The 461373-nt window shown below is 41.6% G+C and carries 394 protein-coding genes, 2 tRNA genes, 1 other RNA gene, 3 pseudogenes and 1 riboswitch (1 of these 401 only partly in view); of the genes and pseudogenes, 249 read left to right on the top strand and 151 right to left on the bottom strand.

Annotated elements, in window-relative coordinates; translation table 11 throughout:
* The first annotated feature begins 11 nt into the window (after window positions 1-11).
* From IM797_RS11380 to IM797_RS28700, 6 genes and pseudogenes are all read left to right on the top strand, one after another.
* Window positions 12-440 carry a hypothetical protein gene (locus IM797_RS11380; protein WP_194127256.1) on the top strand — a complete coding sequence of 143 codons (429 nt, stop codon included), beginning with the start codon at window positions 12-14 and terminating at the stop codon, window positions 438-440.
* Between the two features lie 180 nt (window positions 441-620).
* The gene (locus IM797_RS11385) at window positions 621-1901 is read left to right on the top strand and encodes a DUF4099 domain-containing protein (RefSeq protein ID WP_194127257.1); all 1281 of its coding nucleotides are present in this window, start codon (window positions 621-623) and stop codon (window positions 1899-1901) included.
* Complete coding sequence (locus tag IM797_RS11390; protein ID WP_194127258.1) at window positions 1901-2521, top strand: hypothetical protein; 621 nt, start codon at window positions 1901-1903, stop codon at window positions 2519-2521. Before IM797_RS11385 ends, IM797_RS11390 begins: the two co-directional genes overlap by 1 nt.
* Window positions 2522-2807: 286 nt before the next feature.
* Entirely contained in the window at window positions 2808-3008 is a 201-nt protein-coding gene (locus IM797_RS11395; RefSeq protein ID WP_194127259.1) for a hypothetical protein, read from the top strand.
* Between the two features lie 298 nt (window positions 3009-3306).
* Entirely contained in the window at window positions 3307-3462 is a 156-nt protein-coding gene (locus IM797_RS11400; RefSeq protein WP_194127260.1) for a hypothetical protein, read from the top strand.
* A pseudogene (locus tag IM797_RS28700) lies at window positions 3446-4234 on the top strand (recombinase family protein); the annotation flags it as partial. The gene IM797_RS11400 and the pseudogene IM797_RS28700, both read left to right, overlap by 17 nt.
* A gap of 722 nt (window positions 4235-4956) precedes the next feature.
* Here the strand turns inward: IM797_RS28700 and ssrA are convergent.
* The 3 genes from ssrA to IM797_RS11420 form a co-directional block, all read right to left on the bottom strand.
* Window positions 4957-5322: a transfer-messenger RNA gene (gene ssrA, locus IM797_RS11410) on the bottom strand.
* 66 nt (window positions 5323-5388) lie between these two features.
* Complete coding sequence (locus tag IM797_RS11415) at window positions 5389-6591, bottom strand: pyridoxal phosphate-dependent aminotransferase (protein ID WP_194127261.1); 1203 nt, start codon at window positions 6589-6591, stop codon at window positions 5389-5391.
* A gap of 135 nt (window positions 6592-6726) precedes the next feature.
* Entirely contained in the window at window positions 6727-7122 is a 396-nt protein-coding gene (locus IM797_RS11420; protein WP_194127262.1) for a DUF1573 domain-containing protein, read from the bottom strand.
* 131 nt (window positions 7123-7253) lie between these two features.
* Between IM797_RS11420 and IM797_RS11425 the strand changes: the two genes are divergently transcribed.
* Entirely contained in the window at window positions 7254-9677 is a 2424-nt protein-coding gene (locus IM797_RS11425; RefSeq protein ID WP_194127263.1) for a thiamine pyrophosphate-dependent enzyme, read from the top strand.
* A 63-nt stretch (window positions 9678-9740) separates the two neighbouring features.
* Here the strand turns inward: IM797_RS11425 and aroC are convergent, their stop codons facing one another.
* The 6 genes from aroC to IM797_RS11455 form a co-directional block, all read right to left on the bottom strand.
* Window positions 9741-10832: a chorismate synthase gene (gene aroC / locus IM797_RS11430; RefSeq protein WP_194127265.1), complete on the bottom strand. Its 1092-nt coding sequence runs from the start codon at window positions 10830-10832 to the stop codon at window positions 9741-9743.
* 32 nt (window positions 10833-10864) lie between these two features.
* Window positions 10865-12118, bottom strand: a complete 1254-nt coding sequence (locus IM797_RS11435) for a 3-phosphoshikimate 1-carboxyvinyltransferase (protein ID WP_194127266.1) — start codon at window positions 12116-12118, stop codon at window positions 10865-10867.
* Window positions 12119-12121: 3 nt separating this feature from the next.
* Window positions 12122-13261: a chorismate mutase gene (locus IM797_RS11440; protein ID WP_194127267.1), complete on the bottom strand. Its 1140-nt coding sequence runs from the start codon at window positions 13259-13261 to the stop codon at window positions 12122-12124.
* Window positions 13262-13314: 53 nt separating this feature from the next.
* Window positions 13315-14151, bottom strand: coding sequence for a prephenate dehydratase (locus IM797_RS11445; RefSeq protein ID WP_194127268.1), 837 nt, complete (start codon window positions 14149-14151; stop codon window positions 13315-13317).
* Window positions 14152-14478: 327 nt separating this feature from the next.
* Complete coding sequence (gene aroB, locus IM797_RS11450) at window positions 14479-15546, bottom strand: 3-dehydroquinate synthase (protein ID WP_194127269.1); 1068 nt, start codon at window positions 15544-15546, stop codon at window positions 14479-14481.
* Window positions 15546-15752: an RNA-binding S4 domain-containing protein gene (locus IM797_RS11455; protein WP_194127270.1), complete on the bottom strand. Its 207-nt coding sequence runs from the start codon at window positions 15750-15752 to the stop codon at window positions 15546-15548. The genes aroB and IM797_RS11455 overlap by 1 nt, the downstream gene beginning before the upstream one ends.
* Before the next feature lie 96 nt (window positions 15753-15848).
* Here IM797_RS11455 and IM797_RS11460 point away from each other — a divergent pair, with 96 nt between their 5' ends.
* Complete coding sequence (locus tag IM797_RS11460; RefSeq protein WP_194127271.1) at window positions 15849-17033, top strand: proline dehydrogenase family protein; 1185 nt, start codon at window positions 15849-15851, stop codon at window positions 17031-17033.
* Between the two features lie 63 nt (window positions 17034-17096).
* Here IM797_RS11460 and IM797_RS11465 read toward each other — a convergent pair whose 3' ends face one another.
* On the bottom strand, window positions 17097-17732 hold the full coding sequence (locus IM797_RS11465; RefSeq protein ID WP_194127272.1) for an HAD family phosphatase: 636 nt from the start codon (window positions 17730-17732) through the stop codon (window positions 17097-17099).
* A 65-nt stretch (window positions 17733-17797) separates the two neighbouring features.
* On the opposite strand from IM797_RS11465, the gene IM797_RS11470 reads away from it, so the two are divergent.
* Window positions 17798-17871, top strand: a tRNA-Ile gene (locus IM797_RS11470).
* Here the strand turns inward: IM797_RS11470 and IM797_RS11475 are convergent.
* The 7 genes from IM797_RS11475 to IM797_RS11505 all read right to left on the bottom strand — a co-directional run bounded on the left by IM797_RS11475 (window position 17831) and on the right by IM797_RS11505 (window position 26669).
* Entirely contained in the window at window positions 17831-19393 is a 1563-nt protein-coding gene (locus tag IM797_RS11475; RefSeq protein ID WP_194127626.1) for a recombinase family protein, read from the bottom strand. The genes IM797_RS11470 and IM797_RS11475 overlap by 41 nt on opposite strands.
* Window positions 19394-19492: 99 nt before the next feature.
* Window positions 19493-20959: a recombinase family protein gene (locus tag IM797_RS11480; RefSeq protein WP_194127273.1), complete on the bottom strand. Its 1467-nt coding sequence runs from the start codon at window positions 20957-20959 to the stop codon at window positions 19493-19495.
* A gap of 297 nt (window positions 20960-21256) precedes the next feature.
* Entirely contained in the window at window positions 21257-24004 is a 2748-nt protein-coding gene (locus IM797_RS11485) for a hypothetical protein (protein WP_194127274.1), read from the bottom strand.
* Between the two features lie 351 nt (window positions 24005-24355).
* Window positions 24356-24907, bottom strand: coding sequence for a DUF4238 domain-containing protein (locus tag IM797_RS28510; RefSeq protein WP_194127275.1), 552 nt, complete (start codon window positions 24905-24907; stop codon window positions 24356-24358).
* Window positions 24876-25265 carry a DUF4238 domain-containing protein gene (locus IM797_RS28515; protein ID WP_194127276.1) on the bottom strand — a complete coding sequence of 130 codons (390 nt, stop codon included), beginning with the start codon at window positions 25263-25265 and terminating at the stop codon, window positions 24876-24878. The genes IM797_RS28510 and IM797_RS28515 overlap by 32 nt, the downstream gene beginning before the upstream one ends.
* A 19-nt stretch (window positions 25266-25284) precedes the next feature.
* Entirely contained in the window at window positions 25285-26052 is a 768-nt protein-coding gene (locus IM797_RS11500) for a hypothetical protein (RefSeq protein WP_194127277.1), read from the bottom strand.
* 62 nt (window positions 26053-26114) lie between these two features.
* Entirely contained in the window at window positions 26115-26669 is a 555-nt protein-coding gene (locus IM797_RS11505; RefSeq protein WP_194127278.1) for a hypothetical protein, read from the bottom strand.
* Window positions 26670-26815: 146 nt separating this feature from the next.
* Between IM797_RS11505 and IM797_RS11510 the strand changes: the two genes are divergently transcribed.
* The 5 genes from IM797_RS11510 to IM797_RS11530 all read left to right on the top strand — a co-directional run bounded on the left by IM797_RS11510 (window position 26816) and on the right by IM797_RS11530 (window position 31674).
* Window positions 26816-27169 (top strand): hypothetical protein, encoded by a 354-nt coding sequence (locus tag IM797_RS11510; RefSeq protein WP_194127279.1) that lies wholly within the window; start codon window positions 26816-26818, stop codon window positions 27167-27169.
* 221 nt (window positions 27170-27390) lie between these two features.
* The gene (locus IM797_RS11515) at window positions 27391-27942 is read left to right on the top strand and encodes a BfmA/BtgA family mobilization protein (RefSeq protein ID WP_194127280.1); all 552 of its coding nucleotides are present in this window, start codon (window positions 27391-27393) and stop codon (window positions 27940-27942) included.
* Window positions 27943-27945: 3 nt separating this feature from the next.
* Window positions 27946-28857: a DUF5712 family protein gene (locus tag IM797_RS11520; RefSeq protein ID WP_194127281.1), complete on the top strand. Its 912-nt coding sequence runs from the start codon at window positions 27946-27948 to the stop codon at window positions 28855-28857.
* 9 nt (window positions 28858-28866) lie between these two features.
* Window positions 28867-30870 (top strand): conjugal transfer protein MobC, encoded by a 2004-nt coding sequence (gene mobC / locus IM797_RS11525; RefSeq protein ID WP_194127282.1) that lies wholly within the window; start codon window positions 28867-28869, stop codon window positions 30868-30870.
* A gap of 51 nt (window positions 30871-30921) precedes the next feature.
* Window positions 30922-31674, top strand: a complete 753-nt coding sequence (locus IM797_RS11530) for a competence protein CoiA (RefSeq protein WP_194127283.1) — start codon at window positions 30922-30924, stop codon at window positions 31672-31674.
* Here the strand turns inward: IM797_RS11530 and IM797_RS11535 are convergent.
* The gene (locus IM797_RS11535) at window positions 31667-31906 is read right to left on the bottom strand and encodes a hypothetical protein (RefSeq protein WP_194127284.1); all 240 of its coding nucleotides are present in this window, start codon (window positions 31904-31906) and stop codon (window positions 31667-31669) included. The genes IM797_RS11530 and IM797_RS11535 overlap by 8 nt on opposite strands.
* Before the next feature lie 266 nt (window positions 31907-32172).
* Here IM797_RS11535 and IM797_RS11540 point away from each other — a divergent pair, with 266 nt between their 5' ends.
* Window positions 32173-32646: a JAB domain-containing protein gene (locus tag IM797_RS11540; protein WP_194127285.1), complete on the top strand. Its 474-nt coding sequence runs from the start codon at window positions 32173-32175 to the stop codon at window positions 32644-32646.
* Window positions 32647-32762: 116 nt separating this feature from the next.
* Here the strand turns inward: IM797_RS11540 and IM797_RS11545 are convergent, their stop codons facing one another.
* Window positions 32763-34724 (bottom strand): ATP-binding protein, encoded by a 1962-nt coding sequence (locus IM797_RS11545; protein WP_194127286.1) that lies wholly within the window; start codon window positions 34722-34724, stop codon window positions 32763-32765.
* A gap of 202 nt (window positions 34725-34926) precedes the next feature.
* Between IM797_RS11545 and IM797_RS11550 the strand changes: the two genes are divergently transcribed.
* The 14 genes from IM797_RS11550 to IM797_RS11610 all read left to right on the top strand — a co-directional run bounded on the left by IM797_RS11550 (window position 34927) and on the right by IM797_RS11610 (window position 52851).
* Window positions 34927-35397: a LexA family transcriptional regulator gene (locus tag IM797_RS11550; RefSeq protein WP_194127287.1), complete on the top strand. Its 471-nt coding sequence runs from the start codon at window positions 34927-34929 to the stop codon at window positions 35395-35397.
* Between the two features lie 4 nt (window positions 35398-35401).
* Entirely contained in the window at window positions 35402-35806 is a 405-nt protein-coding gene (locus IM797_RS11555) for a hypothetical protein (protein WP_194127288.1), read from the top strand.
* Window positions 35807-35808: 2 nt separating this feature from the next.
* Complete coding sequence (locus tag IM797_RS11560) at window positions 35809-36420, top strand: alpha-ketoglutarate-dependent dioxygenase AlkB (RefSeq protein ID WP_194127289.1); 612 nt, start codon at window positions 35809-35811, stop codon at window positions 36418-36420.
* Window positions 36421-36905: 485 nt separating this feature from the next.
* Entirely contained in the window at window positions 36906-37499 is a 594-nt protein-coding gene (locus IM797_RS11565; RefSeq protein ID WP_228098820.1) for an RNA polymerase sigma-70 factor, read from the top strand.
* Between the two features lie 111 nt (window positions 37500-37610).
* The gene (locus tag IM797_RS11570) at window positions 37611-38771 is read left to right on the top strand and encodes a FecR family protein (RefSeq protein ID WP_194127291.1); all 1161 of its coding nucleotides are present in this window, start codon (window positions 37611-37613) and stop codon (window positions 38769-38771) included.
* Between the two features lie 272 nt (window positions 38772-39043).
* Window positions 39044-42517 carry a SusC/RagA family TonB-linked outer membrane protein gene (locus tag IM797_RS11575; protein WP_194127292.1) on the top strand — a complete coding sequence of 1158 codons (3474 nt, stop codon included), beginning with the start codon at window positions 39044-39046 and terminating at the stop codon, window positions 42515-42517.
* 26 nt (window positions 42518-42543) lie between these two features.
* Window positions 42544-43914 (top strand): RagB/SusD family nutrient uptake outer membrane protein, encoded by a 1371-nt coding sequence (locus tag IM797_RS11580; RefSeq protein ID WP_194127293.1) that lies wholly within the window; start codon window positions 42544-42546, stop codon window positions 43912-43914.
* Between the two features lie 17 nt (window positions 43915-43931).
* Window positions 43932-45233: a TlpA disulfide reductase family protein gene (locus IM797_RS11585; RefSeq protein ID WP_194127294.1), complete on the top strand. Its 1302-nt coding sequence runs from the start codon at window positions 43932-43934 to the stop codon at window positions 45231-45233.
* A 168-nt stretch (window positions 45234-45401) separates the two neighbouring features.
* Complete coding sequence (locus tag IM797_RS11590) at window positions 45402-48467, top strand: lantibiotic dehydratase (RefSeq protein WP_194127295.1); 3066 nt, start codon at window positions 45402-45404, stop codon at window positions 48465-48467.
* Between the two features lie 206 nt (window positions 48468-48673).
* A complete protein-coding gene (locus IM797_RS11595; RefSeq protein WP_194127296.1) occupies window positions 48674-48814 on the top strand; it encodes a hypothetical protein in 141 nt (46 codons plus the stop codon).
* Window positions 48815-49180: 366 nt separating this feature from the next.
* On the top strand, window positions 49181-49252 hold the full coding sequence (locus tag IM797_RS28705; RefSeq protein ID WP_370583081.1) for a hypothetical protein: 72 nt from the start codon (window positions 49181-49183) through the stop codon (window positions 49250-49252).
* A 146-nt stretch (window positions 49253-49398) separates the two neighbouring features.
* On the top strand, window positions 49399-49635 hold the full coding sequence (locus tag IM797_RS11600; protein ID WP_194127297.1) for a hypothetical protein: 237 nt from the start codon (window positions 49399-49401) through the stop codon (window positions 49633-49635).
* A 201-nt stretch (window positions 49636-49836) separates the two neighbouring features.
* Window positions 49837-51087, top strand: a complete 1251-nt coding sequence (locus IM797_RS11605; RefSeq protein WP_194127298.1) for an aminotransferase class I/II-fold pyridoxal phosphate-dependent enzyme — start codon at window positions 49837-49839, stop codon at window positions 51085-51087.
* A 6-nt stretch (window positions 51088-51093) separates the two neighbouring features.
* A complete protein-coding gene (locus IM797_RS11610) occupies window positions 51094-52851 on the top strand; it encodes a TetR/AcrR family transcriptional regulator (protein WP_194127299.1) in 1758 nt (585 codons plus the stop codon).
* A gap of 87 nt (window positions 52852-52938) precedes the next feature.
* On the opposite strand, the gene IM797_RS11615 is transcribed toward IM797_RS11610, so the two are convergent.
* Window positions 52939-53760 (bottom strand): hypothetical protein, encoded by an 822-nt coding sequence (locus IM797_RS11615; RefSeq protein WP_194127300.1) that lies wholly within the window; start codon window positions 53758-53760, stop codon window positions 52939-52941.
* Window positions 53761-54270: 510 nt separating this feature from the next.
* On the opposite strand from IM797_RS11615, the gene IM797_RS11620 reads away from it, so the two are divergent.
* The 4 genes from IM797_RS11620 to IM797_RS11635 all read left to right on the top strand — a co-directional run bounded on the left by IM797_RS11620 (window position 54271) and on the right by IM797_RS11635 (window position 58647).
* A complete protein-coding gene (locus IM797_RS11620) occupies window positions 54271-54525 on the top strand; it encodes a helix-turn-helix domain-containing protein (protein WP_194127301.1) in 255 nt (84 codons plus the stop codon).
* A gap of 235 nt (window positions 54526-54760) precedes the next feature.
* Entirely contained in the window at window positions 54761-56854 is a 2094-nt protein-coding gene (locus IM797_RS11625) for an RNA-directed DNA polymerase (RefSeq protein ID WP_194127302.1), read from the top strand.
* A complete protein-coding gene (locus IM797_RS11630) occupies window positions 56854-58077 on the top strand; it encodes a hypothetical protein (RefSeq protein WP_194127303.1) in 1224 nt (407 codons plus the stop codon). The genes IM797_RS11625 and IM797_RS11630 overlap by 1 nt, the downstream gene beginning before the upstream one ends.
* Before the next feature lie 33 nt (window positions 58078-58110).
* The gene (locus tag IM797_RS11635; protein WP_194127304.1) at window positions 58111-58647 is read left to right on the top strand and encodes a hypothetical protein; all 537 of its coding nucleotides are present in this window, start codon (window positions 58111-58113) and stop codon (window positions 58645-58647) included.
* Window positions 58648-58700: 53 nt separating this feature from the next.
* Here the strand turns inward: IM797_RS11635 and IM797_RS11640 are convergent, their stop codons facing one another.
* A complete protein-coding gene (locus IM797_RS11640) occupies window positions 58701-59342 on the bottom strand; it encodes a hypothetical protein (protein ID WP_194127305.1) in 642 nt (213 codons plus the stop codon).
* Window positions 59343-59504: 162 nt separating this feature from the next.
* Between IM797_RS11640 and IM797_RS11645 the strand changes: the two genes are divergently transcribed.
* The 15 genes from IM797_RS11645 (at window position 59505) to IM797_RS11715 (ending at window position 71086) form a co-directional block, all read left to right on the top strand.
* The gene (locus tag IM797_RS11645; protein ID WP_194127306.1) at window positions 59505-60383 is read left to right on the top strand and encodes an RteC domain-containing protein; all 879 of its coding nucleotides are present in this window, start codon (window positions 59505-59507) and stop codon (window positions 60381-60383) included.
* A gap of 183 nt (window positions 60384-60566) precedes the next feature.
* On the top strand, window positions 60567-61085 hold the full coding sequence (locus IM797_RS11650) for a hypothetical protein (RefSeq protein WP_194127307.1): 519 nt from the start codon (window positions 60567-60569) through the stop codon (window positions 61083-61085).
* A 70-nt stretch (window positions 61086-61155) separates the two neighbouring features.
* Window positions 61156-61497, top strand: coding sequence for a DUF4134 domain-containing protein (locus tag IM797_RS11655; RefSeq protein ID WP_194127308.1), 342 nt, complete (start codon window positions 61156-61158; stop codon window positions 61495-61497).
* A 1-nt stretch (window position 61498) separates the two neighbouring features.
* Entirely contained in the window at window positions 61499-61840 is a 342-nt protein-coding gene (locus tag IM797_RS11660; RefSeq protein ID WP_194127309.1) for a DUF4133 domain-containing protein, read from the top strand.
* The gene (locus tag IM797_RS11665) at window positions 61824-64283 is read left to right on the top strand and encodes a TraG family conjugative transposon ATPase (protein ID WP_194127310.1); all 2460 of its coding nucleotides are present in this window, start codon (window positions 61824-61826) and stop codon (window positions 64281-64283) included. Before IM797_RS11660 ends, IM797_RS11665 begins: the two co-directional genes overlap by 17 nt.
* 22 nt (window positions 64284-64305) lie before the next feature.
* Entirely contained in the window at window positions 64306-64677 is a 372-nt protein-coding gene (locus IM797_RS11670) for a hypothetical protein (RefSeq protein ID WP_194127311.1), read from the top strand.
* 90 nt (window positions 64678-64767) lie between these two features.
* Window positions 64768-65448 carry a conjugal transfer protein TraI gene (locus IM797_RS11675; protein ID WP_194127312.1) on the top strand — a complete coding sequence of 227 codons (681 nt, stop codon included), beginning with the start codon at window positions 64768-64770 and terminating at the stop codon, window positions 65446-65448.
* A complete protein-coding gene (locus IM797_RS11680; protein ID WP_194127313.1) occupies window positions 65435-66088 on the top strand; it encodes a hypothetical protein in 654 nt (217 codons plus the stop codon). Before IM797_RS11675 ends, IM797_RS11680 begins: the two co-directional genes overlap by 14 nt.
* Window positions 66075-66722 carry a TerB family tellurite resistance protein gene (locus IM797_RS11685; protein ID WP_194127314.1) on the top strand — a complete coding sequence of 216 codons (648 nt, stop codon included), beginning with the start codon at window positions 66075-66077 and terminating at the stop codon, window positions 66720-66722. Before IM797_RS11680 ends, IM797_RS11685 begins: the two co-directional genes overlap by 14 nt.
* A complete protein-coding gene (gene traJ / locus IM797_RS11690; protein ID WP_194127315.1) occupies window positions 66719-67918 on the top strand; it encodes a conjugative transposon protein TraJ in 1200 nt (399 codons plus the stop codon). The genes IM797_RS11685 and traJ overlap by 4 nt, the downstream gene beginning before the upstream one ends.
* A gap of 9 nt (window positions 67919-67927) precedes the next feature.
* Entirely contained in the window at window positions 67928-68545 is a 618-nt protein-coding gene (gene traK / locus IM797_RS11695) for a conjugative transposon protein TraK (protein WP_194127316.1), read from the top strand.
* Between the two features lie 2 nt (window positions 68546-68547).
* On the top strand, window positions 68548-68769 hold the full coding sequence (locus tag IM797_RS11700) for a hypothetical protein (RefSeq protein WP_194127317.1): 222 nt from the start codon (window positions 68548-68550) through the stop codon (window positions 68767-68769).
* 21 nt (window positions 68770-68790) lie between these two features.
* Window positions 68791-69843, top strand: a complete 1053-nt coding sequence (gene traM / locus IM797_RS11705) for a conjugative transposon protein TraM (RefSeq protein WP_228098821.1) — start codon at window positions 68791-68793, stop codon at window positions 69841-69843.
* 15 nt (window positions 69844-69858) lie between these two features.
* The gene (locus IM797_RS11710) at window positions 69859-70845 is read left to right on the top strand and encodes a hypothetical protein (protein ID WP_194127318.1); all 987 of its coding nucleotides are present in this window, start codon (window positions 69859-69861) and stop codon (window positions 70843-70845) included.
* A 61-nt stretch (window positions 70846-70906) separates the two neighbouring features.
* On the top strand, window positions 70907-71086 hold the full coding sequence (locus tag IM797_RS11715) for a histone H1 (RefSeq protein WP_194127319.1): 180 nt from the start codon (window positions 70907-70909) through the stop codon (window positions 71084-71086).
* A 509-nt stretch (window positions 71087-71595) separates the two neighbouring features.
* Here the strand turns inward: IM797_RS11715 and IM797_RS11720 are convergent.
* On the bottom strand, window positions 71596-72468 hold the full coding sequence (locus IM797_RS11720; protein ID WP_194127320.1) for a hypothetical protein: 873 nt from the start codon (window positions 72466-72468) through the stop codon (window positions 71596-71598).
* Between the two features lie 84 nt (window positions 72469-72552).
* On the opposite strand from IM797_RS11720, the gene IM797_RS11725 reads away from it, so the two are divergent.
* Window positions 72553-73131, top strand: coding sequence for a hypothetical protein (locus IM797_RS11725; RefSeq protein ID WP_194127321.1), 579 nt, complete (start codon window positions 72553-72555; stop codon window positions 73129-73131).
* 64 nt (window positions 73132-73195) lie between these two features.
* On the opposite strand, the gene IM797_RS11730 is transcribed toward IM797_RS11725, so the two are convergent.
* Window positions 73196-73936 (bottom strand): hypothetical protein, encoded by a 741-nt coding sequence (locus tag IM797_RS11730; RefSeq protein ID WP_194127322.1) that lies wholly within the window; start codon window positions 73934-73936, stop codon window positions 73196-73198.
* A gap of 195 nt (window positions 73937-74131) precedes the next feature.
* Window positions 74132-74986, bottom strand: coding sequence for a hypothetical protein (locus IM797_RS11735; RefSeq protein WP_194127323.1), 855 nt, complete (start codon window positions 74984-74986; stop codon window positions 74132-74134).
* A 220-nt stretch (window positions 74987-75206) separates the two neighbouring features.
* Here IM797_RS11735 and IM797_RS11740 point away from each other — a divergent pair, with 220 nt between their 5' ends.
* Both IM797_RS11740 and IM797_RS11745 read left to right on the top strand, forming a co-directional pair.
* Entirely contained in the window at window positions 75207-75497 is a 291-nt protein-coding gene (locus tag IM797_RS11740) for a hypothetical protein (RefSeq protein WP_194127324.1), read from the top strand.
* Window positions 75498-75828: 331 nt separating this feature from the next.
* Complete coding sequence (locus IM797_RS11745; RefSeq protein ID WP_194127325.1) at window positions 75829-77595, top strand: DUF6119 family protein; 1767 nt, start codon at window positions 75829-75831, stop codon at window positions 77593-77595.
* 462 nt (window positions 77596-78057) lie between these two features.
* On the opposite strand, the gene IM797_RS11750 is transcribed toward IM797_RS11745, so the two are convergent.
* Window positions 78058-80553, bottom strand: coding sequence for a DUF4238 domain-containing protein (locus tag IM797_RS11750; RefSeq protein WP_194127326.1), 2496 nt, complete (start codon window positions 80551-80553; stop codon window positions 78058-78060).
* 252 nt (window positions 80554-80805) lie between these two features.
* Here IM797_RS11750 and IM797_RS11755 point away from each other — a divergent pair, with 252 nt between their 5' ends.
* The gene (locus IM797_RS11755) at window positions 80806-82491 is read left to right on the top strand and encodes a hypothetical protein (RefSeq protein ID WP_194127327.1); all 1686 of its coding nucleotides are present in this window, start codon (window positions 80806-80808) and stop codon (window positions 82489-82491) included.
* Between the two features lie 79 nt (window positions 82492-82570).
* On the opposite strand, the gene IM797_RS11760 is transcribed toward IM797_RS11755, so the two are convergent.
* Entirely contained in the window at window positions 82571-82984 is a 414-nt protein-coding gene (locus tag IM797_RS11760; protein ID WP_194127328.1) for a hypothetical protein, read from the bottom strand.
* A 168-nt stretch (window positions 82985-83152) separates the two neighbouring features.
* Between IM797_RS11760 and IM797_RS11765 the strand changes: the two genes are divergently transcribed.
* From IM797_RS11765 to IM797_RS11795, 7 genes are all read left to right on the top strand, one after another.
* Window positions 83153-83773 carry a UPF0758 domain-containing protein gene (locus IM797_RS11765; protein WP_194127329.1) on the top strand — a complete coding sequence of 207 codons (621 nt, stop codon included), beginning with the start codon at window positions 83153-83155 and terminating at the stop codon, window positions 83771-83773.
* A gap of 366 nt (window positions 83774-84139) precedes the next feature.
* Window positions 84140-85219, top strand: coding sequence for a DUF932 domain-containing protein (locus tag IM797_RS11770; RefSeq protein WP_194127628.1), 1080 nt, complete (start codon window positions 84140-84142; stop codon window positions 85217-85219).
* A gap of 53 nt (window positions 85220-85272) precedes the next feature.
* Window positions 85273-85644, top strand: coding sequence for a hypothetical protein (locus IM797_RS11775; protein WP_194127330.1), 372 nt, complete (start codon window positions 85273-85275; stop codon window positions 85642-85644).
* Between the two features lie 29 nt (window positions 85645-85673).
* The gene (locus tag IM797_RS11780; RefSeq protein ID WP_194127331.1) at window positions 85674-86258 is read left to right on the top strand and encodes a hypothetical protein; all 585 of its coding nucleotides are present in this window, start codon (window positions 85674-85676) and stop codon (window positions 86256-86258) included.
* A gap of 38 nt (window positions 86259-86296) precedes the next feature.
* Entirely contained in the window at window positions 86297-86638 is a 342-nt protein-coding gene (locus IM797_RS11785) for a hypothetical protein (RefSeq protein ID WP_194127332.1), read from the top strand.
* Window positions 86639-86859: 221 nt separating this feature from the next.
* Window positions 86860-87303, top strand: a complete 444-nt coding sequence (locus tag IM797_RS11790; RefSeq protein WP_194127333.1) for a hypothetical protein — start codon at window positions 86860-86862, stop codon at window positions 87301-87303.
* A 219-nt stretch (window positions 87304-87522) separates the two neighbouring features.
* Complete coding sequence (locus IM797_RS11795) at window positions 87523-87798, top strand: hypothetical protein (protein WP_194127334.1); 276 nt, start codon at window positions 87523-87525, stop codon at window positions 87796-87798.
* Here the strand turns inward: IM797_RS11795 and IM797_RS11800 are convergent.
* A complete protein-coding gene (locus tag IM797_RS11800; protein WP_194127335.1) occupies window positions 87793-88542 on the bottom strand; it encodes a hypothetical protein in 750 nt (249 codons plus the stop codon). The two genes, IM797_RS11795 and IM797_RS11800, sit on opposite strands and share 6 nt — an antisense overlap.
* 110 nt (window positions 88543-88652) lie before the next feature.
* Here IM797_RS11800 and IM797_RS11805 point away from each other — a divergent pair, with 110 nt between their 5' ends.
* A complete protein-coding gene (locus IM797_RS11805) occupies window positions 88653-88982 on the top strand; it encodes a hypothetical protein (RefSeq protein WP_194127336.1) in 330 nt (109 codons plus the stop codon).
* Between the two features lie 110 nt (window positions 88983-89092).
* Here the strand turns inward: IM797_RS11805 and IM797_RS11810 are convergent, their stop codons facing one another.
* Together IM797_RS11810 and IM797_RS11815 are read right to left on the bottom strand one after the other, a co-directional pair.
* Complete coding sequence (locus IM797_RS11810; protein WP_194127337.1) at window positions 89093-89875, bottom strand: potassium channel family protein; 783 nt, start codon at window positions 89873-89875, stop codon at window positions 89093-89095.
* Window positions 89876-90023: 148 nt separating this feature from the next.
* Window positions 90024-90818, bottom strand: coding sequence for a restriction endonuclease (locus IM797_RS11815; protein ID WP_194127338.1), 795 nt, complete (start codon window positions 90816-90818; stop codon window positions 90024-90026).
* 248 nt (window positions 90819-91066) lie between these two features.
* Here IM797_RS11815 and IM797_RS11820 point away from each other — a divergent pair, with 248 nt between their 5' ends.
* From IM797_RS11820 to IM797_RS11850, 7 genes are all read left to right on the top strand, one after another.
* A complete protein-coding gene (locus IM797_RS11820) occupies window positions 91067-92122 on the top strand; it encodes a hypothetical protein (RefSeq protein WP_194127339.1) in 1056 nt (351 codons plus the stop codon).
* Between the two features lie 302 nt (window positions 92123-92424).
* Window positions 92425-92757: a DUF1016 N-terminal domain-containing protein gene (locus IM797_RS11825; RefSeq protein WP_194127340.1), complete on the top strand. Its 333-nt coding sequence runs from the start codon at window positions 92425-92427 to the stop codon at window positions 92755-92757.
* Window positions 92758-93038: 281 nt separating this feature from the next.
* A complete protein-coding gene (locus tag IM797_RS11830; RefSeq protein ID WP_194127341.1) occupies window positions 93039-93746 on the top strand; it encodes an NUDIX domain-containing protein in 708 nt (235 codons plus the stop codon).
* 85 nt (window positions 93747-93831) lie between these two features.
* Window positions 93832-94671, top strand: a complete 840-nt coding sequence (gene prs, locus IM797_RS11835; protein ID WP_194127342.1) for a ribose-phosphate diphosphokinase — start codon at window positions 93832-93834, stop codon at window positions 94669-94671.
* 28 nt (window positions 94672-94699) lie between these two features.
* Window positions 94700-96151 carry a nicotinate phosphoribosyltransferase gene (locus IM797_RS11840; protein ID WP_194127343.1) on the top strand — a complete coding sequence of 484 codons (1452 nt, stop codon included), beginning with the start codon at window positions 94700-94702 and terminating at the stop codon, window positions 96149-96151.
* Window positions 96152-96182: 31 nt separating this feature from the next.
* A complete protein-coding gene (locus IM797_RS11845; RefSeq protein WP_194127344.1) occupies window positions 96183-96728 on the top strand; it encodes an NADAR family protein in 546 nt (181 codons plus the stop codon).
* Window positions 96668-97249 carry an O-acetyl-ADP-ribose deacetylase gene (locus tag IM797_RS11850; protein ID WP_370583079.1) on the top strand — a complete coding sequence of 194 codons (582 nt, stop codon included), beginning with the start codon at window positions 96668-96670 and terminating at the stop codon, window positions 97247-97249. Before IM797_RS11845 ends, IM797_RS11850 begins: the two co-directional genes overlap by 61 nt.
* An 86-nt stretch (window positions 97250-97335) precedes the next feature.
* On the opposite strand, the gene IM797_RS11855 is transcribed toward IM797_RS11850, so the two are convergent.
* Window positions 97336-98016 carry a hypothetical protein gene (locus IM797_RS11855; protein WP_194127345.1) on the bottom strand — a complete coding sequence of 227 codons (681 nt, stop codon included), beginning with the start codon at window positions 98014-98016 and terminating at the stop codon, window positions 97336-97338.
* Window positions 98017-98288: 272 nt separating this feature from the next.
* Between IM797_RS11855 and IM797_RS11860 the strand changes: the two genes are divergently transcribed.
* On the top strand, window positions 98289-98864 hold the full coding sequence (locus IM797_RS11860) for a DUF1572 family protein (protein WP_194127346.1): 576 nt from the start codon (window positions 98289-98291) through the stop codon (window positions 98862-98864).
* A gap of 11 nt (window positions 98865-98875) precedes the next feature.
* On the opposite strand, the gene IM797_RS11865 is transcribed toward IM797_RS11860, so the two are convergent.
* A complete protein-coding gene (locus tag IM797_RS11865; RefSeq protein WP_194127347.1) occupies window positions 98876-99775 on the bottom strand; it encodes a winged helix-turn-helix domain-containing protein in 900 nt (299 codons plus the stop codon).
* 238 nt (window positions 99776-100013) lie between these two features.
* On the opposite strand from IM797_RS11865, the gene IM797_RS11870 reads away from it, so the two are divergent.
* Complete coding sequence (locus tag IM797_RS11870; protein ID WP_194127348.1) at window positions 100014-100607, top strand: thioredoxin fold domain-containing protein; 594 nt, start codon at window positions 100014-100016, stop codon at window positions 100605-100607.
* 111 nt (window positions 100608-100718) lie between these two features.
* Window positions 100719-102881, top strand: coding sequence for a response regulator (locus IM797_RS11875; protein ID WP_194127349.1), 2163 nt, complete (start codon window positions 100719-100721; stop codon window positions 102879-102881).
* Window positions 102882-103169: 288 nt separating this feature from the next.
* Here the strand turns inward: IM797_RS11875 and IM797_RS11880 are convergent, their stop codons facing one another.
* Both IM797_RS11880 and IM797_RS11885 read right to left on the bottom strand, forming a co-directional pair.
* Window positions 103170-103364 (bottom strand): hypothetical protein, encoded by a 195-nt coding sequence (locus IM797_RS11880; protein WP_194127350.1) that lies wholly within the window; start codon window positions 103362-103364, stop codon window positions 103170-103172.
* Between the two features lie 93 nt (window positions 103365-103457).
* Window positions 103458-103853, bottom strand: a complete 396-nt coding sequence (locus IM797_RS11885; RefSeq protein WP_194127351.1) for a hypothetical protein — start codon at window positions 103851-103853, stop codon at window positions 103458-103460.
* A gap of 52 nt (window positions 103854-103905) precedes the next feature.
* On the opposite strand from IM797_RS11885, the gene IM797_RS11890 reads away from it, so the two are divergent.
* The 3 genes from IM797_RS11890 (at window position 103906) to IM797_RS11900 (ending at window position 107579) form a co-directional block, all read left to right on the top strand.
* Window positions 103906-104982: a sensor histidine kinase gene (locus IM797_RS11890; protein WP_194127352.1), complete on the top strand. Its 1077-nt coding sequence runs from the start codon at window positions 103906-103908 to the stop codon at window positions 104980-104982.
* Window positions 104979-105701, top strand: a complete 723-nt coding sequence (locus IM797_RS11895; protein WP_194127353.1) for a LytTR family DNA-binding domain-containing protein — start codon at window positions 104979-104981, stop codon at window positions 105699-105701. The genes IM797_RS11890 and IM797_RS11895 overlap by 4 nt, the downstream gene beginning before the upstream one ends.
* Window positions 105702-105788: 87 nt before the next feature.
* The gene (locus IM797_RS11900) at window positions 105789-107579 is read left to right on the top strand and encodes a hypothetical protein (protein ID WP_194127354.1); all 1791 of its coding nucleotides are present in this window, start codon (window positions 105789-105791) and stop codon (window positions 107577-107579) included.
* Between the two features lie 81 nt (window positions 107580-107660).
* Here the strand turns inward: IM797_RS11900 and IM797_RS11905 are convergent, their stop codons facing one another.
* The 3 genes from IM797_RS11905 to IM797_RS11915 form a co-directional block, all read right to left on the bottom strand.
* Window positions 107661-108458: a hypothetical protein gene (locus tag IM797_RS11905; RefSeq protein ID WP_194127355.1), complete on the bottom strand. Its 798-nt coding sequence runs from the start codon at window positions 108456-108458 to the stop codon at window positions 107661-107663.
* A gap of 73 nt (window positions 108459-108531) precedes the next feature.
* A complete protein-coding gene (locus tag IM797_RS11910; protein ID WP_194127356.1) occupies window positions 108532-109704 on the bottom strand; it encodes a hypothetical protein in 1173 nt (390 codons plus the stop codon).
* Between the two features lie 6 nt (window positions 109705-109710).
* Window positions 109711-110256, bottom strand: a complete 546-nt coding sequence (locus IM797_RS11915) for a sigma-70 family RNA polymerase sigma factor (protein WP_194127357.1) — start codon at window positions 110254-110256, stop codon at window positions 109711-109713.
* 212 nt (window positions 110257-110468) lie between these two features.
* On the opposite strand from IM797_RS11915, the gene IM797_RS11920 reads away from it, so the two are divergent.
* From IM797_RS11920 to IM797_RS11935, 4 genes are read left to right on the top strand one after another with little or no spacing between them, the layout of a single operon-like run.
* Window positions 110469-111356 carry a hypothetical protein gene (locus tag IM797_RS11920; protein ID WP_228098822.1) on the top strand — a complete coding sequence of 296 codons (888 nt, stop codon included), beginning with the start codon at window positions 110469-110471 and terminating at the stop codon, window positions 111354-111356.
* A 4-nt stretch (window positions 111357-111360) separates the two neighbouring features.
* Window positions 111361-111735: a hypothetical protein gene (locus tag IM797_RS11925; protein ID WP_194127358.1), complete on the top strand. Its 375-nt coding sequence runs from the start codon at window positions 111361-111363 to the stop codon at window positions 111733-111735.
* Window positions 111736-111741: 6 nt separating this feature from the next.
* Window positions 111742-112293, top strand: a complete 552-nt coding sequence (locus tag IM797_RS11930; protein ID WP_194127359.1) for a YceI family protein — start codon at window positions 111742-111744, stop codon at window positions 112291-112293.
* Window positions 112294-112303: 10 nt separating this feature from the next.
* Window positions 112304-113251 carry a DUF5777 family beta-barrel protein gene (locus IM797_RS11935; protein ID WP_194127360.1) on the top strand — a complete coding sequence of 316 codons (948 nt, stop codon included), beginning with the start codon at window positions 112304-112306 and terminating at the stop codon, window positions 113249-113251.
* 179 nt (window positions 113252-113430) lie between these two features.
* On the opposite strand, the gene IM797_RS11940 is transcribed toward IM797_RS11935, so the two are convergent.
* Together IM797_RS11940 and IM797_RS11945 are read right to left on the bottom strand one after the other, a co-directional pair.
* Window positions 113431-115998, bottom strand: coding sequence for an alpha-L-arabinofuranosidase C-terminal domain-containing protein (locus tag IM797_RS11940; protein WP_194127361.1), 2568 nt, complete (start codon window positions 115996-115998; stop codon window positions 113431-113433).
* A 103-nt stretch (window positions 115999-116101) separates the two neighbouring features.
* Window positions 116102-117586: a PLP-dependent aminotransferase family protein gene (locus IM797_RS11945; RefSeq protein ID WP_194127362.1), complete on the bottom strand. Its 1485-nt coding sequence runs from the start codon at window positions 117584-117586 to the stop codon at window positions 116102-116104.
* 63 nt (window positions 117587-117649) lie between these two features.
* Between IM797_RS11945 and IM797_RS11950 the strand changes: the two genes are divergently transcribed.
* Genes IM797_RS11950 through bioB form a run of 3 tightly spaced genes read left to right on the top strand, consistent with a single transcriptional unit; the run spans window position 117650 to window position 119896 of the window.
* The gene (locus tag IM797_RS11950; protein ID WP_194127363.1) at window positions 117650-118276 is read left to right on the top strand and encodes a hypothetical protein; all 627 of its coding nucleotides are present in this window, start codon (window positions 117650-117652) and stop codon (window positions 118274-118276) included.
* Window positions 118269-118883, top strand: coding sequence for a dethiobiotin synthase (gene bioD, locus IM797_RS11955; RefSeq protein WP_194127364.1), 615 nt, complete (start codon window positions 118269-118271; stop codon window positions 118881-118883). The genes IM797_RS11950 and bioD overlap by 8 nt, the downstream gene beginning before the upstream one ends.
* A gap of 23 nt (window positions 118884-118906) precedes the next feature.
* A complete protein-coding gene (gene bioB / locus IM797_RS11960) occupies window positions 118907-119896 on the top strand; it encodes a biotin synthase BioB (RefSeq protein WP_194127365.1) in 990 nt (329 codons plus the stop codon).
* 13 nt (window positions 119897-119909) lie between these two features.
* Here the strand turns inward: bioB and IM797_RS11965 are convergent, their stop codons facing one another.
* From IM797_RS11965 to IM797_RS11975, 3 genes are all read right to left on the bottom strand, one after another.
* Window positions 119910-120410 carry a DinB family protein gene (locus tag IM797_RS11965; protein WP_194127366.1) on the bottom strand — a complete coding sequence of 167 codons (501 nt, stop codon included), beginning with the start codon at window positions 120408-120410 and terminating at the stop codon, window positions 119910-119912.
* Between the two features lie 71 nt (window positions 120411-120481).
* Entirely contained in the window at window positions 120482-120646 is a 165-nt protein-coding gene (locus IM797_RS11970; RefSeq protein ID WP_194127367.1) for a hypothetical protein, read from the bottom strand.
* A complete protein-coding gene (locus tag IM797_RS11975; RefSeq protein ID WP_228098823.1) occupies window positions 120643-120885 on the bottom strand; it encodes a hypothetical protein in 243 nt (80 codons plus the stop codon). The genes IM797_RS11970 and IM797_RS11975 overlap by 4 nt, the downstream gene beginning before the upstream one ends.
* Window positions 120886-121089: 204 nt before the next feature.
* On the opposite strand from IM797_RS11975, the gene IM797_RS11980 reads away from it, so the two are divergent.
* Window positions 121090-122679 carry an ABC-F family ATP-binding cassette domain-containing protein gene (locus tag IM797_RS11980; RefSeq protein WP_194127368.1) on the top strand — a complete coding sequence of 530 codons (1590 nt, stop codon included), beginning with the start codon at window positions 121090-121092 and terminating at the stop codon, window positions 122677-122679.
* 69 nt (window positions 122680-122748) lie between these two features.
* Window positions 122749-124179: an amino acid permease gene (locus tag IM797_RS11985; RefSeq protein WP_194127369.1), complete on the top strand. Its 1431-nt coding sequence runs from the start codon at window positions 122749-122751 to the stop codon at window positions 124177-124179.
* 3 nt (window positions 124180-124182) lie between these two features.
* Here IM797_RS11985 and IM797_RS11990 read toward each other — a convergent pair whose 3' ends face one another.
* Complete coding sequence (locus IM797_RS11990) at window positions 124183-125469, bottom strand: voltage-gated chloride channel family protein (protein WP_194127370.1); 1287 nt, start codon at window positions 125467-125469, stop codon at window positions 124183-124185.
* 47 nt (window positions 125470-125516) lie between these two features.
* Window positions 125517-125583, bottom strand: a riboswitch (Fluoride riboswitch).
* Window positions 125584-125669: 86 nt separating this feature from the next.
* Here IM797_RS11990 and IM797_RS11995 point away from each other — a divergent pair.
* The 6 genes from IM797_RS11995 (at window position 125670) to IM797_RS12020 (ending at window position 134809) form a co-directional block, all read left to right on the top strand.
* Window positions 125670-126461, top strand: coding sequence for a PAS domain S-box protein (locus tag IM797_RS11995; protein WP_194127371.1), 792 nt, complete (start codon window positions 125670-125672; stop codon window positions 126459-126461).
* 69 nt (window positions 126462-126530) lie between these two features.
* On the top strand, window positions 126531-127121 hold the full coding sequence (locus IM797_RS12000) for an RNA polymerase sigma factor (RefSeq protein ID WP_194127372.1): 591 nt from the start codon (window positions 126531-126533) through the stop codon (window positions 127119-127121).
* A 63-nt stretch (window positions 127122-127184) separates the two neighbouring features.
* Window positions 127185-128342, top strand: coding sequence for a FecR family protein (locus IM797_RS12005; RefSeq protein WP_194127373.1), 1158 nt, complete (start codon window positions 127185-127187; stop codon window positions 128340-128342).
* A 240-nt stretch (window positions 128343-128582) separates the two neighbouring features.
* Window positions 128583-132176 carry a SusC/RagA family TonB-linked outer membrane protein gene (locus IM797_RS12010; protein ID WP_194127374.1) on the top strand — a complete coding sequence of 1198 codons (3594 nt, stop codon included), beginning with the start codon at window positions 128583-128585 and terminating at the stop codon, window positions 132174-132176.
* Window positions 132177-132199: 23 nt separating this feature from the next.
* The gene (locus IM797_RS12015) at window positions 132200-133546 is read left to right on the top strand and encodes a RagB/SusD family nutrient uptake outer membrane protein (protein ID WP_194127375.1); all 1347 of its coding nucleotides are present in this window, start codon (window positions 132200-132202) and stop codon (window positions 133544-133546) included.
* 36 nt (window positions 133547-133582) lie between these two features.
* Window positions 133583-134809, top strand: coding sequence for a TlpA disulfide reductase family protein (locus tag IM797_RS12020; RefSeq protein WP_194127376.1), 1227 nt, complete (start codon window positions 133583-133585; stop codon window positions 134807-134809).
* 66 nt (window positions 134810-134875) lie between these two features.
* Here IM797_RS12020 and IM797_RS12025 read toward each other — a convergent pair whose 3' ends face one another.
* The 5 genes from IM797_RS12025 to IM797_RS12045 are packed head-to-tail and all read right to left on the bottom strand — an operon-like array spanning window position 134876 to window position 141535.
* Window positions 134876-135283: a response regulator gene (locus IM797_RS12025; RefSeq protein WP_194127377.1), complete on the bottom strand. Its 408-nt coding sequence runs from the start codon at window positions 135281-135283 to the stop codon at window positions 134876-134878.
* Window positions 135273-136352 (bottom strand): hybrid sensor histidine kinase/response regulator, encoded by a 1080-nt coding sequence (locus IM797_RS12030; protein ID WP_194127378.1) that lies wholly within the window; start codon window positions 136350-136352, stop codon window positions 135273-135275. Before IM797_RS12030 ends, IM797_RS12025 begins: the two co-directional genes overlap by 11 nt.
* 14 nt (window positions 136353-136366) lie before the next feature.
* Window positions 136367-138556: a 7TM diverse intracellular signaling domain-containing protein gene (locus IM797_RS12035; RefSeq protein WP_194127379.1), complete on the bottom strand. Its 2190-nt coding sequence runs from the start codon at window positions 138554-138556 to the stop codon at window positions 136367-136369.
* Window positions 138553-139239 (bottom strand): hypothetical protein, encoded by a 687-nt coding sequence (locus IM797_RS12040; protein ID WP_194127380.1) that lies wholly within the window; start codon window positions 139237-139239, stop codon window positions 138553-138555. Before IM797_RS12040 ends, IM797_RS12035 begins: the two co-directional genes overlap by 4 nt.
* 13 nt (window positions 139240-139252) lie before the next feature.
* Complete coding sequence (locus IM797_RS12045) at window positions 139253-141535, bottom strand: Rv1355c family protein (protein WP_194127381.1); 2283 nt, start codon at window positions 141533-141535, stop codon at window positions 139253-139255.
* A gap of 309 nt (window positions 141536-141844) precedes the next feature.
* Here IM797_RS12045 and IM797_RS12050 point away from each other — a divergent pair, with 309 nt between their 5' ends.
* From IM797_RS12050 to IM797_RS12060, 3 genes are read left to right on the top strand one after another with little or no spacing between them, the layout of a single operon-like run.
* Window positions 141845-142312, top strand: a complete 468-nt coding sequence (locus tag IM797_RS12050) for a response regulator (RefSeq protein ID WP_194127382.1) — start codon at window positions 141845-141847, stop codon at window positions 142310-142312.
* A 57-nt stretch (window positions 142313-142369) separates the two neighbouring features.
* Entirely contained in the window at window positions 142370-145843 is a 3474-nt protein-coding gene (locus tag IM797_RS12055; RefSeq protein ID WP_194127383.1) for a PKD domain-containing protein, read from the top strand.
* Window positions 145844-146857: a type IX secretion system membrane protein PorP/SprF gene (locus IM797_RS12060; protein WP_194127384.1), complete on the top strand. Its 1014-nt coding sequence runs from the start codon at window positions 145844-145846 to the stop codon at window positions 146855-146857.
* 13 nt (window positions 146858-146870) lie between these two features.
* Here IM797_RS12060 and rpoN read toward each other — a convergent pair whose 3' ends face one another.
* A complete protein-coding gene (gene rpoN, locus IM797_RS12065; RefSeq protein ID WP_194127385.1) occupies window positions 146871-148343 on the bottom strand; it encodes an RNA polymerase factor sigma-54 in 1473 nt (490 codons plus the stop codon).
* Between the two features lie 434 nt (window positions 148344-148777).
* Here rpoN and mscL point away from each other — a divergent pair, with 434 nt between their 5' ends.
* From mscL to tsaB, 8 genes are all read left to right on the top strand, one after another.
* On the top strand, window positions 148778-149209 hold the full coding sequence (mscL, locus tag IM797_RS12070) for a large conductance mechanosensitive channel protein MscL (protein WP_194127386.1): 432 nt from the start codon (window positions 148778-148780) through the stop codon (window positions 149207-149209).
* 177 nt (window positions 149210-149386) lie between these two features.
* Complete coding sequence (locus tag IM797_RS12075; protein ID WP_228098824.1) at window positions 149387-150220, top strand: cell wall-active antibiotics response protein; 834 nt, start codon at window positions 149387-149389, stop codon at window positions 150218-150220.
* Between the two features lie 22 nt (window positions 150221-150242).
* Window positions 150243-151304, top strand: a complete 1062-nt coding sequence (locus IM797_RS12080; RefSeq protein ID WP_228098825.1) for a sensor histidine kinase — start codon at window positions 150243-150245, stop codon at window positions 151302-151304.
* Complete coding sequence (locus IM797_RS12085; protein WP_194127387.1) at window positions 151282-152019, top strand: LytTR family DNA-binding domain-containing protein; 738 nt, start codon at window positions 151282-151284, stop codon at window positions 152017-152019. The genes IM797_RS12080 and IM797_RS12085 overlap by 23 nt, the downstream gene beginning before the upstream one ends.
* 112 nt (window positions 152020-152131) lie before the next feature.
* A complete protein-coding gene (gene rpmH, locus IM797_RS12090) occupies window positions 152132-152290 on the top strand; it encodes a 50S ribosomal protein L34 (protein ID WP_015807371.1) in 159 nt (52 codons plus the stop codon).
* A 62-nt stretch (window positions 152291-152352) separates the two neighbouring features.
* On the top strand, window positions 152353-152748 hold the full coding sequence (locus IM797_RS12095) for a ribonuclease P protein component (RefSeq protein WP_194127388.1): 396 nt from the start codon (window positions 152353-152355) through the stop codon (window positions 152746-152748).
* On the top strand, window positions 152732-152965 hold the full coding sequence (gene yidD / locus IM797_RS12100) for a membrane protein insertion efficiency factor YidD (RefSeq protein WP_194127389.1): 234 nt from the start codon (window positions 152732-152734) through the stop codon (window positions 152963-152965). The genes IM797_RS12095 and yidD overlap by 17 nt, the downstream gene beginning before the upstream one ends.
* A 28-nt stretch (window positions 152966-152993) precedes the next feature.
* A complete protein-coding gene (tsaB, locus tag IM797_RS12105; RefSeq protein WP_194127390.1) occupies window positions 152994-153677 on the top strand; it encodes a tRNA (adenosine(37)-N6)-threonylcarbamoyltransferase complex dimerization subunit type 1 TsaB in 684 nt (227 codons plus the stop codon).
* 15 nt (window positions 153678-153692) lie between these two features.
* Here the strand turns inward: tsaB and IM797_RS12110 are convergent, their stop codons facing one another.
* On the bottom strand, window positions 153693-155114 hold the full coding sequence (locus IM797_RS12110; RefSeq protein ID WP_194127391.1) for a DUF5723 family protein: 1422 nt from the start codon (window positions 155112-155114) through the stop codon (window positions 153693-153695).
* A 15-nt stretch (window positions 155115-155129) separates the two neighbouring features.
* The gene (locus tag IM797_RS12115) at window positions 155130-156701 is read right to left on the bottom strand and encodes a DUF3352 domain-containing protein (protein WP_194127392.1); all 1572 of its coding nucleotides are present in this window, start codon (window positions 156699-156701) and stop codon (window positions 155130-155132) included.
* Between the two features lie 168 nt (window positions 156702-156869).
* Here IM797_RS12115 and IM797_RS12120 point away from each other — a divergent pair, with 168 nt between their 5' ends.
* The 3 genes from IM797_RS12120 to IM797_RS12130 all read left to right on the top strand — a co-directional run bounded on the left by IM797_RS12120 (window position 156870) and on the right by IM797_RS12130 (window position 160523).
* A complete protein-coding gene (locus tag IM797_RS12120) occupies window positions 156870-157274 on the top strand; it encodes a DUF423 domain-containing protein (RefSeq protein ID WP_194127393.1) in 405 nt (134 codons plus the stop codon).
* Between the two features lie 3 nt (window positions 157275-157277).
* Entirely contained in the window at window positions 157278-159767 is a 2490-nt protein-coding gene (gene priA, locus IM797_RS12125; RefSeq protein ID WP_194127394.1) for a primosomal protein N', read from the top strand.
* A 99-nt stretch (window positions 159768-159866) separates the two neighbouring features.
* Window positions 159867-160523: a protein-L-isoaspartate(D-aspartate) O-methyltransferase gene (locus IM797_RS12130; protein ID WP_194127395.1), complete on the top strand. Its 657-nt coding sequence runs from the start codon at window positions 159867-159869 to the stop codon at window positions 160521-160523.
* Window positions 160524-160543: 20 nt separating this feature from the next.
* Here IM797_RS12130 and smpB read toward each other — a convergent pair whose 3' ends face one another.
* From smpB to IM797_RS12145, 3 genes are all read right to left on the bottom strand, one after another.
* A complete protein-coding gene (smpB, locus tag IM797_RS12135; RefSeq protein WP_194127396.1) occupies window positions 160544-160993 on the bottom strand; it encodes an SsrA-binding protein SmpB in 450 nt (149 codons plus the stop codon).
* A 91-nt stretch (window positions 160994-161084) separates the two neighbouring features.
* Entirely contained in the window at window positions 161085-162944 is a 1860-nt protein-coding gene (locus tag IM797_RS12140; protein WP_194127397.1) for an Nramp family divalent metal transporter, read from the bottom strand.
* A 42-nt stretch (window positions 162945-162986) separates the two neighbouring features.
* Entirely contained in the window at window positions 162987-163640 is a 654-nt protein-coding gene (locus IM797_RS12145) for a metal-dependent transcriptional regulator (RefSeq protein WP_194127398.1), read from the bottom strand.
* A 140-nt stretch (window positions 163641-163780) separates the two neighbouring features.
* On the opposite strand from IM797_RS12145, the gene IM797_RS12150 reads away from it, so the two are divergent.
* A complete protein-coding gene (locus IM797_RS12150) occupies window positions 163781-164251 on the top strand; it encodes an Lrp/AsnC family transcriptional regulator (RefSeq protein ID WP_194127399.1) in 471 nt (156 codons plus the stop codon).
* 109 nt (window positions 164252-164360) lie between these two features.
* Here IM797_RS12150 and ung read toward each other — a convergent pair whose 3' ends face one another.
* A complete protein-coding gene (gene ung, locus IM797_RS12155; RefSeq protein WP_194127400.1) occupies window positions 164361-165038 on the bottom strand; it encodes a uracil-DNA glycosylase in 678 nt (225 codons plus the stop codon).
* An 84-nt stretch (window positions 165039-165122) separates the two neighbouring features.
* On the opposite strand from ung, the gene IM797_RS12160 reads away from it, so the two are divergent.
* Window positions 165123-165662, top strand: a complete 540-nt coding sequence (locus tag IM797_RS12160; protein WP_194127401.1) for a DUF2892 domain-containing protein — start codon at window positions 165123-165125, stop codon at window positions 165660-165662.
* Between the two features lie 45 nt (window positions 165663-165707).
* Here IM797_RS12160 and IM797_RS12165 read toward each other — a convergent pair whose 3' ends face one another.
* From IM797_RS12165 to IM797_RS12190, 6 genes are all read right to left on the bottom strand, one after another.
* Window positions 165708-165923, bottom strand: a complete 216-nt coding sequence (locus IM797_RS12165; RefSeq protein ID WP_194127402.1) for a hypothetical protein — start codon at window positions 165921-165923, stop codon at window positions 165708-165710.
* An 86-nt stretch (window positions 165924-166009) separates the two neighbouring features.
* Window positions 166010-167731 carry a lysine--tRNA ligase gene (lysS, locus tag IM797_RS12170; RefSeq protein ID WP_194127403.1) on the bottom strand — a complete coding sequence of 574 codons (1722 nt, stop codon included), beginning with the start codon at window positions 167729-167731 and terminating at the stop codon, window positions 166010-166012.
* Window positions 167732-167856: 125 nt separating this feature from the next.
* Entirely contained in the window at window positions 167857-169770 is a 1914-nt protein-coding gene (locus IM797_RS12175; protein WP_194127404.1) for a long-chain fatty acid--CoA ligase, read from the bottom strand.
* A 150-nt stretch (window positions 169771-169920) separates the two neighbouring features.
* The gene (locus tag IM797_RS12180) at window positions 169921-170247 is read right to left on the bottom strand and encodes an iron-sulfur cluster assembly accessory protein (RefSeq protein WP_194127405.1); all 327 of its coding nucleotides are present in this window, start codon (window positions 170245-170247) and stop codon (window positions 169921-169923) included.
* A 54-nt stretch (window positions 170248-170301) separates the two neighbouring features.
* Window positions 170302-170715 carry a Fe-S cluster assembly scaffold IscU gene (gene iscU, locus IM797_RS12185; protein ID WP_194127406.1) on the bottom strand — a complete coding sequence of 138 codons (414 nt, stop codon included), beginning with the start codon at window positions 170713-170715 and terminating at the stop codon, window positions 170302-170304.
* A gap of 26 nt (window positions 170716-170741) precedes the next feature.
* Entirely contained in the window at window positions 170742-171953 is a 1212-nt protein-coding gene (locus IM797_RS12190; RefSeq protein WP_194127407.1) for an IscS subfamily cysteine desulfurase, read from the bottom strand.
* A gap of 126 nt (window positions 171954-172079) precedes the next feature.
* Here IM797_RS12190 and mce point away from each other — a divergent pair, with 126 nt between their 5' ends.
* The 7 genes from mce (at window position 172080) to IM797_RS12225 (ending at window position 177443) form a co-directional block, all read left to right on the top strand.
* Window positions 172080-172484, top strand: a complete 405-nt coding sequence (gene mce, locus IM797_RS12195; RefSeq protein ID WP_194127408.1) for a methylmalonyl-CoA epimerase — start codon at window positions 172080-172082, stop codon at window positions 172482-172484.
* 84 nt (window positions 172485-172568) lie between these two features.
* The gene (locus IM797_RS12200; protein ID WP_133777309.1) at window positions 172569-172817 is read left to right on the top strand and encodes a type B 50S ribosomal protein L31; all 249 of its coding nucleotides are present in this window, start codon (window positions 172569-172571) and stop codon (window positions 172815-172817) included.
* A 71-nt stretch (window positions 172818-172888) separates the two neighbouring features.
* Window positions 172889-174064 (top strand): GlmU family protein, encoded by a 1176-nt coding sequence (locus IM797_RS12205; RefSeq protein WP_194127409.1) that lies wholly within the window; start codon window positions 172889-172891, stop codon window positions 174062-174064.
* Window positions 174065-174114: 50 nt separating this feature from the next.
* Entirely contained in the window at window positions 174115-174876 is a 762-nt protein-coding gene (tpiA, locus tag IM797_RS12210; RefSeq protein ID WP_194127410.1) for a triose-phosphate isomerase, read from the top strand.
* Entirely contained in the window at window positions 174876-175712 is an 837-nt protein-coding gene (prmA, locus tag IM797_RS12215; RefSeq protein WP_194127411.1) for a 50S ribosomal protein L11 methyltransferase, read from the top strand. Before tpiA ends, prmA begins: the two co-directional genes overlap by 1 nt.
* A 4-nt stretch (window positions 175713-175716) precedes the next feature.
* The gene (gene murC, locus IM797_RS12220) at window positions 175717-177075 is read left to right on the top strand and encodes a UDP-N-acetylmuramate--L-alanine ligase (RefSeq protein ID WP_194127412.1); all 1359 of its coding nucleotides are present in this window, start codon (window positions 175717-175719) and stop codon (window positions 177073-177075) included.
* Window positions 177076-177113: 38 nt separating this feature from the next.
* Window positions 177114-177443: a helix-turn-helix domain-containing protein gene (locus IM797_RS12225; protein WP_194127413.1), complete on the top strand. Its 330-nt coding sequence runs from the start codon at window positions 177114-177116 to the stop codon at window positions 177441-177443.
* 4 nt (window positions 177444-177447) lie between these two features.
* Here IM797_RS12225 and IM797_RS12230 read toward each other — a convergent pair whose 3' ends face one another.
* From IM797_RS12230 to IM797_RS12245, 4 genes are all read right to left on the bottom strand, one after another.
* Window positions 177448-178569 (bottom strand): GNAT family N-acetyltransferase, encoded by a 1122-nt coding sequence (locus IM797_RS12230; protein WP_194127414.1) that lies wholly within the window; start codon window positions 178567-178569, stop codon window positions 177448-177450.
* 69 nt (window positions 178570-178638) lie between these two features.
* Window positions 178639-178824, bottom strand: a complete 186-nt coding sequence (locus tag IM797_RS12235) for a hypothetical protein (RefSeq protein ID WP_194127415.1) — start codon at window positions 178822-178824, stop codon at window positions 178639-178641.
* A 418-nt stretch (window positions 178825-179242) separates the two neighbouring features.
* Window positions 179243-182167, bottom strand: a complete 2925-nt coding sequence (locus IM797_RS12240) for a two-component regulator propeller domain-containing protein (RefSeq protein WP_194127416.1) — start codon at window positions 182165-182167, stop codon at window positions 179243-179245.
* Between the two features lie 16 nt (window positions 182168-182183).
* Window positions 182184-182960 (bottom strand): LytTR family DNA-binding domain-containing protein, encoded by a 777-nt coding sequence (locus IM797_RS12245; RefSeq protein ID WP_194127417.1) that lies wholly within the window; start codon window positions 182958-182960, stop codon window positions 182184-182186.
* A gap of 318 nt (window positions 182961-183278) precedes the next feature.
* Here IM797_RS12245 and IM797_RS12250 point away from each other — a divergent pair, with 318 nt between their 5' ends.
* Together IM797_RS12250 and IM797_RS12255 are read left to right on the top strand one after the other, a co-directional pair.
* Complete coding sequence (locus IM797_RS12250; protein ID WP_194127418.1) at window positions 183279-184010, top strand: ferritin-like domain-containing protein; 732 nt, start codon at window positions 183279-183281, stop codon at window positions 184008-184010.
* Between the two features lie 17 nt (window positions 184011-184027).
* Window positions 184028-184882 carry a ferritin-like domain-containing protein gene (locus tag IM797_RS12255; protein WP_194127419.1) on the top strand — a complete coding sequence of 285 codons (855 nt, stop codon included), beginning with the start codon at window positions 184028-184030 and terminating at the stop codon, window positions 184880-184882.
* 68 nt (window positions 184883-184950) lie between these two features.
* On the opposite strand, the gene mqnC is transcribed toward IM797_RS12255, so the two are convergent.
* Entirely contained in the window at window positions 184951-186075 is a 1125-nt protein-coding gene (gene mqnC / locus IM797_RS12260; protein ID WP_194127420.1) for a cyclic dehypoxanthinyl futalosine synthase, read from the bottom strand.
* Between the two features lie 117 nt (window positions 186076-186192).
* Here mqnC and IM797_RS12265 point away from each other — a divergent pair, with 117 nt between their 5' ends.
* Together IM797_RS12265 and IM797_RS12270 are read left to right on the top strand one after the other, a co-directional pair.
* Complete coding sequence (locus IM797_RS12265; protein WP_194127421.1) at window positions 186193-187437, top strand: pitrilysin family protein; 1245 nt, start codon at window positions 186193-186195, stop codon at window positions 187435-187437.
* Window positions 187430-188704, top strand: coding sequence for a pitrilysin family protein (locus IM797_RS12270; protein ID WP_194127422.1), 1275 nt, complete (start codon window positions 187430-187432; stop codon window positions 188702-188704). The genes IM797_RS12265 and IM797_RS12270 overlap by 8 nt, the downstream gene beginning before the upstream one ends.
* Window positions 188705-188718: 14 nt before the next feature.
* Here IM797_RS12270 and IM797_RS12275 read toward each other — a convergent pair whose 3' ends face one another.
* The 4 genes from IM797_RS12275 to IM797_RS12290 form a co-directional block, all read right to left on the bottom strand.
* Window positions 188719-190605, bottom strand: coding sequence for a DUF3857 domain-containing protein (locus IM797_RS12275; RefSeq protein ID WP_194127634.1), 1887 nt, complete (start codon window positions 190603-190605; stop codon window positions 188719-188721).
* Window positions 190606-190616: 11 nt separating this feature from the next.
* On the bottom strand, window positions 190617-192620 hold the full coding sequence (locus IM797_RS12280) for a DUF3857 and transglutaminase domain-containing protein (protein ID WP_194127423.1): 2004 nt from the start codon (window positions 192618-192620) through the stop codon (window positions 190617-190619).
* Between the two features lie 55 nt (window positions 192621-192675).
* Entirely contained in the window at window positions 192676-194511 is a 1836-nt protein-coding gene (locus IM797_RS12285; protein ID WP_194127424.1) for a PQQ-binding-like beta-propeller repeat protein, read from the bottom strand.
* A 72-nt stretch (window positions 194512-194583) separates the two neighbouring features.
* Window positions 194584-195393: an AraC family transcriptional regulator gene (locus IM797_RS12290; protein WP_228098826.1), complete on the bottom strand. Its 810-nt coding sequence runs from the start codon at window positions 195391-195393 to the stop codon at window positions 194584-194586.
* 91 nt (window positions 195394-195484) lie between these two features.
* Here IM797_RS12290 and IM797_RS12295 point away from each other — a divergent pair, with 91 nt between their 5' ends.
* The 4 genes from IM797_RS12295 (at window position 195485) to guaB (ending at window position 201080) form a co-directional block, all read left to right on the top strand.
* Window positions 195485-196822: a TolC family protein gene (locus tag IM797_RS12295; RefSeq protein ID WP_194127426.1), complete on the top strand. Its 1338-nt coding sequence runs from the start codon at window positions 195485-195487 to the stop codon at window positions 196820-196822.
* A gap of 1 nt (window position 196823) precedes the next feature.
* Window positions 196824-197891, top strand: a complete 1068-nt coding sequence (locus tag IM797_RS12300; protein ID WP_194127427.1) for an HlyD family secretion protein — start codon at window positions 196824-196826, stop codon at window positions 197889-197891.
* The gene (locus tag IM797_RS12305; protein WP_194127428.1) at window positions 197884-199479 is read left to right on the top strand and encodes an MFS transporter; all 1596 of its coding nucleotides are present in this window, start codon (window positions 197884-197886) and stop codon (window positions 199477-199479) included. Before IM797_RS12300 ends, IM797_RS12305 begins: the two co-directional genes overlap by 8 nt.
* A 125-nt stretch (window positions 199480-199604) precedes the next feature.
* Window positions 199605-201080, top strand: a complete 1476-nt coding sequence (gene guaB / locus IM797_RS12310) for an IMP dehydrogenase (protein WP_194127429.1) — start codon at window positions 199605-199607, stop codon at window positions 201078-201080.
* 185 nt (window positions 201081-201265) lie between these two features.
* On the opposite strand, the gene IM797_RS12315 is transcribed toward guaB, so the two are convergent.
* Both IM797_RS12315 and IM797_RS12320 read right to left on the bottom strand, forming a co-directional pair.
* Window positions 201266-201979, bottom strand: a complete 714-nt coding sequence (locus IM797_RS12315) for a hypothetical protein (protein WP_228098827.1) — start codon at window positions 201977-201979, stop codon at window positions 201266-201268.
* Between the two features lie 57 nt (window positions 201980-202036).
* Window positions 202037-202384 (bottom strand): hypothetical protein, encoded by a 348-nt coding sequence (locus tag IM797_RS12320; protein ID WP_194127430.1) that lies wholly within the window; start codon window positions 202382-202384, stop codon window positions 202037-202039.
* Between the two features lie 181 nt (window positions 202385-202565).
* Between IM797_RS12320 and IM797_RS12325 the strand changes: the two genes are divergently transcribed.
* A complete protein-coding gene (locus IM797_RS12325; RefSeq protein WP_194127431.1) occupies window positions 202566-203027 on the top strand; it encodes a DUF4268 domain-containing protein in 462 nt (153 codons plus the stop codon).
* 1 nt (window position 203028) lies between these two features.
* Here the strand turns inward: IM797_RS12325 and IM797_RS12330 are convergent, their stop codons facing one another.
* Window positions 203029-203619: a 2OG-Fe(II) oxygenase gene (locus IM797_RS12330; RefSeq protein ID WP_194127432.1), complete on the bottom strand. Its 591-nt coding sequence runs from the start codon at window positions 203617-203619 to the stop codon at window positions 203029-203031.
* An 85-nt stretch (window positions 203620-203704) separates the two neighbouring features.
* On the opposite strand from IM797_RS12330, the gene IM797_RS12335 reads away from it, so the two are divergent.
* The 4 genes from IM797_RS12335 (at window position 203705) to IM797_RS12350 (ending at window position 210968) form a co-directional block, all read left to right on the top strand.
* A complete protein-coding gene (locus IM797_RS12335) occupies window positions 203705-204523 on the top strand; it encodes a class I SAM-dependent methyltransferase (protein WP_194127433.1) in 819 nt (272 codons plus the stop codon).
* Between the two features lie 132 nt (window positions 204524-204655).
* The gene (locus IM797_RS12340) at window positions 204656-206020 is read left to right on the top strand and encodes a glycoside hydrolase family 27 protein (RefSeq protein ID WP_194127434.1); all 1365 of its coding nucleotides are present in this window, start codon (window positions 204656-204658) and stop codon (window positions 206018-206020) included.
* Between the two features lie 36 nt (window positions 206021-206056).
* Complete coding sequence (locus IM797_RS12345; RefSeq protein WP_228098828.1) at window positions 206057-208609, top strand: hypothetical protein; 2553 nt, start codon at window positions 206057-206059, stop codon at window positions 208607-208609.
* 7 nt (window positions 208610-208616) lie between these two features.
* Window positions 208617-210968, top strand: a complete 2352-nt coding sequence (locus IM797_RS12350) for a glycoside hydrolase family 127 protein (RefSeq protein WP_194127435.1) — start codon at window positions 208617-208619, stop codon at window positions 210966-210968.
* A gap of 17 nt (window positions 210969-210985) precedes the next feature.
* On the opposite strand, the gene IM797_RS12355 is transcribed toward IM797_RS12350, so the two are convergent.
* Window positions 210986-211471, bottom strand: coding sequence for a cupin domain-containing protein (locus IM797_RS12355; RefSeq protein ID WP_194127436.1), 486 nt, complete (start codon window positions 211469-211471; stop codon window positions 210986-210988).
* Between the two features lie 77 nt (window positions 211472-211548).
* Between IM797_RS12355 and IM797_RS12360 the strand changes: the two genes are divergently transcribed.
* From IM797_RS12360 to IM797_RS12380, 5 genes are all read left to right on the top strand, one after another.
* On the top strand, window positions 211549-211908 hold the full coding sequence (locus tag IM797_RS12360) for a helix-turn-helix domain-containing protein (protein ID WP_194127437.1): 360 nt from the start codon (window positions 211549-211551) through the stop codon (window positions 211906-211908).
* A 101-nt stretch (window positions 211909-212009) separates the two neighbouring features.
* Window positions 212010-213071, top strand: a complete 1062-nt coding sequence (locus IM797_RS12365) for a pectinesterase family protein (RefSeq protein ID WP_228098829.1) — start codon at window positions 212010-212012, stop codon at window positions 213069-213071.
* Window positions 213072-213141: 70 nt separating this feature from the next.
* Window positions 213142-214746 carry a glycoside hydrolase 43 family protein gene (locus IM797_RS12370; protein WP_228098849.1) on the top strand — a complete coding sequence of 535 codons (1605 nt, stop codon included), beginning with the start codon at window positions 213142-213144 and terminating at the stop codon, window positions 214744-214746.
* A 125-nt stretch (window positions 214747-214871) separates the two neighbouring features.
* Window positions 214872-215885 (top strand): GntR family transcriptional regulator, encoded by a 1014-nt coding sequence (locus tag IM797_RS12375; RefSeq protein ID WP_194127439.1) that lies wholly within the window; start codon window positions 214872-214874, stop codon window positions 215883-215885.
* Window positions 215886-216098: 213 nt separating this feature from the next.
* The gene (locus tag IM797_RS12380; RefSeq protein WP_194127440.1) at window positions 216099-216965 is read left to right on the top strand and encodes a flagellar motor protein MotB; all 867 of its coding nucleotides are present in this window, start codon (window positions 216099-216101) and stop codon (window positions 216963-216965) included.
* A gap of 5 nt (window positions 216966-216970) precedes the next feature.
* On the opposite strand, the gene IM797_RS12385 is transcribed toward IM797_RS12380, so the two are convergent.
* Window positions 216971-217747: an HAD-IIA family hydrolase gene (locus IM797_RS12385; protein ID WP_194127441.1), complete on the bottom strand. Its 777-nt coding sequence runs from the start codon at window positions 217745-217747 to the stop codon at window positions 216971-216973.
* A gap of 103 nt (window positions 217748-217850) precedes the next feature.
* Here IM797_RS12385 and IM797_RS12390 point away from each other — a divergent pair, with 103 nt between their 5' ends.
* The 3 genes from IM797_RS12390 to IM797_RS12400 all read left to right on the top strand — a co-directional run bounded on the left by IM797_RS12390 (window position 217851) and on the right by IM797_RS12400 (window position 221764).
* A complete protein-coding gene (locus IM797_RS12390; protein WP_194127442.1) occupies window positions 217851-218828 on the top strand; it encodes an alpha/beta hydrolase in 978 nt (325 codons plus the stop codon).
* Window positions 218829-218986: 158 nt separating this feature from the next.
* A complete protein-coding gene (locus tag IM797_RS12395) occupies window positions 218987-220507 on the top strand; it encodes a glycoside hydrolase family 28 protein (protein WP_194127443.1) in 1521 nt (506 codons plus the stop codon).
* 6 nt (window positions 220508-220513) lie between these two features.
* The gene (locus IM797_RS12400; protein WP_194127444.1) at window positions 220514-221764 is read left to right on the top strand and encodes a glycoside hydrolase family 28 protein; all 1251 of its coding nucleotides are present in this window, start codon (window positions 220514-220516) and stop codon (window positions 221762-221764) included.
* Window positions 221765-221801: 37 nt separating this feature from the next.
* Here the strand turns inward: IM797_RS12400 and IM797_RS12405 are convergent, their stop codons facing one another.
* A complete protein-coding gene (locus IM797_RS12405; RefSeq protein WP_194127445.1) occupies window positions 221802-222032 on the bottom strand; it encodes a hypothetical protein in 231 nt (76 codons plus the stop codon).
* 216 nt (window positions 222033-222248) lie between these two features.
* Here IM797_RS12405 and IM797_RS12410 point away from each other — a divergent pair, with 216 nt between their 5' ends.
* A complete protein-coding gene (locus IM797_RS12410) occupies window positions 222249-224792 on the top strand; it encodes a DUF5686 family protein (RefSeq protein ID WP_194127446.1) in 2544 nt (847 codons plus the stop codon).
* Window positions 224793-224796: 4 nt separating this feature from the next.
* On the opposite strand, the gene IM797_RS12415 is transcribed toward IM797_RS12410, so the two are convergent.
* The gene (locus IM797_RS12415) at window positions 224797-226017 is read right to left on the bottom strand and encodes an MFS transporter (RefSeq protein WP_194127447.1); all 1221 of its coding nucleotides are present in this window, start codon (window positions 226015-226017) and stop codon (window positions 224797-224799) included.
* 113 nt (window positions 226018-226130) lie between these two features.
* On the opposite strand from IM797_RS12415, the gene IM797_RS12420 reads away from it, so the two are divergent.
* Window positions 226131-227012 carry a LysR substrate-binding domain-containing protein gene (locus IM797_RS12420; RefSeq protein WP_194127448.1) on the top strand — a complete coding sequence of 294 codons (882 nt, stop codon included), beginning with the start codon at window positions 226131-226133 and terminating at the stop codon, window positions 227010-227012.
* Window position 227013: 1 nt separating this feature from the next.
* Here the strand turns inward: IM797_RS12420 and IM797_RS12425 are convergent, their stop codons facing one another.
* A complete protein-coding gene (locus IM797_RS12425; RefSeq protein WP_194127449.1) occupies window positions 227014-229134 on the bottom strand; it encodes a glycoside hydrolase family 97 protein in 2121 nt (706 codons plus the stop codon).
* Window positions 229135-229521: 387 nt separating this feature from the next.
* Between IM797_RS12425 and fabF the strand changes: the two genes are divergently transcribed.
* The 4 genes from fabF (at window position 229522) to IM797_RS12445 (ending at window position 234382) form a co-directional block, all read left to right on the top strand.
* The gene (gene fabF / locus IM797_RS12430; protein WP_194127450.1) at window positions 229522-230778 is read left to right on the top strand and encodes a beta-ketoacyl-ACP synthase II; all 1257 of its coding nucleotides are present in this window, start codon (window positions 229522-229524) and stop codon (window positions 230776-230778) included.
* 141 nt (window positions 230779-230919) lie between these two features.
* Window positions 230920-232548: an acyl-CoA carboxylase subunit beta gene (locus IM797_RS12435; RefSeq protein WP_194127451.1), complete on the top strand. Its 1629-nt coding sequence runs from the start codon at window positions 230920-230922 to the stop codon at window positions 232546-232548.
* Between the two features lie 122 nt (window positions 232549-232670).
* Window positions 232671-233633 (top strand): thioredoxin-disulfide reductase, encoded by a 963-nt coding sequence (gene trxB, locus IM797_RS12440; RefSeq protein WP_194127452.1) that lies wholly within the window; start codon window positions 232671-232673, stop codon window positions 233631-233633.
* A 98-nt stretch (window positions 233634-233731) separates the two neighbouring features.
* Window positions 233732-234382 carry a hypothetical protein gene (locus IM797_RS12445; protein WP_194127453.1) on the top strand — a complete coding sequence of 217 codons (651 nt, stop codon included), beginning with the start codon at window positions 233732-233734 and terminating at the stop codon, window positions 234380-234382.
* Window position 234383: 1 nt separating this feature from the next.
* On the opposite strand, the gene IM797_RS12450 is transcribed toward IM797_RS12445, so the two are convergent.
* Together IM797_RS12450 and IM797_RS12455 are read right to left on the bottom strand one after the other, a co-directional pair.
* Complete coding sequence (locus IM797_RS12450; protein WP_194127454.1) at window positions 234384-235016, bottom strand: response regulator transcription factor; 633 nt, start codon at window positions 235014-235016, stop codon at window positions 234384-234386.
* Between the two features lie 2 nt (window positions 235017-235018).
* Window positions 235019-237880 (bottom strand): two-component regulator propeller domain-containing protein, encoded by a 2862-nt coding sequence (locus IM797_RS12455; protein WP_228098830.1) that lies wholly within the window; start codon window positions 237878-237880, stop codon window positions 235019-235021.
* Window positions 237881-238181: 301 nt separating this feature from the next.
* Between IM797_RS12455 and IM797_RS12460 the strand changes: the two genes are divergently transcribed.
* Together IM797_RS12460 and IM797_RS12465 are read left to right on the top strand one after the other, a co-directional pair.
* Entirely contained in the window at window positions 238182-238547 is a 366-nt protein-coding gene (locus IM797_RS12460; RefSeq protein WP_194127456.1) for a VOC family protein, read from the top strand.
* 12 nt (window positions 238548-238559) lie between these two features.
* Entirely contained in the window at window positions 238560-239417 is an 858-nt protein-coding gene (locus IM797_RS12465) for a helix-turn-helix transcriptional regulator (RefSeq protein ID WP_194127457.1), read from the top strand.
* A 164-nt stretch (window positions 239418-239581) separates the two neighbouring features.
* Here the strand turns inward: IM797_RS12465 and IM797_RS12470 are convergent, their stop codons facing one another.
* Window positions 239582-240181, bottom strand: a complete 600-nt coding sequence (locus IM797_RS12470) for a hypothetical protein (RefSeq protein ID WP_194127458.1) — start codon at window positions 240179-240181, stop codon at window positions 239582-239584.
* Window positions 240168-240665 (bottom strand): RNA polymerase sigma factor, encoded by a 498-nt coding sequence (locus IM797_RS12475; RefSeq protein ID WP_194127459.1) that lies wholly within the window; start codon window positions 240663-240665, stop codon window positions 240168-240170. Before IM797_RS12475 ends, IM797_RS12470 begins: the two co-directional genes overlap by 14 nt.
* Before the next feature lie 145 nt (window positions 240666-240810).
* Between IM797_RS12475 and IM797_RS12480 the strand changes: the two genes are divergently transcribed.
* The 4 genes from IM797_RS12480 (at window position 240811) to rpmA (ending at window position 243669) form a co-directional block, all read left to right on the top strand.
* On the top strand, window positions 240811-242196 hold the full coding sequence (locus IM797_RS12480) for a dicarboxylate/amino acid:cation symporter (protein ID WP_194127460.1): 1386 nt from the start codon (window positions 240811-240813) through the stop codon (window positions 242194-242196).
* A 41-nt stretch (window positions 242197-242237) separates the two neighbouring features.
* On the top strand, window positions 242238-242753 hold the full coding sequence (locus IM797_RS12485) for a hypothetical protein (protein WP_194127461.1): 516 nt from the start codon (window positions 242238-242240) through the stop codon (window positions 242751-242753).
* A 127-nt stretch (window positions 242754-242880) separates the two neighbouring features.
* Complete coding sequence (gene rplU, locus IM797_RS12490; RefSeq protein WP_069377509.1) at window positions 242881-243192, top strand: 50S ribosomal protein L21; 312 nt, start codon at window positions 242881-242883, stop codon at window positions 243190-243192.
* 60 nt (window positions 243193-243252) lie between these two features.
* Entirely contained in the window at window positions 243253-243669 is a 417-nt protein-coding gene (gene rpmA / locus IM797_RS12495) for a 50S ribosomal protein L27 (protein ID WP_194127462.1), read from the top strand.
* A gap of 74 nt (window positions 243670-243743) precedes the next feature.
* Here rpmA and IM797_RS12500 read toward each other — a convergent pair whose 3' ends face one another.
* Window positions 243744-244106 (bottom strand): helix-turn-helix domain-containing protein, encoded by a 363-nt coding sequence (locus IM797_RS12500; protein ID WP_194127463.1) that lies wholly within the window; start codon window positions 244104-244106, stop codon window positions 243744-243746.
* A 203-nt stretch (window positions 244107-244309) separates the two neighbouring features.
* On the opposite strand from IM797_RS12500, the gene IM797_RS12505 reads away from it, so the two are divergent.
* On the top strand, window positions 244310-245275 hold the full coding sequence (locus tag IM797_RS12505; protein ID WP_194127464.1) for a response regulator: 966 nt from the start codon (window positions 244310-244312) through the stop codon (window positions 245273-245275).
* 6 nt (window positions 245276-245281) lie between these two features.
* On the opposite strand, the gene IM797_RS12510 is transcribed toward IM797_RS12505, so the two are convergent.
* Together IM797_RS12510 and rnr are read right to left on the bottom strand one after the other, a co-directional pair.
* Window positions 245282-246250 carry a polyprenyl synthetase family protein gene (locus IM797_RS12510; RefSeq protein ID WP_194127465.1) on the bottom strand — a complete coding sequence of 323 codons (969 nt, stop codon included), beginning with the start codon at window positions 246248-246250 and terminating at the stop codon, window positions 245282-245284.
* Between the two features lie 37 nt (window positions 246251-246287).
* The gene (gene rnr, locus IM797_RS12515; protein WP_194127466.1) at window positions 246288-248417 is read right to left on the bottom strand and encodes a ribonuclease R; all 2130 of its coding nucleotides are present in this window, start codon (window positions 248415-248417) and stop codon (window positions 246288-246290) included.
* A 103-nt stretch (window positions 248418-248520) separates the two neighbouring features.
* Here rnr and IM797_RS12520 point away from each other — a divergent pair, with 103 nt between their 5' ends.
* On the top strand, window positions 248521-249399 hold the full coding sequence (locus IM797_RS12520) for a mechanosensitive ion channel family protein (RefSeq protein WP_194127467.1): 879 nt from the start codon (window positions 248521-248523) through the stop codon (window positions 249397-249399).
* 42 nt (window positions 249400-249441) lie between these two features.
* Here the strand turns inward: IM797_RS12520 and IM797_RS12525 are convergent, their stop codons facing one another.
* A complete protein-coding gene (locus IM797_RS12525) occupies window positions 249442-251145 on the bottom strand; it encodes an ABC transporter ATP-binding protein (RefSeq protein ID WP_194127468.1) in 1704 nt (567 codons plus the stop codon).
* A 92-nt stretch (window positions 251146-251237) separates the two neighbouring features.
* On the opposite strand from IM797_RS12525, the gene IM797_RS12530 reads away from it, so the two are divergent.
* A complete protein-coding gene (locus tag IM797_RS12530) occupies window positions 251238-252551 on the top strand; it encodes a nicotinamide mononucleotide adenylyltransferase (RefSeq protein ID WP_194127469.1) in 1314 nt (437 codons plus the stop codon).
* A 5-nt stretch (window positions 252552-252556) separates the two neighbouring features.
* Here IM797_RS12530 and IM797_RS12535 read toward each other — a convergent pair whose 3' ends face one another.
* A complete protein-coding gene (locus IM797_RS12535; protein ID WP_194127470.1) occupies window positions 252557-252991 on the bottom strand; it encodes a GNAT family N-acetyltransferase in 435 nt (144 codons plus the stop codon).
* 43 nt (window positions 252992-253034) lie between these two features.
* A complete protein-coding gene (locus IM797_RS12540; protein ID WP_194127471.1) occupies window positions 253035-253526 on the bottom strand; it encodes a YajQ family cyclic di-GMP-binding protein in 492 nt (163 codons plus the stop codon).
* Window positions 253527-253674: 148 nt separating this feature from the next.
* Between IM797_RS12540 and IM797_RS12545 the strand changes: the two genes are divergently transcribed.
* The 3 genes from IM797_RS12545 to IM797_RS12555 all read left to right on the top strand — a co-directional run bounded on the left by IM797_RS12545 (window position 253675) and on the right by IM797_RS12555 (window position 257893).
* Window positions 253675-254646 carry a hypothetical protein gene (locus tag IM797_RS12545; protein ID WP_194127472.1) on the top strand — a complete coding sequence of 324 codons (972 nt, stop codon included), beginning with the start codon at window positions 253675-253677 and terminating at the stop codon, window positions 254644-254646.
* 276 nt (window positions 254647-254922) lie between these two features.
* Complete coding sequence (ppk1, locus tag IM797_RS12550) at window positions 254923-256995, top strand: polyphosphate kinase 1 (protein ID WP_370583080.1); 2073 nt, start codon at window positions 254923-254925, stop codon at window positions 256993-256995.
* Between the two features lie 4 nt (window positions 256996-256999).
* Window positions 257000-257893: an exopolyphosphatase gene (locus IM797_RS12555; protein WP_194127473.1), complete on the top strand. Its 894-nt coding sequence runs from the start codon at window positions 257000-257002 to the stop codon at window positions 257891-257893.
* Here the strand turns inward: IM797_RS12555 and IM797_RS12560 are convergent.
* The 7 genes from IM797_RS12560 to IM797_RS12590 all read right to left on the bottom strand — a co-directional run bounded on the left by IM797_RS12560 (window position 257886) and on the right by IM797_RS12590 (window position 263281).
* The gene (locus tag IM797_RS12560; RefSeq protein ID WP_194127474.1) at window positions 257886-258356 is read right to left on the bottom strand and encodes a 4'-phosphopantetheinyl transferase superfamily protein; all 471 of its coding nucleotides are present in this window, start codon (window positions 258354-258356) and stop codon (window positions 257886-257888) included. The two genes, IM797_RS12555 and IM797_RS12560, sit on opposite strands and share 8 nt — an antisense overlap.
* Window positions 258343-258606 carry an acyl carrier protein gene (locus tag IM797_RS12565; protein WP_194127475.1) on the bottom strand — a complete coding sequence of 88 codons (264 nt, stop codon included), beginning with the start codon at window positions 258604-258606 and terminating at the stop codon, window positions 258343-258345. The genes IM797_RS12560 and IM797_RS12565 overlap by 14 nt, the downstream gene beginning before the upstream one ends.
* Window positions 258599-259876, bottom strand: coding sequence for a beta-ketoacyl synthase (locus IM797_RS12570; protein WP_194127476.1), 1278 nt, complete (start codon window positions 259874-259876; stop codon window positions 258599-258601). Before IM797_RS12570 ends, IM797_RS12565 begins: the two co-directional genes overlap by 8 nt.
* Window positions 259869-260315, bottom strand: coding sequence for a 3-hydroxyacyl-ACP dehydratase FabZ family protein (locus IM797_RS12575; protein WP_194127477.1), 447 nt, complete (start codon window positions 260313-260315; stop codon window positions 259869-259871). The genes IM797_RS12570 and IM797_RS12575 overlap by 8 nt, the downstream gene beginning before the upstream one ends.
* 75 nt (window positions 260316-260390) lie before the next feature.
* Window positions 260391-261443 (bottom strand): type III polyketide synthase, encoded by a 1053-nt coding sequence (locus IM797_RS12580; RefSeq protein WP_194127478.1) that lies wholly within the window; start codon window positions 261441-261443, stop codon window positions 260391-260393.
* Window positions 261440-262153, bottom strand: coding sequence for a methyltransferase domain-containing protein (locus tag IM797_RS12585; protein ID WP_194127479.1), 714 nt, complete (start codon window positions 262151-262153; stop codon window positions 261440-261442). The genes IM797_RS12580 and IM797_RS12585 overlap by 4 nt, the downstream gene beginning before the upstream one ends.
* Window positions 262154-263281 (bottom strand): NAD(P)/FAD-dependent oxidoreductase, encoded by a 1128-nt coding sequence (locus tag IM797_RS12590; protein ID WP_194127480.1) that lies wholly within the window; start codon window positions 263279-263281, stop codon window positions 262154-262156.
* A gap of 168 nt (window positions 263282-263449) precedes the next feature.
* Between IM797_RS12590 and IM797_RS12595 the strand changes: the two genes are divergently transcribed.
* Window positions 263450-264130, top strand: coding sequence for a response regulator transcription factor (locus tag IM797_RS12595; RefSeq protein WP_194127481.1), 681 nt, complete (start codon window positions 263450-263452; stop codon window positions 264128-264130).
* Between the two features lie 4 nt (window positions 264131-264134).
* Here the strand turns inward: IM797_RS12595 and IM797_RS12600 are convergent, their stop codons facing one another.
* The 9 genes from IM797_RS12600 to IM797_RS12640 form a co-directional block, all read right to left on the bottom strand.
* Window positions 264135-264371, bottom strand: coding sequence for a hypothetical protein (locus tag IM797_RS12600; RefSeq protein WP_194127482.1), 237 nt, complete (start codon window positions 264369-264371; stop codon window positions 264135-264137).
* Window positions 264352-264651: a hypothetical protein gene (locus IM797_RS12605; RefSeq protein WP_194127649.1), complete on the bottom strand. Its 300-nt coding sequence runs from the start codon at window positions 264649-264651 to the stop codon at window positions 264352-264354. Before IM797_RS12605 ends, IM797_RS12600 begins: the two co-directional genes overlap by 20 nt.
* The gene (locus IM797_RS12610) at window positions 264633-265394 is read right to left on the bottom strand and encodes a LytTR family DNA-binding domain-containing protein (protein ID WP_194127483.1); all 762 of its coding nucleotides are present in this window, start codon (window positions 265392-265394) and stop codon (window positions 264633-264635) included. The genes IM797_RS12605 and IM797_RS12610 overlap by 19 nt, the downstream gene beginning before the upstream one ends.
* Entirely contained in the window at window positions 265375-266436 is a 1062-nt protein-coding gene (locus tag IM797_RS12615; RefSeq protein ID WP_194127484.1) for a sensor histidine kinase, read from the bottom strand. The genes IM797_RS12610 and IM797_RS12615 overlap by 20 nt, the downstream gene beginning before the upstream one ends.
* An 87-nt stretch (window positions 266437-266523) precedes the next feature.
* A complete protein-coding gene (locus tag IM797_RS12620; RefSeq protein ID WP_194127485.1) occupies window positions 266524-267459 on the bottom strand; it encodes a hypothetical protein in 936 nt (311 codons plus the stop codon).
* 132 nt (window positions 267460-267591) lie between these two features.
* On the bottom strand, window positions 267592-268575 hold the full coding sequence (locus IM797_RS12625) for a type IX secretion system membrane protein PorP/SprF (RefSeq protein WP_194127486.1): 984 nt from the start codon (window positions 268573-268575) through the stop codon (window positions 267592-267594).
* Between the two features lies 1 nt (window position 268576).
* Window positions 268577-269524 carry a gliding motility-associated C-terminal domain-containing protein gene (locus IM797_RS12630; protein ID WP_194127487.1) on the bottom strand — a complete coding sequence of 316 codons (948 nt, stop codon included), beginning with the start codon at window positions 269522-269524 and terminating at the stop codon, window positions 268577-268579.
* A 13-nt stretch (window positions 269525-269537) separates the two neighbouring features.
* Window positions 269538-270266 (bottom strand): hypothetical protein, encoded by a 729-nt coding sequence (locus tag IM797_RS12635; RefSeq protein WP_194127488.1) that lies wholly within the window; start codon window positions 270264-270266, stop codon window positions 269538-269540.
* Between the two features lie 29 nt (window positions 270267-270295).
* On the bottom strand, window positions 270296-272290 hold the full coding sequence (locus tag IM797_RS12640; RefSeq protein WP_194127489.1) for a hypothetical protein: 1995 nt from the start codon (window positions 272288-272290) through the stop codon (window positions 270296-270298).
* Window positions 272291-273080: 790 nt separating this feature from the next.
* On the opposite strand from IM797_RS12640, the gene IM797_RS12645 reads away from it, so the two are divergent.
* The 3 genes from IM797_RS12645 to IM797_RS12655 all read left to right on the top strand — a co-directional run bounded on the left by IM797_RS12645 (window position 273081) and on the right by IM797_RS12655 (window position 276731).
* Window positions 273081-273716, top strand: coding sequence for a DUF6266 family protein (locus IM797_RS12645; RefSeq protein WP_194127490.1), 636 nt, complete (start codon window positions 273081-273083; stop codon window positions 273714-273716).
* 139 nt (window positions 273717-273855) lie between these two features.
* Window positions 273856-275382, top strand: coding sequence for an ATP-binding protein (locus tag IM797_RS12650; protein WP_228098831.1), 1527 nt, complete (start codon window positions 273856-273858; stop codon window positions 275380-275382).
* A 125-nt stretch (window positions 275383-275507) separates the two neighbouring features.
* Entirely contained in the window at window positions 275508-276731 is a 1224-nt protein-coding gene (locus IM797_RS12655) for a sterol desaturase family protein (RefSeq protein WP_228098832.1), read from the top strand.
* A gap of 6 nt (window positions 276732-276737) precedes the next feature.
* Here IM797_RS12655 and IM797_RS12660 read toward each other — a convergent pair whose 3' ends face one another.
* A complete protein-coding gene (locus tag IM797_RS12660) occupies window positions 276738-277301 on the bottom strand; it encodes a hypothetical protein (protein WP_194127491.1) in 564 nt (187 codons plus the stop codon).
* 149 nt (window positions 277302-277450) lie between these two features.
* Between IM797_RS12660 and IM797_RS12665 the strand changes: the two genes are divergently transcribed.
* From IM797_RS12665 to IM797_RS12685, 5 genes are all read left to right on the top strand, one after another.
* Complete coding sequence (locus IM797_RS12665) at window positions 277451-278029, top strand: RNA polymerase sigma-70 factor (RefSeq protein ID WP_194127492.1); 579 nt, start codon at window positions 277451-277453, stop codon at window positions 278027-278029.
* An 80-nt stretch (window positions 278030-278109) separates the two neighbouring features.
* Entirely contained in the window at window positions 278110-279231 is a 1122-nt protein-coding gene (locus tag IM797_RS12670) for a FecR family protein (protein ID WP_194127493.1), read from the top strand.
* A 195-nt stretch (window positions 279232-279426) separates the two neighbouring features.
* Window positions 279427-282837: a SusC/RagA family TonB-linked outer membrane protein gene (locus tag IM797_RS12675; RefSeq protein ID WP_194127494.1), complete on the top strand. Its 3411-nt coding sequence runs from the start codon at window positions 279427-279429 to the stop codon at window positions 282835-282837.
* A 16-nt stretch (window positions 282838-282853) separates the two neighbouring features.
* Complete coding sequence (locus tag IM797_RS12680; protein ID WP_194127495.1) at window positions 282854-284269, top strand: RagB/SusD family nutrient uptake outer membrane protein; 1416 nt, start codon at window positions 282854-282856, stop codon at window positions 284267-284269.
* A gap of 10 nt (window positions 284270-284279) precedes the next feature.
* The gene (locus IM797_RS12685) at window positions 284280-286604 is read left to right on the top strand and encodes a TlpA disulfide reductase family protein (RefSeq protein ID WP_194127496.1); all 2325 of its coding nucleotides are present in this window, start codon (window positions 284280-284282) and stop codon (window positions 286602-286604) included.
* Window positions 286605-286681: 77 nt separating this feature from the next.
* On the opposite strand, the gene IM797_RS12690 is transcribed toward IM797_RS12685, so the two are convergent.
* The gene (locus IM797_RS12690; protein WP_194127497.1) at window positions 286682-287701 is read right to left on the bottom strand and encodes a hypothetical protein; all 1020 of its coding nucleotides are present in this window, start codon (window positions 287699-287701) and stop codon (window positions 286682-286684) included.
* 434 nt (window positions 287702-288135) lie between these two features.
* On the opposite strand from IM797_RS12690, the gene IM797_RS12695 reads away from it, so the two are divergent.
* The 4 genes from IM797_RS12695 to IM797_RS12710 all read left to right on the top strand — a co-directional run bounded on the left by IM797_RS12695 (window position 288136) and on the right by IM797_RS12710 (window position 289864).
* Window positions 288136-288615 carry a MauE/DoxX family redox-associated membrane protein gene (locus IM797_RS12695; protein ID WP_194127498.1) on the top strand — a complete coding sequence of 160 codons (480 nt, stop codon included), beginning with the start codon at window positions 288136-288138 and terminating at the stop codon, window positions 288613-288615.
* 10 nt (window positions 288616-288625) lie between these two features.
* Entirely contained in the window at window positions 288626-289075 is a 450-nt protein-coding gene (locus tag IM797_RS12700) for a MauE/DoxX family redox-associated membrane protein (protein ID WP_194127499.1), read from the top strand.
* Between the two features lie 90 nt (window positions 289076-289165).
* A complete protein-coding gene (locus IM797_RS12705) occupies window positions 289166-289456 on the top strand; it encodes a hypothetical protein (protein WP_194127500.1) in 291 nt (96 codons plus the stop codon).
* 123 nt (window positions 289457-289579) lie between these two features.
* Complete coding sequence (locus IM797_RS12710; protein WP_194127501.1) at window positions 289580-289864, top strand: hypothetical protein; 285 nt, start codon at window positions 289580-289582, stop codon at window positions 289862-289864.
* A 45-nt stretch (window positions 289865-289909) separates the two neighbouring features.
* On the opposite strand, the gene IM797_RS12715 is transcribed toward IM797_RS12710, so the two are convergent.
* The 5 genes from IM797_RS12715 to IM797_RS12735 all read right to left on the bottom strand — a co-directional run bounded on the left by IM797_RS12715 (window position 289910) and on the right by IM797_RS12735 (window position 298383).
* Complete coding sequence (locus tag IM797_RS12715; protein ID WP_194127502.1) at window positions 289910-291445, bottom strand: TlpA disulfide reductase family protein; 1536 nt, start codon at window positions 291443-291445, stop codon at window positions 289910-289912.
* Between the two features lie 59 nt (window positions 291446-291504).
* Window positions 291505-292887: a RagB/SusD family nutrient uptake outer membrane protein gene (locus IM797_RS12720; protein WP_194127503.1), complete on the bottom strand. Its 1383-nt coding sequence runs from the start codon at window positions 292885-292887 to the stop codon at window positions 291505-291507.
* Between the two features lie 10 nt (window positions 292888-292897).
* Window positions 292898-296353 carry a SusC/RagA family TonB-linked outer membrane protein gene (locus IM797_RS12725; RefSeq protein ID WP_194127504.1) on the bottom strand — a complete coding sequence of 1152 codons (3456 nt, stop codon included), beginning with the start codon at window positions 296351-296353 and terminating at the stop codon, window positions 292898-292900.
* Window positions 296354-296501: 148 nt separating this feature from the next.
* Window positions 296502-297713 (bottom strand): FecR family protein, encoded by a 1212-nt coding sequence (locus IM797_RS12730; protein WP_194127505.1) that lies wholly within the window; start codon window positions 297711-297713, stop codon window positions 296502-296504.
* 82 nt (window positions 297714-297795) lie between these two features.
* Window positions 297796-298383, bottom strand: coding sequence for an RNA polymerase sigma factor (locus IM797_RS12735; RefSeq protein ID WP_194127506.1), 588 nt, complete (start codon window positions 298381-298383; stop codon window positions 297796-297798).
* Window positions 298384-299073: 690 nt separating this feature from the next.
* On the opposite strand from IM797_RS12735, the gene IM797_RS12740 reads away from it, so the two are divergent.
* From IM797_RS12740 to IM797_RS12785, 10 genes are all read left to right on the top strand, one after another.
* The gene (locus IM797_RS12740; RefSeq protein ID WP_194127507.1) at window positions 299074-299487 is read left to right on the top strand and encodes a hypothetical protein; all 414 of its coding nucleotides are present in this window, start codon (window positions 299074-299076) and stop codon (window positions 299485-299487) included.
* 138 nt (window positions 299488-299625) lie between these two features.
* Entirely contained in the window at window positions 299626-300225 is a 600-nt protein-coding gene (locus tag IM797_RS12745; RefSeq protein WP_194127508.1) for an RNA polymerase sigma factor, read from the top strand.
* A gap of 74 nt (window positions 300226-300299) precedes the next feature.
* Window positions 300300-301421 (top strand): FecR family protein, encoded by a 1122-nt coding sequence (locus tag IM797_RS12750; RefSeq protein WP_194127509.1) that lies wholly within the window; start codon window positions 300300-300302, stop codon window positions 301419-301421.
* Window positions 301422-301655: 234 nt separating this feature from the next.
* A complete protein-coding gene (locus IM797_RS12755; RefSeq protein WP_194127510.1) occupies window positions 301656-304955 on the top strand; it encodes a SusC/RagA family TonB-linked outer membrane protein in 3300 nt (1099 codons plus the stop codon).
* A gap of 11 nt (window positions 304956-304966) precedes the next feature.
* The gene (locus IM797_RS12760) at window positions 304967-306457 is read left to right on the top strand and encodes a RagB/SusD family nutrient uptake outer membrane protein (protein ID WP_194127511.1); all 1491 of its coding nucleotides are present in this window, start codon (window positions 304967-304969) and stop codon (window positions 306455-306457) included.
* A gap of 15 nt (window positions 306458-306472) precedes the next feature.
* Window positions 306473-307642: an AhpC/TSA family protein gene (locus tag IM797_RS12765; RefSeq protein ID WP_194127512.1), complete on the top strand. Its 1170-nt coding sequence runs from the start codon at window positions 306473-306475 to the stop codon at window positions 307640-307642.
* A gap of 114 nt (window positions 307643-307756) precedes the next feature.
* Entirely contained in the window at window positions 307757-308023 is a 267-nt protein-coding gene (locus IM797_RS12770; protein WP_194127513.1) for a DUF2007 domain-containing protein, read from the top strand.
* An 83-nt stretch (window positions 308024-308106) separates the two neighbouring features.
* Window positions 308107-310305, top strand: a complete 2199-nt coding sequence (locus IM797_RS12775; RefSeq protein WP_194127514.1) for a radical SAM protein — start codon at window positions 308107-308109, stop codon at window positions 310303-310305.
* 73 nt (window positions 310306-310378) lie between these two features.
* Window positions 310379-311269 carry a hypothetical protein gene (locus IM797_RS12780; protein WP_194127515.1) on the top strand — a complete coding sequence of 297 codons (891 nt, stop codon included), beginning with the start codon at window positions 310379-310381 and terminating at the stop codon, window positions 311267-311269.
* A 91-nt stretch (window positions 311270-311360) separates the two neighbouring features.
* A complete protein-coding gene (locus IM797_RS12785; protein ID WP_194127516.1) occupies window positions 311361-311903 on the top strand; it encodes a lipocalin family protein in 543 nt (180 codons plus the stop codon).
* An 8-nt stretch (window positions 311904-311911) separates the two neighbouring features.
* On the opposite strand, the gene IM797_RS12790 is transcribed toward IM797_RS12785, so the two are convergent.
* On the bottom strand, window positions 311912-313384 hold the full coding sequence (locus IM797_RS12790; protein WP_194127517.1) for a PLP-dependent aminotransferase family protein: 1473 nt from the start codon (window positions 313382-313384) through the stop codon (window positions 311912-311914).
* 193 nt (window positions 313385-313577) lie between these two features.
* On the opposite strand from IM797_RS12790, the gene IM797_RS12795 reads away from it, so the two are divergent.
* The gene (locus IM797_RS12795; protein WP_194127518.1) at window positions 313578-314201 is read left to right on the top strand and encodes a Crp/Fnr family transcriptional regulator; all 624 of its coding nucleotides are present in this window, start codon (window positions 313578-313580) and stop codon (window positions 314199-314201) included.
* A 13-nt stretch (window positions 314202-314214) separates the two neighbouring features.
* On the opposite strand, the gene IM797_RS12800 is transcribed toward IM797_RS12795, so the two are convergent.
* A complete protein-coding gene (locus tag IM797_RS12800) occupies window positions 314215-314460 on the bottom strand; it encodes a hypothetical protein (protein WP_194127519.1) in 246 nt (81 codons plus the stop codon).
* Window positions 314461-314648: 188 nt separating this feature from the next.
* Here IM797_RS12800 and IM797_RS12805 point away from each other — a divergent pair, with 188 nt between their 5' ends.
* Complete coding sequence (locus IM797_RS12805) at window positions 314649-315104, top strand: DUF1572 family protein (protein WP_194127520.1); 456 nt, start codon at window positions 314649-314651, stop codon at window positions 315102-315104.
* Window positions 315105-315234: 130 nt separating this feature from the next.
* A complete protein-coding gene (locus tag IM797_RS12810; RefSeq protein ID WP_194127521.1) occupies window positions 315235-315948 on the top strand; it encodes a DUF4198 domain-containing protein in 714 nt (237 codons plus the stop codon).
* 45 nt (window positions 315949-315993) lie between these two features.
* Here the strand turns inward: IM797_RS12810 and IM797_RS12815 are convergent, their stop codons facing one another.
* The 9 genes from IM797_RS12815 to IM797_RS12855 form a co-directional block, all read right to left on the bottom strand.
* Window positions 315994-316791, bottom strand: coding sequence for a hypothetical protein (locus IM797_RS12815; protein WP_194127522.1), 798 nt, complete (start codon window positions 316789-316791; stop codon window positions 315994-315996).
* A gap of 11 nt (window positions 316792-316802) precedes the next feature.
* Window positions 316803-318290 (bottom strand): SusD/RagB family nutrient-binding outer membrane lipoprotein, encoded by a 1488-nt coding sequence (locus IM797_RS12820; RefSeq protein ID WP_194127523.1) that lies wholly within the window; start codon window positions 318288-318290, stop codon window positions 316803-316805.
* Window positions 318291-318296: 6 nt separating this feature from the next.
* Window positions 318297-321683, bottom strand: a complete 3387-nt coding sequence (locus tag IM797_RS12825) for a SusC/RagA family TonB-linked outer membrane protein (RefSeq protein ID WP_228098833.1) — start codon at window positions 321681-321683, stop codon at window positions 318297-318299.
* 211 nt (window positions 321684-321894) lie between these two features.
* Entirely contained in the window at window positions 321895-322806 is a 912-nt protein-coding gene (locus IM797_RS12830; RefSeq protein WP_194127524.1) for a FecR family protein, read from the bottom strand.
* A 57-nt stretch (window positions 322807-322863) separates the two neighbouring features.
* Window positions 322864-323478: an RNA polymerase sigma factor gene (locus IM797_RS12835; protein WP_194127525.1), complete on the bottom strand. Its 615-nt coding sequence runs from the start codon at window positions 323476-323478 to the stop codon at window positions 322864-322866.
* A gap of 148 nt (window positions 323479-323626) precedes the next feature.
* Window positions 323627-324352, bottom strand: a complete 726-nt coding sequence (gene pgl / locus IM797_RS12840; RefSeq protein WP_194127526.1) for a 6-phosphogluconolactonase — start codon at window positions 324350-324352, stop codon at window positions 323627-323629.
* Complete coding sequence (zwf, locus tag IM797_RS12845) at window positions 324352-325863, bottom strand: glucose-6-phosphate dehydrogenase (RefSeq protein WP_194127527.1); 1512 nt, start codon at window positions 325861-325863, stop codon at window positions 324352-324354. Before zwf ends, pgl begins: the two co-directional genes overlap by 1 nt.
* A 12-nt stretch (window positions 325864-325875) precedes the next feature.
* On the bottom strand, window positions 325876-327291 hold the full coding sequence (gndA, locus tag IM797_RS12850) for an NADP-dependent phosphogluconate dehydrogenase (protein WP_194127528.1): 1416 nt from the start codon (window positions 327289-327291) through the stop codon (window positions 325876-325878).
* A gap of 3 nt (window positions 327292-327294) precedes the next feature.
* Window positions 327295-328059, bottom strand: coding sequence for an ROK family protein (locus IM797_RS12855; RefSeq protein WP_194127529.1), 765 nt, complete (start codon window positions 328057-328059; stop codon window positions 327295-327297).
* Window positions 328060-328267: 208 nt separating this feature from the next.
* Between IM797_RS12855 and IM797_RS12860 the strand changes: the two genes are divergently transcribed.
* From IM797_RS12860 to IM797_RS12955, 20 genes are all read left to right on the top strand, one after another.
* A complete protein-coding gene (locus IM797_RS12860; RefSeq protein ID WP_194127530.1) occupies window positions 328268-332347 on the top strand; it encodes a two-component regulator propeller domain-containing protein in 4080 nt (1359 codons plus the stop codon).
* Window positions 332348-332440: 93 nt separating this feature from the next.
* Window positions 332441-334003, top strand: coding sequence for a hypothetical protein (locus IM797_RS12865; protein ID WP_194127531.1), 1563 nt, complete (start codon window positions 332441-332443; stop codon window positions 334001-334003).
* Window positions 334004-334031: 28 nt separating this feature from the next.
* Window positions 334032-335834, top strand: a complete 1803-nt coding sequence (locus IM797_RS12870) for an alpha-L-fucosidase (protein ID WP_194127532.1) — start codon at window positions 334032-334034, stop codon at window positions 335832-335834.
* 7 nt (window positions 335835-335841) lie between these two features.
* Window positions 335842-336714: a S9 family peptidase gene (locus tag IM797_RS12875; protein ID WP_194127533.1), complete on the top strand. Its 873-nt coding sequence runs from the start codon at window positions 335842-335844 to the stop codon at window positions 336712-336714.
* A 301-nt stretch (window positions 336715-337015) separates the two neighbouring features.
* Window positions 337016-337891 (top strand): AraC family transcriptional regulator, encoded by an 876-nt coding sequence (locus IM797_RS12880; protein WP_194127534.1) that lies wholly within the window; start codon window positions 337016-337018, stop codon window positions 337889-337891.
* Window positions 337892-338047: 156 nt separating this feature from the next.
* On the top strand, window positions 338048-340513 hold the full coding sequence (locus IM797_RS12885) for a glycoside hydrolase family 2 TIM barrel-domain containing protein (RefSeq protein WP_194127535.1): 2466 nt from the start codon (window positions 338048-338050) through the stop codon (window positions 340511-340513).
* A gap of 8 nt (window positions 340514-340521) precedes the next feature.
* Window positions 340522-342990, top strand: a complete 2469-nt coding sequence (locus tag IM797_RS12890; RefSeq protein WP_194127536.1) for a glycoside hydrolase N-terminal domain-containing protein — start codon at window positions 340522-340524, stop codon at window positions 342988-342990.
* 11 nt (window positions 342991-343001) lie between these two features.
* Window positions 343002-345602 carry a glycoside hydrolase N-terminal domain-containing protein gene (locus IM797_RS12895; protein ID WP_194127537.1) on the top strand — a complete coding sequence of 867 codons (2601 nt, stop codon included), beginning with the start codon at window positions 343002-343004 and terminating at the stop codon, window positions 345600-345602.
* A gap of 9 nt (window positions 345603-345611) precedes the next feature.
* Window positions 345612-347759, top strand: a complete 2148-nt coding sequence (locus IM797_RS12900; RefSeq protein ID WP_194127538.1) for a TIM-barrel domain-containing protein — start codon at window positions 345612-345614, stop codon at window positions 347757-347759.
* Between the two features lie 9 nt (window positions 347760-347768).
* The gene (locus IM797_RS12905; RefSeq protein WP_194127539.1) at window positions 347769-348974 is read left to right on the top strand and encodes an alginate lyase family protein; all 1206 of its coding nucleotides are present in this window, start codon (window positions 347769-347771) and stop codon (window positions 348972-348974) included.
* A 12-nt stretch (window positions 348975-348986) separates the two neighbouring features.
* Window positions 348987-350867, top strand: a complete 1881-nt coding sequence (locus tag IM797_RS12910; protein ID WP_194127540.1) for an alpha-L-fucosidase — start codon at window positions 348987-348989, stop codon at window positions 350865-350867.
* Window positions 350868-350901: 34 nt separating this feature from the next.
* On the top strand, window positions 350902-352146 hold the full coding sequence (locus tag IM797_RS12915; protein WP_194127541.1) for a glycoside hydrolase family 88 protein: 1245 nt from the start codon (window positions 350902-350904) through the stop codon (window positions 352144-352146).
* A 105-nt stretch (window positions 352147-352251) separates the two neighbouring features.
* Entirely contained in the window at window positions 352252-353691 is a 1440-nt protein-coding gene (locus tag IM797_RS12920) for an alpha-L-fucosidase (protein ID WP_194127542.1), read from the top strand.
* A gap of 113 nt (window positions 353692-353804) precedes the next feature.
* Complete coding sequence (locus tag IM797_RS12925) at window positions 353805-354368, top strand: RNA polymerase sigma factor (RefSeq protein ID WP_194127543.1); 564 nt, start codon at window positions 353805-353807, stop codon at window positions 354366-354368.
* Between the two features lie 98 nt (window positions 354369-354466).
* Window positions 354467-355498 (top strand): FecR family protein, encoded by a 1032-nt coding sequence (locus tag IM797_RS12930; protein WP_194127544.1) that lies wholly within the window; start codon window positions 354467-354469, stop codon window positions 355496-355498.
* Between the two features lie 83 nt (window positions 355499-355581).
* On the top strand, window positions 355582-358983 hold the full coding sequence (locus tag IM797_RS12935; protein ID WP_194127545.1) for a TonB-dependent receptor: 3402 nt from the start codon (window positions 355582-355584) through the stop codon (window positions 358981-358983).
* A 25-nt stretch (window positions 358984-359008) separates the two neighbouring features.
* Window positions 359009-360454 carry a RagB/SusD family nutrient uptake outer membrane protein gene (locus IM797_RS12940; RefSeq protein ID WP_194127546.1) on the top strand — a complete coding sequence of 482 codons (1446 nt, stop codon included), beginning with the start codon at window positions 359009-359011 and terminating at the stop codon, window positions 360452-360454.
* 5 nt (window positions 360455-360459) lie between these two features.
* A complete protein-coding gene (locus IM797_RS12945; protein ID WP_228098834.1) occupies window positions 360460-362019 on the top strand; it encodes an arylsulfatase in 1560 nt (519 codons plus the stop codon).
* Window positions 362020-362027: 8 nt separating this feature from the next.
* On the top strand, window positions 362028-363365 hold the full coding sequence (locus tag IM797_RS12950; protein ID WP_194127547.1) for a polysaccharide lyase 6 family protein: 1338 nt from the start codon (window positions 362028-362030) through the stop codon (window positions 363363-363365).
* A gap of 23 nt (window positions 363366-363388) precedes the next feature.
* Window positions 363389-364918 carry a DUF4955 domain-containing protein gene (locus IM797_RS12955; protein WP_194127548.1) on the top strand — a complete coding sequence of 510 codons (1530 nt, stop codon included), beginning with the start codon at window positions 363389-363391 and terminating at the stop codon, window positions 364916-364918.
* Between the two features lie 170 nt (window positions 364919-365088).
* On the opposite strand, the gene IM797_RS12960 is transcribed toward IM797_RS12955, so the two are convergent.
* The 8 genes from IM797_RS12960 to IM797_RS12995 all read right to left on the bottom strand — a co-directional run bounded on the left by IM797_RS12960 (window position 365089) and on the right by IM797_RS12995 (window position 378029).
* Complete coding sequence (locus tag IM797_RS12960; protein ID WP_194127549.1) at window positions 365089-366606, bottom strand: hypothetical protein; 1518 nt, start codon at window positions 366604-366606, stop codon at window positions 365089-365091.
* 116 nt (window positions 366607-366722) lie between these two features.
* Window positions 366723-368705, bottom strand: a complete 1983-nt coding sequence (locus IM797_RS12965; RefSeq protein ID WP_194127550.1) for a heavy metal translocating P-type ATPase — start codon at window positions 368703-368705, stop codon at window positions 366723-366725.
* A gap of 75 nt (window positions 368706-368780) precedes the next feature.
* On the bottom strand, window positions 368781-369197 hold the full coding sequence (locus tag IM797_RS12970; RefSeq protein ID WP_194127551.1) for a Fur family transcriptional regulator: 417 nt from the start codon (window positions 369195-369197) through the stop codon (window positions 368781-368783).
* Window positions 369198-369216: 19 nt separating this feature from the next.
* Entirely contained in the window at window positions 369217-370518 is a 1302-nt protein-coding gene (locus tag IM797_RS12975; RefSeq protein WP_194127552.1) for an efflux RND transporter periplasmic adaptor subunit, read from the bottom strand.
* A gap of 4 nt (window positions 370519-370522) precedes the next feature.
* Entirely contained in the window at window positions 370523-374899 is a 4377-nt protein-coding gene (locus IM797_RS12980; RefSeq protein WP_194127553.1) for a CusA/CzcA family heavy metal efflux RND transporter, read from the bottom strand.
* Between the two features lie 112 nt (window positions 374900-375011).
* Window positions 375012-375335, bottom strand: a complete 324-nt coding sequence (locus IM797_RS12985; protein ID WP_194127554.1) for a hypothetical protein — start codon at window positions 375333-375335, stop codon at window positions 375012-375014.
* An 89-nt stretch (window positions 375336-375424) separates the two neighbouring features.
* A complete protein-coding gene (locus IM797_RS12990; protein ID WP_194127555.1) occupies window positions 375425-376927 on the bottom strand; it encodes a SulP family inorganic anion transporter in 1503 nt (500 codons plus the stop codon).
* Between the two features lie 22 nt (window positions 376928-376949).
* Window positions 376950-378029: a hypothetical protein gene (locus tag IM797_RS12995; RefSeq protein WP_194127556.1), complete on the bottom strand. Its 1080-nt coding sequence runs from the start codon at window positions 378027-378029 to the stop codon at window positions 376950-376952.
* An 88-nt stretch (window positions 378030-378117) separates the two neighbouring features.
* Here IM797_RS12995 and IM797_RS13000 point away from each other — a divergent pair, with 88 nt between their 5' ends.
* Window positions 378118-379218 (top strand): hypothetical protein, encoded by a 1101-nt coding sequence (locus IM797_RS13000; RefSeq protein ID WP_194127557.1) that lies wholly within the window; start codon window positions 378118-378120, stop codon window positions 379216-379218.
* Between the two features lie 23 nt (window positions 379219-379241).
* Here the strand turns inward: IM797_RS13000 and IM797_RS13005 are convergent, their stop codons facing one another.
* The 3 genes from IM797_RS13005 to IM797_RS13015 all read right to left on the bottom strand — a co-directional run bounded on the left by IM797_RS13005 (window position 379242) and on the right by IM797_RS13015 (window position 381043).
* On the bottom strand, window positions 379242-379529 hold the full coding sequence (locus IM797_RS13005) for a chaperone modulator CbpM (RefSeq protein WP_194127558.1): 288 nt from the start codon (window positions 379527-379529) through the stop codon (window positions 379242-379244).
* A 9-nt stretch (window positions 379530-379538) separates the two neighbouring features.
* Window positions 379539-380453 (bottom strand): DnaJ C-terminal domain-containing protein, encoded by a 915-nt coding sequence (locus IM797_RS13010; protein ID WP_194127559.1) that lies wholly within the window; start codon window positions 380451-380453, stop codon window positions 379539-379541.
* A 62-nt stretch (window positions 380454-380515) separates the two neighbouring features.
* A complete protein-coding gene (locus tag IM797_RS13015; RefSeq protein WP_194127560.1) occupies window positions 380516-381043 on the bottom strand; it encodes an Lrp/AsnC family transcriptional regulator in 528 nt (175 codons plus the stop codon).
* Window positions 381044-381324: 281 nt separating this feature from the next.
* On the opposite strand from IM797_RS13015, the gene IM797_RS13020 reads away from it, so the two are divergent.
* From IM797_RS13020 to IM797_RS13035, 4 genes are all read left to right on the top strand, one after another.
* A complete protein-coding gene (locus IM797_RS13020) occupies window positions 381325-382197 on the top strand; it encodes an RNA polymerase sigma factor RpoD/SigA (RefSeq protein ID WP_194127561.1) in 873 nt (290 codons plus the stop codon).
* 164 nt (window positions 382198-382361) lie between these two features.
* Window positions 382362-382538: a histone H1 gene (locus IM797_RS13025; protein ID WP_194127562.1), complete on the top strand. Its 177-nt coding sequence runs from the start codon at window positions 382362-382364 to the stop codon at window positions 382536-382538.
* Window positions 382539-382634: 96 nt separating this feature from the next.
* Complete coding sequence (dinB, locus tag IM797_RS13030) at window positions 382635-383735, top strand: DNA polymerase IV (RefSeq protein ID WP_194127563.1); 1101 nt, start codon at window positions 382635-382637, stop codon at window positions 383733-383735.
* A gap of 186 nt (window positions 383736-383921) precedes the next feature.
* Window positions 383922-384569, top strand: coding sequence for a hypothetical protein (locus tag IM797_RS13035; RefSeq protein ID WP_194127564.1), 648 nt, complete (start codon window positions 383922-383924; stop codon window positions 384567-384569).
* Window positions 384570-384628: 59 nt separating this feature from the next.
* Here IM797_RS13035 and IM797_RS13040 read toward each other — a convergent pair whose 3' ends face one another.
* Together IM797_RS13040 and IM797_RS13045 are read right to left on the bottom strand one after the other, a co-directional pair.
* Window positions 384629-384850 carry a KTSC domain-containing protein gene (locus IM797_RS13040; protein WP_194127565.1) on the bottom strand — a complete coding sequence of 74 codons (222 nt, stop codon included), beginning with the start codon at window positions 384848-384850 and terminating at the stop codon, window positions 384629-384631.
* A 10-nt stretch (window positions 384851-384860) separates the two neighbouring features.
* Window positions 384861-385256 carry a hypothetical protein gene (locus tag IM797_RS13045; RefSeq protein WP_194127566.1) on the bottom strand — a complete coding sequence of 132 codons (396 nt, stop codon included), beginning with the start codon at window positions 385254-385256 and terminating at the stop codon, window positions 384861-384863.
* Window positions 385257-385338: 82 nt separating this feature from the next.
* Here IM797_RS13045 and IM797_RS13050 point away from each other — a divergent pair, with 82 nt between their 5' ends.
* Window positions 385339-385740 carry an OsmC family protein gene (locus IM797_RS13050; RefSeq protein WP_194127567.1) on the top strand — a complete coding sequence of 134 codons (402 nt, stop codon included), beginning with the start codon at window positions 385339-385341 and terminating at the stop codon, window positions 385738-385740.
* A gap of 53 nt (window positions 385741-385793) precedes the next feature.
* On the opposite strand, the gene IM797_RS13055 is transcribed toward IM797_RS13050, so the two are convergent.
* Window positions 385794-386159, bottom strand: coding sequence for a response regulator transcription factor (locus tag IM797_RS13055; RefSeq protein ID WP_194127568.1), 366 nt, complete (start codon window positions 386157-386159; stop codon window positions 385794-385796).
* 145 nt (window positions 386160-386304) lie between these two features.
* Here IM797_RS13055 and IM797_RS13060 point away from each other — a divergent pair, with 145 nt between their 5' ends.
* Together IM797_RS13060 and IM797_RS13065 are read left to right on the top strand one after the other, a co-directional pair.
* The gene (locus IM797_RS13060; protein WP_194127569.1) at window positions 386305-387675 is read left to right on the top strand and encodes an exonuclease domain-containing protein; all 1371 of its coding nucleotides are present in this window, start codon (window positions 386305-386307) and stop codon (window positions 387673-387675) included.
* A gap of 86 nt (window positions 387676-387761) precedes the next feature.
* A tRNA-Arg gene (locus tag IM797_RS13065) sits at window positions 387762-387835 on the top strand.
* 201 nt (window positions 387836-388036) lie between these two features.
* Here the strand turns inward: IM797_RS13065 and IM797_RS13070 are convergent.
* The 4 genes from IM797_RS13070 to IM797_RS13085 form a co-directional block, all read right to left on the bottom strand.
* Window positions 388037-388249 carry a hypothetical protein gene (locus IM797_RS13070; RefSeq protein ID WP_194127570.1) on the bottom strand — a complete coding sequence of 71 codons (213 nt, stop codon included), beginning with the start codon at window positions 388247-388249 and terminating at the stop codon, window positions 388037-388039.
* A 15-nt stretch (window positions 388250-388264) separates the two neighbouring features.
* Window positions 388265-388507, bottom strand: coding sequence for a recombinase zinc beta ribbon domain-containing protein (locus tag IM797_RS28710; protein ID WP_370583082.1), 243 nt, complete (start codon window positions 388505-388507; stop codon window positions 388265-388267).
* Window positions 388508-389050: 543 nt separating this feature from the next.
* Window positions 389051-389533: a hypothetical protein gene (locus IM797_RS13080; RefSeq protein ID WP_194127572.1), complete on the bottom strand. Its 483-nt coding sequence runs from the start codon at window positions 389531-389533 to the stop codon at window positions 389051-389053.
* Window positions 389534-389680: 147 nt separating this feature from the next.
* A complete protein-coding gene (locus tag IM797_RS13085; RefSeq protein WP_194127573.1) occupies window positions 389681-390535 on the bottom strand; it encodes an AraC family transcriptional regulator in 855 nt (284 codons plus the stop codon).
* A gap of 199 nt (window positions 390536-390734) precedes the next feature.
* On the opposite strand from IM797_RS13085, the gene IM797_RS13090 reads away from it, so the two are divergent.
* From IM797_RS13090 to IM797_RS13150, 13 genes and pseudogenes are all read left to right on the top strand, one after another.
* Complete coding sequence (locus IM797_RS13090) at window positions 390735-391103, top strand: SIS domain-containing protein (RefSeq protein WP_228098835.1); 369 nt, start codon at window positions 390735-390737, stop codon at window positions 391101-391103.
* Between the two features lie 149 nt (window positions 391104-391252).
* Window positions 391253-391885 (top strand): annotated as a pseudogene (gene hxlA, locus IM797_RS13095) (3-hexulose-6-phosphate synthase).
* A 186-nt stretch (window positions 391886-392071) separates the two neighbouring features.
* The gene (locus IM797_RS13100) at window positions 392072-393169 is read left to right on the top strand and encodes an AraC family transcriptional regulator (protein ID WP_194127574.1); all 1098 of its coding nucleotides are present in this window, start codon (window positions 392072-392074) and stop codon (window positions 393167-393169) included.
* A 132-nt stretch (window positions 393170-393301) separates the two neighbouring features.
* Complete coding sequence (locus IM797_RS13105) at window positions 393302-394480, top strand: hypothetical protein (protein WP_228098838.1); 1179 nt, start codon at window positions 393302-393304, stop codon at window positions 394478-394480.
* Window positions 394481-394513: 33 nt separating this feature from the next.
* Window positions 394514-394714 carry a hypothetical protein gene (locus IM797_RS13110; RefSeq protein WP_194127575.1) on the top strand — a complete coding sequence of 67 codons (201 nt, stop codon included), beginning with the start codon at window positions 394514-394516 and terminating at the stop codon, window positions 394712-394714.
* A gap of 131 nt (window positions 394715-394845) precedes the next feature.
* A complete protein-coding gene (locus IM797_RS13115; RefSeq protein WP_194127576.1) occupies window positions 394846-396234 on the top strand; it encodes a TlpA disulfide reductase family protein in 1389 nt (462 codons plus the stop codon).
* Window positions 396235-396351: 117 nt separating this feature from the next.
* On the top strand, window positions 396352-396984 hold the full coding sequence (locus IM797_RS13120; protein WP_194127577.1) for a TetR/AcrR family transcriptional regulator: 633 nt from the start codon (window positions 396352-396354) through the stop codon (window positions 396982-396984).
* Window positions 396985-397162: 178 nt separating this feature from the next.
* On the top strand, window positions 397163-398065 hold the full coding sequence (locus tag IM797_RS13125; protein ID WP_194127578.1) for a hypothetical protein: 903 nt from the start codon (window positions 397163-397165) through the stop codon (window positions 398063-398065).
* Window positions 398066-398445: 380 nt separating this feature from the next.
* Window positions 398446-399333 (top strand): universal stress protein, encoded by an 888-nt coding sequence (locus tag IM797_RS13130; protein WP_194127579.1) that lies wholly within the window; start codon window positions 398446-398448, stop codon window positions 399331-399333.
* A 130-nt stretch (window positions 399334-399463) separates the two neighbouring features.
* Entirely contained in the window at window positions 399464-400360 is an 897-nt protein-coding gene (locus IM797_RS13135; RefSeq protein WP_194127580.1) for a universal stress protein, read from the top strand.
* A gap of 5 nt (window positions 400361-400365) precedes the next feature.
* Window positions 400366-402870 (top strand): cation-translocating P-type ATPase, encoded by a 2505-nt coding sequence (locus tag IM797_RS13140; RefSeq protein ID WP_194127581.1) that lies wholly within the window; start codon window positions 400366-400368, stop codon window positions 402868-402870.
* A gap of 102 nt (window positions 402871-402972) precedes the next feature.
* Window positions 402973-403356, top strand: coding sequence for a universal stress protein (locus IM797_RS13145; protein WP_194127582.1), 384 nt, complete (start codon window positions 402973-402975; stop codon window positions 403354-403356).
* A 72-nt stretch (window positions 403357-403428) separates the two neighbouring features.
* Window positions 403429-403851 carry an Hsp20/alpha crystallin family protein gene (locus tag IM797_RS13150; protein ID WP_194127583.1) on the top strand — a complete coding sequence of 141 codons (423 nt, stop codon included), beginning with the start codon at window positions 403429-403431 and terminating at the stop codon, window positions 403849-403851.
* 325 nt (window positions 403852-404176) lie between these two features.
* Here the strand turns inward: IM797_RS13150 and IM797_RS13155 are convergent, their stop codons facing one another.
* From IM797_RS13155 to folE, 3 genes are read right to left on the bottom strand one after another with little or no spacing between them, the layout of a single operon-like run.
* Complete coding sequence (locus IM797_RS13155; protein WP_194127584.1) at window positions 404177-404836, bottom strand: flavin reductase family protein; 660 nt, start codon at window positions 404834-404836, stop codon at window positions 404177-404179.
* A 1-nt stretch (window position 404837) separates the two neighbouring features.
* Window positions 404838-405557, bottom strand: coding sequence for an SDR family NAD(P)-dependent oxidoreductase (locus tag IM797_RS13160; RefSeq protein ID WP_228098839.1), 720 nt, complete (start codon window positions 405555-405557; stop codon window positions 404838-404840).
* Complete coding sequence (gene folE / locus IM797_RS13165) at window positions 405554-406213, bottom strand: GTP cyclohydrolase I FolE (RefSeq protein WP_194127585.1); 660 nt, start codon at window positions 406211-406213, stop codon at window positions 405554-405556. The genes IM797_RS13160 and folE overlap by 4 nt, the downstream gene beginning before the upstream one ends.
* A 246-nt stretch (window positions 406214-406459) precedes the next feature.
* On the opposite strand from folE, the gene IM797_RS13170 reads away from it, so the two are divergent.
* Together IM797_RS13170 and IM797_RS28715 are read left to right on the top strand one after the other, a co-directional pair.
* On the top strand, window positions 406460-407131 hold the full coding sequence (locus tag IM797_RS13170; RefSeq protein ID WP_194127586.1) for a MarR family winged helix-turn-helix transcriptional regulator: 672 nt from the start codon (window positions 406460-406462) through the stop codon (window positions 407129-407131).
* Window positions 407132-407134: 3 nt separating this feature from the next.
* Entirely contained in the window at window positions 407135-407224 is a 90-nt protein-coding gene (locus IM797_RS28715; RefSeq protein WP_194127645.1) for a hydroxyisourate hydrolase, read from the top strand.
* A gap of 146 nt (window positions 407225-407370) precedes the next feature.
* Here the strand turns inward: IM797_RS28715 and IM797_RS13180 are convergent, their stop codons facing one another.
* Window positions 407371-407898 carry a protease gene (locus IM797_RS13180; RefSeq protein WP_194127587.1) on the bottom strand — a complete coding sequence of 176 codons (528 nt, stop codon included), beginning with the start codon at window positions 407896-407898 and terminating at the stop codon, window positions 407371-407373.
* A 191-nt stretch (window positions 407899-408089) separates the two neighbouring features.
* Between IM797_RS13180 and IM797_RS13185 the strand changes: the two genes are divergently transcribed.
* The 4 genes from IM797_RS13185 to IM797_RS13200 all read left to right on the top strand — a co-directional run bounded on the left by IM797_RS13185 (window position 408090) and on the right by IM797_RS13200 (window position 413524).
* A complete protein-coding gene (locus IM797_RS13185) occupies window positions 408090-409304 on the top strand; it encodes a GAF domain-containing sensor histidine kinase (RefSeq protein WP_194127588.1) in 1215 nt (404 codons plus the stop codon).
* 129 nt (window positions 409305-409433) lie between these two features.
* Window positions 409434-410717: a paraquat-inducible protein A gene (locus tag IM797_RS13190; protein ID WP_228098840.1), complete on the top strand. Its 1284-nt coding sequence runs from the start codon at window positions 409434-409436 to the stop codon at window positions 410715-410717.
* Window positions 410704-412026 carry a paraquat-inducible protein A gene (locus tag IM797_RS13195; RefSeq protein WP_194127590.1) on the top strand — a complete coding sequence of 441 codons (1323 nt, stop codon included), beginning with the start codon at window positions 410704-410706 and terminating at the stop codon, window positions 412024-412026. Before IM797_RS13190 ends, IM797_RS13195 begins: the two co-directional genes overlap by 14 nt.
* 91 nt (window positions 412027-412117) lie before the next feature.
* On the top strand, window positions 412118-413524 hold the full coding sequence (locus IM797_RS13200) for a sugar MFS transporter (RefSeq protein ID WP_228098841.1): 1407 nt from the start codon (window positions 412118-412120) through the stop codon (window positions 413522-413524).
* Between the two features lie 36 nt (window positions 413525-413560).
* Here IM797_RS13200 and IM797_RS13205 read toward each other — a convergent pair whose 3' ends face one another.
* Window positions 413561-414277 (bottom strand): GntR family transcriptional regulator, encoded by a 717-nt coding sequence (locus tag IM797_RS13205; protein WP_194127591.1) that lies wholly within the window; start codon window positions 414275-414277, stop codon window positions 413561-413563.
* Between the two features lie 231 nt (window positions 414278-414508).
* Here IM797_RS13205 and IM797_RS13210 point away from each other — a divergent pair, with 231 nt between their 5' ends.
* From IM797_RS13210 to IM797_RS13270, 13 genes are all read left to right on the top strand, one after another.
* Window positions 414509-416707, top strand: a complete 2199-nt coding sequence (locus IM797_RS13210; RefSeq protein ID WP_228098842.1) for a glycoside hydrolase family 92 protein — start codon at window positions 414509-414511, stop codon at window positions 416705-416707.
* 51 nt (window positions 416708-416758) lie between these two features.
* Window positions 416759-419899, top strand: a complete 3141-nt coding sequence (locus IM797_RS13215) for a TonB-dependent receptor (protein WP_194127592.1) — start codon at window positions 416759-416761, stop codon at window positions 419897-419899.
* Between the two features lie 23 nt (window positions 419900-419922).
* Window positions 419923-421665 (top strand): RagB/SusD family nutrient uptake outer membrane protein, encoded by a 1743-nt coding sequence (locus tag IM797_RS13220; RefSeq protein ID WP_194127593.1) that lies wholly within the window; start codon window positions 419923-419925, stop codon window positions 421663-421665.
* A 38-nt stretch (window positions 421666-421703) separates the two neighbouring features.
* The gene (locus IM797_RS13225; RefSeq protein ID WP_194127594.1) at window positions 421704-424505 is read left to right on the top strand and encodes a SusC/RagA family TonB-linked outer membrane protein; all 2802 of its coding nucleotides are present in this window, start codon (window positions 421704-421706) and stop codon (window positions 424503-424505) included.
* A gap of 18 nt (window positions 424506-424523) precedes the next feature.
* Window positions 424524-426182: a RagB/SusD family nutrient uptake outer membrane protein gene (locus IM797_RS13230; RefSeq protein WP_194127595.1), complete on the top strand. Its 1659-nt coding sequence runs from the start codon at window positions 424524-424526 to the stop codon at window positions 426180-426182.
* An 11-nt stretch (window positions 426183-426193) separates the two neighbouring features.
* The gene (locus IM797_RS13235; RefSeq protein WP_194127596.1) at window positions 426194-429679 is read left to right on the top strand and encodes a GH92 family glycosyl hydrolase; all 3486 of its coding nucleotides are present in this window, start codon (window positions 426194-426196) and stop codon (window positions 429677-429679) included.
* A gap of 59 nt (window positions 429680-429738) precedes the next feature.
* Window positions 429739-430590, top strand: coding sequence for a class I fructose-bisphosphate aldolase (locus IM797_RS13240; protein WP_194127597.1), 852 nt, complete (start codon window positions 429739-429741; stop codon window positions 430588-430590).
* An 18-nt stretch (window positions 430591-430608) separates the two neighbouring features.
* Window positions 430609-431757: a Gfo/Idh/MocA family protein gene (locus IM797_RS13245; protein WP_194127598.1), complete on the top strand. Its 1149-nt coding sequence runs from the start codon at window positions 430609-430611 to the stop codon at window positions 431755-431757.
* A complete protein-coding gene (locus IM797_RS13250; RefSeq protein ID WP_194127599.1) occupies window positions 431754-432326 on the top strand; it encodes a D-lyxose/D-mannose family sugar isomerase in 573 nt (190 codons plus the stop codon). The genes IM797_RS13245 and IM797_RS13250 overlap by 4 nt, the downstream gene beginning before the upstream one ends.
* Before the next feature lie 3 nt (window positions 432327-432329).
* Entirely contained in the window at window positions 432330-433352 is a 1023-nt protein-coding gene (locus IM797_RS13255) for a carbohydrate kinase family protein (RefSeq protein ID WP_194127600.1), read from the top strand.
* Window positions 433353-433377: 25 nt separating this feature from the next.
* Entirely contained in the window at window positions 433378-436212 is a 2835-nt protein-coding gene (locus IM797_RS13260; RefSeq protein WP_194127601.1) for an FAD-binding and (Fe-S)-binding domain-containing protein, read from the top strand.
* Window positions 436213-436226: 14 nt separating this feature from the next.
* Window positions 436227-437618, top strand: coding sequence for a sialate O-acetylesterase (locus IM797_RS13265; RefSeq protein WP_194127602.1), 1392 nt, complete (start codon window positions 436227-436229; stop codon window positions 437616-437618).
* 124 nt (window positions 437619-437742) lie between these two features.
* Window positions 437743-438615: a sugar phosphate isomerase/epimerase gene (locus IM797_RS13270; protein ID WP_194127603.1), complete on the top strand. Its 873-nt coding sequence runs from the start codon at window positions 437743-437745 to the stop codon at window positions 438613-438615.
* A gap of 79 nt (window positions 438616-438694) precedes the next feature.
* On the opposite strand, the gene IM797_RS13275 is transcribed toward IM797_RS13270, so the two are convergent.
* Window positions 438695-438907 carry a hypothetical protein gene (locus tag IM797_RS13275; RefSeq protein ID WP_194127604.1) on the bottom strand — a complete coding sequence of 71 codons (213 nt, stop codon included), beginning with the start codon at window positions 438905-438907 and terminating at the stop codon, window positions 438695-438697.
* A gap of 164 nt (window positions 438908-439071) precedes the next feature.
* Entirely contained in the window at window positions 439072-439488 is a 417-nt protein-coding gene (locus tag IM797_RS13280; RefSeq protein WP_194127605.1) for a helix-turn-helix domain-containing protein, read from the bottom strand.
* A gap of 5 nt (window positions 439489-439493) precedes the next feature.
* Between IM797_RS13280 and IM797_RS13285 the strand changes: the two genes are divergently transcribed.
* Together IM797_RS13285 and IM797_RS13290 are read left to right on the top strand one after the other, a co-directional pair.
* A complete protein-coding gene (locus IM797_RS13285; RefSeq protein WP_194127606.1) occupies window positions 439494-440297 on the top strand; it encodes a CPBP family intramembrane glutamic endopeptidase in 804 nt (267 codons plus the stop codon).
* A gap of 75 nt (window positions 440298-440372) precedes the next feature.
* Complete coding sequence (locus IM797_RS13290) at window positions 440373-440894, top strand: GNAT family N-acetyltransferase (RefSeq protein ID WP_194127607.1); 522 nt, start codon at window positions 440373-440375, stop codon at window positions 440892-440894.
* Here IM797_RS13290 and IM797_RS13295 read toward each other — a convergent pair.
* The 4 genes and pseudogenes from IM797_RS13295 to IM797_RS13310 all read right to left on the bottom strand — a co-directional run.
* Complete coding sequence (locus IM797_RS13295; RefSeq protein WP_194127608.1) at window positions 440891-441526, bottom strand: MgtC/SapB family protein; 636 nt, start codon at window positions 441524-441526, stop codon at window positions 440891-440893. The genes IM797_RS13290 and IM797_RS13295 overlap by 4 nt on opposite strands.
* A gap of 306 nt (window positions 441527-441832) precedes the next feature.
* Window positions 441833-442429, bottom strand: coding sequence for a mobile mystery protein B (locus tag IM797_RS13300; protein WP_194127609.1), 597 nt, complete (start codon window positions 442427-442429; stop codon window positions 441833-441835).
* A complete protein-coding gene (locus IM797_RS13305) occupies window positions 442420-442932 on the bottom strand; it encodes an XRE family transcriptional regulator (RefSeq protein WP_228098843.1) in 513 nt (170 codons plus the stop codon). Before IM797_RS13305 ends, IM797_RS13300 begins: the two co-directional genes overlap by 10 nt.
* A gap of 50 nt (window positions 442933-442982) precedes the next feature.
* Window positions 442983-443132: pseudogene (locus IM797_RS13310) on the bottom strand (transcriptional regulator); the annotation flags it as partial.
* Between the two features lie 291 nt (window positions 443133-443423).
* On the opposite strand from IM797_RS13310, the gene IM797_RS13315 reads away from it, so the two are divergent.
* A complete protein-coding gene (locus tag IM797_RS13315; protein ID WP_194127611.1) occupies window positions 443424-444017 on the top strand; it encodes an RNA polymerase sigma factor in 594 nt (197 codons plus the stop codon).
* Window positions 444018-444054: 37 nt separating this feature from the next.
* Here IM797_RS13315 and IM797_RS13320 read toward each other — a convergent pair whose 3' ends face one another.
* Window positions 444055-445467, bottom strand: coding sequence for a serine hydrolase (locus IM797_RS13320; protein WP_194127612.1), 1413 nt, complete (start codon window positions 445465-445467; stop codon window positions 444055-444057).
* Window positions 445468-445647: 180 nt separating this feature from the next.
* Here IM797_RS13320 and IM797_RS13325 point away from each other — a divergent pair, with 180 nt between their 5' ends.
* From IM797_RS13325 to IM797_RS13370, 10 genes are all read left to right on the top strand, one after another.
* Entirely contained in the window at window positions 445648-446874 is a 1227-nt protein-coding gene (locus IM797_RS13325) for a FecR family protein (protein WP_194127613.1), read from the top strand.
* A 169-nt stretch (window positions 446875-447043) separates the two neighbouring features.
* The gene (locus tag IM797_RS13330; RefSeq protein WP_194127614.1) at window positions 447044-450370 is read left to right on the top strand and encodes a SusC/RagA family TonB-linked outer membrane protein; all 3327 of its coding nucleotides are present in this window, start codon (window positions 447044-447046) and stop codon (window positions 450368-450370) included.
* Window positions 450371-450380: 10 nt separating this feature from the next.
* Complete coding sequence (locus tag IM797_RS13335) at window positions 450381-451748, top strand: RagB/SusD family nutrient uptake outer membrane protein (RefSeq protein WP_194127615.1); 1368 nt, start codon at window positions 450381-450383, stop codon at window positions 451746-451748.
* Between the two features lie 174 nt (window positions 451749-451922).
* Complete coding sequence (locus IM797_RS13340; RefSeq protein WP_194127616.1) at window positions 451923-454205, top strand: zinc-dependent metalloprotease; 2283 nt, start codon at window positions 451923-451925, stop codon at window positions 454203-454205.
* 61 nt (window positions 454206-454266) lie between these two features.
* Window positions 454267-455679, top strand: coding sequence for a TlpA disulfide reductase family protein (locus IM797_RS13345; protein WP_194127617.1), 1413 nt, complete (start codon window positions 454267-454269; stop codon window positions 455677-455679).
* Between the two features lie 65 nt (window positions 455680-455744).
* Window positions 455745-456197, top strand: coding sequence for a protein-disulfide reductase DsbD domain-containing protein (locus tag IM797_RS13350; protein ID WP_194127618.1), 453 nt, complete (start codon window positions 455745-455747; stop codon window positions 456195-456197).
* A gap of 2 nt (window positions 456198-456199) precedes the next feature.
* The gene (locus IM797_RS13355) at window positions 456200-456577 is read left to right on the top strand and encodes an AraC family transcriptional regulator (RefSeq protein ID WP_194127619.1); all 378 of its coding nucleotides are present in this window, start codon (window positions 456200-456202) and stop codon (window positions 456575-456577) included.
* Window positions 456578-456603: 26 nt separating this feature from the next.
* On the top strand, window positions 456604-457722 hold the full coding sequence (locus IM797_RS13360) for a cellulase family glycosylhydrolase (RefSeq protein ID WP_194127620.1): 1119 nt from the start codon (window positions 456604-456606) through the stop codon (window positions 457720-457722).
* 39 nt (window positions 457723-457761) lie between these two features.
* Window positions 457762-458136, top strand: a complete 375-nt coding sequence (locus IM797_RS13365) for a hypothetical protein (protein WP_194127621.1) — start codon at window positions 457762-457764, stop codon at window positions 458134-458136.
* A 485-nt stretch (window positions 458137-458621) separates the two neighbouring features.
* Window positions 458622-461373: part of an MBG domain-containing protein coding region (locus IM797_RS13370; protein WP_304622289.1), annotated on the top strand (this coding region is incomplete at its 3' end). 2650 nt of the annotated region lie beyond the right edge of the window; the window shows 2752 of its 5402 annotated nt.

Below are 461373 nucleotides of genomic sequence, written 5' to 3' on the forward strand. Positions count from 1 at the left end.
CAATTGTAATTATGGAAGAACTCGTAGGAGAACTGGTTATCGTAAATCCACAATTGCCGTTCGATCCGGCAAATCAACAAGGAATGATTGGAACAATCATATTGGCTGACCTGAAAATGGATGAAATCACAGTGAATTTTGGAAATAATCATACTGGGGTATACGCAGCTGATGCTTTATTGACCCTGCAGTCAAAGCATGAAGTTTACCAGCAGGTGCTACTTGGCACGCAAACGTTGGACCAGGAGGATTACAAGACCATGCACCGGGTGAATATGTTCCAGGATATTAATACACGGGAATCAATTGCCAAAGCCTATGACTTATTGGCCGAAAATCATGCTGTATTGAAACTAGCAACAATTAGTTTACTGGAGCGCATTGATCTTTCACGTGGTACAGATCAGGGGCTTGATCGGGGATCGTCTCGCCGTAGGTAAATAATGGAGCATCGTCATATTAAGTCATGTCTTTTTATATGATCAAAAGAATGATTCTACTGTAAGACGCTAACAGGATCAATCAAAGGATTAATAAATCTCATTGGTAAGGCATCTCAAAGTGTCAATACATTCAGTTTATCCTCATCATCAATCAAAATAATAATCAACTATAGCATTATGGAAAATCTCGTAGGAGAACTTGTTATCGTTCATCCGGGTCTGAAAGTCGATCCGGCAGACCAACAGGGCAAGGTCGGTACGATCATATCTGCTGATCTGGAAATGGATCATATCTATGTCAGTTTTGGCACCGACCAAACGTGGATGTACTCTGCAGATGAGCTGCTAACCCTAAAACCAAACCAGGAAGTGTATCAGCAGGTATTGCAAGGGGTACAAACCTTGAAAAAGGAAGACTACAAGACCCTACTCCGTGTCAGTTTGTTTCAGGACAATAATACGCCGGAACACATCGCAAAAGCCTATGATTTAATAGCGAAAAATCATTCTGCGCTGTACCACGCAACAATGAGTCTGCAAGACCGCATCGATCTTTCAATTGGTAGAGATCAGGGTATGGAGATCGGAACATCTCCGACGGATAATACACAAACACTATTAAAATTAAATCCCTTCAATTACAATTATATGAATAAAGCAGAGATCAATCAGGAAAAGCTTCCGATGTTGGAACTAGAAAAGTATGGACTTGCAAAAGATGGCCAGATCCTAATAGACGCAAGAGATGTTCAGGCACTTTTGGAAGGTAGACGCTCAGATGTGATCCGGATTCTAAATGTGAGCAGTGACGGCAAGCAACTCAAAGAAGTGGATGCCAAAGTTTCTTTGAATGAGACTGAAGATGGTAAAGTGGAATTGAAATTTCATCCCTTGTACAAAGAGGCGACTTATCCGGATTTCCTAACGGACTTAGAGGCTGAAAAACTGCAAAATGGTGAAACCGTAAACATTACCAAAAGAATTACCGATGACGAAGGTTTACTTAAGGAAATTCTGGTCGAATTTGATGAAGTTAACAATGAGTTTGTGGTTACGGATGCCGAAAAAATAGTGGCTCCGGACATGATAAATGCCGAGTATTTAAGTGAACAGCAACGTAGTGCGTATCGAAATGGTAAGACTGTTGAGTTGTCAGATGGTACGAAATTCCGCTATTCCGGGATAGATCGTTTAGGTCTCAAGGCGAATAAAGTAGCGCTGATTGCATCGATTCTGATTGATGGCGGTATCTCTTACATTCTGTATAAGGGAATCAGTTCCCTCGCGAAAGGCGAAAAACAGGGAAGTGAGCAGGAAGCTTATACTGATGGATATCTTCGGGCCTACGAAGATTTTAAAGGTCAACAAGCTGAGAAAGAGCAGAAAATGAACAGTCTAAGCATATCCTACGAACCTTCTGTTTCTCACGGTTATACTAGGCAAGGAATTACCAGGTAATGTCTTCGGTATTAACAGAGTTGGGTATCAAAGATGAAGTACAGTTTTTTTTTCAGGATAATTTTACTGTTGATGCTAACGGTATGCTGACTTTTGACTACGGTCAGCATACTGAACTTTTCGGGCGAGAATTTCATCGAGTTCCAGTTACTGATCAGGTATGGATGGCAGGAGATCAAACCCTTAATCATGTAAGAACCATTGTTGTCTGCAGTTCAGCAATTGACGCCATTACATTTCTTTCCGTTAATTTGGCGTCTTATCAGCGTATTGAACAAGTACTTTTTATTTCGGTTGGGCTAATGGTACGTCAATCTCATATTGAATTGATCAGGTCGATTTCCAATCGAAGAAAAATTTGTCTGGTTATGCCTCGTCATGTTATTGGTTGTGTCGCGGACATAAAGCTGGCAACTGCAATTCGTGGACATGAATCAGTAATTAGACGGTCAATAAACAATGTTATTAATATTGAATTTCGCAATCAAAGTTATTCTTTCGGGTCTGATGAATTGTCCTTGTCGGCATTTGAAAAGAAAACAAAATTCAGATCACACATTCGTACCTATAAGCCAAGACATGTGATAAGTTTTTTAAACTTAGCTCAGTCAGAATACTAACGGTTAGGTCGGTTCTTATGAAGGTATAGCATTCTCTGGAAATCTCTTTCCGCTTTATCCTTATGCCATTTACCATTTGAACTTTTTGAAGATAACCAATAAACAAGCAGTACGATTCCAGCAACAATAAAAAAAGGATATGGATAATCCATATGCATCGAACCGTAAAGTGAACCTACGGCAACAAAAATGGTAAAGACCCAAAGGATTAGTTTCATATACTAAAAATAAGAAATTTTTGGGAACATCAATAATTGTTATCACAATAATCTTAATCTAACCCCTTATGAAAAAGCTTTTTAATAAAGTGGATCGCATCCGTGCCACTGGAATGGCTGTGCTTAAACTTCAACCTGAATCACCGTATTTTAAATATGCGGACAAGAACGTTACTGTTATTGATATGGGTATTCCGGATTTTAAATGTAGGGTTACCGTATTGATTCAGGGCGAAGCGGTAGATCTTACCATTGAGCAGGTTTATTGATCAGTCATTATGTAATAAATCTATGAGGATTCCCCGTGGTAGTAAATCCATCTATGTATCGTAATACTAATTGTAATAGTAATTTCCAGGGGTTTGGGCAAAAAGTAAATACGAATATCCAATGACCGGCATGAAACTGTAGGAAATTGTTTGATCTAGTCTAATATGTTACACCGTAAAGACTGCTCCGATAATCATGTTGTGCAGTGAAATCTTGAATAACTATACAAATCAACATTTAATCCAAGCGGCAAAAAAGTGCCCCCCTTCCTTTTATGAGAACTTAAATTTGTACCAAATGAGTAATTTCAGAGAATCTAAAAATAATGTAAAAGCGAAAGTCGAAGAAAATTATCGAGATCTAGAAGAGAAAAAAAGAATAAAAATGCTAAATTTAATAGCAGAAATAATTAGTAAAGCCATTTTAAAAGAACTGTATGAAAAGAGCAATTAGATATTTAAGATTTTCCAGACTTGGACAGAGTAATGGTTCGATCGAAAGACAGGAACTTATTACCGACCAATGGTTGGGGAATAATGATGTAGAGTTGGTGGATACTTTTATTGATAAAGGGCACAGTGCTAAAACTTTTGATCGTCCAGATTTTATTAAACTAAAAGCCTTTGTCCTGAAATATCATAAAAATGTCGATTATTTATTGGTAGATCAGATGGATAGGTTCAGCAGGGATGCTGGTGAAGCGATGAGCTTGGTAAAGGATCTTCAAAAAACATATCATATTCAGATCGTAAGTGTCTCTGAAGGAATTATATTCGACTATGATACTCCTGGTAGCTTTTTTAGGGCCGGTCTACAGTTTTTGTTGGCTGAGGATGATAATATCAATAGAAGCGTAAAAATTAGAGCAGGAAATTATACCGCAAGAGCTAAAGAAGGTCGCTATCTAAGTAATCTTCCTCCTTTTGGATATCGTAAGGTTGGTGAAGGGAAGGCGAGAACTTTAGAGATAAATGAACTGGAGGCTCCCGTTATAACTTTCATTTTTGAATCCTATTTGCGTGATGTGCCGTTGAATATAATCGGTCAGGAAGCAAAAAAGCTAGGTTACCTGCGAAAAGGAAAAATGACAATTGAACGGGTTTTAAAAAATCCGTCTTACGTAGGAATGGTATATGCCAGGGCTTTCAAGGAGCATCCGGGTGGTCTCTTCCCAGCTAGACATGAACCGCTAATTGACCTCACAACATGGGAGCTGGTTCAAAATAAATTGAGAAGGCCAGAGAAAACCCGGACAATTCTTGACGAAAATATTCCTTTGAGAGGTGTTTTAAAATGTCATTGTGGGCAACCGTTAACCGGGGCTCCATCCAGAGGTAAAGCAGGTAGGTATTACTATTATTACAAGTGCAAAATGTCTCGTCATGTTAATATAAGTGCGATAAAAGCGCATGATCAGATGCTTGGTATAAGTGAGCTGATGAGTTTGAAAACAACTGATGTTAGTTACATTAAGGAAACAATAGAAAAGAGTTTGGAGAAAGAATCTATTTCTAACAAAAAGTCAATTGCTGGCAAAAAGGAAGAATTAGATAATATCCAGGATAAATTAAATGCAGTAGAAGAAAAATTTATTAGTGATCAAATTACGCGTGATACTTATGACAGATGGACTTCAACTTATAATACCCAAATCTTTTCTATAAAAGCTGCTATACAAAGGATGGGAACTGATATGAATAAGGCATTTAAAATGTTAGCTAGACACTTAGACCTTCTGACAGATATGAAACATGTTTATACACAGGCTGATTTAATCGGAAAGCGTGAATTCGTAAAATTGGTGTTCGACAGCAATTTGTACTACTTTGAGGGTATCTATCGAACACCTACCATGTTGGAGATGTTTGATCATAACCGATTGAAAATGAAGGAGAAAGGTTTGCTTATTTATGAAAAAAAAAGGGGAATCTTAAGTGATTCCCCTCTGGGTGGAGCCGAAGGGGTTCGAACCCTTGTCCAGTTGTGTGATAAATTATGCCTTCTACATGCTTATTTTCCAATTAATTTTCGGGATCTGGCGGGCTGGAAACCGACCTTACCTTTCACCTTAGGTACTTTATCTCGCAACTGTATCGTACCTTACAATTGCCAGCGTTGTTATTTCGATGCCCCATATTCTAACCTAACATCGCAGCAGTCAGAGGGACAAAAGCAAACTAATTCTAAATTAGGCTGCTAAGGCGTAGTTATTTTCGCCAATCAAAGTGTGAACGTTCTCTTTTAAGTGCTCTCCGTACAACGCACTGCATGCTAACATACTTAGCGTCACCCTGTCAAATCCAAAACGGCCCCAGTAGTATGCTGATGATCTGAGGTTTAACTACTCCCTGCTGTCATCAGCATACAAAAGTACAAAAATTATGCTAATTTTCTACCAGGATATTGTTTTAAAGCAATATCTAGGCAATCCATCGCTTTATTTAAATCGTTTGTATTTAACACATATGCCATTCTAACTTCATTTTTACCGGAACCTGCAGAAGAGTAGAAACCGGTTGCAGGTGCCATCATTACCGTCTGACCTTCATGTTCAAAACTTTCTAAAATCCATTGACAGAACCGGTCGGCATCGTCAATAGGCAATTTGGCAACCACATAAAAGGCACCTCCAGGGTTTGGGCAAAACACACCTTCAATGGCATTTAACCTTTTTACCAGGGTGTCTCTGCGTAAGGTATATTCTTCATTAACTGCTTCGAAATAGCTATCAGGTGTGTCAATAGCTGCGGTACCGGCAATTTGTTCAACCATACCCGGACTCAACCTGGCCTGGGCAAATTTTAAACCCGATTTAATTACTTCCTTATTTTTGGTGATTAAACAGCCCAATCTGGCCCCACAAGCACTGTAACGTTTGGAAACAGTATCCATCACCACTACATTTTCGTCCAGTCCCTCCAGATGCATTGGGGAGATAAATTCTCGGCCATCATAACAAAACTCTCGATAAGCTTCATCAGAAAATAAAAATAAGTCATATTTCACACAAAGTGCTTTAAGTGCCTCAAGTTCTTCCCTGGAATATAAATATCCGGTAGGATTGTTTGGATTGCATATGATGATGGCCTTTGTTTTCTCTGTAATCAGTTTTTCAAATTCTGCGATCGGGGGAAGGGCAAAACCATTTTCTATATAAGACAGGATCGGTTTAACCACGACATTACTCATACAGGCAAAACCATTATAGTTTGCATAAAAAGGCTCTGGAATGATAATTTCATCACCTTCGTTAACGCAAGTCTGCATGGCAATTGTAATTGCTTCAGAGCCACCAACAGTGACCAGGATGTCTTCAGGCGTAATGTTGTAGCCCAGTTTATTGTAATATTCGGCAAGTTTGCTGCGGTAAGTTAAAGTGCCTTCTGAGGGCGTATAGGCCCATACATTGAAATCGATGTTCTTGATGGCATTGAGCATGCCCTCTGGCGTAGCAATATCTGGCTGGCCAATATTTAAATGGTATACTTTTTTACCATCTTTTTTTGCCTGGTCAGCAAAAGGAGTTAGTTTTCTTATGGGAGAAGCGGGCATTTGAATCCCTTTTTCTGAAATACTTGGCATATTGCTAATTATAATATAGTCCGAAAAGTAATTGCCTTTCAAAAGGCAGTTTAATAAGTTAGTTTTTTGCTGCAAAAGTAACAAAAAAAACCTCGTTGGTGTAACGAGGTTTTCAATCAAATATTTTGTAAAATTTTATTTGCTGGCTGCTCCCGCTACAGTTTCTCCTTTGATGTATAAAACTTTAGTGGTGGTTTTGGCATTAGAACTAATGGTAATGCTTTTGCTGAATGGAAGTGCAGCACCAGTCGGGTTATAAGTCACTTTAATTGTTCCGGCATCGCCTTTTTTAATCGGTGTTTGTGTGTATTCAGGTACTGTACAACCACAAGTTGTTTCAACTTTGGTGATGATCAATGGCTGATCACCAATGTTCGTGAACTTAAATTCAACAGTAGCCGGTTTGTTCAAGGGGATTTTTCCGAAGTCATGAGACTCCTTGTCAAACTTGAATTCCGCGGGTTTTGACTGAGCGTTGGTAGCAACACTTATACCTAACATTAACGTAAATAACAGAATTAGCTTTTTCATTTTAATATTCTTTTAGAACAAATTTAATGTTTTGATTCATAAAACAAAAAGTATTCCAGTATATAATTTCTGATACACAGTTGAGTCATACTTTAGATTTTATGTATCTTTGCCGCATAAACTTTTTGCTTATGACGCCAAATATTAAACTTACTACCAATCCTATTGACGCATCAGAGTTGAGTTTTGACGATTTCAAAACCATTGTGATTAAGGACTATAAGATTGCAGTAGAAAGCAGACAGGCCAGCTTGTTGGGACGTAAAGAGGTGTTGACTGGTAAAGCCAAATTTGGAATTTTTGGTGATGGCAAGGAACTTCCTCAAATCGCAATGGCAAAAGCCTTTAAGAACGGTGATTGGCGTTCTGGTTATTACAGGGATCAAACTTTTGCATTTGCAGCCGGAATTTGTACCATTAAAGAGTTTTTTGCACAATTGTACGCAAATCCAAGTGTAGAAGCAGATCCTGCCTCGGCAGGAAGACAAATGAACTGCCATTTTGCTACCCGTTCCATCGATGAAGATGGTAGTTGGAAAGACCTGACAGATATGAAAAACTGTTCGTCGGATATTGCACCGACTGGCGGTCAGATGGCGAGGTTGGTTGGTTTGGCCTATGCTTCTAAATTGTACCGGCAAAATCCGGAACTTGAATATTTAAAGAATTTTTCTGTTCATGGAAATGAAGTCGCATTTGGTACTATCGGAAATGCGTCTACATCCGAAGGTGTATTTTTTGAAGCCATCAATGCTGCCGGCGTATTACAGATCCCGATGGCGATGTCTGTATGGGATGATGGTTATGGTATTTCTGTTCCGGCAAAGTATCAGACGACTAAAGAAGATATTTCTGAGATATTAAAAGGGTTTCAACGTGATGAGAAGGGCGATGGTTACGAAATTTATAAGGTAAGGGGCTGGGATTATCCGGCGCTTTGTGAAACTTACCAGCGTGCCATTGATGTTTGCCGTGAAGAACATGTGCCTGTTTTGATCCATGTAACTGAGGTTACACAACCGCAGGGGCATTCTACTTCAGGTTCTCATGAACGTTATAAAGATAAAGACCGTTTGGCCTGGGAGAAAGAATACGACTGTATTCTTCAGATGCGTAAATGGATGATTGAATCGGCCATTGCTACTGAAGAGGAGATTCTGGAACTGGAGAGTGCTGCCAAAAAAATGGTTAGAGATACCCAGAAAGAGGCCTGGAATGAATTTTTAGCCTCAATAAAGGACGAAAAAGACCAGGTTGTCCAAATGATCAACAGTACTGCCAATGGTAATCCTGTATTGGTGAAAATTGCATCACAATTGGCTTCTACACCAGATGCTTTGCGCAAAGAAGTCATTTCTTCAGTTCGAAAAGCGCTTCGCTTAAGTGTGAAAAATCCTTCTGAGCAGCGGACTGAAATGCTCAACTGGTATAACGATCAAGCGGTTCTTAATGAAGACAGATACAATTCCAAATTATTTACCGATGGTAAGGAAAGTCCATTCCTGGTAGATGTCTTAAATGCCCAGTATTCAGATCAAAGTAAAATGGTAGATGGGCGTGAGTTGTTGAATGCCTGTTTTGATGCCAATTTTGCACGTGATCAGCGCCTGGTGGCTTTTGGTGAAGATTTAGGTGCTATTGGAGATGTAAACCAGGGGTTTGCCGGCTTACAGGCCAAGTATGGCGATCTGAGAATTACAGATACGGGTATCAGGGAAATGACCATTGTTGGTCAGGGAATAGGTTTAGCCATGCGCGGTTTAAGACCAATAGCAGAAATCCAGTATCTGGATTACCTGCTATTTGCTTTAAATGTGTTGAGTGATGATCTTGCTAGTTTGTCTTATCGCACCAAGGCCGGTCAGAAAGCTCCCGTAATTATCAGAACCCGTGGTCACAGGTTGGAAGGCGTATGGCATTCTGGTTCTCCGATCGGGATGATTCTCGGTTCGCTCAGGGGCTTACACCTTTGTGTACCGCGTAACATGACACAGGCAGCGGGTATGTATAATACCTTGTTCAGATCGGATGAGCCTGCTTTGGTGATTGAATGTTTAAACGGTTATCGTTTGAAAGAGAAATTACCGGAAAATGTTGGTGAATATACCGTTCCCTTAGGAAAGGCTGAAATTGTAAAACAAGGTACAGATATTACTGTTGTGTCCTATGGTTCAACTTTAAGGGTAGTAGAGGAAGCTGCAGAAGAGCTGGCACAGTTTGGCATTTCTGTTGAAATTATAGATCCGCAGACACTATTGCCTTTTGATACGGATCATTTATGTGCGCAGTCTTTATCTAAAACCAATAAATTGCTGGTTGTCGATGAGGATGTACCGGGTGGCGGAACAGCTTACCTGTTGCAGGAAATACTGGAAGTACAAAAAGGTTATTATCACCTGGATGGGCAGCCTAAAACCTTAAGTGCTAAAGCACATCGTCCGCCGTATGGTTCTGATGGTGATTATTTCAGTAAGCCCTCTATAGATGATGTGGTAGAAGCTGTTTACAAAATGATGAATGAAAGTAATCCTGGCCAATATCCTGATATTTTTTAAGGATACCTGCACAGAGAAAGATCCCGGTCTGCACCGGGATGACTATAAAAAACGAGCAGACTGTTAAAGTCTGCTCGTTTTATTTCTAAGCAGATGATCTGCAAGCACAAGTGCTGCCATCGCTTCTACAATGACTACTGCGCGTGGTACAACGCAAGGATCGTGTCGGCCCTTGCCTTTAATTTCAGCGGCTTCGCCAGCTGCGTTAATGGTTTGCTGGTTGTGCATAATGGTTGCTACGGGCTTAAAAGCGACCGTAAAATTGATTTCCATGCCATTTGAAATTCCACCTTGTATACCACCTGAAAAGTTAGTCAGGGTTTTGGGGTTTCCTTCTTCATTAGCTAGAAAAACATCATTGTGTACAGAGCCTGTCATTTCACTTCCGGCGAAGCCGGAACCATATTCAAATCCGTGCACTGCATTGATGCTCAGCATCGCTTTACCCAGGTCAGCATGTAATTTATCAAATACAGGTTCGCCCAGTCCGACCGGACAGTTTTTAACAATGCAATTGATTTTACCACCTACAGTATCTCCGTCTTTGCGAATGCCATCAATGAATTCAATCATTTGATTTGCAGTTGCCGGATCAGCACAGCGAACAATATTTTGTTCCCGTGTAGCCAGTAATTCCTCAATATTGTCACCTACAAGGTTTGGTGCCTGTATTTTACCCACTGAAGAGACGTGAGCAAATATTTCTATGCCGTGGTGTTTCAATAACAATTTGGCAATGGCTCCAGCAGCAACACGTGCAGCTGTTTCTCTGGCCGATGATCTGCCGCCACCTCGGTAATCCCGAATACCATATTTGGCATCATAAGTATAATCTGCATGGGATGGGCGGTAAACATCTGTATTGTGGCTATAGTCTTTACTCCGCTGGTCTTCATTAGGGATCAGCATGGCAATTGGTGTTCCGGTACTCTTTCCTTCAAATGTTCCTGAAAGTATTTGTACCATATCACTTTCCTTACGCTGGGTGGTAATTTTAGATTGTCCTGGTTTTCTTTTGTCCAGTTCAGCCTGAATAAAATTTAAATCTATAGGGAGCTGTGCCGGACATCCATCAAGGATTACCCCGATGGCTACACCATGTGATTCCCCGAAGGTAGAAATTCTGAATAGTTGTCCAAATGTATTTCCTGCCATGTTGATTTACGATTACGATTTTAGATTTACAATTAAATTTCCCGGATTTCAAATCCTGCTTTTTCCAGATCTTTCCAATAATCCGGATACGACTTGTCCACAACCTGGTAATCTTCCATCTCTATTTCTTTGATAAAAAGACTTAAAGGTGCAAAAGCCATCGCCATACGGTGATCTTCATAGGTACGGAAAGAAACCTTTTCCGGAAAACACAGGTCATCACAGTTTAAAGTGTAAACCAGATTCTGTTCCGTTAAAGTTACACCAATTTTAGCCAATTCATTCTGTAAAGCTTTCACCCGATCAGTTTCTTTGATTTTTAAAGTCTCCAGACCGGTAAAAGAAAGATTTAATCCTTTTGCTGCAGCACAGACAATAATGGTTTGCGCCAAATCCGGGCAATCTTTTAAATTTAAAACTTCGTCGATTGTCGTTGAGGTACCCGTCTTTAAGGCGATACCATTGGGTGTTTGGGAAGTGCGGACGCCAAATGGAATCATGATCTCCCTGATGCGGCTATCGCCTTGGAGGCTTTTTTCCTTTAAATAAGGTAAGCTAATGTTGGCTACTTCGGCCAAAGCCGCTATGCTGTACCAATAAGAAGCGGCGCTCCAGTCTGGTTCAACGACTAATGTTGCAGGTTTAAAGTTCTGAGCTTTTATAGCAATGCTATTCCCGGTCCAGGTGTGTTCAATACCTGCCTCAAGTAGCATATCTAATGTCATTTTCACATAAGGAACTGAAGTCAGCTCATCAGTGATGTGTAAAGTCAACCCTTGATTTAATGTCGCAGCAATCATCAATAAAGCGGAAATATATTGGCTGCTGACATCGCCTTTGATATGTACATCAGTTGTTTTTTGATGTAAAGGCCCTTTAATGAGGAGGGGTGGAAAACCTTCTGCCTCAGCATAGCTTAATTCTGCACCCAGGGTTTTCAGCGCCTCTGCCAGGATACCGATAGGGCGTTGTTTCATACGCTCCGTGCCTGTCAGCAAAAAATCACCTGGCAAGGCAGATAAATAAGCTGTTAGGAAACGCATTGCGGTTCCCGCCGGACCCACATCAACAACTTGCTGATGTGGATCGTTTGAGGAGATGTGGTTTAAAATATGATGTAGGGTAACTGTGTCGGCAGCATTAGACATGTTGTCTACCTTTACCAGCCCCTTGCTCAGGGCGCTGATAATTAACGCACGGTTACATTCGCTCTTAGAGCCTGTAAGCGTGATTTCTGTATCAATTTGTCTGCTTCCTTTGAAAGAAACAAGCGCGTTCTTACCCATTTATTACGACTTAACTTCTGTATGTGCTTCTGCAGCGATTCCTTTTTCTGCTTTACCCGCATTCATAATTTCAGTTTGTTTGCGGATAGACTCGCCATGCACCAGTTCCAGGAATTTCTCTGTAAAGTTCAGATCTAATTTTAGCGCTTTAGCAAAAGAAGCACCTTTTTTTACAATGGCATCCCAACGGTTCACCTGTAAAATGGTTACCTGGTTATCGCGTTTAAATTCACCGATTTTACCAACGATAGTCATACGCTCACCTAATTTTTGCAATAACAAATCGTCAATTTTGTCAATTTGTTTACGTAGGTCAGCCAATTGATCAGTAAACGCTTCGTTTTTAGATTCCGGTTCACGCACAGTCAAACGGTCAGCCAGTTCAGCTAAAGCTGCAGGTGTAACTTGTTGTTTGGCATCAGTCCAGGCTACAGAAGGGTCAACATGTGATTCGATCATTAAACCTTGCATGTCTAAGTCTAACGCTTTTTGAGAAATGTAAGGGATCAACTCACGGTTACCGCAAATGTGACTTGGATCGTTGATGATTGGAAGATCAGGGCACAATGTTTTCAACTGGATGGCGAGTTCCCACATCGGTTCGTTGCGGAAAGAGCTTTTCTCAAAAGAAGAGAATCCACGGTGAATGGCACCTAATTTAGTAATACCTGCGTTGTTGATGCGCTCTAAAGCACCGATCCACAATTGAAGATCAGGGTTTACCGGATTTTTTACCAATACAGGGATGTCAACACCTTTTAAGGCATCAGCAATTTCCTGAACGGTAAAGGGGTTTACTGTTGAGCGTGCGCCAATCCATAAGATATCCACACCTGCTGCCAGGGCTTCTTCAACATGTTTCGCATTGGCTACTTCCACTGCTGTAGGTAATCCTGTTTCAGCTTTAGCTTTTTTTAGCCATTCTAATCCGATGCTTCCGATACCTTCAAATTCTCCTGGACGGGTACGTGGCTTCCATATTCCTGCTCTTAAAACAGATACTTTTCCAGTTGCTGCTAATAAATGTGCTGTTGTTAACAGTTGTTCTTCAGTTTCAGCGCTGCAAGGACCAGAAATGATCAAAGGTTCGTTGTTGGTGTTTAACCAGGTGTTTAGCGGCTGAATGTTTAATTGTAATTTCATTGTTTGGGGTTTGGGGTGTTAAATTTTAGTGTTATTTTACGAAGGCTGTAGGTTTAAACTTTGTCGTTTTTTAAATACTCGCCCATGATGTTAAAGTTTACAGTGTATTTGAGGGCCTGACGGATTGCTTTGTCGTATTGTTCCGTATTTTTCCACTCCATATCTACATAAAAGTAATAGTCGTTTCTTTTACCCAGAACAGGCATACTCTGGATTTTGGTTAAGTTGACTTCTTGTTCTGCAAAGATGTTCAGCACTTTTGACAGTGCACCTACATAGTTTCCAACCTGGAAACAGATGGAGGCTTTATTAATTTCTTTCAACTCTTCTTTTTTGTCACTTTTCAAGATTAAAAAGCGGGTATAATTCTTTTTGTTTGATTCGATCCTGCGTTCAATGATATTCAATCCATAAAGTTCGGCAGCTAGTGTATTGGCGATAGCGACTGTATCTTTCAATTGCTCATCGCTGATTCTTTTCGCACAAGCAGCGGTATCATTCGCTTCGATGACCTGAATCTGCGGATAGTCGTAAAAGAAGTCTACACACTGACGGATGGCAATAGGATGGGAGATTGCATATTTTATATCTTCAAACTTGACGCCAGGTAAGGCCATCAGGTTCAATTGAATGGGTATGTAAACTTCTCCAACAACCGCGAAGTTGTATTCCCGGATTAAAGTATAGTTTGGTAAAAGGCTACCGGCAATTGAGTTTTCGATGGCCATAATCACAAAGTCAGATTTGCCATTTTGCATATTTTCACAGGTCTCTTTAAAAGAGTTGCACTCCACGGTTTCAATATCTTTACCAAAGAATTTGAATGCTGCTTCTTCGTGGAAAGATGCTTTAATGCCCTGAATCGCTACGCGTGGTACTTTTGTCTTCATGTGTGATTATATTTTCTTTTTTACTGGTCGGTTTTGGCTTAAACAAAAAAAAGTCCCGGCTTTAGGCCGGGACTTTCTATATACATTATATCTTTATGATTTTATTTGCATATCAGTCCCGGCTCTTACTAAAGTAGTAAAAGTAACCAAACCAATATGTTGTAACGTTCTTCATCTTTTTGTTTTTCAAATGCTGAAAGCCAGCATTTTTTATTTTTCTTTTGCCAAATGTACTAACAAAATTTAATTTGTCAATAGCTAATTTAAAAAAATATTTTTTTGTTGACTAATGCTTAGCCATTCACTGTCAAAATAATAGCCAGATTATTAATTTCTCTGGATGTTGTTGTAATAATCAAAGCTCTCTAAAATGTCACTTTCCGTTACGCGGCAGTTGAAATCACATTTTCCGATACGACTTAACAGGGAGAACATGATCTGTCCGTTTTCATTCTTTTTATCACTTTGCATCAGTGCTAAAAGTTCAGTGAAGCTTTCTGTTTTCAAATGATAAGCAGGGTAGAGGTTTGCCATATAAGTAGTCAGGTCTTCCAGATCAGCTTCGGTCAGTGTGTTGTTTTTTACCGAAAGGTAAGCCTCACAGATCATTCCGATAGCGATGGCCTCACCATGGGTTAAAGGGCTTGCGTCATTGACCAGGGCATAAGTTTCTACAGCGTGGCCAATGGTATGTCCATAATTAAGTATTTTCCTTAAGCCTTTTTCCTGCGGATCTTCTGTAACCACATCATTTTTTATGACTACAGAATCGTATATCGCTTTGGGGTCCATTTCCAGGTAATTACATGACTTTAGCGCATGATAGTAGTTGCTGTCTACAATTAAACCATGTTTAATCATTTCAGCGAAACCTGATAACAGCTCCCTTTCCGGTACGGTTTTTAAAAAGGCAGTTTCAATAAATACTGCTTGTGGCAAGGAGAATGTACCGACCATGTTTTTTACACTGTCAATATCAATTCCGGTTTTTCCACCAACAGAAGCATCTACCTGAGACAATAAAGTGGTCGGGATATTGATGAAATCAATGCCTCTTTTATAGGTAGAAGCGACAAAGCCGCCCATATCTGTGATTACACCACCACCAAGGTTGATCATCAGGCATTTGCGGTCGGCGCCAAAATCAAGTAACGTTTTCCAGATGCCAATACAGAAATCAATGTTTTTGTTTTCTTCTCCCGGATCGGTTTCAATCAGATCAAAGCCGTTGAAATCATCCAGCATTTCCTGAAATAAAGGCAAGCAGTATTCCGAGGTATTGCGGTCGGCAAATACAAAAATTTTGCTGTACTGTCCGGATTCGATGATTTCCATTAATGGACCTAAGCGAGTTTCAAAATGGATCGCATGTCCGGCACTATCTAATTTGTTCATTAAATTACTTTTATTTTTTGTCCCATAAAATCAATCACGTCGCCAACCCGAACTTTTAATCTTTTACGGTAGTCGACTTTGCCATTGTATTTAATCAAGCCATCTTCAACAACGGTCTGCGCTTCGCCGCCGCTTTGTACCAGTGCAGTTGCTTTTAGCAACTGAATCAGGGGAATAAATTCACCTTCTAATTTGAATTCTATCATTATACAGCAAACTTACAATTATTTATAAAGTGTTTTACCACCAATCGCAAGGGAATTTATACTTTTGCATGCAACATTACTAACTGTTATTTATAAATGGACATTTCCCCCAAAAAATCATTGAATTTCGATGATACTGAAATTGCTTTTCGCAATAAATCTAATGGCGAATTAAATTCAGCTTACTGGCTTTTTAAGATCATTAGCAGTAATTTTTTAACTCAAGTCGGTCCGCCAATTACCAATTTTTTCCTGAATATCGGTATGCCTATTAAAGGGATTATCAAGGCCACAATTTTTAAACATTTTTGTGGAGGGGAAACGATTACTGAATGTGAACACACCATTCAACAGTTGGCATTGGGTAATGTTGGTACCATTTTAGATTATTCTGTAGAAGGGGAAGAGGAGGAAACCGTATTTGATTTTACCTGCGAAGAAATCATCAGAACCATTGAGCGTGCTGCAGGTGATAAACGCATTCCAATTACTGTATTTAAGGTTACAGGGATTGGTCGTTTTGGATTGCTGGAGAAACTGGATGCTAAAAAAATACTTTCTGATGCTGAAACTGCGGAATATGCAAAAGTGAAACAACGTTGTGAAAAAATTTGCAGGGCTGCGTTCGATAATCATGTACCAATTATGATTGATGCAGAGGAAACCTGGATCCAGGATACCATTGATGAGCTGGCCATGGATATGATGCGTTTATTTAATAAAGAAAGCATTATTGTATACAATACTTACCAAATGTATCGTCACGATAAACTAGCCGATCTGAAAGCGGACCATTTGATTGCCAAAGCAACAGGGTTTATTTTAGGTGTAAAAATGGTACGTGGCGCTTATATGGAGAAAGAGCGTAAAAGGGCTGAGGAAATGGGCTATCCTTCACCAATACAGCCTGATAAAGCTTCATCTGATCGTGATTACAATGAATCGTTACGATATTGCATGGCTCATATTGATGAGATTGCTATCGTGTGCGGTACGCATAACGAAGAGAGTTGCCGGATACTGGCCCAATTGCTGGATGAGTGTAAAGTGGACCATAACCACCCGCACGTTTATTTTGCCCAATTATTGGGCATGAGTGATAACCTGAGCTTCAACCTGTCTGACTCGGGCTATAATGTCACGAAATATGTCCCTTATGGTCCAATCAAAGCGGTAATGCCATATTTATTTAGGAGAGCACAGGAAAATACTTCTATTGCCGGGGCTACAAGCAGGGAGCTTGGTTTGATCATCAAAGAGAAAAAACGGAGAAAGATATAGTTGAAAAATTAAGATCTATAAAAAAGGTTCCCTGCTCGATGTGAAGAAGGGAACCTTTTTTCGTTAGCGTATGCCGTTCTCTATCAGCACCTGTTCAAGATCCTTAGGATGTTTGGTCATTAACAGGGTATTCAGGCCCGCCAATTTAGCCCCTGCTATGTGTTGCGGACTGTCGTCAATAAATAGCGTCTCTGCCGGATCCAGATCATTCTCAGCAATCACCTGTTCAAATATTTCTACGTTGGGCTTGCGTAAAAACATGTCCTGAGAATAATAAGCCTTTTCAAACAGCTCACTATTGTCGTTCATGCCATATTCTCTTTTTAAATAGTCAACTATGTATTTGTAATGGGTCACATTGTTATTACTCAATAAAAAGGTGCGGTATTTTTGTTTTAGTTTAAGCAGCACCTCGTGAATTCCGGGTGGCACGCCGATTAATAAACTGTTCCAGGCGGCGTCAATTTCTTCATCTGTAAGCTTATTATTTTGTGCGGCATGACGTATTCCGTCTCTAAATTGAGCTGGAGTAATTGCTGCCGTTTCAAAATCGCTGAAAAGGTTGTGGTGACTTTTGTGGGCGAAAAATTCTGTACTGTTTATAATACCAAGTTGTAATAGAGCGTTTTGAGTCTTATTGAAGTCTATCTCGAAAATAACATTGCCGTAATCGAATATAATATTTTTAATTTTTTGCATAAAAGTGTTTCAAATTTGAATGTAAATATGTAACATTGCACTCGCAAAATCAAACAGATTTTACAGGGCCATTAGCTCAGTTGGTTAGAGTAGAAGACTCATAATCTTTTGGTCGATGGTTCGAGCCCATCATGGCCCACCCAAGTGGTCAAGTCTGAAAATTCAGATTTTGACCACTTTTTTTTACCCTTTAACTTCTTGGTAATCAGTGTGATATTCGATGCAATTTCGTTCGATCTGGAAGTTCGATGTTGTGATCCGTCAAATACGAGATTTTGGGGGTACATCGAACTTATCAGCCTACGCTTACCCTCCATATTCTGCGTTCTATAGGTCTCCAGCGCAGATTTTAGGTTCGAGAATAGTACAGTAAGGTTGTTTTCCACTTTCTTAGCCTGCATGGAGACCAATGGAAGCTTTGATTCCAGCAACCTGATCTCTTTTTCGCAAGCTAATTTAACCGCATGAAAGTCATTTCCTGAAAAAGATCCGGACATCAATAAATCTCTGGCTTCTGAAATACGGGTGTTCTGTGCCTTAATTTTATTGAGCAGTGAGCGTTGACTTTCCTGCCCGTCGTCGTAACGTTCTTTAAAAGCTTCATGTAAACTGTGAATGTAGAAGTCTGCCATTCCCTCTCTGACGGTTACCTTGCTTAGTTCTTCCTCAAATAATTTATTAGCTTCTACAGCCTTATAACGCACGCCACAAGATGAGCTGCAATGGTAATAGGAATAGTAAGTTCCCATTCTTCCTTTGGAGGCACTTCCAGTGAGCATTCTGTTACATTTAGAGCATTTTAAAAAGCCTCTTAATGGAAGATTGTCCATAGACACTACGGTTGTAGGGCCCAGATCTCTTTTCTTTCCTTCCATGACTTCTTGTACCTGAAAAAATAAAGCATCAGAAATCAACGGCTCGTGTTTCCCCTGTGCCCAGTACTCTTCTTCATCCTTGTGTTTGTTAATGACGATTTTACCGCAATAGACCGGGTTCTGCATGATGTTACGGAAGTGATTCCTTCCCACTTTAAGCCCTTTTTCTTTTGCCTGTTTCCAGACCTGATCAATGGCATATTTACCAGAAGCAGCTTCCTGAAAAGCCCATTGGATGAGTCCGGCAAGGGGTTGTTTTGGGGCAATGTATTTATTGCCAGTTTCAGTACTTAGGTTGATATAACCCATAGGTGCTGAAGCCATCCATCGACCTTCTTTTCTAGCTCTTCGCATCCCTTCAAATACATTGATTGCGCGTCTGTCGTTTTCCACTTCAGGGGCTGCCAGATAAAAAGCGAGCATCATTTTGTTTTCCGGTACGGCTAGATCCAATGGCTGTTCAATCGCTTGCGGATCCGCGTGAAACTTACGAAGCATATTGATCATGTGGTAGGCATCCCCGGTATTGCGGCTGAACCTGTCCCATTTGGTAAAAAGTACCAGATCTGTTTGGCCTTTACTTCTGCGCAGATCTACCAAAAGTTTGTTCCATACCGGACGGTTAAATGTTTTGGCGGAATGGTCTTCGTAATAGACCTGGGCAATTAGTATGGATTTGATTTCACAATATCTTCTGAGCACTTCTTCCTGATTGCGTTGGGAAAAGCCTTTTTCGGCTTGCTCATCTGTACTGACGCGCACATATAAAACTGCTGTACTACTCATATCTGATTGGATTTGAAATACATTAATTTAAGCAATTTCAAGTGCAGTAGCCAGATTTTTCTTTGTGTTTTTATCCACATTGAAGCCGTTAAAACGGGATCATTTTACCGGGTCTTTGAAAATGTGTTTTGCAGGTATTGTTAAGCTATAGCCGAATTGTTGATCGATGTAGTGCATTTGCTGGCCAAATATCAGTTGGATGATTTGTCTTTTGTCTTCAATGCTGCTCTTCGTGAAAAGAGTTTTCAAGTTTAAAAAGCTCTTTTCCTGCTGATTCAGAATTCTGGTAATGGATTGCTCAAGGTCGGGTAGGGATTCCATCTGGGTTTCCAGTGCGCTTATTTTCTCTTCAACTTCAGATTTGAGTTCGAGGTAATCTTTTAAGCCTAGTTCCTGTTCAATATATGAGTCTTTGATCTTTCTAAGCTTTAAACGGAAAGATTCTAATTTTGAAAATGTTTGGGTTCGAATCATTTGCCTTGATTTAATAGCTTGTTTAAAAACATCTTTGGCAATTTCCTTGAAAAGGCTTTTGTAGCTGGGTTCTGGAACGAGTTTCAGTAGCAAGTTGATAAAAGCTTCATTAACATCTAATGCTGGGAATCTAATCCTACATTTCGAGTTGCAATGATAATAAGTGTAATGACTTCCCGTTGAACTTTTAGAAGCACTGGCGGTCAGCATCCGCTTGCAATTGGGACATTTTAAAAAACCACGTAGAAAGAATTGATCCGGCAACGTGAAAGTCGTTCCTTTAGCCGGCTTTCGTTTCTCTAAAATTGCCTGTACCTTATCAAAGACTATACTGCTAATGATCGGTTCATGCTGTCCAGTAACTGTATGTGCAGCTTCGTCCTTGAGTTCAGGAATTACTATTTTTCCGCAGTATGCTGGATTTCGGATGAGCTTAGCGAAATTTCTTCTCCCGCATTTCAGACCTTCCAGTCTTGCTTGTTTCCAGACCTGGTCTACAGCTAGTTTTCCTTTTGCCAATTCTATGAAGGACTTGCGTATGATAGAAGCATAAGGTTCATTGGGACGAATGTATTTGCGGCCGGTTTCCGTTGTCCTATTGATATAGCCAATTGGGGCGCTAGCCATCCATCGGCCTTCTTTTTTTGCCCTTCTCATTCCATAAAATACATTTAAGGCTCTTCTATCGTTTTCTACCTCGGGGGTCGCCAGATAGATGGCCAACATGAGTTTGTTTTCCGGTATACTGATATCCAAAGGTTGTTCAGTAGCTTGAGGTTCTACCTGAAGTTTTCGCAGAATAGAGATCATTTGATAGGCATCCGCTGCATTCCGACTGAACCTGTCCCATTTGGTGAATAGAATTAAATCTGGTTGGTTGGATTTACTGTTTTTTTTGAGCTGGGTCAATAATTTAGTCCAGGCTGGGCGTTTGAAGGTTTTTGCTGAATAATCTTCGTAGATGAGATCCAGGATGAGGATGGATTTAGCATGACAGTAGTTCTGCAACGCTTCAGCCTGGTTACGCTGGGAATACCCTTTGTCTGCCTGCTCTTCAGTACTTACCCGAATATATAGAATGGCCTTTTTCATAGCTCCGGAAATTGTTTACAGAAGATAATGGCCAAATTATACAGGAGATCTTTGATGAGTGCAGCCTCATCGTCGCTCAGTTTTTTGCCCTTCTTTTCCAAGAAGGGCAGTATTCTTTCAGTTGTGATGTTTTGAGTATACTCTTCCATATCCAATAGCATGAAAGAGCAAAATGGAATTTTAAATGATACTAGATTCAGTATTGTTCAGTAGTGGTGAAAATTTAGAGCCCTTTCTATTAATACTTTGCAATTTAATCTGATTCAGTTGGAATGATTCGTCTAAGAGCATATTAGACTAATGATAATTATTTTTCCAACTCTCAAGTTTTATCTTCCAAAGCTGTTTTTCCTTCAAATTAGTTTGGAGTTCAATTGAACGTGCCAACGAATCTAGACAATTGGTTATTTGCAGACTATTTTCGGTTTCGGCCTTATCATTGTAAAACGCAGCTAGAAAAAAATCTTGTAATTTGTTGTTTTCCCCCATTTTTATAGCTTCGTCAATCGCAATTAAAGCTTTATCATAATTAGTTAAACCGCGTTGTATTTTACATAAAGTTTGATACTGAAACGGATCATTAAAATCGAAATCTTTTGAAAGACTTAAGGCTCCTTGAAAGTCCCCGATTAATAAATAAAATTTAGCAGCTTCGCGCCTAGAAAATGGAGTCAAATCTAGAGATTTGAAATAGCTAATTCCTTTTTGTTTTGTTTCGGTCAACTTGTCGATCCTGTCTATTTCGTGATAATTGGTGGAAAGAAGTTTAAAATACTCAGACAAAATTTTGGCATAGTTGAATCTTAATTTATCATTTGTATCTACATTGGAAGGCTCAGGAAGACTGTCGACAAGGTCTTTAAACTGTGATGGGAAGGCGTAACATAAAGAGCTAGATAATTTACTTATTAGTTCATACGGTTGATCGAATTTGTCGTCTAAGCATCGCTTAACCTCGATTACGAAATCTTCAATTCTATCGTCTATGTGCTCTTTTTTTAGCTCAGAATACCTACTGTCGGAAATAAAGCTGTAGAAAGCTAATAATACCGTAATTGAACCATTTCTACGTATTTCATCACTGTCGAAAATAAATCTAATGTTCTTTTTAACTTCCGCAATGTTTTTGGCTTTCGCATGGATCTTGGTTATCTGCAGAATAGCATAGTCCGCAGATGGGTCACTTTTAAGTACTTTATCGAAAAAATCAAGAGCTAGGTCATCTTGGTTTATTTTACTATAAATTTTACCAATATGATGTTGTAACGCAATTTTAGATTGGGTATCTTCGATATTCATCAGAATTTGCTTTAGATCATTGATTTGAACAAGTGCTGTTTTCTCTCTTTCGACGCTGTCAGTGATTAAATAAAGTTCTAGTTCATACCGCTCTATAAGAAGTAGAATGTCGATGAAGTCTACCTTATTTGTTTCTATCGCCTTTATCTTAGAAATGATTTTTTCTGTTGAGGTGTTTATGTCATTCGATTGAATCAGAGAATATAGAATTGATTTCTTCAATCTACCTCGTGTATGATTTAGTTGTTGTTCTAAGAAACTTCTATGGTTAAACATGAAGCTATAGAAATCAAAACCTTTTTTTTGATGTTGTTCATTAAGAAAAACCACTAATTCCTCTTCGAATTCGGAGAGGAAGGGTTCAGTCTCAGTTGTATGGTTGATAGAATCGAGTACAATTTGATGTATGTCATAATATATAGAATCTTGAATAGTAATCAATGAGGACTTCTCAAAATCCGATAGCGGGAGCCTACCCAACATAAACCTGATGAAGTTCTTATTTATCTTTCTGTTCTTTGGTTCAATATATTTGATAAATGCAAGTTGCTTCTTAAATTTCTCACTTACGAAACCTATTATTCTATTAGCTATGCTTTTATTGATCATATCAGGATCACTTAGCCCGTGTACTTTATCAACCTCTAAAATAACATCTTTCCAATCAAAGGATCCATCTTCCACATTTGCTTTCAGAATATTTAGTATTAATGGATAGCCGCCTATGCAATTCATAAGGTGATTTAGTTCTTCACTGCTAGGGGGAGTACTACAACTATTCAATATCTTTTCAGCTTGAACTTTATCTAAATATCCTAAATGAAAAGTTTGTGTTTTTGATAGCGAACTTTCTAAAGACGTAATTAGGCATTTTGATTTTTTTTTATTTAAACCATTGAACTCTCTCGCAATCTGTTTTATGTTTTGATTAAAGTTGTCTAAAACTAGTAAAATGCGTGAATTTTCAAGTTTTGTTGCTAGATTAATCAAGTGGTCATGTTTTGACAATCGTACCGCTTCAAATTTAAGAGTAGAATTTTGCTCATAATCACCTTCTATAAAAAACACATAATCAAAGTCGTCTCTCAGCCTTTCTGCAATGCTAATACTGATTTCACTCTTGCCAATACCACTTAAACCATGAATTTGCAGGATGTCTTCATCATCTAGCTTTTTCAATATCTTCGATTCTTCTTCTCGAACAAAATAATCTCCCTTATGCTGAGGCAACTTATTTGCATCAGGAAGAATGCGGTAAAGGTCGTTAGTTCTGACAAGGTAGGCCAAAATCTTTAGAATTTTATAAGAGCCTAGGTTTTCGAAAATTACATCTCCAATTTTATCAGAATCATAATAATGTACTATTTGGACTAATTTTAGATCTTCAACCGTTTTAGTTAAAGTGGAAATCCGATTAGTTACAGCAACTTTATTTGAAAATAGATAAACCTCTTTGCATTTTGGATGATTTGTAATAGCTCCTTTTAAATCGGACAATGGTTTGGTAAAGGGATCATCAAAGTATTTTTCATCTGTTCCACACTGTCCAATAATATTGTATGATTCATTAGCCATATCACCTGTGTATTTTACAGGTTTAGCATAGAGGTTCTGCCCCTCAATGGTTACTGTTTCCTTCAGTATTAATTCTAAAAGGGTTGAGCATAAGTCTTCAAATTCTGTACCGTTAAGGGAAAGCAAATCATCTTTGACTGCGATTTTAAAGGCTCTTTTCATTTTATCCATTTGAGTTGATTAATTTAGGATAGCGAATTTAGTTTAATTTTTTTTGTTTAAAGTCCACAGGGCTAGATGTTATGAATGATCTTTTTTTAATTGGATTTAGCTTATGAAAAATATAGCTAAATTATAAAGGGAATCCTTCGCTGGATTTCCTCATTTCTTAGTTTTTTGCCCTTCTTGGAAAAGAAGGGCAGCATTCTTTCGGTTGTGATGTTTTGATTAAACTCTTACATATTAGTTGACACAGAAAAGCAAAATCGAACTTTAAATGATTTTGAATTCGGTATAGTTCTGTAGTGGTGAAAGAAATAATATCGGACTTGACTTGTGAAACTTTTTAAAATCAAATTGAAATTATCCAATTTCACTACGTTTTCTATTTACATCTGCGAGTTCCTTATGCGTTTCCACCATTTCTTTAGCCAGGTCAAAATTGTCTTCTGAGCAATAGACATATCTATAAGAATCTCTTACCTGTAAGGAGTTATAATAGATTATGTTTTGTGGATCTTTGAGTATCAAAACTTCATTTTCATATTGCTCATAATTCTGAAACATAGACCGCTCGCAAAGTACTAAAATGTATTTTGAAGATAGGGGGAAGGATATCTCTATTCCTTCAGAACTATATCCTGAGAATGACCGTACAGAATCTATAATGTGTGCTCTTTTTGCAATGGGGTGGTCTGAAGTATAAAAAGGTGTTTGTGTGGTGTTTTTGTAAATAAGACAGATATGCGCACTTAGGCAGTTAATCAGCTCTGTTTTTAAATTTTTTCCCGGTAGCATGTGGCTAATCTGTAATGATTTAGCTTTTTCTGGATCCATTTGAAAACCTAGAGATTTAACTTGTTGTTGTGAAAGCCATGATTTTTCAACCAAAGTCTGTTCCATCAGTGTAAACATCTGAAGTATACTTTGCTTTTGTTCTTAAAATCTGGATGCTCATGTATTCACAAAGCTGGGCTTTCGTTTGTTCATCTATTTTGAAAACTTTTCTGTTGTCAAAGTCGTCCAGTAATCTTGTTAACAATGGTGCAATCCTATCTTCGATATCGCCTAATGATTTCTCAATGAACTTGGCTCCAAATATTTCATCAATTTCTTTATGGTCATAGAAGTAGTTTTCACTTGCCAGGTTTCCCGAATTGGATGGAAAAGATTTAGCAGTTGTTTTATCAAATGCCCAAACCCTCAATTTATTATTGGAGAACCCTTTCAAATAAAATCGAGGAACGTAGTGCTGGTTTTTAACGTTTGACATAGGCCTTTAATAATTGAAATTAAAACCACATTGTTAATACTATAATAGATTGTCCTAGCGTGTTTTTCTCCCAAGACAAAGTAATATCCAGACCATTATGTTTCCATGTCCTGATAAATTCACCGTCCTCATATTCTTTAAATTCAGATAATTTCTCTTCATCTTTTAGATCGATAGCTCGTCCGAATACTCTTTCGCATTTAGAAATTAGGAGGGCGATTTCCGCAAACATAATTCCATAGCTGATTTCGTAAGATTTAAATAACTGTATACTTTGTCCACGTTCATTTTGATTAATCTGCATCCTGTTGTAATAATTGAATACCGGATATAACAGTTTAATCAACTGGCGTTGATCCAGCAGAGATTGATTAATCATGAATCCTTTTTTTAGAGAAAAGGAAAGTCCTCCGTAAAAAGAAGCTATAGTATCTTCGTTTTTCAACAAAAGCATGGATCTGGCAATAAAATCCTGAACCGATAAAACCTTCGTTTGTATATTAAACAGCTTATATACAATAAATGCCTTAGTTTGTACGCCAATATCGTCTGTGACAAAATAGTCTGCTTTACTTGCAAAGAAAGCATGGACGGCATCCTTATTTAGATCTAAATGGCTATTTTTCTTTAGCTTATTTTTCTTTCCGGTTCTTTCCTCAGTGATACCAAAAAATTCAAGTTGGACATAGGTGTTGATGAAACTCGTGTACTCATCATTTCTATCGGATTCCACCATAGTTAAATCGACCATTTCTGTGAAGGACTTGCCAAAGGCAGTATCCTTCATTTTTTCATCAAATTCAAATTCCCACTCGTCATAACTATAGGCTGATCTGTCAACATAGGCAGTTAATAATTAAATACTGAGTCGCTATCAAGCATTTGCCCTAGCCCTTGGAGTTTCTTAAGTGCATCATTTATTGTTCTCACGCCTTTGAACTGTTCCAATAACTCTCGATGTTCTGGTTGCACAGTTTCAACGTTTATATCGTTGGCGGGAAATATTGGTAAGTCAAATATTGATTTAAACAGGTTACCGTATTCTTCTCCTCCTTCAAAATCAAATATCTTACTCACAGAATCGTAAGGGTTTTCCAGAAATTCGTCGGAAGCTTGAAAATCTTTTGAATCATATGCTTCTGTTGGTGTAGCGAGTAGTATTTGGATTTCTTTTTTTATGTGATCCCTGCAGAAGTAGTTGTTCTTCACATAACGTTCCATTAAGATCAAGTCTTCTTTGCGGTAATCCTCCTGTGATTTAGTAAGATCAGCAAGATGCGCTTCTGAAAACAAAAAAACGAAATGCTCGTTCAATGCTTCCAAAGTATTATAGACAGCCTGATTAAACTGCTTAGAGGTTCTCTTTGCTTTTCTAAAAACGTTACTATCACAATAGATTCTCATATGGCGTTAATTAGTTATTTGGATTGATGGAGCTAACGGTATCGAATATAGCAAAACTCTTCGTTATTTATTTTTCAGTACTACCCACAACTACCTAAACCCCCATTATTGATTTCTTCACTTTTGTTTCCATAAAATGAATAACCATGGGAAACAACACAAACGTACTCCAGTTTAATGCTGCATTGGATGCAGGTCTTGAACCAAGAAATTACACATACAAGAAAGAAGAAGTGCCATTAGGCAATTACGATGCCCGCCTGGATTTTATGATCTGGTCTAAAAATGGGAACGCCATCAATTGCTTCTTTACGGTATTTCCGTCCGGGCAACTGATCAGCCTTTCGGTATATAAAAATGCCGAGGATGATTTCCTCTTGGGAAACTTAGCTGTAGGCAGGCTTAGTTTCGGTACCGTATTTTATCTGAACGTGGAGCAGAATTTCAAAGGCTATCCAAGACTGGTCAGCATGGAGCCACAGGATATCAGCCCCACCTAAAAGTCCCCCTTTCCTCGTAAAGTGGCACTGTCCTGCATTTCTATCTGAAGTCCTTTTCCCTACAGAAAAGGAGCAAGCGGAAGTTGGGCAGGGCCCTACTTTTCCCCCTCATTGCGCTGCAATCGGGGGTAGAAGTATACTCCGGGTATACTTTAGGCCACTGTCCATATCCTAAACGCATAAAATAGTATACCGTCCGGTATACTACATCCTGAAATGCCATGAACGAAGACAACAACAAGACCATAAGATTTTCCAAGACCACAGACCAAAAACTCGAAAAGCTCAGTGAGAAATTCGGGCGGAATAAACTGCTATTATTTAATCAGATGGTAGATTATTTCTACAAGACCAGCAAAGATCCTTCAGACATCAGCGATGAACTCCTGAAAAAGATGCTGGCCAAAAGTCACGATACCTATACCAGTTTCATCAAAGCGCAGGAGAAAATCCTGCTCATTCCCATGAGGCAGGATGTCAGCCGCATGATCAGCAACCAGGATCAGATCGTCAAATACTTTAATGATCAGGTCTTAAAAGCCAATAAGGAATTGTTGCAGAGTCAGCAGGGGATCGTCAGGCACTTTACAGAGACTGCCCAATTGATAAAGAGCCTGAAAGAAGGACAGGAGGATAAAAGCAGCCTGAAGATGAAGTTTATGTACATCCTGAACAATTACATCAAAGCCAGGGATAGCTTCAGTTTCACCACTTCGGCTAAAGAAAAGGAAGAATTAATTCTGGAGACACGCAAACTGGTTGCTAAACTCTAAGTCATGCACATCAACATTACCGATAGTGAAAAGGGCAAAGATACGGGCAGCAGCGGCCAGTTGGTGCATTACCTGGATAAAGAAAACAGGCTGGATGCGGAGAAAGCTCCTGAACTTTGGTTTAACGGCGATGGTCTGCAAATTGAATCTTATGAAGTGAAATCCCGCATCGATCAAAACATCGCCAAGTTGTGCAGGGATGAAGCTAAATTTTTCCTGATCAATGTCAGCCCCAGTCAGAAGGAGATTGCCCACCTGAAAGCCCTTTATAAAGAAGAGGATGTAAAAAAGGTACTGAAAGCCTACGCAGTCAAAGTCATGGACGAATATGCCAGGAACTTTAACCGTCCCGGAATACAAAGTCATAAAGACCTCCTGTGGTACGGCAAAGTCGAGAACTACCGGTATTATTCTCATAAGGATGCAGCGGTGAAAAAAGGGCTTAAAAAAGCAGGAGAACGAAAGGAAGGGGAGCAGTTACATGTTCAAATCATTGTGAGCCGCAAAGACATCAGCAACAAAATCAAACTCAGTCCGATGAATAACTCGGATGGTAAAAATCAAAAGCATTCCAAGCGAATGGGAGAGTTCAACCGTTCTGCCTTTAAGCATTCCGGGGAAAAGCTGTTCGATCAGTTGTTTCGTTTTGAGCGCGGGTTGAAAGAAACTTTTGCCTATGCGAATACGCAGAAGAACGGAAGTCTGGAAGAGCGATTGGCCATACAGGAGAAAATAGCATCCGGGGAAAGGAAAAACGATAGGGAAATAACCCCTGTTCCCCAGTCCCAGGAAACATTATCACCCACTTTCATGGATCTGTTACTGGCAAAAGCAGATTACGATCCTTTAAACAACCAGTTGAAGAAAAAGCGCAAGAAGAAGGGACAACAAACCGACGTGCAGCAAGGACTTTAAGCAACAACCATGAATACAGGAGAAGACATTCAATCTCTGCGTAAGATCATTGATCTGACGCGGCTGATCAGTATTGTGATACTGGTTATTCATTTTTATCTATGCTGCTATCAGGTGTTTGTACATTGGGGCCTGAATGCGGAACTGACCGATAAACTGTTTGGTAACATCGCGAGAACCGGACTTTTTGCAGATACCTTAAGACCTAAACTAGCAAGCTTATTATTGCTCTTGATCTCCCTTTTAGGCGTAAAAGGCAAAAAAGATGAAAAGATCCGCATCAATTCTATTGTAGCCTATCTGATCACAGGCTTACTGTTGTATTACATCAGTACTTTGTGTTTCTATATGCCTGTGAGTGCTGTTCTAATCACGCTGGCTTATATCGGCGTAACTACAACGGGGTATTTGTTGATACTCACTGGTGGCACACTCTTGAGTCGTATGATTAAAGATAAGTTACAGAAGGATATCTTTAATACGGACAATGAGACTTTTCCGCAGGAGGAACGGCTGTTGGAAAATGAGTATTCGGTTAATCTGCCCGCCAAATACAGGTTAAAGGATCAGATCAGGGACAGCTGGATCAATGTCATCAATCCGTTCCGTGGGATGCTGGTAGCCGGTACGCCCGGTGCCGGTAAGTCGTATTTCATCATCCGGCACATCATTGACCAGCACATTGCTAAAGGTTATTCCATGTTTCTGTATGATTTTAAGTTCGATGATTTGAGCAAGATTGCTTACAATAAGCTGCTGAAATATCAGGGGAATTATGCAGTGAAACCGAAATTCTATGTGATCAATTTTGATGACCTGAACCGTACCCACCGTTGTAATCCCCTGGATCCTGAAAGTATGGATGACCTGACCGATGCAACAGAAGCAAGTCGTACGATTATGATGGGGCTGAACCGAAGCTGGATCAAAAAAGAAGGGGATTTTTTCGTGGAATCTCCAATCAATTTCTTAACCGCGGTGATCTGGTATTTGAGGAAGTATAAGAAGGGGCGGTATTGTACGCTGCCGCATGTCATCGAATTGATGCAGGCAGATTATGATCAGCTTTTTTCTTTTCTGCAGCAAGAAGAAGAGATTAAGGTGTTGGTGAACCCTTTTATTTCTGCCTGGCAGAATAAGGCGATGGCACAACTGGAAGGGCAGATCGCTTCCGCTAAGATTGGTTTAGCGAGGTTGTCTTCACCGCAATTGTATTATGTGCTCAGCGGTAATGATTTCACGCTGGATGTCAATAATCCAAAGGAGCCCAAGATTGTCTGTGTGGGTAATAATCCGCAGAAGTTGCAGGTGTATGGGGCTGTGCTTTCCTTGTATGTTTCCCGGATGATCAAACTGGTGAACCGGAAAGCACAGTTGAAAAGCAGTTTGGTGTTTGACGAGTTCCCGACCATTTATTTTAACAACATGGATAGTTTAATTGCGACGGCCAGGAGTAATAAGGTGGCGACGACGCTGGCAGTTCAGGATTTCAGTCAGTTGAAGAAGGATTATGGTTCGGAACAGGCGGATGTGATTGTCGGGATTGTGGGCAATGTGATCAGTGGGCAGGTGACGGGAGACACGGCGAAGAAGTTGAGTGAGAATTTTGGGAAGATCATGCAGGACAGGGAGAGCCGGAGTATCAACAGTTCGGATATTTCGATTTCCAGGTCTTTGCAGTTGGAGTATGCGATTCCGGCGGCCAAGATTTCAGCACTTTCTTCAGGGGAGTTTGTCGGTATGGTGGCAGATAACCCGGATCAGAAGATTCAGCTGAAGATGTTTCATTCGGAAATCCAGAATGATCATGGGGCAATTGCAGTGGAGGAAGCTGCTTACAAACCGATCCCTGTTATTGAGCCTGTAAGTTATGGGGATGTAATGGAGAATTACATCCGGATTAAAGCGGAGGTGGATGAACTGCTGAAGGCAGAGTGTAAGCAGGTATCTGATCAGAGCGAAAATGATCAGGAAGGAAGCCAAGGAGCCGTCGAGTCGTTAGTTTCGGTATAGTATTCAGAATATTGAATTTTTATACATTTGCTTGGATTCGTTTTCAAAAATATGCAGTATGCTTTTGTAGATGGGAGTAAAGTAGAAGCCCGGAAGGGACTGAAAGGGATATGCATAGGATGCGGAAATGAGATGATTCCTAAATGTGGGGAATCAAAATTGCACCATTGGGCGCATCGGGTATTGACGAAATGTGATTCCTGGTGGGAACGCGAAACGATCTGGCATAGGGAATGGAAAGATCAATTCCCCGAAAGTTATCGGGAAATCAGCTTTTATGACGAAATTATGCAGGAGTACCATAGGGCAGATGTGCATACCCCGGAAGGATTGACCATTGAGTTTCAGAATTCTTCGCTTTCAATTGCGGAATTGCAGAGCCGGGAGGCCTTTTATCAGAAGCTGATCTGGGTGATCAATGGGTTGAAATTTAAGGGATTTAGTTTGGGTAAGTCCATTCCGGATCCAAAGAGCGCTATTTTGAAAGAGTATGAACTTAGCGGTGGATCTCATGTGGTGTATACCAGAAAGTCAGAAAGGCTTTTCCCGCCAAGGTTAAAAGATAAATTCACGCTGGAGCATCCTGCCTTTAATCACATTCAAGCGTCGAATATTCATTATTCTTTTGATTGGAAGCATGCTCATAAAGCCTGGTTGCAAAGTAATCTTCCTGTGTTTATTGATCTGGGTGGGCATTTTCTTTATTGGCTGAAAAAGCGCGAACAGGCATCAGGTGAATTTTTCTATTTGCAAATGGTGAGCAAGCTTACTTTCATTAATAGATACCACAAACACCCTATTTGATTGCAGAATCAGGAGATTCATGCGCGTGTATCGCTTCCCTGATGGCATTTAAAAGAGGCAAGTCCAACTCACAGTCGGAGGTCAGGCAATGTTCGTGGTTTTGATCATCTAATTCTATGGTGCCTATCTTATCTTCATCCTGGTAGATATCAAATACGTGGTTACCTAATCGTGTAATGTTATAAGTATGTTCCTGGCCGTTACTGGCGACCTCTATTCTAAATTGATTCATCCCTTTACTTTTTGGAATAACAAGCGATCAGAAGGAATTGTTCGTCAGTCGATGTTAATCTATTTTTCCTAAGGTGAGGCTCTATAAAAAATCAATTATTCAGCCAAGTTCCCCAGCCGGTGGACATAGGGGTTCGCTTCGCCAAAGTAGTATTCAAAAAATGGGTATCCCTTCGGGAGCCTCCACATTTTTTGAATCTCCACTTTGCCCCAATGCCACCGGCTGGGGGGCAGGCACCATAATTAATTTTCATTAAATCAATAGTTATGGAAAAGCTGCAAATTCAAAATGACTTCTCAAAAGTCGCTGAAATTAAAATCAGTTACCTGCCTAAGTTCAAAGCTTGTGAATGCCCCAGGGTTACTTCTTCCAAAGAAGGATTCGGAGTAATGTTCAAATGTTGGAATAAAAATACCATTTCCTTTCAGGAAGAATTTAAGATCCTTTTACTGAACCATCATGGTAGAGTACTGGGATTCTACCACATTGGTACCGGTGGTATGGCTGGTGTAGTAGTGGATGCTAAGTTAATATTTAGTGCAGCATTAAAAGCCTGCGCCAGTTCAATTATGTTGTTCCACAATCATCCTTCAGGCAACCGCATACCAAGTACTGAAGACATCAGAATTACTGGAAGATTAGTAGAAGTGGGTAAGCTGTTGGATCTTCCCGTTTTGGATCATTTAATCATCACGCCTGACCAAAGTTACTTTTCATTTGCGGATGAAGGGCTGATCTGATTTGCCTTCGTCCAGGGAACATATTCTTTGTTTCCCGAATAATCTTCCTAAGGATGTTCTGTTCGTTTAAAATATAACAGAATAACTCCTTGGATTTTTAAATCAAAGGGGCTGAATTAGCTTTTAAAATCAATCGGTAAATATTCTTTATATTTCTTTTGCAGATACTCTAGACCCTCCTCATTATCTTGCAAATTTAGGTTCAATTTTTCCTTAATAAATTCGTGTCTAAGTTTTGCTTCGTTTAAAATATGTCCCCATGGCAAAATATAGACATCAAAGTTATCTCCTTCAGCTACATGACCATATTTTCTGTTTTTTTGCTGGAGATAAGGCTCTATTTCCTTTTTTATATCTTTGGTAACCAGAATAAATTTCCACTTGGTTTTTTCTTTGGGAAACCTTGGATCATTTGAGACTTTTGTTGCATAAGATTCTATTTGCGTTTTTTCAGTAAAACCAGCATCAACAGTTGGTTTTTTTAATTCGATAATCAGATTTTCTTTTCCTGCATTGCCCATGCTATACTGTTGCCATAGACAAACATCTGGTATTGTCTGCAAATCTTTATTTTCAGATTGCTCGACAATCTCAAGGAAATCTTCACGTTGTAAGGAATCTTTTAAATATGCTTTAAGGACGTTTTTTAGTGTAACATCATCAACGCCATACGTGTAGTTATCGCCAAATATCCAGGTTTCATTTACAATAATTTTATGGAGATGCTTTCGTTCCTTAATGTTTTTATTCAAATCAGGACTGTAAATTATCTGTTCTAGTCCGTTAAGTAGATTAAGACGGTTTTTTATTTCCGTCATTGTATCTATAATATTTGATAGGGAGCTGTCTTCTAATATTTCAGCCAACTCAATTCTTTTCTCTTCAGGCAATTCAATGACTTCAGAAAGAATTCGTTGTAGAGCAGTCGAATCCTGCTCTAGAGCTTCTTTAATTAATGTTAGTGTAAATTTTTTATTTTGATCATCCTGATCATCGAACGTAGGTAAGTACTCATGAATTTGCAATGCTACGATGTCGAAAACCTGCCGTTTACTAACTTCAACTACGTTTTCAGCCTCGCCCTTGTACGGATAAATACCCTTAGATTTTAATTCGGTAATAAATTCACCAGAATACTGATGTAATCTCCTGCGTACATAATCTCGCGCAAATTTTTTAGATTCTCCAAATACATTTTGCAGCGCATCATCGAAGTTCTCTAAATCGATCCGATTTTCTTTATGTAGTTTTTCTATATAATTAGACTGGATGAATATTGATATAGGAATGGACGACCGTATACCTAAATTGAGCTCTCTAAACGGGACACCTTTTACACTACATAAATAGGCTTTTTTCTTGATGTCAAAATTCCACTCTAAAATTTTTATGGTAAATCTGTATGTCAGTGAACCGTCTTGAATAGTGATTTCTTTCTCTTCAGAATTTTTAATTAGAGATTCAAATTCTAGTTTATGCCCATTAAAAAGTATGACGAAGTCTGGGTAGTTAATCCAATATGAAGCGAATTTTTGCTCCAGATCTTTTCTGTTTTTCTGGTCTATTGCCTGATGACAGGTTTCTTGGTTAACATTCTGAATTGTAACTGTAAACCCTGTTTTGTCTTTATTATCTTTAATAAGTTTAGGGTCACCAATTTCCGATTTGGACAGATCATTGTGATCTATGGTTATTGTAAATTCTTTAATTCCTTTACTACTTTTATATCTGCTGTTAAAAATAACTAAATCACCCAGGGCGAGTGATTTATATCTTCCTTTTCCTTCTTTTCCATGATATGGCCTACCGTTAGGACTGGAGTTTTTTATTTTTTTTTCAGAACCGCCTAACCTTCCGAAAACTTCTTGCGCATTCTCATAAGTAATGCCACTTCCGTTATCTGATATAATGATTTCATCAATAAAGCTTACCGCATTCTTTTTGTAGTCAATGTTTATTAAGGTTGAATCTGCATCGAGAGCGTTCCAAATCAATTCTGATATAGCAGTAATTCCATTGGCTCGTGTTAAGGATTCAATATGATCCTTTTCGACACCTAAATCAATTGTTTTTGACATATGTTTAAAGTTAGCGTTATAAATTTTTCATGTTCTTATAAACCATGTTTTGGTAAATATAGCAAGATTTTACCAATCGGGTGTCTATATATAAAGCTAATAAAAATAGTTTTATATATTCTTAAAAACTAAAAATATTAGTAATTTATTTGAAATTGCATCATGATTTAACCTAGCTTTGCAGGTACCTAAGTTTTAAATCATGAGAGAAGTTGAGCTGTTCAAAAGGGGAACTGCGCAAACGCTGGTACCCTTGTTTGCTAAAGATGAAAAATTAACCTTTCAAAGTCCTGTATCTGAATATGAACAGTTGCGCACCACATTAAACACCGAAGGTGAGGTGAGTAGCCATGAGCTTTATTTTGCAAAAGTCATAGGCGAGGGAATGATCGCTTCCGGTATTTTTCCGGACGACATGCTGGTTGTGGATCAGTCGCTGGAACCAGAGCAGGGAGATATTGTAGTTTGTGAACTGGCGGGGAGTTTTATGCTCAGGGCTTACTACACAAAGGCTGGCAGAGCATATTTGCTGGCAGATAACAATTATTTTAAACCTGTCGAACTGGACAAAGGAGCCAATTGCCGGATCTGGGGAGTAGTACCATTCAGTTTGATCGACCAACGAAGGAGGAAAAATGCACGTATCAGCCGTTTTGAACAATTTTTACGCTAAGACGATGAGAAAATCTGGATATACGCCGGAGGGCTATCTTTGGCAATTGGAGTACCGGGACACGGTGAGACTTTTACAGGAAAAGCTGTTGTTGTTTATCCGGCTGAATGAGAAACTACGGAATAACATCGGCAATCCTAGTCGTTTCGTAAGCAATTCTGTGGAGGCTATTGAATTCAATTTTATCGAATTTTCGGAAGGGTATAGGCTAAAATTTATTGAGCCGGATTTTGACAAATATTGTATGCGGTTGATGGAGCTGCTGGAACCCGTGCTGACAGGTTTTGTAAAGGAGATCGGTTATGGAGCGCATGGTTTCAGGTTCAGGTTTCGTTATGGAAGCGAGGTGCTGGAAAAGCATAAATCCATTTGGGGTATCAGTCATGGCGGTGAGGATCAACGGGCGTAGCGATGGCGGAACAGTTTGCTTTGTTTAAGGAAGCAGGACATACGCCTGGTTTGCCGGTTGAGCTATTGGAATATCATCCTGATCTGTTCAGCGAGCAGGGCGCGCAAGTTTTATTGCATAAGTTCATTGCGGAATGTCCCTGGAAGCAAAAAGTAGTGAGTATGTATGACAAGCAGGTTTTGACGCCCAGATTGACAGCCTGGTACGCTGACGGGGAGACTTATGATTATACTTCTTTGCGGAGATCAGCACCAAATGCCTGGACGCCGGAATTATTGATGATTAAGGATAAGGTAGAGGTAATCGCCGGTGTTAGGTTCAACAGTGTGCTCCTCAATTATTACCGCGACGGGAATGATTCAGTAGCCTGGCACAGTGATAACGAAAAGGCGTTGGGAACACATCCGGTTATTGCTTCAGTAAGTTTTGGTCAGGTTAGGTGTTTTGATATCCGTAGGAAAAGTAACCATAGTGAAAAATACTCGATCAGGCTGGAGAGTGGGGCTTTAATGATCATGAAAGGGGATTTGCAGGTAAACTGGGAGCACCGGGTTGCCAAATCATTGAAGCCGATGGGGCCAAGAGTGAATTTGACTTTTAGAGTGGTGATTTAATAAAAATAGCAGATTTTATATTTATTTCAGTTGGCATATATCATTTGGATTGGTACATTTGTTTTGAGAGCGTTAATTTAAGCGGGAGTAACCATGCAAATGGATTTATTCCCGCTTTTTCTTTTTTACAGCATTGTCTCTTGAGTTAAAAGCCGCTCATCTATAATAATCTTGCTTTTGCCCTAGATCTACTACCAGTGTGACAAGTTCCAGAAATATTTCAACCTGTACTAAGGGTAGGTACCTTTTTTTGGACGATATCTTAGATCCGATACAAGATATCTTCCTGAATAAGGGAAATGCAAGTAGTAGATGATTCTAGTATGAACAAGTTAGAATCTGGTCTCCAGATTCGTGGATTGGAGAAACGTTAACAACTTTTCCAAAATAAATATTTACTATTGCCCCGGATATCTGTAAATTTATACAGGTACAGGCAGCCAGGTATTACTTACCAAATACGAGGAGGCTAAATGTTAAAGGGTATGAACAATTATAATAACCTTACTGATAACGAATTGCTCGATCTGCTCAAAGCAGATCAGCAGCAGGCTTTATCTGCCCTATATTTTCGCTATTGGGATAAGTTATTGGTTGTTGCCGGAAATCGCCTGGACAATCCTGAAGTCGCCGAAGAATGTGTACAGGATGTATTCTTTAGTCTCTGGCAGCGCAGGAATGATCTTAAACTTAAATATTCCCTGGCTACCTATCTTGCTGTTGCGGTAAAATATCAGGTGATTAAACAATTGGATAAACAGTACCGTCTGCAGGATCGCAAAGATAAATCTCTTCATGTTAGTGAGGAACCATATACATCGTCAGCAGATGAACACTTATTGGAGAAGGAGCTGATGGAAAGGATAGAAGCTGCGGTGAATCGTCTTCCTGAGAAATGCCGTATTGTATTTAAACTGAGCCGGGAACAGGGGATGACCAATAAACAGATTGCTTCGGATCTGGACATTTCTGAAAAGACGGTGGAGGCGCACCTTTCGAAAGCGATTAAGGATCTCCGCAGTGACCTGACTACGATTTCTCCATTGCTGCTTTTGTGGTTCTTTGGAAACAACAGTTAAAAGGTCACTTCTGGCCTGTCTTAACATTAAATTCATTTTTTTTAAAATTATTTTAACCTGGACTAAGGGGTAGCTCATTTTTTTCGGACTATAGGGCAAAACAAATCCGAAATGGAACAGGAATCCGATATCAAACTGTTACGGGAGATTGCCCATAAGCTTCGAGCAGGAACTGTCTCTGATCAGGAGCAGGCTTACTTTGATAAATGGTATATGCAGCACAAAGACGAGTTACTGGAATTACCGGAAGGGTATGCCAGTAATCCTTTGGTGATTCGTGACCGGATGCATGATAACCTGTTGGCTCAGGTCAACGCGGAGAATGCGGTGAAAACATTCCAAATTCCGGGAATCTGGTGGAAATCTGCTGCGGCAGCAGTATTGTTGGTTGGTGGCTTATTTTTCTTCATCAATAAAGATCAGCCGGGTACAGTGAAGCCGGATGTGGCTTTTGTGCAAGAAGATATTGCTCCGGGCAGACAGTCGGCTACTTTGACATTGGCTGATGGTAAAAAGATTATGTTGTCTGATGCTGTAAATGGGGAGTTGATCGAAGAGGCTGGAGTGAGCATTACTAAGGCGGCTGATGGTCAGCTGGTCTATGAAATGAAAGATAAAGGGCAGAGTGCTCAAAATAAAATCAATACGCTTTCCACTGCTAATGGGGAGACTTATCGGCTGCGTTTGCCTGATGGTTCCTTGGTGTGGCTAAACGCTGCTTCTAGTTTAACCTATGCTTTTTCTCTGAATGAGCGTGGAGAAAGGCGGGTTAAACTGAGTGGCGAAGCGTATTTTGAAATAGCGAAAGATAAGGCACATCCTTTTGTGGTAAGTACGAATCGGCAGGAGGTGCATGTACTGGGTACGCATTTTAATGTGAACAGTTACTCCGATGAGCCAGTGACGGCGACGACCTTGCTGGAAGGTTCGGTTAAGGTGGTTTCAGGAAAAAACACGGAGGTGCTGAAGCCTGGGCAACAGGCCATAAATTCTGGAAATTCACTTGCGGTCAATAAGGTGGAGTTGGATAATGTGGTGGACTGGAAATCCGGGGAGTTTTACCTGAATCATGTGAACTTTAAACTAGCGATGCGGAAGATTGCACGCTGGTATGATGTAGAAGTTATATATAATGCTTCTGTCCCGGATGATATGGAAATTGGTGGCTGGGTGTCCCGGACGGAAAAGCTTTCTTCGGTTTTAAAATCAATTGAATCTGCTGGTCTGGTCAAGTTTAAGGTTGAGGGACGCAAGATATATGTGACTAAATAATTAGATCTACCTGAGAAAACGAATTAATTGAATTTTGGACGATTTAAAAAAGAGAGGTGAAGCGCAGAGAGGAACTTTAAAAAAACAACCAGACCTTATAATAAGACCTGGTTGACGTTTGGCGACAGCCAATAATTATCAACTGAATACCGTAGTTGCCCGCGCCGTGGAAAGTTAGGGCGTACTACTTAAACCAAACTTATCAAATGTATAAAAAATATCCTTGGAAATTGGGTATGCCTGTGCGGCTATACCAGAAAATCTTGCTGATTATGCGATTAACCACCGTTTTATTGTTAGCGTGTCTCTTGCAGTTAAGTGCTGCTACTTTTGCGCAGCGCGTGACTATTAATCAGCGCAACGCCTCTTTGGAATCTGTTTTTAAGGAAATCAGAAAGCAGAGCGGCTATAGTTTTATTTATGATGTTAAACTGTTGAAAGAAACCAGCAGACTGAATATTGCAGTAGTTGATGTAAGTGTCGAAGAGGCGCTTACAAAAGTGCTGGATGGCCTGAAGTTGACTTATGAAATTGATGGCAGAATTGTTTCTATTAAAAAGAAGCCGGAGCCTTCCTTTTTTGATAATCTTAGTTCCCGTTTTGCTGGTATTGATGTTAAGGGTAAAGTCCTTGGCGAAAATAACCAGGTATTAGCTGGTGCGATAGTTAGGGTTAGGGGAACTGGGAAGGCAGTAAGAACGGATGAAAAAGGTGAGTTTTTGATCGGTAATGTGGATGAAAACGCGGTGCTGGTGATTTCTTATCTGGGGTATGAAAGTAAGGAGATTAAGGCTGCGAGAGAGTTGGGGGTGGTTGTTTTGACAGTTGCAACCGGGCAACTTGATCAGGTTTCGGTTGTTTCAACAGGATATCAGATTATACCTGCCGAGCGCGCGACGGGATCTTTCGTTCAGATAAATAACAATTTGCTCAATCGCAGGGTAAGTACAGGGATATTGGAGAGACTTGAAGATGTCACTCCAGGCTTGCTTTTCAACAAAGGCAGGTCAGCAGGGGCTGGCCTGATCAGTGTACGGGGACAGAATACCATATATGGGAATTCCAGTCCATTGATTGTGCTGGATAACTTCCCATATGACGGCGATATCAATAACATCAATCCCAATGATGTAGAGAGCATCTCTGTACTCAAGGATGCTGCGGCGGCTTCTATCTGGGGCTCGCGGGCTGGTAATGGTGTGATTGTGATCACCACTAAAAAAGGACGTTATAACCAGGCCGTCAAGATAGGCTTTAATGCCAACGCGACCATTGGTGATCAACCGGATATCTTTTATCAGCCCAGGATGTCTGCTGCGGATTTCATTGGTGTTGAAAAAATGCTTTTTGACAAAGGTTTTTATCTGAATGCCGAAACGGGTTTCAATAATCCGGCGATTACGCCTGTGGTGGAATTGCTGATTGCCCGGAGGGATGGAAAAATAAATACTGCGCAGGCGGATGCGCAGATCAATGATTTGGCCGGATATGATGTGCGCAATGATTTTGATAAGTACTTTTACCGCAAAAGTGTAAACCAGCAGTATGCACTGAATTTTAGTGGTGGAAGCGAAACCCAGCGCTTTAACCTCTCAGGAGGTTATGACCATAACCGGGATAATCTGGTAGGAAACGGTTTTGACCGTTATACTTTTAATGGGGGACAGTCCCTGAATTTACTGAATAAAAAGCTGGAGATCACGACAGGGTTTTATTATAGCCAGAGCAATACCACGACAAACAATCTGGGTACCAGCCTTATCGGGCTTAAAACAGGTAATGGCCCTTCGCTTTATCCCTATGCAAGGCTTGCCGATGATGCAGGCAATCCGCTTGCGATGACACATGACTACCGGCAGGGGTTTATACAGGCCGCCCAGAAGCGGGGATTGCTTGACTGGAGCTATAAGCCCTTGGAAGAAATCTATGTGGCGGATAAAACCCGCAAACTGATCGATTATCGGCTGAATTTTAACGCCAGCTACAAAATCAGGCCATATCTTTCGCTTTCCTTATTGTACCAGTACGGACAGACCATCACTGGCGGGCGGAATCTCCAGAGCGAGAAATCGTATTTTACCAGGAACCTGATCAACAACTTTTCGGCGGTCGATACTAATGGGAAACTCACTTATGCTATTCCGCGCGGGGCGATACTCGATCTGAATGATCTCACCGCCACCAGTCAAAGCATTAGGGGCCAGCTAAATTTTAACCGTCAATGGAATGATAAACATAGTCTCACTGCCATTGCAGGATACGAGCTTCGTGATTTCCATACATTGGGTAACAGCAACCGATCATATGGTTATGACGATAGCCATGCAACTACTTTGGGGGTCGATTATCTCAGCCAGTTTCCCCAATATGCAATCCCGGGTTCGCTGGCAGCTATCCCTTTTTATAACAGCATGACCGATCTGACCGACCGGAATATTTCTTATTATTCTAATGCGGCGTATACTTTCTTGGACCGTTATACCTTTTCGGCCAGTGCCAGGCTTGACCGGAGTAATCTTTTCGGGGTAAAAACAAATCAGCAAGGAGTGCCACTGTATTCGGCGGGACTCGCCTGGAATATCAATAAGGAGAATTTTTATAGCCTGGACTGGCTTCCATATTTAAAAATGAGGCTGACCTACGGCTATAATGGCAATGTGAATAAAAGTCTTTCTGCCTTCACAACAGCGATATACATCACGGGCAATGCCATCAATACGGTATATGCGCAGGTCATCAATCCGCCAAACCCTGAGCTGAGGTGGGAGCGGGTACGCCTGATCAATATGGGGTTTGATTTTGCAACCAAGAATAACCGGATCAGCGGAACGGTAGAGCCTTACTTAAAAAGGGGCATGGATCTGATCGGCGACATTGCTTTTGCGCCCTCATCGGGTATCACCACTTTTCGTGGTAATACAGCAAATACCCGTGGTGCGGGCATTGACTTTAGTTTAAACAGCCGGAATTTAGTCGGTGAATTGGGTTGGCAGACGAGTTTCTTTTTTAGCCATGTCAAGGATAAAGTTGTGGATTACGTGCTGCAGCAACCGGCAGGCAGGTATGCGCAGTTATCCGACAGCGAAGTGTATCCTTTGAATGGGAAACCCTTTTATGCGGTATACAGTTATGCTTTTGCAGGCCTTGATTCGCAGAGTGGTGACCCTCAGGGTTACCTGAGCGGAAAAATAAGCAAAGATTATAATCAACTGTTAACTTCAGCAACACCAGATAACCTAGTTTACAGTGGGCCTGCCCGTCCGGTAAACTATGGTGCCCTGCGTAATACTTTCACTTACAGACAATTCTCCCTCTCCGCAAACATCAGCTATCGCCTGGGTTACTATTTCAGGCAGCCCGGGATTCTCTACTCCAGCATTCTTTCCGGACAGGGCTACTTTCAGGGGAGGTACAATGAGCGCTGGCGGAAGCCCGGGGATGAACTTATCACAACCCTACCCTCGATGCCTGCAGTCATCAATACGGCAAGGGATGATTTCTATAATCTTTCAACGGCCACTGTAGAAAAGGCTGATAACATCCGCCTGCAGGACATCAACTTATCTTACGAATTCGGTAAAAGCTTACAGCAGCGGCTTACACTCAGTAAACTGCAGATCTATCTCTATGCCAATAACATCGGGATCATCTGGAAGTCGACCAAAACCCATTTTGACCCAGATTATCCTGTCTTTGACTATCCGCCAGCTCGTACAGTCGCGCTTGGCATCAAAGCAGATTTTTGAAATGATAATCATTAACACTAAATATTATGAAACCATTATATTTACTTATGTTGCTTTTGCTGTCCGGGCTGCTTTTCAGCGCCTGCCAAAAGGAATTTCTGGACAAAAAACCAGACAAGGGCCTGCTCATTCCAAAAACCCTGGATGATTTTAATGCCTTAATGGATAACCTGACGATATTCAATATCAGTCCAGCGCTTCAGGAAATTTCAGCTGATGATTTTTACGCCACAGATGCGGCACTGGCTGGATTCACAACCGCGGTACAGAAGAACAGCTATTTATGGGCTGGGGATCTCTATCAAAATGAGCCCTGCACAGACTGGAACTTTCCTTATCAACAGATCTTTTATGCCAATATCATTTTAGATGGGCTAGAGGGACTGAAAGGGCTTGATGGATCAACGGCCGATTGGAACACCACCAAAGGAAGCGCACTTTTCCACCGGGCATTTGCTTTCTACAACCTGGTGCAGCTGTTTTCTAAACCTTTCGATAAAAATACGGCAAGCATAGATCTGGGCGTGTGTCTGCGGCTTACTGCTGATGTGAATGCAAAAGCGGGAAGGGCTTCCGTCCAGGAGGTTTACGACCAGGTGATTGGTGATTTGCTTGAAGCAGAGAACTTATTGCCACAAACTACCCAGTTTAAAAGCCGCCCTTCCAGGGCTGCAGCGGATGCACTACTGGCTAGGGTATACCTGAATATGGAAAATTATGAACTGGCGGATAGATACGCGGCAGCTGCGCTTGTGCTTAACCATTCCCTGCTGGATTACAATACCATCAGTCCGACCGCGACCAATCCATTTCCATCTTCTCCTGCAGCCGACAATCCTGAGGTCATATTTTATGATAAGCTTATCCCATACGGATTTACCACTTCGACCAAGGCAACGGTAGCAGATGAACTTTACCTGCTTTACGCAGACAAGGATCTAAGAAAAAGCATATTCTTTGCAGGCACCGCACCTTTCTATTTCAAAGGGCGTTATGGGAGCTCCCGCCTGCAGCTGTTTGGTGGCCTGGCTGTGGATGAATTGTACCTGATCCGCGCAGAATCACTGGCCAGGATGGGCAGTTTTGCAGAGGCCATTAAACAGTTGAATACCCTGCTGATCACCCGCTGGACCAAAGGGACTTTTCAGGCCTCGAGTGCGAATGATGCGGAGGATGCCCTGAAGATTATCCTTAAAGAAAGGCGCAAGGAGCTTGTCTTCCGGGGACTGCGCTGGGGAGATTTGAAGCGGTTAAATAAAGATCCACGCTTTGCGAAAGCAATCGTACGGACAGTTGCAGGACAGGTATATACGTTAAGCCCGGGAGATAAACGTTATGTGCTTCCTATTCCGGCTGAAGAGATAGTTGCCAGTGGGATCAAACAAAACGAACGTTAAACAATTAATTAAAAACCATGAAGAAAATATTCATTATAATTATAAACGTAGTTTTATGTGCAGCATTTGCATTGAAAGGCCACGCCCAAAATTCTCTATCAGTAGGTCAGAAGATGCCAGATCTTACCCTGCCTGATATCATAAATTACAAAACGCCTACCTTGAAGTTTAGTGATTTTAGGGGAAAGGTAGTGATATTGGATTTTTGGGCCACCTGGTGCAGCCCTTGTATAGCAATGATCCCAAAAATAGAAGCTTTACAAAACCAGTTCGACGGAAAAGTGCAGTTTCTATCTGTAGGATATGAGTCAACAAATCATATAGTAGAATTCTTAAAAAAACTTGAAAAACAAACTGGTAAAAATGTAACTCTGCCTCAGATAACAAATGACAAAATTCTGGTGAAATTATTTCCCCACCAAACACTACCCCATTGTGTCTGGATAGGTGCTGATGGAACCGTGCAAGCCATCTCCGACCCATCCGACGTTAATGAAGAAAATATCAGGAAAATCCTCACGACAAAAAGTTTACAGGTACGGACAAAGCAGGAAACCAACAGGACCTATGATGCGCTGCGACCATTGTTTTTTGGCGAAAGTAATGATAATAATTTATTGTTAAGGTCTCAATTATCAGGATATATAGATGGTCTTGGCAGGGGAATTTATAAAGATGTACAAACTAAGTTGCCTCAGAATTTAAAACGCATTACTGCACGTAATCTTTCTATGACAGAGCTTTTCCGTTTAGCATACAGAAAGGAGCAAAAAGAAATGATAATTGAAGTTAAAGATTTGGCTGCACTTGAACCTGATAAAAATTCTATCAAAAATTCTATGGAGTTCATGGATTGGGTGAAAAATGGCAATGGTTATTGTTATGAACTTCAATTGCCGGAATCGCGGAGTAAGGATGCCTTTATGATCATGCAGTCACAGCTACAGACCTATTTCCCGAAGTATAAAATTGGCCTCGAACACAGAAAAGTAAAATGTTTGGCGCTGATACGCACAACAACTGATGATAAAATACTTACTAAAGGTGGAGAACCGATGGTAAATTTAGACAAATTTGGGTGCAATTTCCGCAGTTGCTTTCTTTCTGTATTTATTGATAGACTTCAGATTCCACTTCAATCCAGTCCATTACCGGTAATAGATGCAACAAACTACAAAAACATGGTTGATATCAAGCTTGATTGTAATATGACTGATCTGAAAGAACTCAACGAAGCACTCATTCCTTATGGATTGAGATTCGACGAAATTTTTTCGGACTTGGAAATGGTGGTTATTAAAGATAACGCCGGTATCTAATCAATAAACCAAATCTCCGAGGTTTTTTAGTTTTTCATTACTATAAATGGCTAGGTTAAATTAAAAAGGCTGCTGATGGAGCAATAGTCTTTTTATCAGAATAAGGTTTGTTCGGACAACATTAGGTTTTTGCGAAATAAAAGTTCAAAATCTCAAGGATTATATAATATGAAATACGAGTTTTTCCCTGAATTGTTTCTAAGGGCACCATTTTACAGTTTTAAGGAGTATAACTTAAAAGCTTTGGATCAGATACTTCTGTCTGATGAGTTTAAAAATGCGCTGTATCTGGCAAGTCCCGATTTTTATACAGCGCTGGAAAAGAAGCGTTTCGATTATTCATCAATGAATGAAAAGGAAATATTTAGCTTGAATAAATACTACAATCGCATGTGCTTCAGAACAACGCCATTCGGAAGTTTTTCATCATTTACATCTATCAAGTGGACAGAAGATAAAGTTGTCAATTTGAAAGATAATGAACTTGTTAAGCTTCATTTATTGCCTGATCAAAAATTGCGTCTTCGAATTTTTGAGTATTTACGCCAGCAAGCAGATCATTACGATGTAAGACTGAATCCCATGTGTTACAGCGTTGGAAATGAGTTTCGGTTTATTAAAACTATCGACGATGATAAGGGGCATAATATATTCACGCTAGACGCTATTGATGCGGAAGACTTAAATGTATCGATCGTAAAGCTGCTTAAAAACAAATCTTTAAACAACCTGGACTTTCTTGCATGGATTAAATTCGAAACTGAGTGCTCACACGACGAAGCAAAAGCGTATTTAAATTTTTTGTTGGACGAGCAATTCCTTAAGACAGAGAATGATGGAAATATTATCAGTTTAGAGCGTGGCGATTTCAGTGGAAAAGCTCTCGCAGATTTACAGTTTTCTTCAGTAATGAATTTTGTAGATAAAATAAAAACCAATACCCTGAATGTCTCAAAACCACTGCCGGAAGTTTCGAGATCGCTAGCAAACTTATTAGCGAAAATCAATATTGAAGGCAATGGCCAGCTTTTCTATTGCGCATGTGAACGGCCAATTGAATGTGGCGGCATAGATCAAAATGAGCAGCAGCAATTATTAGAAGCCATAGATGTGCTTAGGAAGATATCTGGTCCATCCAGCCTTCCTAACCTGGAAAGATTCATAGCCGACTTTAAAGTTCGATTTGACCAACAAAAGGTTCCCTTATTGATTGCCTTAGACCCTGATACAGGTATTAGCTATGGAAACCTTATTGACGAGCAAAGTAAAACTGAAATGCTAGAGGATATTCGTTTCCCTGACCAAGTAGCCGATATTAAAACAATTCAATGGACAGAGGTGCATCAATTGATGATGAAGGCTTGGTTAATGAATACCAATAGAGATTCATATGCCCCGATTTCGCTTACAGGGAATGATGTTTTAAATTTAAAGGATAAAAAGGGAGAAAATCCTTTACCACCAACGACATCTCTAATGTTTAGAAAGCTAGCAGGCAATAAAATACTTCTCGATAGTTTGGGACGTGCTACAGCTACTTCGCTTATAGGCCGCTTTTCGTTGTTTAATGACGAGTTAGTAGACATTTGCCGAGGAATTGCGAAAGCCGAATCCACAGAAAACCCGGATATCGTATTTGCAGATATCGGACAGTTTTCGGATTCTCATGTCGATAATGTCAATAGGCGCGTTCGTATATATGATTATGAGATACCTATCAATTTATATTCAACATTACCAGTTGAACAGCAAATTAGACCAGACGATCTGTTAGTTTCGGTACTTAATAATGAGATCATACTGGAATCGGTAAAATTAAAAAGAAGAGTAATTCCTCGGTTGACTTCTGCTTATAATCATACCAGAACCGACCTTAGTTTATTTCGTATTTTATGCGATTTGCAGCATCAAGGTACATCGTCGGGTTTTTCATTAGACCTTGAGCAGCTTTTCCCTGATTTGGGTTTTTATCCAGCGGTTGAATTTGGACGGACGATAATCAGCCCTGCAAAGTGGATAATAAAAGAGTTTGATTTAAATCAACTGAAAATGGAAGTAGAAAATAATCCGTTAGATGCCATTTCCCATTTCCGGACGCGATTCAAAATACCCCAGCGGATAATGCTTGGAAATCATGATCAGCAATTGGTTTTCAATCTCGAAAATGAAATTGAAGCTTCTTTTTTTATCGATTGTATCAAAGATGAAAAGAAAATTGTGCTAAAAGAATTTCATAGGCCTGACAATTCTGTCGTAATACATGATAAACCAGTAGTTAATCAGTTTGTGGCTTTTTTAAAGCATAATGAACTGGTATACCAGCCATTGAAAAGTTCCAAAGTTCCAACTTCACTTAGCATTAATCGAACGTTTGTACCAGGTAGCGCCTGGTTATATCTGAAACTTTTTTGTACACCAAATAATGCAAACCGCCTTTTAATCAATATTATAAAAAAAATAGTTGATAATAATACATCACTTATTCATAAATGGTTTTTTATCCGCTATAATGAAGGTGGTAACCATATACGGTTTAGAGTAAACGCATCCATTGAAGTTCAATCTAAGTTAATGTTGCAGATAAAAGAGCTTTTGGAATCAAATAACGAGACGCACCTAATCCAAAAATATCAAGTAGATACTTACAACCGTGAGATTGAAAGATATGGTAGTGATATTATTAGCGAAGTAGAGGACTTATTTTGTGCCGGAAGTGAGCTAGTTACCGAATATATCGAATTAGTTTATCCAGATAATGGACTAATAAGTCCTTTCCAATTTGGGATTATGATAATCTCAAAAATGACGGTAATCGTATGGGACGATATAGAGAACCAACTTAGCTATTTAAAAAAAGTAACTGACAATTTTCTGCATGAATTTGCAGTTGACAAATCATTAAGATTAGATCTTGACAGTAAGTATAGACAGCTAACTCCTGGTATAATAGAGGTATTAGAAAATGATGTTTTCGACCAAGATATTTATGTGGATGTAGGCATAAAACTGGCTTTTTTTCTCGAAAACTGGCAAGCGTTGGCAAGTAAAATCTCATCGGAGCATAGACTTGCGGGTTTGCTGGCCGATATCATTCACATGCAAATAAATCGTTTGTTCTCCGTACAACAACGAAAACAAGAACTGCAGCTTTACTTCTGTATTGCGAAGCACCTCCAATCAAAGCGGGCAAGACTTATAAAAGCGCAGAAAAATAGAATCACAATTAATCAATAAATTATATACACTTAAAATTAAAAAACATGAAAAATCAAAAAAGTAAACTCCCAGCGCAAAAAAACACAAACTTTGTATCGTTTTAAAAAATCTTTTGTAAAAAGAGGGGCTGATACAGATACGTCAACTGTAACAACCACCATCCTAACAAGTACCCACATTTTTTAAATCTATTAACACATTTATAAACACTTAAAATTAAAAACATGAAAAATCAAAAAAGTAAACTCCCAGCACAAAAAACACAAACCTTGTATCGTTTTAAAAAATCTTTTGTAAAAAGAGGGGCTGATACTGATACGTCAACTGTAACAACCACCATCCTAACAAGTACCCACATTTTTTAAATCGTAATAAAATTGAGAGGATGTATCATTTGTAAAAAAGTGATCATCCTCTTTTTTATTAATTAGTAGCCAATTCTGAAATACTATCATCAATTTTCTTTCAAAGCCGATCCATGTTTATTTTAACTTTTTCAACTCTAACCGCTAATTCCCCACCAAGGGTGTAAACCCTAACTAACTTGCTTAAAAAACAGATGAGCGATGTGTCTGGGGTTAAAAAAACTGAATAATACTATAAGGCGTTTAAGAAGTTTGTACCTCTAATTTGGGCTCTGAGGTGCTGGAACGGGGGGATTTGTTTTTGTCTTCCTTGGTTTCGGTGTTATCGGGTTGTGACATTGGTCGTAGTGGACAGTTGGGGATTTGATGCACATGCATATGAACCGTTTGTTTGCGGATCAGAAGTGGACGCATGAGATGATCATGTATTATTTTTGAATAAGGAGCTATTGTTATGGAAGGCGATGGTAACTAAACAAGAAATTGATGTTTAAATTTAGGTTAATCAGCGGCTATTGCCGGATGGTGTAGCTGCCTGTTTTAATAGAGATTACAATGAGCTTAGTAGTAGAGTGTAACTGTTCTTGTTTACTGATTTGCTTGAGGAGTTGCGGCTGGTATTTTCTCCTTCTCTGGTGGCTTATCTGTCCTGGAAGTTTGGCAGGGTGGAGCGCCTGATTTTGGTTTCTTTTGACGGGCGTTTGGGCTTAACGTATCAGCTGGATTTTCAGTTGTCGGAGGTTTACCGTTTGATGCATTGGATTGGAGGTCTTGAGATGAAGTTCGCCTGGAGAGCTGTGGTCAGAATCATGAGCGTTTAAAGCTTTTGGTGTTCTAGTATTTAGAGGGCAGACTTCGGCAGATTGTTTTGGGAAGGGACGTTTTTGTCGATTCTGTTTTACTGGATTTAATGCTTTGTTACTTTTGCGCTGTTTTTTGAAAAAAATAAATCTAGTTCCCTTAATTCCCCACCAAGGGTAATGCTACACCCTAATTTCGTTTTCAACTAAAATATTATTCGTATGAACATTGATTTTGAAAAGGCGAGTTTTAAGGACTTTGAGAACATTCCAGGTTTGGATCCTTTTGACTGGGCGAAGTTGTGGGGGGAGTATGTGCGTGACCGAACTAAGGCTGGTCAGTTTAATTACCGGCAGGAGAATCTTTCGGGCTGTGGCCCTGAGATTGAACTCAATCTGCCGGGGAATCCGCACCGTAATTTTGTGAGTCTGGTGTCTAATGATTATCTGGGTTTTACACAGCATCCTAAAGTGAAAGCAGCGGCGATTACCGGTATTGAGAAGTATGGCGCTGGTGCAGGTGCATCTCCGGCGATTGGAGGTCATTATATCTTTCACCAGGAGATTGAGGATAAGATTGCGGCTTTCTTTAAGCGGGAGAGTGCGGTGGTATTCAGTACAGGTTATACCGCGAACTCGGCTTCATTGCAGGCTTTGCTGAAAGGGGAAGATCTGGCGATTCTGGATATGGCCGTGCACGCCAGTGTGTATGAAGGTTGTCTGAATACGAATGTGAAGACTTTTCTGCACAACAATCTGGAGGCATTGGAGCGGGTGCTGAAAACGTCGTTGGGAAAGTATCGGACAAGAATGGTGATCATTGATGGGGTGTATTCCCAGGACGGGGATCTGGCGCCTTTGGCGGAGATTGTGAAATTGGTGAAGGAGTACGATGCTTATTTAATGGTGGATGATGCGCACGGTACCGGAGTGATCGGGGAGACTGGCCGTGGGGTGATTGAGCTGCATGATCTGTTTCAGCAGGTGGATATCATTACCGGTACGTTCAGTAAGACCTTCGCTCATCTGGGTGGTTATGTGGTCGCGAGTCCGGATCTGGTGGGTTTTTTGAAGTTCCAGGCACGTCAGCATATTTTTTCAGCGACTTTATCACCTGCTTCAGCTTGTATCGCTAAGGCGATTGACCTGGTGGATGAGGAACCGATCTGGATGCACCACCTCTGGGATAATATTGATTACCTGAAAACAGGTTTGCAGTCTTTGGGACTGGACACGGGTATTACGGAATCTGCCATCATTCCGGTGAAGATCGGGGACATTGGTTTGAATGCCAGGGTTTGCGGGAGGCTGTTGGAGGCGGGTATTTATGCCAACCAGATCAATTACCCGGCGGTTTCGAGGAAGGATGCGCGTGTGAGAATGAGTGTGATGGCTACCCATACCCACAGGCAGCTGGATAAAGTGCTGAACGCCTGGGAATGGGTCATTAAAAAAGAAGGTTTATCAGATTAAACACATATGACAAGGAAGCGCCTCAATAAAGTCAGGGATAGTGAAATAACCAAACGGGAATTGCTGGATGCGGTGGGTGAGATCATTCGCCTGCATGGGTTTTCCGGTTTGAAGACCAATGCCATTGCGCGGTGGATCGGTAAGGACAAGAATCTGATCCGTTATCATTTCCAGGGTTTGAATGGGTTGCAAAAGGCTTTTATCCACGAGAAGGATTACTGGCTGCCTTTCTTTGAGCGCTTCCGTTTAGATGAAAAACCCGATATGGAATCGGTCAGGGAGATATTTAGTGGTTTGATGCAGGAGAATTTCCGATCTTTTTATGAGAACGGGGAGATGCAGAAGATCATTCTCTGGCAGATCTGTGAGCAGAGCCCGCTGATGAAAAGTATTTCTGAGGAGCGCGAACTGGCGGGTGAAGTCTTACTTGGTAAAACGGATGAATTATTCCGGAATACCGATGTGAGTTTTAGGGCGATCATTGCTTTGTTATTGGGTGGGAGTTATTACATGTCGCTTCATGCCCATACCAATGGAAGTAAGATCTGTGGGATTGACATGGGTTCGGAAAGAGAACGGAATGAGGTATTGCGTACGATTGATCAGGTGATTGGCTGGGCCTGTAATGTGGCCCGGGACAATCCTATTAATGAAAATGAAGCTATAGATATGGTAAATCAGGAATTTAACCGCCTGGAAGCGTTGGCTGCTGAAATCGCGGAACTCGCTGAAAAGGGCGAAGGTCAGAATTTGGCTGATGAGCAGTTGGTTATGGAAGTAGGTGTGCTGAAGGACTTTTTGTTGTCAAAAATGACCAGTCTGAACAATGAAACGCAGGTGGCTACTTTTTTGAAAGTGAACCTGGCTCGGCTGGTTAGGATCTGTAATGTATTGTACAATCCTTTACGGGTGGTTAATCCGGATGGTGAGGTTTTATTGGGACTGATTGAAGAAGTGCGTAAGCCTGCGGCTGATCTGATCGCAGGTTCTATTGTCTTGCCTAAGTTGTTTTGTGCTAAAGAAGCGGTGGGTTTCACAGAAGAGTGGCTGCGGATAAAGGCTGTTTTGTTGGAATCGGGTATTGATCCCTTGCTGGTAGAGATTATCGGGATTCCTTTCAATCGTTTCCTTCGGTTGGAAGGAAAAACAACTTGGTCTGATTTCAGGTACCTGAGGAAATTTGGAGCAATACTGGCTGAGTGTATCTCGGCTGGATCTTTTGATGAGATTGTATTGCTGGAAATGCTGATTGGTTTGGGTTATAACCATTCCAGGTTTTCTGCGTATTACAGCCGCATGTTACAGGCTGCGATTTCGGATTTGAATCCCGAAGAACAACGTAAGGTATTGCTCAGGGCCAAAGCCCGGTTATTCCAGGTGACCTTATACACAAGTATGCGTTTTGATCCAGGAAAAATGCGGGTGGAAAATGAGTTGTCTAGGTGGATTGATGCGGAACTGGGTGTTCCTTTAGAGTCTGTTGTTGCTTTGGAGGGTGAGGCGGGTAAACTGAACCGTACGCAAAGGGTTGCTGAACTGGCTTACTGGGAAAAGCTGATGTATGATCATGGGTTCTATAATGAAAGTAATCTGGATGTGTTTTCTGAGAAGATTGCCCGCAATTTTAATGCGAAGGATGGGAGATCTTTTACAGGTTCCAGTATCAAAGCGAAGCTGTATAGTAAGGATAAGTCTGTGATTGCGCCGATTGCTAAGAAGCTGAGGGAGATGCTGGATGACCTGGATAATTTCCTTCCGGGATAAAAGATAAGTTTGGTGTAAGTTGAGGTGGTGCGGGCTTAGGCCTGTACCGCCTTTTTTGTTAGGGGGCGGTGTATTTTAAATGATGTTTTATTGATAGGGATCATATTCCTCGTCCAAAGGAAATAGCCCGCCTTCATGTAAATATTCCCAGGTAGTACTTCCCTCTACAAAAGGTTTTGATTGCCAGTAGTTCTTGATGTATTCATTATTTTTTTCTTTGATATATGCCTCGAACCAACGGTAATCTACTTTAATGATTCTCGCAAGTCCGGCAATGCACACAATGATAACCTTTGGTTCTTTTCTTATGGTATTCCAAAACATTTTACGCATATTTTCCGCTGATGATTCGGAATAATCCATCAGATAAATAGCTGAAAGTCTGCTAGGTGCCCAATCACATATTTCCCGTCTGACTTCTTCAAATTTCAGTTCAATCTCGCCCATTTCTATGATTTTCAATTCTACCTCATTATAATCAGAAGTTTTGTTTTTTCGAACTCTTGAGGCCTCAATCACATTTCTATAACCTCTGGGAGACATAAATTCAATTGGTTTATCAAAGGTGTCATCCCGAAGCTGTTCAATGGAAAGCATATAGATAAAAGGCTTATCCTGGTCTTTTAGAAAGCTAACCATGGAGGGCGTAAATAGCGCTTCAATATTATTGACCATAAGATCAGTAAATTCATCTGCCTGATCAATTGTATGAATAAATTTTTTGTCTTCGGTCAGAATGTTTTTTACATCTTCAATGTCATTTGTCTGGCAGTAGGGAATCCGATTTGGGCCGAATGTTCGAAGTGTATGTTCATCTATTAATTCTGTGAAGAATGCGCGCGAATTGATCACCCCCTTTGGTCTGGGTATATAACGTATCGAATTCACAAGAATAAGTGATTCGCTCATTGGTTTCTTCAATTATGTAGTCATATTCTTCTCCTTTTGGAAAAAGTCTTCCGCGAAATTTGTGTTTTCCTAAAAGCTCAGCGAGTGCGGTAAGTTTGGTTTTTGGCCCCATCTTCCAAAAATAGCTTTTCTTTTGTTGAAATCGTTTCAATTAAAGGTATCTATCGAGCGGTCTAAGCTATGGGTCTATGTAGTTACCTAAATGTCTTTCCTCTAAAAAGTTGATGTACTCGTAAAGGTGTTGAGTGGTAAAGCCTGGGAATTTCATTAGTACCCTGGTATTCATTTTTAAAAGGTCTGCCAGACAGTAGAATCCAAGATCTAAGACAAGTTCAGTCAACCCCTGACTTAATCCAAGTTGTTGTATTGGTTGATGAAGAATAGGTTCCGGGAAACGGCTACTCATTTTATTTGGCATTAGTTAGTTACAAATTTACGAAAAAAAAGACACTTATAAGGTGTGTTATATAAAGGGTAATATATGAGAGGGGTATTCCTTTATTTTGGGATATGCCATCTAAAAAAACTGATGATAATGTTGCCGATAACTTCGAAGATCTTAAGCGTCTTGGTGCGCGTATCAAAGCGCTTAGGATTAAAGCAGGTTTTACGAATTATGAGTATTTTGCTTACAAACATGAGATCTCCCGTTCTCAGTTTGGAAGGTATGAAAGAGGAGAGGATTTAAGATACTCCAGTCTGCTGAAAGTAATCCGTGCTTTCGGGATTACGGTTGAAGAGTTCTTTAGCGAGGGGTTTGATTAAAATCTCTGAAAGGTGATAAGTTATCTGTACTTTTAGTATTCTTATCAGTTGGATCGGAACTTTGATCCAAAATAGTCGGTTCAATGCAAATTATATTAGAGAATTTTGTATCTATGTAAGATCTAAATCTCTCAATATGCGTAAAACATCATTTCAATTTCTTTTCCTACTACGAAATCCATCTGCTTTTTGCATTTTCGGTCGTTAGCGCTATTATTTTTTATCAACAAAGACCATGGGTTTTACATACGACGAAGTTCTCGAAGCATACATTAAGCTAAAAAGTTATATTTATTACGATTCATCAAATCTCTATATGCGGCAACGGCTTGCCATATTTGAAACCAACCTTCCGAATGATTTGGATATCATGGTAGAAAGGGGACTTTTTCAAAAGTTCGCTACTGCCTACGATGTGCAATTTGATCCGGAGGAGAAGTTAAAATTATACGAGAAAAAGCTGCGGATTTTTACCGAGGCTTTGAATTCACATCATAAGAATCCGTCTTATTTTAACTATTACCTGTCTGATATTTCTGCGAAACTTCTTCCTAAAAAAATCAAGGATATTCATGAGCACTCAAAGATTATAACAAACAAGCGTACTGCTGAAGAATACCAGATTGAACGTTCTCTCGTATTTATTGATGCGCCAATTGAAATTCATTTGATATCAGTACTCTGGATTTTAAAACATGGGGTTGACCTTGACAGTAAGCTTTCAAACAACTGTTTTGGAAATCGTTTAATATTGAATCATGAAAGAACTGCGGTAGTGCAGGGTTCCGGGTTGTTTAAGCCTTACCAAAAACAATATCAGAAATGGCGGGATGGATCGGTAGACGTAGCACGCAGTCATCTGGAATCTGGAAATAATGTGCTAATGCTAAATCTTGACATCAAGGATTTCTTTCATTCGGTAAGAATTCCAGCCGAGAAGTTAAATATTCCTCCTTTCAATATCAATAGTAAAAGAGACTCGTTACAGGCAAAGAATAGCCTGGTTGCTATCTTTTGTAGGATACATGAACAGTTTACGGAACTTATTGCGAATGATTACAAAACTCCGTATGATTTTGGTTCCGAAGTGATGGATGAAGAAGGAAATGTCCATCATTACATTCTACCTATCGGTCTGCTTTCTTCTTTTGTATTGGCGAACGATTACTTGATTGATTTTGATCAAAGGATAGCGAAGAAGTCTAAACCTGTCTATTATGGTCGTTATGTAGACGATATTTTGATGGTTATCGTTAACCCGATAATTCCTTCAGAAAAGTCCAGGGATAATATTAAGGCACTAAATTTCAGTTTTTCTGAGTATAGAAATAAGCTGGAGGAAATGGTGTATAACGACGCATATGAACATCTCGCTCAGGATGATTACAAAGAATTGTCGGATTTAGAACAGATTGTTTTGGAAAATTTTTATCCGGTGTTGTTACTGATAGATAAACCTGGATTTCTCAAACCGAATGATACAAGTCATATTAAGGTTACCCCTAAAGAGGAAAGGTTGTTTAAGTTAAATGATTACGATCGGCTATATTGCCAGAGTGACAAAACATTACTGTATTATTTCGATAAGGATGAATCTTCCTTAGTTATCGATAAACTCAAACGTGACCTTGAAGAAAAGTCCAGTGAATTTCGTAATTATGAGGATGCGGAAGATGAACAGGATTTTGAGGAAAGTGCCTATCATTTGCTTTATGATGGCACTGAAGGGAAAATTAGAACCCTAAAGGATTATAAAGAAGATAAATTTGGGTTAACTGTCTATCTCTCGAAAAAGATATTCAACGCCCTAAGGAGAGCTGATAAATTATCGGATGAAGATGCCGAAAAAGTGGTGCGTTTCTTTAGAGGAAAGAATACTCTCACTTTATATAGCCTTTGGGAACGTGTGTTTGTTTATCTCCTGGTCAATAATAAAGCGACTGCGTATGTTAAGTTCTATTTGAGTTGTGTAAAATCTATTTTGGCCTTGAATCCAAAAAGTAGTGTCGACATCGAAATGGAGGACTATCAGGAAAATGTACTTGAATTTTTGCACATTTCTCACGAGCTCGCGCTGTCTTTAGACCCAACGTTTTTGTCCAGGTCTAAGGAAGCAGATCGTTTGTTTACGTTCTCTGTGAATACATTTAAGACAGAACATCCATATTTTGAAAAGGTCGTTTTGGATCCGAGAGATAGTGATTCCTTTGTTGAGCGCTATAGAAGGTCAAACCTCATTCGCCATCATTTTGCTGCGCAACCCCTGATCTCCTATACAAACGAGTATAAAACAGATAAAAATTTCACTGAGATAAAGCTAGATTTCTAATGTATAGATTAAATACCTTAAGACTGGAGCACTCACCCCGGTCAGTTAAATTCTGGGAATGTTGCCTTGCTGTTTTTTTTGAGAAAATATCTTTAGCTAATGCCGTTGAAAATAATCAGCAAAAACAATTGACATTAATGATGGGTAGGGAATTTGGTGCTGAGCATACCGAGTTTTTTCTCGACACCGCTTTTAAAAACTATGTCCTTGCTAACAAAAAGCACAGACCTGCCTACGATTTCAAAAATTTAAAATCTGTAAAAGAAACGATTTTTAAATGTAAAAGAACTCCGAAAGCAAAAGGTGGAAAGATTCCTTCAATAATCAAACATCAGTTTATGGTGAACTCTTCCAGACCTTTAGAAAAGCCTAAAATTGCAGTTGCCAATACAAAAGTACTTGGTGAGAACATATTGAGAGGGATGCGTAATGATCCAAATATGGATGGGTCCAGATATAATACGCTTTACAAGATTTTCCAGCAAACAAAAGAGGAGAAAGCAGATGTATTACTTTTTCCGGAGTGCTTTGTTCCAATAGAATTGTTGGATCGTATCACCTGGTTTGCGGTAAATGAGCAAAAACTCGTAGTGACAGGGCTGGAACACATCACTGTCGGAGGTATTTGCTATAATTTTATAGTGACTATTCTTCCATTTGAGAAAAATGGAATTAAAGATGCTGTTGTGGTATACCGGTTAAAAAATCATTATTCACATGGAGAAGAATTGATGATAAAAACTAATCATTTTAAAGTGCCAAAACTTACCACAGCAATCTATGATTTGTTTATATGGAGAGGACTCTATTTTAGTCCGTACTACTGCTTTGAACTTGCTGATGTAACCCATCGTTCGTTGTTTAAAGGCAAAATTGATTTACTGATAGCTAGTGAATGGAATCCTGATGTAAATTACTTTTCAAACATTGTAGAATCCATTTCAAGAGATCTGCACGTGTATGTTGCACAAGTAAATACCAGTCAATTCGGGGATACACGTATCACGCAACCTTCCAGGACGGAGATTAAGGACATTTTAAAATTAAAAGGTGGAGAAAACGATACGGTACTTACTGGTATAATTGATTTAAAAGCGCTAAGGGCGTTCCAGCGTGAAAAATATATCTCAACTAAGGATAATAAACTATTTAAGCCCTTGCCACCGGACTATCCTGTCAAGTATGTCCTGAAAAGGATTAAAAATCAGACAATTTTTAAATAATAGTTACTCAGTTATAATTTTAAATCAGTCAATATGGATATGGATGAAGCGAAACGCCTGGCAGAAAAAAGATTCAATCCTTCAGAAGAGGATAAAGCTTTTCAATTGTTTTGTAATACTATAAAAGCTGATATAGAATCTGGGTTATTCCCAGATTTAAAACCTTATTGGCATATATCAAAAGACAATATTGATTTTCAATTGCAAGAGCCGGTACCTTTGACTGAAGATAAGTACGAAGTTCAGGGGAAAGGATATGAATTAATTCCCGAAATAGACATCAACCTGCTATTGAATTCTATGAGGCCGGCCTACAGCGAGGTGGTAACAGATCTATCAGAATTTAATATCGAGGGAAACCTTGGCTATCAGCATTGCAAAATTATCAAACATTGGATTGAAAAGGAACCGTTAATTCCGCCAACGATTATAGATATACCTGGCCACGGTAATTTCATAGGGGATGGAAAACACAGACTTAACTGCGCTTATTTTCTAGGAGCAATGACGGTGCCGATACTCATTCCTAAAGTTTACCTTGACAAAGTGGCTAAGGCGCTGAATTTGTAGGTTCTAAGCTCAATATTTATTAAAATTGCTATCGTTCGTTTAACACATCAATCTTATTTCAATAAACCGGTAATAAAACTACCTAAAGAGGCGATGATAGGCATGATGGATCCTTTGAAGACCTCGTCTAGAACTTTTGTTGCGCCATATTCAGCAGCAAAACCTGCTACAAGCTTAAACCATTTATTCTTACCCAGTATTTGTAATCCCTTGAGCTCTTCTGCTTCAGTTATGGCTGAATCAATGGTGAGCAGGTCAACTTCTTCAAAGATGATTTCCTGACCAGCTTTTAGTTCTTTGAGCTCACGAATGATCTGGTTAATCTTGTCATTGTTAGCATAAGTCTCATCACGGGAGAACTGGTCTACGTCAACATGTAAATCATTTTCTTCTAGTTGGCCATAAAGGAAATATAACAATTCCTGGCTATCAGGTTCAATTCTGCACCCCTTGGTTTTACAAATTGGTAAGTGCTGCGCTACGATCTCATTAATATGACTGATGGTGTAAGCTATGAACTGAATTCTGTCTTTATCATTGTTGAGTGTGTATAACTCGTTTTCTAGCTGATCAATGTTGATTTTTACACTGATATCTCCAGCTGTGCGTATTCGACGGTTACAAAAATCCTTCGCCTTTCGTGTAATGAATTCACTGATGCTGAAATTTGGATAGGGTATTGAGTTATATTCCATAGAGCATTTGTTTTTATCTAAGGTATCATTTTTTGCTTAAATGTTGGTTTTTGTAGTTCTATGTTCATTATTCCCTGGCTGGTGTATAACCGGTGTATGTACTTGATCTGTATGGGGTTTGCTGGTTTCTTTGTGAATATCATTTCATAAAAAAACGAGCTTATGTTGAAACAAATGAGTGCAAGGTTGCTGGCTGAGCTGGAGAAGGATTTGGGCCGGGTGTCGGTTCAGGTTGTTGATCCTTTGGATCGGCTGGTGCAGAGTTTAAAGTTGACCCGGGATGCTTTGGGGAAGTTGAAGGCGATGGTGCTGGCGCAGGGTTTTGAGGATGAGGATGCTGAGGTTGATTTCTTTAAGCGGGTGAAGCCTGCTTTTTATTGTCACCAGATTTATTGTACGGAGATGTATACGATGGAGACGGGTGTTCCTTTTGGTGATAAGGAGCAGCAGGTTGCTTTTTTTCTGGATGAGCTGGCTTACCTGGAGCGGTATTTTAAGAAGTATGCTTTTCAGTATCAGTATTATTTGCTGGATGCGGTGGATCTGGATGGGTTGTATTTTATGCGGGGTAAGGTGATTCAGAGTATCCTGATGCCGAATGTTCCGGATCTGGATCCGGTGTTTTCTACGCCGATGGATTATCTGTTTGCCAAGTTCCGGGCTTTTGATCTATTGAAGATTTTTTTGATGGAGAAGCTGGTGTTGTTGCGTGAGGGGAATGCGCCGGTGCTGGTGGGTATGGGTGCAGATTCGGAGGAGTTGCGCTGGACGGGGGAGACGATTAACCTGGCGGAGCTGGGTTATGGTCTTTTTCACTCCGGGCAGCTGAATAATGGGACGGCGGGGATTGGTCTGATCTTTCGCTGGCTGGAGGAGAAGTTTCGGGTGACGATTGGGGTGCCTGCCAAGCGCTTTGCGGAGATCAGGAGCAGGAAGCGTTTGAGCCGTACGCATTTTCTGGAACAGATGATTGATGCGCTGTTGCGTAAGATGGATCAGGATGATGGTTTGCCGGGCAGGGGCAGGGATGGTGAGCGTTGAGAACGTTGATTGATTTGTCTGATGGATTTAATTGTGTGGTTTATTTGTCAGTAGTACCGTAGTTTACTTAATGCAGGGGCGGATTTGGGGCAAACTTTGCTTCGCTGGTGCAATGGGGCACTGGTTTAAAGCAATGTTATGTTACAACAATTTTCATGGCTGCAGTTTTGGATTGCGGCGGGGATGTTATCCTTGTGTTGGTGGGCGGCGGTGCTGCTGCTTTTTTTCAGGCGGGAGCTGGGTGTCTGGTTTGGCGGTGGTTCAGGTACGGGTTCGCCTTTGGCTGGTGCTGGCTCTGGTGATTTGGGTTCTTCCAGGTTGCCGCACCGCTGGGAGAATGGCGTAGAGTCTTTTGATGGCGGGGAGCTGTTGGCCCCGGTCACAGATGACCTGATGGGTAAAGCTAAAATGCCGGAGGGGATGAGTATGGTGGCTTCGGGGGATTTTGGTTTTGTTGGTGATGGTTCTCGTGAGGAGCAGGTGGGATTGGTACCGGATGTGCTGGAAGAGCTGAAGACGGTATTTCAACTGCTGGCGGCGCAGGATGGGACTAAAACGGATTTCCTGTTGCTGATGAAGCCGGTTCGGGAGCAGTTTCCGGGGATTGGTTCGAGTCCTGCGCTGTTGCGAATAAATGCCTTTATCCGGGATCATGCGCCTTTTCATTTGTCTGTGCAGGAACTGGAGGATCTGTGGGATTAGTGCCTTTTGTTTTCTCTATGTTTTTTCCTGTCTATTCCTCAATCTCTAATCTTTTTTATTTCTCTTTTTTATGAAGCATCCAAACAGTTTTAAAGCAACTGCGCTGGCCAGAACCCTTGTTTTGGGTTTGGTGTACTGCGCGTTGAACTTATTTTTTAGTGTGACCCTTTTTGCCCAGGATGGGAACGCCGGGATCCAGGAGGCGACCAACCAGGTGGTGAGTTATTTTGATACGGGTTGCAGTCTGATGTATGCCATTGGTGCAGTAGTGGGCATCATCGGTGCCATCAAGGTCTTTAACAAGTGGAACGCCGGGGAGCCGGATACCAATAAGGTGGCGGCGGCCTGGTTTGGCTCTTGTATCTTCCTGGTGGTGGTGGCTACGGTGTTGAAATCATTTTTCGGGATCTGATATGGCCAGCGTGTATCACATCAATAAAGGGGTGGGCAAGCCGATTGTGTTTAAAGGCTTAAAAGCGCAGTACATCGCTTACCTGGCGGTGGGTCTGGTGCTGCTGTTGATCGGTTTTGCAGTGATGTACATCTGCGGGGTACCAGTGTATTTGGTTTTACCTATTGTCTTTGGCCTGGGGGCTTTACTGATCTTTTCGGTGTTCCGTTTGTCGCATCGTTTCGGCCAGCACGGGTTGATGAAATATCTGGCTAAGCGCGGTTTGCCGGGTTATATTAAGTTCCGGTCTCGTAGGATGTTTACAGGGCTAAAATTTCGGGAGGGTTATGGCAGAGGCGCTTAAGGTTTTCCCGGTGTATAAAGTGGAAAAGGATTGTATCCTTTCTATGCAGGGCGATATTACGATCGGTTATGAGCTGGCTTTACCGGAGATTTTTACTTTGTCCGACCGGGATTATGAGGCTTACCACCAGAGCTGGGTGAAGGCGATCCGTTTATTGCCTGCCTTTAGCGTACTGCACAAGCAGGACTGGTTTACCGGTAGCCAGTATCGGGCGGATTTTGAGGGTGAGGATAAGTCCTTTCTGTCGCTGTCCAGTGAACGCTTTTTTAATGAAAGACCGTTTCTGGAACACCGCTGTTATTTGTTTTTAACCAAGAAGCCTGATGGTCGTAAGCCATCGAGTTCGGCTTACAGCAATATCCTGAGAAAATCTATTGCGCCTGATCTGGTATTGGATGAGGGGTTACGGGATGATTTTCTGGATGCCTGCGGGCAGTTTGAAAGGGTGTTGTCGGATAGTGGTTTTGTGCGCTTTCGCCGTTTGCGGGATGATGACCTGGCGGGAACGGCCAATCAGCCGGGGGTAATCGAACGGTATTGCTTTTTACTGGAACCGGGTCAGCAGTCTATGCTCAGGGATGTCAGGGTGAAGGGTGGGTTGCAGATTGGTGACCAAGAGCTTGAAGTGTATACCCTCTCAGATCAGGAAGACCTGCCGCCTTTGTGTGGGAGCCGAATCAATTACGAAAAGTACTCTACAGACCGGACTAAGTTCAGCATTGGCTTTGCCAGTCCTTTGGGGCAGTTGCTGCCTTGTAACCATATTTTTAACCAGTATGTATTCATCGAGGATGCTCAGAAAACAATCAAGCATTTGGAAGCGAAAAAGCTGCGTTTGCAGTCTTTGTCGGGGTATTCCCGGGAGAATGCGATTTCCAGGGATGCGGTGAATGACTTTTTAAATGAGGCGATTGCCTCGGGCAGGCTGCCCGTGAAAGCGCATTTCAATGTGCTGGTCTGGGCGGATGAGGTTTCAAAGCGTAAAGACCTGAAGAACCTGGTGGGTTCGGCGATGGCGCAGATGGATGCGGTCTGTAAGCAGGAGACGGATGGACAGGCGCAGATCTGGTTTGCAGGTTTGCCGGGTAATGCAGCGGACTTTCCCATGAACGATACTTTTGATACGTTCGCGGAACAGGGTTCCTGCTTTTTTAACCTGGAGACGGGTTACCGATCTTCGGTATCTCCTTTTGGAATTCGGCTGGGGGACAGGTTAACGGGTAAACCGGTGCATGTGGACATCTCTGATGAGCCGATGAAACTGGGCTGGATCACCAACCGTTCGAAGTTTTTAATTGGTGGGAGTGGTTCTGGTAAAAGTTTTTTGGTCAATCATCTGATCCGCTCTTATTATGAGCAGGATGCGCATTGTGTCTTGATTGATATCGGTCACAGTTACAAAGGGCTTTGTGAGCTGGTAGGCGGGTACTATTTTACTTATGGGGAGGAGTCCCCCATTTGTTTCAATCCTTTTTACCTGACCGAGGGAGATATACTGGATACCGAGAAGAAGGAAAGCATCAAGACTTTGCTGCTGGCGCTCTGGAAAAAGGATGATGAGCCTTACCGCAGGTCAGAGTATGTGGCGATATCTAATGCTTTGACGCTGTATTATGCGCATCTGGAGCAGCATCCGGATCTGTTTCCGGGTTTCAATTCTTTTTATGAATTCCTGATGGCCGAATACCTGCTGGTATTGGAGCATGGGAAGGTGAAGGAACGGGATTTTGATGTGGCGAACTTTCTGTATGTGCTGAATCCTTACTACAAAGGCGGGGAGTTTGATTATTTACTGAATGCCACCGAAAACCTAGATCTGTTGCATGAACGGTTCATTGTTTTTGAGCTGGATGCGGTAAAAGACCACCCGATTTTATTTCCGGTCGTGACGCTGGTGATCATGGAAATGATCTTATCCAAGATGCGTAAGCTGAAGGGAGTGCGTAAGGTGGTGTTGATCGAAGAAGCCTGGAAAGCCATTGCCAAAGAAGGTATGGCGGCCTATATCCAGTATTTGTTCAAGACCATGCGTAAGTTTTTTGGGGAGCCGATAGTAGTGACCCAGGAGATTGAGGACATTGTTTCTTCTCCGATTGTCAAGCAGGCGATCATCAACAACAGTGACTGTAAGATCCTATTGGATCAGCGTAAATACCAGAACCGGTTTGACCAGATCCAGGAGCTGATGGGATTGACCGATAAGGAGAAAGCGCAGATCCTATCGATGAACAAGGCTAATGATCCCAAACGCAAGTACAAAGAGGTCTTTATCTCTCTGGGTGGGCACAGTAAGGTGTACCGAACGGAGGTTTCTTTGGAGGAATACCTGGCTTATACCACTGAGGAAAGTGAAAAGATAAAAGTGCAGGAATATGCGCGCAGGTATGGCAGTATGCAAAAGGGGATCGCTGCTTTAGCCACTGAGCTCAGAAATAAAACATAATCATTTTTAAACTAATAGAATTATGAAAATAATCATTTTAAGTGTTTGCGCGGTACTGATGCTGTTTTTCAGCGCCTGCATGCGGGATCAGGTACGGTCTTTTATTCCCGGAACTTATGTGAATCAGGCGGGAAGTGAGTTTAGTAAAGCCAGTGATACGCTGGTGATCGAGGCGGGTAGCAATAACCGCTACCTGATCCAGCGTAAGACGGGTTTTAACCGGATCCATAGTGGTAAGATCGGAAAGCGGGAGTACGAGACCGAGGTCTGGATGGCGGTTTACGATGAACAGGCTAAAATCCTGAAGGAAACCAGGCGTGGAAAAGAACTGGTGTTTGATGCTTCCGCGGGTACCCTTCGGATCAGCAGCCGGGTTTACAAAAAAATCAATTAATCAATCAAATTTTATCACATGAAATGGATTAGATGTATGAAAACCTCCGAAGGAAGCTTGAATACCTATAAAAATCAAATCAAGAAACTTATGAGAAAATATATGGTCATTTTGCCTTTAAGCGCCATGACGTTGTTTGTGGCTTTGCCTGCCCAGGCGACGGCGCAGATTGCGGTACTGGAAGTGATCAAGGCGGGCGTAAAGAAGGTCATCAAAGCGGTTGACCTGAAAGTGCAGCGTTTGCAGAACCAGACGATCTGGCTGCAGAATGCGCAGAAAGTACTGGAAAACCAGTTGTCAAAATTGAAACTGGGTGAGATTGCCGACTGGACAGAGCGGCAGAAGGATTTGTACAGTAAGTACTATGAGGAACTCTGGCAGATCAAGTCGGCCATCACTTATTACAAGCGGATCAAGGATCTCACCAGTCGTCAGGTGGACATCATGGATGAATACAAATGGGCCTGGGGACTGTTCAAAAAGGACAAGCATTTTAGTCCGGAGGAGCTGGAGTATATGGCGAAGATCTATTCTGGCATACTGGAGGAAAGTGTGAAAAATGTGGATCAGCTGCTGATGGTGGTAAGCAGTTTCAAGACCCAGATGAGTGATGCGGCAAGGCTGGAACTGATTGCCGCTGCAGCGGATCAGATGGAACAGAATTATGCAGACCTGAAAAAATTCAATTCCGGGAACATTCAACAAAGTATTGGGCGGGCTAAATCTCTGGATGAGGTGGCCACATTAAAGGAGATCTATGGGATTGAGTAGCGTTAAGTGGCGAATGGTTTCGGTTCTGGTGCTGTTGTCTATGCTGGCTACTAATCCTGGTTTTGGACAGACATTCGGGGAGTTTTTCAACCAGAAGAAAACCCAGAAAAGATACCTGTTGCAGCAGATTGCGGCCTTACAGGTGTACATCGGTTATGCAAAGAAAGGCTATGAGATCGTGGGTTCAGGGATTGACGTGGTCAAAGGAATCACCGATGGGGAATTTAACCTGCACCGGGTATTTCTGGGTTCTTTGAAACTGGTCAGCCCCTTTATCCGCAACCATGAAAAGGTAGGAGAAATCCTTTCTCTGCAGCTGTCGATCAGCGGATCTTTCTCTGGTTTAAAACAGTTGTATTATCTGTCCCCGTCGAATCAGGCTTATGTTTTGGATGTTCGGGATCAGCTGATTGCTGAGTGCGGAAATGACCTGGAAGAACTGCTGATGGTGATTACCTCTGGAGGGGTGGAAATGAGTGATGAGGAGCGATTGAGCAGGTTGAGTAAGATTCAAGAGGCTATGCGGGATAAATATGCTTTTGCCCGGAGTTTTTGTGGGGAAGTAAGTGGGTTCATTTTGAGCGTCAAGTCTGGTCTGGAATCAAATGAATGGATGAGGAGGCAGTATGAGATCAATTAAAATTCTTTGTGTGTTTGTAAGTGTTGGGCTGGTTGTTGTTTGTTCGCAGGTTCGGGCGCAGTCCACGGAAGTTCAGCAGCTATTGCTCAATGTAGAGAAGCTCAGCCAAATGAAAAATATCCTTCAGGATATGAAGAAAGGATATGAGGTCGTGTCAAAGGGGTACAATGCAGTAAAAAATATCTCCCAGCGGAATTTTTCCCTGCATGAAGTATTCCTGGATGGCTTGATGCTGGTGAGTCCGGAAATCAAGAAGTACCGACGTGTGGCAGATATCATCCGTGACCAGAAAAGCCTGTTATCGGAGTATAAGGCTGCCTTTAAAAGTTTTCAAAGCTCCGGCGGGCTGAATCTTTCTGAACTGGATTACCTGGCTAGAGTCTACAAGCAGCTGTTTGACCAGAGCCTGAATAGCCTGGATGAGCTGGTTACCGTGATCACTGCGGGTACCTTTCGAATGAGCGATGAACAGCGGCTCAAGGCGATAGACCGGATTTTTGCCGATACGCAGGATAAGCTGATGTTTCTTAGAAGCTTTAACCAGCAGGCCATGCTGCTTAGTCAGCAGCGCGTTAAGCAACGGGCAGAATTAGGCGATACACGTTCGCTTTACCATTTAAACTCTGGCCTATGAAAAAGTTAGTTTTAAGTACGGTCGTGTTTCTGGTATGTGCGCTGTTTTTGCCTGGTGTTTGTTTGGCGCAGGGACTGGCAGGGCAGATCGGCGGGTTGCAGTCTATCTTGGATCAAGTGTATGCGGATATGCTGCCTTTGTGTTCGGGTCTGATCGGGGCGGGAAGGGCGATTGCCGGATTTGCAGCCCTTTGGTTTATTGCTAACCGGGTATGGCGGCAGATTGCTGCGGCTGAACCGATTGATTTTTATCCTTTAATGCGGCCATTCGGTTTGGGTATGGCCATCGTGTTTTTTCCGGTGGTGATCTCGGTGATGAATGGGGTGTTGGGCATCACCGTAGCGGCTACTTCGGGAATGGTCAAAGATTCCAACAATGCCATCAAGGCCTTGCTGGATCAGAAGGAGCGCGAGCTGAAAAAGTCTGTTAAGTATAAGCTGTATGTCGGGGAAGATGGCAGTGGAAACCGGGAAGCCTGGTATAAATATACCCATCCCAAGGATCCAACCGGAGAGGAAGAAGGCTGGATGGAAGGGATTGGCAATGACATCCGGTTCTGGGCAGACCGCCAGGATTATAAGATGCGGCACAGTTTTAAGCAGTTCATGTCCGAGGTGCTGGAAGTGGTTTATCAGGCTGCGGCTTTGTGTATCAATACGCTGCGTACGTTTTTTCTCATCGTGCTGGTAATACTCGGCCCGCTGGTATTTGGTTTCGCGGTCTTCGACGGGCTGGGGCATACCTTATCGGTCTGGATCGCCCGGTACATCAACATCTTTTTATGGTTACCGATCGCCAATATCTTCGGAACCATCCTGGGCAAGATCCAGCAAAATATGCTTAGGCTCGATATCCAGGAGGTTACCCAGCAGGGGGATACTTTTTTCTCCAGTACCGATACGGCCTACCTCATATTTATGATTATTGGGATTGTAGGGTATTTCTGTATTCCGACGATCGCCAATTACATTGTGCATGCTGGTGGTGGGAATTCGATGCTGACCAAAGTGAACATGATGGTTTCCGGGGGAACAAGTAATGCGTACCAGGTAGGTGCCAAAAGCATGGCTGGTGCCCGTGCGGGATCGGGAATGATCGTTGACCGCTTTGATGATGCCAGAAGGAACCTGGAACATGGCATGGCCGAAGCCTCCGGTCAGGATTATTTCAAAGACAAATTATCTGGTAAAACTTAACCTTAAATCATGTTTACACAATTCAAAAATATAGATACTGCTTTTCAGCACATCAAAAGGTTCAGTATTTTTCTGATCCTGTGCAATGCGCTGGTGATGTGCTTTTGCGTGTACAAAAGTTATCAGCTGGTGGAAGCTTCTCAGAACAGGGTGCATATCCTTTACAATGGGAAAGTGCTGGAAGCACTGGCTTCAGACCGTAAAAGTAACCTGCCCGTTGAACTCCGGGATCATATCCGGACATTTCACCAGTACTTTTTTAGTTTAAGTCCGGATGAAAAAGCGATACAGGCTGGTGTGACTAAGGCCTTGTACCTGGCGGATGAAAGCGCCAAGAAGGCCTATGACAACCTGAAGGAACAGGGTTTTTTCAGTAACCTGATTTCCGCCAATATCAGCCAGGAGATCGTAGTCGACAGCATCCGGCTGGACATGAACAGTTATCCTTATCCTTTTACCTGTTACGCCACCCAAAAACTGGTCAGATCCAGCAGTACGGTTTTTCGTAAGCTGGTGACACAAGGACAGGTGAGGGACATCAAAACCCAGACGGATAACAATCCGCATGGTTTTTTGATCCAGCGTTGGGAAACGGTTTCCAACACCGATGAACCTTTAAAACCATAGCAATGCGGTTTTTTAAGAAAAGAGTTAGGGTAGCGGGGAATTCGGATGCTGTCTCGGCACGGATCGCCGGACTGATGCTTGAGCGGCAAAGACAACTGGCGGATTACCTGAACGAACGGTGTGCCGGACTTTCTATGCAGTGGCGGATCGGCCTGCTGATCGGGTTTTGTACGCTGATCGGGGCTTACCTGGTGTACGTGCTGATCTCGGCTTTTACCAATTAATTATTCACCCAAATCAATGATATGATGAACACAAAATCAAAAGACAAACGAAAGTTATTGCTGATGCTTCCGGTATTGGTCTTGCCTTTTTTAGCCTTGGGCTTTTATGCCCTGGATGGTGGCAAGGGCGCTGATCAAGGTGCCGGAGTGCCTGTCAGCGGTATCAATGCCAGTTTACCGGATGCGCGCTTGAAAAAGGCGGATCCCACGGATAAAATGGGGTTTTATGCACAGGCGGAACGTGACTCTGCTAAGGTGGCTGAAAACGGTTTAATGGCTGCTGCGCAGAAACTGGGTTTTCGGGGCAGGGTACTGGAACCGCAGACCAGTGCAATTGATGAGAAGCTGGATCTGCTGAACAAAGAGCTGAGTAAACCTGCGGCACCAGTTCCGATTCCTGTTTATAAGAAGGAAGCTGCGAACCTGAAAAATGATGTAGACCGCCTGGAGGGGCTGATGAAGACCATGCAGGAACCTGTGGGTGATGATCCGGAAATGGCGCAGCTGAGTTCTATGCTGGAGAAAATCATTGACATCCAGCATCCGGAGCGGGCGAAAGAGAAGTATGTTGATGTTCCTGTTGTGCCTGACAGCTTGTTTAAAGCGATTCCGGCGATTGTGGAAGGAAATCAGAAAGTAACCCAGGGTTCGGTGGTTAAACTGAAACTGCTGGATACCATGCGGATTGGCGGGCAGCTGATCCCCAAGGGACAACTCATTTATGGTACCGCGGGTTTATCCAACCAGCGGCTGATCCCGGTGATCCGTAACATCCGTCTGGGTACTTCTATCATCCCGGTAGACCTGTCGGTTTTTGACCAGAAAGATGCCATGATCGGGATCAATGCGCCGGAAGCGGTGATCCTGGATGGAGTCAATTCCGGGGCGAACAGTGCGGTACAAAACATGCAGTTTTTGAGTATGGATCAGTCGCTGGGTATACAGGCGGCTGGAGCTGGGATTAATGCAGCCAAGTCACTGTTTAGTAGACAGGTCAAACGGATTAAGGTAAAGCTGAAGGCGGGATATCCCGTCTTGCTGCGCAACAATAAACAACAGAAGTCTTATCGATAAATAGAACCTACGATCATGAATTTAAATAACTTAGAGAACTTAGAACAGGAAATGAAAGCTTTGGGCTTTAGCGAGAAGCTCATTACACTCATGCAGGAACGCATGCGCAGCAATGTGCCTGATTTTAAATTGTATGACAGCTTGCCTGCCGCAAAGGGTAGGTTAGACCTTACCCTGCATTTTAAACAGTCTGCTAAATCCGATTATTATTATCTGGGCCGTTACGATGCTGCCATGAATAACGATAAGCCGCTGGCGGAAGGGCAGAAATATATGGTCATCACTCCAGCAGCACAGGAAGGGGCTAAGAAACCGTTTAAGGCGTTTGAGAACGTTTCAGAAGCGATCTCCCATTTCAGGAAAATGGAAGCTCATGCAGAACTTGCTGTGGGAAAAGATCCATCTGCTAAGGTGATGCTGGCCAATATGGAAAATGGTAAAGTGAATTATGTGTCCAAGGAATTTAAACAAACTTATTATGCACAGTCTTTGCCACAGACTTTCTGGCTGGATCAGGGTAAAGGCTTTACCGCTGAACAGGCGGTGAATTTAATGGAAGGGCGTTCGGTTTTCCGGGATGACCTGCTCAGCAGGGAGGGGATTCCCTACAAAGCCTGGATGCAGCTGGATAACGAGAAGCCAAGGGACAGGCAAAATAACCTTACCTTTCGCCAGTACGGAGATCCTTCCTATGGTTTTGATGTTCAGAAAGTCCTTGACGCTTACCAGATCAAGGAATTGGAAGACCCGGCGAAAAGAGAGAAACTTGAAGTCGCTATCAAGAATGGCAATAAGCCTATGGTAACGGTGGTTAAAGACGGACAAGTGGCGAAGGTTTTTATTGAAGCTGCGGTCAGGTATGGTAAACTGAATTTCTATGCGGAGAACGGGAAACCGGAGAAGCGGGAAGAGTTTTTGAAAGAGGCATCCAGGGAAAGAACGCTGTCTGTGTCGAATAATATGCAGCGGGGTGTTTCTGCGGGGCAGGAACTTTCCAGATAAATTTTATATTCGCAATCAATTTGTAACTAACTATTCATTAACATAAAAAAGAGCAAAAATTATGGAGAAATTCCAAAAAGTGAAGGAACTGGTAGCACAGGTAGAAGCTGATGCAGCTAAATTCTATGAAAATGGTAACGGTGCTGCCGGAACGCGCGTTCGTAAAGCCATGCAGGATTTAAAGGTACTGGCTCAGGAGATCCGTACTGAAGTGACTGAAAAGAAAAACAGCGCTAAATAAATAACAAATGTTTTGGGAAATGAACCCTGTCTTTTTTAGGCAGGGTTTTTTTGTGTCTCGTGTTTTTCTCACTTGACCATCATGTTGTTCAAGGGCTTCAGATATCCTTAAAGAGGTTACAGAAAAAAGAACAGCAAATAAATTAATTGGTGTTTTGCGAAACGAGCCCTAAATCGGATTTTGTCTAACAAAATTTATTACTACCCTTTTTCATTTTTTCTGTAACTAATGTAGACCAATCGATTTGCTGCAGCAACTATATATTAATTATTGCTAACAACCTTAATGTGTTGGGCACAGGTTGTTCATAATGGAACAATATTGCTACTATCAACGGATTTTTTTGGTGTCTTGTAATGAATTCCAACGTATCTATCTTTCAAATTATCTGAACGTTTAACTAATAAACTCACCTGTGCAACCTATTGATATAAAATATCGTTATTTCATATGACTGGGAAATATCGGCATGATACTTCCACGTTTCTTATTCTAAATACCAGAATTGGCTAACGTTCATCCCAAAAACTGTAACCTTTAGTATATGCTTCCAATTCACCAATGATGTAATTATATTTTTTTTTCACATCTTCATCTTGAATGGTTTCACAAATTTCTTTGAGACGCGGAACAGCTTTTTGTAGTGATCGATCATAACGTTTCATTACTGTAGGAGTATAGGAATAAGGGCCATTCTGGAGATATTCGTAGCTAGTGGCCAGATTGATTTCCAGTCCTTTAGATAGTTTCGACCGCTTGGGTATGTTCTCAAGAGCCCCTACATCCTTAAAAAGAAATTTTAAGTCCTGATAGAATTCTTCCTTTTTTATAAAATCGATGCAGTTTTCATCGATCAAGATTCGAGGGTTTTTAGCGAGTGTAGATTCAAGTTCATATGCCCTTACCATCGCAGGCCCAATAAGTACGCCGCCTTCTTCGTGAATCAATTGTCCGATAGTTATACCTCCTCGAGTTAAAATTCCATGATCTTCCCATAGGCGATAATTTATTTTGGCAGTCAAGGTCATCAAAGCCTTAATAGCGGTAAGGTCTTCTATGTCAACTGAGATGACGATACTGTCTGAAAAATGGGTAACAGCAAGAGTGGATTGTATTTTACTTTCCCTTGCCAATTTTTTGTAATGCTCAGAAATTTCGTCTAAAGAATCTTGAAGCCCGTACAAATCCTCTCCTTTAAGCCTTCTTTTTGGTGAAATTTCACGGTGTAACTGATTGAACGTTTCAGTAGCAATGGTATCAGAAGTGATACTTTGCAACACTTCGTAGATCTGGCTTAGAAAATTCGGGTCAACCGTTTTGTTTACAATTGCTCGAAAGCCTAGCAAATCCAAAAACAAAATGATACGTTGATTGTATTCCATCCTCCTAAATTAGCAGTTATCCGTGGAATTGGATAATTTATCGATTTTCATATGTATATTAAGACGAGAATAAGCTAATAGCATATGACATTTTTTATCCTTCAAATATTTACTAACGTTTCCAATGAAGTTGCGGCAGCTTACGCCACAGGAGCACTCGGTGCAATATTTGGTATTTTCCAATATTGGGTTAAAGAAAGGGAGCGTAAAAAGAACCAGGTAAATGCTATTGAACTAGAAAAGTTCAAGCAAAAATCCGAATTATTTATGATGCTTAAAAAAGCTCAAATCGGATATAATGATGAACTGTTAAATGAAGTTTATAGAATTAGGGTAGAACTGGAAAAAACAATTCAAGTATCAGAGTTCGCGAATTATCAATTTCTATCGGCGTGTCTGGAAGATTTCATTAGTTATTATAGGCGAAACGCAAATAAAATAAACTATCTAGATGGAAGTGTACGATCGTTTGCTCATGATATTTTAAAGTATGCTAATGTACTGGAAAGCACTGTATCCTTGGCTGGACGACGCGATTTGGAAGCCCCGGATATGGAACATATGTTTGGGATAGTTGTTAAGTTACTGGAACTTATTACCGAATACGAGGACTTTTTAAGGCAGGTTTCAATTAAAGAATTTAAAAGACTGGATACTAATTAAGGTAGATAAGCACAAGTAGCCACTAGGGTTTAGTTGTTGCACGAGTAGGTTATTAACCATTGCTTTAGTTTTTGATTATCAGTGAATCAATGTCAGAAGTTTTGTAGACCAATGTTCTCGCATTTTTACGGTCATATAGGAATAGGTTTCCGGTAGTTTGCCCGATATACATCAGTTCTTTGCTTGTGGAAATCTGCCTTGAATGATAATTAAAACTCATATGTCTTTGTGCTATTCCTGATTTGATCCGATCTGCGTCAAGTTTCCTGTAATTGCTGATTTGTAAGCCAATATAGCAAACGATACTAACAACAACTACAACGGTGTTTTTTCTTATAATTTCCATTCGGCCTGTTGAGGCAACAAACCAAAGGAGGGCGATAAGCATAAATGCTGAGGCGAATAGGTTAAAATCTTGAAAGTCATAAGTCTGATAATCGAAATAACGCCTCATCAACCACCGAATTAAAAACTGCAGTACAAAAATGACGATCAGCCAGGTGAGGAACGATTGAAATAGCCAACTAAAAAACTTGTTGATCTTCGATGGCGAATCTAAAACCTGGTCTTCCGTTTCGGATTTGACCACAACAACTGGCTTGCCTACAAATTCCTGGATCAACGTGGTGCTGAGGATACTGCTAACAAAAACAATAGTGGGGAAAAAAGCCATGATTATTTCGGTTGTTGTGATGTAAACATAAATATCAACACTGAACTCCTTGTAGTAAGCGTATAGGTTACAAAAACCAAAATAGATCAGGCAGATTGAGAGTAATGGGAGATATTCTATTATCTTTTTCATTAATGTAGCGTTAAGATTTTTAAATATAGCATTTACCAATGATAAGCTTTGTTCCCAAATCTACTAAACGGACATCTGTGTTGTCTATTCCACAGGAACGGCAAGCTGAATCGGAACAAATAGGAAAGTTAGTTGCGGGTTATGTACAATAAAATGGAGGTGCACAACGTAGGTTGTTGCTATTCGCTCTTTTCCCTACTTAAGGAAAATTTGAAAAACGTCATACAGGACTTTTCCAAGAATACCTAAAGTAATAGACAATACGGCAGCCTGATGCGCTGCAGACCGGTCCCTTTTACTCTTATATTCAATCATTGGGTATACCCATCTAAAATAATGGAATAAGACTCTCAACAGGAATAAGCTTAAGAAGAAAAAATACGTCATTGCCAGGTTATTCAGGAAGGAGCTTTCCTGAGAAGCTACAAAGGGCGACAGCTCGTATTTATTGCAGATATAAAAACCTAATGGAAGTCCAACCAGCCAAACCAAAATATCATACACACTGCCTCGATGAATTTTGGGGGCCTTAGAGGGCCGGTCTTTTACAAATGCATCAATTTCGTGGAATACCCCATTTACCCACATGCTTTCGTCTCCCTGAACAATAAATTCTGAATCGTTTGGTGTTCGGTCGCTTGGTTGAAAGGAAAAATCAAAGACTTTAGGTTTTGAAAAATCGATGTATAATTGAAAATGATTACTCGGGTAGTAATTGAAATTAGCTCGGTAAACAACGTCACTATTCACGTAAATGGTTTTTACGCTGTCCGGAAAAGAAACAGAACCGAATACATCTTCAATAGTTCCGAATAATTCCTCGCTTTTGAAGCCAACAATGGTGATTTTTAACATAGAACATATCTCCACATTATGTTTCACCTGTTCTAAATTTTCAACTTTTTTTTCTTCAAACCGCTTATACTCAATTTCGCTGGCAGTTTTGGCTCGCTGTTGCAAAATATCCAAAAGCTTTCTCAAGTCATCTTTATCAAGACTTAAAGCCCCTATCTTCTTAGATAATTTATTCCTTACAACATCGTTTTGCATATTGAATTTCCATTCAAGCTGAATTTAATTTTCACGCTCGCTAAGCTAAGTTAGCAATTACCTGTAATATTTTGTGAATGAAGATGCGGTGTATTGGCCTGACGAAGTATTTGAATATTAGTCCCGCCTAGTTGAGGTCACAGCCGCTAACGCTTGCGTTTATAAGTGAGAAAACTTTTTTGTTAGCGGGTTGTTGGTGTATAACCTAAGATTAAAATCCATGGATCCATTTAACATTATTATTCGGCCTGGAGGAAGTCAGGTTGACCTGAATATCCACCCGCAGGAAGGGGGGAATTATAAGATCATTTATCATGGCGCATTGCTTGGGGAAATTTTTATAGGCAGCAATGGAGAAAACTGGGAAGCAGTTACTGCCGATGAACTGCAACCAAGAGGATTTCCTGTGTATGAATACGATGAAAGTTCCGGTCATCAGAATCTTTTGCTTGATCAGGATGTAATCGACTATATTGGAAGGGAAATAGCCCGTACTCAAAACCAGTTGTAATTTCCATTCTCAGTTCAAAAACGTATCTGGGTTGAAGCGCATTTTTGTTTAAAACTACGGTAAAGTTGGTTTGATCAAATATCTATTTGTCAGATTCTGTACGAACCACTGATATTAGACTTCGTCGATAAAAGTGTTTATACATTTAAGCAAAGGTGATGATTCAGATATTCCAATGAATTTTTATCGTAGATTACACACCCTATGCATCCTGACGCATGATTTTTTGAAGTGAGAATGTAGTTTGCTAATTACAGGTTGAAAAATTACTTTTGAGTAAGCCAGAGGTAAATTCATTCTACTATAGGCAATTCCTTAAAACGCGATCAGTATGAAAATCCAACCAAATTTTTTTATAGTAGATAAAAAGCACTGGCGGCTAAAAGACCTAACTACTACCTTAGGTATTGTTCACCACATTGTCCGTTATTCAGCTGAAAAGGCAGGGATTGAACCTTCTGCTGACATGCCAAATATTAACACTTTTACTAAGGACGGAATCACATACTATTTATATCTATTTAATACCGATGATAAGGAATCAGACTGGGCTAAATTTTTGCCTGCTGAATTAAAGGATCAAACTAATTTTGTCCAGCAAAAAATATCACTAATTCTTTTTATTGAAACAGAGTTTCATCTATTCGTGATAATTGGCGGAAATATTTTTCAACTAATAAGTCCATTCATTGATCATTCGTTTGGCCTCAGTGCCTACGACAGGATTATTGAGGTGGATGACGATGAATTAACGTCCATTAAATCTAGAGGAATAACCGGTCAACGAATTGGTATGAACGAGCAATTTCGGGAGGATTATCGATTTGTGAACTACATTAAGTTCGGCAAGGTTCCTCAGGAGTTACACGTAAAGTTATCCGAAAAGTCCTCAGTTGTCTATTTTCGAATATTGGTCGATAAGGTAGCAGAACGCCTGCAAATCACCGTTGGGAAAGGTTTTAAAATCCGTAAACAGGTAGACTTCGATACACTCCATTTAATAGTCAAAGACATTTGCTCTGTTCTAGAAATGGACTCAACCGATCACTTAAGTTCGTATATTGAGATCAAAGATAAAATCTACATTGAAAATACCTTGAAGGAAGCTTTGTTTGAAAAAGTTTATAACCACATCCCATATATTATGGGAACAGATAAGAGCCCTTTAAATAGATTTGAATTCGATTTTTGCAATCCCAATGATATTGAAAAATTTTACGAAGCTGAAGAGTATCAACTCAAGGAAAAAACAGCTGAATCACATCGTTTATTCGCAACTGTAACAGATAAGAGTGAGATTTATAAGCGAGTTATAGAAGAAGCTGTGTCAGTTTGTGGGTATGACAGATTTAAACTTAAGAACTATCTAAGAGGTGTTCGCGTCGTTAGTTATAACGGAGCAAAGCGTACCGCTGGTTCAACTTTTCTTTACCACATCAGTGCTGAGTTAACTGTCGATGGTGACTCTATGTTTTTGATAGATACAAAATGGTATCGATTAAAAGACGTTTTTATAAAGGATTTAAAAGATACAGCCGAGCGAATCTTTAAAGCGTTTAAAACTCCTCCCGGAATTTTGCATTTACCCTGGAATAAAGCTACGATTCGGACGGAAGGCGAATACAACATGAAATATGACCCCCTTCCCAACTACATTGTGATTGATACTATAATTGTCGACGGAGTAGAATTATGTGATGTTTTATTTTATGATGACATTAATATTTATTTGATTCACGTTAAATATGGGTTTACGTCCAAAGTTCGGGAATTGACAAACCAAATTTTGATTTCTGCTAAACGTTTGTATGAGGCTAAAGGAGGAGAAAGCAATGAATTTCTTCAAAAAATCTATTCAAGATTGATCGCAAAAGAACGTAGCGTAAATGGTTTGACGGAAATGGAATTTGTAAATTTATTTTCCAAGAATATTCACTTTGTGTTGGCGGTTACCTCTCATTTGGTAGAGGATCATTTAATAGAAGATCATATTGATAAATTCGATTCTAATATTGCTAGATTTTCTCTAATTACTTGCTCAAATGATATGCGCACCAATTATTATGATATGTTGATTACGCAAATTCCTAGAGTTTGAGCTTAACCGTTTTAATACATTTCTGAAATTCCCGCTTTGGTATAAAAAAAGAGAGACTAGAGGAATAGAAACTTTGAATAAAATATAATACGATGTCTATGGTTGGTGGAGAGAGGGGAATCGAACCCCTCAGCCCGCATTTTGGGAAACCTGTGCCGCTTTGGTCTACCCTTCAATGAACTATCATGGGGTGGTATTTCGTAACCAACATCTCCGCTAAGGCCCCACACCAGATTTTTCTTCCAATAGTTTTAAATTCTACCGTCATAATTCTTTGTTTATAATGTTTAAATCCTAATTCCAGTATTTCATGGAGAATGATACCAAACACCACCCCAAAGGCCCAGTGAAGTAAAAGAGCTACACCAACTTTAACCCCCAATAATTTTGATAAGCGAATATACTAAATTATGGATCATGTACTAGTTGTGCTTAATGTGGTTGTTCGACAATAGTTGGGACCTAGTCCGGTGTATCCGGTATGTAGGCGAAAATTGCCATTGGTACACTTTTTACGTGATGATCTACGCCACATGTTACCAGAAGCCTCAGTGCATTGTTGCTTTCTATGCCCCCGTTCGGAACAATGCAGGCGAAGCGGGCGTTAAAAGGGTAGGATGCATTCATGTCCTCAGGAATTGAAGTTGCTAGCATGGACATATCTTTTTGCGCAGCCTCAGTGGCACTTACAATCTGGACTTTTAACTGCTCACTTATTTTTTTTACATCTTCAGGTTTGGTGGATTGGATCGCGGTGAAAATGTTTTGCCATAACTGGCGCATTTTTCCAAATTTCCCTGTTCCCAACAAGCTAATACTTGCTTCGTCATCCAGATTAAATGGGAAATCCGTTTGTTGAATGCATGCAATAAGTTCGTTCCATTGAGTAGTCACCACGAGCCCCTCTGTATGCTGCGCCCGGATCATTTCTTTCCATCGTGTAGGGCTGTCGGTGAAGACAAAGCCACCAGTGGCCTTGGCCAGAAATAACGCCATTTCAAAACCGGGCGCCATGTTCATTATTGACATTTGCCCCCCATTACTAAAAAGGTCGTTCTGCAATAATGCCAGGGGATCATCATTTCGCATTTCTTGCCAGCGCTTAAGAACTCCGTCTACTAAAACCTCACTAGCCTTTGGCATAGCATGTTTTATTTGTTGGCGTTGCTGATCTTCAGACAGGCCCCACAACGTTCGTTTATGGTCTTCTTCATTGAGTTGACCAAATAGTTCTATTTCCCGTTCATCAATATCAAAATCCTCTTTGTGCCGCTGCTCCGCAATATCGTTAAGCTGCGAGTGGAGATGCCTATTGAAGGTACTGAGATTGGGAATGAAATTTATTTTACCTGTTTGAATGAAAGGATATAGCTTATAAAATAATGCTATGTTTTTAAGTGTCTGCTGTCTGTACATGGAAGGGTGATCAACAGGACTATACTCAGGGTTCATTCCAGATGGGTTAAGGAAAGGATTTTGAATGATCAATTCATCGAAATATAATGTTCCTCCTGTCGCATATCTGGTGATGACTCGTGGGTCAACCACGCCAGTATAAACTGCACGGATATGTCCATCAGGTTTTGGTAGCAAGCTGATGATATCGGTATCGATTGGCCAAAGCGCTCCATATAGCTTGTGGATATTCTTGACCTGATCATCACTAAGCTCCTTTCGCAAATCATCCCAGTTTTTCCCTTTTGAAAATCCTAAGATATCAGACATACCAGCATAAAGCATCATGTTTCTCTCTCGGATGCTGAGTACATCCCAAGTTGGTCTCTGTGATGATTCTTTATCCTTACAGCACCTTTTATACTTCCTGCCTTGTCCGCAAGGACAAAAATCATTAGGTCTAGGTTCTTTACTTGGCAATACCTTTTCAAAATCGGTATGCGCTTTTGATGTCCGGCCAAAAGCATCTTGGGAGTGGATCCGGCCGTCTTTGAAACCGACGAACATTTCTCCTCCGAACTTATATATTTTATTGCTAGGTGGCAACAATGTTTGTTGAACGCTTTGCCAACTCAGGTTTGTATTCCTCTCCGGATATAACCACTCTTTTTCTGCAGCTGCCAGATAGCGGCGTGCCCGCTGTTTAATCACAAAGTTTATTTCCTGAACTTGTTTTTCATCGAGCTGACGATCCCTTAAGAAGGCGCCTGTATGAACAAGGGTATCTGCAAAGTTGCGAGCATTGGTGCGTTTTGTTATTGGGTCTGTCAGATCTGGGTTACTTGCATATTCATAATTAGTTAACAGCAGACAATGATCTTTATCTAATGGAAATATAGTTTGCGAGGCCTTAAAAGCAATAGAGGGATCATTGGGATACAAACATTGGGTTGATCCGGGCGGACAAGCATAATTATAGATTGTAACAGGGTGATCAGAAACAATAAATTTAATCTCAGATTTTTCCGCTGACACTATTTCACGAACACCTTCCAGCCAGATTGTACAATGCATTTTCTGTACTTTCTGCATTTCTATCATCAAATGAAGTTGGTCAAGGTCTGCATAACGGTCTTTAAGCCAATTCAGCCCTTTAGGAGTGCGCATTTTTTGTGCATCAATGTAATTGAAGAAATCCATAAAGCGATCGTGCCGTTCAAGTTCGCTTCCATCAATAAAGGCCCTTACCGCACGTGACCCCTCATCGTCAATCTTACCAAACAATTTTCTTTCAACCAGATCACTCATAAACGGACCAAAGAAGGTGGTGTATAAGTCATATTCAAAGAAACATTGGGATGGTGGTAAGGTCTTCCGCTCATTAAAGCTTATAATCTTGCCGTTGGGTAACGTCCTTTGTTCTGGATTCATGTCAAGGTAATGAAGCTGAGTTGAGCCAACAGCAAACCCTTTTTGATACCATTGTGGAACATAATGGTTGTTGCGGGTCAATTCATTACCGCTTGTGCCATCGTTTAAGACGAAATCCTGCTTATCAGCCATACCTGATTAATTACTTGTGCTTTGTAATTTGGCACCAGATCAAACATCGCAAATATTCCTGTAAAAACAATTCGTTAGCAGAAGGTTAATCAGACAATCACATCAGTAATTATCCGTCCCGGAGGTTGTATTCGGTTATGTGCGTTTATTGTTTTTCTTTCTTCTTACACCCGGGTAGGTGTTTGATATTTTGGGCGACTTCTAGTGAGTCAATACATGCAAAATTCAAATCATAAGTGCTATCTTGATTTCATGAATGTAAAAACCAACATATTTCCGGTACTGAATTATTCTAGTTTTTATCAGACGAAAGTGGTGCCTCCGGTATCACTGGATAAGCTGATGGACTTCGATTTAGAAAGGGTTGTTGTTATGTTCATCCTGCTTAGAAACGCTGTTAACAAAAAGGCGCCAACAGACGTTACACATCCTGTTATTCAGGCATTGATATTACGGCTCGGCACCAATAAGTCTACCCGTGCAATCTCATTTCTAACAAACAAGGCGCATCCATTTGTACTCACTCATGGGGTGGTGATTAGTAAAATAGTAACAGATCTCTTTAAAATAATTAAACTCAACGATCCAAAGGAAAGCATGAACTCCGCTAAGCTTGAACAGGCTATTTTTGATGTATTGATGATATATAATGAATACCATTACGAAGGCACACTGGAGCCTAAGCCGGATGACCATCAAGTGGTGTGGGGGCTATTATTAATGCAGGATATCAGTGGGGTGAATGAGGTTGATTATACCAGAACTGCTATACCAAAGCATCTGATTTTTGATAAGTTTTTAAAGACTAAATTGGAAGATCGGTATAAAATTTTTGAACGGATACTCCAGGAAAAAACCGGAGTAACCATCCCGTTGGAGATTTTAGTGATCTTACTCAATGTATATTTGTCTGCTACGCAGGCAAAAAATGGATTGATCTCTATTGATCGTGACGATAGAACCTATCAAATTCTTATCGATGCGGGTTTGGTCATTGATGTAAAGTCTATTGATCCCGATAAGTTTGATGTGGGTATGCTGGTTAGTCACCCATTCTTCAGAAATTCTGAGGGCGACATGTATCTTATTGATTTCTCTGATTTTGCACTCATCACAGATAAGATCTGGTCATATTTCTTATATACTATCCCCGAGATCAGAGTGTTATTTCCGGGTGTCACCAGTCCGAATGGATATTTTTCGTATCTGGGCAAGGAGTATGTTGAGAAGTATTTGCTGAGAACGCTCTTCCTGCAGCTACACAAAACAGGAAATCGTGTGCTGTTTACAGAGGACAAGAATCTCCCTGATATCGCCATAATTTTAAATGAGAAGGATGTATTTTTGTTCGAGATCAAGGCATCTGCTCTGCATTACAATGTAATGGCCCAAAAGAGTGTTGCTGATTTCCAGGAATTTCTAGATTTAAATTTTTCCCGAGATAAAAAAGGTGTAAAACAGCTAGTTCGCAATATTGAATATATCGGTACTGATATAGATAACCTTTATGAGCTTCGATGTCCACAGAAAAAATTGACGATTTATCCGGTGATAATTTATACTGACCCTCATTTAGATAAAAACGCGGTGAACGATTACATTAATGTGAGTGCAAAACCGCTACTTGATGCGCATCGTCTTAGTTTCAAAGAAATCAAACCGGTTACGATGATCAGCGCTGACTTTTTCGTGGAGAATATAAGCTTGCTCCGAAAAGACCGCAGTCTGTTGAAAAGGATGATTGATGCTTATTATAAACAATTCAAAAAGCGGATGGAGAAATACGCTGCCTTTCGCTCAACGGAAAACTACATGAACGCAATGATTTCTTTTGACCGGTTTGTCGCGGGGCAGGAGGGGCTTTATAGGACTGATAAGCTGAAGATATTAAACGAGCTTACTGAGTTATTTAATCTAAGGGAAACAGGAGATGAATAAATAAAAAGATGTATTTGACGCATACTTTGATACGTTCATTTGATCCATATTAGGCTTCTTTAAGTTCCAGTGTTTCTGATTAGTATGAATACTTTGTATTCATTTCAGGATCAAATCGTAGTGTCAGCCAGTTCATTTCTTCCTTCCAGCAAAAATCAAAACAGCATTTCCATAGATTACGGTTGCTCTCTAGCGTAGCACCTGTGCAATATCTATGGTCAAATCCTAATTCCCATAGTTCCTCTTTTTTAACTGTGATTTCCTTGTCTTTTTGAAGTCTGGCAAGATAATATTTGGATAGTATCCGGTGGTTATTTTTTATTTTCTTTATCGGAATGGGGAAGAGTTCGTTTTCCTGCTCGCGGGATCTGGCCCGAATGCGGCTGTTGAAATTGTTTTTGCAGTTGACGTCGCAGAACAATTTCCCTTTCCTGCCATGTAGTTGCTTTTCACAATAGCCACAGTTGGTGACCTGCTTTATTTTTGTTTCCATCTGGATAGAGTTGATTCGGTATAACAAAAATTATCGGATAAATGTTTTTGGTAACGGTTACCTATAGTGCTTAGCAGTTTTTGATTTGTAAGATCAGATAAGGTGATTTTTTATGCTGTATGGTTTGTTTTTGCTCCTCAGATTTGTACTGGATCAACACAACATGTTATGAAAAACAAGACCATAGTATCTGAAACTTTCTCCAGTTCGAATAAGCATTACTTTCTTGATTTTAAGGTTGCCGAGAACAACAGCAACTATATTCAGATAACCAGAAGTGATTTACAACAAGATGGTTCTTATGTCCGTAACCGGGTAATTGTCTTTGAAGAAGACTTTTATTTTTTGGTTCAGGCATTTTCTTCACTGTTTCAAAGTGCTGCTTATCATAAGGAGCAGAACAAAACGACTAAAGATCTTTTTCATGAAAAACAACAGGAGCGGGAACATGGGATTAAAAGCTGGGATCCGGAGTTCCGGCCGAGGGAAAAGCTTTTCAATCATGGTGTGTCAGCTATGGAGGATGCTGAACTCCTTGCGATTCTGATCCATTCGGGAACTCCGAATGAGACGGCTGTGGATCTTTCTGCCCGGATATTGGAAAGTATTGATGGGGAGATCCGAAAGCTTGGTTCTTTATCGCACAAGGAATTATGCAGGTTCAGTGGCATGGGGCTGGCGAAATCCAGTAGCATCATAGCTGCAATGGAGCTGGGCAAACGTGCATATGCCAAAGAGATCATGCTAAAGCGAATCAAGATTGCTACCGGTGTTTACGTGGCCAATTAGTTTATCTGTTGTTTATGGTTGTTGATGACCGGTTAAAATTTCCACCCTGCTTTTTGCAGGCAAAGGTCTCAACAATTCCCTAGCCTTCAAGACTGAACCCTGCGGGTTTTCAGGAAAAAATCTTCCCTGCTCGCTGCGCTCGCGAGGTTTTTTTTCCTGAAAAGTCTTGCATTGCTATGGAATTGGTTTAGGTGCGGGTGCTTATCAAAAAGCCAGGAGGCCGCTGCCGACTGATTTTTCTAAAGAGATCAAACCATGAAGCAAAAAAACAACAGGAGCCCACCGGGCGCAGCAATTGGCAGAATGCACAGGCCGCAGATTCCAGTACAGCAATTATTTATTATTCAAATTTTAACAATTACCATTATGGCACATCATTTAAATTATAACGAGCAGACAGATAAATACAGCTTTTTTACAGTGAAGGAAAAAGCATGGCATAAACTTGGGCAGGTTATTGAAGATTATCCGACGAGTGCGGAGGCGATTATTCATGCGGGTTTAGACTATACGGTGGAGAAAAGGCCGCTGTTTACTTTAAACGGGGCGGATCTGGCGCAGTTCCGCAATCCGGATGCTGATGATTATTTTGACCAGATCCAGCCGGATATTCTAGTTCCTGATTATTTCGCTAATGTGCGCACCGATACAGAGGATGTGCTGGGGTTGGTGGGTAAGGATTATACTATTGTGCAGAATATTGATGCTTTTTCTTTTTTTGACAGTATTGTCGGTGGGGGTGACGGAGTTTTGTATGAGACCGCCGGGGCACTGGGGAAGGGTGAGCGGATTTTTATTACGGCGAAGCTTCCGGATTATATCCGTGTCGGTAGGGAGGACTGTATTGAAAAGTACTTGTTTTTGACCACTTCTCATGATGGTTACGGTAGCATTATGGCTGCTTTTACCCCGATCCGTGTAGTTTGCCAGAATACGCTTAACGCTGCATTAAAGCACCACACCAACTGTATCAAGATCAGACATACTTCCAGTGCGCAGGATCGTTTAAAGCAGGCGCACCAGTTAGTGGGAATCAGTAATTTATTGGCAAATGAACTGGAGGAGGTATTTAACCACTGGGCCAGGATTCCCATTACTGACAATTTGGTGAAGCGTCTGGTGCAGATTGCCATGGCGCCGAATAAGGAGACGCTTCAGCATTTGCACTCGGATCAGCAAGACCAGCTTTCGACCATGTATAACAATGTGGTCAGTAACGTGATGGAATATGCGCTTTCCAGTCCGACCCAGCAGGACGAAAGTACCAGGGGGACATTGTATGGTGCTTATAATGCCGTAACCGGATATTTCCAGAATGTCCGCAATTACAAGGATGACGAAACTAAGTTCAAATGCATCATGGAAGGGATAGGAGCGCAGCGTTCCCAAACTGCTTTTAACCTGTGTTTGGAATTCGCCCAGTCTGGTGCGGGTTCAATTAATTAATCACCAGGGGAAATACGCTCTCCCCCTGCATTGTTCATTCTAAATTTTTGATCATGAAACCTTTAAATCAATTGACCAGTACCGAGAAGGCGAGGACCTTGCACCGCCTTTTTCCCAAAGAAATACCAACGCTTTTAAATTACCTACAGCAATCCTGTAAGGATTTGTCAGACAACCGGGAGCAGCACCGGAAGAACTGGGGGCAAGAGTATTTTACGTTTGATGCCTGGCTGAACCTGGCTTTACAAACTGATCTGCTGATTGAAAAACACCGGGATCAGTTGGCGAAAAGCTGCCACGTGTTCGCTGACCAGTTGTGTTTCAGCTATACGGTTGCATTTGTGAACAGAGGCATTATCCAATATGCATCGCGGGTCTGTACCGACGAAAAGTTTAAGCTGGCGGTGGAACTGCTTTATAAATAACCGGGTGTTAAACTTAAATCAAATAGGTCATGAATGTTAAAGGATTGCTGGTACTGGATGCTGTGCTGGCGGAATTTGAGCAGGATATATTAAATAGTATCGCAGAAGAACTCAGGCGCATAGGGCGGAAGGTTCAGCTTACAGAATTTGAGTATAAGCCTTTTTATGAAGAAGTCCGGCCTTATGTGGATGCGATATATCTGGAGGGCAGCTTTGTGATGCTGGAAACATCTTTCCATGATATGGATGCTAAAAACCTGTATCATTTTATTGAAGATCTGGAGATCAACCACCGTGATCTGATCACCCTGCTACATTTTTTAAAGGTCATCCCGGGTAATAATAAGAAACTGGGATCCTATCGCGAGCACTGTAAACAGGAGTACATTTTCTACGGCGGAGACAATACTGATGCCTGGATTTGTGTCTGTGGCAATCACGCAGAGAGGGAAGGGTTTTCGAGTTGTGATCTGGATGGGAATGATATGGAGCCAGACATAGGTTCAAACTGGGATGGATTGTATCGCTGTAATTCCTGTGGCAGGCTGATCGATAAGTGCAGTCGAAAAATTGTTGGGATTAATTCAAATCCTAGAACCGAAGGTGGTTCATAGCGCAAATTATAAATGAGTATGAACTAAAAATATAGATCATGAGTTTTAGAACAGAATTGGCGAAAATAGCCTTAACGCAAATCAACTTACAAACCTTAGTGCAATTTGAAGAAATGACAGAGGAAATTGATTTGTTTGAAACCGCAGTTGCAGAATATGACGGGGTGATCATTCAATTACTTTTCCCGAATCCCACAGCAGGGTATCCGAAATTTCAATTATTGAAAACTGATATTGGTTTACCCGATCCGACCACTTATTTTACAAATGGAGAAGGGGAAACTGACTTAACAGTGCAGGAAGTTATTGCTTTGGTAAACGTTTATATTCAGGACTCAGAGGAGTATTATCAACAGAGGATGAAACCACCTGATTTATAATATAATTCTATTACAATCCTAAAAATATGAGGCAATTGATCTTTTCAATGCTGCGGCTCTTTGCCTCAAAAATTAACACAACCTAAAAAATGTACTGATCTTTTTGAAGAAGAACAAAAAACTGAAGCTTTAGCAGGGTGGCTTTTGTTTTTAGTTGCCCATGTTGGAAAAATGTTTCGTTTTTCAACTGTCGGTTTGAGTTAGGTTTTATAGATTTGAATATGGGGTATACTTTGAAAATAGGACAGGCTGTTAGGCGCTATGACAATGAACGTAGAATGGATCAGATCGATTGTGAAAAAGTTTTTCTAAAGGAAGCTCCCGCATTTGGTGAGTTGACCGACCATACTAATGTCAGGATGCCTTCCTATTCCATTTGGGAGATCTTCGCAGAGGAGGTAGGTCTTTACAATTTCTTTTTTGATAAGGAAATGGGGCTGTTGAACGGTGCAGATGGGGTATTTCCGTTAACTCAAGCACATAAGGAAGTTATTGACGCGGCATGTGCTGCTTACGTGGAAAGGTACCCTTTTGTCTTTTCAGTCAAGGCAATAGATTCTCTGAGCGAGGAAAATTTCCACTTCGAACGTCTGAGGTGGCTCAAGTTCTGGACAGACTGGGCGCTCACCAATTGTGACACCCCAATATTTCTGAATGAGCAGTAGCTTCTTGGGCTTCCTTAGTAGCAGATTCAGTGCTCTTCCTCGTTACTCCATTTCAAATCGATGTCGATGAGATGTTTGAGTCTCCATTGTAGAATAGAGACCTTAAAAATAACGGCTTGTAAAATGAGCGGTGTGTGATGGATTAACCATAAAAATGATCGGACGTTTGATAAAGATTGGATTGAAGGTTATCTTTAGGTATATCAAATTGAATTAGCTATGGAAACACTATTGCTAAATGCGATCTCGGTCGATGAATTTATGGATAAGTTGCGTACCATGATCAGGGAAGAGTTGAAAATTGCACTGCAACAGGATCAATTGCTAACCAAGGAGGGTGCATTGAAAATGACTGGAGCGAGCACCGCGGTATTTCTAAAGGCAATCAATGACGGGCTGGTAAAACCTCAATTGGTCAAAGGACGGAAAAAGGCAATGTACTTGGAATCTGAGGTCTTAAAGATAGAGGTCAGAAGACGCAGGAGTAACTCATAACTGGATCATATCGTCTTCTTTGACCGGGATAAAATCAACTCTTTTTTGGTTGAGCAACTCCAAAGCATGGTTCGCGTAGTTGAAATTCTCACACCATTTTTTGCACCGGTGCTGAATTTCGTTGCTGATGTATCTTTTCAGGGAATGATCATATTTTACCATGGCGTAGTTGCCCCTGTAAATGTCAATGTATTCTCCCAGGTTATATTTGAAAAACTCTTCCTGGAGATTTTTGAGGTCTTCTTTAATGACCTCAACTGAGGGTTTGGGGTAATCTGAAACGTTGATGTCTCGCACTTCATCCGGTATTTCATAGGATTTCTTTTTCTTGCTGGCCTTTTTGTTCAAAGCAGCGGAGGCAATCCGTTTTTTTAAACCTTCCTCTTCTTCTTTTAACTTGATGTATCTGGCCAGATTGACATTTCTTTCCTTAAGTTCTTTTGCCAGGGCCAGAATATCTGTTTTGTTGTAATAATGTGTTCTGCCGTGTTTGAAATAATTGGAGAAGGCAAATTGTTCCCGGATAAATTTACCTGTACCGTAATGCGTATCTTTAAAATACTTGTAAAGTTCATCCTCAGAGAGCCACTCATCGCTTGTTTTTTTTAGCTTCTGAAACTCTTTTGCTACCTTATTAAGTGTAGCAGCAGATAATTGATCGGCTTTTGGCAGGTTTGCGGCTCCAGCCAGTTGTACCACTGCAGCTTTTAGTTCTTTTAACTCCTCAAGTATTTGCTGTTCCATAAGATAAATAACTAGAATTCAAGTCCAAATTTCCTAATATCGAAATTACAAAATATCTATAATTGAACTATCCTTATCTTTAACATCATGTTCCATTTATGCTTTAGAAAATGAAATTGGATGAAAAATTAGACCTGATTATAGAACTGTTAAGGGAAATCAATCAGAAGCTGGGCGGCGACCTTCCAACACCCAAACCTGATAAAGTTAAGGTTATCAGGGCTCGTAAACCGACCGAGGAGCAGCTAAGAAATCAAAGAACAGTGGAATGGGCGACAAAAAGTGACCGAAGATCATTCTTAAAGGCATGGAAAAGAGATCTCCCAAAAATTCTGGAGATCCAGAGACATAAGCCAAATTTTTATCCTGAATTTGAACCTCAGACCTTGAAATGGTTTTCTAAATTTAGAAATCCCAATGTGTTTTCTATGAACAGTTAAAACTGGAAATACTTGCGTACTGTAAAGCGGCTACGCTTGAAATGTGAAATATAATAGATAATTATAGAAGAGAACATCCCGAACTTCTTTAGCCAATTAATCATCTTTCATCAGGGCTCAAGCTCTTTAATAGCTGCATTCACCAAAAGTCCAAAAACGATAATGCTGGATACAATCTGACAAAACACAAGTAATCTGACCCATGTGGAATTTGGTACGATATCCCCAAAGTTGGATGAAGTAGCTGCACCAGCACTGAAATACAAAAAGTCAAGGAGGTTTAATCGTTGATTCCTATGAAAGTGGAAATCAATGGTAGCGTCAAGAATTTCTCCTTTTTTTTTTTGAATTGCTTCCAATATAGTTGAATTTTTTAAGTAAAATACATGACCCGAATCGGCAGCTAATATATTTTTTTGATATAGGTCTTTGTCAAAGTAAGTTTTGAAAGATTTGTTGTGCGCTTCAGCAATTATTTTGGCTTCTTCAAGGCGAAGAACCGCTAGCTTAAGGTTCAAATTCGCCGCAGTAACGGCATATTTGTCTTCTGGATTTATGGACGATTGTAGCTTTAGACCATTTATCTCCGTATTTAGTCTGTCCATCTTTATCCTGATCTCAGAGGTATTTTTTCTAATTGTTTTTTCAAGATTTACGGTGTGACTTTTCCATAGCTCATCATTTAGAAATAGATTTTCTTTTGCAAATTTTTGAGTAGCGACGTCATTCTTGACCTTTAGTTTTTCTAATGAGTCAACCGTACCAAAAAGATTACCAATTCTATTATTGATGTCTTTTATTGAGGGCTCTTCATCGTTTTTAAAGGATGGCGGTAGGTCATTGGGGTGAAACTTTAGGCCAATTGTATGCCGGTTGTATTCATCGTTCACCATGAAACAACTTGTGTTGGACATCCAAAAGAACCAATAGGCTCCTGCAAAGGCTATAATTGAGACAATATAAGATATAAGGATTATTAGTATGCGTTTTTTCATAAAGCGTTATAACGTGTGCAAATGTAGCTTCCAGTTTGTTAGATAATTAGCCCATCAGAGGGCGTCTGGCTAAGCTTTCGAATATTTTCATATGAGGGTTCACTTCAAGTTTCATATGGAACAATTTAGGGGCGAATTCATTATTTCGTTGCATGCTCACTTCGGCTTCCAATATTCTTTCTTCTGCAATAATAAGGTTAAGGTTCAGCCAATTAATAGATTGATAGAAATTCGTTGCCGTAAGTTCCCCAAATTTCTCGTCCTGATAGGTTTCTAAATCGATCGGATACCTGTTTTCAAGAGCCATTCCTATTACTCTAGCTGATGCCATCAAAATATAATATACGCTAAATTTTACATCATAGTCATACATATCGTGTCTTAGGCCATACTTAATCCTAATTATCTTATCATGGCTATAGTAACGATTCACAATGTAATTCAATCTCCTTGCGTAGGTTTTCAATATGTCTTTATGGAAAATATCTTTGGTTAATTTTATTAATTCTTCAAATGTCAAAAGTTGAATGTTAGAAGTTTCAGCCGCTTCAAACGCTCCAGATTGAAAACCCTTCTGAGAGACAATGAAGCCTTTATCTGTCCCGGTATCTTCTACAATTGTTCTCAATGCAAGCACATGCAATTTGCTTACTTTTTTATTCCAGTGTTTAGCCTCAATGATCCATTGTATTGGCTGACCAAGGTATTTACTGCGAACCAGAACATCAATATCATGGCTTGTTCGAACGCCCTTCATCTTCATGTTAGTTTGAGCGTCACAACCCAGATCAAAGAATAATGTTTTAATGTCTTCTTGAAATCTGTACCAATCTTTTGCCATATTAAATTTAAGTAAGTAATAATTATTAGGGCAATATAATATCAAAAATCATATTTACCCAGAATTTCATGTAGAGGCGATAATACCTATCTACCTGTAACGCCTCCCGAAATTATGTGAGAGGTTGTTTATACTATTGTAGAGTGAGCGAACTAATAAAGTGCAATATATTACTGACTAATTTGGTGAAAATAAATTCAACTTGGTTTCCTAAAAAAAATCTATCTTGTGTATCATCAACGAATCTCATGAATATAGCGGTCGATATTAATTTCAATAATGTAGCACCAGATCACATTTTTATTACATCTTCCAAAAAACCTAAAGTTGGATTAATTACTTATACCGCTCAATTGGTGTCAAATCAATATTTGGGACAAAATTTGAGTGTAAAAAAGTGGAGGGCATTTAAAAACGAAGTAACCGTTAGTTATAATGAAGGGCCCTTCAAAGGAAAACCAACTAAACCATTAAATTATAATATTATCTCCAGATCAATTAGGGAAGAAAACGGTTTTTTTCCTGAAAAATTTGGTCTTATGGATCATCATTGTGACTGGATGGATGGAACTATGGAAGTAAGGCAAAATTTTCATATGTCAGATCAAACAGGTGTGTTTGGGATGGCTAGTGGCGATTTGCAAAACTATTACGGACAAAATTATCCAATAAAGCCACAACTTCAAAGGGAAGGGCGACTATATACTTCATTTCAACCTCAACTTATACAACGTATTATTAAAGATCGAACAGGATTGATAGAGAATTCTGCAAATGCACTATCAGATGATTGGGTATTCGATCTCAGAAATCTGATAAGTAACGTAATTTCTCTAGTGGAAATAGGTTTTACACAACTGTATATTAAAGCTGAATTTGATCCTTTACCAGGTTGGAATTTCTCAAAGGATAAGCTAGGAGAGCGCCATGGCAGAAGAATGAAAGATAAATTTAAATGGATTTATCAAATTACTGGAAATAATCCCAACGTTGAAGGAGAGTTCCCGAGCTTTGAAAACTTGAGAAAACTAAGGAACCATCTCATGCACTTTGACCCTCCATCATTTGTTGTAACGCTGGAAGAAGCTGCCCTCTGGCTAAACCAAATTATCGACGTTGGGCTTATGCTTATCAAAATTAGAATAGCTTTAGGTATACCTGTTTCTGCAGATCTAATCAATTTGTCATTGCAACATGAAGCTGTTTTTGTACCAGGAACTGAAAATAACCGAACACCCATTTCTAATACTAACCAAGCTGATTATGCGTCATCAACTTGGCATAAGAGCGACAATGATACTTAGCATCTGATAACTTTTAAAATTATTATTTATCATATCCATTGTTGATTTTGCCAATAGAATATTTTTCAAAAAAATCGGCCATTAAAGCTAAATCAGATAGGAAAAAGTTCGAGATTTGTGCACTAGCGACCACCAAACAGAAAGCCGTTTTTCGATAAGAAGAACGGCTTTTTTGATTTAAAGCCATTTAAAAGATGTTGTTCTGCTTCTAAAAGATGAGAAACACTGTAATAACTTATTTCCTACATTTTGTTTGCCTATAAGATTACCAGTGCTTGGTTAATTTTCGATAAGTTTGATTTATGACTACTTATATTGATGAGATCAGAGGAATATTGGCTTCAGCGCGTCAAAATGCTTTTAATGCAGTTAATACAGCCATGGTTGAGGCCTATTGGCTAATAGGCAAACGTATTATTGAGCAGGAACAACATGGGGAAGATCGTGCCGTTTATGGAGAAGGGATTTTAAAGGAGCTTTCTAAAGCATTGACAACTGAGTTTGGTAGAGGTTTTTCATATGCAAACTTGAGAAACTTTCGCCAGTTTTATCTGACATATCGTGATGATAAGATTTGCTACACACTGTGTAGCAAATTAGCATGGAGCCAATATAAATACTTTTTATTATCATAGGTTATTATCTTCAAACGAAAAATCAGAAGATATAAAGGATAGTGAAGTATTAATAAATCAGACAAGAAATGGTTCGAGAAGCACCCAGTTTGTTTTTAATGTCATTCCCGGATTCTTGATCGATGTCGTGTGTGGGTTTATTAAAGTTATTCTGCGTAATTTTATATCGATGAGTCCGGGTAAAGCATATGATAGGATTTGTATTCTTAACGAAGTAGATTTAACGTAATTACACCACTTCTTTATTAAATCTATACATTTGCGTGAAGCCAACTATTCAAATGAATAAATCTAATTTCGAAATAAAACAAGATATTAAAGTTACTGTTGATGCCATTGTTTTTGGGTACAATCAAGAGAATGGTATTTCTGTTTTGTTAATTAAACGAAAGATAGATCCATTTAAAAATGAATGGGCCTTGCCGGGAGGATTTGTACTGGATCAGGAAACGCTTGAAGAGGCTGTGGAGCGCGAGCTGAGAGAAGAGGCCGGTATATCCATAAACTATCTCGAGCAGCTGTTTACTTTTGGAAAGCCGGACCGTGATCCACGGATGCGTATTGTTTCTGTTTCTTATTTTGGTTTGGTGAAGTCTGCTGATTTTAGTCTTTTTGCTTCTACCGATGCTGCTGAGGCTGCCTGGTTTAACATATATGAGCTGCCTGTACTGGCATTTGATCATAAAGATATTGTAGAAAAAGCTATAGCACGGCTAAGAGCAAAAATTACTTATGAGCCCATTGGTTTTGAACTGCTTGATCGTAAATTCCTTTTCTCTGACCTGGAGCACCTTTATTCCTTATTGTTGGGACGTGAGATTGATCGCCGTAATTTTAAACGCAAAATGATGTCCCTGGGTTTGGTGATCGAGCTGGATGAAAAAGCGCCAGCGGTGACAGCCGGCCGTCCTGGTAAACTTTATTCATTTGATAGTGATAAATACAATCAATTGAAAATCAATGGTTTTGATTTAAATAAGCTCATGTAGATTTAATTTGTGTAAAATAAACACAAATTAATTTGGATAAGAAAAATATAAGTATTTAATTTGTGTCATTGTAACACAAATATCTATGAAAACATTAAACTTATCAACCGGATTCAACCCCTTTTCATCTTCAACAGAAGAGATAGAGAGTAAGAGCTTTTTATTTAGTGGGGGCGAGGTCCACATCAAATTACAAGGCAGTGCAGATGAGGTTCTGATCTCCACAAGACTTAACGATTCGAATGAGGTGATGAAGCTTTTGCTGGCAGTAGATGCTTTACGCAGAAGCGGCTGTAAGACCATGAGTGTATTTATTCCTTATCTGCCTTATGCCCGTCAGGACCGGGTTATGGTTAGTGGCGAACCATTGTCTATCAAAGTGATCTGTAACCTGATCAACAGCTGCGGTTTTGAAAAAGTATATGTGTTTGATGTGCATTCGGAAGTTTCATTGGCTTTGCTTGATAACTGTGAGCTGATCAGCAATCATAAGCTGGTAGAGGTAGTGTTAAATGGTCGTGAAGATTATTTGCTCGTTTCTCCCGATGCAGGTGCATTGAAAAAGATATATAAGCTAGCTGAGACGTTAAATTATACCAACGATATCGTATTATGCAATAAAGTACGTGATGTAAGCAACGGGCGGATTAAACAGATTACGGTAGATCAGGACGACCTTGGTGGTAAAGATTGTTTCATTATTGATGACATCTGTGATGGAGGAGCGACCTTTATCGGGGTAGCTAAAGAGCTTAAACAGCGTAATTCGGGCAAAGTGAGTCTCATCGTTTCACACGGTATCATGTCTCGTGGTGATTCGGAATTGGCCGAGTGGATTGACCATATTTACACAACCGACTCCATAAAAGATACCGAAACAACGCTGGTGAGTAGGATCCAATTGGCTAACCTAATAGAATTATAAATTTTTTCGACATTCAAACTTCAATATCATGAACAATATCCTTTTACAAACAGATGTATATAAAATGGGCCATATGGAACAGTATGCCCCGGGATGTAATAAAGTATATTCTTACCTGACTGCACGCAGCGACAAAAACTTTGATGAAACTGTTTTCTTTGGACTGCAATATTATATCAAAAAATATTTATCCGCACCTATTACTCCAGAAATGGGTGAAGAGTTTTTAACTTACCGCAAAATGATACTAGGAAGTAATTCTGAAGCGATTGAAGTTAAAATCAGGGCATTATGTAAATTGGGTTATCTGCCTATTGAAATTAAAGCGGTTGAAGAAGGCACCATTATGCCAGTGCGGAATGTACTCATGACCATTACCAATACGCACCCTGATTTTTACTGGGTGGTGGGCTTTATGGAGAGTTTATTGCTCAAATTGTGGTATACCATTACCGTGGCTACCTGTAGTCACCAATACCGTAAAATTGTAAGCCAGTACTTTAATGAAACCGATGAAGAGCCTATGGCTCCAGCTAAAGATTTCCAGGTCCATGATTTCGGGTATCGCGGTGATGCTTCTGAAGAAGGTGCAGCCATTAGTGGTGTAGCACATCTACTTTCATTTTTAGGCAGTGACAATGTACCAGCCTTGCCCTGTGCGGTGGAATTCTACAATGCAGATGTGAATGGCGAACCTATTTTACTTTCCGTACCTGCAAGTGAACACAGTGTGATGTGTTCTTTTGGAAGAGAAGATGAGATTGGAGCATTCAGACACATGCTGGAACTTTATCCTACAGGTATTGTTTCCATTGTATCTGATACCTTCGATGTTTATAAAGTACTAACAGATTTTGCAGAGATCCTTAAAGAAGATATTCTTAAAAGAGAAGGTAAAGTTGTATTCAGACCAGATAGTGGAAACCCGGAATATATCATTTGTGGTAATCCTGATGCTGAGCAGGGCAGTAATGAGTGGAAAGGCGCCATTCGTTTACTGGATGAGAAATTTGGCAGCAGCCTGAATAGCAAAGGATATAAAGTTCTGAATCCTAAAGTGGGCTTGATTTATGGCGACGGGATGTATTTGGAAAGATATGTGCGTACACTTGACCGTCTAAAAGAAATGGGGTATGCAGCCAGCAATCTGGTGATCGGTGTTGGTGGTATTTTAAGAAATCACAGCAGGGACACGTTGGGTTTTGCCATCAAAGCGACCTATGTTGAAGTGAATGGAGAACCAAGGGAAATTGAAAAAGATCCGATCACAGACCACAAAAAGAAATCACATAAAGGTTTACTTAGTCTGCAGAAGTTGGAAGGCAATTACATCACCAAAGATCAGTGTAATGTGGCTGAGGAAGCTGATTCTCTACTGCAGTTGGTGTATAAAGATGGTCAATTGGTTAAAGAAACCAATTTGTCTGAAATCAGAAAATTGATTAAAGCACAGGAAGCTGCTTTAGTGACCGAGATATAAGAGAATTGAACAACACTTTAAATTTACGAAAATGCGTTACGATATAGAATGGCTCAAAAATAAAGCGACAGATAATGAGAGTTTAAAATTTCTTTATTTCTGGGGACACACCAATAAGTTAAACGAAGCGGCTGGTAAATTCTGTTTTAGTCAATGGTATGAGTCGCCGTTTGTGGTGGATGAGGTAACCTATAAAACAGCTGAGCATTGGATGATGGCAAAAAAGGCTTTGTTGTTCGGGGATTTAGAGATTTTCGAGAAAATTGTGATTTCGGAGAAGCCCAGTGAAGTAAAAGATCTCGGCAGGAGAATTTCGGGGTTCAATGATGAAATTTGGACTGCAAAGAGGTATGAAATTGTTAAGACAGGGAATTTGCATAAGTTTAATCAGCATCCGGAATTGGCTAAATACTTATTGAGTACAGGTGAAAGGATTTTGGTAGAGGCCAGCCCTGTAGATTATATTTGGGGTATCGGAATGGCCCAGGATCATTTAGATGCCTCAAAACCAGACAAGTGGTTGGGATTGAATCTGTTGGGTTTTGCTTTGATGGAGGTCAGGGATTTATTGGTTTAATTGGCTTTATGGTAATGAATAATAGGATCAAGGTTATAAAAGGCGATATCACAAAATGCAATGTTGACGCAATAGTCAATGCTGCAAATACTTCATTGATGGGGGGTGGAGGTGTGGATGGTGCCATTCACCGTGCAGGTGGCCCCGCGGTTCTTGAAGATTGTCGCAGGATTGTAGCTCGGCAGGGTGGTTGCAAAACTGGTCAAGCTGTTGTAACAACTGGCGGGAATTTGCTTGCAAAATTTGTAATTCATACCGTTGGTCCGGTGTATAATGGGGGGAAGGGGAATGTTGTCGAGTTACTCAAGTCATGTTATCTGAACTCTCTATTGCTGGCAACAGAAAGTAAATGTAAAACTATTGCTTTTCCAAACATTAGTACCGGGATTTATGGATACCCTAAATTAGCTGCTGCAGAAATTGCAGTGGCCACAGTAAAAGAATTTATAGATAAAAATGATAGAATTGAAACAGTGATCCTCGTTTGTTTTGATGAGGAAAATTTATCGGTCTTAATGTAGTATAAAGGCCGTTTTATGATTTAGCCCACTTAATTTACGTACGTGTATAAAAGAATAATACTAGATAAGCGCTGGTTACAGCTCATTTACAGCTTCGGTTGTTTCCCGAAAAGTAACATATCTGGTTTTGAGAATTTGCCCAAATATTTTGAAAAAAGAGCTTTGGTAATGTCAAAAAAAAGACCTATGTTAAAAATAAAAATGCCGGGAATAATGACGTAAGGATGCCAAAAATACAGATACCGCCAACCATAGCCATGGCTTTCATTTATATACGTATAAACCAATATTCCTGCCGCAAAAGCAATCAATAGTATCAGCCCAATCACATTAAGCGCCATGGTCTTGGTATTCCATTTCAGCACCTGCCCGTCTATTTCAATGTAGGGAGGTTTCGGTTCTCTGTCCAGCAAAATCCCAATGGTATTGCCCACTTCAAAGCTACGTTGATTAGGTTTTGAGTCCAAAAACTCAAACTCTTCCAAAACCGTTCCATCTCTTTTTTCACCATGCTGCAAAAATCGGTTAAAGCCATTTTTTTTCGAAAGAGGATTAATCAAAAATTGTTTGATGTAATAGATAAATACGATTAACCAAAGTGTCGTGCCCAGGCCAAGCAAAACGAATGCTTCGCTGGCAGATGTATTCATCATCTGATAATCGCTTTGATGATGGTCTCCTCCGTAATGGAGAATGAGTGGCAGTCCAATCGCGAAAAATAACAAATAGATGATCCAAAATATTCTAAAACCATTCCAAAATTTCATAGAAACCAGTTTTTCAGAGATAAAAATAACGATTTACTTTGTTAAAGATAGGTAATATTTTATTCGTAGAGATGCGTAATTTTATATCGATGAGTCCGGGTAAAGCATATGATAGAATTTGTATTCTTAACGAAGGATCATAATAAAGGCAAAAAATAAACTATTAAAATCACAAAAATGCATATCTCCTCCTTTCTAAGTTAAGCATATAGCGACTTATTTATCCGGCAAACCCGTATATTAGTTGAACTCATTACTATCAAATTAAGGTTATGGAAAACGGCTATTTAGAAAGTGCCATCAAGCAATTTATGTACTATAAAATGTTAGGTGAAAAAACATTTGATCAAATCTCTGAGGAGCAGTTGTTTTGGCAGCCCAGTCCGGACAGTAACAGTATCGCTACCATTGTTAAGCACTTGTCGGGCAACATGCTTAGCCGATGGACAGAACTTTTAACAACCGACGGCGAAAAGCCCTGGCGTAACCGCGAGGGAGAGTTTGAGAATGACTTGGGCTCCAGGGCGAAAGTGCTTAGCTTATGGGAGCAGGGTTGGAAGGTCATGCTGGATACGCTCATCTCGTTGTCTGATCATGACCTGAACCGGATCGTTTATATCCGTAACCAAGGCCACACGGTGATGGAGGCAATCAACAGGCAGCTTGCACATTATCCTTATCACGTAGGGCAGATCGTTTATATCGGCAAAATGCTGGCTTCGAACTGGCAATCTTTATCTATCCCAAAGGGCAATTCAGTACAGTTCAATGCGGATAAATTTGCGCAGGAAAAGCATCTCGGGCATTTTACAGATGAGTTTTTAAAGCAGAGCGGTGCCCCAGAATAGTGATTTTTTAATTATACCACATCAGTAGTAATCTCAAGCTTGTATCCTTTTCCGCGTATCACAACAATTTTGATATTCGGATCAAAGTCCAGTTTTTTTCTAAGTTTTGATATGAACATATCCAGACTGCGACCCACTATAACACCTTCATCTTCCCAGATTTCTTTTTGCAGACGGCTTCTCGCTATGGTCTCGTTTGGAGACAATGCGAAAATGAGCAATACGCGGTTTTCCGTTCCGGTCAGATCTATTGCATTTCCATTGATGATGAGCTTCCGATTGCTCGCGTCGAACAAGGCAGGGCCTAAAGTAAACATGTTGTTAGATTGGCCATCAGGTAAAGCTTTTGGCCGCTTAACAGATCTCAGAAAAATAAAGCCAACAAACGCTAAAAAGGGCAGACTGCTCAGAAGATACCCATTCTTTACTGTAATTATTCCTGTCCGTTTAAATTTAATGTTGATCAGGTAACATGCTCTGGGTTGTGTTCTCCCTATACATGTTATAATATCATCTTTCTTGTTTTTAGATATGGCATATTCATAGACTACATTGGAGTTGCCACAGTTCAGAACATTAACAATATAATCACTGGTGAGGGGGGCTTTGGCCAACAGGCGCCGGGTGGTATTCACCAGGGAGTCCGGTCGAAAAGTAAGCTCATTCTCAAAGCTGATCAGGTATTCATCTTCGGTGATCTTTTTTACCGGAAGTACCCGTGATGTACTGTCTCCCGATTGTAGGAGTAAGTCATGTCCGATTCTGCGGAGCAAAACTTCCCTTGTGGCGAAATCAAAGTTGCCACTACCGGACATACCGAAAGCTGCGCAGATGACAGTGATCGATGAGATTACGATCAATCCGAGCAGGTACTTGCGTTTCCCTGACAGGAGATTTGAGCTATCGGACATGCTATTAAAGTTTATTTACAAAGTTTACATTTTTTATTTAGAATTCTGATTGTTCAGGCTGAAAGATATCAAAGTAAGTATAGCGGGGCAGAAATAGCGTATGTCGCAACAGTTGTGTACAAACCGGAATTGATAAAGGCTTGAAACGTCAAATAATTTTTATATTTCTTTCCTTTTAATATAATAAATGACGTTATTGGTTTTACAAAGACAATCTACTATTACTTTGTATTTCAATATGAAAAAAGCTTTGGTGTTTTTTTGGCTGGTATTTTTGTTTTCTGCCATTGGATGTCTATTTTGGTATAACGATCTCATTTACCAATTGCCAACACCAATTCCTAAAGACTATAAATCAATTGAGAAAGGAAGTTTGATAGTCTTTAACAAAGACTTGAACAAGGACCATAGTAAACCTGTTTTTCTCCATTTTTTTAATCCAGACTGTCCCTGTTCACGATTTAACATCAAGCATTTTAAATCGTTGGTTAAAGCGTATGGCGATCGTATTGATTTTAGGGTAGTGGTACTGAGCCCAAAGTCTTTTACTCAGGAAATCATCCAAAATAAGTTTGGTCTTCAAATCCCTATTTTATTTGATGCAACCCTTGCCAAAGCTTGCGGTGTGTATTCTACACCCCAGGCAGTTTTACTGGATCAGGATCAACGTTTATATTATAGAGGTAACTATAACACTACGCGTTATTGTACAGATGAAAAAACCAGTTTCGCAAAAATAGCACTGACTGGTTTGTTGAAAAAACAAACTGATCTGGTTTTCAGTGAGGCCGCACTAAAATCCTATGGTTGTACTTTGCCAGACTGCAAATGATGAATAATTTTTGAACCGATTTAAGCAATGATTTCGAACAACCATATCACTATTTCTGATAACCAAAACCGCCTGCTTTTCCTCGGAGTTAAGGAAAGAACGGATCGTTTAATGAATTACTTTTTATGGGGATACTTCATATTGGGGCTAATCTTTGCGCAATTTTATGATACCTGGTTAATTGCATTTGGGGTAGGTGGTCTGTCTTTGCTGGCTTATTATTCCGTGAAATATTTTTTACCATCATCCAATCTGTATCAATACGTTTTGAGCGCAGTGTTGGGTATTTTTATGGCTCAGTTTATTTACCAGATGCATGGATTATTCGAAATGCATTTCTTTGCCTTTATTGGCAGTACACTGCTCATCACCTATGAGAAATGGAAACTACAGTTGCCCATGCTCGTTGTGGTGATGGTTCATCATGCGGTATTTGGCTATTTGCAAAATAGTGGAGTAAACGAAATCTATTTTACAAGGCTTGATTATTTTGATCTGCAGACCTTTATCATCCATATATTGCTGTCGGCCATGATTTTTTTCATCTGTGGATTGTGGGCTTACTTACTCAGGAAATCTAATGAAAAGCAGGTTGTCCAGACCTTAGCACTGGCTGAACTACAAAAAGAAGCTCAACTGTTATTAGTCCGTAAACAGAATCAGGAGGTATTGGAAAAAGCCAACGAGAAGCTTAAGGTATCCAATTTAGCTTTGGAAAAAGCCAGAGCTGAAGCTGATCGGGCCAATCAGGCAAAAAGCATCTTTTTGGCTAACATGAGTCATGAGATCCGTACCCCTATGAATGGGGTAATGGGAATGGCAATGCTTTTAAAGGAAACGGAACTGAATAAGGAGCAGTATATGTTTGCAGACGTAATTGCGAATTGCGGCGAGACATTGATTAATGTGATCAACGACATACTGGACTTTTCTAAAATAGAATCTGGCCATATGGAATTAGCATCTGAGGACTTTGACTTGCGTAAGTGCATTGAAGATGTTTTGGACATATTTGCAGTTAAAGCCGCTGAACTTCAATTGGATTTAATTTATGATATGGAAGAAGATGTTCCTGCGCAAATTGTTGGAGATCAGCTACGGTTGAGGCAGGTGTTAATTAATCTGGTTGGAAATTCCATCAAATTTACCGAACAAGGTGAGGTTTTCGTACGGGTTTCTTTGGGGAATACTTTACAAGACGGACAGTTCGAACTGAAATTTGAAGTACGTGATACTGGTATTGGAATAGCAGCTGATAAATTGGGTAATTTGTTTGACGCTTTTTCGCAGGTTGATTCTTCTGCAACCCGTAAACATGGTGGCACAGGCCTGGGCCTCGCCATCTCACAAAAGCTTGTTAAACTCATGGGGGGCGAAATTAATGTAGAGAGTGAACCGGATCAAGGATCAACCTTCTCATTTATGGTGCATACACAAATCGGAACGCAGTTCATCGTGCCATATGCCAGTTACAGTATGGCTGAACATGCAGGTAAAAAGGTGATGATTGTTGATGATAATGCCACAAATCTGAGTATTTTAAATAAGCAGCTTGGATATTGGAATTTACAACCTATACTAGCCAGTTCAGCTAAACAAGCCTTGTCAATACTATCACTTGATCCTTCAGTTGATTTGGTGATCACAGATATGCAGATGGCCGGAATGGATGGTGTAATGCTGGCCAAGTTGATGAAACAGCGCTATCCATTTATTCCGATCATTTTGCTGAGTGCTATTGGTGAAGAATTTGAAGCACGTCAACTGGACCTGTTTTATTCGGTCATTACAAAGCCAATTCATCAACATACTCTTAATAAAGAGGTTTCGAATGCATTGCAAACAAGTAGGCAGGCCATAGTAGAAGAACGGGTACTTGGTAAAAAAATGTCTGCTGATTTTTCAATAAAATATCCCTGCACATTGTTGGTCGCAGAGGATAAATTAGTAAACCAATTGGTTATTCTCAATATTCTAGAACGGTTGGGTTATAAACCTGACCTGGTGAGCAACGGAATAGAGGCCGTTGGGGCTGTGCAAAGGAAAGATTATGATATTGTGTTAATGGACATGAAAATGCCGGTAATGGATGGTTTAGTGGCGACTCGACTGATCAGAGAACAGCAATTGAAACAGCCAGTTATTATTGCGTTAACAGCCAATACATTAAAAGGGGATGAACAAGATTGTCTAAATGCTGGGATGGACGATTACATCGGTAAGCCTATTCGCCTCGAAGACTTGATGGATAAACTTGAAAAATGGTGCAGATAGCTATAATAACCATGGTTTCTAAGAATGGTTAAAAATAACCATTTTGATTTGCAGGTTTAGAAATTAATCCTCACCTTAGTCCCCGAGAGCGTTAATTTGAAAAGCCGGACTTGTCTCCTGATAAGTCTGGCCTTTTTTTGTCCTATGCATTTGCAGTTTTATGACATCATTCCAAGGCTAAAACGATATGTAAAGCTGATTTGCACTACGGACTGCGATGAAGCTACAGATAGACGGCATATTCGTTAAAAGCAGGTCTGCTAGATGAATTGTGGATGTTAGTGCATCCTATTCTTTAAGAAACTGCACTTGCTTTGTTTCTTCTGCTGGTGTATCTGTGGATTCTGTTGTTACCTCAATGGTATCTTCTTTTTTGCGTGACACCGGAACTGGTGGAACACCAGTAACGCCAATGCCCACCGATGCCAAAACAATCAGCAACACGAATCCAATCAGTTTCATTGTTTTTTTGAAACGTTTCATAATGTTGTAAATGAATGATACTGTCGCCCTTTACAGGCAACCTCATAATTAATTGTAAATCGAGTGAAGCCGGGATCCGGCTGCAGGAATAAATTATCCGGCTATAGATAGTTCATCGCCGGAATTTTCGGGAATAGCTAGCCTGAAGAAGTGAAAAGGTGGTTTAATGTGGTACCGTTTTACCATCAGCTGGTCAAACTCAACTTTTACCAACTGCGTGTATGTACGGTGCAGATTTGCAAAATTCTGATCAAAGTCACTTACCAGGGGCTGATAACGGCACAGTCTGCATCCACTTTGATAGGATATGGTTCTTTTGGACACTTTTACTATCTTAGCTATAGAAACTTCTGTTTTTACAGCCTGACGAAGATCTTGTTCAATTGCAGCCGAAAATCCGCCGAAAGTAAAAATGCTGAATAGCATACACATCCCCAACAGCAATTTGGCTGGTTGATATTTACTCGCGATTTTGGTGAAAATGTGCATCGAAAGTAAAGATAATCAATTAGTTTTACTGATAAACAAAATTCTCCCAATAATGAGTTTAGAAACATCTGTTCCGGTTATAATTCCAGGTAATGAGCGGTTTTTACGTTTTATTGTAGATACAAAGTATAGCATCTATCGTCGTACATTATTTGTACTGATACTATTCATCACTATGCTTGGAGGAAATAAGACCCACGAATTTACTGATCAGACCTTTTATGTTCTGAAGGCGGCAGGATTTTTCTTTACCCTATTGCTGATCAGTCTCAATTTATACGTTCTGATACCTGTTTACTTGTTTAAAGGCCGGTATTTGCATTATGTTTTTTGGGTATTTGTAGTGATTGTCTGTTCCTTTATTCTCTATACCATTTTAAAAGCACAACTTCCTGAGTTGAGGATTAAGCCGGTTAAACAGGATGACGATGGGTACATGGCTGATTTTTTGTCACTCAGCATGATATTATGTATCCTGTGCGCAGCCACGTCCGGGCTGAAACTCTTTCAGCGATGGATCAAGGATAACTACCGAATCGTTCAGCTGGAAAACATTCGCATGCACACAGAAATGGATTTTTTAAAGAATCAGATTAATCCACATTTTTTATTTAATATGTTGAATAATAGCCAGGTTTTGATTCAGACTGATCCAGACCGGGCTAGTGAAATCCTCATCAAATTATCGGATTTACTCAGGTATCAATTATACGACAGCGGAAGGCAACAGGTGCTGCTTAGCGCGGACATTCGTTTTTTGATCCACTTTTTATCTTTGGAAAAAATCCGCAGGGATTATTTTGAATTCCAGGTACAGCAAGAGGGTACAGAACAAGCAGTATTGCTGCCACCGCTTTTATTTATACCTTTTGTAGAAAATGCAGTAAAACATAATATTCAATCCGTTGAAGGTGCTTTTGTGCAGCTGAGTTTTAAACTAATCGGGAGATCGCTTATTTTTGAATGTCGTAACCCCAAACCACTGTCAGGCCATACATTAGCGGAAAAAGGGGGGCTGGGTTTACCCAATGTTAAAAGACGACTGGAATTGTTGTATCCTGGAAAGTATCAGTTACAGCTAAAAGAAGAACCAGCATTATATACTGTCCATTTAAAACTGAGCTTATGAAATGTCTGATCGTAGATGATGAACCTCTGGCAAGAGCGGGGGTCCGGATTCATTTAAAAGATTATCCTGCCCTGGAGCTGGTGGGCTGTTTTAATCGTGCAGCTGACGCAGCTGCTTATTTGTTGTTGAACCCGGTGGACCTTATTTTTTTGGACATTCAGATGCCAGGTGTAAGTGGAATTGACTTTGCAAGGTCATTGGGAAAAACTACGATGGTTATTTTTATTACCGCACATGTAGAGTACGCATTGGAAAGTTATGAAGTGGATGCCATCGATTACCTGGTTAAACCGATTCATCCCGAGCGTTTTCAGCGTGCAGTAACAAAAGCTATCGGTTATTCCGCTTTGTTAACGCAACAAAACCTGGGTAATTCCATCGAATTTGCAGATCCGGATTTTCTCTTTGTCAGATCCGAAAGGCAGTTTTTAAAAGTTTATTTTAAGGAATTGCTATTTATCGAGGGCTTGAAGGATTATGTAATCCTTCATTTAAAAGATCAGCGGTTGATGACCGCAATGAACCTCAAAGCCATCCATCAGAAATTACCGGAACATCTTTTTATCAGGGTAAGCAAGTCATATATTGTAAATACGGCACAAATCAAAGTATTCGATAACAATAGTATTTACATCAATGAAAATGAAATCCCCATCGGAAATAACTATCGGAGTTTCTTTTTTGAAACCTTTGTAAACAACAAATTATTGAACCGTTAATCGATAAAAATATCATTTGGTCTAAATTTCCACCAATTTGGTCTAAAATTTAAAATAGACTAGTCCTCGCTTGATAAGTTTGCTGGTATGAAGATCAGCTATAAGCCCGCATTTTACTTGTTTTTTACGCTTATCATTTTAATCTCCAGTTTGTGCCTGGATGTATTGATGATTTATAGGCCTGAATTTTTCATCAGGTGGCTTAAATTATTTCTTTTAAGTTGTCTCATCCTCATCTGTTCCAGTACTACTTACGGATTTGTATACGGAGAACATAAGCAGATTGGCGACCTTGCCTTTTACAACAGGATGCAGTATTTAGCCGGGCGGGCAGATTCAAAGCTACTTTACCGGTATCTCGAAAGTTTAACACAAAAGGATGTGGCTGGGTATGGTTTCCCTGCTTTATCCGCTGTCGGAACAGTACAAGTTACTTATGGGATGTTAAGTGCGTTGTCAGGTGATCATCAAAATGACCCGGTGGTATTGGAGGCTCAGTTGAGAGATCCCAACTCAATTATTCAAAAGATTATCCAGCTTCACCAGCTGTATCTGGACAAAGGTGAAAAGGCTGCTCCGGATGCAGATTTGACTAAACTTGACATCAGTTATGCACTTACCGCTACAGTTAACCTCTCTCATTTCTATGCTTATGGCAAATCTTTTCCAGATCAACTGAAAGATTTTGATCCTGCAAAGGTGAAACAGGCCTCAGACCGGGCATATTTGTCGGCCTTTGTTAAAAGCCTTTTGCATACCAATGCCATGAGAATGTATGTCAGCCTGCATCTTCTGGCTATAGATCTGGCCGAAAAAAGTGGGAAGATGGCATTGGCAGATGCAGCGGATGCAGCAAATCTTTTGCAACAAGCTTTACTGATCAATGGTTTTGCAGATCATTTTCTGGAAGATGCATTTTCCGGTGGACATTTGGTGGTTAACCGCAGAATGCTTGAATCTTTCACTAACAACAAAGCACTCCATGATTTTTATTCTGAACATGGTACTATGGTGGTTAACCAAAAAGGACAGATTTGGAGGGCTTATGGAGATGGTAAATTTGAAGCAGAAAATACCACTGGGAAACGGGTTATTTTAGCTGTAGAATTGTCTTTGCAGGATTTGATGGATGCATTTGTTATGGCCTCAAATGACAAAGCATATGGAGGTTTTTTGAGCCTGATACCCGACCAAAAAGAACTTCAGCCGGATTACCTCATTAAACATATTGCTGCCCTTAGCCTGGTGCCTATTCCGTATAACTCCAACCTGGAAAAGTTGATGCCTGCAAGCATCGCAGTCACAGATTCCATGAGGAAGGTGAACCAATTGCTGTATTATCGGAATTTTATCAAGAGCAGGATAGGCAATTCCTTTCTGATCGGTACACAGAATGCAGTGGCCGGGCCAACAATTACCGGACTTGAATTCAGGTTAAATGCATTCAATTTCAGTAAAAAATATGCTTATAATGCGGCAGGTGGTAAAAAAGGAATGTTGGATTACTGGCATGGATATACGCTTTCGTATCACATCCTAAAATCAAGGACAGATGGACCCAAAAGACTGATTTCTCAAATCACCGGGGGAGTAAGGAGTAATTTTGATTACTGGTTGAGCGAAAGACGTTTTTTGGGACTATACAGTTATATGGAAACCGGACTACAATTTGAGAACCATCATACAGACCTTATTTTTGCACCGTCATTGGGGATCAATCTGGGTTCATTGCTGAATATCAATTATTATAACATGCCAGCCTGGCTCCGTATACCTGCAATGTACCTGCTGCCACTTAAAGTCCGTTATGGACCGGTGTTATCTTTTTCCCATAAACCAGAACACTTTGTAGCAATTGAACTGGACCTGTTTCTTTAAATGGTTTTTTGGGATAGGCTATATGCAATGATATTTCAAAGCATGTTATAACTACAATAGGGAGATTTATCTGGTTTAACTTCAATATTTTCTAATGAATGGTTCGAAGGGAATATTGAGCAGCCCATGCCGATACCTTGGATCGCCAATCTGTTTGATTTTTTTTAATCCCTGCTTTGTCATCAAAAATTTCAAACCTGTAAAATCATAATAGGTAGAATAGACCCTGGTATAAAAATGGAAAGATGTAAAGGGTATTTTTTCCAAATCGAAGAAATAACTTTGGCTGCGGTGGTGATCTTCAATCGCCATAATCAGTAATTTATTATTTTCGGGCTTTTTGATTTCTATGTAATGAAACAGGCGGATATTATCTTTTTCAGTATATAAGATGCTGTCTTTTTCCAATCGTTTAAATGCCCTGATCGGAATGGATTTTAAACCGGTATCGGTAACCTCAAACGCCTGATATTTGTCGGGCTCAGCAATGTTGTCAAAATATATTTTCAGGTATCCAGCTTGTACGTATTCTTTTATGGGGTAAATGTAACTGAACTTATTGGTATTGAGTTCAGATGGACTTAACTTATGAACAAAACCTGGTAAAAGGTCGTTTTCCGGCATTTCAGAAAAAAGAGTCACCGTATCCTTATGAATTTTATAACGTCCCTTAGCATAATATCTATATCCTAAATCCTCATTGGCTTTGGGATTATAAACTTCGCTATAGGTATAGGTCGAGTCCTGCTCAATTAGAATAAATTCGTTTGTTGGATCACTTTTATAAATAACATGTTGCGAAAATGAAAACATTGGGAATACCAGGAAACCCATCCATATGGTTAGCTGTCTAAATCTGTGAGCGCTTTTCTGTTTCATTTGTTTAAAAGTACAAAAAGTTCAATGTAATCATTTCAATTATAGCAGCTCTTTTAGGTAAAAGAAGAAGCCACTACTTGTTAGGAAACAGTCCCAGGTTTAAAGAAAAAGACACACCCGTTGATCTTAGTCTGGCGTTTCCATAGCCAATTCCGGTTAAGGGCAGTTTGATAAATGGTTGTACCCCAATACTCAGTCCTCTTGAAATTTCCCGATTGAAGCTTACCCCAATGTTAGCTACACCAAACAGGTATTGATTTTCATTGTTAATTTCGATACTTCTTGGGTTTTGTGTGGAAGCAGGATTGGAAGGCCTAAATTGGTATTTTTCCTTTAACATCACATAACTGGAGGCACCAGCATTTAAACTGATCGAGTATTTTTTATGATCAAGTAACCTGTAATTTACATTAACAGGAATGTCCAATACATTACAATCGGCATTTACATCCCACGGATATGCTGCTGCATTGTTTTGCTGACCAAATCCGGTGTAATTGTAGCGTTTTCTGGAATAAATAAGACCAGAAGTAACGCTTAATCTAGTGGTTAAATTGTAGTTCGCCAGGATGCCCAAATTTGAACTCAACTTAGATGGCTTACTCATTTTGGTAACTGAAATATCTGGCGCAGCGATAAAACTGAGCGTCAAGCCTTGATTTTTGAATAAACCCGGTTTGGATTTGTCTTCTATAGCTTTGCGGATATGTAGTAGTTCTTGCACCGTAATTTTTTCTGGGTCAATGAGGGCTATACTGGCCATTTTTGCCGTTTCGAATGGGGGATGTAAAGCACTATCATTGTTTAAAGCTAGTAATTGAACCTGCTCGGTTTTGATGTTTTTGGCGCTTTCGTTTTGCAGGGTTTCTTTAATTAGCGTATTTGTAAGCAAGGGTACTGCTTTAGTTAAGGAGGGTTTGATCGTTGTAGGTTTTGCTGTATTTTGTTTTTCAATAGTTTGTCTTGTACCAGGTTGTTGTCTGGATTTTCTTGGGGTGTTGATGGTTAACTCCGGATTTTTCCGGATTTTTTGAACTCCCCTTGATTCAGCGAAATACCAAAATGCAAATAGTGCCAATGCTGCAGCGATGCCACTTGCGGTAAATAACCACATTGGGAAAATTCTTTTTTTATCCTGTTGATCCAGTTTGGCTTCCATTTTCTCCCAATCCATTTCCTTAAATGGAATATCAGGACTGTCTAAGCCTTGCCTGAAAAACTGATCTATTTTATTTTCTTCTTCCATCAGTGCTTATCCTTTATTTATGATTTCATCACTTGTTCCCAAAATGAGGAGTTTTTCCTGTAATTTCTGGCGGGCTTTAAACAGGTTAGATTTGGAGGTACCTATTGATATATTTAGCAATTCCGCTATTTCTTCATGTGTAAAACCGTCTATGGCAAATAAATTAAATACCGTTCGGTAAGCTGGAGAAAGGTTATTGATCAGTGCCAACAGATCCTTATAAGCCAGCTGTTCATAAACTCCCGGAGCTATGGGAAGTCCTTCATATTCGTCAACATCATCATGATTGCTAAATTTTAGATTACTCCGGTAATGATCTATAGCAGTATTGGTCATGATGCGCCCAAGCCAGGTTTTAAAGGGTTTATCTGAATTGTAACGGTCGATGTGGTTAAAGACTTTTAAAAAGCCGTTGTTGAGTACGTCGGAAGCATCGAAATCACTAATTCCATACCTCCGGCATATAGCCATCCCATAACTATAAAATTCTTTATAGAGCAAGTACTGACTGGACCTGTCTTTCTTGATACATCCGTTAATTATTGCCTGCACCTATAAGCGATTCAAAGTTTAATCCGGGTTATTTTATGCTGTATACGGAGCAACTGCCTTGATGGTTGCCAAAGATATTTATTTTTCTTTGAATTTTATTTAATGATTTGATTTTTAGGAGTTTAATATTTTTTATGAGACGAACAACCTTTTGATATTGGGGCTCGTAATGGTGGTATGAAGTACATAAATTCAAATTTAAACAAAAAGACATGTTGACTATCTATTCAAAAAAAATCGCTTTCTTAAGTCTTGCCGCTCTGATCGGGCTGGCTTCCTGCGGAAAAAATAACGAAGGTTCGACACCTTCCGGGACCGATCCTTATGGCAACCCTGTACCAACCCCTCCGACAGCCGCAAAAACCAATTTGACACTAACTTCAAACGTTAAATTTGGTAATATCCTCACCGATGGTGATGGCAAAGCATTGTATTTTTTTGCGATCGATGCAAATGGGAGCTCTGGTTGTACAGGCGGATGTGAAATAGCCTGGCCGGTATATTATGCAGGTAACGAGATTGCACCTGCTGGAATTGCTGCAGCTGATGTTGCAACAATAACCCGGGCCGACGGAAAAAAGCAAACCACTTATAAAGGTTGGCCATTGTATTACTATGCTGGAGATGCGGCCAAAACTGACGTCAATGGCGATGGTTCTGGGGGTACCTGGTTTGTAGCTAAACCTGATTATTCCATTATGCTGGCGAACAACCAACTTGTGGGAGCAAATGGCAAAAATTACATAGACGGGGCCAAAGAAGGAACGGGTACAACCCAATATTTAACCGATGCGGCTGGAAGAACTTTGTATGCTTATGCGCCTGATACGTTCAATACAAACACCTATACCAAAGCAGATCTAAGTAACAATACTGTCTGGCCAATTTATGAGTCTGAAATTTTGAATGTCCCATCTGTTTTGAAAAAGGAAATGATGGTTCAAATAACGGCTGTTGGTAAAAAACAACTTACCTACAAAGGACATCCTTTATATTACTTTGGTTCGGATGTAAAAAGAGGTGACAATAAAGGTGTCAGTCAGCCGGTTGCCGGGGTGTGGCCAGTACTAACTGTAAATACTGTTGCCCTTAGCCAATAAGCTGATGAAACCAAAGTATAAAGTAATGATTGTCCTATGCTGCTTTGCTGTAGCTTATGCGGCATTATTGTCCTGCACCAAAAAACAGGCTAATGAAATGATTATAGACCAAAACCCTGCACCTGAAACTCCTGGTACAGGGGTAATGTACGCCGGCGCTGTTCAAAATTTATTAAGCAACAGATGTGGAACCTGTCATTCGACAGGTAGATCTGCAGCTGTTTTCTGGAACTTTTCAGGCTATACTGCGGTAACTACCAATGCAGACAGAATCAAACAAGCTGTGCTGATTAATAAAACCATGCCAATGGGCGGTAGTCTCAATGCCTCAGAGTTGAAATTGCTGCAAGATTGGTTTAACGATGGAATGAAACCTTAACATCTTATGATCAAAAAAATAAGCCTTATGGTGCTGTTGCTCTACACTGTACAAGCACAGGCACAACAATTATGGAGCAGTCAGAAAGCCGCTGTGTCTTTTTTTTCCAGTACGGTAATGGAAGACATTGAAGCAAAAAGTGCTTCCGGAAGTTCTGTATTGGATGGTCAAACGGGTACGATCGTTTTCAAAGTGGCCAATACTTCGTTTCAGTTTAAAAAAAAGCTCATGCAGGAACATTTCAATGAGAATTATATGGAAAGTGAGAAGTATCCATATACCACATTTAAAGGTAAACTGAAAGATTTGCCCGACCTGTCAAAAAATGGAACCTATCTGCTTGCTTTTGAAGGGAACTTAAACCTTCATGGTGTAACTAAAGTTTATCAGGGAAATGTTAACCTGGTTGTAGCCAATGGCGTACTGTCTGCTAAAAGCACGTTTAAAATACGCATTGCTGATCACGAGATTAAAATTCCAACACTGGTTTTTAAAAATATTGCAGAATATGTAGAAGTACGTATTGTGGCTCAATATCTACCCAAATCATCAATTTAAACTACCAAACATGCATTTCTTAAAATATCATTTATTATTATTATTTATGCTGTTCAATTCGGCAATTTCTTTTGGTCAGCAGGATCTTGAAAAAGAGCTAGTCATGCCTGCAAATAAGCATGAAAAAGTGATGGCAACCTTTAAATCTACGAAATTGATTAATGGACACACCAATGAAACCATTTATAAACATGAGCTTGATTTTAAAGTTGACCATCGCTTTGGGGACATTGCCGGAAGTAATGGCGGGATCAGGAAATTCTTTGGGTTGGACAATTCTACCGACGTTCGAATTGGTTTTGAATACGGTGTTACCGATCGGTTGAGTATTGGACTGGCCAGGGCAAAGGGGGCAAACTCGGTGCAGCAGCTTTATGAAGGGAGTCTGAAATTCAGGCTGCTTGAACAAACTATTGATGATCATATCCCAGTTGCCGTAACCTTGTTTGGCAGTAATACCATTGCTGGAGTAGAAGCCAGTAAAGATTTAACATCCGCAACCGCTTATCGAGGTTTTACAGATCGCATGAACTACGTGGCGCAAGTTATTTTTGCCCGTAAAATAAACAGTAATTTGTCTGTAACGCTAAGTCCGGGATATGTACATCGGAATTTTACGGCTTTTCGGGATCAGAATGATCTGTTCACGCTCGGCGCAGGTGCAAGGGCTAAAATTAGCAAACGTATGGCCGTTGTTGTGGATTATTATCTGCCGTTTAGAAATTCGGATGATCAGGCTTATCTCGAACAGTTAAATGGATTTAAGTTTTACAATCCCTTAGGTGTTGGATTGGAAATGGAAACTGGTGGACATGTGTTTCATCTAAATTTTACCAATGCTACCGCCATAGAGGAAATGCAGTATCTTCCTGAAACAACTACATCCTGGTTAAAAGGGCAGTATAGATGGGGTTTTAGTATCTCAAGACGCTTTTCTTTTGATCGCGCTAAGAAATAATCAGATTTACCATTTTAACTTGCTGATTTTACTCCAGTTGGTGGTACATATTGTAAATAGCAGATTTAATAAAGCATCCATAATTAGCAGGTTAAGTTACCAAGATACAAAAAATAACTATTCAATTGTGAAATGTTAAGGATATCCGCATTTAGATTGGATATCCTTAACAGATGGTATCAGATCTTAAACCGAAGTACAGTAAATGAGTAAGCTGGTAGTTGTAACAGATCATTGCCTTGAAGATTGATCTGGCTCGTTATTGGTCGCACGATACGCTCAGAAGGTTGACCAGACAGCTCGGTTTTTATGGTGGTACCAATCGGTTTGATTGGCCCGAAATCAAGCATCGTATTGACCGGAACAGGTAATAAATTAATCAGTTTAACAATCAATTCATTGCTTTTGCTGTCTTTTACAATAGAATAGGCGATTCTTTTGCCTACATTTTCCTGGTCGTTGGATAGGGACAGTTGGGCGGGGATATACTGATCGCCAGAATTACTGCCATACAGTTGTTGCACATAATAGCCTGTAGTGGGTTTTACGTCGGTATTGTTGAAATAGATCAGGTCTGGATTCCACTGGGTGTGGCCTTCTTTGGCGATGAGCGGGGCATAGGAACTCATGCTTACCACATCGCCATTGCGCTCTAGCGAGGTTAGGTATAAGGCTTCTGCCAATGCGGTTTCCAGATTGGTTTTGTTTCCACCAGGTAGACTTGCTGCGTATTCGCCCAGGTAGACTTTTGATTTGGTACGGTCGTATTTGTCATAGAAATCCTGGTTGTTGATGAACCAGCCCGGAGATTGGTAATAATGTTCATCAATCACGGGTATGCTCAGTTCGGAAGCAATGTTCCAGCCTTCAACATAATCTGTGCCTTCAAAAAATGGTCCGGCGGTCCCGATTATGGTAATCTCCGGATGTGCCTTCCGCAGTGCTTTGTAAATCATGACAAAACGTTCGCGGAATACTTCAGTAATCTGGTCTTCGTTGCCAATCCCGATATATTTTAAATTGAAGGGTTGTGGATGACCCGCTGCTGCGCGTTTTTTGCCCCAGGTGGTATGAACATCGCCATTGGCATATTCAACCAGGTCAATGATGTCCTGAATGTACTGATTCATTTCTTCCATCGGGATGCCACCTTGTTGTCCTCCTCCACCGGTGCCGGAATTTTGGCAGGGTACGCCGGCAGCAATTACAGGTACAGGGGCTGCACCGATATCTTCGCAAAATTGGAAGTACTCAAAATAACCTAAGCCCATGGTTTGGTGGTAGCCCCAAAGGTTGCGGTCAGGTTTTCGACTTTCGAGCGGACCTATCGAGTTTTTCCATTTGTAAATGTTGTCGATGCCATCGCCATGTGCCAGACAACCTCCTGGAAAACGTACAAAACGGGGGTGGATATCGGCGATGGTTTGTGCCAGGTCGGCCCTTAAGCCATTGTTTCGGCTTTTGAATGTTTTTTGAGGGAAGAGTGATACCATATCCATGGCGTATTTCCCTGCGGCTAAAGGTCTGATTTCTAGCCTGGCATCTGTAGCGTCTGCCGAGGGCTTGAGACTTCCCTTAACTTGTTTCCAATCTTTGCTATTTTTTACCTTTAGCTTGGCAAGGATACCTAGTTTATCATTCACCAGTCTAATCTCTACCTCAGCTGTCGGGCCAGCCAACTGTTTGATGAAAGCAGAGAAGTTGTAGGTTTCGCCTTTTTTAAGCGCGATCCCGTCAAATCCGGTATTGCTTAGCGCGGCGCCTGGTTTTTGCACATCGATGACCGCATAATGTAGATTGTTTGGATGTAAGGCAGCGACAGAATCAATGGTAAATGTAGCTTGTTCGCCTTGTAATGACCAGCCAAAGCTGTTGTTCCAGTTTTTATCGCGGTACTGGCGGTCGCTTAAACGGTATTCAAAACCCCGGTTCTGAACCAGTTCGGCATAGAGTCCGCCATCGGCTGCATAATTGATGTCTTCAAAGAATATGCCCATCAGCATATTGCTGATCGGTTTGGCACCTGCGGGTTGGAGGGTAATTTTAGCATCTACCGGTTTCAATCCGGCAAAGCGTTGTGCATCATCTTTGGTGCTTTCGCTGTTTTGTTTGTTGTGATATTGAACCTGGTCATAGGCTTTTTGCAAGTTTGCAATGACCGACCAGGCTACGCGATGGTATTGTCCTGGTGTGGGCTTTCCTAGATTTATGCTGCTGGTTGAATTCTGGGCGGCAGCGGAGCTGGTTACGGCTTTGCTGAATTGCTTGAAATCTTTGGTTTTTGTTTGAAAATATTTGCCATCGGCATCGGTATAAGTGATGACGTAATGGTCACTGGCCTGATCATATTGCACCACGGGTTTAAGCACATTTTTGCCGAGCGTTACATAGGGATAAAATTGTGGTCCCCAATTGAGCAGATCCGCCGAGCGGGTGATGGCAAATTGCGGAGTTTCATCGTTTAAATTCCAGGTACATACCCATTCTCCATTTCTACCCTGAATGAGGTAGGGGCTATTCATTTTCTTTTGGGATCCCCATCGGCCATAATCACTTTTCAGGAAAATATGTCCTTTACCTATGGGCGTCCAGTTTTGTTTATCGAGACTCCAGGCATAAGTTAAGCCATTGGTATTATAAGAAAAAAGATAGGCTGAATCGGGCTCATTGGTGATCTGATCTGCATGTGCATTTCCAGCAAATAACAGGAAGGCTAATGTAATTAATTTCGCAGGTTTAAAAAACATGGTATAATCTGGTTATCATCTGAGTGTTCCAAATTAAATAATAAATGTTAAAATAACGATTGTTTTAGGTGGATTATTTTTTGCGCTTTAATAGCTGATGGCGCTATATATTGGAAATTACTTTAGCCAGTATGGCTACAGATTGTTCCATTTCTTCGATGGTTTGATTGCCAAAGCCCAGTCGCATAGCGGTTAGTTTTTCCGTTTGGTAAAGTAGGGTTTGCGGAAGATGGAGATTTTCAAGGGCGCAATCTTTACTAATCCGCATGAGGTTTAAAGAAGGATCCCATGTGGTCCAGATGGCCAGGCCCCCAGGAGCTGCAGCAAAAGTGATCTGATCTTTAAATGTTGCTTTTAAAAGTGTGCAAAAAGCGTCTCTTCTCTCATGATATACTTTCAGGGCTTTTTTTAGGTGCCTTTGTATTTCACCTTCTTCGAGCAGTTCGGCCAGTGCCTGTTCCATCAATACATCGCCCTGCCGGTCAACGATACCGCGGAGTTTACTCAGTTCGGCAATCAGGTTTTCCGGACCAACCAGGTATCCGGACCTGAAGCCCGGAGCCAGCGATTTGCAAAAAGAGCCAATGTAAACCACCATTCCTTTACCATCTGCACTGGCTAAGGGGAGCACCGGACTACTGTTATAATGGAAATCATAATCGTAATCATCTTCCAGAATGATGAAGCCATGTTTTGACGATAGCTCCAGCAATTCGATCCTTCTTTTGGCGCTCAAGGTAACGGTAGTAGGGTAGTGGTGGTGCGGGGTAATATACAGCATCCTGATTTTTTGCTTGCTGCACAGTTTTTTTACGGCGTCCACAGAGATGCCTTCGGCATCAACAGGAACGGAAATGATGCGCGCCCCTGCTTTTTGAAAAATCATATTTACCACATAATAACTAAGGTCGCCAACCACCACCACATCGTCCTGTCCAAGCAATAAATCTGAGGCGAGATATACGCCCATATCTACACCACGCGTGGTCATGACATTGTTTTTGGAAATGTGCAGGCCCCGGGTATTATTTAAGTAATCAGCCAGCATTTCTTTAAAATACTCGCTGCCATCCGAAGAGGTATAGCCCAGGTAACGGCGGTTACTTCTTCGTTTAAGGTTGGTGCTGTATACCCTGGACAGCTGATCAAGCGGGGCTAACCTCACATCCGGAAGTCCATCAGTAAATTCAAATTTGCTGGTATTGCTCACCAGTGGCGGATCCAACAACATGCTCTTTTTAAACAGATAACCAGTTGTTGCCGGATAGCTGGCCAGAAATTCCTTATTGTATTTTAAAGGATCTGCTTCTTTAACGATGGATTTAGCTGCAATAAAGGTTCCTTTATTCGCCCTGATCTCTGTCCAGCCCTGGGCATCCAGTTCTTCATAGGCTGCAATCACTGTTTTACGGTGTACCTCTAACAATGCTGAAAGCATTCTGGAACCTGGCAATTGAATTCCTGGAACAATCACACCGCGTTGTATGGCATTGATCAACTGATATGCGATCTGTAAATATACTGCGGTATCCGCTGTGCGGTCTATTTGGATGAGGCTTTTAAATGGAATTTTAACCGGACTACTCATAAAATAAAAACTGGATCAGTTTGATGGTCCGGCAAGGTAGTAATTTTGGACAAAAAATTGAATATGCCACTTGAACAGTTATTCTTATCGATTATAAAAAATGATGTCCAGCATGCCCGGTTTTTAAATACACTCTCCTTTATGGAAAATGCCGGTGCCCGTAAGATTTCGGCTAGCGAGCATCCGGAAACAGTAACCACCATGATTTTGAAACATGCTGCTGAAGAACATCGTCATGCCTATTATTTAAAAAAGCAGTTGGAAAAAATTCAGGCAGGAATTTGTCCTACTTATGCCCTGTCTGAATTAATGGCTCCCCAGGAAAGTCGTTTTTTTCTGCACAAACTGGATGTATATACCAGCAGGTATTTGAAAAATAAATTGGGTCTGTCTGGTACTGAGCTGCGCTATGCGGCCTATTTATTTGTGACCTATGCAATTGAACTGCGGGCCGATGAATTGTATCCGGTGTATCAGCAGGCATTAACTGAAAGCAACCATAAAGTAACAGTTAAATCGATTATTTTGGAAGAAGCAGGGCATTTGGAAGAGATGATTGCCCAGTTGAAGCATTTCTCAGCCGACTGGGAGTTACATGCCGCCGTGATTTTGGACATAGAAAACAGCTTGTTTAATGCCTGGATTGAAGCCCTGGCATTAGCGGTTAAGGAAGTTGAGGTTTATGCGTAGACCTTTATTTGTGACCGGCATAGGTACCGGTGTTGGCAAAACTGTTGTTGCGGCTGTACTTACAGAACAACTGGAGGCAGATTACTGGAAACCGGTACAAGCGGGAGATCTGGAGCAAAGCGATAGCATTTCAGTGGCTGGACTGATCTCAAATTCAAAGACAGTCATTTATCCGGAGTGTCACCGTTTTGATTTGGCGGCTTCACCGCATAAGGCGGCGGCCTTTGAGGGCGTCTCAATCAGCAGGCGGGATTTCGTATTGCCTGAAACGGATAACCTGTTGGTGATTGAGGGGGCAGGCGGACTGATGGTACCTTTGTCTGACTCCTTATTGATGATCGATCTGATTACACAGTTTGAAGCTGAAGCTGTATTGGTAGTGCGTAATTACCTGGGCTGTATTAACCATACGCTCTTATCTATGCATTTGCTTTGGAGCCGGAATATCCCAATTCATGCTGTTGTTTTTAATGGGGATATGGATCCGGATACTGACAGCATTTTGCTCAATTATTTTTCTGCGGGTACACCCATTATCCGGATCCCGGAATTTGCTAAGCTTGACCGGGGGGCATTATTACAGTGCCCGACATTATTTAGTTCCTGATTATTCAAAAAAATATAAACCAAATGAGTATAGAAAAAGCTGTCCGAAACGATTGGACTTTAGATGAAATTAATGAAATATACCACCAGCCATTGTTGGATCTGGTTTACCAGGCGGCTACGGTCCATCGCAACTGGCACCCCGCATCGGAGGTACAGGTCTGCACCCTGCTTTCTGTAAAAACAGGTGGATGTCCTGAAGATTGCTCCTATTGCGGGCAGGCGGCGCGTTACCATACCGACATTAAGGTGAAAGCATTGATGTCTAAAGAGGAGGTGGTTTCGATTGCTCAGCGAGCTAAAGATGCCGGGTCATCCCGTTTTTGTATGGCCGCGGCCTGGCGTGAAGTACGTGATAACCGTGACTTTGACAGGATCCTGGAAATGGTAGCAGGCGTAAATGATCTGGGGCTGGAAGTATGCTGCACATTGGGTATGCTGACAGAAGATCAGGCGCGGCGTTTGCAGGAGGCAGGTCTCGACGCTTATAACCATAACCTGGATTCCTCTGAAAATTATTACGAAGAAATCATCAGTACCCGTACTTTCAGTGATCGTTTAAATACAATTGGAAACGTGCGCAAAGCGGGGATTACTGTTTGTTCCGGTGGGATCATTGGCTTAGGTGAAACGCATGCAGACCGGATCGGGATGTTACGTACCTTGGCTACCATGCCTAAACATCCTGAATCGGTGCCGGTAAATGCGCTCGCCAGGGTAAAAGGAACACCTTTGGCGGATCTTCCGAAAATTGATACCTGGGAAATGGTTAGGATGATTGCTACAGCCCGGATTTTGATGCCAGCATCCGTGGTTCGTTTAAGTGCGGGTAGGGCAGAAATGAATGAAGAGGAGCAGGCCTGGTGCTTTATGGCTGGTGCAAACTCCATTTTTACCAGTGAAAGTGAAACCTTGCTGGTTACGCCTAACCCGGGATTAAAACAAGATAAAAAAATGTTCGATAATCTGGGTTTGAAACCTATGTTAAGCGCAAAACAAAAAGCCGTTTCTTAGAAACGGCTTTTTGCTAATCCATGGCGGGTATACCCATTTGTACCCATTCCTCTTTAGAAGGGCCGTATAATCCGGGAACCGGGAGACCAAGCATACGCATGATTACAGTCATTTGACCGCGGTGGTGACTTTGATGTGAAATCAGAATTCTTAGAACTTGTCCTTTTTCCCATTCATCTCCATACATTGGTACTTTTTCATTTAATGAAGAGTTTGTCCATTTTTTAACCACAGCCTGTCCAAGTGCTGTACTTTTACGGGCATAAATTGCGGCCAGCTCATCTAGGGTAACCGGGATAGACTGATGCTCTAAGTCATCCTGCTCAAATAAACCGGCTTTTTGTCCCATTTCAGAAATGGTCTGTGTAAGGTGCCAGGCCAGTCGCTCCAGGGAACGCACATTTTCATTGATTTTCTCTGAACGCGTTTCTTCGGTAATTAAAGCATAAATCTTTAAGGTCGACTCTGTTTCGTACTTCCAATCTTTAATAAAATCATCAATCTCTCTATACATGGCTAGGTTGTTTTGCTAAAACTAAGGTAGTAAATGAAGTTCTCATTTTGACGTTATTGATGCGAATTAACTCAAGTTTGATGAAGAATTTTCGATTCAATATAGCTATTGATCTCTGTAGCATTGGCATAGACCATGAAGTGTCCCGCACCTTTAATCGTAAAATCAGGCCTGGTATATTTAGCTGGAAGAATATAGTCGCCAGTTCCACTAATCAAATATACCCGGCGTTTCATTCCTCATCACGTTCTCTAATGATGCAATAATAGATTACGTAGATCCAGCCAAATACGCCAGCAAGTGCAGTAGTAAGGACTGAATGTGTTCTGGACCAACATATGGCTATCGCTAATGCACTGCCAATCCCAATTCCATTTCCGACTATGGTGGTATTGACCTGCGGATTTGAACTGGCAAAAACTGAGGAAGTCAGTATGGTGATGAATACGATGATAAAAGCGAGCGTTTTTTTCATGAATACCTTATGGTGGTGTATAAACAAAAATAGTTTTTATCTTTGTCCAATCAAACAAAATATTCTGCAAATGTGAGCATCTGAGTTATCCTGCAATTATTGCCAATAATACCAAGTCATTGGCTTGATTAACTTAGAATTCACGGATCTATAGCACATCAGCTGTACCTTCCTTATCGATTACTTTTTTATCAATAGTACTTTATGAGTATTGTAGTTAAACAACTTGCTTATATACACCCAAACCGGGAGTATTTATTTCAGGACTTAGATTTTTCTGTGGCCAAAGGCCAGAAATTGAGTTTGATTGGGCCCAATGGTGCCGGAAAATCAACTTTATTACAACTTATTGCCGGACAAATGAACCTGGCGGGTGGAGAAATTACAACCACCGCAGCGCCTTATTATGTCCCCCAGCATTTTGGGCAATATGACGATTTTACTGTAGCCAAAGCACTGGGCATTGAAGCTAAACTTTTGGCACTGGAAGCCATCACCAATGGTGATGCCTCTGCAATCCATTTTTCTGTATTGGACGATGACTGGACTATTGAAGAAAAAGCCCGCGCAGTACTGGAAACCTGGCATATCGGACATCTCCATTTGACTCAGCAAATGAGTACCCTGAGTGGCGGCGAAAAAACAAAGGTATTCTTAGCAGGAATCGAGATTCATCAGTCTGAAATTGTCCTTTTGGACGAACCTTCCAACCATTTGGATGCCGACGGCCGTTTACAACTTTATGAATGGATACAATCTGCAAAAATGACCCTGTTAGTGGTTAGCCATGACCGTACCTTATTGAATTTGCTGAATTTAACTTATGAGTTGAACCGTAACGGAATGGTCATTTACGGGGGCAACTACGACTTTTATCAGGAGCAGAAATGCGAAAAGGTGAATGCACTGATGGCACAAGCTGCACACCAGCAGAAAGACCTACGTCAGGCTAAACAGCTGGCCCAGGAGGCTGCGGAAAGGAAACAAAAGGAAAACGCCCGCGGACAAAAAAAACAGGCAAAAAAAGGAATGCCCAGAATTATGATGGGATTAATGAAAAACGGGGCGGAACAAAGCAGTTCAAAATTACAGGACGTACATGCTGAAAAGATTAAATGCATTGCTGGTCAGTTGACGGAAATCAGACAGCAACTTTCCGGACAAAGCATATTGAGGATGACTTTTGATCCAGGAAATTTGCACCCAGGAAAAGTACTCGTTACAGCAGTGCAGCTGAACTTTAAATATCAGCAAACCAATTTATGGAAAGAAGCTTTGAATTTCCAGATCAGAAGTGGAGAAAGAATTGCATTAACAGGTAGCAATGGTACCGGTAAAACGACTTTACTGAAAATAATCCTGGGTAAAATTAAACCAACAGAAGGACAGCTTTCCGCTGCCGGTTTTGAGCATTTGTACATAGATCAGGAGTACGAAATGCTAAACAACAATTTGACAGTATTTGAGCAGACTGTTGAGTTTAATAAGCAACATTTACCTGAATATAGACTCAAAACCTTATTACATCAGTTTTTATTTGATGCCGAAATGTGGAATAAAAAATGCGGACAGTTGAGTGGGGGAGAGAAAATGAAATTGATATTTTGTTCTCTGATGATCAGCAATCAGGCACCGGATCTGATCATTCTGGACGAGCCAACAAATAATCTGGATATCCAAAGCCTGGAAATGATGAGGGATGCCATTAGAGATTTTACCGGAACTTTAATTGTGATTACACACGATGCTCGTTTTATTGATGAAATAGGCGTGGAAAGACTAATTAAATTATAATATGCTGATATTAGCATCCATATAATAGAATTTAATTCCCATTTTTGCGTCGAATCAACAGCAAATCAGGTGGAACAAATCAACGATAAAACCGAAGACCAAAAACTCAAAAGAGGCTTACAGAATAGACATATACAACTGATTGCCCTTGGCGGTGCCATAGGAACAGGACTATTTTTAGGAATAGGGCCGGCCGCAGTATTGGCTGGTCCATCGGTCATTCTGGGCTATGCACTGGCAGGTATTATCGCCTTCTTTATCATGCGCCAGTTGGGCGAAATGGTGGTGCAGGAACCTGTCTCAGGTAGTTTTAGTCATTTTGCTTATAAATATTGGGGTGGCTTTGCGGGTTTCGCTTCGGGCTGGAATTACTGGGTACTTTATATTCTGGTCAGTATGTCTGAGCTGACAGCCATTGGAATGTACATCCACTTCTGGTGGCCTGAAATTCCCTTGTGGTCTTCCAGTCTTTTCTTTTTCCTGGCCATTAACGCTTTGAATTTAACTTCTGTTAAAGTGTATGGAGAGGTGGAGTTCTGGTTTTCTATTGTCAAGGTTGTGGCCATCATTGCTATGATTGTTTTTGGTGTTTATTTGTTGATCAGTGGCTCGGCAGGCGAGCAGGCCAGTGTGCAGAACCTGTGGAATGATGGAGGCTTCTTTCCAAAAGGATTACTTACAGTAGACGCACAGGGAAGTTACCAGGGACTGTTCGCAGCGATTGCAATGATCATGTTCTCGTTTGGTGGCTTGGAATTGATCGGCATTACTGCTGCTGAAGCCGAAAATCCAGAGAAAACCATTCCAAAAGCAACCAATCAGGTAATTTACAGGATCCTTATTTTTTATGTCGGTGCGCTGGTTATTCTTTTCGCTTTGTCGCCATGGAAAAACATCACCACCGAAAGTAGCCCCTTTGTAATGGTTTTTGAAAGTTTAAAGGGATTTCAATTTGTATTGATGGGGAAGACCATTTATTTTACCAGCATTATTGCCAATGTGCTTAACATCATTGTATTGACAGCGGCGCTGTCTGTTTACAATAGCTGTGTGTATAGCAATAGCCGGATGCTGTTTGGTCTAGCTGAACAAGGAAATGCCCCCGCTTTTTTGTCTAAGCTCAATAAAAACCATGTGCCGGTAACAGCAATTCTGGTTTCTGGTATTTTTGCGGCAATCTGTATCGTTGTGAATAAGTTGATTCCGGATGAAGCATTGAAAATACTGATGTCACTCGTCGTGTCTTCCTTAATCATCAACTGGTTAATGATCAGCATTACCCATTTAAAATTCAGACGATCCAAGCAAATCGAACAAATTAAAACAAAATTTCCATCCTTCTTATATCCTGTTTCAAACTACATCTGTCTGGTTTTTCTCATCGGCATTTTGGTGATGATGTGGATAACTGGCTTAAAGATGCCTGTTGAACTTATTCCCGGATGGATCTTATTGCTGTACATCTGTTACCTGATCGTGAAGAAAAGAAAAAACAGATAAGCGTTACACCCTGGTTTTATTGCCTTTTAACCCATGCCAGAAAAACCTGGATGCAGCTTTACGCTGGGCGGAATAAATGCCTGAACTGCCACTGAACAAATACGCAATGAAACAGGCAATGGCAAATAAAAGCAGGTACTGGCTACCAAAAAGCTCGGCACCCATTATTGTGCAGGCCAGGGGCGTATTGGTCGCACCTGCAAATACAGCAATAAAACCAAGCGCTGCAAATAGACTTACCGGTGCATTTAAAAGTACAGATAGGCTGTTACCTAAAGTTGCGCCAATGTAAAAGAGCGGAGTTACTTCTCCACCTTTAAAACCTGTGCCTAAAGTTATTGCCGTATAAATGGTTTTCCAGAACCAACTCCAGGTATCCGAACCAGCAGGTTCAAATGCGGATGGAATGGTTACCATATCCGGATGTGGTGCATCTACACCCAAACCCAGATAATCAATTTTTCCAAGCGCATAAGTTAGTGCGATAATGAGCAATCCACCAAGAACAGGGATCAACCATTGTATTTTTACCATTTTTAAGAAAAAGCTCTTAACGGCGTTTACCGCCATTGTAAATGAAAAGCTGGCCAGGCCGAAAATAGCCGCGGCTACGGTGACCTTGCCCAGTAACAATAGGGCAATTGGATCGCTGCTGTGAATGTGATAAGCGGTGTGGTGGATCCCCCAGGCAGAAACGGTAAAGTCGCCAACTACGCTGGCAAGTATTGCTGGAAAAAAAGCGTCGTACCTGATTTTCCCTACGGTCAATACCTCTATAGCAAAGACAGCTCCGGTTAAGGGTGTGCCAAATACGGCCCCAAATCCTGCAGCAACGCCGGCGATCAGTATCATTTTGGTTTCCTGCTCATTCAGTTTAAACCACTTCCCAAACAGACCAGCTATACTGCCTCCAATTTGTACAGCGGTTCCCTCGCGGCCGGCAGAGCCACCAAAAAGATGGGTAATCAATGTCGTCAACAGGATGACCGGAGCCATCCGGGCAGGTACACCAGCACCGGGCTCGTGGATTTCTGCGATAATCAGGTTGTTCCCTTTTTCAGAGGATTTGCCAACGGAGCGGTAAATGAAATGAATCAAAACACCTGCTAGCGGAAGTAAGTAGAGCAACCAGGGATGGTGAAAACGGAACTGAGTGGTGTAATGCAATAAACCTAAAAAAAGGGCGACCATACATCCGATAGCCAGGGAGACTGGCAGGATCAGCATCGTCCAGCGCAAAGCATATTTGAAAACGGCTTGAAGTTCAAAAGGAAATTTAATATTTTTCATCGTACCTACAATTGTGCATAGCCCCAGACTTCATTGTCTGTCGACTTGATATTGTAGGCGCCATCAGCCTCTGTAAGGCGGTTTAGTCGGAAGGACACCATTTCCGTAGTACTAATGTAGATGATAAAATTCAAAAGCACAAATTTTTACAAGAATAGAAAAATTTAATTACATTGTTTATCATCAGTCAATCTATCGTTATGCATGTTGTTCCCAAACCCAAAACCCTGTCTATTACATTGGTCTATTTTATCATTGGCTTGGTCTGGTTACTCTTGGGAACTGTACTGATCGGCATATTAGATCGCAATACGCCGAATACAGACCTCCGCTTTCTTTACTTTTATAAAAACGGCATATTTCTTTTCATCACCGGGGCCGCCTTGTTCTTTCTGTTGAAGGCACATAGCCGGCATATCCTCAAAGCCGAAAGTAATTACCTTAAACTCTTTGAGGGTTCGCCGGGGGCGATTTATGTGATGGATAAAATCAGTTTTCAATTCCTTACTGTAAATGATGTAATGGTCAGGAAATATGGCTATACCAAAGATGAACTGTTGGGAATGACGGCACTGGACATCAGACCGGAAAAAGAAAGGGAGCGTTTAAAAAGCTATCTACGGTCTGAACATGATGAGGGGCATGAAACCGGGATCTGGTTACATCAAAAGAAAAATGGAACATGTTTTTATACTTTAATCTCTCACCATTCTATCCAATTCAAAAATCGTGACGCCTATATGGTGATTGCAATAGATGTTGACCGGGGTGTTAGAAATGAGCAGGAACTGGAAAAAATCAGGTGGCAAAATTCACATGAGCTTCGCAAGCCTGTGAGTAACTTAAAAGGATTGATTGGGCTAATTGACGCCAATGAACAAATAGATGTGGATATGATTCAGCTGTTGCATACCTCAGTTGAAGAGCTGGACGAGGTACTTCAAAAGATCAACTCCCAGGAAACAAAAGATAAACCAATTGCAGACTTCTGATTATGGAAATGACATTGGGACATCTGTTAATCAAAATAATTATTTACTATTGTCTACTAACAATTGGTCATGACGTATAAACAAATTTCGGATGCAGCGCTCAGCAACCTGGTAAAGGGTGGTGATTACATGGCATTTACTGAAATTTACAATAGAAACTGGCTGGGCTTATTGCAGTATGTTTCCAAAATAGTAACCGATTTATCGGATGCCGAAGACATTGTTCAGGAAGTTTTTATCTCATTTTGGAAAAGACACAAGGAGATTGAGCTGCGGAATTTTTCTTCCTGGTTATATGCTGCTGCGCGCAAGCAAGCCTTATTTTACTTAAGAACCAGTAATACGCGCGAGAAATACCTCAAATCACTGGCCGCATTCTTAACCGAAGTTTCAGACTCACTGAATGAGGAGTTGGATGCTAAGGAATTGCAGGTTTTTATAGATCGGGAAATTGAAAAGCTTCCCCTAAAAATGCGTGAAGTATTTATTTTAAGTCGTAAAGAGCATCTTTCTCATAAAGAAATTGCTGAACGACTCGAAATTTCTGATAAAACAGTGAAAAAACAAATCGGCAATGTGCTGAAACATTTCCGGGGTAAAATGGACGACGAATCCATAGGCATCATTGCCGTGTTGACCATTGCCCTGTTCCGAAAATAATTTTTTTATTTTTATCTACTACCAACAGGCCCGGGCTGCAACTTGTAGATATAAAGGTTAAGTATGAAGCTGAATGTAGCAGAACGGTTATTGGAAAAATACGCAGAAGGAAACTGCAGGCCAGATGAAGCCATGCTGGTGGAGCTGTGGTTTGAATCTTTGGAACCAAACCTGGTTGCAGCCGATGCTTTGGAAAGAAAACGCATTTCGGCTAAAATGAAGTTACATATCGATCGTGCTGCAGGCCGGCGATTTGGTAATTATAAACTATTCCGGTCTCTCGCTGTAGCGGCCTCAATCGCCGTGTTAATCGGCCTTGCCTTTTATCTCTTAAAGCCGGTGCCACAAATGTCAGCTAAGCTGATTGCTTTTGCCAAGCAGGTTAAACCTGGTCGGCAGCAGGCCTATCTGACACTGGCGAATGGAAAACGTATGGTTTTAAATGACCGGGGTACAGGACTGGTAGCAGCGGAAAATGGTATTCAAATTCGCAAAACTGCTGCCGGAGAACTGATCTACAAAATATGTAAAGCTTGCCAGCCCCAGGAAAATAGCCCGGCAAAAGGTTTCAATACGATAGAAACACCCAGAGGAGGGAAATATCAGCTCCGCTTACCAGACGGTACAATGGTTTGGTTAAATGCCGGCTCCACATTTAAATACCCGCTTAATTTTGAAGGAAATAAAAGAAGTGTGGAGCTTAGTGGCGAAGCTTATTTTGAGGTGGCCAAAGATTCCCGGCATCCATTTGTGGTGCAAAGCAAGCTGCAGGAAGTTGAAGTACTTGGTACGCATTTTAATATCAGCAGCTACTACAATGAATCAAGTGTGAAAACAACTTTGCTCGAAGGCGCGGTGAAAGTACGGAGCCTTCCGGCTCTAAACGAAACTGCCGGCAAGTCTGTAACCCTAAAACCGGGACAGCAATCCGTATTAATCAAGGATCAACTGAAAGTCGGACAGATTGATATTGAAGATGCCATTGGATGGAAACAAGGACTATTTATTTTTGATGAAGATCCGCTGGTTGAAGTGATGCACAAAATATCGCGTTGGTATGATGTAGACATCACATTTGCTGATCCATCGTTAAAAAATACACGTTTTAGTGGCAGTATATCCAGAAACCTTAGTCTGCTGAAGGTTTTGGAGAAACTTAGCGTAACCGGAGGAATCAGGTTTTCACTGGAGCAGCGCAGCATTATCATTCGTGAAAAATAAAAATCAATTAAACCTAAATCAATCATGAAACCAATTAGAAAACCCGCTTCTTAAGCAAAAATCGAGATCTGGAAAAGAGAACCGGGAAAGCTGCAAACAATCCCGGCAATGTTGTCCAGGTACGTTATTAACTGTGCAAACAAATTAATTACCGATTTCACCTAAACAAATCAAATGTATAAAATTTCTACAAATTTTAAATGCAGGGGTATGTCCTGCCTTAAGAAAACGCTGATAATAATGAAGTTAACCACACTGGTGCTGATCACGACCATGCTTCATGTTAGTGCTGCATCTTTAGCCCAAAGACTGACACTTAAAAAGAACAACACATCTTTAAAGGAAGTTTTTAAGGAAATCCGTAAACAAACGGGTTACAATGTGTTGTGGCGTACAGATATGCTCAATACCGCTACAAAAATCAATGTGGATTTTAACCATGCCGAACTACGCGATGTATTGAATCAATGCTTGCCTGGCAATGCCTTTGAATTTATCATTAAAGATCAAACCATCGCTATTGTGGTCAAAGCAGATCAGACGATGTTTGACCGGCTGACCAATTACCTCAATGCGATAGACATCCGCGGTAAAATCACAGATAAAGAAGGTAACGTGCTCCCGGGTGCTTCAATTCGTTTAAAAAACGGCAATAAGGTTAGCAATACCGATTCAAATGGTATGTTCACCTTAAATCAGGTGGATCCTGATGCCATAGTGATCATCTCTTACGTTGGCTACAACACGCGGGAACTGAGTATTAAACTGATCCAGCAAATGGGAACCATTGTGCTTCAGGAAAACGCAACCAGTCTGGGCGAAGTTGCCGTGATTTCCACAGGTTATCAAACGTTAAAAAAATCGCAGCTCACAGGTGCTTATAGTTCTGTAAACAGAGAAACATATCAGCAAAGTGTTCCCGCCAGTGGAAATATTGTAGATAACCTGGAGGGTAGGTTATCAGGTTTGATGCTGAACATCAACCAGTCCCGGAACTCATGGGCAGATCCAGCCAATACCAGTCCTTTTGTCATCAGAGGTGTTTCTACTTTTCAGGCCATTAAAAAACCACTGATTGTTTTAAATGGCTATCCAACGGAGGTTGACATCGAGTCGATCAATCCTTATGATATCACTTCTGTAACCATTTTGAAAGATGCAGCCTCTGCTGCAATTTATGGCGTGCGGGCATCAAATGGAGTAGTGGTCATCAATACCCGAAAAGGCACAAATGGTAAACCTAAAATTCAATTTACAACGGCTTTAACCTTCCGGCCAAAACCTGACTACAGTAAATTAAACCTAGCCAAAGGCCGCAATTATGTCGACTTTGAAGCTGCACAAAGCTTGAACGATATCGAAAATAATTTCTATTCCAAAGACTATATCGATCAGGTAAATGGGACGTATACCCCTGTTTTCAGCATTACAGATGATTTATACAATGGGAAAATTACGCAAGCGCAGGCGGATCAAATGTACAACGACATTGCAGCTTATGACAATACAGACGATTATAAACGTCTGTTTTTGCAAAACCAGTTGTATCAAACTTATGATTTGAACGTCAACGGTGGTGGACCAAATTCGACTTATTTATTTGGTGTAAATCACCAGGACAATCGGGGCTCCGCTAAATTTTCGGGTTATAATAAAACGAATGTCAATTACAGGGGCACTTTCGACTTCTCTAAAACCATTGGTTTAGATCTGCAAACAACGTATTCGAATAGCAACAGCAAAAGCGTTCCCGTACCTGATTATACCTCATTTAAGCCTTATCAACACTTTCTTGATCCCGCTGGAAATGTGCTGTCAAGTTATTTTGCACCCTATAATGAAAATTATTTTGGCTTAGGCGATAAAGATGGCACAATTGGCGCACAGAGAAATGAAGAAAACATGGCCATGGGTTTATACGACCTCATGTATTATCCATATCAGGAATTATTTGAGTCGGGTACCAAAACCAATAGCAATCTTTATCGCGCACAGGCCAATTTAAAAGTTAACCTGCTTAGCGGGCTAAACCTGGAAATGGGTGGAGTGTTTGAAAAACAATTGATGAAGCTGACAAATTTTGCTTCTGAAAATGCTTATGAAACCCGCGTCATGCTGAACTACTTTGCCAGGCCCGATCCTTCAACCGGCAACCCGATTTTTGGAATCCCTCAGGGCGGTGTGAATAAAACGACTGAGAGCGACATCACTGCTTATACCTTAAGGGCGCAGTTAACTTATCATAAATTACTTTCAGGAAAGCATGATTTGTCATTTCTTGGTGGTGTTGAGCAGCGTAGAAATATCAGTTCTAGTCGGTTAAATACTGTTTTCGGTTACAATGGAAATACCCTGACCATTAAACCAACTGACTTAACCTTATTGGGCAATTACAATTATTACCCGGAATATACCGATTTACTGGTTTCAGGACTTTCGGGTTTTGTATTCGATCAAACGCAGTACAATCAGTTTTTTAATGAGATTTATACCGATGACAGATTTTTGTCCTACTATGCAAATGGGGCTTACACCTATAACGACAGGTATACCGTTACGGGTAGTTTGAGAATAGACCAGTCCAATCTTTTTGGTACGGATGAGAAGTTTCGCTATACGCCATTATGGTCTGCCGGTTTTGCCTGGAACCTGCGCAATGAAAACTTCATGAAAAACCTGAGCTGGGTTGACGAGCTGAAATTGCGTGTTGCCGCCGGATACAATGGAAATATCAAAAAAGGCAGCGGACCATTTAACCTGTTGCATAGCTCAATTAATAGTTATGTACCGAATCCTGTTGTTGGATATACGATTTTAGCACCACGTAACAATCAATTGCGTTGGGAAAAAACGTTCAACTTCAATGCTGGAATAGATGTCGGCTTGCTGCAGAACAGGTTAAGTGCTTCCGCAGATTTTTACATCAAACGGGGATCTGATATTTTTTCAGCAATCGAATCCGACCCAACCTTGGGGGTAAGCAATCTACTCACCAATAATGCATCTATTGAAAACCGGGGTATAGATTTGAGCCTGTCTTCGCTAAACCTCAAATCCGGAAACTTTTCATGGCGGAGCCAGCTCACGGGGGCTTTCAATTCCAGTAAAGTACTGCAGGTTAAGAATACCTACAGAGGCTTTTACAATTTCACCAGAGCCGGAGGTGCAGAAAATATAGCAGGTCATCCCATGAATTCGGTGCTTACACTGGATTATGCTGGCCTCAACGAACTCGGACAACCCCTGGTTAGAGATGAGCAGGGTAACCTGGTTGTGCTGAGCTTTTCACCACAGGTTGACGTTCCGCTAAGTGCGATGAAATTTGCGGGTGTAAATGATCCTAAATATGTGTTGGGGTTCAACAACCAGTTTAGTCTGGGAAGTTTCAGCTTATCAGCATTACTGATGTATTACGGCGGACATGTTGCACTGCTTCAGCCTCCTTCCATCTTTGATCCGCGTCCTGAAAATGGAATTCAAAACATCTGGAAACAGGCTGGCGATGAAAAAACAACAAACATACCAGGTTTTGGTGGATCTTATGGTACACCAGAATACATCAACACCCGGGCAGGTTATCAATATGCGCAGCAATTTGTTCGTAAAATGGATTACATCGCATTGAGAAATGTGACGCTGACCTATAATCTGAATAATCAATTTGCTCAAAAGCTGGGTTTAAGCCAAACAAAACTGATCTTCCAGGTTCAGAACCCGGCTAAATATGTGTTTAGTGGCAATGATGTAGATCCCGAAACCCTGAATTATATTTCTGGTAAAAGAGGCTTACCCGTAGTGCCATCCTATACTTTCTCCCTTTCCACAAATTTCTAGTACCGAGTCAAAAACCGAAAGCAATGAAAATAACCAAATTAATATATACCCTGGCCATTCCGGCCATATTAACTGTGTCCTGCAAAAAGTTTTTAGATGTAAAGCCTAAAGGTGTCATCATTGCAGAAACCATTCAAGATTATCAGGCGGTTTTAAATTCAGAAACCGTACTCAATCCTTTTGGATTAAATACCCCAATTGTATTTCCCACAGATGACATCAATGATGCTACTTTCAGTTTGCAAAGCCAGACTTCGCCTAAAGGAAATATCTATTTCTGGACAGCGTACATCAATAACAGCAGCATCAGACCTGATCTCTGGGCTGATCTGTATAGCCAGATTGCAAACCTGAACGTTGTTACTGAAGGTGTATTGTCAGCAACGGATGGCACTGAAAAGCAAAAAAAGCAATTGTATGCTGAAGCTATGGTTGCCAAAACATTTAATTACCTCCATCTATTGTCGTTTTTCGCACCTGCTTATAACCCGGCTAATGCGAATGTAGATTACGGTGTGCCCTATATCACCAGTACCGATGTGAGCAACTCGGTACCTGCAAGGGGATCTTTAAAGTCTTGTTATGATCAGCTCATTCAGGATTTGGTTGGTGCGGTACAGGATTTACCGGAAAACAACATCAACAATACCCGCGTTACAAAAAATGCGGCTTATGGGATGCTGGCGCGAATTTACATGTGCATGGGCGATTACAACAATGCGGATAAATATACAGACCTGGTTTTAAATTCCGGTAAGGCCCTAATAATCGACTACAATGATTATTCAGGGGCACAATTGCCAGCTACAAACAGCAGTCCCGAAGAACTGTGGGTTAGGTATGCCAACAACTCATCTTTTAGATATGCCGATGAACTCTTAGCGAAATATGACCTCAATACCGATTTGCGGATTAAGTTCTTATCGATAAAAAAAGCAGATGGCACTTATAACTATGGTTTGCAGTCATACAACCCCAACCGTGGCATTACCTATGCAGAAATTTATCTCAACAAGGCCGAGTGTCTGGCGCGCGCTGGTAAAATAGGCGAGGCATTGGATATTGTAAACAACACGATACGTAAAAACAGAATTGAAAGCACAGCTTATACTGCATTGACGGCCACAAATACAGAATCGACTATTCAATTGGTGTTGGCAGAAAGAAGGCGTGAGCTTGCTTTTAAAGGCCTACGCTGGATTGATATGAAACGTTTAGATCAGGAGGGCAGAATGCCCGCTGTAAAGCGTATAGCGAAGGATGGAATTACCGTATTGACCACACTTGAACCGAAAAGTAAAGCTTACACTTTCCAGATCCCATTGATGGTTCAAAGCTTTAATCCAAATATGCCTTTAAACCAAAGATAAGATCAATTACACTTATACAATTTATATATGAAAACCATGAAAATAAGATGGACAGGCCTCGCCCTGGCCTGTTTTTTACCTGCATTGGGAATGGCACAGTCTGCATTTACCATTTCCGGAAAAATTGGGAAGCTAAACGCACCCGCTAAAATATATTACAGCTATTATTTGTACGACAAGCAAAAAATGGTGAGAGATTCTGTAGCCTTAAAAAATGGTACTTTCAGGTTGAAAGGAATCCAGGTTAAAGAACCATTAACGGTAGAAATGGTTTTGAGTCATGATGGCGCCAATTTGTCTACACTCATGAACAGATCCTTTAAAATGGATGAAACCCTGGACCATATGGATAAACTCAGTATTTATGTAGAGCATGGAAATCAGGTAATTACTGCTGCAGATTCCATCTCCAAATCCGTAATTTCACCTTCAAAAATCGAGTTGGAAAGACGCTTTTTTGCCAGTTTTATAAAAAAATCAAAAGATAAAATGCAGGCTTTAAATGAGGAATGGACAAACCTTTCTAAGGCAAAGCAAAAAGGGGAGATCATTGACCAGTCGCGCTACATGCAAACATTATATGCACTGTTTGATGCGGAAAAGGAATACACTGGACAATGCATTGATTTCGCTAAAAAATACCCTTCAAAATATTACGCAGGAGTAGCATTAAGATCTGTGTTTACCGGAGCTGATGGACGTTCAGGGAGGATAGAAGATGAACGGCTTTATCAAGATGCGCAGGATGTTAAAGTGGCTTACGCCGGACTGACGCCGGCCATTAAAAAACTACGTCCGGCCGAAGCTGTTAAATTCAGCTATACTGAAATTCTGGAAGCAAAACGGGCAAATGTAAAAGCTACAAACTTTGTACAACATACGGCAGATGGCAAAGCTGTTGGTTTGAATGATTACAGGGGCAAATATGTATTTGTCGATTTTTGGGCTTCCTGGTGCGGGCCATGCCGTGGTGAAAATCCAAATGTATTGAGGGCGTATCATATGTATAAGCCTGCGGGACTGGAAATACTTGGGGTTTCTTTTGATGATAAAAAAGAGGCCTGGTTAAAAGCTGTTGAAGAGGATGGCATGCCCTGGACACAAATCAGTGCATTGAAGGGTTTTGAAAATGAAGCTGCGAAGATTTATAACATTCAGGGTATTCCTTCAAGTTTGCTGATCAGTCCTGAAGGTAAAATTATCGCTTACAACCTCAGAGGTCAAAATCTGGAAAAGAAACTTGCAGAGATTTTTAAAAAATAATTGCCAGCTTGTATGATACATTCGTCATAATTTCGGAATGATGAATGTATCATACAAGCTGTTATGTTACACCGAATATTGTACAAGCAGATCCTTCAATTCCTTCAAAAACAATGGTTTTTTCAACAACCGGATCACAAACGGATTGGCCTGTGCCCGTTGAATATCCCCAAAATCCAGGGTAGAGGAGAGGATCGCAACCAAACATTTATCTGTAAACTGGGTTGGCAGTTTCTTATATCTTTCTAAAAAATCAAAACCATCCATGTCTGGCATCTGAATATCCAGTAAAATAAAATCTGGCAGAAGGCTTTCGTTATTTAAATTTTGGTGGATATAGGTAAGTCCTGATTCTGCCGATTGGCAAAGCACTATTTCTTCAAATAATTTAGAAATTTCAATGATTTTAGAATTGATTTTTAAGTCAACTTCATTGTCATCGATTAACAATACTGTCTTCTTTTTACTTAGCATTTGGGATGGTTATTTTAAAAGTAGTGCCCTCAGCAAGATCTGAACTCACAGCAATTTTTCCATTAATTTTATTCAAGGCTTCCTTCACAATGAATAGCCCTAATCCACTACCATGATTAACTTTACTTTTGAAAAACTGGGTGAATATTTTTTCGAGATGCTCATTGAGTATCCCCATACCATTGTCACTGATCGAGATTTCTGCTTCCGCTGGATTCACAGCGATGGTGATGTCCACTCTTTTATCTGTAGCGCCCTCTTTCTGATATTTAATTGCATTGGAAATCAGATTTCCCAAAATAACCTCGATCCTGAAAACATCTCCAAAAAATGGTTCTGATTGATCTATCGTTACATTAAACCTGGTCTCTTTATCACTATAAGAATACAGATCAATAAGCTCTCTGACCAGTTTACGGAATTCAATGGGTGTATGTTCAGAAATAGTTTTGTTGTTTTTGTAATACTGTAGCGTTTTTTGGATGTAATAATCCAGCTTATTGGAACAAGTTTCAATAAGGCCCCAGTATTCTCCACTGGATTCGAATAAGGATTCCATTTTTACCAGGTTGACAATTCCCATGACAGACACCAATGGCGCCCTGAGTTCATGTGAAATGCTGTAAATGAACCTGTTTAGCTCATCGTTTGTTTTTTCCAGTTCTGCAACTTTATTTCTGAGATCTATTTTTGCTTTATACGCATCGTATGCGTTTTTTATCGAATTGTGTAACTCCAGATCATTCCAGGGTTTCGTAATGTAACGGTAAATATCCCCATGATTAATCGCATCGGCTAACGCTTCAATATCGGTATAACCTGTAAGCAGGATACGTACCGGATCAGGAAAGGAATACGTAATACTCTTAAAAAATTCTACACCAGTAATGCCTGGCATTTTTTGATCGGCCAGAATAACATGAATAGAAATATTTTCTAATATTTTTAAACCATCAGCCGCAGATATTGCTGTATAGATTTCATACTGCCGTCTGAAACTAGCCTTAAAAGCATGCAGGTTATTCTCCTCATCATCAATGTAAAGAACGCGTACAAGTGGTGTATTCATGGCTTAGGCGGTTTTTAATTTACCGGTAAGGTAATAATAAATTCTGTTCCAACATTAATTTTTGAGATAACATCTATATGTCCATGATGATTTTCTATAATTCTGAAAACAATCGACAAACCCAAACCGGTTCCCTCACCAATGTCTTTTGTCGTAAAAAACGGTTCAAATATTTTTTGTTTAACTTCATCCGACATCCCCGTTCCAGAGTCTTTTATGCTAATTTTCACCTGATTATCTTCAAACCACGTTTTAATGGCTAATGTTCCAATCTCATTTTTTGGTTCCTTTGTTTTGATTGCATGAATCGCGTTGGTAATCAGGTTCATAAATACCTGGTTGATTTTTCCAGGCATACACTCTACGTTTGGAATATTGCCAAATTCTTTGATCAGGTTCATGTTGTCCGGAAAAGTGTTTCGAACCAGGACTAAAGTAGAGGCCAGGCCTTCGTTCAAATCCACCGCTTTGGTGTCATTCTCGTCCAGCCTGCTAAAGTTTTTAAGGCTTCGGATGATTTCGGCAGTTCGCTTGGCACCCTCACTGATTCCTGAAAGTAGGGATTGAATCTCGTCTCTCACAAAGGGTAGATCGATCTGTCTTTTATAGGCATCAATTTTACTGATCTGAGGCCCCAGCTCTGCAGTAAGATCCAGCTTTTCGTACATGTGTATCAGGTTGTTCAGGTCATTGATGTCCAGCTCAAGCGGCTTGATGTTAGAGGTTACAAAATTGATCGGGTTGTTGATCTCATGGGCAATCCCTGCGGTAAGCTGACCAAGTCCGGCCATTTTTTCTGCATCCACCAACTGCGACTGTGCTTCTTTCAGGTTGTCCATCGCTTCGTTTAAGTTCTGGTTGGTTTCTTCCAAAGCCTCGGTACGCTCTTTCACTTTCTGTTCAAGCATCACATTTTGCTCCCTTACAATTCTTTCATTTTCATGTAAGGCTTTTAAAGTTTCTTCCTGTGAACGCTCTTTTTCCTGTTTAAAGATGTTGATCTTATCAGCAAGTGCAAAAGACAGCAGTGTTACTTCAGCTGCCGATCCAAATAGGATTGAATATGCCGTAAATGTATTGTATGGTAATATTCCGTAATCTTTCAGCACATAAATTACAATCCCAATCATTAAGGATGACCAGCCAATCAAATAGTACTTGGCCTCTGCATAACCCTTTTTGTACAGGTATACAGAGATGCCTAAAATCGCGATAGCAACAATAGGTTGCGTAAGCAGGATCTGATTGAACGTAAAGGAGTAAATACCCAATAAACTGGTTACGATAAATACCAGATAGATCACCTGGAAAAATCTCAGCAAGATTAAGATTTTCGGGGCTATCTTTTTAATGTGCATAAACTCAATGAGGAACTGAACGCCCACAATGCTGACCAGGCAAGTGAAAATGAAAACACTGTAATTGCCAAACCAGGGCCAGTTAGGCCACAAATATTTGTACGTAAATCCGATTAATGAGGCTTGCGTTAATCCAATAAAAAAGGTGTGTAATACGTAGTAAAGATAACTCAGATCCTTAACACTATAATACACAAATAAATTATACAGGAACATCACGATAATAATGCCGCAGTAAATCCCAAACCATAAGGTCTGGTTTGAAACTTCAGCTGTAAGCTTTTCCTCGTGGATAATTCTGATCGGCAAGAGAATTTGTTTGTGACTTCTTACTTTCATGTAAAAAGTCTTGGTATCCCCAGGCTTTAAATCAAGCTTGAAAAGGAAGTTCACACTCTGTTCGTAGATGCGCGCTGAAAACGGGAATTTCTCCCCCTGTTTAATGACATGATATTTACTGGCTTGATGATCTATCGGGGAATATAGGTATGCTTCCTCCAGCAGCGGCTGGATCACCTCAAGCAGATTGTTGACTTGTGGACCATTATTTTTAATGGTGAACCTGAGCCAGAATGTAGATTTTGATACCTGGAAATTAACAATCTCTTTGTCAAAAGACATGTATTTTTTTGACCTGATCACCTCATCAAAACTGAAATTGTTCTCTTTATCTTCCAGATAAGAGATGTAAGTGCCAATCAATTTAGGATCATATTTTTTTTCAATGGTCAGTACCGGCGTATTGGAATACCCCAATTTGCTGACTAAACTCAAAATCAGAATAAATACAAATCTCCATAGCAGATTACCACCACCGGAAGAGATCAAATTTTTAAGTCGCATCATGATAACTTCAGGTTGTAATTTATTTCAAAGGTGTTTTTTGCATTAGATTCTACCCTTGTCAATAACGGATCTTCCCTTAATTTAAAAATAATCTCCTGCTCATTAGGGAGTGCCAATGGTAAACCCACTACATCTTTAACGATGATACTGGTTGCAATCAAATCAATTTTAGGATAAATGAATGTGCCCTCATTACCTATTGATTTTTCAATCTCAAATCCTTTTTCAACACTGATACGGAGCGTATGAGGCGCGCAAAGTGCAAATAAAGTAGACAATTTGAGCTCCGGTATAATACTGATCCCAGCCCTCATTAATATATAGCTGCCGATTCCCCAGCCTGCCGTAGTTTTAGAGTTCCATAAGCCACAAAGTTCAGCTGTTCCACCTTCACGGTAACCATCAATCAATTTGTACACATTTTTATCTACGAGCGCTACAGCATCTTCCATAGGAAGTCTGGTTTTTCCATCAGCAATGTGTATCCTGATGCCACCAACTGTTTCGCCAGTCTCTTCAATTTCTGCAATAATTACATAAACTGCCGGGTTGTAAAACCAGTCTGTACTTGAAGAAGTTACTTTTGTTACCCCATAATCAAGCAGTACTTTGGCATGCCCTTCAGCAAATTTCTCACAAGAGCCTAAATCATCAATAGCCCTGAATAACCTTAATTTTAACATCTACCTTCCTGGATTAATGTTTAGTGAAGAAAAGCTTGTCTATTGATCTTCTCAATGCCCGTTTATCCGGTGTTCCTGAAGTTGTTAACCTGAAAACAAAAACAGGATACCTGTTGCTTTCAAGAGCTAATATATTGGAGAACTTTTGACTGATGTCTTTCATTTCTTGTCTTTCATAATTGTTAAACTCTGATTCTTCTGACAAGAACAGTTCATTCATAAATACGATCTGAGAAATTGGTTGAAAAGAAATGGAGCGGTAATTTGCTTCCAACCAAACGCGCTCAAGCGCCCTTCCGCCTTGTAAAAAATCCAGGGGTTCATGACCATTCATGCTAATCACCCCAATTGATGAAGCATTAAGAACGGATTCATTGGAAATCTTTTTGAATCCATGGCCTTGTTCCATCTTTCTCAAAAAATCAATTGCTTTTGGATCTTTGGCTATGGTCAACGCGGCCAGTTCACTAGGTTTCATATTGAGTGTGCCTACATCCAAACCGTCTCCGCTTTCTTCAATTTCTTCCTGACTAAATCTCAATTCTTTTACAAAAGTATCGTAATGTCCCCTTGGATGTAAAAAACGCAGGCGTTCGGTATTTGTTAAGATTTCTGCAAACTGGTGCAGTTCTGCTTCCTCATCAAAGATGTGGAGTTTTGCATTTGGGATAGTTGACACAATGGATTGTAAGGCCGCTGTATCGTCATCGCCGATCAGTTTCCGTTCGGTTACATTCCTGTTCGTCAGCCTGGTGCCAATGATAGGAGCGAGGTAAACGATTTCATTTTTTTTCGGCTGCTCGTCAAAGGAAAGTACCGCAATTAGCCGATGGTCATCCTGTATTGGCAGCAAATGTTCAGTAACTGTTAAGCCCAGGTCATTCGATACAATCTGGATGTTTTCAAGCATTGCACCGAAACCAATGTACGAGCCCAGATTGTTATAATCGAGTAAAGAGTAAGAGTAATGAATATCATGGAAAATGAAAAGCCTGTTATCCTGATATAAAAATTTCCAGGGCTGCGCATTTCCACCGGAAGGAGCGAGCATTGCCGCCTGAATAATTTTCTCTAACTTTTCTTCCGCAATTTTATGCGATACACCTTCAGGTAAATATTTAGCCGATAGCTTTTCAAGATCAGTAAGTGTCAGTTCCGCAGGTCCGTCATATTGATGTGTCTCCGCATTTGTTTTACGATCTGAGATCATATCTTCAAAGTCGATATAATACCGTCCGGAATCATGATACTGGTCCAGTAAAATCCGACGAGATACATCTGTCGTCAACGCTCCACCCAATACTACTGATGAAGCCAACTGAGGCCAGGTATTGATGGATTGTTCCACTTCAAGCATAGATGCTTTCAGGCGCGTCGAAATCTGTTCCGCACCAATCATCTTCAGGATATAAGGGATTTTCTCCTCGTTGCTCAGATCTTTGATGTTTTCAGGATCCAGTCCATCTGCCAGGCCATGTAGGATCGGGCGATCAGGTTCCAGATCAAAACGTTCTACGTCCAGCATTCCACGGTCGTTGGTATCCATCACTACAGGAATACCAAGTGATTTCGCTTTGAAACGGCTTTCTATTTTGATGTCGAGTCCATCGCAAACTTCTATCAACAGATCAAGTTTGCCGTCTGCTGTAAAAAACTGGTCAATATTATCTTTTGTTAATCCGTCATTAAATATTTTGACAGTTAAAAATGGATCAATTTCTGCAATTTCCCGTGCAGCAATGACCGTTTTGCTGAGGCCTAAATTGTGAATTCCTGTGCGAAGACGATTCAGATTACTCAACTCAGCCGTATCAAAATCTGCAAGGCGTAGCTCTCCGCAGGTACGTTCCATGGCAATGGTCAATGCGATTGACTGCCCTACAGATAAACCTACAATTCCAATTTTCTTTTGATTTAAAAGATCTTGCTCTTCACGGGTTATTTTATATCGGTTTCTATTGGTTCTGACTTCAATAAACTCTTCTTTGTCGAGCGCATGTACAAGTCTGTTTAACCATGGGTAATAAATCCAAACCCCGTATTCCTGTAAATTATTATTGTTCAGGTGTTGTATTTTTAGCTGGTCAAGCGTCGCGCGGTTGGGTTTTTTAATTTCCGGATGCTTTGATTTTACCAGGTCATCCAGTTGCGTGCTAATCTGATCGCAGATGATGATGTCAGGTTTCTGCCTAAGCAATTCCTGCAGGCTATTTTTATCTTCTTCCAGGTAAATTCTAAAAAATAACGGTGCTGCAAATGAGCGGTCCGTTGTTGTTTGATTTTCAAGTAATAACATCTTATGAATGATGGAAATTAAGCCCTATTGTTTCATTTCTATTGAAACAAAAATAGCTATATTTAACGTATTATTGTTGTTTATAGTTGTATTTAATCACTTTTGTATAGTTTTACGATTTATTCTGTAAAAACCAGCTGAGGTAGATGTGAACAGCATTGTAAGATTAGCAATTGTACAACTGACTTTTGTTTGCCTTAAGTCAAATTATACAGAAAATAATAGCCGGAAAAACTTTTTAATAACGAAAAGATTTCTTAAATTAATAAAAGCAATATATTTAGAAAACAAAACGCAACGGAGAATAAAATGGATCCAAACCTTTCAATAAATGTTTTATACGTAGATGATGAAGTACATAATCTAAACTCTTTTAAGGCAGGTTTCAGGAGACTGTTTAACGTTTTTACTGCGGAATCTGCGATGGAAGGACGTAAAATTCTGGAAACTGAAATGATTCACATCATCATTACCGATCAAAGGATGCCCGTGATGACGGGTATAGAATTCCTGGAATCTATTATTCCTTTTTTTCCAGATCCCATTAGAATTTTATTAACGGGATACGCTGATATCAATGCCGTAATTGATGCCATCAATAAAGGACAGGTGTATAAATATGTTCAAAAGCCCTGGATGGACGAAGATTTGAGAATAAATATAGAAAAAGCATTCGAAATTTATTCTTTGAGAAGAGACAACAAAGAATTGACAGAAAAATTATTACAGGCAAATCAACAACTAGAATTTTTATTACGACAAAATCTACTATCTTAGATATCCTAAAGGGTATCTAGGTGTATGTATAAATGGGCTTTATTAATTTGGGCGCTCTTGTTCTTCCCATTTATTAATGATGTGGAAGCTCAGAATATTTCTAACGAAGGCACAGATTTCTGGGCTGTGTTTCCTACACACGACCCTTCCAGAAATGGCAATAATCCACCCAGGCTTGCCAATATCAAAATATATGTAACGTCAAAAAATGCAGATACCGTGAGGGTAAGGGTAAGCTGCGGTACGTATACTGAAGAACAAGTTATCCAGCCAAATGTAGCAACTGCTTTTGATGTTCCCCGGAGCTCAGCCTACATTGCTACTGAAGAACGCAATTCATCTGTATCAAACCGTGCCATCCATGTTGTTTCGGTAGATGGACATAGTAAAGTTGCTGTTTATGAACACATCTATGCCGGCGCAAGATCTGCAGCTTCATTGATCCTGCCAACGGAGTCTCTTGGTCAAAAATACTATTCCATGAACTATACCCAGGACCCCGGACCTGGAGAAGTGAGTCAGAACTTCCTGGTGCTTGTCGCCACAGAAGCCAATACCGTAATCCGCCTGCATAAAGGGACTGTTGTGCAACAGATTTCATTGGCTCAGGCCGGAGATGTTTATGAATATTTTCCGGATGCCAAAGAAGACCTTACCGGAACTTTTGTCGACATAGATCCTGCTTTACCCGAAAACTGCAGTAAGCGTTTTGCCGCATTTTCCGGTAGCACATCCATCGGTATCGGGTGTACCAATTCACGCGACCCGCTTTTTCAGCAGCTTTATCCAACCATTAGCTGGGGCACCAAATATGCCGTCATTCCTTTCTTCGAGCGGAAATACATTGTTCGGGTTATGGCCGAAAAGGACGGGACCAACGTAAGTTTCAATGGGCAGCGTGTCGCTGTTCTGGGAGCCGGTGAATATTATACCAGTACTGAGCTTGTCGACCCGGCATTTATCACTGCGGATAAAAAGATCAGCGTTGCCCAGTATTCATTGACTCAAAACTGTTCATCTGCCAGTAATGTCGCCAAAAAAGGAGACCCGGAAATGGTGATGTTAAACCCGGTAGAATTTAACATCAAATCCGTCACACTGTTCTCTTCCACGCTGGAAGCGATTAGTGAAAGATACATCAATGTTTGTATTAAAACTACCGCTGCCCCGAGTTTTAAAATTAATGGTTTAGCACCTGCAAATGGCACCTGGACGGTGATCCCCTCCAATCCGGAATATGCCTACATTCAGGTTAGAATCACAGCGACCAGCTCTATTTTAACCGCAAGTGATGGGTTTAATGCCATTGCCTATGGTTTTGGGGATGTTGAATCCTATGGTTATTCTGCAGGTACCAACCTGGCGGCAAATAATTACCTGTTGGTCAAAGATAAACTGACCAATAACGAATCTGCAAATGCCTGTCTGGATCAACCCTCGGATTTTAAGATATCCTTGCCTTATAAGGCATTGAAAATTGTATGGAAACTCGACGATGAAGCGGCAATAGAAAATACCCCGCCACCAGACTCTTTGGTTACCGCTACTGGTAAAGTTTATACTTACTTATTCCCTCGTAACATTACCTTTCATGATCTGACACCTCACAAAATGATTGTGAATGCACAGATGCCGAATTCAGAAAATTGTTTGGGTGGCGATATCGAGTATACCTTTAATTTTGATGTATATCCAATTCCAACGGGTAGCTTCCTGGTTGATCAGGATATTTGTGCAGATACTGATGTCCAGTTTACCGATACAAGTGAATCGAATATACCCAATAAACCGGTAAATAAATGGCTCTGGGATTTTGGTGATGGTACCACCTCTACGGAACAAAATCCTAAACATGCGTACAGTACTTCAGGAATTAAAACCGTTCACTTATCAGCGGGGCTTGACGATGGCTGTATGTCTGATCCGGTGGCTGTAACGATATCTGTCAGACCTAAGATTATTCCAAAATTTAATGCAGTTGACACGGCCTGTGTAAATGAGGTGATTAATTTTACGGATCAGTCGAGGGTAGAAGTTGTTGTTCCTCCAGTATCAGTATCAATAGCATCAAGGGAATGGGACTTTGGCGACGGCTCACCCGTTTCCACTTTAGAGCGTCCTACACATAAATTCACTACCGCCGGAACGTACCAGGTCAAATTGATTGTAAAAGCAGATAACGGCTGTGTGAGTTTACCATTTATCCAATCTATTAAAATCAATGCATTGCCACAAACTGCTTTCCAGCTTCCTGTGGTTTGCGTGAGTGATGATCCTGCGCAGTTTAAAAACCTGACGCCAGGGGCTGACCTTGCCGGATCAGGTTTACACTTTGTCTGGAATTTCGGAGATACCGAAGTAACCAATCCGGTAAACAACACGTCTACCCAGGTTCATGGCACACACCAGTACACCAGGGCCGGAACTTACCGGGTCATTCTGACCGCAATAAATGCCAGTGGTTGTACATTGTCCGACACTTTGCAATTGGTGGTAAATAGTTCTGAAATCACACCCAGTTTTGATGTCCCTGAACAAGATAACCTATGCAGCCGCAACAAAATTAAAGTAACCGACAACAGCAGCATCACGATTGGTAAGATCATCAAATTAAAATGGTTTATCGATGATGCTGAATACCTGACTGTAGATAACCCTGTTGCTGGTACAAGCTACGAACTGGCTTACCCGACGTTTACAGATGTGCTGCAAAAAAACGTAACCATTAAACTGGTTGCCTATTCTGGCTTAAAATGTTTGGAGCCATTAACTAAGGAAGTTACAATTTATGCTTCTCCAATTGTTCATTTCGCTGAAATGCGACCAATTTGTCTGAACGCCGGAACGATCCGGATTTTGCAGGGAACGGAAACAGTTGGTGTTGATGGCACTTTTGAATATAGTGGGGTGGGCATTACGCCTGAAGGAATTTTTGATCCAATGGTTGCCGGAGTTGGTACCCATGACATTACCTATACCTATACAGCGCATGGCTGTTCGGATAGTAAAACCATGCCCATCACCGTAACTCCATTGCCTGAGGTTGTGACTGATGCGGATGTATACTTGCTTGAAGGCGGTGAAAAACAGATTGCTGCTTATGCAACGGGGAGTAATATAAGGTTTAAATGGACACCTGCAGCAGGACTGGATCGTGATGATGTTTTAAATCCCAAAGTTAAGGTTGATGAAGATACCAATTACCTGCTTACCATTACCTCAGACGATGGATGCAGCATCACGAAAAAGATTACAGTCCACATCAAATCGATCGTGGTTGCCAATGCTTTTAGTCCAAATGGCGATGGCATCAATGATACCTGGGGCATCAAATACATAGAAACTTATCCCAATGTAACGGTTGATGTGTTTAACCGGTATGGAATCCTTGTTTTCTCCAGCCGTGGTTACGCTACACAATTTGATGGAAATTACCAGGGAAATCCCTTACCTGTTGGAACTTATTATTATATGATCTCTCCGAATAACGGTAGAAAAAAAATCACGGGCTCATTAACGCTAATTAGATAGATGAAACGCATCACATACCTCATATGTTTCATGGTAAGTGCGCTTAGCCTGAAAGCGCAACAGCGGCCCCAGTATACCCAATACATTTTCAACAATTACTTACTCAATCCGGCGCTGAGCGGAATAGAAAACTATACGGATGTTAAAATGGGCTTCAGGAAACAGTGGGCTGGAATTGAGAATGCACCTAAGACTTCATTTATAACCGCCAACTGGAAATTAGGTGACGATTATCTATGGAAAAATGCGCTTTCCCTGGCAGAACCCAATGAGGATCCGATGAGTCGCAATTACATGCAAAATTATACAGCCTCACCTCCGCATCATGGCCTTGGTCTTGTTGCAGTATATGATCAGCAGGGGCCAATTTCGAGGTTGGATGTGGGTTTAACGTATGCCTATCATTTGAAACTGGCAGGTGCACTCAATTTGTCTTTAGGTGTTTCCGCCGGGATGAGCAGGGTGGGGCTGGATGTTGATGCCTTAACTTTTGAAGATACATTTCAAATCGATCCGGCTGTAAAAGACATTAGAAGTCAGCTTAAACCTGATTTGGGAATTGGATTCTGGTTATACGGTGCACGCTTTTTTGCGGGGGCATCCATGCAGCAGGTTATTCCGCAAAAGCTGTCTTTTACCAGCGATGCCAATTATAATTTAGGTAAAGAGGTGCCTCATTTTTTCATCACCGCAGGTTACAAGCTGTTTCTCGATGATGAAATTAACCTGGTTCCTTCCATTATGGTCAAAAAAGTTAGCCCCACACCACTTTCTATTGATATGAACCTGAAAATGTCTATTAAAGATCGCTTTTGGGTGGGGGGAAGTTACCGTCGTGACGATTCCTTTTCTGCAATGGCCGGTGTAAACATCAGTAAATTGTTAAACCTGACTTATGCCTATGATTTTACCACTTCTGATTTGAATAAAGTGAGTAACGGCAGCCACGAGATTGTGCTCGGGCTGCAGTTAAATAATGTTTATGAAGTGTTTAGCGGGCAAAAAATGTGGTAATGCCGTCAACAAACTATAGTTCTTTTCTCAATCGTGCAACAGGGATGTTCATCTGTTCACGGTATTTGGCTACGGTACGGCGGGCAATATTATAACCACGCTCCTTTAAAATCTCTGTCAGCTTTTCATCTGCCAAAGGTTTACGCTTGTCCTCATTGCCAATACAGTCTTCCAGGATCTTCTTAACTTCCTTGTTGGATACTTCTTCTCCGCTTTCTGTCTGAATTGCTTCAGAGAAGAAAGATTTCAATAAAAATGTACCAAATTCTGTTTGTACGTACTTGGAGTTGGCAACCCGCGAAACAGTTGAAATGTCCATGTCAATCTTATCGGCGATATCTTTTAAAATCATCGGACGCATTTTGCGTTCATCGCCGGTCAGCAAATATTCATACTGATACTGCATAATGGCATTCATGGTCTTAAGCAAAGTCTGCTGACGTTGCTTAATGGCATCAATAAACCATTTTGCCGAATCCAGTTTCTGCTTTACAAATTGAACTGCTTCTTTCAACTTTTTATCTTTCTGTGCAGCTTTATCGTAATGATCAAACATGTCAATATAAGACCTGCTCACCCGAAGTTCAGGTGCATTCTTTGAGTTTAAAGTTAAAATTAATACCCCATCGTTATTAGACACATGAAAATCAGGAATGATTTGCATTTGTTTGGTCGTAATCTGGTTTGAATCTCCTGGTTTAGGATTTAACCTCAAAATTTCGGCAATAATTTCTTTCAGGTCCTCGCTATTTAAATTTAGCGCTTTCTCCAGTTTATCATAGTGTTTCCTGGTAAACTCATCCAGGTAGTTTTCTACGATCAATATGGCTTTTTGTATGATCAGGTTGTTCGGATCTTTACGTTTCAATTGTAAAGTCAGACATTCCTGTAAATCCCTGGCTGCAATTCCCGGAGGATCGAAACTCTGGATCACACGGAGCATCTCTATCACATCTTCTTCCTCAACCATCACATTTTGGGAGAAAGCAAGGTCATCGATCATTGAGGTGATTGGGCGGCGGAGGTAACCATCGTCATCCAGACTACCTATGATCTGCTTACCTACGATAAAATCCTGATTGGAAAGCGGAACCAGATCCAGTTGTTCCTGCAGGCTTTCAAAAAAAGTACTTTCTATCGCAATCGGTGTTTCCTTTTTCTCTTCATCGTCATCCCCGTTGTTGTAAGAGGTGCTGTAATCATTTACGTCGTCATCCTGTAAATAATCATCCACATTAAATTCATCGGTATTTTCTTCTTTGGCTCCAGCCTCATAGTCGTCTGGAGTGTCATTTAAATCGTCATATTCACTTTTAGGTTCCTCGGCCACCATTAAACTTGGGTCTTCAAGTGCCGGGTTTTCTTCAAGCTCTTCTTTTATGCGTGTATCTAAAGCAACGGTAGGTACCTGCAGCAATTTGATGAATTGAATTTGCTGCGGAGATAGTTTTTGAAGTAATTTTTGTTGTAGATGTTGTTTTAGCATATTCTCGTCATTCGGTATTTAATCTACCCGTTCCAAAAATACACATTTGGTTTAGAAATAAACTAATTACCCCAACTATATTATGGTAACGTTTTCATTGGTGATTCGGCCAATTGAACGGGATTTTTTATAAGTTATTAATATCCAGTATTTTTTCCGGATTTTCAAATTTCTGGTTAAACTATAAATAAACTGAGGCTTAGGGATTCCTTTATAAAGGAGTCGGATTGAGACCAGCTTCAGCGCAGGTTAAATCCACGGTGAGTCCACATTTTTTCCGGAAAAACGTGGACTCACCGTGGACTCACTGTGGACTCACCGTGGACTCACTCCGAACCATAACCGGATTGTGTCTTGCGGCTAATATTATTCCATAAAAGCTTTGGTTTTGCTGATAAAGTTTATATTTTTATTCTTATTAACGATATATACTTATGGGATTTGTAAAAGAATTTAAAGAATTTGCCATCAAGGGGAGTGTCATGGACCTCGCGGTGGGTGTAATTATTGGTGGAGCTTTCGGTAAAATTATCGACAGTGTGGTTAAAGATTTGATCATGCCTCTGATTTCGGCGGTAATCGGATCTGTTGATTTTAGCAACATGTACGTCGTACTCAAGGGTGTTGTGCCTGCCAAAACTGCACTCGAAGAGGCCAGGAAAATGCCCAATGCGGTAATTTTTGCCTATGGTAATTTCATTACTGTAGCCATCAATTTCCTTTTACTTGCCTTAGCTGTATTTATGTTGGTTAAGGGGATTAATGCATTGAAACGTAAACAAGAAGCGCAGCCTGTGGCTCCGGCAGCACCTTCAAAAGAAGAAGTGTTACTCGGCGAGATCAGGGATCTGTTAAAATCTAAATAAGCAGACTGGCTTGACCAGATGTTGAATAGGTGTTTGTACGGGTGGATTTATCTGCTTTGCAAACACTTTTTTTATGGAACAGGTTTACCGATCAATAGGGGGCATTTACCGGTGTTTTGCAGCAATAGGGGCCCTGCTTGTTGGCCAGCCTAAACTTTGTGCTTAAATTTGATCTCAATGGAAGCGAATAAAAGGCTTTCCTGGTTTAGATACTTTATTAATATACATATAGAGATGATAGAAGATAGAAAGGGGAGGAACAGTGGTTCAAGCACAGTATGGAGTGGGTTGGTAATTGTGGTGATCGGTTTGGTTTTTCTTTTGAAAAACCTCGGAATGAATATCCCGGACTGGATCATCAACTGGCCTTGTTTATTGGTTGCTATTGGATTGCTGATCGGTTATAAGCGTAAGTTTACTGGCGGTGGCTGGTTGATCATGGTGTTGGTAGGTGGGTTTTTTATGTTCAAGAGCATTCCTGACATAGACCTGTCTAAATATTATCTGGCGGTTGCCATTATGATTTTTGGGGTTTTCCTGATGTTTAAGCCTAAAAACAGTTACTCCCGGAGAAAAAGATGGAAAGAGAAACTGGAAAAAATGGAAGAGTTCAGGTCTTTTGCCGAAGAACCGGGTTGCATGGGGAAAAGCAAAAACTGGGTAACTGACGAGAACGATGTCCTGGATACACTCAGTATATTCGGTGGGACACATCAGAATATCCATTCTAAAAATTTTAAAGGGGGGGATGCCATTGCGATTTTTGGTGGTTGTGATGTGAATTTAACCCAGGCCGATTTTGAGGGCGTATTGCGACTGGATGTCGTGGCTATCTTTGGCGGTGTGAAAATTATTATCCCGCCAAGCTGGGAAGTGAAGTCTGACGTGGTGGCTATTTTTGGCGGACTGGAAGATAAAAGAACAATTGGTCCCGTGGGTACTGAGCCCAGAAAGATTGTGAAAATAAGTGGCGTGGCCATGTTTGGCGGCGTAGAGATTAAAAACTTTTAATGCGATTCAAAAAACTAGAATTTTGACAAATAGACCATTATCCTTACCGAATATCCAGAAGATAGCCGCCATTATATTTGGCGGCTGGACCCTGGTTTTCATTCTGTTATTTTATTACAGCATGAATTTCGGGTGGTTAATATCAGCTTCAGATAGTTTAATTACGAATGGTTTGCTGGCCCTGGCCTGTATGATTTTGAGTAACATGCTGGGCTATTATCAGCCTAAAAACGAGACCATTGTATTTGTATTGTCGCTTACATTGATCCTGGCCATATTCATTACACTGATGAGTAAATTTTTACTGGGGACACTTTTTAGTCAGGAAAAAACATACCTCAGTTTTTTGAGTTTATCCATTATGATCAGGTTTCTGATTGTATTCATTTTTCTGGCCTGGTGTGCATTGGCAAATATTCTCTGGTATCGGCTGGAAGAACAATCCGCCAGTCAGGAACGCCTGCTTGCCGCACAAAATTTATCCAAAGAGGCTGAGCTCAACAAACTGAGGCACCAGCTGCAGCCTCATTTTCTATTCAACAGTTTAAATTCTGTGTATGCTTTAACCATTGTAAATCCCAAAGAAGCCGGTACGATGATCACCAAACTGGCTTCTTTTTTAAGAGGTACGCTGAAACGTGACGACGAGGTCTGGGTACAGGTGGCTGAAGAAATGGAATACATACAATTGTACCTGGATATTGAAAAGGTACGGTTTAGCCACCGGCTGAATGTGGAGGTGATGATAGACGAAGAGACTTTAAAATTGTCACTGCCTGGAACCTTGTTGCAGCCAATTGTAGAAAACGCCATTAAATTTGGGCTTTACAATACTGCTGCCGCCATCACCATCAGCATCCGGGTAAAACTGGAAGATCAGCACCTGGTGATTATTGTAGAGAATCCGTTTGATCCGGAGATGAAGGCTACTGGGGGGACAGGATTTGGGCTTACCGCGATTAGACGAAGACTTTACCTGCTTTTTGCAGATGAACAATTGTTACAAACCGACAGCAGTGCCGGTAATATATTTAAAACCACGCTTAAAATACCACAACAGCATGATAAGAGCCATATTAATTGATGACGAGTCTTTGGCCAGGGACGTCGTAAAGCACTATTTAAGCAGTTTTCCGGAAGTGGAAGTAGTTGCGGAGTGCAGCGATGGCTTTGAGGGAATTAAGGCGATTGCACAACATCAGCCTGACCTGATTTTTCTGGACATTCAAATGCCTAAAATTACAGGATTTGAGATGTTGGAATTGATTGACAAGCATCCTGCAGTAATTTTTACGACGGCTTTTGATGAGTATGCCATTAAAGCCTTTGAGGTTAATGCCATTGATTATTTGCTGAAGCCCATTGAGCAATCCCGGTTTGAGCAAGCCATGCAAAGGTTACCAGCCAGGTTAAGTCAGGCTGAAGAAAGCAGTAAAACCCTTTTAGAAGTGGCTGCATTAAGTCCGGCGCAAAACAACAGGGTAGTCGTGAAAAAAAACGGCGTGATTAAAATTGTTGCGCTGGCAGATATCCATTACCTGGAAGCGGACGATGATTATGTAAAGTTGAGTACGGCGGAAGGAATTTTTCATAAAAATAAGACCATGAGTTTCTTTGAACAGACCTTGCCCGCCGAACAATTTATTCGGATTCACCGATCTTATTTGATAAATTTGGCGCAGGTTACAAAAATAGAATTGAAGGAAAAAGACAGCTATGTGGTACTGTTAAAGTCTGATATCTGGCTTCCTGTAAGTAAAACAGGTTACATCAAATTGAAGGCTGCATTGGGCTTATAAGAACAATCTGATAAAAAAAGCCAACAAGATTTAAATGTATTTGCATTTAATCAAAAATGAAGCTATATTTGCACCTCTTAATTAAAAAAATAGTCTAAGATATAATACAGTTATGAAAAGAACATTCCAACCTTCGCAAAGAAAGAGAAGAAACAAACACGGCTTCCGCGAAAGAATGGCAACAGCTAACGGTAGAAGAGTATTAGCTTCTCGTCGTGCAAAAGGTAGAAAAAGATTAACGGTTTCAAGCGAAGGCCGTCACAAAGCATAATTCATTGATTGCAGCACGTAAGTGTTAGCAGATCAGAATCTGCAAAATTGCGATCAAAGAAGATGAACACATTTCATAAAGAAGAACGGTTATGTAGTAGGAAGTATTTAGACTTGCTATTCAAAAACGGTTCTTCTTTTTTATTATATCCATTTCGGATCTCCTACCTGTTTGTTCCTGAAGCTGCAGCATTTCCTGCTCAGATAGTGATTAATGTAGCTAAAAAGCGTTACAAACGTGCGGTGGACAGGAATTTACTGAAACGTCGTACCAGGGAGGTATACCGCCTTCATAAACAAGAATTTTTATATCAACATTTGGCACAGCCAGACAGGCAATTGTTGCTTGCTGTACAGTTTGTTGGTAAGCAGAAGTATGCGTTTCCTTTTTTGGAAAAGAAGCTTTGTGCTGCACTGAAAAAATTAACAACAAGCCTGGAAGATGTACAGGGTAGTTAGTTTGTTTTTTTCCTATTTGTTTATGGGCTTAATTAAGCTTTATCAATGGCTTTTATCGCCATTGCTGGGCGCAAATTGCCGGTTTACACCTACGTGTTCTCAGTATGGTATAGAAGCCATCCGTAAACATGGTCCTTTTAAAGGGGGCTGGTTAACGATCCAAAGGATCGGGCGCTGCCATCCCTGGGGTAAACACGGGCATGATCCGGTACCATAACATCTAAAAATCCTTTATCTTTGTCTTCATGGCTATTATACTTCAAATCGAAACCGCTACACCAGTTTGTTCTGCCGCTATTTCCAGAGATGGAATCACCATTGCTTTGAAAGAAGAACAGGCCAGTAACATTCATGCGGGTAGTTTAACCTTGTTCATCCAGGATGTGATGCAACAGGCAGGTTTACAGTTTAATGATTTAGACGCGATCGCGGTAAGTAAAGGTCCTGGGTCTTATACCGGGCTTCGGATTGGCGTATCGACCGCTAAGGGGCTATGTTTTGCTTTAGATAAACCTTTAATTGCTGTAGATACTTTACAGATGATGGCTGCAGGTTTTTTAATCAGGGAACCGGATTATCAGGGCTTGCTGTGCTCCATGATTGATGCGAGAAGAATGGAGGTTTTTACCGCTGTTTTTGACGCGGCCTTAAATTATGTGCAGCCCACATCTGCAAAAATAATTGATGCGCATAGTTTTGCCGAAGAACTGACAGCTTCAACACTTACTTTTATTGGAGATGGTGCCATGAAATGCAGTGAGATACTGGCTCATCCTCAGGCTGTTTTCCTGGCTGAGAATTTCAATTCGGCGACAAACATGAGCAAGCTGGCACACCAAAGGTTTTTAGCTGCTGCATTTGAAGATGTGGCTTATTTTGAGCCGTTTTATCTGAAAGATTTTGTGTTTACCACACCTAAGAAAAAATAGGAGCTGTGGTCTGGATTATGATTTCTTTCTTGAGAAAACACTGAATAAACGTTTAAAAAAGCTGCTTCCTTCATCACCAACGCCAGGCATGGTACTGCTATTCTGAGGGTGCTCTACTGTGTTTCCAAATTTAATACCTACGCCCATGTAGAAGGAAACACCGTTGTAGCCACTTCCTATCCCAACATCTTGTTTGATGGCGCCATTAACCTGCGAAAAGGTTTTAAACATATTGTCTGAGCCCAGAAATGCCTCAAAGTTTGCAGTCTGGTACATACCCTGCATCCCGAAAAGGAATAAATTATTGAAGTTATAGGTCGGAATGGCACTGACTGAAAATTCGTTATAACTGAATTTGTTGACAAATGCCGCGTCTCCGCCTTTGTAAAAAAGGTTTTTGGATACAATCAAGCTCGGTGTGTAATAATAGCTAACCGGTTTAGAGATCATAAAATCTGCTTTGGCATTGGTTAGGGCAAAAAAACTATTGTGCCTGGGGTTGTTGAGTGCAATGTCTGTAATTTGCTTTTCTATTTGGGAAGAGGTGCTGTCTTCCGGATTGCTGATGGTCAGGGTCTGATCAAAATAATTGGTATAGGATTTTTTACTCCAGCGGATCAGTCCCAGGTCTTTGATATTGGCCATGATAAACAGGCCGTCTTTGGCTTTGTAACTGGTACCGAAGCTAATGGCAGCACCCGGGTTTCTAAAGGTTGGCAGCAGGTCTTTTTTACTCAGTTCATCCCCTCTCAGGAAGCTGGCTTCATAGGATCCTTTTAATCGGAGACGTAAGATCGATTGGTCCGGACTTAGGAAAAAACTAGAGTTTACGATGTCCAGCTTATTGTAAGTAATCCCGCTCAACAAGCTCAGTTTAACGCCAAAAGCCAATCTTTTGTTGTAGTTTTCACGGTAACTGAGGCTAAACTGGTGGTAGGACTGTACAAAGCCGTTATTGTTAAAAGCATTGTTGAAATCGCTGGGGTTATCGGTAAAACGTTTGTAATTGTCTAAGATGGCCAGTGTTTCGTTGGTGTAATTTAAATGTGCATCACTTCTGATTTGCCAGGACAGGCCAATTTCTTTTTGATATTTGTAAGACTGGAAAATCTTAAAAGCGAACATATAGAAGTTGGAATTTTCGTGAATGGTATTGATCTGACCGTTTCCGAGGGGTACATTTTTTGCCGTGAAAGTGCCGCTGTTCAGCAGTACCCGGATAAAATCGGAATTTCCTTTGTTGGCAGCGTTAATCCCGAGGTAGGGTAGAAAAAAATTGGAAGCAAACTTACGGGAAGAGTCCAGTACAAATGTTTTTTGTGCAGGATTTTCAAAACCATCAAAAAGTGTCCTGGTATTGAATAGTCCGTATTGCTGTGCTTTTAATCCGGAAATGCTGAAAATTAAGGAGAAAAAAATGAGGTACCTCTTGGCCATATCTACATATAAGTGCTATAAAGCTAGAGAATCTTTTTCTAAAGTTGGTGTCTGTTTATGAATTAAAATATTGGTCTGGAATTTACCATGATCGCCGCTCAGCTGGTAGGTTAAGGAGTTGTATTTTTTGAGCCCTTTTTCATCGGTGGTGTATTGATAATATTCGCTGCGGAGATTGCTTTTTAACAGGTTTAAAGCATTTTTCTTGTCCAGGTAAAAACAAATACTGGAATTGTCCGGCAACTGGTTACTGGCATTGATATAAGCTTCAGTTCCAATCAGCAGTTTGTTGTTTTCATAGGTGCTCAGGAAATTTTGAAGCGTAGCAGGTTGATTTGCGAAGACCAGGTAATTGTCAAGTATCACATAATAAGGTGCTTTAAAGTTCATGAAAGGCTGGCCAAAATAAGCGTACAATAAATCCGGTTCTTTAAAGCGTTTGATGTTTTCATTGTAGTCCTCGCTCAGGTCAAGTAACAATTGCGCGGTTTTATCTCCGTTTTTCAGATTGATGGCACCAAGTTTTTCAGCAGTACTGAGTTGAAAAGTGATCAACTGGTTGTCAAAATATTTTGGAAAAATGTCATCCGTGTTTAAATGGTATTTATTGCTGATGTTTTGGAGTTCCCTGCTCAGGACTTGTGCTTCTTTTTTGTTCAGGAACCAGGACTGGAGTTCTTTTCTCCAGCTTTGGTAGTTGTTTATGCCGTAGACCGTATAATTTGCTGTGTTTTCTGGCAATATATTGGTGATGGTTACTTTTTGAGGTGTGGTGTTTGCAAAAAGCTGGTAATAGTTATTCGCCTGTATATCGGTACTTCCTGTAAACAATATATTTTTATTGCTGTAGCTATAATTCAGCGCCGCAAATGCATTTTGCTGATGAAAGACCTGGAGTTCACCAGTTAATTTTTGATGGATTACAGCCTGGAGTAGTACCGGGACTTTATTAAAATTGATGTACAACTGGGCCAGGCTATTTTTTGCAAAGCGGCTATTGGCCCGGATGTAATTCGCAAAATCGTTGTTTTGCTTGGCTAAAGGTTTTTTAAGCAGGTCTGCGATCGGAGCGGCAGCATTGGATAGCAGCACCAGGTTTTCCTTAATGCCAAGATAGCAAAGCGTACTATCGGGCAGGCTTAGCTTAAATATTCCCTGAAGTGTGTCGGTCTGGATTCCACTTTTTTGAATGGCTTGCAGGATTTGGCCGCCATTGAGCTGACTGTTAATTTGTGTAGAGACCAGGAAATTGATGGCGTTTTTCTGATCGGCTAAAAAACTGATGTATACATACTCCTGGTCTGTCGCCTGATTGATCAGGGGCATAGACATGAGTTGTGTTTTGATGGCACTGAGTTGTTTGTATTTATCGGGGCCAAGCATGTTTTTAAAAAGCTCCTGGCTTTTTAGTAAATCCAGCACGGTCTTGTCATTTTGAAAGGAGAAGACAAATGCGGAGTTTGCTGTGGCTGCATGCAGACTGATGTCAGACGTATTTCTATCTGCATTTAAATTCGAAAAATAAAGATAGGCCATGGCTATAATGGCCACAAGCAAGAGTACGATACTGATGACAATCTTTTTCACAAGTCTTTTGATTTAACAGTCCCGAAGCGATCACAATTCTGATTCAGCATTGATTTGACCGGAATAGGATCATGGTTTCATTTGTACTTACAAATTTAATTTAATAGTTGGATTACTGAGGAAATGCAACCAAGTTTCTTAATTTTGCTTGACAAAAGGGAATTGATTATGAGTAGACGTATCATTTTAACGGCATCATTGTTTGGCATTACTGCAGTGATATTGGGCGCCTTTGGTGCACATGGTTTAAAAAGTGTTGTTGGTGCCGATAACTTGTCAATTTGGAGTAAGGGTGTGGAGTATCAGTTTTACCACACTTTTGCTTTGCTTTTCTTATCGCAGCTGGCGACAGCTAAAAGCAAGCTGTTGAATTTATCTTACCTGTTTTTTACGCTTGGAATTGTCCTGTTTTCAGGTTCTTTATATTTACTGGCCACACGCGAGATCCTGAACCTGGGTTTTGTACGTTTTATTGGGCCGGTTACGCCAATTGGGGGTCTGTGTTTCATTTTAGGTTGGGCATTTTTATTTGTAGCTGTTTCAAATCGTAGCGATTCAAAGGCTAAAGCTTAACTTATGATGGAGCAGGAAGATACCGGACTATTTGAGTTTCAGGAACGGGAGACATTATTTGTGGAAGTGATTTTACCCTTGTCACTTGCCAAAAACTACATTTATCGCGTTCCTTTTGAACTTAACGCACAAATTGCCGTCGGCAAAAGGGTGGTGGTTCAGTTTGGTAAAAATAAAATTTATACAGCACTGGTCAAAAGCATCAGCCAACAGGCTCCGGAGCTATACCAGGCAAAATACATCATTGACGTGGTAGACCAGTATCCGATCATCACCAATTCCCAATTGGAATTGTGGGACTGGATGACGGCCTATTACCTGTGTAATGAAGGGGATGTGATGTCGGCTGCTTTGCCTGCGGGATTAAAGCTGGCCAGCGAAACGATCATTGTGATTAAGGAAGATGTTTTTTTAGAAGAACAGGTCCTGACCATAAAGGAACGGACTGTTTTGGATGCTTTGAGCAAAAGGCAGCGTTTGACCATTGATGAGGTATCGGCCTTACTAGGCCAGAAAACGGTATATCCAATCATCAATTCTTTATTGGAAAAAGGGTTGGTTTACATTGCTGAAGAGGTGATCGAGAAATACAGGCCACTTTTAAAGTCCTTCATTACCTTACATCCTTTTTATCAGGAAGAAGCGCATCTGAAAGCATTGTTTGAGCAGCTGGAAAAGGCCCCTAAACAACTGGATGCCTTGTTGAGCTATATCAAATTATCGCGACAAGGACAGGTGGTTTCCAAGCAGCAATTGCTGGAAGATAGCGGCTGCGGACAGGCGCCTGTAAAGTCATTGCAGGAAAAGAACGTGTTTGTGGTTGAAAAACGACCTGTAAGCAGGTTGAAAGCACATGACGATGATTTTATCCTTAATTTTGAATTGAGTACCGATCAGCAACGTGCGCTTGGGGAAATTGAAGCTGGCTTTGAAGAAAAAGATGTGGTTTTACTGCATGGGGTAACCGCCTCTGGTAAAACACAAGTCTACATTAAGCTCATTGAGCGCGCCATTGAGAAAGGCGGGCAGGTTTTGTTTTTACTTCCGGAAATTGCGCTCACCACACAAATTGTACAAAGGATACAACGTTATTTTGGCGATGCCATTGGCGTATACCATTCTAAATTTAACAACAATGAACGGGTAGAGATCTGGAACAAGGTTTTGAACGGAACGTACCGGGTTGTTTTGGGCGCACGATCGGCCGTTTTCCTGCCTTTTAAGGACTTAAAACTGATTGTGGTAGATGAAGAACACGAGGGGTCTTACAAGCAGCAGGAGCCTTCTCCACGCTACCAGGCCAGGGATGTGGCCGTTTATCTGGCACACTTATACAAGGCCAAGACCGTATTGGGATCGGCTACACCGGGCATTGAGAGCTATTTCAATGCTTTGCATGGTAAGTATGGCCTGGTTAAGCTCAATGAACGTTTTGGCGGGGTAGAGCTCCCTTTGCAGGAGGTCATCAGCATATCGGAGGAAACGAAGAAGAAAAAAATGATTGCTTACTTTTCTACCCGGCTGATTGAAGAAATCGAGTTTACGCTGGCGAATAAGGAACAGGTCATTTTGTTTCAGAATCGCAGGGGTTATGCCACCATTTTAATTTGTGCAACTTGTGGTTACGCACCTAAATGTGTCAACTGCGATGTGTCGCTCACCTATCATAAAACAAGTGGTAAACTACATTGCCACTATTGTGGTTACCACCAAAGCAGCATTAACATTTGTCCGGCTTGTGGTTCTGTTCATATCGAGCAAAAAGGTTTTGGAACAGAGCGGGTGGAAGAAGAGCTGAGCCTGATTTTTCCGGATGCAAAAATTGCGCGTCTGGATGTGGACAGTACCCGGACAAGGAATGGCTTACAGCAGATCATTTCTGATTTTCAGGAGAAGAAGACAGAGATTTTAATTGGGACACAAATGGTAGCCAAGGGCCTGGACTTCGACAATGTGACCCTGATTGGCGTAATCAATGCAGATACTTTATTGAATTATCCCGATTTCAGGGCCTTTGAACGCAGTTATCAATTGCTTGCCCAGGTTGCCGGAAGGGCAGGACGAAGGGACAAGCAGGGTAAGGTCATCATCCAGGCTTATGATGACGACCACCGCATCATCAAACAGGTGATTGACAATAAATACCTGGAGATGTACGAGGAAGAAGTTTCGGAACGCCGGCAGTTCCATTATCCGCCATTCACCAGGTTAATTTTTATCAACATCAGGCATAAAGATCAGAACCTGCTGAACGTAGCTGCACAGCGGTTTGCCACAACATTACGCACACAACTCGGACATCGGGTATTGGGCCCGGAGCAACCTATGGTATCGCGTGTGCGCAATTATTACATCAAACAGGTGATCATCAAGAGCGAGAAAGATGCTTCGATACAGAAAGTCAAATCTATATTGAAAGAGACGATTTTACAGTTTCAGGCAGAAAAAGACTTCCGGTCGGTTAACGTTCAGGTGGATGTAGATCCGTATTAGTTTTATTGCAATTGATTCTGTGAGTCTTATGTTTTTTTGAGGCATTAGCTGTTAAAAACATAAGTGGATTAGCTTCTAAAAGCGTATTTTTGAACTGAGATGGCGTACAAATTTGTTGATAATTACAGGGAGCAAGGTGCAAGAAAGCGATTGGTGGCTCACCTGGAGTCGAGGGGGATTGCTGATCAGCGTGTCCTTCAGGCGATAGGGAAAGTGCCCAGGCATTTCTTTTTTGACGAAACTTTCTGGAACCAGGCTTACAAGGATATTGCTTTCCCGATAGGGGACGGGCAAACGATTTCGCAGCCTTATACTGTGGCTTATCAAAGCGAACTGCTGCATATCAAAAAAGGCGATAAGGTATTGGAAATTGGAACCGGATCAGGCTATCAGACTTGCGTTTTAATGGAATTGGGTGCCAATGTATATACCATTGAGCGTCAGGAAAGTATTTACCGTCATACCATACGGGTATTGCCTGGCATGGGGTATAACGCACATTTCTTTTTTGGCGACGGCTCTAAAGGGATCATTGAACATGCGCCTTACAATAAAATCATCGTCACTGCAGGTGCTCCTTTTGTACCGGAAATATTGCTGAAACAATTGAAAGTCGGTGGCATTCTGGTCATCCCGGTTGGAGATGAGCATTCTCAAAAGATGGTAACGGTAATTCGTGTAAGTGAAACCGATTTTGAGCGGATTGAACTGGATACTTTTAGGTTTGTGCCGCTTGTTGGAGACCAGGCCTGGTAGTACAGGCCCGGTTAATGGGTTTAAAATTTCATGGCCCGGTCCATTTCTCTTTTAGATTCCCGGTCTTTGATGCTGTCTCTCTTATCGAATTCTTTTTTACCTGTAGCCAATGCAATTTCTATCTTGGCAAAACCACGCTCATTGGTAAATATACGCAGGGGCACTATGGTATACCCCTTTTCTTCGCTTTTCACTTTGAGTTTCTTGAGTTCCCTTTTTTGTAACAGCAGGATCCGGTCTCTTTTGATGTCATGGTGATGGAAAGAGCTGTGGCTATATTCTGAAATGTGCAGGTTTCTAACATACAGCACATTGCCGATAAACATACAGAAAGCATCGGTCATATTGGCTTTGCCCTGACGGATCGCCTTAATTTCTGTACCCAATAAGGCTAATCCGGCGTTGTATTTGTCAATAACGTGGTAGTCAAAATAGGCGCGTTTATTTTTGATTTGAATGTCGTTCTTCATTGGTAGTTGCGGGCCTGGGCCCAGTTCATTATTTTATATATTTGCTAATATCCGAAAGAAATGCCGAATGCAGGCAGTTTATCTGATTTTTTTACCGCACGATCAGTACCGGAATGGTTACTTTATGACGCACCGCATTCACAGTTGTGCCCAGTATCAGGTCTTTTAAACCGCGGTGGCCGTGTGCACCCATAACCAATAATTCCAGGTCATTTTTCTTGCTGATCTCTACGATTGCATTTACCGTGCCACCATAGCCAATGTGCGTGCTGGCAGTGTAGCCAAGGGCGGCCAGGTTTTCGGCGTATTTGTTCAGATTTTCCTGGTCACTTTTGGTTTCATGATCTAATGCTTCATTGCCCAGATACCTGGCTGCGGCAGTCTCTACCACGTGAATGAGGTAATAACTGGCCTCTTTACCGCCCTGAATTAAAGCGTGCCTGATGGTGTTGCGGTCATGCGCAGAAAAATCTACAGTAATGCCAATCCGGGTATAATTGATTTTTTCTATGTGCTCAATATCCAATGCCTCGCCATGCGGTGCATTGTGCTGATTTTGCTTCATCCTGCTCATCAGCGGGTAAATAAAGATGTAAAGGAGCAGTAAGCCGATCAATATGGCACCTGGTATGACAAATACATAGATGTACCAGCCACCTTCTGAGCCCCAGAGCTTAATTTCTTCTAAAACCAGTTTTACGTTCAGCGCAACAATGACGATGGAACTGATCCATGCCAGAACTTTTACCCAGGTTTTGATGGCAAACTCTTTCATGGTGAGCTTGTCGGAAGTAAAATGGATGAGTGGAATCACTGCAAAACCGAGTTGTAAACTCAAAACAACCTGGCTCAAAATCAGCAATCCGCTTAGGGCATCTTCTCCGAAGTGCAGAATGGTAAAAAAAGCGGGTATGATGGCCAGTAAGCGTGTAATTAAACGGCGTAACCAGGGTTGGATTCGGAGTTTTAAATGGCCTTCCATTACAATTTGTCCGGCCAGGGTACCCGTTACTGTCGAGCTTTGCCCCGCGGCAATTAATGCGATGGCAAAAAGTGCGGGCGCTGTATTGCCAAATATATTTTGAAGGAGTTTGTAAGCATCCTGAATTTCTGCGACTTCATGCAGGCCATTTTTGTAAAATGCTGCGGCGGCAAGGATCAGTATGGCTGCGTTGACAAAAAACGCCAGGTTGAGGGCTACAGCCGTATCTATGAAATTGAATTTTATGGCTTCTTTAATTCCCTTATTGTCCCGTTCAAACTTACGGGTTTGGACCAAAGAGGAGTGCAGGTACAGGTTGTGTGGCATGACGGTTGCCCCAATGATCCCGATGGCGATGTAAAGTGCATCTCCTGAAAGTACAGAGGGTTCAAAGCCTTTGAAGATTTCTTTTAGGGAAGGCTCTACGATAAACATTTCTGCCAGAAAGGAGATGCCCACAATAAATACCATGGACACGATAAAAGCTTCCATTTTGCGCATGCCTTTATTTAAGAGAAATAAAAGCAATACGGTGTCGAAGATGGTAATTCCAATTCCCCAGATGAGTGGCAGGCCGAATAAGAGGTTTAAGCCTATGGCCATTCCAATGATTTCGGCCAGGTCGCAGGCTATGATGGCCAGTTGGGCGAGTCCGAACAGGGGGATATTGACCCATTTCGGGTAGGCATTTCTGGATGCCTGGGCCAGGTCAAGGCCGCGTACGATCCCCAGGCGTGCACTCAGGGATTGTAACAGCAGGGCAATGAGGTTAGACATGAGCAATACCCAGATTAGCTGATAGCCAAATTTACTACCGCCGGCAATGTCTGTAGCCCAATTTCCTGGATCCATATAACCAACGCTGACCAGGTAAGCTGGCCCGATAAAGGATAAGATTCTTTTCCAGCCTGTCCGCTTGCTGGTATCTACGCTTTCATGTACTTCACTTAAGGATTCAGAATTTTTCATTGTTGTGGTTCTTCAATTTTATTCAGGTGCTTTTGCTCGGATTTAGATTTTTACCAGGATGTGCCTGGCCACTTCTCTGCTCACGCTAATGTTCTTTTGTTCAACTATAAGCTCTACAGAACCATCGAAATCGGTAATTTCTTTTACTTGCAGGGCTTTTCCAAGGGTGAGTCCCAGTTTTTCCAGGTGCTTGAGGAAAAGCGAAGAATGCTCGCTAACGCCGGTAATCAAACCTGTACTGCCGGGGGCAAGTTTGCTGAGTTTGGTGAAGGGTATGGCGTCGAATTTGCCATTTTTATCCGGTATGGGATCGCCATGCGGATCACTTTTAGGGAAAGCAAGAAATTCATCAAGCCGCTCGATGAGTTCCGTTGAATTGATGTGTTCCAGGTCTTCAGCAATGTCATGTACCTCATCCCATTTGAAATTTAATTTTTCGACCAGAAATACTTCCCAAAGCCGGTGTTTCCTAACCACATTAATGGCTGTTAGCCTGCCATTTTCTGTCAGTTTTACGCCCTGATATTTTTTATAGTCAACCAGACGCTTATCGGCCAGTTTTTTTATCATATCTGTTACCGAAGCTGCTTTGGTCTGCATTTTTTCGGCAATGGCATTGGTTTGCACGGCATTGTCATTGTTTTCAGATAAATGATAGATGATTTTCAGGTAGTTCTCTTCTGTCAGTGATTGCATTTTTAGATGTCTAACTAAATGTTTAGACAAATCTAAAAAAATAATAGGAAATAAACTGCAAATTATTTGATTATTTTTAGAATAAAATTTGGTAAATCCCGTATTCTTATTCTATCTTTGGTTATCATATTAATCACACAATGGCAGCAGAATTAGATAAGACGGATTTTAAAATACTTAAACTATTACAGGAGAACGGAAGGATAACGAATTTACTATTATCTCAGGAGATTGGCTTGTCTCCGGCACCAACACTGGAGCGTGTACGCAAGCTGGAAATGTCTGGGTTTATCAAAAGTTATCATGCCCTGGTGGATGAGGAGAAATTAGGTTTAGGAATTAAAACCTTTATCCAGGTGCAATTGGATTTTCATAAAAACAATACCATCCAGACTTTTTTGGATGAGGTGAATCAGATTAAAGAAGTTACAGAATGTCATCACGTGACAGGACAAGCCGATTTTCTATTGAAAGTTTATGTAAATGACATTAAATCTTATGAGCGTTTGATTATGGATAAGATCAGTAAGATCTCTGTCGTAAAAACCTTTCAGACGATGATGATCATGTCTACAACCAAGAAAGAACCAATCGTTCCTTTAGAATATTAATCTAAAAATTTAAAAGAGGCTGTATCGTTTTTGTAAATGATACAGCTTTTTTTTGTGTCCTTAATCGCTTCCCGTCAGGTCAGAATTTAATTTTACAGCTTATAGCCTATCAAGTCAATTGCCAGTTGATCGGGCTTTGGCCTTGTGCTACTAATTTGGCATTGGTTTTAGAAAACGGACCTGTGCCCAAAAAGCCATTATATGCGGAGAAGGGGGAGGGGTGGGCTGCTTTAATGATGGTATGCTTGCTTTCGTCAATTAATGCAGCTTTATTTTGAGCATATCTGCCCCAGAGTAAAAAGATCAGGCCTGTCCTTTTTTCGGATAGCTCAGTGATGATCTTATCCGTAAATGTTTCCCATCCTTTACCCTGATGTGAACCCGCTTCATGCGCGCGCACGGTTAATGTTGCGTTTAAAAGCAATACGCCTTCATCTGCCCATGGTGTCAAATCGCCATGTGCCGGAGCTGTAAAACCAGGGATGTCTGTACTCAGTTCTTTATAAATGTTTTTAAGTGATGGGGGTACGGCCATTCCTTTTTGTACAGAGAAGGACAGCCCGTGTGCCTGTCCGGTTCCATGGTAAGGATCCTGGCCAAGGATTACGACTTTAACTTTGTCAAATGGCGTATGGTTTAAGGCATTAAAAATATCCCCTCCTTTCGGATAGATGGTAGCTCCTTTTTCTTTTTCTTCGAGTAAATAAGCCTTTAGCGACTTCATATAAGGTTTCTCAAACTCTTCAGCCAGGACGTTTAACCAGCTTTCTTCAATTGCAGCAGACATAGATATTGTTTTTCGTTGAAATTATAAATTAAATCTGATTTTTGGTATTTAAACACGATATTTGCAGAAAAATTATACAAGAATATGCCAAATGTAGTTCGTCTTATTATAGGTTTTGCGGTGTTGGGAGGTGCAATTGCCCTTATGATCTTCGGTTTTTGGGGATGGGGTATTTTGGCCATTTTGATCAGTATACTGGTTATCGTTACGTATTTCTTTAATGAAAACATGTTGCTTGCGCAATGGTTTTTAAGGAAAGACAATATGCCAAAAGCAGAAGCTTATTTGAACCGGATCACCAATTATGAAAAACAATTGATCCGTGTACAACACGGTTATTATAATTTGTTGATCGGATTGATCGAATCCAGAAAAGCGCCGATGCAGAGTGAGAAGTATTTCAAGAAATCACTTTCTTTAGGTATGCATATGGACCATAACATTGCCCTGGCTAAGTTAAGTCTTGCAGGTATTGCGATGGCCAAAAGGAATAAAAGAGAGGCTCAGATGTATTTGACAGAAGCTAAGAAAGCTGATAAAAACAAATTGCTTGCCGATCAGATTAAGCAGATGAAAGATCAGCTTGGTATGATGGACAGGCAACAGCAGGTTAGATACAGATGATTGACGGTAAAGAATGAATAAAAAGCCACATGCAAATGTGGCTTTTTATTTTTCACACAATCTGTCGAAATTTTCTGATACCTGGTAATCTGAAGAACGGCTAATGATGTCTTCGTCCAATTGTTCCTTTTTACGTGTGAAAAACAATTGCTCTGACTGGATTCTTTTGATCAGCTGACGGATTAAGGTCAGGTCAAACGCATCTTTACTCAATTTAATGCAGTATTCTGTTTCTGTAATTTCTAAACTTGAACTGTTCATAATCTATGTTTTTAAATATGGTCTAAAAATAAAAAAGGCTTGCTACATAATTGGTAGCAAGCCTTTAAGCTTTTGTTATTTTTATGTTAAGCGAACCAGGCCGTCACTTCCTCTTTTGAAGGCATGGTCAGGTCCAGTTTTAATTTCTTACGCATTCCGCCAAGGTCATTGAACACTTTGTTTGGATTCGCGGCCTTCAGTTCTTCCAGGGTATTGATGCCCATTTTCCGGATCACCTGTACCCATTCTGCTGCAACACCTGCATTGACAAAATCTTCGTCAGTGGTTACTTTGGCTTTTTTCTCCGGTCTCATCTGAGGGAAGAATAAAACTTCCTGAATGGTAGACTGGTTGGTCATCAGCATCACCAATCTGTCGATTCCGATACCCAATCCAGAGGTTGGCGGCATGCCATATTCCAAGGCGCGTAAAAAGTCTTCATCCATAGCCATCGCTTCATCATCACCTCTTTCAGCCAGTTTCAACTGATCAACCAGACGTTCACGCTGGTCAATCGGGTCGTTTAGTTCAGAATACGCATTCCCGATTTCCTTACCCATTACGAACAATTCAAACCGCTCTACCAAACCTTCTTTGCTTCTGTGTTTTTTTGCCAGCGGGGTCATTTCCAGCGGATAATCTGTAATGTAAGTAGGCTGGATCAGATTGGCTTCAACTTTTTCACTAAAGATCTCATCTACCAATTTACCTTTGCCCATAGTTGCGTCGGTTTCAATACCCAGTTTTTTGCAGGTCTCTTTAAGTTGCTCCTCATTCATCTGAGATACATCTATGCCAGTATATTTCTGAATGGATTCATGCATGCTGAGCTTTTCATAAGGCCCTTCAAAATTGATCTCATGATCACCTACTTTAACAATCGGGCTACCGTGAATGGCCACTGCAATTTTCTCCAGACATTCCTCTACCATGGCCATCATCCAGATGTAGTCTTTATAAGCTACATAGATCTCCATAGAAGTGAATTCTGGATTGTGTGTACGATCCATGCCTTCATTTCTGAACATCTTTCCAAATTCGTATACGCCATCGAAGCCGGCAACGATCAGTCGTTTTAGATACAGCTCATTTGCGATACGCAGGTAAAGTGGCATATCCAGGGTGTTGTGGTGTGTGGCAAACGGACGTGCCGCTGCACCACCATGAATGGCCTGCAGGATTGGTGTTTCCACTTCCATCCAGCCTTGTTCATCAAAGTAATTTCTCATGGTGTTGATTACTTTGGAACGGTTGATGAAGATTTGTTTGAAACCCGGATTAACCGTTAAATCAACATAACGCTGTCTGTAACGCAGTTCCGGATTGGTAAAACCATCATACACATTACCATCATCGTCACGTTTTACAATGGGTAAAGGACGTAAAGATTTAGAAAGTACGGTAAACTGGGTAACGTGGATAGAGATTTCTCCGGTCTGTGTGGTAAACACATAACCTTTTACGCCGATAAAGTCGCCAATATCCAATAACTTCTTGAATACAGTATTGTACAAGGTCTTGTCTTCACCCGGACAAAGCTCGTCTCTTTTCAGATAAACCTGGATACGGCCAGTAGCATCCTGCAGTTCAGCAAATGATGCGGCGCCCATAATGTTACGGCCCATGATCCGGCCTGCAATACTAATGGTCTTATAGGCGGTCTTATCTTTTTCGTAGTTAGCTAAAATGTCTGCTGCATTGGCATTGATTTCAAATGCTTCGGCAGGGTAGGGATTGATCCCTAATTCGCGTAATTGTGAAAGCGAATTGCGACGCAACAATTCTTGTTCTGATAGTCCTGTACTCATATATGTCTTATATCCGGCACATTGCCGTATAGCTTATTGGTATATTGATTAATAAGATGCAAAAGTAAGAATTATGTTTCCAATTCCATTCGGAATGGAAACATAAAATAACGGTCCGGAAAATGTTATTCTGAATCTACAGCCTCGGCATACATGTCATTGATCGCCTCTGCATACTTGGTTTCAATTACTTTTCTTTTTGCTTTCATGGTTGGCGTAATTTCGCCTTCGTCGATGCTAAATGGATTGCGCTTGACTTTAAAATTCTTGATCCGCTCAAATTTAGCCAGTTCATTGGATAGTTTTTTTAAATCCTGTCCAATCCAGTCGGTCATTTCTTTTTCTTCGATAAAGACATCGGGTTTCTGGAAAAAGGATTCCGGCAGGTTAAATGCTTCCTGTAAATTTTCTTTATTGGGAATGACGATGGCGGTAAGGTACTCCCGCTTGTCGCCAATCAGGAAGATCTGATCGATTTTAAGGCTTTTCATGTAAATGTTTTCCACGGGTGTCGGGTATACATTTTTACCGTATGCATTTACAATCATGTTTTTCAAACGATCTGTGATTTGCAGGTTACCTTTAAAAAAACGGCCAATGTCCCCGGTGTGGAACCAGTTGTTTTTGTCAATGGCTTCTGCCGTTTCGGCGGGCTTGTTGAAATAACCTTGCATCACACAGTGGCCACGTACAATAATTTCACCTTCTGCACATTCAAAATTTTCGTCAAAGGTCTCATGGGTCTGAATGTTGATCATTTCTTTGGTTTCCACATTCTGAATGCCGATTTCTATGCCGGGTATTACCCTGCCTACGGTGCCATATACCTGGCGGTGATATTCTGTTACGGCCATGACCGGAGAAGTTTCTGTCAGTCCAAATCCTTCCAGGATTTTAATGCCCAGGTTGCCAAAAAACTCGCCTACATTTTTAGGCAGGGCTGCACCACCAGAGATCATGAATTTTAACCTTCCGCCGGTTTTCTCTTTGATTTTGCTAAATACCAGTTTCTCTGCAAGTGCCTTTTCTGCAGAGAGGAAGAGACCGGGACTTTGTCCGGCTTCTTTTTTTCTTCTGTAGTTTTGTCCGGTTTCCAATGCCCAGAGGAATATTTTTGCCTTTAATCCGCCAGCTGCCGTGCCACTTTTAATCGCTTTGTCGTGGATACGTTCCAGCAGTCTGGGAACACAACTCATGACGGTTGGCCTGATTTCGGCCATGTTTTTTGCCAGCAGTTCCAGGCTTTGTGCATAAGCGATTTTACAGCCCTGTGCACAACATACATGATAGGTTGCCGTCCGTTCAAATACATGGGATAGCGGTAAAAAGGATAAAAAAGTCTCTGTTTCATCTATTACAGGTATTTGCTGTAAACACACCTTTACATTCTCTACGAAATTGCTGTGTGAAAGCATAACCCCTTTTGGCGTACCGGTCGTTCCGGACGTATAAATCAATGAAGAGATGTCCGAAGGTTTTACAGCCAGGCGTAACCTGGTGATCTGCTCAATTTTTTCTGAAGTTAACGTACCTGCAATCGCCAATATGGCATCAAAACTGATGATTTTAACATCAAGACCTGCTGGGACAGCAATTTTCTCATAGTCTGCAAATGCAGGGATGATGTATTCCAATTGTCTGCAGTTGTCTGCTATTTTCAGGATCTTTTTATAAAGAAAGGGATTGCCAATGAGGATGGCCCGTATTCCGGAATCATTTACAATGTAAGCAACTTCATGTTCTGACAGGGTTGGATAGATGGATACGTTTATTGCGCCGATTTGCTGGATCCCCTGATCGTAATACACATATTCCGGAGAGTTCTCAATCATCAGGCCCATCCGGTCGCCTTTTACAATACCTTTTTCCAGGAAAAATGCCGACACCGCATCTGCACAGTTTAAGGTATGCATGTAGGAGATTTCTTCCCATTCCGCTCCTTTTTTATGGATCAGAAATGTTTCTTCCGGTTTGTGAATGTGCTCAACTACGTTGCGCAGTAAAGTAGGGATGGTGGAATGGGCATTGAATAATTCCATAATTTGGTCGGTTTGCTTGTACTAACAATGTTAAACTTTTCTATTCTAAAATACAACCAGGTTAAAAAAAGTTTTAACAAAGGGTATTAAAATAATAAAGCCGGTACAGATTGAACTGTACCGGCTTTTGCAAATATAATAATTTGTATTTTAAACAGAGAAACTCTCCCCGCAACCGCATGAGCGGCTTGCGTTAGGGTTGTGGAAGTTAAATCCCTTTCCATTCAAACCGTCAGAGTAGTCGAGCTCAGTGCCTGCAAGGTATAAGAAGGATTTCATATCCAATGCAATTTTGATGCCTCTGTCTTCAAAAAACTGATCTCCAGTTTTTGCTTCATCATCAAAATCTAAATTATATGACAATCCGGAACATCCTCCTCCTTTAACCGAAACGCGCAGAAAATAGGTGGTATCCATCTGCGATTCTTCCATTAACTGGTCGATTTTGCTTTTTGCTTTGTCCGTAATCGTAATCATTTTATTTAAAATTTAGGTATTACAGTATGTCAAAAAACATACCATAATGCTTGATTAATGATGTGATTTAGCTAATTCGAAAGGCTCCAAACCATTTTTTACACGGTAATCGTTGATGGCCGATTTAATCGCATCCTCTGCCAGTACCGAGCAGTGAATTTTTACCGGAGGTAAAGCCAGTTCTTCTACGATATCCATGTTATCGATGGTTAAAGCTTCGTCAATGGTTTTGCCTTTTAACCATTCTGTAGCCAATGATGATGACGCAATGGCAGAACCGCAACCAAATGTTTTGAATTTAGCATCGGTAATTACATTGTTGTCATCTACTTCAATCTGAAGGCGCATGACGTCACCGCACTCAGGTGCGCCAACTAATCCTGTTCCAACTGATTTGCTGTCTTTATTTAAAGTACCAACGTTTCTTGGGTTGGTATAGTGTTCAATTACTTTCTCTGAATATGCCATGATATTTTAGATTTATGATTTTATACTTAGTGTTCTGCCCACTCAATTTTGCTTAAATCAACGCCTTCTTTAAACATTTCCCAAAGTGGAGAAAGGTCACGAAGGTGATTTACTGCTTTTTTGGTGTTTTCAATTGCGTAGTCTACTTCTTCTTCTGTCGTGAAACGACCTAAGCCAAAACGGATAGAAGAGTGTGCCAGATCATCAGAAAGGCCAAGGCTTTTCAAAACATACGAAGGTTCCAATGAAGCAGAAGTACAAGCAGAGCCTGAAGATACTGCCAGATCTTTCATTGCCATCATTAAGCCTTCGCCCTCTACATATTTGAAAGAGATGTTTGCTACGTGTGGTAAGCGGTGTTGTGTATTTCCGTTTACATAGCTTTCTTCCAATTGTGTCAAGGCATTTTCTAATTTATCTCTCAACGCAGATAAACGTTTTGCTTCTTCGTCCATTTCTAAACGGCACAATTCACAAGCTTTACCCAAGCCAACAATTCCAGGTACATTTAAAGTTCCTGAACGCATACCGCGTTCGTGACCACCGCCGTCCATTTGAGCCGTAACTTTAACCCTTGGGTTTTTACGGCGTACATACAATACACCAACACCTTTAGGGCCGTACATTTTATGTGCAGAGAAAGCCATTAAGTCAATCCCGTCTTCAATTACGTTTACAGGTATTTTACCAACAGCCTGTGTGGCATCAGACATGAACAATGCGCCAAATTTATGAGCGATTGCTGCAATCTCTTTAATGGGTTGTACCACACCGATTTCATTGTTGCCATACATAATGGTAACCAGGATTGTTTTCTCTGTCATTGCTGCTTCCAGCTCCTGCAGGTCAATTAATCCATCTTCTTTTACTTTCAGGTAAGTTACGTTTGCACCCAGTTTCTCCAAATGTTTACAGGTGTCCAATACAGCTTTATGCTCAGTGGTTGCGGTAATGATGTGATTACCCTTTTCCTGGTACATTTCAAATACTCCTTTAATACCAAGGTTGTCTGCTTCTGTAGCACCTGATGTAAAGATGATTTCTTTTTCAGTACAGCCAATCAGTTTAGCCACTTGCTCACGTGCATAGTCTACACCTTCTTCTGCAACCCATCCAAACGCATGGTTACGGCTTGCCGCATTACCAAATTTGTTGGTGAAATAGGGTAACATTGCTTCTAATACTCTTGGGTCAAGAGGAGTAGTTGCGTTATTATCTAAGTAAATAGGAAGTTCCATTATATATAATTGTTCTTTATTAATAGACAAAGGTACAAAAAAAGATTGCCAACAATTATAATTAATAGCTATGAAGGTATAGATAAAACCTGCATTTTTACATTTTTTTAACTGTTCTTAAACATTATGAAGAAGATTGAACACATTGGCATTGCTGTAAAAGACCTGAACCTGGCCTGTGACCTCTATGAAAAGTTATTGAATACACCTTGTTATAAGAAAGAAGAGGTCATTTCTGAGGGGGTGCATACTGCCTTTTTTAAAACAGGGGAAAACAAGATCGAATTGCTTGCTGCGAGCCATGAAGATAGTCCGATCGCTAAATTCATAGCTAAAAAAGGCGAGGGGATCCACCACATAGCTTTTGATGTGGAAGATATCTATTCGGAAATGGAACGTTTAAAAGGGGAGGGTTTTGTGTTGTTAAATGAGGTGCCTAAGCAGGGGGCCGACCATAAATTGGTTTGTTTTTTGCATCCTAAAGGCACAAATGGCGTATTGGTAGAGCTTTGTCAGGAAATAAAGGAATAATTTTTCAACACCTACTTGTTATTCAAAAATAAAATACTGATATTTGCATCCTTAAAAATAAGCGACAATTAAGTATACAACAATATGAAAAAAGATCTGCATCCATCAAACTATAGATTTGTAGTATTTAAAGATATGTCTAACGAATACTCTTTTTTAACAAAATCTTGTGTAGATACTAAAGAGACTGTTAAATGGGAAGATGGTAACGAATATCCTCTTTATAAATTAGAGATTTCTCATACTTCTCACCCTTTCTATACTGGTAAAATGAAATTGGTTGATACTGCTGGTCGTATCGATAAATTCAAAACCCGTTACGCAAAGAAGTAATCAATCTTCCATAAAAAATTATTTTAAAGTCCCGGTGCTATGCTTCGGGACTTTTTTTATTTTTGTTGCTTATGAAGATCAATTTATTTGATGATAACGCATGGCAGTCCCTGCTTCCTCTATCTTTTACCAGACCGGTTGCCGACCTTAGGGTGGGTATTTTAACCATAACACAGAAATGGGAGAAATATTTAAACGCAGAGGCTGGTTTTTTAACCAGCGGTTACCTTGCTGCTAAGTTTCCAGCTTTAAGCCCGGCAAATCTGTATATTAATGGATCTGTTTGTCCGGATGAACGCCTGGTTGAGGCCGTTTTGAAACTGAATACCGGGGAATATTTACAGGCAAACGGAATTACGATTGCTTATCGTGCCGATGCCGGACTTTCTTATGCTGATCTGCTGCGGGCGGATTTGAAACTGATCAGTTATGCGGGGGATATCAGCAGAATCTTCCATCCTGAGGATATTTTCAGGGGTAATGATGCGCAGTTGAAGCTGGATTTTGCTTTGCTGACCAAGGGCCGGACGTCGGGTTCGCTAAGCGCTACCAATGTATTTTTAGGAGACCAGATTTTTGCAGAGGAAGGTGCCGAAGCGGAATGCGCTACTTTCAACAGTTTAAACGGACCAATTTATCTGGGTAAAAAAGCGCAGGTATGGGAAGGTTGTCACATTCGGGGTTCGTTCGCCTTATGTGACCATTCACAGGTGAAAATGGGTGCAAAGATTTATGGACAGACCACCATCGGTCCTTATAGCCGGGTGGGCGGTGAGATTAACAATGCCGTCATCTGGGGCTATTCATCTAAAGGTCATGAGGGATACCTGGGGAATGCTGTGATGGGGCAATGGTGTAACATCGGGGCGGACAGCAATAACTCCAATCTGAAGAATAACTATGCCGAAGTTAAACTCTGGAATTATGAAACGGAAAGTTTCAGACCAACAGGTTTGCAATTTTGCGGTCTGATTATGGCGGATCATGCCAAGTGTGCGATCAATACGATGTTTAATACCGGTACGGTTGCGGGCGTTAGTGCCAATATTTTTGGCTCGGGATTTCCCCGTAATTTTATTCCTGATTTTGCCTGGGGTGGTTCACACGGTTTCGAGACTTATAGTCTGCATAAAATGTTTGAAACGGCAGAGAAAGTTTTTGCGCGTAGAAATTTGCCTTTTGATCAGCAGGAAAAGGATATATTAACCCATATTTTTGAAAATACGAAAACTTATAGACACTTTTAGTGGCTCAACTGGTGTTTGCGCCAGTATATCAATTAAACAATAAACAAATTATGAGAAAAAAAATAGTTGCAGGAAACTGGAAGATGAATTTGGACTATGCTGAAGGCATTTCTTTATTCTCTGAGATTGTAAATATGGTTAGGGATGAAAAAAAAGGAGATCAGCTGGCGATCATCTGTGCACCTTTCATTCACCTGAACAGTTTATCAAAATTAGGTGGCGAAATCGTTAAAATTGGTGCGCAAAATGCACATCAGAACGATAGCGGTGCCTATACCGGTGAGATTTCTGCGAAAATGATCAAATCTGTTGGTTGTGAATATGTGATCATTGGTCACTCAGAAAGACGTCAGTATTTTGCAGAAAGCGATGAATTGCTGGCGCAGAAGACAGTTAAAGTTTTAGAAAATAACCTGGTTCCGATTTTCTGCATTGGCGAAACTTTAGCAGAACGCAATGACAACACTTATTTTGAGGTGTTGAAATCACAGCTTGAAAAAGGTGTTTTTGGTTTAAGCGAAACTGATTTTTCTAAAATCGTCATTGCTTACGAGCCAGTTTGGGCTATAGGTACTGGTTTAACAGCTTCTTCTGAGCAGGCTCAGGAAGTTCATGCCTTCATCAGAAAAGAAATTGCTGCCAAATATGGCGAGGCTGTTGCCGAAGAGGTGACCATATTATATGGCGGAAGCTGTAATCCAAAGAATGCGGCTGAACTGTTTGCACAGAATGATATCGATGGTGGTTTGATTGGCGGGGCATCTCTGAAGTCGAGGGATTTTGTGGATATCGTTAAAGCATTCAATTCTTAATGAAATACATACAGGTTACTTTTAGTTTTACCAATATCCAGGAATATCAGCAAGATCTGTTAATCAGTGATCTTGCTGATATCGGATACAATACCTTTGAAGACACCGATCTGGGCTTTGCGGCTTTTGTGGATATCGATACTTATGATGCATCTGCACTGCATACTGTTCTGGCACAATTTGAAGGTGAAATCGAATACCAGTACGAAGTGCTCGAGATTGAAGGCAAGAATTGGAATGAAGAATGGGAGAAGAACTTTGAGCCCTTGATCATTGATGATTTATGCTATGTCCGGGCTACTTTTCATGAAGCCCAGCCGAAATATCCATATGAGATTGTCATAGATCCTAAAATGGCTTTTGGGACCGGACATCACCAGACCACCACCATGATGATGCAGTATATTCTTTCTGCAGATGTGGCGGGAAAGGAAATTCTGGATATGGGTTGTGGAACTGGAATTTTAGCTATCCTGGCTGCCAAGCGGGGGGCTGCCAGATTGGTTGCTATAGATTACGATGAGGTATGCTATCTCAGTACTTTAGAAAATACAGCACTTAACGGGGTAACAAATCTTGAAGCCATATGGGGCGGTAAGGAAGTTATTCCTAAAGAAAAATATGATGTCATCCTGGCGAATATCAACCGGAACATTTTATTGGATCAGATTCCGGTATATGATACCGTTTTGAAACCGGGTGGCTTTATATATTTTAGTGGTTTTTATGAATCTCCGGATCTGGAGTTGATTAAGCAAGCTTGTGAACCTTTTGGCATCCATTATGTGGATCATAAAAAGATTGGCGACTGGGTAGCTGCTTGTTTTAAAAAATAGATTTATGCGTATACATTTTATAGCCATTGGGGGGAGTGCAATGCATAACCTTGCCATTGCTTTGCACAAAAAAGGTTATCAGGTGACTGGTTCTGATGATGTTATTTTTGAGCCTTCCAGCAGCAGGCTGGAAAGATTCGGTATTTTACCTAAAAATATGGGTTGGAACGCTGAAAACATTACGGCTGATCTTGATGCTGTGATATTGGGTATGCATGCGTTGACGGACAACCCGGAATTACTGAAAGCACAGGAGCTGGGCCTGAAGATTTATTCGTATCCCGAATATATTTATGAGCAGACTAAAGATAAGTTAAGGGTTGTAATTGGCGGTAGCCATGGGAAAACCACCATCACTTCTATGATTCTGCATGTACTTAACTTTTATCAAAAAGACTTTGATTACCTGGTTGGCGCACAGCTGGCTGGTTTCGATACGATGGTTAAAGTTACCGATTCTGCCCCGATGATCATCATTGAAGGGGATGAGTACCTGGCCTCGCCAATTGACCGCAGACCAAAGTTTCATTTGTATAAAGCCAATGTGGCAGTAATCAGTGGTATAGCCTGGGATCATATTAATGTTTTTCCTACGTATCCAGACTATGTAAGGCAATTTGAGCTTTTCATTGATACCATACAGCCAAAAGGAAAATTAATTTACTGTGAGGCAGATAAAGACCTGGAAAAGATTGTAGCGGATGCTGACGCGGATATTGAAAAGATCGGCTACGAAATTCCGGCTCATGAGGTGAAAGGTGGCATAACCTATTTGTTGCCAGACGAAACTGCGTTAAAGGTGTTTGGGGATCATAACCTGATGAATTTAAACGCTGCAAAACTGGTCTGTGCGCAACTGGGGATTGATGGCAAAGATTTTAACCTGGCCATTTCTTCTTTTACGGGCGCGGCAAAGCGCCTGGAGCTGTTGAGCAGTCGGGATGAAACGAACGTCTACAAAGATTTCGCACATTCGCCATCTAAACTCCGGGCTACAATTGAAGCTGTGAAAACGCAATTTCCCGATAGAAAATTAGTTGCCTGTATAGAGTTGCATACATTTAGTAGTTTAAATAAAGATTTTTTAGTGCAATATGCCGATACGATGGAAGGTGCTGACACCGCCATTGTATATATCGACGAGAAAACCTTTCAGCATAAAAAAATTGAACCGTTTAGTAAAAATGATGTTCAGACAGCATTTAAAAGTGTTGACCTACACTTTTTTAATAATGTGTTGTCATTGGAAAATTACATTCAAAGTATAAATTTTTATCGTAAAAACTTACTTTTAATGAGTTCAGGGAATTTTGGTGGACTAGATCTTATGAAATTGGCACGCGAGTTGAATACAATATCGTAAGGAATACAAAATATAGAGTACACACCTAATTTAACATTATGAACATTATTGGAAAAAACATTAGACAACTACGTCAAAAAAATGGCTGGAGCCAGGGAGAAGTTGCTAAACGTTTGAATATTTCTATCCCTGCCTTTTCAAAAATTGAAACAGGCATTACAGATATAAATATCTCCAGATTAGCACAGATTGCTAATCTTTTCGAAGTTTCGACTATGGATATCATTTCTAAAGAAGGAGAAAACCCACAGTCACTTAATTTTGAGGAAATCAATAACTTAAAAGAGAAACTTGCGTCAAGAGAAGAAGAGATCATTAAGCTTCAGAAGAAGGTTATAGATCTTTATGAAGAAATCCGCGAAAAATAAACGATTAGAATTTCTTATGCATAGTCAGGTGCCGCTTTCCAAAAGTGGCACCTGTTGCTTGATGGATGGCCAGCATTTTATCGTTAAAATCACCTACCCAGGACAGTTCAAGCTCGTCATATTGATTTAAAGGCAATACATATTCTTTTAGTTTGATGAATAAGGCAGATTCCAGGCCGTGTTTCTGGTATGCTGTCTTTGTACCCATCACAATTGCGCGCATACGGTTTACGCCTTTCCAGCGTCTGTATACAAATTTCAGTTTTTGCAGCAGCCCCAGCTTTCCATTAAAACCTTTAATCATTTGATTGGCATCAGGGATGATCACCACAAATGAAGCAGGCTCTCCATTTAAATAAGCAAACCAAATGAGTTTTTCATCCATAATGGTCTGCATCTTTTTGAAGCTTTCTTCTAAGGTCTCTTTTTTAATCGGAACAAAGTTTTCAAAATTAATCCAGGCATCGTTGTAGATTTCCATTAAGTCGCGGACATACTTTTCCGCATTACTTTTAGAGAAATGTTCAAATGTATACCCAGGTTTATTGGCTACCCAATTGGCAATTTTTGTGAAACGCTCCGGAAAAGGATTTCTAACCGCCAGGTGATTGGTGATCTGCTCATAGGATTTTTCAAAGCCGTAAGCCGTAAATAATTCATGATAATAGGGCAGGTGGTAATTCATTCCATAAGAGGGTTGTGTAAAACCGTCTACAAGGAGTCCCCAGAACGAGTCATTTTCCCCAAAGTTGATCGGGCCATCCATGGCTTGCATTCCATTTTCCCGAAGCCAGTTTTGTGCTGTATCAAATAACAGGAATGCAGCTTTCTGATCATTGATGCATTCGAAAAAGCCCATGCCGCCTGTAGGCTGTTCATACTGGTAAGCTTTTTTCTCATTGATAAAGGCCGCAACCCGGCCAATCAATTCGCCTTTGTCATTTTTCAATATCCAGCGGATGCACTTGCCATGTTTAAAAAAAGGATTCTTGGCGGGATCAAAAATAGCTTCAATGTCTTGATCCAGCGGACAAATCCAGTATTCATCATCCTGGTAAATGCGGCGTGCTACGTCTAAAAAATCTTTCTGGCTTTGCTTATGATCAGATACGGGAGTTATTTGCATTCGGGGCTTTAAATTCAAAATAAAAGCATCCCATTGGGATGCTTATCAAATCATTATATTTTTACTTTTTTAGTAACTGTCGTCATCATCGTCATCAAAACTATCAAAAGTATCTAGATCATCCAGAGGCATGTCAAAATCGTCATCCTCGTCATCATAAGATTTCTTTTTACTAGTTCCTTCATAAGCATCGTCTTGCTCATTTTCAGGGTCTGCCAATGGACTTTTGTTGATTGGTTTTTTTGGAGTCTTCATTACAAAAATTATAATTCCGTAAGGTTTTTTTATTGATCAGTTAAATTTACTAAAAATCTTTATAAATCAAAAGAGTGATGTTTTTGGATATTCAGCAAGTCAAAAGTAAGACAAAAAGAAAAATCACAAAGAACTTTTTTGAAAAAAATATTGAAGCATTTTTTGAGGGCTAAAGGCCCTGGAAAATGTGGGCAAAAAAAAATGGTAAAGCTATGAACTTTACCATTTTTTAACACACAAATGAAACCTGAATTGAGATATAGTTTTTAGGTTAGGTAAAAATATCTTGATCAATCCTATAAGAACGCTTTTACAAACTAATGTTTGTTTTAATATCTATAACAAGTTTAACGCTTATTTTGCTGGGATTCGTTTTAATTTAGTAAGTGGTATGAAACGTTGAGTAAACGGTAAATTACTAGTTTATAGGGACTGAAATGGACACATAAGTGCCTGAAATTCCATTCTGTCTGATCTCGGTTTTTATCGGATAAGCTCCAATTTGATTCAGCAGGTTTATCCTTTCACTGGTCAGGCTCATGCCTTTACTCTGGTGGGGATGGTGTTTGTCTTTCAGGGAGTTGTCAATTCCTACGCCATCATCTATGATCTTAATCAGCAGGTAGTGATCTCCATAAAAGTCTATCCTGATGTCAATTTTACCACCTTCTTCTTTTGGCATAATGCCATGCCATATGGCATTTTCGATGTAAGGCTGAAGGATCATGGATGGGACCATCGTTTCTTCACGATCTATTTTATCGTTGATCCGGATGTGGTATTGCAGCTTTTGGCCAAATCTTTTCTTCTCCAGGCTTAAATAAAGTTCCAGGTAATCAATTTCCTCTGCCAGGGTAATGTAGCTTCTGGTACAGATGTCGAGATTTTTCCTGATGAGCTTGGCAAAACCGGTTAAGATTTTGTTTGCAGAGGTGGTGTCTTTGGTGTTGATGTAATGCTGAATGGAATTCATCACATTGAAAACAAAATGCGGATTCATCATGGCCTGTAGCGCACGCTGCTCCAGCATTAAGATCTTGTTTTTGAGCAACAGCTTTTCCTTTTCCTTATTTCTCTGGCTGGTCGTTACTAAAACCGCCCACTTGTAAAAAACAAATGCAGCAAGAGAAAAGAAGATGACCATGAACCAGGTGGTTTGCCAAAAATGCTTTTTCAAGGTGAAATTTACTTTGGCCGGTGTACTCCAAATGCTGTTGTCAGACCTGGCGGCGATTTCAAAACTATAGCTGCCCGGTTCTAGTGAAGAAAATTCAAGCCGCCTGTTTTTTGTCTCGGTCCATGCTGCATCGCTCTTTAGCCGATACCTATAGGTGATGCTCCTGTTTTGAAAATCAATGGCACTATACGTAAAGCTGATGTTGTTATTTGAAGGCGACAGGACATGGCTTTTCTGATTCAAGCTTAGCCTTACCTTATTGTTAACTATATAGGAGATGAACACCTTTGGTGCAATATTGGCCCCGGGTTTATCTACATATTCAAAATAAACCAAACCGTTATTGGTAGCGAAATAGGCATACTGCTCATCTATATATAAAGCACTCACATCATCTGTAAGCATCGGATTGGTGTATTCAAAAGATTCCACATGGAATGCCGACTGATCCGTATTGATCCGGTTGATCCCATTGTTGGTGATGACCCACAGCTGGTTGTCTTTTACAAAAAGTTTCTTACAGATGTTATCTGCAAGCCCATTTCTTCGGGTAATTACTTTAATGATCTTTTTGTTCTTTAAAAACACAATCCCATATCCATCGGTCGCCAGTGCAATGGTTCCGTCACTCAGTTCCTGGATGTCATTGATCCTTTTGGTTAACAAGGGGCTGGAATCGTAATAGTTGTGCAGCTCGGTGTTGAAAAATTCAGAAAGGCCATTCACATTGGAAAACCACAGGTGTTGATTTTTATCGTAAAAAGTACGATAAGAACGGTTGTTGAACAGCCTGGCATATGGATTGAACTGCTGGTAATCAAATTCAAAATTCCGAATCCTGTCTGGCACCATAAATACACCCGAAGACAAGGCCAGGGCCAGATTTTTCCCGCTGTCTATACTAAAGCTCTTTACGACAAACATGGAGTTCTTGCTTTCTCTCAGGTATTCAATCTCATTGCTGCTCTTCCCGGCATTGTTGATCTTTCCGAGTCCGTAGTCAGATGAGAAGTAAAGGGTATTGTTGGCCTTGTCATATGCCAACTGCTTGATGTAATTGAATTTTTGCGTATCCGGAAGCACGATCTTTCCTACCTTAAAATCATTTAGGTTTAGCGTATTGATCTGGCCATCTGTTAAGCCCAACCAAAGCCGGTTTTGAGGATCTTTGGTGACACTTTTGACAATGTCTGAACTTAAGCCATTGGTTTTATTTACCAAATATAAACGTTCTTGTTTATTGGGAAGCATGTAGATGCCGCTTGTTGTGGTAAACCACATATTGCCTTTGGCATCTTTTACGACCTGACTGGAAGAGATATTTTCCAGGTAATGGGTGGTTTGTCCGGCAGGGTCAATGTGGTAAATGCCCGCTGCGTTACTGATCCATAAATCATTTTTTGTGCCCAGATAAAAATAACCCGGATTGTTATCCAGGATCTTAGCGTCGATTTTTAGCAGCTGACGTTGTTTGTAACCCTGCCTGATATTGATGCCTTGGTGATCTAAATAAGCCATTGCGCGGTCGGGAAGGTTCAAACCTACCTTGTGTGATAAGGGTAAACTGGAATGGGGTACGGTAACAAAGGTATTGTGGTTAAACAGATGAATGCACTGACTGCTGAATGCCCAGATTTTTCCTGCCGCATCTTCATGCACAAAAGTGTTGATGAACTGACGGTTGACATTTGCAGAGGTATATTTTACAATGGATTTCCCATCCCACATGACCAGCACATTTTTATTGGTGCCGAGCCAGACACGGCCTTTGCTATCCTCAAAGAAAGAAACAATTACGGCATTGAGCTTTAGTAATTTGAGCTGTTTGTCATTGGTTTCATTGTATATTTTGCCATTGTAAAAATAACTGAGTTCGCCATTCAATGCCAGAAACCAGATCCGGCCATGCCGATCTTCTTTTAACTGCAGGATCTGGTTATCAGGCAATCCGTCATCTACTGAGAAATTCTCGAATACTTTTCCGTCAAAGCGACTCACACCTGCATCTGTTGAAACCCAGATGTATCCCTTGGCGTCTTGTAACGTGTAATAACAATTGTTACTTGGTAATCCGTTCTTGGTGCTGAAATGCTGTAAATAAGCCTTTTGTGCAGTGCTTTTTAAGCCTATTGTCAATAAGGTGCAGGTTAAAACTGCAGCCGTCATCCATATTTTCCTGAGGCTATTTATCACTGTTATTGGTGTATGATCTTACTTTCTCGGCAAAATCGCTGGCGCGTCGTCTGGAAACTGCAATTTTTTCTCCGTTTTTCAAAACCACTTCTGTACCGTTTCTGGAATTGTATTCTTTCAGGTAGTTTAAATTGACAATGCTGGATTTATGAATCCGGACAAACTGATGGTCGGGTAATATTTCTTCGTATTCTTTGAGCACTTTTGACACCGTGATCGTTTCTTGGTTGGAAAGATAGAATATAGAATAATTGCTGTCTGCTTCAATGTGGATGATGTCATCTACGCTGATCAGTTTGTAGCCCTGTCCGTTCGGTAAACTGATTTTTCTGATTTCAGTCCGCTCAGCCAGGCTTGAAGCCAGGTTCTGAAGGCTTTCATTTCTATTGTTTTCCTGTTTACTTAAGGATATTAATTTAGCTGCTTTTTCTACAGCGGTAATCAATTCTTCGATATCTATTGGTTTGAGCAGGTAGTCGAGTGCATTGGCTTTGATGGCTTTGAGTGCATATTGATCGTATGCCGTAGTGAAAATCACTTGTGCATGATTTAACTGTGCCTGTGGAATAAGTTCAAAACCATTTTCGCCTGGCATGGCGATATCTAAAAAAATAAGGTCGATATCATTTTGCGTCAGCAAGTTCCGTGCTTCAGCTACAGACTTGGCGATGCCGGTGATGTGAACATCAGGACAGTTCTCCTGCAATAAGAAGTAAAGTGAAGAACGGGCAAATTCTTCATCGTCGACAATTATGGTATTCAGCACGGTTTTCAAGTTTATGGTGAATTTATTAAAAAAATACCGTTACACCATTTTAAAAAAAATAAAGGTGTTGAAAACCGGGCAGTCATTTCTTACGTAAGTCTGCATATAACAGCCTTATAAGTAATGCAAACGCTTCAGAACCAGAAAATAAAAACAAGAATATAATTGAAACGGTGAAAGCTCGTTTCATGGCCTTTAAACTTAAAACTAAAAATTATGAAACCTGCGAAGCAAGCTTCATGACCGAAAAACTAAAAACTAAAAATTATGAAACCTGCGAAGCAAGCTTCATGACCGAAAAACTAAAAACTAAAAATTATGAAAAACTTACAAGAACAAAATGCACCAGAGCTGCTACAGGAGGAGAAAAGCGTTTTCAACTCTCCTTTAGAACGCCGTTCTTTCCTGCAATTTGCAGGTGCAGGAGCTGCCGGCATTGCCTTGATGGCCGCTGGTTGTAAAAAAGACAGGGGAAATGACCCAATGGTATCCGGCGGGGTAACTTTAGATTTTAAAAATGATATCGGTGTATTGAATTACGCTTATGCCCTGGAACAACTGGAAGCTGCATTTTATATACAAGTTGCTTCAAATCCGCCATCATCATTCAGCGCGGCAGAAAAAGCTTATTTCCAGGACATCCAGTTTCATGAAATTGCACACCGGGAATTCCTTAAAAAGGTGTTGAGTACTTCAGCAATAGGTAGTCTGGATGTAGATTTTTCATCGATCAATTTTGCCGACCGTACCAGTGTACTTAATACGGCCAAGGCTTTTGAAGATTTGGGTGTGGCGGCATACAATGGCGCAGGGGTAAGGTTAACAACTGATGCTTATATTACAGTTGCAGGTCAGATTGTGTCTGTGGAAGCACGACATGCGGCCTACATCAGGGATATCATTTCCAATGGAAGTTTTGCAGATCTGACCACTTTAACTGCCTTGGGTGCCAGTGATACCAATGGTTTAGACGGAGCACTTACGCCTGATAAGGTGTTGGGCATTGCTAAAACCTATGTAAAAACACAAATCAATGTAATTAACCTTTAACCTTAATCCTGGAAATCATGAATATCATAAATATAATAGAAGAAATTGAAAAAGTTGATGGTGAGATCTATGAAAGATTAAGCCCGAGAAGATCTGCAATGAAAGACTTCTTTAACATGGGCAAGAAGATTTCACTGGCAGCTATGCCATTGGCTTTGGGTTCTATGTTTCAAAAAGCATATGGGCAGTCCACGCCAACTGCGGTAACTGATGTATTGAATTTTGCATTGGCATTGGAATACCTGGAGTATCATTTTTACAACCATGCTTTAGTGGCCGCACCAACACTGACCATTCCAGCAGGTGCACCAACTGCAGCAATTACCACAATCCGTAACCATGAATTGGCTCACGTTAACTTATTAAAAGGAGCTTTGGGTGGTTCCGCAAGAGCAGAAATTACCTATGCCATGACTGATTTTACTGCAGGAGGCTTATTCCCATTGGTATATTCAGATTATTTAACATTCTTAAAGGTAGCTTTAGGTTTTGAAGATACCGGTGTTCGGGCTTATAAAGGTCAGGCTACAATTTTAAAAGGGAATGCTGTGCTGACCACTGCATTGCAAATTCATTCTGTTGAAGCCAGACACGCTTCGCATATCCGTCAAATGCTGGCCGCTAATGGCGCTACAGGTTTGAAACCCTGGATTAGCCTTGGCCCAGGTGGCATAGCTAACGATACTGGTGTATCAGCTGTAGATGCAGTTTATGTACGTGAAAATAATGATGTTCAGGCTGGTGTAACGATTACTGGTATTGCAACCGGAGTAACTAAGGCAGCTGCAGTAGAATGTTTTGATGAAACCCTGACTAAAGCAGAAGTCGTGAACATTGCAAACTTGTTCCTGAGAACCGGGTTTAAATTATAATTGTTTGTTTAAGAGGAGAGGGGAATAGAATGGAAATTCTATCCCCTTTTTTTATTGTAGTATATGAACTAGTAATTGATCACTTGTTCTTCCAGATGCTCTGGTAAATCACGGTAATTGTATTGCTGACCACGCAATTGCGGTTCAAATCCTGCTTCTCTGATCGCATCCTGTATACCTTTGGCTGTAAAACGGTGTGGAGCACCTGCCGCCGAAACTACATTTTCCTCGATCATGATCGAGCCAAAGTCATTAGCCCCTGCATGTAAGCAAAGTTCCGCAACATTTTTACCAACCGTAAGCCAGGATGCCTGAATGTTTTTAATATTCGGAAGCATAATCCGGCTCAAAGCCAGCATGCGGATATATTCATCGCCAGAAACATTATTGCTGATGCCTCTGAGTCTTTTTAAAAGGGTACCGTCATCCTGAAATGGCCATGGGATAAATGCAAGGAAGCCTTTGGCATTTTCTGGTTTCTCACTTTGTACCTCCCGGATCCAAACCAAATGTTCAAAACGTTCTTCGATGGTTTCTACATGCCCAAACATCATGGTTGCCGAAGTGGTGATGTCCAGCTGATGCGCAGCACGCATTACATCCAGCCATTCCTGGCCCCCACATTTTCCTTTAGAGATCAGTCGCCTCACCCTGTCATTTAATATTTCAGCTCCGGCTCCTGGTAAAGAATCCATGCCCGAAGCTTTCAATGCCTTTAACACTTCAGTATGCGAAATGCCTTCCAGTTTGGCCACATGGGCAATCTCCGGTGGGCCCAGGGCATGAAGTTTCAAATCCGGATATAATTCCTTCAACTGTCTGAAAAGATTGGAATAGAACTCCAAACCTAAATCTGGATGATGACCTCCCTGTAACAACAATTGGTCGCCACCAAGCTTAAAGGTTTCTTCAATTTTAACCTTATAAGTTTCGATGTCGGTAATGTAACTCTCATCGTGTCCCGGTCTTCTGAAAAAATTACAGAATTTACAATTGGCGATACAAACATTGGTCGTGTTTACGTTCCGATCAATCTGCCAGGTGACTTTTCCGCTGGGTACCTGCTTTTTCCGGAGTTCATTAGCTACATAGGCCAATTCAGCAGTTGCTGCATGATGATAAAGATATACACCTTCTTCTTTCGTTAAAAAGTCGAAATGTAAGGCTCTTTCTAATAGTTCGGCAGTATTCATAGTACAAATATACCATAAGTTGTTTTTAACAATATAATTTGTTTGTCTTTATTGTAGCTAAGCATGACATTCCGACTAGTCATAATGCCTATATTTGGCGCAATTATTTTTCAATTTATGGTAGATTTTAACCGTTTTACATTAGCCAACGGATTGCGTGTACTGGTGCACGAAGATGATACAACACCAATGGCGGTGTTAAATATTTTATATGATGTAGGGGCAAGAGATGAAGAAGCAGGTAGAACTGGCTTCGCCCATTTATTTGAACACCTCATGTTTGGAGGTTCTGTTAACATTCCAAGTTATGATGAGCCATTGCAAAGGGTAGGTGGTGAAAATAATGCTTTTACAAGCAATGACATCACCAATTATTACATCACCCTTCCCGCAGTAAATATCGAGACTGCCTTTTGGTTGGAGAGCGACCGGATGCTGAGTCTGGCATTTTCTGAAAAGAGTTTAGAAACCCAGCGTAATGTAGTATGTGAAGAATTTAAGCAACGTTACCTCAATCAGCCTTATGGAGATGTCTGGTTGAAATTGCGGCCACTTGCCTATCAGACGCACCCTTACCAATGGGCAACGATCGGGCAGGATTTAAAGCAGATTGAAGATGCAAAGATGGAAGATGTTAAAGCATTTTTCAAGAAACATTACAATCCGCAAAATGCAATCATGGTCGTGGGTGGAAATGTAAAAACCGCAGATGTCAAAGCTTTGGCCGAAAAGTGGTTTGAGCCGATCCCGGCGGGCGAAAAATACCTTCGTAACTTACCTGTTGAGCCACCACAAACAGTGGCCAGAAAAGAAACGGTGAAAGCTGAGGTTCCTTTAAACGCCATATATATGGCATTCAAAATGCCGGCCAGGGCAGATCAGGAATATCAAACCTTTGATCTGTTGTCTGATGTGCTTTCCCAGGGACAGTCCTCACGTTTGTACAACAGCTTGTTAAAGGAGCAACAGCTTTTCAGTGACATTCACGCCTACATCACCAGCAGTATAGATGAGGGGTTATTTATTGTAGAAGGTAAACTGGTCGAAGGTGTTGGTGTAGAAGCTGCTGAAGCCGCCATCTGGGTTGAGTTGAATAAGCTGACTCAGGAAGAGGTCACGCAGGAAGAAATCACCAAGGTGAAGAATAAATCGGAATCGATCATGGTATTCGCAGAAATGAGTTTGCTGGATAAAGCCATGAATCTGGCTTATTATGAACTGCTGGGAGATGCTGCTGATTTAAATACTGAAATTGACAAATACCTTGCTGTGACTACACAACGGATCCTGCAGGCTGCAAAATCTACATTTGTACCTGCACAATGTTCTACTTTATACTACTTAACTGCACAAGATGCTTAACCGTACTTTAGCTCCTGAATCAAAACAGGTTGATGATATCAAATTTATTGAACCTTTAAAACAACAACTGGACAATGGTATCCCTGTTTTTACCATCAACGCGGGTCAGCAGGAACTTGTCCGAATTGAATTTATATTTGAAAATGTAAACTGGGACGCTGCAAAACCGCTACAGGCTCTTGCTGTAAATCATTTGATTAACAATGGAACGACCAGCCTGACTGCGAAAGAAATTGCAGAAAAAGTAGATTATTATGGCGCCTTTTTGCAAACAGAATATGGTGCAGATCAATCTGCGATTAAGCTTTACTCGCTTAACAAGCATTTGCCTGCCGTATTGCCCATTTTGCTTTCGATATTAACGGATAGCATTTTCCCTGAAGAGGAATTGGGCATCTTTATCCAGAATCAAAAGCAATCCCTGCAGGTTAGCCTGCAGAAAAACGATTTCCTGGCCAGGAGGCATTTCGCGCACACTTTGTTTGGTCACACCACTTATGGATCTAACATTGGCCCTGCAGATTATGAAGCGATCAAGCGGGCTGACCTGCAAAGCTATTTTTCAGCTGCATATACTGCCAAAAACTGCACCATTGTGGTGGCTGGTAAATTTGAACAGCGAGAGTTTGATTTGCTGAATACTGTTTTCGGTCGAGATTTTAAAGGGCAGGAACCTGCTACTGTCAATCGTTTCTCTTTTGACAGTAAAAAAGGTGCGGAATTACTGATTGAAAAACCAGATGCAATCCAGTCGGCCATTAGAATGGGGATGTTAAGCTTTACACGTAACCATCCTGACTTTCCTGGTTTTCAGGTGTTGAACTGTTTACTGGGTGGTTATTTTGGCTCCAGGTTAATGGCCAATATCCGCGAGGATAAGGGTTATACTTATGGCATCGGTTCTGCCGTGGTCTCTTTAAAAGATGCGGGTTATTTCTTTATCGCCACAGAAGTGGGTACAGATGTTTGTCAATCTGCACTTCATGAAATTGAGAAGGAAATTGACCTGTTAAAAACAGAAACCATTGCAGAAGAAGAGTTGTCACTGGTTCGTAACTACATGCTGGGTTCCATGTTAGGAAGCCTGGAGAATGCATTTTCACATGCAGATAAGTTTAAGAATGTGTATTTCTCAGGTCTGGATTACGAATATTATCATCATTATATCCATACGGTTAAGACCATTACTGCGCAGGATCTCAACCAACTTGCAAACCGTTATCTGAATACCGATCAATTTACCAAAGTTGTGGTCGGCAAAAAATAAGAAGGTGGTCCTGGCTATTCTATTTTAGCCAGGATACCTTTTGCTTTATCAGCCTGATAAAGCTTTTTATTAAATGCTACAAAATCATTGTATTTTTCAGGCGGGTAGTCCTTATTGGTAACCAGCTTGCTGCGGGTGTAAACCAGCAGATTATCCTTCACGACAACCTTAGCGGTATAACGGCCAAATTCTGATTCAATGAGCACATCTTTGGGTAAAAATTCTACTTTATATCCCTTGGGAATTGCATAAGTTACTTCATCTTCGTCCAGGTAGCCATACTTCACAGCAAACCCGGTTTTTCTTACTTCTACTGCTGTGTATGCAGTTTCCTGCCTGTTTAACATATTCAGGGTTACAAATAGCTTGCCTGCACCTCCTGTTAAAAGCTGGCTGCTTTTCAGACTGATTTTTTCCTGCAATACCGGTAGATCCTTGTTTGGTTGTGTATAGTTTATATTGGTAATCTGCATGTTTGGAATGGTAAACGAATTCATGATCCGTTTGCGTTGGTCCACGGGTTCAATGAGCATCATACGGAGGTTGTCCTCATATTGCGCATTTTGATATTCCGTTTCAATTTGAATGCTGGCAGTACCGTCGTCATCAAAATTTACCTTTGCACTGCGTTTCTGGAGATTGCTGGCTGGACTGTAGGTAGGAGTCTGCGCCAATTTCCCCCCTTCTTCCGTGATCAGAAGTACCGTTCTGTTGGAGTTGTCGTTTCCGATAAAGCCTGGCGAAACATATGCGCTGGTACACTCCAGCCAGGTGGTGTCGTTTTTCAAAGGTACACAAAGGATCATGTGATTGGCCTGGTTCATACTGGCAAAGTTTTTATTTAAAGAAGGCATGTCGTTGCCAATGATGACCAGGTGCGATTTGATCCCCGCCACATCCAGCATAGCTTTCATATAATTAGACAAGCCCTTACAGTCCCCATAATTCACTGCACATACTTTTTCTGCTGCAATAGGTTTGTTCCCACCAATGCCCAGTTGCACGCCAACGTATCTGGTTGTTTTTTGCAAATGGTTGTATAACAATTTGATCTTCTCATTTGGTGTTTTTGCATCTTTAACGATGTTCAGGACATTGGCTTTTACAGATTCGGGCAATACCTGCATGCCACTGCTCAGGTTGTACATCCAGGTGCCCAGGTTTTTCCAGTTTTCAATATTGGCTTTGGATTTATCATACTCAAACTGGTTGGGTGCCAGATTTACCCAGGGCGTAACCCGGCTTAAACCGGTGCTCATGGATTCATACTCCAGTGCCTCCAGATTGGAACAGCTCCAGGTGTATTGTATTTTGTCCTTCAGTTTCACAGAATCTGTTGGCAGGTTTTTGCTCTTTAAATATTTAAAGGTCATGGATTCCGGAATCCTGAAAATAAAGCTCGATTTTTCAACAGACTGCTCCCAGGCCGTTACCGGGTGCCAGGACTGGTAGCCGCGTATTCCATTGTAGTCAACTGAATAGCTAAACTCTACAGTATAGGGGTAGTTTGTGTATAAAACATCAAGGCGTTTTACCCGCGAATCCATGTACATGGTACCATCGGGTACGGCACTTGCATCTTTAAAATCGGCGCTGCGGTAATCTTTAATCTTGTTGCCTTTTTCATCATATAATGAAGCTTTCAGGTTGTAAATGTTCGAAAAACCGTCATAGTTTTCAATCATCCCTGAAGCACGCTCTCCATTTTTATTTAAAATGGTCACCACTCTTTTATGGGTATATGTGGCTGAGCCCGGATCTTTCAATTCGAAAACCTCTTCTTCATTTCTGACTACAAAAGAAGCATTCTTGATTAAAGCCGGCGAAATTTTGCTTACATCATATACGCCCTGGGCCAATAACTGCCCGGAAAAAATGCAGGCCAGGGCCGCGAATATCATTTTTTTCACAATTAAATCTTTTTAAGCACAATCTGTTCAGCCTGTTTGGTTACAATGCTTTTAAACAGTTCTTTTAAATCGTAATATTCTTCCGGAGTATAAACGGATTTTTTAGTGATGATTTTGCTGTACAGAGAGATTCTATTCTCTTCAGAACTGAACATGAAGGTGAAGGAAGCAGTCTCGTCGGGTAATACAAATTTTTCACTTTTAGGGAGTTTCTCCAGCTGGTATCCTTTCGGCAATTCCATGTTGAAACGATAGTGTTCCTCACTTGGATAAGCAAAATCTACCGGATATTTCCGATCGTCTATTTTAAAGGGGTTTTCTTTAGTGCGTTCAAAGAGCAATGGGGCGAAGTAAGCCAGGTTTCCTGCTTCTTCTACATTGTCTTCAATAACGATTTCCATAGACTCCACCAAAGGCTGATCTGGAGACCCCAGGTTGGCGATGGTATAATTTTTAATGCCCAAACCTGGCTTGTCGCCTTTAAAAGATTTTAAGAAATCAGCTTCGTTAGCTGCAGACTGGTATTTGTCCCTGCGAATTAAACCTTCATAATTATTCGAAGAGATGTACATATTCCCTTTCAGCTTATTCCCTTCATCCCACAACAGGTTCATGGCTACAGTGCGTTTGCTTGGTGCCTGGCATTCCAGGGATATCCACTCACCAACTTCAGTGGCCATATCCAACTTAAAGCCTTCGTGGTTGAGGTTTTGATAGGAAATTAGTCCGGGTGTATGGTTCTTGTCGACCGCATCGAGCAGGTACTGCCTGTCGCCAACCATGACCATGACGATCACATTGTTGAATTTGGTTAACATCGGAAATCCGGGATGCCTGCCATTGCTTCTCGTACTTAAAAGCACGGGCTGTGTAGTAATTCCCGCTTCATCTAATAAGGCGCATAACGTTAAGTTGATGTCTGAGGCATTACCGGTTTTCTTTTCCAATACACTTTTAGGTGTTGTTTCGGAGGTATAGATTCCGGTATCCTCATCCCATTTGATGTTGTTTTTTACGTAGTTAAACAATAAATTAACTACGCTATCCGGGTTTTTCTCGTTCTTAACAATGCTTTGTACCAATGTCTTATTGTAACCTCTTTTACTGATGAATCTGCCGAAATTCTCCTCTTCCTTCAGTGTCTTGATGATTTTAGGCCAGGTAGAGGTATATTCCTTGTAAACATCACCTGGATATTTGGTAGCACTCAGTTCAAATTCAATTTTGCTTACATAATCCCGCATTGTGGTGATGAACTTTTCAGATTTCAGGGCAGGTACATTTTCTGCTATAAAACGATACTCTTCAGAGGTGGCGGGAATCATTTTCTGGCCGATCTGAAAATTCTCGTTAACCTTTTGTCTGCTTGGGTTCAGGAAAACAAAGCCGCCTGCAGTTTGCTTATAAGTAAAATATTCAGGAATCCGTACCTTATAATCTGAGTATAAAACAGGTACTTCTTTTTGGAAATACCAGGGCATCAGCCTGAAAATGAAATCTGATTTGATGCGGTATTTAAACTCAATCACCGATCCTTCTTTTACATTAGGTAGGGTGAACTTTCTGGTGGTGATGTTCTTGTCGTTTTTCTCGGTAAATTTGGCGTCTTTGTTGATTTTACTAATCACCATCTTGCCATCTTCCATGTTGTAAGTCGCTGCATCAAGATAGTCAAGCGACGTTTCCATGCCATTGTTTTTGTAAAACTCAATCTCCAGGTTCGCAAGATCGGACCCGTTTTTGTTGATGATTTTATAGCGCAGGTGCCGTTCAAAAACAAACACCATATTGCCTGTTTTATGACTGATTTCAAACCAGCCATTCCCAATATCGAAAAGCGCTGCTGCCGAAGCAGCAGAATCTATTCCTGATAACCTGGTTTCAAATTCTGCCGGTGTAACTTTGCCGTATTTGACAATTTTAGGGCTAATTTTATTGTTCTGAGAAAAGGCTTTTATTCCCGATAGGATTAAAAAGCAAAACGTAAGGGCTAACGTTTTATTCATGAGAGTGTTATTATTTTTTGCAATAATAACTTATATTCTCAAGAGTAAAAAATATTTATTTAATTTTCAGCAAGGTCACTTTTCCATCCATGGTAGCCACTACAACAGTATGTTTGTCCAGCACATTAACCGTGTTGACCATGGAGTTGTCTATTTTATGTGCCCAAATGGTTTTACGTAAAACCGGATCTATGGCATAAACCACTCCATTCCTGGTGCCAAAAAAGACTTGTCCTTCTTTTTCAATCAGCATAGAAGGTACATGGTCATAACCAAAACCCACATTCAGGCGCCATAGAACACCGGGATCTGTGGCCTGGGCACGGTAGGCTACAATTTCATCATTCATGGTTTTACCGAGGATTGTTTTACCATCTTCCGTGATACCGATAGATTCCCTTACTGTTGCCTCTTTATTTCTCCATAACGTTGTTCCATTGCTGGCGTCTATCGCCGTCAATACCCGATCCGGAGCAGCGATAAATACAATTCCCTGATCAGCTACAGGCCTGCACATGGCCGGAGAAAACATCCGGTTGGCACTGCCATTGTTCCATTTCCACAACAAAGCACCGTTCAGTTGATCAAGGGCATACAAATGCCTGCCCCAGGATCCAAATATCACTTTGCCTTCGTATAGCAAAGGTTTGTCTACAATTGCGCCTTCTACACCATCAAAATCCCAGATCTGTTTTCCGGTTTTTAAATCAATGGCCCTAAAATGATGGTCGCTGCCGCCAATGTATACCACATCTTTTGCAATTACGGGACTACCTAAAACCGAGGCTTTGGTTTCCAGTTTCCAGAGCTGCTTTCCACTGGTGACATTCAAAGCATATATACTACCATCTCCGGAGCCCAGTATCACACGATCTCCGCTGATTACGGGTGAAGAATAAATCGCCCCGCCAGTTTTAAATCCCCATTTTTTACGTCCGTCACTGATGGATACTGCTTCTACCTCGCCAATACTGTTGCCAAAAACAACCAGTTCTTTATTCGCTGCAGGTGTCGATACCACATTGGCTGCGGCATGATAAGTCCAGGTTTGCTGCACCTGCGGAAAAGTGCTGTTAACGGTATAATCTGGCCTTTCGGGCTTTGTTGTACTTGTGGCTGTAAATTTACCTAAAGGAATGCTGCGCCATGTATTTTCCACATGTACACCCGGTTTTTTTACTGCAAAAAATACAGAATCACTGCGCATGGTTACAATGTTGTAACCACCAATGCTGTCTTTGGCGCGTAGATTGGACCTGCCCATGGTTCCCGGAACACCTTCAAAGTCGAACGCTTTATTGGCATGCCCATGGCCACAAATGGCATATTGAATGTTATACTTTTTGATCCGGTCTGTTGCTTCGTACCAATTGTCCAGACTGTTGTCGATGGGGTAGTGGTTGATAAATACTACCGGCATGGTTTTCGGGGTCTCTTTTAGCACTTTGTCTAACCAAACAACGGCATCCCTGGGGATATGTCCGTCAGACATCCTCACATAGGGGCCTGAAGCACAGGCAATAAATCGGAAACCTTTATGGTCAAAAGTAAATTTGTCATCACCAAAAGCGCGGATGAAATCTACGCCTCCGGATTCAGACCAGCCGGTATCGTGGTTTCCGGGAATTACATACCATGGTTTTTTTAAGCCGCCTAACACTTCCCTGGCCAGTTTGATCTCCAATTTGGTCCCCATTTCCGTAACATCACCGGTAACCAGGATGAAATCGAGGTCATTTTGTTGATTGATGTCATTAACTGTTCGTCTCAGATCTTCCTCGCCCGTATCTGTACCCACATGGGTGTCGGTAACAAAAGCATATTTGAATGTCTGTGCATTTGAACTGATAAATGAAGCGATAAACAGCAAACAGGGAATGATATATTTCATGCACTCAATTTACACTTTTCAAGAACTAATCGCTACATTTTCCTCAATTTTATACCGATCCAGGCAGCTGTGTTATGTTCCACCTAGGGCGGTTTCTTTCAGTTCTCTGAAAGCAGAAGGCCTTTGACCGATCATTTTAAAGAAGGTATTGCTAAAAGAGGAGATGCTGTCGTAACCTGTCTCATAAGCAATTTCGCTAATGGTGAGGTCGCTTTCCAATAACTTTTCCATGGCTTTTGTCATTCTTACCAATTTCAGGTACTGGAAAAAGGATACATCTAAGGAGGCCAGAAATATTCTCGACAAAGTGCGCTCGGTAAATCCGTTGGCGGCACCGACCGATTCTAAAGTCAGATTGTCTCCTAAATGTTGATGGATGTAAAGTAAAACTGGTCTGAGCCGCTGATTTTCAGTAGTTGGAACTACAATGGGAAGTGGATGTTTACTGATGACAGGGAGGATGTTTTTTAGCGTATTGAGAAAGTCAAATTCTTTAGTCCCCGGATAAATGTCACCATTCCAGTTTTCTGAGAATTTAATCATTTCCAACAACAGGTTGTTTACGGGGTAAATACCAATGTGGTCAAAAAATGGGTTGTCGGCTTCTGAATCGGTATTGAAATAGATGTTTCGTACAATTGCTGCGCGATAGCGGTGTTGTAAATGGTGTTCAATGCCAGCTGGCATCCAGAGGTAGTGTCTGCCTGGTATGAAGTACGACTTGTCATTGGCGTATAGGAAAATAACCCCGCCTTCTACATAGGTCAGCTGTCCTTTGATGTGTTTATGATGCCTGAACTTATCTTCAAACTTACTGTGCCATACATATGTAGTTTCCGGTATCTCATCCAGTTCCGATAAAATTGCTTCTTGATTGATCATACCCATGTGGCTGCTTTGAACAAATATATGGCAGTTTAGATAAAATAAGGAAAGTAATCTTATCCGAAATTTGCAACATTAATTAACGAATATGAATTTTTCCAGGTATCAAAGAGAATTATGGATGTGCATGTCCTTTCTTTTAACCTCAATAATTAGTCATGCACAGGACATTACCGCTTCAAATACACTCAATATCAACCAGGTTTGGGCACTTACGGATAGCAACAGCCGGAAATTACAAATGCAACACCTTAATGTTGAAGCTTCGGAAGCTGAGGTCAAAGTGGCCCGTGCAGAGCGCCTGCCAGAAATCGGTGCCAATGGTGTATTGGCACACATTTTTCCAATGCCAATTTATGAAAATGGTTTGTTTCATACACCAGCACAATATCCGGTAGAACCTAAATATTACAAAGTAGCTGCAGACGCATACTTAAATCTTTATAACGGTGGAAAAACAAACAGAGAAATCGCTGCTTCCAAAACGGAACGCGATCTGAGCATCGCCCAAAAGAATTTAAGTCAGCAGGATTTACACTACATGGCAGCAGTTTATTTTTATGATGTGTACAGAAACCTTTCCTATCAAACTTTATTGCGGGAAGACATTAAAGACCGTGAGAAACAGTTGAATGAAATCAACCAGTTGTACAAAAATGGGACTGTGCTCAAAAGCGACGTGCTTAGGGCAGAGCTGCGCTTGTCTAAGCAAAAAATGCTGCTTACAGAAATTGAAAACAGCATCCGCATTGCCAGCCAAAAGCTCAATTTATTGACAGGCAGACCAGATGATTTGGTCCTGAACCCGGTTATTGAAGACCCGGAGCTGAAAACTGATTTGCTAAAAGGTCTGGATGATTATCTGCAGGAAGGTATTGGACATTCGTTTAAAATTCAGGTTTCCACACAGGAACAAAAGCTGAGTGCTTTGGAGCTGAGACAGGTAAAAGCGAATGTACTGCCGTCGATAGGTTTATTTGCAGAGTACATGTATGCTTATCCACAAATCCAGTTTTATCCCTATGCGCTTTCTTTATATAGTAATGGAATGGCCGGACTTAAACTTAAAATACCAATCTCTTCCTGGTATACCAATAAAAATAAAGTGCGGGCTGCTGAAATCCGCTTACAGCGTCAGGAAGTAGAAGATGAAGCCGTAAAAGACGATGTGCGGCAGGAAATTCAGGAAGCTTATATCCGCTATCATGAATGTTTAAAAAGAATAGATGTTGCTGAAGAGAACATCCTTCAGGCTTCAGAAAGCTATCGGATTGTGCAAAACACCTATTTCAATCAACTGGCTTTGCTGACCGATCTGCTGGATGCAGAAACCCAGGTGTTACAGTCAAAATTTGAGCTGACCACTGCAAAAGTGAATGCCAGAATTCAATATTATCAATTACAAAAAGCTGCAGGCAAGTTATAAGATGAGCATAAAAGAACAAAATAAAACCGATAAGATGATTTCAAGGGTCACGACAATTGTGGCTGCCCTGATCTTTGTAGTCCTGTTAATCTGGGGTACAAGAACCCTGTTTAGTTATTTGCGTTACGAAGACACCAATGACGCCCAGGTAGATGAGTACATCAATCCAATTACAGCCCGGGTTGGTGGTTATGTGCTGTCGGTCAATTATATGGAGAACCAGGAAGTGAAAAAGGGCGATACTTTAGTGGTGATTGACGACCGTGATTATGCGGTGCAACAAGATGAGGCCGCAGCTTCTTTGTTAAATGCGAAGGCGCAGGTTGCTGTGCTGCAAAGTAACGTACAAACGGCCAATGCCAGTGCTGGTGCCAGTAAAGCTAAAATTGCTGCTGCGAAAGCAAAACTCTGGAAACAGCAGGCGGAATACGATCGCTACAAAAAACTATTTGACGCTGAGTCGGCTACACGTCAGCAGCTGGAAAACATGCAAAGCTTACTCGAAGTGGCAACTGCAGAGTACCAGGCGGTGCGGGAAGATTACGCCGCAGCATTGTCGAGGGCCAATGATATCAAAGTGCAATCGGCTGTGTTGGGATCGGAAATTGAAAGAAGAAAAGCCGTGGTTAAGCGGAATGACCTCAACTCTTCTTATACCGTTATTGTTGCACCTTACAATGGAAAGATGGGGCGCAGAACCATACAGCCGGGGCAACTGGTTCAAGGGGGGCAAACCATAGCATACATCGTTGATCGTGATGCCGGTAAATGGGTAATCGCCAATTTTAAAGAAACTCAGATTGGAAAAATGAAGGTCGGAGCGCAGGTGGATGTTCGGGTGGACGCCTTTCCTGATACCGTATTCAGCGGTAAAATAGAATCCTTGTCTGCCGCTACCGGAGCACGTTTCTCTTTATTGCCGCCAGACAATTCAACCGGTAACTTTGTTAAAATAGCACAACGCATCCCGGTACGGATTCGGCTGGATGGAAAAAACGAGGCATTAGAAAAATTAAATGCGGGAATGAGTGTAACTGTTCATGTGCAAAAGGACAAGCACAATGACTAAGGAAGTACCCATATTTAAAACCTGGGCACCTGAATGGCTGATTAGGTTTGGCATCCTCTTACTGCTTTTATCTTCTGTATTGTTATTCGCCTTGTCTACCGCCGATGGGAATGCCGCTGCCGGATATTATGGCATGGAGCCTGCTGATGTGCAGTTTTCCTTGCTATTGTTTTATGCCGCTGTAGCCAGTTTTGCAGGAGTAGAGCGACGTTTCTTTGAGCGCATTGTGACCAAAGAATATCTGTTGATCTGCATTGTTCTGGAAATTGCCATTGCCTATGCCTGTTACCATACCCGGGAAATCTGGCTGGTATTTGTACTCCGTTTTTTGCAGGGTATTGTGAATTGTGGCATCACGAGTATTTGTCTCAACTTGTTGTTCGGACGTTTAAAATCCGAGCATTCCCGGGAGCAGGGCTATACCATTTTTTACGGCATGATCCTGTGTGTATCCCCGGTTACAGCTTTGTTTGCAGCCCCTCTGGTTGAGGATTTTGAATACAATGTATTGTATAAAGCCATTATTTTTTGCTTTTTGCCAAGCGCAGCTTTACTCTATGTCATCTTAAACCGGGTACATGTGTTGCGTAAAAAACCGCTTTATCAATTGGACTGGGCAAGTTTTTTTCTATTTGTAGTGATGCTGATCCTGATTGCCTATGTATTGATTTACGGTCAGCAAAAAGACTGGCTGGAAGATAAAGGGATCGTTTACAGCATCATTGCCATTGCAGGGCTGTTTGTACTTTCCATATTGCGGCAGCTGGCATTGAAAAGGCCGACAGTCGATTTATCTGTTTTTAAATACCGCAACTTCAGTATTGGTATTGTTTTTCTGATCATATTATACCTGGTTCGTGGTGCTTTTAGCTTAACCAGCAGTTATTTTATTACGGTATTGGGTATGGATTCCTTACATGCCAATGAACTCATGATCTATAACATTCTGGGCATCATCAGCGGATCAGTTATTGCCGTCCGGTTTTTAATGCAACAAAAAATGCTGCGGTTGTTGTGGATCGGAGGATTTGGTTTACTGCTGGTATTTTTTCTGGTGATGTCTTTCTTGTTTTCTACGGAAGCAGATGCAGACACTTTTATGCTTCCTTTGTTTTTGCAGGGAATGGGGGCAGGGATGGTCATGTCGCCAATCGTCATGTTTATCGTTTCCTCGGTTCCATTAGCACTGGGGCAGTCTGCGGCATCAGTCGGGATTTTTGTCCGCTTTTCTACCTTTAGTCTGAGCCTGGCCTTCATCAATTACTTCCAATTGTATATCAAGGGCATGTACAGTGCAAATATAGAAAGACACCTTTCTTTACTTGATCTGGGGCTTCCGCAACGGTTAAAGCTATATCAATCTGCATTAGCCGGGCGTGGGATGCCGACAGACGTAGCTGGAAAAGTAGCTTCTTCCTTGCTCAATAAAGCCATTCAGAAACAGGCTTTTTTGCGATTTTGCATCAATTATTATGAAATGATTGCTTTGTTGTGCCTGGGTACCATTGTGCTGATTGCCTTACAACCTGTGATCAGCCGGACCATTATTGATGTGAAAGGGAAAAGGCCGGCAGCAGCTGGATTTTAGCGATTGCCATTATTAATCTGAGTGTCAATTTTTAATTCTACCGGGCTATTTTTGTGATGCTATTGTGTGATCGCAATAATAATCGTATTTTTGCCCGGCAAATAGTAACTCTTAAATTATTTGCTATGCAACTCGATCCCAATAAATTTATATCCGAAGGACTGACATACGACGACGTATTATTAGTTCCTGCTTATTCTGAAGTTTTGCCACGTGACGTGGATACCGGAAGTTTCTTAACCAAAAAAATACGTATCAATGTACCTATAGTTTCTGCAGCTATGGATACTGTAACCGAAGCTGGATTGGCCATTGCCATTGCACAGGCGGGCGGTATCGGAATGCTTCATAAAAACATGAGCATTGAGCGTCAGGCAGAAGAGGTACGGAAGGTAAAGCGTTCAGAAAGTGGAATGATCCAGGATCCGGTTACCTTAAGTGCAAATGCCAAAGTTGCTGATGCTTTCAAGATCATGAAAGATTTCAAAATTGGTGGTATCCCGGTTATTGACGAAGACAGCAAACTGGTGGGCATCATTACCAACCGGGATCTTCGTTTCCAAAAAGACATGCAGCGTAAAGTGTCTGAAGTGATGACCAGAGAAAATCTGATCACCGCTCCTGAAGGTACTACGCTTTTACAGGCAGAAGAAATCCTGCAGGATTATAAAATTGAAAAATTACCTGTTATTGATGCGGATGGACACCTTAAAGGTTTAATTACGTTTAAAGACATCCAGAAATATAAAAACTACCCTAAAGCCTGTAAAGATGAACGCGGAAGACTGCGCGTTGGCGCAGCTGTAGGGGTGGCGGCAGACAATATCGACCGTGTAGCGGCATTGGTGGCTGCAGGTGTTGATGTGGTTACTGTGGATACTGCACATGGGCATTCCAAAGGTGTAATTGATATGGTGACAGCCATTAAGGCCCGTTTTCCTGATTTGCAGGTGATTGCTGGTAACATTGCAACTGCCGATGCAGCCAGAGCTTTAGCTGCTGCTGGGGCGGATGCTGTGAAAGTTGGAATTGGACCTGGTTCAATTTGTACAACCCGCATCATTGCTGGTGTTGGTGTACCTCAGTTGTATGCAGTTTTTGAATGTGCACAAGCATTAATTGGAACCGGAATTCCTGTAATTGCGGATGGTGGTATCAAACAAACTGGTGATATTGTTAAAGCAATTGCTGCTGGAGCAAGTTCAATCATGGCCGGTTCCTTGTTTGCAGGAGTGGAAGAATCTCCTGGCGAAACCATCATCTATGAAGGCCGTAAGTTTAAATCGTACCGTGGTATGGGCTCTGTAGAGGCTATGCAACAGGGATCTAAAGACCGTTATTTCCAGGACGAGGAAGATGTGGTGACTAAACTGGTTCCGGAAGGAATTGTTGGCCGGGTTCCTTATAAAGGAACGTTAGCTGAGGTAATCTATCAGTATGTTGGAGGATTAAGGGCTGGAATGCACTATTGTGGAGCAGCTACGATTGACGATTTACAAAAAGCTAAATTTGTGCGCATTACCGCTGCAGGTATGAGAGAAAGTCATCCACATGACATCTCCATCACGAAAGAATCGCCAAACTATTCAAGCAGAAGTTAATCATTCAGGATAAAATATAGCATGGCCGCATCACTTGATTTGTGATGCGGCTTTTTTGTGAAAATAATTCTGCGGTATTGGGCCGGCCTTAAGTAGGCTCTGGCCCCAGCAAGGCCCCGGCAATGCCCGATTAAGGCCCCGGCAAGGCCCCCATAATTACGAGCCAGATACGAGCGAGATGCGGACTAGAGGTATTCTCCGTCCGAAATTTCCCAGGTCCATGGTTTCTTAAAATTGTTGAGTGTACGTGGGGTTTTGATTGGGAAGGCCTGTTCTGTACTTTCATTACCGCGCTCAAGGTTATCAATTTTACCGGTGACGGTAATTTTCTTTTGTTTTTGAAAATCATATTGACGGTCCGTCATTTCGCCTGATGCTTCGCTATAGGCATAGTTATTCGCATTTTCGAGGTTCCAGGTTCCATTTCTGTATTTAAAAGCGTAGTTCAGTTTCCAGCGCCAGTTCCCGCCGCCTTCAAAAGACAGGGATAGCTTATTGTCTTTGATGGTAGTAGATCTGAGTGGATCACCACTGATGCCTCCTTCTTCAGCGCGTAGTATAAAATTGTTGTTTTGAGTGATCAGTTTATAAGATCCGGATGCGGAACGTCTGAAATAAATTGCCAAAATCCTTGGTTTCTGTATTTCTGTGATAATTTCCGTGGTATTGTCCCCATAAGCGCGACTTTCCTTTACCGGACGATAAAATTCTAAAATCAAAGCCAGGTCTTTAATCCCATCATGATTCAGATCGCCTGATACGCTGTCGATTATTTTCCAATTGGAGGGCACCAGGCTGGCGATTTTACCTTGCGGTGGCAAGTCCGGGAACTTAAATGCTTGTGCATAAGCACCACCGGTCAGTAAGAAAGAGAATAAGATGAGAAAAGTATACTTCAAAATATGCTTGATTATAGGTGATATCATAGTATAAACGAGAACCCAGCTTAAATAGTACTATTTGGGTTCGAAGTAGGTTTTATCCAGTGATCTGCCAATTTTTTTGGCGAACAGGCTAGCCAGCGACCTGCTAAGCCATCCTGATCTTTTCATCAAATAACCTTTCACAAACCGGGGCAGGATGTGGATCAGTACCTTGCCTTCAAAAAACCGCGTTACACTTTTGGCCACCAATACCGGGGGCTTAATTTTTTTATTTCTGCCTAAAACTCTACTGGCCGTATGATTCAGATAGGCTTTTGCATCTTCCTGGATTGCCGCTTCTTTTGCCCGTAAATTTAATTTGATGGATAGGAGTTGAGCTTTTAATTGTTTTTTGTTTTGAATTTGGTAGCTTTTCTTCATTCACTATGATCTTTATGACACGAATTACCCTTCTTTTGAATGGATTGTTGTAATTTTAACAGCGCTATACAGGTTTTGTTTGATATTATCCAATTTGGATTTTCATTTGATCTGACCGATAGGGATCTTCCATTGTTTTGGGAAATGTTAAACCTCAGTTAACAAAATAGCTTTAAGAAAATTGTACAGTAAAGAACAAGCATCACAAATCAAACAGGCATTCTGGACCTCATTTGGACAGTATATGGCTTTAGAAACCTCAGCCGAGGGGTTAAAAATCAACTGGATCAATTATAAAACCGGGGTAAAACATTTGCACTTTAAAATGCAGGCGGATCAGAAAATGGCTAAAATTTCTATTGAAATGAGCAGTCCTGATCCGGATATGCAAGCGCTTTTATTTGAACAATTTAGTTCTTTCCAGAAAATTCTTGAAGCTGAATTGAACGAAGCCTGGGATTGGGAATTGCATGGAGCGGATGAATATGGTAAAACGATAAGTCGGATTTATACGGTTTTACCTGGTGTAAATATTTTTAGAAAAGAAGACTGGCCGGCCATGATCTCATTTTTAAAACCGCGTATTATTGCACTTGATGCCTTTTGGACAGATGCGCAACATGGTTTTGAGGCCTTTAAATAACTTATTTTTTTAACCAGCCGGTAATGCTTAATCTGGGTTTGTTGGTGAGCAATACCTCGTGTTCCAGTTCGCTGCTTTTAAAGAATACACTTTTACCCTGAGTTGGGCTGATGTTTTGCGTTTCGCCATGCTGATGGATACAGAGCTCGCCGCCATCGGCTGACTGCCAGTCTGCATTGAGATACATAATCATAGAGTATTGTCTGCCGTCGTCGTTTTGAAACTGATCTACGTGCTTTTTGTAAAAGCTACCGGTATCATATAAGGCATAATGAAATTCGTAACCTGTGATGCCAGTGTAGCAGGTGCTGTTTAAATAAAGCACGAATTCGTCCATCAATTCGAAGAATAGATTTTCATTGGGATCGTTGTGGCTTTTATCCAGCCAGTAAATCTGATCACTACGGTACAGCTTGTCGTGGGTAACGGTGGCATGATTTCCGGTACCTGCGTATTGCATCAACTGATTTTGGTACAAAGTACCGAGGTTGATTTTTAACTTTCTGGCCAATTCATCGCTTAAAAAATGATCGGCAATGCCAATTTTATCATGAATAAAGCTGTTAATAAGGATATCAAAGATCTGCTGCAATTTGGGTGGATGATCGTACGGGCAACCGCCCGACTGCTGCAATGTAGTGGTAAAAAGTGGCTTTATTTTTTTCTATCTTTAGCGGATGAATGCTGTTGATCCTAAAGTAACCAATTTTTACGCGCAAAGTTCTGAAGAAACCCGTTTACAGCTTGGATTGGGGCCGCTGGAGTTTGAAAGAAATAAAGAAATCATCAACCGGTATTTACCCAAATCAAATGGTGTGGTTGCTGATGTCGGCGGAGGCCCGGGGCATTATGCGGAATGGCTGGCGGCTAAAGGACATGATGTTGTTCTGATTGATCCGGTACCCAAGCACATACAACAGGCCGAAAAAAGAGCAAAGAAATCAAAGCAGTCTTTTAAAGCATTATTGGGTGAAGCGGGACATTTACCCTTTGCAGATCATACTGTAGATGTGGTAATTCTGCACGGACCACTTTACCATTTGCAGGATCAGCATGCCCGTCTGGCCGCATTACGCGAGGCGAAGCGGGTATTGAAAAAAGGAGGGCTGATTCTTGGCTTTGCCATCACGTATTCAGCTACGCTTGTTGCTGCGCTGCAAAGCAGTATGATTCACCATCAGGATATTTTTGCCATGTGTAAGGAAGAACTGTTAACCGGTAAACACCATGCACCGGACAGTTTCCCGGGGATCCTGGCTTCTGCTTATTTTCACCGTCCATCGCAGTTGCAGGAAGAGTTTGAAATTTCGGGTTTAAAGCAGATCGCTTTGCTGGCCGTTGAAGGCATGATCTGGATGGATCAGAAATACTTTGAAAGTTGGGCTGTTCCGGAAAAGAGAAAGCAATTGCTGGAGCTGCTGAAGATCACCGAAAGTCATTCTGAACTGCTTTGTTTTAGTCCGCATATGGTTTTAATCGCCAGTTCTGCCGATTAAAAATTTGTTTTACAGCATCTTGTGAGAAATATGGGTTGCGGTAATTTTGATGAAATATTTTATTAAACGTTTTTTTAACGTTTAATTATTTATACATTAGATGAACCAAAGAAACCAAATATTCTCTATTGTATGATCTACAAAAAAGCAAGATTGATCCTGAGTACTTTACTCATCCTGATTACACTGAGCAGCGTTGCTCAAAAAAACAGACCTGATATTCATGTTTGGGCGGCCACGCCGCCCATGGGCTGGAACAGCTGGGATTGTTTTGGCCCCACAGTTACCGAGGCTGAAGTTAAAGCCAATGCAGATTATATGGCTAAAAATTTAAAATCTTATGGCTGGAATTATGTAGTGGTAGACATCCGTTGGTATGTTGGAAATGACAAAGCCCACGGTTACAATGAAACCGATCCAGATTATGTTTTGGATGAGTACGGACGTTTTATGCCAGCGGTCAACAGGTTTCCTTCTGCTGCAGGGGGGAAGGGTTTTAAACCGCTTGCTGATTATCTTCATCAGCGGGGATTAAAGTTTGGAATCCATATCATGCGTGGCGTTCCGGTCATTGCAGTTAAGCAAAATTTACCCATTAAAGGGACCAGTTTAAGGGCAGGTGATATCTATTCGGAAAAAGACCAGTGTAAATGGTTGCATGATATGTACACTGTGGTTCCGGGCAAGCCTGGTGCTCAGGAATACTACAATTCTTTATTTGAACTGTATGCATCCTGGGGACTTGACTTTGTCAAGGTTGACGACCTTTCTTCGCCAATTTACTTTGCCGAAGAGATTGAGATGATCAGAAAAGCGATTGATCGTACAGGGCGTAAAATTGTTTTGAGCACCTCTCCGGGCGAAACCCCGATTGCACATGCCGCACATGTTCAGAAATATGCCAATATGTGGCGTACAGTAGGTGATTTCTGGGACAATTGGAAACAATTGAAGGAACATTTTAAGGTTTTTGAACGCTGGAACAAATGGCGTGCAGCGGGTGCTTATCCGGATGGTGATATGCTGCCTTTAGGGCGTATTGGCATCCGTGCAGAGCGGGGAAATCCAAGAATGACCGGTTTTACAAAAGACGAGCAATATACTTTAATGACCTTATGGAGTATCTTCAAATCTCCCTTAATGTTTGGCGGTAACCTACCCGACAACGATCCCTTTACTTTATCGCTTTTGACCAATAAAAATGTCCTCCAGGTGTTAAATCAAAGTGTGAATAACCAACCGTTGTTTACCCGGGAAGATGAAGTAGCCTGGATTGCCGATGAGCCCGGTACCGGGGCAAAATACCTGGCTTTATTTAATACGGGCGAACAGACCGCTGCTATTCGTATTAAACTGGCAGAATTGGGATTGAGTAAGGAAGTCATGATCACCGATTTATGGTCGGGCAAAGCGATGGGTAAGTTCTCAGGTGAGTTCGCACCGGAATTAAACAAACATGGCGCAGGTCTTTATAAAATTGTGCGCATTTTAAAATAGATATCAGATATGACCAAAGTTATTTTATTTTTTTTCATGGCTTGGAGTGCACCATTGCTGGCTCAGCAAACTACCGGGAAAAGCGCTTATTTGTTCACTTATTTTACCGGAAAAGGAACGGATGCTGAGTCTATTCGATTTGCGTTGAGCAAGGACGGCTATAATTTCAAAGCACTCCATAACAACATGCCGGTTTTAAGTTCAGCGCAGATTAGCAGTACTGGCGGTGTACGCGACCCGCATATTTTACGAGGCGAGGATGGCAGAACTTTTTATATGGTTGCCACAGATATGAACGTAGCAAAAAATGGCTGGAATCCGAATCATGCGATGGTGTTGTTGAAATCTAAAGACTTGATAAACTGGAGCTCAAACATTGTCAATATTCCTGCATTATTTCCTGAACTGTCGGCCGTTACCAAGGTATGGGCTCCACAAACGATTTACGATGTGAAAAAGGGCAAATATATGATCTATTGGTCTATGAGTTTTGGTAAAGATCCCATCAAAATATATTATGCCTATGCCAAGTCCGATTTTAGCGGATTAGAGACTACACCGAAACAGCTGTTTTTTAGTCCGGATAATACTTCCTGCCTGGACGGAGATCTCATTTTTAAGGATGGCAAGTATCATTTGTTTATGAAAGCTACCGGAAAAACGCCTGGAATTAAACAGGCCATATCTGACCAACTGACGGAAGGCTATGTCTTGATTGATAAGCGCCTGGAGCAAACGGAACAGGATGTAGAGGGCTCTGGCGTGTTTAAATTGAACAATTCGGATACCTGGATTTTAATGTATGATCTGTACAGAACGGGTAAATATCAGTTTACGAAGAGCAAGGATCTGGTAAATTTCAGCGCTATTGACAATGAAGTATCGATGGATTTCCTTCCGCGTCATGGAACTGTAATTGCTATAACTGCAAAAGAAGAGCAATCGCTTCGCAACAAATGGGAGCAGAAGTTGAACAAAACTGAGTCAGCTGCGGTGATCAATGTAGACTTAAACGGTGAAATTGGTGAAATGAAACCAATTTGGGCCTGGTTTGGATACGATGAGCCGAATTATACCTATATGAAAGACGGGAAAAAGCTGCTTTCAGAAATTGCGGCTTTGAGCCCGGTCCCGGTATATGTACGCGCGCACAATTTACTTACTTCTGGTGATGGTACACCTGCGTTAAAATGGGGTTCTACCAATATCTATACAGAAGATGCACAAGGTAATCCGATTTATAACTACAAAATTGTGGACAGTATTTTTGATACGTATATAAAGCGGGGTATGAAGCCGCTGGCACAAATTGGTTTTATGCCTGAGGCACTTTCTACACATCCCCAACCCTATCAGCACCAATGGAAGCCGGGAATGTCTTACAATACAATTGAAACGGGTTGGGCTTATCCGCCTAAAGATTATGGGAAATGGGCTGAACTTGTTTATCAATGGGTTAAACATTGTGTTTCACGTTACGGAAAAGCGGAGGTGGAAAGCTGGTATTGGGAGGTTTGGAACGAAGCGAACGGGGCTTATTGGAAAGGCACGCAAGCTGAATTTTTTAAATTGTACGATTATGCCGCGGACGGGCTGAAACGGGCCCTGCCGACGGCTAAAATAGGTGGGCCAAATGTTACTGGTGGCGGAATGAAATATCTCGACGCCTTTATCAGGCATTGTTTAAGAGATACCAATTATGCAACCGGAAAAATTGGTGCGCCATTGGATCTCCTGCTTTTTCATGCCAAGGGATCACCCAGGGTTGTTGATGGAAATGTAGTGATGAATATCAGGCAGCAGCTTCGAAATATTGCTGATAATTTTAAAGTGATCGGCGCCTATCCTGAACTGAAGGGAATCCCTGTGGTATTGGGGGAGTCTGACCCTGAAGGTTGTGCAGCCTGTGGAATGAGCACCAATCCTGAAAATGCCTATCGGAACGGAACCCTGTATTCGAGTTATACTGCTGCCGCTTTTGCCAGGAAATATCTGCTGGCAGACCTTTATGATAAAAACCTGATCGGTGCAGTGAGCTGGTCTTTTGAGTTTGAAGATCAACCCTGGTTTGCTGGTTTTAGGGATTTGGCTACCAATGGGGTGGATAAGCCAGTTTTGAATGTTTTCAGAATGTATGGCATGATGCATGGTAAGCGGGTAAAAGCAGAAAGTAACCGGATGTATTCCCTTAAATCTGTACTGGATTCGAGTATCCGTTCCGGTCAGACTGATATTGGCGTAATGGCAAGCAAAGCCGCCCAGACAGCGGGAGTAATGGTGTGGAACTATCATGATGAAGACGTAACCGGCAAGCCAGAAGTTGTTACCGTTAACATCTCAGCGATACCAGGGCGGACGTTTTCATTCACAGAATACCGGATTGATGATAAACACAGCAATTCTTATGAATTGTGGAAAAAATTAGGCTCACCACAAAATCCAACAGCTGCACAAATTGCGCAGCTGGAGAAAGGAGGGCAGTTGCAGAGCATTGGTAAAACCCTGAAAAGAACTGCTGTTGATGGAAATTTTACAGTCAACATCTCACTACCCAGACAGGGTGTTTCTTTGTTAAAATTAGATTGGTAGGTTCATCATGAAGAGATTGTTTTTTTATGCCTGTTTGTTGTTGGGCACTGGGTTTTCCAGTCATGGACAAAGTGGTTTACAGGCATTTCCTTTGGCTGACGTAAGGTTATTGGAAAGTCCGTTTAAAGCCGCCCAGCAAACCGACATGAAATACCTGTTGGCACTTGATTGCGACCGGCTGCTGGCTCCATTTTTAAGAGAAGCCGGGCTGGAGGCCAAGCTGAAAAGCTATGGAAACTGGGAAAATTCAGGTTTAGATGGGCATATTGGCGGACACTATCTTTCTGCTTTGTCTGAAATGTATGCTGCAACGGGTAATGTGGAATTGAAAAAACGTCTGGATTACATGTTGGACTGGCTGGAAAAATGTCAGCTAAAAAATGGCAATGGTTATGTTGGCGGCATACCTGGTAGTCGCGAACTTTGGGATGCCGTGGAAGCCGGGAAGGCCGACGCCGGTAGCTTCTCTTTAAGTAACAGGTGGGTGCCATGGTATAACATCCATAAACTATATGCAGGTTTAATTGATGCGTATCAATTGACCGGAAATGAACAGGCTAAAAGGATATTACTGAAGCTTTCTGATTGGTGTTTGAAAATAACATCTGGGATGTCTGATGCACAAATGCAGCAAATGCTTAAAACTGAACATGGCGGAATGAATGAAGTTTTCGCGGATGTTGCTGCGCTAAGCAATGACCAGCGGTATTTGCAAATGGCACGCAGGTTCTCACATCGTGCCATACTCAATCCTTTATTGCATCATGTCGATTCGCTAAATGGTCTGCATGCCAATACCCAAATCCCGAAGGTGATCGGTTTTATGCGGATTGCCGAGGTTGGGAAGGATGCCGGCTGGAAAGATGCTGCTGATTTTTTCTGGAATACAGTGGTTGATCACCGTACGGTGTCTATTGGCGGAAACAGTGTAAGCGAGCATTTTAATCCCACAAATAATTTTTCGTCGATGATGGAAAGCAGGGAGGGCCCTGAAACCTGTAACAGTTACAATATGCTTAAACTGAGCAAGCATCTGTTTCTTTACAGCAAAGATGCCAAATACATGGATTATTATGAGCGTACAACTTATAACCACATTTTGTCTTCTCAGCATCCGGATGGTGGTTTTGTGTATTTTACCCCGATGCGCCCCCGGCATTACCGTGTTTATTCGCAACCACAAGAAGGCTTCTGGTGCTGTGTGGGCTCAGGCTTAGAAAACCATGGAAAGTATGGGGAACTGATTTATGCACAGGACCAGAAAGATTTATATGTGAACCTTTATCTGCCATCGGTGCTGCAGTGGAAAGCACGAAACCTGAGCATTACCCAACAGACACGTTTTCCATTTGAGGAACAAAGTACTTTAACTGTGGAGCTGAAAAAACCACAAGATTTTGCCATTAAATTCAGGTATCCGGCCTGGGTTGAAGCGGGTAAACTGCAAATCCTGGTCAACAAGAAAGCTGTAAAAGTAAAGCGGGATGAACATGGATATGCCGCGGTGCGTAAGCTTTGGCAGGATGGGGATGTCATCACTATAGTGTTGCCTATGCAAACCAAGGCAGAAATCCTGCCAGACCAATCGGATTGGGTTTCTTTTGTACATGGTCCGATTGTGCTTGCTGCCATCACAGACACGACTGGATTGACTGGCTTACATGCCGATGGCAGCAGAATGGGGCATGTGGCCAGTGGCCCGCTTTATCCCATCCAGGACGCACCTTTATTGGTCACAGAAAATCGGGACTTCGCTGGTAAAATAAAACCGGTCAAAAATAAAGCCTTTACATTTTCAGCGGCATCGTTGATTGTTCAACCTCAATATCAAAACCTGGAAATGATTCCCTTTTATCAGGTTCATGATGCGCGGTATATGATTTACTGGCCATTTACCAATCAGGCCCAGTTGCGCACTCGTCAGGCATTGATCAAATCGCAGGAAGAAGCCAGGTTAGGGCTGGATGCAATTACAGTAGATCAGGTGAGTGTAGGCGAACAGCAGCCAGAGTCTGACCATCGGTTTAAAGGGGAAAGAACAGAAAATGGAGTGTTTAAAGACCGTCATTACCGATCAGCCAAAGGTTTTTTCAGTTATGTGCTGAAAAACCCAGGTAAGAATGCAGTTAAACTTAGTTTTACCTATTTTGATGGGGAAAAGCAGGGCGACTTCGACCTCCTGGTTAATGGTGTTTTGTTACAATCTTTTAAAATGGAGGGCAAGGGAGCACAGTTTGCAGATACCGTACTTCCTTTGCCTGATGAGTTAAAAACGCAGCAAACTTTAGAGGTGGTATTTAAAGCTAAACCGGGTCGCAGCACATCCAATATTTTTGAGCTTAGGTTGCTCGATCAATAGCATTGCTTCATGTTTGATTATTTCGTTTGCCGGGCATCAAGCAATACGGCAAGTTGTATACAACCTGTATTAGTTCTGTTGCTCCAGGCATGATTTGTACCTCGCTGTATAACTACATCACCTGCTTTTAATAAGGTTTCTTCTTCTTCAAGAATTAGCCAGATCTCTCCGGATAAAATGATGATGTAATCCAAAGTGTCTGTTTGATGCATTAGCGGATGAGGCATGCCTGCTTTGATTTCGATACCCAGGTCCTGATCTGGCGGAATGTGGACATAGCGAAAATATGAACCATTAACAGGAGTAACCGGTAATGCTGTATTCTCTGTTTGTACAAGAGCAGAAAGGTCGACAGGCATGGTATCTGTTGTCCACAGGTCAGAAATAATCAATCCCGGGTAGTGTTCAGATACATTGCCAACCACTTCGTCTGCTGTAATTACGGATTTACCGTTTCTGATCCCTGTCAGGATACGGCGTGGAATTTTTGGAAATTCATTCATCGGGCAAATTTACCGGCAAAATCATTTAAATTTGGCACTGGTAACCTTGAGGTTACCACTAAGTATACAGGGTTAAGATGGAAGCAAATCAAAGAACGGGAAAGTGTAAGTCGGAATTTATGGCTTTACAGGATAGTTTAGAGATTCTTGGGGGCAAATGGAAATTATTGATCGTGCATTACCTGGCTCAAAGAACTGCTGAGGAAAATACCTTCAAAAATATGCAACGTGGTATTCCGGGCATCTCTGCAAAAATGCTATCCAAAGAATTGAAGGATTTGGAGTTAAACTTGATGGTAAGCAAAGAACAGCCTGGTTTGAAAACATCAACAGCAAGCTATAGCATTACCACATATGGTAAAAAAGTAATGCCTGTGACAGATGTGCTGATTAACTGGGGGCTGCAGCACCGCCTGATGATTAAGGAAAACGGTTAAAACTATAGTTTTTCTCGGCAACGATTGCGCAAATTATTTTTCACATTTTTCAAGATCAATGAAGCAAACTTCGTATGATTGCTGAACCAAATTTAAATCCTATGCGCATTTGTGTTAGCAAAAAACAATCGATTGACTTCATTGCTGATTTTCTTGAAAAGAGGCTTCAGACGTTGTGTACGCTGTTTCTGTTGGGCATGAGCCTGGCCGGTGTTGCGCAACAAAAATACCCCGAAACACTTACGGTTTCGCAAGATGGAAAAGGGGATTACAAAACGATTCAGGAAGCTGTGAACTCGGTCCGAGATCTGGGAAAGAAAGAAGTGAAGATCTATATCCGCAAAGGAGTTTATCGGGAAAAACTGGTTATTCCTTCGTGGAAAACGAACATTTCGTTCATTGGCGAAGATGCCTCGAATACCATCATTACCAATGCGGATTATTCCGGTAAAGTTTATTCCGGAGGTAAAGATATTTACGGGTTGGATAAGTTTAGCACTTATACTTCTTACACAGTATTGGTACAGGGGGATGGTTTTTCCGCTCAAAATTTAACTATTGAGAATACATCAGGAAAGGTTGGGCAGGCGGTTGCTTTACATGTAGAAGGGGACCGGATATTGCTGAAAAACTGCCGTATTTTAGGGAATCAGGATACGCTTTTTACGGCGACTGCAAATAGCAGACAGTATTATTTAAACTGTTATGTTGAAGGGACTACTGACTTTATTTTTGGTGAGGCCACAGCTGTATTTCAAAGCTGTACGATAAAAAGCCTAAGTAACTCTTACATTACTGCTGCGGCCACCCGGGAAGGTCAGAAATTTGGATATGTTTTTTTTGATTGCAAATTGATTGCCGATAGTGGGGTGAACAAAGTGTTTTTGGGCAGGCCATGGCGGCCTTATGCGCGGACGGTTTGGATCAGAACGTCGATGGGCGGACACATTGTACCGGAGGGCTGGTACCACTGGCCAGGAGACAGTATGTTTCCAAATAAGGAAAAGACCACGTATTATGCAGAATACCAAAGTACTGGGCCAGGAGCTCCTGCTTCGGGTAGAATTGGCTGGTCGAAGCAATTGAGCAGCAGCGAAGCGAAAGTATATACTTTGAACAATATTTTTAACCATGCGCATCCCTGGATGCCAAACATCAAGTAATCTAATCATGAACTACTATTCTAAGTTATTTATCCTATCGGGTCTGGTTGTCAGTTTTGTGAGCCCGCTTATGGGGCAACAAAAGGTGACAGGCAAAAAAGATAATCCGGCTAAGCCTTATGTATCCAAAGTCTGGGTATCTGATTTGGGAAACGGGACTTTTAAAAACCCGGTATTGGATGCCGATTATTCGGATCCGGATGCCATCCGGGTAGGTGATGATTTTTACCTGATTGCTTCTAGTTTTGATGCGGTTCCGGGATTGCCGGTATTACATTCCAGGGATCTGGTAAACTGGCGCATCATTGGTCATGCGTTGAAACGCCAGCCGCCTTTTGATCACTTTTCTAAAACACAACATGGCAATGGGGTTTGGGCTCCGGCCATCCGATACCATAATAACGAGTTTTACATTTATTATCCGGATCCAGATTTCGGTATTTATGTAACCAAAGCTAAAGATCCAGCCGGTGTATGGTCTGATCCAGTCCTGGTTGAAAGTGGTCAGGGACTGATTGACCCCTGTCCGCTTTGGGATGAAGATGGTAAAGTTTACCTGGCCTATGCCTATGCGGGAAGTCGCGCAGGTATCAAAAGTGTGCTGGCTGTAAAGGAGCTGAATGCTGCCGGAACCAAAGCAATCACAGCCGGAACGCTGGTGTACGACGGCCATGAGACTGATCCCACTATAGAGGGGCCAAAGCTGTACAAAAGAAATGGATATTATTACATCTTCGCACCAGCGGGTGGCGTATCTACTGGCTGGCAACTGATTCTTCGTTCCAAGAATATATACGGGCCTTATGAGCGTCATGTAGCCATGGATCAGGGAAAATCTGTTGTAAACGGGCCACATCAGGGTGCCTGGGTAAATACACAAACGGGTGAGGATTGGTTCCTGCATTTTCAGGATAAAGAAGCTTACGGGCGTGTGGTACATCTGCAGCCGATGAAATGGATCAATGACTGGCCGGTTATCGGTATAGATCAAGATGGTGATGGTATAGGTGAGCCTGTGCTGACTTATAAAAAGCCGAATGTTGGCCGTACATATCCCATAGAAACGCCTGCTGAAAGCGACGAATTTGACGGTACTGCTTTAGGCTTGCAGTGGCAATGGCAGGCCAATCCTAGAGCAACCTGGTCCTTTTTAAATCCTGCTTTGGGAGCGCTTCGACTGTATACGCATCAAATACCGGATAGTGCCAGAAACTACTGGGATGTTCCGAATATGCTGTTGCAAAAATTTCCGACAGAAGCGTTTGTAGCGACCACTAAATTGAAATTTACGCCAAATCCCAAATTGGAAAATGAAAAGGCAGGGTTGATCGTCATGGGAATGAGCTATGCCGGAATATCTCTTCGCAGTGATAAAAATGGAATTTCAGTTGTTTATGGAATTTGTAAATCTGCCAGTCAGGGTAAAGCCGAATCAGAAAAGGTGATCGCCCAGCTGCCAGGTAAGGAGGTTTACTTCCGGGTCACCGTAAGTAAAGGGGCCAGTTGTCAGTTTAGTTATAGTCTGGAAGGAAAGCAATTCATTGATGTTGGCGCGGCTTTTCAGGCGGATAAAGGGCAATGGATTGGTGCCAAAGTTGGCTTGTTTGCTACCAGAACGAGCAAAATTAATGATGCTGGCTATGCCGATTTTGACTGGTTTAGGGTAACCCAATGAAGCAGGTAAGTTCAGGACAGTTTTGTCGGGAAATGTAACAATATTAGAAGTCGCTTATCTGAGTAAGTATATTTGTAGGATGTAAATGTCATAAAAGATAAAAGAGGTACCATAACACTAACAAAATGAAATATCAGCTTTTTATAGACCCTAATGACAAAACGACTAAAGCTAAGCAAATTGTACAGGCCATTATTCGGGATATCGAAAAGGGTATTTTACAGAAGAACTCACGTGTTCCTTCTATAAATGACTTCAGTTCCGATCATAAAATTGCCAGGGATACGGTAGAAAAAGCCTATAAGCGTTTAAAAGATCAGGGATATTTGATTTCGGTTCCGGGTAAGGGCAATTATGTTGCCGAAGGTCCTGGAAAAGAATTGCGTATTTTGATGGTACTCAATAAAATGAGCTCCTATAAAAAGGAAGTTTATGATACTTTCATTCAGACACTAGGTAAAAAAGCGAAGGTTGAATTGCAGATCCACCATTATGATCCAAAGCTTTTCAAAGAAATTATAGAGAATAATAAAGGGAAATACCATTATTACGCGGTGATGCCTCATTTTTTTCACGATGCTAAAGCTGCCGAATATGAAGAAGTACTCAAAAGCATCTCGCCTCATGAACTTGTGCTGCTGGATAAAAATGTACCTTTGAAAAAGGATGGATATATTTCAGTTTACCAGGATTTTAAGCAGGATAGTTATGATGCTTTGCAGGCTGCGGCTGCGCAATTTGACAAATACAGTAGAATTACAGTCGTTTTTCCCAAATTAAGTCATCATCCGGTGGAGATATTGTATGGCATTCAGTTGTTTTGTGAGGAACATGATAAACAATTCCTGGTGGTGTCGGAAGTAGATGAGGTTGTGATCCAGAAAGGAGAGGCCTTTATCATACTTACAGAGCCGGAACTCGCCGATTTGATTAAGAAGATCAGAAGTACCGGTTTGAAACAAGGTGTGGATATCGGGATTCTTTCTTTCAATGAGACGGTAATGAAAGAATTGCTGGAGATTACCGTGGTTACCACAGATTTCAAAGCGATGGGTGAACTTGCTGCCAATATGATCCTGCAGAAAGAATTTAAAGAGGTGAGGAACAATTTCAGGTTTATCCAAAGGCAGTCCTTATAATTTCATATCGGATGAGCAGTATCTTTTTCTGAAGAACAATCAGCTCTTGTAAATTCATATTCATGAGTATTGCGTTTTTATCAGTTACGAAAAAAAGCAGGGATTGTTTTCTAAAAGGTAGATTTTTTGCATCACATTGAAACTTTTTTGCAATAAATTCGTTATTACTTGGTTCAATAAGAGCATTATTTTAATACTAAATCCGGATCAATTATGAAATTTTCCACTTTACCGATCGCTTTAATCTTATTTGCCTGTATCGGGCAAGGCTGCGTAAGCAGTAAAAAATACAAGGACTTACAATCGAGTTATGATGATCTGAAAAATAAAACGAAAGATTTAAATCAAAAATATCAAGGCAGTCAGCAGGATCTTTCAGGATCAAGTTCAAGGGTAAAAAGTCTCGAAGAGCAAATTGCGGCTGAGCGGGCAAACACCGCTGCACTGCAGGCCGCTTTGGATAAATGTTTATCCTCTTCCAGTCAGGGTAACGTGAACATTTCTAAACTGGTAGATGAGATCAACAGTTCCAATAAATACATACAACATCTGGTGAATACCAAAAATAAAAGCGACTCGCTTAATGTGGTGCTGACCAATAACCTGACCCGTTCATTGAGCAGAGAGGAAATGCGCGATGTGGATGTTCAGGTGTTGAAAGGTGTGGTATACATCTCTTTATCTGATAACATGTTGTACAAATCCGGAAGTTATGAAATCTCGGATCTGGCAGGCGCGACCTTAAGTAAAATTGCTAAGATCATCACCGATTATAAAGACTATGAGGTATTGATTGAAGGTAATACGGATAACGTGCCTATTGCGCAAACCAATATTAGAAACAATTGGGATTTAAGTGCATTGAGGGCGTCATCCGTTGTGCAGGCCTTACAAAATAAATACAATGTAGATCCAAAAAGGCTAACTGCCGGTGGCCGCGGCGAATATAATCCTGTAGCACCCAATGATACCGAAGCCGGGAAAACCAGGAACAGGCGTACACAGATTATCATTACGCCGAAGCTTGATCAGTTTATGGACCTTATTGAAAAGGCCCCAGAGCCGACTACTAAGCCCTAATTTACTTAGGACCACCAGTTTAAAGGGAATTCGATTTCATCAACCGAACTTGCAATCATATCTGGCTTAAAGGCGTAGTGACTTAATGTATCTTTGGTAGAAATACCCGACAATACCAATATGGTTTTATAACCCATTTGAACACCACCCTGGATATCAGTTTCCATGGTATCTCCTACAACAGTGGTTTCGCTGGTTTCCAGACCTAAGAACTTCCTGGCAGAGCGCATCATTACCGGACTAGGTTTACCGGTTACAAATGCTTTTCTGCCGGTTGCTTCTTCAATCATAGCCGTGGTTGCAGCAATTCCAAGATTGTTCCAACCCGGCTTTTTTGGTGATGGATCCCTGTTGGTGGTAATGAATTTCGCCCCTGCTAAAATCATGTCTACAGCACGTTGTACCATCTCTAAGGTGAAATTACGACCTTCTCCAAGTACTACAAATTCAGGATCTGTGTTGACTAAAGTAATTCCGTGATCGTGTAAACTACTCAGTAAACCACCTTCGCCAAGAACGTATGCTGTGCCATTGGGGCTCTGATCGCCGAGAAATTTTGCGGTAGCCATTGCGCTCGTATAGACATGTTTGCTTTCTACTTTAATCCCTAAGCCCTTTAATTTACGCACAACTTCCAGACTGGTTCTTTGACTGTTGTTGGTCATAAAAGTAAATGGGATGTCTTTATCCAGTAAGTTTTTGATGAATTTATCTGCACCGAAGATCAATTCTTCGCCACTATAAATCACACCATCCATATCGATTAAAAGTCCTTGTTTCATCTTTTTTGTTTAGTTTAACGGTAATGGACAAATATAAAATTATATGGTGTTTATATCGGCTATAATTTGATCTGATTTATACCTATTTTAGGTAAAATATATTATGAAACTAAAATTCTTCCTTCTACTGAATTTCATTTGCGCTTTAGCAGCTGTTGCTCAAAACAGGAGTGGCTTAACGGGTATTCCCGATACTTCCTTTTCTACCAGGCGTGCTTACCTGAGTTTGATTAAAACCATGCCTGATGCCCAGATTGTTCCGGAGTTGAAGTCGCCCCAGGTTGCTGAAAAAAGGAATTTAGTGTATTGCGATGTCAAAGGCAGAAAATTGCATATAGATGCTTTTTCTCCGGCAGCTCCTGGCAGCGCTTTGCGCCCCGCGATACTGATTGTACATGGTGGCGGTTGGCGGAGTGGTAACCGGCAACAGCATATTCCCCTGGCGCAGCATCTTGCGGCATTAGGTTATGTGTGTTTTACTGTAGAATATCGCTTATCTACAGAAGCATTGTACCCAGCGGCAGTAAATGATCTTAAATCAGCGGTCAGATGGATGCGTACGCAAAAGAAAAACTTTCCTATCGATACGTCAAAGATTGTCATACTCGGTTTTTCCGCCGGAGGCGAGCTGGCTGCATTTGTGGGAACAACGAATGGGGACACCAGTTTCCGTGCGAATGCCTGTCATGGGGGGATGTCTGATTCGGTTCAGGCAATTGTGGATATAGACGGTACACTTTCTTTTGTACATCCCGAAAGTGGGGAAGGCGATGACCGCAAATCGACCTCCGCAGCTTCCTATTGGTTTGGTTATGGGAAAATGGAACATCCGGAGCTTTGGAAGGCGGCTTCTCCCTTAACACATGTGGGAAAAAATACGCCACCTACCTTGTTCCTGAACAGTTCAGTAGACCGCATGCATGCGGGAAGAGATGATTTTAGAAAAGTGCTTGACCAGTATGGCATTTATCATGAGCAGCATACCTTTGAAAAATCACCCCATACGTTTTGTTTGTTTGAGCCCTGGTTTGAACCTACTGTTCAATATATTGACGGGTTTTTAAAAAAGATTTTCAAATGATCCTGATCAGAATCAACGGAATCTGCTAAAGCGCTGTGTTTTTGCTGAAACAACAATATTTAGACCTATTTGATCAAAAATTAGACACATAAAATGTCCTGCTTCATTATGTTTGAAAAAATACCTCAGGTAAGCTGAGGCACCTATTTTTTTAAAAAATGAGATTAAACGATTTGAAATTTTTGTTTTCCGCTTTTGCGATGCTAAGCGTTTGTTCCTTAAGTGCAAACGCACAGACTACATCTTATTCGTGGGACCACCTTCCTGAAATTGAGCAGCCCTCTTTCAAAACCGATACTTTCAACATCATCAAGTTTGGTGCAGTAGCGAATGGTTTTACTTTAAATACAAAGCAAATCAATCAAGCTATTGTTACTTGTAGCCAAAAAGGCGGTGGTGTAGTTTTAATTCCGGCGGGTTACTGGCTTACTGGTCCTATTGCACTGAAAAGTAATGTCAATCTGCATTTGGCGGAGAATGCCTTTCTGCAATTTACAGCTGACTTTAACCAATATCAAATTATAGCGGGCAATTACGAAGGCAAGCCCGCTGCCAGAAACCAGTCGGCGGTTATGGGCACTGACCTCGAAAATGTAGCCATTACCGGATCGGGAACGATTGACGGAAATGGAGATGCCTGGCGGATGGTGGGTAAAGATAAACTCACTGAGGGGGAGTGGAAAAAGAAAGTACAATCCGGAGGTTCGCTCAGTGCAGATGGCAAAATTTGGTATCCCAGTGAGAAAACAAAGAAAGCGCATGTCGAAAAACGTTCGTTTGTATTGGAACCGGGAAAAAAGCTTTCAGATTTTGAGGACATTAAAGATTACCTGAGACCAAATCTTATCGTTTTTACAAATTGCCGTAAGGTGCTTTTAGAGGGGGTAACTTTTCAAAATTCACCAGCATGGAATATACATCCTTTATTATGTACCGACCTTACTTTAAGGAATATTGCGGTTAAAAACCCGGATTACGCGCAGAATGGAGATGGTGTAGATGTCGAGTCTTGTAAAAATGTGCGCATTGAAGGTTCTGTATTTGATGTCGGTGACGATGCAATCTGTATCAAATCCGGAAAAGATGCTGAAGGCAGAAAGAGAAATGTACCTACGGAAAATGTGATCATCCGTAACAATAAGGTGTACGCAGGGCATGGTGGTTTTGTAGTTGGCAGCGAAATGTCTGGGGGAGCCCGAAATATATTTGTTTCCGATTGTTCTTTCATGGGAACAGATAAAGGCATTCGCTTCAAAACAACCCGTGGCCGGGGTGGTATTGTGGAAAAGATTTACATCAGGAATATCAATATGTTCAACATTGTCGACGAGGCGATATTTTTTGATATGTATTACTGGACAAAAGCACCTGAGGCCAATCAGCAGGAGGAAGTTCCGAAAGTGAGTGTGGAGACACCTCAATTCAGGGATGTATTTATTGATCAGGTGGTTTGCAATGGTGCTAATATTGGTGTTTTTGTCCGCGGACTTCCGGAAATGGCGGTTAGAAACATTAAAATGAATAACCTATTTATGCAGGTGAATAAGGCGGTAGAGATTAAAGATGCGAGCGATATCGAAATTACAAACTCTGTTATATTAACTAAAGGAAACGTACCTTCAGTCGACATCAAAAACAGCAAAAACATCAATGTGTCTGGCTTGAAGCTTAAACTATAAACAGGTATGAAACGTGTATTTTTTACTGTATTTTTATTTGTTTCCATCGCTGTTCAAGGCCAATACAGGCAGTTGCCGCTTATACCTGAAATCGTTTATAATGTCAGAGATCTGGGGGCGCTGGGTGATGACCAGACACTAAATACACTGGTTATCCAAAAGGCACTTGATCAGGCTAAAGAAACCGGAGGTAAAGTGCTGATTCCTGCAGGGATCTATGTTTGTGGTCCATTAAATATGTATGGTAAAACCGAACTTGAAATTGCAAAGGGCGCCGTGCTTAAATTGAGGAATGATGTTGATGCTTTTCCAGCCAGCAATGGCCGGTATCAGAATTTGATCAACATATCCAATGCCACAGACGTGAAAATATCGGGTGCTGGAACAATAGATGGACAAGGCCAGATCTGGTGGGAAAAGACTACGGCCAAAACACTGACTTTAAGGCGTCCGCAACTGCTATTTATTGAAGCCACGGAACGGGTAGAGCTTACTGGCATTACCTTTTTAAATCCACCCAATACCCATATGTCTTTAAAATCATGTACAGATGTATACATTCATGACCTCAGGGTACAGGCCCCTGAAAATTCAAGAAATACGGACGGTATCAACATTTCAGCAAAAAATTGTACGATTGAACATTGTACCATCAATACCGGCGACGATAACATCGCGATTAATTTTGGAAACAGAAAGCAAGCGCCCGGAGATCCGGAAGTTAAAAATATAATGATCAGGAACTGTACATTTGGTTATGGACACGGCTTATCCATCGGAAGTTTTACTTCCGGTGGTTTAAGCAATTTACAAGTCAGCAATTGTACGTTTGATGGGACTACTTCAGCCATACGCATCAAAACAGCCCGTGGTCGTGGTGGTGTCATTGATCAGATCACTTATGAAAATATCAAAATAAACAACTCAAAATATCCAATATTCATTTCTGAATATTATCCAAAAGAACCGGCCAATCCAGAAACAGATCTTGCAACTGAAGCTGGAGCATACAATCCTGTATATCAAGATATCCGTTTAAAAAACATTGACATCAACAATGCCCAGGAAGGCCTGATCATTTGGGGTATTCCAGAATCACCCATTCAGCATATCGAATTTGAAAACGTGAAAATATCTGCAAAGCACGGTGCGCAGATCTACCATGCGAAAGCTGTTTTATTTACAGGTTGTTCGTTAAAAGTGGCGGAAGGTACGCGCTTAAGGGTATATCACGCGGAGATCAAGGGGTTAAAATAAGGCGTTAAACAAGTTTTATCGCCATTGACCTGTCATTTTATAGTTTAAACCGAAGTGCTATTGTTCTGCCAATGGCTTTCAGCAGGTCATCATTCTGATGTTGAGCTGAGTCTTTGCTGCACCATTCTTTCTTTTCGTTCTGTACCAGCAGGAATTCCTGACCTGACAAACTGATGTGTAATTCAGTGGTATCTCTATCTAAAACAGGGTTTAAAATGATATAGGTGTAGTCTTTGTCGTCAAAATTAATTCTAAGTGGTAATTTCATAGTGAGGCAAAGATAAGATCATTATTGGTATAACACGCTTTCCAATGACTTACCCTTCATTTATACAGTCAACAAAGGCTATAAAAACGGTTTAATCAGATGCTATGAAGTGAAAAATGTTGCAAACATTTTATTTTTTTAAGCCGCCTTTGTATAGGACTTATTTTCAAATGGTTTGTCTTAAGAGTAGTTTTTACCGCTTCAGATTTATCATTTATGAGACTGGCTTTACTATCATTTTTACTGCTGCTATTTACACATGTACAAGCACAACAAACTACCGTTAAGGGACAAATTTCAGATGCACAAACCGGTGTACCCTTATCGAATATCAATGTAGGGTTTGACAATTCAACGGTGAAAACGCTGAGTGATGCGCAGGGACGTTATACCATCAGTAGCAAGGAAGCTGTTAAAATGCTCAATTTTTCTGCGGTAGGTCGCAGAAAACAAAGTTTACCAATTTTACCCGGTAAAATTCAGGAGATTCATGTTCGGATGGAAAGCCTGGAACAAGACCTGTCGGAGGTCAGTGTAACGGCGGAAAAAAGACCCAGGTATAAAAATAAAGACAACCCTGCAGTAGAGTTCATGCGCAAGGTCATTGAAAACAGGGATCAGAATAATGTTTCTTTTCACAAAAACATTGCTTTTGAGGAGTATGAAAAACTGTGCATGTCTTTAAGTCTGACCAGTGAAAAAGCGAGGAAATCAAGTCTGCTTAAAAAATATCAGTTTTTAAAACAAAATGCCGATACGGTAAAGCAACCTGGTAAAACCCAGATCCCTGTTTTTATGCAGGAAAAACTGTGCCTGGTTAAACAAAGCGGTCTGTCGAAGCCAGAGCGCGCTGTATTGGGAGAGAAGCAGTCCAGAATAGATCAATACCTGGATGAAGACGGATTGAATGAATTCCTGGATAAGGTATATCAGCACATCGATATTTATGACCATGATATTGGTTTGGGAAACCAGCGATTTTTAAGCCCGATTGCGGAGCTTGCGCCGCAATTTTATAAATTCTTTATTCTGGATACCCTTAAAGATGTTACGCCCTGGCAGATTAAGATGATGGTGTCTCCAAAAAACAAACAGGACGTATTGTTTGCCGGCTATTTGTACATCAGTTTAGATGGGCATTATGCAGTACAGCGGGCAGAGCTTTCAATCAATAACCAGATCAACCTGAATTGGGTTAAAGATTTGCAGATCGCTTTAAACTACACTTCGGACAGTATGGACAAATATCATCTGAGTAAAAGCGTAGTGGGGATGGATCTGGGTATTTTTAAAAAAGGAACCAGCATTTTTGGGGAACGGACGATTACGGTAAATAAATTTGAGTTTGGAGATCTGGCTTTACAGCGTACCGCGGGCCAGGATACGCTGGTTGGCCGGAAACCCGTAAAGCAAACGGATGACTTCTGGCAAAGCTCCAGACCAGAATTGTTGTCCTCGAATGAAAAGGCAGCTTATGCCAATATTGACAGCCTTAAAAACTCAAGCTCCTTTAAGCGTACGATGGCGGTAGCCTCTACGGTATTGACCGGCTATATCAATGAGGGGCCTGTGGAGATTGGTTCGTTAAGTTCCTTTTATAGCTTTAGTCCGGTTGAAGGCTCCAGGTTTAAAATAGGCGGACAGACCACGGATATTTTTAGTAAGAAGTTCTTTTTGGACGGACATGTTGCTTATGGTACAAAAGACAGGCGCTGGAAATATGATCTTGGTGTAACCGAATCCCTGACTTCGAGGTCGATCTATGAATTTCCGGTTCGTTCTATTGCTGTAAGGCATAGTTTTGAGACCCAGATCCCTGGACAGGACCTGAACTTTTTAGAGGATGATAATTTTTTGCTTTCCTTTAAGCGGGGAGTTAACGATAAATGGATGTACAATCGGAAGTGGTCACTGGAGTATTTGCATGAAACCATGCAGCACATCTCTTTGCGCCTGAGCTATAAAAATCAAGTAATGCAGGCGGCAGGTAAGCTTCATTTTCAACGGGATAATGATGATAATCTGTTTCCAGGTCAGGTCAGTAACCAGGAAGTTAACCTGTCTACTTCTGAATTTGTAGCTGAACTGCGTTGGGCACCACATGAAAAATTTTACCAGGGCAAGCGGTTCAGAAGACCAATTAACAATGGTTATCCGGTGTTTACCCTGAGCGGTGCTGTAGGCATCAGGGGCTTATTGGGGGGAGATTACAATTATCAAAATGTCACACTTAATGTGGCCAAAAGATTTTACCTGTCGCAATTGGGTTTTTCAGATGTGATCGTGGAGGGAGGCGCTATTTTCGGAAAAGTTCCTTTCCCTTTGCTTAGCATCCATCGGGCGAATCAAACTTATGCTTATCAGCTTTCCTCCTATAACCTGATGAATTTTATGGAATTTATGAGCGACCGCTATGTCAGCCTGAATATTCAGCATTCTTTTAATGGCTTCTTTTTAAATAAAATTCCTTTGATTAAAAAGCTGCAATGGCGTGAGGTTGCCTCTATCAAGATTCTGGACGGCAATGTGACTGAAAAGAACAGACAGGGCAACCATCGGGAACATTACCGTTTTCCTTCGGATGATAAAGGTCGTCGGGTAGCATTTCCTATAGAGCGCAGTCCGTATATTGAAGGTAGTGTTGGTTTGTCCAATATCTTTAAAGTGCTGCGGGTAGATGTCGTTAAACGTTTTACACACCTCAATAATCCTGGTGTTACCCCAATGGGGATCCGGGCAAAGCTGAATGTGGATTTTTAATCGCTTAGCGGAGCATCAGGGTAGCGTGTTTACCGGAGAATTTGGTTTTGTATAATACGAACATTCCGGTAGCCAGTAAGCCAATGATACCGGCAATGCAAACCGCCAGTCGGGGGCCAAAGGCATTGGCAGTCCAGCCAATCAGCAAGCTGCCAATGGGAATCATTCCCTGGTAAGCCATGATGTAATAGCTGATTGCCCTTCCGCGCATTTCAGGAATGGCATGCGTTTGAATGTAAGTATTGATCGATGAAGTTTGTGCCATCATACCCAATCCGCTAAAGGTCATAAATACCAGGGCAATGGGCAGTATGCCTGAGTAGGACAGGAGGATCAGGCTTAAGCCGAAAATGGCACTGGCAATCATGGTAATGCGCATTAAAGATTTGGAACTTTTTAAATTGGCCAGGTACATGGCGCTAATGACAGAGCCAAGTCCCGCTGCACTTTCAAACCAGCTGAAAGTGCTGGCATTTCCAGAAAACAGATCTTTGGCAAAAATTGGCATCAGGGTGTTGAATGGAATGACAAACATACTGCTGATCCCAATCATGATGATCATGCTACTTAAATCTTTGTCGCCGGCTACATATTTAAATCCTTCTTCCAGCTCTACCCAAATGCTTTTTTGACTGGGGGCAGATACGCTGAGGTTTAGTTTCATCAGCAGCAGGCAGATCAGTACGGGAACATAGCTCACAAAGTTGCCAATGAAACAGAAGTCTTCTCCAAAAGTGCTCAGGATAACTCCTGCTATTGCTGGTCCCACAATGCGGGCCATATTGGTCATGGTTGAATTGAGTGCTATGGCATTTGGCAGGTCATTTTTATCTTCTACCATATCCACCATAAGCGACTGCCTGCAGGTGACATCAAAGGCATTGATTACCCCTTGTAGCAAGCTTAGAAAAATGATGCAGGGGATGTTGTAGTATTTGAAGAAAATAATTGCGGCCAGCGCAGCCGCCTGTGCCATGGAGACGATTTGTGTAATCAGCAGAATTTTATACCTGTTGTGTCTGTCGATTAAACTCCCGGCATACGGTGATAGGATGAGCGAAGGAATTAAACTTACAAAGCCTACCAGTCCGAGTAACAAGGCTGAGCCCGTCAATCTGTATACCAACCAGCTCACCGCCGTCTTCTGCATCCAGGTCCCAATCAGGGAAATGGATTGTCCGTAAAAAAAGAGCTTGAAGTTGCGGTATTTTAATGATCTGAACATGTATTGGTAGATGTAATGATTTGATGTTCCAAATTTCGGGATAAAATTATTAGTGGTAAAATTGATTGTTTTAATGATATTGATTAGTTTTAACGATTGATAATATCTGTATTATGGAATTACGGCAAATCGGTTATTTTATAAAAGCAGCTGAGATGCTGCATTTTACAGCGGCTGCTGCGGCCTCATTTGTCACGCAGAGTACCTTATCCCAGCAAATCAAGCAACTGGAAGATGAGTTGGGCATGTTGTTGTTCGATCGGGTGGGGAAGCATGTTCGGCTGACTGAAGCCGGAAATGTTTTTCTACAGCATGCGCGGCAGATCCTGCTGGATGTAAAGAAATCAAAACAGGCCATTTTTGAATTGAACAACATGGTGATCGGCGAACTTAAAATTGGTGTGACCTATGCTTTCAGTTCCATGCTGATGCCTGCATTGGCTCCTTTTTCTTCTGAATACCAGGGTCTTAAAATCGTGGTGGAGTATGGTACACCGGGTGAATTGGAGCAGCAATTGCGGCTTGGCGAACTGGATGTGGTACTGGCCTTTCACGATCAGTACGATACCGATGGTTTTGATATGGAGCCGCTGTTCTCTTCGAGGATTATGATGGCCGTGTCTAAAAAACATCCCTTAGCCAGTTTAAAAAAGATATCGTTGACAGAGCTTTCTAAAGTAGAATTGATTTTGCCGAGTAAGGGTTTTAGCTCCAGGGCTTTGCTGGATGAACTGTTCAGTAAGAAAAAATTAAAGCCATTGATTAAAATTGAGATGAATGATGTACACTCATTATTGTCAATGGTCAATGAAGGGCAATGGGCTACGATCATCAACGAAAAAGCCATTCTGACCTGGGATGATTTATGTGTGGTGCCAATTACCGGAAAGGAATACCACAAACAGGCCTTCATATTATGGCAAAAGGGTGGCTATAGAAAAAAATCGGCCACCCTTTTTGTCGAGAAGTTGTACAAGACCTTGCAGGCCCAGTGAATTATTTTGCAGCGATGATGCTGATTGCATAACCACCACCTGGCGCGCAGTATTGCGACAGTTTGGTGGTTTTGCTGACTTTAATTTTTCTGATGGTATAAGCTTGTGGATTGGTTTCGTAATGCGCACCTTTCGCATCGCTGTAAATGGTAGCGATGTATGATTTACCGGCATCCAGGAAATTGAGATTGATTTTAGACATCCGGCCTTGCTCATCGCAGGTACTGCCTACAAACCAGTTGTTGGTTCCTTTTGCCTTACGGGCATACGTGATGTAATCTCCAGGTTCAGCTTCCAATACTTTCGTATCGTCCCAGTCTACAGCTACATCTTTAATAAATTGAAAGGCGTCTTTAAATTTGTTGTAAGTCTCGGGTAAATCCGCTGCCATTTGTAGCGGACTGTACATGGTGACATACAAAGCCAGTTGCCTGGCCAGGGTACTGTGCACAAATGAAGTATTTGATGGATTGTACTTGCTGATTTTAGTTTCAAAAATACCAGGTGTATAATCCATTGGTCCGCCCATTAAACGGGTAAAGGGTAAAATGGTGGTATGGTCGGCATTGTTTCCGCCAAAAGATTCGTATTCTGTTCCGCGGGCCGATTCGTTGGCTAATAAATTGGGAAATGTACGGCTTAAGCCAGTCGGACGAACAGCTTCATGCGCATTGACCATGATTTTATATTTCGCAGCTTTTTCAATGGCATACTGATAATGGTTTACCAGCCATTGGCCATAATGGTGTTCTCCTCTGGGAATGATGTTGCCTACGTAGCCGCTTTTTACCGCATTGTAGCCATTTTCGACCATAAATTTATAGGCAGTATCCAAATGTCTTTCGTAATTGCGTACTGAACTCGAAGTTTCATGGTGCATGATGATCTTAATGCCTTTGGACGCAGCATAACGGTGTAATTCTTTGACATCAAAGTCGGGATAAGGCGTTACGAAATCAAAAACATAATCTTTCGTTTTGCCAAACCAGTCTTCCCAGCCTTCATTCCAACCCTCAACCAATACGGCATCAAGCCCATTCTCTGCTGCAAAATCAATGTATTCTTTAACGCGTTTGGTGTTTGCAGCATGTTTGCCGTTCGGCTTGGTTTTGCTGTAATCGGTTACACCAAGTTGAATGTTTTCTAAATCGGTATAAGACCAGGTGCTCATTCCGGTAATCATTTCCCACCATACCCCTACATATTTAATGGGTTTAATCCAGGAAGTATCTTCAAATTTGGTTGGCTCATTTAAGTTCAGGATTAGTTTAGATTCCAGGATGTCAGCTGCCTGATCGCTCACGACGATGGTTCTCCATGGCGATTGGCAAGGTGCCTGCATGTAGCCCTTATCGCCAATGGCATCTGGTGTCAATACCGATTCCAATACCATGTTTTTGTCATCCAGTTCAAGCGATAAACAAGAATAGTCCAGCAAAGCTGCTTCATGGATATTGATGTACAATCCGTCCTTACTTTTCATCATCAATGGCGTTTGCAGGCCAGTTTCAGAAAAAGTAGTTTGGGAAGCATTTGGCGTTACTGCGGCTTTCATTTTGGTACGTACTTCTGATAAATCAGAAGTGACGGTGCTATATTCCTGTGTATCGTAATCTCCCGGAAGCCAGAATGCTTTATGGTCGCCAGCCAGGGCGAACTGGGTTTTTTCTTCTTTGATGATGAAATAATTCAGGTTCTTTTGTGCAGGGAACTCGTATCTGAAGCCCAGTCCGTCGTTAAACAGACGGAAGTGAACGATGATGAACCGCTGTGTTGCCGTTTGGTTAATGGTTACGGCCAGCTCGTTGTAATGGTTTCTGATTTCTTTTACCTCGCCCCAAACCGGTTTCCAGGTTTCATCAAAAGTACTTTGTTTTGTGTCTTTGGTTTCAAAGCCGCTCAGTAAATCAGGAGCATCTTTCAATTTAAATCCAAGGCTACTGGTTTTGATCACAGCTTTGTTTTTGTACTGCAGATCGTATGTTGGAATACCGCCCTGGGCCAGGCTAAATTTAAGCTTCAGTTTTCCATCAGGTGAGCTGAGCTCCTGGGCGGAAGCGCTACGGAAAACTAAGGCAAAACAAACGAATAATATTGTTTTGTAAATAGGTTTTACTGCCATTTAATTACTGATTTATATGTAGAAAAAAACAAACTTAATAATTCTTTATCAGAAAACTAAGCATTTCCGGAAACGTTCCCGGAACTTTTTAAAATCAGCGCAAAATTGTTCAGTTGCTGAATTTTTTACCGCTCGATCAGTTCAGTTGCTGATGGGTTGGGGAGGGCTGACCGGAAACAAGACACTTTCTAACAAACGATTTTTTAACTTGTATATTGATCGCTTTTTGCAGGGTGTAGTGTGCACATATTTAGCTGGTTACAGTTTATTTAAGGTCAGCAAACTGACAAAAAATGAGATGGGCTTACTTTAGCAAAGTAATATGGCTTATATTTGGCATTTAATTCAAGGCAGTCATTAACTGTTGAATGTTATTAATAAGTAAATATGAAAAGAGTAGTAGTAACAGGTTTAGGCGCTGTGACCCCGCTGGGAAATACAGTAAACGAGTTTTGGGAAAACGTTGTTGCAGGTAAAAGCGGTGTCGGAGCAATTACTAAGTTTGATGCTTCAAAATTCAAGACCCACTTCGCTGCTGAAGTGAAGGGCTTTGATCCAGAATTGTATATAGACAAAAAGGAAGTTAAAAAATATGATGTATTTACACAATATGCCATTGCAGCCAGTGATCAGGCCATTCAGGATTCTGGTCTCGACTTCGAAAATATGTCGGAAGCCGAAAGATATGAAGTGGGTGTAATCTGGGGATCTGGTAATGGTGGTATTGGTACTTTTGAGCAGCAGCTGAAAGATTTTCACCTGGGCGACGGAACGCCAAGGTTTAATCCATATTTCATTCCTAAAATGATCATTGACATTGCTGCAGGTGTAATCTCTATCCGCAACAAACTACATGGTCCAAATTATGCTACGGTTTCTGCCTGCGCATCTTCAAATACAGCTATTATCAATGCTTTTGATACCATCCGTTTAGGTAAAGCGACCATTATGGTTGCCGGTGGTTCTGAAGCTGCCATTACGCCTTCTTCGGTAGGTGGTTTCAATGCTGCACAGGCTTTATCTAAAAACAATGAAGATCCTCAAGGTGCTTCACGTCCTTTCGATAAAGACAGGGACGGTTTTGTCATTGGCGAAGGTGCAGGTGCTTTAATTTTAGAAGAGCTGGATCATGCGATTGCCAGGGGTGCGCACATTTATGCTGAAATGGTTGGCGGTGGTATGGCTGCTGATGCTTATCATCTGACAGGTACACCTCCGGATGGCTTAGGTGCTTCATTGGGTATTGCCAAAGCACTTGCTGATGCCGGAATTGCTGCAGATCAGATTGACTACATCAACGCGCATGCTACTTCCACTGGTTTAGGTGATGTGGGCGAGTTACATGGCATTAAGAAAATCTTTAAAGATCATCCTGTAGCCATCAGTGCAACTAAATCTATGACCGGACACTTACTGGGGGCTGCTGGCGCTATTGAAAGTGTAATCAGTATCCTTGCTATAAAAAATGATACGATTCCGGCAACGATCAATACCACTGAAGCAAACCTGGATCCTGCAATCCCTGAAGGGTTGAAATTTGTATTGGGTAAATCTATCCATACACCAGTAAATTATGTATTGAACAATACCTTTGGTTTTGGAGGGCATACCGCTACTTCAATCTTTAAAAAGTATACCGCGTAGGTTTAATTTTACGCAGCTAAACAATGGGGCAGGCTATTTTTTTTAAAAAATAACCTGCCCCATTGTTGCTTTATTCATACTTTATACCAAAGCCCGAAACGGACTTTTGGTTCGATCCAAATTATCATTTAACTTGCCGGCATGGATATAGAATTCAATAAAAATGAAGATGTAAACAAGCAATCGGTATTCGAATTGAAAACCAGGCTTAAAAAAATATATGGTGGTGGCGGGGAAAAAAGTGCAGCAAAACAAAAGGAAAAAGGAAAGCTTCTGGCCAGGGAACGAATCGCTTACCTGGTTGACAAAGAAACTGAGTTTTTAGAACTCGGTGCCTTTGCCGCAGATGGTCTGTATGCCGAGCAGGGCGGATGTCCCTCGGCCGGCGTTGTTTGTGGCATTGGTTACGTATCTGGCAGGCAGTGCATGATTGTAGCCAATGACGCTACGGTTAAAGCAGGAGCCTGGTTTCCCATGACAGCCAAGAAGAACTTAAGGGCGCAGGAAATTGCCATGGAAAATCGCTTACCGGTGATTTACCTGGTGGATAGTGCCGGGGTATATTTGCCCATGCAGGATGAGATTTTTCCGGATAAAGAGCATTTTGGGCGCATGTTTAGAAACAATGCCCTGATGTCATCCGATGGAATTGTACAAATCTCGGCCATTATGGGCTCCTGTGTAGCAGGGGGTGCTTATTTACCGATTATGAGCGATGAAGCGATGATTGTGGATGGCACCGGATCTGTTTTTTTAGCGGGATCATACCTGGTGAAATCTGCCATTGGCGAAGATGTGGACAATGAAACATTGGGTGGAGCAACTACCCATTGTGAGATATCTGGTGTAACAGATTATAAACATCCCAATGATCAGGCTTGTCTGGATAGCATCCGCAACATCATGAGTATGTTGGGCGCACCTGAAAATGCTGGTTTTGATCGCATCAAGCCAGCCTTGCCTAAGGCCGATCCGGATGAAATCTATGGCATTTTACCCGATAGCCGCGAAAAGCCTTATGACATGCTCGAAATTATCCACCGCCTGGTAGACAATTCTGAATTTGAACAATACAAGGAACTTTATGGGCAGAGTATCATTTGTGGTCTTGGCCGCGTTGATGGCTGGGCGGTAGGTATTGTAGCCAATCAGCGTAAAGTTGTGAAATCGAAAAAAGGGGAGATGCAGTTTGGAGGCGTAATTTATTCCGATAGTGCAGACAAAGCCAGCCGTTTCATCATGAACTGCAACCAGAAAAAAATCCCCCTGGTATTTTTACAGGATGTAACCGGCTTCATGGTAGGCAGCAGATCTGAACAAGGTGGCATCATCAAGGATGGCGCAAAAATGGTCAATGCCGTTGCCAATTCTGTAGTGCCTAAATTTACCATTGTGATCGGTAATTCTTATGGCGCAGGCAATTATGCCATGTGTGGTAAGGCGTACGACCCCAGACTGATTTATGCCTGGCCAAGCGCCAAAATTGCCGTGATGGGTGGTGCGCAGGCGGCTAAAGTATTGCTGCAGATCCAGGAGGCTTCTTTGAAGTCGAAAGGAGAAACCATTACCCCTGAAAAGGAAGCTGAACTGCTGAAAGAAATTACAGACCGGTACAACAGCCAGACCACACCTTATTATGCAGCTTCCAGATTGTGGGTAGATGGAATTATAGATCCTAAAGAAACGCGTAAGGTCATTTCTATGGGGATCGAAGCGGCGAATCAATCGCCTATAAAGAAGGCTTTTAATGTGGGGATTATCCAGACTTAGGCCAGAATTATAATCTATAAATCACATTGTTGCATTTGTTACAAAAATGGTATTTGCGGATCGCGACATAAAGCGTAATTTTGTAATAGAATATAGAATTGTAGTATAATATAAATAAATATATGTCAGAAGAATTAGAGCATGTTAAATGTTTAATCATAGGCTCAGGGCCTGCAGGATATACCGCCGCAATTTATGCTGCAAGAGCTGATTTAAAACCAGTGATGTATACTGGTATGGAACCTGGTGGTCAATTGACACAAACCACTGATGTTGATAATTTCCCTGGATATCCGGCTGGTATCATGGGTCCGGAAATGATGGAAGATTTCCGCAAACAAGCGGAACGCTTTGGTACAGATATCCGTTTTGGATATGTAAGTTCTGTAGATTTTTCTTCCCTGCCGCATAAAGTGGTGGTGGATGATATCAAAACCATTACTGCCGATACCGTGATTATTTCAACTGGTGCAACAGCTAAATGGTTGGGTTTACCGAGCGAGCAAAAATACAATGGTTTCGGAGTATCTGCCTGCGCTGTATGTGATGGTTTCTTCTTCCGCGGACAGGATGTGGCCATCGTAGGTGCTGGTGATACTGCTGCCGAGGAAGCTACTTACCTGGCTAAGCTTTGTAAAAAAGTATATATGCTGGTACGCAGAGATGAATTCAGAGCTTCAAAAGCGATGGTGCACCGTGTGTTGAATACGCCAAATATTGAAGTGATTTACAATACCGAAACGCTGGAAATCCTGGGTAACGGTAAAAATGTTACAGCAGTTAAAGTACTGAACAATCAAACTGGTGTAGAAAGCGAATTGCCTGTTGAAGGTTTTTTTGTGGCGATCGGCCATAAACCAAATACAGATATTTTTAAAGGCTGGATCGATATGGATGAAACCGGTTATCTGAAAACCATTCCGGGTTCTACTTTAACCAATATTGAAGGCGTATTTGCCAGCGGAGATGTACAGGATCATTATTACCGTCAGGCAGTTACTGCTGCAGGGTCGGGCTGTATGGCTGCTTTGGATGCAGAACGTTACCTTGCTGCTAAAGAACACCACATGACACCGGCTGAGTAAGCCGAGTTTATTAAATATAGGAAGGCAGGACCCAAAAAGTCCTGCCTTTTTTATGACTTAAGTGTATATTTGTATAGCTGATATTTAAAAATTAAATCATGAATTTGAAATCTTTAAACCTGTCTAAATATATTTTAAGTACTTCACTGTGTGTAAGTGGGATGCTGCTGTTGTTTTCTTGTGGAAATCAAAAGACACAACAAATCAGTGCTGTTGAAACGGTAAATTCAGATGCCGTTGTTGAAGCAAAAAAGCCAAAAGAACAATTCCCGTTTTATAAAGATATTGTGATTAAACCCGGATTACATTTTGAGGTTCTGAGTTGGGGTAAAGGAGTTGATAGTGTAGGGGGCTACCTGATTTTGATGTCTGATTCTGTGAAAAATAAATTCAACTCCTATGCCTTTGAGCGTAAGGGCGTGATTACAGATGTATGGAATATGGATATGGATAACGATGGTAATGCAGAGATCTATATTGAGTTGCTGAGTAAGCAAAATGTAAGGGATCTGAATGTGCTGGAATATTCGGGTGGCGATTTCAGAAAGATCAACTTTCCGCCGCTGAGCAGTAATGCCAAAAAGACTTACGGCGGAAATGATAAATTTTTTGTTAAAAATGGTTCCCTGTTCCGTTCCTATCCCATTGTAAATTCAACAGATACGGCTGCGAAAAACGGCACGGAAAAAATACTGATGTATCAACTCAATGGCAACAGCTTTTCTGTTGCCGATGTAAAGCAGGAGTAATTCAAATCAGCTTATTGCTTTTTGCTACGGTAATGGCATCGGCCTTAGAATTTACATTCAGTTTCATGTAAATGTTCTTGATGTGTGTTTTGACCGTTTCTACCTCAATAAATAGCTCGTTGGCAATTTGAGAACGATCTTTTCCTTTATTGATCAGACCAAGAATCTGGGTTTCCCGCTTTGTAAGTGGAGAATCCGGATTTTTTTGTAAAGACATGATCACGGTTTTAGCTACATCGGGACTCATCGGCCCGCCGCCCTGTAATACCTCTTTAATCGCTTCAATGACTTTAGCTGAGGCAGAGTTCTTGGTGAAATAACCAGAAGCACCATTGGCCAGTGCATCTAAAATGATCTGTTCGGTTTCATAAACAGTCAGCATGATGATGAAGGTTTGCGGAAGCAATTTCTTAAGCAGGGGTAAGGCCTCAATACCGCTGGTTCCGGGTAACTGTATGTCCAGGATAATCACATCCGGATTGTCCTTCGCGATTTTGGATTTTGCGGCATCAAAGGAGGGATAACTGTTTACAACCCGATATGGCGAAGTATGGTTAATCAGATATGTATAACCTTCCCTGATGGTCTCATCATCTTCAATAATTACAATTTTAGCGATTTCCTGATCTTGCATCTTTAAAAGTTTAAGGTTGAAAATTTAACGTAGAGCGCTATCGTTGTACCTGTCTGGTCTGAAATGACTTCCAGTCGTGCTTTAATTCTTTCTGCCCGCACAGTCATGTTGTTCATGCCATGTCCGTGCTTGGCGGCATCCACATCAAAGCCATTGCCGTTATCTTTCAGTTTAAGTTCCAGTATTTCATGATTTACAGTTGCGGTAAAGCTGACCTCTGTGGCCCTGGCATATTTTAAGGCGTTGTGTATCGCTTCCTTAAATACCATCAGGATATTGCGGCCCAGCTCCAGCGGCAATAAATCTTCTCTGTCAACCGCAATACCGGCACTGAAATGAACATCTGTATCATTGAACATTTCATGTCCAAACTCCTGAATGTGGTTCAACAATTCATTTAAGGTGTCGTTTTTTGGATCTAAGGACCATAAGATGTCTTTTGTCCCCAGATACAGCTCATTGACGTTCGTTTTTATTTTCTGTATAATTCCTTTTTTCTCGGTTTCATTTTGTCCCAGCATACTACTAAGTACTTCTGATAAGACAGAAATCCGGGTCAGTTTGTTACCCAGATCGTCATGAAAATCTTCAGCAGTTTGCTTTCTGATCTTAAATTGCTCTTCCAGCTTAATTTTTAACCTCAATTTACGCTGACGTTCGTTCAGATATAGGATGGTGTAAATGGTTATTGCAATCAAAATCAGGATCAGACAAACGATGAAAATCCTGAAAATTGCCGTTTGGTAATAAGGTGGATAAATTTCAAATTCAAAAGCAGCTGTATTTGCCGAAGTAATACCTACTGTCGTGATGGCTTGTACTTCAAAAGTGTATTTTCCTGCTGGCAGGGAATTGTAGTTTACGGAGGCGATAGCGGTTGGCTGACTGAATTTGCTGTCCAAACCAATCAAACGGTACTGATACCGCACTGCTTCCGGATTGGTGAGGTAGATGCCCGTAAAAGAGATGTTCAAATGGTTGTAACTGAAAGGCAGTGTAATGGTTTGGTTCATTTGCTGTTCCTTGTAAATGGTCTGCACCTCATGCTGATCACCTTTTTGCCTGGTTTGCGACATCACGCTAACGGCATTGAGGTATACGTAAGGTTTTCTGGGTACGGCCAGTGCGGGGTTGCTGTAAAAAACAATCGCACCTTTTGTGGTTCCAAACCAGACATTGTCGTCACTTTCCAGAATGGCATTTTGGTTACACTCGACCAGCAATGTACTGCCATTTGTGTTTTTGATCACATTAAAATATTTGGCACTCAAACGGTTCACGCCGCGTCCGGTACCAATCCAGATGACTCCTTTCTTATCCAGCATAATGCTGTAAATATGGTCTGAGGCTAAACCGTCCTTCGTGGTTACTTGTCTGAGGTCGCCGTTAGACATGTTCCAGATCATCAAGCCATTGTCGGCAGTACCAAAGAAAATGAAGTTCCTGATTTTGCGCATGGATAGCACACTTAAGCCGGTTAAGGCTTTGATTTTTAATGGACTGGTTTTCCTGTTCTGGATCAATACCGGTCCGTTCTGAGTACCTGCAATGATCGAGTCGCGGCCAATTTCCAATAAACTGATGGCAGGTGTTTCCGTAACCAGGTCTAACTTTTTCTGTGCAAAGTTCAGGGTGTAACAGCCATAGTTGGTGGATAGCCATATTCTTTTCTGACTGTCTTCGAGCATGGTATTACAAGCCAGCGGATGTTCATTCTTGTCAATTCTTTTGAATTGCGCATTCTGGTACATCCAGATCCCGCCACCTACTGTACCCATCCAGACCCTTTTCTTGCTGTCGTTGAATAAGAAGTTCACTTTTTTAGCATCCTCGTCTGCTGATGGAATGGTCACTTTAGTGATGGTGTTTTTTTGATGTACAAACAGACCGTCGTAAGTGCCCAGCCAGATTTCACCTGGTTTTGGCCCCATGGCCATACTCATCACCATGTTGTTTTTCAGGCCTTGCGATTCATCAAAAGTGACATAACCATTGTTGCTGAATTTGTACAGTCCGGCCCCCTCTGTACCCAGCCAGATGTTATTTTCCGCATCTTTAAAAATGTCGCGTACCTCATTGTCCGTAAAGCCATTTTTGGCATTAAAGTGAATGGTTTGATGCGGACTGATATACCATGCACCTTTATTGGTACCCAACCAGATGTATCCCTTTTCGTCCTGTATGATGGTATTGCAACGGTTTTTAACCTCGGGATAAGCCTTGCTGACTTTGCCATTTTGTGCAATGAAAACACCAGTGGTTGTCAACAGCCAGATTTTACCGGAACTGGTATTGTCGATAAGCAGATCGGTCACAATCAGGTCCTTGATTTTGATGTCCAGCAGTGCTTTATGCCATTGGTCATTGTCAAGATAGTACAAACCCTGATCATAAATGGCCACCCAGATCCGGCCCAGTGCATCCCTTTTCAGGGCTGTAACAATTTCATTTGGGTTTTTGGTGATATTGAGCTGAGTTGTCTTTTTGCCATCGGTTCTGAATAAACCTTTAGATATCCAATAGGTGTGCCCGTGGTCGTCTGTAGTCAGTTTGCTGACCCAATTTTTGGGTTCTTTATAGCTGTAAAATTTTTTTCCACTGTATTTACCCAGACCTTTGTCAGAACCAATAAACAATTCATTGTTTTCATTGGTCACCAAAGAAAGGATGAAATTGCTCTTCAGGCCATTGGTTTTGCTGTAGTTGCTGAACTGGTAGCCATTGAAACAGCTTAAACCCCCAAGCGTAGCCACCCATAATCTGCGTTGCTGGTCCTGCGTAATGGCAGTAACCTGAGATTGTGGTAATCCATCTTCTATATCAAACTGCTGAAAATTGTAGCGCTGGCCAAATCCTTTTCCCAAGATGAAAAGAAAAAAAATGATGAAGACTGTCGTTTTATACATTGCAAATATAGGCACCAATATACGATAAAAAATTAAGGCCTTTATTTTTGATGCGCCTGTAACATTCCAGATGGTTTGGGTGTCTTAATAGAGAACCTGGAGGTTGAGCTTCCAAATGGAGGTAAATCAGGTTCATAGGGAAAAACATAACATGAAAGAAACAAATCAACTAATATGAAATATACCCCCTGAAGGGTTAGTTGGTGATTGGTCTATTCTGTTAAATTTGTGTTAACTTCAATAGTTATAGGGCATTTTTATGATTGACTTTGAACATGAATACATTGTTATTTTTGTTAAGTGTGTGGATACGTCGCTTCGGTTTTTCGTAGACATGCTTGGCTTTAGCATGTATGAGCATATAGAAATAGCCGGAAGGGGTTGTCCAATTCTGCAAATGCAGAGCGGGCATTACATCATGCTGATTGAAAAAGAAACACTGGAGTGTGAGACGGTTACGTTGCTGACCGACGATTGTCTGCGTGATTATCATGCTTTCAAAAAACAAGGAATTGAACAATTGGGGAAACCTGAATATACAGATGCTGGGCTTACCATTAGTTTTTATGATCCTTCGGGAAATAAAATCATGCTGTTGGAGGCCCGAGATTATACCGATGCTTAAAGAAAAAAAGAGATGAAGTACAACCGGATTTTAGTAAACAATAACGAGATCATCAGTGAATTGACCCATAGTGCCTATTTTACGGAAGTAACCGGACGATATGCCGTAAATGCGGTATTTAGTGGTGAGGTAGATTATACGATTGAAAAACGTAAACTTACTTTAGTTCCCGGGAGTTTCATCTTTTTGAATGACGATACCTGTTATACCCATAAGATAGCCTCTGCTGAAGGGGTGAGCCGGCTTTCGATAGCTTTTGATCCGGGGTATATTTCCGATTTTGAAGCTTCTGTTCTGGAAAGCGATGCGGTATTGCTGGATCAGCCAACAGGAGGAAAGAAAGGTCGCCCGCGCTTGCTCGAATCGATTTACCCTTTGAATGGGGACATCAAATACAGCCTGATGCATTTGAGCAGGCATGTAGACAATGGGGTAGCGGACCAATTGCTTCTGAGTGAATATTTAAATCATTGTTTGCTCAATTATTATCATTTGTACCAATCTGAGATCACCAGCAGAGAGGCTTCATTGAATTTCCTCAATGGCAGCACAAAAACTGAAATCCTGAAACGCCTGTGTGTGGCAAAGGATTATATGATCAGCAATTACAATAAGAACATCAGACTGGAAGATATTGCTGAGGTGGCCTGTTTATCTGTTAATCATTTGTTGCGGACATTTAAGCAAGCTTACCAGCAAACGCCGCATCAGTATTTAACGAAGGTCAGATTGAGGCAGGCCAAATACCTGTTGAGAAATACAGATTACCCGATCAATGAGATTGTAGATATCGTTGGTTTTGAATGTCCGAGTTCTTTTATCCGTTTATTTCGGAACTCTTTCAATGTTACGCCAGGAAAGTTTAGGTAATTGTGGTGATTTTCGCCTATCGGAAGCACAGCAATTCCAGTAAATTTGCCATCAGGAAACCCACTATATAAGTTTGGATGAATTTAATTTGGGTTAGTTAATAATAAGAGCCCGTATCATAAACATGATCGGGCTCTTTTTTGTTTGAAGAAAATATCTTTTTTTTAATGTTGTTCTTTTAGCTGGCTTCCCAATCTTTCGAATTTTTCAATCAGTGTGGCCAGGCGTTCTTTTTCTCTTTTCAATACCGCTTTTCTAACCAGGGTAGAACAGAAAATCAGCCAGCCAAAAGTAAAGCCAAGAATCAGGCATTGTGCCCATAAATCAAAATAGGCCAGGATTTCATAGAAGTACAATAAAATTCCGAGGCTCCAGGCAATGGCATAAATCCAGTACAAGCGGTTGTAAAGGTGGAAACGGTTCAATTGGTAACTCTTGAGGCGGCCCAGAAACTCGTTCGGATCCACCGTAAAATCTTTCTTTGAAAGTAAACGATAATCGCGGTACATGATAAAGGTGTATATGGCCACCGAGGTAATGATGATGGTTAATCCCGCATGGGTAGTCCATGAATTGAAATCAAAGAACAACCATAAAACCAGGATGGCCACAAAAGATAAGGCCATTCCGGCAACATTTAACAGCGATTTATTGCGGATCGCATTCATCTCTTTCTTTGCCTGTTGCAACATCTCTTCTGAAGAGATCTTTACCTCAACAGAGTGCGATTGCCAAAGGGACAATATATGATCAAATTCTTGCATGCTGGTTGTATAATTCAGTAAGTTTTAATTTAATTCGGTGAATGCGCACCCTCAGGTTTCCTTCGCTAATTCCCGAGATCTCTGCAATTTCAGGATATGGCAGCTCGTCGAGTACCATGGTGATAATTAACCGGTCATTTTCTTCCAGTTGGGCAATGGATTTATACAACAGGGCTACCTGTTCATTCTTCTCCGAAAACTCTTCTGGCTGGTTCTGGATGATGTTGTCCGTCAGCTCATCTTTGGCCTGGCGTTTTTCGGTTCTTAAATAGGTGAGGCAGGTATTTACTGCGATGCGGTAAATCCAGGTCGAGATTAAAGATTTGTTCCTGAATTTGTCTAAATTTTGCCAGACCTTTAAAAAGGTTTCCTGCAGTAAGTCATTTGCCGAAGCCTCATCGCCCGTATATCCATAACATAAATGGAATATTTTCTTGGAATTGGTGTCGAAGATTTGCTTAAATAACTGGTCTTTTTGTTCCACTTATACAGAGTTGATAGATTTGTTAGAGACCCCAGCGCTGCTTTTGTTACAGCTAAAAGCTAATTTACATGCTTTATCAACAATTTTATAGAATAATTTAATTATTGTAGTTTTACAAACTCGAAAAACCATTAAAACAAGATAGATGTCGAAAAAAAACAGGTTAACCTTTTTTATCTTTCTGGCCCTGGTGCTGGGTATCGGATTAGGATACTATTTAAATGTCCAGACTTTTAATACCTATAACGACGATATTGTATTGGCTGATACCAGGATCAAGGCCCTGGATGCGAAGTTGCTTACTGTTAAAGATACCACTGCGGCCAATTATGCAGTCTTAAAATCCGAGAAGAAAGCAGCCGAGAAAGCGCGGCATGAAACCGAGGTGATCCGGGAAAAGAAACTTGAGCCCTTAACTTTGTTGAGCGACATCTTTTTAAGGTTGATTAAAATGATTGTGGCACCTCTTGTTTTCAGCACCCTGGTTGTTGGTGTAGCTAAAGTAGGTGATGTAAAAGCTGTCGGACGGATTGGTGGTAAGACCATGCTCTGGTTTTTAAGTGCCTCACTTTTATCGCTGGTACTTGGATTGGTGATGGTTAACATTTTTAAACCTGGACTGGCCATGAACCTGCCACTTCCGCCAAGTAATGTCGATACCGGAATCCATAAGGTTGCGCTGTCATTAAAGGATTTCATTTCGCACATTGTGCCGAAAAGTATGGCTGAGGCTATGGCTACGAATGAGATTCTGCAGATTGTGGTATTCTCCTTGTTTTTTGGAGTAGCCACGGCAGCCATTGGCGAAAAAGGACAGATCATCATTAAGTTTTTTGATGCCGTAGCACATGTGATCCTGAAAGTAACGGGTTACGTGATGAACTTTGCACCATTTGCCGTATTTGGTGCCATGGCAGCAATTGTAGCCAAGCAAGGTTTAGGGGTATTGTCTACTTATGCTTTATTTATCGGAGAGTTTTATTCCACCATGTTGTTACTCTGGATCATTTTGATCATGATCGGCTTCTCGATTTTAAAATCGCGGGTATTTAACCTGATGAGCAGGATGAAGCAGCCGGTAATCCTGGCTTTCAGTACGGCAAGCAGTGAAGCTGCTTACCCGAAAACCATGGAGCAGCTGGAGCGTTTTGGCTGTAAAGATAAAATTGTAAGCTTTGTATTGCCGCTGGGCTACTCCTTTAACCTGGACGGTTCAATGCTATATATGACCTTCGCTTCGCTATTCATCGCCCAGTCGTACGGCATACACCTGTCCTTCGAACAACAAATCACGATGTTGCTGATCCTGATGCTGACCAGTAAAGGTATTGCGGGTGTACCAAGGGCATCACTGGTGGTTATTGCAGGAACAATTGCCACGTTTAACATTCCTGAAGCAGGGTTGGCCTTGCTGATCGGTATTGATCCTTTACTCGATATGGGGCGTTCTGCAACCAATGTTATTGGCAACAGTCTGGCTACTGCAGTGGTGAGTAAGTGGGAGGGAGAGCTTACGGAGCCCCTGGATTAAAAGCATTAAGGATTTAAATTTTCAATATATATAACAATAAAATGAGTAGTAAGGCAAAGAAATTATTTTTAGTGCTGACGGTTGTGGTGCCTTTTCTGGCGTATTGCGTCATCTATTACCTGCCCATGTTTAAAAATGCACCTTATAAGATCGGTGAGTTTGAATCGTTAGAAATCAAATGGGGCGAGGGAAATGACCTGGTGAACAGTTACAATTCTGCAACCGGGGATTATCAATACCTGGACGGCAAAGATTCGCTGGTTAAAGTGAATGTGAAATTGCGAAAAGATGATATCCTGTTTTTACATTCCAAAGCTAACGAGCTTGGTTTCTGGAACTTTCCTGAGCTGATTGCCAATGGGGGTACAGACCTCAAGACTTCTAAAGTGCCGCGTTATGTGATGCGTTTCAATTACAAGAAGAAGTCTAAAGAAGTCATCTTTTTATCGGATTACAATGAGATCCCTAAACTTCGCGGACTGGCAGAGCAGATGAAAACCCTGTTGATGCAGACGATTAATGCGGCAGAAGAACGTTATGGTAAGACACCTCAATAGGTCTTGTTGCCCTAAAAAAACAAAATATACCATAATGATCTGAAATGAGTTGTGTATTTAGAAAATAAAGTTCTATATTTGCACCTCAATAAAAAAATAAACAATTTAAAATAATAATTATTAAACAATGTACGCAATAGTAAATATAGCAGGACAGCAATTCAAAGTTGCAAAAGACCAGCACCTTTTTGTACACCGTTTGCAAGGAGATGAAGGCGCTAGTATTGAATTTGACAATGTATTGTTGGTTGAAGATGGTGGCAAAATCACTGTAGGTGCTCCTACACTGAAAGGCGCTTCAGTTTCAGCTAAAATCGTGTCTCATTTAAAAGGTGATAAAGTAATCGTTTTCAAAAAGAAACGTAGAAAAGGTTACAAAAAGAAAAATGGTCACCGCCAGTATTTCACCAAAATCCAGATCTCTGGTATCAGTTTATAATTATTGTTAAACAAAAAAGATTACCAATTTATATCGGGTAATTAAAAAATATAAAACAAGATGGCACATAAAAAAGGAGCCGGTAGTTCCAGGAACGGACGTGAATCGCATAGCAAACGTTTAGGTATCAAGATCTTTGGTGGTCAGGAAGCAATCTCTGGAAACATCATAGTACGCCAACGTGGTACGAAACACCATCCTGATAAAGGAGTAGGTATTGGTAAAGACCATACTTTATTCGCTTTAGTTGATGGTACTGTAATCTTCAAAAAGAAACAAGACAATAAATCATACGTTTCTGTTTTACCTTTAACTGTAGCTAAAGAAGTTGCTGAGAAAAAAGCACCTGCTAAAAAAGCACCAGTAAAGAAAGCTGCTCCTGCAAAGGAAGCTGTAGCTGAAAAAGCACCTGCTAAAAAAGCACCTGCAAAGAAAGCTGTAAAAGCTGAAGCATCTGACGCTGCAGCAGCAGAATAAGAAGATTTATTTTACGACATAAAAAAGACCGTAGCTTATTGCTACGGTCTTTTTTTGTTTATTGTAATGCGGTGTCATTTGAACCTGGCGTGTTTTTGCTTGATGGCTTTAAGTTCATGCTCCATCGCCTGCAGCGAAGTGCTGAATTTTTTTAAACTACATTCCAGATCATCAATCATTTCACTGAGATTTACAGGGCTTTGCAGGGTTTGGCGCAACTCCGCCCCATGCAACAACCAGTCATAGCTTTTGCTATAATATCTGGCAACTACGTGTAAAGTATTGAACGTGGGGAACTGATTTCCCAATTCTATTTGTGAGTAATTACTTCTGGATAAACCCAGGACAGTGGCGACTGTAGCTTGAGAAAGGCCGTTTTTAACCCTCAAATCCTTTATTCTTTCACCGATATCCTTCTTTGATAGAATTTCTTGCATAAGTAATATATATTTCGTTGATTTGTGAATGGCAGGTATGTATTAAACTATGTTGAAGGCAATTTTAGCTCCATATTTTTTTTTAGTGATCAATATATTAATAATAATGGATTACCGGCCCCCTAACTAACGCTCAGAAATGATTTCAAAGGATGTATTTATGATAATGAATGAGAATTACAATAGCTTAAATCACGTCAACCATGTTAAATAGAGACATTTGCGAATATACAAATAGCTCATTTTTTTTGATTGATAAAAATTATCAGCTATTGTCTTTTGAGATTGATTCATTGGATAATCTAGGTGTTTTCCTGGAAAGAGTTCCCGCCGTTGGGGTGTCAATCGGGGAAATTATTGCTCATAAGTACAGGAAGAATTTTCTCAGTTTACTTGCCCGCGCTTTCGAATGTAACTGTCTGAGCATCTTACAGAAGTTTGCTGTGATCAATGGAAATGATCTCGTTGTAGATATTGTTTTTACGCCTATAGGGAAAGCTTCGGAAGAAGTTGATGCAGTGAGTTGCAGCATCATCAACATCATGGAAAGCACAGATCCCCTGCGCATGCTCCGTCAGTATTCACACGTCACCTCGCATGAGCTCAGAGCGCCCATTACCAATATTCTGAGTTTGTCCACCATCAACAATTACCAGCACCTGGAAACATATAACATTCAGAAAATCAATCAGCTGCTTGGCGACATCAACATGCAGGCCCTCAAGTTAGACCGCATTATACAAACGCTAAACCAGATGCTTAACCGGAAGGAGGAACCTGCGGTCTTTAATTCCTTGCAAAGCAGTTCGGAAAGCCAGCATATTGTCTTGGTGGATGATGATGTGGTCACCAACAAGATGCACCAGATGCTGATCAAGCGGCATGCGAGTGATAAGAACCTGGTTTTATTCAACGATCCTGAACTGGCGCTGGACTATATCCGTGAGCACCATCCGGACTTGATTCTGCTGGATTTGCACATGCCTGAAATTGATGGCTGGAAGTTTTTGGAATTGCTGGAAGCGCAGCGCATATTTATTGATGTGATCATCGTATCTTCTTCCATTGACCCGCTGGAACGGTCGAGGGCCCGGTCATTTTCCTGTGTAAAGGATTTTTATACCAAGCCCTTAACCATTGAGGCTGTTCAGCAGTTGTTGACGCATTAGTAGCCCTTAATATTCCCTGTTCATCAATTGATTGGCAAGCAGGTTCAATTGCGCTTTTCTGTCTTCATCAACTGCCAGGTTTTTTAAGGCTTCAAATGCCTGGTCAGAGTATTTTCTCATTTCTGCATCGGCCAACGTCCTGATGTCGTAGGTGTCGTACAATGCAGTAATGTTCCTGATCTTTTCGTGCTGGTTACTGTTGCTGCTTTGTAATTCCAACTCTGCCAGGTGATTTTCATTCACCAGTTCTTTCAATTTAAGCAGCATTAAGGTTTTCTTATTTGCAATGATATCGCCGCCAATCTGTTTGCCAAATTTCTCAGGATCTCCATATACATCTAAGATATCGTCCTGTAGCTGGAAGGCGATGCCCAGGTTCTCTCCAAATTTGTAAAGCTGGTTGGCATCCTCTGCTGTGGCACCGGCCACCTGAGCGCCCAGTTTCATTGCACCGCCAATCAGTACCGCAGTCTTTAACCGGATCATGTTGATGTACTCGTCAATGTGCACGACTTCTCGTTCTTCAAATTCCATGTCCAGCTGCTGACCTTCACAAACGCCCTGAGCGGTGGTGTTAAAGGTATCCAGTGCATCTTTCAGTACTTCCTGATGTAACTTCGACAAATGCTTGTTCGACTCAACCATCATCACATCACCACTTAAAATGGCATTATTTACGCCCCACTTTTCATGAACAGTTTGTTTGCCGCGGCGTAAAGGTGCGTTGTCCATAATGTCATCATGGATCAAGGTGAAATTATGGAAGGTCTCAATGGCTAAAGCCGCAGGAATGGCTGTTTCAATCTCAGTTTTAAATAAATTTGCGGCCATCAGAACCAGCGCTGGTCTGATTCTTTTTCCGCCCAGACTCATGATGTAGCTGATCGGTTCATAAAGCTTTGCCGGTTGTTTTGGATATTGAATGTGCTGAATTGCGTTTTCTATAACTTCTTGTAATTGGGTAGGAGTATACATTTTTTACTGGAGGAAATTTACCTGGATATCTATTGTTTTATTGGATTAATGAAAAATCGATCTGTCGTTTAGCCAGATCTACTTTTTTAACTTTCACAAGCACTTCGTCACCCAGCTGATATTTCTTTTGTTTACGCTGGCCAACAATGCAGTAGTTTTTCTCATCGAGGACATAAAAATCGTCGGTGATGTCTCTCAAACGGATCATGCCTTCACACTTATTGTCAATCAGTTCCACATACATGCCCCATTCGGTTACACCTGAAATGATGCCTGGGAAAGTATTACCTACATTTTCTTCCAGGTATTCTGCCTGTTTGTACTTGATCGAAGCACGTTCCGCATCAGCAGCCCTTTTTTCCATGGCCGATGAATGTGATGCTGCAATTTCATACTGTTCGGCATCCGCTGATTTTTCATGATTTAAATAGGCAGCCAGCAGGCGATGCACCATTACATCGGGATAACGTCTGATTGGAGAGGTGAAATGGGTGTAATGATCGAAAGCCAGGCCGTAGTGACTGGTTTTCTTAGTGGTATATACTGCTTTGGCCATGGAGCGTATGGCCAGTTGTGTCAATACATTTTGTTCTTTTTTCCCTTCTACATCTTCCATCAGGTAGTTCAATGATTTCGCGATGTCTTTGTCGGTCTTCATATTGATTTTGTACCCAAAGCGTGCGGCAAACAAGGCAAAGTTGCCCAGGTTTTCCAGGTTAGGCGAATCGTGTGAACGGTAAATGAAAGTGTATTTTTGCTTGCCTTTGCCTTTTTTAGCAATAAACTCAGCTACTTTCTTATTGGCCAGGAGCATAAAATCTTCAATCAGCTTATGCGCATCTTTACGTTCTTTTACGTATACGCCAATCGGTTTGCCAAAATCGTCGAGTTTAAACTTAACCTCTGTGCTTTCAAAGCTGATTGCCCCATTTTTAAACTTCCGGTCGCGTAAGATATAGGCCAGCTCATTCAGCTTAGTAATTTCTTCCACATGATCACCTTGTTTAGTCTCAATTACTTCCTGGGCTTCTTCATAACTAAAGCGGCGGTTGGAATGGATTACTGTCCGCCCGAACCATTCCTGGATGATATTTGCTTGCTGATCAAGTTCAAATACTGCGGCAAAACAAAGTTTATCTTCATGTGGCCTGAGGGAACAGACCCCATTACTTAAACGCTCCGGCAACATCGGAATCACGCGGTCGACCAGGTAAACTGATGTAGCTCTTGAATAAGCTTCTTTGTCGAGTTCCGAATTTGGTGTTACGTAATAAGATACATCTGCAATGTGCACACCAATTTCATAATTCCCATTTTCCAGTTTTTTAAAGGAAATGGCATCGTCAAAATCTTTGGCATCTGCCGGGTCAATCGTAAAAGTTACGGTATCCCTAAAATCCTTACGGTCTTTCAGGTCGGCTTCGCTAACCTGTTCGGGAATGGCATTGGCTTCATTTTCTACTGCAGGCGGGAAGGCGAGCGGAAAACCATATTGTGCCAGTATGGCGTTCATTTCCGTATTGTTTTCACCCTGTTCACCCAGGATGTTGATGACTTTTCCAATTGGGTTTTTAACGCCTTCCGGCCAGTCTGTAATGGCTACCTGTACTTTTTGGCCATTTTTTGCACCATTCAGATCGGTCAGGGGCACAAAAATATCGTGCAGCATTTTACGGTCGTCAATGTTTACAAAAGCAAAACGGTCTGAAATTCTAATGACCCCGATGAAATCGGTTTTGGCGCGCTGGATAATTTCCACCACTTCACCTTCATTTTTACGGCCACTTTTCTTGGCGTATATGTATACTTTTACCCGGTCGCCATGCAGGGCATTGTGTAACTTCCTGGCGGAGACGAAAACGTCTTTTTCAAACTCATCATCGGGGATGATGAATGCAGCACCGTCCGCGGTCATGTCAACCTTACCATTGATAAAGGTTTTCAGGTCTTTCAACTTGAATTTTCCTTTTTCGGGTTCAGCAAAAATGCCTTTTTTAGCCTGTTCTTTTAAAACCTCTAAAATGGTTTCCCGGGCTGATGGGTCAACAATATTTAATTTAGCAGAAATCTGCTTGTAGTTCAGTGCTTCATTTTTGTTTTTCTCTAAAACGTCGCTAATTAGTTGGATTAAAACGAGTTCTAAGTGAGAAGATTTCTTTTTTGCCATAATCTATGTATGAATCATTCGAAGGTAACAATTTGAACTGAGTATTGTTGGATTTTGTATCTTTGATTGAGCTGCACAGGCTTTAACTTAACCCATATTTAAAATGATTGAAGACAGAGAAAGAAAGACAGGAAAGGAAGTCTTAGTGATTATGATTAAGGCCCTTGTTTACTTGCTGTTCGTCTATTTTTACATCAATAAACCCCGGTTTTATTTCGATTATCCTTTGGTCGATAAATTGGCTGGTGCAGTTATGGTTTTTCTGGGCCCAAGTTTAATCGTGTCCTTATTGCGGCTGATTATCATTTATTGGTACATCCGCAAGCATCGGTTTAAAAGCAATATCAAAGACAATTTTATCCTGGGCATCAACCGCATTACTTCTATTCTGGATACGGTTTTTCTAGGAATGGCATTCGTATCTCTGCTCGACATCACGCTGAAGGAACTGGTATTTAGCGTTTCCATTGTTGCTGCTGCAGTTGCTTTAACCTTTAAGGATTATGTAACCAATATGATCAATGGTTTGATCATTATGTTCTCTGACAGGTTATCGCTTGGCGACCACATTCGTGTAGGCGATCACGAAGGAAAGATCCTGGACATTACGCTGATCAACATGATTTTACAGAACGAGGATAGTGATATGGTGATCATTCCCAATTCCGTGGTTTTCAGTTCGGTGATCGTCAATCAAAGCAAGCAAAACATTAAAAAGCTCAGTGTAGAATTTGACATGTTGTTGAGTAATGGGTACACGCCGGAGTATCTGGAAAACTACCTCAGTAAAGTTGTCGGTGATTACTCTGCAAATGTTGTTGAGGGTGGACTTAGTGTAAAAACGATTTCCATCAATAAGGATGTTGTTGTTTTTAAGGTAATGGTTTTACTGAAGCACTACGACAAAGTAAAGGAGCGCGAAATCAGGCGCGCGATCAATACGGCGCTGATCCGGCTATCGGCTACTTTGAAAAAGGATTAAGGGGCAATGGTTTGTCGCCAGTCGTCATCCGGAAAGCGGTATCTAACCTGGTATTGCGGCTATCAGCTGTTTGGTATACTCGGCTTGCGGATTGTTGTAAATATCTTCCGGAAATCCCTGTTCTTCAATTTTACCTTTATTCATCACAATCATGCGGTCTGAGATGTGTTTCACCACGGCCAGATCATGAGAGATGAAAATATAAGTCAGACCAAATTCCAGTTGCAGTTCCCGAAGTAAATTCAATACCTGCGCCTGTACTGACACATCCAAAGCTGAAACCGATTCGTCGCAAATGATGAATTTGGGTTTCAGGGCCAATGCGCGGGCAATGACAATACGCTGGCGCTGTCCACCAGAGAATTCATGTGGATAACGGTCAAAGTGTTCTGGTTTTAAATCAACCCTTTGCAATAGCTCCAGCACCTTTTTCTTGCGTTCGGCATCATTGCTGTACAACTTGTGCACCTGCAAAGGTTCCATGATCGCATTACCTACAGTCAGGCGCGGATTTAAAGCAGAGTAGGGGTCTTGGAAGATAATCTGTACGTCCCTTCTCATTTTCCTCAGGGCTTTGGCATCGAGGCTTCTGATGTTGGTATTTTCAAAAATAACCTGACCTGATGTCGGCTCGACCAACCTCAATATACTACGGCCCAATGTGGTTTTGCCACAACCCGATTCACCCACAAGGCCTAAAGTTTCGCCAGGAAAAACCTCCAGTGAAATGTCATCTACAGCTTTGACATAGGCTTTGGTTTTGCCGAATAATCCGGTGCTGATCGGGTACCAGGTACACATGTTTTTCAGTTGTAACAAAGCGGGCTGGCTGTATAGTTCCGTCCTGCGTGCAGCAATTTCTTCCGGTGTATAGCTGTTTTGTGCCAGCATGTGCTTGACATCGGCACCATTATTTTCAGCGTTCAGAAAGTCGGCAACAACGGGTAATTTTTTTAGCAAACGCTGTGGTGCCGGCCGGCAGGCCAGCAAGCCTTTGGTGTATGGATTTTGCGGATCGTTAAATAAGCTTTTAGCGGGACCCTGTTCTACCACCTGGCCTTTATACATGACTGCAACTTCGTCTGCGATTTCACTGATTACAGCCAGATCATGTGAGATGAAGATCATGGCCATTTGCCGTTCTTCTTTCAGTTTAAGCAGTAATTCGAGTATGGTTTTTTGTACAGTAACGTCCAGTGCTGTGGTTGGCTCATCGGCAATCAATAACTGCGGATTGCAGCTCAGGGCCATGGCAATCATGACCCGTTGTTTTTGTCCGCCCGATAACTGGTGCGGATAACTGTCAAATATATTTTCCGGGCGTGGCAAATGAACTTCTTTAAACAGTTCAATGGTCTGTCTTTTTGCCTCATGTTTGTCCACCTGCTGGTGTAACATAATGGCTTCTTTAACCTGATAACCGCAGGTAAAGACGGGGTTTAACGAAGTCATGGGTTCCTGAAAGATCATGGCAATTTTGTTGCCCCGGTATTTTTTGATTTCTTCTGCAGAAAGGTTTAATAAATTGATTTCATCAAACACGATTCCGCCTTCAATTTTGGTGCTTTGCGGATCGTGCAGCCGCATAATGGAAAAAGAAGTTACCGATTTTCCGGATCCGGATTCACCTACAATACCCAGTACTTTACCTTTTTCTACAGTAAAGCTTACGTTACTAACGGCTTTAAACCAGGATTTATCTTCCCGGTTCAAAAATTCAATGTTCAGGTTGTTTACGTTTAGCATCTCAGCAGCAAGGTAGTAATTTGATCTGATACTATTTGATATTAAACGGGCATTCATAAGGTATATTCCGCTTGTTTGTTTAATTTTGCGCCATGGAAAGAGAAATTCTTGATACCAAGCGTAAAGCTTTAAAGATTAACTTAAACCCTAAGATTTACGGGACCTTCGCTGAGATTGGGGCGGGACAAGAAGTAGCCCGGAATTTTTTTACTGCAGGTGCTGCATCTGGTACAGTAGCTAAAACCATGTCGGCTTACGACATGACTTTTAGTGATGCCATTTACGGCGTAGAGGAGTCGGGGAGATATGTGAGCCAGTCGCGCTTGCTAAAAATGTTGCATCATGAGTTCGGTTTGCTGACTGAGCGTCTGAATACGGAGAAATATGATGACCGGACCTTTTTTGCTTTTGCAGATACGGTTACGACCTTAAATTACAATAAATCCAATGATCCGCATGGCTGGATCGGTATCCGTTTCCAGGCTGAGCCGGGTGGCGAGCCAAATGAAATCTTTTTCCATGTGCGCCTGCTGGACACAGATTCTGCGCTGCAACAAAATGTATTGGGTATCATCGGGGTAAACCTGGTATATGCTGCATTTTATTTCAACCAGGACCCGAGAACCATGATTGAATCGCTGGCGGATAACCTGACGGTAGGGTCGGTCGAGATTGACCTGATTTCGGTTAATGGACCTGTATTTAAAGATGTCAACAACATCTTGCTCAACCTGTACCTGATTGTTAAGGATTTCTCTGATGCTGCCATTTTTGATTCACTGGGAAAACCATGTTTGCCAAAAGATCTTTTGTATAAAAAAGACATCATGATTTTGCGCACCAAATATGCTCAGAAATCCAATCCTAACTTCAGCATGCTCAACAAGGCGGTTGATCAGTTTGTACGTACTGAAAATGTAAAGCAGGATAACCTGAGCGTACTCATTGAAGTACTCATGTCTAATGTGCTGACCGCAGATGAAGAGCTGCCTGAAAACATTGACCTGAATGCCGTAGCCAAAAGGGCAGAAGAGATGTGCAATACCGGTAACCTGGTTATTGTATCCAACTTTACGCGCCACAACAAACTGGCCAAATACCTGGACCGCTGCCGTCCAAAAAGTGTGGGCATTTCTACCAATATCAACAACTTGAAATTTGTATTCAATTCCAGTAATTTTGGCGAGAATTATTCCAGCCAGTTGCTAAGTTATGTGAGTGATATGTTTAGCAAAAATGTGAAGCTTTTTGCCTATCCCTTTTTAGATAAGAAAACCAATGCGGTCATTACAAGTTCAAATATGCCGGTTACCCCGGATGCAAAACCCTTATTTGACTTCCTGAAGGTGAACGGTTACATCACTGATATTGAAGACTACAGCGAAGCTGATGTTAAAACGGTATAGCACTGTTATAGATAAGAATCTTTTGCTACAATCGCCATCAGGTATTCCGGTGTTTCGATTGGTTTGAAACCATATTGTGCATACAGGCCATGCGCATCGTGCGTGGCCAGCACATACCTTCTAAATCCCTGCAAATCGGGATGAAAAAGCATGAACGACAATATTTTTTTAGACAGGCCCTGTCCGCGGTAAGGTTTCAGGACATACACATCTGCCAGGTAGCCAAAAGTAGCCCTGTCGGTAATCCACCTGGCAAAACCTACCTGTTGCCTGTCTTTGTAAATGCCAAAGCACAGGGAGTTCTCAATAGACTTTTTAACGATTTCTATTGGAATCCCCTGTGCCCAGTAAGATTCCGTACTCAGGTATTGATGTATGGCATTTACATCAATTTTATTCGGGTCGTCTGAAAAAATGAAACCTTTTTCTTCAATCTCCATTTTTGTACGGTTTTAAGGATAAATTAATTGTGCCTTGCAGGGATTAGTTTCTCATGTTGATGTACTGTAGGGGCTGACCGAAATCTTCCTTTCTACAAAGCGCAATTACCGCCTGAAGATCATCGATATTTTTACTCTGTACCCGTACCTGATCGTCCATCATCGAAGCCTGAACTTTCAGTTTGCTGTCTTTAATTTTAGCAACGATTTTTTTAGCCGTTTCTTTGTCAATACCTTCTTTAATAGATACTTCCTTACGGATCATGTTGCCAGAAGCATAGGTTTCTTTGCCGAAATCAAGACTTTTAGGGTCCAGGTTCTGTTTAACCATACGCGAAATGATGGCATCTTCAATTGCTTTTAAACGCATGTCATCTTCGGTCACAATGGTAATCACATTGGTCTTTTTATCGTGATCAATGGTGCTCTTGGACGTGTTGAAATCGTAGCGGTTCAGGATCTCTTTTTTGGCGTTGTTCATCGCGTTGTCAAGTGTTTGCGCGTCTACTTTACTTACAATATCAAAAGTGGGCATGATTATAGCTTTAGAATAAAAAATACATTAGATTTATTAATAATTAGCTCATACAAGCTGGGTTACAAATGTAATAACAATTAACCATCAATTTTAACCGATGAAACCATCAATATTGATCGCTTCATAACTAAAACAATTTTTTTATATGAAAACTAACAAGTCAAAAGTGCAAAAAAAAGCTTCAAAAAAAGCAGTTAAAAAACAATTGGAACAAAGTTTAACAGAAAAGATACTCGAAAGTGTTAAACATTTAGGACAGGATGCTGAGAAGATTGGAGGAGACATTTCGTTGGTTAGTAAGTTTGTAGCAAACAAATTGTCAAAGAAATTTAAAAATGTTAAAGACGCGGTAGTTGAGAAAATAGGTGAAGTGAAAGCGGCTAATGAAAAAGCAGCTAAGAAAGCGGCTAAGAAGGCTAAGAAAAAAGTAAAAGCGGTAGAGAAATCTGTAGCCAAAGATGTAAAAAAAGCAAAGAAAACGGTTAAAGCAGCTGTAGCCAAAGTTAAGCCTGTAGCACAAAGTGTGAAAGTACGTGCGATTGCTACAGAAGAAAAAGCAGCTAAAGCATTGGCTAAGCCAGCTAAGAAAGTTGCTTCGAAGGCTAAAACTGTGGCTAAAGCAGTAGAAGATAAAGCCGCCGAGGTTAAAGCAGAAGTTGTATCGGCAGTTAAGCCAGCAGCAAAAGCGGTAGCCAGCAAAGCAGCAACAGTAAAAAAAGAAGTTAAGTCGGCAGCCAAACCTGTAGTTAAAACGGTTAAAGCAAAAGTTGAAGCAGTTAAAGACGCAGCAGTTCAAGATGCAGCAGTTCAAGATGCAGCTAAACCTGCAGCGGCATCGAAACCAGTAGCATCAAAACCAGCGGTAGCGAAAGCAGCGCCTGCAAAAAAGGTTGCAGCCGGCAAAATTACCCCCGCTAAGATCAGTCCAATCAAACCAGCAGCAAAACCAGCAGTAGCTAAAAAAGCACCAGCTAAAACTGCAGAGAAAAAAGTGGCTGGCAGACCAGCGGCCAATGCTGTTCCTGCAAAATCAGAGACGGCTCCTGTAAAAGAAGAAACTGCTCCGGCAACAACTCAAACTACAGCTGCAGATGGCGTAGCTTCTGATAAGAACTAAATATTAAGTATCAACTGCATCGTTGTTGGATAATTAACAATTACTTAACAATAGAATTTGCAGTTTTGCTGAAGGATGTTCCAAAAGAGGGTGTATCATAATTGCTGTTCCCAATCCATTTCCTGCTCATCGTTATCCTGAATTTATTTCAGAAACCCGCTTAAGCAGTATTGAACAGCAGATTTGTGATTCTGAACTGGATTCAGAATGACGGCCATATGATGATACACCTTCTTCCAGGACACCCTTTTTGATTTTGAATCTAGCTAAGCCGACGTGAATACAAATAAACCAATTAAGAAAAAGGCACCCTTTTTAAACCGAGAGATCAGTTGGCTGTATTTTAACGAGCGTGTTTTACAAGAGGTTGCTGATGAGACGGTTCCCCTGATTGAGCGGATTAAGTTTTTATCTATTTTTTCTTCCAATATGGAAGAATTTTACCGCGTAAGGGTAGCCACTTTAACCCGCCTGGCCAACCTCAATGATAAAGCGAAAGAGCTGTTGGGTTTTAACCCTAAAAAGATCTTAAACGAGATCAAAAATATTGTTGTCAAGCAGGAGCGAAAATTTGAGCAATTGTTCAAAGCAACGCTCATCAATGAGCTTGCCCAAAACCGGATCTTTATCTTAAATGAAAGTCAGCTGAACGTAGCCCGTGGACAATTTGTTCGTGAGCATTTCCGCGACAAGATCTTGTCCAACCTGGTGCCGATCATGATCAATCCAGACAAGCCCTTTCCGGAACTGAAAGACAGGCGGCTGTACTTTTTTGTCCGTTTGTCCAGAAAATCTTCCAGCAAGAGCGAAAAGTACGCCCTGATTGAATTGCCGGCAAATTTGCCCCGCTTCCTGGTGCTTCCCGAAACGAATGGGTTAAAGTTTATCATCCTGGCTGAGGACATCATCAAGTACTGCCTGGACGATATTTTTTATGTATTCAATTATGACGTCATCGACGCTTATTCTATCCAGCTTACGCGCGATGCGGAACTGGATATCGATAAGAATGTAAGTGATAAGTTTATAGAAGAATTGCGTGCCAGTCTGGACAAACGTAAAAAGGGTAAACCGATGCGTTTGCTTTACGATACGGAAATGCCATTTGAAATGCTCAGCTATCTGATCAGCAAACTGAAGATCGAGGCCGAGAGCTTAATTCCGGGTAACCGTTACCATCGTTTTGGTGATTTCATTGCCTTTCCGAATGTGGGAAGCAAGGAGCTGGAATATGCGCCTACCATACCCCTCAAAGTAGCAGGATTACACCGTACAGAAAGCATTTTCAATAAGCTTCAGGAAAGAGACTACCTGGTCAATTTGCCTTACCAGTCGTACGATTATATCATTCTTTTTTTACGCGAAGCCGCGATCGACCCAAAGGTTACTGAGATCAACATTACTTTGTACCGTTTGGCGGAAAACTCGAAGGTAGTCAATGCGCTGATCAATGCCGCTAAGAACGGAAAGGTGGTTAACTGTCTGGTAGAGCTGAAAGCCCGTTTTGATGAGCAGGCCAATATTTTCTGGTCTAAAAAAATGGAAGAAGAAGGCGTACAGGTCAATTACGGTTTAACCAATTACAAGGTGCATTCTAAAATATGCCTGGTTAAGCGTATGGAAAAAGGCCGGGCCAAGTATTATGCCAACCTGGCTACAGGTAACTTCAATGAAAGAACAGCCAAATTGTATTGCGATCACAGTATTTTTACGGCTAAAAAAGAAATAACAGACGATTTGCAAAAGCTGTTCAAAGCTTTAAACAAAAAAACAGTGGTCGGAGGTTTTAAACACCTGATCGTATCGCCCTTAGACTCCCGCAGTAAGTTTTACAGCCTGATCGACCGGGAAATTAAAATTGCAAAAAGTGGCAAGCCCGCTTATATGATCCTGAAAGTGAACAGCCTGGCTGATGAAGGAATTGTGCAAAAACTGTACGATGCCAGCAACGCCGGGGTAAAGGTTAAATTGATTGTGCGTGGCATTTGTACCCTGGTTCCTGGGGTACGCGATTACAGTACCAATATTACAGTCATCAGCATCATCGATAAATTCCTGGAACATGCCCGGGTATTCATTTATGGCAATGGTGGCAAGGAAGAAATGTACCTGTCATCTGCCGATCTGATGAGCCGTAATTTTGAGCACCGTGTAGAGGTTGGTTTTCCTGTGCTGGATAAGGAAGTCCGTCAGGAAATCCGCGACATTATTGAATTTCAATTGCAGGACAATGTAAAGGCACGTGACGTTACACGCATGAACAACAACAAATACCATAAAAACAACATGAAGTCCAAAATCAGGGCCCAGGTGCAGACATATAACTACTTAAAAAATAAACATCAATAAATCCATGTTAAGATACGCTGCCATAGACATCGGCTCCAATGCGGTTAGGTTACTAATCGCTGACATCAACAAAACTGAGTACGGTTATTCTTTCAAAAAGAATACATTGGTCCGGGTTCCGCTCCGCCTGGGTGATGACGCCTTCTTAGACCATCACATTTCGGACCGGAAAGTGGCGGATTTGTTGAAAACGATGGCTGCGTTTAAAAACCTGATGGATGTTTATCATGTAGATAAATACCTTGCCTGTGCCACATCGGCCATGCGCGAAGCCGGAAACGGGGCAGACATCATTAAAAAAGTAAAGGAAACGGCTGGCATTGACCTGGAAATTATTGAAGGACAACGTGAGGCCAATATCATTTATGCCAACCACATTGAAGAAAACCTGGATGTGAAGAAAAGTTACCTGTACATTGATGTTGGCGGAGGTAGCACCGAGCTGTCTGTCTTTGTGAACCGCATACCGGTTGCTTCTAAATCATTCGACATTGGTACCATCCGGATCCTGGATAACCAGGATAAAGATGAAACCTGGGAAGACATGAAAAACTGGGTAAAGGAACACACCAAGAACCTTAAAAATGTAGCTGGTATCGGCACTGGTGGAAACATCAATAAGCTGTTCCGCATGTCGGACGAAAAAGAAGGGAATCCATTGACCTTTTTGAAATTAAAAGATCTGTATAACCGTTTAAATGGCTATTCGCTTAAAGAAAGGATCAATGTGCTGGGCCTGAATCCAGACCGTGCAGATGTGATCATTCCGGCCTGCGAGATTTACATTACCTTATTGAAATGGACCGGTATCAAGCAGATTTATGTGCCTAAAGTAGGGATGGTAGATGGGATCATCAGTTTGCTGATCGAAGAAAACCTGATCAAAGGCGTTAAATAAATACCAGGGCCAGATAACGGCCGTGGTGACTTACACAATCGGGATTTTTATTGCGGTAATCTGTATTTGATGGATCGTAATGGTCAATGAATACTTTAATTTGCTGTAATTGTTCCAGGTTTTGTGCTGCTATGGTATGGATGTAATTGCTGTTGATTTCCGTTTGGGTGTAATACAGTTCCGCTTCATACAAGATTTCGCCACTGGCTGTATTTTCGTGCAGCACCAGGTTATTGCATTGGATTGCAGTAGGGGCAAAACTACGTAGTTTAGTATCCCGGGTATGAATTTTATAGGCTGCTTCTTTCATGCTCCAAAGCAACCATACCATTTGTGCGGGTTGGCTTGCACTGTTGATCAGAAATTGTTCTGAACCGGTAAACACTTTTTCCATAAAACCTTTACGGTTCCAGTTGCTGTCTTTGCCGGCCTGTTGCAAATCAACCAGGTCATTCCCGATCATTTGCAGCCAGTTTAGCTTCGATGATCTCGATGGCGGCCCCTACGGTAAGCATGCGCGACATGGAGTCGTTGTCTATTTCAATCCCAAATTCTTCCTCTACATCAAGCACAATGTCAACCAGGTTGGCCGAATTGATCTTCAGGTCTTTAATGAAATCAGTTTCCTCAGTTAAATGTGCCAGGGCATCAGTTTCCTGAGCATATGTGGTAATGATGGCTTTTAGTCGGCTGGTTAGTTCTGGTTTATCCATGGTTATATTTTTTAAAAATGAGGCATGCGTTGACGTCGCCGAATCCAAAACTGGCTTTGGCAATGATGTTTAGTTTTTTGCTGATGCATTGCTGTGGGATGCATTCCGGATCTACCCATTTGCTGATGTCCGGGTGCAGATCTTCGCAATTGATATTGGGAAAGATGAAATCCTCCTGCAGCTGCAATACCGAAGCTACACATTCTATACTACCTGCAGCACTCAGGCAATGGCCGGTCATGCTTTTCAGGCTATTGATATGGGGAAAATCTTTGCCGGAGCGCTGTAAAGCTTCAGACCAGTTCTGTATTTCCAGTGCATCCTTGCTTGTTGCTGTCAAATGCCCATTGATCAGATCAATATCAGCACTTTGTATTCCTGCATTGCTTATCGCGCTGCGGATGCACCGTTGTACGGCAATACTGTTTGGTGCGGTCATCGATCCCGATCCCCTTTGTCCACCAGAATTGATGTGGCCACCAAGTATTTCTCCGTAAATCCTGGCGCCACGATTTAAAGCCGTTTCCAGGTCTTCCAGCAGCAATGCTCCGGCGCCGCTGCCCGGCACAAAACCGCTGGCACTTGCACTCATGGGTCTCGATCCGCTTTGCGGATCTTCATTGTGTTTAAACGTGCAGACTTTCATGGCATCGAAACCCGCCCAGATGTATGGCCCACTGTCGCTCGCGCTACCCGCCAGCATTCTCTTTGCCTGACCGCTTTTAATGCGTTCATAAGCCATTAAAATGCTTTCTGCGCCAGTTGTGCATGCTGATGAATTGGTGCTCACCTGATTGCCCAGACCTAGTTTGCCACCCAGGTAGGCGCTGATGCCACTGGCCATGGTTTGCAGTACTGCAGTGCTGCCCAATCGGCGTACTTGTTTGTCGTCTATTTTTAGGATGGCTTCTCTAAACTTTTCAATGCCCGACGTGCCAGCGCCGAAAATGGTGCCGCTGTCCCAATCGGGTTCTTCATTTTGAAGGATTGGTAAACCTGCATCTTGCCAGGCATCCATTCCTGCAATGAGTCCGTACAAGATTCCGGTGCTGTTGAAACCGCGCAATTCCAATGCTGTGAGGTATTGCGCGGCCAGTGTGTCGTCAATTTCCGGCTTGCCGGCAATCTGGCAGGAAAATGCCAGTTCGGCCAGTTGCGGGTCAAAGCGGATGCCCGACAAGCCATTTTTAATGGCTGTGGAAAAAGCGCTCAGGCCAACTCCATTTGGAGCGGCTACACCCATGCCGGTAATTACCACACGTTTATGCATTCATTTTATTGGTTACCATACCGGCAATGGTGCCTTTACAAACCACATCACCAGCTTCGTTTAACATTTGTACGTTACAGTTCAGCTTTTTAAAACGGAAATAAACTTTTTCGGCAACAACCGTTACTTTTTCACCTGGAAATACCGGTTTCATGAAATCGATCGCGGTAGAGGTGAGCATCACATGACCCGGCATGCCACCTTCAGCCGTGCCAGACAAGTAAATGCCCAGACAAACCAGTCCAATCTGAGCCATGGTTTCAGTTAAAATTACCCCAGGCGTAACCGGGTTATCTTTGAAGTGACCTTTATAAAAATCCAGTCCGGCATCAAAAGTATAGGATCCTTTTACGCCGTTTTCATCAATTTCCTGTAAATCATCTACGAATAAAAAGGGCTTGCTATAAGGTAAGTGGGCTAAGATGTCTGCTTTGTTCATGTTGTTATATTGTTGTAATTTATCGTTTTTTTTGATTGATAACGGCCGAGGTAAAGTCCTTGACAATCAATTCTTCTACCATTTCAAAAGTATCCTTTGTGCGGAAAATCCCGGGCCGAAACTCAGCATTAAACCCAACGTTCCGGGTTGTTGCTCTTGTTCCATAAAGCGCTCTAACACATAAAGCACTGTGGCACTCGACATATTCCCATACTCGCGGAGTACGCTTTTAGTCTCATTTATATTTTTGCCTAAATTACCAAATAAGGATTCAACTATCTGAATAATTTTTTTTCCACCCGGATGAAAAACCATATGTTCAATATCGGCAATAGTCAATCCGTTCTTTTCCAGAAAAGGATGGATAATTTCCGGGAAATGACTTTCAATCTGATCCGGAACCGCTACATCCAATACCATTTGTAAACCGTTATTGCACAGTTCAAAGCCCATCAACTGCGTAGCATCGTAGAAATGATACATTTCTTCAGCGATCATTTCAGGTCCCTGATCGTCCGGATGTGCAGAAAGCAAAACCGTGGCGCAGCCGTCACCAAATATCGCTGCACTGACAATATTGGCCATCGAAAAATCCTGAAGCTGGAAAGTGGCCGTTGGCGATTCCATAGCCACTACTGCTGCACGTTTACCAGGATTGGCTTTCAAAAAATTCTTTGCATAAATCATACCCGATACCCCAGCTGCACAGCCCATTTCCGTAACTGGTAGCCGCACAATATCCTGTCGTAAATGCAAAGCATTGATCAGGTAAGCATCCAGGGATGGAATCATGATTCCGGTACAACTGACTGTAATGATATAATCCAGATCTTCTGCCTTCCAATTCGCCTTTTCCAATGCTTTCTGCAGGCACGATCCAGCCAGTTTTATTCCTTCCCTGGCATAAATCCGGTTTCGTTCTTCAAAAGACGTATGGCTAAAAACCTCTTCTGGCGACATGATCGAATAGCGCTTATCTACTGCCGCCTGTTCAAATATCTTTTTCACTTTTTTGATAAACCGGGGTTCCTGATCCTGCAGCCAGGTATCCAGAAAGGGGAGGATCTCTGCTGTTGTCCTGTAATATTCAGGAACTTGTTTGGCCAGGGCTACTACACGTACGCTCATAATTTAGAAATGATAAATTGGTAACGGAATGCCCATTTCCAGTGTAAAATGAAATGATTGGCGGGAATGGCTTTGGCATAAGCCAGTAAGTCAGGTCTTTTAAAGCCTCTTAAAATCGAAACCAGTCCATCATCTTTAGACATTTGGTTTAAACCAAATACAAAACACAAAGCTATAAAAAGGTAATAAGCGATGGCACTGCGTTGTAAGTCGTTAATCACGATACCCAGACTGACTTTTTGGTGAAAAGCTTTCAACAGCGTGACGATCTCGGCGTCTTTAAAATGATGCAGCGTCAGCGTGCATAAAATGATATGATACGATTCAGTTTTTTGAATTTCTTCAAAAATGTCTGCGCAAATGTAACTGATGTTTGGATAGCCGGCCGACAGTTCACGGGCATGCCCAACGGTAAAATTATTGGCATCAATACCCAGCAGTTTAAATTTTAATCCCTTTTTTATGGCGTAGTCTGCCAGTACACGCAACATATCGCCGTTGCCACAACCTACATCTAAAATGCGGATTTCCTCCTGCGTACCTGCTGTTTTTAGCAAGTGTTTTACACCCGCTAAACTGACTTTATTGCCGCCTAATAACCGGTTGATGCTGGCTATTTTATCCAGTGCATCGCGCAATATTTCACCTTCCATCAGAAAGTTATCCATGATCTCGGGTGCATCGCTTCTTTTGCTGGTATCTACAAACATTTAAAATGGTTTACCATGGGTTCTTTTGATGATTAAAGGCAATGCTGATGGATATTTAACCAACAGACTTAATAAAGGTTTGAATAGATTTTCTTTTCTGATGATTTGTGACAATAACCTGCCCATACGCAACCTGCTTTTAAATTGCCGGTTCCAGGCCAGCGTATAATTTGTTTCCAGTAATTCCCTTGAGGGAACAGGGTTTTTCAAATAATTGAGCAACAGCTCAGCACAAATTTTAGCACTGTGTATGGCCATAGCCATGCCGTTCCCGCAAAGCGGATGAATCAAACCTGCGGTGTCACCAATCATCAGCATGTGCTGATACACCGGCTCCTTAGCATCAAATGAAATCTGGCTGATGGTAATTGGTTGTTCAAAAAGTGGGCTGCTGCGTTCAAAAATCTGTTTCAGGTGCGGATTCTTAAACAAGACCTGCTGCTGAAAATCCTGCAGGTTTTTATGCGTTTTAAAATGGGCGTAATCGGTCAGGTAACAGATGTTGACGCGGTCTTTCTCCACCTTAGAAACGCCACAATAGCCACCTTTAAAATTGTGCAGGGCTACCAAATCATCTTCAAATTCAGCCTCGTAATGTGCTTTTACAGCGAGCCATGGAGATTTTTTCTGTATAAATGGGCGTTGTAGTTTCTGGTCAATTACTGATCTTTTGCCATAAGCCCCAATCACCAATTCTGCAGTAAGCGTTCCCGAAGTAGCGGTATGGACCTGAAACTGGTTGTTGTTAAAATCGACCTGGTTTACCGTATCTGTGATGATTTCAGCACCATGGAGCTTTGCCTGCTCCAGTAAAAAATGATCCAGGCTGAAACGGCTGATGCCAAAGCCACCTATAGGTAAATCGGCACATACACTTTTGCCAGATTCGGCAGTCAGTTCAAACCTGGAAATCGAGCTGGGGCGTAAACTTGAAATGTCCAGTTCCAGCCAATCCAAATAAGGTTTTACTTCATTGGAAATGTATTCTCCGCAAACCTTATGCTGCGGATATATGCTTTTTTCGATTAAGGTAACTGCAAAACCCGATTTTAAGATGTGAATTGCAGCAGTCAGCCCCGCTAGTCCGCCGCCAATAATTATGAGTTTTCTATCGGACTTATCTGTCATACTTGTCGTTTCAGGCTTTCCCTAAGATACTTAAAAAGATGGGCTAAACCCTAATCTTAAATTTATTCAGTTCCCGGTTCTGAATTTAAGTATTCTGTGCGTTAAATGTTTTATCTTTAGCGTGTACATAATGCTTTACGTGATATCTCATTCCTTAATTTTTAAAACATGCGAGTTGACCCAGTTGAAGTTATAATTAAAGATGCTATTAAAGAAGTCAGTGCTTTGGCAGAACGCTTACCGGGAGTTGTATTGTTACATGACATGCGGGACTGGTCGGTGGCCTGGATGTCTAAAATGGGGTTACAGGAATTGGACATTTCACTGGAAGAATTAACCAGTTTAACTGCTGAAGAATACTATGCAAGGTTTTACAACAGTCAGGATTCCAAAGATTATGTAGGTAAAATACTGACGCTCATTGAGGGCAATAATGACAATTATCTGTACAGTTGTTTTCAGCAAACCAGGCGTTCTCCAGCGCATGACTGGAAATGGCACATCGCCAGCGCACGTATCTTTCTTCGTGATGAAAATGGCAAACCGCTGTTGGTTATTGCAATTGCCTTTCCTGTTGACGATAAGCACCACATGGCCAATAAGGCTACGCGCTTACTGGAAGAGCACACTTTTTTGCGTAAAAACCTGAGTAAATTTGTCAGTTTGAGTAAGCGTGAGCGTGAAGTATTGCGAATGATGGCATTGGGTAAAAGCTCATCTGACAGTGCTGAGGAACTTTTCATTTCCAAACTAACGGTAGAAACCCACCGCAAAAACATTAAAAACAAGCTCGAGAGCAATTCTTATTTCGAGCTTTGCCAGTATGCGCGTGCTTATGATCTGATTTAAAGCACTAGACTTTAAATTCATCCAGAGAGTAAGGCATTTCTTCGCAAAAGAAACCGTAGGTTTTTAATACCCGGGTTACGGCGGCTACACAACGTTTTGCACTCACTACCCGTAAAATTTTATCCTCGTCTTCCAAAGCAAAAGACCAGTTTTTAGCACCCAGTAAATCGTCCATTTTGTTTTTAATGGCGGTCAGATCGTAGCGATCGCGTACCGACGTTTTAAAAATAATTACGTTCATCACTCAATAATAAAATTGTTTTCAAATATTGCTTAATTAGTCCTCTTGAATTCCGTGTGATCCGTTCAGGTGCTTTGGTCAGGCTCTTGCTTAGGTTGTCATTCAAGAGATCTTCGGTACCTTGCGTCCCAGAGGATGGTAGTGGAATCTTGTTAAAGATGACTGATTTATCGTAATCTGAAAAGGTCAAGCCTGTTGAAACAGACAAAAATGGGGGCGAATGGTCAGAAATTACCGGTAAACGTAAAAATACAATCCAGCCTACTTGTTGGCCAGCCAATCTAAAAACGGTGTAGTTTTCTCTTTGCTAATGGTAATGGTTTCCTTAAAAGGAATATTGAGATTGATCACCATTTTGCGCGAAAAAAAGTGTGCAGCATCTTTTATCGCTTTGCGGTTTAACAGAACCTGGCGGTTTACCCTGAAAAAATCATCTCCGCAACTGCGCTCCAGTTCTTCCATTTTCTTGTTGATCACATAGTTTTTACCGTCAAAGCTCAAGAGATTGGTTTCTTCAAACTGGATGTAGAACAAGGCAATCTGTTCTGTTTTAACGGGGATGATCCGGTCTTTGTAATTGACCAGGATGGATGTGGTTACCTGGGTTTTTTTCTGGGTAAAAAGCTCAAAAATGGCATCGTAAGAAACCGGTTCTGCAGCAAACCCTTTACGTAAGGTATGGTATTTATTGATGGCCTGGGCTACAGCCAAAGCCGTTACCGGTTTTAATATGTAATCAATTCCAGTAGTGCGGAATGCATTGAGTGCATATTCATTGTAAGCTGTGCAAAAAATGATGGGTGCGGTAATGTTTACCGATTTAAATATGTCAAAACTTAGCCCATCGCCAAGCTGTATGTCGCTAAAAATCAAGTCGGGCGCGGGATTGTGTTTAAAATATTCCAATCCTTCCTTTACCGAGCTTAAACTGGCCATCAGCTGCACATCAGGTTGCAGTTTGACAATCACATCTGCCAGATCCTCTGCCGTTAATTTTTCATCTTCAATGATTACAATCTTCATGGTTCAATAGTTTTAAGCTTACCGAAAAGGAGTGTCCGTCGTCTTTAATTTCAATTTCATCCCCAGACAGGAGGTTGTAGCGTTCTGCTAAATTGGCCAGTCCGCTACCGGTTGAGTCTTCAATAGTCGTTTTCAACTGGATGTTGTTGACCACCGTGATCCAATCGTTTTGCTGATCAATGCTGATGTTCAAAGGTGCGGCTTCGGTCAGTTCATTGTGTTTGATTACATTTTCCAATAGGGGCTGTAGCGAAAATACGGGCAACACTTTTCGTCGGTTTTCTGCATCCTGAAGATTAAAAGAGAAGCTGAGTGCATCTCCGAAGCGTACTTTTTGCATCTCCAGGTAATCGGTACACAGTTTAACTTCATCGTGCAGACTGGCCAGTCCGCTTTTGTTGCCAGAAACAGAGGCCCGGAGAAAGTCGGACAAGCGTACCAGGTAATCTTCGGCCTTTTCCGGATTTCTTTTGATCAATGATTTTAAAATGTTTAGTGCATTGAACAAAAAATGTGGGTGGATCTGTTGTAATAACAATTGCGTAGCCGCTTCGGAACGTGCGGCATTGAGCCTGGAGTTTTCCACTTTGGCTTTGTTGTTGGCGTCCTGCACAATGATATAGTTTTGCCAAAGCAACACAATCCCATTGAGTAATGTACCCTGTAAAGCGAGGTACATGTAAAGCATGTTACCTTTTGCTTTTAGCGGAGCGGGGGCTGTGATGATGTTTTGTTCGGCCAGGTAATGATTGATCACATAGATTCCCAGGATCACCGTTATGCTCCAGGTGATGCTGGCCAGGTAAAATCGTTTGGTATATTTTCTGGATTGTGCCGGATCTTTTTTATCCAGTAAAATGAGCAGGCCAATGTTGCCGAGGCTGACTAATACAATGAGCAATAAAGCGTTTATGGTTTTAACCAATGCTCCGTTTAAATTTTCGCCTTCCATAAAGGAAGCGATAAATAAAAAGAAACTGACTGCGAGGCAAAAACAGGAGTTTAATTTTAACAGGTTTTTAAGGGGCAGATTTGTTTTCATTGGTCTATCGATTCGTTTTTACCGGCGATGAAGCTATCCTGGTGATGTTCATTGCTTACAAATATATTGAGGATTGAGGAGTAATGTTTATTTAATCACAAAGCCCATGTTGACATTGAAAAATGGCGCGGATATTTTTGTTCTGGATTTGTAGTTGTCTATCTTGTCGTTTACTTTTAATAATCGGGTAGTTAAAGAGCTTTTATAGCCGCCTTTTAGTCCCACCAATATTTTTTTACCCAGGAAACGCTCATAGGCCAGGCTGGCATTGATGTCGTTGGAGTTCCATTCGTAATTGCCTTTTCGGTATTGCATTTCTGCCTCTTGTTTGATGAAAAATGAATTGTTGGTCAGCTCAATTCCTGTACTTAACCAACCGTTAAACACTCCCGGGCGCCTAAGCATTACCCTTTGCGGCAATACCATATCCAGTTCCCACTGGCTGTTGCTGAGTTTATGCCAGTAAGAAAACAGGGGGAAGAAAGGAATCAGTCCGGAGCCATCTAAATTTATGGCAATACCTATTGTAGTCAGGGTTGTCGCATTTGCCTTCAAAACGAGCGAAGAGGAGAGCAGTCCGGTCATTTTTTTAGGGTTGAAAAAGTTGGAACTACCCAGTACCACGGTAGCAGTATTGATCATCGGTTTGTTGAACAATGTAGTGCGGTACATACCAGAGAGTGCAGCGTCGAAATCGTCGGTATTGAATTTTGATTTTTGAAACAGGCCAGATGCTTCTTTGTGGTAATACCTGAGGTTTGAACGGGTGTAGGAAAGTGCTGTGGTTACTGAAAACTGTTTGTTTGTATAGAGGGGAATGACAGCTGCAATTTTTAAACGTTGCTCTGAAAGTTCTCCTTCCTGCTGTAAATCTCCTTCCTTACTGTAACGCTTATAATTTGCGTCGCCAAAAAAATCTTTTTGAATGGTAATCAGTTTTGAGTTGGCTGCAGGGTAGCGATTTTGTTGTGCTTGCAGGGTAGTGGCAAAAATGATCAGCGTAATCAGTAAGGGAAATCTCATGCAATTGTGTTTCCACAAAGCTGGGTAGTCGTGCCGTTTTTTGAAAGTGGTTTATTGCTGAAGCGGACAAATTTAAGGTTGAGCTGATTGATCAGTTTAGTAAGATTTCTTTTTTTCGTTCCTAATTTACCTTTAGAAATCATAGCAACGCAACTGGCGGTCTCTTCTCAAATTATTGCGGCCAATGTAAAAACCAGCTGATATTTCATGACTTCCATAATTGTAGTTGCGCAACTTATTCAGTGCATAATCATAAGAATATCCTATCCTTAAATTCTGCGTGGCAAAAACTTCAAGCATGCCACCAATGGCATTCCTTTTGGTTAAATCTGCCTGTAGGTTCTTTTTATTGTACAAGTCGAAAGAGGTGCGGTAAAATGCCCCAAGCCATACGGCTTCTTTGAGCAGGAAGAAGGCATTTAGATCTAAAGACGAAGGCCCTTTGGTATCGTCGCTCAATAAAATCACAGGCTTAAATTTGACATCTTCATTAACTGTCATTAAGCCCCCTGCTGTAAAGTAAAAATGGGGTTGAGGTACAGGAACCATTAAGTCATCGGTGTTCTTTTTAGCCATATATTTAGCCAAAACATTGGTTGCCGAAAAGCCGACAAAGAAATCCCGGTTGGCATAATACACGCCAAAACGTGCATCCGGTACCGTATTGGTTTGCGAGGAAACACTGATCAGCTGGTCGCCAGGCTTATAACCTTCTAATCTGCTGCCATCCAGGCCAAGCTGCATAATCCCTGCAGCTATCCCAAAAGATAGTTTAGAGTCTTCATTGTCGCCCAACCTGATTTTATAAGCATAATTGGCATAGGCTGTCAGGTAAGTCTGGGCACCCAATTGGTCATTCGAAACGATGAGACCTAAGCCTACATTGGTTTCTTTATAAGCGCCGTCGGCTGCAATGGAGAAGCTTCGTGGAGCGCCTTTTACACCTTCCCATTGGGAGCGGTAAAATGACTGGATGTAAATTTCTTCTTTGTACCCTGCGTAGGCAGGATTGATGTGTAATCCGTTAAATACGTATTGCGTAAACTGTGAATCCTGCTGTGCCTTTGCAGGAAGAATGATACTGAGCGCAACTAAAAATACGATGAACTGTTTCATGTTATTTATTTCGTATAACGGTTACATAACCTTTGTAAACGCCCCATTTATCTGCGGCGGTTTTAATTTTTAACAGGTAATAATAGGTGCCCTCGTTGAGGCCATCTGCATTCCAATCGTTTTTATACCCTTTTTTCTCATAAACAGTACCTCCCCAACGGTTCATAATGGTCAATTCATTGGCTTCATAATAATTGAGCCCAGGAATTTCGAAAACGTCGTTCAAACCATCGCCGTTAGGCGTAAATACATTGGGGATTATTATCGCAGCTATGTCCTTTTGATTTACCGAGGTATTGTTTGATAAGTCCGGATCGGTTTCATTTGCCGATACAGATGCTGTGTTCCTGATGATGCCCGGCTGTATGGCCGTAACTTTAATTTTTAAATCGTCAGATTGCCCATTGTCCAGTTTGCTGATTTCCCACAATATGGTTCTGGTACCGCTGTTATAGCTTACGGAGCCAAGTTTAGGGAAGGTCCAGTTTTCCAGTCTGAGTTCTGGTGGAAGTACATCCACTACTTTTACCAGTGTTGCATCTGCGCTGCCTTTGTTGCTTACCCGAATCAGGTATTCGAAAGGATCGTTGATGGTCAGGGCACGGGTTTCGGCAGTTTTGTCGACTTTTACATCGGCAATTAGACTGCCACGGGGCTCTACTTTGATGATGACGCCTTCGGATATATCTGAGGCGCATCCTTGTGCGTTAAACGCGACTACGCTGTAGGTGCCTGCAAGCATTACTGTGTATTCAATAGATGTTGAGCCAGTAATTGCAGTGCCGTCTTTGATCCACTGGTAGGTTGTTGCGTTAACAGAATTCGCGCGCAATTTCACAGAACTTCCCTGAGGGATGTTCACGACTTGCGGGCCAGAAGATTGCGCAAAGCCGGCTGTTGCTAAAAGCAACAGCAGACTTGACACAAAACTTGTTTTTCTGTTAGGCATAGATTACAATTTATTAACTAGCGCTAATGGTAATTATTGGGGCAGTTGGTTTCTCAATAACTGTAATTACTTTGGTTACGGCCGAAGTTGCTTCACAACCAGTTCCAAGAAGTGTATTTGTTGGTGAAGCAGCAGCTTTGTATTTAACCTTTCCTGTAACAGTGTAAACTCCAGGGATGAGTGTAGTTAAAGTAAACTTTCCGGTTGCCTGATCAATTGTGCCAACAGTAGTTCCGTCTACAACGTTGGTACCTGAACTCGTAACAGCGGATACACTGTACGTATAATCAAGAACTAAATCACTTCCGCTAGTTGATGGGAGTACTGGACCTGTAACCGTTATGTCTGAGGAAACTACAGTTGTATTAGCCGCACAATATGAAGGATGGGTTGGATCTACTAAAGCAATCGAAAGGGAAGGTAGAACAATAAATGTATTTTCTACAACGTCAGCCGGACAGATTCCTGAACCAGGGACTGTTTGTGCCGAACTAAGATAAACTGTGTAGCTGCCGGACGCGGGTAAGGTCGTAGGAGCAGTTGCTGAAGGAAATCCAGTAATCGAAGCCCCACCTGCGGCAGGCTTTACATCCCATGTGTAAGTGATTCCTGTAACTACCGGAGTGGTTAAACTCAAGGTGGCACCACTGCAGGTGTAATATGTCGCTGACCATGCAGTGCTGCTAACGAATAAAAATAAAGCTACCAAGCTTGCTTTTAAAAATGTAATTTTTGTTTTCATGTTCTTGTTGTTAAGAGTTGGCTTTTTTGTTAATTGGATGTTATATTTAAATGTGGTGAAGCAACCTTGGGGTGGACTATCAGGCTGAAATTGTTAATCGTACTGACACAGCCACTAACGTTTTTTACGGTAATCGTGCCTAAATATGTCGAGGCTGATGCCGTAGTTGGAACAGCTAAAACTATTGATGTTGAAGTTAAGGTCGCGTCCTGTATATCAACGAAGCCTGATGTGTGGGCTGCTGTATTCCATATGATACTATATGTTGTTGGTGAATTTGTTGTAGCAGAGTAGGTTAGGTTTGTACTACTTAATCCGGCACAAACCAAAGGATTTGAACCTAGTGTAATCGTAGGAAGATTGTTAACCGTTACTGTTATCTTGTTACTTATTCCCTCACAAATCTTTGAATTTATTGTAGAGTATGCTATTCTCTGATAATAGGTTGTTTGTGTTATAGCTGATGGCTCAGCATATGTAGCATTTGTAGCTCCTGTTATGTTTGAAAAAGTAAGGTTGTCAGTAGATTTTTGCCATTGATAGGAAATTGTTGAAGTTGGAATGCCTGTAGCTAATGTACTAGTGAACAGAGTAGGGGTAGAGCCTAAGCAAATTGATTGATCTGAAGAAATGGTTCCAGCAGTTACTTCGTTTAGAATAATGGTAACTGGAATCCTTCCAGAAGTTTCGGTGCAATTTGTTCTTGTAGCTTCGACATAAAATATATTTGTACCACTTACAAGGGTCGAAGTCAAAGGAGTAAATGTATCACCAGACAATAGTATTGTACCTCCAGATGCTGAATTGTACCAGTTGTAAGTTGTGCAATCTTGTTTATCGTTTATTTTTAACTGAACAGTCGAGCCTTTACATATAGTTTTAGAACTCCCTAATGTTCCATCAAGTAGAAATGTAGGAACAATAACTTTTTTCACATCATAAATTCTTAAACCAGGAACCAGGCCTACAGTGGCCACTCCACCAACCTTTACTTGAACTCTGTCATATTTTCCATAAGATGTTGGCGGTGAAATCAATAGCTTTCTCTTTGTTTCTCCAATTAATGCGCCTGGCAATAGACTTAAAGAAAGTAAAGTAGAACTGCTAGATATTGGTAAGCCAACAGCCGTTGATCCATTATACAGTTGAATAGTGAATCCCGACAAAAGACTTAAATTTAGAAGGCCGCCACCCGGATCTTCAATGATCATTTCTATTGCGTCTCCAGGTTGGGCAGGCATTTTTAAAACACTGGTATGAAATATTTCACCTACTAATTGTACCCCAGCGTTTAATTCTGCATATGTTGTTAATGGAAAATTATCTATTGCATTCCGTGGATTTGTTACACTGGCAGTTGCATCTAAAATTCCTCCAACTAATCCAGGTTTCACTCCAGATAAAACGTCAATAAAACTGTTGCAGCTTTGTAAGGTCAGATCATCTTCATATATGTAGGCATGATAGACTTGCGCTGACAAAGCTACTCCAAGGACTGATCCAACGTTTATCCAGATTCCCTGATATTTATCCGAAGGAATTACGGTGAATTCAAGCTCTCCTACTCCATTTACTAAGCTAACTAGTGCAGAGCTTGTAAAAGGACTACCAACAGGATCTGCTTGCCACCTAGCCCCAACCCCCAATACTCCGCCATAGTAATTTAAGTTATTAAAAGGTTGAAGTGAGACATTATTTAATACTCCTAAGATTGAGGTTGGGAGTGATAGTTTTATAGTAACCGGTGTGTTTTTAGGAATATAATTTGTTCCACTAGTAAATTCCAAATATTGAGTAGCTTGACTTTGATTTAATACCCCAACATCTACTGTTAATGTTGAATATGATGCTAAATCATTATCTACAGCATTTCCGTCATTTGATATTGTTCCAGGTAAAAGAAGTCCTAATAATGCTTGTCCGTAAAATTTCTGATTAGTAGCGTATTTGCGTTTTTTAGGAATACAATCCTGCCCCTTAACCACACCACTTCCAGCTACCACTAACATTGCTGTCAGTAGCATTAAAGTGAATATGTTTTTTCTTGTGAACGAGCGCATGGACATCAATCTTAGATAATCTAAAAAACTGCCTTTTTAATATTGATTTGGCTGTTTTTTAGTTTTCGCTATCAAAAATAGGTCAGAAAAGCAATGAATTTTCGTTCATATTGTTCAGTTTAAGTTGTGGTTTAATCCGTTAATAGCTGCGGGTAAAAAATGCCGCTTAAGCCCCTGGTAGTAAAACCTTGTTCGTTAGTGTTTTCAGCGCGATATTGCGTTTATTCATTTTGTTCAGCATAAAAAAAGTGCCGCTGAAGCCTTGAATGCCCCATACTTAAACGATCAATATTTATAATTCCGATAAGATTTTGGTTACTGTATGATAACGACGTTAATTTATGATTTGGTTATTCTGGGACAATTAAGCAGGGGATGTGGTGAGGACAATTCAATTGGATAAATTTTGTCATATTAATGTCTTTTTAGTGGAATTCTGCGCTTTTTTTAGAAAAAATAAAACTGCCTTTGAATAGATTTAAAGCCACTTTTTTTTTGCGTTGTAGGACCCTCCCGAGGCCCTGTTAGGACCCCCTTTGGGACTTGACAAACGCTTATTGATTGATTATCTTAGCATTAGTTAAAAAGAATAGGGAAGAAGTAGCTTATATGCAGTTGGTATCTAAGTCGTATCAACGTCGTAATTATGGGGGCCTTGCCGGGGCATTCTGCAGGTGTTTCTGGGGCCTTGCTGGGGCTAACAACCTGACCAATGCTTTTTAAATAATTATTTAACAATTAACAAAATAAGAAGATGGCAAGATTAAAAAACGGTATCCTGGGTGGGATACATGGAAAATTGGCTAACGTAGTTGGCTATTCACTAAATGGGCAAGACATTATTCGCACAATTGGTAAAAGTAAAAAGCGCTTAACCGAAAAGCAATTGTACAACAAATTGAAAATGGCTGTTGTCATGGATTTTTTAAGCGGTTTAGACAGCTTGATTGAGAAAGGCTTTGGTCCAATGGCCGAAGGGACTACAAAAAACTATCACAACCTTGCTGTTGCCTTCAACAATCCAAATGCTTTAAAGGGGATTTGTCCGGATGTTGAAATTGATTTACCGAAGTTTGTGTTCAGCGCGGGGGATTTACCGCAACCGGAAGAGACAAAGGTAGAAATGGTTGAAAATGGTTTACTGTTTACCTGGAGTAAAAAAGGTTTCTCATTCCCTGATAATCAAGATCAGGTGATGTTATTTGCTTACGCACCCGACACCGGGGACAAGCGATTCAAATGGAACGGAGCAAGAAGGTTTCAAGGACAGGACGTTCTTGAAATACCATCGTTATTACGAGATAAGCGCCTTGAGGTGTATATTTCTTTTGTTTCAGATGATCGCAAACGGGCCGCAAATAGTTTGTATTTAGGTACTATTAACGGATAGCTGTTTTAGGAAACGTGGTTAATTTGCGTAACTGCTGGTGTAATTTATCGAGGTAATCTCCTTTTCACATGGGGATTACCTCGATAGTACATTGATCTGGTCTCACCTAACTCCCTAAAAACTTAGTATCTTTGCTCATATGATCAGAAAGTACCCTATAGGATTGCAGTCGTTCCGTAAAATACGGGAAGGAGAGTTTTTATATATAGATAAAACCCAACTCATTTACGATCTCGTTAATTCTGGTAATTATTACTTTTTGAGCCGCCCAAGACGTTTTGGGAAGTCCTTGCTGGTAGATACAATTGATGAGCTCTTTTCTGGTAGTAAAGAACTTTTTGAAGGATTGTGGATTGAAAATCATTGGAACTGGGAACAGAAAAATCCGGTGATCCATATTTCCTTTTCTGATATTGGTGTAAATACAATGGGTTTGACTGCTGCAATTTACAATGCATTAGAGATAGCAGCAAGAAAACTTAGCATTCACTTAACTGCTGTTACCTATGATCAGCAATTCAGAGAATTGATTGAAAAGGCTTCGGTCAATGGAAAGGTCGTCATCTTGATCGATGAATACGATAAACCCATTATAGACTACCTGGATAACCTTTCTAAAGCTGAAGAGCACCGGAAGATTATGAGTAATTTTTATTCTATATTGAAGGGCGCTGATGCACATATCCGTTTTTTACTGATTACCGGCGTGAGTCGTTTCAGCAAGGTGAGCATCTTTTCTGACTTGAATAATTTAAATGACATTACGCTTTCTACACGTTTTGGTGCAATCGCTGGTATAACCCAAAGAGAACTGGAAGATAATTTTAAACAGGAGATTGCTTCATTGCAGCAGGAAAATGGAAATATACTTGAAGCGATCAAAAGTTGGTATAATGGCTATTCCTGGGATGCGAAGACTAAGGTATACAATCCATTTTCATTGTTGAACTTTATGGCCGAACCTGTTTTTAGGAATTATTGGTTTGCAACGGGGTCACCAACTTTTTTAATTAAAGGAATAAGGTTAAAGGGAGAGTATAATTTTGAAAATGTAAGTAGTAATGAAAACAAATTAGGGGATTTTGATCCTACAAATCTCTTATCAGTGCCACTGCTATTTCAAACAGGGTATTTAACCATAAAACATTACGACAATACGACCAGAAATTACACTTTAAGTTACCCAAATCTGGAAGTAAAGGACAGCTTGTTAGATAATTTACTCAGTGCTTATCGGGGTGTTTTCCCCAATACCTCATCTGAAGAGACTGGTAATCTTTTGCTCTCTCTGAATGCTAATGATATTCCCGGAATCATCAATGCATTGAATGCAGTAATTGGTAGTATACCTTTTGATCACTGGCGTGCTGATACAGAATCGATCTTCCATATTATTACCTTGCTTACTTTTCAAAAGATTGGCGTAGATGTACAAACTGAAGTTCATAGCAATAAAGGTCGTTGTGATATTCTGGTGAAAACGGACCGATACATTTATGTGATAGAGTTGAAGCGTGACGGGACTGCAGAGGAAGCATTGGACCAAATCTTAAATACCAACTATTTACAACCCTATGCTGCTGATCAGCGCAAAAAAATCGCTTTAGGCATTAGTTTCTCTTCTGAAAATAGGGTTGTTGAAGCATATTTGTCTAAAGAAATTTAAGTAGTTCGAATTAAATCTAGTAATTTAGTAGTATTTATTATATTTGTTTTACATGAACAGTCTTGAGCAGTAATTCACCTTAAGGTGAAACCTGCTTACGGTCTGGAAAAAATGCTTAAATAAATATGATGGAACATTTTAACTACCTGGCTTTTGCTATTCCTGCATTTTTTGTTTTTCTGTTTTTAGAATATCAGGTTGCCATAAAACGCAATATGGCAAGTGTATTTAAATATGAAAGCTCGGTATCCAATTTGAGCATCGGTATAGCAGAGCGGCTGCTTAATCTGTTCATTTCTGCAAGTTTTTACAACCTGTTCTTCTGGGTTTATAAGCACCATGCCATTTTCAATATTCCTAACCAATGGTGGGTATGGATTGCACTGATCCTTGTTACCGACCTGATCTGGTACTGGTATCACCGACTTGGCCATGAGGTAAATATCCTTTGGGCAGCTCACATTGTGCACCATCAAAGTGAAGAATTTAATTATACCGTATCGGCCCGGATTACAATTTTTCAGGCATTGATCAGAAATGTATTCTGGTGCGTAATTCCTTTACTGGGCTTTCATCCAGCCATGGTGATCGTAATTCTGGTGGTTCATGGTGCCTATTCTTTTTTTACGCACACCCAGCTGATCAAAAATTTGGGCTGGCTTGACTACATATTGGTTTCCCCGGCCATTCATGGTGTTCATCATGCCAGTGACGAGAAATACCTCGATAAGAATTACGGCGATGTGTTTGTATTTTGGGATAAGCTGTTTGGCACTTTTCAAAAAGAGGAAGAGGCACCTACCTACGGACTCACACATCCCGTTAAAAGTTATAGTTTTTTATGGCAGCATTTTCATTATTACCTGGAAATTCTGGCTGCCTGTAAAACCGAAACAGGTTTAAGGGCAAAGCTGAAGATCGTATTTGGCCATCCCGCCAGACTGGACCAGCAGATTAGACCCCTGCTTGAAAAAAGATACCTGCAGCACAAGGTTTCTACCGCTTACCGGTTTAAATTCAAAGGATATTTAAATGTGCAGATTCTGGTCTGCGTGGTACTGCTCACTTTAATTACAGGTTTTTATACTGTACTTCATCCCGCGGATAAACTTTTCATTGTCAGTTTTGTCCTGTTGACATTGATCAATTGCGGGGCTTTAATGGAGCAGCGTAAATGGATTTTCAATCTGGAGTGTTTCCGGTTGCTGGTGGCGATGGTGTATTTTTTCTGGAGCTTCGGCTACATCGAATTGTTGCTACCCCTGGTGATTTTTCTAATAATTGCGGAACAGGTGTTTCGTTTTAGCCGCCTGTACCGCAATTATGTGTTAAGGTATGATGAGTTTTAATTCGTTTTAAAACTTATAACCTATTTTAAAACTCGTATTTGATGCCAGGTCGATCTCATTTTTTACGTAACCAGCCTGTTTGGCAAAGATGTAACGGACACCCAGTCCAAGTCCCAGTTCGTAATTGAAATGTTTACCCAGGTTTCTTCTGATGCCCCAGCTTGGAATCACAGAAATGTCGCTGATGACATTGATGTTGTCGTAATTTGATACCACAAACCAATCCGGATGGTAGCTTGTTTTTATCGATAAGTAATTGGCAGCGTTGTCAGAAACGCTTCTTCCTTTTTCCAGGCGTTTGGCCATATTGTAGTAATACTTTGGCTCAACGACAAATACCGGGGCCATTAAAAATCCGGTCTGATCGTAAAAGCTGTTGGCCCAAATTCCGGCGTCAAAACCCAATTCTGTTCTGAGTACAAATTTATCAGCAAGTCTGCTTTCATTGTGGACCCAAAGTCCCAGGACTCCGGTTTGAATACCGAATACGGATTTTTCGACTTTGGCTTCTTGTGCGTTCGTTAACTTAGATATTCCGAGTAGCGCTAATAACAATAGTTTTTTCTTCATGTATGTGTTTTGGTCTTTAAACATAGACAAATAACCGGGGCAAAAGCCCTAGTCCAAAAAAATATATAATTATGCATTCCAATTAAGTTGGTATTTTCCTGTCCCAATTGTCGAAATAAATAATTAACATTGGCTTTAGATATATCAACATGAAGTTATATGGTACTCTTTCTGATCAGGAACTCACTTTATTGCTAAAAAAAGGTGATCAAACTGCATTTGAAACGATCTACCAACGGTATTACCGGGTATTGTATATTCATGCATTTAAAAAGCTAAGGGACGAAGAAGAGGCGAAAGATATCATTCAGGAGCTTTTTACCACCCTTTGGGTTAAACGGGAAACCGTACTTCAGGACACCAACTTTACCGCTTTTTTATATACGATGGTTCGTAACCGGGTGCTCGATTTTTATGCACACAAGGTGGTGACTACTAAATATGTTGACTCTTTGCAGGAATTTATTGACCGCGACCCCAAAGCTGCAGATGACCGGATTCATGAAAAGGAACTTCTGGAGTTTATTCAGTTGGAGATCGACGCATTGCCCGCAAAAATGCGTGAAGTATTCCAGTTGAGCAGGAATGAAAACCTATCTCATAAAGAAATAGCTGATAAATTGGGTATTTCTGAACAAACCGTGTCCAAACAGGTTTCTAATGCCTTAAAAACCCTGCGCCAGAAGATGGGTGTCAGCATGTTTATCCTGTTTTTGTTCCATATTTAATTTTTTTTTCAAATCATCTACCTGTTGCCCCGCACTTAGCCGTATTTCTTTTATATAGGGATCAATAAACCCCGTAAATAATGGAAAAAGACGCTAAACAACTAATTGATAAATACGTAAACGGACTTTGTACGCCTGAAGAAGCTGCAGTTGTAGAACGTTGGTATTATAATACCGACGAACAGGTAGAAATTGATGAAAATCGTATAGACGAAATTGGTGAGCGCATCTGGAAGGAAATTCCATTGGGGAATAGCCCTGTAAAGAAATATAGGCTGTGGCCGCGTCTGGTGGCTGCGGCGGCCATTTTAATTGTTGGCGGTGTTTATTTAATCCAGCAATATGGCGGCTTTGGCACACCGAGCGCCAATGTTTATGTCAACGACATTGCACCAGGTAAAAATAAAGCAGTATTGACCTTAGATAACGGAAGAACAATAGACCTGAGCGATGCAAAAAAAGGGCTGGTGATTGACACCCGTGGCCTTACTTACGAAGATGGCAGTGCTGTTGCCCAACAAAACGAGCAGGTTGCCGGATTAAAACAGTTGAACCTGAGTACTCCCCGGGGTGGGACTTACCAGGTGGTCTTGCCAGACGGTTCAAAAGTTTGGCTAAATGCAAGCAGCACATTAAGTTTTCCCGCCAGTTTTGAGAAAGCCGAAAGCAGAAGAGTAGAGTTGGTTGGCGAAGCATATTTTGAAATAACGAAGCTCAACAGTTTAGCTTCAAAAGCACATGTGCCTTTTGTCGTGGTTTCAAAAGGGCAGGAGGTTGAAGTACTGGGTACTCATTTTGATGTGAATTGTTATGAAGATGAAAGTACGGTCAGGACTACGCTTTTAGAAGGTTCTGTAAAAGTATCTTCAGCTGCACACAAATCTGCCTTGCTTAAACCGAATCAACAATCGGTGCTCAGCACCAGTGATTTAACTGTGAAAGAAATCGATGCCGATGAAGTGGCTTCATGGAAAGATGGCTATTTCCGTTTTAACGATGAATCGCTGGTCAGCATCATGCAGAAAGTATCCCGTTGGTATGATGTGAATGTGATTTATACCGACGATCAATTGAAAACAGAGACTTATGCGGCCTTAACCACCCGCTTTGCCAATGTTTCGAAGTTGCTGGACAAACTGGAACAGATTGGTTCTGCCAAATTTAAAATAGAAGGACGAACGATTACCATTAGCAAAAAATAACCTATTAAAAATACGATCAATTATTTAAACCTTAACTAAATCAAACTTCATGACCAGAACCAGCTCAGCCTAACCAGCGTTTTTAATGGTTTTAAACAAAAGATCAGGAACACTCGCGATGTCCCTGATCGGGTCCGTTTAAAACCAAGTATGCGTTAGTAAAACAACATTTTTTAATTTTTAACAGATATACAAATGTATAAAATTTTTACCCAAAAAATTTGTACGCCTTTGGGCTACATGCTTAATTTCCTGCTTTTTGCAATTACCCGTTTAGGGCACATTGAAGAAGCCGAAAAACAAAAATGGCTTATGAGAATAAAGTTTACTTCATTTATATTCTTCATCACGCTTTTACAGGTGAGTGCTGCCGGATTGGCGCAAAAACTTACTTATAAACAGCAAAATGTTACGCTTAAACAATTGTTTGGCGAAATCAATAAGCAAACGGGATACAATGTATTCTGGTCGCCAAAGCTGATCCGTGGGTCTGAAAAGATCAACGCAGACTTTAAAAATACGCCCATTGAAGAGGTTTTGGAAAGGAGCCTGAATGGATTGCCTTTGACATTTGTGATTGAAGACAAAACTGTGGTCATTAAAGAAAAGGAACGTTCCATGTTGAATGGAATATTTAGCTTGCTGGCCAATATCGATCTTAGGGGTAAGGTTGTGGATGAATCGGGTAAACCCCTGGCTGGCGCGACCGTTGCTGTTAAAGGCGGTAAGGTAGCTACGACCGATAAAGATGGTAACTTCTATTTAAGTAATATTGATGAGAAGGCGATCTTATACGTAAGCTACATCGGTTACGCGCGCAGGGAAATTGGTGCATCTGAAAATCTCGGTGTCATCAAACTGGCTTTAAGCGATTCCAAACTGGATGAAGTACAAGTAATGGGTTACGGAGAGACCAACAGAAGGACAAGTACGAATAACATCACCAAGGTTTCTGGCGAAGAGATTGCTAAATCACCGATAAACAACCCCATTGCGGCATTGGAATCGAGGGTTCCCGGTATGATTGTAAGTCAAAGCAGTGGCGTTCCCGGATCTGCAGTTAAAGTGGAGATTAGAGGAAGAACAAAAGTTGATGCTCAGTTTGGTGCGGACGAGTCTCCTTTATTTATCATTGATGGCGTTCCGATGGCTAGCGGTAACAACAACTTAAATTTACTTTCATCTGCAATTTCTGCCAATGGAACTAGTGGTTTAAGCCCCTTTAGTACCATAAACGCAGGAGATATTGAAAGTATAGAGGTTTTGAAAGATGCAGATGCGACTTCAATTTATGGTAGTCGCGGCGCAAGTGGTGTGGTATTGATTACTACAAAAAAAGGTAAGGCCGGTAACACCATTATAGGTGCCAAGGTGAGTTCTGGAATAAGTAAAGCCAGAATACCTGAGATATTATCTGTCAAAGAATATGTAGCTATGCGTAAAGAGGCCTTTAAAAATGACAATAAGGCCATGACGGTAGATAATGCTTATGATCTTTTACTTTGGGATACAACCAGAACCACCAATCTGGCTAAGGAATTAATTGGAGGTACAGCGCATTTTACCCGCGCAGACGCAAGTATTTCCGGAGGGTCTAATCTAATTCAATTCATTGTACGCGGCAATTATTCAAACGAAACCAATGTATATCCTAAGCCGATGCCAAATACTACGGCTTCGGGTTATGTTAACGTAAATGGAAAAACAAGTAATCAAAAATTCTCTTTTAATTTTACAGGTACTTATACCTTTAGTAAAAATCAAACAGCCGGAACTGATTTGGCTTTCAAGCTAAATTTGCCGCCTAATTTTCGGTTGTATAATGATGATGGTTCTTTAAGCTGGAATGAGGGGGGCAAAAAAACTGATGACAATCCATTAGGCTATTTATTGGAACAATATACTTCTAAGACCAGCAATGTTAACGGAAACCTGGTACTCGGTTATAAAATTAGCGATGACCTGGCCTTTAAAACAAGTTTTGGTTACAATACCATCAAAGGGAATGAATTGCGGAACAGCCCTAAAGCTGCTAAAAATCCATTAGAGACAGCGTCTAACTTGACTTCGATGTCAAGTTTTGGAAATAATAATTTTACCAGTGCCATTATAGAGCCACAATTGGAGTATAAAAAGGATTTTGGTAAGGGGAAATTAAACGTCCTTATCGGGGGTACTTACCAAACGCAGAGCAATGATGGATATAATTTTTCAGTACGGGATTACAGCAGCGATTTATTATTGGGCACCTTATTTGGAATTACCGGATCTAACTTTATAAACCCAAATAGTTTCAATAGCGAGTATAAATATGCTGCTTTTTTTGGGCGGGTAAGCTATAATTATGACAATAAATACATTGTCAATTTATCGGGCCGTAGAGATGGATCAAGTAGGTTTGGTCCTAATTACAAATATTCTTCATTTGGCGCTATTGGTGCTGCCTGGGTGTTTTCAAGCGAAGAGTTTTTACAGAACGATGTGCTGAGCTTTGGTAAATTAAGGGGAAGTTATGGTACGGCCGGTAACGATAAAATAGGTGACTATCAGTTTTTGGCGCTTTATGGCTCATCAGCGTTTTCACCAACCTATAAAGATTCATTGGCCATTTCCCCATTGTCTTTGTTTAAACCTGATTTGCACTGGGAAAAAAGTAAAAAACTGGAGATCGCGGTAGAGCTTGGATTTTTAAAAGATAGAATCCTGTTATCGGCTGCATGGTATAGAAATAATTCCAGTGATCCATTGGTGCAATATCCTTTGCCGCCAGCTACTGGATTTGGTACAGTAACTGCCAATTTAAGTGGTGTGGTTGTTCAAAACAGGGGCCTGGAATTGACGCTATCCAGTGATATTTTTAAGAAACCAGCATTTGGTTGGAATACCTCATTTAATTTAACAGTACCGCAAAATAAATTGCTTAAATATCCAGGATTGGCACAGTCCAGTTATGCCAGTAAATATATCGTAGGCCGATCGCTTGACATCGTTTACCTTTCAAACTTCCTGGGTGTTGATCCAACCACTGGCTTATACAAGGTTGAAGATTTAAATAATAACGGTAAATATGATGTTTCTAATACGGGTGATTTAAGACCAGACTTTGATACGGAACCTTCATTTTATGGTGGTTTGCAAAACGATTTCAGGTATAAAAATTTCGGACTCAGTATTTTTATGAGTTTCATGAAACAGTATACCAGAAATTGGTACAGTGCATTGAACTTAAGCCGATCGGTTGGTGACATTGGTAACGTGCCAAGTTATGTTTTAGATAGGTGGCAATACGAAGGTCAGGTTACCAATGTACAGAAATATACAACCGTAGCACCTTCAAGTTCATTGTTAAATGGCCAGTACGGAGCAACGTCTTCAAATGCACTTTATGATAATATTTTTTGGATGCGCATGAAAACTGTGTCACTAAGTTATAATCTGCCTCAGCCTTTGGTCAAAAGATTGAATATGAAGGCAGTTAGTGTATACCTTCAGGCGCAAAACCTGTTTACTTTTTCTCCATTTAAGAGTACAGACCCAGAAAGCGTCTTCATTACCAGGTTAGCTCCTTTACGCACGATAGTAGCTGGTTTACAATTTAACTTTTAATCCTTAGATCTCTGTTATGAAACTTATATATAAATCACTTATTGTTTTTGCCGTTGCTTTAAGCGGCTGTGATAAAACGATCGATGTAGATATACCAATGGGTAAGTTTACCAATGCTGCGGTATATGGTACTGATGACCTTGCTCAGGCCGGTATGAAGGGAGTGTATGCAACCATGACCAATGCATTTTCTACCTGCCCTTTTGAAGGTGCGCTAAGCACTACGCTTTGTTTAAGTGCTGATGAACTGGTACGCGCTTCAGCCAACTCAACAGATCAGCAGCAACTGGCCGATAACAATTTATTGCCAAGCAACGGAACCGTAGTGAATTTATGGGCTGTGTTTTACAATTATGTTTATCAGGCCAATATGGTATATGAAAATGTTGAAAACTCACCAGGTGTTACCTTACCGATAAAAGATCGATTGATGGGGGAGGCTCGGTTTATCAGGGCACTTTCATTATTTTACCTAACTAATTTGTATGGCAATATTCCGCTTACACTCACTTCCGACTATCAAAAAAATGCTGTTTTGCATGTTTCCAGTCAGCAAGAGGTGTATGCCCAGATTGTGCAGGACCTTAAGTATGCACAAAGTAAATTGGGAGTCGGCAATACTGCGGTTTCTTATCGTTATCGTCCAAACAAATGGGCTGCCACAGCTTTGCTGGCCAGAGTATACCTGTATACTAAAGACTGGGCAAATGCAGAAAAGGAAGCTGGAGATGTGATTGCACAAAATGGTATTTATAAACTGGATGCCCTGGAAAATGTTTTCAACCTGAGCTCTACCGAAGCAATATGGGCGCTTGCCAATGCTGGATCAAATATTTATACTGGTGAGGGTGGAGCTGTTACCGGAAGTAATGCGACAAATAGCCAGACCAGATTAACACCTTATTTTTTGAGTCAGTTCAGTAGCTATGATCAACGTTTATTGAAATGGACACGTGCTAGTGTTGGGGTAACTCCTGTCAATACCGCGCCTTCTAAATACAAAACTTTTTCCAATACACAGGCAGCTGCTAAAGTAGAAGCCTCAATGGTATTGCGGCTGGCTGAACAATACTTGATCAGAGCAGAAGCGAGAGCGATGCAAAATAACATTACCGGGGCAATTGACGATATTGATATGGTGAGAAAACGTGCTGGTGCAGTAGGGGATGCCAGTAAAAACTTTCAAACCATACGTTTCTCAAATCCAGGCATCCAGAAAGCAGACATGATCGAAGCCATTTATACGGAACGTATGACTGAGCTTTTTTCTGAATATGGACATCGTTGGTTTGACGCTAAGCGTTCAGGAAAAACCCTGGCGAATTTCTTTGGGACTAGAAAAACAGACATCAGTGAAACAGATGCTTTCTTCCCTATACCAGAAAAAGAAATTGCTTATAACCCAAATATCAAACAGAATGACGGTTATTAATTGTTTTAAAATGAGATGTTTATTTATTGGATTGCTTGTGTGTTGTACGAGCATTGCCTTTGGGCAAGCCACTTCTTATACCATTAAAGGAAATATACCGGCCTGGAAAGGCAAAGAATCTGTTGCACTGATGTATACGCTTAATGAGAAGCATGTTTCAGATACAGTTCCTGCACTGAATGGTAAGTTTGAATTTAAAGGAAAGCTGAAAGAGCCACTAAGTGTTGCAGTGGTTTTGATTTCAAGATCTGGCAGTGGGGCGCGCGACAACCGAAGCATTTTTATTGATGGAGGCCTCATTACCCTGAACGGCACCGATTCTTTAAAATATGCCAAAGTGACCGGCTCAAAACTTACCACGGAAAATGAAATCCTGCAAGACCAGGTTAAGCCTGTGTTGAACAGGTTGGTAGCGCTCCGCATAAAAGCGAGTAAAACCAGTAAAGCAGATCAGCAATTGCCGGAATTTAAAACGCTTGAAAAAGAATATCATAGTCTGGCTGATTCCATGCGGAATATCAGGACCTCGTTTATAAAAAAATATCCGAAGTCATTGGTTTCATTGGTGGCACTCGAATCTGTAGTGGGCAATCCGATCGATTATAAAGTGGGATCAACGCTTTTCGCTGGTCTGGCCCCGGAGGTGAAAAAACTACCACAGGGTATCAAAATGTCGAAGGCGCTGGAGCTCGCCAAAACTACCAGTATAGGTGTGGTTTTACCTAATTTCACTTCGTATGATACGTTAAGGAAGCCTTTGCAGTTACAGGAAGTAGTTCAAAAAGGGAAAGTGACACTGGTTGATTTTTGGGCCAGTTGGTGTGCACCTTGCAGGGCAGAGAATCCGAATGTGGTTAAAGCTTTTAAAGCCTTCCACAATCAAGGATTTAATATCCTCAGTGTATCGCTTGATAAAAACGAGGCATCCTGGAAAAAGGCGATTGCAACGGACGGCATGCCCTGGTATCATGTTTCCAGTTTAAAGTTCTGGGAGGAGCCAGTGGCGCTGCAGTTTGGCATTAACGGTGTTCCTGACAATTTTTTACTGGATGCTGAAGGTAAGGTTGTTGCACGCGGTTTGCGTGGAGAAGCGCTTTATAAAAAAATAGAAACGCTGATCAATCCGCAGGGCTTAAAAAAAGACAGTCTTGCTGGTGTTCAGTATAAAACAAATATCTTGTTGATTGATAGTGTTTACAAAGCCTTTAACGCTGAAAAGGACATTGATAAACGTGTATTGATCTTTAACCACTTTTTCGATGATCCAAAATCAACAGCATCGATTTTTGGCCGTTACAAAAACTGGATGCAGCGCGATCTGGCGCAGCATTATGCCAGTTTAAACCAGGTTAATGCTTCAAACAAGTGGATTGGTTTGATCAAAGATCAAAGAACAAAACAGGAAGCCGGAAGGTTGGCAGCTGCGGCATATGCTGATGCAGGAAATAAAGCTCAGGGGATAAAAATGCTGAAACCTATACTGGATAGTTTATTATCAATCAACAATTTCAGTAATTTGGATAACCTCAATTTATATACCTATACGGTTGATAGCTATGTCCGTATTTTGGGTGTAAAAGGAGAGGAGAGCCAGTTGATGCGTTATTTGAAGCCACTGTATGTGGTCAACGGAAGGTATTTTCCATCTGATTTGTCTAAGCGCATGGAAACACCAGAACTGGATTTTAAAAAGCAACTGTTTTACGGCTATGCTAAAGCTCTGGCTGCTACCGGAAATTCAAAAGAGACCGCAGAAGTACTTGTAAGTGGTTTTAAGCTTGGAGCCGTTCCGGTAACCATGCAGAAAGCGGTGATCAAAGATTTTGAAGGGTTACCTGGATTGGCTAAATATGTGGATGAAATTAGCGCTTCTGCTAAAAATGATTTTCAGAAAAATGTGGCTAGCTTACTCGCCAAACCTGATTTAAATGATAAGGTATGGGGTGTTTCCAGCTTAAAGGGTAAATATGTATTGCTTGATTTCTGGGGCAGTTGGTGCTGGCCTTGCCGCTTTTCACATCCACATTTGAAGGAAGTATACGCCAAATACAAAAATAAGGGTTTTGAAATCATTGGAATTTCTATGGAAGCATCTCCGGATCTGGAAAAGGCCAGGCAAACCTGGAAAAAGGCTATTGATGAGGACAAGATAAGCTGGATCCATTTGTTGAATAACGAGAATGTAGCTCAATTTGATGCCGTAAAGGCATTTGGTATCGGTGTTTTTCCAACTAAGATTTTGCTGGATAAGGACGGGAAAGAGATTGCCCGTTACAGCGGAGGAGCTAGCAAAGACTTTGATAAAAAGTTGACTGAGATTTTTGGCGCTGATTAAGCGTTGTTAATTATAACCTCATGCCTGTTTTCTGTGAAAACGGCATGAGGTTTTTATTTTGATTAGGTTGTTCGGAGTCAGTGAACCCCAATGATGATATTCGAATTTTTTGCAATTATTTTTTTGCCAAGCTCCGCCGGCGAGAAGCCATTTACCGATTGGATTTTGAAGTTATTGGGTTGATTATATTTAATCTCGCCTTTCAGATAATAATCCAGTGTGCAGTTAACTATTCCTATTTTGGGTAGAAAACTAAAACTTCCTAAACCGGGATTGTACTGTTTGATGTCACCTTTAATCACTTTTATACTCCAGGCGTCATCATTTAACATCTCCCAGTAGTTATAGACGGATAAGCCAGGCACGCTGGTCTTGTCAATATCACTAAAATAAATCCGATCATAAACCTGCTTTCTAGTCTCCAGGTTGTTGTTACTTTCTTTCTGGATATTCCTGATGTCATCTATTTTATAGGATTTCATGTGGGATTGGGCGACAGAAATTATACCCTCCTTAAATTGATTTGGAAAATACCAGTTCTCAGCACAAATCAAGTGAATAACCGAAATTACTGGCTGCTCAACAATATAATGGTTGCCATTCTCCTGGATAACAAGACGATACTCCCTGGATTTTAAGCTTGGCATGGTATACAAATCTTGCGTAGCTTGTATATAAAGCTTAGGAAGAGCCTTGCTCAATAGCTGCGAGTGATTTATGACATTCAGTTTTTTAAATTCATTGTTGGTAATCTTCTTTAACCGAAGCGACTCACCTGGTGAAATCAGCGGCACCAATGTGAGTAGTATGTCGTTACTCAGTGTTTTTAGTCCATTTTTTTGCAATTTCAAATCCTTGGTTTGCAAATTGTACAAGCGTGTCGAATCACTGGTGTAATACAAATTGAAAATCGATACCGTAGTATCTTTTGCACCTACAGTGACTTCGTTTTCAGATAAGATGATTTGTGGTGTAATTTTCTTCCAGGGAATTCCCTGATGGCGATTGAACAAGATAAATTCCTGACTGTAGCTATAAAGACTGCTTGCGAAAAAGAAAACCAATAGGAGGGCTGACTTGTATAGCTGTAATTTCATGAGAGGTGTTTTGATGTTATCCGTAAATATACACCAAGAGAATCTGTAAAATGCAATCTATTTCTTCATTTATGGATTTTTTGCATCAAGAAAAGACAAGTTTTTATAAAAAAAGACCTAGCTAAAAATATCAAATTATCAGCTGTGAAATCTTGCGGTTGGTTTTACACTTAGCCGTATAGAAATTGGCACGATATTATTTTAAAAGTGAATCTGCTTTAATGCGTGTTTAAAGTTTGTTTTTGTGATAAGATGCTTATTTGTAGTTAGTTGCTGATGAGGTTGAAGTGGAATCCTGTTTCCGTTTTTTTGGAATCCTGTTTCCAAAAAAATGGAAACGTGTTGCTACCTGATCGTTTTTTCTTGCCGTAATTTTAGGTTGTTGAATGAGAGATAAAAGAAACTTATTTGATTAAAACCTGAAAGTTATCACAATGGAAACAACATTAAATAAACGGTCACACCTTATGATTCCTGATCATTTCAGAAAAATTATTGTTGAGGCGATTGTCTATTTATTCGTGTTGTTATTCGTCTATGCAGCCGGAACTAAGCTAGTAGAGTTCGAAAAGTTTAGGGAACAATTAGCTCAATCGCCAATACTTGCTGACATGGCAAGTCAACTTGCCTGGCTTATTCCTGTTGCAGAGATTATGATTTCGATACTTGTTCTTTTTCCAGCAACCAGACTACTGGGATTGTACGGTTGCTTTAGTATGATGGTCATCTTTACCGCCTATATCGTATCGGTAATCACTTTTAGTAAACAGCTTCCTTGCGCCTGTGGGGGAGTGATTGAGGCATTGAGTTGGCGAGGGCATTTGATATTTAATATGGGATTTGTGGTGTTAGCGCTGTTGGGAATTTATTTATTGACAATGATTAATCAAAGTAAAACAGTTTATAATCATTAAACCTATTGATATGGAAACTACGTTGAATAAGGAATCTAAGTGGCAGCTGTCGGAGGGAACGAAACGGATTATTGTGGATGTGATTGTGTATTTGTTTGTGGCGCTGTTTGTTTATACTGCAGCGAGTAAAATTCAAACTTTTGAATCTTTTCAAAGGGTATTGGGTAAGTCACCATTAATTGGGGATTTTAGTCAGATAATTGCATGGATAATTCCGTCTTTAGAAATTATACTAGCATTATTACTAATTAGCTCCACAATAAAAAAGGTCGGCTTATATCTTTCATTGGGTCTAATGATACTATTCACTTTGTATCTAATATACATGGTTTTATCAGGTAGTAAACTTCCCTGCCAGTGCGGAGGAGTTATTAGTTCCATGTCTTGGCAACAGCATATTTGGTTCAATGTAATATTTATTATTCTAGCCTTAGTCGGTTTAAAAATATATAAAAAATAAACGATTTTACACGTGTGAAGCAGGTAAAATGCCGTACCCTGTCTAAAGAAATACGGCAATCCTAAACAACAAACAATAAACAATACAATTATGAAAAAAGTGTTTTTAGGCCTGCTTGTTGCAGGTGTTGCCTTGAGTGCAAGTGCTTTTAAAAATGTGGAAAGTGCAAAACGATTTGCTCAAACTTATTTCCATACCTCAACTGGATATGTATTAGCTGCAGACTTGCCTGCGGGTACTGAATGTGAACCAGTATCTCAGCTACCTTGTTCTATTGTTATTCAAGATGCTGATATACCTGCGAATTACCCAATTCTTGATTCGCAATTATCAACTGTTCCTTATACTCAAGTGGGAACTAATAAAGGCCTTTACCAATAATGAAGAATCTGCTCCTCATATGATGGGGAGCAGATTTCTATCATTTATTTCAATTTATGCAATTTATTCGATGAGGAGATTTTGTCAATTGTATTACACGAAATAAATCCAATCACTAAAATTATGAGAAAAACTTTTTTTTGTTTGATGATTGTAGGTTTTACGCTGATTTTAAGTGCATTTGTTAATATTCAGAATTCAACCTTTATTATTTACTACCATGTAGGTTCTCAATATGTATTACTAGAAGATTTGCCATTCAATTTGGAATGTGAGCCAGTATCAAAATTTCCTTGTGCAATTATAATTGAAGATGTTAATATACCTGTAAATTATCCAATTCTTGAATCGGAATTGTCTGCGATACCTTTTATTCAACTGGGATCTAATAAAGGTACATATCAATAATAGAACAGATAATTAGTCGCATACTTGCAATGTATATTATCATGATTATTTGGCGGACTTATTCAGATTAGTTTCAATTATGTCAATAAAGCCTCTATAATTACTTGGGTCTGGAGCATCAGGTCGTGGTGGGCTTGATGTAATTAACTCTCCGTTTTTACCAATTAAAATCTGTGATGGATATGCTTTGAAATTGTAATTCTGAATAAAGGGATGAGATCTTCCAAATCCATTTGTATATAAGTTAATAGTTTCACTAGATGTATATTTGCCGCTTAATATACTCTTTGCCCAGACAGATTTATCTTTATCCACGCTAACTGTTAAGAAGACAATATTTCGATTTCTTTTATATTTTTCAATAATTTCACTCATTTTCTGATTGAGGGAAATACAACCCACGCATCCTGTAAACCAAAAATCAACTATAATAAGTTTACCTTTAAAATCATTTAAAGCATGAATATTTCCATTCACGTCCTGAAGTTCAAAAGGAAAGGCGGCGTATTGTTTCTTTTTTATTTCAGTAAGTACTTCTTTATATTTGTTATTATTCATAATTTGAAGTGCGTCGTCAATAAAGTACTTTGAATCCGCCGAATAGAAACGATTCAATCTTTCGAAGCAAATCAATAGCAGTTTATCTCTCAGTATTCCATGATATTTGCTTTTTAACGTCTCGAAAATATTTACAAAGGAATCTCCATATTCTATACCTGTTTTGCTGGTACTAGTTAGTCGGAAATAGTTAAGTTCTTTTTCGAATAGTAGTTCTGCGTAATATGCAGATTTAGCAAGATAAATTGTGTCAAAATTTGATATTTCTATCCTTTGCCTTTTCGAGTAAGAATTATGGTATTGTTGCAGTATCAATCGTGTATCTTTTTCTTTCAATGAATATGTTATTTGTCGTAAAGGACGGATAATATCATACTCAGAAGAAGAAATAATATCTAAATATAGCAGATTGTAAATTTCATTAGAAAACTTACTTTTATAACTTTCCAGTAAACTTAATTGTAAATCTATCGTTGAATTTAATATTTTATCAGAAAACGTAAGACTTTCGTTCAATTGTTTTGCGAATAACAATTCTCCACTTCTTGTAGCTGCAACTTTTGGTAATGGTGAAATATTAAAAATTTTCCATTGACAATTTAGCTTATCGCTTCCTATACCGGTAAAAGACATGGCGCCACTCGAATTTATATTCACCTTGATACTATCTCCTACTTGAAACAGATAAACTTCACTTAGCATTCTATTATCAGTACGTCCAATGTTTCTCAAGAGCTTCTCCCTATTTTCATCAATCATTTCAAATGCGATATATAATAAAGTCTCACTGGCAGTTATCCGCGCATAAAAATTTCCACTACTATCAATTGCAACTTTTTTTTGCTGACCCCGACTATCTGAATTAGTTGTGCTTTTTATAGTTAAAATTAGTTCTTTCGAACCATAAAGATTAGTTACTGAACTGTCTATTTTTCCACTAACAATTATATTCTGAGCTTTGCAAACATTGAAGCCAAAACTGAAAATTATAGTTATTATGATAATTAACAAATTTCTCATCATTGATTTTTTTTAAAAAAAAATATAAATTTTTTGACATGGCGGTTCAACTTATTTATGAACTACCTGATGTTTTGTTGTAAACGGCTTCGACTAATTTCATCATCAGGGATTGGCATAACATACCTAGGGCTATTAGGTTCTAGAGTATATATTTCACCACTTAGATTTCGAGTTATCACAAGATTTCGTCCCTCAAGATTTAAACGCTTTAAATCCGTCCATCTCAATGATCTCCAAATTAAAGTTTTCATTCTTTCCGTTAGAATCTTATTTAGAGCATCTTCCGGGTCATTGGCTACTATTGTTTGATAGGACTTTGAAGGGGTAATTGCATTTGGATTCCAACGCTTTATTAGTAATTGATTAAGGAAATTCATCGATAAGGCTGTTTCTCCTTTCCTTGCAAGGCATTCTGCTTTTATTAGATAGATTTCATCTGTAGCTAAGCCAGTAAATGGGGGACGATTGGGGCTGTTAATGCCTTTAGAGTAATAGTTGCCATTAATGTTTTGAGTGAAATAAATGATTTTTCTTAAGTCATAAGGTTCATATAAAGCTATGATTTTTAAATCGATACCATAAAGAGAGCCTGCTGAAGACGAAATTTGGGAATATGCATTACCATAAATAAAGGAGAAGTATATTGTTTCTTCACTATTAAAGGTGAAAGATGAAGTAGTTTTAACAGTCAAAGTTTTGTAATCCGTGAGTTTTGAGTATAACTGCAATTCTTTATCAGAATATAACTCGGCAAGATCATATTTGCGCATACTTAGATAAACTCGTGCTAAAAATGCATAGGCAGCTACTTTTGATGGGCGATTTCTTTTTTCTAGTGGTATATCCTGCTGAAGTAAATCTGCTGCTTCAGATGCGTCCTTTATAATTTGGTCATAAACTTTTTGCACACTGCTTCTTTGTATAATTATATTGATGTCAGAATCTAATTTAAGAGGAACTCCTAAATCTGTATTTGCTGTATTCGGATCATATGCTTTTGAGAAAGTGCTCACAAGCCCATAAAAAGCGTAGGCTCGATTAAAAAGTGCCCATCCTTTTATTCTGTTCACCTCAGCATCATTGTTAAATTCTTGTTTAGCAATTACCTCTAATACATTGTTGCAATAGAATATCTGTTCATATGGTTGGTTCCAATCAAAAATTTCACCTTTGCCCTCAAAAATATCCTTCTGCCAAGTGTAGGCTGTACGAGTTATGGGAATTGCGAGGGACTGAAAATTTGCTAAAGTTGGGATGTAATATTCATCAGCAGATATTTGAGGTAACCCTGGAGTTCCATTCATCACAGTTGTATTATCTAAAAGATTTTCTAGATCCACTAGAGATTTGGGTATCAAAAGTGCACTGTCAGGTTTTATATCTAATTTTTTTGAACAGCTAAAAAAGCAGCCCACAATCATTAATAAAATGGTTTTTTTCATAATTCTTTTATTATAAATTGAAATTTACTCCTAATGATGCACTGAACGGCTGAGGTATACTAGAGTTTCCGTAATCTGGATCTATATTTAACTTATTCATTCTCCATATAATTCCAAGATTTTTTGTGTATAAGAACACATTAAGTCCTTTTATAGAAAAATTATGGAATCCAAGATTTGCAATCTTGTAAGAAAGTCTAATATCCTGTAGCCTTAAGTGACTCCCATTTTCAACAAGGTCTTCGGAATTCTGGAAGAATGTAGACATTTGAGGGTTATTTGGGTAGATTAAAGCCGGAATTTTAGTTATTAACTCATCGCCTGGTTTTTTCCATCTTTTGTCGAAATCAGATGAGGTTATGTATGAATAGTTATTACTCCCCGAAAATATGTTTACCCTTCTAAAATAATAATCAAACTTGAAAAGGAGATTGAGTGATAGTTCTAAATTTTTATAATTGAATGTATTAATTAAGCTGCCAAAATATTTTGGAGAAGCTGATCCATGATATTTGATTAAGTTAGGATTTAATGCTGAAGTAATTGCTGTATAATCTTTACTAACTGAACCATTAAAATAGCCGCGTGGGGCGCCAGTCTCATCTAATCCGGCAGAGGGGAAACTAAATATTGCGTAATAAGGATACCCTTCTAATGGATTGTTAAAGTTGCCATTTACAATGTCGAAGTTAGAGCCTTGTTTTATACCATATTTTGTTACTTTATCGGTGTTATAATTGAAAAGCAATGATGTGCGCCAATTAAAATCACCGATGATATTGTTTGAATTCAGTACAAAATCAATTCCTTTTGTTTTTAAATTTGCACCATTACCTTTAAACTGAGTTATTCCGGACTGAAGTGCAATTGGATTATTACCTATAAGATCTGCCGCATTTTTTTGATATATATCTATACTTCCACTGAATCTGTCATTCGTAGTCGTAAAATCTATACCTATATTCCAGTTTTGCACTTTCTCCCACCTTAATGAAGGGTTTGGTGGATTTGATATAGTAGAATAGTTGCTCCCCCATTCATTTATCATTCCTAAATTTCTCGACGTAAGATACCCCGAAACGGTTTTATCCACATTTCCATTATATCCCAATGTTGCTCTAAGTTTTAATACTGAGAACAAGCCTATATCTAAGAAATTTTCCTTATTAATAGCCCATGCAATTCCGACCGACCATAACGGTACTCCTTTTTGATTAGCTTTAACTCCAAATAAATTAGATTCATCCCTTCTTGCACTACCAGTAATTGTATATTTTTTCTTGTATGAATATGATGCATTCGCATAATATGATTGTGTAATGCTATTGTTTTCAAATAAATTCGGAGCCGTAGGGATTTGCTGACCTGAGCCAGGATCGTAGTAGTATGAATATCGATTAAGAGGATTTATTAAATTATTTCCATTGATTTTTGTATCGGGGAAATATCCGTATAAAATTTGATTGTAGAAATCATTTTTTGCATCCCCCCCCTCATACCCGGCAATTGCGTTTATTTCATGATTAGTTGCAATTACCTTATTCAAATTCAATTGTATCCGAATAATTTTAGATATTAAATCTGCATCTCTTGTGTTCAGAATATTACCTAAAGGAATTCCTCTATTAATAGTATTACCTGTTATTGACGAAAAAGTATTTATTAAATTTCTTGTATAATAACTTCCTAGATCATTGTCAGCAACTCTCTTATTATTCTCCTTTAAATATTGATAGTTGGCATCTAAGCTTAACCCATTTAATATTTTGTAATTTATTCCCAATTTAAGCCTAATTTGGTCTAATCTAGTCGAAACGTTATTTTTAAGTTCATCTTTTGGGCGAAAAAGCCAATCTAATAATTTTCCGTTGCCTGCATTTGTCGCATACGCTAATCTTAAATTCTTAACAGTTGGCAATGAATTTCCTTCATCATCTACTAATCTATCGTACGGGCTGTAGGGGATATAAGATTCTTGAACAGTTTGGCTATTACTTGAAATGTAATTGATATCGCTTAAAAGTTGTAACTTGTCTTTAAATAAAGAAAATGTATTACTAGATTTTACAGTTAAACGATTGAAGCTATTACTAACAATATTCTCTAGGTTTTTATCGTAACCTCCAGATATATAATATCGGTAATTATTTGACCCACCGCGAAAGTTTAACTGATATTGCTGATATACTGACGGTCGATATAGATAGCGATTTAAATCATCTCGTACATCTCTAGTTTTTAAGTTGTTTATCTTTTCTGTTGAATCAGAGGAAGTTATGTTTCCACTTTTTCTTTGATTAAATATTTCTACGGCCTCCGAAATAGGACTATAAATTCTGTTAATCGTGCCGCTATAAAACCCTTTGTTAAAAAGAAATTGCTCAAGATCAATAAAATCTGAAGATGATATTTGAGGATTATAATATAAATTTGGCTTATTAGATAAAGTTAGGGTTGAAGAGGCCTCAATTGATAGCTTCTGGTTCTTTTCTCCTTTTTTTGTTGTAATTACAATAACTCCGTTGCTTGCTTTTGCTCCCCATATTGACGCCGCTGCAGCATCCTTTAAAATTGTAATTGTACTAATGTCTGCAGGATTGATTTGATCTATAGTCCCCTCATAAGGAAATCCATCAAGAACGATTGTGGGAGTTGGATTTGCAAATATTGTACTTCTACCGCGAATAGATATTTTAGAATTATTCGTCCCTAGTAACCCCCGATTAAATAGCAAGCCGCTCGTTACACCTTCCAGTCTGTCTAGAATATTGATGCCTACACTACGATTTATCGTTTTATTATCAACTACCGTAAAACTCCCCGTCGCCCTTTCTTTCGGTATGTCCTGATACCCTGTGCTCACCACTTCAACTTCATTCAATTTTCCAGCCCCAGAAACCAATTGCAAAGTTCCAATTTTTTCTGAGGCCTCAACTTCCTTTGTTTCAAAACCCAGGTAGGAGATTACCAACATTGCTTTTTCGGGAACGCCATTTAACGTAAAGTGACCATCCACGTCTGTGATCGTCACTTTATTGGTATTCTTTACTTTTACACTTGCACCTTGCAATGCTGATCCGGTTTCATCTACTACACGGCCATGTACCACGATATTACTGAAGGCTGCATTTAGTTTGTCCATCAAAGACATTTCCTTTTCTTTGATGACCACCGTTTTATTGCTGATGGTGAAATCGAGTTGCATACCTGTAAGCGCAATGTTCATCACATCCTTTAATGGCGTTTTACGAAAGTTTGCATTTACCGACCACTCGGGATTGAGTTTTCCTTCGTACCAGACAATATTGTATCCGGTTTGCTTTTTGATTTCTTTAAAGAGTTGCTCCAGGCTGGCATTTTTCTGCACATAAGTGAGCTTTTGTGCGTGTGTAGATGCACTAACCTGCATGATGGCAGCAAAGAAAAGTAAAGCGATTACGCGCATTATGAAAAGTATTTTATACATTTGTTTAGCCTGTTTAGTAGATGAATGTCGATTTATTAATTAGATGGGTTTATAGGTCAGCAGTGTTAGAGCACTACTGACCTTTTTTTTGGCGTTAACCAGATTTAATGGCGCTTACGCAGACGTGCATAAGTAGAACCGGGAACAGCTATCTCATAACCGTAATTGTTCTATCGTCTATTTTAAAGCGAACCTCGCCTGTAAGTTCGAGCATACAAAGCACTTCTGATACCTTTTGGAATTTGGAAATCGTTCCGCCAAAAAGCTTTTTACCAACTTGTTTGTCTTCGTACACTATGTCTACACCATACCAGCGCGAAATTTTCCGCATGATGCTTTCCAGAGATTCACTTCTGAACATGAATTCGCCGTTTTTCCAGGCAATGGCATCATCGGCATCAATTTGGTTAACCTTTAAGCTATTGCCAGTTAATATAGCCTGCTGATCAGGTTTAATGGTGGTTGATCTGGCTGCGCCAGCCCCCGAGGTAGGAGGGAGCGTGGCGATGCGCACAGAACCTTCAAGGAGGGTTGTTTTAGTGTTGGGCTCATCACCGTAACAATTGATGTTGAAATGGGTACCCAATACGGTGACTTCTTGTTTGGAAGTTTTCACAATAAAGGGAATGCGTTTGCGCAATTTGTCCATCAAATTGGTTGCTTTTGGTACTTCAAAGTAGGCTTCTCCAATTAGTTCTACCCTGCGTTCTGGGAGGTCGATGAAGCTGGATGGGAAGCGTAGGGTAGAGCCTGCATTGATCCACACTTTTGTACCATCAGGAAGTACGATGGCATATTGTCCGCCACGTGGAGTGGTCACTGAATTTAACTGGTTGGGATCCGGAACCGGAACAATCTGACCACGGATCGAATCTGTGCGTTTTGCGCGATCTGCCGGATCTACCAAAACTGCATCCGGTCTGAGCTTGAAGGTAAGTTCGCCGGTGCCACTTTTGCTGATGATGATGTTTCCCTGTTCGGCGAGTGTACCATCTTTGGCTGCACCCAGGTTAATCTTTTGACCATTGCTGAGTGTCAGTATTGCCTGGTCTGATCCGGGCTCGATATCAGTACCGTAGCGTGAAGAACGGATTTGAGGCCACACTGCGAGGCTAACAATGGTTAGCGCTAGTACCGCTGCTAAACCAATAGCGAGGTATAAAGTGAGCGGGAGCGACTTTTTGGGTGTAAACTTGAGTGCCTGCATCGAACCGATTTCCTCCAGTTGCGCATCCGTTAAGGGCGGGAGGTCGGCAAACTCAAACTTAAGGTACCAGTTCTCCAACAAAGTATTGTCTTCGTCAGTACACTGGTTCTGTTTGTGCTTGTCGAGCAGCTTTTTTAATTCTTGTTTCTCCATGATGAGCTAAACGTTAATTAATTGTTATTTAGATGTAAAGCAATTGTGGGGCGCTGTTGTGTAGTGACCTTAGTCATATTTTTTAAAACCGAAGTAAAAAAAGTAGATAAGCCATTAAACCAAGTTTAACCCGCAATGCCTTTAATGCACCTTTAATGTGGTATTTCACCGTGTTTTCAGTAATATCCAATTGATCTGAAATTTCCTTGTAACTTAAATTGAGTTGTCTGCTCAGGATAAACACCTCCCTGGTTTTGATGGGTAAGGCATTTATTTCTCGTTCTATCATATCCGCAAGTTCCTTTTCCCTTACCGCAAGATCAGTTATAAATACGCCCTGTTCCATAAAATTGTCAAATGATGCTGTGTACTTAGATACAATCTTTTTATGTGCAATGACGTTCAGGATTTTATTCCTGGTAATGGTATATAAATAGCCTGCAACATTCTGGGTATGCGGGATGCTTTCACGATTGTTCCAAATCCACGAAAACATATCCTGCAGTACATCTTTAGCCTCTTCAAAATCGCCTAATTTTTTATAGGCATGTATATGGAGAATGCCCTTATAACGATTGTAAAGTTCAGTAAAAGCATTGTCGTCCCCATTTCTTAAATACGCGACAAGTTCAGCATCCGAAAGGCTGTTGTATTCCCTATTTTTATCCATATGCTTATATCCCGATAATTATCGATTAAGTTAAAATATTATTTTCTCACCTGTTTGTTCATTTTGTTCAGTATTGTTGTTCGTTTCTATTTGGCTGTTAAATGCGGGCTTAACTGGATTTCGATAATAAAATATGTAGCTCAAATGATTGGAAAAAGGCCTTTTTAAGGCTAGTATCGCGCTTTTCTTATTTATCATTAGATTTACGTATCCTGGCTTTTTACAGTTTTTAAGTATTCTTACAGGTTGTTGCATAAAGCTGTTTTGAACAAGATGAACTTATTATAGCTTTACGATTTGTTCATTCTGTTTCTGCCGTACTTCCAGTTTACACTAAAACAGCGTTGAGAACTGTGCATCCATGTTCGATTTTTTTAGTAATTATCCCAATTCATTTTCGTCAACAACCAAATTTGCTGATGTATATTATACTAATATTTTTAGTAAATATACGGTATTTAATTATATGTAATATTGTATTTGTAATTATTTAGCTAATTAAATTAGTTTTTCGTTTGAGTTGTACCGCTGATGCTGAAACAATCTCGTTTTATCCCGCCATATGGCAGAGCTTGATGAGCCATTAATTGTTGCGTTTACATAATGTGTATATAAAGAGTACGTTTTTGTTTAGTCAAACATACATTTATTTGTATATTTTTACAAATATGTAAATGAAATATACATATTTTGCTATTTTTATGTATACAGGAAGCTCGTTTATTTGGTGTAGTGAAAAAACATGCCAAAATAGACAGAGGTCTAATTCTTAAAAAAGCTGTAAAAGAATCTGGTATTCCCATTACGGAAGTCTCCAGAAGAGCAGGTTATGGAAGGGTGACTTATTATATGCATATCGCCAATCCAGATTTAAAACTGGATTTGCTGGATAAGTATGCCACGGCAATTGGTTATGATTTCAGAGATGAAATTCCGGAAATGGTGGAGTATTATGAAAGGAAAAGAGAGAACAGTTTGTCAAGCTTTGAAAAAATAGAAGCAGACCGTGATCTCTGGCGCGAAGGATATGGCCGCATTTTGAAGGAGAAGGAAGAATTACTGAAAAAGATTGAATTGCTGGAAGCTAAATTAGCCCGGAAATAGGTGTTTTAATCTCGGAATCGTGGTGTGATTATTTATTGAATTATTTAAAGGAAATCACTCAGCCGGACTTTCGTTTTACGGTAAAACATAAAATATCAGAAACAATGTGTTAAATTCGTAAAGAATTACAGCCAGGTCATGTCCGATTTTTCCGACAATCATATCATTTCTATTGCCAAAACCAATAAGCAGAGGGCGGTAACAATCGCATTTGATCAGTATTGGGAATTGCTGTTTAGACATGCCTATGGTAAGCTGCAGTCTGAAGAACTGGCGAAGGATGCCGTTCAGGAAGTTTTTATTGTCATGTGGGAGAATATGGACAAATTGCTTTTGCTGGATAAATTACTTCCATATCTGTACTCGGTACTGCGGCACCGGATCCTGACGCAGTTTCGTAAAGATGAAGTTAGGTTACGTTATGCCATGGCACAAACTAGCCAGGAAGCGCAATATGAACCTTCTACACATCAGTTACTGTTAAATAAAGAGCTGCAGGAAATCATCAAAGAAGAGGTAGCTAAAATGCCCGAAAAAATGCAGCAGATTTATAGCCTGAAAAAGGAAGATAACTGCTCCATTAAAGAAATAGCGCTGCAATTGAACCTTTCAGAGCAAACTGTTAAAAACCAGTTATTCAACGCATCAACGCGCCTAAAACAGCGTCTGATCAATTACGATCCAAGCTTGTTGCAAATCGGCCTGATCATTTCCGGAATCTATTTGGCCGGGAAATAAATGATTTAAAAAAAATATTTTGATTTCGTCTGGTACTTTTGCTTTGCTGAAGCGATATGTATTAAAAGAACGTCGTGGAATTACAGGAAATACAAATCCTTTTAGACAAATATTTAGCAGGTACAGCAAGTCCGGATGAGCGGATTCGCGTAGAAAACTGGTATGAAAATATAAATCCGGCAGAAGCCCGGTTTAGCGAAGCACAATTGATAGCAGTTCAGACCGACATGCGTGATGTATTGAATGCCCGCATCCGTAAACCTGGCCGTTTGTATTGGAGTTGGGCAGCTGCCGCAGTTTTATGCATAGGCATGGGGCTTGCCTTTTACAGTATCCAGGTTAAACAGAAAAAGGATGCACTGGAAAGAACCGCAATAGTAAATGATATCCCTCCGGGTGGCAACAACGCCATCCTTACACTTGCCGATGGATCTAAAATTGTATTAAACCATGCCAAAGCGGGCAAATTAAACAAAGAAGGGAATGTCCTTAAAAAAGAAGATGGACTAATCGCATATACCGGATCTGAAGAAGTAGTGAAAACCGCGGTAACTTACAATACCGTCACTACACCAAGAGGCGGACAATATGCTGTTGTGCTTGCCGATGGCACTAGGGTCTGGCTCAATGCGGCTTCTTCCTTGAAATTTCCGACCAGTTTTAGGGGCAGGCTACGGGCCGTTGAACTTTATGGAGAAGCTTATTTTGAAGTGGCTAAGAATGCGGCCATGCCGTTTCGTGTGATCAGTAAAGAACAAACCATCGAGGTTTTAGGTACCCATTTCAATGTAAATACTTATGCGGAGGAGGCAGAAGCCAAAACCACCTTAATGGAAGGGAGTGTAAAGGTGATGAACGCAACCGGATCTGCTGTACTCAAACCCGGAGAAGAAGCTGCGATCCAGCACAATACAATCAATAAAACGGCAAGCATTCAGGTCAGTACAGCTTTAAATATGGAAAATGCCATTGCCTGGAAAAATGGCTTTTTCCAATTTGACAATGCGGATATCAAAACTGTAATGAACCAGATTGGCCGCTGGTACGATGTCACCATTGAATATGAAAACTGGACACCCAATGAGCATTATACCGGTAAAGTGCCCCGCAATGTGAACTTTGCCCAGGCTTTGAAAATACTTAAATTAAGTGGTATTAACTTTAAAACAGAAGGGAAAAAGATTATTGTAAAATAACTACACAAACATGTTTAAGGACTTATAGCCAGGCTAAAGCACCTGCATTATTCTTCAGAAATAACCGGATCATGTTTAGACCATGACCCGGTCAGGACTCTGGGTAGAATAATGAATTATTCCTATACCAATCGACTAAATCAGTTAACCCAAAACCTAAACAAAAGTATGCAAATTTTTACTATTTGTAGGCCGCCCCATGTCAACCTGCGGCTTAAAAAACTATTTATCATCATGAAGCTAACCACTTTGCTAATGATCCTGGGCTGCCTCCATTTAAATGCAGCGGTTTTTAGCCAAACCATTAACCTGACTGAAAATAATGTAAGCCTGGAGTCTGTTTTTTCAAAAATGGAAAAACAAAGCGGATATACTTTTTTTTATAAACTGGAACTCATCAAGGCCATGCCCAGGGTCAGTGTAAATATTAAAAATGTAAATGTGAAAGAAGCGCTTGATCAGTTTCTGAACAAGTTCTCGCTGTCATACGCCATTGTCGATAAAACCATTGTCATCCAGCCAACCTCCAAAATTTCGGTTTCTTTTAACAGGCCAAATCCAATTATTGTGGTTGGAAAAGTTTTAGACGAAAACGGGCAAGGCCTGGTAGGGGTGGGTGTTAGAATTAAAGGAACGACATTGGCTACAGTGAGCAGGGCTGAGGGGCAATTTGTGACGCCCATTATTCAGGATCCTAAAGCTGTAATTCAGTTCAGCTACATCGGGTACATTACCCAGGAAATCCCCCTGTCGGAGTTAAAATCACCAGTCGTTGTAAAGCTTAAACTGGCCAATAGCGATCTGGACCAGGTGCAGGTAACGGCCTATGGTACCACCACTAAGCGCTTAAGTACCGGGAACATCACGACCTTAACGGCCAGAGAGATTGAAAAAAGTCCTACACGAAATGTGCTGGAATTTGCGCAGGGACAGGTAACCGGTTTGTTTGTAGAGCAGGTTAGTGGTTTGCCGGGCTCTCCTTTTAACCTGATGATCAGGGGACAGCAAACCATTGCCGGTGGATTTCGCACCAGTCAGCCTTTGATCATTGTAGATGGGGTGGCTTTACCAAGCGGAGCATTGCCCTTAAACCAAAATAACAGCACCAATGAGTTGCTTCCCGAAAGACTTAAAGGCGGCAATCCACTGGATTACATAGATCCATCGACAATTGAAAGCTTAACCGTCCTGAAAGATGCGGACGCAACGTCCATCTACGGATCAAGAGGGGCTTATGGTGTGATCCTCATTACGACCAAAAAAGGCAAAGCAGGGACACCTAAGTTGAATTTAAGTGCCACTACCGGGCTAACCATGCGTGGAACTGCACCTAAATTGTTAAATACGGAACAATATGTGATGCTGAGGAAAGAGGCGCTTAAAAATGATGGTACTGCATTGGGCAATGTCGCTGATATCAATGGGCCTACAGCCGACCGCTACACCGATTTTCAGCAGGAACTTGCGGGTAACCATGCTTCGGTTAACCGTGTCAATGCAAATTATTCTGGCGGTACGGCCGACATCAACTTCTTAATCGGCGCCAATTACAGGAAACAAACCAGCATTCAGATTGGAAAAGGTTCCATCCGGGATGGTGGGATCAACTTTAACATCGGCAATACGGTAAAGAACAATAAGTTCAGCATCAGCCTTTCGGGAAACTTCCTGTCTACCACAGATGATGCGGTTCCTTATGATTTTAGTCAAAGTAATTCGGCTACAGCAGCGCCAAATTCGCCGCCTTTGTTTTTACCTGACGGCAGTTTGAACTGGGAGGGCAACTCCAATCCTGCATCGGCCATGAACATCATTTTTAAAAATGTAACCAACAATTTGTTCTCCAACCTGGCTTTAAAATATACCCCGGTAAAAGGACTGGCCATTAATGCCAACGTGGGCTACAATTACATGAACTCTAAAGCCATCAAAGCACAGCCTTCTACTTATTACAAACCTGGAACGGATTACAAAACAACCAGCAATTTAAATATATACAGCATCAGGAACCTGACTTTTGAACCCAACATTTCTTATGGTACAAAAGCCGGTGCCAAAGGCTTGCTAACGGTACAAGCGGGTGCAACCTTACAGGATCAGCTGAGTTATCAAACCTCGACCACAGGGAACGACTTTTTATCGGATGAGATGTTATACAACCCTTCATTTGCCGATGCACTGACGGCAACAGGGGCCGTTAACGTAACAACCAGCTACGATCAGGTTCCGAATAAATACCTTGGCTTTTTTGGTATCTTAAATTACAACTGGGACAGCAAATACATTTTAAACGTAAATGCACGCCGGGATGGATCGACAAAATTTGGCGCCAATTACCAATTTGGTGATTTTGGTTCGGTAGGTGCTGCCTGGATCATCAGTAGCGAGAATTGGTTCAAAAGCCTGTCGTCTGTGGTGTCATTTGCCAAATTAAGGGGCAGTATAGGTACTGTTGGCGGTGATGGGATTGGCAATTACAATTATTTAGTGACGTACAGCAAGGGCGCATTGTACCAGGGCAGTCTGAGTTTAAGGGCCGATAACCTGGAGAATAAAAACCTGCATTGGGAGGCCAATAAAAAAACAGAAGGCGGCCTGACTGTTGAGTTTTTCAATGGCAAAATTAGCCTGGATGCAGCTTATTATACCAGCAAAACAACCGACCAGCTGGTGTCCCAGCTCTTACCATCTACTACTGGTTTTACTGGTCGCCTGATCAACTCCCCGGCAGTGATCAAAAATTATGGATGGGAGTTTGAACTGAATACGAGGAACATCGTTAAAAAAGATTTTAGCTGGAGTACGCGTTTCAATGTGACCATTCCAAGAAATAAACTGGTGGCTTATCCTGGACTTGGTACGGTTGTAACCAATACCAATTATGAGATTGGCAAATCGGTACAAGGGATAAAAGTGTATAAATATGCCGGCGTTGATCCGCAAACCGGTTTGTATAATTTCATCAACAGGGATGGGGTCAAAGGGACATTCCGCACAGTGCTGGATCCGGTTACTTTAAATAACATTCTCGATAAAACGGAGTTTATTGATTTGAGTCCGAAATTATATGGAGGCTTGAGTAATAGTTTTACCTATAAAGGCCTTTCTCTGGATGTGTTCTTTACCTTCACCAACAGAATGGGTAAAAACTTTGTGGGTTCTCAAAGCTTCCCTCCAGGGTTTACAGGACAAAATTTAAGTACAGTCTCTTTAACCCGCTGGCAAAATCCTGGCGATATTACTGACGTGCAAAAAGCAGGCGCGGGTTTAAGTTCTTTCTTTTCCCAGGGTAATTTTATATCCAGTACCGGTGCTTATAGTAAGGCTTTTTACGCCCGTTTAAACAATGTCAATATCGCGTATACACTGCCTGCCGCCTTGTCTAAAAAGCTTCATTTAACTGGCTTGAGCATTTTTGGTCAGGGTTCAAATTTGCTGACCATTTCAAAGTACGGAGATCTTGATCCTGAAAATCTCGGTGCTGGTATGGCGCCCTTAAGAACGTTCTCCGCAGGTTTAAGAGTTTCACTATAAATGATAAGAATATGAAATCAAATAATATATATCCATCTGCTGTGTTGAAAGGCGCTTTCATCATGTGCCTGTTGATCGTCATTTCTGGTACTGGATGTAAAAAATACCTGGAAATTCCATTGCCAGCCAATAAAATAGCCGGTGAAGGTGCTTATAAAACAGACCGTTCCAGTGCAGCTACACTGAGCAACATATTTGCAGTACTCACTGGAAGTGGATTTTTTGACGGTGCTAAAAGCATAGGCTATAATACCGGCTTGTATACGGATGAATTGACCAGCCTGAACATCAACCTCACCGACAATGTTGCTTTTTACAGCGATGCGGTAAATGACGTGCATACCGGTAACGTATGGACCGCACTTTATCAGAACATTTACAATGCAAATCTGGCCATTGAAGGGGTAAGTGCCTCGACTACATTACTCAATAAAAACCAATGGCTGGGCGAAGCGTATTTCATCCGCGCACTTTGCTATTTCTATCTGACCAATTATTACGGCGATGTGGCAATGGTGACAACCAGTGATTACATTGTCAATAAGGATCTTGGACGCAGTCCTAAAGAGGCGGCTTACAAGCTGATCATCTCGGATTTGCTGCAGGCCCAAAGCTTACTGACCAATGAATATAGAGATGCTGCGGGTAACGTTACCCTGAGCAAAGGGAGGCCGAATAAACACACCGTAACTGCCTTGCTGGCCAGGGCATATTTGTATACCGGCGACTGGGCAAATGCAGAAATACAATCGGGCAATGTCATTGATGCCACCATCGGCGCAGCCAAAGCGTATACTTTGGTGCCCGCTTCTAATATTGAAAATGTTTTTGTAGCAGCCAGTACGGAAACTATTTTTAACCTGGTAGCTACTTTTGCGGTAAGAGATTATAGTGCTTACAATAACAATATGGCAGCCAATATTCCTTACAGTGCTGTCGGATGGAGTGGTGTTGCTGCTGCTGTAAGTCCTTCACTGATCAACGCTTTTGAAACCAATCCGACAACACTCACTGATGACCGCCGGAAAACCTATTGGTTAAGGATGACCACCATGGCTGCGGGCGGTACATTTCCAGCACAGACCAAATATTTTCCGAATAAGTATAAGTCGACAGTGGTTGGCGCCGAGAATATCATTTTATTCAGATTGGCAGAACAATACCTGATCCGCGCTGAGGCACGTGCCAGACTGAATAAACTGGATGATGCCCGCACAGATTTGAATACGATCAGAACGCGTGCCGGTTTAAATGGAACCTCGGCAATTGCTCAGGACGATGTCATTAAGGCGGTATGGAAAGAAAGGCGCGTGGAGTATTTTGCAGAAATAGGTAACCGGTTTTTTGACTTGAGGAGAACAGGCACTATTGATGCGGTCATGAATGCAGAGGTGCCTTTGAAAGGTGTTGGCGCAACCTGGAATGCATTGAAACAGTATTTTCCGATATCTGCTTACGACATCTCTGTGAACAAGAACTTAATTCAAACCCCTGGATACTAATTTATCAATCAAAACATGAAGACATTTAACATAACTATGCTGCTATTGGCAGGCATATCGGTGCACAGCATTGCCCAGATTAAAAAGAACTATACCATTAATGGCAGTTTTAAAAACAGAACAGTTGTGCCATCCAAAGTTTACCTGCATTTTGATACTTTTAATGAGCTAAGTGCGGATAGTGCTGTGGTGAAAAACGGCAAGTATAACTTTAAGGGGAGCGTAGATGCTGCGATTGTTGCAAGTCTGAGCGTGAACGCTAAAAAAGACCCTAAAAATACCAAAGACGATTTGAACCTGATGTTGGACAATGGGGTTTTAAATGTTGTTTCTGATTCACTGTTAAGTGGCTCATCGGTTACAGGAACTGGTACCAAAGCGAACGACGAATTTCATGAAGTAACCAGTTTTAGCAGCAGGGAATCTGCAGAAATTAAGAAAATCATGGAAAGTGAAGCTTATCAATCTGATGAGGAGCTGAAGAAAAGCGTCCAGAAAAGGTCTGCCAGTTTATTGGGGAATACTTTAAGCAATATGATTGTGTATGTACGCAAAAATCCCAACTCAGAAGCTGCTCCTTATTTTACCTATGCATTGATTGCTTCTGGTTTTGTCAGACCAGAAATGATGGATACTTTAAATCGGGCATTCCCCGCAAATTTAAGAGGCTCTGTTTTGGGCAAAGCCATTGATCAGGTGTTTGCAAAGCGTAAGGAAGCTGAAGTACAGGCTGTGGCGAAACGTAAAGCGCTGGATGACCTGATCCCCTTAGGTTCAAAAGCCATAGAATTTACACAGCATGACGTCAATGATCAGCCGGTTAGTCTTGCGGCGTATAAAGGTAAATATGTATTGATCGATTTCTGGGCAAGCTGGTGCGGGCCCTGCCGTTTAGAAAACCCAAATGTGGTTAAAGCTTTTAATGCCTACAAGGATAAAGGTTTTACCGTTTTAGGGGTGTCGCTTGATGTGGCTTCCCAAAAAAGTAAATGGCTGGAAGCGATACAGAAGGATGGTCTGGCCTGGACACAGGTGTCAGATCTGAAATCACCAAATGCTGTGGCTAAATTGTACGGTGTGGAATCGATTCCGCAGAATTTTCTGGTAGATCCGAATGGCGTGGTTGTGGCGAAGAACCTGAGAGGGGATGAGCTGGAAAAGAAACTGGCTGCGATTTTTAAATAGGCAGCGAATCCTGTTTTGTTTGCAGAATACCCGGCATGAGCTTGCCGGGTATTCTGCTTTTTAGCTTAAGATATTGACATTATTGATTTATATTAGTAGAATAATATTAGAAGCATGATACGACAGACGAGAATAAAACTGGTGAATGCCTTTTCAGGTGGTTTTAACGAGGCGAAAATGATTCAAACTATTTTAACTGAGAGTGGCATCAAAGCCACACTTGAAAATGGGTTCATGGCATCAATTGCACCATGGGTGGTATCTCCGGGTGGGGTGAGTCCGGTAAATGTGGTGGTTAATGATACCGATCTGGAAGCAGCTTTAAAGTTAATTGAAGAGTTTAACAACAGTTCTCCGGAACAGCCGGATGACCTTAGTTAAGGCATTCGGAATCATTTTCTCTGTTCAGAAGGCCAAATGCTAAAATAATTATAGATATTTTTGCAGGGAAATAGCATTCCATTTTGAAAACAGATCTTTTCCTTATTACGCCGCCCTTTACACAATTGAATACTCCGTATCCGGCAACCGCGTATATCAAAGGCTTTTTAAACACTAAAAACATTTCATCAACCCAGGCTGATCTGGGTATTGAAGTGATTTTGGCTTTGTTTTCTAAAAAGGGATTGGAAGATCTTTTTAAACAGGCAGTGCAAAAACACAAGCTGCCAAAAAGTTTAAATGCAAAGCGCATCCTCGCTTTGAAAAACGAATACATCAAAACGATTGATCCGGTAATTGCTTTTCTGCAAGGTAAAAATCCAACATTGGCGCTACAGATTTGTCAGGAAGATTATTTACCCGAAGCTTCAAGATTTGCACAACTGGAAGAACTGGATTGGGCATTTGGTGCAATGGGCACACAAGATAAAGGGAAACATCTGGCCACCCTTTACCTGGAAGACATCTCTGATTTTATTGTAGAATGTATTGACCCTAATTTTGGCTTTAGCCGATATGCAGAAAGATTGGGTAGGAGTGCAAACTCATTTGATGAGCTTTACCAAGCTTTAAAGCAAGCGTATACCTATATTGATGAAATCCTGGTAGAAATTTTAGAAGCGAGAATCGCTTTGGTGCAACCCAAACTATTCCTGATTTCTGTTCCTTTTCCAGGTAATTTATACGCTGCTTTTCGCTGTGCGCAATACGTGAAATCGAAGTATCCGGAGATTAAAATCTCTATGGGTGGCGGTTTTGCCAATACTGAACTGCGCTCGCTTTCTGATCCGCGTGTATTTGAGTTTTTTGATTACATCACCCTGGATGATGGGGAATTGCCGATTGAATTACTCTACCAGGCAATTGCCAAACCTGCTGCCCTCAACTTGTATAAAAGAACCTTCTTATTAGAAAATGGATCGGTTGCTTATAAAAATGATGCATTAAGAAGTGATTATAAGCAGTTTGACGTAGGTACTCCAGATTATAGTGATTTGAAACTGGACCAATACATTTCGGTAATCGAGATTGTGAATCCGATGCACCGGATGTGGAGCGATGGGCGGTGGAACAAATTAACCATGGCGCATGGCTGCTATTGGGGAAAATGTACCTTTTGTGATATTTCTCTGGATTACATCAAGGTGTATGAACCTGTTGCCGCTAAACTGATCGTAGACCGGATTGTAGAGTTGAGCGAAAAAACCGGTCAGAACGGATTCCACTTTGTAGATGAGGCTGCACCGCCGGCACTGATGCGGGAAGTAGCTTTAGAAATTTTAAGAAGAGGCATTTCTGTAACCTGGTGGACAAATATCCGTTTTGAAAAAAGCTTTACCCGGGATTTATGCATTTTGTTGAAAGCATCGGGCTGTATTGCAGTTTCTGGTGGTTTGGAGGTGGCGTCAGACCGCTTGCTGAAATTGATCGATAAAGGGGTAACGGTGCAGCAGGTAGCCCAGGTTACCCGAAACTTTACCGAGGCGGGCGTAATGGTTCATGCGTATTTGATGTACGGATACCCTACGCAAACCATTCAGGAAACAATAGATAGTTTAGAAATGGTAAGGCAATTGTTTGAAGCAGGCATTTTACAGTCTGGTTTCTGGCACCAGTTTGCCATGACGGCACATAGCCCTGTGGGCATGTACCCGGAAAAGTTTGGCGTAGTGAAGGAAACAGAAGCCATTGGGACTTTTGCCAACAATGACATCAATTACATCGATCAAACGGGAATAGACCACAATAAGTTTAGTTTCGGTTTGAAGAAATCGCTGTTTAACTTTATGCATGGCATTTGTTTCGATTACAAATTGCAGGATTGGTTCGATTTCAAGGTTCCAAAAACCACCATTCCTTCGGATTTTATTGAACGTGCTTTAGCCGGGGATCATAAGTTTGATACCAAACCCACAGCTAAATTGGTTTGGCTGGGTGGTATGCCCAGTTTAGAGGTCTTTAGCAAGCATAAAAAAGGAAAGCCCCAGGAAATGGCCATTTTAACTTTCCATGATAAAAAAGAAACCTTCAGCATCCAGGCCAGCAAAAATGAGGGAGAATGGCTGGCTGCTATTTTAGAGAAAATAGCAGGTGCTAATACGCAGGTCTATACTTTTCAGGATGTTAAAGCAGATTTTGAAACCAAAATGGAACATTTTGAGCTTTTCTGGTATTCCAAGCCGATTTATGATTTAAGAGATTTTGGATTACTGGTCTTGTAATGCTAAATTAAAACCACTTTCAGGAAGCTTGGGTCTGATTTTTGTTTAGCTGTTGGCTTAACAATCAAACCTTATGAAAAATATCTTTCTTGCGCTCTTGATATTGACCGGAACGGTCTTATTTACTGGCTGCGGACCTACACTCTCGGGAAAAGATGACGATTCCTTCAATGCATCTAAAGCTAAAATGGAAGAGAAACTGAACGCTACCGAAAAAACCGACCTGGAAAAAGCACTGCGCGTATTACATGCCAAAGCAATGATCAGCAAGTTTAAAGGAACTGTTGAGGCTAAGGATAAATCGATCGATGACATGCTGATGGGGTATATAGACGGTAAAACTTTCTCAGGCGTTGTTGCTGCTGCAGAGGATTTTCTGAAACAGGATAATCAAGATAAGATCATCCAGGCAAAAGCAGAGATTGACAGTTTAGGCAAAGAGCGGGTTAAGCTTATGGCCCAAACCAAGGTGCTGAGCCAGTTTAAACTCATCAAAATGGAGCTCAGCAAGGATAAGTTTTTTGAAGATTCCATTCCTTATCTGGACCTGACTTTCATCAACAATACCGGCGATGAAGTGATTGGTGAGCACATGATCCGCTACGATGTCTTGTCTAAATCTACGGGTAAAGTACTTGCCGGAGTAGGCAGTGGGGGAACATTTAACGAAGATGGCGGATTAAAGCCGAATGAAACTTACGAAATGCATGAGGTCTTGTCAACAGATGTACGTGAGCACAGTGCAAAGCTGTGGAAATCGGCCGTTTACCCGGTTAAAGATTTATCCACTGTAGATTTGGAGGTCAAGGCTTATCCAATAGTCATTACAACCAAAAAAGGAGGTAAAGTTGAATTGCCACGAGCATTGGAAGGGATCAATAAAAAAATACAGGAGCTCAATATTGATTTAAAGGAACGGGAAAGTAGGAAAGGTAAACTGGAAGAGTTCGAATTGACAAATTGATGTCAGGCTTTACAATCCGGCTAAACAAAATATAGCCCAGGGCTGTTTATGGGTTTGTATGGCTTACAGCCCTGAAAAATAATTTATAGTTATGAAGAAGATCGATAAAATATATGTAGCCCTGGCGGTTGGCGTGGTAGCAGCAACCGTAATTTCCTCTTGTGCTGCAGTTTCTATTCCAAAAGGCGCAAAAGCCGTTGAACCGTTCAATAAAGACAAATACCTGGGTAAATGGTATGAAATTGCGCGCCTGGATTTTAAATACGAACGTGGTTTGAGCCAGGTAACTGCTCATTATTCTTTAAATGATGACGGAACCATCCGGGTGGACAATAAAGGATATAATGCGGTTAAAAATGAATGGAAACAAAGCATCGGTAAAGCGAAGTTTGTAGGTAAAACCGATGTCGGGCGTCTTAAAGTTTCTTTCTTTGGTCCTTTTTATGCAGGATACAATGTCATTGCAATAGATGACGAATACCAGTACGCTCTGGTAGCGGGAAATAACCTCAAATACCTTTGGATCTTATCCAGAACGAAAACCATACCTGAAGCCGTAAAAATCAATTATCTGCAAAAGGCAAAAAATCTGGGCTATGACACTGACGCGCTGGTTTGGGGCAGGCATGATTAACTGCTGCCTCAATGCCGCTGTTCTAGTTCTTCCATAATTAGTCTGATCATTTTTGCACCACCTTCAGCTTCTACAATATCAAAAGCACCAAAGCCAAGGATCATATAATATACAGGCTCATGGGTTTTTGGACTGTTGGGGTGAAAGGGGACGGGTATGCCCCGTTCGCCTAATTTTTTTAAGACCACGGTGAGGTTACATGTTTCTTGAAATTTTAGCCAGAATGTTAAACCATGTTCGGGAATGGTATACGTGACATATTTGCCGAGATGGTGACTTAAAATCAGATCCAGCTCATTGCGGAATTTTTTTGATTTGGCGCGGACATGTCTCGCGTATTCTGCCATCTCCCCGCTTTTGATCATGTCAGCTATGGCTTTCTCTTTAATGATATCCCTAGATTCGATGGGCTGAGCAGGTAGCATTTGCAGTTGTTCAATAAACTGGGCTGAAGCGGCAACAATGCGTAAAGTCCGGGTTTCCGGTATCGCTTTACTTAATGCAGCCAGGTAAATGACAAAACCATCATGATTATAACCGGCCATAGGGCTATATGGACTTTTTGTATACCAAAATTCATGATCCTCCTCTTCTTCCAGGATGCAGACTTTATATTTTTTTGCAAGTTCTATCAATTTGACAGCTTTGGAAATACTGAAGGAATGACCTTCAGGAAAGCTGAATTGCGGCCGGATGTAAATGGCACGCACTTTTGTAAATTGCAGTAAACGTTCCAGTCGGGATAGAAAGTCATGTTCCATTCTGTTCATCACGTAGATTCTTGCCCCACTTTTTTCCAATGCCGTGTGCAGCAACAAATCTTGTGGAGACGTATTGATGACGATGTCTCCCGGACTGATCAGTATTTTAAATACTTGATTTAAAGAAAGCTCCCGGCCCTTAATGATATCCAGCATATTGGCCTTTAAACCAAAGCTTCGCCGTCGGTTTAAATCTTCCAGTATGGTGCTTTTTAAATAATCGGCTTCGTAAGCGGAAAGTAGCTGGGCCTGGCTTAAATGTTTACTGGCCTCTAGATGGCGGCTGCAGTATTCTGCAAATTTATCTTCAGGAAAGGATGCGGGACTGGGAAAGTCTGTGCCTACGGCTACGTATAGATAGGGTAAGGATTGGGATGAAACGGATTGATTTGGGAGATGCGGGAGTCCGGCAGGAAAAACGTCGGTAAAGCCGGATGTTCGGTGTGGTACTTCGGTACTTGGATTTGTGGTAGAGACAAATGTGCCTGAGCCCTGACTGGTAGACAGCCAATTGTTGGAAATGAGTTTGGAGTAAGCGTTTTGTACGGTGTTTCTATTGATTTTATTGAGTTGTGCAAGATCACGGTAAGGGGGGACTCGTGAGCCCGGGACGAGTTGTCCACTTTTGATTTTGTTGACGATGAAATTATAAATGTCTCTGCCGGAATTCATTTTATCAAGCTTTGAGACTAGCCATTCGGCTTTTTCGAGAGGTTTCATACGAGAGGATAATTGTTTTTAAGGCATGGTTAATATCTTCTTTTTGGTTATGGTCTAATTCAAATATAAGCTAATTTTTTTTGTAAAAAAACACCAAAATTAAAATTGACATAGGCAAAAAAGTCGGAATTGACATAGGAGAATATTAATTTAATTGTTGAGCTTTATCATGTAAATCAAATCATTACCTATAATGGACTCTCAAAAAAAGAAATTAATTGATCAGCATCTGCTACCGGCATTTAGTTGCATTAATGACGAGAAAGATGAACTTGCAGCTTATTTATACAACATGTGTTGCTGGCATCAGGCTGTCCGCAACCAGGTTTTGGAATCACCAGGTGATTATCAGAATGGCCGGGCATGGTTTTCTATTGATGCCATGGTACAAAGCTATTACTACTGTCCCTTCATGAACCTGAAGTGGGGTAGCAGGATCTGGAAAAAACATGAATTTATAGTGTATTGCTCCAGTTTAATGCATCACATTCCACGCCATGACTATATTGAAATTCTGGAACCAGGCATCATCCTTTCCATCAGCTACAGCGACCTTTCTATTTTAATAAAGCGCTTTCCTGCACTATTAAAATCTATACAAGACATTGCCATAAACAATGAGAAATACTATCATGACCATAGCTTACTGGTACGGCAGCCCCCTTTAAAGCGAGTTAGCATTTTTGAACAATGGCACCCGCTCTTTGTAAAAGTTGCCGGTAGAGATGCCATGGCCATGCATATAGGCCTAACCAGGCAAGGTTACAATCAGCAGTTAAGAAAACTGAATGCTAAAAATCAGTTTGCTTTTTTATAAAGCAATTGCCTGATCAGGTCAGTACAGCCGCTATACGTAAGGGCCAGTTGTTGTAAATTTTAGCAACTTCGGTTTCTGTATTTAAGGAAATGGAAAGCCACATGTCTTTACTGGCAGCTCTGAGTTCCGTTTCTGTTAAACGTGGTTGTCCGGTGGTATTGAAATGATGTAGCCAATACCTGATTTTTACCAGTTCCTCTTCGGTACTTTCGCCGGCTTTAAACCGTTCCAGGAGATTTTTGATTTCGGGGTCGCGCATGTTTAGTTTTTAATGGTTAACTCTAAAACAATTCAGCTAGTGCAATCGGGTAGGCGAAATGAAAATGTTTTAGAAATGTTACATTTAAAATAACCTGCTCATGATCAGCGTAAAATAGAACTATTGATCAATATCTGCAGAATGCTCCTTAAATTCGGTAAGTTTGTTCATCAACAATATACACCGCAATGCTTAAAGAATCGTTAAAAGCCCTTTTTACAAGAGATCTGAACAGGCTAAAAGTAGAAATTGAATCCTATCGGGATGAAAAGGTCATCTGGCTCATTGATCAACAGGTTTTAAATTCGGCCGGTAACCTTTGTTTACACCTGGTTGGCAACTTAAACACTTTTGTGGGCGGAGAGCTGGGCAAAACAGGCTACCTGCGCGACAGGCCCCTGGAGTTTTCTCTGAAGGACGTACCACGGGCTGAACTGATCAGCAAAATTGAGGCAACAATTACCGTGGTTGCCAATGCCATTGATGGCTTGACCGAAGAAGACATGTATAGCAAATATCCATTGGTGAAAGTAGTTGAAGGTGGAGATACGGTCGGCTTTATGCTGATCCATCTGAGTACGCACCTGGCCTATCATTTGGGGCAGATCAATTACCACAGGAGGTTGCTGGATACCTCAAATTAAACAACGGGAGTGGCAGTAATGAGCCGGATGCTATTTAAAATAGTTCTAAATAATTTTTGATGGTAAGGATATTGTTCCTAGCTTAGCATAGTTTTTAATCATTCTAAATAATAAGCTAAACAATAACAAGATGAAATCATTACTACTTGCATTACTATTTACGCTGGGCACAAGCCAGTTGTTTGCACACGCTTTATGGATCGAAACCAGCACTTCCGGCAAAGCGGGAAAAGCACAACAAGTAAAAGTTTATTATGGAGAATACGTTTCAAATGAACGTGAAGAAACTTCCAAATGGTATTCTGATGTGAAAGACTTTACCTTATGGCTTACCGCCCCAGGAAAAGAAAAAATTAAATTAAGCACCACCCCAGGCACCAATTTCTATGCGGCAAGTTTTACTCCCGATACAGATGGTACCTATGTTTTAACTGTAAGTCATGAAGCTAAAGAACTGGGTGGAACAACAAAATATGAGTTTCTGTCTACAGCAATCGTAGCAGTAGGTAAGCCTGCTGTTATCGATCATGCACAGATCCCTGCCAGTTTACAAGTTCATACAACCGAAGCTAAAACCTATAAAACCAATGCGCCTGTAAAGTTCAAAGCCGTTCAGAATGGAAAGCCTTTGGCCAACAAAACGGTGTCTGTTTTTTCTCCGGAGGGATGGGGTAAAGAAATCACTACCGATGAAAATGGTATGGTTACCTTCAGTCCAATATGGCCGGGAAGATATGTATTGGAAGTGTCTGCGATGGATAAGACAGCCAAAGGAACACACCATGGTAAAGATTACGCTGCCGCCTGGCAGGGAGCCACTTCAAGTTTTGAAGTAGCAAAATAAAAACAACAAAGAGCCTGTGTCTGCTGACCAGGCTCTTTGTTGTTTTTATGGAATTTCATTCACAACGATAGACGTTTCTTTTCTATCGCTCAATCCATAAATAATAGTCTTGTCTTTTACTGAGCGGTCTACTGCTATTCCTTGACCGTGGATACTGGTTTGAATGGTTTTAACATGTTCTAAAGTATAGCCGCTTTTGGGCAATTTCATCACATAAAGCTCTGTTTTGTCGTGCCCTGTGCAATATAGGTAGCCATCTTTACTCCAGCTGCCACCCGAATTGCTCATCGGCATGAAAGCTTTGATAATTTCCTCAGGATAGATCCAGGCAGCTACCTGAGCCCAGTCTTTATTGTATTTAACCAGCGATGTCCAGCGGGTATCCTTGCCATCGGCGGCATATTTCCCGGAATAATAGGCAAAACCTACCCACCAAAAGCCATCATGTGAATCAATCCAGGTGACGGATCCATTACCAATGCCAAAGCTTTGCGTGCCGATATGTGTTAAACTGGCGGCATCAAAGATCTCTATGGCACCGGCCATGGGCTGTTCGGGGAAATTGGAGTTTGCGCAATATAACTTACCATTGATGACATTCCCACTATTGAGGTGTTTAATGCCCTGGTCAGTACCGTCCCATTGGGCAACTACTTCTCCATTGGTTTTGCGGTGCTTAAAAATGGTGCTGTTGTTGATTTCATAAAAATAATCGCGATCAACCGCAACGGCCTGCTTTGCTTCTGCAACTTTATACTTCTTGATTTCTTTCGCGGCTTGACTATAGCCTGCAAGAGGACATAGAAAAAGGGCCGCAATGGTGTACTTTAATATCAGATTCATATTTTAAATTTTTATTGCTCCCACCAGCTTTTTACAGTTGACAAATCCCCGCCAATGGCTTGGACTGCCTGCTGAAGATTTTCAGCATTGATAGATTGCAGATAGGTTGGATATAAACAACGTGAGGGAAATTGATTTTCAGCGGGAATGCCTGTTCCCCTAGGCAAAACAGGATATCCTGTCCTTCGTTTTTCAAACCAGGACTGGTAATCGTTAAAGAAAAATGCATAGTATTTTTGCAGCATGATCTGCTGCAATTGTGCATCTGTACTGCCCGATGAGTTATAGGCCACACCAGTTTTCTGTAAATACCCGGCTGGTAAAACGGTACCCCATTGCTGCATGGATGCCGTAATTCCATTTTCATAATGGGCTTTTGCTGTATTGCCGGTAACAAATCCTTTCAAAGCCAGCTCAGCCTTGATGAACTCCAATTCGGCATCAGTCATCATGATCCCCAGCTGTGGCAGAGTTTTCAGGTTGTCGTTGTAACTTGAATTTTTATCTGTAGGGTATTCCAGTGTACTTTCATAACCACTTCTGATCCCCTGGTAAATACTCGCGCCGGCAACAGTAACCTGTGTGGCCCAAACTGCTCTTCTCGGATCTTCATCTGCATTCATTTTGTCCATAAAAAACAAAGTGAAATAATCACCCTGGCGCCAATCCAACAACCTTGCATTGTAATAGGGATTGTAATAAGGGTAGGAGCCTGGATACCTGAAAATGGCATCGTCTGAGGTTGCGGTAAATACAGGGTACTTTGCAGGATCAGCTAAAATGGTATTGATTTGATCATTTACATTCACTTCGCCATTGCGCTTTGAGATTCTTAACAACAGCCTCAGCCGAAGTGAATTGGCAAATTTTTTCCATTTAACCATTCCCGGGTTTACAGTGCCGGTTAAGGTATTGGCGTTGTAAACCAGGTCGCCACCGTAAGTTAATGCCCTGGTGGTATTGATCAGCCCATTTGCCGTTTCCAGATCTTTAAGCAACTGTACGTAAATATCTTTCTGCGCATCAAATTTTGGTTTTACAATGCCTGCTGTGGCTTGAGTAGCCTCAGTATAAGGCACATTGCCAAAGCAATCGGTAAGGATGGAATAAGCCCAGCTTTTATAGATCAGGGAGATGGCCATATAATTGGGTTCATTCAGGCGATCGGCAATGCGGTACAGATCCGCTACGTCGGTCATGGCAGCATATAAACTGGTCCAGGTTCCATTGGCGTTGGCTGGCGTAATCACATAACGGTGAAGTCCACCGGATGTGCTGTAACGCGGTGCCGTGACCTGCATCAGCTCATGTGTGAAACTTTTGGACGCGGTCATGGTGGTGTTGACCAATTTATATTGGAGTTGGCCCAGCAGTACCCCTGGTGTAATTTCTTTAGGTCTGTTGGGATCGGTATTGATTGCTTCAAAATTTTTCTTGCAGGAAGTAAACAGCGAGAAAGTGATGGCAAAAATGGCGTAGACTATCGTTATCTTTTTCATTGAATCTTAAAATTTGAGGGTAAGGTTTAAACCCATCGTACGGGTTGACGGAAATTGTGCGAGCTCTATTCCGGGTGTGATGGAACCGCTGTTCAGATTGGCAGCTTCCGGATCAAAGCCCGGGAATTTGGAGATGACGAATAAGTCCCTTCCATAAATGCCAACATTTCCCTGTTTGATGATTTTACCCAACCATTTTTTAGGCAGATCGTATGCTATCCGCGCTTCGCGAAGTTTGATATAGGAAGCGTCAAAAATATTGGTTTCGGCATTGCCAATCTTATAATACTCTTCGAAGTATTTTAAGGAACTTACATTGGTAGTATTGGGTACGTAAGTCCCGTTGGGTAGCAATACGACACCATCACCAACCAAACCGCCTTCACGCCCCTGAAGGGTAACTTTTGTTTTCCCAAATGTGTTGAGCTTATGGTTCGTCTGGGAGAATACACTGCCGCCTTTTTGCCCGTCTATCAGTATGCTCACTTTGAAGTTTTTGATGTTGAACTCATTTAGCCAGCCACCTTTCCAATCGGCAAATACATTACCAAACTTTTTTGTAGTCACGTCAAGTTCTGCCGGAACGCCCGAACTGTTGTAAATCACTTTCCCCTCTGGTGAACGCTGAAAACCTTTGCCATAGATGTCACCCATACGGCCGCCAACCCTGGCTTCGATGGTTGCGTTTGTTTCGTGACTGGCTAAAATCTGGCTGGTAATTCCATTGCTCAGTTCCTTTACATAACTTCTGTTTAGCGACCAGTTAAAAGTGGTGGTCCAGGAAAAGTTTGGCGCCACAACCGGCTTACCTGTAAGCTGCACTTCGGCTCCGCGACTGCTGATCAGACCTGCATTGAGCAAAGCCCTGGTATATCCGGAGGCATCATCTAAAGGCGTTTCCAGGATCTGGTTGCGGCTGTTGTTTTTGTAAACTGCTACATCCAGACCAATCCGGTTTTTGAATAGGCGGATATCCATTCCAGCCTCATAGCTTGATGTAATCTCAGGTTTCAGGTTGGCGTTGAATAAGGTTCCCGGATTGGTAAAACCATTGCTATATACCTTGTCGTAATATTTAGCCGTTTGGTAGGGGCGGGTGTCATTACCCACCTGGGCCCATGATAACCTTAATTTGGCAAATGATACAGCTGTGGGCAGCTTAAATAGCTCATTCAAGACAAAACTGGTGTTGACGGAGGGATAGAAAAAGGAATTGTTTTTGTAGGGTAATGTGCTTGACCAGTCGTTGCGCCCCGTAACATCCAGAAATATCCGGTCTTTCCAGGAAAGCTGTGAAAGGGCATATAAACTATTGATCGCTTTTTTAATGCGATTGGGATCGGCAACGGCCTGATCCAGACTATTGGAGATTTGATATATGCCTGGCTGAGCAAGTTGATCTGCATAAATCCCCGCAAAATTATAGCTTTGATGCATGTTGTTTCCACCCGCAGAAACGCTGTATTTGAGATCTTTATTGATTTCATTTTTATAAGTCAGCAAAGCATCTGTATTCACTTCGAAATTAAATACACTTTGCTCGCGGTACATGCCTTTTGCATATTTCGTCATGCTATACGGACGTTGTTGGGTTCTAAATTCGTTAGACATGTCAATTCCGGAACGGACAGTCAGGTCCAGATTTGGAACAACCTGGTAACTCGCAGAAATATTGCCCACCACGCCGTTTTTATTCATCTTGTTTAGCATCTCATAAACCTGCAGATACGGATTGTCTGGTCCGCGGTAAAAAGGGTTGCGTTGTTGTACGTTTTCCAGCCCGGGCTCCCAGTAAGGTTTAAACCAGTTGATGTCTATATTGGGGGCTGTGCCAATGATCATGAAATACATGATCGTTTGGTTATTGTATCCGGCAAGTGGCAGGTTGTCACTGGATTTATTCGTGTAATTTACTTTCGCATTGATCTTTAATTTATCGGATACCTGATGGTTTACAGATAAGGCAGCAGATAAACGCTCAAAACCTGTATTGGGCATGATCCACTCGTTTTTGAGGTGTGTAACAGAGAAACGTGCGGCACTTTTATCGTTGCTGCCCTCTATGGCAATGCTGTTGGATAAGGTGACACCGGTTTTAAAGAAATCAGAAATATAGCCCTTATTCGCTACCCAGGGTCTGGGCGTTGCAGACTGTCCAGTTGGACTGTTTGGGTCATACTGATAATATAACTGTCCGTTAAATTTAGGTCCCCAGGCTCGTCCGGCACCAACAGATGTACTGGTATTTGGTCCGTCTTTACTATCTAAGTAAGAATAATAAGCATCTGTACGGCCTTCACCATATTCGAATTGGTAGTCTGGCCACCTGTTAATCTGATCAATGCTGGTGTTGGAATTGAAGGTTACACCGATGCCATTATCTTTGCGTTTGCCTGATTTTGTGGTGATGATCAAGGCACCATTGGCGGCACGACTGCCATACAAAGCAGTAGCACCCGGGCCTTTCAATACCGTGATGTTCTCGATGTCATCGGGATTGATGTCTGATACGTCTGAACCAAAATCAACCGGACTATCTGCCCCAAGGTGTGCTTTGTAGCCTGTTCCTGTAATTTTGCTACTTACCGGGATGCCATCAATTACGATGAGTGCCTGGTTGTTGTCCAAGTTCAATGAGGATTCGCCCCGCAAGGTAATTCTTGAAGAGCCCATAGGACCAGAGCCGGTGCCTACAATATTTAATCCGGCCACTTTTCCAGATAAAGCGTTCACCCAGTTATTGGTCTTGGCATCTTTAACTACATTCTCATTTAGTTTTTGAGCAGCATATCCTAATGATTTCTCTTCTCTTTTGATACCAAGTGCCGTAACCAAAACTTCACTGAGCTGACCAACAACCGGTCGCATCGCGATGTTCAGTTGAAGTGTTTCTCCGCTTTTTACACTTACAGCCTCCTGGTGGTTTTCATAAGCAATGAAAGATGCCTGGATGGTATAACTGCCTGGGGCTAAGTTTACCGTAAATGCGCCAGCCGTATTGCTTTGTAATACCTGGTTTGTTGGCATAATTCTGATGCTTACACCGGGTAAGGGAAGCCCGCGTTCATCCACTATTTTTCCAGACACTTTTCCAGGTGCCTGGGCTTTTTCAGGTTTGGGGTCGATTACTGCAATCATGCCATTCACCTGATTGAACCTGATTTTTTGCTTTTCTGAAAGTTCAATCAATACATCGGCCAGACTTTTGTTTTTAGCCGTAATGCTGATGCCCTGGCGATTGCCCTGAGCTTCGGTGTAAACAAATCTTAAACCCGATTGCTTTTCGATGCGTGTGATTGCATCTTTGAGAGAAACCTGGCTAACATGAAGGTTGATCCGGATTTCTTTTAAATTCTGGGACCTGGCCTTGGCGGCATACAGTAAACCTGTCATTGTTAGCGAGGTAACGATAATCAGAAAGGCTAGCCTTGTCATGGATTTTATTATTTTAATTAGATTTCTTTTTGTAGAATTGTACATAGCTTTTTTAAATGGTTTGTTGTCGTCAAAATCAATAGGTCATAAAAGCAATTGGAGTGGGGGTAGTTGCATACCTTCACTTTTTTTATGGCCTATTGTGTGGGGGGGGGCGTTCGATGTGGTTTTACCAAATGCTGATCTCCTTTCCTTTCATATTGTAATTGAATTGACCGCTCAATCCGAGCATCTTCACAATGGTACCGATGCTTTCGTTATTTGTTTTCAGATTGATCCGTTTGCTGTTAATCTCCATCTTATTTATTGTAAATGTTACGCCGTAAGCTCTGGACAACTGCTTGCAGATGACATCCATGCGTTCATTGTTGAAGGTCAGTTTGCCGCTTATCCAGCCGGAAAAATCTGCCTCATCGACTTGTTTTACTAAGATTTCGCCTGTTTGTCGGGCATAATTAAGCTGTGCACCTGGTTGTAGCATCCATGCTTTGGCTTTGCCCTTTTCGACCACGCCAACTTTACCAGTAGAAACTGTTACTGCAATTTTTGGCTCAGATTTATAAGACGAAACATTAAATGAAGTACCCAGTACATGAATTTTCAGCTTTCCAGAATTTACTACAAATGGCTTTTCTTTATTGTGCGTAACCTCAAAGTAGGCTTCTCCGTCCAGAAAAACCGTCCTTGTTTTGCCAGTATAACTTTTCGCATACCTGATGTTGCTGCTGTTGTTAACATAGATTTTTGTGCCGTCAGCGAGGGTTACAATTTTCTTTTCCCCGGTTGTGGTGCTGAGTTCATAAAAATGATCTTTTTTAGGACCTGATTCCCGATCATTGATGAAAAACAGCACTGCAGTCAGTCCAATCAGTAAAATGGCAGCAGCAGTGGTCCATAATGGCAGTTTGAATCTTCTGGCAGTAGGGGTGTGTTGAAGCAGAATGTACTGCTTCAAATTATGCTCCATTATTTTTTCGATTTCGGCAGCATTGTCCGCATCTTTTAAATCAGTTGTTTCCCTCAGGTCTAAATCCTGGAACCACCTGGCAAAGGTCTTTTTATAGCTGTTGTCGTGTTGCATTCCTATACATAAAGGGCAAAACGAAAAAAGTACCACGCTTTGATGGTTAAACTTATGTTACGAATTCATTAACCAAATGATAAATGCGATTTTAGCTGTTGAAATGTGGTGTTGTGTGGCATTTTGCCTGATTTTAGCGTAGGCTTTACTGATTTGATTTTTAACCGTTTGGGGAGACAGGTTCAGCTTTTCAGCAATTTGATTGATCGAATAGTTTTCCGATCGGCTGATTAAAAAAATCTCCCGCATTTTTTCCGGCATGTCGTCAATTGTTTGATAAATCAAATCCAGGATATCCTGATACTCATTTTCAGCCATTTCCAGTTCCTGTTCGTGGAAATGCTCAGTCATGCTGCGGTTTGCCATGAAAAGTTCCAGATTTTTATAATGTTTCTCCTGGAAACCCCTTGCGCGGAAATAATCAGAAAGTTTAAAAATTAATGCATTGCGGAGGTAATCTTGTACGGGGATATTGATCTGAAGTTGCACCCGCTTGTCGTAAAAACCCATAAATACATTTTGAACAAGATCAAAAGCATCTTCCCTGGATCCGGTTTTTTTATGGGCAATGGTATATAGATTTTTCCAGCTCCGCTTATAAAGCTCATTGAAAGCTTCATAATCAGATTGCTGAATAAGCTCAAATAAGGCTTTATCCGACAGACTTTTCATTGCAGCCAAAGTAAGCACATGATGTGTTTACACCATCAAACAATTGTTAAGCTACCGTTAAGTTAATTTGTTGATACAAAAAGAGGTTGTTCACATCATTTTTACTGATGGTACAACCTCTTTTACATTGATCCTGATGGATCAGGCTTTAGTTATCCAGCAAACTCGCTGCTTCATCATCTAAAAACCAGGTTACATTGCCGTCAATTGGTTTAATCAATTGGGCAGGATATAACTTCGTATTTCTTTTAGGTGCTTCAATTACATGTTTTACAGCTACCGCTTTATTTTCTCCAAAAACCAGGAAGGCTACATTTTTAGCTTTATTGATCAGGGGAGCAGTAAAGCTGATGCGATAGGTAGACAGTTTCTCTACAAATACCGAGTCAATTTCCACATTCTTATTGTTCAGGATGTCTGTTCCAGGAAATAAGGAAGCGGTATGTGCATCATCTCCCATGCCCAGTAAGATCAGGTCAAAAGTTAAATCTGCACCATCAAAATGTTTCACAATCGCTTTATTGTATTCAATGGCAGCCTTTTCAGGTGCCAAAGTGGTATTCACATAAAAGATATGATCCTCAGCAATATTTAAAGGCGCTAAGATTGCCTTTTTTGCCATTAAGCCGTTGTAGCTTTCATGGTCGGGCATAACATTACGTTCATCTCCGAAAAAGAAATAAACCTTAGTCCAGTCGATCCGTGTTTTATAGGTAGTCGCCAGCATTTCGTACAGCATTTTTGGGGAGTTACCTCCTGTCAGTACGAAGTTGAAGCAATTCTGATCTTCGATCGATTTGTTCGCAATTTTGATGATGTACTCAGCCAAGTCTTCAAGCAACTGGCTTTGTGTTTTATAAATCAGTAAATTCATTAGTCTTTGTTTAGTGGAAGGGTAAACCAGTGGAAACCATCTCTGGCTATCAATGCTTCTGCATCTTCCGGACCCCATGATCCTGCCGTATAGTTCGGGAAGCTCAATGATTTTTTAGTTTCCCATGCATTGATCACCGGCATTAATAAATCCCAGGCAATCTCTACCTGATCTGCACGCATAAATTGCGTCTGATCACCGGTCATCACATCCAATAATAAAGTCTCATAAGCCTCAGGTGATTCTGTTGTATAAGTACCTTTGTAATCAAACACCATATCAACCGGGTTTAACACCATGTCTAATCCAGGGCGCTTACCCTGAACCTGTAAACGGATGCTCATTTCTGGCTGTATGCTAATGATGAGCCTGTTCTGCTGCCAGTGTTCTGCAACGCCTTCAGGGAATACCTGGTGTGGCACATCTTTAAACTGTATCGTAATTAATGAAGAGGTCTGAGCCAGACGTTTTCCGGTACGCACATAAAATGGCACACCTTTCCAGCGCCAGTTGTCTACAAAAAACTTGATGGCTGCAAAAGTTTCCGTATTGGATTCTTCTACCACATCTTTTTCAGAACGATAACTTGGTACTTCATCTCCTTTGATCCAGCCGCCGGTGTATTGGCCGCGTACGGTATTGAAGCGGATGTCTTCACTCGAAAAAGGACGCATGGCCTTCAGCACATCCACTTTTTTATCCCTGATTTCATCGGCATCAAAATTAATAGGTGTTTCCATACCAATGATACAAAGCAATTGCAGCAAATGGTTTTGGATCATATCCCTTAAGGCACCAGAACCATCGTAATAGCCACCACGTTCACCCACGCCCAATTGTTCCGTTACCGAAATCTGTACGTGATCAATGTAATTTCTATTCCAGAGTGGCTCCAGGAAGGAGTTGGCAAAACGGAAAGCCATGATGTTCTGAACCGTTTCTTTCCCCAGATAATGGTCAATCCTATAAATCTGTTTTTCCTTAAAACGTTCTTTCAACAAAGCATTTAATTCGCGTGCAGTTTCCAGATCTTTACCAAAAGGCTTTTCAACTACGATGCGGCAATTGTCTTCATTTTCTGCAAGCTTAAACTTGGCCAAACGTTTGGCAATGGAAGGGAAGAGGTCTGGAGAAACCGCCAGATAATAAACAATCTGTGTTTCTGGGCCAAACTCGTCTTTAAATTTATCGATAGTTTCTTTAAGTGCATCAAAAGAAGCCGAGTCTTTAACGTCAACCGGATTATAATGAACGCTCTGAGAGAAACTATCCCACTTTTCTTTTTGAACCTTACCCGTACGTGAAAAGCTGTTTACACCCTGCATCAGGGTATCTCTAAACTTATCATCGGTAAGCGGTTTTCTGGCTGTACCAATAATGGCAAACTTTTCAGGCATATAGCCTTCGGCATAAAGGTTGTAAAGAGCGGGCGCAAGTTTGCGCAGATTTAAATCACCGGTACCACCAAAAATTACAATAATGGTTGGGCTAAGGTTGATACTTGTCTTCATTATATGGGGTTTTTACAAATTATTTGAGTTCCAGTCGGCATGGAAAATGCCTTCACTATCTGTACGTTCAAAAGTATGGGCACCAAAGAAATCTCTTTGAGCCTGGGTTAAATTAAGTGGTGAATTGGCTGTTCTGAATGAATCGTAATAAGTGATTGCCGAGGCAAGTGCAGGAATTGCAAAACCGTTTTCAATGGCTTTCACGACAACTTTCCTGGTTCCGGGAACAATCTCTTTCAATTTACCCTGAATTGCGGCATCTGCATATAAATGCGGCAGTTTGGGATTTTGGGAATAGGCCTGATAAATGTCCTGTAACAATTCTGCACGGATGATACAGCCACCGCGCCAGATCTGAGAGATTTCCTTCAGGTTCAGTTCATATTTAAATTCAGCAGATGCTGCTTCCAGTAAATGCAAACCTTGGGCATAACAGGTAATCATAGCAAAGTATAATGATTGCTCCAATTGGGCCTCAAACTCTGCCGTGTTTTGAATTTTCTCAGCCGTATGTGGCAAAGCAGCATCCAGGGCTACGCGCAATTGTTTATATTTAGAAAGGTCCCTGCTACTTACTGCTTCGTTGATGGTTGGAATTGGCAATTGCAAATCCATAGATACCTGTGAAGTCCATTTACCGGTTCCTTTAGATTTGGCTTCGTCTTTAATCACATCGATTAAATAACCACCGCTTTTTTCATCCTTAACTTTAAACACATCTTTGGTCACTTCCAGTAAGAAAGATTTCAGGCGGCCATCATTCCATTTGTTGAATGTGGTATAAATCTCTTCATTGTTGTAACCTAAACCTGTTTTCAACAGGCCATAAGTTTCGGCAAGGATTTGCATCATGGCATATTCAATACCATTGTGTACCATTTTTACGAAGTGACCAGATGCTCCCGGGCCAATGTAGGCCACGCAAGGATCGCCTTTTACTTTTGCTGAAACTGCTTCCAAAATAGGTTTAACCGCGTCGTAGGCTGCTTTATCACCTCCAGGCATCATACTTGGCCCAAAACGTGCTCCTTCTTCACCACCAGAAATTCCCATACCAAAGAAATGGATTCCTTGTTCGGCCAGATCTGTAGCTCTTCTGCTGGTATCTGTAAAATGCGAATTTCCGCTGTCGATGATCATGTCACCTTTGTCCAGTAATGGTACGAGCTCCTGGATTACACTATCAACAATTGCACCTGCAGGTACCAGTAACATCACTCTGCGTGGCAATTCCAGACTTTGTATGAAATCTTCTAAAGAAGCAAAGCCCTTTAAATCGTGTGCTTTACCATCTTCTTCCAGTTTCTGCAGCATTTTTGCATCCTTATCATAACCGGTTACAGCAAAACCGTTGTCGGCCATGTTGAGCAATAAATTGCGGCCCATGGTGCCCAGGCCTATCATTCCTAAAGTATATTGGTTTGTCATTGTCTATTTTTTATTAGGGTTGGTCGTATGTACATGATATTTCTCTTCCAGGTCCCAAAGTTTTGCACCGCCTTTGATGCCATCTTTATTGGAAACCATTTTGATGTTGTGCTCCAGCTCAAAGTCGATCTCTTTGGCATTTCCGCCACCGATATATAAGGTGTCGTAATTGAAGACTACTTTATAAATCTCGATAACGCGCTTTAAACGCTCATTCCAATCCTTTTTGCCTATTTTTGCAAAGGCTTTTGCTCCAAGATAATCGTCGTAATCTTTGTTTTTGGTGATGGGCAGATGTGCCAGTTCCAAATGGGGAAGCAGGTCGCCGTCAAACAATAAGGCCGTTCCAAAGCCAGTACCTACGGTAAACACAATTTCAAAACCTTTACCGGCTACAATGCCCAGAGCCTGTTGGTCTGCATCGTTAACCAGGCGGACCGGCTTATCAAACAAATTACTGATCTGCTGGGCCAGGTCAATGCCCGCCCATTTATTCCTGGCTAGATTTGGTGCAGTTTCAACCACTCCATGTTTAACATAACCCGGAAAACCAACAGAGATTTTTTTAAAGTCCTGCCCAAGTTCAGGAACCAAGGCTTGGATCACTTCTAAAATGGCCTTGGGTGTAGCGTCTTTTGGGGTTGGGAGCTTTTTATACTCGGAGGCTAAGTCTCCTTTCGAATTTAAGATGCAAGCTTTAACGCTTGTGCCGCCGATGTCAATTGATAAAATATTGTCCTTGTTCTCGTTTTTTTTGGTAACTGGCATGTTCTTTTTTTATGTGAAAAAAGCCTGTTTTATTATTAACATTCAAAATAACAAAATTAAGACCAATAAAGTGTCGAATCAGGGGATTAATCATCAGAAAAAAATAATCTGACTTTGGCAGGAGATAAGTTGCGGACCCGGATTTCTGAGCTGACTAGCGAATATGAAAGTAAAACCCTAATTTTACGCTAAACCAAAATGCCCCTGAATGCCCAAATTATTTTGTTGGATTGGATTGTTATTGAACGTATTGCTATTTCAGTACGAGGATGGCCATGCACAAAAAAATAAAATCGCGTTCAATCACCTGACCGTTGAAAATGGCCTGTCGCAAAGTAGTGTATTCTCTATTGCCCAGGACAGTGTGGGTTTCATGTGGTTTGGAACCAAAGACGGGTTGAACAAATACAATACGCGTAATTTTGAGGTTTTTAAAAGAGAAAGGGGAAACCCGAATTCAATAACAACCGGGCAAAATGTCAATGCTTTGTATACCGATCGGTCTGGCCAGCTCTGGATTGGTACGCATCGGGGCTTAAACCGCTACATACAGGAAAGCAATTCATTTCAACGTTACGTTAACGATCCTAAAGTTAAAACCAGTTTAAGCTACAATACAGTAAGGGCCATTTTCCAGGATAGCAAGGGCAGGATGTGGATTGGTACAGACAGCGGCTTGAATGTATTGGTTAAACCAGACCGCTTTATCCGTTTTATGCCTCAGGCCAAAGGCAAACCTGGTCTGGCACATTACCTGGTTAAATCTATCGTTGAAGATCAGTATGGAGCCATGTGGATTGGTACCCTGCAGGGACTTACGCGGATGATGGAAGGTAAAAATGGCTGGACTTTCAAATCTTATTTCCACAATAAAAATAATCCCGAAAGTCTGGCAGATAATGATGTTGCTGTGGTTTACGAAGATCCAATGAAGCGCTTGTGGGTAGGTACCCACAATTACGGTCTGGATCTGTTTGATCAGCAAAAACAAAGCTTCAAACATTTTACGGCCAGCAAAGGCAAGCCCAATAGCATCAACAGCAATGTGATCCGCAAAATAAAAATGGACCGCAAAGGGAAACTCTGGATTTCTACCTTAAATGGCATTAATATCTATGATCCGGAAACGGAAAGTTTCAGTGCCTTAAACCACAATCCTGACGACCCGACGAGTTTAAATCAGAATTCCATTTATGACATTCAGCAGGATGTGGATGGATCGATGTGGATCGGTACTTTTTATGGGGGCATCAATTTTTACCATTCCAACGCTACGCCTTTTAAAGGTTACAAGTCTACATTAGGTAAAAATGGGCTCAGCAGTAATGTGGTCAGTGCCATGATTGAAGACCAGGCCCATAACCTGTGGATTGGAACGGAAGCAGAAGGCCTGAATTATTACAACCGCAGTACCGGGAAATTTACCAGCTTTAAACATGATCCCGAAAACCCAGCTTCACTGAGTTCCAACCTGGTTAAAGATATATCCATTGGTAAGGATGGAAAAGTGTGGATCGGAACCTATGAAGGCGGCCTGGATTTGTACCAGCCCGGAAGTAACCTGTTTAAACATTACCGGCCAGATAGTACGGATTCCAAAGCGTTAAATTCGAATCGCGTAGTATGTTTGCTGCATGACCATAACGGGAAACTTTGGATCGGCACCCGGGCGCATGGTGTATTCCTTTACAACGAGCAGGAAAATAATTTCAGTGCTTTTCATCCACCCATGTTTGCAAACGACCTGAAATTTATCAGGTATCTGTTTGAAGATGCGAAAAAGCAAATCTGGATTGCCACCAATTCCGGTACTTATATCTTTGATCCCTTAAGCAATAAGATCAGGAAGTTTGTAACGATCAACAACAGTTTCAAATTCGATGACATCAATATCGTTCAGGAAGACAGCAATGGTGTCATCTGGTTAGGTAGCTATGATGCCGGTTTAATCCGGTACCAACCCAATCGGCAGGCCATACGTTTTTATAACATGGAACAGGGCCTGCCCAGCAATGTGATATTGGGCATTTTAGAGGATGATCAGCATAGCCTATGGATCAGTACAGACAATGGTTTATCGAAGTTTGATGGTAAAGTATTTAAAAATTATACCATTGAGGACGGATTGCCTGGAAACGTATTCAATTACAATTCTTTTTTGAAAGACAGTCGTGGTGAGTTCTTTTTTGGAGGCTATAATGGCCTGATCAGTTTTTTTCCGGCAGAGATCAAAGAAAATAACAAAGTTCCAAAGGTTGTTTTTACACGCTTAAGGTTGTTCAATAAAACAGTGGCAATTGACGACGACAGCCAGCTGCTGAAACGGAATATCAATTTAACTGAAGCCTTGACTTTTTCGCATGCCCAGAATATCTTCACCCTGGAGTTTGCCGCGCTGAATTATATCAAATCGGAAAAAAACAGATATGCCTATAAACTGGAGGGCTTTGATAAGGATTGGAATTTTGTAAATACACCGGCCGCAACCTTTACCAACCTGACGCCCGGGACTTATAAACTGCTGATTAAGGGAAGCAATAATGACGGGGTTTGGTCAAAAGAACCGGTAGCCATGATGATCTACATTAAACCGCCTTTTTGGAAAACCTGGTGGGCTTATCTTTTCTATTTTATGGCACTATCCGGCTTATTGGTTTTAATTTTCAGATACTTCCTGGTGCGTGCAAAACTGAGTAAAGAGCATGAGATTTATCAAATGAAACTCGATTTCTTTACCAATGTGTCGCATGAGATCAGGACACCTTTAACGTTGATTGTAGGGCCACTGGAACAGTTGATCCAGGATACCCTGGAGTCGCCGGGCTTAAACCGCAGATTGCTGACCGTGAAAAAGAATGCTGGTCGTTTAACCCGTTTGGTAAATGAGCTGATGGATTTCAGAAAGCAGGAAGCAGGTAAGTTGGGTCTGAATGTTTCACCAGAGAACATCGTGAATTTTGCCAAAGAGATATTTTTATCTTTCCAATACCTCGCACTGAAACATCATGTCGATTACCAGTTTGTTTGTGAGGATGAAGCCATAGAAATTTACTTTGACCATGAACAACTGGAAAAAGTTTTCTTCAACCTGCTGTCCAATGCCTTTAAATTTACACCGGATTATGGCAGGATCTCGTTGAAAATACAAAAATCAGGAACCGGCTTTGTCGAAATTACGGTGCTCGACAATGGTAAGGGGATTCCGGAAGACAGCCGGGATAAAATTTTCACCAATTTTTACCAGGTGAAAGACCATTTGTCCAGAAATAGTGGCACAGGAATCGGTCTGGCATTATCCAAAAAAATCGCTGAATTGCACCACGGGGATTTACGCTTATTACCTGGATCTGCAGACCCTGATGCAGCGGTAGAGACCTGTTTTTGTTTGAGGCTACGCACCGGAAAAGCGCACTTTGCCAAAGATGAACTGATTCCGCAATATGTGCCGGTTGAAAGTCCGCTTTTATACCCGATCCCTCCGGACCTGGATGTACATGAGGGGGCTGAGCCGGCTGATGTTCCTGAACAGGAAAGGATCACTTTACTGATTGTGGAGGACAATCCTGAAATCAGGGATTTCATCAAACATGCCCTGCGCAAATTTTATGACATTGTAGAAGCTGAAAATGGCGAACAAGGGGTCAGACTGGCATTTGACCTGATTCCTGACATCATTGTCAGTGATGTGATGATGCCGGAAATGGATGGCCTGGAGTTGTGCCGGACCTTGAAAACCGATGCCCGGACCAGCCACATTCCGATCATACTGCTGACGGCCAGATCGGGCAATATCCATGAGGTAAGCGGATTAAAAACGGGCGCCGAAGCTTACATCACCAAACCTTTTAACATCGAAATCCTGCAACTGAACATCAGTAACCTGTTGATGCTGCAATCCAATATGCGGCGGAAGTTCAGTCAGCAAATGACCTTACAGCCTTCCAACGTGTTGATCGAATCGACCGACCAGGATTTCCTGAACCGCATTATGGTCATCATCGAGCGCAGCTTTAATGATGAGGAGTTTAATGTGAATGTACTGGCTTCTGAGGTGGGGATGAGCACTCCGATTCTGTATAAAAAGATCAAGGCACTGACAGACATGACCGTGAATAACTTCATCAAGTCGGTTCGGCTGAAAAGAGCGGGCCAGTTGTTACAGCAGCAAAAATATACGGTTTATGAAGTGGCTTATATGGTTGGCTTTAATGATAGCAAATATTTCAGTAAAGAATTTACCAAACAGTTTGGCAGGACACCTTCTGATTATGCTGCTGAAGAAAATTAGTGTAAAATGCCAATTTCTTTGAATGTTTGGTCAATAGCGTAAAGTTAGCCTGGTTACAAAGGCATTATCTTTAGCACAACCAAATTATAACCAATGAAAACAGGTTTTCTCAATAGATCGTGCATACCGGTAGCACTGTTTGTCGGCTCAATGCTCAGTCATGCTGTGCAGGCACAGCAAATCGCTCCAGCGGCAAAATCCGAATGGGTAACTATAAACCCGGACGGGAAACTCCATTATAAAACTTTAAAAGGGGGCGACAGGATCATGGATTTTTCTGATGCCGGATATATGGGTGGAGGGGTTAGCATACCCAATCCAGCGGTAAAGATCAGCTTAAACCCTGTGCCTGGCGACAATTCGAAAGCGATTCAGGACGCCATTGATGCCCTTTCAAAAATGCCCTTGCAAAATGGCTTTAGGGGAGCGGTACTTTTAAAGCCAGGAATTTACAATTGTGAACAGGCCATTGTGATCCAGACTAGCGGGGTGGTATTGCGTGGAAGCGGTAGTACAGCCGATGGAACAGTGCTCAACATGACCGGGAAGCCACATGCATGTGTGCTGATTAAAGGCAATGCATGGACAAAAACCATGGGTAAACCTACTTTTCTGGCAGATGCCTATGTACCTTCAGCAGCAATAACGTTTAAATTAAATGAGGTGTCTGGCCTGGCTGCAGGGGATACCATCCACATCAGCAAACCCGTAACGCCTGCCTGGTTGAGCTTTATGGGCATGGATACGCTTACACGAAATGGCAAGCCTCAAACCTGGATTACAGGCGAGATCAATACCGATCGGATCATCCGTAAAATAGAAAACCATACGATCACCATTGATGTTCCTTTAACCGATAATTATGATGCCCGGTATTTGGGAAGGAATGGAGTTGCGGTAACTAAAATTTCTTCAGGTGGAGCAATTGCCCAGGTCGGGATAGAAAATTTAAGAATGGTCTCTCCGGATCAAACCGGCACCATCGATGAAGCACATCATAAGGCTTTTTCCATCAGCGGTGCATCTGACGCCTGGGCCAGAAACATAGCGGTATTTAATACCGTAAACAGCATCAATGTGACGGGGCGGAGGATTACACTTGATCAGATCAGTATTGTACACAATTTAGCTACAACAGGCGCTGCAAAGCCTGCAGATTTAAACGGCTCAGGTCAGCAGATTTTATTCAACAATTGCAGCATTACCGGTGATAATGTTTTTTTCTTTGCGACTGGCGCCAAGGTAACTGGCCCCATTGTACTGTTGAACTGTGTTTTCAAGGGCAACGGCTGGATTCAGCCACACCAACGCTGGGCTACAGGCTTACTCATCGACAATTGCCAGGTACCGGATGGCGGAATTGATTTCATGAACCGCGGTGCCATGGGCTCAGGTCATGGCTGGTCAATAGGCTGGGCGGTAGCCTGGAACTGTAAAGCCAGATCTTTTTTAAATCAGCAACCTCCAGGTGCCGCAAATTGGGTCATCGGAAGTACAGGTGAGCATCAGCGTAAACCCATGCCATTTTTTAAAGGCCCAATGGTTACCGAAGGGTTTTACGATTCATCAGACAAGCCTGTGGCACCTGCCAGTTTGTATTTGAGTCAGTTGCAGGAACGTTTGGGTGCAGCAGCGCTTAAAAATATTGGCTATTAATTATTTGAGCAATTTTATAGTATAATTTATGAAGAAGGTAAAACTGACAACTAAAACATTGCTGACATTGGCCTTGCTCGCTGCAGCAAATCCGGTAACGCGGGCCCAAACGATGGACGAGATGTGGGATAGCAGTGTGTCTGGTAAAGAGAACCCCAATTTAAAATGGTTTAAGGAAGCTAAATTTGGCATGTTTATCCATTGGGGCTTATATGCTAAACTGGCCGGAGAGTGGAAAGGAAAACGTTATTACGGTAGTGGTGAATGGATCATGAGCCAGGCCCGGATACCGGTAGCGGAATATAAACAAGCGGCACAAACTTTCAACCCGGTTAAATTTAATGCCGATGAATGGGCACAACTGGCCAAAGATGCGGGAATTAAATACATGGTCATTACAGCCAAACACCACGAAGGTTTTTCGATGTTTGATAGTAAAGTGAGCGATTTTGACATCGTAGATGCTACGCCTTATAAGCAAGATCCCATGAAGGCATTGTCGGCAGCTACCCGAAAAAGAGGTGTTCAGTTCGGGTTTTACTACTCCCAGTTCCAGGATTGGTATGAACCCAATGGTGGCAAAAACAGTTGGGACTTTGACGAATCGAAAAAAGACTACCAGAAATATTATCAGGAAAAGGCCATTCCGCAACTCAAAGAATTGCTGAGCAATTACGGCCCTTTGGGTATCGTCTGGTTTGATACACCAGGTGGTATGACCAAAGAACAGACCCAGGGTTTTGTCAATGAACTCCGCGTTTTACAACCCAAAAGTTTATTCAGCAGCCGCGTAGGTCAGGGTTTAGGCGATTACCGCGATTTTGGAGATTCTGAGGTACCCGCAACACCAATTAAAGGGGCCTGGGAATCCATTTATACCCATAACGATTCCTGGGGTTACATCAAACACGATATGAATTTCAAAACCCCGACTGAGATCATCCGCCTATTGGCCAATGTGGCTTCAAAAGGTGGAAACCTGATGCTCAATGTTGGTCCGGATGGGGAGGGCAATATACCAGAATACTCAGTTAAGTTTTTACGTGAAACAGGTAAATGGCTGGATAAAAATGGCGAGAGTATTTACAGCAGTACCTACGGATTGATTCCTGCACAACCCTGGGGTGTGAGTACTTCAAAACCTGGTAAACAATACCTCCATGTATTACACCGGCCAGTCAATGGAAAATTACTGGTACCGGATTTCAAAGGAAAGCTGAGTAAGGTGTATGCGCTTGCTGATGGTAAAAACCTGGTCTGGAAAAAAACTGGTAACGACATCTGGATTGACTTACCTGCTATTGATGCAGATGCGGCAAATACCGTGTTTGTTATGGAGTTCTCGGGTAAAGTGCCTGATTATAATCTGAATGTGCCCGTTACCGTTTCTAACCAGTATCCGGAGAATATGGTGGAAGCTACTTTTGCTAAGCTTAAAGGTGCAGCGAAAATTCAGAGCCTGACCTATAGTCATTATTATGGTGACTGGAAGCATACCATATGTGTAACAGACCTGAAAAATAAAAGCGATGAAGCTGACTTTTCCATTCGGGTGACGGAGCCTGGGGTGTATAAAATTGCCCTGGAGTATTCTTGTTCACCTGAAAGTGCCAAACAGGAGGGTAGCCTGACGGTCAACGATCAGGAGTTCCTGTTCCGGACCTTAAGAACTTCTGATTTCGATAAGAAAGCGCCTTTACCCTTCATCAAACACACCATTGCTACGACTACCTTTACTAAAGCTGGGGTGTACCAGATCCGCATTCATCCGCTTCAGGATGGGCTGGAATTGTTCAGGTTGAAATCGGTATCGCTGGATCCGGTACTGTAATTACAAGATGATGAAAACACATAACCCTGTCGCGGCCATACTATGTACACTTATTTTGAGTGTGTCTTCCATTTGTTCCGCGCAAATTAAGGGAACTATCTGGGATGTCAGAGACATCTATCAAATCCCCCCATATCAAACACTAAGTGCCGATTCTGCCCTCGAAATCATCTACCAGGGATTGAAATACAAAGGTCGACCGCAAAATGTATATGCCTATTATGCGAGTCCGGGTACACTAAAGGGCGACCGCGCTAAAGATAAAAACCTGCCGGCAGTGGTGCTTGTGCATGGCGGTGGCGGTACTGCTTTTAAAAAGTGGGCGATCATGTGGGCCAAAAAAGGTTACGCGGCAATCGCAATGGATTTGAGAGGGAATGATGGTACTAAAAAACACATAGCAGGAGGCTTTGACGAACCAGACGGACAAACGCCTTATTTTACCATTACTCCCGGACTAAATGAACAATGGATGTATCAGGCGGTTGCTGATGTGATTCTTGCCCACAACCTGATCCGCAGCTTTAAGGAAGTGGATCCGAAGCGTACCGCACTAACGGGGATCAGCTGGGGCGGCATCATCACTTGTTTGCTGGCTGGGATCGACGATAGGTATCAGGCTGCAGTTCCGGTATATGGTTGTGGATATTTGTTCGAAAACAGTGAAATGCGCAAAAGTCTGGATCTGCTGAATGCTGCCGACCGCAATACCTGGGTTACACAGTACGACCCGTCAGAATACCTGGCAAAGGCTAAAATGCCCATGCTTTTCATCAATGGTACCAATGACGGTCATTTCTTTCTGAACAGTTATGCAAAAACTTACAACCTGGTTAAAAATAGAAATCTTTCTGTTAAAATCGGGCTCAAAAATAATTAAGCTTATCCATAAAGCCTGCTGAACTGCTGAGCGGTAAACGGTTTTCTTTTGATACCAAAAGCGATGAGCGACTGGAGCTGCAGCCAGTCCTGAACTAGACTGCGAATCAATTGATATATTTATACCGCATTTGATTCGGTACTGGTCCCTTAATTTTAAAATTGCCTGCATAAACTCCATAAAATATGCCTCTGGTAGCGTTTATGCAGGTAATTTAAGATTCTCCCCCTCTTTGTTTAAGCATTTCACCCCTTGAAGATTTCGCCTTCGCTTAAATTAGCCTTACCAAATATATACAGTTATGAAAGCACAACTACTTAAAGTTTCATTAGAGCCTGCTCAATCATTTAGTGTAAGGCAGGATTTGCAACCTTCTATTAACAACAAATGGCACTACCATCAGGAAATTGAGTTGATCTATTTCAATAATGGTGATGGAACACAGTTTATTGGGGATAGCATCAAAAGGTTCAAGTCTGGCGACATTGTTTTGTTGGGTGCCAACCTGCCACACTATTGGCGGTTTGATGATGTTTATTTTGATGAAGTAAATCCCGCCCCGGCGGATGTAAGGGTAGCACATTTTAGCAACCAGTTGTTCGGCGATTTCTTTTTGAACCTGCCAGAAAACAAATTACTGAAAGATATATTGGAAAAAGCAAAGCGCGGCGTAAAGATTACCGGCCCTAATAAGGAGCAGGTGGCGGAGCTGATCACAAAAATGCTGACTGCTGAAGGCACCGAAAGGATCATCATTTTGATGCAGGCCCTGATGGAAATTGCCAAATCAACACAGTTGGAGGTACTGTCTTCTGTCGGCTTTCATTACGACCTTGAAATGGTGGAGAAAGACAGGATCAATGACATATATGATTATACCTACGCCAATTTTAAAAATAAGATCTATCTCGAGGAGATAGCCGAAGTGGCTCGGATTAGTCCGAATTCCTTTTGCCGTTATTTTAAATCGCGTACGCGTAAAACCTATTCTCAGTTTCTGATTGAGGTAAAGGTAGGCCAGGCTTGTAAGTTGCTGATTGAACACAGCCTCAATTTGAAGCAGGTATGTTACAACAGTGGCTTTAACAACTTTGCCAGTTTCCACAAGTGCTTTAAAAAGATTACAGGTAAAAGCCCGCTCTGTTACCAAAAAGAGTTTGTTACGGCCTGTGCATAATATTTGACCTGGTTTTGATAGGTGTTTTGCAGGCATATGCTAAAATAGTTGATGAATACGCCAAAAGCGCAAAATAAAAACCAAATGCGAATGATCAATTTAGCGGATACCCTAGATGGGGTGTCCCATCCATTATTACATGTTAGATAATTAGAAGTGAAGAGAGTTAAGCTGGTATTTTTTTTAGGATTGCTGATCTGCAGTCAGGGTGTTTTTGCGCAAAATAAGCAAAGGTTAATTAAAAATTGGGAATATTTAAAAGGTGATTTGGGCGGTGTATGGGAAGCCGTGCGACCTGTAAAGGAGGGGAATCCTGAAAGCGTTCCTTTATGGCAGACCGTCACTTTACCCCATTGTTTCAATGCACTGGATGCCGTTGATCCGGATGTGAACTATTACCAGGGGCCAGGATGGTACCGCAGTACTTTAGCTGTAAAGAACCCGTATAAAAACGGACGTACTTTATTGCATTTTGAAGGTGCAGGTCAGAAAACCCAGGTTTATATCTACGATAAAAAAGTAGCTGAACATGTAGGCGGCTACGACGAATGGACAGTTGACATCACAGATGCGATTAAAGCATTGCCGCAAACAGAGGCATTTAACAAGCAATTTAACGGGAAGATCCCGGTGGAGATCCGTTGCGACAATTCCAGGGATCTGGAGATGATTCCTTCGGATTTATCGGATTTCAACGTGTATGGGGGACTTTACCGTTATTTGAACCTGGTATATACGCCAGAAGTTTCGATAGATAAAGTTTTTGCCAGTGCAAGTGTGGATGCTAAAGGAAGTACAGGCAAGTTAAATGTGTCTGCCAGGTTATTGAACCCGAATGGCGTAGATATCATCGCGGTGAAAATTACCCTAAAAGATCCGGAAGGAAGGGTAGTAGGCAATTGGGAAAACCAGGTGAAAGATTTTCACGGAGACAAAGCTTTGTGGGAAACCAGTATCAAAACACCTAAATTATGGTCAGATGTCAATCCGAACCTGTATACAGTAGAGACGAGTGTAACCGCAAAAGGCGAAACACAGGTGCATCAGGAAAAGATTGGCTTCAGAAATTTTGAATTTGTGAAAAAAGGCCCATTCCTATTGAATGGAAAACGTTTGTTGCTGCGCGGAACGCACCGCCATGAAGATCATGCCGGCGTTGCAGCAGCCATGACAGAAGGGATGATCCGTGAAGAAATGCAGATGATGAAAGACATGGGGGTTAATTTTATCCGTTTGGGCCATTATCAGCAATCCCGTATTGTGCTTGACCTATGTGACAGCCTTGGAATACTGGTTTGGGAAGAAATTCCATGGTGCCGTGGTGGACTGGGTGGCGATGTATATCAGGAACAGGCCCGCAGGATGCAGAAAAACATGATTGAACAACATTTTAACCATGCATCGGTAATCATTTGGGGACTGGGTAATGAGAACGACTGGCCAGGTGATTTCAATGAATTTGATCAGCAGAAGATCAGAACTTTCATGAAGGAACTGAATGATCTGGCACATAAACTGGATCCTTCAAGGAAAACAGCCATCCGGAGATGTGATTTTTGTAAAGATATTGTAGATGTATATTCTCCCTCGATCTGGGCTGGATGGTACCGTGGCATCTATACCGAATATAAGGAAGTTAGTAAGAAAGAATTTGAAGGAGTAGATCATTTTCTACATGTAGAATGGGGTGGGGATAGCCATGCCGGGCGTCATTCGGAGAATCCTGACAATGCATTGAGCCTGGTTTCAACAGGTAAAGGCGCCGATGAACGTGACGGCGATGCCTCTTTGTTTGGTGGAAGTGCCAGGGTTTCAAAAGATGGGGACTGGAGTGAAAGCTATATTGTAAACCTGATCGACTGGCATTTGAAAGAGCAGGAAAATATGCCCTGGTTAACTGGCGCAGCTTACTGGCCGTTTAAAGATTTTTCTACGCCGGTTCGTCCGGACAATCCGGTTCCTTATATGAACCAAAAAGGAGTGGTAGCCAGAGATTTCACGAAGAAAGAATCTTATTATGTTTTCCAGTCGTACTGGACGAAAACACCGATGGCACACATTTACGGGCATACCTGGCCAGTGCGTTGGGGCAAAGCCGATGAGCAGAAAATGGTTAAGGTATATTCTAACTGTGAAGAAGCGGAGTTGTTCCTGAACGGAAAAAGTCTGGGTAAGAAGAAAAGAAAGAGTCAGAATTTCCCTGCAGCGGGATTGCGTTGGTTGGTTAATTTTAACGAGGGGAACAATACGATTAAGGTCGTGGCCACCAGTAAAGACGGTAAGGTTGTGACTGACGAGATTAGTCAGCAATACCAAACTGCTAAATGGGGCAAGCCGGCAAAAATTACATTGGAGCAGGTTTCTGAAAAAGACGGGATTGCGGTAATTGAAGCCAGGTTATATGACGCCAGCAATGTACTTTGCCTTGATGCTGTAAATTACGTGACTTTTGGCTTAACCGGAGATGGGCATTTGATTGACGATCAGGGTACTTCCAACGGTTCAAGAAAAGTGCAGTTATATAACGGAAGGGCTGTAATAAGCGTAGATTTGAATAAAGGTAAAAATGTAGCCAGTGTAAAAACGGATGGTTTACCTACAGGTTTTCTGACCATTAAATAGAATTGAACATGAATAAGATTAGCCGGATTTTTATACTCCTGTTTGTTGCTCAGGTTTCGATTGCGCTGGCTCAGCCTAAACAACCGGATGCAACGTTGAAACTCTGGTATAACAGTCCGGCTGAAAATTGGAATGAAGCCCTGCCGATTGGCAACGGGCGTTTGGGCGCGATGGTTTTTGGCAATCCGGCCAAAGAGCAATTGCAGCTCAATGAAGAGACGGTCTGGTCTGGTGGACCGAACAGCAATATCACTTCCGAATCGGGTGCCGCCATACCTCAACTCCGCAAACTGCTTTTTGAAGGCAGGTTTGAGGAAGCCCAGGCCATTGCCGATGTCCAGATGTTCCCTAAAAAGAACAGCGGTATGATTTATCAACCGGTTGGAAACCTGTTTTTGCAGTTTAAGGGTCATGATCAGGTGAAAAATTACTACCGGGATCTGAATTTGGAGCAAGCACTTGCTACAGTTACCTACGAGCTCGATGGGGTAAAGTACAAAAGGGAAATCTTTTCTTCGTTTACCGATCAGTTGATGATGCTGCGGTTGACGGCAAGCAAACCCGGCAAAATTTCCTTTACAGCATCGATGGATTCGCCACAGCAAAGTGTGGTAAGGACAGAAAAAGGTAAGCTGATCTTATCGGGTACAACTTCTGATCATGAAGGTGAAAAAGGACAGGTTAAATTTGAATCGCAGGTCAAAGTACTGGCCGATGGGGGAAAGCTTGTTTTGCAAAACAATAGCTGGGTAGTTGACCAGGCAAATTCTGCCACGGTTTATATAGCTATCGCTACGAATTTTAAGAATTACCATGACCTGAGTGTGGACGCTGACCTTAAAGCATCTTCTTTTTTGGACCAGGCGGTAAAGAAAAATTATACAAAGGCTTTAGCCGGCCACATTAAATTTTATCAGCAATATTTTAACCGGGTTAAGTTTAACATCGGTGTAACCGATGCGGTAAATAAACCAACAGATCAGCGTATCGCCGAATTTGCAAATGCCAATGATCCGCACCTGACTGCCTTGTATTTCCAGTTTGGACGTTATTTATTGATTTCAAGTTCCCAGCCAGGCAATCAGCCGCCTACTTTACAGGGGATCTGGAACGATAAAATGCAGGCACCATGGGATAGCAAGTATACCATCAACATCAATACAGAGATGAATTACTGGCCGGCAGAAGTGACCAATTTATCGGAACTGCACGATCCTTTGTTTAAAATGCTGAAAGACCTTGCCGTTACCGGGCAGGAAACTGCCAAAGTGATGTATGGAGCAAAAGGCTGGGTAACCCACCACAATACCGATTTATGGCGGATTACGGGTCCGGTAGACCGGCCGTATGCTGGTTTATGGCCCATGGGTGGAAACTGGCTGAGTCAGCATTTATGGGACCATTATATGTTTACCGGTGACCAGCAGTTTTTAAAAGAATATTACCCCATATTGAAAGGGGCCTGCCAGTTTTATCTGGATGTATTACAGGAAGAGCCGACACACCAATGGTTGGTGATCTCGCCATCAAATTCCCCGGAAAACACATATATTCCTGGTAAGCGCGTGTCTATCGCCGCGGGAACGACCATGGACAACCAGTTGTTGTTTGATTTGTTTACCAGGACGGAGAAAGCTGCGGAGATTTTAAAACTGGATGCTGATTTCAGGAAGGTATTGAAGACCACCATTGGGAGACTGGCACCGATGCAGATCGGTAAACACGGTCAGCTACAGGAATGGATGCACGATTCAGACCGTACAGATGATAAACATCGGCATGTATCACATTTGTATGGTTTATATCCAAGCAATCAAATTTCAGCGCTCAGAACACCGGAGCTGTTTGATGCGGCCAGAACTTCCTTAACTTATCGGGGCGATCCGGCTACAGGTTGGTCTATGGGCTGGAAAGTAAATTTTTGGGCGCGCTTTTTAGATGGAAACCACGCTTATAAATTGATTACAGATCAGTTGAAGCTGGTTGGCGGACGTACAGAAGGGGTGAGTACCACAGGTGGCGGAACCTATCCGAACTTGTTTGATGCCCATCCGCCCTTCCAGATAGATGGTAACTTCGGTTGCACAGCCGGCATTGCCGAAATGTTGCTCCAATCGCATGATGGTGCGCTATATCTATTGCCTGCATTACCGGACAATTGGGCCTCCGGAGAAATTAAAGGACTGGTAGCCCGTGGTGGCTTTGTGGTAGACATCACCTGGAAAAATAAGGAGATTACACAGCTTAAAATACAATCTAGACTGGGCGGCAATTGCAGGTTGCGCATCAGCGATGGCATCAAATTTAACCATGCTAAATTGTCTGTAGCCAAAGGCGGAAATACAAATGCTTTTTACGAAGTTCCTCAAGTGAAAACACCTTTGATTGCTGCTGAAGCAAAGCTAAATCCAGTTGGGGTGCCGACATCCAAAGATTACGATTTAAACACGGTAGCTGGTAAAACGTATAATTTTTAAGAGAACAGGATATGAAACGAAACGGTATTTTGCCCTTTTTGGTGCTTTTGGGTACATCGGCTGCTTTTGCACAACAAAAGCGCGATGCCAATTTAAAATTATGGTACGACCAGCCTGCCAGAATCTGGGAAGAAGCCCTGCCTTTGGGGAACGGCAAAACAGGGGCAATGGTTTTTGGACGTGTGAACAAAGAGCGGTTTCAGTTAAACAACGGAACGTTATGGTCGGGCGGACCTGATGCCGGAAATAACCCAAAAGGACCGGCTGCTTTGCCCTTGGTGAGGGCCGCTGTTGTTGCCGGAGATTATGGTAAGGCTGCAGAAATCTGGAAAAAGAATTTGCAGGGCCCTTACTCTGCCCGTTATTTAACCATGGCAGATCTGTTTTTGGATTTCAATTTAAAAGATTCTATCCCGACAGCTTACCATAGGGAACTGGACCTCAGTAACGCGGTAAGTACTGTTACTTATACAATTGGCGGAGTTCAGTACAAACGAGAAACGCTGGTCAGTTATCCGGATCAGATCATGGCAATCCGCATGACAGCCAGTAAACCTGGCGCCATCTCTTTTACCACTGGTTTAACGAGTAAATTAAAATATAATGTTGAAGCCATTGCGGCCAATTACCTGGTGTTACAGGGTAAAGCACCGAAACATGTAGCACATCGGGCGACTGAGCCTCAGCAGGTTGTTTATGACGAAAAAGAAGGGATGACCTTCCAGGTTCACGCCCGGATTAAGGCGGAAGGCGGTCTGACTACAGCTGCCGGAAATCAGATTACAGTAAATGGTGCCAATGCAGTTACCATCTACCTGAGCAATGGAACGAGCTTTAATGGCTTTGATAAATCGTCCGGACTGGAAGGTAAAGATCCTTCAGTGGAGGCTAAAGTAAACCTGCAAAAAGCGTATCTGAAATCTTTTTCGGTGCTGATGAAAACACATGTGTCGGATTACAAACAGCTGTTTGACCGGGTTTCTTTTCAACTCGCGGGTAATCCTAAACTGGATCAATTGCCAACCAATGTGAGATTATCCCGTCAGGGTGCTTCGGGAAATGATCAGGGCCTTCAGGTCTTGTACTATCAATTTGGCCGCTACCTGATGATCGCCAGTTCCAGACCTGGATCTCAGGCAACCAATTTACAAGGCTTGTGGAACGACCATGTTCAACCTCCATGGGGCAGCAATTATACGGTAAATGCCAATACCCAAATGAATTACTGGCTGGCAGAAAATACGAACCTTTCCGAGCTCCATCAGCCATTGTTTGATCTGATCGGTCGGCTGGCAGTGAACGGCAAAACCACTGCAAAGGTAAATTATGGCATTAAACAAGGTTGGGTAGTTCACCACAATACGGACATCTGGGCTAAAACTTCGCCATCAGGCGGATACGATTGGGATCCTAAGGGTGCACCAAGATGGTCGGCATGGCCAATGGGCGGTGCCTGGTTAAGTACGCATCTTTATGAGCACTATTTATTTACAGGCGACAAACAGTTTTTGCAGCAAAAAGCCTATCCTTTGATGAAAGGCGCTGCCGAATTTATGTTGAAATGGCTGGTGGAAGATCAGAACGGCCGGTTGGTTACCAATCCATCCACATCTCCGGAGAACATATTTAAAATAAACGGTCAGGAATATGAGGTAAGCATGGCCACGACCATGGACATGGGCATCATCAAAGAACTGTTTACCGATTGTATTGCTGCTGCTAAAGCTTTGGGTATTGATGCCCCCTTCCGTGAGGAGCTGCAAAAAGCGAAGGCAAAACTCTATCCATTTAATATTGGACAATACGGACAATTGCAGGAGTGGTTCCAGGATCTGGATGACCCAAAAGACAGTCACCGGCATTTGTCGCATTTGTTTGCCCTGTATCCTGGTAACCAGATTACGGTACAAAATACGCCGGAGCTGGCTGCTGCTGCCAAGCAATCCTTAATTCACCGCGGTGATCTGAGTACGGGCTGGTCTATGGCCTGGAAAATCAACTGGTGGGCACGTTTACAGGATGGAAATCATGCACTGAGGATTTTAAAAGCAGGGCTGACTTTAATCGATCCTGCAAAAACGATTGAACCGAAGGCTGATCCAAAGGCACCTGCGGCGCAATTGACCAATATACAAATGAGCGGGGGCGGTACATATCCAAACCTGTTTGATGCGCATCCGCCATTCCAGATTGACGGGAATTTTGGTGCCACAGCGGGGATTACGGAGCTGTTGCTGCAAAGTAATGCAGATGAGCTGAGTTTGTTGCCTGCCTTGCCCGATGAATGGAAAGCGGGGAGTATCAAAGGGATTAAAGGTCGGGGTAATTTTAAAGTGGATATGGAATGGAAAGCGGGCAGGCTAACTCAGGCAACCATCTATTCGGGCTCCGGTGGCAATTGCAGGTTGCGTACGATGGTACCGGTAAAGGTAGTTGGTACAGCTGCTGCTCCGGCAAAAGGAAGGAATGACAATCCTTTAAATGAAATGCCCCAAACACCGGAATACCATAAAAAAGAAAGGGCAGCATTACAAAGCCTGGAGTTGAAAAAGTCATACGTCATTGATTTCAATACAGAAAAAGGAAAAACCTATCAAATAATTACATTATAAACCCCAGCTATGAACCGAATATTTAAATATTCATGTTACCTGATTTTACTGTTTAGCTGTACAAAGCTGACTGCACAAGATATCAAATGGGAAGCCGTAGGCCCTGGCGTGTGGAAGGGCAGTATTGGTAAACCGGAAAGTTACAACCTCTTGTCTGCCTCTGGTGCTACGCCAGCTATCGAAGGCTTGAAAAGTATAGGTGAGGCGCCATTTCCCTTGTCAAAAGATGAGATTACGGCAAAACTGACAGATGGTAAAATCTATCTGCGGTTTCCATTAGATAAAAAGGAACAGCTTTATGGTTTTGGTTTGAACTTTCAGACGGTTCATCAAAGAGGCAAAATTTTACAATTGCATTCAGATCACTTTGGAGGCAAAGACAATGGGCGGACACATGCGCCAACGCCTTTTTATGTCTCTTCTAATGGCTATGGGGTATTCATCAATTCGGCCAGGTACCTGAATGTTTATGCAGGTTCAGCGGTGAAACGCGACGGTGCCAATGTACCGGAGGCCAAGGACAGGAACACCGATAAATCCTGGTCCTCACGCCCGTATTCTGACGGTGTAGAGATATTGGTTCCGGCAGAAGGGGTAGAGTTTTACGTTTTTGGCGGACCGAGTTCACTAAATGCCATTCAGCGCTTCAATTTGTGGAATGGCGGCGGTTGTTTGCCACCAAGATGGGGCTTAGGTTTTACACAACGCGTGAAAACCTTGTTCAATTCCAAAGATGTAGAAGCCGAAGCACAGGCTTTTGCAGATAAAGGTTTTCCATTGGATTATATCGGTTTAGAGCCAGGTTGGCAAAGTAAAGCATATCCATGTAGTTTTGAATGGGATCAATCCCGTTATCCTGATCCGGCATCGTTTGTGAAAACCATGCTGAACAAAGGTATCCGTTTAAACCTGTGGACAAACCCATACATTTCTCCGGAAGCGCCGTTTTATAAAGAAATCAAACCTTTTACTGCAGACCATACCGTATGGTTGGGTGCAGTTCCGGATTTGACGATGCCAGAAGCGAGGAAACTGATGTTCGGGCAGTTGAAGAAAAGCCAGGTAGATATTGGTGTGAGCGGTTATAAATTTGATGAGGTAGATGGTTATGATCATTATTTATGGCCGGATGTGACGTTGTTTCCTTCGGGGAAAAGTGCAGAGCAAATGCGTCAGACTTATGGTTTGTTGATCCAGCGTTATAGTGCAGAAATGTATCACGACCGCAACCAGCGGACTTATGGCCTGGTTAGGGGCTCCAATGGTGGGGGAAGTTCATTTCCTTACGTGATCTACAACGATTATTACAACCATGAGGATTTCATTACGGCATTGATCAACAGCGGTTTTGCCGGTGTATTGTGGACACCGGAAGCCCGTGCTTCTAAAACCGGGGAGGAATGGTTGCGCAGGATGCAATCGGTGGTCTTCTCGCCAATGGCGATGATCAACGCCTGGTCCAGCGGTACAAAACCATGGTCTTACCCTGAAGTGGAAAAACAGGTAAAAGACATGGCGGTATTGCGGATGCAGATGATGCCCTATTGGTACAGTGAATTTGCGAAGTATCATTTCCAGGGCATTCCACCATTCCGGGCGATGAACTTGGAACCCGGCTATTTGTCGGAAGTTAAAAAGGAAGTGAAGAGTACCAATTTAGAAGACAATCCTTATGTGGAAGCCGTAAGTAAAGAAGTCAAAGACCAGTATATGGCTGGAGAATCTTTATTGGTAGCCCCCATGTTTGCAGGCAAAGAAACGCGCACGGTGATTCTTCCAAAAGGGAAATGGTTTGATTTTTATACCGGTGAATTTGCTGGAGACGGCCAGGTGATTACGGTTACCCCAGGATTGGATAAAATCCCTGTGTATGTAAAGGATGGGGGGATCATTCCAATGGGGCCCGCTTTGATGCATGCTGCAAAATCTACAGAAAAACTAGATCTGGAATTCCGCTATTATGGTTCTAAACCAGGTAAATACCTGTTGTATGACGATGATGGTGAGACTTTCAATTATGAAAAAGGAGCTTATAGTTTCAGAACTGTTACGATAACGAAAGGTGCTGATGGAAAACTGAAAACCAGTATTTCGGCTGCTGAAAAAGGCAAGCCAAATACCGTAAATCAAGTGACATTTAAAGCCATGACCAAATAGATGGGGAATATGAAAAAAGTTCTTTTTGCTGCCCTGCTTTGCTTAAGCGCAGCGGTATACCAATCCTGTTCAACCGTAAAGCCGAAGGCGTCTGCTGGCGACCCGATCCAAAAAACAGCGGTTGCTACGCTGCGAAAAACAGTGATGGCGCAAGCTGCCTGGGCAATGCAGCAAAAACCGGTTACCGTAACTGCCGAAAGTTCATCGAGAAGTGCGGGTGGCAAACACGATTTCTATTCGGAAGGTGATTACTGGTGGCCGGATCCCGAAAATCCGGGCGGACCGTATATTCAGAAAGATGGCATGACCAATCCGGAGAATTTTGTGGCGCACAGGTTGGCCATGATCCGTTTTAGCCGAATTATTGGCGCTTTGGCTTCTGCCTACCAGTTAACCGGAGATCAAAAATATGTAAAACAGGCAATGGTACATTTGAAAGCCTGGTTTGGAGATGCGGAAACGATGATGAACCCGAACCTGCAATATGCACAAGCCATTAAAGGTCGTTTTACAGGAAGAGGTATCGGTATTATCGATACCATTCAACTGATGGAGGTTGCACAGGGCGTATTGGTGATGCAGGCTGTGATGGATGCAGGTGTTTTAGCGCAAACCAGGAAATGGTTTGGCGATTATCTGGGCTGGCTGATGACGCATCCTTATGGAAAAGATGAGATGAATGCGCAAAATAACCATGGCACTTGTTTTACCATGCAAGTGGCTTCTTTTGCGAAACTGGTAGGTGACGGGAAATTGCTGGCCTTTTGTCGTGACCGCTATAAAAATGTATTGTTGCCAAACCAAATGGCTAACGATGGCAGTTTCCCAAGAGAGCTGGCCCGAACAAAACCTTATGGCTATTCGATCTTTAACCTGGATGCGATGACTACCCTTTGTCAGATTGCTTCTACACCAACAGATGACCTGTGGAATTTTGAAACACCGGATGGAAAATCGATTAAAAAAGGAATTGCCTATTTATATCCCTATCTGGCTGACAAAAGCAAATGGCCTTTAAAGCCTGATGTGATGTATTGGGAAAACTGGCCGGTTGCGCAACCGGCATTGGTACTGGGCGCGGCCAAATTTAAGCAGCAAGATTGGTTGAATACCTGGGTAAAAATGGATCATGATGCGAAAGTGGAAGAAGTGATCCGGAATTTGCCGGTACGGAACCCATTAATCTGGCTGAATGAATTGCAACACACATTTTAAATGAGATACACGATGAAATTGAATACTTATGCAAAACCCGCCTTGTTGTTATCGGCCATGTTGTTTACACAGGTATGCGCGCATAGCCAGGTAAAAGGTGACGAAGATAAAGACATGTTTAACCGTGTAAAACCGCGCGATCAGCAAGCGATTACTGAAGCCAGAAATGGTTGGTGGAAAAACTCGATGAAAACGCAGAATGACCGGATACAATGGTGGCGTGATGCCCGTTTTGGTATGTTTATTCACTGGGGGATTTATTCTAAACCAGGTGGGGAGTGGAAAGGTAAAACCGTAAATGGGTATTCCGAACATTTGATGCGTAAGGAGAAAATCACCCGTGCCGAATATCTTGATTTGGCCCATACTTTTAACCCGGAGCATTTTAATGCAGAGGAATGGATATTGAATGCCAAAAAAGCTGGAATGCGTTATTTCATCATTACCGCTAAACACCACGATGGTTTTGCGATGTATGATTCTAAGGTGTCTGATTTTAATGTAGTTAAACAGACGCCGTTTAAGCGTGATCCAATGGCCGAGCTTGCCGCTGCAGCAAAGAAACATGGCATGAAATTCGGGTTTTACTATTCACATGCTTTTGATTGGGAAGATCCGAATGCGCCGGGTAACGATTGGGAATATAACAATCCCGGGGGTGACAAATTGCTAGGTGGTGCAGACTGGTTTGACAGTCACCCGGAATGGTTACCTAAAGCGGTGAAATATGTAGATGAAAAGTCTATCCCTCAAATTAAGGAATTGATTACCAAGTATCACCCGGATATTTTGTGGTTTGACACACCGCATAAATTGCCTTTATCCGAAAACCTGCGGATACTCAAAGCGATCCGGGAAACAGATCCGGGTATTGTAGTGAACGGACGCCTGGCCAGGGATGGTCAGGGCAATTATGGAGACTATGCAAATACGGGCGACAGGCCTGCGGAGTTACGTACCGTTGAGGGAGATGCGGAAGCGATCCCTACGACCAATGAATCCTATGGTTATTCAAAAAATGACCACAGCCATAAATCTGCACAGTTCTTTATCCGCCTGCTGGCCAACTCAGCCTCAAGAGGAAGTAACCTGCTGATGAATATTGGTCCGAAAGGTGACGGCAGTTTTGATCAACGGGATAAACAGATTTTAGATAGTGTAGGTAACTGGTTGGGTAAAAATGGTGCAGCCATTTATGGAACGGAACGTTCCGTGTTGCCAATACCTGCCTGGGGCGTGAGTACACAAAAAGGACGGACGACTTATCTGCATGTATTCAATTGGCCTAAGGATGGCAAATTGATTGTCGGCGGCTTAAAAACTGATGTAAAAACGGCCTACTTTTTAACAGATCCTGCTAAAAAAGCGTTGAATCTGAAACGTTTGGATGCATCTGCGATTGAAATCGGTTTACCGCTGAAGGCGAATGACCCTTCTGATGTCGTGATCGCATTGGAACTTAATGCTGAAGTAGAAACGGAGGGCGAGCGCTTGATTGCATCCGATATTTCCAGCAACAGGTTCCTGGCTTTTGATGCCGATTTGCATGGCAAGGGCTTTGGCTTTGGTGATGGGAAGACTGATCGTTATTTTGTGAACAACTGGAAGTCTAAAGATGCCTATCTAAGCTGGGATTTCAGGTCGCTTAGTCCGGCTAAATACAGAGTTGTGGTTAAGTACATCGCCGATGCCGCAGGCGCTTATGCGTTTAGCCTAAGTGATTTTAAGCAAACGGCCCAGATTACGCCTGCAGCAAAAAACGGCGTGGTGAGCCAGGAACTGGGTACCGCAAGTCTGAACAAAGGAAAATACCAGATCAGCATCAAACCTGTGGACATGAAAGGAACTGACCTGATGAAGTTGTTGGAAGTTCAGTTGATCCCAGTGAAATAACAATACATTCTACCATTTTTTAATACACAACACGATGAGACCAATTTATTTAGCACTAAACATTTTATTAATCAGCGGTACCGGGGCTTTTGCTCAGCAAGCAGTAGGGCAGTCGGGCAAAGCGGGGCAGAAGCAAGGGGTTTCTGCTGTTATAGCAGTTAATTTACCCAAAGCATTTGCCCAGGCGGATCGGCAGACTTTGCTGATGTTGAAAGAGATAGAGAAAGTAAAAGCTGATGCGAAAAAGACTGACCTGGTTACGCCAAGAACACTGGAAAATGGGAAATTAAAGCTGGTGGCTTCCAAAGACTGGACCAGTGGATTTTTTCCTGGCGAGCTTTGGTTTTTATATGAATATAGCGGCAATAAAATGTGGCTGGAGCAAGCCCGGAAATTTACGGCGATGATTGAACAAGAGCAGTTCAATGGTAAAACACATGACATGGGCTTTAAAGTATTTTGCAGCGTGGGTACGGGCTACCGGATTACCAAAGACGCGCATTACCGTGAGGTCATCATCCAGTCTGCCAAAACACTGGCTACGCGTTTCAATCCAAAAACAGGTGTTATTTTATCCTGGGACCATAGCCGTGATAAATGGGTAAACCCGGTGATCATCGACAATATGATGAACCTCGAATTACTTTTTGAAGCGACTAAACTGACGGGCGATTCTTCTTTCTATAAAATTGCGGTAAGTCATGCCAACACCACGATGAAAAACCATTTCAGACCAGATTTTAGTTCTTATCATGTGGTGGATTACGATCCAAATACGGGAGCGGTTTTGAAAAAAACGACACATCAGGGCTATAGCGACGCTTCAGCATGGGCCAGAGGACAGGCCTGGGCCGTTTATGGCTATACCCTTTGTTACCGGTATACCAAAAACCCGGCTTATTTGAAGCAGGCGGAAAACATCGCAGCTTATATCCTGAACAATCCAACCATGCCTGCCGACCTGGTTCCGTTCTGGGACTTTAATGCACCAAATATTCCAAATGAACCACGTGACGTTTCAGCTGCTGCAGTGATTGCATCGGCTTTGTATGAATTGAGTGGTTACAGTGCCAATAAAAACCTGTATGTTGTCAAAGCAGATAAAATGTTGAACAGCATCAGTGCGAAGTACATTTCAGCACCCGGTACGGATAAGGGCTTTATTTTATCACACAGTACGGGATCTAAACCTTCGGATAGTGAAGTTGATGTGCCGCTTTCTTATGCAGATTACTACTATCTGGAAGCTTTGCTGCGCTGTAAAAACTTAAAAAAGTAATACTGATAAAGTAATTATCACTTATGGATGAGCCAATATTGTTGACTACAGAACGGTATATATGCTTTAATTTAGTGGTCATCTTAATCAAATATAAAATCACAAATGTGTAAACGTAACGTATTTTTATTGCTGACCGCAATTTGCCTGCTGAGTCAATCTGCCTTTAGCCAGAAGACCTTAACTAAGGATGAACGAATGGCCTGGTGGCGGGATGCTAAATTTGGTATGTTCATTCACTGGGGCGTGTATGCGCAGTTTGCCGGTGTTTATAATGGACATGAACAGTTGAGGGGTGGTGCAGAATGGATTATGAACCGTTCGAAAATTCCTGTGGCGGAGTACCAGGCTATGGCCAAAAACTTCAATCCTGTGAAATACAATCCGGAGGCCTGGGTAAAAATGGCTAAAGACGCCGGTATGAAATATATCGTCATTACCGCAAAGCACCACGATGGATTTGCCTTGTTCAATTCCAAAGCAAGCAAATGGGACATCACTGATGCTACGCCTTATGGCAAGGATTTGCTGAAGCCCCTAGCCGAGGCTTGTAAAAAACAGGGTATTAAACTGGGATTTTATTATTCCCAGGCTCAGGATTGGAACAATCCTGGTGGATCTGCTGCACGTAAAGAAATGAAAGAAGGCTGGTTAAATCCAGATTCAGCTAAAATAGATGCCTACACACTGGCACATAAAGGACATTGGGACCCTGCCCAGGAAACAAAGACTTTTGATCAGTATATTGATGAAGTTGCTGTTCCCCAGGTTAAAGAACTGATGACCAATTATGGTGAAGTTGCGGTACTTTGGTGGGATACCCCAACCAATATGACCGATGAGGCCGCTTTGAAATTACAGGCAGCATTGAAAACTCAGCCTCAGATCATCACAAACGACCGTTTGAAGCGACCTAATTTTCCTGGGGACACTAAAACCCCGGAGCAGAAAATTCCAAGCCAGGCTGAACTGGACGGCATGGATTGGGAAACCTGCATGACGATGAACGGTACCTGGGGCTTCAGGACTTCGGATCACAAATGGAAATCTTCCGAAACGCTGATCCGCAACCTGGTCGATATCGCATCTAAGGGCGGTAATTATTTGTTGAACATTGGGCCTAAACCTGACGGTACCTTTCCTCAGGAAAGTATGGAACGCCTGTCGGACATTGGAAAATGGATGAAGGTAAACAGCGAAGCCATTTATGGTACAAAGTCAAGTCCACTGGTTCCCCTGGATTGGGGGCGTTGTACCCGCAAGGAAAATCAAAAAGGTACAACACTCTATTTTTCTGTATTTAACTGGCCTGCCGAGGGGCAGTTGACGATTCCAAATGTGAAAAATAAGGTCTTATCTGTAAGCTTACTGGCAGGAGCTGTTCAAGTCAAAACAAGTTCAAAAGGTAATGATCTGATCCTGACTTTACCCGCAAAAGCACCTGATGCTGTAGCGAGCGTAATCAAAGTTGAATTTGAAGGTGCCGTGGCACATCAACAGGCTGGCACACCGAAGAAGGAAATGAAAAGCGGAGCACTAGATTAAAACTAAAATAAGTTCATGCATTACCCGGAAGCCCGACTGGCTTTCGGGTATTTGCCATTTGAAATCCGAAACATGGCTAAGCTAAATTGATGCTCCGTTAATTTAAATGCCTTATGCAAGACCTGTCCAACATCAGTTCGTTAATTTCCGATATCGCCAATTACGATAGTGAAGCGGCTTATAAAAAACTTTTCATTTTACTTTTCCCTTCCGTTAAGCGTTTTGTACGTTGCATAGTGAAATCTTCACCCGTTGCCGAAGAGCTTGCTGCAGATGTGATGATTACCTTATGGAGAAACCGGGCCGATCTTCCAGGCGTCCGCAACATCATGGTGTATGCTTTCGTGATTGCAAAAAACCTGTCCCTGAATTTCCTGAAAAAGAACAGTAGGAGGCAGATTGTATCTTTTGATGATGTAGATATTACATTGGAAGCCGACAACATTACCCCAGAACAGATTTTGATTAGTGATGAGCTTAAAACCCGGCTTAACCAGTCGATCGATGCCCTGCCGCCACGTTGTAAAATGATTTTTAAACTGATCAGAGAAGACGGCCTGAGTTATAAAGAAGTTGCGGAAATTCTGGACATTTCAGTGAAGACTGTGGATGCACAATTGGTTATTGCGGTTCGTCGTCTTTCGGAGGCTGTAAAAAAGGAGTATAACCTGAGCTAAATTCCGATTGAACGAAATCATAAAAAAAAATATAAATTTCCTTTAGGGAGTTTCCCGTTTTGTATTGTCCTTCCCCAAAACCAATATAAAATAATTGAATGCAGCGGGAGCGGATCATGACTTTGCTGGCCAGAAAACTGGCCAAAGAAATTACTGAGGAGGAATTGTCTGAGTTGGAAACACTCATGCAGTTGTATCCCGATTCCCTTTATTACGAAGAAACTTTAGCCCAGGTCCATTTTAAAAAAGACCCTGAACCAGATGCTGAACGAGCATTTGAGCGTCATCTGTTAAAATATACCAATGATTTTAATGAAGTGGCGACTGAGGAGCCCCTACCTGAAAAACGATGGTGGCCAAGGCTGGCTATTGCTGCAACCCTATTGTTCATCGCTGCCTTTTCCTGGTATTTCATGGTACAGCCAGGTCCCAGATTAGCGAATCCCGATACCATTGTAACTTGCGGAAAAGATACCCGTAAGAAGCTGATGCTGCCAGACGGAACCAGCGTATGGCTAAATGCCAACTCAAGGTTAGAATACGATCAGGATCTTTTTGCCAACAATAACCGGCAGGTACGCCTTTTCGGCGAGGCCTTTTTTGATGTGGCTAAAGACAAAAAACATCCTTTTATCATTTACACCGAAAAGATCTCGATCAAAGTATTGGGTACGGCTTTTAACGTAAAAGCTTATCCTGAAGATAATAAGACCGAGGCGACCTTGCTGCGGGGAATGATTGAGTTGTCGATCAACAATGAACCCGAGCAACATTTAATCCTCAGACCCAGTGAGAAATTTGCGCTGACACAGAGTAAAACCGATGAATTTAGGAGTGCATTGGTGATTGAGCAGTTGAAACCAATTTCCATATCAGATAAGATCTATTACGAAGAAACGTCCTGGTTAGATAATAAACTGATTTTTAAGGATAATGCTTTTGAAGAACTGATGCCTAAACTGGAAAAGTGGTACAATATCCAATTTAAGGTTGCCAATCCGCAGGTGCGTGACTATCATTTTAGCGGTATGTTGGATAAAGAAACGATAGAAGAAGCTTTGACGGCCATGCAGCTGGTCAGGCCCTTCAAGTTCAAAATGCTGCCGAACAATACAGTACTCATTTATTAAAGCGCTAACCGGGTAAAATTTAGCAGATCCGGTAGCTTGGAATTAAACGCTATGACTAAATATAAATACTAACAAAATCAATTATGAAGAACGAAACACCTCCCGATCAGGCATTTTTATTCCGCTTCAAGAGTCGGTTAATCTTGATGCTCAACTGGACCTTAATCCTTGGGCTGTTGCTTAGCCTGGATGTTTCTGCAAAAAGCTATGGACAGGATGTTAAGGTTAGCTTAACCTTAAATGGAAGCAGTTTAAAGGAGGCCATTGGTGCATTAGAGCAAAAAGCACAAACCAGGTTTATGTACAGTGAAGACGTGTTGCCTAAAAATAAACAGGTGACTTTGAGTGTGCAAAATGAAGAATTGTTAAATGTGCTCGGCAAAGTATTGCAGAATACCGGGCTGACTTATAAAGTGACCAATGCCGGTTTGATCGTGATTGCCCCGGAAGCATCTGGTTTGGCAGACATCAAAGTTAAGGGTAAAGTTACGGATGATAAAGGCGGACCGCTGCCTGGTGTGAGCATCAAAGTCGTGGGTGCTGCCAAAGGAACGGTAAGTAATGGAAACGGAGAATATGAACTGGCTGTACCAGATGGTGGTTCTATCCAGTTTTCTTATGTGGGCTTTGCTACGCAAACCATTGCTGTTGCCGGTCGCGCGATCATCAACGTAACCTTAAAGGACGATGCAAATACAGAATTGAATGAAGTGGTGGTGGTAGGTTATGGTACACAGCGTAAAAGTGACCTGACCGGATCGGTGGCTTCTTTGAGCGGTAAAGATCTGGATAAAACGCCGGTAGTTGGAGCCGATCAGATGCTTCAGGGCCGCGTTAGTGGCTTGCAATTGACTCAATCGGACGGACAGCCTGGAAACGCAACCTCTATCCGCATCCGTGGTACCAACTCGATCAACTCAGGTAACGAGCCTTTATATGTGATTGACGGTTTTGCGGGCGTGGCCAATTTAAGTTCCATCAACCCGAATGACATCCAGTCTATTGAAGTATTGAAAGATGCTTCTTCCACCGCCATTTATGGTAGTCGTGGTGCCAACGGGGTAATCCTGGTGACCACTAAAAAAGGTAAAGAAGGGCAGAACAACATCAATTTTGATGCGTATTATGGTCAGCAGAAATTATCCAAAAAAATGGATATGATGAATGCCAGCCAGTTTGCTCAATATCTGAATGATTATTATACACAATATAACGCGGCAAACCCGGCCACTCAAAAAGCCCTGCCATATACCAACGACCAGATTAATTCTTTAGGTGCGGGAACAGACTGGCAGGATGAATTGTACCGCACAGCGCCAATTCAAAGTTATCAGTTGAGTTTTAGTGGCGGTAACAAAGATACACGCTACTATCTGGGATTAAATCATTTTGATCAGGACGGGATCATGCGCAATACCGGATTCAGAAGAGAACTGATCCGTATGAACCTGGATAGAAACATAGGAAATAAAATTAAAGTAGGGTTCTCCTCACAGATCTCTTATTCTTCGCAAAATATTGATGCCACCAAGACAGGTGTAGGTTATGGTGCTGCTGGTGGGGCCTTGAATATGAACCCGATCGTTCCATTACGGGATGCAAGCGGAAAATACAGTTTTCAAAATGAACCGATCCCGGTGGTGGGTGTATATGGTAACCCCGTTGCAGGCGTGATGTTAACTCAGGATAATATCGGTGCAAGCAGGGGCTTAATCAATGCTTTTGGTGAATATGAATTGATTCCTGGTTTGAAGTTTAAAACCAGTATTGGTGTCGATTTCACTTCTGGTTTTGAAAAACGCTATTTACCCTCTACGGTATTTATCGGTCAGGCCACTGTAGGGCAGGGCTACAGATCGAGTGCTGTGAACTACAGTTGGTTGAATGAAAATACCCTTTCTTATACCAAAGAATTTAACAAAAACCACCGTATAGATGCTTTAGCAGGTTTTTCCCTTCAGGAGTTTAAAACAGATGAGTTTAGTGCAAGCTCCCAGAATTATTTTACCGATGCGCTGGGTGCTGACAATTTAAGTATTGGCGGTAATGTGCTTACGCCCACATCTAATGCGGTGAAAAATAACCTGGCTTCATTTTTTGGCCGGGCAAATTATTACTATTCTGATAAGTATATTTTCACATTTACCATGCGTGCCGATGGCTCATCCCGTTTTGGTTTGAACAGCAAATGGGGATATTTCCCTTCGGGAGCTGTGGCCTGGCGTGCATCTAACGAAGATTTTCTTAAAGACATTAAGCAAATTTCTAACCTGAAATTAAGAGCCAGTTATGGTAAAACGGGAAATCAGGAAATTCCTTCTTATGCTTCTCTACTTCAGTATGGTGCAAATGGTTATTCATTGGGCACGGCACCGGTCAGAGTAGTCGGCGTTTCCTCACTGAATATTCCAAATCCTAAACTAGCCTGGGAATCGACACAATCTTTTGATTTTGGATTGGATCTGGGCTTGTTTAAAGACAGGTTGAGCTTTGTAGCCGATTATTACCGTAAAACCACTACAGATTTGTTACTAAATGTGGCTATACCGCAGTCTTCAGGCTTTTCGACCATTTTATTAAATGCCGGTAAAGTTCAAAATCACGGTTTAGAGCTTTCCCTAAATGCCAAGAACATTGACAACAAAGATTTTACCTGGTCTACAACCTTAAACTATTCTACGAATAAAAATAAGGTAGCCGATATGAACGGCACCAATAACATCATGGTGGGGAGTACCGGATCATATATTGTGACCAATGGCCTGGCGCCTTCCATTCTGCGTGTTGGTCAGCCGATAGGTTCGTTTTATGGTTATTTTTCTGATGGCATCTGGCAAACACAGCAACAAATTGATGCTGCGGGCAGAAAAGGTGTGGTTCCTGGTGATGCAATCATCCGAGATCTGGATGGCAATGGAATCATTAATGGTGATGACCGTGCGATCATAGGACAGGCTGCACCGAAATTTATCTACAGCATAAACAACAATTTCAGCTATAAAAACTTTGACCTGGCCATTTTTATGCAAGGCGTTCAGGGCAATAAGATTCTGAACATTACCAAGTATGCACATAACGGTGGTACCACAAACAATCAATATGTTGAAATGACAGGTGCATGGAATGGGGCTGGATCAACCAACGAATTGCCAAGAGCCTACAGTACCACTGAACGTGCTGCTGGTGTGGTCAGCAGATACCTGGAAGATGGAAGCTATTTACGCCTGCAGACAGTATCATTGGGGTATAACATCCCGGTTTCTAAATCTAAAGTATTTAAAACTGCAACGGTATATGTAACCGGTCAGAACCTTTGGACCATCACCAGGTATTCCGGATATAGTCCTGAAATCAATTCTTATGATAGCCGTAATTCGAACTCGGGAAGTCAGAATACAGGTTCGCAAAACCTGAATGTTGGTGCAGATGTAAACTCTTATCCACCGTCAAGGACATTCCTTTTGGGCGCAAAAATCGGGTTTTAATCGGTTATACTTAATTTAAAAGATCATGAAAACGAAAATATTATTATTACTTGCTGCAGTATTGACACTGGGATCCTGCAAAAAGTTTCTGACCGAAGAGCCCGGTAGTTTTTTAACACCTGAGAATTTCTATCAGACAGAGAAAGATGCCGTTGCCGCATTGAATGGTGTGTTCAGTACGCTTCAACCGCAAACATTTTACCAGCGTACGGTATATACCGTATCGGATAATGCTTCAGATTTAATGTATGCCGGCCCTGGTGCTGCCGACCGTAATTCCCTGAACGATCATACTTTTACAAATGTGAATGGTGAGATCAGCAATTGGTATGTAAACAACTACAAACTGATCAAAAATGCCAATGAGGTGATCACCTATGTGCCGCCGATTTCGATGGATGAGGCTAAAAAGAACAATATCCTTGGAAATGCCCGCTTTTTAAGGGCAATGGGTTATTTCAACCTGCTTACTGCATTTGGTGAAGTTCCTTTGATCCTTGCGCCAGTTACGGCGACCGATCCGAATTTATATCCTAAAAAAGCAACACTTGCGGCATTGTATGAGCAGATCATTATCGATTTGAAATATGCCGAAACGAACTGCTATGCAGAAAAAGCGATTGCGGGAGCAGATAAGGGCCGTGTATCTTCTGGCGCAGCATCCGGATTATTGGCTAAAGTATTGTTAACCCGGGCCAAATCTGTAGCCGCCCAGGCGAATGACAGTCAGGATGCCCTGGCAGCTTGTAACAAGGTGATCGGAGATACCGGATCCTATGGATTGCTGCCAACTTATTCAGATATTTTTAGCTCCGACAATAAGTATAATAAAGAGGTGGTATTTGCGGTACGTTTTGGTGAAGCACCCAATGCATCTAACATTACACTGAGGATGTTCTATCCTGTTGTTCTGGGTGGTTATGGTTCATTCAATGCCTCCAATTACTTTTTTAACAATGGTTTTCCGGCAGGGGCACGCGATATCCGCAAAACCTATAGTGTAGCCAATACTGCCGCCGACCGTAAAACTGGCGTGGTTCAAAATGTGACTCCTTTCATCTATAAATTCAGGGATAGCAAATGGCCGGGCGACAACAACAACTCCAGAACAGACTGGTATGTATTGCGCTTGGCTGAACTCTATTTGTTACAATCGGAAGCGATGAACAACATCAACCCGGCTGATCCAAATAAGTTCAACGGTATCAATACTGTTCGTACGCGTGCAGGTTTGACGCTCCCGGCAGACCAGTTTAACCTTGCCAATACGCCATCGGCGGATGCTTTTGTGACAGTATTGCTGCAGGAACGCGCCCGTGAGCTTTGCGGCGAAGGTCAGCGCAGATGGGATTTGCTCAGACTCGGGCGTTTGAAAACAGCAATGGCTACAGTGGGTGTGACCGTAGATGACAACCACTTGCTGTTCCCGATACCATTATCTGAAACAGATGTTAACCCTAACTTAAAATAACGATCATGATGAACTTTCTCAAGTCTCCTTACCTGATGAAAAATGCCTGGGTTACCATGGCAGTACTTGCTTCCGGGATGCTGGCTGCGCATGCGCAACTGTTGCCCAAGGGGAAGCCCAATGTGGTTTATATTCTGGCGGATGATATGGGGTATGGAGATTTGAGCAGTTTAAACCCGGGCTCCAAAATCAGGACGCCAAATATGGACAAGCTGGTGAAGCAGGGCGTAAGTTTTACCGATGCCCATTCCAATTCGGCAGTATGTACGCCAACCAGGTATGGCATATTGACTGGACGGTATGCCTTCCGTTCAAGTTTGAAAAAAGGCGTGTTGAACGGGTTCTCCAGGTCGCTGATCGAGCCAGGAAGGGTAACCGTAGCCGATTTTATGAAGGATAACGGTTACCATACCGCCTGTATCGGAAAATGGCATTTGGGGTTGGACTGGGCCAGGCTTGATCCTGAACAGTCCATCCGGGAATTGAAAAGTGGCGAGAAAATAACAGCAGATTTTAAAGATAATGTAGATTTTACCGCAGCTGTTAAAGGCGGGCCATCCGACCATGGTTTCGACTATTCTTACATCATACCGGCTTCTTTAGATATGGCTCCATATTGTTATATCCGTAATGGTCAGGTGGAAAAGCTGCCGACAGCCATGACGGCCGGACTGGGGGAGCAGGATGGGCGCGGATCTATGCGACGCCCGGGTAAAATGTCGCCCGACTTTGATTTTCAGCAGGTATTGCCACGGTTCATCAACGAATCTGTTCAGTATATTGATCAGCATGCTGCCTCAAAAGATAAAGCACCTTTCTTTTTGTATTTACCATTGCCATCACCACATACCCCATGGGTGCCAACTGAAGAATTTAAAAAAGCTACAGGAATTGGAAATTACGGTGACTATGTTGCGGAGACCGATTACATGATTGGTCAGGTGATGGCTGCACTGGAGAAAAACGGTCTGGCCGAGAATACCATCATTATCGTGACCAGTGACAATGGTTCGGATTGGAAGCTATCGGATATCGAACAATCGGGGCATCTGGCCAATTACATCTATAAAGGCCGCAAGGCTGATATTTATGAGGCCGGTCACCGTATCCCTTTTATTGCGCGTTGGCCAGGTCACATTCCCGCAGGTATTTCCAGTACGCAAACCATGTGTACTACAGATTTATTTGCCACACTTGCAGCAGTACTGAATAAGCCATTACCCAATCAGGCAGCGGAAGACAGTTTCAATATGCTTGATGCTTTTGAAGGCAAAGCCAAAGGTAAACAGCTCCGGGAATCAATCATTCACCATTCCCTGGGTGGTCATTTTGCGATTAGAAAAGGGAAATGGAAACTGGCCACGGAACTGGGCTCGGGAGGCTTTACCGAGCCGAGGGTAGCGACGGCCACTGCAGGCGAAGCACCGGGTACTTTATATGATATTGACAAAGATCCTGAGGAAAAAGCCAATCTTTATGATAAAAATCCCGAAATTGTTAAGGAACTTACGGCGCTGTTAGCTAAGTACCAGAAACAAGGTTATAGCAGGCCAATGACCAAATAAATAAGCATATGAATAAATCTACGGTGATGATCGTGACCTTTCTACTGATGATCAGTTTAAAGTTGTCAGCAAAAGAATATAAAGTCCAATCCGCCGCAGATGTCAGGGCCTTGCGTTTATCACCAGGAGACCAGGTGATTCTAACCGGATCAAACTGGAAAGACCAGGAACTGATCTTTAAAGGCAAAGGAACAAAAGAACAACCTATAGTAATGAAAACTGAATTTCCTGGTAAGACACAACTTACCGGGAATTCTACTTTAAAAATAGATGGCACCTGGCTGGTGGTAGACGGACTTTCCTTTACCGATGGCTATATTGAAAAAGGAGATGTAATTGCATTTTCTGCACAGTCAACCTGGTGCAGACTGACCAATACCTCGGTGGTAGATTACAATAATCCGGATAAGAAAGCCGATTACCGCTGGGTTTCTTTATATGGTTTTAACAACCGGGTAGACCATTGTTTTCTGAAAGGAAAAACTACACAGGCCACAACACTGGTGGTCTGGCTTTCTGATCAGCCGAATTATCACCACATCGACCACAATTATTTCGGCCCAAGGCCAGAACTTGGCGGCAATGGTGGCGAAACCATTCGCATTGGAACCAGCACCTGGTCTATGTACGATTCATTTACTACAGTGGAATACAATGTTTTTGAGCATTGTGATGGAGAGATTGAAGCGATTTCTAATAAATCAGGTAAAAACACCATTCGAAACAACCTCTTTTACGAGTGTAAAGCTACCCTTACCCTCCGTCATGGCAATAAATCAGAAGTATACGGCAATTTCTTTATCGGCAACCACAAGCCCGGAACTGGTGGGGTGAGGGTAATTGGTGAAGGGCACAAAGTGCATGACAATTATATGCAATCTTTAACTGGAACGGGTTTAAGTGCAGCTGTCGCCGTCATGGCAGGCTTGCCTAATCCGGTTTTAACCAGTCACTGGCAGGTGAAAGATGCAACCATCAGCAATAACCTGATTGTGGATTGTAAAGAGCCTTTTGCTGTTGGTGCCGGTTACAATCCGGATCGTTACCTGCCCGCTTTGAATACCAGCTTTACAGATAACACCATAGCAGGCAATAAAGCTCCGGTAAAATTTTATGATCCAAAGGTTGACATTACTTTCCATAACAATATGCTTATTGGTAAACCTGCAGATGTGCCTGCTAAAGGTTTTACGGTGAGTGACCTTTCGCTTAAGGGCACTGAATATGGTTTGTTTTTAAAGCCAGGGCAAGCGGCCTATGTTCCTTTCTGGAAAACGGAAAAAATCGGACCGGACTGGGCCGGAAACCTGGTCTTGGCCATTCGTGTGGAAAGCATCAAACTTTAACAAATCTATAATCAAATACATTCATGAAGAAAGCAATCACTGTTTTAAGTATTGCACTGGTCACCTTTTCTGCACACGCACAAAAGGTTGCTCCGCTTTGGACAGATTTTATAGCAGCCAAAAAAAGTGGTAAAACCCCACATTTGCCCGATTTTTCCTACGCCGGATACGCGTTCTCTGAACGGGAAATTCCTGCTGTAACGGGTAAAAAGTACTTTAGGGTAGATGATTATGGCGCTAAGGCAAATGACGATCTGTACGACGATGAAGCGATCCAGAAGGCAGTTGATGCAGCGGAGGCAAATCCAGGTGGTGGGGTCGTCTTCTTTTCTCCGGGAAAGTATTTGATTGCAAAGGATGAAGATGCCAAAAAACAAATCCGAATTTCAAAAAGTGGTATTGTATTGAAGGGGAGTGGTAGTACTGCGGGTGGAACAGAGATTTATCAGGCCAATATGCGCATCAATGGCCGTCAGTTTATTTTTAAACCTAAAGAAATGCAAACGGAGAAGCTAACTACGATTGTCGAAGATGCAGGCAGGGAAACTTTTTCTGTGGTAGTCAAAGATGCTTCGAAACTTGCAGTCGGACAGGATATTGTCATTCATCACCGCAGTGAAGAATTTACACGCCTGTATTTCGCACCACTGGAATTGAAATCGGAATGGTCGCGTTTGTTTGGCGACAAAGGTGGCATGATGGTTTATGAAATTCATACCATTAGCAAAATTGAGGGGAACAAAGTAAGTTTTAAAAACCCGATACACCTGGATATCAAAATGGTGAAATCGGCAAGCTGGAATATTGAGCCCTATACTGCTCTTGAAAATTGTGGCATTGAAGATATTCTGTTCAACAGCAACTGGAAAAGTTATCCGGAAGAGTTTATACACCATAAAAATGAGATCCATGACTATGCTTACGAAGCCATAGGGATGGAGTATGTTAAAAATAGCTGGGTGCGTCATTGTGAATTCCACGACTGGAACGAAGGAATTTTTATTCGCTCGGGGTACCAGGTGACTATCGAAAATACCCATTTCAGGGGTAAGAAGGGTCATGCGTCAGTACATGCGAGAACAGGATATGGCGTGCTGATCCAACACTGTACTTTTAATGGTGCACAACATCATGGTGCCGGAACCGGATATAGTGCGGTTGGCACGGTGATTACACAGTGTTCGCTGGGTACTGATCAGAATTTCGATATTCATTCTGGTCAGCCGAATGCTACGCTCTATGATGATATTGATGGCGGGGTATTTTACAATCTTGGCGGACCCCTGAATGGTCATCCGCATCATGGTAAGTATTTGGTGTTGTGGAATTTTTACCATAAATCTGCCAAAGCTCAGGAATACAATTTCTGGGACATGAGCCGGAGGAGGAACTATACAATTGCTTTGCCGATGATTGTCGGATTTAGATCGGATCAAAAGGTGACTTTTGTGAATGAAGGAATAAATCAGCTGCAAGGTCAGGAGGTTTTACCAAAGTCGCTGTTTAAAGCACAGCTGGAGTTCCGATTAATGGGTGAAAAGAGCAATAAGTAGTAAAGGTTTAAACAAAATACAAGTAAGGCGCTTTACAAGTTCTACCATTCTGAAACAATATCGGTATGTCCATGAACTGGCATTTGGCGGGTTTGGTCCCGAAGGGCCTTAGCCGGCTCAGCCATCGACGGATATACCGATATTGTTGAGAACCTTACTTAATTCTTTTCTTATTTTAACAATCTCGCCTTAACCTGCGCTTCGTATAAAGAAACCGGTTCCACACCATTTTTATTCTCCCCTTCCCAAATTCCATCTGGCTTACCGTCCAAACGGCCTTTAAGCTTTTTGCCTTGCACACCTATGGCGTAGTTTTTTCCTGAAACCCATGGATTCTGTACTGCTGCACCAGACACTTTACAGTTCCACAATACCTGGTTTACGCCGGACCAGCCATGTCCGCTGCCCCAGTTGCCGCGGTCCTGGATGTTGATCTCCCCATCGGTATCGATGTTGTCATACAGGGTTCCTGTCGCCCAGCGGTGATGCGGACCAATATCGGCATGGGTGTTTCTGGCTTTACAGTTATAAAAAACATTCGGCCCACAGGTTTTTGCACCCGTTACATAATCGTGCCTGCCTTCTGTTGTTTCTAAGTTGGTAAAGAAATTCTGCTGACCATCATTGTTAAATGAATACCTTCTTCCTCCTGTAATCACCGATTTTGCATCAAAACACCTGGAGTTTTGAACTGTAATGTTTTTAGCACCGCCACCTAAGCTTACGCAGGAATAGCCGAAGTAACGAGAGGTTACAGCATCAACCCAGGCATTTTCAATGTTGTTGAAGTCGACCGCAACCCAGCCATGTTGCTCATCTGTATCACCGGCGTAAGCAGATTCGAAATAGATGTTCTCAACGCCCACTTCATTTAAACGGCCTTTAAATTCGTATTTAAAGACTTGTCCGCCACCGTACTGATCTTCCATAGCCATTACAATTGGATTGTCAATGGTGATTTTATGGCCTTCAATTGCAGTAATTTTACGCTCGTAACTCAGGTTATAATCGGCACCTTTCCATTGTTTTGTGCCTTCTCTGGCAACAATCTGATCCATTTGCAGATCGTGGATCCATTGGTCTGTTCCTGGCCTGTATACCATAATCTTGTCACCTGTTTTTAAATCTTTGGTAGATGCCAGGTTAAAGGATTTAGCCCCACATGGTACATATTGATCCGTTATTTTAATCCGGCTTCCGGTTTCAGTGACCTTTCCTTTACCGTTAATTTTGAGTAAGGAGCGCTGTTGGTTTCCTGTGGCAACTAATTTGGTGCCTTTTTCGGTATTTCCTTCACCTTTAAGGACAATACCGCTCGCAGTGATATTCAAGGTACCGGCTATTTGATATTCACCTTTGCTTAGCAGGATCGCGCCTCTAAAGCCATCAGTGCCAACCGGAAGTGCCGATACTTCGTCAATAGCTGCCTGAATCATCGCGCCGGCATCACCTTTTATCGGATTTACAGTTCTGATGATTTTTACAGAAGGGATCTTTTTTAAACCATGGTAATAGCCTACCAAACTAAAATCAGGAATTACATTTCCTTTTTCGTCGGGGAAATAGGTAATGCTGCCGTCCTTGTTGACTTGCAAAAATTTAGAGACCCAAATGGGTTGATCTATGATAAATGAAAACAGGATGACGCTGCACAGGGCAGCAGAAAGGGAAATTAAAAGTTTCTTCATATTGCATAGGGAACCCGCCGGTTTAAACGGATTTACCTATGCAAGTGCGTTAAAAAAAGCGAATTTTTAATATCTGTTATTGGCAGAATCATCAATTCAATTGGCCTTTTTGACCATTATACTTTCATTTGCTGGATGCGTACTGCATTCAGGATGGCCAATAAGGCTACCCCCACATCCGCAATCACGGCTTCCCAAAGTGTAGCGACACCACCGGCACCAAGAATAAGTACGATGACTTTTACCCCCATCGCAAGGGCGATGTTTTGCCAGACTATTTTTTTTGTGAGCCTGCCAATTTTGATTGCCGTAACAATTTTGGATGGCTGGTCATTTTGAATCACAATGTCGGCTGTTTCAATGGTGGCATCACTGCCCAGACCACCCATCGCAATTCCTGCATCGGCCAGGGCAACTACAGGTGCATCATTTACACCGTCTCCAACAAATGCAAGATGCTTTCCTTGCTGCTTAAGTGCTTCTACTTGCTCAACTTTGTTCTCCGGAAGTAAATTGCCAAAAGCATGGTCTATTCCGAGCAATTTCGCGACTTTATCTACTACGGTCTGTTTGTCGCCACTGAGCATCACGGTCTGTATTTTAAGCGCATGCAATGCCGATATGGCTTGTTTGGCATCTTCTTTTAGCTCATCCGCAATGGTGATGTAACCGGCATATTGCCCGGCTACAGCAATCACTACAATGGTATCAGCCTCTTCGCTTATCGCTTTGTCGTACGTAATCTGAAACTTATCCAGTAACCTGGCGTTGCCTGCGAGTACCTCTTTGCCATTGATCAGGCCTTTCAATCCGTGACCGGCGACCTCTTCAACCTGTTCAATTTTAACGTCCTGGAGTACATCACCCGCATGTTTTACAATTGCAGTGGCAATGGGATGGGTAGATTTACTTTCTATTGCTGCTGCCAGCTTCAGCAATTCTTTTTCATCAAAATTATTGCTTACTACACGTTGGACGTCAAATACGCCTTTGGTGAGCGTACCGGTTTTATCCATCACAACGGTATCAACCTGGGTCATGACATCGAGGAAATTTGATCCTTTGAACAGGATCCCGTTTTTTGAAGCCAGGCCGATCCCGCCAAAATAACCCAATGGTATGGAAACCACCAAGGCGCAGGGACAACTGATGACTAAAAATACAAGTCCGCGGTACAGCCAGTCTCTAAATACATAGTCGGCAACAAAAAAATAAGGCAGGCCAACTACCAATACGGCCAAAAGAAATACAATCGGTGTATATACTTTCGCGAAACGCGAAATAAAGAGCTGTGTCTGCGATTTACGTGCTGTGGCATCCTGAACCATCTCCAGTATTTTACTGAGCTTACTGTCCTTAAAACTGGCCTTTACCTGGATTTCACTAAGCTGATTGAGGTTGATCATGCCGGCCAGTACCTGTTCGCCTTTATTTTTATTGTCGGGTTTACTTTCCCCGGTTAACGCGGCCGTGTTAAAAGTAGCCTTTTCTGATAGCAGCACGCCATCAAGGGCAACTTTTTCACCTGGTTTGATTTGAATCACCTCATCTATGTTGACTTCAGCAGGGTTAACTGTAATGATTTTTCCATCTCTGATCACATCTACTGCATCGGGACGGATATCAAGCAGGGCTTTGATACTTCTTTTGGCATTGGATACAGCGGTATCCTGAAACCATTCGCCAATAGCATAGAAAACCATAACCGCAACACCCTCACTGTAGGAGCCAATGGCAAAAGCGCCTACCGTGGCCACACTCATCAGGAAAAACTCATTGAAGAAATCCAGGCGCATGGCTTTTCTAAAAGCGAGATCCAATACATTATACCCAGCCAGCAAATAAGCTGGAATAAAAATGATGAGCTGGATCAGGTTGCTGAAAGTGATGTGGAAACCATATTCGAGTACCATCATGACGATGACAACCGTCAGCGCGGTTAATAATGGCCAATGGCTCAGCCAGCTTTGTGGTTCAGTTGAACCGTGGTCATGTCCATCATCGTCTCCATGTTCGTCTGAAGCATGCTTATGGTTGTCGTTGGTGTGTGTATGTTTTTCTGCTGCACAGCAGTCGGAATGTCTGTTTGCTACCTTCATGATCTGAAAATTATGATGCAAAGGTAAGGCATGAACCGATGCAATGCTATTGCAAAGTACGTGGCAGTTTTCTGTTTAATGGCTGCAAAGTTCGCAGATACCCTTGATGATGAGGTTCATTTCCTGCGGTTCAAAACCTGCGGGTAAAGCGATTTCCGGGATTTTGGTATTGGGTAAGCAGAATGTTTCTTTGCAGGAATTGCAATAAAAGTGGACATGGAGGTCGTGGTGGTTCTCTCCATCACAACCGATGTCACATAAGGCATATTTGGTAGCCCCGGTGCCGTCCTCAATACTGTGTACCAGTCCTTTGTCTTCAAAGGTTTTCAAGGTGCGGTATAAGGTAATCCGATCGGAAGGCCCCATTCCTTTTTCCAGATCGTTTAAGCTGATCGCTGAGGTTTGTTTGGTTAAAAAATCCAACACCAACAGCCGCATGGCTGTTGGGTTGATGTTTTTTGACTTTAATGTACTTTCTATATCCTTTGTCATGTGTGCGTATTTGAAATCATTAATGGTCGTGTGCTGCAGGTCCTGATGATTTGGACTGCAAATAAAAGGCCCCTTTGGTGACTACCCTGACATCCAAAGGTAATTTTTCCAATGGATTGATCTGGATATATCCCAATTCCGCAATTCCGGTGCTGACTTCCACCTTTTTGAAATGCGTCATTTTGTTATCCCTGGCATGTTCGCCTGCAGGTGTTTTGCTTTCTTCATGAGCTTTCTCTTTGGCATGGTCATGGTCTTTTTCATTGGCGTGATCGTGCTGATCTTCAGCCTCATCCTCGACAATAAAAATGTATTGTTTGCCTTCTGACCTGATTACAGCATCGATGGGTACAGCAGCAGCTGTGGTTGTCCCTATGCCGATTAATCCCGTTACGTACATGCCTGGGATGAGGTTTGCACCAGGATTTTTGATGACTGCGTGTACCACAACACCCTTACTGTCATTCTCAAAAGACTTGTTGATGCCATAAATCTCACCTTCAATTTCCTGGTTTTTCTGATTTGTCAATCTGAATTGTACCTTCTGGCCCATTTTAATGCTTGCGAGGTCTTTTTCGAAAACGATCAGGTCGGCGTGGATTTTGGAATTGTCTACGATGTCCATGATTGACACACCTGGTTGTGCGTAAGAACCGGTTTCGGCATTTATTTTACCTATTGTTCCCTGTATTGGTGCGGTTACAGGGATTAATGAAGTGATCTTGCCGGCAGCCACTTTTCCAGGCGAGATGCCCAACTGCTGTAACTGATGTTCCAGGGCTTTGATTTTGGAGCGTTCGGCGTTATAATTGGCTTCAGCCAGCTCTTGTGCCTTTCCTGTTCCTGCATTGGCAGCTTTTAGCTGTTGCTGACGGTTATGTTCGGCCTCGACATAGGTAAAACCACCTTTTGCAGCCAGGTAATCCTGTTGCAGTTTGATCATCTCCTGGTTTTCAATGGTAACCAGCACTTGTCCCCGTGTTACGCGCTGACCCTCAATGACGTTTATTTTACGGATAATTCCACCGGAAAGCACATTGATCTGTGCGGCATTTTGTGGTGGTACAGCAAGTTGCCCGCTGGCCTTAACCACCGCAGTGAGGTTTTTTTGCGAGATTTCGCCGATTACGATGCCTACAGCACTGATCTGCTGATCAGACAATTCGATCTCATTGCCATGGCCTTCATGACCATGTGCGGTTTCTTCCGTCTTTTCTTCTGTTGGTTTTTCATTGTTCGTACAGGCGCTGATTGCAGACAGGAGCAGGGCAGCGCATGAAAGTGTGAAAATCCTTTTTTTGATATATGATGTTGTGTTCATTGGATTAGTTCCCTTTTAAAAATTGTAATTGAATAACAGATTTGTTCATTTGGTTTAGGGTTTGCAGGTAAGTCAGTTTACCCTGTACAGCAAGTGCCATGTTCTGAATAAACTCCATATAGCCGATTTCACCCAGGTCGTAGGATACTTGTGCAATCCGTAATTGTTCATCAGCCTGCTTTAATCCTTCACTGGTATAGTAATCCACCATGTTTTTATGACGGGTGTAATTTTGTAATTCCTGCTGGTACTGGCTTTGTAGCTGGCTCTGGATGCGTAACAAATCCGTTTCTGCAATTTGTGCAGCGATCTTTTCGCTGTTTACGCGGGCGCGTCCTGCTCCGTTAAACAAGGGAACGGCAATGCCTACCTGCATACCTGCAATTCTGGTACCCGGGGTGTAACCGCGACTCAAATTAGCGGGATCAAATGATTTAATGACAAATTGCTGCGCATAGCCAAGGGTAAACTCAGGCATGGCTTTGGAACGTTCCAATGCTATTTTTGCTTTAGCCAGGTTAACTTGCTGGCCATACAGGGCCGATAAGGGGTTGTCGGATGCAACCGCTGTCAAGGGGTCAGTTTTACCTAGGACCGGTAAACTCTTTTCCGAAGGCACAATCGGGTCTGTGGTTTGCAACAATTGCTGCAAGTTTAACTGCTCAATGGCCAATTCGGCGTTTGCGGCTTGTTTCAGTGCCTGTACCTCCTGGTATTTGTTTCTTGCTGTGATGAGTTCCAGGTTGGAAGTTTCCCCGACTTTATAGCGTAGCTCTGATTTTCGGATGAAGTTTTTGTAAATACTGTCTTGTAATTCAAGTACTTTGAGGGTGTTTAAACCAAAAACATAGCTGTAATAGGCCAATTTGGTGTCCCGGATAATTTCCGCACGGGTATAATCACCTGATTTTTGCGCCAGACCAGTCTGCTGCTGGAAAACCTTCTTTTGGTTTTTGTAGAAGCCCGGCCAGGCAAAGCTCTGGGATACAGAAACCGAATTGTCATTTCCACCACCACTTGTCGGATCCTGGGCGACGATAAATGCCGTTTTCTCTGGGGAAAAGGCACTTTTCTCCAGCGCTTTGGACTGGTCGATTGCCAGGTTGGATGATTTCAATTGCAGGTTGTTTTTCAGTGCCAGCTCAATGGCATCCTGAATGGACATCGGCCTGGACTGTGCTTTTGCATGCTGAGTTCCACCAAATCCGGTAATTCCTGCAAGCAGGACGAATAAGATCAGTACAGGTTTCATGGGTACATGAAGTTTATTTTTGCGTGTTGTAACTAAAATATAAAGACATGGGAGTACAAACAGGGTAAGTAGGGTAGCGGATAGCAACCCACCAATCACCACAGTTGCCAGGGGCTTCTGTACTTCGGCTCCGGCACCGCCAGACAATGCCATCGGTAAGAAACCCAGGGAGGCTACCGCTGCGGTCATGATCACCGGTCGGAGCCTGACTGCTGTTCCCAGCATCACCCGTTTATAGACATCTGTAATGCCTTCTTCTTTGAGCTGGTTGAAATAGGAGATGAGGACAATTCCGTTCAGTACGGCAACCCCAAATAATGCGATGAAACCTACACCTGCGGAGATGCTGAAAGGCATTCCTCTAAGTAATAATGCAAAAACGCCTCCAATTGCAGATAAAGGTACAGCTGTGAAAATCAGTATGGTTTGTGTGACTGACCTGAAGGTAAAGTAGAGGAGGCCGAGGATGAGGACCATGGCTACAGGTACTGCGACAGACAGGCGGTCTTTGGCTTCTTTGAGGTTCTGAAACTGCCCCCCGTAAGTGATGTAATAGCCTGAAGGAAGCTTAAGTTTACCATCTAGGATTTGCTGGATTTCAGCAACAGTACGTTCTACGTCACGGCCCCTCACATTGAAACCCACATAAATGCGTCGCCTACCGTCTTCCCTGGAAATCTGGGCCGGAGCTTCCTCCAGAGAAACTTTGGCTACCTGGTTTAAAGGCACTTTGTTGCCCGAGGGCAATGGGATATAGAGGTTTTCGATGCTGGAGATGTTTTCGCGCAGGTCGCGTTGCAATCTGACCACCATGTCGAAGCGCTTTTCACCTTCAAATACCACACCGGCTACATTGCCTGCAAAAGCCGTCCGGAGGATATTGTTGATGTCCCCAATGGTGAGCCCGTATTGTGCAATCCGATCCCGGTCGTATGCTACCACCACCTGTGGCAAGCCGTTCACCTGCTCTACAATCGGTTCGTTTACGCCCGGTACCGGCGCAATCAATTTGGCTACTTTTGCAGCTTCTCTGCTCAATACATCCAGGTCTTCTCCATAAATTTTAATGGCAACATCCTGTCTTACTCCGGTCATCAATTCATTAAATCTCATCTGCATAGGCTGTGTGAGCTCAATGCTTACGCCAGGTAAAATGGAAAGTGCTTCTTCCATTTTTTCAGACATCTCTTCCTTGGTTTTAGCGCTGGTCCAGGTTTCTTTCGGCGTCATGGCGATCATCATATCCCCGCGTTCAACAGGCATGGGATCGGTAGGAATTTCTGCACTACCAATCCTGGTGACTACCTGTTTGACTTCCGGAAATTTGTCCTTCAATATCTTTTCCGCTTTGCCAAAGGTTTCTACCACCTGTGTCAGGGAAGTCCCCTGCGACATGGCGATTTCTACCGCGAGGTCACCTTCTTCCAGCTGGGGCAGGAACTCGCCGCCCATGCGGCCAAATACCCATAAGGTTAGGATAAATAAGGCGACGGCAATGCTTACCGTGATTTTTTTAAAGCGGAGTACTTTTTCCAGCATGGGTTTATACAACCTGCGGAAGAAATCCATAATGGTATCTGATATGTTCCTCTTGTGGACTGTGTTTTTACTTAAAAACAGGGCGCTCATCATGGGTACATACGTCAATGATAGAATGAAGGCACCAATGATCGCGAATACGACTGTTTGTGCCATTGGCTTGAACATTTTACCTTCAATACCAATGAGGCTCAGGAGTGGCAGGTAAACAATGAGAATGATCAGCTCACCAAAAGTAGCACTGGCCCTGATTTTAGCCGATGCGGTAAAGACTTCCTGATCCATTTCCTCCTGGTTTAAACGCGGCTTATTCTGGAACAGCTTGCTTTCTGTTAAACGGAAGATGATGGCTTCTACAATGATGACTGCTCCGTCTACGATCAATCCGAAGTCGATGGCACCCAGACTCATCAGGTTTCCTGAAACCCCAAAAAGCCGCATCATGGAAAAAGCAAAAAGCATGGAAAGTGGAATTACCGAGGCTACGATCAATCCGGCACGCCAGTTTCCCAATAAAAGCAAGAGCACAAAGATGACGATCAATGCGCCTTCGATCAGGTTTTTCTGTACGGTACTGATGGATCTTCCAACGAGTTCTGTACGGTCGATAAAGGGTTCAATAACCACACCTTCAGGTAGTGATTTTTGCACCTGGACTATACGTTCTTTGACATTTTTAATAACATCGTTAAAGTTTTCTCCTTTGAGCATCAGTGTAATTCCAGCTACTACCTCACCTGTTCCATTACGTGTCACTGCACCGTACCTGGTGGCTGTACCAAACTGCACGGTACCGATATCCCTGATCAGAATTGGAACACCACCGGCATTTTTAACGACGATTTTTTCGATGTCACCGAGTGATTTTACCTGCCCGATTCCACGGATGGTATAGGCATTACTTTGCTGTTCAATATAGGAACCTCCGGTGTTTTCATTGTTGTTTTCCAATGCGGCATAGATTTGCGCAAAACTGATGTTATACGCATTGAGTTTCTCGTTGTCCAGTGCGATTTCATACTGCTTGACATAGCCGCCCCAGCCGCTGATTTCGGCTACGCCCCTGGTTCCGGCCAGTTGCGGCCTGACTACCCAGTCCTGTAATGTTCTGAGGTCTGTAGCCGAATACTTGTTCTCATAGCCTTTTTTTGTATGCAATACATAGTGATAGATTTCGCCAAGACCGGTCGTGATCGGGGCAAGGCTGGGTTCTGAAAGCCCTTTTGGGATGAGGTTCTCTGCCTCCTTGAGCTGGGCTGCAACCTGCTGCCTGGCCCAATAGATGTCGGTATTGTCATTGAACACGATGGTGATGACAGAAATTCCAGATCTGGAAATGGAACGTTTTTCAATGACTTCCGGAATGTTGGCAATGGCCAGTTCAATAGGTGCTGTAATGAACTGTTCCACTTCCTGTGCGCCTAAATTTGGTGCCTGCGAGATGATTTGCACCTGGTTATTGGTGATGTCCGGGACGGCATCAATAGGCAGATGTATTAAAGAATAAATTCCCCAGAGCATTAGCGTCAGGGTCATTAAACCAATCGCTAATTTATTCTTTATAGAGAATAGAATAATTTTATTAAACATAAAATAATGTTGTTTTTTGGCCGATATACCGCAAGAAATGCGAATACAGGCCAGGGTTAATCTTAAATGCGTATGACCCGAGTTTAAAAATACTCAGGGATAGGGATCGGGATTAAACCAATTGCGGCGGTTGCCAGATGTCGCCTGGAAACAAGATTACAGGATGGGTAAGGTGTTCTGGTAAAGGGCTTTTTTGCAGTGGTAAAATTAATGCCGGGGCCTTTGTGATGATGGGCGAAGCTACAAAGGCATGGTAAGTGCTGGCATGAAAGAAAGGAGAACAGGCATGCGGGTTTTCATCGCTTTTGCTGTGCGTATCTGATGAAGTGGCACAAATGTCTTCATGTCCGTCCGGAAGATTGGCCTCATTTCCACAGCATGGCCATACCGAAAGGGCCAAAACATAGCAAGTGAAGATGAAAGCCAGGTACTTCATAACACAAACTTAGCTTTTTTTTTCAGAAAACAAATTATTCGTGCAGATTGTCATGATTTGTTTACTTGTTTAAGCTCAGGGCTTTGATTTTAGCGGATGTTGACTTCAATGATGTCTTCTGCATTCTGGAGTAGCATCTTGCAGTCTGCGCTTAAATGCACGAGATGCAGCTTTTTGCCAGCTTTGCGATACTTTTCTGTGAGTTTATTTACCGCATCAATCGCAGACATGTCGGCGATCCGGCTGTCTTTAAAATCAACGATTACCTCGTTCGGATCATCAGCTATATCAAACTTTTCCATGAAATGGGTGACGGAACCGAAGAATAAAGGGCCGTAGAGTTCATAATGTTTGGCGCCTTGTGCATCGATGAATTTTCTGGCTCTGATGCGCTTGGCGCTATCCCAGGCAAAGACCAGTGCAGAAATGATTACGCCTACCAACACTGCCAGGGCCAGGTTGTGCAGCCATACTGTGATCAGGGCTACCAGGATGCCGATCACGATATCCTGTTTAGGCATTTTATTGATGACTTTAAAGCTCATCCATTCAAATGTACCTATGGCTACCATAATCATCACGCCTGTAAGCGCAGCCATGGGCACTTTTTCAATTAAGGGGGCGCCAAAGAGGATAATCATCAAAATGGTCAGTGCGGCAATGATCCCAGATAAACGCGCACGTGCGCCTGCGGATAAGTTGACAAGGGTTTGGGCGATCATCGGGCATCCGCCCATGCCAAAAAAGAAACCGTTGAGGATATTTGCAGTGCCCTGGGCAATACATTCCCTGTTTCCATTTCCACGGGTTTCAGTAATCTCGTCGACCAGGTTTAGGGTAAGGAGACCTTCTGTTAAGCCTACTGCACCCATAATAAGGGCATAAGGCAGAATGATCCTGAGCGTTTCCAGGGTAAATGGTAATTTAGGGATATGAAATGGGGGAAATCCTCCACTAACCGAGGCGATGTCTTTTACGGTTTTGGTGTCAATCTGAAATCCAATTACCAGTGCAAAGACGATGATAATGGCCATTAAAGAGGCGGGAACTACTTTGGTGATTTTTGGCCATACAAACACGATGGCGATGGTTAGCGCCACCAGTCCGGCCATCGTATATAATGCAGTGCCGCTCAGCCAAACCATTTCCCCGTTAACGGTCGTTTTAAATTGTTGTAACTGTGCCGTAAAAATGATGATGGCCAGTCCGTTCACAAAGCCAAACATGACAGGTTGTGGAACCAACCGGATAAATTTTCCAAGTTTAAATAAGCCGATGGAAATCTGAAATACACCTGCCACGGCTACCGCTGCGAAGACATATTCGATACCATGGCTTTGCATTAAGGCGATGAGCACCACAACTGTTGCACCTGCTCCGCCAGATATCAGGCCGGGCCTTCCGCCAAAAATGGCCGTTACCAATCCCATGATAAAAGCAGCATACAAACCAGATAAAGGCGGTAAACCTGCCAGAATTGCAAAGGATAACGATTCTGGCATCATGGTCATGGCCACGGTTAAACCTGCCAGGATTTCAATTTTGTAATCTATTTTTTTAGAAAAATCAAAGAGATTTAGAGTTGCCTTCATGATGTGCTGGCAAAAGTAAGCATTAGCGATCGATTATCAGGTAGCAACCATCTAAATCGTGCCTGTTTCCGGTATCAAAACCTACCGTCAGTATCTGGAAGCCGGCTCCTGGTATTTTGAAAAAGTCAAGTTTGCCCCATTGGTTGTTTTCATAATAAGGGCCAACTCTTTTCCAGTCTTTATTGGGATAGTAATACATCGGGTGTTTAAATCTCAGGGTGTCATTTGCAAAGGGAATACTGAAATATGCGATGCCTTCCCAGTTTTCTGGTCTGCTCATCGGCGCTGGCGACATAAATGAGGGTGATGTTGCACCATGATATTCCTGCTTCAGGAAATAATCCAGATGGATGGGGTTATTTTTGCTTTTCCAGTCGTAAGGCCGGCTGGTCTCATGGTCGTAGACGGTGATCGGTCCAACTTGCACATAGTTTTTGTTGATGTACCTGCTTCCCAGATCATAGGCATCGCGTTGTTTGACGAACACGCGGTGTAGTTGCTGATTAATGACGAATATGAAAAAGTCCTTGGGTTTTCCTTCAATCATGGTGTAGTTGGCGTAAACAACCGCTGAGGCTTGTGCTTTTTGAGTTAATAACGTCCTTAGAAGCTGTTGATCCATTGTTAGGTCCCTGTTGCTTTCTATATAAGGGTGCTTTTCCAATCCTCCGGAAATGAGGTAGGCTGTATAATGATCCGGATACATCAGATATCCGGCAAATTCAGTTCCTAATTCATTATCATTGGCACTGGTTTCAAAAAGGGAATCTATGAGCTTCCCGGTGTGATCCAGTCGGTAATAGGTGATGTTGAGTACAGTGTTGCTCTGCTCTGAACGCTGTTCGTCCATTCTCTGGATCACAGTAACCTGGTGCAGGCTGTCCAGGTTGATGTCTTTAACTTTACCTCCTTTAAACAAGGGTTTAATTTGATGCCGACTGGATAAGATCTGGCTGCTTAACGTCGGTGTTGACGCGTATTCCTCGGGTAGTTTAGATAGAAAATAACCTGCAGAGTTGAAATAATTGTTGATCAGCCAGGCAGCTATTGCCAGAATGATCAGGATTAGGCTGAATTGTAAAAACATCTTTTTTCTTTTCATAGGGCTTTGAATATACAGAAAGGGATGTGAAATGTTTTAAATAAAATTCAAATGGAATTTGTATCATTAGGATTCAAAAACTTTAAAAATGAGATTTCTATATTTTTTGTTGTCATTCTGTTTGTGTGCTGTATGGTCAAATGCCCAGGTCAGGGTTCCTGTCAAGGTAGATACGACAAAGCAGGAGATCAGACGTTTGTATAATTTTGTCAATACGTATATGCAACAGGATACCATCAGCAATGAGATGTGGCATCCGAAATATAAGGGAAGAAAGATACACGATTATACGATGGATTGGACCTGGGGGCAATATACGCCAAAACAGATCATGCAAAAGTTTGACCTGAGTCTGGCCGAGTTACAGCGGATCAACGATACTTTGTCCTATGTCAAGATTCTGACCCAAAGGAAGGCCGGTGCAAAGGAAAACAGCACTGCTAACGTTTATAAGTTCTATATCGTGACGATCGGAGGTAAATATTATCTGGATAATTGTAAGGATTATGATTCAAAACGCTTTAGCCTGTACAAGACTAAAAATTTACATTTCTACATTTCGCCATTTTATCAGATTGACGCACAAAAAATGAAAGCAGCAAGTGTCAAATTGGAAGCTTTATATGCCTTACTTAAGCGTCCGCATTTAAAAAAACCGATTGCTTATTTTATGTGTGCAGAAGAGGAGGAGCTGAATAACTTATCCAATATTGTAATCTGGGATGGCGGGCTTGGCGGCTTTACCAATATACCGGAAGGTTATGTGGTGGCAATTAATGACGATCCGATGTATTCCCATGAGTTTATTCATGCCATTTTAGGATCCGGAGCCAATTGTTTTTTTCTACAGGAAGGAATTGCATCGCTGTATGGGGGAATGGAAAAGGGGAAAAGTAGTTTTGAGAAATCGGTTCAACTGCTTGCAGCAGGATATGAAGCCGGGAAGTATACCTTTGACGATTTGTATTTCCGGAGAATCAAGCAGCAATACAACAGCAATCTTACTTATACTTTTGCTGCAGTTTGTTGTAAGTATCTGATTGATACCTATGGCCTGGACTACTTTTATCAATTGTATTACGATACCAGTATTACAACAGACAACTTTTTAGAGGCAGTCGTAAATAAGACAGGAAAAAGTAAAGCCGAAATTATAAAGGCTATCGAAAATGTAATGTTGGCTAAATGATGTGGAATTAACCAAATGATCCTTTACTCGTGCAGGTGCAAGCGATCTTTAAGTCCATGAATCTCTTCCTGCAGGCTGCTCACTTTATCCAGTAAATGCCGGATCGCATCAATTCCTTCGATGTTAATGTGCAGGTCATAGTGGAAATGGATGTAACGGTTGAGCTCTGTGAACTGTTCCTGGTGTATAAATTTATCTTCGCCCACGCTGGTCAGTACAATGATGCCTGATTCTTCCAAAGAACCGATAAAATCGGGTTCAATATTGTAATTGATGCAGTATTCAGTGATGGTGATGAGTTCTGTTTTCATGGCATTTGATTAGCTTAGGTTTTGCAATTCCTTAAATAGGTCCTTTTGTTTGTCGTCCAGGTCTGTCGGGATTTTAACCGTATACGTCACATACAGGTTACCGAATTCATTTTCTTTTTTATAAAGTGGAAAACCCTTATTTTTGAGACGCACCTTGGTGCCGTTTTGAGTGCCTGCTGCAACCTTTAGCTTCACTTTTCCATCCAGGGTATCTACCATCGTTTCTCCGCCTAAAACAGCCGTGTACAGGTCAATCTGCTGATTGAGGTACAAATCGTTGTTTAATCTTTTAAATAGCTGATGATCTGCGATGTTAAAAGTGATGTATAAATCCCCGTTAGGTCCGCCATTTTGCCCTGGTGCGCCTTGTCCGCTTAACTTGATCACTTGTCCATTGGCAATACCTGCCGGGATGGTGATCCTGATGTTTTTGCCATTGACAGTCAGGGTTCTCTTATGTGTTTCATAAGCATCCATAAGATCGAGCTTCAATTCAGCCTGGTAATCCTGACCTTTGAACCTGGCGCCGGTCCGACCGGACCGGCCTCCGCCCATGCCACCAAACATGGATTCAAAAAAATCAGAAAAATCACCACCACCAAAATCTTCGGAGCTGTAGCTTCCTGTGCCACCATAAGGGTTGGATTGTCCGGCACTTTGACGCGATCTGGATTGTTTAGCCTGCTCAAACTGGTCTGCATTTTTCCAGTGTTCGCCGTACGCGTCGTATTTCTTGCGTTTCTCAGGGTCGCTTAGCGCTTCATTGGCTTCGTTAATTTGCTGAAACTGCCGGTTTGCTTCCTTGTCATTGGGATTCAAATCGGGATGATATTTTCTGGCTAATTTTCTGTAGGCCTTTTTAATTTCATCTTGTGTTGCTGTTTTTTCAATGCCAAGGATCTTGTAATAATCAATGAATGCCATACGTATAATTGAGGTGTATCCAAATTTAACGATTTGTGAGGAGATTCTGTACAGTTAACAATTTAGTGTGATTTTAGTTTTTGAACGGGATCGAGTGTCCTCAGGTCGGCGATTACAGGATAGCTAAAAATCGGGTAATTCGTTTCTCTTTTCAATTCTTCAAGTACAGGAAGGGACAGTACTTCAGCTAAATTGGGCATGATACCCAGTTTTTTGCCAATGAAAAGATTATAAGCAGGCATGTGCTGGACGGCCACTTTAAGGATAAAATTATAATAACCGGTTACATGTTCACATTCCAGTATTTCTTCAAATTTGACGAGTTGTGTTTTAAATTCAGTTAATGCAGCACTGCTATGGTTGTTGATCCGAACCAGGATAAAGCTGATGAACAGGTTACTTATTTTATGGTAGTCAATTGTTGCCGCATACCTGGTAATGACCTTTGATTTTTGTAATTGCTGAATTCTTTCCGCAACAGCTGAATTTGATCTGCCTAATGTTTTGCCAATCTCCCTGGAGGAAAGAAAAGCGTTTTTTTCCAGTAAGTGTAGGATTTGAATGTCAAGCTGATCTACAATGAATTCCATTCTATTTCAAAATATTATTTAAAAGTGAAAAATTTTGTATAAAAACTGCATAGTTTATGTTTCAAATATAATTATTTAACTGTAGATGTGTTGTTGAATGCAGTGAATAATTTATGTGTGCAAAATTTAATTCTTAAAACTTGTCTAGTACTGCGCGTAAAGACAATATTATGTGGTCAATCTCTCATATCGATGCACCATTTCCGGAAATAATCTATAATAGTGTAACTGAAATTAATGTCGTCGAACTTTGTGCAATTAATTCAATGTTATGATTTATTATGAAGAAGTTAACAATTTCGCAATCGATAACGAAAAGGGATTCAGATTCTGTTGAAAGGTATTTAAGTGACATCACTAAAATCGGACTGCTCAGTCAGGAAGAAGAAGTTTTATTAAACAGGAGGATTTGCCTCGGAGATCAGGCAGCCTTAAATCAATTGATTGGCTCCAATTTACGATTTGTGGTATCCGTAGCTAAAAAGTACCAGGATAATGGGATGATATTAAGTGATTTGATTAGCGAGGGGAATCTGGGCTTGATTAAGGCTGCTGAGCGTTTTGATCATACCAAAGGCTTTAAATTTATCTCCTATGCAGTTTGGTGGATCCGGCAAATGATCAGTCTGGCTATCGCTGAGCAGAAGCGAACAGTACGTTTGCCGGGTAATCAGATACTCGGAATCCTCAAAGTCAACAGGGCGGTCTTAAGTCTGGAGCAGGAACTGGAGCGGGAACCTACCTATCCAGAGATCGCTGAATTTATATCTTTATCGGAGAAAAAAGTAAGGGAATATGTGATCAACAATCAATATAGTTATTCCCTGGACCTGGTGAAAGATCATGATAGCGGTCTTACCTTATTGGATACCGTAACGAACGAGGAGGTTCCGGCATCAGATGCCAGCCTGGTCTATGATTCTCTGTTGCTGGATTTGCGGAAAGCCTTGCTGGTCTTGTCAGAGCGGGAACAAAAAATCATTATGCTTTTTTATGGATTGTATGGTCATCCCCAAACCTCCCTCGAAGATATGGTGCCTTTGTTGAAACTGAGTAAGGAAAGGATCCGGCAATTGAAAGATCAGGCACACCGAACCTTAAAAAGGGCCTGGAAAGGAAGCCGGCTGGCAGATTATTTTAACGATCTAAAATAGTTCTACAAGCCTTGAAACAAGGTTTTTTGTGGAAAAATCATAGGAAATAGGCCTAATGTGGAAAAAACAATGCAATTACTTCAATATTCATTTGGTGTAAATCCAATAATTATTAACTTTAAAGCGTTATATCATAAAATTAAAAATCTTAAACGAAGAAAAACATGGAAAAATTCTCAAAATTAAAAGAACTAATTGCTGGCGTTGAGGCTGATGCAGATAAATTTTATAACTCAGGTAATGGTGCTGCTGGTACCAGAGTACGTAAAGCAATGCAAGATTTAAAAGGCCTTGCACAAGAGATTCGTACTGAAATCACTGAGAAAAAGAATACAAAATAATTATTCTTTAAATTTTAGAAAAGGCCTGCAAATTTTGCGGGCCTTTTGTGTATCCGGACCTTTTCATTTTTATGCTTAATTTTATGGCAGATTATCATGGACGGGCAGGAAGAAAAACAATATCGCAAAATCATCCATATCGATATGGATTCATTCTACGCCTCTGTAGAGCAACGCGACAATCCTGAATTGAGGGGTAAGGCAATTGCTGTGGGGGGCGGGCCGGAAGGACGTGGAGGCGTGGTGGCGACCGCCAGCTATGAGGCCCGGAAATTTGGTGTGCATTCGGCCATGCCCTCAAAAAAAGCACAACAGCTTTGCCCGCATATTATATTCGTATATCCAAGGTTTCCTGCCTATAAACAAGTTTCTCAGCATATCCGGGAAATATTCAGCCGCTACACCGATCTGATCCAGCCACTCTCACTGGATGAGGCCTATCTGGATGTGACGCATGATAAACAAAATATTGGCTCTGCAATTGATATTGCGAATGAAATTAAACAGGCCATTCGCGACGAACTTCAGCTGACAGCCTCAGCAGGGGTGTCTATCAATAAGTTTGTAGCCAAAATTGCTTCTGACATGAATAAACCGGATGGACTGACCTTTATCGGACCGTCCAAAATTGAACGCTTTATGGAACAACTACCTGTAGAGAAGTTCCATGGAGTTGGCAAGGTAACGGCTCAAAAGATGAAATCAAGAGGCTTGCATACGGGGGCTGACCTGAAAGCATTAACTGAAGCAGAACTGGTCAACCTGTTTGGTAAGAGCGGGAGGTTCTTTTATAAAATTGTTCGGGGGATTGATAACCGCAGGGTAGAACCCAACCAGCAGAGCAAATCTATTGGTGCTGAAGACACCTTTGCTTATGATTTGACCTTACTGGAAGAAATGCGGGAGGAATTGGATAAAATCAGTTTAATTGTATTTAACCGGATGAAGCAGTATCAATTGTATGGCCGAACGGTTACTTTAAAGGTTAAATTCCAGGATTTTAAACAGATCACCCGCAGCAAGTCTTTTTCAGAACCCATTGCTGAAATAGCCGATTTAAAGGCAGTCGTGAATGGATTGCTCGCTGACGTCGACTTCGCCGGTCGCGGGGTCCGGTTATTGGGTGTATCGTCATCTGGTTTCAGGGATCAGTTGAAAAACGATGATTTGCTATATCAGCCCAGATTGTTCCCTTAGCCCTGTTCGAAATCTACATTTGTATTTGCTGGTTTTCTGGTAGTAATGTTCTGTTTTTCAGTATAATAATTTGTCATTTATTTGATAAAAAAATAAGAACAAAATCTTATATTGTATTGTAATTGCCAGCTGTTTAACTGAAATGCTGGTGATGTTTAAAAACAAAAACATATCATTAGAAAAACTATGAAAAAGTTATTATCACTCCTTGTCATCTTAGGTTTAGGTTTAAACTTAAGTATGGCTCAAACTCCTGCTACAGCAACTGCTAAAGCTCAAACCGCAAAAGCTAAGGCTGATGCCAAGAAAGATGCTGCAAAGGCTAAGGCCGATGCAAAAAAAGAGGCCGATAAGGTAAATGCGGCAGGGGTAAAACTCAAGAAAGACGGTACTCCGGATAAAAGATACAGTGCTGCTGCACAGGAACCAGCGGTTAAATTGAAAAAGGATGGTACACCGGATAAGCGTTATTCAGCAGCCGGAGCTAAAGAAGTAAAAACCACTACGACTAAAACGACAACCAAGACTGCAGAAAAGGCTCCGGTTGCGGTAGCAACTCCAGGTTTGAAGAAAGACGGGACGCCTGATAAACGTTATTCAGCAAATAAAACAGCCGCAGAAGCGACTGCTGCAAGTGCTAAAAAAGATGCTGCAGCCAGAGTAACTGCTGCAAAAAACCAAACTCCGACTACCGCTACTAAAGATTATACCCCTACGGTTGATAAAGCTTTAAAAGGCCCCGCAAATGAAGTGGTGTATACAGGCCCTCGCGGTGGAAAATACTACATCAACAAAAATGGCAATAAAACATATTTGAAAAAAGAAGCGCAATAGTTGTTAAGCGCTTCATCCTGAAAGTAATCAGGATATGCACGTTAAAAAGGGGAATGTTGTTACAAGACATTCCCCTTTTTTGCATTTCTCAATCTCCTATATTTAAATTTGCCTTTAATGAAATGATTGAAATACCGTCCCTTTGATCCGGCTGCTTTTAACATCGTTGCAACTTCAGCCGGAACTGCCTTATAGGCATAGGTAATTCCTGATACAAAAGTGATGTTTAAAATGCTTTGCTCTGCTTCATAATGAAATTTCTGAATGACGGATGAAGGCATGACTTGTGTATTAATAGAGTTTTTGCTGTTGGTTTTTAAGTTTCTCAGCTTCTTCTTCAGCCATAATTTTTCCTTTTTTAAGATCGATCCGGATGATGTTGTATAAACTCATGTACACATTGGCAACGAATATAATGGTAAAACCAGCAATCAGGTAGCCTACCCAGTCGTCATATAATAGTTTATACCGGGTGATGAACAACAGCAGCAGGGTAACATAATGGCTAAAGCAATATTCGCAGGTAAAAACGTAAAAGAATTTCCGCTTCCATATTTTGCCAGCTGTTTTTGACTTGTTTACGCAATATTCTCGTGGTTCTCTGAATATTTCTTCCTTGGTAACCGTCCATGCAACGCAGGCAACGACTACAGCAAGTATGAAAAACCAGTATGGGTGTGTCTCCATCTGTATCGGATTTTGTTGTATGAAGTTAACAAGCCGGCCGGGAAAAGGTTTGGTTTTAGTATCTTTAAAGAAATCTATTTTTATGGCCAATAATCAAATTACAGCGGTAACGGAACTGGACCGTGCGCACTATAAAACTAAAGTATATTCGGGCGGGCATTTTATTTATGCGGATGAGCCTGCTGAAGTAGGCGGAACAGATGAGGCGATGCCTCCGGCTGCTTTGTTACTGGCTAGTTTGGGAAGTTGTACGGCAATTACGATTCGGATGTATGCAGATCGAAAAGGCTTTAACCTGGATCATATTAAAGTAGAGTTGGCGATTTGTAAAGAAGAGGAGATGAGTAAGGACACCAGAATCACGAGGAAAATAACCTTTACCGGAGCCATTACAGAGGAGGAGCGGCTAAGGCTGCTGGTGATTGCTGATAAATGTCCGATTCATAAGATGCTCAGCAATCCCATATCAATTGAAACCAGTTAACACGGATTAATATCTGGAATTTAGTACTATAGATACTTAAATTAGTACATTTTTTATCCTGCCAGTTGCATTCTGACCTTGCTTACCAAATGGTTAATGTCAAAGGGTTTCGCTAAAAAGTCATTTGGAGAACCCGGTGATTTAAGCAAGTTGTGCAGATTGTGACTGGCGGAAATCATCACTACAGGAATGTATTTAAAGATTTGATGTGCTTTTATTGTTTTGCAGATTTCCCGGCCATCCATTCCGGCAAGCATGACATCAAGCAAAATAAGATCAGGTCTGAGCGTGGAAATTACACTCATTACATTCTTTCCACTGGTTAATGTCATGACTTCGTACCCTTCATCCTCCAATATGATTTTGATAACTTCAACGATATCTTCATCATCATCTACTGCCAATATTTTTTTAGACATTATTTTTTTATCTATATACATATGCTATACCAAAGCTATTTACATGCCATAGATTACAGGTTCTACTAATAAATTGAATTAATTTACAATTATATGCTAAATTATTTAGCATATTTACAGCTTCAATCCTTGTAAAACTAAATTCATGTTGTACGCCGTAGTAGATATTGAAACTACCGGAGGTTTTGCTTCCGGAAATGGAATTACTGAAATTTCCATCCTCGTGCATGATGGGACCTCTGTAATCCAGACCTTTGATACGCTGATTAACCCTGAGCAAGTTATCCTACCTTATATCGAGGCACTCACAGGTATCAGCAATGATATGGTTTTAGATGCGCCTTTATTTAAAGATGTTGCTCAGGAAATTTATGAGTTGTTGGAGGATAAGATTTTTGTAGCGCACAATGTTAATTTTGATTTTTCATTTATCCGGCATCAGCTGATGCAATGTGGCTATACATTGAGTTCTAAAAAGCTATGTACAGTAAGGTTGAGCAGGAAAATTTTACCTGGCCACCGTTCTTACAGTTTGGGTAAACTTTGTGCGGCCTTAAGCATTCCTGTAAATAACAGGCATAGGGCTGGGGGGGATGCAGAAGCTACGGCCATTTTGCTGACTATGCTGATTGCGGCGGACGAAGAAGGACTGATCGCACAGACGCTGAATAAGTTTTCTAAAGAACAGGCATTGCCGCCCAATTTGCCAAAAAGCCAGGTAGAGCGGTTGCCTTTAGTTCCAGGTGTTTATTATTTTAAAGATCAAAAGGGCAAGGTCATTTATATTGGTAAAGCGAAAAGCCTTAAGAAAAGAGTTTGTTCGCATTTTACAGGTAACAATACCAGCAGACAGCGCCAGGAGTTTCTGCAAAACATATATTCAGTGGATTTTGAAGTCTGTGGTACCGAATTGATGGCCTTTATTTTAGAGGCGTCCGAGATCAAACGATTATGGCCGGATAATAACCGCGCCTTAAAACGGCACGATCAGAAATATGGCTTATATGTGTTTGAAGATCAGAACGGCTATATGCGCCTGGGGATCGATAAATATAGAAAGCAAGTTGCGGCACTTTACAGTTTTAATACTTTATTAGATGGTCATAACCTGTTGCGTTTATTAATTAAAGAGCATGTACTGTGCGAGAAACTATGTTACATACAGAAAAACCGTCTCGCTTGTACAGGTCATGATGAGGGGCGCTGTAGTGGCGCTTGCCTGGGTAAAGAGTCAGCTGCATCTTATAATGTGCGTGTAAAGTACGCCATTGCCTATCTCAAGTCGATTCTTCCAACGTTTGCGATGATTGACAAGGGCCGGACTGATGATGAACACAGCTGTTTATTGGTAGAACAAGGCAAATTTTATGGTATGGGTTATATTTCTGCAGATACAGATGTTCAGCAGACCGCGATGTTGAAGTCTGCGCTACAACCTTATGCTTCTGATGATTACATTTTACACTTGATCATGAACCATGTGGAACAATTTCCGGATAAGCGGATTGCGATTTAATTTATACGTTTTTTGCATAAAAAAGAACAAATAGATTTTGCATTATTCCCTTGTTTTTATATCTTTGCCGTCCCTAAGGGGGAGATGCCTCGGTAGCTCAGCTGGATAGAGCGTCGGTTTTCTAAACCGAGGGTCAGGGGTTCGAGTCCCTTCCGGGGTACAGGACCGGAGTGAAAATTTTCAAAAGTTTTTACTCCGGTTTTTTTATGTCTTAACCTTCTGTTAATGTGATAGATAAGAAGCGCTGCTTCATTTACTTCAGGGGGTCGATGTGCCTCTCCGTCAAAAAACCATTTTTCAGCATAAATCGAGCCGACAATTGACCGTTTTATATCGGAATCTGCATTTGCATAGAAATCTGCTAATTTTTTAGATTTTGCACGGCTAAAGCAGCTAAACCCTGAATATCTATTTTTTCTTCACTCTGCTGTTCTAAATTTTTTAATTCAATTTCGCACTTTGCAATGTTGTTTGTGCATTCTTCCTTGATTTGCTTGTATTCAGTGCCGGTTATTACATCATCCAATAATAATTGCATTGATTTTTCCATTCTTTTATTTTGCGCTGCAATCATTTCAAGGGTTCGATTTTATTCCTTTCTCCATCTTCCTCCGCTTTCTTTGTGAGCGTCACAAACTATAGCTGTAAAGAGTTCGGCCATTCCTGGTTTGGGTACAAACTGTTTAAGATGGCGCTCAAAAAGCATATTCACCGGGTCGGCCTTAAACCTTACTCCACACGTGGAATTACAATGATAGTAGGGATAATAGCCTTTATGACGACCTCGTGAAGCACTTCCTGTCATCACACGACCGCATTTTGGACAGTGGATAAAACTGCTTGAAAAAGTCCTTTGGTAAACCTAACTTGTTCTCTTCCATATGACTGTACTTAAAGTTCTGATTTTCTTCCCTTAAATACAATACGTTTGACCTAGTCTAATCAGACTTTACACAAAATTCAAGACACTACCGATAAACATGGTAACAATTCCATATGCGAAATAATAGTAGCAAATGTCTTGCAAAGAGAAATATCCAATTCTCTATCTTCGTTATAATTCCACCACCATTTGAGTATTTAAAAATTCTCGAAGCTAATTTGTCAAATTGAATTCTAATGAAATATTGAGATTATCATTGTCCAAAGAAATCTGGATAAAGTTTTTTAATGTCAGATACACTTTAGTTCCCTTTTCGCTCAGATATTGAGAGATAATTGTCTTCAAAGACTTCTTTAAGTCCATCTTGCTTGTTGAAAAAAGTAAATTTTCTATACCATATTTGTTTGTGTTAGGTGTGTCCGTAAAGTTGAAGTTATCCAGCTCGGCTTTTGGCAATAGAATGTTCTGTGAAGTTTTTTTATTTATAATGTGTTAATATTTTGCCTTCCTGAAAATTAATATGGTTATTAAGGTACCAATTGCTAAACCTATGATAAGGAATATTTCTAAGTTTACTTCTTCAAATCTAATTCTTGGAATTTCGGCTCCATCAGCAAATTCAGCTCTCTGTAACATATTATTTATCTGGGATGCCTTGAATTTTAAATACATTACTCGACTGACCAATAATATTAAACCAGATGTAATTATAAATATAATTGAGGATAGTTTTCTATATAGAGAATTCAGCTCACAAGTCTTTTTTACCAGTAAATACAAAAAAGGAATTAGTCCGAAACATATGATAAATAGCAAGCAAGGGAAGGTTTGATACGGTAATTGCCAGCTTTTTTCGAAAGAAATTTTTTCTCCCATAATGTAAGTCATTGAAAAACTCAAGAAAAAATCTCTAACAAAAAATCCGATTATACATAGCAAAAGCGATAGTCCAATTAGAATTCCATTTTGTTTCATAGGGTTGTTTTTATAAAATTACACATAATGTTTCTGGGTTTATCTTCGGATGGGGAAATCGAAGTAAAAATCTTCAATTTTGTAGATAAGTTAAGTCGAAGAACCAACGTATGACAAGGGAATCCTGGCTTGTGCTACGCAGAAGGACTAAATCAAGGTATTCAGATTGGATTCAATGTGGGCCCTTGCCATTTTCTGGAATTCTTCCGGAGTCTGTCCGGTCTGTTTTTTGAAAAACCTGCTGAAATATGGCCTATCGCTGAATCCTAAATCGTAAGCGATCTCCTTGATGGTAACCTCGCTATGGATGATCCTTCGCTTAGCTTCAAGAATAATCCGGTCATGGATGATCTGCGTACCAGTCTTGTCGAGTTTTTCCTTCAAAATCTGGTTAAGCCTTTTTGAACTTATTCCGAGTTTTCCTGCATAAAAATCAATATTAGTAACCGAATGGAAATTGCTTTCTAAGAGCATTAAGAACTCATAAACCCGTTTCTGATGAATGTCGTGGGAGGTAAATTCAAGCTCTTTGACAGATATCAGTTTTAGAAGGAGTACTTTTAGCAAAGCCTTCATCATGCCGTAATTGTTTTCCTTTTGATATTCATTTTCCATGATGCTATAAATACTTCCAAGTTCTTTGGATGCAGCCTCATCAAGTCTCAAACAGGAAAATTCGCCCTGAACATTAAAAATCCGGAACAGATCCAGCAGGAAATCTTTATCCTCCTCTTCCAGCATGGAACGCTTAAAGGAGATGAGCTCACCATTTTTGCCTGCTTTATTGAGCTGATGTACCCTATAGGGTGGAATGAGGTATACCCAATCTCCTTTGATCCGGCCTACCGGATCAAAGGAGATTGGGTATACCTCATTTTTTAACCATACGATCTCAAAGAAATCCTTTCTGCCCGGATCGTTCAGATAGCTCGGCGGACAGTTATCCAGGTTACGTATGTAGAGTACCGCCTTTTCAAGGCCCAGTGAATTTTCATCATTCATATTGCAAAGATATGTTGTTCCAATAATTCTGATTGGATAAATGGATAATTATGGTGGACAATTCGGAAATTAATAATTAATTGAGATCTAAATATGACTTTTCATCTACTCAATTTCCAGATAGTACCACTAAATGCGCTGTTTGTGTAACGATCAGACCCATGTCTGAGCCTACCTTTGGATAAGTAAAAATAACCATATGAACACAGAGGGAATAGCGCTTGAAAGCTTGGACTTTCAGCGAATGAATTGGGAGCTGCAGATGAATCTGGATTTAGTGCTTGAAGAAAATCTGAAGCTGGCAAAAAAGATAGATATCGAAAACCTCATCCCGCTAATCGACTCCATTCGGCACCTGGACAGGATCTTTTTGATAGCCGCGGGGAGGTCTGGCTTTGCGCTGAGGAGTGCAGCAATGCGTTTGATGCATCTTGGACTCACAGTCTTTTTTGTGGGCGACACCACCACCCCAGCAATCAAAAAAAATGACCTGCTTATTGTGGCCTCGGGATCCGGAACCACCGCATCAATGGTAAGGGCTGGGCAAATCGAAACAATATGCAGGTAGTCTGTTTGAGCAATTCCTGTTCCTTTTAATGGATGCGGTTTTCCAGTCGTTATGGAAAATGGACGGATCTCCGGCAGAAGTGCTTTGGGAACAACATGCAAACCTTGAATAATAATAGAATTAAATATCAAATTATAAATCATACAATCATGGCAAAATTACAAGTAGCAATAGATTTATTAACGACAGAAGAAGCATTGGCATTGGCAGCGAAAGTTGCTCCATATGTGGATATTATAGAATTGGGAACGCCTTTAATCAAAAATATGGGTTCAACGGTGATTACAGCGATGAAAAATGCACATCCGGATAAACTGGTGTTTGCAGATTTAAAAACTGCTGATGCAGGTGAGCTTGAAGCAGATATTGCTTTCAAAGCTGGAGCTGATTTAGTGACGGTAATGGGTGCGGCCGGAAATGCAACCATCATTGGCGCAGTTAAAGCAGCAAAGGCTCATGGTAAAGGTGTGGTCGTAGATACCATTGGTTATCCTGACCGCGTGAAAAGAGCGCAAGAGGTAACTGAATTGGGCATCGAATTTGTTGAGCTTCATGCAGGGCTGGATGAGCAATGGACTGCTGGTTACTCGATCTAGGTATTGATCGATGAGGCTGCGAGAGCTGGTGTACCGGTTTCCATTGCTGGTGGGGTAAATATCGATAACGTAGCAGCAGTAATCAAAGCTGGTGCTCAGGTAGCAGTTGTGGGCGCAGCAATTTACGGTGCTGAAGACCCGGCTGCAGCAGCCAAAGCACTTCGTGAGGCAATTGATGCCGCATAAGGTTTATTATAATCAAAAAAAGAGCTCTTTGGAGCTCTTTTTTTGATTGTCGTAGGTCTGTTGCAGTTGTTTTCCTGATCTCTACGATGATTTTTTCTTTCATTCGGACTTATCCAATTAAACTTTCAATATTTGCGAGGTAAACAAAAACCTTTCAGGTTGAATTGACTGCTTAGAAAAACGGGTATGGAGAATCTGCAAAAATTTATTCTGGTGTTGTTATATGGTAGCCTGATCCTGCAATCGTTCATTGTTTTGGTGAATCCAATGAACGTCAATAAAAAAGCCAATTTGTTTTTCGGCCTGTTTCTATTCTTCTGGTCTACCTATTGGATTTTAGACATACTCGCGATATGTATGCTGCCAGTCACCGAGCCCGCCGCTAAATTTGTTTATTTCCTGCAAATATTTACCCCCATCTTGCTGTATTCAAGTGTGGTACTTTTTATAAACCCGAATCGCAGGTTTAAAAAAGTCGATTTGTGCTGTTGTGTGATTCCACTTGTTTATTTGGTCTTGCTCCTGATTTTCTGGGACAATGAGGGTTATCGTAAATTGGCTTTGTTTATGAATATTTCTCAGAATTTGCTGTACCTGAGCTTCATCTATTATAAAATACGCAAGCACCAGAAAAGAATTGAAACCATATCCTCCAATACCGAGATCAACCTGCAATGGTTGATCAAGCTGACCTTCTTACTGTTGATCACCATTACGATTACCGTAGGCTATGAACTCTATAACATCTTCATCCAAAAAACTAAAGATAATTTTCTGATGGATCTGTTATTTCTTTTCATTGTATACATCACCACTTATTATACGTTGAGACAGAAAGAAATCTATCCGCTGGATGAACAGCAAAGAAAAGAGCTTTTAGCAGTTGAATTGGAAGAAGAAGTGGCCGGGGAAAAGAAAAAACTGCTAACGGATGTCGAATTTGAAGCATTTAAACAGAAGCTGCTTGTCCTTATGGAAACCGAAAAACCTTACCTGGATGGGGAATTGAACCTGATCAAACTGGCAAACCAAATGAGCATGAACCCACATCAGCTTTCTTACCTCATCAATAACGGTTTTAACGGAAACTTCTTCCAGTTTGTGAATAAATATAGAGTGGAACGCGCCAAAGCACTTTTATTGGATGAGCAAGAGAACAAGTTCTCTTTAGTTGGCATTGCCTATGAAGCTGGTTTCAATTCCAAAACCTCTTTTAACACGATTTTCAAAAAAGTAACCCATCAAACTCCTTCCGAGTTTCGAAAAAAGCATTCGACTTTATAAGTTCGAATACGTGATTTTGCCTAATTAGTTGATTTTTAGCAGTTAAAAATTCACTATAGAAAAGGGTTCGACTCTATAACCTGGAACTTTCAGGCCATTTGCAGCCCATATTTTTGTCTCAAACTTATTTTTATGGACAAGAATATCATCAGGCAAATGGTTCTGCATGAAGTTAGCAACAGGGCGGATGCATCTTTGTTTCTGGATCTGCCGAATCGGATTCACAGATCAAATTCGCAGTACATCCAACCTTTGAACAAGGACATAGCAGCTGTTTTTGACGAAAAGAAAAACAAATTCTTCCAACATGGTAAATGTTCGCGCTGGTTGCTTTTTGATGAAAATAAAACTGTAATAGGTAGAATTGCAGCTTTTATCAATCACAACTATGCGCAGGATCAGCCCACAGGAGGGATCGGTTTTTTCGAGTGCATTGACAATACCCATGCGGCAAATTTTATGTTCGATGAATGCAAGCGCTGGTTGCAACGAGAAGGAATGCAGGCGATGGACGGGCCAATTAATTTTGGAGAACGGGTCAATTGGTGGGGCTTATTGATGGAGGGTTTTGATGCGCCATTGTACGGGATGAACTATCATCCACCTTATTATCAGCGGTTGTTTGAGCAGTATGGCTTTAAAGTGTATTTTTATCAGGATTGTTATAGTATGAACCTGGCGCAGACACTTCCTGAAAAGTTTTATAGGATCAAAGATAAGATTGAATCTGATGATGGGTACCGGGTGATTCCATTTTGCAAGAGCAGGTTAGAACAGTTTGCTCTGGATTTTACCAGCATTTACAACAAGTCCTGGGAGATTCATGGAGAAGGAAAGACCATGGAAGAAAATGAAGCCATAAAATTGTTTAGCGAAATGAAGGCCGTTATCGATGAAAAAGCGATCTGGTTTGCTTACCATCATGATCAGCCTATTGCCTGTTGGCTGAACCTGCCGGATCTCAACTACCATTTTAAAGCACTAAAGGGAAAATTTAGCCTGGTTCACATATTGAGATTTTTATGGTTGAAGAAATTTCGGCCAAATCCTAAGTTGGTGGGTATTTTGTTCGGCGTCATTCCTGAATACCAAACCAAGGGAATAGATGCCTTTATGGTGGTCAGTGCACTATCCGTTCTTAAATCTCAAACCCAATATAGCCATTATGAAATGCAGTGGATTGGGGACTTCAATCCTAAGATGATCAATTTCGCCAAAAATATGGGCGCAGCACGGACGCGTCGGCTAGCGACTTACCGTTATCTGTTTGATCAGAACCAGATCTTTCACAGACACAGAATGCTCGGATAAATTTTTTCTAACACTCAAAATGCGAACTGAAAAATGAAAAATCTAATATTAACAATTACACTCGCCTTGTTGGCCACATCAGGAGCACAGGCACAATTAAACGATTCTCTGGTAGCTTGTAGCAGAAACATCAGCTTGCTGGTGGTCAGAAAAGATAAGGCTAACTTTTCACCTGTTGGAAAGGCTGATTTTATGGAGGATGTTGATTATTTCATATTATCACTACGGTTCTGATGTTGTAATCGTTAATTTCAATGATGTCGTATAAGAAAAGTTTTATTACGCACCCCCCCAAAACTAAAATTTAGTTGTCTATAGATTTAGGATCTGTAATTGATCAATAAAAAAGAAAAACAAAGACAATTATGAAAACGACAATTTTCGTCATTCTGGCGCTATGTAATGTAGCTTCACTTAATGCCCAGCAAATGATTATTCAAACTCCTGAAGTACGTACTTTAAGAGAAATGAACGACCCTGTCAAACTGCAGCAAAAGTTAAGGGATTTAGGGGACGCTGGAACAGAAATGGATTATGCTACTTTATATACATACTATCAAGTTACGAATCCTCGATTAGCGGATTCAGTGGCACTTGTTGCAATAAGCAAATACCCGAAGGGCTATGTCGCCCTAAATAGAGCATCCAGAAAACTGATGGTAGAGGACCTTGCTCAACAGGAAAAAGCATTAGAGGAGATGAGGAAGGAGTTTCCCCATCAAGACTTAAGTGTTTTTTATATGCGTACCGTGAGAAGCTTTTTGGAAAAGAAAAATGCTGGAGGCGCACTTAAATACCTAAAACTCACCACAGGGAAAACAAAGTCGGAGGCTTTACCGTATGTGATTGGCAGCGCTTTAATGCTCGATGCAAACGCAACATCTGCATATTTGGATAGTGAGTTGCAACAGACCAAATATTCTGAAGCCGAAAGGATGGATTTGTTGTATCTGCAAAGTCAGGTATTGAGTAAAATTGGTAATCACCAGAAAGCGTTTCAATCTATCCAAACGTATTATGATTATACTTTAAGAAAGTCACCGCAATTGACGGCGTTTTATTATCAGTTGATGAGTAGGGCTGGGAGATCCGCGGAGGCATTTTCATATTTAGAGGCCGCGTTTCTTCAAAACGTAGGCGGTGAAGTACTAAAAGAAGAATTAATTGCTGCTTATAAAAATATCAATCCTGGTAAAGATGTAAGTTTATATATCACAGGTTTAAATAAAAAGCTGAATGACAGCAAAGTGCATGAGTTGGAAAAGGAAATGATTAGTGAAAAAGCGCCGGAATTCTCGGTGCTGGATGCGAATGGAAGAAAAGTGTCCTTGACAGATTTTAAGGGTAAGACGATTGTATTGGACTTCTGGGCAACATGGTGTGGCCCGTGTAAAAGGGCATTACCTGGCATGCAGGCAACAGTAGAGAAATATAAGGATGATCCTGAAGTTAAGTTCTTATTTATCCATACGTGGGAAAAGAAAAGTAAGGAAGTAGATCCGACGGCTGCAGCCAAAAAATATTTTGAAACCAATAATTACGGCAACTTACCACTGTATATGGATTTGGAAGATGTCAATAAAGTGAACCCTGCGGTCAGTGCATTTAAAGTTACAGGCATTCCAGCTAAGTTCGTGATCGACGGTAAGGGTAACATTCGCTTTAAAAAGGAAGGTGCAGGAACAGATATAGGCGAAACAGTTTTTGAACTTTCTGCGATGATTGAATTGGCTAAACGCGGCATAGAAAAATAGAATCAACTCTGCTGCATGCTCGGAGATCATTGTATTACGAATACCTTTCTTCCTAAATAAAAATATAATTTTCCCGCACATGCGAAATTTGTATATTTGAATAAACTGGAAGAATAAATGGCTAGAAAGACATATCAGGGAGCATCCAATGACAAGGGCCGGTCAATCCAAAAACTTATAGATGCTGTTGGAACGATCATTAAGTCTAAGGGTTACACAGGATTGACCGCAACCAATATTGCCAGTGCTGCCGGATTAAACAGGAAGCTGATTACCCTTTATTTTGGTACAGTAGAGCACCTGATTGAGACCTATGTCCGGGGCAAAGATTATTGGCTGGCCGCTTCGGGAGCAGCAGCTGGACTGATTAAAGACAACAAAGGGGAAAATACAAAAGAGATCTTAGAAGATCTGTTGCATAACCAGCTGGAACATCTTTTCAGTGATCAGGAAATGCAAAAAATAATCCTTTGGCAGATCAGTGAAAGCACCAGAATAATGAAAGAAGTCTCTGAAGAAAGAGAAGTGCTTAGCCAACACTTTTTTGCCCGTTCTGATCAGGAACTGAAGGGAAAAGACATTGATCTCAGGGCGGTATCGGCATTGTTGGTTGCAGGTATTTATTACCTGGTACTCCATGCCAAATCAACCGATACGCTGTTCTGCGAAATTGATCTTAAAACGACCGGGGGAATGGTCAGGATAAAGAAAGCAATCAGTTTAATATTAAACAATACCTATAACAATTAACCGACAGACGAATAAAACAAGTATATATGAAAAAGTCAGTCAAATATCTTTTGAGCTTAACAGTTTTAAAGAAGTAAGGAATACATTCATCAAGCCTTTCAAAAGGCTGATTTTAGAAAACAACCACTAAACACATCAGCTACAAAATAGAAAATCGATTTAAAATTTAGAAACAGACATGAAACTTTTACCTTGCTCATCATTTCATTATTTACGTTTAACATTAGCTTTAAGCCTCTTTTCACTAATCACTATATCCTGTAAAAAAGAAAAGCAGTTGGAGATCAAAGACCTGAAATTCGGTTTATATACCTATTACGTACCTAAAGGAAACGAAATATCATTGTACATCCAAAGCGGAAACCAAAAATATGCTGTTAAAGCAGCGGATCAAAGCCTGATCGAAACAACTGTTAAGGATACGGACTGGCCGGCGGGATACATTTACGTTAAAGGGCTAAAAAAAGGAAGCACACAAGTTACGGTTAAAGATGAAGTGAGCGGACAGGAAGCGCTCCTGAATATCCATGTAGTAGACCCCTTTTTTGTGATGAAAGTTACCGATCTTATCCCTGGAATACTTGGACCAAAATCTTTAAGCAATTTCAATTCAATCAGGGAAAAATTGAAGACCGAACCTAAGTATAACTCCGATTTCTTTAGAAATGGTGAAATTGTGATCTTGCGTCGCAATCCAGAACAGCAATTCCTGGTTTTCAGAAATGAAGGGGATTTAGAGAAAGGTGTCATATACAAATCCGGAAACTACAATCTGGATCTTACGGGCAACAGTTCCAGCAAATTGGCATTTACCTTTGATGACAGCAATAAAACAATCGAATTTCTGATCCATCCCGAAACCACGAGCTATTCGATACTGCTTGATTTCTCAAAAAACAAGCTTGCGGGACCTGCACAATTCAATCCTCAAAACCCTTATCCCTATGTCTACCTGGCTAAGGATTTCACAAAGGAGTTTCAGGTAACCGATCCAGATCTTGAACGTGTGGAATTAAGTCAGGGAATGTCTACCTACCCATACTTTCTTCCAATGAAGATCGCTGAAGGCATTTTGAAATAGTATAGGTCATTGATTTGGCAATAAAAAAACAGCATAAGGGACATATGCTGTTTTTTTATTGCTAAAGTTACGAACCATATCAAACTAAAAATAATGAGCATCGTGTTGATTGTCATTTTTTTTGGTGATTTTGGTCATGGGTTATGCAAAAGATATTCATAAACTTTGTTATAGAATATTATCCATTTTTATAATAGACTAGGAAAATTACAGTCATGAAAATGGATGGTCGGAAGAAAAGTATGAGGTCTTTACATCAGGCTATGGGTAATTACCTTCCAAATATACCAGCAGAATAAGGCATTTGAACGCTATCGCCCTGACCACAGCTGAATGCAAAAAAGTCGGACAAAAAACGTAAAATCTTAAAATAAATAGTGATGAAAAAGATATTGATCCCGACCGATTTTTCATCGTCGGCAAAAAATGCAGCACATTACGCTATGCACCTGGCTAAGGAGATGAAAAATGACCTCAAGTTGGTCAATGCGATGATGATTCCAGTTGAAGTGCCTGTTGCCGGGCATGTATCGGCTTCGCTGATTTCTTTTGATGCGCTGGAGGAAGAGGTTGAAGGAGAGTTGGAGCGCATCGCAGAAAAAATGATGTATTTGGACGGTTTTGAAACACCAGAGCATACTTTCCACCCTTTTGTGGAATATGTAAAGGGAGTTGGGCCGGTAGCTGAGGTTGTTAACAGAAACGCAGCCCATGCTGATGTGAGCTTAGTGGTCATGGGAACTGCTGATGATGGTAAGATCAGCAGATTTTTATTTGGTAGTACTACGCATAGTGTGATCGAGGGGGCTACTTTTCCGCTGTTATTTATCCCCTCGCAGTGTCGATTTGAAGGTCTTCATAAAATTGCTTTTGCTACAGATTTGAGTGAAGCGGATGTCGCTATTATCCATGTGCTGGCTGGCTTTGCAAAAACTTTCAATGCCGAGATTTTAATCGTTCATATCTGTGAAAAAAATCAGCGAAATGTGGTCGAAAATCAGCTGGAGATCGATTCCTTTTTAAATGAAGTGACTAGTAAGGTAAACTATCATAAAATATATTACCATCATGTTCTGGGAACTGATGTGAATGATGGACTGGACTGGCTTGCAGCGCATGGACAGATCCAAATGCTGGTTATGGTACACCGTAACCATGGCCTGCTTCATAAAGTCTTTAAAGGAAGTTATACCCAGCGTATGAAAAGGCGTATTGACATTCCTTTATTTGTATTTCCATCAGGGTATACCGCAAATCCTTTTAGCTAGTCTCTACACCAGATTAAATCACCTGCGAAATAAAAGGGGGTGCATTGGTCATTTATGAAGACTTGTATCATATGGATGAACGTCTCGAAATGGCGTTATATGGATTGGAATTAACAGAAAAAACAAAACCATGAAAAAAATAATCGTTGCCACAGACTTCTCGCCCGCAGCTGAAAACGCCGCCCGCTATGCTTTGCACCTGGCTTACCATTTACAGGTTAATGTAGAATTACTTCATGCATTTGAAATTCCATTGATCTCCTCAAAGTTGACTGGATTTGATGGATCTGTTGAGCAATACCAGGAACTCAAAAGTGCAAAATTTAATCAGCTAAACGATTTGGTGGCTGAATTGGATCAGCAAGGTCGTGAGGCTAGACCAGAACTTCCCTGGATTCCGCAAATTACATATCGTTGTGAGGAAGGTGAGGTGTTTCAACTTATCGCTGAACAAAAGTCAAAAAAAGATATGCTCCTTCTAACGGTGGGCACTTCCAGTATTGACGGGGTAAATCGTTTCCTTTTTGGAAGTAAGGTTCGCCGGGCTATTGATCAAACTGGGCTTCCTGTATTAGTCGTACCCCCTCTGGCCGATTTTGCTCCAATCCGTAGAATTGCTTTTGCAGCGGATTTTGGGACAAATGATTTAGAATTACTTCATGCACTTTCTGGCTTGGCAAGGTCATTTAACGCAGAGATTTTAATTGCACATGTAACTAAAGGAAATGCTGTACCCTTAGCCCGTCAAAAAAAAATCGATACTTTTTTAAAGGACGTGACCGCAAAAGCCAATTATCCAAAGATATATTACAGGCATCTTAGTGGAATGAATGTGGAACAAGGATTAACCTGGTTAGTTGAACATGGCAATATAGATTTATTGGTTATGGTACACAGGCCGCATGACTTGTTTGATCAAATCTTTAAGGGAAGTCATACCATGAAGATAGTCGATCGTACAACGCTACCAACGCTTATTTTTACAGATTCAGTTTCCCTCGCTGGTTTTATGAGTGGTTGCTTGTAAAGGACATGGAACTGTTTGGAATTAAAGGGTTAAACCCAGAAGAAGTTCTGACTGCCAGAAAAAATTATGGCCTTAATAAACTTATAATTTCAAGTCATCCAGGCTGGATTCAGGCGGTTTTAAGCATATTTAAAGAACCGATGGTCATCTTGCTGTTGGTTACCTCTATGATTTATTTCATTGGTGGAAACCGTGGAGATGGACTTTTTCTTGCCATGGCTATTGTAGTGGTTTCTGCTATTTCCCTGTTCCAGGAATCCAGAAGCAAGAATGCATTAGCCCAGCTTAAGGAATTGACCGAGCCAAAGTGCAAGGTGATTCGGGCTGGGCTTGTGAAAGAAATCAAAACTGAAGAACTCGTTATCGGCGACTGCCTGATGGTAGAAGAAGGAACATCTGCCGCTGCTGATGGAAAAATCATCCACTCCAACGACTTCTCCATTAACGAGTCCATCCTCACCGGAGAGTCTTTAGCGGTATCTAAAGATAAACTAGCGGATGATCCTTTTATTTATCAGGGTACGACTGCCGTTAGCGGATTAGCTATAGCGGAAGTCACCGCAATTGGCAACCAAACTAAATTGGGTAAAATAGGCCAGAGCCTGGAGGATATTAAAGAAGAGAAAACACCGTTGGAATCACAAATCAATAATTTTGTTAAGAAAATGGTGATTGCAGGACTTATTATTTTCCTTCTGGTCTGGGCCATTAATTATTTTCATACCTATTTATTTAAAGATAGTCTTTTAAAGGCATTGACACTGGCCATGAGTATTTTGCCGGAGGAAATTCCTGTTGCATTTACGACTTTTATAGCCTTAGGAGCCTGGAAAATGATGAAGATGGGGATTGTAGTGAAAAACATGAAGACTGTAGAAACACTGGGGAGCGCTACGGTAATTTGCACGGATAAAACTGGTACACTTACACAAAATAGAATGAGCATTGCCGAGGTTTATACCATGTCATCAAATCAGGTATTCAAAGTAGAAGAAGCATTTGGTTCTAAGGAAAAAGAACTTCTTTCCACAGCAATGTGGGCAAGTGAGCCCATTCCATTTGATCCGATGGAAATTGCCCTCCATCAAGCTTACTCAAAAGTTGAACCTAATGATGAAAGGCCTGCGTTCCATATGCATCATGAATATCCACTTGGCGGTAAGCCGCCTATGATGACACATGTTTTTGAGAACCAGCAAGGAAAGCGAATTATTGCAGCAAAAGGAGCACCTGAGGCCCTGATACGGGTTTCTAAGCTAAGTAATCAGGAAAAAGAAAACCTTACAGAGGTAATGACTTCCATGGCTACACAGGGTTATCGGATTCTGGGGGTTGCTGAAGCCTTTTTTAAGGGAGCTGATTTTCCACTTGTACAGCAAGACTTCAAATTCAGCTTTAAAGGCCTTATCGCTTTCTATGATCCACCGAAGCTTAATATATCAACTGTCCTGGAAAAATTTTATGCTGCAGGCATCCAGGTAAAAATTGTGACAGGGGATAACGTTTTAACAACAACCTCAATCGCCAAGGAAATTGGATTTAAAGGTTTTGATAAAAGCATAACAGGGGATGAATTAATGCAACTATCTGACAAGGATTTGGCATCCAGTGTTTCGGAAATACAACTATTTGCAAGGATGTTTCCAGAAGCAAAATTGAGGATTATTAATGCGCTCAAAGCCAAAAACGAAGTGGTCGCGATGACTGGGGATGGGGTTAATGATGGCCCTGCACTTAAAGCAGCGCATATAGGCATAGCCATGGGGAAAAAAGGAACAGAAATTGCAAAACAGGCTGCTTCTCTCATTTTAATTGAAGATGACCTCTCCAAAATGGTTGATGCGGTGGCGATGGGTAGAAGAATTTACAGTAATTTAAAGAAAGCGATCCGATATATCATTTCCATTCATATTCCTATTATATTAACTGTTTTTGTTCCTCTGGCCCTGGGCTGGACTTATCCCAATATCCTGTCGCCCGTACATATTATTTTTTTAGAATTGATTATGGGGCCAACATGTTCAATTATTTACGAAAATGAGCCTATGGAAAAAGATTTAATGATTCAAAAACCAAGACCTTTTACGACCACTTTTTTTAATTTAAACGAGTTACTCAACAGTGTTGTGCAAGGTCTGGTAATTGCTGTAGGAGTCCTGCTGGTTTACCAATATGCAGTTGGGGAACAATATGATGTTTTCAGGACCAGGACAATGGTTTTTACCAGCCTAATCTCAGCAAATGTTTTTCTCACCTTGGTTAACCGATCTTTTCATTATAGTCTATTTACCACATTGAAATATAAAAATAACCTGGTTACGTTAATGCTTGGGATTACGGTACTGCTGCTTATCCTGCTTTTATATGTAGACCCTTTAACTTCATTTTTTGAGTTTAAGTCACTAAGCAGGGATCAGCTGATGATCAGTTCTGGAGTCGGCTTTCTTTCGGTCATTTGGTACGAGTTCTTCAAATGGATTCGCACCAGACGTTCTGGTGTAGGGTGTTGACTGTCATTATTTTGAGTGATCTTGATCATCCTTTAATCCGGTCTTTTTGTGAACTTTGTTTAGTGAAATTTTTATGGGGTGAACGGCTTAAATCCAAACAAAATGAAAAAGATTTTAATACCAACTGATTTCTCAGTACCCGCTGAAAATGCTGCACGCTATGGTATTGAACTTGCTAAAATCTTAAAAGCGGATGTGTTGATTTGTAATGCATTCAAAGTTCCTGCTGAGGCGCCAATGGCTGCACAAGTGGCCTGGCCATTAATGGACTATGTAACCATTAAAAAAGGAGTTACCGGGGATTTGGATAACATGGTTAACAAATTATCAGATCCATCCTGCGATATTGATGGGACAGACTATTGTCCGCAAATTAGCTATCAAAGTGATGCCGGTATCTTTAAGGGTAGTCATACCCAGAAACTATCCAGACATACAGAAATTCCGCTATTGGTCTTTCCCCCAGATGAACAGGTCATTTTGTAGCTTTTGTTTAGGCGGTATTTTAAGAAGCTCATCATTTTGAAAGGAAAATAATAACATTTAATATCAAACACCATGTCAAATTCAATTAAAACAAATAGGCCAGTTGAGTTTCCAACCATGTTGGACTATTTCTGGGATTTAGATGACCTTTCTGACCGGTCAAAAAATATGCAGCCAGCTGTTAATGTGCGTGATTTGCCCAGGAAATATGAGTTGAAGATTGCTGTTCCAGGGTTTAAAAGGAAAGATCTTAGAATAAGTATTGAAGATGGGCAGCTGAGTATCATTGGCGAAAGCAATGCCGAAGAAAATAAAGATGGTGAGACCTTTAGCCGAAGGGAGTTTGCATGTTCTTCAGTGTGCGGCATTTTTAAGTTACCTGATGACATCAATGAAGACAAGATCAGTGCTAAGTATAAAAGAGGAATTCTAACCATTAAATTGAAAAAACCAGTGAATGGTTCGGAGTTAAAACAAAAAGTCAGGGTTGACTAAAGGATATAGAAATTGCCCATCATATCATTAATTATGAAATTAACAGCCAACAAAGTTTTGGTTCATGATGGGTTCTCGTCTGGATCTGGGTAGGGTCTGGGTGGGGTCTGGCTCGTAACAAAAGGATACCAAACAGGAGTTACATAGGAGTTTCCTAGGACTCGGCTAGGACTAGAGTCCTATAACACGCGAAGAAAGTCAAAGTTTTACCCAACTGTAAGACCTATGGTTACCAAACCAGACCAAAAGGATGCGCAATAGTCCTAGAACTGCAGTGCTTATCAACAACAACTGATAAATCGAAATAGCAAACAGGTGCACAAATTTATGATTTGGTATCGTGGTTTTGCGGGGTTAATTCCTGGGGCTCCAGTCCGGGTTTAGCATAGGATAAGCGGCCGATCAGTTGAGGAAGAAAATAGCTGTCTAAACCTGCTACGGTCATTGTTCCGGCCTTTATGTGGTCAACATTACCATCTTTTTCGATCAGGGAATCATCAGTTAGTATATGAATAATTTCTCCGATCACGATCGTTGTTCCGTTAATTTCCATATCAATGATTTCTGCTGCTTCCAGTCCAATCCGGATGGTAGATTGAGCAACAAAAGGTGCCTTAAATCCATTTATGTAGTGTTTTTTGAATCCACATTTGTCAAACTCCGAAATGCCAGAAGGATAGCTCGCGCTGGTTTGATGTGCTTGTTTGTACCATTGGGGCAATACGTTGTTTAAAGTATATTGTCCGGTTTTCCTGATGTTGTTAAGGGTGTCGTTATGTTCTCGCTCAGGCCTGATCACTATGCCCAGCAGGGGCGGGTTTGCACCCAGGTGAAAAGCAGAACTGATTAAACTCAGATTACTTATGCCATCATGACTGATGGTCCCCAATAGGTTGAGGGATTTATAGCCAACTAAACTATTGATCAAGCTGATTCTGTAATGTTTCTCCATCTCAGAAATCTGACTACTTTTGATTGTTATCATCTTAGTTTGACTTTAATTTTCCTAAACCTCCATCTATACCGATGATCTGTCCCGTTAGCCAGCCCGATTCATCGCTTAGCAGGAAGGCTATAGCCGAACTGATATCTTCGGGTAAGCCATACCTGCCCAGCGGGTGCCTTTTATTAGCCGATTCTTTTCGGTCGCTGGTATTCAACAAGTTTTGCGCAAGTGGTGTGTCGGTGAGTGAAGGTGCCACTACATTGACGCGGATTTGGCTGGGTGCAAGTTCGGATGCGAGTGAAAGCGCCATGCTTTCAACAGCCCCCTTTGCTGCAGCTATACTGGCATGAAAACTCATGCCTGAACGTGCTGCTACGGAACTGACGAGCACTACCGAGGACGTTTTTGCTGCTTTAAGTGCTTTCATGGCCTGCTGGATAACCTTAGCTGCGCCCAGGACATTGATCCTGTAGTCTTTGAGGAAATCATCTTCGGTTAAGCGGGTAAATGGCTTCAGCGTGATGCTCCCGACTGAATACACCAAGCCATGCAATTGCTCAGGAAGAAAGCTTGAGATGGTACTGACCTCCTCAAGGATATCTAAGCTTAGGTGTATGACACCTTCCGGCCAATCGGCATTCGGTGTTCTGGAGATGTTGTATACGGTTGCTCCGTTGAAAATAAGGACTCTGACCAGCGAAAGGCCGATCCCTGAACTCCCACCAGCTACTAATATGTTTTTGCCTTCAAAATTCATCATCCTATGTGTTTTAAAAAATCATTTTTTACCTCAGCCTCTAAAAAACGGCCACAGTATTCTGCTGTTAATGTACTGCTACTGATGTCTTTTATGCCGCGGCTGGATACGCAATGGTGATTCGCATCAACAATAACGGCAACGTCTTCTGTTCCCAGTGATTCTTTGATCATGTTGGCGATCTGTTTGGTTAGTCTTTCCTGTATTTGGGGGCGTTGTGAGCAGTATTGTACGATTCGGTTCAATTTGGACAAACCGATGACTTGCCCGTTGCTGAAATAAGCCACATGCGCTTTACCTACAATCGGAACAAAATGATGCTCACAGTTGCTGTAAACACTGATGTTTCTTTCTACAAGCATCTGGTTATAGCTAAATGGATTTTTGAATAGGGTTGCCACTGGCTTATTGGCTGGATTAAGACCGCTGAATATTTCCTTGACATACATTTTTGCCACTCTTTTTGGGGTATCCTTCAGACTCTCATCTTTCAGGTCAAGACCAAGGGTATGCATGATCGCAGCAAAATGTTTTTGTATCAATTCAATTTTAGTATCCTCATCCAGTTCAAATGCATCAACACGCATTGGTGTGTCGTAGGACGGGACCTGCACTTGGGATTCAAGGTCGGTTATGAGTTGGTTGTTATTCGTGTTCATTGAAGTTTTAGGTTAACAGTTCTACATCTTGCTTGGGATAAATTCATCCCGCTGATCACTATTGTCTATATTTTAAAAGAAATAATAATACAATTATATACTAAAAAATGTAAATTTAGTATATAATTGTATTATTATTGTTTTTGATACGATTTCAGATCATTCAATATAAAGCGTGTCAGTATAATTGGTTATTAAAATTAACTACAGTTAAATATTATTTATATTTTAAATTAATTTGTCGTTATGGACTATCAGCTGCTCAAAGAAGTGATTGATCTCGTAGAAAAATTTGATGCTACTGTGGATTCCACATCTTATACAAAAGATTTATCTGGTTTCAGGCGTTGGGTTTTTGATGCTGAAAGAGAGACAAGTAATCCCTATGCTGAGCTGGATTGGGATGGAAAAGAAAATGGCAGAAGTGCAGATAGCGAGATCAGCACCTTAATTGTTCATATCAACAGGTACGCAAAAAACTATTCCAGGTCTGCGATATACAATTCTGCATTCAGTACGCAGGAAGAGTTCATATACTTAATTAATTTAAAGGCTTTTGGAGCAATGACTAAAACGGAGTTGATCAAAAGAAACATTCAGGAAAAACCTGTGGGTACGCAAATTATCAATCGACTGATAGGGCAGGGATGGATAGAACAGCATGATTCTTTAGAAGACAAGAGAAGTAAAATCATTTCGATTACGGCTAAAGGACTAGCGGCTTTGGAAGATAATATCGAAAAAATAAGACGGGCAAGCCAAATTGTTACCGGGGATCTCAGTCATGCTGAAAAAATGCATTTGATTAAAATACTTCAGAAATTGGACCGCTTTCATCAGGCCATACACGTCGAAAATATAGGGCCTGCTCAACTGATCGATATCGCCTACAATCAATTTTTACCACAAAAGAATTAAAATATAAATGATGTTAAAGAGACTTTTAATCAGCATGACCATTTACCCATTATCTTGAGTCCCTATGGTTATTCCACTTATAGGGGAAACTAAGGAGTTTAAAATGACATCCTTTTTTATGTTGAAATCAGATGCTAAAAAGGCGATAGCTATTGTCTTTTTGGCATCTGATTTCAGTATCCGTTGTTATTTAACACCGCATATCTGTGTTACAGGCTCCTGCAACTGAATAGTTGAAATTATTTTGCGTAAACGAAAGAAATGCTGTCTTTAACAATCAATCCGCTCATGTTTTGACCAACATAACTAACTGTATACTTCCCTGGTTTGGTAATTTGATATCCTTTTAAAAGATCAACGGTCGTAGTGGTGCTGTCTTTAGCATTCACAGCCACATAACTACTGGCTGGAGGTGGCATGATTCTTTTTGCCATTGCGCCCTTATAATCAACTTCTTCACCGGATGTTAATTTCACATCCAGATATTTGCTGATGAAGGGTTCAAAAGGTGTGTGCCATTTGCAAAAATGTTGCGTAGTGTCGGCATTGTTGTACACTGTGAATTTCAGTTCTACTGATTCGCCATTCTTAATCGTGTCTTTGATCGACATTTTTGCGAATAAGGCCTTTTCAGTCGCGCTGCCAACGGTCGTGGTAACCGTGGAGTCTGCAGCACTTGTACTGCTTTTTGCACCGTTGTTGTTCATTCCGCAAGATGAAAGTGCCAGGATAAGGGCGGTAGATAGTACTGAATTGAAGTTTTTCATAACACAAAAGTAACTTTTTTACCTGGGTTCTACACCATTTGTATTCGAGCTGATCTTAAAAGGTTGGACAATCCCCAGTTGTTAAATAACTTGGCTGATGCGCGTATTTGCTTACAAAAAAGTTCAGGTCACAGATCTAAAACCTCGTTTATGTCGTTAAGTATTGATAATATTGTACCAAGTAATACACGATGTTAAAAGAAACTTTCCCAGTACCGCAAAATGAGATGCAAAGGTTGCTGAGCTTATCTGAGCTGGACCTTGATTATTCTGAACTTTCTGAAGACTTTAAAGACCTGGCCATGCTCGCTGCAAAAGTAGCGGGAACAGACATTTCCCTGATTAACCTGATTGATTCTTATACCACCTGGACCATTTCCGGTCAGGGACTGGAAGTACAGCAAACCCCAAGGGAAGAGTCGCTATGCCAGTATACCATCATGGGGCAATCACAATTTGAAGTTTCGGATTTGTCCTTAGATCATCGTTTTAAAGATAAGGATTTTACTAAAGAGCCTTTGGCGCTTCGGTATTATTTAGGTGTACCCATTACGGATGCGCAGGGTTATCAGATCGGTTCGCTTTGCGTAGTAGATAAGCATCCTAAAAATCTGAGTCCTGAGAAAATCGAAATGTTGCGGATCATAGCAAGTCAGGTCATTCACCGGCTGCAGACTTACCAGGTTATCCGGGATTTGCAGTGCCAGGTAAAAAATGCGACTGAAACCAAAAGTAAAGTTGCACATGACATTCGCGGGCCACTGGCTGGTATCATCGGGTTATCCAATATCATCGCCCAGCAGGGCGATAGCAATACCCTGAGCGAAGTACTTGATTTTATACAACTGATCAACAAAAGTAGTAAATCACTGTTGGAGCTTGCCGATGAGATTCTCACCGAAGATCAGCAGACCAGGAAACTCTCAGGTAATGCGATGAACCTGAGTGTATTTAAATGCAAGTTGGAAGATCTTTATACTGCCCAGGCTAAACACAAAGGCATTAACCTGCAAATACAACTTGATGAGGGGAATACGCGCGCTGCTTTCCCTAAAAATAAATTGCTGCAGATCACGGGTAATTTAATCTCCAATGCCATCAAGTTTACCCCGCAAAACGGAACGGTTAAAGTGGTCATGAGCTTAATTGAGCAAACCAATCAGCACTTGCTGCATTTGATGATCTCAGATACTGGTGCGGGCATCAGCGAAAAAGCACTTCAGCACCTCGCGGATGGCAACAACTCAAGTACCGATGGTACCAGTGGAGAAAAAGGTTATGGCTTCGGACTTGAACTGGTTAAACACCTGATCAACGGTTTAGGTGGCACCATGGAAATTCACAACATCGAAGGGGCTGGGGCTTGCTTTAACGTAAAACTACCTTTTAAAAAACAAGTAGATTAGGCCTGTAGAAAAGATCGTCGCCTATATTTAAAACAATTGGCAATCTGCTTTTGTTCAATACAACAAATTCAATATTGAACATTCAGACTGCCAATGCATGAAACCTCAACTCCCGGCAAGAAACCGATAATGCCCAAGCTGCTGCTGATCTTGGGTCTCAGTATTTTATTGTCCGTTGAGGGCTATTTTGGCTATCAGCTGCATAAGCTTTCAGCGCAGCAGAAAGAAGCTAAAGAGGAATATTCCAATATCAATAACATTACTGCGGGCCTGTTTTCCGTTAAACAATGGCGGGATAAGGTTTCCGGTATCGTAAATCACCAGATCCGTGATTTTAAGCTTACGGCAAAACAAAAAAAAGAGCTGCAAAAGGAGGTGGAACAAATTATCTTAGCCCTGATTGACAAAGCCGAAGCTTTACTCAATAAACCTAAAAAGACCATAGGTGGAAAAATAAAGAAATTTGCCATCAAGACATTCGTGAATACAGATAAAATCAGGGCAAAAGCGCCAGGATTTGCAAAAACCATTCTGGCCGAAGTTGATGATCCTGACCGCAAAAATCAGCTTGGCAAAATGGCCATGTCTAAGTTCAATGCCCTGGAGCGTGCAGAATATCTGGACAGCACTGTCGCAGCCACAAAAGCAGCCACTGAAAAAATCTATAAAAAATACGGCGTCTCCTCCAATGAAGAATTGAATAAAAAACTATTTTCATCGCTTTCCCGCATCAGCGTTGAAACTTACCGTTATTCCTTTGCCATGTTAGGTTGCATCGTAGTGGTTTTATCGTTGTGGTGGATATTCAGAAAACGTACCGATCTCCACGCTACGCTCTTTATCATGTCGCTCATGTTTGCCTTTATACTGCTTGCCATTGGATTAACAGCTTCCATGATTGAAGTTGATGCACGCATCAAAGCGCTCGACTTTGTATTGCTGGGGGAACATGTGGTGTTCGAAAACCAGGTGTTGTTCTTTCAAAGCAAGAGTATCCTGGACGTAGTGAAAGTGTTGATCTCACAGCCAACTTCAGACTCGGTATTTGTAGGGGTATTGATTTTGATCTTCAGCATCTTGTTTCCGGTCATGAAGCTTAGCGCCACTGGCGTACACCTGCTGAGTAAAAAGAAAATCGCCGAGAACCGGATCATCAAGTATTTTGCTTTTTATTCTGGTAAATGGAGCATGGCAGATGTCATTGTGATCGCCATCCTGATGGTTTACATCGGATTGAATGGTTTGCTGGATAGCCAGTTAAAAAGCCTGAATATCCAAAGTGATGACCTGAACGTGATGACCACCAACAACACCGCCCTGCAACCTGGATTTATCATATTTATCAGTTTTGTATTGTACGGACTTATTTTATCGACCATCCTAAAATTTATATCTCCCCATGACTGCGATTAGAAAAACGAGCTTACCCGGTATGCTGCTGATCTTTGGATTAAGTGTCCTGCTTTGCGGAGAAGCCTGGTTTGGCTATCGCATATATACGCTTTCTGCTCAGCAGAAAAGTTTAAAAACAGATTACAGCGTGGCCAACAACATCAGCTTTGGCATTCTATCGATAGATGAATGGCGCGAAAAGATCTCTGCAATTGTAGAAGGCAAAATCGGCGAGTTCGACATGACGGCCCAACAGCAAAAAGACCTTCAGAAAAAAGTGGAGAAACAATTAAATAATCTCATCGGCAAGGCTGTAGCCGAAATCAATAAACCGCAGAAAAGTATTGGTGGTAAACTCAAAAAGCTGGCTTTTAATGCCTTGGTCGACCCCGAAGAGGTTCGGGAACAGGTGCCTTCATTTGCCAGTACCATCGTAAAGAGCATTAACAGACCTGCCGGCAAAAAAAGGCTTAAAAATATCCTGACCAGTAAAATTGACCAGCTGGAAGAAGAAACTTACGACAATACTGAACCGGCAAGCGTTACCGTAAGCAAACACATCTATAAAAAATACCAGGTTTCTGATGTTCAGGCTTTTGAAAAGACGATCAATTCGCAGCTCAATACGGTACATACTTCGATGATGAATTATACCTATGCCATGATCGGCTGCGTATTGCTGGCACTTTGCCTTTGGTGGTTTACCAGAAAGCAGGTTGGCCTGCATACCACCCTGTATATTTTATCCCTGTTGTTTGCCTTTGTGTTGTTGTGTGTAGGGGTTACGGCTACGATCATCGAAGTTGATGCCCGCATCCAGTCGTTAAACTTCATACTGCTCGGTGAAAAATTAGCCTTTACCAATCAGGTTTTGTTTTTCCAGAGTAAGAGCATCATGGGCGTGGTTACTTCATTGGTGGCGCAGCCTAAATTTGATGCCGTTCTTGTGGGCATACTCATTCTGCTGTTTGTCATCATCCTACCTGTATTGCGGCTGATTGGCAAAGGTATCCTGATCTTGGGCAAGGATCATTACGCCGACAATAAGGTGGTTAGGTTTTTAGCTTTTGATTTAGGGAAATGGGATATGGCCGATGTGATGGTTGTTGGCATTGCCATGACCTACATCGGCTTGAACGGAATTTTGCAAAGCCAGCTCTCCAATCTGAACATCAAGGAAGACCTGTTGTCCACCGCAACTCAAAATAATACCTCCCTGCAGCCTGGTTACTATATTTTCGTTGCCTACGTGGTGTATGCATCCATATTGTCATTGATTTTAAAGCGCTTTAAATCAGTAAAACTGCTCAAAGAGCAGCAAACAGTTTGATGCTGATAAATACCTGGATTTTCATCCTTGTGTATACAAGTAATTTAATTTACATTTGAAAATAACCTTAAAACCAAATTTAAATTATTTTATGAATCAGACTAAGGAGCAGGGCAGTTACAGAATGCCTTTTGTTGCAATTACTACGCTTTTTTTTATGTGGGGTTTTTTAACCTGCATGAATGATGTACTTATTCCCCACTTAAAAGAACTATTTCAGCTTAGCTATTTACAGTCGATGCTCGTGCAGTTTGTCTTTTTTGGCGCTTATTTTATTGGTTCGGTAATTTATTTTGTCATTTCTTATTTCCAAGGAGATCCCATCAACCGGATCGGTTATAAAAATGGAATGCTCCTGGGTTTGGTGATTGCTGCATTGGGTTGCTTTTTGTTTTTCCCTGCGGCAAAGTTTTCCAGTTACGGACTTTTCCTTACGGCCTTATTTATGCTTGGTTTAGGCTTTACCTTATTACAGATTGCCGCCAATCCTTATGTGTCGCTGCTGGGCAAGCCAGAAGGTGCATCCAGCAGGCTTAACCTTTCTCAGGCCTTCAATTCACTGGGTACAACCATTGCACCCATCGTCGGTGGCTTTTTGATTTTTGAATTCTTTGCTGTCAATGGAAAAATTACTGCCCAGGCTACAGAAATACCTTATGTAATTTTCACTGGTATCTTTTTGTTGCTGGCGGCTTTGCTATATAAAATTAAACTGCCAGATTTCAGGTCTGAAGAGGTTGCCGAACAAGGTCTGGGTGCCTTAAAATTTCCGCAGTTGAAACTTGGTATCGTGGCCATCTTTTTTTATGTGGGGGGTGAAGTGTGTATAGGTAGTTTTATCATCAACTTTCTGGCGCTTAAAGAGATCATGGGACTGACGGAATCGGTCAGTAAAAACTATCTGGCCCTGTATTGGGGTGGCGCAATGATCGGTCGCTTTTTAGGTGCCATTTCATTAAATCAAAATATAAACGGTCTGAAAAAAGGCTTGTATATGGTCTTAACTGCTGGCGCTGTATTCCTGTTAATCCTTGGTGTTGTTGACCTGAGTTTTAATCAGATTTCTGTGTTCCTCATCTTGATCGCTGTAAATCTGCTTGGCTTCTTCATTGGAAAGTCGGCACCAGCCCGCACGCTGTCCTTTTTTGCCCTGATTTCCGCGACCTTGATTTTGCTCACCATTTTTTCTACAGGAGCTACGGCCATGTGGGCCATACTTGGCGTAGGTCTTTTCAATTCCATCATGTGGTCCAATATTTTTACTTTATCCATCCATGGTCTGGGAAAATATACCAGTCAGGGATCGTCCTTACTGGTGATGGCCATTCTGGGCGGGGCCTTGCTTCCACTGCTGCAAGGGGCTATGGCTGATGTAATCGGTATCCACAAGTCCTTTTTTATACCTGTAATTTCCTATCTGTATATTGCTTTCTTCGGATTTTATTGTTCCGCAAAGCTGGGGGTAGTCAAGGCAGCACAAGTTGCGGGAGGGCATTAAGCCTCCGCAACTTGTGCTACCTACGTTTTAATGCGCTTAAAAATAATCGTGTAAGAAGTATGCTGCGGTATTGCAATACACTGAAGAGTAAATACTCAGATTTTTAACATTCGTTTGCAAGCGCCTTTTCATATGTACAACAGGATGACTTGTCTTGATGTCTAAAAGTTTGCTGATGTTTTTATCTGCATGTATTGCCCATATTTTTTGTTCACCCTCATTCACTTCAATTTTATAGTGCTCTTTCAGCACTTTAAAAAGTGAGCAGTTTTCCAGGTTCCTTGAACTGAACCGGGCCAGACTGATGTTCGTAATGTAGGTTTCCTCATACAAAACTGGCATGCCGTCAATATGCCTTAGTCTGGTAAAAAATATACATCCACGACTTTGTTCTTCGGGATTTAATTCATAAAAAAAATCAGCAGGCCAATTTTGTTTGGTTTGCTTCTGCAGTATGGCTGTGGTTAAAACCTGGTCGCCTACACCTGCGGTAACTCCACTCAGGGACAGAATACCCAATCCTTGTCTGGGTTCTGAAACGATACTGCCCTTGCCATGTCTTCTGGTGATATAGCCCATATTGGTGAGACCAGTTAAAGCCTGTCTCACGGTAACCCTGGTGGTGCTGTAAGTTTTACAAAGGTCGTTTTCTGATGGAAGCAACTCGCCTTTTTTATATGCTCCTTTGTCTATCAGTGTTTTAAGGTCATCAATGACTTTTTTATATAAAGGGGATGTTTCTTTTTTGTTCATCAATGTTAGGTTTAGCGTTTTACTCGCAAATGTAGTTATTTATAGTTATTTATATCCATATGACTATACAAGTTGTCTTTTGTTGTCTTGACTATACAAGTGAAAATAAATATGAGATTTATCTTGTATATACAAGTTGTTTTATTTATGTTTGATTCAGGATGTTCGAAAGGGCAGGAAACCGAACCAAACCAAATAAGCTAACCAAACCAAAACCAAACACTCATTCGTATGAACGTAAAATTCTGTATGTACTTTTCCCGATTTTTATGTGCGGGAATCTGGTTGTCCGTCAGTAGTTCTTTATATGCCCAGGTTAAACCATCTAATCTGGATCATGTTGACCCTACGATCGGAGGTGTGGGCCTGATCCTGGAGCCTGCACGCCCCTTGGCGCATTTGCCAAACAGCATGCTGAGGATGCATCCCTTAAAAAAGGACCAGCTGGATGACCAGGTTGCTGGATTTCCGCTTTCGGTCATTTCACATCGTATAGGTGCTGCATTTCTATTTCTTCCTTTATATGAAGCGCAAACTGCAAAGGATGCGGGGATAACCATTCACCATGAAGTGACCAAACCTTACTTTTATGAGCTGACCGATGAAAGATTTTACAATACGGTATCCTTTTCTCCTGCTGCCAGAAGTGGCTTTTTTGAACTGAAAAATGCCAGCCAATCCCGGAAGTTTCGCTTCAGCTTATCCGTGATGAACGCAAACGGAAAAATTGAACGCATCGGGACGAACGATCTGGCAGGAACGGAAGATTATAATGGGATGAAAGTTTACTTTTTTGCAAAAACAAATGGAAAAATAAGTCAATTCCAACAGGAAACAATTGCCGGAAAATCAGCGGTTGTCGCCAGCCTGGAAACTGAGTCTGCAAGCTTCTCGTTTAAATATGGTATCTCGCTGATCAGCATTGACCAGGCCAGGCAAAACCTGGAAAAAGAAATCGGCGAAGATACGTTTGAAACCGTAAAAGCCAAAGCGCGTTCGGCCTGGGAAAAGGCGTTGAACCTCATTCAGGTTTCAGGAGGCACCGAGGCTCAGAAACGTACTTTTTTTACAGCTTTGTACCGTACCTACGAAAGAATGGTTGATGTCAATGAATATGGTCATTATTATAGTGCTTATGATCACCAGGTTCATTCCTCAGCCGGTGCTTTTTTTGTCGACAACTGGATATGGGACAGCTATATTGCTTTGCAGCCATTAACCATGATTCTGGATCCCGATAAGGACCAGGCCATGATCAGATCCTATATTACCATGTATCAGCAAAGTGGCTGGATGCCTTCATTTGCGGTTACGTTCGGCGATTGGCCCGCTATGATTGGAAATCACGCGGCAGTATGGATGGCCGATTCCTGGAACAAAGGACAACGTAATTTTGATCTCAGATCTGCTTACGAGGGTTTGAGAAAGAATGCACTGGAAGCGACCTTGTTGCCCTGGAGAAATGGACCTGCCAGTTCACTGGATTCATTTTACAATAAAAATGGCTACATGCCAGCGCTTGCAGCCGGACAAAAAGAAACTGTCAAAGTAGTAGATGACGTTTGGGAAAAGCGGCAGGCTGTATCGGTCACCCTGGAAAACAGTTATAGCGACTGGTGTATCGCACAACTGGCCGGTCCTGCAGGTTATCCCGATGATCAATCTCTGTTCCTGAAAAGGGCTGCCTTTTACCGGAATGTTTTCAGAACAGAAAAAGGGATGGTCTGGCCAAAAGATCAAGCGGGGAATTGGATTGAACCTTATGATCCAAAACTTTCCGGCCGGGAGTATTTTACGGAGAACAATGCTTACATCTACAATTGGCATGTCAAGCATGATCTGAACAGTTTATTTGACTTGATGGGCGGACGTAAAAATGCCGAAGCCAAGCTGGATCAGTTGTTTCGCGAAGATCTCAGTCTGCCCAAATGGAAGTTCTGGGCCAATCAGCCCGATGCATCCGGACTGGTCGGTCAGTTTGTGATGGGCAATGAACCCGGATTACATATCCCTTATTTGTACAATTATCTTGGAAGTCCCTGGAAAACGCAAAAGCGGATCCGGATGCTGATGGATACCTGGTTTAGGGCTGATGTTTTCGGTATGCCTGGTGATGAGGATGGGGGAGCCATGTCTGCATTTGTGGTATTCTCCATGATGGGTTTCTTCCAGGTTACACCAGGTGTCCCTGTTTACACGATTGGAAGTCCGTCGTTCGAAAGCATCAGTATCCAGCTGCCCAACGGAAAAAAATTCAGCATCCTGGCTAAAAATAATTCAAAAGACAAGGTCTATATCCAGCAGGCTAAAATGAATGGCCAGCTGCTAACCGAACCCATGTTTACGCACGATCAGCTCGCAAATGGAGGTACTCTTGAGCTTCTGATGGGCGATAAGCCCAATAAACAATGGGGTGTCAGGCAAAATTAAACTTCCCCAGTTACAGCATAGTGTTTATCAAGCAATAGCAACCAGCAAATTATGAATGTCATATTAACTAAAAGAAAAGTGCAGGTATGTAACTTTTCCCTGAAGATCTTTGTGCTCTTTTTTGGGATGGTTTTTACAACTGCAACCAAGGGATTCTCTGCAATGGAGTTAATCCGCCCACCAAAGGAAATCAGAGGTCGGGTAGTCGACCGGCAGGGCAAACCTATTGAAGGAGTCTCTGTCACAATTTTTGGTACAAAAACCGGAAGTAGTACCAACAGCAAAGGGCAGTTTGTTTTAAGTGTACCTGATGGTGCCGAGCCAATGCTGGTGTTCTCCTATGTAGGATATCAGACCCGGAATTTCAAACTTTCTGGTCAGAATAACCTCAACGTGACCCTGGAAATTGATGAGTCCGGACTGGATGAGGTGGTTGTAGTTGGCTATGGTACCCAGAAAAAACTAACCATTACCGGGGCAATTTCTACTGTCGGATCAGAAGACCTGGTGCGGTCGCCCAACGCCAGCGTAGCCAATACACTTGCGGGCAGGGTTACCGGTTTCAGCAGTGTTCAGTTTTCCGGAAGACCTGGTGGTGATGATCCGATAGGCTTTGTTCGGGGGCTCGGGTCGCTCAGCTCCGATGCTTCTGCACCTTTAACCCTGGTAGATGGGGTTGAACGTCCCTATACACAGCTTGATCCCAATGAGATTGAGTCGGTGTCGGTCTTAAAGGATGCATCTGCAACGGCAGTTTTTGGGGTAAGGGGTGCCAATGGAGTGATCATTGTCACCACCAAAAGAGGTACAGAAGGGGCGCCTAAAATCAGTTTCACCAGTTCTGCCGGTTTTCAGAAAGCCTCAAGGCTACCTGAATTTGTAGACAGTTACACACATGCGCTGATGTATACAGAAGCGCAGTTAAACGACAATCCGAATGCCGTGCTGAAGTTTACGCCGGAAGCAACTGAGGCATTCAGGACAAATTCCGACCCGATCATTTATCCCAATACCAATTGGATGGAATATATACTTAAGCCATCTGCTTTTCAGTCCCAGCAAAACATCAACCTGTCGGGCGGTACCAAAGCGGTTAAATATTTTGTGTCGCTGGGTTATCTGAAACAGGATGGCCTCTTCAGGATTTTTGATCAGCCTGACAACACCAATTATGGATACAGACGTTATAATTACCGCGCCAATCTGGATATCGATGTCACCAATACCACCAGGTTATCCCTTACTACAGGTGGCAGGAGTGAGATCCGTGATGAACCACTTACAGAAGAGCCGCAATTTAGCATCTGGCGTAACATTTATTTTTCCCAACCTTACCGGGGGATCGGTATTGTCAATGGCAGACACATCCAAAGTGACCCCCGGTATGTATCAGGTGAGTTGCGGGATGCACTTAACGGTTATTACGGACGGGGCTTCCAGCATGCGGCCACCAATCCGCTCAATATTGACCTGAACCTGAATCAGAAACTTGATGTTTTGACAAAAGGACTTGAGTTCAGGATCAAGGGCGCATACAATGGAACTTATGCTTTTACCAAAACCAGAACCTCCAGCAAGGCTGTTTACAGGGCAAATTACCTGCATGATCTGGATCCTACTGCACCGGATGATAAGACCATTGTGTACAAAAAAATAGGAGAAGATGGCATCCTCGGGTATAGTGAATCGTTCTCGAAAGCGAGGGACTGGTATTTTGAAACCGCCTTCGCTTACAACCGTACCTTTTCATCACATACTTTGAGCGGACTTTTGCTTTACAATCAGAGTAAAACCTTTTATCCTTCATCCTATGTGGATATTCCAAGAGGTTATGTTGGTTTGGTTGGAAGGATTACCTACGACTATAAATCAAAGTATTTGCTGGACATGAACATGGGCTATAACGGTTCCGAAAACTTTGCACCTGGCCGACGCTTTGGCTGGTTTCCAGCAGTGTCTGCGGGTTGGGTAATGTCAGAAGAAAAGTTCATGAAAGACCATCTTTCTTTTATCGAATACCTGAAAATCAGGGGTTCTTACGGCGTGGTTGGAAACGACAGGATGGGCAGCAGCAGATTCCTTTATCTTCCGGATAGTTATTTTACCAATGCTGGCGGCTATAGTTTTGGGGTAAATGTGCCTGAAAATCAAATCGGTGCTGCTGAGGGTAAAGTAGGTAATCCATTGGTTACCTGGGAGAAATCAAGGAAAAAGAACATTGGTTTTGAACTGAATATGTTTAAAGGAAAAATTGGGATCGTTGCCGATTATTTCACAGAACACCGGGATAAAATCCTCACCACCAGACAAGCCGTTCCGGGCATTCTGGCCATTGACCTTCCTGCCGTTAACATTGGCGTAGTCGACAATAAAGGTTATGAATTACAGCTCAAATGGCGCGATAAAATCGGTCAGGTTGGCTACATGATCAGTCCCAACGTATCCTTTGCCCGCAACAAAATCATTGATATGGATGAGATTCCGCAGAACGAAGCTTACCTGTTGCGCACAGGGAATCGTGTAAACCAGCCTTTTGGTTATATTTTTGACGGGTTCTGGACCGAAAGTGATGTGGCGAATAAGGCCGCTTTCCCCAATGCAAATTACGATGCAAAACCTGGCGATCTGAGGTATAAGGACCTGAACGGAGATGGCGTGATCAATATTGATGACCAACGGCCGATCGGATTTCCTGAATACCCGGAATATACTTTCGGTTTAACTTTACAAGCCCAATACAAAGGTTTTGATATCAATATGCTTTGGACCGGGGCAACACATGTTTCCAGGGCATTCCAAGGCTCTTTCCAGATACCTTTTGGTCCTACACAGGCATTCGGGCTCATGAAATACATGGCCGACGGTCGGTGGACGCCTGAAAGGGCAGCTGATGCCACTTATCCAAGGATGTCCTTTCTGGGCGTAGAAAACAACACCAAATACAGCGACTTCTGGTTACGGGATGCTTCTTACCTCAGGTTAAAAAACATGGAGCTGGGTTACCGCTTTGATGCCACTAACATCCGATTTTTGAAAAAGGCAGGTATTTCGAGCCTGCGCATCTATGCCAATGGCTATGATCTGTTGACTTTTGATAAACTGAAGGTGATAGATCCGGAATCATTGCCAAATGAAAACGCCCAGTACCCCTTAATGAAAATATACAACTTCGGTTTTAACGTCACCTTTTAACAAGAGCTTAAACATAGCGGATTATGAAAAATATGATAATTGCGGTTTTACTATTGGCCCTGATGGCCACAGGCTGTAAAAAAATAGGAAATGATTTTTTAGAAAAACCACCAAGTGTCGACGTCACAAAAGATACCATATTTTCCAATGTAGTTTATGCCAAGCGTTTTCTGACCGGCGCTTATGCCACGCTGCACTATGGCTGGATTTATGATTTCTCTCCAAAGGGTTTTGGTATGGACGCCGATATCTTAGAATCGCTTACCGATATCGGGCAAACCTACCGTACAGATGGTGCAGCCTACCGGATCTACTACTCGGGGCAATACAGCGCCGCAACGGAAAATAATCCAACCAATACCAAGTACAGTTTCCTGGCTGAAGACAGTTGGGTCGGGATCAGAAAAGCCTATATTTTTATGGAGAATATAGACCGGGTTCCCGATGCCAGTGCGCTCGAGAAAAAGACATTGAAAGCAGAAGCAAAGATGATCGTTGCCATGCATTATTGTGATATGTACCGTCACTTTGGCGGACTTCCCTGGATAGACCACGCCATTGGCGTGAATGAAAGGTCAGACTATCCCAGGTTGACCAGCCTGGCTACTTTAAATGCCATTGTAAAATTAATTGACGAGGCAACGCCTGATTTGCCCTGGACAATTACCGACCTGAGTAATGAGGACGGGCGGTTTACCCAGGCTTCGGCATTGGGATTGAAATCCCGGATCCTGCTTTTTGGGGCAAGTCCGCTTTTCAACAACGCAACGCCCTATCTGGATGGTGAAGCTTCTCAAAAACAACTGACCTGGCATGGAAATTATGACGCCAACCTCTGGAAGCGGGCTGCTGATGCAGCGGCAGAACTGATTCAGAAAGTAGAGACACAGCCAGGTTACCGGGTCATTAAAACCGGAAACCCCAGACAGGATTTCCAGGATTCCTATTACAAAAGAGGGAACGGAGAAATCCTGATCTCTACCAGGATCAGGTATAAAAATGAAGGTGATTACGATTACCTGGGGATGTTCATACTTCGGATTCATGGCATCGGTTGCCCGACCCAGGAATATGTAAACATGTTTTCAACGGCTGCAGGTGTGCCAATTTCCGATCCGGCTTCTGGTTATAGTGCTGCGAATCCTTATAAAAACAGGGACCCCCGATTGTATGAAACGGTACTGGTCAATGACGATAGCTATGCCGGACGTACCGCCCAGTTGTGGGTAGGGGGAATAGAACGCCTGTCGTTGGGGCAGCAGCAAGCCGCTACAGGTTATGGTGTCAGAAAATTCCTGCTGGATAATGTAAGCGCCTATGGCGCAGTGATCCAGTTCCCATACCTCCGGTTAACCGAAATCTACCTGTCTTACGCCGAAGCGGCAAATGAATTGAACAATGGGCCAACTACTGAGGCTTACCGCTGTGTAAACCTGGTGCGGAACCGCGTTGGCCTACGCGATCTGCCCGCCGGTTTAAGTAAATCAGATTTCCGCGAGGCCATTCTGACGGAACGTGCCTGCGAGTTTGGTTATGAAGAAGTACGCTGGTTTGATCTGATCAGGTGGAAAAGGGCCAGTGATTTCACGAAAACACTGCATGGCCTGAACACCTTTAAAAATCCAGACAATACCTTCCGGTACGAACTATTCGAGCTGCCTCCGCGTGCATGGCAAAAGACTTTTTCACCGAAATGGTACCTGAGTGCCCTTCCTCCAAACGAAGTGAACAAAGGATATGGTCTGATTCAAAATCCAGGATGGTAATGCAGATGGTTTTACAAACTCAACTAAAAATCTTTAACATGACAAAGGAATATATCAAGGCCATTTACGTGTTGCTATTGCTCACACCGCTTAGCTATACAGGCTTTGCCCAGCAGCTGGCTAAAACAAAACCAGCGGATACCACCAGGCAGACGGAACTGGTTCCCCTTGGATTTGGCATCATGCGCAATCGCAGCGAAATTACTTCAGCGGTAGGCCTTGCCAATGCCGCTGACCTGGAAAAAAGAATGGCCATCAATCCCGCAAATGCCCTGTTTGGGTTAATCCCCGGGTTGGCAGTGATGCAAAAAGGGGGCGCAAGCTGGGAGAACGATCCACAAATGCTCATCAGAGGTGCAGGTACGTTCAGGGATGCCTCCATGCTCATCCTGGTGGATGGTTATGAGCGGCCAATTGCTTCACTGTCCCTCGGGGAAATTGAAAGCGTAGTGGTGCTGAAAGATGCGGCAGCATTGGCCGTTTACGGTACCAGGGGGGCAAATGGCGTCTTGCTGATTACCACCAAACGTGGCGAAACCGGCCGCAATAAAGTGGAACTGAATTACGAACATGGGATTACACAGGCCAGCCGATTGCCGAAGTTTTTAGATGCATACGGCTACGCCCAGGCGATGAATCAGGCCCGGGCCAATGACGGTCTGAGTCCGTTATATACGCAACAGGCACTGGATGCCTATCAGTCGGGTTCTTCTCCATTCTTTTTTCCCAATGTGAACTGGCAGGAGGAATCGCTCCGTGACCATGGAACAACGAATAATCTTCGCGCCACTTTCCAGGGCAAAACAAATGCAGTGCGTTATTTCACCCTGTTGAATTACCAGAACGACGAAGGCTTATTGAAACCCGTAAATGAGAACGAAGGTTACAGTACCCAGTTGAAATATGGCAAATTTAATTTCCGCTCTAATGTGGATGTAAACATCACCAAAACCACCCTTTTTAAAGTTGGCTTAAGCGGAAACCTGCGGGAGACCAATACACCGGGTAATTCCGTTTCCAGTTTGATACGGGCAATTTACAACACGCCCGCCAATGCCTTTCCGGTAAAAACATACAACCATATTTTTGGTGGTACCCCCAATTTCACCAGTAATCCTGTCGGACAGATTTCTGCTATGGGTTATCAGAATACACAGATCCGGGAGTTGCTGGCCGATGCCAGTCTGGAACAAAAATTAGATGTGATCTTACCCGGTTTATCGGTAGCGGGTGCTGTAGCGTACGACAATTCCGCCACTTATGCAGAGGGGAAATTGAAACAATATAAATATCAGTCGCTTTCTTTGATCAATGGTCCGGGCGGTAAGTTAGATTCTGTGGCAACGACTTATCGCAGCGACAGTGAACTGGCTTATTTCAGTAACCTGTCGAACCAGTGGAGCCATGCTACGGTGCAGGCCAAGTTAAAATACGAAAAAAGCTGGGCCGGCCAGTCGCTGGACGCCATGCTCTTATACCAGCAGGACAAACTGATCCGTAACGGACAATCCAATACCTATATCCATCAATTGCTTTCCGGTGTGCTCCATTATGCCAAAAACAGGAAGTACTTTGCCGATCTGGTTATTGCGTACAGCGGCACCAATGTATTGCCAAAAAACAACCGTTTTGGTGTATTTCCCGCGCTGTCACTTGGCTGGAATATATCTGAAGAAAAATGGTTCAACACAGGCTTTTTTAACAATTTAAAACTCCGGGCTTCCTCGGGGCTGACCGGCAACGACCTCGTTCCGCAAAACCTTTCTGAAGTACAGTTTAATGGAACGCTGCCTTATTATTTTACAGCAAATAACACCAGTTCCGTAGGTTGGCAGGAAGGTCGTGTTCCTTCGGGAAATGTAACCTATGAAACTGCAATCAAACACAACCTGGGGATAGATGCAACCATGTTGGGGATGTTTGATCTGAATCTGGATCTTTTCTATGACCATCGGAAAAATATCCTTGTGGAGTCTGATGGCTTGGTATCCAGTGTTCTTGGTGCAGCTAAACCACTTTTAAGTGAAGGGGTGGTCAACAATAAAGGAATGGAGGCCGGCTTGAAATTTTATCAGAACAAGCGTGCGCTGAGTTATTATGTAGGTGCACAGTTTGCTTATTCACGCAATAAGATCATCGCTATGGCTGAGGCTTTTCAACCTTACAGTTATTTATCCAAAACCGGCAGGAGCATTGGGCAGAGCTTTGGCCTGGAAGCCATAGGTTTCTTTAAAGATGCTGCAGATATCGCAAATAGCCCATTGCAAACATTTTCTGCAGTAAAACCTGGAGATATCAAGTATAAGGACCAGAATGGCGATGGCATCATCAACACCAATGATGAAAAGGCATTGAATTACAATACCGTTAATCCGGAAATCTATTATTCCGCATCTCTTGGACTTCAGTACAAAGGATTTGGATTAGATGCCATATTCCAGGGGATCGCCAATAAATCTATTTACCTCAACACCAGGAGTATTTTCTGGCCGCTTTCCGGGAACAACAACATTTCAGAATTTTCGGCCAACAGCTGGACTCCTGCTACAGCGGCCACAGCAACATTACCGCGCCTGTCTACCTTGGGCAATGAGAACAATTACCGTTCAAACAGCATCTGGATGGCTGATGCTTCATATTTTAAACTGAGGTCACTGATGGTCTATTATAAAGTCCCACAAAAGTTCAGTTCCAGGCTAAAACTGTCCAGTGCCAAAATTATCCTGAGAGGGATGGATTTATTTACCATAGACAAGATTGACGTTGTGGACCCTGAGGCCATCGGTGCAGTTTATCCGATCTATTCCACGTACAGTGTGGGTTTACAAATTGGTTTTTAAGCTATTAAAAAGATTGTTATGAAATACATTAAGAAATACCTGAGCTGCCTTGCATTGCTGTCCGTGTTGCTGAGTTGCAGTAAAAGCCTTGACTATAGTGAGACTACGTTTTACAATGAAGATGCGGTATTGAGCAGCCCGAATTTGTATAAAGCGCTGTTGACCTCAATTTATACCTACCTGCCTACCGATTTTAACGGGATTGATGGTGCGATGCGTTCTGCCGCGTCTGATGATGCGGTGCATGTATGGGATTTGTCGGCCATTAAAAGGTTTAACGATGGCAGCTGGAGTGCATTGCAACCTTTAGACGATCAATGGGGTACTTTATACACTGCGATCAGATCGGCCAACAGGTTTTTGAAGATTTCTGCCGGCCAGACTTTTGAAGACCTCCGCTACAATGACGGTTATGCGGAGATGATGCTCCAATATAACAACTATCCCTATGAAGCCAGGTTTCTGCGTGCATTTTTCTACTTTGAGCTGATTAAACGTTATGGCGATGTGCCTTTAATTACCACGCCATTAACTGTGGAGGAGGCCAATGCAGTCAAAAAATCAACATATAGCCAGGTGGTTGATTTTATTGTTGCAGAATGTGATGCCATTATTCCTAAACTCCCGGCCAGCTATGCAACTTTGCCTGGGGCAGAGACCGGAAGGGCAACCAAAGGTGCGGCTTATGCGTTAAAGGCCCGTACACTGCTGTATGCTGCGAGTCCCCTGCACAATCCGGGTAATGATCAGGCAAAATGGATTGCAGCGGCTACTGCTGCCAAGCAACTCATGGATTTACAGTTGTATTCCTTGTTGCGCAGATATCGGGAAATGCCCAACAACATTGGTTCGGTTGAATTGATCCTGGAAACCCGTCAAGGTTTCTCCAATACCTATGAAGCCGCCAATTTTCCGGTAGGTTATGAAGGAGGAAATACCGGTACCTGTCCAAGCCAGAATCTGGTAGATAGCTATGAAATGGTGGCTAATGGCAAAGGGATTAATGAACCTGGTTCTGGTTACGATCCCAATAACCCGTATGCAGGCAGGGACCAAAGGCTGGGTGAAACGATACTTGCTGATGGTGCAACCTGGAAAGGTTCAGCCATCCAGGTGTGGGACGGTGGCCGTAATGGCAAACCCAACGAAAGGGCAACCAAGACTGGTTATTATTTGAAAAAATATGTGATTGAGGCTGTTTCTCTAAGTGCTGCTGCACCGACTACACAGCAGCACAGCTGGATGCTTTTCCGCTATGGCGAGGTCTTGCTCAACTATGCTGAAGCCATGAATGAAGTTTATGGACCCTATACTACAGGCCCCGGTATTTTAAATATGACAGCGTATGATGCGGTAAACCTGGTTAGGGTAAGAGGCCGGATGCCCATATTTCCTGCCGGGATGAGTCAGGCTGATTTCAAAACAAAACTGAGAAATGAGCGGCGGGTGGAGCTAGCTTTTGAGGACCACCGTTTCTGGGACATCAGGAGATGGAAAATAGGCAGTTCAACCACTGATATCTATGGGATGGAAGTAAACCGTTCAAGTACCGGCGCATTGAGTTATACCCGTAAACTGGTAGAAACGCGTGTCTGGAACAATAAAATGAACCTATACCCGATTCCTCAAAATGAACTCTATATCAATAAAAACCTTACTCAAAATCCGGAATGGTAAAAAAAACACAGATGAAAATGATTAGAAGGCCGGTTGTGGGGTTGTTGTTGATGTATCTCCTGCTCGCCTTTACTCCGGCTAAGGCCTTCCAGGACGATGAAAAGCAAAGCATGGCCCGGGTGAAGCAAATGGCCGAAAAGCTAATCGCTACAGGCTATTCGGCAGGGCAGGCTTATCAGGAAATATGGATCAGGGACTTTAACACCTTTGCAGGTCTGGCCTGCCATGTAAACGATACCAAAGAAATCAGGCAAATCCTGATCAACTTTCTGAAGTTTCAGCAAAACGATGGTGCCATTGTTGACGGTTACGTTGCTGTCGATAAAAAGGAGAAGTATCAATATTATTATGCCAAATCGTTGCCGGGTTATGCGGCGCATAAAAATACCATTGAGACCGATCAGGAGAGCTCCCTGTTGCAGGCCGTTAAAAAGTATATCGATTTTACTGGTGATACCGCTTTTTTACAGGAAGTTGTAGATGGAAAAACGGTGTCTGCCCGGTTGGAAAATGCACTCTTGTTTTTGTACAATAAGCGTTTTAGTAAAAAATACGGTTTGATATGGGGTGGAACAACAGCCGATTGGGGGGATGTGCAACCGGAAAATAAGGTCGGCATTGTACTCGATGAACATTCAAACCTGGCCATTGACATTTATGACAATGCGATGCTGGTTATTGCCCTTGAAGGTTATACTTCCTTGCTGAAGCATGATCCGCAAAGAAAATCATTTTGGCTGAAGCGTTTGCAGGACTTGCGCAAAAATATCCGTACCCACCTTTGGGATGCAAAAAATCAAAAGTTTAAGCCCCACATTTATCTGTTGAATTCGCCTTTTCCAAAGGATTTCAATGAGAATGCAATCTATTACCATGGGGGTACCGCGGTTGCAATTCAGGCTGGTTTGCTGAGTAAAAAGGAGGTGTTGGCTGCTTACCACAAAATGCTGGACAACCAGCAAAAAGCAGGGGCAGCCTCCATCGGTCTGACGCTTTATCCAGCCTATCCTAAAGGCTATTTTTTGCATCCCATCCTGACTTATCCGTATACCTATCAGAATGGTGGCGACTGGACCTGGTTTGGGGCGAGAATGGTCACCCAGCTGGTCCGCTATGGCTATATCGAGGAAGCAAAAGCTGCACTCAAACCAATGCTGGACCGGACAATTAAGTACAACGATTTTAACGAATGGTTCCTGATGGACAATACACCTGCACCTGGTACCGGATCTTATCGCGGTACGGCCGGCGTGTTGTGGGAAGCGATTGTGGCCCTGGAACAACAGGCTGGAAACGGGGGAGGTTTGGAAGTCGACTATGTCAATACGACCATAGGCACTGCACACCGCGGCTTTCGGGACGACGTTGAAGGTGGTGGCACTTTTCCCTGTGTGAACCGGCCTTTTGCTATGACCAATTTTATACCCCAGACTACACAAAATAAAATGGGGCTCGGACCTTATTTGTATGAAAGGGATACCATTATCGGGTTTCTGGCTACACATCAGCCAATGTTGTGGATGGGCGACTATGGCTATGTTTCGGTGATGCCGCAGGTGGGTAAGCTGAAAGTGATGCCTAAAGAACGCGGGATGCATTTTTCACATGATCGGGAAGTGGCAAAACCTTATTATTATTCGACAGAATTGAACAATGAGGCCGGGCAACTGATCAAAGCCGAAACTTCTGCAGCCAGTCGCGCAGCACTTTATCGCTTTACTTTTCCTGAATCCAAGGATTCGAGATTTGTAATCCAGGGCATTAACCTCGCACCTGAACTGACCGATAGCGACAACGATTTTACCGAGCGTCTGCGCATATTGAAAGGTTATGTTTTTGTAGATACAGTCAGAAACTGCATCATCGGTTACAATCCCGACAGGCACGCTACGCAGCTTGGTCCTCCCTTACCAAATTTCAAAGGATATTTTGTCATCCAGTTCGACAAGCGGTTTAACTCATTCGGTACCTGGGACAATGGAATTACTACGGCCGGGCAAACCGAGCAATATGGCACACGAATGGGCGCTTATGTAAACTTTGAGACCAAAGCCAATGAGGTAGTCAAAGTAAAAGTCGCCACTTCATTTATCAGTGTGGAACAAGCTCTTGAAAATTTAAACCAGGAAATACCCCATTGGGATTTTGATGCTGTTGTTGCTGCTACACGCGAGGCATGGCAACAGCAGTTGCGTAAAATAAAAATTGATCAGGTCACAGCAGAGCAGCGTACTGTTTTTTACACCGCGCTATTTCATACGATGTTATTTCCCAGGGAATTTTCTGAATACGGGCGGTACTATAGCGCCTTTGACGATAAGATTCATGCAGGTGTGTCTTACAATGATTTTTCATTATGGGATACTTTCCGTGCACAGCATCCGCTGATGACCTTGCTACATCCGGAACGGGTAAATCCCATGGTCAGGTCCTTATTGCAAATGTATCAAGAGGGTGGATGGTTGCCGAAATGGCCCAATCCGGGTTATACAAATATCATGATCGGTACACATGCCGACGCCATGATTTCTGATGCTTATGTGAAGGGCTTCAGGGGGTACAATGTCAACCTTGCCTGGGAGGCGATGATGAAAAATGCTACTGTTGCGCCTGAAAAAGATCTGGAGAAGAAATGGGGTGGCCGTGACATCTGGACAGGTATTGAGGCCAGGGCCGGACTAAGTGGTTTTTTGAAATACGGCTATGTTCCTGGCGGAGAAGTGATTGGTGAGTCTGTATCCAGGACCATAGAATTTGGCATCGACGACTGGTGCATTGCGCAGGTTGCCAAATCGATGGGTAAGCCCAAAGTATATCAGGAGCTGATTAAAAGAAGTAAGTACTATAAAAACCTGTATAATCCCGCAACGGGATTTATGGCGCCTAAAGACAGGTTCGGGAATTGGGTGAGTAACGTGGATGAAGGTTTTACAGAAGGGACAAAATGGACTTATCTTTTTGGTGCTATGCACGACGTGCCGGGTATGGTTAAGCTGTTTGGTGGCCCGGAGGTTTTTGCAAAAAAACTGGATGAAAATTTTCAAGGCAACCATTACCGTCATGACAATGAGCCGGGGCATCACTATGCGTATTTATATAATTATGCAGACCAGCCATGGAAAACCCAGGAATTGCTGCGTAAATATACATCAACCAATAATTACAGGAATGCGCCAATGGGCATCAATGGAAATGACGATTGCGGACAAACATCCGCCTGGTATATTTTCAGTGTAATGGGCTTTTATCCGCTGGTACCTGCTTCCAACCAATATGTCATTGGTGCAGCACAATTTCCATCGCTAAAAATCGAAGTTCAGAAAGGTAAGTATTTTGAAGTCAAGTCCGGAAACCTATCCGAAAAGAACCGGTACGTTAAAGCCGTCTTTTTAAACGGCATAAAGCTGAGGTCGTTTTTAATCAGTCATGCAGCTATTGTAAATGGTGGTGTATTGGAATTTGTCATGACAGACCAGCCTTCCGAAAGTTTCAAATGAGCAAATTATTTATCTCCAACATGTATATACAAGTTATGAATTAATCCTATATTTAAGATATGAAAAATTACAAGTTAAACAGGTTATTTAATCGTAAATCCGGCAACTGTTTCGATGTTGCCATTGACCATGGTTTTTTTAATGAGTACGCTTTTTTAAGTGGAATAGAAAACGTTCAGAAAGCAGTAGAGGTGCTGGTTGAGGCTGCTCCTGATGCGATCCAGTTAACCCTGGGCCAGGCGCAATATTTACAGTCCATACCGGGAAGGGAAAAACCTTCATTGGTCTTGAGAACTGACGTGGCCAATGTATATGGCAAAGAACTGCCTACGACCTTATTTAGCCGGATGATTGAAAATCCGGTTGAGCAGGCCGTACGGCTAGACGCAACCTGTGTTGTGGTTAACCTTTTCAGCATTCCGGGCGCGCCCGAAGTAACGGATCAGTGTATCCAGAACATTTTGAAGCTTAAACCGCTTTGTGAGCAGTATGCTATGCCCTTAATGATTGAGCCACTGGTGTTCAGACCGAACCATGAGGCTGGTGGTTATATGGTGAATGGCGATCCCCAGCAAATTATTCCGCTGGTAAGGCAAGGGGTAGAACTGGGTGCGGATATCATCAAAGCAGATCCTACGGATGACATTGATCAATACCATAGAATCGTTGAAATCGCCGGCAATATTCCGGTGCTTGTACGCGGAGGTGGAAAAGCAACGGATGAAGAAATCCTGGACAGGACATTCGGGTTGATGCAACAAGGGGTAAGGGGGATTGTTTACGGTAGAAATGTGATCCAACATGCAAATCCGGCAGGAATGACCAAGGCACTGATGGCAATTGTCCATGAAGGAGCCCGTCCCGCCGAAGTCATGCACCTGATCCAGTCGGCAAATTTAATCGCTCAATAATTATAAAAAAAAGTATAAATGAAAACAGTGAATATAGGGATAATTGGTGGTGGTTTGATGGGAAAAGAGGCTGCAAGCGCCTTTGGAAGATGGTTTGCCTTAAACGATTTCCCGGTTAAGGTGGCCTTGACAGCCGTTTGTGACCTCAATCCGGAGGTCCTGTCGTGGTATGATGGTGTGCCTTCGGTAAAGTTAGTGACAACCGATTATAAAGAATTACTTGCCGATGCAGATGTAGATGTGGTTTATGTGGCCTTGCCACATCATCTGCATCAAAAATATTATCTTGAAGTATTGGAATCCGGTAAAGACCTGTTGGGCGAGAAACCTTTTGGTATAGATCTGTTGGCTGCTTTAGAAATTAAAGCGGCTGCGGAGCAAATGGGTCGTTTTGTGCGCTGCAGTTCTGAAATGCCTTTTTTACCAGGTCCGCAAAGGGTCATTGAAGAAGTACGTTCGGGAAGGCTCGGTCAGATTATCGAAATTAAGAGCGGCTTCTTACATTCCAGCGATCTGGATCCGGATAAGCCCATCAACTGGAAAAGGCAGAACCAGTTTTGCGGGGAAATTGGTGTGATGGGTGACCTGGGCATGCACGTGCTTCATGTACCCCTGAGGCTGGGCTGGAAGCCACATCGCTTACACGCCCAGTTGCAAAAAATCATTACCGAAAGACCCGATGGCAAAGGTGGGATCGCCATTTGCGATACCTGGAACAATGCTGTCCTGAATACAACAGTGCAGATTGATCAGGAGGATGTACCCATGACCCTGGAGATGAAACGTATTGCCCCAGGTGAAACCAATACCTGGTACATTGAGGTACTGGGTACGCAGGGTGGTGTAAAATACAGCACCAAGGATACCAAAGCACTGTGGACATTCAAATGTGAAAAAGAGCAGGTATGGCAAAGAACAGATTTAGGTTTTAAAGGCATGCCTTTTCCAACCATAACGGGTGGTATTTTTGAACCTGGGTTTCCGGATTGCTTTATGCAGATGCTCGCCGCCTATGTTGCTGAAAGGGCAGGGGCTTTAGCAGGTAGGTTTGGCTGTGTAACCCCTCAGGAAGCATTGGACAGCCATTATGTATTCAATGCCGGCTTGAAGTCTTTTGCCAGTCAAACTGTAGAAAATATTCATTATCATCAGACTCAGCCCGTATGAAGAGATCAACAATTAATCAAACAATAAGCGATGCGCGCAACTTCTTTGAACAAAATGGCTGGGCATTGCCTCCAGCGCCGAGGTGGGATGTGACAGATTTTGGTTTGGGCGATTTTTCTACCTGTGGACTGGTACTGGTTAACCTGGCAGAAGAAACGGAGTATTGTGAAAAGCTGATGTATGCTACAAAGGGGCAGTTGACCCCTGCACATACCCACCTGAAAAAGAAGGAGGACATCATTTGCCGCAATGGGGTATTGGTGTTGCAATTGTGGACAAATGATCCGGCAAAGCCGGATACAAATCGTCAGCTCCAGGTTAAAGTAAACGGACAGTACCGGATGCACCATTCTGGCGCCCTGCTTGTGTTGCAGGCAGGCGAGCGGGTCACGATAGAATCCGGTGTATGGCATGCCTTTTTTCCTGATACTGCAGCATGCATTATTGGTGAGGTATCTACGGCCAATGATGACCTGAACGACAATTACTTTTCAAATCCGGAAATTGGTCGTTTTTCTCACATTGACGAGGACGTTGCGGCAGATGTTAAACTTTTAAGCGATCAGTAATTTATGAGAAATGGAATTTTGGTCGGCGGCAACTGGATCATTGATCAGGTTAAAGTGATCGATGTTTTTCCCGAGGAGGAAAAGCTGGTGAACATCCTGGTAGAATACAGTAGTAACGGGGGATCTGCCTATAACTTATTAAAAGGTCTGGTTAAACTTGGTGCAGATTTTCCGCTAAGCGGATTGGGACTTGTCGGAAATGACGAACGGGGATCGAAGATTATAGCAGAATGCCTGGAGTTGGGCATCGATGTCAGTCAGCTCAGGCAGGTCGATGCCCCTACATCTTATACCGATGTCATGACCGTTAAACATACCGGGAAGCGTACTTTTTTTCATCAGCGCGGTGCAAATGCCTTGCTTGATGTTGACGATTTTGATTTTTCGGGTTCAAAGGCCAGGATTTTTCACCTGGGCTATCTGCTGCTGCTGGATCGACTGGACATCGTTGAGCCGGATGGTCAGAGCAGGGCTTCGATGGTTTTTAAAGCAGCGAAAGCTTCAGGTTATCTGACTTCTGCGGACATTGTAAGTGAGCGTTCAGATCGTTTTAAAGACATCATTCCTGCTGCTTTGCCCTATATCGATTACCTGTTTGTGAATGAATTTGAGGCGGCAATGCTGACCGGCATCGCAACTGTGTCCGCAACAGCTGAGCTGTTGCCGGATGCCTGTCAGCTTGCCGCATCAAAAATTATAGAGATGGGGGTAAACCAATGGGTTGTGCTGCATTTTCCCGCCGGTGCCATTGCGGTGAGCAGGTCGGGAGCAGTATTGTTTCAGCCGAGCATCCAGGTTCCGGCTGAAAAAATAGCCGGGGCGGTCGGGGCTGGCGATGCTTTTGCTGCCGGGGTATTGATGGGGCTGCACGATGGCTTACCTATGGAAGCTTGTCTGGAACTTGGCGTATGTGCAGGTGCCTCTAGTTTATTTGCGGCGACCTCTTCTGACGGCATTTTACCTGCAGATGAATGTAGATTACTGGTCGGGGAATATGGTTTTAGAAATGAAACTATTAAAATTTAATTAAAGATTGTATCTTGATCTCCTCATGAAACCTGAACAATTAGAACCTTTATTATCTGCCCTGATTCCGAAGAAACAAGTTAAATGTCAACTGATTGACTTAGTTGCCTACGCGTCTGACGCTGGGTTTTATTACCTGCGGCCGAAGGCAGTTGTTTTACCAGATACGGAGGAGCAGATCATTCAACTGTTCCTTTTTTCTCAACAGCACGGCATTCCACTCGTTTTTCGTACTGCCGGAACAAGTTTATCCGGGCAGTCGGTTACCGATGGGATCCTGGTTGATCTGAGTCAGTATTGGGACCAGATTGTGGTGGAGAAGGCCGGTGATCTGGTGCGGGTACAGCCCGGAGCAGTGGGATCTGTCGTGAATGCCAGATTATCCAGATACGGAAGAAAAATAGGTCCTGATCCGGCAAGTATTACTTCAGCGATGATGGGGGGGATCATTTCCAACAATTCAAGTGGCATGTGTTGCGGTGTAAGTAAAAACGCCTACCATACCACAAAATATATCCGCTTTATCTTGCCGAACGGGAAGTTATATACAACAGAAAACCAGCAGGACTACCAACGCTTTTCAGAAGAATGTCCGGCGCTTTCTCAGCAATTGAAAGTGTTACGTCAGCAGATTTTCGAACAGCCCGAGGTCCTGGAGCGGATCAGGCAAAAGTATCAGACCAAAAATACAGTAGGTTACGGATTAAATGCTTTTGTTGATTTTACGGAACCACTGGACATCATGGCGCATTTGCTGATTGGTGCCGAGGGTACCCTGGGATTTATTGCAGAGGCGGTATTGGAAAGTATCCCGGATTACCCGGAGAAATCGACTGCATTGCTTTACTTTTCGGACATTTATGCGGCCTGCAGGGCAATCGAACCGCTTACCTTATCAGGTGCGGCCGCAGTGGAACTGATGGATCGGGCTTCGCTCAGGTCTATTGAACATATTGCTGGCGTACCGGAGCTGATCAAGACCTTAGGTGCAGATGCTGCGGCACTTCTGGTGGAATACCATGCCGCAACTGTTCCGGAATTGCAGGGTTACCTGGCTCATTTTGAGTCGGTATCGGAAAGCCTGGCGCTGTTGACACCTGCTTCTTTTACGACCGTTAAAGCAGAACAGGCTTTGTTGTGGAAGGTGCGGAAAGGGATGTTCCCTTCAGTAGGCGCGGTAAGGGCAAGAGGAACTACGGTTATTCTGGAGGATGTGGCTTTCCCGGTTTCAAGACTTGGGGATGCGATCCTGGATCTGCAGGTGCTATTCAAAAAATATCAATACGACAATGCCATTATTTTTGGTCATGCAAAGGATGGAAATATCCACTTCGTGGTTACCCAGGCTTTCGATACCGAGGCAGAAATCACACGGTATCACCACTTTCTATCAGAGGTTGTTGCGCTGGTGGTCAACAAGTATGAAGGAACATTAAAGGCCGAACATGGGACCGGAAGGAACATGGCTCCCTTTGTAGAAACAGAGTGGGGCGGGGAAATCTACCAGATCATGAAAGCCATTAAGCTGGCAGTTGACCCGGATAATCTGTTAAATCCTGGGGTCATTATCAATGAAAATAAATCTGCGCACATTACCAATTTAAAAGGTCTGACCCAGGTAGAAAAGGAAGTGGACCAATGTATGGAATGTGGTTTCTGCGAACAGAAATGTCCGAGCCGCAACCTGACGCTGACACCGAGGAAGCGGATTGTGGTCAGAAGGGAATTGATTAAACTTAAAAATACGGGTGTCAAAAAGGAGTATGCCGAACTTTTAAAGCAGTACCAATACCAGGGACTGGATACCTGCGCTGTAGATGGACTCTGCGCCACCGCCTGCCCGGTAGATATCAATACGGGCGACCTGGTGAAACGTTTGAGGCGGGAAAACCATTCGGCCATGGCGAACAAAGTTGCTTTGATGACTGCTGTGAATTTCCGTTTGGTGGCAACCCTGGTGCGGGCGGCTTTAGCAGCCGGATTAACCATGAACCGGATTTTTGGAAAGCGCAGTATGATCGGAATTACTTCCGGCCTGAAAAGTGTAATCCCTGCATTTCCATTGTGGTCAAACCAACTGGCCCTGGCCAAAAAGCTCCGTGCCGGCAAACAGGAGGGCGCTACAAATGGTACGGTAGTTTATTTCCCCAGTTGCATTTCAAGAACGATGGGTGAACCTGATCCCAGGGAGAAAGGAGTGATGCAGACATTGATGGATGTTTCTGCTAAAGCAGGAATCCATGTCCTGCTTCCATCTGAAGTGAGCAGGATGTGCTGCGGACAGATTTATTCGTCTAAAGGTTTTTATGATGCCTATACCTTTACCGTGAACCAGACCATTGAGCAGCTTTGGCTGGCCAGCAACGAAGGTCGCTTTGGTATTGTTCTGGACATCAGTTCCTGTACACAGACTTTGTTAAATTGCAGAGCTGCGCTGAGCCCCTCAAACCAGGGAAAATTTGATGCGATGAAAATTATGGACAGCATCGATTACCTTCATGATTATATTCTACCGCACGTTTCGGTTGGGACTAAAAAGAAAAACATTGTAGTACATCCGGTATGCTCTCTGCAAAAAATGTCTGGACTGGAATTTAAATTCACTAAAGTAGCCAGTCATTTTGCTGAAAACGTTACTGTTCCATTATTTGCGGGTTGCTGCGGTATGGCGGGTGACCGGGGTTTCTTACATCCTGAACTGACCCAGTCGGCCACTGCCGGAGAGGCTTCAGAAGTTAAAGCACAAGCCTTTGATGGCTATTATTCCTCATCCAAGACTTGCGAGATCGCTTTATCAGAAGCTGTCGGAAAAAATTATTATTCTATACTTCGTCTGGTAGACGAATGCGCTGTAAAATAAAAAAAACAACACAAATGAAAACCTGTAAACTGTTCATTTTCCTTAGTCTGATTGCTTTACATTCGACTGCAAAAGTATCTTTGCCTGCCGTTATCTCCAGTGGGATGGTACTCCAGCAGCAAAGTGAAGTGGCCTTATGGGGTAAGGCAAAATCCAGTTCAAAACTCAGCATTGTTACTTCATGGAATAAAAAAACTTACAGTTTAACCACTGAAAAGGATGGTTCCTGGAAAACCACTGTTCAGACGCCAACCGCCGGAGGGCCTTATGGAATTACTTTTAATGACGGAGAAAAGCTGGAGTTACAGGATGTGTTGATCGGGGAAGTCTGGGTGTGTTCTGGGCAGTCCAATATGCAAATGCCAGTTGGCGGTTTTATGAATGAACCTGTTGCCCACTCGTTAAATCTGTTGATGGAAGCTGAGGAGCAGGGTGTACGCTTGTTTAAAATCGAAAGAACCTGGGCAAATACACCCAGAACAGCATTAAAGGCCAGGTGGAAAAGCAGCAATGCTGAAAATATAAGTGATTTTAGTGCGGTGGGCTACCAGTTTGCCCGTATGCTGCAAAAACAACTCCATGTACCTGTCGGCATTATTGAATCTGCATTTGGCGGAACGCCAATAGAAGCCTGGATGAAAAGCAATAGTCTGGCCGGTTTTACAGACTATCCTGTAAAAACAGATACCACCACTACAAACAGAAACGATGCCAGCGTATTGTTTAATGCCATGATTAACCCAATTGTTGGTTTCCATATCAAAGGCGTGATCTGGTACCAGGGTGAATCCAACCGGTCGACTGCAAATACCTATGACCGGAAAATGCAGGCGATGGTTAAAGAATGGCGCAACATCTGGGCTTGTGGCGACTGGCCTTTTTATTATGTACAGATCGCACCTTTTTTATACAAGGGCGACGAAAACAAACTCCCTTTGATGTATGAAGCTCAGGCCAGGGCTATGCGCCTGATCCCAAATTCCGGAATGGCGGTAAGTGTAGATGCAGGGAGCGAAGTCAGCATCCATCCATCAGATAAAACTGTGATCAGTCAGCGACTGGCCTATTGGGCTTTGGCCAAAACGTATGGTAAAAAAGGTATTCCTTACCAGGGTCCGAAATATAAATCTATCCAGACTGAAAACGGAAAAGCCATCGTAAACTTTGAGCATACCAATAATGGTTTAACTGCTTATGATAAACCGTTGATTAATTTTGAAATCGCCGGGGAGGATCGGGTGTTTTATCCAGGTACAGCTATAATTTCGGGAAGCACGGTGGTGGTGCAAAGTAATCGGGTGAGTAAGCCTGTCGCCGTACGTTACGCATTTAAAGATTGGTTGGCTGGTAACCTTTATAATGTTGATGGTTTGCCTGCTGCGCCCTTCAGAACAGATCAATGGTGAGCGCGCAATAAATTGGCAAACCCTAATTGTCCTTCATTTCCGGAAATGCAGTACCAAAATTGCGATTTAAACTGAAATAATTCCAGAATTTGATAACTTGCAGGTACTAACATACAAACCAAATATGAATTTATTCAGACACCGTTTCTTTTTACCAGCCAGCTTTCTGCTGCTTTTATTCATTGGTCTGGCATCTTGCAAAACCAGGCAAAACCAGTCCGTTTCTAAACATCCCGAAGCTAAATTGGGATGGAAATTGGGTGCACAGGCTTATACCTTTAAACAGTTTACTTTCTCTCAGGCCATAGCTAAAATAGATAGTTGTGATTTAAGTTATGTGGAGGCTTATCCCGGACAGGAGATTGGTGCCGGTATCCCAGGTAAAATGGATTATAAAATGGATGCAGCTAAGCGTAACCTGATTTTAAAAAAGCTGCAGGAAAACCATGTTAAAATGGTGGCTTATGGTGTGGTTGGTGCCGATAATGAGGCCGACTGGATCAAAATATTTGAATTTTGTAAAGCCATGGGGGTAGAGACGATCACTTCTGAGCCCAATGAAAAATACCTGCAATTGCTTTCAGATCTTTGTGATCGATATCAGATCAATGTGGCCATTCACAACCACCCTAATCCTTCCCACTACTGGAACCCGGATATTGCCTTAAATGCCATCAAAGGAAAAAGTAAGCGCCTGGGTTTATGTGCCGATATTGGTCATTGGGTGCGTTCCGGACTTGATCCTGTTGCCAGTTTAAAAAAGGCTTCGGGCCATGTACTTCACTTGCACATGAAGGACCTGAACGAAAAAAGCCGCAATGCACACGATGTACACTGGGGCGAGGGCGTTTGTGACATTGATGCTGTGATCAAAGAGCTGAAAAGCCAAAACTTCAAAGGCGCAATATCTGCAGAATATGAATACAACTGGAACAGCAACAGCGCAGATGTGGCTGAAAGTGTAAAATATTTCCGGAAGTCTTTTAATCAACCCTGATTTTCCACAACAGGCATGAGCGAACTGAAGCTCATGCCTGTTGGCTTTTGCAGATCACAAATGTTGTTTTTATGAAACGCTAACCCAGGGCTAGTATTTGTTCAATAGAAAGTCCTGTAAGTTCAGAGATATCTTCCACAAGCATGCCCTTCATTTTTAATTTGAGCGCAATTTCGAGTGCCATTTCTTTCTTTTCCTTTGCAGCTTTAACGCGTTCTTCCTTGCGCGCTTCCCGTCTTCCTTGTTGATAAAAAGGATCTTTTTCTACTTTAAATGTACCAACGATTCCCATAGCTATCTTAAAATGTGTTAGTGATCGCCAAATATAGGTTCTGGTTTTATAATTAAAAAACAATTTTAATCTAAAAATTAACTCCTGAAAACTTTAACGATAATTATTTTGAGATTAAGCATGGAATTCTGTAATAAATCTCAAAAATTTGATATATCAACATTTTAGTCTGCGCGCCAGATGATACTTAAAGTAAAGGTATAAACGAGTGTGATCCCTGCCCAAAAAAGGAAAGTTTCGAAAGAAGTTTCGGGGAAACGTGCACTTTGAGATAGAAATGCCGCACTGCATAACAGCAGGAGCAGCCCGGTTCCGCAGGACCAGATGATTTTGGGAATTTTGCCTGAAGCGCCGACAGGTTTTTCATTGGCAATTGATCCAGCACTTGCAGCTGTTTCAGTAAAATCGAATTCAATATTCAGTTGTTCGGCAAGAATTTTCAGTGTATAACTTCTTGGGTTAACTTCGCCATTCTCAATCCGCTGTATAGAGCGCAAACTGATGTTGCTGAGTTTCGCAAGTTCCAGTTGGGTAAGCCCTTTGGCCAGCCTGCCGGTTTTGATTCTGTTTGCGGTATTCATTGAGCTTGAAAGCATACGACAAAGGCGACATTTGTACGCCATTTGCAAATGGCGGCTTGTTTACGATCACAAAGGTAATAAGTTTGTTTCGTAAAGCACATCTTATGTACGGAATCCTGATTGAACTCCTGTTGTCTTATCTCTTGTTAAAATATCTGGCTAAAACCAATCTCCAGGCCATTGGCTTTTTGCCTTCTGGTATACACCTATTGCAATTGTTGGTTGGGATACTTTGGGCAGTACTGTACCATTGCTGTTTTGAATATGGCCTTTCGTTATTGGTACATAATCCATGGAAGCTGAACCCGGCGTATGGTATTCCCGATTTCTGGTCTTCATTTGCATACCTGCTGCGTTCAGTAGTTTATGAAGAACTGATTTTCCGCGGAGCGCTCTTGTATCTGCTTATACAGAGATTTGGGGGGCGCCTGGCGATGCTGGTATCGGCATTAAGTTTCGGGGTTTACCATTGGTTTGCCTGGCAAGCCTGGGGTAATCCGGCACAAATGCTGATGATCCTGGCCACAACCGGGTCAGTAGGTTTTGTGTTTGCCTATGCTTTTTATCGCAGTCGGTCGGTTTACCTACCCATTGGTTTGCATTTTGGGAACAACCTGTCGGCGATGGTTATTTTCTCTAAAAGTGATATGCTGGGTAAGCAATTGTTGCTAAAGCAGTTTGTTCATGATCCGGTTGTACCCAATGCATTGATTTCTTTACCTGCATTATTTTTACATTTTGCGGGTTTCCAGTTGCTGACCTGGTTGATGCTGAAATGGTATTTTAGTTGGAGGAAATTGGCACCTTAAACCTTCAGCTATTGTTTTTTTGTGTAATTTGATCTTTTTCCTCCTTAAAAAGGAGCAAATAAAAAACACAAAACAATGATTATAGAAACGGAGCGGCTTTATTTTCGCGAATTGGCAGAAACAGATGATGCCGCGATTTTTGAATTGGATTCAGATCCGGAGGTGCATCAATATTTAGGGCAGCATCCCATTGCCAGTATAGCAGATGCCCGGCATAGCATCAAATTGATCCGTCAGCAATACATAGACAACGGGATCGGACGTTATGCCATCATCGAGAAAGACAGCCATAATTTTGTAGGATGGGGCGCTTTTAAATTCATCACGCAACCAACCAATGGCCACCAGTTTTACCATGATCTGGGATATCGCCTGATCAAGAGGTATTGGGGTAGGGGATATGCTACAGAATCTTCCAAAGCAGCCGTTGATTATGCTTTTAAGCAGCTGAAATTACCAGCCATTTACGCCATTGCCGATGTCGGAAACCTGCAGTCGCAAAAGGTTTTAGAAAAATGCGGTTTAGTCAGAAATGGCGTATTTGATTACGACGGGGTTCCACATTACTGGTATGAAATGAAGAACCCTCATGGTTAAGTAAAACTAACGATTTCTGGCCGTGTAGCCAGGGTTTCGTTCATTTCTACGAGATACTTTTTTTTGCCTGACACTTTAAATATTACGATCAGGTGGTTGTTTTCTTTGCTGATCTCTAAACGTTCTAAAGAAAGGCCTTTGGTGTTTAAAGTGTCTTCCAATTGCTCAATCTGCTTAAAGTCCGGGTCGCGAAACGTTACGCTCAGGAGTTTTTCTTTTTGCAGTTGCGCAATCATCCGCTCCACTTTGGTCACCATTAACAAGACACCGAGCGTAATGATGGTGAGGCATAAAGCCAGTGCATGGTAACCAATGCCGGTGGTCATGCCGATTGCGGCAGAGGTCCAGATGACAGCAGCGGTCGTGAGTCCACGTACAGAAATTTTGTCTTTAAATATGACACCTGCGCCGATGAAGCCGATACCGGTAATGATATTTGCTGAGATCCGGTCATCAGCGCCAACACCATGTCGGGACACTATGGTAAAAATGGTAGAGCCCAATGAAATCAGGATGATGGTACGAAAGCCGGCAGACTTGTTTTTATATTCCCGTTCAAATCCTATTGCGCCTCCACAAATGATTGAAACAATCATGGCGATCATATCTTCAAGTTCTACCGTAAAATCCATAAATAACGCTTGTTTTAGTTGTGCTATCGCATGGCGACTCAAAAGGCCAATCAATTTTCAATCCAAGTTTCTAAAATTTATCCCGGTAACGACTTAACCACGGCAATTACGCTCTTCGCGTAGTATAAAGCCGTGTTCGCGTAATAAAATTGGCAATGCCCGTTTTTTAAAATATGTTTGATTCCCCTTATGGTATAATTGATACAGGACGGATGTCCATTAAAATACCACAAATCCCTAGTACGTGATTTTTTAGCTAAAATTGGTACAAATAATAAACGCTGCCTGCTAGGGCGGCGTTTATTATTAACTTCGCGCAAATTTTATTAGGTCATTGATAGTACCTCGATCTGCCACGCGTAATGCGCTAATGTAATTAGTCCGCGTGTCATCGGCTTTAACCAATGTTGAACTGCCCCAACTAAATACTTCAGATTTATAAAGGTTTGCGACGATAACATCTGCAATCAATCTTGAATGGCGCCCGTTGCCATTGGGAAAACAATGTATAGCTACAATTCGGTGCTTGAATCTGATGGCTATCTCCTCAGGGGGGTAAGTTTCGTTTTCATGCCAGTAGCGTGCGTCATCAAGCAGCAACCTAAGATCTGTTGCCACCTGGTAGTATGGTACTCCTATGTTTTTATTTGATTTTCTAAAATTACCCGCCCAGGTCCAAACATCACCATACATCTTTGCATGCAACGCTAGCATAAAATCCTCGGTGAAGATTTTTTTTGCAGGCCATCTATTTTTGATCGTCCACTCGACTGCCTTTTGTATATTCAACTGTTCGAACTCATCCAACTCTTCTCTTGTAGTAATGGTGTCAATTCTAAGCCCTGCCTTTTCTTCTTCGTCGAGTGGGGTTTGTCCTTCCTGATATTCGATCTCTAGAGCCATAGGTATTTTGGAAGTTCATCTTTAATATCCTCTGCTTTTTCTATTATCGCTTTGCGAAGACGTTCATTTGTATTCTCTTGATCCTCAAGTTTCATGGACGCTGAAGTTCGCATAACTATTTTCTTTGCCATCTCGTACGCTCTTTGTTCTATCATTTTTTCAACGCTTTCATCTTTGGGTATTAACGCATAAACTAGTTTCATATCCAAGCCTTCTGCAGCTTCTTTAAGTGCGTTCAGTGTGATACTTCCACTTTGCTCTCGCAATTCAAGATTTTTGATACCTTGTGGAGTCGTATCGAGTTTTAGGCCAAGCGCATTTAATGGCATGTTCAGAGATGTACGTATTGCATTTAGCCATCCTTTTTCTGGCCTTATTATAACGGCAGCAGGTTTAAAAGCGGCTAATTTACTATCCAATTGCTCAATGATCAATTTTCTCTTGCGTCTGTCCATAAACAAATTTAAACATATATGTTTAAATATGGAAATAATTTTAAACATATATGTTTATTTTGTTGTTGGTGAATCAACCATTTTTACAACAAATTTTTTTACGCTATTTGTTTCAGTTTGTTTCTTTCCAATTGCAAATCGTAGTCCATTTGCAGGCTCAACCAAAACTCAGCAGAAATATCCAGTTCGGTCTCTAATTTTAAAGCGATGTATGCTGTAATATTGCGTTTTCCTTTCAAAATATCGCTGAGTTGTTTTTGTCTAGAATTCTATCCCGTATCATATTTTATTGATCATGATTTGTCAGCTCACTTATGATTAAAATTTCCTTACTACTAAATGTATAATAGAATTTAAAGCATATACATTAAAAGATATACTTGTAAGTCTATATATTTTTATTGGAATAATGGTAACAGACCTACAAAAATTAAGTTGCGAAACGATACACAGGGCATGTAGTTAGTATTTATTAAAAAATAATATATATAAATGTGTATCTTTAAATTAAATAGGAAACCAATTATAAATTCTTTTAAATGAAACTGGGCAAAATAGAGCATAATTTGTCATTACTGGCTGAATTTACCGCAGGCAATGAACGGGCTTTTGATCAATTTTTTCGGCATTTCTTTCCCATTCTCCGCGTGTTTTGCGCAAGGATTGTTGGCGATGAAATCGCTGCAGAAGATGTTGCCCAGGAGAGTCTGGTGAAAGCCTGGCACCGCCGGGCAGATTTCGAGTGCTATTCCAAACTGAGGTCATTCCTGTATACTGTTGCTAAAAACGATTGTTTCAAAATGCTGGAAAAACAAAAAAGGCAGAAAGCTTTTGAAGATGCATCAGATCAGTCGGGGATTTATGATGGCGATATACTTGAAGATATGATGCATGCCGAGCTGATCAGCCGCATCTTTGCCCAGGTAGATACTTTACCCGAGCAATGCCGCAGGGTAATCCGCATGACTTTCCAGGAGGGTAAAACACCCCGGGAGATTTCGGAAGAACTCGGTGTAACAGTCAGTACTGTAAATAATCAGAAAATGCGGGGACTGACTTTGCTGAAAGGCAAACTTTCTGACAGGGATTACCTTACTGCAGTGGTTATCCTCACAGCTGGAATTTTGCATTAGTTGAATGCTGCACCTTTCTGTTCTGCCACTTTACATTTTATTTTAAGAAACCTTCGCCCATAACAGTCACATCTTCTGCCGCATTCGACAGGATAACTATCCCAAGCTGTCTTTGAGGATCGAAACCAACAAACGACCTGAAGCCACCCGTGCCACCAGAGTGGTGGTAATAAGTATACCGGCCGTATTGGCTAATTCTCCAGCCCAATCCCATACTTTGATCCTTACCTTTAAATGTGGGCTCATGACTCAATGTAATTGCCTTTGCTAAGGGCCCTGTCATCTCCATTTGTGCACGGGTATATTTAACCATATCATTCAGCGTAGAGCGGATGGCTCCAGATCCTTTCAACGAGGCCAGGTCCCAGGGGGCTGTCGCTTCGCCTGTTTCGTTATAGCCTTGCGCAAGTGCATAGGCGTTAAGCGTAACACTGGTATGCTCCATAGCCAGGGGCTTGCAGATTTTACTGAGGATCAATTGCTCAAAACTGAGCTGAAGTTTACGTTCCAGTATGGTTCCCAGCACACCAGCTCCGTAATTGGAGTAGGAAAACACAGTGCCAGGCATAACCACAGGATGATAATTCTTTAAAAAACTAAAAAGTGAATCAGGAGTATAATGCTTGTAGGGATCCTTTGGATCTACTTTACCATTGAAAATATTGGCTGGCAATCTTGGAAGTCCCGAAGTGTGGTTGGCCAGGTCTTGTAAGGTGATGGGCCTTCCCTGGAACTGGAGTGGGGGGATAGCATCGGGCAGATAAAGATTGATCGGGTCGTTGAGCTTCATCTTACCGGCTACAACTTCCTGGGCAAGCATCAGGGTATTAAAGGTCTTTGTTACCGAGCCAATTTCGAATATGGTCTTTTCAGCATCTGGTAATTGCCTCGTCTTCCTGTCAGACGAGCCATAGCTGTATTTTCTAACTGTTCCCTTATTCATTACTGCCAGCACCAGGCCTGAGGTATTTCCCTTTTGAATATAAGGCCTTACAGCGCGTTCCACGGCCAGATCAAGCGCATCTTTAAGCGGGTTATTGCTTGGTACCTGATAGGTCTTATCGGCAATGACGATCGGTGCGGCAGTAAAATTGAGCCGATCTATTTTGCCCTGCCTGTCAAGGCTAAGAGAAAACACCTGTCTGGAATTTTCAAATACCGCCAGGTAATTGAAGCCCTTTTCATTCTGCTCCTTAAAAACGCTGCTGGTCCAGTCGCCCACTTTTCCATGAAACTTACGCATTCCAAGCGCAAATTGTTCGCCGGTCATTTTTTTCTGAAATATTGGCGATGTTAAGGCATAAATTTTATCCGGTTGGTTTAAATTAAAGCTGACTTGCACCGCTTCGGCGATGGCGTCGGATGACGTCCTTTCCTGCTGAGCATAACTGAAACTCACACTGCAACACATCAGGCAAAAGCTAATCCCCAAGGTTATGAGTTTATGCATAAGGGTACAGGTTCTTAAAGCTAACATAGTCATTTAGAGTTCACAAAACCGGATTTGTTACATTCCATTTACCCCTCATCGCTGCAAACTCCTGCACCTTCAAAAAAATATTTTACAATCCTTTAGATAAAACCGATGCTTCATGGATTATAGTAGTAAATCATTCAAAACTGAATTGAAATGGAAGCGTCAGAAAATCATCACATCCACATCTCCGCATTGATCAGCAGGTATCTGCTGAATGAACTGGATGGCGCTGAGCTGACCGAGCTGGAGGATTGGATTGTAGCAGATGAACAACACGCCAGGCTTTTCCGCAATTTGTTAAATGAAGCCGAACTTGAAAACCAAGGCCGGATTTTCCGCACAGCGGATACCGAAGCGGCACTGTTACGTGCCAAAGCAAAGCTGAGTTTGATCACAACAGCAGGTTCATCCACTGAGGCAGACCTCAAACCAAAAAAACTATGGAAATATGGCTGGGTAGCTGCTGCTGTAGCAACCCTCATCTTCGGCCTTTGGTTCTTTGAATCCCATTACAGGAACGGTCGTCATCCTGAACTTGTTTCAGGATCTGCATATGCCAACGACATTGCCCCCGGTAAAAATACCGCAACCCTAACCCTGGCCAGCGGAAAAACCATAACCCTTAGCGAAGCTAAAACCGGCGTGATCATTAATGCCTCGAAAATAAGTTATAACGACGGTACAGACCTCTCTGCTTACGGAGGAGATGCCGAAGGCGCGGATGGGAATCATCAAATATTTACCGCGCAAACCCCTCGCGGCGGTACCTATCAGGTCACCTTACCAGACGGCACCCACGTATGGCTCAACGCCGATTCAAAAATTTCCTTTCCTGCGAAATTTTCTGGTGCATCTCGAAAAATATTGCTTAGCGGAGAAGCTTATTTTGAAGTAAGCCACATGTCTAAGGCTGTCCCAAAACCCTTCATCGTAGAAACCGCCAGGCAGCAAGTTACGGTGTTAGGCACCCATTTCAACATCAGTGCCTATTCTGATGAACGCGATACAAAAACAACCTTACTGGAAGGTTCCGTAAAAGTAAGCACAAGCCAGGGCGCTCCCGCCACCATCTTAAGGCCCAACCAACAAGCCACTACCAGTGGTACTACCATAACCACCAGAGAAGTAGACCCAAGCCTGGCCATTGCCTGGAAAACCGGGCGCTTTACCTATAAAGACACGCCCCTTGAAACTGTGATGCGACAAATCTCGCGCTGGTACGACGTAGACATTACCTATACCAGTAGCGATTTAAAAAATGAACTGTTTAGCGGATCCGTATCCCGTTACGATCACGTATCCAGAATACTCGGTACCATTGAATTTACCGGGACAGTGAAATTCAAGTTACAAGGAAAGCAAATCACCGTTACCAAATAGCACAAACTAAAACCAACACAAATGAATACCACGTAAACAGACTTTACACAACCATTGGTTAGCGCTTAAAAAAGGCGTAAAAGTATCTCACACCTTTACGCCAGCATTTGGGCTAACCCTAAACAAATCTTACAACGTTTAACCGTATTAACCCAAACAACACGAAGGTATGAAATTATATCCTTTAAACCGAGGTATGCTACCCTGGTGGCTACCCCCAAAACTATTATTGATTATGAAAATGATCATGGTCTTACTGACCGCCTGCTTTATGCAGGTAAGTGCCGCTACCTTTGCCCAGAACCTTACCTACAGTAAGAAAGGGGCAAGCCTTGAGCAAATATTTACAGCCATTGAAAAACAAACCGGCTACAATGTATTCTATTCGGCCAAACAAGTCGATGCCGCTAAAAAAATAGATGTGGATTTCCAGCAGATGGACCTGAAATCGGTTATGGATCTGCTGGCCGAAGATCAGGATCTGGATTACGCTATGGACGGCAAGAACATTAGTATTAAAATGAAAACGCCCAGCTTTCTGGATCGGGCCAAAAGCGCCATTCTGGATGTGTTTCAAAATTTTGATGTGCATGGCTGTGTGCTGGATGCTGATCAGAAACCTTTGCCGGGCGCTACGGTTAAAGTAAAAGCTACGGGTAAAGTGGTGAGTACAGATTCCAAAGGTAATTTTTACCTGAAGAATATAGCTGAGGGTACAATACTGGTGATCTCGTACACCGGATATCTGCCCAAAGAAGTTAAAGCCGAAAAGGAAATGGGTAACGTGATCCTTTCGGAGAGCGTTGGCGAGTTGGATGAGGTTAAGTTGATTGGTTACGGTACAACTACGCAAAGGTTGGCGACTGGGAATACGAGTAGGATTACCGCTGCGGATATTGAAAAACAACCAGTGGCAAATCCTTTGCAGACTTTGCAGGGGAGAATGCCGGGAGTGTTGGTGACAAATGGACAGGGCTTGCCGGGCACGGAGACGAAAATTCAGATCAGGGGGATTAATTCGATTGCTGGGAATAGAAATCCATTGTATATTGTGGATGGGGTACCTTTTTCGGCGACGGCGTTGTATAATATTGAAACAGGTGGTGTCTTAACTAATTTTCAGAATGCAGCATCCAGGGGATCTTTTACCCCATTTAATAGTTTATCCCCTTCGGATATCGAAAGTATAGATGTACTTAAAGATGCGGATGCAACCGCTATTTATGGCGCTAGAGGGGCTAACGGAGTAATTTTGATTACGACAAAAAAGGGAAAATCAGGTATTACTAAATTTGATTTTGACATCAGTCATGGAATTTCAGAAGCGAGTCATTTACTAAAAGATTTTTTACCTACTGCTCAGTATGTCGCATTAGAGAAGGAGGGTGCTAAAAATGACGGGTATGATGTTAATGATCTCCAAGAGTATTTACCTGAAATTTTTAAATATGATCAGAACCAGAATACAGATTGGCAAAAGGTGATTTTAGGAAATACGGCTCATTTAACCAATGTAACTGGAAGTATTTCAGGAGGAAACTCTGGTACCACATTTCTTTTAGGTGGAAATTACCGAAAAGAAGGTACGATTTATCCTGGGGATCTAGGTTATACCAGGGGCGGTGCACATTTTAATTTAAACCACAAGTCACAGAACAATAAATTCTTTACTTCGTTTAGTGCAATCTACACATCAGATAAAAATTCTTTAACTGTTGGAGGGTTGCCAATATTTAATTTGCCCAATTTTCCATTGTTTAATGCGGATGGCTCAAGGAATTATGGGGATAACAACAACTATCAAGCAATATTGGAGCAAAAAAGTACAACCAAGACAGATAACCTGGTTGCCAATGGACAGTTTGGATACCACATTACTTCAGATCTAAATTTTAAAACCGCACTAGGTTTTAATCGGATTTCATTGAATGGTTTTAATGTAGAACCATTGAGCTCCCTTGTCCCTGAAGGTAACTTTGTTAACCAAGCTCAATATGCCAATAATACATCTACCACAATCAACATAGAACCGCAATTGAATTATATTAGATCGATCGGTCCAGGTAAATTACAGGTGCTTTTTGGAGGAACTTATCAGTCTACGGTTTCCCAAGGGAACTTTATTCAGGGAGAGAACTATAAAGATGAGAACCTATTCGAAAACATTGGCGCAGCAGGAAATATCAATATTCAATTTTATCCTCCGACAACCACATATACCCAATATAAACTGGTTTCAGCTTTTGGGCGGCTCAATTATAATATAAAGGACAGCTATATTCTTAATGCTAATTATCGCAGAGACGGTTCATCTAGATTCGGACCTGGTAAGCAATTTGGCAGTTTTGGAACTGTAGGTGCCGCCTGGATTTTCTCTAATGAAGGCTTTTTTAAACGGAATCTTTCTTTGATCAGTTATGGTAAGGTCAGGGCGAGCTACGGTACTATTGGAAATGAACCAGCCTCAGATTATAATTTTTTACAGTCTTACACATCTTCTGGAACATATCAAGGGAATCCAGGTTTAAAACCAGCAAGAATTGGAAACCCTGATTACAGATGGGAGGTCGTGAAGAAACTGGACATAGGTTTGGATGTTGGAGTGCTTTCAGATCGGATCCTGATTTCTGCATCCTGGTTCAGGAACCGGTCGGACAATCAGTTAATAAGGTATTTCCTTCCTGATTTAACTGGCTTTCCAGGTTATACGAATAATTTTCCTGCCGTAGTTGACAATAAAGGATTAGAATTTTCGATCAATACAGAAAATCTGAAAACCAAAGATTTCAATTGGCGTAGTAGCTTTAATTTATCCTTTAATAACAACACCCTTGTTGCCTATCCTGGCCTTGAATTCTCTACCTATAAATATGACTACGAAATTGGAAAGTCTTTAAGTATAAAAAAGAGTGGCTCTTTTGCTTTTGCTGGTGTAGATCCTCAGACAGGTAACTCTCTATATTATAACCAAAATGGTGAGAAGACAACGAATCCACAATTTGGCCCTGATTATTTTGCAATTGGTAAAACGTTGCCGGATTATTATGGCGGGATTAGTAATAGCTTTAGCTATAAAGAATGGCAGCTTGATTTTTTGTTTTCTTTTGTCAAACAGGAAGGATATAGACCTGGATTTTCACCTGGATATTTACATAGTTATATGCCAGAAGAGGCTTTGCAAAGATGGCAGAAACCGGGTGATGTAACCAATGTGCCAAAAGCTTCTTTAACCAGCGAGGATTTTTTTTATTATAAAAGCTCAAGTCATTTCTGGGCAGATGCTTCCTATATTAAACTAAAAAATCTTTATCTCAGTTACCGATTTCCGGATTCCTGGATGAACAAGGCAAAGATCAACCAGCTTAAACTCTATGTTCAGGGACAAAACCTGTTGACCTTTACCCGCTATAAAGGATCTGATCCCGAATTTCCAAGTAGAGTTTTGATGGTTCCAACCCTTCGGACTTTAACCGCTGGTATGCAATTAACACTTTAATCTTTTTAATATGAAGAACTTCAACATATATTATATATCATTACAGCTACTCATTCTAATCGGCGCTAGTTTCTTTTTTTCCTGCAAAAAAATGATTGCCATTGATGCACCCATCAACGAAAGTGTAGCCAGTAAAGTATTCAGTTCTGATGCTTCAGCTAACAGTGCTTTAGCTGGGCTGTACGCTACTTTTCTTAACGCATTTGACGGTTCAAATATGCTATTGCCTTCCCTTTCTTCAGATGAACTAAACACCAGTGACGTAAGTAGACTTGGTTTTAATACCAATTCATTAAAGTCTGATGAAACCTATAATTCAATTCAATGGAATAATTTTTATAACCTTATTTACCAATCCAATTCTATTATTGAAGGCGTTCAGGCCAGTAATTCTTTAAGCTCAGGAGTTAAAGACCAATTGCTTGGTGAGGCTAAATTTATGCGTGCTTTCACGCATTTTGAACTATTAAATTTCTATGGTGGTGTGCCTTTGATTACTACAACAGACGTAAAGGTTACTTCAATTGCATTTAGGAAATCTACAGACCTGGTTTATCAGCATATCATTGTTGACCTTAAAGATGCCCAGAGTTTGCTTAAAAATACCTATGCAAGTGCAGATCGGGCACGGATAAATAAAAGTACTGCAACTGCACTTCTCGCCAGGATCTATTTGTATCAGCAAGATTATACTAACGCTGAAATCCAGTCAACTGATCTCATCAACAATCCCACTCTATACCAGTTAGAATCCATAGACCAAACCTTCTTGAAATCCAGCAAGGAGACGATATTTCAAATTGCGAATACCGATGGTTACACTGATATTGCAAAACGGCTTATAACAGGCTCTGGTGCAACTAAAGCAAATTATTTTTATACGTCTGCCTTTCAAAACGCCATTGAAATAGGCGATCAAAGGAAGAATAGTTGGATGAAGAGCATAGCAATTAGTGGAGTAACCTATTTGTATCCTTATAAATACAGAAAGTTGAGTTCAACGGTAGGCCTACAACCAGAATATCTGGTCGTTTTCAGGTTAGCAGAACAATATCTGATCCGAGCCGAAGCAAGGACACAATTAGGGAGTAACCTGAAAGGAGCGAGGGAAGATCTAAATTTTATTAGAAGGAGAGCAGGTTTATTGGATTATCAGCAAGAGACAAAAGGTGAATTGCTTGATGCAATAGAAAAGGAAAGAAGTATAGAACTCAACACGGAATTTGGGCATAGGTGGTTTGATCTAAAAAGAACACAGCGGATAGATGCAGTAATGAGTGCCGCAAAACCAAACTGGAAACCTTCTGCTGCTTTATACCCGATTCCGGCCAGTGAACTCAGAAACGATCCAAACTTAACGCAGAACCCAAATTATTAAAACAGCACGCAAATGAAACTTAATATTTCCAATAGTGTAATGTGTAGATTCCTCTTGATCATATTGATGAATATTGGATGCTTTTTTATTGAAAAACCGGTAAAGGCAAATGTTAGAATCGATTTTAACAGGTTGAAACCAATTAATATAGGAAAAACCCCGTTTCAAAATAAGATGCTTTTCATAGAGATAAAAGATGGAAAGTATTTTTTCAGAATTCCGGATACCTTATTGGGAAGGGATATTCTGGTGGTAAACCGGATCTTAAAATCCGGGGTTCAATTGCGTAAGCCAGAAGATGGGGGCGGCTATGCCATGGACATTATCAGTGAAAAGGTGATCAGGTTTGAGAAAGGGCCTCGTGGGAAAATATTCCTGAAGCAGATCTCTTATCTGGAACCACCGGGAGATAGTTTGAATACGATGCATCAATCGATCCTGCAATCCAATACCCAGGCCATTGTGATGGCTTTTGACAACAAAGAACAAACTTCGCAACATTCTGTATTGATTGAGGTCAGCGATCTGATCAAAGGAGATAATGACCTGTTGTTTTTCGGAGAAAAAGAAAAGCGGGGGTATAGATTGGGATCGTTCCAGCCAGATAAGTCTTTTGTAGATACGGTTCAATCCTTTTCAGAGAATGTAGAGATCAAAGCGGCGAAAACCTATTCCAGAATTCCATCAACAGCTCTGGTCTATCCACCCCCACCTGTGGAAGCTAGTTTTGCTACGGTAGAACTTAATAGCTCCTGGATATTACTGCCTAAAATACCAATGAAACCTCGTATGGCTGATGACAGGATCGGTTATTATACTGCCGATTGCATTGATTATAGTATTAACCCATATGGTGTTAAAAAAGTCAGAATGATTACAAGGTGGAGATTGGAACCCAAACCAGAAGACATCTCTCGTTACCTTAACGGGGAGTTGGTAGAGCCCAAAAAGCCGATTGTGTTTTATATAGACCCTACTACTCCCGCAAAGTGGGCGCCTTATATTATGAAAGGGATCAATGCCTGGCAAAAGGCATTCGAAAAAGCCGGATTTAAAAATGCCATTTATGCATTAAAGGCCCCACAAAATGACGCTTCCTGGAGTATAGCAGATGCTAAACACAGTGCCATGATCTGGGTGCCTTCAGCAATGGCCAATGGAAGCGGTTTTCATGTTCATGACCCAAGAAGCGGAGAGATCATAGAATCTCATGCCAATCTGGACCACAATATCACCAGTATCCTTCAAAAATGGTACACCATACAAGCAGGAGCCATTGATCCCAGGGCACGAAAACCCGTTTTTGATGATGAGCTGATGGGAAAACTCATAGCCTATGTCAGCTCGCATGAAGTTGGTCATGCGCTTGGCTTCCCTCATAATTATCTTGCGTCTTCTACCGTGCAAGTAGAAAAGTTGAGAGATAAAACATGGGTAGAAGCACATGGTCATACCCCGTCAATTATGGACTATGCCAGATTCAACTATGTGGCCCAGCCTGAGGATGGAATTACAGAACCCGGTATTTTACCTCGGATAGGAGCATATGATGAATGGGCAGTGGAGTGGGGATACAGGTGGTTTCCGGAAAATACCAAAGAACAGCCTGTTTTAAACAAGCTGGTGCTGGAAAGGACGAACCAGAATATCACCTTGCGTCATAGTCCTGAGAATGGTCCTGATGATCCCCGGAATCTGAATATTGATCTGGGAGATGATGCTATGCTTGCAGGAAGATATGGAATTAAGAACCTAAAACGGATCTTACCCAATTTACTGGATTGGACTTATGAGGAAGGGCAGAATTTTGAGAAAACAAAGGAAATGTATTTGCAGTTACTTGACCAGTTTGGGGCATACACTTCTTTTGCAAGAGCAAATATTGGCGGGACGTATTATAATCAGTTAACAGCAGATCAACAGGGAGCTGCTGTTGAATTTGTACCTAAAGCAATACAGAAAAGAGCAATGGCTTTTTTACAGCAGGAACTATTCTCTACACCCGAGTGGCTCATGAATCATAAACTATTTGATAAGATAGGAGAAAGTGGGCTTGAGGCTATTGGAAAGCAGCAAAGTTTGGAATTAGGAAGAATTTTAAGTACAAATACGTTGAATACCCTGCTGAAATTTGAGGCAAATGATGGGCAAAATGCATACACCTTAAATGAAATGCTGACTGAACTTCAAACAGGTCTTTTTAGTGAAGTTAAGCTGATGCAACCTATTTCTATGCCCAGGCGTGATCTTCAAAAGCTGTTTGTGGAGAAAATGCAGGTACTGATTGCCCCTCAAAAAAGTACTTATGGTCAATCCAATCCCCTTACCCTGGATATCAGTTCTGAGATCAAATCACAGCTTAAAGCACTCCATACCATTATTGCCACTGCGCTACCTAACATAAGAGATGCTCAAACTCAAAAACATTTGTCAGACCTTAAAGAAAGGCTAAAATGAAACAATTCTAAATTCCAAGTCAACCCTTAACACAAAATGATTAACTTATAATATATCCATAATGAAACCGAAAACCTTAATTTTTATTTTAATTTTTATCCAGTTAATAACTGGTAGTATTTTATTTGCTCAGGCAGATCCTGTTGTATTGAAAAAAGGCGATATCGTAAATCAGAATATGGTTCTTGGGAAAATGATTAATTATTCTTCCAAAACCGCTAAATTCTCAGATTTTAAAGGAAAATTACTGATCCTTGATTTTTGGGCTACCTGGTGTTCTCCATGTGTCGACGAACTTCAGAGATTAAATGCATTTCAGAAGAAATTCGGGAATAAGATTGCTGTAGTTGGCGTTGATGGAACCTATCGGGATGAAACTGCGGAAAAGGCAGCTAAGTATTTTGCTTATAAAAAATTTATTTTTCCATCTGTTGTAGAAGATAATATTTTAGGCCGGATGTTTCCATTTCAGACGCTCTCAACAAAAGTCTGGATTAGTGAAAACGGAAAGATTCTTGCCATTACAGACGGGGATCAAGTTACAGAACAAAATATATCTCAGTATTTCCGTACTAAAACACTTAACTTAAAAGAGAAGGTAGAAAAAGATGTATTGGAAGATACATCGGTTTCAAAAAGAGATGAAAATAGCGTAGGTGATATTGCTTATCAATCAATTATTATCAAACAATATGATATGGGAGGTGGCACAGAAGCAGATTATTATAGTTTTCGTCCTGGTATGATGAAATTATATAAATCTAAGTGTGTACTTTTTTCTCATTATCTTGATATCCTCTCCATGCACAGACAATATTTTCCCTACATGAACCCCAATTATATGTTTATTGAAACAAAAGATTCAATTTATAGACCTTTGCATTATTTTGAAGAGGTAAAAAATGGTATACAGCCTAGTTATGAATGGAATGATAATGGAAATAACTATTTTTATGATGTAAAGTTTTCTTCACCAGGTATGCTGGATAGTTTGTTTTACCGAAAACAGATGCTGGAGGATTTTAATAAAGCATTCAAGTTTAAAGCACGCATAATTAAGAAAAAGATCCCTTCCTGGATTATTGTAAAATCAGGCAATGGACCAGTTGTTTCTAATGCTCAGCAGGTTAATATTCCGTCTAAATTAGTGTACGATAATGAAGTAGATAAGGAATATTTGGAAGGTATACAAAACATGACAATAGATAAATTTATTCTGGCAATTGGCGTTGGAATCGATGTTTTTTTAGTTGCTCCTCCAATTTATAATGAAACAGGTTTAGGAGAAGACAAGATCAATTTAGATAAAATGCATTTAAAATGCATGAAAGACAAGGCAATTAATAAGCCATTAAATATTATAGAATGGCAGTCCGCATTTAGAAGAAACGGATTGGACATCAAAGTCGAAGATCGGGAAATTGAAGTAATCGTATTATCTAATATTGCAGACAAAGATACTCCTTCTAAATAAACAACGCTCACCTGTTCCGCTCCAATTTTGGAGCGGAACTACTTAAGAAAACAAAAACAAAACATATGAAAAAGCAACTGATCACTTTACTGGTCTTGCCACTGCTTTGGGCAATGCATTCCAAAGCCCAGATTTTAAAACCCGTAAAGTGGAGCTATTCCGCTAAGAAAACTTCGGATAGCGAAGCAACGTTATTACTCAAAGCCGATATTGAAGAAAGCTGGCACATTTACTCTGCTTACCAAAAAGATGGCGGGCCGTTGAAAACCAGTTTTAAGTTCAGCCCATCCAAAGCATACATACTGGTTGGCAAAATAGCAGAACCCAAACCACTAGCTGTGTTTGATAAAAACTTCGGTATCCAGGTAGACTATTTTGAAAAGACCGTCACCTTTCAGCAAAAGGTTAAACTCACAGCCAAACAGACTACAATAAAAGGAAAGCTGGAATTTATGGCCTGTACCAAAGCACAATGCCTGCCACCTGATGAATTCAATTTTTCCATCCCTGTAAACTAAATATGATCAACGAAGAAAAAATATTGAAAGACCTGGACAGGTTGATTCAAAGGCACTTTCTGGAAGAGCGGAGCGCCGCATTTTATGCAAAACTGTTGAATATTCCTGCGGGATTGTTAAACAACATTACCGAAGAAAACCTGGGTAAACGCGTGCCGGGCCTGGCGCGGCAATATTTGTTGAAAGAAGCCAAAATCCTGTTGTCTTGTACGGAGAATAACATGAGGCAAATTACCTTCCAGCTCAATTTTGCCTATCCGGCTTGCTTTACCCACTTTTTTAGAAGAGAAACCGGGCTGACACCCACCATGTTCAGGAAGTTACATGCCAAACTGGATGGTGTCACCCTGGACGGTGGAAACTTAAAAGTGAATTTATAACCCCAATACATTTTAAGCAACGAGAAATGAAAAGACAACTCATATTATTTTTATTCATGCTCTGTACAGCCGGGGTTTTTGCCCAGCAAAACACCCGTTGGACGGAAGCACAGGCCAATGCCTGGTACGCCAGGCAGCCCTGGCTGGTGGGCACCAATTATACCCCGGCCTACGCCATTAACCAGTTGGAGTTTTGGCAGGAAGAAACCTTTGATCTGAAAGCCATAGAAAAAGAATTGGCCTGGGCAGAAGCCCTGGGGATGAATACCCAAAGGGTGTTTTTACACGACTTATTATATAAACAGGATAAAGAAGGTCTGTTCGGGCGCATGGATGCCTTTTTAAGCCTGTGTAAGATTCACCATATCAAACCCCTGTTTGTGCTGTTTGACAGCTGCTGGGATCCGGCTCCTAAACTGGGTAAGCAAAATGCACCCAAACCACATACCCACAATTCGGGCTGGTTGCAAAGCCCGGGCATTGCTGCTTTGCAAAACCCGGCCGAGTATGCCAGGCTGGAAGATTACGTAAAAGGAGTGGTTGGCCACTTTAAAAACGACAAGCGGATATTGGGCTGGGACATCTGGAATGAGCCGGAGCACAGCAGCAGGAAACTGTTTCCTGTTGAAGATTTAAGTGAAAAAGCTAAACTGGATTTGGTGCTGCCCTTGCTGGAGCAATCCTTTGCCTGGGCCAGGTCGGCTTCGCCGAGCCAGCCGCTGACGGCTGCGATCTGGCAGGATTCGAACTGGTCGGTGCGTGATAGTTTAACGACCTGCCAGAAACTGATGCTGGACAATTCGGACATCATTACTTTTCACAATTACAGGGGCGGGGATAAATTTGAAATGCGTGTGAAATGGCTGCAGCAGTACAACCGCCCGATCATTTGTACAGAGTATATGGCCAGGAATACAGGCAGCACTTTTGAAGCGGTATTGCCAATAGCAAAGAAGTATAAAGTAGGGGCGATCAACTGGGGTTTTGTAGCAGGTAAAACCCAGACCAATTATCCATGGCAGAGTTGGAGCGGGCAGTTTACGGCCGAGCCGAAATTGTGGTTTCATGACATCCTGCGACCGGATGGGACAGCCTTTGACGCGAAAGAAACGGATTTGATCAAACAATTGACAAAGGCGAATTGAGACAACAATACGACAACAACAACAACGACAACACATAAAATGAACAATGAATTTGCAAGATTAGGTCAATTAATTTTTGACCTCCACGCGGGCAAACAGTTTGACCTGAGCGAAGAAGAAAACTTTATTTTTTTAGAAGAAGAATACAAACGGATAACCATCCAACTGGGTGGAGTCTGGCATTATAAAGCCCTGGGCTGGACTTACGCGCTTGATTTTCATGCCGCCGAAGGCCAGCGCTTACTCACCAAACTCCGGATTGTAAAAGACGGAGATGAGTTACATGGCATGGATGAATTTGAGCGGGAACGCTTGATCAGGGCTTACAAGAACCTGTTCATGGGCTTGACTGAGCTGATTAGAAGGATTGACATTTTGCGTTTGGGCAAAGGCGTAATGCCGGATGTGAATTAATTAAAGATATTAACGCGCTCTTTTTTCATTAAGTTTTATTTGGTGCGGGGTAGCTGGTTACTGCCCCGCTTTTTCATGTATACTATTTTAAAAATAACGTTTAAGCGTTCTTCAAGCTGAGTTTCGATCAGCATCTTCCCTATAACCTTTTTAACAATAAAGAGAAATTGGCTTAATGCTTCATAAATAATAAGATCATAAAAAAAATGATCTTTATCACATTATGTAAATTGTTTATAGTTTTTAATTAAAACGGGTTGACAGAGTCATACTTTTTTACATAATTTGCATTAATTTGATCGTCTCTATAAACAATATGCGCTCTCTAGCTCTAACATCCGTTATTGTGCCCTGTTATTTCTACGGGGATTTTTCGATTTTATCAATTGCTATTGCCCCAGACTGGTTGAATTCCAGCTAATTCCCTTGTACGCGATCATGTCACCTTATAATTTCTTATTAATTTAATTTATGATGTAAAACGAATGAAAAAAAACTACTTTTTATTAATTATTTTGATGTTCCTGGTCGGAACACTCCGGGCTCAGACCTCTACCGAGGTCTTTGAAACGGAGTCTCACAGCTCAACCAGCTTTACTGATAATGGTGTGATATTCAATATTTTGTCGCACAACACAACATTTGATATCCAGGCCAATTTTCCAGGTACGGGCTGGAGCGGAACGACTGCTGACAATAGGTATATTGACAATACTGGTACGGCCCTTATTGCATCACCGTCTTTTAGTATCAAAACAACCTCAAATCTGTTTAAAGTGAACAGGTTTTGGGTGTTTTTGTCTACTAACGCCTTAAACCAAAATGTTGCAGGTACGCTTACCATAACTGGTAAGTTAAACGGGATCACCAAATTTACACAAACCAAAACTACCGGGTTTGCAACTTCACTAGGTGTAACCAATGGATTCACCTTGATTGATATGACCAATCTGAATGGTCAGAATTATTCAAACATCATTATAGACCAACTCCAGATTACTGCAGGTGGGGCCTACCAATATATCGGTCTGGATGCCTTTACCTGGGTAAAGGATTCTGGACTGGTGCTCAATGACTGCGTGACAATTACACCTTCACAAACCAATTTGACCTGCAATGGCGCTGCTAATGGTACAGCCACGGTTGCGGTAACCGGTGGTGTTGCGCCTTACACTTATTCCTGGACAGGAGGAGCTGGTACGGCTGCAACAGCAACCGGACTTAATGCCGGTAATTACACCGTAACGGTGAGCGACGCTGCTTCATGCGTTAAAACCCAAACTTTTACCATTACACAGCCAGCAATACTTTCAGCTACAGCACTTCAAACCAATATCGCATGTAATGGAAGCCAGACCGGTTCGATCGCGTTAACGCCAACAGGTGGAACCGCACCTTATACCTATACCTGGTCTCCAGGTGGGCAAACAACCTCATCACTGAGCAACCTTGGCGCCGGAACCTATTCGGTAGTCATCAAGGATGCCAATCTTTGTCAAACTACGCAAACTTATACCATAACACAACCAATAGCAATTACTGGGACTACTTCATCTGTTCCTGTGAGCTGCTTTGGCGGATCTAATGGATCGGCTAGTGTAACAGCCAGCGGCGGAGCTGGTGGCTTTTATTATTCCTGGTCTCCATCAGGCGGGACAGCGGCAACTGCTACCGGATTGCAGCAAGGAAATTATACCGTTACTGTAACAGATAATTATGGATGCTCGAAACAGTTTCCAGTTACTGTAGGCGGACCTTCAGCAGCTTTATCTGTTACGCCATCACAAACCAATGTGCTTTGTAACGGAACTGCCACTGGTACGGCCACTGTAAATGTTACTGGTGGAACACCGGGTTATACGTATGTATGGTTACCATCAGGAGGTACGGCAGCAACAGCTACCGGCCTTGCTATAGGTAATTACAGCTGTTTGATTACCGATGCAAAAGGCTGTACGACCAGTCAGAATTTTGCCATTACACAGCCTGCTGCTTTGGTTGCCAGTACCGCTCAGATTAATGCAACTTGTACTATAGGCGGGCAAGCCTCGGTTACCCCAAGTGGCGGAACTGCTCCTTATACTTATTTATGGTCTCCTGGTGGGGCGACTACCCAAAGCGTTACAGGTCTGGCAGCTGGTTCGTATAGCGTGATCATTACCGATGCGAATGGCTGTAACATCACCAAAAACTTTAGCATCACCAGCACCAATACCCTGGTAGCAACTACCGCAACAACCAGCGTTTTGTGTAACGGCAGCAGTACTGGTACTGCAAGCGTAACGCCGTCTGGTGCACCTGGACCATATACTTATCTGTGGTCAACAGGCGCAAGCACTGCTTCGGTAACTGGGCTTGCTGCAGGTAACTACAATGTAACCATTACTTCATCCAATGGATGTTCTATCGTTAAAAACATCAGCATTTCACAACCTGCACCTTTTGTGGTTACACCAACACAAACCAATGTGTCTTGTAATGGTGGCTCTAACGGTACGGCTAAGGTAACTGTTTCCGGCGGAAGCGGACCTTATACTTATGCCTGGGCGCCACGTGGCGGAACTGCCGCAACTGCGACTGGTCTTGCTGCCGGAACTTATACCGTAACCATCACAGATGAAAACCTGTGTCAGGCTACACAAAGCTTTACCATTACCGAACCAACTGCCATTACAGCGACAACTACATCAACTGGTGTAAGCTGCTTTGGTGGATCTAACGGATCTGCTTCTGTAACGGCTACTGGCGGAACCGGAGCTTATACCTATGCCTGGTCTCCTTCAGGGGGAACGGCTGCAACTGCAACAGGATTAACTGCAGGAACTTATACCGTATACATCACAGATGCGAATACGTGTGTGGGTATTGCTACGGTTGTTGTAGGTGGCCCTTCAGCTCCTTTATCGGTTACACCATCACAAACCAATGTGGCTTGTAATGGAACTGCAACAGGATCTGCAACAGTAAGTGTTACTGGCGGAACTCCGGGATACACTTACTCCTGGTCTCCTAGCGGAGGAACAGCTGCAACAGCGACTGGCCTTTTTGCAGGAAATTATATTTGTACAATTACTGATGCCAATGGTTGCATCAAAACGCAGAATTTTGCCATTACACAGTCTGCGCCTTTAGTAGCGACTACTTCACAAACCAATGTAACTTGTAACGGTAGCAATAACGGTACTGCTACTGTAAGTCCTTCAGGTATTCCCGGACCATATACGTATTCATGGGCAC

Source organism: Pedobacter sp. MC2016-24 (assembly GCF_015223055.1).
Lineage (GTDB): Bacteria > Bacteroidota > Bacteroidia > Sphingobacteriales > Sphingobacteriaceae > Pedobacter.

Bases quoted from the DNA above. Each gene is read 5' to 3' on its own strand.
- IM797_RS11380 (WP_194127256.1), top strand. From the start codon at position 12: ATGGAAGAACTCGTAGGAGAACTGGTTATCGTAAATCCACAATTGCCG.
- IM797_RS11385 (WP_194127257.1), top strand. From the start codon at position 621: ATGGAAAATCTCGTAGGAGAACTTGTTATCGTTCATCCGGGTCTGAAA.
- IM797_RS11390 (WP_194127258.1), top strand. From the start codon at position 1,901: ATGTCTTCGGTATTAACAGAGTTGGGTATCAAAGATGAAGTACAGTTT.
- IM797_RS11395 (WP_194127259.1), top strand. From the start codon at position 2,808: ATGAAAAAGCTTTTTAATAAAGTGGATCGCATCCGTGCCACTGGAATG.
- IM797_RS11400 (WP_194127260.1), top strand. From the start codon at position 3,307: ATGAGTAATTTCAGAGAATCTAAAAATAATGTAAAAGCGAAAGTCGAA.
- IM797_RS11415 (WP_194127261.1), bottom strand. From the start codon at position 6,591: ATGCCAAGTATTTCAGAAAAAGGGATTCAAATGCCCGCTTCTCCCATA.
- IM797_RS11420 (WP_194127262.1), bottom strand. From the start codon at position 7,122: ATGAAAAAGCTAATTCTGTTATTTACGTTAATGTTAGGTATAAGTGTT.
- IM797_RS11425 (WP_194127263.1), top strand. From the start codon at position 7,254: ATGACGCCAAATATTAAACTTACTACCAATCCTATTGACGCATCAGAG.
- aroC (WP_194127265.1), bottom strand. From the start codon at position 10,832: ATGGCAGGAAATACATTTGGACAACTATTCAGAATTTCTACCTTCGGG.
- IM797_RS11435 (WP_194127266.1), bottom strand. From the start codon at position 12,118: ATGGGTAAGAACGCGCTTGTTTCTTTCAAAGGAAGCAGACAAATTGAT.
- IM797_RS11440 (WP_194127267.1), bottom strand. From the start codon at position 13,261: ATGAAATTACAATTAAACATTCAGCCGCTAAACACCTGGTTAAACACC.
- IM797_RS11445 (WP_194127268.1), bottom strand. From the start codon at position 14,151: ATGAAGACAAAAGTACCACGCGTAGCGATTCAGGGCATTAAAGCATCT.
- aroB (WP_194127269.1), bottom strand. From the start codon at position 15,546: ATGAACAAATTAGATAGTGCCGGACATGCGATCCATTTTGAAACTCGC.
- IM797_RS11455 (WP_194127270.1), bottom strand. From the start codon at position 15,752: ATGATAGAATTCAAATTAGAAGGTGAATTTATTCCCCTGATTCAGTTG.
- IM797_RS11460 (WP_194127271.1), top strand. From the start codon at position 15,849: ATGGACATTTCCCCCAAAAAATCATTGAATTTCGATGATACTGAAATT.
- IM797_RS11465 (WP_194127272.1), bottom strand. From the start codon at position 17,732: ATGCAAAAAATTAAAAATATTATATTCGATTACGGCAATGTTATTTTC.
- IM797_RS11475 (WP_194127626.1), bottom strand. From the start codon at position 19,393: ATGAGTAGTACAGCAGTTTTATATGTGCGCGTCAGTACAGATGAGCAA.
- IM797_RS11480 (WP_194127273.1), bottom strand. From the start codon at position 20,959: ATGAAAAAGGCCATTCTATATATTCGGGTAAGTACTGAAGAGCAGGCA.
- IM797_RS11485 (WP_194127274.1), bottom strand. From the start codon at position 24,004: ATGGATAAAATGAAAAGAGCCTTTAAAATCGCAGTCAAAGATGATTTG.
- IM797_RS28510 (WP_194127275.1), bottom strand. From the start codon at position 24,907: ATGTTTACACTGATGGAACAGACTTTGGTTGAAAAATCATGGCTTTCA.
- IM797_RS28515 (WP_194127276.1), bottom strand. From the start codon at position 25,265: ATGTCAAACGTTAAAAACCAGCACTACGTTCCTCGATTTTATTTGAAA.
- IM797_RS11500 (WP_194127277.1), bottom strand. From the start codon at position 26,052: ATGAAGGATACTGCCTTTGGCAAGTCCTTCACAGAAATGGTCGATTTA.
- IM797_RS11505 (WP_194127278.1), bottom strand. From the start codon at position 26,669: ATGAGAATCTATTGTGATAGTAACGTTTTTAGAAAAGCAAAGAGAACC.
- IM797_RS11510 (WP_194127279.1), top strand. From the start codon at position 26,816: ATGGGAAACAACACAAACGTACTCCAGTTTAATGCTGCATTGGATGCA.
- IM797_RS11515 (WP_194127280.1), top strand. From the start codon at position 27,391: ATGAACGAAGACAACAACAAGACCATAAGATTTTCCAAGACCACAGAC.
- IM797_RS11520 (WP_194127281.1), top strand. From the start codon at position 27,946: ATGCACATCAACATTACCGATAGTGAAAAGGGCAAAGATACGGGCAGC.
- mobC (WP_194127282.1), top strand. From the start codon at position 28,867: ATGAATACAGGAGAAGACATTCAATCTCTGCGTAAGATCATTGATCTG.
- IM797_RS11530 (WP_194127283.1), top strand. From the start codon at position 30,922: ATGCAGTATGCTTTTGTAGATGGGAGTAAAGTAGAAGCCCGGAAGGGA.
- IM797_RS11535 (WP_194127284.1), bottom strand. From the start codon at position 31,906: ATGAATCAATTTAGAATAGAGGTCGCCAGTAACGGCCAGGAACATACT.
- IM797_RS11540 (WP_194127285.1), top strand. From the start codon at position 32,173: ATGGAAAAGCTGCAAATTCAAAATGACTTCTCAAAAGTCGCTGAAATT.
- IM797_RS11545 (WP_194127286.1), bottom strand. From the start codon at position 34,724: ATGTCAAAAACAATTGATTTAGGTGTCGAAAAGGATCATATTGAATCC.
- IM797_RS11550 (WP_194127287.1), top strand. From the start codon at position 34,927: ATGAGAGAAGTTGAGCTGTTCAAAAGGGGAACTGCGCAAACGCTGGTA.
- IM797_RS11555 (WP_194127288.1), top strand. From the start codon at position 35,402: ATGAGAAAATCTGGATATACGCCGGAGGGCTATCTTTGGCAATTGGAG.
- IM797_RS11560 (WP_194127289.1), top strand. From the start codon at position 35,809: ATGGCGGAACAGTTTGCTTTGTTTAAGGAAGCAGGACATACGCCTGGT.
- IM797_RS11565 (WP_228098820.1), top strand. From the start codon at position 36,906: ATGAACAATTATAATAACCTTACTGATAACGAATTGCTCGATCTGCTC.
- IM797_RS11570 (WP_194127291.1), top strand. From the start codon at position 37,611: ATGGAACAGGAATCCGATATCAAACTGTTACGGGAGATTGCCCATAAG.
- IM797_RS11575 (WP_194127292.1), top strand. From the start codon at position 39,044: ATGCGATTAACCACCGTTTTATTGTTAGCGTGTCTCTTGCAGTTAAGT.
- IM797_RS11580 (WP_194127293.1), top strand. From the start codon at position 42,544: ATGAAACCATTATATTTACTTATGTTGCTTTTGCTGTCCGGGCTGCTT.
- IM797_RS11585 (WP_194127294.1), top strand. From the start codon at position 43,932: ATGAAGAAAATATTCATTATAATTATAAACGTAGTTTTATGTGCAGCA.
- IM797_RS11590 (WP_194127295.1), top strand. From the start codon at position 45,402: ATGAAATACGAGTTTTTCCCTGAATTGTTTCTAAGGGCACCATTTTAC.
- IM797_RS11595 (WP_194127296.1), top strand. From the start codon at position 48,674: ATGAAAAATCAAAAAAGTAAACTCCCAGCACAAAAAACACAAACCTTG.
- IM797_RS11605 (WP_194127298.1), top strand. From the start codon at position 49,837: ATGAACATTGATTTTGAAAAGGCGAGTTTTAAGGACTTTGAGAACATT.
- IM797_RS11610 (WP_194127299.1), top strand. From the start codon at position 51,094: ATGACAAGGAAGCGCCTCAATAAAGTCAGGGATAGTGAAATAACCAAA.
- IM797_RS11615 (WP_194127300.1), bottom strand. From the start codon at position 53,760: ATGAGCGAATCACTTATTCTTGTGAATTCGATACGTTATATACCCAGA.
- IM797_RS11620 (WP_194127301.1), top strand. From the start codon at position 54,271: ATGCCATCTAAAAAAACTGATGATAATGTTGCCGATAACTTCGAAGAT.
- IM797_RS11625 (WP_194127302.1), top strand. From the start codon at position 54,761: ATGGGTTTTACATACGACGAAGTTCTCGAAGCATACATTAAGCTAAAA.
- IM797_RS11630 (WP_194127303.1), top strand. From the start codon at position 56,854: ATGTATAGATTAAATACCTTAAGACTGGAGCACTCACCCCGGTCAGTT.
- IM797_RS11635 (WP_194127304.1), top strand. From the start codon at position 58,111: ATGGATATGGATGAAGCGAAACGCCTGGCAGAAAAAAGATTCAATCCT.
- IM797_RS11640 (WP_194127305.1), bottom strand. From the start codon at position 59,342: ATGGAATATAACTCAATACCCTATCCAAATTTCAGCATCAGTGAATTC.
- IM797_RS11645 (WP_194127306.1), top strand. From the start codon at position 59,505: ATGTTGAAACAAATGAGTGCAAGGTTGCTGGCTGAGCTGGAGAAGGAT.
- IM797_RS11650 (WP_194127307.1), top strand. From the start codon at position 60,567: ATGTTATCCTTGTGTTGGTGGGCGGCGGTGCTGCTGCTTTTTTTCAGG.
- IM797_RS11655 (WP_194127308.1), top strand. From the start codon at position 61,156: ATGAAGCATCCAAACAGTTTTAAAGCAACTGCGCTGGCCAGAACCCTT.
- IM797_RS11660 (WP_194127309.1), top strand. From the start codon at position 61,499: ATGGCCAGCGTGTATCACATCAATAAAGGGGTGGGCAAGCCGATTGTG.
- IM797_RS11665 (WP_194127310.1), top strand. From the start codon at position 61,824: ATGGCAGAGGCGCTTAAGGTTTTCCCGGTGTATAAAGTGGAAAAGGAT.
- IM797_RS11670 (WP_194127311.1), top strand. From the start codon at position 64,306: ATGAAAATAATCATTTTAAGTGTTTGCGCGGTACTGATGCTGTTTTTC.
- IM797_RS11675 (WP_194127312.1), top strand. From the start codon at position 64,768: ATGAGAAAATATATGGTCATTTTGCCTTTAAGCGCCATGACGTTGTTT.
- IM797_RS11680 (WP_194127313.1), top strand. From the start codon at position 65,435: ATGGGATTGAGTAGCGTTAAGTGGCGAATGGTTTCGGTTCTGGTGCTG.
- IM797_RS11685 (WP_194127314.1), top strand. From the start codon at position 66,075: ATGAGATCAATTAAAATTCTTTGTGTGTTTGTAAGTGTTGGGCTGGTT.
- traJ (WP_194127315.1), top strand. From the start codon at position 66,719: ATGAAAAAGTTAGTTTTAAGTACGGTCGTGTTTCTGGTATGTGCGCTG.
- traK (WP_194127316.1), top strand. From the start codon at position 67,928: ATGTTTACACAATTCAAAAATATAGATACTGCTTTTCAGCACATCAAA.
- IM797_RS11700 (WP_194127317.1), top strand. From the start codon at position 68,548: ATGCGGTTTTTTAAGAAAAGAGTTAGGGTAGCGGGGAATTCGGATGCT.
- traM (WP_228098821.1), top strand. From the start codon at position 68,791: ATGATGAACACAAAATCAAAAGACAAACGAAAGTTATTGCTGATGCTT.
- IM797_RS11710 (WP_194127318.1), top strand. From the start codon at position 69,859: ATGAATTTAAATAACTTAGAGAACTTAGAACAGGAAATGAAAGCTTTG.
- IM797_RS11715 (WP_194127319.1), top strand. From the start codon at position 70,907: ATGGAGAAATTCCAAAAAGTGAAGGAACTGGTAGCACAGGTAGAAGCT.
- IM797_RS11720 (WP_194127320.1), bottom strand. From the start codon at position 72,468: ATGGAATACAATCAACGTATCATTTTGTTTTTGGATTTGCTAGGCTTT.
- IM797_RS11725 (WP_194127321.1), top strand. From the start codon at position 72,553: ATGACATTTTTTATCCTTCAAATATTTACTAACGTTTCCAATGAAGTT.
- IM797_RS11730 (WP_194127322.1), bottom strand. From the start codon at position 73,936: ATGAAAAAGATAATAGAATATCTCCCATTACTCTCAATCTGCCTGATC.
- IM797_RS11735 (WP_194127323.1), bottom strand. From the start codon at position 74,986: ATGCAAAACGATGTTGTAAGGAATAAATTATCTAAGAAGATAGGGGCT.
- IM797_RS11740 (WP_194127324.1), top strand. From the start codon at position 75,207: ATGGATCCATTTAACATTATTATTCGGCCTGGAGGAAGTCAGGTTGAC.
- IM797_RS11745 (WP_194127325.1), top strand. From the start codon at position 75,829: ATGAAAATCCAACCAAATTTTTTTATAGTAGATAAAAAGCACTGGCGG.
- IM797_RS11750 (WP_194127326.1), bottom strand. From the start codon at position 80,553: ATGGCTGATAAGCAGGATTTCGTCTTAAACGATGGCACAAGCGGTAAT.
- IM797_RS11755 (WP_194127327.1), top strand. From the start codon at position 80,806: ATGAATGTAAAAACCAACATATTTCCGGTACTGAATTATTCTAGTTTT.
- IM797_RS11760 (WP_194127328.1), bottom strand. From the start codon at position 82,984: ATGGAAACAAAAATAAAGCAGGTCACCAACTGTGGCTATTGTGAAAAG.
- IM797_RS11765 (WP_194127329.1), top strand. From the start codon at position 83,153: ATGAAAAACAAGACCATAGTATCTGAAACTTTCTCCAGTTCGAATAAG.
- IM797_RS11770 (WP_194127628.1), top strand. From the start codon at position 84,140: ATGGCACATCATTTAAATTATAACGAGCAGACAGATAAATACAGCTTT.
- IM797_RS11775 (WP_194127330.1), top strand. From the start codon at position 85,273: ATGAAACCTTTAAATCAATTGACCAGTACCGAGAAGGCGAGGACCTTG.
- IM797_RS11780 (WP_194127331.1), top strand. From the start codon at position 85,674: ATGAATGTTAAAGGATTGCTGGTACTGGATGCTGTGCTGGCGGAATTT.
- IM797_RS11785 (WP_194127332.1), top strand. From the start codon at position 86,297: ATGAGTTTTAGAACAGAATTGGCGAAAATAGCCTTAACGCAAATCAAC.
- IM797_RS11790 (WP_194127333.1), top strand. From the start codon at position 86,860: ATGGGGTATACTTTGAAAATAGGACAGGCTGTTAGGCGCTATGACAAT.
- IM797_RS11795 (WP_194127334.1), top strand. From the start codon at position 87,523: ATGGAAACACTATTGCTAAATGCGATCTCGGTCGATGAATTTATGGAT.
- IM797_RS11800 (WP_194127335.1), bottom strand. From the start codon at position 88,542: ATGGAACAGCAAATACTTGAGGAGTTAAAAGAACTAAAAGCTGCAGTG.
- IM797_RS11805 (WP_194127336.1), top strand. From the start codon at position 88,653: ATGAAATTGGATGAAAAATTAGACCTGATTATAGAACTGTTAAGGGAA.
- IM797_RS11810 (WP_194127337.1), bottom strand. From the start codon at position 89,875: ATGGTGAACGATGAATACAACCGGCATACAATTGGCCTAAAGTTTCAC.
- IM797_RS11815 (WP_194127338.1), bottom strand. From the start codon at position 90,818: ATGGCAAAAGATTGGTACAGATTTCAAGAAGACATTAAAACATTATTC.
- IM797_RS11820 (WP_194127339.1), top strand. From the start codon at position 91,067: ATGAATATAGCGGTCGATATTAATTTCAATAATGTAGCACCAGATCAC.
- IM797_RS11825 (WP_194127340.1), top strand. From the start codon at position 92,425: ATGACTACTTATATTGATGAGATCAGAGGAATATTGGCTTCAGCGCGT.
- IM797_RS11830 (WP_194127341.1), top strand. From the start codon at position 93,039: ATGAATAAATCTAATTTCGAAATAAAACAAGATATTAAAGTTACTGTT.
- prs (WP_194127342.1), top strand. From the start codon at position 93,832: ATGAAAACATTAAACTTATCAACCGGATTCAACCCCTTTTCATCTTCA.
- IM797_RS11840 (WP_194127343.1), top strand. From the start codon at position 94,700: ATGAACAATATCCTTTTACAAACAGATGTATATAAAATGGGCCATATG.
- IM797_RS11845 (WP_194127344.1), top strand. From the start codon at position 96,183: ATGCGTTACGATATAGAATGGCTCAAAAATAAAGCGACAGATAATGAG.
- IM797_RS11855 (WP_194127345.1), bottom strand. From the start codon at position 98,016: ATGAAATTTTGGAATGGTTTTAGAATATTTTGGATCATCTATTTGTTA.
- IM797_RS11860 (WP_194127346.1), top strand. From the start codon at position 98,289: ATGGAAAACGGCTATTTAGAAAGTGCCATCAAGCAATTTATGTACTAT.
- IM797_RS11865 (WP_194127347.1), bottom strand. From the start codon at position 99,775: ATGTCCGATAGCTCAAATCTCCTGTCAGGGAAACGCAAGTACCTGCTC.
- IM797_RS11870 (WP_194127348.1), top strand. From the start codon at position 100,014: ATGAAAAAAGCTTTGGTGTTTTTTTGGCTGGTATTTTTGTTTTCTGCC.
- IM797_RS11875 (WP_194127349.1), top strand. From the start codon at position 100,719: ATGAATTACTTTTTATGGGGATACTTCATATTGGGGCTAATCTTTGCG.
- IM797_RS11880 (WP_194127350.1), bottom strand. From the start codon at position 103,364: ATGAAACGTTTCAAAAAAACAATGAAACTGATTGGATTCGTGTTGCTG.
- IM797_RS11885 (WP_194127351.1), bottom strand. From the start codon at position 103,853: ATGCACATTTTCACCAAAATCGCGAGTAAATATCAACCAGCCAAATTG.
- IM797_RS11890 (WP_194127352.1), top strand. From the start codon at position 103,906: ATGAGTTTAGAAACATCTGTTCCGGTTATAATTCCAGGTAATGAGCGG.
- IM797_RS11895 (WP_194127353.1), top strand. From the start codon at position 104,979: ATGAAATGTCTGATCGTAGATGATGAACCTCTGGCAAGAGCGGGGGTC.
- IM797_RS11900 (WP_194127354.1), top strand. From the start codon at position 105,789: ATGAAGATCAGCTATAAGCCCGCATTTTACTTGTTTTTTACGCTTATC.
- IM797_RS11905 (WP_194127355.1), bottom strand. From the start codon at position 108,458: ATGAAACAGAAAAGCGCTCACAGATTTAGACAGCTAACCATATGGATG.
- IM797_RS11910 (WP_194127356.1), bottom strand. From the start codon at position 109,704: ATGGAAGAAGAAAATAAAATAGATCAGTTTTTCAGGCAAGGCTTAGAC.
- IM797_RS11920 (WP_228098822.1), top strand. From the start codon at position 110,469: ATGTTGACTATCTATTCAAAAAAAATCGCTTTCTTAAGTCTTGCCGCT.
- IM797_RS11925 (WP_194127358.1), top strand. From the start codon at position 111,361: ATGAAACCAAAGTATAAAGTAATGATTGTCCTATGCTGCTTTGCTGTA.
- IM797_RS11930 (WP_194127359.1), top strand. From the start codon at position 111,742: ATGATCAAAAAAATAAGCCTTATGGTGCTGTTGCTCTACACTGTACAA.
- IM797_RS11935 (WP_194127360.1), top strand. From the start codon at position 112,304: ATGCATTTCTTAAAATATCATTTATTATTATTATTTATGCTGTTCAAT.
- IM797_RS11940 (WP_194127361.1), bottom strand. From the start codon at position 115,998: ATGTTTTTTAAACCTGCGAAATTAATTACATTAGCCTTCCTGTTATTT.
- IM797_RS11945 (WP_194127362.1), bottom strand. From the start codon at position 117,586: ATGAGTAGTCCGGTTAAAATTCCATTTAAAAGCCTCATCCAAATAGAC.
- IM797_RS11950 (WP_194127363.1), top strand. From the start codon at position 117,650: ATGCCACTTGAACAGTTATTCTTATCGATTATAAAAAATGATGTCCAG.
- bioD (WP_194127364.1), top strand. From the start codon at position 118,269: ATGCGTAGACCTTTATTTGTGACCGGCATAGGTACCGGTGTTGGCAAA.
- bioB (WP_194127365.1), top strand. From the start codon at position 118,907: ATGAGTATAGAAAAAGCTGTCCGAAACGATTGGACTTTAGATGAAATT.
- IM797_RS11965 (WP_194127366.1), bottom strand. From the start codon at position 120,410: ATGTATAGAGAGATTGATGATTTTATTAAAGATTGGAAGTACGAAACA.
- IM797_RS11970 (WP_194127367.1), bottom strand. From the start codon at position 120,646: ATGAAACGCCGGGTATATTTGATTAGTGGAACTGGCGACTATATTCTT.
- IM797_RS11975 (WP_228098823.1), bottom strand. From the start codon at position 120,885: ATGAAAAAAACGCTCGCTTTTATCATCGTATTCATCACCATACTGACT.
- IM797_RS11980 (WP_194127368.1), top strand. From the start codon at position 121,090: ATGAGTATTGTAGTTAAACAACTTGCTTATATACACCCAAACCGGGAG.
- IM797_RS11990 (WP_194127370.1), bottom strand. From the start codon at position 125,469: ATGAAAAATATTAAATTTCCTTTTGAACTTCAAGCCGTTTTCAAATAT.
- IM797_RS11995 (WP_194127371.1), top strand. From the start codon at position 125,670: ATGCATGTTGTTCCCAAACCCAAAACCCTGTCTATTACATTGGTCTAT.
- IM797_RS12000 (WP_194127372.1), top strand. From the start codon at position 126,531: ATGACGTATAAACAAATTTCGGATGCAGCGCTCAGCAACCTGGTAAAG.
- IM797_RS12005 (WP_194127373.1), top strand. From the start codon at position 127,185: ATGAAGCTGAATGTAGCAGAACGGTTATTGGAAAAATACGCAGAAGGA.
- IM797_RS12010 (WP_194127374.1), top strand. From the start codon at position 128,583: ATGAAGTTAACCACACTGGTGCTGATCACGACCATGCTTCATGTTAGT.
- IM797_RS12015 (WP_194127375.1), top strand. From the start codon at position 132,200: ATGAAAATAACCAAATTAATATATACCCTGGCCATTCCGGCCATATTA.
- IM797_RS12020 (WP_194127376.1), top strand. From the start codon at position 133,583: ATGAAAATAAGATGGACAGGCCTCGCCCTGGCCTGTTTTTTACCTGCA.
- IM797_RS12025 (WP_194127377.1), bottom strand. From the start codon at position 135,283: ATGCTAAGTAAAAAGAAGACAGTATTGTTAATCGATGACAATGAAGTT.
- IM797_RS12030 (WP_194127378.1), bottom strand. From the start codon at position 136,352: ATGAATACACCACTTGTACGCGTTCTTTACATTGATGATGAGGAGAAT.
- IM797_RS12035 (WP_194127379.1), bottom strand. From the start codon at position 138,556: ATGATGCGACTTAAAAATTTGATCTCTTCCGGTGGTGGTAATCTGCTA.
- IM797_RS12040 (WP_194127380.1), bottom strand. From the start codon at position 139,239: ATGTTAAAATTAAGGTTATTCAGGGCTATTGATGATTTAGGCTCTTGT.
- IM797_RS12045 (WP_194127381.1), bottom strand. From the start codon at position 141,535: ATGTTATTACTTGAAAATCAAACAACAACGGACCGCTCATTTGCAGCA.
- IM797_RS12050 (WP_194127382.1), top strand. From the start codon at position 141,845: ATGGATCCAAACCTTTCAATAAATGTTTTATACGTAGATGATGAAGTA.
- IM797_RS12060 (WP_194127384.1), top strand. From the start codon at position 145,844: ATGAAACGCATCACATACCTCATATGTTTCATGGTAAGTGCGCTTAGC.
- rpoN (WP_194127385.1), bottom strand. From the start codon at position 148,343: ATGCTAAAACAACATCTACAACAAAAATTACTTCAAAAACTATCTCCG.
- mscL (WP_194127386.1), top strand. From the start codon at position 148,778: ATGGGATTTGTAAAAGAATTTAAAGAATTTGCCATCAAGGGGAGTGTC.
- IM797_RS12075 (WP_228098824.1), top strand. From the start codon at position 149,387: ATGGAAGCGAATAAAAGGCTTTCCTGGTTTAGATACTTTATTAATATA.
- IM797_RS12085 (WP_194127387.1), top strand. From the start codon at position 151,282: ATGATAAGAGCCATATTAATTGATGACGAGTCTTTGGCCAGGGACGTC.
- rpmH (WP_015807371.1), top strand. From the start codon at position 152,132: ATGAAAAGAACATTCCAACCTTCGCAAAGAAAGAGAAGAAACAAACAC.
- IM797_RS12095 (WP_194127388.1), top strand. From the start codon at position 152,353: ATGAACACATTTCATAAAGAAGAACGGTTATGTAGTAGGAAGTATTTA.
- yidD (WP_194127389.1), top strand. From the start codon at position 152,732: ATGTACAGGGTAGTTAGTTTGTTTTTTTCCTATTTGTTTATGGGCTTA.
- tsaB (WP_194127390.1), top strand. From the start codon at position 152,994: ATGGCTATTATACTTCAAATCGAAACCGCTACACCAGTTTGTTCTGCC.
- IM797_RS12110 (WP_194127391.1), bottom strand. From the start codon at position 155,114: ATGGCCAAGAGGTACCTCATTTTTTTCTCCTTAATTTTCAGCATTTCC.
- IM797_RS12120 (WP_194127393.1), top strand. From the start codon at position 156,870: ATGAGTAGACGTATCATTTTAACGGCATCATTGTTTGGCATTACTGCA.
- priA (WP_194127394.1), top strand. From the start codon at position 157,278: ATGATGGAGCAGGAAGATACCGGACTATTTGAGTTTCAGGAACGGGAG.
- IM797_RS12130 (WP_194127395.1), top strand. From the start codon at position 159,867: ATGGCGTACAAATTTGTTGATAATTACAGGGAGCAAGGTGCAAGAAAG.
- smpB (WP_194127396.1), bottom strand. From the start codon at position 160,993: ATGAAGAACGACATTCAAATCAAAAATAAACGCGCCTATTTTGACTAC.
- IM797_RS12140 (WP_194127397.1), bottom strand. From the start codon at position 162,944: ATGAAAAATTCTGAATCCTTAAGTGAAGTACATGAAAGCGTAGATACC.
- IM797_RS12145 (WP_194127398.1), bottom strand. From the start codon at position 163,640: ATGCAATCACTGACAGAAGAGAACTACCTGAAAATCATCTATCATTTA.
- IM797_RS12150 (WP_194127399.1), top strand. From the start codon at position 163,781: ATGGCAGCAGAATTAGATAAGACGGATTTTAAAATACTTAAACTATTA.
- ung (WP_194127400.1), bottom strand. From the start codon at position 165,038: ATGTCTGCTGCAATTGAAGAAAGCTGGTTAAACGTCCTGGCTGAAGAG.
- IM797_RS12160 (WP_194127401.1), top strand. From the start codon at position 165,123: ATGCCAAATGTAGTTCGTCTTATTATAGGTTTTGCGGTGTTGGGAGGT.
- IM797_RS12165 (WP_194127402.1), bottom strand. From the start codon at position 165,923: ATGAACAGTTCAAGTTTAGAAATTACAGAAACAGAATACTGCATTAAA.
- lysS (WP_194127403.1), bottom strand. From the start codon at position 167,731: ATGAGTACAGGACTATCAGAACAAGAATTGTTGCGTCGCAATTCGCTT.
- IM797_RS12175 (WP_194127404.1), bottom strand. From the start codon at position 169,770: ATGGAATTATTCAATGCCCATTCCACCATCCCTACTTTACTGCGCAAC.
- IM797_RS12180 (WP_194127405.1), bottom strand. From the start codon at position 170,247: ATGATTACGATTACGGACAAAGCAAAAAGCAAAATCGACCAGTTAATG.
- iscU (WP_194127406.1), bottom strand. From the start codon at position 170,715: ATGGCATATTCAGAGAAAGTAATTGAACACTATACCAACCCAAGAAAC.
- IM797_RS12190 (WP_194127407.1), bottom strand. From the start codon at position 171,953: ATGGAACTTCCTATTTACTTAGATAATAACGCAACTACTCCTCTTGAC.
- mce (WP_194127408.1), top strand. From the start codon at position 172,080: ATGAAGAAGATTGAACACATTGGCATTGCTGTAAAAGACCTGAACCTG.
- IM797_RS12200 (WP_133777309.1), top strand. From the start codon at position 172,569: ATGAAAAAAGATCTGCATCCATCAAACTATAGATTTGTAGTATTTAAA.
- IM797_RS12205 (WP_194127409.1), top strand. From the start codon at position 172,889: ATGAAGATCAATTTATTTGATGATAACGCATGGCAGTCCCTGCTTCCT.
- tpiA (WP_194127410.1), top strand. From the start codon at position 174,115: ATGAGAAAAAAAATAGTTGCAGGAAACTGGAAGATGAATTTGGACTAT.
- prmA (WP_194127411.1), top strand. From the start codon at position 174,876: ATGAAATACATACAGGTTACTTTTAGTTTTACCAATATCCAGGAATAT.
- murC (WP_194127412.1), top strand. From the start codon at position 175,717: ATGCGTATACATTTTATAGCCATTGGGGGGAGTGCAATGCATAACCTT.
- IM797_RS12225 (WP_194127413.1), top strand. From the start codon at position 177,114: ATGAACATTATTGGAAAAAACATTAGACAACTACGTCAAAAAAATGGC.
- IM797_RS12230 (WP_194127414.1), bottom strand. From the start codon at position 178,569: ATGCAAATAACTCCCGTATCTGATCATAAGCAAAGCCAGAAAGATTTT.
- IM797_RS12235 (WP_194127415.1), bottom strand. From the start codon at position 178,824: ATGAAGACTCCAAAAAAACCAATCAACAAAAGTCCATTGGCAGACCCT.
- IM797_RS12240 (WP_194127416.1), bottom strand. From the start codon at position 182,167: ATGACGGCTGCAGTTTTAACCTGCACCTTATTGACAATAGGCTTAAAA.
- IM797_RS12250 (WP_194127418.1), top strand. From the start codon at position 183,279: ATGAAAAACTTACAAGAACAAAATGCACCAGAGCTGCTACAGGAGGAG.
- IM797_RS12255 (WP_194127419.1), top strand. From the start codon at position 184,028: ATGAATATCATAAATATAATAGAAGAAATTGAAAAAGTTGATGGTGAG.
- mqnC (WP_194127420.1), bottom strand. From the start codon at position 186,075: ATGAATACTGCCGAACTATTAGAAAGAGCCTTACATTTCGACTTTTTA.
- IM797_RS12265 (WP_194127421.1), top strand. From the start codon at position 186,193: ATGGTAGATTTTAACCGTTTTACATTAGCCAACGGATTGCGTGTACTG.
- IM797_RS12270 (WP_194127422.1), top strand. From the start codon at position 187,430: ATGCTTAACCGTACTTTAGCTCCTGAATCAAAACAGGTTGATGATATC.
- IM797_RS12275 (WP_194127634.1), bottom strand. From the start codon at position 190,605: ATGATATTCGCGGCCCTGGCCTGCATTTTTTCCGGGCAGTTATTGGCC.
- IM797_RS12280 (WP_194127423.1), bottom strand. From the start codon at position 192,620: ATGAATAAAACGTTAGCCCTTACGTTTTGCTTTTTAATCCTATCGGGA.
- IM797_RS12285 (WP_194127424.1), bottom strand. From the start codon at position 194,511: ATGAAATATATCATTCCCTGTTTGCTGTTTATCGCTTCATTTATCAGT.
- IM797_RS12290 (WP_228098826.1), bottom strand. From the start codon at position 195,393: ATGATCAATCAAGAAGCAATTTTATCGGAACTGGATGAGATACCGGAA.
- IM797_RS12295 (WP_194127426.1), top strand. From the start codon at position 195,485: ATGAATTTTTCCAGGTATCAAAGAGAATTATGGATGTGCATGTCCTTT.
- IM797_RS12300 (WP_194127427.1), top strand. From the start codon at position 196,824: ATGAGCATAAAAGAACAAAATAAAACCGATAAGATGATTTCAAGGGTC.
- IM797_RS12305 (WP_194127428.1), top strand. From the start codon at position 197,884: ATGACTAAGGAAGTACCCATATTTAAAACCTGGGCACCTGAATGGCTG.
- guaB (WP_194127429.1), top strand. From the start codon at position 199,605: ATGCAACTCGATCCCAATAAATTTATATCCGAAGGACTGACATACGAC.
- IM797_RS12320 (WP_194127430.1), bottom strand. From the start codon at position 202,384: ATGAAGAAAAGCTACCAAATTCAAAACAAAAAACAATTAAAAGCTCAA.
- IM797_RS12335 (WP_194127433.1), top strand. From the start codon at position 203,705: ATGAATGCTGTTGATCCTAAAGTAACCAATTTTTACGCGCAAAGTTCT.
- IM797_RS12340 (WP_194127434.1), top strand. From the start codon at position 204,656: ATGATCTACAAAAAAGCAAGATTGATCCTGAGTACTTTACTCATCCTG.
- IM797_RS12345 (WP_228098828.1), top strand. From the start codon at position 206,057: ATGGCTTGGAGTGCACCATTGCTGGCTCAGCAAACTACCGGGAAAAGC.
- IM797_RS12350 (WP_194127435.1), top strand. From the start codon at position 208,617: ATGAAGAGATTGTTTTTTTATGCCTGTTTGTTGTTGGGCACTGGGTTT.
- IM797_RS12355 (WP_194127436.1), bottom strand. From the start codon at position 211,471: ATGAATGAATTTCCAAAAATTCCACGCCGTATCCTGACAGGGATCAGA.
- IM797_RS12360 (WP_194127437.1), top strand. From the start codon at position 211,549: ATGGAAGCAAATCAAAGAACGGGAAAGTGTAAGTCGGAATTTATGGCT.
- IM797_RS12365 (WP_228098829.1), top strand. From the start codon at position 212,010: ATGCGCATTTGTGTTAGCAAAAAACAATCGATTGACTTCATTGCTGAT.
- IM797_RS12370 (WP_228098849.1), top strand. From the start codon at position 213,142: ATGGGGCAACAAAAGGTGACAGGCAAAAAAGATAATCCGGCTAAGCCT.
- IM797_RS12375 (WP_194127439.1), top strand. From the start codon at position 214,872: ATGAAATATCAGCTTTTTATAGACCCTAATGACAAAACGACTAAAGCT.
- IM797_RS12380 (WP_194127440.1), top strand. From the start codon at position 216,099: ATGAAATTTTCCACTTTACCGATCGCTTTAATCTTATTTGCCTGTATC.
- IM797_RS12385 (WP_194127441.1), bottom strand. From the start codon at position 217,747: ATGAAACAAGGACTTTTAATCGATATGGATGGTGTGATTTATAGTGGC.
- IM797_RS12390 (WP_194127442.1), top strand. From the start codon at position 217,851: ATGAAACTAAAATTCTTCCTTCTACTGAATTTCATTTGCGCTTTAGCA.
- IM797_RS12395 (WP_194127443.1), top strand. From the start codon at position 218,987: ATGAGATTAAACGATTTGAAATTTTTGTTTTCCGCTTTTGCGATGCTA.
- IM797_RS12400 (WP_194127444.1), top strand. From the start codon at position 220,514: ATGAAACGTGTATTTTTTACTGTATTTTTATTTGTTTCCATCGCTGTT.
- IM797_RS12405 (WP_194127445.1), bottom strand. From the start codon at position 222,032: ATGAAATTACCACTTAGAATTAATTTTGACGACAAAGACTACACCTAT.
- IM797_RS12410 (WP_194127446.1), top strand. From the start codon at position 222,249: ATGAGACTGGCTTTACTATCATTTTTACTGCTGCTATTTACACATGTA.
- IM797_RS12415 (WP_194127447.1), bottom strand. From the start codon at position 226,017: ATGTTCAGATCATTAAAATACCGCAACTTCAAGCTCTTTTTTTACGGA.
- IM797_RS12420 (WP_194127448.1), top strand. From the start codon at position 226,131: ATGGAATTACGGCAAATCGGTTATTTTATAAAAGCAGCTGAGATGCTG.
- IM797_RS12425 (WP_194127449.1), bottom strand. From the start codon at position 229,134: ATGGCAGTAAAACCTATTTACAAAACAATATTATTCGTTTGTTTTGCC.
- fabF (WP_194127450.1), top strand. From the start codon at position 229,522: ATGAAAAGAGTAGTAGTAACAGGTTTAGGCGCTGTGACCCCGCTGGGA.
- IM797_RS12435 (WP_194127451.1), top strand. From the start codon at position 230,920: ATGGATATAGAATTCAATAAAAATGAAGATGTAAACAAGCAATCGGTA.
- trxB (WP_194127452.1), top strand. From the start codon at position 232,671: ATGTCAGAAGAATTAGAGCATGTTAAATGTTTAATCATAGGCTCAGGG.
- IM797_RS12445 (WP_194127453.1), top strand. From the start codon at position 233,732: ATGAATTTGAAATCTTTAAACCTGTCTAAATATATTTTAAGTACTTCA.
- IM797_RS12450 (WP_194127454.1), bottom strand. From the start codon at position 235,016: ATGCAAGATCAGGAAATCGCTAAAATTGTAATTATTGAAGATGATGAG.
- IM797_RS12460 (WP_194127456.1), top strand. From the start codon at position 238,182: ATGATTGACTTTGAACATGAATACATTGTTATTTTTGTTAAGTGTGTG.
- IM797_RS12465 (WP_194127457.1), top strand. From the start codon at position 238,560: ATGAAGTACAACCGGATTTTAGTAAACAATAACGAGATCATCAGTGAA.
- IM797_RS12470 (WP_194127458.1), bottom strand. From the start codon at position 240,181: ATGCAAGAATTTGATCATATATTGTCCCTTTGGCAATCGCACTCTGTT.
- IM797_RS12480 (WP_194127460.1), top strand. From the start codon at position 240,811: ATGTCGAAAAAAAACAGGTTAACCTTTTTTATCTTTCTGGCCCTGGTG.
- IM797_RS12485 (WP_194127461.1), top strand. From the start codon at position 242,238: ATGAGTAGTAAGGCAAAGAAATTATTTTTAGTGCTGACGGTTGTGGTG.
- rplU (WP_069377509.1), top strand. From the start codon at position 242,881: ATGTACGCAATAGTAAATATAGCAGGACAGCAATTCAAAGTTGCAAAA.
- rpmA (WP_194127462.1), top strand. From the start codon at position 243,253: ATGGCACATAAAAAAGGAGCCGGTAGTTCCAGGAACGGACGTGAATCG.
- IM797_RS12500 (WP_194127463.1), bottom strand. From the start codon at position 244,106: ATGCAAGAAATTCTATCAAAGAAGGATATCGGTGAAAGAATAAAGGAT.
- IM797_RS12505 (WP_194127464.1), top strand. From the start codon at position 244,310: ATGTTAAATAGAGACATTTGCGAATATACAAATAGCTCATTTTTTTTG.
- IM797_RS12510 (WP_194127465.1), bottom strand. From the start codon at position 246,250: ATGTATACTCCTACCCAATTACAAGAAGTTATAGAAAACGCAATTCAG.
- rnr (WP_194127466.1), bottom strand. From the start codon at position 248,417: ATGGCAAAAAAGAAATCTTCTCACTTAGAACTCGTTTTAATCCAACTA.
- IM797_RS12520 (WP_194127467.1), top strand. From the start codon at position 248,521: ATGATTGAAGACAGAGAAAGAAAGACAGGAAAGGAAGTCTTAGTGATT.
- IM797_RS12525 (WP_194127468.1), bottom strand. From the start codon at position 251,145: ATGCTAAACGTAAACAACCTGAACATTGAATTTTTGAACCGGGAAGAT.
- IM797_RS12530 (WP_194127469.1), top strand. From the start codon at position 251,238: ATGGAAAGAGAAATTCTTGATACCAAGCGTAAAGCTTTAAAGATTAAC.
- IM797_RS12535 (WP_194127470.1), bottom strand. From the start codon at position 252,991: ATGGAGATTGAAGAAAAAGGTTTCATTTTTTCAGACGACCCGAATAAA.
- IM797_RS12540 (WP_194127471.1), bottom strand. From the start codon at position 253,526: ATGCCCACTTTTGATATTGTAAGTAAAGTAGACGCGCAAACACTTGAC.
- IM797_RS12545 (WP_194127472.1), top strand. From the start codon at position 253,675: ATGAAAACTAACAAGTCAAAAGTGCAAAAAAAAGCTTCAAAAAAAGCA.
- IM797_RS12555 (WP_194127473.1), top strand. From the start codon at position 257,000: ATGTTAAGATACGCTGCCATAGACATCGGCTCCAATGCGGTTAGGTTA.
- IM797_RS12560 (WP_194127474.1), bottom strand. From the start codon at position 258,356: ATGATCGGGAATGACCTGGTTGATTTGCAACAGGCCGGCAAAGACAGC.
- IM797_RS12565 (WP_194127475.1), bottom strand. From the start codon at position 258,606: ATGGATAAACCAGAACTAACCAGCCGACTAAAAGCCATCATTACCACA.
- IM797_RS12570 (WP_194127476.1), bottom strand. From the start codon at position 259,876: ATGCATAAACGTGTGGTAATTACCGGCATGGGTGTAGCCGCTCCAAAT.
- IM797_RS12575 (WP_194127477.1), bottom strand. From the start codon at position 260,315: ATGAACAAAGCAGACATCTTAGCCCACTTACCTTATAGCAAGCCCTTT.
- IM797_RS12580 (WP_194127478.1), bottom strand. From the start codon at position 261,443: ATGAGCGTACGTGTAGTAGCCCTGGCCAAACAAGTTCCTGAATATTAC.
- IM797_RS12585 (WP_194127479.1), bottom strand. From the start codon at position 262,153: ATGTTTGTAGATACCAGCAAAAGAAGCGATGCACCCGAGATCATGGAT.
- IM797_RS12590 (WP_194127480.1), bottom strand. From the start codon at position 263,281: ATGACAGATAAGTCCGATAGAAAACTCATAATTATTGGCGGCGGACTA.
- IM797_RS12595 (WP_194127481.1), top strand. From the start codon at position 263,450: ATGCGAGTTGACCCAGTTGAAGTTATAATTAAAGATGCTATTAAAGAA.
- IM797_RS12600 (WP_194127482.1), bottom strand. From the start codon at position 264,371: ATGAACGTAATTATTTTTAAAACGTCGGTACGCGATCGCTACGATCTG.
- IM797_RS12610 (WP_194127483.1), bottom strand. From the start codon at position 265,394: ATGAAGATTGTAATCATTGAAGATGAAAAATTAACGGCAGAGGATCTG.
- IM797_RS12615 (WP_194127484.1), bottom strand. From the start codon at position 266,436: ATGAAAACAAATCTGCCCCTTAAAAACCTGTTAAAATTAAACTCCTGT.
- IM797_RS12620 (WP_194127485.1), bottom strand. From the start codon at position 267,459: ATGAGATTTCCCTTACTGATTACGCTGATCATTTTTGCCACTACCCTG.
- IM797_RS12625 (WP_194127486.1), bottom strand. From the start codon at position 268,575: ATGAAACAGTTCATCGTATTTTTAGTTGCGCTCAGTATCATTCTTCCT.
- IM797_RS12630 (WP_194127487.1), bottom strand. From the start codon at position 269,524: ATGCCTAACAGAAAAACAAGTTTTGTGTCAAGTCTGCTGTTGCTTTTA.
- IM797_RS12635 (WP_194127488.1), bottom strand. From the start codon at position 270,266: ATGAAAACAAAAATTACATTTTTAAAAGCAAGCTTGGTAGCTTTATTT.
- IM797_RS12640 (WP_194127489.1), bottom strand. From the start codon at position 272,290: ATGCTACTGACAGCAATGTTAGTGGTAGCTGGAAGTGGTGTGGTTAAG.
- IM797_RS12645 (WP_194127490.1), top strand. From the start codon at position 273,081: ATGGCAAGATTAAAAAACGGTATCCTGGGTGGGATACATGGAAAATTG.
- IM797_RS12650 (WP_228098831.1), top strand. From the start codon at position 273,856: ATGATCAGAAAGTACCCTATAGGATTGCAGTCGTTCCGTAAAATACGG.
- IM797_RS12655 (WP_228098832.1), top strand. From the start codon at position 275,508: ATGATGGAACATTTTAACTACCTGGCTTTTGCTATTCCTGCATTTTTT.
- IM797_RS12660 (WP_194127491.1), bottom strand. From the start codon at position 277,301: ATGAAGAAAAAACTATTGTTATTAGCGCTACTCGGAATATCTAAGTTA.
- IM797_RS12665 (WP_194127492.1), top strand. From the start codon at position 277,451: ATGAAGTTATATGGTACTCTTTCTGATCAGGAACTCACTTTATTGCTA.
- IM797_RS12670 (WP_194127493.1), top strand. From the start codon at position 278,110: ATGGAAAAAGACGCTAAACAACTAATTGATAAATACGTAAACGGACTT.
- IM797_RS12675 (WP_194127494.1), top strand. From the start codon at position 279,427: ATGTATAAAATTTTTACCCAAAAAATTTGTACGCCTTTGGGCTACATG.
- IM797_RS12680 (WP_194127495.1), top strand. From the start codon at position 282,854: ATGAAACTTATATATAAATCACTTATTGTTTTTGCCGTTGCTTTAAGC.
- IM797_RS12685 (WP_194127496.1), top strand. From the start codon at position 284,280: ATGAGATGTTTATTTATTGGATTGCTTGTGTGTTGTACGAGCATTGCC.
- IM797_RS12690 (WP_194127497.1), bottom strand. From the start codon at position 287,701: ATGAAATTACAGCTATACAAGTCAGCCCTCCTATTGGTTTTCTTTTTC.
- IM797_RS12695 (WP_194127498.1), top strand. From the start codon at position 288,136: ATGGAAACAACATTAAATAAACGGTCACACCTTATGATTCCTGATCAT.
- IM797_RS12700 (WP_194127499.1), top strand. From the start codon at position 288,626: ATGGAAACTACGTTGAATAAGGAATCTAAGTGGCAGCTGTCGGAGGGA.
- IM797_RS12705 (WP_194127500.1), top strand. From the start codon at position 289,166: ATGAAAAAAGTGTTTTTAGGCCTGCTTGTTGCAGGTGTTGCCTTGAGT.
- IM797_RS12710 (WP_194127501.1), top strand. From the start codon at position 289,580: ATGAGAAAAACTTTTTTTTGTTTGATGATTGTAGGTTTTACGCTGATT.
- IM797_RS12715 (WP_194127502.1), bottom strand. From the start codon at position 291,445: ATGATGAGAAATTTGTTAATTATCATAATAACTATAATTTTCAGTTTT.
- IM797_RS12720 (WP_194127503.1), bottom strand. From the start codon at position 292,887: ATGAAAAAAACCATTTTATTAATGATTGTGGGCTGCTTTTTTAGCTGT.
- IM797_RS12725 (WP_194127504.1), bottom strand. From the start codon at position 296,353: ATGTATAAAATACTTTTCATAATGCGCGTAATCGCTTTACTTTTCTTT.
- IM797_RS12730 (WP_194127505.1), bottom strand. From the start codon at position 297,713: ATGGAGAAACAAGAATTAAAAAAGCTGCTCGACAAGCACAAACAGAAC.
- IM797_RS12735 (WP_194127506.1), bottom strand. From the start codon at position 298,383: ATGGATAAAAATAGGGAATACAACAGCCTTTCGGATGCTGAACTTGTC.
- IM797_RS12745 (WP_194127508.1), top strand. From the start codon at position 299,626: ATGTCCGATTTTTCCGACAATCATATCATTTCTATTGCCAAAACCAAT.
- IM797_RS12755 (WP_194127510.1), top strand. From the start codon at position 301,656: ATGAAGCTAACCACTTTGCTAATGATCCTGGGCTGCCTCCATTTAAAT.
- IM797_RS12760 (WP_194127511.1), top strand. From the start codon at position 304,967: ATGAAATCAAATAATATATATCCATCTGCTGTGTTGAAAGGCGCTTTC.
- IM797_RS12765 (WP_194127512.1), top strand. From the start codon at position 306,473: ATGAAGACATTTAACATAACTATGCTGCTATTGGCAGGCATATCGGTG.
- IM797_RS12770 (WP_194127513.1), top strand. From the start codon at position 307,757: ATGATACGACAGACGAGAATAAAACTGGTGAATGCCTTTTCAGGTGGT.
- IM797_RS12780 (WP_194127515.1), top strand. From the start codon at position 310,379: ATGAAAAATATCTTTCTTGCGCTCTTGATATTGACCGGAACGGTCTTA.
- IM797_RS12785 (WP_194127516.1), top strand. From the start codon at position 311,361: ATGAAGAAGATCGATAAAATATATGTAGCCCTGGCGGTTGGCGTGGTA.
- IM797_RS12790 (WP_194127517.1), bottom strand. From the start codon at position 313,384: ATGAAACCTCTCGAAAAAGCCGAATGGCTAGTCTCAAAGCTTGATAAA.
- IM797_RS12795 (WP_194127518.1), top strand. From the start codon at position 313,578: ATGGACTCTCAAAAAAAGAAATTAATTGATCAGCATCTGCTACCGGCA.
- IM797_RS12800 (WP_194127519.1), bottom strand. From the start codon at position 314,460: ATGCGCGACCCCGAAATCAAAAATCTCCTGGAACGGTTTAAAGCCGGC.
- IM797_RS12805 (WP_194127520.1), top strand. From the start codon at position 314,649: ATGCTTAAAGAATCGTTAAAAGCCCTTTTTACAAGAGATCTGAACAGG.
- IM797_RS12810 (WP_194127521.1), top strand. From the start codon at position 315,235: ATGAAATCATTACTACTTGCATTACTATTTACGCTGGGCACAAGCCAG.
- IM797_RS12815 (WP_194127522.1), bottom strand. From the start codon at position 316,791: ATGAATCTGATATTAAAGTACACCATTGCGGCCCTTTTTCTATGTCCT.
- IM797_RS12820 (WP_194127523.1), bottom strand. From the start codon at position 318,290: ATGAAAAAGATAACGATAGTCTACGCCATTTTTGCCATCACTTTCTCG.
- IM797_RS12825 (WP_228098833.1), bottom strand. From the start codon at position 321,683: ATGACAGGTTTACTGTATGCCGCCAAGGCCAGGTCCCAGAATTTAAAA.
- IM797_RS12830 (WP_194127524.1), bottom strand. From the start codon at position 322,806: ATGCAACACGACAACAGCTATAAAAAGACCTTTGCCAGGTGGTTCCAG.
- IM797_RS12835 (WP_194127525.1), bottom strand. From the start codon at position 323,478: ATGAAAAGTCTGTCGGATAAAGCCTTATTTGAGCTTATTCAGCAATCT.
- pgl (WP_194127526.1), bottom strand. From the start codon at position 324,352: ATGAATTTACTGATTTATAAAACACAAAGCCAGTTGCTTGAAGACTTG.
- zwf (WP_194127527.1), bottom strand. From the start codon at position 325,863: ATGAAGACAAGTATCAACCTTAGCCCAACCATTATTGTAATTTTTGGT.
- gndA (WP_194127528.1), bottom strand. From the start codon at position 327,291: ATGACAAACCAATATACTTTAGGAATGATAGGCCTGGGCACCATGGGC.
- IM797_RS12855 (WP_194127529.1), bottom strand. From the start codon at position 328,059: ATGCCAGTTACCAAAAAAAACGAGAACAAGGACAATATTTTATCAATT.
- IM797_RS12860 (WP_194127530.1), top strand. From the start codon at position 328,268: ATGCCCAAATTATTTTGTTGGATTGGATTGTTATTGAACGTATTGCTA.
- IM797_RS12865 (WP_194127531.1), top strand. From the start codon at position 332,441: ATGAAAACAGGTTTTCTCAATAGATCGTGCATACCGGTAGCACTGTTT.
- IM797_RS12870 (WP_194127532.1), top strand. From the start codon at position 334,032: ATGAAGAAGGTAAAACTGACAACTAAAACATTGCTGACATTGGCCTTG.
- IM797_RS12875 (WP_194127533.1), top strand. From the start codon at position 335,842: ATGATGAAAACACATAACCCTGTCGCGGCCATACTATGTACACTTATT.
- IM797_RS12880 (WP_194127534.1), top strand. From the start codon at position 337,016: ATGAAAGCACAACTACTTAAAGTTTCATTAGAGCCTGCTCAATCATTT.
- IM797_RS12890 (WP_194127536.1), top strand. From the start codon at position 340,522: ATGAATAAGATTAGCCGGATTTTTATACTCCTGTTTGTTGCTCAGGTT.
- IM797_RS12895 (WP_194127537.1), top strand. From the start codon at position 343,002: ATGAAACGAAACGGTATTTTGCCCTTTTTGGTGCTTTTGGGTACATCG.
- IM797_RS12900 (WP_194127538.1), top strand. From the start codon at position 345,612: ATGAACCGAATATTTAAATATTCATGTTACCTGATTTTACTGTTTAGC.
- IM797_RS12905 (WP_194127539.1), top strand. From the start codon at position 347,769: ATGAAAAAAGTTCTTTTTGCTGCCCTGCTTTGCTTAAGCGCAGCGGTA.
- IM797_RS12910 (WP_194127540.1), top strand. From the start codon at position 348,987: ATGAAATTGAATACTTATGCAAAACCCGCCTTGTTGTTATCGGCCATG.
- IM797_RS12915 (WP_194127541.1), top strand. From the start codon at position 350,902: ATGAGACCAATTTATTTAGCACTAAACATTTTATTAATCAGCGGTACC.
- IM797_RS12920 (WP_194127542.1), top strand. From the start codon at position 352,252: ATGTGTAAACGTAACGTATTTTTATTGCTGACCGCAATTTGCCTGCTG.
- IM797_RS12925 (WP_194127543.1), top strand. From the start codon at position 353,805: ATGCAAGACCTGTCCAACATCAGTTCGTTAATTTCCGATATCGCCAAT.
- IM797_RS12930 (WP_194127544.1), top strand. From the start codon at position 354,467: ATGCAGCGGGAGCGGATCATGACTTTGCTGGCCAGAAAACTGGCCAAA.
- IM797_RS12935 (WP_194127545.1), top strand. From the start codon at position 355,582: ATGAAGAACGAAACACCTCCCGATCAGGCATTTTTATTCCGCTTCAAG.
- IM797_RS12940 (WP_194127546.1), top strand. From the start codon at position 359,009: ATGAAAACGAAAATATTATTATTACTTGCTGCAGTATTGACACTGGGA.
- IM797_RS12945 (WP_228098834.1), top strand. From the start codon at position 360,460: ATGATGAACTTTCTCAAGTCTCCTTACCTGATGAAAAATGCCTGGGTT.
- IM797_RS12950 (WP_194127547.1), top strand. From the start codon at position 362,028: ATGAATAAATCTACGGTGATGATCGTGACCTTTCTACTGATGATCAGT.
- IM797_RS12955 (WP_194127548.1), top strand. From the start codon at position 363,389: ATGAAGAAAGCAATCACTGTTTTAAGTATTGCACTGGTCACCTTTTCT.
- IM797_RS12960 (WP_194127549.1), bottom strand. From the start codon at position 366,606: ATGAAGAAACTTTTAATTTCCCTTTCTGCTGCCCTGTGCAGCGTCATC.
- IM797_RS12965 (WP_194127550.1), bottom strand. From the start codon at position 368,705: ATGAAGGTAGCAAACAGACATTCCGACTGCTGTGCAGCAGAAAAACAT.
- IM797_RS12970 (WP_194127551.1), bottom strand. From the start codon at position 369,197: ATGACAAAGGATATAGAAAGTACATTAAAGTCAAAAAACATCAACCCA.
- IM797_RS12975 (WP_194127552.1), bottom strand. From the start codon at position 370,518: ATGAACACAACATCATATATCAAAAAAAGGATTTTCACACTTTCATGC.
- IM797_RS12980 (WP_194127553.1), bottom strand. From the start codon at position 374,899: ATGTTTAATAAAATTATTCTATTCTCTATAAAGAATAAATTAGCGATT.
- IM797_RS12985 (WP_194127554.1), bottom strand. From the start codon at position 375,335: ATGAAGTACCTGGCTTTCATCTTCACTTGCTATGTTTTGGCCCTTTCG.
- IM797_RS12990 (WP_194127555.1), bottom strand. From the start codon at position 376,927: ATGAAGGCAACTCTAAATCTCTTTGATTTTTCTAAAAAAATAGATTAC.
- IM797_RS12995 (WP_194127556.1), bottom strand. From the start codon at position 378,029: ATGAAAAGAAAAAAGATGTTTTTACAATTCAGCCTAATCCTGATCATT.
- IM797_RS13000 (WP_194127557.1), top strand. From the start codon at position 378,118: ATGAGATTTCTATATTTTTTGTTGTCATTCTGTTTGTGTGCTGTATGG.
- IM797_RS13005 (WP_194127558.1), bottom strand. From the start codon at position 379,529: ATGAAAACAGAACTCATCACCATCACTGAATACTGCATCAATTACAAT.
- IM797_RS13010 (WP_194127559.1), bottom strand. From the start codon at position 380,453: ATGGCATTCATTGATTATTACAAGATCCTTGGCATTGAAAAAACAGCA.
- IM797_RS13015 (WP_194127560.1), bottom strand. From the start codon at position 381,043: ATGGAATTCATTGTAGATCAGCTTGACATTCAAATCCTACACTTACTG.
- IM797_RS13020 (WP_194127561.1), top strand. From the start codon at position 381,325: ATGAAGAAGTTAACAATTTCGCAATCGATAACGAAAAGGGATTCAGAT.
- IM797_RS13025 (WP_194127562.1), top strand. From the start codon at position 382,362: ATGGAAAAATTCTCAAAATTAAAAGAACTAATTGCTGGCGTTGAGGCT.
- dinB (WP_194127563.1), top strand. From the start codon at position 382,635: ATGGACGGGCAGGAAGAAAAACAATATCGCAAAATCATCCATATCGAT.
- IM797_RS13035 (WP_194127564.1), top strand. From the start codon at position 383,922: ATGAAAAAGTTATTATCACTCCTTGTCATCTTAGGTTTAGGTTTAAAC.
- IM797_RS13040 (WP_194127565.1), bottom strand. From the start codon at position 384,850: ATGCCTTCATCCGTCATTCAGAAATTTCATTATGAAGCAGAGCAAAGC.
- IM797_RS13045 (WP_194127566.1), bottom strand. From the start codon at position 385,256: ATGGAGACACACCCATACTGGTTTTTCATACTTGCTGTAGTCGTTGCC.
- IM797_RS13050 (WP_194127567.1), top strand. From the start codon at position 385,339: ATGGCCAATAATCAAATTACAGCGGTAACGGAACTGGACCGTGCGCAC.
- IM797_RS13055 (WP_194127568.1), bottom strand. From the start codon at position 386,159: ATGTCTAAAAAAATATTGGCAGTAGATGATGATGAAGATATCGTTGAA.
- IM797_RS13060 (WP_194127569.1), top strand. From the start codon at position 386,305: ATGTTGTACGCCGTAGTAGATATTGAAACTACCGGAGGTTTTGCTTCC.
- IM797_RS13070 (WP_194127570.1), bottom strand. From the start codon at position 388,249: ATGATTGCAGCGCAAAATAAAAGAATGGAAAAATCAATGCAATTATTA.
- IM797_RS13080 (WP_194127572.1), bottom strand. From the start codon at position 389,533: ATGAAACAAAATGGAATTCTAATTGGACTATCGCTTTTGCTATGTATA.
- IM797_RS13085 (WP_194127573.1), bottom strand. From the start codon at position 390,535: ATGAATGATGAAAATTCACTGGGCCTTGAAAAGGCGGTACTCTACATA.
- IM797_RS13090 (WP_228098835.1), top strand. From the start codon at position 390,735: ATGAACACAGAGGGAATAGCGCTTGAAAGCTTGGACTTTCAGCGAATG.
- IM797_RS13100 (WP_194127574.1), top strand. From the start codon at position 392,072: ATGGAGAATCTGCAAAAATTTATTCTGGTGTTGTTATATGGTAGCCTG.
- IM797_RS13105 (WP_228098838.1), top strand. From the start codon at position 393,302: ATGGACAAGAATATCATCAGGCAAATGGTTCTGCATGAAGTTAGCAAC.
- IM797_RS13110 (WP_194127575.1), top strand. From the start codon at position 394,514: ATGAAAAATCTAATATTAACAATTACACTCGCCTTGTTGGCCACATCA.
- IM797_RS13115 (WP_194127576.1), top strand. From the start codon at position 394,846: ATGAAAACGACAATTTTCGTCATTCTGGCGCTATGTAATGTAGCTTCA.
- IM797_RS13120 (WP_194127577.1), top strand. From the start codon at position 396,352: ATGGCTAGAAAGACATATCAGGGAGCATCCAATGACAAGGGCCGGTCA.
- IM797_RS13125 (WP_194127578.1), top strand. From the start codon at position 397,163: ATGAAACTTTTACCTTGCTCATCATTTCATTATTTACGTTTAACATTA.
- IM797_RS13130 (WP_194127579.1), top strand. From the start codon at position 398,446: ATGAAAAAGATATTGATCCCGACCGATTTTTCATCGTCGGCAAAAAAT.
- IM797_RS13135 (WP_194127580.1), top strand. From the start codon at position 399,464: ATGAAAAAAATAATCGTTGCCACAGACTTCTCGCCCGCAGCTGAAAAC.
- IM797_RS13140 (WP_194127581.1), top strand. From the start codon at position 400,366: ATGGAACTGTTTGGAATTAAAGGGTTAAACCCAGAAGAAGTTCTGACT.
- IM797_RS13145 (WP_194127582.1), top strand. From the start codon at position 402,973: ATGAAAAAGATTTTAATACCAACTGATTTCTCAGTACCCGCTGAAAAT.
- IM797_RS13150 (WP_194127583.1), top strand. From the start codon at position 403,429: ATGTCAAATTCAATTAAAACAAATAGGCCAGTTGAGTTTCCAACCATG.
- IM797_RS13155 (WP_194127584.1), bottom strand. From the start codon at position 404,836: ATGATAACAATCAAAAGTAGTCAGATTTCTGAGATGGAGAAACATTAC.
- IM797_RS13160 (WP_228098839.1), bottom strand. From the start codon at position 405,557: ATGATGAATTTTGAAGGCAAAAACATATTAGTAGCTGGTGGGAGTTCA.
- folE (WP_194127585.1), bottom strand. From the start codon at position 406,213: ATGAACACGAATAACAACCAACTCATAACCGACCTTGAATCCCAAGTG.
- IM797_RS13170 (WP_194127586.1), top strand. From the start codon at position 406,460: ATGGACTATCAGCTGCTCAAAGAAGTGATTGATCTCGTAGAAAAATTT.
- IM797_RS13180 (WP_194127587.1), bottom strand. From the start codon at position 407,898: ATGAAAAACTTCAATTCAGTACTATCTACCGCCCTTATCCTGGCACTT.
- IM797_RS13185 (WP_194127588.1), top strand. From the start codon at position 408,090: ATGTTAAAAGAAACTTTCCCAGTACCGCAAAATGAGATGCAAAGGTTG.
- IM797_RS13190 (WP_228098840.1), top strand. From the start codon at position 409,434: ATGCCCAAGCTGCTGCTGATCTTGGGTCTCAGTATTTTATTGTCCGTT.
- IM797_RS13195 (WP_194127590.1), top strand. From the start codon at position 410,704: ATGACTGCGATTAGAAAAACGAGCTTACCCGGTATGCTGCTGATCTTT.
- IM797_RS13200 (WP_228098841.1), top strand. From the start codon at position 412,118: ATGAATCAGACTAAGGAGCAGGGCAGTTACAGAATGCCTTTTGTTGCA.
- IM797_RS13205 (WP_194127591.1), bottom strand. From the start codon at position 414,277: ATGAACAAAAAAGAAACATCCCCTTTATATAAAAAAGTCATTGATGAC.
- IM797_RS13210 (WP_228098842.1), top strand. From the start codon at position 414,509: ATGAACGTAAAATTCTGTATGTACTTTTCCCGATTTTTATGTGCGGGA.
- IM797_RS13215 (WP_194127592.1), top strand. From the start codon at position 416,759: ATGAATGTCATATTAACTAAAAGAAAAGTGCAGGTATGTAACTTTTCC.
- IM797_RS13220 (WP_194127593.1), top strand. From the start codon at position 419,923: ATGAAAAATATGATAATTGCGGTTTTACTATTGGCCCTGATGGCCACA.
- IM797_RS13225 (WP_194127594.1), top strand. From the start codon at position 421,704: ATGACAAAGGAATATATCAAGGCCATTTACGTGTTGCTATTGCTCACA.
- IM797_RS13230 (WP_194127595.1), top strand. From the start codon at position 424,524: ATGAAATACATTAAGAAATACCTGAGCTGCCTTGCATTGCTGTCCGTG.
- IM797_RS13235 (WP_194127596.1), top strand. From the start codon at position 426,194: ATGAAAATGATTAGAAGGCCGGTTGTGGGGTTGTTGTTGATGTATCTC.
- IM797_RS13240 (WP_194127597.1), top strand. From the start codon at position 429,739: ATGAAAAATTACAAGTTAAACAGGTTATTTAATCGTAAATCCGGCAAC.
- IM797_RS13245 (WP_194127598.1), top strand. From the start codon at position 430,609: ATGAAAACAGTGAATATAGGGATAATTGGTGGTGGTTTGATGGGAAAA.
- IM797_RS13250 (WP_194127599.1), top strand. From the start codon at position 431,754: ATGAAGAGATCAACAATTAATCAAACAATAAGCGATGCGCGCAACTTC.
- IM797_RS13255 (WP_194127600.1), top strand. From the start codon at position 432,330: ATGAGAAATGGAATTTTGGTCGGCGGCAACTGGATCATTGATCAGGTT.
- IM797_RS13260 (WP_194127601.1), top strand. From the start codon at position 433,378: ATGAAACCTGAACAATTAGAACCTTTATTATCTGCCCTGATTCCGAAG.
- IM797_RS13265 (WP_194127602.1), top strand. From the start codon at position 436,227: ATGAAAACCTGTAAACTGTTCATTTTCCTTAGTCTGATTGCTTTACAT.
- IM797_RS13270 (WP_194127603.1), top strand. From the start codon at position 437,743: ATGAATTTATTCAGACACCGTTTCTTTTTACCAGCCAGCTTTCTGCTG.
- IM797_RS13275 (WP_194127604.1), bottom strand. From the start codon at position 438,907: ATGGGAATCGTTGGTACATTTAAAGTAGAAAAAGATCCTTTTTATCAA.
- IM797_RS13280 (WP_194127605.1), bottom strand. From the start codon at position 439,488: ATGAATACCGCAAACAGAATCAAAACCGGCAGGCTGGCCAAAGGGCTT.
- IM797_RS13290 (WP_194127607.1), top strand. From the start codon at position 440,373: ATGATTATAGAAACGGAGCGGCTTTATTTTCGCGAATTGGCAGAAACA.
- IM797_RS13295 (WP_194127608.1), bottom strand. From the start codon at position 441,526: ATGGATTTTACGGTAGAACTTGAAGATATGATCGCCATGATTGTTTCA.
- IM797_RS13300 (WP_194127609.1), bottom strand. From the start codon at position 442,429: ATGGCTCTAGAGATCGAATATCAGGAAGGACAAACCCCACTCGACGAA.
- IM797_RS13305 (WP_228098843.1), bottom strand. From the start codon at position 442,932: ATGTTTAAAATTATTTCCATATTTAAACATATATGTTTAAATTTGTTT.
- IM797_RS13315 (WP_194127611.1), top strand. From the start codon at position 443,424: ATGAAACTGGGCAAAATAGAGCATAATTTGTCATTACTGGCTGAATTT.
- IM797_RS13320 (WP_194127612.1), bottom strand. From the start codon at position 445,467: ATGCATAAACTCATAACCTTGGGGATTAGCTTTTGCCTGATGTGTTGC.
- IM797_RS13325 (WP_194127613.1), top strand. From the start codon at position 445,648: ATGGAAGCGTCAGAAAATCATCACATCCACATCTCCGCATTGATCAGC.
- IM797_RS13330 (WP_194127614.1), top strand. From the start codon at position 447,044: ATGAAATTATATCCTTTAAACCGAGGTATGCTACCCTGGTGGCTACCC.
- IM797_RS13335 (WP_194127615.1), top strand. From the start codon at position 450,381: ATGAAGAACTTCAACATATATTATATATCATTACAGCTACTCATTCTA.
- IM797_RS13340 (WP_194127616.1), top strand. From the start codon at position 451,923: ATGCTTTTCATAGAGATAAAAGATGGAAAGTATTTTTTCAGAATTCCG.
- IM797_RS13345 (WP_194127617.1), top strand. From the start codon at position 454,267: ATGAAACCGAAAACCTTAATTTTTATTTTAATTTTTATCCAGTTAATA.
- IM797_RS13350 (WP_194127618.1), top strand. From the start codon at position 455,745: ATGAAAAAGCAACTGATCACTTTACTGGTCTTGCCACTGCTTTGGGCA.
- IM797_RS13355 (WP_194127619.1), top strand. From the start codon at position 456,200: ATGATCAACGAAGAAAAAATATTGAAAGACCTGGACAGGTTGATTCAA.
- IM797_RS13360 (WP_194127620.1), top strand. From the start codon at position 456,604: ATGAAAAGACAACTCATATTATTTTTATTCATGCTCTGTACAGCCGGG.
- IM797_RS13365 (WP_194127621.1), top strand. From the start codon at position 457,762: ATGAACAATGAATTTGCAAGATTAGGTCAATTAATTTTTGACCTCCAC.